Consider the following 461,373-nt stretch of genomic DNA (forward strand, 5'->3'; position numbering starts at 1 on the left):
GTGCGAAGGAAATGTTTGGCCGCGAAGTGGTACAGGAATGGGGCTATGCCGTGTTCGGTGAAGTGGTAAAAGGGATGGACGTGGTGGATAAAATTGCCAAGGTAAAAACCGGTAATCACGGTTTCCACCAAGATGTACCGAAAGAAGATGTGGTGATTACTGCCGTTTCGGTGGAATAATGATGAAGGGCGCTACGGAATCAATGGCGCCCTTTTCAATGTGACATCCAAACGCCCCTTCGATTTTTAATTTTTTTCTTAAAATTGAATATAACTCATTGATTTTATTATAGATGATTTTTAAGTCACATATAAAATGTGACATTTCCCCAATTTTCAATCTGCGACCTTAACTATGGCTTTTTTCGATACCCATACTCATCTTGATTACTTACAACAATTTAGTGGCGAGCCCTTGTCGCAGTTGCTTGCTAACGCCCTTGCCGCCGATGTGCAAAAAATCTTGATCGTTGCGGTTAAGGAAAGCGATTTTGCCACTATTCAAGCTATGGTGGAGGCATTTCCACAACAATTGCGCTACGGCTTAGGATTGCATCCACTCTATATTCAAACCCATCAAATGGAGGATTTGGAGCGTCTGGAAGGAGGCTTATCAAAATGCGATAGCCGTTGCACAGCGTTAGCAGAAATAGGCTTAGAACGGGCGATTGCCGATTTATTGAGCGATGAATTATGGCAAAAACAGCAGTATTTCTTGGAGAGCCAACTATACCTAGCGAAGCAATATCGATTATCGGTGAGTTTACATAGCCGCAAATCCCATGATCAATTATTGGCCTTTTTGAAGCGGGCAGACCTACCTCAAGGTGGCGTACTGCATGGCTTTTCGGGGAGCTATGAACAAGCTAAACGGTTTGTGGATTTGGGCTATAAAATTGGCGTAGGCGGTACTATTACTTATGCGCGGGCCAATAAAACCCGCCAAGCTATTGCGAAATTACCCCTTGAGGCGTTAGTGCTTGAGACGGATAGCCCCGATATGCCGGTGTTTGGTTTCCAAGGTCAGCCCAATCGACCGGAACGCATTGTGCAAACCTTTGAGGCGCTGTGTGATTTAAGAAGTGAAGGGGCAGAAGAAATTCGGGAAATGCTTTGGCAAAATAGCTTGAATTTATTTGCTTAAAGCTTAAAGCGATAAATCACCTGATTGGCCGACCCTCGCCAAACCAAGCTCGGATCGGCCTGTTCTTGGATAAATTTTCCATCAATTAGCACATCAATGAAGGGCAACATTTGGCGTTGATAATCGTCAAGCTCGTCAAGTTTATAGCCTGTCCATACCCAAATATCCTTATCTGGACATTCTTTTTTTACCCGTTCAACAAAAGGCAACAAGGCTTCGACATTCCGTGGATGTAGCGGATCGCCACCGGAAAGGGTAAGCCCTTGGCGTTTAATTCGAGTATCTTTTAAATCATTAATGATTTGCTGCGCCATCGCTTCATCGAACAATACCCCGTTATCAAACGACCAGCTTTTTTGGTTATAGCAACCGCGACAGGCATGCGTACAACCACTAACGAATAGTGTACAGCGTGTTCCTTCGCCGTTCACGATATCAACCGGATAGTATTGTAAGTAATTCATATCAGCCCTCAATTTCGCACTAACTCGCGCTTCGATGTTTTGGCGGTTGCATTCGGCGGTCGATTCTTGCATAATAGCGCCCTCATCGCGCAAGCGATTCAATGGAAACCTTCTCGGTCTCTCGCAATCGTCTCCGGTTTACCCGGTCAGGTTCGGAAGAAAGCAGCCAAAGTCGGAATTTCGGTGTGCCGAGAATTAGCTGGGAAGGTTTCCGCCCTACCTTCCCTTCTTATTTATACGCGTTCCGCCAATTGTTTAAAGAACCCTTTTTCTAACTGTAGTAGTTCGGTGTAACTGCCTTTTTCAATTAATTTCGCTTCATCAATCACGCATAAGGTATCGAATTGCTCGATCGCAGTGAGGCGGTGAGTTACCATAATTAGGGTTTTATTTTCAGCATGAGCCAAAATTAAACGCAGAATTTGTCGTTCAGTTTCGCGATCTAATCCTTCGGTTGGTTCATCCAATAATAAAATCGGCGCATCATTTAATAAAATACGGGCCAAACCTAAACGGCGTTGTTCACCACCGGAAAGTGGCCGACCACCATCGCCTAACCAAATATCCAATCCTTGTTCCTGTTCCAACAATTTCGCTAAACCAACCTGTGTTAAGACTTCGCTCATTTTCTCATCGGAAATTTCTAGGGCACTGGCAAATTGTAGGTTTTGTCGTAGGGTATCGCTAAAAACATGGACACGTTGAGTCAAAAAGCAAAATTGCTTGCGTAAGGTCTCCTCGGCATAATCAGCAATTGGCTTACCGGCAAGGTGTAATTGACCTTGGTCTGCATCATAGTTGCGCACTAATAATTGCAGAAGTGTTGATTTACCACTACCGGTTTTACCTAGAATCGCAACTTTTTGGCCTTTCTGAATCGTCAAATTGAGATTTTCTAAGGCCGGATTGCGGCGTTCCGGATAGGTAAAGAAAAGATCCTTAGCTTCAATGAGTGTTGAGACATTGCTGTCCAATTCGGCATTGCCATCAAAGACCACCAAAGGTTGTTGCTCAATAATATCGGTTACCCGTTCCGCTGAGGCAATTACCTGACCGATATGTAAAAAAGCTGCACCCAACGGCATCAAAATTTCGAAAGAGGCGAGTGCGGCAAAGGTGAAAAGTGCAATAAATGCCATGCGATATTCGCTATTGCCCAAATCGGCTTGGGCACTGAAATACAACATAGCGGCAATAATCAAACCATTTAAAAATAATGAAAGAGCGCTAGAAAGACCACTTAAATCAGCTTCTTTTTGCTGCTTGTTCTGCCAATCTTGTTCATTTTCAGTTAATTTTTCGCGCAATTTATTTTCAGCATTAAAGAGTAACAATTCCGCTTGTGCCTGAATAAACTCCAGGAAGCGATTGCGATATTGGGCTCGGGAGAAGACCAATTGTTCACCGAATTTTTTTCCCAATTGGTAAAAAATTGTTGGAATAGATAAAACCAAGATTAGCAATGCCGCGCCTAGTCCCAATGCCAAGGATGAATTAATAAAACTTAATCCCAAGGTGATGGCTAAGATCACCACGATTGCCGAAACAAAAGGAGCGATAAGGCGTAGATACAGACTATCTAAGGTATCAACATCAGCAACTAGGCGGTTTAACAAATCGCTGTTGCGGTAGCGATTTAGAACGGCCGGGCTTAGTGGAATGATCTTTTCAAATACCTGCACCCGTAATTTTGCCAAAATGCGGAAAGTAGCATCGTGAGTGACCAGTTTTTCAAAATAGCGGAAAACGGTACGGCTAATGGCTAAACCGCGTACAGAGGCGGAGGGATAGAAAAAGTTAAATAGCGTGCCGAGACCAGCGATTGCCGTTGCCGCTAAGAACCAACCGGACACCGTTAATAAGCCGATACTGGAACCCAGTCCGATAATCATCAGCAATAAGCCTAAAAAAAGTGGCAGTTTGGCAAATTTAAATAAACGTAAAAAAGGAAAAAGGGCTCGCATTATTGAATATCCTGTTTTCGTTGCGCCAATAACTCGGCGAAGAAGCCTTGATTTTGTAATTGTTGGAAATTGCCTTGTTGCACAATTTCACCTTGTTGCATCACTAAAATATTGTCGCATTGTTTCAGATCCTCAATGCGGTGGGTGATCATCAAGGTAGTTTGTTGTCGGCTAATTGCCGCTAAGGCGGATAGCACCTGATTTTCCGATTGCGCATCCAGACTTGCAGTGGGTTCATCAAGTAATAATAAGCTGCCTTGACGCAATAGTGCACGGGCAATGGCTAAACGCTGTGCCTGACCGACAGAGATGCCAAGACCACCATCTTTAATTTCACTATCTAAGCCTAATTTATCGGTAAATTCCTTGGCCTGTGCGGTGATTAAGGCGTGTTCAATTTGCTCCTCTGAGGCTTGAATATCACCTAAAAGTAGGTTTTCCTTAATGCTACCTTGGAGCAATAATGGGTTTTGCCCTACCCAGGCAATTTGTTTCCGCCATTGTATCAAGTCGCTTTGGTTAAGCTCGCTACCGTTAATTTTAAGGCTGCCTTGGTAAGGTAAAAAACCGAGTAATACATTTACCAATGAGGTTTTTCCCGCACCACTTTGGCCGACAAGCGCCACATGGCTTGCTTGTGGTATATGGAAGGAAAGAGCTTTGGTTAATGGCTGACCTTGCGGCGACAGCACCACCAAATTTTCCGCCTGGATTTCCACCGCATGTTGTACCGGAATTTGTTGATTGCCTTGATGGGCGATCAAATAATCTGCTTCTAAAAATTCAACGATTGCATCGGCAGCACCAATACCAGCTGCTCGATCATGATAATAGGTGCCGAGGTCGCGTAGCGGTTGATAAAATTCCGGTGCTAAAATTAAGCAGAAAAAGCCGCTAAACAGCGTGAGCGTTGTACCATAGGTACCGAAATCCATTTGTCCTAAATAGCTAAAACCAAAATAAACCGCCATTAACGCAATGGAAATCGAGGTAAAAAATTCCAATACAGCGGAGGACAAAAACGCCATTTTCAACACATCCATGGTGGTTTCACGGAAATCCTGTGTCGTCTTTTCAATATGTTCTGTTTGCTCCCGACTGCGATTGAATAAACGCAACGTTTCCACACCGCGTAGGCGATCTAAAAATTGTGCGCTTAAACGGGCGAGGGTGGCCATATTTTTTTGGCTGCTATCTGCGGCGGCAATTCCCACCAAAATCATAAAAATCGGGACCAATGGAGCGGTGACCATTAAAATTAGGCCAGCAGCCCAGTTGAGCGGAAATACAGCGATTAAAATCACCATTGGCACAATGGCGGAAAGGCTTTGTTGCGGCAAATAGCGGGCATAAAAATTATGTAGGTTTTCGACCTGTTCCAACATAATGCTTGCCCAACTCCCAGCCGGCCTGCCTTGAATCACGGCGGGACCAACTAGGCGGATTTTGTCCAAAATTTGTTGCCGAATATGGTTACGCAGGGCTTTACCTGCTTGGAAACCGATCTTTTCACGCGCCCATAAAATGCCGGCGCGTAACCCAAACCCTACAATTAAGCCGAGGAAATACGGCCAAAGCGTAGTGGCAGAAGCCTGTTGCATGATCAATTGATCAAGCAAGGTAGCAAGAAAATAGGTTTGCGCCACCAGAATGAGCGAGGAAAGTGTCGCTAGAGCAATATTGGCTCCCATGAGCTTTTTAATGGGCTGTTGCTGGGCTTTGAGCCATTTTTGCAAATATTTTTGACGGGATTTGTCCATACAATGTGCGGTATTGTGTTTTTTAGACATTAATTTGGAGGCCGGTGGTTTTAAAATGCCATGCCATTTTTTCAAGTTTTTCCGAAAATTAATGCTAAGTTATTGATTTTATTAGGGTTGGTGTGAAAATTAAATTGTCGGGAAAAAGGCGCCCGTTATTCACGTGCGCCTTGCGCGTTGGATTAGCCCTGCGCGTCGAGGAAACGCTCGGCATCTAAAGCAGCCATACAGCCTGAACCTGCTGAGGTGATCGCTTGACGATAATTGTGATCCATCACATCGCCTGCCGCAAATACGCCTTCTACGGAAGTTGCGGTAGCATTGCCTTCAAGACCGGATTTCACCACGATATAGCCATTATTCAATGCCAACTGACCTTGGAAGATTTCCGTATTGGGCGCATGGCCGATGGCGATAAATAGGCCATCTAGAGATAATTCTTCGGTTTCTTGGTTGTTGACATTTTTCAGCCGAACGCCGGTAACGCCCATGTTATCGCCTAACACTTCGTCCAAAGTGCGTTCGGTGTGCAGAATAATTTTGCCTTCTTCGACTTTTTTATAGAGACGGTCGATTAAGATTTTTTCTGCACGGAAGCTGTTACGACGGTGAATCAAATGCACTTCGGCGGCAATGTTGGCCAAATACAAAGCTTCTTCCACGGCAGTGTTGCCTCCGCCCACAACGGCTACCGGTTTATTGCGATAGAAGAATCCATCACAGGTGGCACAGGCAGATACACCGCGACCTTTATAGGCGCTTTCCGACTCCAATCCGATATAGCGGGCGGAGGCACCAGTAGCAATGATTAAGGCATCACAGCTGAAGGTCTGGGTGTCACCGTAGAGTTTAAATGGACGGCTGGATAAATCGACGCGGTTGATATGATCGAAGACGATTTCCGTCTCGAATTTTTCTGCGTGTTGTAACATACGTTGCATTAAGCCAGGACCGGTGGTCATTTCAAAATCGCCCGGCCAGTTTTCAATTTCATCGGTGGTGGTCAATTGGCCACCCTGTTGCAGACCGGTAACCAATACCGGTTTTAAATTGGCGCGAGCCGCGTAAATGGCCGCGGTATAACCGGCTGGGCCGGAACCTAAAATGAGTAATTTGCTGTGTTTAACGTCTGACATAAAAATCCTACTTATTTCATCTGTTTTGTGGCCGACCATTATAGGGGCTCATAATAAAAAAGCGATCTTTCAGGGATGAAAATTACTAATAAAGTAATGAATAAAGCAATCGGCGATATTTATTAGTGAGCGGTTCACTATTCCCAAGAGCCGCTAAAATGGACAAAAATTGTTGTTTAACTTCACCGCCAGCAGCCCCTAAATCACTTTTTAAGATCCCAAACAGCAGTTCCAGCGCTTCTTCGTTACGATTGGCTTGATGCAGTTGAATGGCTAGTTTTAGGGCAATTTCCGCAGTTGGATGATTGGCATAATCGGCCTGTAATTGTTGTATTTCCGGTGTGTTGGCTGCTTTGATGAGTAACTCGATTTGTGCCTGTAAACCATTCCAACGACTGTCTCTATCTTGGATAGGAATTTGCGCCAATATTTCACTAGCTGGTTCAGTTTTTTTCATGGCGATGTAGGTTTCAGCGTAGAGCAGGGCAACATCGGAATTTTTCTTATCGGAAAGTTCCCAAGCTTCTTTTAATAGTGGTAAGGCTGAGGCGTAATCTTCTAATTGCAAAAAATCCAAGGCTTTCTGAAATTTGAGATCCTCTTCCTTTGGCAAAATAACACTTAAACGTTGTAATAAAGTGGTTTCGTCCAAGGCTCCTGGAAAGGCATCTAAGGCTTGAGCTTGTTTGAAAAGGTAGGTAGTCGGTAAGGCCTGAATGCGAAATTGGGCTGCGATCATTTGTTCTTGTTCGCAGTTGACTTTAGCCAATATAAATTGCCCTTGATAGCGTTCGGCAATTTGCTGTAGCAAAGCGCTAAAATTAGCCGATTCGGGATGACTTGGCGCATAGAACGTTAGAACCAAAGGGGTTTCCAGGGAGCGCTGTAGAATGTCGTTCAGATTTACTTCAGTAACATCGACAATAAAAGAAAAATCAGCCATTTTTATTCCTTGTTTGAGAAAAAATAATGGCTGATTTTAGCAAATCATCTCAGCTTTTTAAAAGCTGAAAAGAAGGCTTAGAGAATAATGCTACCGATGAGGGAAAGACCAAATCCCACTAAACCGATTAATGTTTCCTGTACAGTCCAAGTTTTGAACATGGTTTTGGTATCAATCTCCAAGAAGCGGCTGACTAACCAGAATCCGCTATCGTTCACATGAGCAAGTACGGTTGCGCCGGAAGCGATAGAAATTACGATAAAGCAGAGGTCAAATTGGCTTAAACCTGTAGTGGCTGCCACGGTTGGCGCAATGAGTGCCGAGGTGGTAGTAATTGCCACGGTAGCAGAACCTTGTGCCACCCGTAATGCGGTAGAGATTAAGAACGCTGCAACGATCACCGGCATACCTGTATCGGTTAGCATTTGTGCTAATACATCGCCAATACCGCTAGCACGCAATACCCCACCAAACATACCACCGGCACCGGTAACTAGTACGATGGCACAAATTGGGCCAAGGGCGTTATCACAGATTTTTTCAATTTGCTCGTAAGAACGTTGTTCTTTTAATAATAGAATGGATACAACCAAGGTAATCAATAAGGCAACCGGGGTTTTACCAAGTAAGCGTAAGCTTTCTACCCATAATTGTGAACCATCGACTACTTTCGCTACGGATAGGGTATTTAATACGGTATCCAACATGATTAATACCAATGGCAATAAGAGGATCAATAAAACCTTCCTAAAGCTTGGTGGATTTATGACGGCAGTTTCATTAATTGGCATCGAATTAAGGAAGCTTTTTGGTAAATCAAGGTGTAATTTTTTACCTAAATAAGTCCCGTATAAATAGGTGGCGAAGTACCAGGTTGGAATAGTGAGTACAACTCCCACTAAGGTTAGTAGACCAATGTTGGCTCCTAATAGGTCACCTGCGGCAACTGGACCTGGATGCGGCGGTAAGAATGCGTGGGTTACCGCAAATGCACCGGCAGCCGGAAAGGCATAGCGATACAGCGAACCACCAAATTGTTTTGCTACGCTAAAGATAATCGGTAGCATCACAACCAAACCGGCATCAAAGAAAATCGGGAAACCAAATAGCAAAGAGGCAACACCTAACGCAAAAGGTGCCCGTTTTTCACCGAATTTATTAATCAGCGTATCGGCCAATACTTTGGCGCCACCGGTAATCTCTAATAGACGACCAATCATCGCGCCAAGCCCCACCAATAAAGCAACTGAGGCTAAAGTATTACCGAAACCGGTTAATAAGGTCGGTAGAATTTGATTCACCGGAATGCCGGCAGCTAAGGCAGTCAGTAAACTGACGGTAATCAACGCAACGAATGCATGCACTCTGAATTTGATAATCATCACCAAGAGTAATGCGATGGATGCGACTAAAATGAAAATCAGCATAATATCCTCCAGTAAATCAAACGGCAGCCAACATACCGCCATCAACGAAGATCAATTGTCCGTTGACAAAATCGGATGCTTTGGATGAGAGGAATACTGCCGCGCCAATCAACTCTTCAGGATTTCCCCAGCGAGCCGCTGGAGTCCGTTTGCATAACCAGTCGCTGAATTCTTTATTCTCAACCAAGGGTTGGGTGAGCTCCGTTTTAAAGTAACCAGGGGCGATACCATTCACTTGGATGTTATAGCGGGCTAATTCGACACACATTCCGCGAGTTAACATTTTGACCGCACCTTTAGAAGCGGCATAAGGTGTGATGGTATCGCGACCTAATTCGCTTTGCATGGAGCCAATATTAATAATTTTTCCTTGTTGGCGTTTTACCATGTGTCTTGCTACCGCCTGCGATACGATGAAGACGGCTTTTTGGTTGACTTTAATGATGTCGTCAAAATCCTTTTCCGGGAAATCGCAGAATGGATGACGACGTTGAATGCCCGCATTGTTTATTAATACATCAATCGGGCCGATTTGCTGTTCAATTTGTTCAATAGCTTGGTGGACAGCCTCAGTGTTTGTTACATCAAAGGCTACGGCATGAGCTACATAGCCTTTATTACGCAATTCTTCGGCTACGGCTTGGGTTTTTTCTTGATTGGTACCATTAATAATGACTTCGGCGCCATATTCGGCTACGCCTTGAGCCAAGAGATTACCAATACCGCGGGTAGAACCGGTGATTAATATCCGTTTTCCTTTAAGTGAAAATAAGTTATTCATCATGCATCCTCAATCGTTAAAATGTGAGTTGAACTTTGGAAATAACGGATTTATTACCCGCTACTTCAAGGGCTTGTTGGAAATCGGTATAAGGGAAAACCGCGGATAACAGTGGTAACGGATCCACTTTACCGGAGCTTAGCCATTCAACCGAGGTATTGAATTCTTCAATAAATCGGAATGAGCCTTTCCAGTTAATTTCTTTGGCTATTAAAGTCATGACAGGGAAATCTGGCACATTACTGCCCATGCCGATTTGTACGATAGTGCCGCGGGCTTTGGTGACTTCAAGACAGCGTTGAATTGATGATGGATGGCCGGCAGCTTCGAAGGACACATCGAATACACCTTTATGGGCAGAATATTGGCTGAAATCCTCGTTAGCATTTAATATTTTGGTAGCTCCCATCTGGGTGGCGATTTCTAGGCAGCGTTCACTGAGATCGCTACACACAATTTCTTTCGCGCCTAGGGCTTTTGCGGCTGCAACAACTAAACAACCGATAGGACCGACTCCGGAAACAAACACTGTTTTATCGGTTAAGTCACCTGCTTGCTTGGCCGCATGAATGGCTACCGCAAAAGGTTCGGCAAATGCCATTACATCATCTGGAGCATCTTGCGGATAATCAATGCATTGGCTATTGTCAACCACTTTAAATTGGGTAAAACCACCGTCGACATGTGGGTTATACATCGCACTACCAAAGAAACGCATGGATTCGCATTGGTTGGTGTCGCCCGCTAGGCAGTATTTACAAGTCAAACAGGGTTTACTTGGATTAATTGCGACTTTTTGGCCGACATAGAGATTTGGTGCATTGGTTTTGAGGACTTTACCGATCACTTCATGCCCCAAAATCATAGGGTGTTTGACTGCATAGTTACCGACTTTTCCGTGTTGATAATAATGTAAATCGGAACCACAAATTCCGCCGCGGGTAATTTCAACTAAAGTATGCTCGCGATCCGTTTCATCATAATCAACGGTTTGTTTGATGATATCGAGGCTTTTGGCCCCTTTCACAACACAAGACAACGTTTCTATGGACATAATTTCCCCCTGCAGGTGATAAAGTTACGGGTAACATACCGTTACGCAGAAAATGGGTAAAGGTGAAATGATCAGAAATGTGACAAACTTCAAAATATTTTAAATATGGTTTAATAAAAATTTATTCCATTAGAAAAAAATAGTGATCTGTATCACAGAAAATAATGTTACTGGTAACATTTCTAATAAAATTCAGGTATGTTGACGGAAAAAGATGGAGGAATATCCAATGGCAAAAGGTAAAAGCTTTATTTTAATGGGAGTTTCCAGCACCGGTAAGACATCGGTTGGAACAGAAGTTGCCCGTCGCTTGGGAATTAAATTAATTGATGGAGATGATCTTCACCCGAGAGCCAACATTATCAAAATGGGACAAGGATACCCATTAAATGATGCGGATCGCGCGCCTTGGTTGGAACGTATCCGCGATGCGGCTTTTAGTTTGGAACAAAAAAGCGAAGTCGGCATTATCGTGTGTTCGGCTTTGAAGAAACAGTATCGGAATTTGATCCGTGATGGTAACGACAGCGTAAAATTCCTATTTTTAGAAGGTCCATTTGATTTAGTGTTGGCACGCATGAAGCAGCGTAAAGGGCATTACATGAAAACGGAAATGTTGAAAAGTCAGTTCGAAACTTTAGAGATTCCTGGAGCAGATGAACCTGATGTCATGCATATCGATATTGATGGCTCCTTTGAGGAGGTTGTACAGCGCTGTATTGATGCATTACGCCCATTATTGGCTTAAGTCCGCTATTAGTCGGATTAAATACTTTCCCCTAGATGGATTTGGTAGCCCAAATCCATTATTTTTTGTTCTATAGGTTGGCCCTCTAGACGAGCCAATAATTCCTGTGCCGCTAGGCGTCCCATTTCCAAACGTGGTGTAACCACGGTGGCAAGCTGTGGGCTGACCGAATAACCAACATCATGGCCATGGAAACCGGCGATAGCAACTTGCTCAGGGACTTTTATGCCTAAGCGCTGACATTCAAATAGAGCACCAATCGCTAAGTCATCATTCGTACAGAAAATACCATCGGTTTGCGGACGGCGTTGCAGAATTTTACGCAATTGCTGCGCTCCCAAAGTAAAAGATGAAGGTTGTTCGGTAATTAAACTATAGGGTTCCAATCCATGTTTTTTCATGGCTTGTTCGTAGCCCTGCATTTTAAGTTGAGTGCGTTTATCCATACGGGCGGTAAAATACACCACATGTTGGTGTCCCCGCATAATCATGGTTTCTACAATTTCCTGAGCAGCTGCAACATTATCAAACCCAATAACCTGTTGAATGCCCGGTTGTGAGCTATCCATGATTTCAATAACCGGAATATTGGCGATTTGCAACATTTTTAGGGTTCTCAAGGAATGAAAATTTTCCGATAAAATTAATCCATCAATATTGTAGGAAAGCAGACTTTCAATACGTTCTTCTTCCTTTTTCGCACTATATCCGTAGTGCCCCAACATGGTTTGGTAGCCGGCTTGATCGGTAACCAGCTCAATGCCTTTGAGCACATCGGCAAATACATGATTGGTGAGTGAAGGAAGCAACACGCCGATCGCTTTACTTTTGGCATTGGACAAAATGTCTGGTGCGCGATTCGGAATATAGCCGAAGTGTTCGATTGCCGCGGCAATTTTTTCGCGGGTTTCTGGGGCGACTGCAGTTGGGTTACGCAAATAACGGCTCACGGTCATTTTGGTGATGCCGAGGTGGTTGGCAATATCTTGTAAAGTAGGGCGTCGATGCTTCATTAGAAATTAAACTACAAAAAATAATCGGGAAGTATAGCAAAAACTCCGTATTTTCCACCGCATTTTTCACTAAAAGCAGGTATAATCGCGACTCTTGTTGTTAATAAAAGGAATGCTAATGACTGAAGATATTCGTTTAACTCAGTACAGCCACGGAGCGGGTTGAGGCTGTAAAATTTCGCCTAAGGTGTTAGGGACAATTTTACAAAGCGAACTGGAAAAATTTACTGATCCGCGCTTATTGGTGGGTAATGAAACCGCTGATGATGCCGCGGTATATGATTTAGGCAATGGTATTGGCATTATCAGTACCACTGACTTTTTTATGCCCATTGTCGATGATCCTTTTGATTTTGGCCGTATCGCTGCAACCAATGCGATTAGCGACATTTTTGCTATGGGCGGCAAGCCGATTATGGCGATTGCGATTCTTGGTTTCCCGATTAACGTATTACCGCCGGAAGTCGCGCAAAAGATTGTTGATGGTGGCCGCGCAGCTTGCCATGAAGCCGGTATATCATTGGCTGGAGGACACTCAATTGACGCGCCAGAGCCTATTTTTGGTTTAGCGGTAACCGGTGTGATTGATACTGCAAGGGTCAAACGTAATGCTTCCGCACAGGCTGGTTGCAAACTGTATCTCACTAAGCCATTAGGTATTGGTGTGCTTACTACGGCCGAGAAGAAGGGGAAATTAAAACCAGAACATCGGGGATTGGCGACTGCGGCGATGTGTCAAATGAACAGTATCGGTAGTCAATTTGCTGATTTACCTGGCGTGACTGCGATGACCGATGTTACCGGTTTCGGTTTATTAGGACATTTAGCAGAAATTTGTGAAGGCTCCGGCGTGAATGCTCGGGTACACTTTGACCAGGTGCAAACCCTTGATGGAGTACCGGAATATATCGCTGCAGGTTGTGTACCGGGGGGAACAAATCGTAATTTTGAAAGCTATGGCCACAAAATAGGTCCGTTAAGCGATTATCAAAAAGCGGTGCTTTGTGATCCGCAAACCTCTGGTGGGTTGCTGGTGGCGATCAAACCGGAAGCTGAACAGGCACTGCTAGCTATCGCTGAAAAGGCGGGGATTGCGATTTATCCGGTGGGAGAATTGATTGCACCGCGGGATGGCGTCGTGGTCGAGGTGGTGTAAAACGCCCCCTCGATTTTTAGAGTTTTTGCTAAAAATAAGCCTAAACCATTGATTTTACTAATATTTGTCTAAAAATCGCTTTTTCCTGCGATAATATAGGCTAAGTAATAAAAAACGCGCTTGAGGAATATCCTCAGGCGCGTTTTTTATGCCATTAAAATTTATTTTTTCGGATTTTCGTCACATTTGTTGATATCGCTACATTTACCATACAGATACAAGCTGTGGGCTTTTAGCTTGATGCCGTATTGTTCGCTGATTTCCTTTTGGCGTTGTTCGATAACACTGTCGTTAAATTCAAACACTTTGCCACAATCTTCACAAATAATGTGATCATGATGCTGGGTTGGTGCCAATTCAAAGACGGATTTGTTTCCCTCAAAGTTGTGGCGGATTAAAATATGGGCTTCATCAAACTGATTGAGAACGCGATACACCGTTGCAAGACCAATCTCACTTCCTTGCTCCAACAAAATTTTGTACACATCTTCCGCAGAAAAGTGCTCATTTTTGCGACCTTGCATTAATTCCAAAATGGTTAATCGCGGTTCAGTAATTTTTAAGCCGGCTTTTTTCAGCAGTTTAACATTTTCTTCAGACATAGCGTTCCCTTAATTTTATTGTGTTTAGCGTTAAGCTAATTCCGCCAAACACATTTCGTCATAAATTTGTTTCGTCCATTTTTCGACACGTTCGGCAGTCAATTCAGGTTGACGATCTTCATCAATGCACAAACCGATGAAAGTACCTGGTTCTAATAATGCTTTGGACTCTTCGAAACTATAACCATCGGTTGGCCAATGGCCGACCACAATTGCACCACGAGGTTCAACGATATCGCGAATTGTGCCGATGGCGTCGCAGAAATAATCGGCGTAGTCTTCTTGGTCACCGCAACCGAAAATAGCCACTAATTTGTCGGTGAAATCAATTTCTTCTAAGGTTGGGAAAAAATCATCCCAGTCTGCTTGTGCTTCACCGTAATACCAGGTTGGAATTCCGAACAGTAGAAAATCATAGGCTTCGATATCTTCTTTACTGCTTTTGGCTATATCGCGAATATCGACTAATTCGCTACCTAATTGTTTTTGTATCATTTTGGCAATATTTTCTGTATTGCCGGTGTCACTGCCATAAAATAAGCCAACAACTGCCATTTGTTCTTTCCTTTTAATCACATAAAATTGGTTGAAAATAGAGGTAATAACCTCACAATTTGCGTGGCACTATAACATAAAGTGATTATCATTTAAACATATTCATTCTTATTTAGAAATCGCTCAATCGCTCGAATCACAAAGGGCGGTTTTTCGGCATGAGCCCAGTGTCCGCAACCGTTGATCGTGAATGAGGAGGCATTCGGAAACTGCGCTAAAATCTGTTCGCTAAATTGTGGTTGGATATAGGATGAATTGCCACCCTTAATAAATAGTGTCGGCACTACAGCATACACTTCCTGCCATCCCATGAGATGATCGTAGTTGGCAAATAAGCCACTCAGATTAAAACGGAAGGATTCCGGTGCTTGAGCCGAGAAGGATTTAAGCATAAATTGCACGACGCTTTCATCGTTTATGGCTTTTTCTAAAATCGGTTTTGCCTGTTGGCGGGTTTCTACCTTAGCATCTTTGACTGCAAATAATCCTTGGAAGATTGGAGCGTGTTCGCGATGGCTATAAGTCACAGGGGCGATATCAATGACAATTAGCTTGCTGATCCGTTGTGGTGCCATGGCCGCTAAAGTCATTGCGGTTTTTCCGCCCATCGAGTGGCCGATTAAAATCACTTGCGATAAATGCAAGTTATCCAAGACTGCCAGCAGATCTTGTGCCATCAAAGCGTAGTTCATTTCAGTAGTGTGAAAACTCTCGCCGTGATTACGTAAATCGACGCGTAAAATATTGTAGTGATCGCTAAACGCCCGAGCGATTATTCCAAGATTATTCATATCGCCGAATAAACCGTGAATAAAAACCAGCGTTTGTGGATTAATTGCTTGTTTTGCTTGATGAAATTGGAAGTTTAATAATTGGCTTGCAGACATATTTTTTAGGTGAGAAATTTTCCGAAGTCGTTATAATAGAGTGAAAATTCTAGCAAATGGAGCATAAGAAATGAAGATTATCGAAGTGGATGAAGAGTTATATCAATATATTGCGGGTCAAACCCAATCGATTGGCGAAAGTGCATCCGATATTCTTCGTCGTTTGCTCCATTTACCACAAGCCGCTGCATTGGGTGAGGTGTTTACCTTAGTGCCGCCGGAAAGCAAAGCCGCCGAACAAACCGTATCGGTTAATTCTCCAAAATCAGAGCCTGAAAAGCCGGTTGTTGATTCTCCAGCCTTTGATGAGCCGGTAAAAACGATCAAAAAACAATCTGATGGTGCTATTCAACAAACCGTTGATAAAGTCTTGGCATTATTGAATTCCACCGAATTTAAGGAAGAAACTAAAGCTGTGATTCGTTTCTTGGCTATTTTACGGGTGCTTTATCGTACCGATCCGGAAAGTTTTGCCTTAGCTACCGAATCATTACAAGGCCGCACTCGGGTTTATTTTGCCCGCGATGAAGGAACCTTATTGATGGCTGGTAATCACACTAAACCAAAACAAATTCCGGATACGCCTTATTGGGTGATTACCAATACTAATAGTGGCCGTAAAATGCTGATGCTGGAGGGGGCAATGCAATCCATGAATTTACCTGAATCTTTGATTAATGAAGTGCGTAACTACTTTGTCGCCAACTAATTTACCTTGGCTGCAATATTCAGCCGATTCGCAGTTTTCCCATAGACCCGCCTTGCGCACCACGCAGGGCGGCGTTGTTAGTTGGGGGCAAGTAGCAGAAAAAATTAATTTAACCGCGGGATTTTTACAGCATAAAGGTGTTGCTCGTGGAAATTTAGTCGCGTTTTGCGGAAAAAATAGTGAAAAAGGGCTATTTTTATATCTAGCAACAATTGCACTTGGGGCAAAAGTCGTGGGGATTAATCCGGCTTTTCCCGCAGATAAAATAGAATTGTTGTGTAGTGAATTAGCGGTTGATTTTTGTTTTTCCGAAGCGGATATCGACGAATGCGCTTTGATTGCTCCCTTACCAAATTTCTCATCAGCCGAACCGGCAACCTTGACCCTCACCTCCGGCTCCTCCGGGATGCCCAAAGCAGCGGTTCACAACGTATCTGCACATTTAGCGAATGCTCTAGGTGTTTGTGAATTAATGAATTTTACTGCGGATTCTTCCTGGCTATTTTCTTTGCCGCTTTATCATGTATCGGGGCAAGGCATCGTTTGGCGCTGGTTATCTGTCGGTGGTGAATTAGTTTTTCCACAGGCGGATTTTTATCAAACATTAAATAGTGTAACCCATGCTTCTTTAGTACCTACTCAGGTGCAACGTTGGTTAGCTTATTTGGCTCAGCATTCACAAAAACCGCAAACTAAAGCAGTATTGCTCGGCGGCAGTCGGATTCCACTGGAATTAGGTAATCAATTGGCTCATTGGGATGTGATAGCATTCAATGGTTATGGTTTGACGGAAATGGCTTCAACGGTTTGTGCTAAAGTTTTTAACGGTAAAGAGGGAGTTGGGTTGCCGTTATCCGGTCGACACCTCAAATTAGTTGGAGATGAAATTTATTTAAGTGGTGCCGGTATGGCGTTAGGATATTGGCAGCACGGTGAAATAGTATCCTTGGCAAACGCAGAAGGTTTTTTCCCAACTAAGGATAAAGGCGCTTGGTTGGACAATGAATGGCATTGCCTAGGACGTATCGATAATATGTTTATTTCCGGTGGTGAAAATATTCAACCGGAAGAAATTGAACAGTTAATCTTACAATGGCCAGAAGTAAAACAGGCTTTTGTATTACCACAAAATGATTCGGAATTCGGCCAGCGGCCGGTTGCGCTATTGGAGTTTGTGGATGATTACTCAGAATCTGCGGTAATCCGTTTACGCGATTTCTTACAAGGGCGTTTGGAACGTTTTAAACAACCAATTGCCTATTACCCGTTACCCCAATTTAATGATGGCGCGATTAAACTTTCGCGTAGCCGCCTTGCCGATTGGCTGGCACAACAAGGAAAATCAGCAAAATAATGAGTCTATTTAATTCTTCCAGTAAATGGCGGAGCCTCTGGGCTGTAGCCGGTTTGGCATTGTGTATCGGTTTACCGGTAAATGCAGATACTGCAGCGAATACGTTGCCGACAGAAAAAGCCCTTAAAAGTGATTTGACTAATGCGCAAAAATTGCCGGATGGCGATGATAAAAACACGCTTATTTCGACGATTCAAGGCTCTTTGGATTTATTAAAACAAATTCAAACTCAACAAAAAGCCAATGATGACCTACAAAATACGATTGCGGCCGCTGACGCTGAAATTCAAAAAAATAATAATGACGCGCAAACCTTTAAGAAACAATTGGGAACAGCGAAAAGCAGCGATTACAACAATGTTTCCGTGGATGACTTACAAGAGTTATTGGAAAAACTCACTGCTCAACAACAGCAGACACAAACGGATTTAAGTACTGCTAATGGTTTATTAAGTAGTCAAAATTCAGTTTCTGAACGGGCACAAACCGCATTGACCGAAAATTTACAACGCACCCAAAATATTAATCAAGCACTCGCCAATAGCTCAACCTCTTCAGCACAAAAACAGCAATATCAATTAGAGTTAAATTTAATCGAGCTCAAAAATGCCTATAACCAAATTATGTTGAAAAATAGCGATTTGCTTACCGTGCTATATCAAAGTCGTTATGATTTGCTCAACCTAAAATTACAGCTACAGCAACAGCAATTCAGCGCCGTACAGGAGCAAATCAACCAACGTAATTTGGCTCAATCGAAGGATCAGGTTCAACAGGTTCAACAGCAGCAACAAGGAGCTTCTACTACCAGCGATTATGTTCAACAGGAATTGGATCGTAATGCTCAATTAAGTCAGTTATTGCTGCAACAAACTGAAAAAACTAACAGTTTGTCGCAGGATGAATTACGCATGAGTAATGTGTTGGATAACCTGAAACAGACCCAACATACTATCGATGAGCAGATCAGTGCATTGCAGGGTACTTTAGTGCTTTCCCGGATTATCCAGCAACAAAAACAGCGATTACCAACCAATCTGAATATCCAAGGACTTTCCAAACAAATCGCCGATCTGCGAGTTAAGATTTTTGATATTACGCAGAAACGTAACGAACTTTACGATGTGGATGCTTACATCAATAAATTACAACAGGATGAAGGACAAACCTTTAGCAATACTGAAAAAACGCAACTGAAAAATTTATTGACGGAACGCCGCAAGATTTCTACGGATGTGATTAAGTCCTTAAATAATCAGTTAAATTTGGCAATTAACTTAGAACTGACCCAACAACAGATTACGCAAATTAGTGATCAGTTACAGTCTAAATTGGATCAGCAAAGCTTTTGGGTAAAAAGTAACAATCAAATCAATCTGGATTGGTTCAAAATGTTGCCGGGAGCCTTAAGAGCCCAATTTGATGGCATTGGTAAAAAACTTGGTTTTATTAATGATCCGGGTGATGCCCCTTACTTATTTGGTTTTGTATTTTTATTGGCGGCCATTGGTGGGGTTATCTTTAAATTTAGGGAATGGATTAAGCATCGTTTATCGTTAATTCATGGAGAAATCAATACTTTACGCGGCGATAGTCAATGGCATACACCGATTGCACTGTTGTTGACGGCGTTGCTTTCCCTTTCCGGTGCACTATGGTTTTTAGCATTCTGTCTACCGATAGGCTTTTTCTTCTTTAAAAACCCGTCGGAATTTTGGAATTGGTCGTTGCAAATGGCGGTTTATTGGTGGTTTTTCTCCTTTGCCTTAGCCATTTTACGTCCTAATGGTATTGCGGTACGCCATTTCGGTTTTTCACAAGATAACGCAGATCGCATGCGGGGCGTTACTAAACGTATTATTGTATTAGTGGTAATGCTGTTAAATACCTCCATCTTCAGTAATGCGGTGGATAGCGGCATTACAGGTGATGTCATGGGCGAGATCATTACCATTGTGGCGTTATTATTCTGCATCATTATTGTGGCGCCACGTTTCCGTAAAGCGACCGAAAATCTGCAGGACAGTTTAGCGCAGACAGATGGTGATTCGATCATTATGCGCTTGGTGCGGATTGCGATTCTATTGATGCCGATAATCCTAATTGTGTTAGTGTCGGTCGGCTATTATTACACCGCCCTTATTTTGATTAACCATATTATTAAAACCTACATTGCTTGGGTGGTTTGGATATTAATCCGGCGCACTATTTATCGGGGCATTTCCGTTGCTTCCCGTCGTTTAGCGTATCGCCGTTTACAGGAAAAACGTCGTCAACAGCAGGCGTCTAGCAGTAATGGCGAAAATGGTTCCGGTGAAGATGTGGTACAAATTAGCGAGCAGGAAGAAGGATTGGCAATCAATCAAGTACGTAGCCAATTGACCTCCTTTGCCGATCTCTTTATTTGGACAGCATTACTGGTCATCTTCTATTATGTGTGGTCAGATTTACTCACGGTGGCAAGCTATTTGCAGGGCGTAACCCTTTGGTCTCAAACCACCACCACCGATGCGGGAACGGTCACCGAAATTATTTCGTTGTTTAATCTATTAGTTGCTTCAGTTATTTTATTGATTACCTATATTTTGGTGCGCAACCTTTCGGGGATTTTAGAAGTACTAATTTTCTCACGGATTAAACTCTCACAAGGAACGCCTTACACTATTGTTACCTTGCTCACTTATGCGATTGTTGCAATTGGGGGAGCTTGGGCGTTTGCGACCCTAGGGATGTCCTGGTCTAAATTACAATGGTTATTTGCCGCGTTGTCGGTGGGGTTGGGTTTCGGTATGCAGGAAATTTTTGCTAACTTTGTGTCCGGTATCATCTTGTTATTCGAACGGCCGATTCGGGTGGGCGATACGGTAACCATCAATGGTTCCACCGGTACGGTATCGAAAATCCGTATTCGCGCTATCACCTTAATTGATGCGGATCGTAAGGAAGTGATCGTACCGAATAAATCCTTTGTGACCGGAGAGGTGACTAACTGGGCGTTAACCAACCCAATTACCCGCGTGGTAATTTCCGTTGGGGTAGCCTATGGCACAGATTTGAATTTGGTGAAAAAATTATTATTACAGGCAGCCGCGGAGCAACCGAATATCCTTAAGGATCCAGAACCCCGTGCTTTGTTTATGGCCTTTGGTGCCAGCACCTTGGATCATGAATTACGTGTGTATATTGCACAGGTGGCAGAACGAACCAACACCATTGATGCGCTGAATCGTCGGGTGAATGATATTTTGACGGAAAATGGTGTAGATATCGCCTTCAATCAATTGGATATTTTTATCAAAAATAAAACCACCGGTGAGGAAATTCCTTTTGTTGATGCGACCAAATTAGGGATCATCAAGGAATAAATCGATTTTTAAGTCAATTATAATAAAATCAATGACTTAGGTGTTATTTTTAAGAAAACTTATTTTTTCAAGGGGGCGTTTATAAGCTCCCACACACATAAAAAAGAGAGCATATTATGGCAGGCAACAGCATCGGACAATTATTTCGGGTGACCACCTTTGGTGAGTCACATGGTATCGCTTTGGGCGCTATTGTGGATGGCGTACCTCCCAACATGGCATTATCGGAAGCGGATTTACAACCGGATTTGGATCGCCGTAAACCGGGCAGTTCGCAATTTACGACAGCGCGTCGTGAAGCGGATGAAGTGCAGATTTTATCCGGTGTGTTTGAAGGAAAAACCACCGGCACGAGCATTGGTTTGTTAATTAAAAATGGCGATCAACGCTCGCAAGACTATGGCGACATCAAGGATCGTTTCCGGCCGGGACATGCGGATTTTACCTATCAGCAAAAATACGGTATTCGCGATTATCGTGGTGGTGGTCGTTCTTCCGCGCGAGAAACGGCAATGCGGGTTGCGGCGGGGGCAATTGCCAAAAAATATTTACGCGAGCAATTTGGGATTGAAGTCCGGGGTTTTTTAAGCCAAATCGGTGAGGTGAAAACACCAGTATTAGATTTGGCGGAGATTGATTGGGGCTTTGTGAATAGCAATCCGTTTTTCTGTCCAGATCAAGCAACCGCAGAAGCCTTTGAAGAACTGATTCGCGATTTGAAAAAGCAGGGGGATTCGATTGGTGCCAAATTGACCGTTGTAGCAGAACATGTACCGGCGGGACTAGGCGAACCGGTATTTGACCGTTTGGATGCCGATTTAGCCCATGCTTTAATGGGCATTAATGCGGTGAAAGGTGTGGAAATCGGAGATGGTTTTGGCGTGGTAGAACAACGTGGTAGCCAACATCGTGATGAATTAACGCCACAAGGCTTTTTATCCAATCATGCCGGTGGCATTTTAGGCGGTATCAGTTCCGGTCAACCCATTGTGGCTACTATAGCTTTAAAACCAACTTCCAGCATTACTATTCCCGGACGTTCAATTAATTTGGATGGTGAACCGGTGGAGGTCATCACCAAGGGACGTCATGATCCCTGCGTTGGAATCCGCGCAGTACCGATTGCCGAGGCGATGATGGCAATTGTGTTGTTGGATCATTTATTACGTTTTAAAGCCCAGTGCAAATAGGACATATGATGAAGTTATTCAGTAAAGGGTTAGGGCTAATCATTGCTTGTTATGCTGCAGTAAGCTTGGCATCCCCACAGGAATGGCAGGCGATTAAATGGCCGATTCCGGCACAAGATGGCAAGGCACAACCGATTGGTAGTTATTCCAATGGTTGTATTATTGGTGCCCAAGCATTGCCTTATAAAGGTGATGGCTATCAAGTCATTCGAATGAATAAAAACCGTTATTACGGGCATCCGGAGATGATCGCCTATTTACAGCGTCTTGGCGAGCGGGTGAAAGCGGCCGGTTTACCAACCATGTTGGTGGGCGATATTGCTATGCCCGGCGGCGGACGGTTTTTGACGGGACACGCCAGCCACCAAATGGGGTTAGATGCGGATATTTGGTTGCGTATGGGCACAATGTCCGATAGTGACGCGCTAAACTCTGACGGTAAAGGCCTCTTGGTTGTCGATCGGCAGGCCCAGCGGGTGGATGAACAGATTTGGAATAATAATCATGCTAAATTAATTAAATTAGCAGCGGAAGATCCCAAAGTGACACGGATTTTTGTTAATCCGGCAATTAAATTAAAACTTTGTCAAACCGCAGGCAATGATCGGAATTGGTTACATAAAATTCGTCCTTGGTTTGGTCATGACTCGCATTTCCATGTGCGTATAGCCTGTCCGAAGGATGCAACCTATTGTGAAGATCAGGCGCCTGTACCGGCGGGAGATGGTTGTGGTGATGAGCTTTATTCTTGGTTTGAGCCGGCCAAACCGAGTAGTGGTAGCAATAAACCGAAAGTAACTCCGCCGGAGCCGTTTTTATGCCAACAGGTTTTAACTTCACCAAATCGTGCTGAGTGGTTGGAGTAAGGCATGATGATGGAGTTGGGATTTGAGGTCTTTGCCCTGTTATTTATGGCCGCTTTTGTTGCCGCATTTATTGATGCGATTGCTGGTGGTGGTGGGTTGATTACTATTCCTGCCTTATTAATGACCGGTATGCCGCCAGCAATGGCATTGGGTACGAACAAACTACAGGCATTTGGTGGCGTATTATCGGCCAGTGCGTATTTTTTGCGGAAAAAGGCGGTGGATTTAAAGTCCTTTTGGTTTATTTTACTGATGATTTTTATCGGTGGTCTATTAGGTGCTTTGGTGATTCAGCGTTTGGATCCGGGATTTATAAAGATGCTGTTGCCGTTTTTGATTTTGGCAATCGGCCTTTATTTTTTATTTACCCCTAAATTGGGCGCAGATGATCGCAAGAATCGTATATCCTATGCCGCCTTTGCCTTAATTTTTGGTATAGGGCTTGGTTTTTATGATGGTTTTTTTGGACCTGGGACAGGTTCATTGATGAATTTGGCTTGCGTGCTGTTCTTGGGATTTAACTTGACCAAGTCAACTGCCCATACCAAGGTAATGAATTTATCCTCCAACTTTGCTGCATTATTAATGTTTTTGGGCGGAGGGCATATTGTATGGTCTGTCGGTTTGGTGATGATGGCCGGGGCGATGCTCGGTGCCAATTTGGGGGCCAAAATGGTGATGAGCCGGGGGCGACAACTGATCCGCCCAATGGTCGTAGTGATGTCCTTTATAATGACTCTCAAATTGTGCTATGACCAAGGTTGGTTTAATTTTTAATTTGATAATGTATGACTGATTCTCAACAACACCTTCGTTTAACTGCCCGAACCGGTTACCAACCCCATTTTACTTGGTCTTATTTATTACCTAAGTATTGGGGCATTTGGTTGGGTATGTTTTTCCTCTTATTGTTGGCTTTTGTGCCTTTTCGCTTACGCGATAAATTGGCTGCAGCTGTAGGCCGGTTGGTTGCTAAGCGGGCAGGAAAACCCAAACATCGTGCTATGGTGAATTTACGCCTGTGTTTTCCTGAATGGTCGGAAAGCAAACGTCAACAGGTGATTGAAGATATGTTTGTCGTGGTGGCGCAGGTCATGCTTGGAATTGGTGAAATTGCTGTCCGTTCGCAGCGGCATTTACAGCAACGCAGTGAGTTTATTGGGTTGGAATATATTCGCCAAGCTAAAGCGGAAGGACATAATATTATTTTAATGGTGCCTCATGGTTGGGCAATTGATGCCTCAGGGATTATTCTGCATACCCAAGGCATGCCAATGACATCTATGTATAACCCCCATCGAAACCCTTTAGTGGATTGGCTTTGGACTTTAGCCCGTCAACGCTTCGGCGGACAAATGCATGCACGGCAGAATGGTATTAAACCGTTTTTAGCGCATATTAAACAGGGACAGCTTGGTTATTATTTACCCGATGAGGATTTTGGTGCGGAGCAAAGTGTCTTCGTAGATTTTTTTGCCACCTATAAAGCCACTCTGCCAGGATTAAATAAAATGGCTAAACTGGCTAAAGCGGTGGTTATTCCTATGTTCCCTCGCTATAACGCGTCACGCGGCAAATACGAAATGGAAATTCACCCTCCAATGCAGCTGACTGACGATCCACTACAGTCGGCTCGGGCAATGAATGCTGAAATTGAAAGTTTTGTGACTCAGGATCCTGCGCAATATGTGTGGATTCTACAATTATTGCGTACCCGTCGGGATGGTAGCGATATTTACAAAATGGATTAAGCCGAGGTGTTTGGGGTTAATAGGATTAGCAAACTATGAAAAATTTAAAGTATTTTGCCCAACGTTATATCGATTGGGTGATTCGTTTGGGGCGGGTTCGCTTTTCCTTGCTGGGAATTGTGATCGTGGCTGTGTTGGCTTTATCTGTGCAGATATTATTAAGTTTGGCAATTAGTAATACCGTGCATTGGCAGGATATTTTACGTTCTATTGTTTTTGGTCTATTTACCGCGCCATTCGTAATTTATTTTTTTACATTGTTGGTCGAACGTTTGGAACGTTCCCGTCAAGCCCTCTCTAATTCCGTAGTTTCTTTACGTAAGGAAGTTGCTGATCGTATTTGTGCCGAACAGAAGTTATCGGAAGCGCTAGCCCGCTTGGCAAAAAATAATCGTGATAAGACAACCTTAATGGCAACTATTAGCCATGAGCTACGCACCCCCTTAAACGGTATTATTGGCTTGAGCCGTATTTTGTTGGATGAACCCTTGACGCCACAACAACGGGATTATCTGCAAACCATCAATGTTAGTGCCTCAAGTCTTGGCTATATTTTTAGCGATATTATCGATTTGGATAAAATTGACAGCAAACGTATTGAATTACATCCACAGCCTACAGATTTTCCCGCCTTACTCAATGATGTTTATCATATAGCCCATTTAATGGCCCGCCAGAAAGGCTTGGCATTTCATTTACATTGTCCGGAGAATTTACCGCAATGGTTGATGCTGGATCGTACGCGGGTATGTCAGGTGTTATGGAATTTAATTAGCAATGCGGTGAAGTTTACCGAGCAGGGGGAAATTATCTTAACCCTAGAGAAGCAGGGGGAAAATGCTTATGTATTTCAGCTTGCCGATACCGGAAGCGGTATTGCTGATGAAGAATTAAAGAATATTTTCACCATGTATTATCAATCGCAGGATAGTCAACATAGAGCGGCTGGTAGTGGTATTGGATTAGCTATTTCGAAAAATTTAGCCAAATTGATGCAAGGGGATTTAACGGTGAAAAGCCACTTAGGCGAAGGCTCCACATTTTCCTTTTCATTTCTTGCAGAATCGACGACCGCACCACAACAAGCAGAAGCTCAAACTATTTCAGGATTACGGGTCTTGTTGGTTGAGGATGTGGAACTTAATGTGATTGTGGCACAAAAAACTTTAGAAAAATTAGGCCAGCAAGTCGAGATTGCTCGCAATGGGGCGGAAGCTATTCGCTTATTTGAGCAAAAGAGTTATGACCTCATCCTATTGGATATTAAATTACCCGATATGTCGGGATTTGAGATTGCACAATATTTGCGTGAGCGTTATGAAATGGGCGTTTACGATTATTTACCTCCATTAATTGCGTTTACTGCCAATGTCATGCAAAGCGAGCGGGATTATCAGACTCAGGGGATGGATGCGGTATTGCGTAAACCACTTGATGTAGCCGAACTCAAACAATGCTTTAGCCGTTTTTTTGATGATGTTGAATTTTCTTCGGTTGAATCTGATGCAAACGTTGTTAGCCATGAGCTGAATCGGCAGCTAATTGATTTATTAGGAAAAACGCAAATGGAACAAAATTTGCGTTTATTTCAACAACAAATGCCGCTTTATCTGGAAGAATTACAACAAGCGTATCGGGATTATTTACAAACCGGGCATAACGCACAAGAAGTGGCTGATATTGCTCATAAAATCAAAGGTGCTTGTGCATCTATGGGATGTTTATTGTTACAGCAAACCGCGCAAAAGTTACAACAAATAGATGAGAGTTGGGCGTTGATGTTGGAAGATCGCATTCACTGGCTGCAAGCTCAATATCCGTTGCAAATACAACAATTGCAGGATTATTTACGGACAAGCTGATGCACCCCCGTCAATTACTTATTTTGTTTTCTGATGAACCCCGACCATTCAATGAGGATGTTTTATTAATCGGGGGAGAGGGAATCGCATTTAATCAGGCTGCCAATTTGTTGGGGCAGGAATTTTCAGCCATTGAATTTGATGCCCGTACGGGTTTTCATTTGGAAGCCTTAGCGATTGCCGCAGGAACCATTAAGCAAGGGGGAAAATTATATTTACGTTTGCCGTCTTGGCATTCGCTTGAGTCTCGACTAGACCAAGACAGTTTACGTTGGGCTGGCGAGTCGACAGCGATAGCCTCGCCCACCTTTGCGCTGTATTTCAAACGCTTGATAGAACGCTTTGGTTTTTATCCAGTACAGCAAACGACGCCATTACCAGTCCTAAATAGCTTAAATGGGGCAACAGATAATCCTTCAGCGACTACCACAACAGATACACTACAGGCCACCGATGAGCAACAGGCCTTGCTTGAACAAATTTTACGGCGACAAAAAGAAATTTATTTGCTCACCGCTAAGCGTGGGCGGGGTAAGTCGGCATTATTGGGGTTACTGGCCAATCAATTACATGAATCTATTTATTTAACCGCTCCTAATAAAAATGCGGTAAACACTCTGCAGCATTTTAGTGAATATCAGGTACCTTTTATTGCCCCGGATGCATTAGCCGAAAGTCTGCAAAAAACACCGGGATTTGCCGATAATGCGTGGTTATTAGTGGATGAGGCTGCAATGATTCCATTACCTCAATTGGCCTTATTCAGTCGCTATTTTAAACATATTGTTTTTAGCACCACGATTCATAGTTATGAAGGAACAGGGCGGGGTTTTGCCTTAAAATTTCAACGGATTCTGCAACAATATGGACGTTCCTTTGTTTCGCTTTCCTTAGATAAACCACTACGTTGGCCGCTTAATGATCCCCTGGAAGCCTTTATTGAGGAATTGTTATTGTTAAATGCGGAGGATACCTTTCCTCAATGCGCCTTTAATCCACAGGATGTGCTTTCGTTTAAAGAAATGACACAGCAAGAAATTAGCTGCCATCCTGAGGTATTTTATGGACTATTGACAATTGCTCATTATCGAACTTCTCCTTTAGATTTACGACGTTTATTGGATGGGCGGCGACAACATTTTTTTGTCTTGGAGAACCAAATACAAGCTCTTTTAGGCGCGCTTTGGATGCTTGAAGAAGGTGGTTTATGTGATGAGCAATTAATCACAGCAATTGCGCGCGGAGAAAGACGACCAAAAGGTAATTTAGCCGCACAGGCCTTATGCTTACAGCATCATTTGCCACAGGCATGCGGTTTGCGCTCATTGCGTATTTCACGTATTGCGTTACTGCCGGATTGGCAACGCAAGGGATTGGGTTCTAGGCTACTTGATTATGCTAAATCCCAAGCAGAGGTAGATTTTTTATCGGTTGCTTTTTCTTATTCGCCGGAATTGGCGGCGTTCTGGTGTCATAATGGTTTTACTTTGGTGCATTTAGGCGCACACCGAGAAGCTTCATCCGGTACTTTTAGTGCAATCGCACTACAAGGCATTACTCCGGCAGGTAAGGCGCTGTGTCAACAAGCTGCAGATTATTTTGTACGGGATATCGCTCTTTCTTTTCATCCTTTACGGGTACAATTCCACTTTCCGGAGGATTGGCAATTAACGACCATTGACTGGACACATTTGGACACTTTTGCCTTTGCCTATTATCCCTTGGAATCTGTTGTACCGGCTTTACGTCGTTTAGTGGCAAAAGCTGGAGAGACGGCTTTACCTAAAATTGCGACATTTTTAGCTATAAAAAAACTACCCTCACCGATGAAAAATCACTTAAAATCACTGCGTTTGGAAATAGCGCAATATCTGGAGGAGCAGCGTGCAAGAACAAGGTAAACCGGGGTTATTAAAACGAGCTTGGCTGGCGTACGACCAATTTTGTAAGGAATTGGGCTTGGATAAGGGCGGTTGTCGTAGTTGTATGCCGAAGGTGGAATTTGATGAAGATGGTAATTTAAAAAAAGATCCACCGTTAGAGGATTTAGATAATAAAAAAGCAGGCTGAAGGCCTGTTTTTTTATACAGATTCTAACTTTCAAAAAATGGGGGATTAAGCTAAACTAAACACAACTTTTTCATTTTTTGAATGTGGTATGAAGCATTATTTTTTTGATTTTGAAATTCCTAATACAGCTGCCGATCATAAGACTCTAGGCAATATTATTGGTAGTGCCGATGCATTGGTGATCAGTGAAACCGCTAGCCGCCATCAAGGGTTAACTGTAGTTGTTACACCAAATAGCCAAAGTGCCCAGCGGCTTACTCGCGTGCTTAAAGCATTATCGTCACTTACGGTGCAATTTTTCCCTGATTGGGAAACATTGCCCTATGATAACTTTTCTCCCCATCAAGATATTATTTCCAATCGGTTGAGTGCCTTATTTTATTTACAAAATAGTCGCCAAGGGATCTTGATTCTGCCGATTAGCACATTGATGCAACGTCTTTGTCCACCACAATTCCTGCAACATAATGTCCTTTTAATCAAAAAAGGCGACCGCTTAGTCATCGATAAAATGCGTTTACAGTTGGAAGCAGCCGGCTATCGAGCGGTAGAACAGGTATTGGAGCATGGTGAATATGCCGTGCGCGGAGCGATTTTAGATCTTTTCCCAATGGGGAGTAGCACACCTTATCGTTTAGACTTTTTTGATGATGAAATTGATTCGATTCGTACCTTTGATGTGGATACTCAGCGTACTTCAGCCGAAATTCCTTCTATCCAATTATTACCAGCTCATGAATTTCCAATAGATGAGAAAGGAATTGAATTCTTCCGTAGTCAATTTCGCGAGACATTTGGTGAAATTCGTCGTGATGCGGAACATATTTATCAGCAAATTAGCAAGGGTACTTTAGTAGCTGGGATCGAATATTGGCAACCGTTGTTTTTTGCGGAAATGGCGACTTTATTTGATTATTTACCTGAGCAAACCCTGTTTATTGATATGCTGGCGAATATTGAACAGGCGGAACGTTTTTATCAAGATGCCGCTAATCGCTATCAGCAACGTAAGGCTGATCCGATGCGCCCATTACTGCCCCCGGAACGGCTTTGGTTGCGGATTGATGAGCTCAACCGACAGCTCAAACAATATCCGAAAATTACCCTGAGCCCGGAAAAGGTTCGTCGTAGTGCTGCTAAACAGAATTTACCGTTAGCCTCCTTGCCACCTTTGACCTTGCAATCTAACCAGAAAGAACCCTTGGCTCAATTGCGTCATTTTGTCGAAAGTTTTCGTGGCAATTTGTTATTTTGCGCAGAAACCGAAGGGCGACGGGAAACCTTATTGGATTTGTTAACGCCGTTAAAACTCAAGCCGAAAAGTGTGCTTCACCCAACTGCTGCTCTTGCGGAGAAATATGCGCTATGGATTAGCGCCATGGAACAGGGATTTATTATTGAACCAACGGATAATCAACCGACCGCATTGGCGCTGTTAACGGAGAATGAAATTTTAGGTGAACGGGTGCAGCAACGCGCACGCGATAAACGAAAAAGTGTCAATCCCGATACCTTAGTGCGCAATTTAGCCGAATTAAAAATAGGTCAACCGGTAGTGCATTTGGATCATGGGGTGGGACGTTACGGCGGTTTGGTCACTTTAGATGCGGGTGGCATTGCTGCAGAATATTTGTTACTGAATTATGCCAATGAGTCCAAGTTGTATGTGCCGGTCGGTTCATTACATCTGATTAGTCGCTATGTGGGGGGAAGCGATGAAAGTGCGCCATTACATAAATTAGGTAATGAAGCCTGGGTGAAGACCCGTCAGAAAGCCGCCGAAAAAATTCGGGATGTGGCTGCCGAGCTATTGGATGTGTATGCTCAGCGAGAAGCTAAAAAAGGTTTTGCCTTTAATTATCCGCGCGATGAATATCAACAATTTGCTGCAACTTTCCCATTTGAAGAAACCTATGACCAACAAATGGCAATTAATGCGGTGATTTCCGATATGTGCCAACCGAAGGCGATGGATCGTTTGGTGTGTGGCGATGTCGGCTTTGGTAAAACTGAAGTGGCGATGCGGGCTGCCTTCTTGGCGGTGATGAACTCCAAACAGGTGGCGGTATTAGTGCCAACGACCTTATTGGCACAACAACATTACGATAATTTTAAAGATCGTTTTGCTAATTTGCCGGTGAATGTGGAAGTGTTATCCCGTTTTAAAAGCGCTAAAGAACAGAAACAGGTATTGGAAAATGTTGCCAATGGCAAAGTAGATATTCTGATCGGAACCCACAAGTTATTACAACCCGATGTTCATTTTCATGATCTTGGCTTATTGATTATCGATGAAGAGCATCGCTTTGGTGTTGGACAGAAAGAAAAAATCAAACAATTGCGCGCCAATATCGATATTCTCACCCTCACCGCAACACCGATTCCGCGCACTTTGAATATGGCGATGAATGGCATTCGTGATCTTTCGATTATTTCCACACCACCGGCGCGTCGTCTTAGCATTAAAACCTTTGTGCGACAAAAAGACGATTTGTTGGTGCGGGAGGCTATTTTACGGGAAATTTTACGCGGTGGTCAGGTATATTATTTACATAATGATGTGGCAAGTATTGATAATGCAGCGGAAAATTTAGCCACACTGGTGCCGGAAGCGCGCATTATTATCGGCCATGGACAAATGCGTGAACGTGAATTGGAACGGGTGATGAGTGATTTTTATCATCAGCGTTATAACGTGTTGGTCTGTTCCACCATTATTGAAACCGGGATTGATGTGCCGACCGCGAATACCATGATCATCGAACGGGCAGATAATTTTGGTTTGGCTCAGTTACACCAATTGCGTGGACGGGTTGGGCGTTCCCATCATCAAGCCTATGCGTATTTGCTTACTCCAAATCCAAAACTCATGACGAAAGATGCTAAACGTCGCTTAGAGGCCTTGGAAAGTTTGGATAACCTCGGTGCTGGGTTTATTTTGGCGACCCACGATTTGGAAATTCGTGGTGCCGGTGAATTATTAGGTAATGAGCAAAGCGGACAGATCGAAAGTATCGGATTTTCGCTCTACATGGAATTGTTAGATGCCGCAGTGAAGGCTCTGAAAGAAGGACGAGAACCGTCCTTAGAAGAGCTGACCCAACAACAGGCGGAAATCGAATTGCGTTTACCGGCCTTGTTACCGGAAGCCTATTTGGGGGATGTGAATATGCGTCTTTCATTCTATAAACGAATTGCCGCAGCGGAAAACAAAGACGAATTAAATGAATTGAAGGTGGAATTGATCGACCGTTTCGGTGCCTTGCCGGAAGCCGCGCAAAATCTGTTTGCTATTGCTGCGATGCGGTTGGCGGTGACACCGCTGAAAGTCGTGAAAATCGATGCGGGCGCGCAGGGAGGATTTATTGAATTTGCCGCCAATGCCCAGGTTGATGCGGAGAAATTAATTCAATTAATTCAACAAAATCCAATCGTCTATCGGTTTGATGGACCGCTTAAATTTAAATTTGTGAAACCGCTGTTGGAAAATAAGGAACGTTTGGCCTTTGTTGAAGAGTTGGTCGAGCGACTCAGCTAATAATGGATTGAAAACGCCCTACCGAAAATCAATATTTCGGCTAAAATCAATCGTAAGTCATTGATTTTATTAGATATGGTTTAAAAATGAAAAATTAGACGACTTATGCTTTTTCGCATAATCCAAATTATTGATTAGGGAATATAGATGTCAGCACAAACCTTTGAAAAATTGATAGCGCTTTTAGAGGCGCAGCATGCGCGCTATCGCGTGGTGGAGCATCCTACGGCAGGAACATCCGAGGAAGTTGCCAAGATTCGAGGAACCGCCTTAGGACAAGGCGCAAAGGCTTTAGTATGTAAAGTGAAGGGGAATGGGGTTAAGCAGGCGGTTTTGGCGATTTTACCGGCGGATCAGCAAGCGGATTTAAGCAAAGTTGCGGCACACTTAGGTGGTAGCAAAGCTTCGCTTGCCAGCCCGGCGGAGGTGGAAAACTTAACCGATTGTGTTTTTGGTGCGATTCCACCGTTTAGTTTTCATCCTGATTTGTTGTTGATTGCCGATCCGACATTACTTTCCCGTTATGATGAATTGGCCTTTAATGCCGGTACCTTGGAGCGTTCGATTATTCTTAATACGCGGGATTATGCAAATGTAGTGAATCCACTGTTGGTTGATATTCTGAAGGATTAATTGGTACAGCCTGCTTTTTTGAGGGGATTACAAATATAAAGATATTGGCCAATAAAAAAGAGGGAGTGTTTTAAACGCTCCCTCTTTTTTCAGAGTTTTCTTGAAAATCAACCCTAACTCATTGATTTTATTAGGGTTGATTGAAAAATCTTATTGTCAGCAGATTATTCGCTTTGCGGTAGGCAAGGCTGAATTTTAGCTAACATTTCTTTTAGCACGCGGGCTGGTGCGGCGACGATATTACCGCTGCGTAAATAGCTATGACCACCGTCAAGTTCGCAAACCAATGCGCCGGCTTCACGTGCAATGAGTTCGCCTGCTGCGCAATCCCAAGCTTTTAAGCCCATTTCAAAATATCCGTCCACTCGCGCTGAAGCTACATAGCACAGATCTAGCGCAGCAGAACCGGTGCGGCGAAAATCGGCACAGTCTTCAATCAAATGTTGCATGATGGCAAATTGAGTTGGCATACGTTGCGGTTGTTTAAATGGAAAACCGGTGGCGATGATGGCACCGTTGAGTTCCTGTTTATTGTCAACGCGTAAACGTAATTCATTGAGTTTGGCGCCTTCACCACGAACAGCGGTGAATAATTCATTACGGATAGGATCGTAAACTACGCCCACTTCGGTGCGGTTTTTCACGCGGATCGCGATGGAAACGGCAAAATGCGGTAGTCCTTTCACAAAATTGGTGGTGCCATCCAAGGGATCAATGATCCATTGCACATCGCCATCTTGGCCAGCGAGAGCGCCGGCTTCTTCGCTAATAATTGTGTGCTCAGGATAGGATTTACGGATGATTTCGATGATTTCCGCTTCAGCGGCTTTATCAACGCTGGTGACGTAGTCGTGAATGCCTTTGCGTTGGGTTTCGATATCATCGCGGCGTTCATAATTTTTAGCAATTACATTGCCCGCTTTTCGTGCCGCACGAATAGCGATATTTAACATTGGATGCATAGTTCCACCGGGTGTAAAAGAACAAAGTAAGAAGTCGCTTATTATAAACAGCTTTTCTTAAATAGCCAGCCGAAAATCATTATTACCCGCTTTTTCACAGGGATTTCCCGTATGTTGTGCGGATTATCGTAGATTTTATTTTATTCCTTGTCGCTTGGTTGGGACATCGTTAAGTTGTTTCGATAAACCGGGAGGTGTGATGAAAAAAGGCGTGACCTTATTGGAAAGTTTGTTGGTGCTATTGTTAATTAGTTGGGTATTAATGCTTAGTAAACCCTTATGGCAGCTGAATGATGCTTGGTTGTTAGCGCAGGAACAACAGCGTCTTTATTATTTTTTACAGGCAGCATTCAATCGGGCGGAAAATTCATCGGGGACTTGGGTGTTGTTGGCTAATCGGGATCCAGTGACGGCGGATTGGTGTTTTACTTTGCAGCTAGCCAATGCATCACATCGCTGTAATTGTTTGCAAAAAAATCATTGTCCGACAGAACTTTACGCTCAATTTTTTTATCCACGACAAAAGGGCAAAGTCAATTTATCGGCCAACAGTTTGTATCCGCAGGAGATTACCCGTCTCAATAGCGTTCGTCATAGCGAAAAGGCTGCCTGTTTCCGTTTACAACTTGGTGAGCAAAAAGTGATTTTTAGTTTTGCTAATTATCGCCTAAGTATGGGAGATGAAGCCGCTGGTGCTTGTGCTTAGGAGGGCGAATGTATAAAGGTCAGAGTTTATTGGGATTAATGATTGCTTTGAGTTTATCGGTGTTGTTGCTTTTAGCTATGAGTCATTTTTATAGCCGCATTTTGGGGGCTCAACAACAATGGTCGGCTCGTTTGGAACTACAGAGTGAATTGCAGCGTACTATTCGCTTAATTGCTAAAGAATTGCGACGTAGTGGATTTCGTGCAGCACCGAAAAATACCTTAAAGAGTAATTTGGCCTTATTTAATTTGGATGAGCGACAAAATTATGTGACGCTTGCCGATAATTGCCTCTTATTTTTTTATGATCGCCAACAAGATGGCTGTGTTGGAAGCCCGAGCCTTGAGGGCTGTGTTCGAGGAAAACGCAATATTGCGAAGAATACCGGAGAGGATTTAATCGGTTATCGCCTGGAAAATAAAAATTTACAACTCAAAACTCGTTTGGAAAGTGATTGGGATAGCTGTAGCGGTGATCGGTGTCGGGATTTTCTTGATAGTAAAAGCTGCAGTTCAGCAGGACGTTGGAATAATTTATTTGATCCGAAGAAAATTGAAATTAACCATTTTTCTAGCCATTGGGTTATAGAAAATCGCCTCCTTGAAATTCGTCTTAAGGGGAGTCTGCGTAGTCATCCCAAGCTCGTTTATGAAAGTGCCGTAGTAGTTCCGTTGTTGAATGGAGATGCTCCATGAAAAGAGGAATTGTCAGCTTAAGCGTATTAATTATTTTAGCGGCCTGGTTAACGTTAGCGTTGTTGTTTGCTGAGGATAATCTTGCTTATTTACGCCAACAAAGTGCGTTACGCTCAGATTATATGGATTCCTTTTGGGAGTTGCAGCACAAGTCGGCTGATACGAAGAGCGATCCCTGTCTTGGTATAGGGGCTGAAAATGAGCTTACTCAGCGCATAGAGATTGTTGGGAATGCTCGCTATAGTGATGCACCATTGCATTATATTTGGTGCGAACGAAAGGCGCTTTTTAAAAAGCCGATAACCAAGAAAGGTCATATTGGTGAACTAAAACAATTTGTGACGGTAACCCAACTGTTGGCCGAGCCAGCAGCTTTTGTCAATGCACCTCTATACTTGGAACCGACAGCAACACCGCAAATCTATTGGTTTCCACGTAATAAGGGATATACCCGGCTAAATGGTGAGGTATATGGCATCATTTTGGCCGAACAGGATTTTGAATTAAGTGGTAAAGGTACCTTTCGCGGTTCGATTATCACCGGCGGTGCATTGCAGGTGAATGCGCAGGCAGCATATGCTTATCATGCAAAAACAGTAAAAGCACTGTCTTACGGAGCTTGGCATCGTTTGGCGCGGAGTTGGATTGATTATGATGTTAAAGATTAAGCCTATGTCGGGGCATGGTTTATTAGGGTTGTTGTATGCGTTAGCAATTTCGGCATTTTTGATCTTATTGTTTAGTCATTGGAGTAGTGGGTTAAATTATGAGGCAATGCGTCGTTATCAGCATAATCAAGCGATTGAAATCGCTGAAAACCAACTGAATCGCCGTTGGGCCGGGATGCGCTGCGAAAATGCCTTACGCGAAAATTCCATTGAATTTCAAATCAGCTGTACATCGGATGATGTAATGGTGAAGTATCCCTTGGGTGAATTTCGCTTTAAAAATCGGTAGAATAGCGCCATTATTCAGCCGTCTAATTTGCCATGTTTATCACCTATTATTCCAATCAACCCGAACAACAAAAAGAAACCCTTCTTCACTTACTGGAAAATACCTTTCCGTTAGATGATCCCTTTAGCCAAGAAGTTATTTTGGTGCAGAGTCCGGGAATGGCACAGTGGCTACAGATGGCTATTGCACAAAAGCGTGGTGTTGCAGCGAATTTTACTTTTCCGTTACCAGCCAGTTTTATTTGGCAACTTTATGCTGACAATCTTCCCGATGTCACTGCGCAGAATCCATTTAATAAAACAGCAATAACTTGGCGCTTGATGCGTTTAATTCCTGAGTTTTTGCATCAACCTCAATTTGCTGCCCTTAATCATTATCTGGCGGCATCGCCTCAGTCGGAACAGCAGAAGCTGTATCAATTAAGCGCTAAAATTGCAGATTTGTTCGACCAATATTTGGTGTATCGCCCTGATTGGATTACAGCCTGGGAACATCACCAGGATGAGCGGATCCAACAAGCGATCCTAAATCAACAATATGTAGCTCAAAATATATCCGTGGAACAATTGGTCGGTAGTATTTGCTGGCAGGGGATTTTATGGCGGGCATTGATCGCTGATTGTCAGCAGGACCTGGGTTCCCAGGTGGCTCATCGTGCTGAATTAAATCGACAATTTTTAGCTCTTTGTGCAAGTGATGCACCGATGCGATTACCGGAGCGCATTTTTGTATTTGGTATTCCGGCACTGCCGGGCGCCTATTTTAGCTTGTTACAGGCGTTGGCGAAGCGTATCGATGTTCACTTCTTCTTTAATAATCCTTGTCGGGAGTATTGGGCTGAAGTAAGCCAGGGCGAGGTACTGAATACACCGCCTACGGCGGCGATTGGTTCTGGTAATCGGTTGTTATCTGCTTGGGGAAAAATGGGACGGGATTTTCTATATAGCCTTAGTCAGGAGGATGGCAGAGTAATCGGGCATAGTTTGGAAACCTATCGAGAATTTAAGCCGAATTCATTGTTAGGACAAATTCAAAATCAGATCCTCAATTTGATGGAAGGTCCGCTGTTAAGCTCGGCTCAGGATCGCTCTTTAACCTTTAATTCTTGTCATAGTGCGATGCGAGAAGTGGAAGTCTTGCATGATTATTTATTAGGTTTATTTAATCAAAATGCGTCCAAACCGCAAGAGGAGTGGATTACCCCCAAAGACGTGGTGGTGATGGTCGCTGATATCAATCAATATACCCCTTATATTCAAGCAGTATTTGGGCAAGTGAATGATGAAAAAACGGCAATCCCTTTTTCCATTTCTGATAACCGCTTAGTGGATAATGATGTGTTGGCGGCAACCTTGATAAGCTTGCTACATTTTAAGGAAAACCGTTTTGCAGCCGAAGATATTTTAGCCTTACTGGATGTGCCGGCAATACGTGAACAATTTTCCATCGGATTAAATGATCTAGCGCAAATTCGCCAATGGGTTGCAGATGCAGGCATTCGTTTTGGGGTGGAAAAAAATGACGGCGGGATTAATTTCAATGCGTGGCAGGCCGGTTTGGAACGCATGAGCCTTGGTTTTGCAATGCGTGAAGAACATGGCGTTTGGGGGGAAAGCTTGGGGTTAGATGGCAGTTTTGGTTTAAAAGGCCAATTAGTTGGCGGACTCGCCGCGTTTTTTCAGCACTTAGCCGCATGGCATCGCACCCTACAACAAGATTTTACCATTGAACAATGGCAGTCCCATCTACTGAGCTTGTTGGATACTTTCTTCAGTGTAAGCCGAGAGAATGCCGATAGCTTGTTTTATCTGCAGGATTGTATTAATCACTTTAGCGAAACCTTGGCCGATGTGCATTTTGATTTACCAATTAGTGCGGAAGTGGTCGCTGACGTCTTGACCGCTCAGCTTGCGGAAATCCCTAATAATCAACGTTTTTTAGCCGGAAAAGTGAATTTCTGTACGCTCTTACCAATGCGCGCGATTCCTTTTAAAGTCGTTTGCCTGTTAGGTATGAATGATGCTGATTATCCACGCCAACAAAGCCCAAATAGTTTTGATTTAATGCAATATCATCATATGCGCGGAGATCGGGTACGCCGAGAGGATGATCGTTATTTATTTTTAGAAGCTCTACTTTCCGCCCGTGATTATTTTTATCTTAGCTATATCGGGAGTTCGATTATTGATAATCAGGCTCAGGAGCCATCGGTTTTGGTTAATCAGTTATTAAGCTATTTGCAACGAGGACTACAAACCAATGCTGCCCTAGTACAAACACAGGCGATGAGCGCTTTTTCTGCACAAAATTTTGATCTGCAAAATCCGCAACAACAAAGTTTTGCAGCAAAATGGTTGCCGCTCGCCCAGGGCGACATAACAGAGCATGAGTTCATCGTACCTTTTGCTGAAATTGAGCCTTTTGATGAAATAGCGATTGAGGATTTGATTCGTTTTGTTGAACGCCCGTTAAAATTTTTCTTTGAACGACGCCTTGGTGTGTACTTCAGAGAAGAGGATGAACAAATTGCTGATCATGAAAATTTTCAATTATCGGGATTAGATAATTATTCTCTTAATAATCAGTTGCTTGATTTATCAGAAGAGGAGTTTGATGACTTTTTTACTCGTCAGGCAATTAAAGGCATATTACCAAGGGGCGGTTTTGCTTCAGTCTATGCAGAGAAGACTATTAAACAGGTGCAAGAGTTTAAAAATAAGATTGCCGATTATCGAGCATTGGAACCCGCTCATGAAGATATTGATCTTGAGCTTGCAGGAGAATTTGGAACATTCCGTTTAACCGGGCAATTGAGTTCCTTGTTAGGGGAGCAAAAACAATGTGTCATTTGGTATTTTGCGAATGATAAGGAGCGTTATCGGGTACGTCCTTGGATTTATTATTTACTGCAATTACAGCATAGTGAGGATGCTCCAACACCACTATTGTTCGTAAAAGATAAAGTTAATCCCATAGGTTTTAAATCAATCTCCAAGGAAGAGGCTTTATTTCAACTAAAAATTTACCTAGATGGGTTTTGCCGGGCAGTCTACCAACCGTTACCGATTCCGACGGAAAATATTTCTAAATACTTATCGCTTATCGGGCAACAGGATATTCAACAGAAATTTACATCAGAGTTAGCGGTCTTGGCGGAAAATGATCCCTATTGGCGACGTTTATTGGGGCAAACTCAATTTTTTTCTAAAGATGAAAATATTGAGCATTTATTGCAGCAAATGCAGCAATGGTTTGCCAACATGTTGCAAAAGTAAGGCTTAGGGAGACTTACGCAGCGATCGTCAAGCTCATGATTTTTTGCTAAGATAGCCATGCTTTATTTATTGAACGGATTAGTCCGTTATTTTTATTCTTGTTTCATCCAAAAGGAAAATTATGCGTTGTCCATTTTGTGCCACCGAAGAAACTAAGGTGATTGATAGCCGCCTGGTGTCCGATGGTTATCAAGTTCGCCGCCGCCGTGAATGTGGAAATTGCCACGAACGTTTTACTACCTTCGAAAGTGCGGAACTTGTGGTACCAAAAATCATTAAAAGTGATGGTTCGCGGGAAGCTTTTAATGAAGATAAATTACGCCGCGGTATTCAACATGCCCTTGAAAAACGGCCGGTCAGTGCCGATGATGTGGAGAAAGCTATTAGCCATATTATCATTCAATTACGAGCTACCGGTGAACGGGAAGTTTCTAGCCAAGTGGTCGGCAAGTTGGCAATGAATGAACTTAAAACTTTAGATAAAGTTGCCTACATCCGTTTTGCTTCCGTGTATTTAAGCTTCGATGATATTAATCAATTCACTAAGGAAATTGAAAACTTAAAGGATTGATTATGCCAACCTCCATTTTTTCTAGCGCCGATCATAACTTCATGCAACAAGCCATTGCCTTGGCGAAACAAGGTCAATATACCGCAACACCTAATCCAGCGGTCGGCTGCGTTTTAGTCAAAGATGGCGCAATTGTGGGACGGGGATTTCATGCAAAACCCGGCTTACCGCATGCCGAACGCATGGCTTTAGCCGATGCAGGAGTTGCCGCACAGGGCGCGACCGCTTATGTGACCTTAGAGCCTTGTGCCCATTATGGTAGAACACCGCCCTGTGCACTAGGCTTAATTGAGGCTGGAGTGCGCCGCGTGGTTGCGGCAATGCTCGATCCTAATCCGTTGGTGGCCGGGAAAGGGATTCAAATGTTGCAAGAAGCCGGAATTGAATGTCAAGTAGGACTCTTGGGCGAACAGGCTGAGGCATTAAATCGAGGCTTCTTAAGCCGCATGCGATATGCTCGGCCTTTTGTACAATTAAAATTAGCTATGAGTCTTGACGGTCGCACGGCAATGGCTAATGGCGAAAGTAAATGGATTACCGGAACGGCTGCGCGAGCGGATGTACAGCATCATCGCGCGATGGTTTCGGCAATTTTGTCTACGTCTGCAACAGTATTGGCGGATGATCCCGCATTGAATGTCCGTTGGGCTGATTTTCCACCAGAACTGCGGGAATGTTACCCTGAATCTCAGGTGCGCCAACCGGTACGGGTAATTTTAGATTCTCAGCATCGGGTAACACCACAGCATCGCCTATTTGCTACGCACTCTCCTGTTTGGTTGGTGAGCAGTCAAGCGCGTGATATGAGCGGCTTTCCGGCATTTTGTGAGGAGTTATTATTGCCTGAAGGTTTTACCTTGGCGCAACTGATGCACAGCCTAGCCGAGCGCCAGATTAACAGTCTTTGGGTGGAGGCAGGCGCTAATTTTGCGGGCAGTTTGATTGAACAAAATCAGGTGGATGAGTTGCTCCTTTATGTCGCGCCTAAATTATTAGGTGATAGCGCCCGTGGCTTATGTCACCTACCACATTTACAGCGTTTGGCCGATGCCCCCTTATGGCGTTTAATTGATATCGAACAAATTGCCGATGATCTTAAATTAATTTATCAACGATACGACAATGCTTAAAAAATATATTTATCCGGCCCTTTGGGGCTTAGTTGCTGCGGCAATTATTTTATTTGCTTTACCGAGGTTTAACGGCCTGTTAACCAACAATGACATTATGTCTTTTAAAGAAGCCGTGCGTATTGCTTCACCCGCCGTAGTAAATGTGTATAACCGTTCCTTTTCTTCCGCCAGTATTAACGATAGCGACCAGTTAGCCGTAAACAACCTTGGTTCGGGGGTTATTATGACGAAGGATGGTTATATTCTCACCAATAAACACGTCATTCAAAATGCTGATCAAATCGTCGTGGCGCTACAAAACGGCAATATTTATGAAGCCAGTTTAATTGGTTCCGATAATTTGACGGACTTGGCCGTGCTTAAAATCAAAGCCGATAATCTATCCACTATTCCACAAAATAAAAATCGCCAAGTACATGTTGGCGATGTCGCATTAGCTATTGGGAATCCATATAACTTAGGACAAAGTGTTTCCCAAGGGATTATTAGTGCCGTGGGACGTAATGCGGTAGGCGAGTCCGTTGGCCGCCAAAACTTTATCCAAACCGATGCTTCGATCAATCGAGGTAATTCCGGCGGTGCATTAATCAATTCGGCCGGCGAATTAGTGGGGATTAGCACTTTAAGTATTGGAAAAACAGCCAATGAAATCGCTGAAGGTTTAAATTTTGCCATTCCGATGGATATTGCCAATGATGTATTGCACAAAATCATGCGCGATGGACGAGTGATTCGTGGCTATTTTGGTGTACAGAGTGATATCAGCGGTAGCAATGAGCAAGGTATTATGGTGACCGGTGTTAGACCGGAAAGTCCGGCAGCCAAAGCGGGTATTCAGTCAGGAGATGTGATACTGGCATTGAATCAGCAAAAAGGTATTTCTGCCCGCCAGATGATGCAAATTGTCAGTGATACTAAGCCAAATACTGAAGTGCGCGTCACTATTTCCCGATTTGGTCAGACTTATGAATTGCCGGTAGTTATTGAAGAATTACCGTCAAATTAGGAAACGTTGTGGAAATTAAAACCAGTCACTTTTTTGCCTGTTTAGATCGTCTTCGTTTGATTCAGCGCTGGTCGTTGATGCGTAACATCGAGGCAGAAAATTTAGCCGAGCATAGTCTGCAAGTGGCCTTTGTTGCGCAGGCATTGGCGATTATCAAAAACCGTTTTTTCGGCGGTACGGTGAACCCCGAACGGATTGCTGTACAGGCGATGTACCACGATACCTCGGAAATTTTTACTGGGGATTTACCAACGCCAATCAAGTATTTCAATGCTGAAATTACCCATGCCTATAAGGAGATTGAAGCAGCAGCCGAGTTGCATTTGCTCAGTTTGCTGCCACAGGAGTTACAGCAGAGTTTCGCGCCTTATTTGGATAGCACACAATTTAGTGCAGAGGAAAAACACATTGTAAAACAGGCGGATTTATTGTGTGCTTATATCAAAGCTCAGTTTGAGTTGGAGCATGGCAATTTAGAATTTAAAAGTGCCAAACTCCGTTTAGAGGGATTGATGGAGCAATGGCATAGCGATGAAATGGCATATTTTCTACAGGTTTTTCTGCCTAGCTTTGGGAAATCAGTGGATGAACTAACACTTTAATGGCTATTAAAAATAAAAAGGAAATGTCACATTGGGCATTTCCTTTTTTATTGGTAATGAATAACAATAAAAATTATTTTGATTCAATTTCAATTCAAAAATAGCATCAAAAATGTCCTTTATGCCTAATTTTTAAACACTCATAATAAAATCAATGGGTTAGGTGGTATTTTGGGAAAAATTCTTGAAAATGGCAGGGCGTTTCTAAAGTGCTTTACGTTTATTTGCCGGTAGATAAGGCATCATGTCAGGCAAAGGACATGTATAAAACCTGTCCCTACAATTCCATATTCATTAGAAAATTATTTGGGATTAAACCGATGAGCTTGTAGGGACAGGCTTTATGTCTGCCTTGCACTATTAACTCAGCTCAGAAGAACGCACCAAGGTGCGCGATGCTGCGAAAGCGATAGCCGGTATATCTAAAGAAGGAGAGCGAAAATGGGTGGGAACAACACGATCTGGTGTTGAAGTTGAGTGGTTCTTCGATAAGAAGGGAAATATATCAACCGTTTATCCGGTAAGGGGACAATAATGATAGTTGAATTTGGATATTATGATTCTTTTGGCAAGCTAGCTCCTATCTGTGCAACTAAGGATTCGTTATTTGATTCAAGTGTTATAACTACATATATATCAACATTAAATGAGATAAATATTGTTCGCCTTGTTTTAGATGACTTAAAAAATTTAGAACTCACATGGGAATATATCGGCACGGAAGCTTTTGATGCCTATATCGATCATGATAGGGTGAAAGTGGGTTTCGATCTTTTAGATGGATACGATGAATATGATGAAATTGATGATGAAAGAGATCATACAGAGTATTTAATACCTCGTAAGGAACTGACTTATCTTTTAGAAAGATGGTTGGCATTCATACAAAAACCAATAACAGAACCGAACTACATAGAAATTGTTGATTCAATTGAATTTGGATATTGTGATTCTTCTGGCAAACTAGCGCCTAGGTGTGTAGCTAAGGATTCGTCAGACAATGCAAGAAGAGCTATAGCCACATATATGTCAATATTAAATGATATAGATATTGTTCGTCTTGTTTTAGATGATTTAAAAAATTCAGAACTCACATGGAAATATATCGGCACGGAAGCTTTTGATGCCTTTATCGATCATAATAGGGTAAAATTGGGTTTAGATCTTCTAGATAAATGCGATGAAATTGATGATGAAAGCGATCATACAGAGTATTTAATACCTCGTAAGAAATTAACTTATCTTTTAGAAAGATGGTTGGCGTTCATACAAAAACCAATACCAGATCCGGACTACATAGAAATTATTGATTCAGAGGATGCTTATAAATGACAGTCATGATTGGTGGACATTCCGCCTTAGGCAATATACGTGTTGATCGGATATTATACACTTATCCAAATGGCGTATATCTTGCACAGATTTCCGCTTTTGATAGTGAAACTAATCAATATATTGTGAAGACCAATAATAATGGGGAGACCTTGATGTTTCCCCAAACGTGGACGGCAGATCGTATTAAAGTTGAAATTAATTCTGCTTATATGAATCAAGTAGATGATTTAGATCCTATTCGTAAGGCCGAGGGTATGTGGGCTGGTATTTCGAATTCAGGTGTGCGCATAGAAGGTTATACCTATCCTGTCGTCACGGCTTTTCCAAGTGCTGAGCAGGAGTAAAGATGAAACTTATTTTTACGTATATTCAGCATAAAGGACAAATTATTCCAACTTGCCATTTAGAGGAAAATCACCAACTAAATCCATTAACCGGCTATTTGAATGATCCAATGGGTGGCCCAAATTATTTCTCTTTTTTAGATCATTCATTGGCAATTTTGACGGATGATATAATTCAAGAAGCGGATATTTCTTCCAATTCTTGGGGGGCAGAGGTGATGAATGATGAAGTGAATTTTTATTTTCTCTTTGCTCAAGAAGAGGAGTCTCTTTATCTTACGTTGCCTCGTGGAATTATGATTGATGTGTTGAGATTATGGCTGATTTTCCGAAGTCAAGAATCCGAAGAAGGCTTAACACAGCGCTTAGAGTTTTAAGTTGAAAGTGTGGTCAATTTTCCAGGAGTTTTAAAACCTCTTAAAATTGACCTCACTTTTTTATTGCTTAACGAACATCTTAAAAGCCTAGAGTGTGATTGTGAATTGGGCTATTTATTGGTGTAAAGCCTAAAAAATGTCCTTTATGCCCCAATTTTATTGATTGTCAATGAAATCAATGGGTTATATTGGATTTCAGTTAAAACTCTGTAATTGAAAGGGGCGTTTATATGTCACGTTTAGTATAGGGATGGCATATCTTCCGTTGGACGGGTTTTAAAACGACGGTGCAGCCACATATATTGTGCCACGCCTTTCAGAATTTCCTTTTCCACCACGCGATTCATGCGCGCTGCAATGGCCGTTTCTTCATCTAAATCAGTAAAATCAACCGGAGCAGAAATACTCACCGTATAACCTGAACCATCTTCATTACGTAACGGTGCAAATGGAATCACTGCCGCTTGCGGTACTGATTTCAGCAAATAATAACTGCCGGTGGTAGTGGCGGCTTCAGGCACCGCAAAGAAGGGGACAAACACGGCATTTTTACGGCCATAATCATGATCCGGCGCATACCAAATGGTTTCCCCATGCCGTAAGGCTTTGATCATTCCTCGTAAATCCTTACGATCGAGTAGGGCGCGATTAGAACGTATGCGGCCGCGATATTGGATGTAATCGAATAGCGGATTATCGTTTGGGCGATAGACCCCGACTCCAGGGTGGGCTAAGCCAAGGATGCGGGCACCAAGCTCAAGGGTTAGAAAATGTACCCCGACTAGAATAATTCCTTTTTCAGCATTGTTTTTCAGGTAATCCAGTCCTTCAATTTTTGACCAATTTTTGATTCTGGCATCAGACCAAAACCAAGCCATACCGGTTTCAATTATGGCCATACCAACGGCTTGTAGATTTTGTTGCAGAATTGCTTCGCGTTCTTCGCTAGATTTTTCAGGAAAGCATAACTCAAGGTTGCGGCGGGCAATGGCGGCACGCCGACGGCCAATTTTTAGACGGGAAAACAAACGCCCTAAGGCGTTGCCGATGTGGCGTAAAACAGGATAGGGAAGCAGTAAAAGCAGCCGCCAACAGAACAATCCAAAACCAAGCACCCAATATCGTGGGGCTAGAAAAGACCATTGAAATTGCGGTTGTTTTACGTTTTTCATAATTCATCCCTTAAACATCGGGGCGTAGTTTATCGCAATTTTTAGTTGTGGTAAAATCGCCGCCAATTTTTTGATTGTCAGAGAGAGTGTGCAAAATGGCGCAATATTCAGCGGATTTTAAACAGGCAAAAGTGTTGGTGTTAGGCGATGTGATGCTCGACCGTTATTGGTTTGGCGCAACCAATCGAATTTCTCCGGAAGCACCGGTGCCGGTAGTACGGGTACAGGAGAGCGAAGAACGCGCAGGTGGTGCGGCAAACGTGGCGATGAATATCGCTTCGCTGAATGTGCCGGTGCAATTACTCGGTTTAATTGGTCGCGATGAAGCGGGCAATGCATTGGGCGCATTATTGCAAAAGCAAAAAATTGATTGCAATTTTGTGGCCTTGGGAAGCCATCCGACAATTACCAAATTGCGCATCTTATCTCGTCATCAACAATTGTTACGTTTGGATTTTGAAGAAGATTTTAATAATGTGCGATGCGAGGAATTGCTGAGCAAACTGGCTAATGAGATTAAAAATTTCGGTGCGTTAATTCTTTCTGATTACGGTAAAGGCACGTTGGCTGATGTACAACAAATGATCCAAATCGCCCGTGAAGCGAAGGTGCCGGTGTTAATCGATCCGAAAGGAACGGATTTTGAACGCTATCGTGGTGCCACCCTGTTAACTCCAAACATGTCGGAGTTTGAGGCAGTAGTGGGATGCTGCGAAAGCGAACAGGAGATTATTGACAAAGGTTTGCAATTAATTGCCGATATTGATTTAAGCGCGTTGTTGGTGACTCGTTCGGAAAAAGGCATGACCTTATTGCGTCCAAATCAACCACCGTATCATTTACCGACTGTTGCCAAAGAAGTGTTTGATGTAACCGGCGCCGGCGATACTGTGATTAGTGTATTAGCTACTGCCTTAGCTGATGGTCGTTCCTATGAGGAATCCTGCTATTTAGCCAATGTGGCAGCCGGTATTGTGGTGGGTAAATTAGGAACGTCGACGGTTTCAACGGTGGAATTAGAAAATGCGATTCATGGTCGTGCTGACAGCGGTTTCGGCGTGATGAGTGAAGCCCAACTCAAAAATGTGATTGCACAAGCCAAAGGGCGTGGCGAGAAAATCGTAATGACCAACGGTTGTTTTGATATTTTGCATCCGGGTCATGTGTCTTATTTAGAAAATGCGCGTAAATTGGGGGATCGCCTGATTGTTGCCGTGAATTCCGACGACTCGGTGAAACGCTTAAAAGGTGAGTCTCGTCCGATTAACGATTTAGCTGCGCGTATGGCGGTGTTAGCCGGCTTGGCATCGGTGGATTGGGTGGTTCCGTTTAGTGAAGATACGCCGCAGCGTTTAATTGGTGAAATTTTACCGGATTTATTGGTGAAAGGCGGCGACTATCAACCGAATGAAATTGCCGGTAGCCAAGAAGTGTTAGCCAATGGTGGCGAAGTCAAGGTGCTGAATTTTGAAAATGGCTGTTCCACCAGCAATGTAATTGCCAAAATTCAATCCTTGAAAGATTAATGGATATAACCAATGGGGCGACTTAGGTCGTCCCATTTTTGTTTGTTTCCCTTCATATTTAAAACGCCCCTTAGTTTTTTGACGTTTTTCTTAAAAATACATCTAAGTCATTGATTTTATTAATGTTTAATTTAAAACCTGAATTTCCAGCACGATTTGGCGCAAAATTACCGTTTTTTGCTTAAATCACCCTGCCATTTGCGGTATCATAGGGCGCAGTTTTAACTTGAAGTAACCCAATGTTATGGCATCGCAACCGCAACAAATTCCATCCTCCGATCAGAAGACCGCACAACTGAGCGTCCCTCCTCATTCCTTAGAAGCTGAACAGGCCGTATTAGGCGGCATTATGTTGAGTAATCAACATTGGGACGGTATCGCCGAACGAGTGATTGCCGACGATTTTTATACCAAAGGCCATCGCGAAATTTTCCGTGCTATGGAAGATTTGATGCGGGCTCAGACGCCGATCGATTTAATCACGTTGGATCAAGCTTTAAAAAGCAAAGGTATCAGTGATCAAGTGGGTGGTTTTGCCTATTTGGCTGAGCTTTCCAACAATACACCGAATGCCATTAATATTTTGGCCTATGCTGATATCGTGCGGGAAAAGGCGGTATTACGAGAACTGATCGCGGTCGCCAATGATATTGCTGAGGATAGTTATTCGCCGAAAGGGCAGGATGTCAAAATGATTTTGGATGAGGCGGAGCGCAAGGTATTTGAAATTGCCGAAAAGCGTAATACCTCAAGCGAAGGCCCACAAAATGTGATTAATGTGTTAGAGAACACCATTGCGCGCATTGATATGCTAAGCAAATTGGAAAATCACAGCGGCGTCACCGGCGTGACTACCGGCTTTACCGATTTGGATAAGAAAACCGCAGGATTGCAACCTTCCGATTTAATTATCGTCGCGGCCCGGCCATCCATGGGGAAAACCACCTTTGCTATGAATCTCTGCGAAAATGCAGCAATGGCCAGCGATAAACCGGTCTTGGTGTTTAGTTTGGAGATGCCGGCGGAACAAATCATGATGCGGATGATCGCCTCTTTGGCGCGCGTAGATCAAACCAAAATCCGTACCGGACAAAATCTTGATGAAATCGAATGGAGTAAAATCGGTAGCGTATTTGGAATGTTTAAACAGAAAAATAATCTGTATATCGATGATTCCTCCGGTTTAACTCCGACCGAAGTGCGTTCGCGTGCCCGTCGGGTCTATCGGGAAAATGGCGGTTTGAGCATGATTATGGTGGATTATTTACAATTAATGCGGGCGCCGGCATTTTCCGATAACCGAACCTTGGAAATTGCTGAAATTTCCCGTTCCCTAAAAGCCTTGGCAAAAGAATTGCAGGTACCGGTAGTAGCACTTTCGCAGCTCAACCGTACCTTGGAACAGCGTGCCGATAAACGTCCGGTGAACTCGGATTTACGGGAGTCCGGCTCTATCGAGCAGGATGCGGACTTAATTATGTTTATCTATCGCGATGAAGTGTATAACGACAATTCGGAGGACAAGGGCGTGGCGGAAATTATTATTGGTAAGCAGCGTAACGGTCCAATCGGTCGAGTGCGTTTAGCCTTTAACGGACAATTCTCCCGTTTCGACAATCTTGCCGAACAGCGTGAATATCGAGATGATTATTAATAACGGAATAACAATATGAACGTCAAACCGGCCACAGCGAAAATCAGCTCCCTGGCCTTAAAACACAATTTACGGATTATTAAAGAGAAAGCCCCTCACAGTAAAATTATTGCGGTGGTAAAAGCCAATGCATATGGCCATGGTGTGGTTTTTGTCTCGCGTGCGGTCGAGCAAATGGTTGATTGCTTTGCGGTAGCTCGTTTACAAGAAGCGTTAGCGCTGCGTTCCCATGGTATTACTAAGCCGATTTTATTGTTGGAAGGCTTTTTTAATGACAAGGATCTGCCTGTAATGGCGGTGAATAATATCGAAACTGTCGTGCACAACCGGGAACAATTGGAGGCCTTAAAACAAGCGAATCCTCCGCTACCGGTAAAAGTCTGGTTAAAAATTGATACTGGGATGCATCGTTTAGGCGTGTCGCTCGATGAAGCGGATGAGTTTTATCGTGAATTAAAAGAATTACCACAGGTACATCCGCAGTTAGGATTTGTCAGTCATTTTAGTCGGGCCGATGAATTAGATTCCGATTACACTGAAAAACAGCTTTCCCGCTTTTTATCCGCCACCGCTGGCAAGCAGGGTGAGCGCACCATTGCTGCATCGGGAGGTATTTTATTTTGGCCGCAGGCGCATCTTGATCTGATTCGACCGGGAATTATTATGTACGGTATTTCACCGACAGATACGGTGGGCGCCGAATTTGGCTTGATTCCAGTGATGAATTTAACTTCCTCATTGATTGCCGTGCGTAATCATAAAAAAGGTGAGCCGGTAGGCTATGGGGGTATTTGGCGTGCACCACAGGATACTAAAATTGGCGTGGTGGCTATCGGCTATGGTGATGGCTATCCGCGCGATGTTCCTGAAGGTACACCGGTGTATTTAAACGGTCGTATCGTGCCAATTGTCGGACGGGTTTCAATGGATATGTTGACCGTTGACCTTGGTGCGGATAGCCAAGACAGAGTGGGCGATGAGGCGATTCTTTGGGGGAAGGAGCTGCCGATTGAAACCGTCGCTAAATATAGCGGTATTTTAAGCTATGAATTAATTACCAAACTGACGCCCCGCGTGTTAACGGAATATGTGGATTAACCGATTTATTTTTCTAAAAGGATAACATTATGCAAAATATCAATCCAACCCAAACCGCCGCTTGGCAAGCCCTTGAACAGCACCATCAGGCAAATAGCGACCGCACAATCGCTGAACTGTTTGCCCAACAGCCGGATCGTTTTAAGGATTATTCGTTAACCTTTGATAACCAGATTTTGGTCGATTTTTCCAAAAACAATATCAATCAGGAAACTTTAAACCTGTTGCGTCAATTGGCTAAGGAATGTGCCTTAGATGAAGCTAAACAGGCCATGTTTAATGGTGAAAAAATCAATCGCACAGAACATCGTGCAGTATTGCATACCGCATTGCGTAATCGTTCGAATAGTCCGGTATTGGTAGATGGCCAAGATGTGATGCCGGAAGTCAATGCCGTATTGGCAAAAATGAAAGCATTTTGTGAACGAGTGATTTCCGGTGAGTGGAAAGGTTATACCGGCAAAGCAATTCGCGATGTGATCAATATCGGTATTGGTGGTTCCGATTTGGGACCTTATATGGTGACTGAAGCATTACGTCCATATAAAAATCACTTGAATATGCATTTCGTATCCAATGTGGATGGCACGCATATTGCGGAAACCTTGAAAAAAGTCGATCCGGAAACTACCTTGGTTTTAGTGGCTTCAAAAACCTTTACGACACAAGAAACCATGACGAATGCTTTAACTGCACGTGATTGGTTATTGGCTGCAGCAAAAGATCAAGCTGCGGTCGCCAAACATTTTGCTGCGCTTTCCACGAATGCAAAAGCTGTAGCAGAATTTGGTATTGATACCGACAATATGTTTGAGTTCTGGGATTGGGTCGGTGGCCGTTATTCCCTTTGGTCAGCGATTGGTTTATCTATTGCACTCTCTATCGGGTTTGAAAACTTTGAAGCGCTTTTAAGCGGCGCGCATGCGATGGATCAACATTTCGTAAATGCACCGATTGAGCAAAATATTCCAACTACGCTGGCATTAGTCGGCCTATGGAATACTAATTTCTTAGGTGCACAAACTGAAGCCATTTTGCCTTACGACCAATATTTGCACCGTTTTGCCGCTTATTTCCAACAAGGCAATATGGAATCCAACGGTAAATATGTGGATCGTAACGGTCAACGCATTCGTAACTACCAAACCGGTCCAATTATTTGGGGGGAACCGGGTACCAACGGTCAGCATGCGTTCTATCAATTGATTCACCAAGGCACCAGTTTAATTCCTTGTGACTTTATTGCGCCGGCTCAAAGTCATAATCCGTTGGGCGATCATCACAATAAATTACTTTCCAACTTCTTCGCGCAAACCGAGGCGCTAGCGTTCGGTAAAAGCCAAGCTGAAGTGGAAGCAGAATTTGTCAAAGCGGGTAAATCCCTGGATGAAGTGAAGGATATCGTGCCATTTAAGGTATTCCTTGGTAACAAACCGACTAACTCAATTTTGTTGCAAAAAATCACTCCGTATAGCTTAGGTGCATTAATTGCTATGTATGAGCACAAAATTTTTGTACAAGGCGTACTTTTCAATATCTTCAGTTTCGACCAATGGGGGGTGGAATTAGGTAAACAACTCGCCAATCGAATTTTACCGGAATTAGCAGGTAGCGAATCCATTAGTGCTCACGATAGCTCGACTAACGGTTTGATCAATCAATTCAAAGCCTGGCGCTAAGCATAAAGGTTGAGATAAAAAAGAAAGCCATCGTTTATACGATGGCTTTCTTATTGCTAATTTAAAAACGCTCTACCGATTTTCAATGTTTTTCTTAAAATCAACCCTAACTAGTTGATTTTATTAGGGTTTATTTAAAAACTTAAATTTCGGCCGAGAACACGTTATTTATTGTCGTAATCCGCTGGGTTATAGCCGTAATAGGCGCGACGAAGAATTTCTTCCATATCAGCAACCAATGGCAAGCGCGGGTTAGCCGGTGAACATTGGTCTTCAAAGGCTAATAGGGAAACATCACGGCGTGCTCCGAGCCATTCTTGTTCGTCTAATCCCTGTGCTTTGAAGGACATTTGAATACCGCAACGTTCCGCTAAGTCATAGCAGGCTTGTGCATAGGAACGAACACCTTCTTCCGGAGTTGCACAAGGCAAGCCAAGCATACGGGCGATTTCTTGATATTTCACATCGGCTTTGTAGTAATTGTATTTCGGCCAAGTCGCAGTTTTTTCCGGACGGGTACCGTTATAGCGGATTACATGCGGCATTAAAATTGCGTTGGTACGACCATGTGGAGTATGGAAACGGCCGCCAATTTTGTGTGCCAAGGAGTGGTTCATACCAAGGAATGCATTAGCGAAGGCCATACCCGCCATAGTGGAGGCGTTATGCATTCTTTCACGTGCTTCAGGATCTTTTTGCAACACGGATTTTTCTAAGTGTTCAAACACCAATTTAATCGCTTGTAATGCCAAGCCATCGGTGAAATCGTTAGCTAAAATCGATACATAAGCTTCGGTTGCATGGGTGAGCACATCCAAACCGGTATCTGCAGCAACATGTTGCGGTACGCTCATAACCAAAGATGGATCGACGATAGCGATGGTTGGTGTGAGTGAGTAGTCAGCGATTGGATATTTTTTATCTCCTTCGGTAATTACGGCGAAAGGTGTTACTTCTGAGCCTGTACCGGAGGTTGTTGGGATGCCAATAAATTTCGCTTTACGCCCCAATTGTGGGAATTTAAATGCACGTTTGCGGATATCCATGAATTTTTGCACTAAATCGCGGAAATCCACTTCCGGTTGTTCATAGAATAACCACATCACTTTAGCTGCATCCATGGCTGAACCACCACCTAAAGCAATAATGGTATCCGGTTGATAGTTACGCAACAATTCAACACCGCGACGAACGGTTTCGATAGACGGATCTGGTTCTACATCGGCAAATAATTGATAGGTGACGTGATTACCACGAGCGGTAATTTGTTTTGCGATTTTTTCCACAAAACCTAAATCAACCATGGTACGGTCGGTTACGATGACCACGCGTTCCATGCCGCGCATGGATTGTAGATATTGAATTGAATCCCGCTCAAAATAGATTTTTGACGGCACTTTAAACCATTGCATATTGTTTCTCCGTCTGCCAAGGCGTTTGATATTGATGAGATTGACTGCGCTGACATTATTACCAACGGAGTTTTTACCATAGGAACCACAGCCTAAGGTTAGTGATGGCAAGAAGGCATTATATACATCACCAATACCGCCAAAGGTGGATGGAGAATTCCAGATAACTCGAATGGCTTTCACACGCTCACCAAAGTGTTTCGCCAATTCAGCATCGGTGGTATGGATGGCTGCAGAGTGGCCAAGACCGTGGAATTCCACCATTTGTTCGGCTTTGTTGAGACCGTCTTCGCGGGAGTCGGCTTTTAAAAGAGCTAATACCGGAGAAAGTTTTTCGCGGGTTAATGGTTCTTTTTCACCAACTTCGCTACATTCGGCCAATAAGATATTGGTACGTGGAGGAACTTTAAAGCCGGCTTGTTCGGCAATCCAAGAAGCAGGTTTACCGACCACGTTGGCATTGAGTTTGGCTCCACCACAGTTTTTGCTATTGGCTTTGGCTCCAAACATGAATTCTTCCAATAAGGCTTTTTCTTTTTTATTGACTAAGTAAACACCGTAGGAAAGCATCTCTTTCACGAAATCTGCATAGATTTCTTTATCTACGATAGCCGCTTGTTCGGAGGCACAAACCATACCGTTATCGAAGGATTTTGACATGACGATGTCATGCACCGCTTGTTTAAGGTTAGCCGATTTTTCGACATAAGCTGGTACGTTACCCGCACCTACGCCGAGAGCCGGTTTTCCGCAAGAGTAGGCGGCTTCTACCATGGCATTCCCGCCGGTAGCTAAAATAGTCGCGATACCAGGATGTTTCATTAAGGCTGAAGTCCCTTCCATAGAGGGTTTTTCAATCCATTGAATACAATTCTTCGGCGCACCAGCTGCAACAGCTGCCTCATAAACGATTTTGGCTGCATGAGCAGAGGATTGTTGGGCAGATGGGTGGAAGGCAAAAACAATTGGGTTACGGGTTTTTAATGCAATGAGTGATTTGAAAATTGCGGTAGAAGTTGGGTTGGTGGTTGGGGTAATACCACAAATAACACCAACAGGATCGGCAATTTCGGTAATCCCGGTCACATCATCTTCGCTAATAATGCCAACGGTTTTAAGATGGCGCATATTATTCACCACATATTCACAGGCAAATAAGTTTTTGGTCGCTTTATCTTCAAAAACGCCACGGCCGGTTTCTTCATAAGCATGCATAGCCAACACCCCGTGTTGATCTAATGCCGCAACTGAGGCTTTAGCCACGATAAAGTTAACCTGCTCTTGATTGAGCTGATGGAACTCTTCGAGAGCCACTAGGCCTTTTTCAACCAAAGCATTGACTTCCGCTTGGGCATCACTTGGCTTGTTTACAACATTACTCATAATGTTTCTCCTAAAGTTTAAAAAATTAAAATCTAACTAGATGTGAGTATATCGGAATAATTTGTGAGTTTGATCACATTTTTACACTTTCCGGGAAAAAGATGATAAAGATCAAATTAGATAAAAAATGTTCATCGGAAGAAATCTATGTAAAAACAAAGGATTGGCAAGGGTTATTTTGTCAATCTTAATAAAATCAATCGCTTACATTGTATTTTTGAAGAAACTTTTATTTTCTATGGGGCGTTTATTCCTTCACTTCTTGCTGGAGTACGGAAATCCCTTCGTCAAATGCCCCGTGTTCGGCCATTTCGACTATTTGCTGTGGGCTATAACGATTTCCCGGATACACCGCGATAATGGCGATGTCCCCCGGTTTGAGAAAATTATGTTCGCCAAATTCGGTATATCGGGTTGCACCGATGGAAATAATGGTTTGTTGTGGATAGTTGGCCGCTTGGAGCAATTCACGAATATTATTCATTGGCCCTTGATCCGGCTGATTATTCATGCGATCAACAATCCAATTTAATAATTGTTGGTGAAAGTAGCTATATCCCAAGGCTGGACTATCAATGCCGTAGATGTTTAATTGATTATCCCGTTTATGGAAACAGGCAATGCGATATTGATCGATTTCGCTCCCCGCAATAAAAGAGGAAAGAGGCAATAATTGAGAGGCGATCCCTTTACTGGCACTTCCCCAATTTTTTTTCTCACAAATTTTTTGTGCATTTGGCCGGCGAATAGAGCAGTCGTTATAGGCGGCAAAAAATCGCGGTGTTAGTGCTTTAACGCTATGATCTACATCATAATCAATATCACAAATAAGAGCGATTTCCGGTTCGATTTGCAAATTGTCCGCACCTTGTGGAAAGCGAATAGTATTATTGCTTAGCGGATAATCAGCAAGAAAACCGGCGGACTCGGCCGGTACGTAAAAAGGAAAGATAGCTTTAGGTTGGATGTGATTGTCGGTTTTTACTGCGACAAAATCGGCGGCTTCTCCCGCCTGTTCAAGATGGCCGGCAAAATTTCCGGCTACACCAAAACCAATCATTTTTTCAAAATTCATTGCGGGACTCCCTTAAGTTAAGAGACTAACACTTTAGCGGTAAATCGGCTGAATGACAATGTAAATAGGCTATTCTTTACACAGTTAATAAAAAAGATCGATTTTTTTGTAAAAAAAGGTTGCAAAGGATTCTGAAATCCCTATAATGCGCCCCACACAACGACGCACTGTTGTGAAACATCAAAAAGTGCGTCGTTATTTTTTGCTCTTTAACAATGTATCAGACAATCTGTGTGGGCACTTGTTGATTGACTTGATTTAAAAATATTTTTTAATTTTGAAGTCTTAATAGGTGCTTAAACTAGAAATTCATTTACTTAATGTAAAGTGACTTTAGCTAAGCAGTTTATTGAGCGATTGAACTTGAATTGAAGAGTTTGATCATGGCTCAGATTGAACGCTGGCGGCAGGCTTAACACATGCAAGTCGAACGGTAACAGGAAGAAAGCTTGCTTTCTTTGCTGACGAGTGGCGGACGGGTGAGTAATGCTTGGGTATCTGGCTTATGGAGGGGGATAACTACGGGAAACTGTAGCTAATACCGCGTAGTATCGGAAGATGAAAGTGTGGGACCGTAAGGCCACATGCCATAGGATGAGCCCAAGTGGGATTAGGTAGTTGGTGAGGTAATGGCTCACCAAGCCGACGATCTCTAGCTGGTCTGAGAGGATGACCAGCCACACCGGGACTGAGACACGGCCCGGACTCCTACGGGAGGCAGCAGTGGGGAATATTGCGCAATGGGGGCAACCCTGACGCAGCCATGCCGCGTGAATGAAGAAGGCCTTCGGGTTGTAAAGTTCTTTCGGTAGCGAGGAAGGCATTTAGTTTAATAGACTAGATGATTGACGTTAACTACAGAAGAAGCACCGGCTAACTCCGTGCCAGCAGCCGCGGTAATACGGAGGGTGCGAGCGTTAATCGGAATAACTGGGCGTAAAGGGCACGCAGGCGGACTTTTAAGTGAGGTGTGAAAGCCCCGGGCTTAACCTGGGAATTGCATTTCAGACTGGGAGTCTAGAGTACTTTAGGGAGGGGTAGAATTCCACGTGTAGCGGTGAAATGCGTAGAGATGTGGAGGAATACCGAAGGCGAAGGCAGCCCCTTGGGAATGTACTGACGCTCATGTGCGAAAGCGTGGGGAGCAAACAGGATTAGATACCCTGGTAGTCCACGCTGTAAACGCTGTCGATTTGGGGATTGGGCTTAATGCTTGGTGCCCGTAGCTAACGTGATAAATCGACCGCCTGGGGAGTACGGCCGCAAGGTTAAAACTCAAATGAATTGACGGGGGCCCGCACAAGCGGTGGAGCATGTGGTTTAATTCGATGCAACGCGAAGAACCTTACCTACTCTTGACATCCAGAGAACTTTTCAGAGATGAATTGGTGCCTTCGGGAGCTCTGAGACAGGTGCTGCATGGCTGTCGTCAGCTCGTGTTGTGAAATGTTGGGTTAAGTCCCGCAACGAGCGCAACCCTTATCCTTTGTTGCCAGCGATTTGGTCGGGAACTCAAAGGAGACTGCCGGTGATAAACCGGAGGAAGGTGGGGATGACGTCAAGTCATCATGGCCCTTACGAGTAGGGCTACACACGTGCTACAATGGCGTATACAGAGGGAGGCGAAGCAGCGATGTGGAGCGAATCCCAGAAAGTGCGTCTAAGTCCGGATTGGAGTCTGCAACTCGACTCCATGAAGTCGGAATCGCTAGTAATCGCGAATCAGAATGTCGCGGTGAATACGTTCCCGGGCCTTGTACACACCGCCCGTCACACCATGGGAGTGGGTTGTACCAGAAGTAGATAGCTTAACCTTCGGGGGGGCGTTTACCACGGTATGATTCATGACTGGGGTGAAGTCGTAACAAGGTAACCGTAGGGGAACCTGCGGTTGGATCACCTCCTTACCTAAAATTGAGCGGCGATAAGTGTCCACACAGATTGGCTGATGTATTGTAGAAAAAATAGAGGAAGAAAGTGCGTAAGCATTGTGTAAGATAGAGTATCTTTACTTGTTGTCCCCATCGTCTAGAGGCCTAGGACATCGCCCTTTCACGGCGGTAACCGGGGTTCGAATCCCCGTGGGGACGCCAATTAAAGATAACTTTATGTATCTTTGTTCTTTAAAAATTAGGAAACAAGCTGAAAACGAAGAGACTTTCAAGTCCTGAAAGGGATAGAAAAAGTCTGAGTAGAAAAAATCTTGATTGAGCAAAAGCAATCAAGTGATTAGTTGATAACACAGTCTCAAGAATTTTTGAGGTTGTATAGTTAAGTGACTAAGCGTACAAGGTGGATGCCTTGGCAATCAGAGGCGATGAAGGACGTGCTAATCTGCGAAAAGCTTGGATGAGTCGATAAGAGGCGTTTAATCCAAGATGTCCGAATGGGGAAACCCAGTAGATGAAGAATCTACTATCAACAAGTGAATACATAGCTTGTTGAGGCAAACCGGGAGAACTGAAACATCTAAGTACCCCGAGGAAAAGAAATCAACCGAGATTTCGTTAGTAGCGGCGAGCGAACGCGAAGGAGCCTGTTAGTGATAGCGACAGAGACAGAGGAACAAGCTGGGAAGCTTGGCGATACCGGGTGATAGCCCCGTACTCGAAGTCCAGGTCGTGGTACTAAGCTAACGATAAGTAGGGCGGGACACGTGATATCCTGTTTGAAGATGGGGGGACCATCCTCCAAGGCTAAATACTCCTGATTGACCGATAGTGAACCAGTACTGTGAAGGAAAGGCGAAAAGAACCCCGGTGAGGGGAGTGAAATAGAACCTGAAACCTTGTACGTACAAGCAGTGGGAGCCCTTTAAGGGTGACTGCGTACCTTTTGTATAATGGGTCAGCGACTTATATTTTGTAGCGAGGTTAACCGAATAGGGGAGCCGAAGGGAAACCGAGTCTTAACTGGGCGAATAGTTGCAAGGTATAGACCCGAAACCCGGTGATCTAGCCATGGGCAGGTTGAAGGTTGGGTAACACTAACTGGAGGACCGAACCGACTAATGTTGAAAAATTAGCGGATGACTTGTGGCTGGGGGTGAAAGGCCAATCAAACCGGGAGATAGCTGGTTCTCCCCGAAATCTATTTAGGTAGAGCCTTGAGCGGACACCTTCGGGGGTAGAGCACTGTTTCGGCTAGGGGTCCATCCCGGATTACCAACCCGATGCAAACTACGAATACCGAAGAGTGATACTCAGGAGACACACGGCGGGTGCTAACGTCCGTCGTGGAGAGGGAAACAACCCAGACCGCCAGCTAAGGTCCCAAAGTCTATATTAAGTGGGAAACGAAGTGGGAAGGCTTAGACAGCTAGGATGTTGGCTTAGAAGCAGCCATCATTTAAAGAAAGCGTAATAGCTCACTAGTCGAGTCGGCCTGCGCGGAAGATGTAACGGGGCTCAAATATAGCACCGAAGCTGCGGCATCAGTGGCAACACTGTTGGGTAGGGGAGCGTTCTGTAAGCGGATGAAGGTAGCTCGAGAGGGCTGCTGGACGTATCAGAAGTGCGAATGCTGACATAAGTAACGATAAAACGGGTGAAAAACCCGTTCGCCGGAAGACCAAGGGTTCCTGTCCAACGTTAATCGGGGCAGGGTGAGTCGGCCCCTAAGGCGAGGCTGAAAAGCGTAGTCGATGGGAAACGGGTTAATATTCCCGTACTTGGATAAACTGCGATGTGGGGACGGAGCAGGTTAGGTTAGCGCACTGTTGGATATGTGCGTTTAAGTTGGTAGGTGAGAAGTTTAGGCAAATCCGGACTTCTTTAACACTGAGAGATGATGACGAGGCTCTACGGAGCTGAAGTAACCGATACCACACTTCCAGGAAAAGCCACTAAGCTTCAGGTTTATCTAAACCGTACTGAAAACCGACACAGGTGGTCAGGTAGAGAATACTCAGGCGCTTGAGAGAACTCGGGTGAAGGAACTAGGCAAAATAGCACCGTAACTTCGGGAGAAGGTGCGCCGGCGTAGATTGTAGTCCCTAGCGGGCGAAGGTTGAACCGGTCGAAGATACCAGCTGGCTGCAACTGTTTATTAAAAACACAGCACTCTGCAAACACGAAAGTGGACGTATAGGGTGTGATGCCTGCCCGGTGCTGGAAGGTTAATTGATGGTGTAATCGAAAGAGAAGCTCCTGATCGAAGCCCCAGTAAACGGCGGCCGTAACTATAACGGTCCTAAGGTAGCGAAATTCCTTGTCGGGTAAGTTCCGACCTGCACGAATGGCATAATGATGGCCAGGCTGTCTCCACCCGAGACTCAGTGAAATTGAAATCGCCGTGAAGATGCGGTGTACCCGCGGCTAGACGGAAAGACCCCGTGAACCTTTACTATAGCTTGACACTGAACATTGAATTTTGATGTGTAGGATAGGTGGGAGACTATGAAGCAGTCACGCCAGTGATTGTGGAGTCATCCTTGAAATACCACCCTTTAACGTTTGATGTTCTAACGAAGATTACGAAACGTGGTCTCGGACAGTGTCTGGTGGGTAGTTTGACTGGGGCGGTCTCCTCCCAAAGAGTAACGGAGGAGCACGAAGGTTTGCTAATGACGGTCGGACATCGTCAGGTTAGTGCAATGGTATAAGCAAGCTTAACTGCGAGACAGACAAGTCGAGCAGGTACGAAAGTAGGTCATAGTGATCCGGTGGTTCTGCATGGAAGGGCCATCGCTCAACGGATAAAAGGTACTCCGGGGATAACAGGCTGATACCGCCCAAGAGTTCATATCGACGGCGGTGTTTGGCACCTCGATGTCGGCTCATCACATCCTGGGGCTGAAGTAGGTCCCAAGGGTATGGCTGTTCGCCATTTAAAGTGGTACGCGAGCTGGGTTTAGAACGTCGTGAGACAGTTCGGTCCCTATCTGCCGTGGGCGTTGGAGAATTGAAAGGGGCTGCTCCTAGTACGAGAGGACCGGAGTGGACGCACCACTGGTGTTCCGGTTGTGTCGCCAGACGCATTGCCGGGTAGCTAAGTGCGGAAGAGATAAGTGCTGAAAGCATCTAAGCACGAAACTTGCCTTGAGATGAGTTCTCCCAGATTTAAAATCTGTAAGGGTTGTTTAAGACTAAGACGTAGATAGGTCTGATGTGTAAGCGGTGCGAGCCGTTGAGCTAACAGATACTAATTGCCCGAGAGGCTTAACTATACAACGCTCAAGAGTTTTTGAGTGATAGACGAAACGAAGACGAGAGAAAGTTGAGGGTTTTTAGCTTGTGACTAATTTTGAAGAATGAATAGATGATAGAAAGTTATCAACGGAATATTCCGGCGGCCATAATGTGATGGACCCACCTGATCCCATCCCGAACTCAGAAGTGAAACGTCATCATGCCGATGGTAGTGTTGGGCTTCCCAATGTGAGAGTAGGTCACCGCCGGTTCTACTACTAACCCCGAGCTGAATAGCTTGGGGTTTTTGCTTTTGGGAAAGAGGTCCGGCGGAACAGCGGAATAGCTAAGGAATAGAGCAACACCTTAATATCCCAATGCCCCCTTGGTAATCCGAGTTTTGTCTAAAAAAGCATGTAACTCATTGATTTTATTGATATTGAATAAAAACATTGCAATGCGTAAACTAAGATATTGATATTAACCTTCAAATTCTTCAAGCAATAAAAAAGGGAAGAAGATTCTTCCCTTTTTGTCTATTGAGATATCTATTATTGTCGATAATTTTGTAAGAAACGGGCAAGTTTACCAATTGCTTCTTCTAAGATATTTTCATAAGGTAGAGTGACTACACGGAAGTGATCCGGTGAATGCCAGTTAAAGCCTTTACCATGCACAAGCAGTACTTTTTCCTTGCGCAGTAAATCCAACACAAATTTCTCATCGCTGTGGATATTAAATTTTTGGATATCGATTTTCGGGAACATATACATGGCCCCCATCGGTTTCACACACGTAATCCCTGGGATTTGAGTAATGAGTTCGTAAGCGCGATTACGCTGCTCTAATAGACGCCCACCCGGTTGAATAAATTCGTTAATACTTTGATAACCACCTAACGCCGTTTGAATTGCATGTTGCATTGGAACATTGGCACAAAGGCGCATAGAGGCAAGCATATCTAAGCCTTCGATATAGCCTTTGGCATGTTGTTTTGGCCCGTTAAGAATCATCCAACCTTGACGGAAACCTGCCACGCGATAGGCTTTTGATAGACCATTGAAGGTAATCGTTAAAATATCCGGCGCTAGTGCGGCAATATGATGGTGAATGGCGTTGTCATAGAGAATTTTGTCATAAATTTCATCGGCAAAAATAATTAAATTATTTTGTCGCGCGATTTCTACGATCTCTAGCAATAATTCTTTGCTATAAACAGCGCCGGTTGGGTTATTCGGATTAATCACCACAATGGCTTTGGTTTTTTTGTTTACCTTCGCTTTAATGTCTTCAATAGAAGGGAACCAATTGGCTTCCTCATCACATAAATAATGCACTGCCGTTCCGCCGGCTAAGGTGACCGCTGCTGTCCATAGCGGGTAGTCCGGCATCGGAACTAAAACTTCATCGCCATCATTTAATAATGCCTGCATTGACATTGTAATTAATTCAGATACACCGTTACCGATATAAACATCATTTACGGTGGCATCATGAATATTTTTCGACTGATAATATTGCACAATAGCCTTACGTGCAGAATATAGCCCTTTAGAATCGCAATAACCTTGTGCTGATGGCAGATTACGGATCACATCGACCAAAATCTCATCTGGAGCTTCAAAACCGAAAGGCGCAGGATTACCAATATTGAGCTTTAAAATTTTATTACCTTCTTCTTCTAAGCGAAGCGCTTCTTTATGTACAGGTCCACGAATGTCATAACAAACATGTTCCAATTTATCGGATTTTGGGAATGTTCTCATGATAAAAATATCCTTTATTTTCTGTATTTTGGAGATAAAAACCTCGCTAATTTACGCTTAATTCTGAACGATGGAAAGAATTAATAAAAAAATTTTTTGAATAAATCAAAGTGCGGTAGAATACCGCAAATTTTTTGCCTGATTTTATGTATTTGTCATGGATTCTTTAGCCTACGCGGCACAGTCATTAGCGCAGCAATTACGTGAAGTTTCTCCCAAGCAGGGAGAAATCGTGTGCTTGTGCGTCACGCTAAAAGCATCGCTGGACGGTTTACAATGGCTCAAGGCACAACATGAGTATCCGCAGTTTTATTTAACCCTGCGTGATTGTGAAAAAAGTTATGCGGCAATTGGTGCTTTGCGGCAATTCGATTCATTGGATGGTGCACAGAATTTTATAGAAAACACCAATTTCCCATTAGTCGGCGGGTTAACATTTGTTGGCAGTGCGCAATTTATTTTACCGCGTATTTTACTTGAACAATCCGGCGAGACTTGCCAAGTATCACTTTTTGTGGAAGGCAATCATTCTCATGAGGCTTTGGCTGCGCTTGAAGGATTAGCCCAATCTCAATCATTAGTTCCTGTCGCGAAGGTCTGTGTTCGTCAGAAACGGTTTCGCGCGTCCCCAGCACGTTGGGAAAATTGGATTAATCAGGCACTCGATAGCATTGCCGAAGGTAAGATGAGTAAGTTGGTATTAGCCAATGAAACCACTTTCGAGCTGGAGAGTTCACTTAATCCCTATGATTTTTTGGCAGAAAGTCGTCAGCTGAATAAAGGTTGCTATCATTTTTTATGGCGCCAAACAGCAGATAGTACTTTTTTAGGTTCAACACCGGAGCGTCTGTTTGCCCGCGATGGTTTGCAATTACATACTGAAGCCTTGGCTGGTACCGCTCCAATTGGTGAAGATGCTAATGCACAGCAACGTTGGGCTCAATGGTTATTAAACGATGATAAAAATCGTTTAGAAAATGAGTTAGTTGTGCAGGATATTGCGCATAATTTACAGGCTTGGCTCGCAACTTGGCAGGTCGCTGATGTCGCGATCAAACCTTTGCGTACGGTACAGCATTTAGTGCGTAAAATTAGTGCAGAATTAATTTCAAGCTGCCGTGATGCAGATATTTTAGCTTTAATCCATCCAACTGCAGCCGTCGCCGGTTTGCCACAACAGGCTGCCAAGCAGCGTTTACAGGAAATTGAAACCTTTGAACGGGATTGGTACGCCGGTACCTTAGGGCTGATGAGCCGTGAGCAGGCGGAATTTTGTGTTACGATTCGTTCCGCTTTTATTGAACAACAACAAATTCGAGTTTTTGCCGGAGCGGGCATTGTTGCCGGCTCGGATCCGCTTGCTGAGTGGAAAGAAATTGAACGTAAGGCGGCAGGGTTAATTTCCCTGTTTGCTACGGATAACGGAGAAGAAAAATAATGTCAGTCAGCGTTTTTAATCGCGTTTGGTCAAAAGTTTTATTGGAAACCCTGGTTCGTCAAGGTGTACAACATTTTTGTATTGCCCCGGGTTCCCGTTCTACCCCGTTGACCTTAGAAGCTGTCGCCTTACAAAATGCGTCGAAAGCCCGTTGCTATGCGCATTTTGATGAGCGTGGTTTGGGCTTTTTTGCATTAGGTATTGCCAAATCTGTGCAACAACCAGTAGCGGTTATTGTGACTTCCGGTACGGCGGCTGCAGAACTTTATCCGGCTATCATTGAAGCCCGCCAGAGCGGTGTTAATTTAATTGTATTGACAGCCGATCGTCCGCCGGAATTATGGGAATGTGGCGCTAATCAAGCGATCCAGCAACAAAATATGTTTGCCGATTATCCTGTGGCGGCAATTAATTTACCGAAACCTGCGACGGATTATGCCGCTCAGTGGCTGATTGCAACCGTTGAACAGGCTTGTTTTAAGCAACGTCAATGTCCGGGCGTTGTGCATATTAATGTGCCTTTTGCTGAGCCTTTGTACGATGCCGATCCTGCACAAATTGATAATCACCCTTGGTTGACGTCAATTCAGCGCTGGCTTAGCCAAAATAAACCTTGGCAACAGCATCCGGAAGCACAACAGGAAGTGTTGATGCACGAGCATTGGGATAATTGGCGTACTAAGCGTGGCGTGATCGTTGCCGGTCAGCTTTCGCCGGAACAAGCCATGGGGATCAATTCTTGGGCGAATACCATGGGCTGGATATTATTAACCGATATTCAATCCGGTGTTGAACCGACAACACCTTATGCGGATATTTGGCTGGCCAATCAAACGGTGCGTCAAAAATTGTTACAAGCGGATATAGTGATCCAATTTGGTTCGCGTTTTATTAGTAAACGTATTAATCAATTCTTAAATGAATTTAATGGTGAGTTTTGGGTAGTTGAAGCGGGGCAAAATGATGTCGATCCTTACCATCATAATCTCACCCGTTTCAATGCTAAGGCGCATCATTGGTTGCGAGCCCATCCGCCATTACGTCAAAAACCTTGGTTATTAGAGCCGTTGGCATTGTCGAAATTCTGTGCCGGTTTTATTGAACAACAAGTTGGCGGTAATCTCAATGAAGCCTCCTTAGCACATCATATCGAACGGGTATTGCCTTATAACGGCATTCTGTTTTTAGGTAATAGCCTGTTTGTTCGTTTAGTAGATGCATTAACCAAATTGCCGGAAGGCTATCCGATTTATACCAATCGTGGTGCTAGCGGTATTGATGGCCTATTGGCTACCGCTGCCGGGATTGCGGTAGGGCGCGATCAGCCATTAGTGGCGATGATTGGGGATACTTCGACGCTATACGATTTAAATTCCTTTGCGCTGTTTAAAAACGTAAACCAACCGACTATTATTTTTGTGATCAATAACAATGGCGGTGCGATTTTTGATATGTTGCCGGTGGATGAGGAGGTGAAAGAACAATTCTATCGCCTGCCACATAATAGTGATTTTTCTCAAGTGGCTGCTATGTTTGATCTCAAATATGCACATCCTTATACTTGGGCGGATCTTAGCTCCGTGCTAAAACAGGCCTATGCCCGCCGTAAAACGACTTTGATTGAAATTAAAACCAATCCATCGGATGGCAGCGCAACCTATAAGCGTTTAATCGAACAAATCAGTCATGCGGTGATCGGAGAATAGGATAAAAATAACATTTTTAGTTAACTGTAATAAAATCAATGACTTATATGCTGTTTTTGAAAAAGCTCTGAAAATCGACATAGCGTTTTAAATTACTACAAAATCAACTTACTAGCGATGACTTCGGGTTCGGAGTCATCGTCTATTTTTATGACAACACCAATCTTAATTTTATTGCATGGTTTGCTGGGGAGTGCTGATGATTGGGCTCCGTTGCAACGCTACTTAACGGATATCCCTACCTTGGCATTAGATTTGCCGGGGCATGGTACGCAGCGTGACATTGCTGTGGCCGATTTTACCGAGGCTTCGCATTGGTTGGCTGAAAAAATTCGGCAACATCTCGGGGAAGCTCCTTATATCTTGCTGGGGTATTCCATGGGTGGGCGTTTGGCGCTGCATTATGTGCTGCAGTCTGGTATTCCCCTAGGTGATTTACGTGGGGTGATTGTAGAAGGTGCGAATTTCGGTTTGTCGAATGCGCAAGAAAAGGCGCTACGCTGGCAGCAGGATTTGCTCTGGGCTGAACGATTTTGCCATGAAACGCCGCAAGTTGTGCTACAGGATTGGTATCAACAGCCAGTATTTGCGCATTTGACAGAGGAACAACGTCAAGCATTGATTCGCAAACGTAGTGAGCAATGTGGTGCCAATATCGGCTCAATATTAGCCGCATTATCGTTGGCTAAACAAATGGATTTCCGACCTCTACTTACACAAATGCCGATACCTTTTTATTATTTTTGTGGTGCACAGGATAATAAATTTCAAAATATATCCCGCCAAGCAGGAATTGAACCTCATTTGATTGCTGCTGCCGGGCACAATGCTCATCGAGAAAATCCCGAATTATTTGCCCAAAAACTGCAAAATTGTCTGTTAAAAATTGCCGATTCAACGGGAAAATAGTGGAATGGCGGTGTTCCTTGGTAAAAGAAACCAAAATGTTGATTTAACTATAGTTTAATTTGTGGAAAAGCCGCCTTAGGTGGCTTTTTTTATGCCCGACGATCCTTTAGAATAAGGCCAAATTTTCTCCTCGGAGCTCAATCATGAAACTCAATATTCCTATTTTTCTCACCGCGTTCCGGGTCGTTTTGATTCCTTTTTTTGTGTTGGCATTTTATCTACCGATTCCTAGCGCCCCTTTTATTACTACCTTGATTTTCTTTATTGCCGGTGTAACAGACTGGTTTGATGGTTATTTGGCTCGCCGCCTCAAACAAACCACCCGTTTTGGTGCGTTTTTAGATCCGGTGGCCGATAAGGTAATGGTTGTTGCGGCATTGGTCTTGATCGTGGAATATCAACACTCATTTTGGGTAACGGTTCCGGCGATTATTATGATTTCTCGAGAAATTATTATTTCCGCATTGCGGGAATGGATGGCAGAATTGGGTGAGCGCAATAAAGTTGCCGTATCCTGGATGGGGAAAGTAAAAACGACATCACAAATGTTGGCTTTAGGCGGCCTTTTATGGCGCTATAACGTATATATGGAGATTTTGGGCATAATCTTGCTTTATGTGGCTGCGATTTTAACGGTTTGGTCAATGTTGCAATATCTCAAAGCAGCAAAGGGCAGTTTGCTGGATGATTTAGAATCTTAGCATCGATTTAAAAGTGCAGCCGATAGGCTGCATTTTTATTATTGCGTTATTTTTAATCAATTGAATTTATTTTTAATTTTTCCGTTTGACAGCATTCCATAAATAAGTAAAATACGCCCCGTTGTTTCACGACAGCAAATGCGGGAATAGCTCAGTTGGTAGAGCACGACCTTGCCAAGGTCGGGGTCGCGAGTTCGAGCCTCGTTTCCCGCTCCAATTTGCCCGAGTGGTGGAATCGGTAGACACAAGGGATTTAAAATCCCTCGCCTTTCGAGGCGTGCCAGTTCAAGTCTGGCTTCGGGCACCATTTAAATATCCACAAATTCAAAGAATAGTCGCAATAAGCGGCTTTTTTTATGCCTAAAATTTAAGTATTCACTTCTCAATTCAAGCCACAAATTTTCATTTGTAAAACTGCTTGCGCTGTTATGTTGATTTTGTAATGCTTTAGTCATTCAAATTGCTCATTGCAGGAGAGAAGCATGTCCCATATTTCAGAATTACGCCGTTTTATGGCTCAAAATCAAATTGATGCCTGGATTATTCCCTCGGCGGATCCTCATCTATCAGAATATTTACCTGAGCATTGGCAGGCTCGCCGTTATTTCTCTGGTTTTACCGGTTCGGTTGGAACATTGGTGGTGACGGCCGAACAAGCTGGGCTTTGGGTTGATAGCCGTTATTGGGAACAAGCGGCTGCTCAGCTCGAGGGGAGCGGTATCGCGCTGTGTAAATTAGGGGTGACCGATGACTATCCACAATGGTTGCTAGGACAATTAACTAAGGGGGCCAAAGTTGGTGTGGCGGCAGATATGTTATCAGTGGCGTTGCATCGTCGTTTGCTTGAGGTTTTTGCCGAAAAATCACTTCATTTAACACTATTTGATAGCTTGCCTGCCGAACTATGGAAGGCACGTCCTAATTTACCACGTTCAACGGTTTATCTGCATTTGGCTGCATTTGTAGCTCAGTCGACAAGCGAAAAATTAGCCCACATTCGCCATGAAATGCAACGTTTAGGTGCGGATTGGCATTTGATTTCCAGCTTGGATGATATTGCCTGGTTGACCAATTTACGGGCCGATGATGTGCCTTATAATCCTGTTTTCTTAGCCTATCTATTAATTGGCAAAAATTCCGCATTGTTATTTGTTGATGATTCTCGTTTAAATGATGAAGCACGTACACGTTTGAGTGAATCAGCAATTACCTGTATGCCATATGAGGCGTTAGGCCAACAATTGGCCGCATTGCCGGAAGTACAGTCATTATTATTGGATCCGGCAAAAACAGCTATGTCGAGCCGTTTGAGCCTGCCGTCAACAATGCACTTGATCGAAGATTTAAATCCGTCCAGTTATGCTAAATCCATTAAATCTGCAGCCGAATTAGCCCATTTGCGTGAAACCATGGCGCAGGATGGCGCTGCACTTTGTCGTTTTTATGCAGAGCTCGAAGCTAAATTAGCTGCTGGGCAGTGCGTGACCGAATGGGATATTGATGGCATGTTATTGGCCAGCCGCCGTTTGGTGCCGCATTTCATTTCCCACAGTTTTGGCACCATTGCCGCCTTTAATGCAAATGCGGCATTACCACATTACAGCGCTAGTGAACAGCATTCGGCACAAATTACGGGCAATGGCTTATTATTGATCGATTGCGGCGGGCAATACCAAGGAGGAACGACTGATATTACACGGGTTTCTCCGATTGGCACGCCAAGTGATGCGCAAAAAACTGATTTTACCCGAGTGTTACAGGCGCATATAGCCTTGGCTGAAGCGGTTTTCCCTGAGGGAATTGGTGCTCCTTTATTGGATGCGATTGGCCGGGAAAAATTGTGGCGTCATCAATGTAACTACGGGCATGGTACGGGCCATGGAGTTGGCTTTTTCCTTAACGTACACGAAGGACCGCAGGTCATTTCTTATCATTCTGCAGTCACGCCACAAACAGCGATGCGTGAGGGAATGGTCACGTCAAATGAACCAGGATTGTATCGTCCGGGAAAATGGGGGATTCGGATTGAAAATTTGGTCGCTAATCGTATGGTTAGCCGACCACAGGAAACTGATTTCGGCCGTTTCATGTACTTTGAAACCTTAACGCTGTTTCCAATTGATAGCCGTTTGATTGTGCGTGAATTATTAACCCAAAACGAAATTGATTGGTTGAACGACTATCATCTTGAAGTTCGGGAAAAATTATTACCACTGGTCGAAGGTGCGGCCAAAGCCTGGTTGATTGAGCGTACCGAAGCGCTTTAAAACGCCCCCTTGAAAAACAGAGTTTTTCAGAAAATAACATCTAAGTTATTGATTTTATTAGGGTTGGTTTAAAAATTGAAAAAGTAGGCTGAGGTCTGCTTTTTTATTAGGCAATTTTTATACCAAGCGTTTGCTTTCTTTGTGTCCTATGGATTTTATCATTGTCTATTGTTTCGACAGTTGAAATTGCGGTAATCTCAAGGCATTGCCGAATACGATTCCTAAACACGGCAATGCACACAACTCATTAACACAAGGAGAAAGTATGAAAAAATTTGCCAAAAAATGCTTATTTAGCAGTTTAGCGCTTTCCATTACGGTAGCTTTGGGCACTCCATTTGCTATGGCAAATCAACCAACCGCAACGCCCTCGGCGACGGCTTTAGCGGCTGCCCGCTATGATAGTGAGAAAGACATATTTCACCCGATTTATGCCAAAAATGGCATGGTGGCCAGTGAACAAGGATTGGCTAGCGAGGTTGGCGCTCAGATCTTGCGCCAAGGTGGGAATGCGGTAGATGCCGCGGTCGCAGTTGGATTTGCTTTAGCAGTGGTCTTACCGAATGCCGGCAATATTGGTGGCGGTGGTTTTATGGTATTACATGATGCTAAGAGCGGCGCGAACTATGCGATTGATTTCCGTGAAACTGCACCATTAAAAGCCGATAGAAATATGTTTTTGGACAAAGACGGTAATGTGATTAACGGCCGTTCCCTTTATAGCCATTTTGCGGTGGGCGTACCGGGTACCGTGGCGGGGATGGAATATGCATTACAGAAATGGGGCAGTATGTCCTTAGCGCAGGTATTAGCGCCGGCTATTCAATTAGCAGAGAAAGGTTTTACGGTGGGACCTATTTTGGCGAATACCCTAAAAACCGAAAAAGATAACCTAGCGCAATGGCCACAAACTAAAGCCATTTTCTTTAAAGATGGTGAACCTTTGCAAGAGGGCGATTTATTAGTGCAAAAGGATTTGGCTGCCTCCTTAAAATTAATTGCTAAAGAAGGTTCTAAGGCTTTTTATGAAGGCGATATTGCGAAAAAAATCGTTGCTGAAATGGAAAAGCATCAAGGGTTAATTTCTCTTGATGACTTAAAAGGCTATAAAGTCATCGAACGTCAACCGATTGAAGGGGAATATCGTGGCTATAAAGTAGTCACTATGCCACCACCAAGCTCAGGCGGTATCCATTTGGTGCAAATGTTGAATATTTTGGAGCGTTATCCGTTGGCAGAGTATGGTGTCAATAGTGCTAAAACCATTCATTATTTGGCTGAAACTATGAAATTAGCTTATGCGGATCGGTCCGAATATTTAGGTGACCCGGATTTTGTGAAAATTCCGGTAAAAGGTTTAACCTCGAAAAAATATGCTGATCACTTGGCTGAAGGTATTAGCGAAACCCAAGTGAAACCATCTGCCGAAATCAAACCGGGCAAACCGCAACCTTATGAGAGCGATCAAACAACCCATTTCTCGGTGATGGATAAAGCGGGCAATGCAGTAGCGGTGACCTATACCTTAAACTTTAATTTTGGTAGCGGCATTGTTGCGGAAGGCACCGGCATTTTATTGAACGATGAGATGGACGACTTTTCCGCCAAACCGGGTGTTCCCAATGGGTTTGGTTTGATTGGCGGTGATGCGAATGCTATTGCACCACAAAAACGGCCTCTTTCCTCAATGACTCCAACGTTAGTGATGAAAGATAATAAACCTTGGTTGGTTACCGGTAGTCCGGGCGGTTCTCGGATCATTACCACTGTATTACAAAGTATCGTGAATACCGTGGATCATAAAATGAATCCGGCGGAGGCAATTGTGACTCCACGGGTGCATCATCAATGGTTACCGGATGAATTGCGGGTAGAGGAAGGATTGAGCCCGGATACATTGTCTTTATTGCAAGGACAAGGCTATAGCATTAAAGAAAAAGCCCCAATGGGACGGGTACAAATAATTCAAGCCGGTGAAAATGGTTTCTATGGCTATTCCGATCCGCGTAATCCGGAGGGAAAAACGGTCGGTTATTAATCGCTAATGAAAAACGGCTCGGAGAAATCATCCGAGCCGTTTGTTTATTCGAGAGGGTTTAAGGCATTGATAAGTCGTACTTCGCTGAATTGGGGAAGCTCTTCAATCCGAATCGGACATTCAATGATTTTTCCCTCGGCCAGTAGCTTTTCCCGTTGGGTTCCTGCCAGTAGTGGGCTATCGGGAGTAAACCATTGATTTCCTTTCTTAAAAATTAGGTTTCCAATACTGCAATCGGTAATTTTTCCATCTTTGATGATCATAATTTCGTCATATTCGCCACGTTGTGCGAAGAGTACGTTGAGTTGCTCTCGGTTGCTATATTTCAGGTGATAGTCGATGTCATTGCAAATAATGGGCTTAAAGCGCCGTAGATGACGTTGTTGGTAAGGATAATAAGCTGCCTGCACAAGCTGATGATTGTAGTCTAGTCGGCAACGGAATAGCCCTTGATGGCATTCAGACGGAATCTGTAGCATTTGCGCCAAATCGAAAATTTGTATGCGTTGGTGGGCATAATAGGCGTGCAGACTACGCTCATAACGAGCCTGATGATATTCAATATTGAGAATTTGGCCGTCTTTCACGGCAAGGGTTTCAAAAAGCGGAAACATGATTTTTCCTATTTAAACGGAAGATAGATTTTTTGGCATAGTTCATCGTATTCGGCGCGACAATTACTGTGTAGGGTAATGCCTCCACCGCTGCGGAAATAATATCGGTCGCCCTGTTGCTCGATAAAACGAATAGCTACCGCACTATTTAGAGATTTGCCGTCAAACAGACCAAATACACCGCTGTAGTAACCGCGTGGTCCCTGTTCTGCCGCTTGGATAATATCTAAGGTTTTGGTTTTTGGTGCACCGCTGATAGAACCGGCTGGGAGTAGGGTAGCCAAAATATCCCCGATATGATTGGCCCAATTTTCCTCTAGGGTTCCGCAAATCTCTGAGCTGGTTTGCCAAATGTCACCACGTGCGGTGGCTATTTTTTCAGCATAGCGAAAGCGTTTGACCTGAATGTTCATCGCGACCATCGCTAAATCGTTGCGCATAAGATCTACGATGGTGTAATGCTCCTGTAATTCTTTTTGATCGTTTAATAATTGATCGAGGGAATCTTGTGTGACTGCAGAGATCGTTCCTTTCATAGGATAGGTGGTAATTTGTTGATCCTGGATTTTGATAAAGGATTCGGGAGAGAAACAGAGCAGTTGATCTTCTAAATAAAGTTTATAGGGAGCACTAATCGCCCCAAACAATTCACGCAAATGTTGATTGATTGTAATCTCGCTGGCATAGGTAAGGTTGAGTAAATAACTGTTCCCCAATTGCAGTTGCCGCTGCACCAATGTGAAACCCTGGCGGTAGTCTGCGAAGGAAATGGGATTGATGCCTAATCGCACATCAGACTGCGATATGCTTGGAAGCCTATTTGGAGTATTAGTATGATCTTCCAGAGCAAAATAAATGCCCTGCTCGGCAGCCTCCGATGGCGACATTATCAACGGTTTTTGTCCTTCAAAATCAATGAGAAAGAAAAAAGGACGTTGTTGTCGGCCAAATTCGTTGGCCTGTTGAATGAATTGCTGCATGACAAATAATTGGGAAATAAAGCGGATTCTAGCGTAAAATCGCGCAATTTCAATTTTGAGACCACAAAATGAAACTCTTGGTTGTAAACAATCACGATTCTTTTACCTATAATTTAGTGGAATTGGTACGTCAGTTAAATGTGCCATATCAAGTAGTGAATGTAGAGGTACTGACGGAGGATACACCGAAGGACTTTAGCCACATTCTTATTTCACCAGGGCCGGATGTGCCGAGTGCCTATCCACAACTTTTTAAGTTGCTACAGAATACCTATCGGGAAAAATCTATTTTGGGTGTTTGTTTAGGGTTACAGACCCTCGGGCAGTTTTTTGGGGCGCATTTGTATAATTTGGCAACCCCGCGACATGGTTTGCAAAACCAGATAAAAATGTTGGTAAAAACACGTATGTGGCAAGCATTACCGGAACAATTTAAGGTTGGTTTATACCATTCTTGGGCCCTTTCTAAAGAGGACTTTCCTACGCAGTTGCAGATTGTTGCTGAAGATGATGCGGGAGTCGTAATGGCCTTTCAACATCGGGAATTGCCAATTTTTGCTGTGCAGTTTCATCCCGAATCTTATATGTCGCAATATGGTGTCGAATTATTGCGGGCATGGTTGTTTCATACCTGATGAATTTGCTTGCTTATTAAACAAAAATCCGTATTATAGACGTCTATACGTCAATACATCTAAATGAGAATTTTATGTCTAGTTATTTATTTACTTCTGAATCCGTATCTGAAGGGCATCCGGATAAGATTGCCGATCAAATCTCTGATGCGGTACTTGATGCCATTTTAGAACAAGACCCGAAAGCCCGTGTCGCTTGCGAAACCTATGTGAAAACCGGGATGGCACTAGTGGGTGGGGAAATTACCACTTCCGCTTGGGTGGATATTGAAAATCTGACCCGTAAAGTGATTTGTGATATCGGTTATGAACATTCTGATATGGGCTTTGACGGTCATTCTTGTGCTGTATTAAATGCCATCGGTAAACAATCCTCGGATATTAACCAAGGTGTTGACCGCGCCGATCCATTGGCACAAGGTGCGGGTGACCAAGGTATTATGTTTGGTTATGCGACTAATGAAACCGAAGTATTTATGCCGGCAGCTATTACTTATGCTCATCGCTTAATGGAAAAGCAAGCGCAGGTACGTAAAAACGGCACATTACCTTGGTTGCGTCCTGATGCTAAAAGCCAAGTTACCTTAAAATATGAAAACGATAAAATTGTTGGCGTAGATGCGGTGGTACTGTCAACCCAACATAGTGAAGATATTAGTCAGCAGGATTTGCATGAAGCGGTGATGGAAGAAATCATCAAACCGGTATTGCCTGCAAGCTGGTTATCCAAGGACACTAAATACTTTATCAATCCAACTGGTCGTTTTGTGATTGGTGGCCCAATGGGCGACTGTGGTTTGACTGGGCGTAAGATTATTGTGGATACCTACGGTGGTGCTGCTCGTCATGGTGGCGGTGCATTTTCCGGTAAGGATCCATCTAAGGTTGACCGTTCTGCTGCCTATGCGGCCCGTTATGTGGCTAAAAACATTGTTGCTGCCGGTTTAGCGGATCGTTGTGAAATCCAACTTTCCTATGCTATTGGGGTTGCTGAGCCCACCTCTATCATGGTGGAAACCTTTGGTACAGGTAAAGTTGCGAACGAATTATTGGTACAATTGGTACGCGAATTCTTTGACTTACGTCCTTATGGATTAATCAAAATGTTAGATTTAATTCGTCCAATTTATCGTGAAACTGCCGCTTATGGTCACTTTGGGCGCGAACAGTTCCCATGGGAAAAAATTGATCGTGCAACCGAATTGCGCGCAGCTGCTGGTTTAAAATAATTTGACTCTTTCAGATAAAGCCGCAATTTGCGGCTTTCTTTTTATTCAATGAATTCATTTACGCCATTACCACAATTAAAAATGCAGCTACGACGTCGCCTTGAGCAATGTTTGAGATTAGCTAAGGCACATTTTAAGCGAAGTTTTAAAGCGCCTGAAATTAGTTTTGAATTACGTGGTGTTAAAGCCGGTGTTGCCCATTTACAGGAAAATTTATTGCGTTTTAATCCGATCCTGTTGCAGGAAAATGCTGAAGAATTCCTTCATCAAGTGGTCCCCCATGAATTGGCACATTTATTGGTTTATCAATTATTTGGCCGGGTGAAACCCCATGGACGGGAATGGCAGGAGATGATGCAAGGAGTATTCGGTCTGCCGGCAGAAACCTACCACCGTTTTGATGTGGCTTCTGTGCAAGGGGATACCTTTCGTTATCATTGCGCTTGTCAGCAACATTTATTGAGTAAACGGCGGCATCTGCGAATATTACGAGAAAAAACCGACTATATTTGTCGAAAATGTCGGACAAAGCTGATATTTACTGATGAAAACTAGCCTTATCTGTGCTATAGTGCCCGAGATTAATTAACAAACGAGGAGCTATCCAATGAAAAAAACATTATTAGCATTAGCCGTTGGCGCCCTTGCCGTAGCTTCTACCGCAAATGCCGGTTGGTATGCGGAAGGTGATGCAGGTATTTCCCGTACTAAATTTACCTCTTACGGTGATATGAATAAAACCAAAATTGAACCACGCGTTGCAGTGGGTTACAAATTAGGTAATGTACGTGTTGCCGGTGATTATACCTATCACGGTAAATTCAGCGGTCAAGCAGCTGGCGAACAAACATCTGCCCGTGTTCAAGGTCTTGGTGCTTCCGTAATTTATGACATCGACACCGGTTCCCAAGTACAACCTTATGTAGGTGCTCGTGTTGCGGCCAACCACTTTAAAGTAAATCATTCCGATTCCAGCAATTTCCGCGAAACTTCCGAAACCAAATTAGGTTACGGTGCGCTTGCTGGTGCTAAATATAAATTAGATCACAACTGGTATGCCAACGGTGCGGTTGAATATAACCGTCTTGGTACTTACGATGACACCAAAATTAACAACTATGGTGCCAAAGTGGGTGTGGGCTACGAGTTCTAATCCTACTGATAAACAAGACCGCTATGGCGGTCTTTTTTTTGTCTGTAAACGCCCCCTCGAAAATCAAAGTTTTCTTAAGAATGTGATGTAACTCATTGATTTTATTGGTAATGATTTAAAAATCTTATTCCCCTCTTGAAATTGCCGGTTTTATTCTTATATCTGTGACACGCATTTTTATCGATAAGGAGAAAATATGTCACAAAATCAAGAAACCCGCGGCTTCCAATCGGAAGTCAAACAACTCTTACAATTAATGATCCATTCTTTATATTCCAATAAAGAAATTTTTCTTCGTGAGTTAATTTCCAACGCTTCCGATGCTGCCGATAAATTACGCTTTAAAGCTCTTTCCAATCCTGCCTTATATGAAGGTGACGGTGAATTGCGTGTGCGCATTAGCTTTGATGCCGAAAAAGGGACGCTAACCATCAGCGATAATGGTATCGGGATGACCCGTGAACAGGTTATCGATCATTTGGGCACAATTGCTAAATCAGGAACAAAAGAATTTTTAAACGCGCTAGGCCAGGATCAGGCGAAAGACAGCCAGCTTATCGGCCAATTTGGTGTTGGTTTCTATTCAGCCTTTATTGTGGCAGATAAGGTTACCGTGAAAACCCGTGCCGCCGGTGTCGCAGCAGCTCAAGGGGTACTTTGGGAATCCGCTGGAGAAGGAGAATACACGATCGCCGATCTAGAGAAAAAATCCCGTGGTACCGATGTGATCCTACATTTGCGCGATGAGGAAAAAGAATTTTTAAATGAATGGCGCTTGCGTGAGATCATTGGTAAATATTCCGATCATATTGGTTTACCGGTGGAAATGCTGACGAAAGAATATGATGAAGAAGGCAAAGAAACGGGCGAAAAATGGGAAAAAATCAATAAATCCGAAGCCCTTTGGACGCGTTCTAAAAACGATATCTCCGATGAAGAATACAAGGAATTTTATAAACATTTAAGCCATGATTTTGCTGATCCATTGATTTGGGCTCACAACAAAGTTGAGGGAAATCAGGAATATACCAGTTTGCTGTACGTACCATCGAAAGCGCCTTGGGGTTTATTTAACCGCGAACATAAGCACGGTTTGAAATTGTATGTGCAACGTGTGTTCATTATGGATGATGCGGAACAATTCATGCCAAATTATTTACGCTTTATGCGTGGTTTAATCGACAGTAATGACTTGCCGTTAAATGTTTCCCGTGAAATTTTGCAGGATAACAAAACCACCGCGGCATTGCGTAAAGCCTTAACTAAACGTGCCTTACAAATGTTGGAAAAATTAGCGAAAGATGATGCGGAAAAATATCAACAATTTTGGCGTGAATTTGGTTTAGTTTTAAAAGAAGGACCGGCCGAAGACTTTGCGAATAAGGAAAGTATTGCTAAGTTGTTGCGTTTTGCTTCCACTCAGCATGATAGTAGCGAACAAAATGTTTCCTTTGAAGATTATGTATCCCGTATGAAGGAAGGTCAAAAGGCAATTTATTATATTACTGCCGATAGCTATGCTGCTGCGAAAAATAGCCCGCATTTGGAATTATTCAATAAGAAAGGAATTGAAGTATTGTTACTTTCCGATCGAATTGACGAATGGATGCTAAGTTATTTAACCGAGTTTGATGGTAAGCAACTACAATCTATTACCAAAGCGGATTTGGATTTAGGTGATTTGGCGGATAAAGAGGAAAATGAGGCTCAAAAAGAACAGGATAAAGCCTTCGAAGATTTTATTAGCCGAGTGAAAGCCCTGCTTGCTGAACGCGTCAAAGATGTTCGCTTAACCCATCGGTTAACTGATACACCGGCGGTGATTTCCACCGATAACGATCAAATGACAACGCAAATGGCAAAACTATTTGCGGCAGCAGGTCAACCGGTACCGGAAGTAAAATATACCTTTGAGTTAAATCCGCAGCATGAGTTAGTGAAAAAAGCCTCAAATATCGCCGATGATGCTGAATTTGCGGATTGGGTAGAATTGCTATTTGAACAAGCCATGCTTGCAGAACGAGGTTCTTTGGATAATCCAACGGCCTTCATCAAACGTATTAATAAATTATTAGGCTAATCCGTTTGAGCTTAATTCAATGAATGATTAAAATCCCCTGCTATCGAGTATGGGGATTTTTTATTGAGGAGCAAATATGATTACCGTTTACGGCATAAAAAACTGTGATACCGTGAAAAAGGCCTTGAAATGGCTTACGGAACAAAATATTGAACACAAATTACACGATTATCGTGTGGATGGATTGGATGAGCAATTCTTACAGCAGGCGGAAGCACAATTCGGCTGGGAACATTTAGTGAATAAACGCAGCACAACTTGGCGTAACCTTGATGATGCGGTAAAAAACAGATTGTCAAAAACGACCGCCCTTGCGGTATTGGCAGAACATCCAACCTTAATAAAGCGTCCGATTATTTTGCAGGATGGAATTGCCTTATTGGGCTTTGATAAAGCAGCCTACGAGCAGGCTTTCATCTAGAATGTGACATTAAAACGCTATACATTTCTAAAGAGTTTTGCTAAAAAAGGATGCTAACTCATTGATTTTATTAAGGTTGACTAAAAAATCTATTTTGAAATGTGACATTATTCGTAATAAATTGATTTCATTGAGAATTTTATGCAAGAACAAGTGATTTCCTTAGCACAGGAATTAATTCGCCGGCCTTCCATTAGCCCAAATGATGAGGGCTGCCAAGGCTTGGTTGCTGAACGTTTAGAAAAATTGGGTTTTCAGATTGAGTGGATGCCTTTTAACGAAACGCTGAATTTATGGGCAAAGCATGGCTCGGGAGAACCTGTGATCGCCTTTGCGGGGCATACGGACGTGGTACCGACCGGTGATGAAAACCAATGGACATATCCACCGTTTGCAGCAGAAATTGTCGACGATATGTTGTATGGACGTGGGGCTGCGGATATGAAAGGTTCGTTAGCCGCGATGATTGTGGCGGCAGAAGAATATGTGAAAGCCCATCCGAAGCATACGGGGACAATTGCTTTGTTGATAACCTCCGATGAAGAGGCCGCGGCAAAGGATGGTACGGTGCGTGTTGTGGAGAGCCTAATGGCACGTGGCGAAAAAATCACCTATTGCATGGTGGGTGAACCTTCCTGTTCGAAAACCTTGGGAGATGTGGTGAAAAATGGTCGTCGTGGTTCGATTACGGGAAACCTGTATATTCAAGGGATTCAAGGGCATGTTGCATATCCTCAATTAGCAGAAAATCCGATTCATAAAGCCGCTCCATTTTTACAGGAATTGACGACTTACCAATGGGACAAGGGGAATGAGTTTTTCCCGCCGACCAGTTTACAAATCGCCAATATTCATGCCGGCACCGGTAGTAATAATGTGATCCCGGGAGAGCTTTACGTGCAGTTCAATTTGCGCTATTGCACGGAGGTAACCGATACAAGTATTAAGCAAAAAGTGGCTGAAATGTTGGAAAAACACCAACTAAATTACCGTATTGACTGGAATTTATCAGGTAAACCGTTTTTAACTAAGCCGGGTAAATTATTAGATGCATTAACCGCAGCAATTGAGCAAATCACCGGAATTACACCACAAGCCGAAACTGGTGGTGGCACCTCGGATGGCCGTTTTATAGCCTTAATGGGCGCGGAAGTTGTAGAATTCGGACCACTTAATGCGACCATCCATAAGGTGAATGAATGTGTGAGTCTGACGGATCTCGTCAAATGCGGGCAGGTTTATCATCAAATGTTAGTGAATCTATTGGATTAATAAAATGAAATTAACAGCTGAAATGCTTACCGGTAAATCGCGTGAGCATTTGATTCATTTGCCGACGCCTCATTCGTCCCAGCACTTTTTACAAGCGCAGGCGATAAAAGCTTTTCAAGCGCTACAACAAAGAGCGGCTCAACATGGCTTTAATTTGCAACCGGCCAGTAGTTTTCGCGATTTTGCCCGACAACAATTGATTTGGAACGGCAAATTTAACGGTGAACGTAAAGTCCATGATGATGCCGGTGAGGCTTTAGATTTGAACCTGTTGGATGATTGGCAAAAAGCACAAGCTATTTTACGTTGGTCCGCCTTACCCGGTGGTAGTCGCCATCATTGGGGCACGGAAATTGATATTTTCGATCCAGAGCTGTTACCACAAGGTAAGTCATTACAACTTGAACCCTGGGAATACGAAAAAGGCGGTTATTTTTTTGAGTTGAGTGAATTTCTCGCTGAGAATTTATCTGACTTCGATTTCGCCTTACCGTTTATGCATCAACCGGAAGGTAAAAAAGTCGGGCGGGAGCCATGGCATATCAGTTACCTTCCGCTGGCCCAACAGGCAATGCAATTGTTTACAGCAGATGTACTATTGCAAGCTTGGTATCATGAATTAGTGGAGGGAAAGGAAATCTTAGTTATGCATCTTCCTGAGATTTTTGAGCAATATATGGTTTAACAAAAACGCAGCCGGTAGGCTGCGTTTTTTATGTGATATTAGTTTTTCTTATTTCTTTCCAGGGATTTATGCTGAATCTTCACATTTTTCCCTTTGGCTTGGAAATATTCGCCGATTTGTTGGGCAATGTATACGGAGCGGTGTTTGCCACCTGTACAACCGATAGCAATGGTTAAATAACTACGGTTATTTTGTTCCAACATTGGTAACCAGGTTTCGATGTAATTACGGGTTTGATAGATAAAGTTATTTACTTCATCATGGCCACTGAGGAATTTAGCCACAGGTTCATCTAATCCGGTCATTGGACGAAGTTCTGCATTCCAATGTGGATTTGGTAGGAAACGCACATCGAACACATAATCTGCATCCAGTGGAATACCATATTTAAAGCCGAAGGATTCCACGATGATTTTAAGTTCTTTATCAGCATCACCACGCAGCACTTCGCGTAATCGCTCGGCAAGGGCATGGGTGGAGAGTTGCGAACTGTCGATAATGAAGTTAGCGTGTTGAATTAATGGTTCCAGTTGTTGGTATTCCGCATCAATAGCGGCTTCAAGGGATAGATCCTTCACGGATAACGGGTGTAGCCGGCGTGAATCACTATAGCGACGGATTAAGGTACTGCGGTCACAATCTAAGAAAATTAGGGTGAGACTGTGTTTTTGCGCCACGCTATTGAGGGTTTGTTCCAATGTCGAATCGGAATTAGGCAGATTGCGGATATCCAAGCTAATAGCCACAGAAGACTGGCTGGCTGAGAGAATTTCTGTGAGTTGCGGTAATAAATCTAAGGGAAGATTGTCGACACAGTAGTATCCCATATCTTCCAACGCCCGTAATGCTACGGATTTTCCTGCGCCGGAGCGCCCGCTGATAATGATAATTTCCATTTTCAACTCCTAAAATGGTTACTGCCGCGTATCATTTTCCTCTGCTTCGGTTGATTTATCCTCTTCAGTATGGGTATCGGCAATTTCAAATATTTGCCAAGCCTCTTCCACACTTTTGGCGCTGCGCAGTTGTTTAATAAAATTTTTATCGGTTAATTTTTCGCTAATTTCACTTAATGCGGGAATATATTGCTGACAATTATTTGCAGGAACCAATACCGCAAATACGATATCCACCGGTTTATCATCCGGAGCATCGTAGTCAATTGGGCTATCCAATTGCATAAACACGCATAATGGCTTATCTAAGCTGTCGGCGGGTAGGCGACCTTTCGGCATAGCTACACCATTTCCCAGACCGGAATTACCCAATTTTTCCCGTTCAAACAGACATTCGAAACAAACCTGTTCGCCATGTTCGCAATGGAGTTGTTCCACCACAAATGCAGCGATTGATTCAAATAGGCGTTTTTTGCTACTGAAGCTAACACCAAGTCGAATATTTTGTTGATCTAATAGCGATGTAAATTTCATGGTTAGAGTTTAAATTGTTCACCCAAGTAAACACGACGAACCTGTTCGTTATTCATCACTTCTTCCGGTGTACCGGTTGCAATGATCTGACCTTCACCAACAATATAGGCACGTTCACACACATCTAAGGTTTCACGCACATTGTGATCGGTGATTAATACACCCAGACCGCGATTGCGGAGATCAGTGATGATTTTTTTGATATCACTAACGGAAATCGGGTCAACACCGGCGAAAGGTTCATCTAATAAAATAAATTTCGGATTGGCCGCCAACGCACGGGCAATTTCCACCCGACGGCGCTCACCGCCAGATAGGGATTGACCAAGGCTATCCCGAATATGCTCGATATTAAATTCTTCGATTAATTGATTAGCCCGTTCGATACGTTGTTCTTGGTTCAGATCCTGACGAATTTCTAAAACTGCCATCAAATTTTGAAATACCGTTAAACGGCGGAAAATTGAAGCTTCCTGCGGAAGATAGCCGATCCCGCGACGGGCACGATCGTGCATCGGTAACAAACTGATGTCTTCCCCATCAATGGTGATTTTGCCCTGATCGTGGCGAACCAAACCAACAACCATATAGAAGGTTGTGGTTTTACCTGCACCGTTGGGGCCAAGTAAGCCGACAATTTCGCGGGAATGCACGTTTAGGCTTACTTCAGAGACCACTTTGCGGTTTTTATAGCTCTTCGCGAGCAATTCGGCTTCTAAAATCGACATAATTTATTTTTTGCCTTTGTCTTGTAATTGGGTTGGGATCAACACGGTTTGCACGCGGGATTTACCGTTACCGGTAGCTTTTAATTGCTGTTTTTTCACATCATAGGTAATCACTGAACCGTCAATCTTGCTATCTAGTTGTTTCAATTGAGCATTGCCGGTAAGGGTTAAGAATTCCGTGCCTAAATCGTAATGTACTTTGTTAGCGCGACCGTCAACGGGTTTGCCATCATCTAATTGTTGGTGGAAGGTGACCGGGCTGCCGTAAGCATCTACGGTGTCTTTTTTACCGGAGTTTTCCGGTGGGCGGGTAATCACCACTTTATTGGCCTTGATTAAAATGGAACCTTGGGTAATCACCACATTATCAGTGAAGGTTACCACGCTGTTTTCCATATCCAAGGATTGGTTGTCGGAAACAATATTAATTGGTTGATTGGTATCATCTTTGAGTGCTGAAGCAGAAAGAGAAACAGCACTCAAAGCGCCGATAAGCAGCAGTTTACTTGTTGTTGATTTCATAATAGGTCTTGACCTGTTCCTTTAAGGTTGCGGTTTGGTTACGTAAGTTTCCGACCATTTTGAGGCCGTTGGAATAAAAATTTAAGCCATTGATCGTCACTTGACTGTCGGAGCTGATATCCTGATTTTTCAGATTTACCAATGCGCTAGAGGTAGTAATACGTTGCAGGCGCGAGAGCGGATCCAAACTTTGCGCCAACACATCACCTTCTAAATACAGCATATTGTTTTTCGTCAAACGCGCTTGGACAGCGGAAAGCTTCCAGTTTTGCCCGTTTTTTCCATCATTTGCTAGATTGTCGGTATTTTCCTTATTACCGCTAGCATTCGTATCGCCCTTGGCATTGAATTGGGTATCTAGGGGAACATCGAATAGGTAAACAACCGGTGCGCTAAAGTCGGTATGCCCGTCTTGCGTGTAATATTCCACTTTATCCGCTTGAGCAAAATATTGTTTTTTGCCCTCTGGCGAAAATATTGTAGTCTGCATCTTAAAACCGACATATTCCGGACTGTCAGCTTTTTTGATCAGCGTTTGTAGATTTTCATCTGTCTGATTGAGCGAGTAGTACCAAGCGGCCAGGCCCAAGGCACAAACGCCTAAAAGAATATTCCAACGAAGATTTGTTGTCATAGATTTCCCAAAATGCATCGCACTATTAGGCAAATGCGTTGATTGATTTTATGTTTTCCTGGTAGGGCGGTTTTTAAAACGCCCCCAGGAAAATGAAAGTTTTTCTTAAAATTAACGCTAAGTATTTGATTTTATTAGTATTGATCTAAAAATCAAATTTCATCCGTCGTTTCGTCATCCAACATAAAGGATTTTAGCTGTTGGTAAAGTTCCCGATAGGCTTTCGCGCCTTTGCCTTGTGCCAGCTCTTTTTGTGCCGCCCGAGTAAGGTTGCGTAATTGTTGGCGTTCGGCTTGCGGATATTCACTACAGAGCTCATTTAAACGCGCATCGCCTTGCGCGATCAATTCATCGCGGACGATTTCCAGTTTATGTAACATCGCCTGCTGCTGATTATGTTTATTTTCGATTTTAGCCAAGGCTTCGCGAATAGGTTCCACATCAATAGCCCGTAGCAGTTTGCCAATGTATTGTAATTGACGGCGGTAGGCTTCTTTTTGGATCCGTTGGGCTAACGCGATGGCTTCAGATAAGCTGTCATCAAGCGGAATCTTAGCCAAATTGGCGGCGCTTAAGTTCACTAATTTGCTGCCTAATTGTTTGAGTTCTTCGGCATCCCGTTTAATTTCGCTTTTACTGACCCAAATAATTTCTTCTTGTTCGTCATCTTGCCAATCGAAATTCTCGTTGTGCTTTTTCGTGCGTTTTGCCATGGGTTATCCTTCCAAAAAATTCTGGGCATTTTAGCATAAACTTTCAAAATAAGATAAAATGCGACAAATTTTTAATAAGGAAAAAACTATGCAAGAAACAGATAATTCCACCGCATTTCTCACTGCTCAAGAACGCACTTTACGCGATGCTGTCACCTTTGCAATCGATTTGGCGGTGAAAGCCGGCGCAACGGCTGAGGTGGGGGTAACCAAGGTGAGCGGTTTGTCGGTTTCTTCCCGTTTACAGGAAATTGAAAATGTCGAATTTACCAATGATGGTGCACTCGGCATTTCCGTTTATTTAGGTAATCAAAAGGGCAATGCATCCACCTCCGATTTAAGTGAAGGTGCAATTCAACATGCCGTGGAATCTGCGTTGGCGATCGCCAAATATACCTCGCCGGATGATTGTGCCGGCCTTGCTCCGCGCGAGTTAATGGCTTTTGATGCACCAGATCTACAACTGTATCATCCGGCTAAGGTGAGTGTCGAAGAGGCCACCAGATTGACTTTAGCCGCAGAAAAAGCGGCCTTGGATTTTGATGAAAAAATCGTGAATAGCAATGGTGCCGATTTTAATTCCCATACCGGCGTACGGGTTTATGGTAATAGCTACGGAATGTTGCAAAGCTATCTTTCCAGCCGTTATTCCTTATCTTGCTCGATGATTGGTGGGATCAATAATCAATTGGAAAATGATTACGAATATACAATTTCCCGTAATTTTGCGGAATTAGCCGATCCGGTTTGGGTAGGGCGCCATTGTGGTGAGAAAGTCGTGGCGCGACTAAATCCGCAAAAATTGACAACCCGCGAAGTGCCGGTAGTGTTTTTAAACGATGTGGCAACAGGAATTATTTCCCATTTTGCGGCGGCAATTAGTGGCGGTAGTCTGTATCGTCAATCGAGTTTTCTCTTGGATCATTTAGGCAAGCAGGTATTGCCGGATTGGTTCAATATCAGCGAGCGCCCGCATTTACTGTCGCGTTTAGCTTCCACGCCATTTGATAGTGAAGGGGTGCGTACCAGCGATATGGAAATTGTGGAAAACGGTATATTGGCGCATTATTTGCTAACCTCATATAGCGCCCGTAAACTGAATATGCAAAGTAACGGACATGCCGGAGGGATCCATAATTGGTTGGTGAGAGCGAATTTAACCGGTGGTTTAGATGCTTTGTTACAACAAATGGGGACGGGGCTATTGGTGACCGATGTGATGGGACAGGGTGTGAATATTGTGACCGGTGATTATTCGCGCGGTGCGGCCGGATTCTGGGTGGAAAACGGAAAAATTCAGTATCCGGTGGCGGAAATTACGATTGCCGGCCAATTATCGGATATGTTACGCAATATTGTGGCGGTGGCTGATGACGTTGAGCAGCGTTCCAATATTCAAACGGGTTCGTTATTGATCGAAAAAATGAAAGTATCAGGAAATTAAAAATATTAAAAATGATAATAATTCTTATTGACAGATAAAGTTTTCCTGTTAAGATATGCGCCATCTGTTTCGTAGTGATTGCAGGTTACTCCGACAGGTAGAGTAGAAAGTAAATTCGTTAGGGTTAAAAGGCTGAAGTTTCCACTTCAGCCTTTTTTTTGCTCTTTTTTTCTGTGTTTTTTGTGTAGAATGACGCCCGTCATTTTCCCTAACAGCAGGATAAACCATGAAAAAACACCATATTGAAGTGCTTATTGAGGAAGCGCAGGTTCATCGTCGCATTGCCGAACTCGGCGTTGAAATCAGCCGTTTCTATCAGCAGCAAAATATCGACAAACTGATTGTAGTCGGGTTATTGCGTGGCTCTTTTATGTTTATGGCCGATTTAGTGCGCCACTTACAATTACCGGTGGAAGTCGAATTTATGACAACTTCCAGCTACGGTAGCGGTATGACCACCAATCATGATGTCAAAATCAGTAAGGATTTAGATGGCGATATTCGTGGCTGCCATGTATTGATCGTAGAAGACATCATCGACACCGGCTATACCCTGCAAAAGGTGCGGGAAATTCTTAATTTGCGAGAACCGGCCAGTCTCAGCATTTGTACTTTGTTGGATAAACCATCTCGTCGCGAAGTTGAAGTACCGGTGGAATGGGTTGGTTTTGCTATTCCAGATGAATTTGTAATTGGCTATGGTATTGATTACGCTCAACGTTATCGCAATTTGGGCTATATTGGCAAAGTTGTCTTAGAAGAATAAAAAACTGAATATATTTTCGTATAAAAAAATGGTCAGGTTTTCAGGTTAATTTATCATTAATCTTCAACGCCTGACCGTTTTTGATTGCTTTAAATAGACGATATGAGCACTATCTAAGGCAAAGAGTCATTAAAGTTTCACGTATTCAGATTGCTCACTCTTAATTGCTTCATGACAAATTTCATGATTCCTCCATGGATTAAATAAATCACCAAACAAATAGGATAGAAATAATAAATCGCGTTTGGTAAATAATTTAGCTCGAGAAATAATGTGATAATGAAACTGAGCACTCCAAATTCAATTAACCCACCAAATGTTTTTACTTTCGCTATATGTTCTGCAGCCAAACTAGGTAAGAAAACAAACCATAACAATAATGCTAAAACCAGCATAAAGGGATAGCATAATAAATCAGAATTTATATTTTGCTTTAAAAATGGATAGCTTAAAATGTCTTTGATGTTGGCATAAGACTGCGGTTTAAATATCGTGAAATAGGAGTTCAGGTTTATCCAATAAACTATAACAAGTATTAGATAGCGTATTTCTATTTGAAGATAGATTAATCCTACAGTAGATAATGCAACACTCCAAAAATACCTAATGCTATCCCGCTCAAGATATGCCGGAATAAAACTTAGACAAATTATAGCTATTCCACACCATTGATAATCCACGCTCAAAATGCAGCCTACAGCGGGGAGCACAAACATGCGAAAAAACTCATAACGCTCTTGTCCGGTATATAAAATTTTTCCGCAAAACTCAAATTTATATAGAAGTAAAAGAAGATTTAATACAATAAAAAGTATACCGGTTAATAATAAAAATATAACCAGTGGCGCAGCAATATCGCCCCGATAATATTCTTGGCCAAACATTATATGAATAAAGGAAAAAAGCAGTAGCCCACGCCAAGCATATCTTAATATTCTTGCAACATAAAAAATGTTATTTGAGTTAGGGACTTGTCTTTCCATTCCGAGATGAGAAAGCGCGGTTCTTTGATAAACAAGATAAACCCAAGCTAAAAAAGCATAAATCACGCTTAACACAACGTTAAACCGATTTCCTATCCTAGTTAACATGGCATAGTAAAAAGAATCCGTCTGCTTATTATTAGAGCCAGTTTTAATTAAATTTGGTGAAATCGATTTTAAGTAACTTGGTATTGGCGCCCAAGCAACTTCTCGCTCTGCTCGTTCTGTTTTTTCTTGTAATAAATTAAAAGCCTCTGCACTCAGTTGATCGGCAATCATGTAATCCTTGTGCCATTGGAAATAATTGGCCCAAAGCTGAATTAAATAATTATTTTCCACCGGATAGGCAAAAAAACGCTGCAATAAGGCTCTAGAAAATATCGGGCTTTCGTCAAAGGGAAGGGATTCGATACGCGTTTGCCAATTTGCCCAATTGTGCAAAATACCGATTTCCCCTTCAGTTTCAAAAACCTCATCAATTTCCATTAATAAGGTATCAACTAAATAAAGTTCTGGTGCTTCAGACGCTTCGGCATAATCAGCCTCTTCATCTTCGGTGTCATAAGACTGTTTGGCCTCTTGGTACACAAATGAAATTTCTTCAGGTGCAGAATCGGGTTCAGTTTCTGCAGCAGTCGTCTCGCTTAAATTAAAGTCAGTTGTGCTTTGTTCACAATCCGTCAAAGACGCCGACTCATTGGCAAAAAGTGACTCAAATTCGAGGGATTGTAATGCGTTTTCATCATCTGATGCAGTGCTTGAATGTGCGACATCGGCCTCATTTGCCAATAATGAAGCCGCACGATTGGCCGCAGCCTGTTCTGCAAATTCTCGCTGATAGGCTGCGTTAACTAATGCTTCATCAAAAGCCGCCCGCAAGGCTTGATAACCCGCCGGATCTTCATCCGGACGGGTAACTTTAAGTTTTTTTGCATAAGCACGACGAATGGCTTTTTCATCACCCGTGGCTTTAATGCCTAAAATTTTCCAACAATGTGCCATTTCAGCCTCTTAGAGTAACCAGCCTGTATCATAACGCGCTAAGCATTCTTGCATTTTCTTTCTGGCACGATGAATTCTGCCCTCATCCTGCGATTCCAATTCCGTTTCGAAATAAGCTAAAAATTCGCTGATGGTTGCTCGATCCTCACCCAAATAGTTTTCATATAAGCGTTTTGCTTTTTCAAGTAAATAGCGGTTTTCTTGTTGATCGCGTGGGTGAATTTTTAGTTTCGCTAATTTTTCGCGCGAAGCCTGCACTTCTGCCTCGCTCAAGTTGTGGCTGTTATGTTGGAAAACCTGGTTAACTTGAATATCGAGTTCATCATTGGTTAAATCCACCTCAAGCAATCCGTTGATATCGTAACTAAAACGAACGGTGATGCCTACTTCACCTCTTGGACGTGGTGGGACAGTGACGAACATTTCACCTAGCAAAATATTCTCACTGCTAATAGCCGATTCTCCCTGACGAATATCAAAATGAAGTTTGGTTTGATTATCCTGCGAAGTCACATAATGTTCTTCGCGTGAAATCGGTACCGGCATATTTCGTTCAATAATCGGGCTGAAACGGTCATTAACGCGTTGACCATTTGGCATATCTACACCAACAGTCGTGCCCAATGAAAATGGCATGACATCGGTAAGTACAACTTCTTCTAGATTTTGATTGCGTGCAATGAGTGCTGCTTGTACGGCGGCTCCACGTGCAATAGCTTCATCAGGATTGATCACCGAAAGTGGTAAGCGTTGGAACCATTGTGCGATCGCTTTGCGGATAATTGGCATACGGGTTGAACCGCCGACTAAAATAATCCCGTCAATACTTGCCGGATTGAGTTTAGCATCACGTAGGGCGCGTTCAATCGGTTGGCGTAAACGGGCAATCAGTGGTTGTGCGGCTTGACGGAAATCCTCTTCAGAGATAATGGCTTCATGGACTTGCTCATCTAAGGTGAGAGCAATTTTGACACTCTTTTCTTTACTCAATTGACGTTTGGCATGCTCGAAGACTTGCCAACACTCGCTAGAGGTTTGAATACGTTGTTTTTGTGCGTTACTTAAAGTGCTACATTGGGTTAAAAAGTAATGTTGTAGCACTTGAACGAAATCTTCGCCTCCCAGCTTATTATCACCGGCGCTGGCAGACACCTGCACTACGCCATCAAAATAATCCAAGATTGACACATCAAAGGTTCCGCCACCTAAATCAAAAATTAAAAAATTGGTATCATCCGGCTTATCTTGCAAGTTATAAGCAAGTCCTGCCGCCGTTGGTTCATTGAGTAAACGGCTTACTTTTAACCCTGCCATTTCGGCCGCATTTTTCGTGGCTTGGCGCTGAATCGCATTAAAATAAGCCGGTACGGTAATCACTACTTCTTCAATCGGTTCGCCTAAAAAATGTTCGGCATCTTCCTTCAAACTTTTCAGCACTAATGCAGAAAGCTCTTCCGCACGGAATTGTTGTTTGCCCAGTTTAAAAATTTTATCGCTGCCCATAAAGCGCTTAAATGCAGAAGCGGTCATATGCGGTGCGGTAGCCAATCTCTCGCGGGCGGCCAGACCGACTAAGATAGAACCATCTTCGCTAACGCTGACTACCGAAGGAGTTAATCCATGTCCGAGTTTATTGGGAATGAGGCGGGTTTCGCCATCGATAAATTGGGCAATTAAACTATTCGTTGTGCCTAAATCAATACCTATTTGTAGACTACTCATTATTGGTTTCCATGTGATTTGTTTGAAGGAGCGAATTATGCCATAAAAACAGCAACTTGCTGTGGTGATTTTGTAATAAGGAAAATTGCTTGGTTACTTGCTTATCGGGCGAAATAAAACGCCCCCTTGAAATGAAATGTTTTCCCTAAAGATGATGCTAAGTCATTGATTTTATTAGGAGAGAATAAAAAAGCAGCCATTATGGCACGAAACGCCCCTTCCAAAACCAAAGTTTTGCTTAAAAATGATGCTAAGTTATTGATTTTATTGGGGGAGAATGCAAAACGCAGTCATTACGGCGCGAAACGCCCCATGCAAAACCAAAATTTTGTTTAAAAACGATGCTAAGTTATTGATTTTATTAGGGGAGCATAAAAAAGCAGCCATTATGGCGCGAAACGCCCCTTCCAAAACCAAAGTTTTGCTTAAAAATGATGCTAAGTTATTGATTTTATTAGGGATGAATAAAAAAGCCAAAATCATGATGGATTTTGGCTTTTTTCGGCTAGCGTTTGGATTTTTTGATGAATTTCATCAAACGTTTACGTTTACGCAATTGATTTGGTGTGAGTTTGTTTTTGCGGCCGGCAAATGGATTGGCGCCCTCTTGGAAGAGTAGGCGGATCGGTGAGCCGATAATTTTCAAACTCTTGCGATAATAATTGGACAAGTAGCGTTTATAGGAGTCGGGCAGTTTGTCCATTTGGTTGCCGTGTACCACGATAATTGGTGGATTATAGCCACCCGGGTGGGCATATTTCAGCTTAATGCGGCGTCCGCCGGCCATTGGCGGTTGGTGCTCATCGGTGGCCATTTGCAAAATGCGGGTGAGCAACGATGTTGTCATTTTCTGTGTTGCGCAGGCATAGGCTTCTTTTACCGAATCAAACAAGTTACCCACACCGCTACCATGTAAGGCGGAAATAAAATGCACACGGGCAAAATCAATGAAATCCAAACGGCGGTCGAGCTCTGATTTCACGCGATCCTTCACATCCTGATCTAAGCCATCCCATTTATTCACCACGATGACCAAGGAACGGCCGGCATTGAGAATAAAACCAAGGAGAGAAAGATCCTGATCGGAAATATTTTCTCGAGCATCGATGGTGAGCAACACCACATTCGCATCTTGAATGGCTTGAAGAGTTTTGATCACCGAGAATTTTTCCACCGCTAAATTGACCTTGCCGCGTTTACGTACGCCGGCAGTGTCGATCAGCGTGTATTGCTGGCCATCGCGTTCCATTGGGATATAAATAGAATCGCGGGTAGTCCCCGGCATATCGTAAACCACCACACGATCTTCGCCTAGAATACGGTTAGTGAGAGTGGATTTGCCCACATTCGGGCGGCCAACAATGGCGATTTTGATATTTTTATCGCGTTCTTCTTCAAGTTCTTCATCAAAGGATTCTTCCAACGCATCGTCCAATAACGCGGTGTCTTCCTCTGAATCGAAATCAAATTCAGCATCCCATTCATCACTTGGTTCATCTTGCTCTGCGTTTGCTTCTTCATTTTGTTGCATGGCTTCGGCAAGCGGTGCTAATACTTGCTCCATTAATTGGGTCACGCCGCGGCCTTGTGAGGCCGCGATTTGTTCCACTTCACCTAAGCCTAATTGGTAGAATTCGGCACAATGGGAATCGGCATCGATACCATCGGTTTTATTAGCGACTAATACCGTGGTTTTATTGGTGCGTTGACGCAAATATTGGGCTATGCCGATATCGGCTGAAGTTAGGCCGGCACGGGCATCCACTAAAAATAGCACCACATCGGCTTCTTCAATAGCCAATAAGGATTGTTCCGCCATTTTTTCTTCCACGCCTTCTTCGCTGCCATCGATCCCGCCGGTATCGATCACAATGAAATCATAGCCGGCAATGTTGGCTTGGCCATATTTGCGATCGCGTGTTAATCCCGGGAAATCGGCGACTAGCGCGTCACGAGTACGGGTGAGACGGTTAAAAAGGGTGGATTTTCCTACGTTGGGACGGCCAACTAAGGCCACGACAGGCGTGCTCATAATGATTCTCTTTGTTTGGACGATTAAAAGTACGGCAGATTATAGCGAATGTGGCCGCGCGGGTAAAATGAGGCATAAAAAAGGCACCTTTCGGTGCCTATTTTATATCTGTAGTATTGGCGGAATGGACGGGACTCGAACCCGCGACCCCCTGCGTGACAGGCAGGTATTCTAACCAGCTGAACTACCACTCCGCAAGTGGCGCGTATAATAATCGGGCTTCACGGGAGCGTCAATCTTTTTTTTCGCATTTGCGTTTGCCCGCTCAATATATCGCCATTAATGTTCCGTAGGTTCTGTTGGTGGATTGAGGCGTTGTTCCCATAGCGAGATTTTATTGCCGCTTTTTTTCGCGATTATTTGTAATAAATTGAGATGCGCCTGTAGCTCTTCTTGATTGGGTTGTAGACGACATAAATCCAGCGTATCGGTACGGATGATTTGCTGGGCTTGTACGCCGTTTCCGGCCTGGGATTCAATGATATGCTCTTCATCTCCAAATAGGCTGGTTTGGCCGCCGGTCATTGCCAGATAAACATCCGCCAAAATTTCCGCATCCAGTAATGCGCCGTGCAGGGTACGTTTACTGTTGTCAATACCTAAGCGATCGCATAGCGCATCCAAATTATTGCGTTTGCCGGGATACATTTGGCGCGCCATTTGTAAAGTGTCGGTGACCGCACAAATATCGTTAGTTTTGACATCTAAATTCAATTTGCGGAATTCATAGTCCATAAATCCCACATCGAAGGGAGCGTTATGAATCAGCAGTTCGGCACCGCGGATATAATCTAAAAAATCTTGGGCGATCATGCGGAAATCCGGCTTATCAGCCAACATTTCATCTGTGATGCCATGTACTTTAATCGCATCGGGATCGACCGGGCGGTCGGGCTTAATATAAAGATGAAAGTTATTACCGGTAAATTTGCGGTTAATTAATTCCACCGCACCGATCTCAATAATACAGTGGCCTTCGTAATGGGCACCAAGTTGGTTCATGCCGGTGGTTTCCGTATCCAGTACGATTTGCCGATTGCTAGTAATCATTGTTTAGCCCTGTGCTTTCCCTTAAAATGGCCGCCATTTTACACAAACTCCCTTTCTTTATGCAAAAACGAATCGACATTTTTACCGACGGCTCTTGCTTGGGAAATCCCGGCGCCGGCGGCATCGGTGTTTTATTGCGCTATAAACAGCATGAAAAGCAAATTTCCCAAGGCTATTTTCAAACGACCAATAATCGGATGGAGTTGCGGGCGGTGATCGAAGCGTTGAATGCGCTGACCGAAGCTTGCACGGTGACCCTTTATTCCGATAGCCAATATATGAAAAACGGCATTACTCAGTGGATTTTCAATTGGAAAAAAAACAATTGGAAAGCCAGCACCGGTAAACCGGTGAAAAATAAGGATTTATGGCAATTGTTGGAGCAAGCTATTGCCCGCCACCATATTGAATGGCGTTGGGTGAAAGGGCATTCAGGGCATCGGGAGAATGAAATTTGTGATGAATTGGCCAAAAAAGGAGCGGAAAATCCGACATTAGAAGATATTGGCTATCTCGCCGAATAGGTTTTTTTGGCCAATACTTCCTAAAAAATACACTGTTTGTATTTAAAAGTGTGATCTGGATCAGATATTTATAACTCAATTCGAACTCCCCGTTGACAGCTAAAAAGGCTTTTGTAATGATGCGCTCGCCAATCTAGGCGAGCGGACATTTCCTGTGGGGGAAAGTTCAATCAATCTAGCATCGTTAAACCATAAGGAATAACAAAATGAAAAAAACACTAGCAGCGTTAATCGTATCAGCAATCGCAGCAGGCTCCGCAAATGCTGCAGTCATTTATGATAATGAAGGAACTAAAGTTGATTTGAACGGTTCCCTTCGTTTAATTCTTGAAAAAACTAACAAAGAAGGTGCAGGTCACACTCACTCCGGTTTACGTAATGCCGGTTCTCGTGTTGCTTTAAAAGTAACTCACGATTTAGGTGATGATTTCTATGCTCTTGGCCGTTTTGAACTTCGTTTCAACGGTAAAACATCAAGTACTGAAGATAGTTTCGGTGATGTTTATGTGAAACGTGCTTATGTTGGTTTAGGTAACAAAGCATTAGGTGAAGTGACTTTCGGTCGTCAATTATTAATCGCGGATGATTTAAGCACCGCTAACGACTACGAATACGGTCTTCTTAACAAGAAACACTATATTCCAACTGACGCAAACTCTGCGATCCGTTATGACTATCGTGGTGTGAAAGATCTTCAACTTGGTGCAAGCTATCAATTCGCTGACAAACGTGATGCTCACAATGAAGTAACATCAGGTACTGTATCTAACGGTTACCAATTCGGTGCTGTTTATGATGGTAAATTTGATGATGTAAACGGCTTAATCGCTAAATTCGGTTACGGTCGTACTGTGTATAAAACAGATTTAACCAACACCAAAAAACATACCGACGGTTTCTTAGCAAGCTTAGGTTACAGACATGCTGATTTAGTACTTTCTGTAGACGGTGGTTATGCACGTGATAAACACGCTCAAGGTGAAAACTCTGTAAGACGTTACTTTGTATCTCCAGGCTTTAGCTTCCCTGTAATCGCAGATAAAAGCAACTTCTACGGTAACTACAAATACGAACAAGAAAAAGATGGTGCATCTAAAGATAAAACCCACGGTTTCTTGTTAGGTGTTGACTACAAACTTCACAAACAAGTAGTTACTTTCATCGAAGGTAAATACCAAGTTACTAAATCCTACGTTAACGGTGATTACGTGAACGGTAGCAAAGTTAAAGATAAAGCTATCGGTGTAGGTATGCGCGTATTCTTCTAATCCTTCCGGATTATTTAATGAGGCAAGCTGTGAGGCTTGCCTTTTTTTATGCTGTTTTTTAGTAATTTCCGCACTTAATATTAGGTTTTGAAACTAATGCTAATAAAATCAATGGGTTAGATGCTGTTTTTGGAAAAACTCTGATTTTCGGTAGGGCGTTTGGAATATTAAGGTAGGATTGTCAAGAATCATCGGGCGGAGGTGAATCCGTCCGATGGATGTGCGCTTTATTGATGGCAATGCTGCAAAATAATGTTTTTCATCATTTCGATATGCAGCGGTTCGGCATTGAGCGCCGGAATATATTGATATTGTTCCCCGCCATGGGAAAGGAAAATTTCCCGATTTTCTTCGTTGATTTCCTCTAGCGTTTCTAAACAGTCCACGGAAAAGCCCGGACAAATAACCGCTAGTTTTTTAATACCTTGCGCAGCCGCCTGTTGCATAAAATGATCGGTGTAAGGTTGTAACCATTCTTCACGTCCAAAACGTGATTGAAAACTGATGGCCCATTGGGTTTCTGCTAAGCCTAATTTATCCACGATGGCTAGGGTTGTTTGTTTGCAATGTTGACGGTAATAATCACCTTTTTCCTCATAGCGCAATGGAATGCCATGGTAGGAAAACAGCAGAAATTCATCCTCTTGCATGCGCGCTTTAATTGATTGGCAGAGGGCGCTTAGATAATCTGGGTGTAAATGATAGGAATGTACAAATTCAAAGGGCAGAATATTGCGTTGATTTTTCAAGGCATTTGCAAAGGCATCAAATAAAGCGCCGGTGGTTGTACTGGAATATTGCGGGAAAAGCGGGAGTACGATCATTTTTTCAACATTTTGAGCCATCAGGTTTTGAATGGCCTGTGACATCGACGGATTACCGTAGCTCATAGCGATTTCTACCGTAACATCCTCACCGGCACTCCACAATGCCTGTTGTAATGCTTGTTGCTGCTGACGGGTAATCGCCAACAGCGGCGAGCCGCTTGGTGTCCAAATAGCCTGGTAGTTGCCGGCAATTCGTTTAGAACGTAACGGTAAAATAATGCTTCTAAGCAACGGATACCATTTGTAACGAGGTAAATCAACCACGCGCGGATCAGTTAAAAATTGCCATAGATAACGGGAAATTGCAGATGGAGTTGCGGCATCCGGAGTGCCAAGGTTGGCTAATAAAACGCCAATTTTTGTTTTTTTTGTCATAAATTTATCAGAGACAGGGTCAATCTTGAAACGCAGCAAAGTTTATCTTGCTCATTGCGAATGTCAATTTGCCAAACTTGGGTATTTTTTCCTAAGGCAATTGGTGAGGCTTTGGCAATAACCCGGCCGGCGCTGACCGGGCGTAAATGATTGGCGTTAATTTCTAGTCCTACTGCGGCGCGGCCTTCCTCTAAGGTGAGAAAAGCACCGAGGGAACCGAGGGTTTCCGCTAAGGCGCAGGAAATCCCCCCGTGTAATAGACCGAAGGGTTGGGTGGTTCGGTGATCCACGGGCATGCTGGCTTCTAACCAATTATCACCAAGCGCGGTGATTTCAATGCCGAGATGGCCGACGGCGCAATTGCGCCCCATTGTATTGAGTTGTGCGAGACTGAGTTGTTTTTTCCAGATCATAATTAATCCAACAGCGTTAATAATGCTTGTACCGGGTGTTTTAAGGTACGGTGGGCAAAACGTTTTACTTGGCTACGGCAGGAATAGCCGGTGGCCAAGCAAAATTCAGCATTTTGGCGTGAAAGTTTTTCGCCCCAGGACATGGCATAAATGTCGTGGCTCATTTCTTGGTTTTGAACTTCATGGCCAAATACCCCAGCCATACCGCAACAACCTACTTTTTCCACTTCCAATTGTTGCCCGAAAGCGGCAAAGATTTGTTGCCATTCCTTCGGACTGTTTGGTAATTGGGTGGATTCGGTACAATGTGGGAAGAAATGCCATTCGGTATTTTTTGATTTAACTTCCACATGGAGTTTTTCCTGCCGATCGGTTTGCTTTATTTGTGCAAGTAGCCATTCATGGGCGGTAAGTACATGGAACGTTCCGCGTTTTTCCGCCAAGATTTCCTGATATTCATCCCGATAGGACAGCACTATGGCCGGATCTACACCAACCATTGGAATATCTAATTGTGCAAGGCGATTTAAAAAATCCGCCTGATTTTCAGCAATGTGGCTAAAATGCCCCAAAAAGCCTTTGATGTGCATGGCTTTGCCATTTGGTTTGAATGGCAGCAAAATTGGTGTAAAGCCTAATTTTCGACAGAGCGCAATAAAATCGGCAACCACTTTGGCATCATAATAAGAGGTGTAAGGATCTTGCACGATTAACAGCATCTTGGCTTTTTCCGCGGCACTTTTTTGTGCCAATGCATCGAGATTCGGCGCCTGATAACCTTGTTCATTTAGCTGGCTTTGCAAATTTGGCTGGGACAGGAGCGGTAAATCCGTCATGCCGATGGTTTTTTCGACTAAATTTTGAGTAAATTTCAACGAGGTAATGCGATTGAATAATCCGGGTTGTTTAGCCAACCAAGGCGCAGCAATTTCTAAATTGGCAACCACGTAATCTTTTAATGGGCGCAAATAACGTTGATGATAAAAATAGAAGAACTTCGCGCGGAAACTCGGTACATCGATTTTAATTGGACATTGTGAGGCACAGGCCTTGCAGGCGAGGCAACTATCCATCGCGGCTTTTACTTCATGGGAAAAATCATAATCGCCACGTTGTTTTCCTAAACTATTGCGCAGTTTGCCGACGAATTCGCTTAATTTGATTTTCGATTGACGGAAGTCCAGTTGTTCCGGTTGTACATTTTCGTTAGCCATAAGGCGTAACCATTCACGCACCATCGCAGCCCGGCCTTTTGGTGAGAATACCCGATTGCGGCTAACCTTCATTGATGGACACATGGTGCTGTGTTGATCAAAATTGAAGCACAAGCCGTTACCGTTACAATTCATCGCACCTTTGAATTCATCGCGTATCGCAATAGGAATTTGGCGGTCCTGATCGGCTCGCATGGGCGAAAGAATGGAGTAGAGCTCATCTTCGCATTCTAGCGGTGTGCAAATTTTGCCCGGATTTAGGCGATTATGCGGATCAAATAGGAATTTGATGTAGCGTAGTTCACGCCATAATTCTGGGGTGAAGAAGGTTTCTCCATAGTGGGAACGTACACCTTTACCATGCTCCCCCCATAATAAACCGCCATATTTCGCCGTAAGTTCGGCGACTTGGTCAGAAATTGTTTTAAATAGCGCGACCTGTTCTTTGTCGCATAGGTCAAGTGCCGGCCGAACATGTAATACACCAGCATCCACGTGACCGAACATACCATATTGCAGATTGTGGGCATCCAATAGTGCGCGAAATTCGGCAATATAATCGGCCAAATGCTGTGGCGGTACGCAGGTATCTTCCACAAACGGAATAGGTTTAGCTGTGCCTTTGGCGTTACCCAATAAACCTACCGCTTTTTTACGCATGGCATAAATACGCTCAATCGATGGTAGATCATCACAAATTTGATAGCCAATAATGCCATCACTACCGGCAGCTATTTTTTCGTCCAATGCCTGGCATAACTTTTGCAACTGATGACTGATTTTACTTTTATTATTGCCGGCAAACTCCACAATGTTGAGTCCAAGAATTGGGGCTTGTTCGTCTTCGTGTAATAGCTCTTTGACCGAATGCCAAATGATGTCTTGTTTGGCAAGATTCAACACTTTGGAATCTACGGTTTCTACGGATAGTGCATTAGCCTCTACCATAAAAGGAGCGCTGCGCAATGCAGCATCAAAGGAATTGTATTTAATATTGATTAAGGTGCGATATTGCGGAATTGGTAATAAATTCAGTTTGGCTTCACAAACAAATGCCAATGAACCTTCTGAGCCGGTAATGATGCGGGTGAGATTAAATTCGCTTAAATCATCATTAAAGACATTTTTTAAATCATAACCGGTAAGAAAACGGTTCAGCTGCGGCATATCATCGAGAATCGCTTGGCGTTTCTTTTTGCAACGATTGAAAATCAGCTGTGGCAAATTTTTACTAGTGCTTTGTTCCTGAGGGACATCATTAACTTGTTCTAATTGCTGGCTAGAAATCGAATCAGTATCTAACACTTCGCCATTAATTAATACGCTACGTAAGGCTAATACATGATTAGAGGTTTTGCCGTATTGTAATGAACCTTGACCGGAAGCATCGGTATTAATCATACCGCCTAAGGTTGCGCGGTTACTGGTGGATAGCTCCGGAGCAAAAAATAAACCATGGGGCTTTAAAAATTGATTGAGTTGATCTTTTACTACACCAGCCTGTACCCGTACCCAACGTTCTTGCACATTGAGTTCAAGAATTTCGGTCATATGGCGGGAGAGATCAACAATAATATTGTGGTTAAGTGATTGTCCGTTGGTTCCGGTACCGCCACCACGCGGAGTGAAGGTTAAGGATTGGTATGTTTCCCGATTAGCTAATTTTGTTAGACGCACCACGTCTGCGACAGTTTTGGGAAACAAAATAGCTTGTGGTAATTGTTGGTAGACACTGTTATCGGTAGCTAAACTCAGGCGTGAAGCATAATCGGTGGCAATATCGCCTTCGAAGTGTTGTTTTTTTAATGCGTCAAGATAGTCAATAACAACAGGCTCAAGTTGAGGAACAGCGGCAAGACGGGGTAGCATATAACTCCTCTTATATATAGCAAAAGAATGAGCAAGATAATATATGAAGCGCTTTTGAATGTCGAACCTTGATCGGAGATTTTAAGGAAGAGAATTTTTAAATTAAAGGTGTATAATTTACTCGTTTATTTGAATTTGGAGTGTATTAAATTGTTTTTTTCGATGAAAAAAGGGAAAAGAAAATTTGTGCTAGATTGACAAAATATCTCTTTTTAACCCATAAAATAAGCTGAATGTGCGTTCATTTTGGGGGTTAATTGGTTACAAAATAACCAAAATAGGCAAAAAAAGTTTGATCTTTGACTTTTTTATAGGATAATAGCCCCACTTTTGAACGTTCCTTTGGCTATGCAAAGGAATTGAATTTGTCAAAAGGTACAAGTTAGGGCAAATTCAAAACCCTAGTTAAGCAATGTTTAGGATGAATTTATTATAAAAAAGTTCATAATAAACAAGGAAACTTTTCTTATTACGATGACTAAATAGAGGACATCAAAATGAAAAAAACTGCAATCGCATTAGTAGTTGCTGGCTTAGCCGCAGCTTCTGTAGCTCAAGCAGCTCCACAAGAAAACACTTTCTACGCTGGTGCTAAAGCTGGTTGGGCATCTTTCCACGATGGTATCAAATACACAGCTGATCATTTTGTATATACACAAAATGGTGTTGCGTATGAGCTTGGTTTCAACCGTAACTCTGTAACTTACGGTGTATTCGGTGGTTACCAAATCTTAAACCGTGACAACTTAGGTTTAGCGGTAGAATTAGGTTACGATGATTTCGGTCGTGCTAAATTCCGTGCTGAAGGTCAAAACGTACTTAAACACACTAACCACGGTGCTCACTTAACCTTAAAAGGTAGCTATGATTTAGGCGGTGTTGCTTCTGCATTACAAGGCTTAGACGTTTATGGTCGTGCAGGGGTTGCTTTAGTTCGTTCTGACTACAAATTCTACAACTTAGAAGGCGAAAAATGGCATAAAGAACACAGCTTGAAAGCATCTCCAGTGTTCGCTGCTGGTTTAGAGTATGCATTACCATCTCTTCCAGAGTTAGCATTACGTCTTGAATACCAATGGGTTAACAAAGTTGGTAAATTAAAAGATCAAAATGGTGATCGCGTAGATTACGCTCCATGGATCGGTTCTGTAACTGCAGGTTTATCTTACCGTTTCGGTCAAGGTGCTGCTCCAGTAGTTGCTCCTGAAGTTGTAAACAAAACTTTCAGCTTGAACTCTGATGTAACTTTCGCTTTCGGTAAAGCAAACTTAAAACCAGAAGCTAAAGGTGCTTTAGACGGTATCTACGGCGAAATCGCTCAAGTTAAAAGCGCTAAAGTAGCTGTTGCTGGTTATACTGACCGCATCGGTTCTGAAAAATTTAACTTAAAATTATCTCAACATCGTGCTGACACCGTTGCTAACTACTTAGTAGCTAAAGGTGTTGCTGCACAAGACATCACTGCTACAGGTTACGGTAAAGCTAACCCTGTAACTGGCGCAACTTGTGACGCAGTTAAAGGTCGTAAAGCTCTTATCGCTTGTTTAGCACCAGATCGTCGTGTTGAAATCGCAGTAAACGGTACTAAATAATTAATACCTTTGCGAAATAAAGCATAACGTAGAAAGACCTAAACTTCGGTTTAGGTCTTTTCTTTATATGTAATTTATCGTTCATTTTATAGGAACTTTATATGAAAAAGTGGATTGCTATTATTGTGGCAGCGGTTGCCATTGGAATGACTTTAATGTCCAGCTATAACGGTTTAGTTAAAGCTGAAACCGAAATTGACGCTGTTTGGGCTAACGTGGAATCAGCCTACCAACGTCGTGCCGATTTAATTCCTAACTTGGTGAATACGGTGAAAGGACAGGCCAATTTTGAGCAACAAACCTTAACCAATGTGATCGAAGCCCGCGCTAAAGCCACTCAAACTCAAATTGATCCATCCAATTTAACGGAAGAGCAATTAGAACAATTCCAACAAAATCAAAATCAGGTCGGATCTGCCTTATCTCGTTTATTGGTAACCGTTGAGCAATATCCAGAATTGAAAGCCAATGAAGGTTTTATGAATTTACAGGCACAATTGGAAGGCACTGAAAACCGCATTAATGTAGCGCGTAATAAATTTAATGAAGCGGCTAAAGTATATAACCAAAAAGTGCGCGAATTCCCAGCAAAAATTACTGCAATGCTCTTTGGCTTTAAAGCTAAACCTTATTTTAAAGCAGCTGCAGGTGCGGAAAATGCACCGGTTGTGAATTTTAACTAAGGATCCAATCATGGGATTTTTCTCACGCATTCCCGTGGATAAAAAGCAAATCGAGGCGGCTATTAGTCGCCTTGAAAGCCACACCTCAGCCGAGCTACGGGTTTATATCGAACGTAAATATCCCAAAGCAAGTCGCGATTTATCTGTGATGGAGCGAGCATTACAGGTTTTTGATGAATTAAATATGGCAAATACTGCTGAGAAAAATGGTGTATTAATTTATCTCAACTATAAGCAGCACCTATGTGCCATTATCGGCGATCAGGGTATTGATCAGCATCTTGATGCGGCCTACTGGCAAACTCAATGTGACTTAATGACCGCTGATTTTAAACAGCGCCAATACACTGCCGGGATTGTTGCCGCCATTGCACGAATTACTGATGTGTTAGCTAAACATTTTCCTATTCAGGCAAATGATCAAAACGAATTACCAAATGAGGTAATTGTCCATGAATAATGCTGTTAAGAAGATTTTTGGCTTTTTTCTGCTTTGTTTTGTGCTGAGTTTTTCCAGTCAGGCAGCGTATTTTCCACCAAAACCTAGCCCGTTTCATTATGTGAATGATTACACGAAAACACTCACTACAGCAGAAACGCAAACATTGGAAAATAAACTAATTCACTATGGCCAACAAACCAGTTCACAAATAGCTGTCGTATTAGTACCGACAACCAATGAATATGAAATTGCTGAATATACCTTTGCATTAGGCGATAAATGGGGGATCGGCCGTAAGGAACTCAATAATGGCGTATTGATGCTTATTGCGAAAAATGATCGCAAGGTATTTATCGCTACCGGGCAAGGTTTGGAGGCCGTATTGCCCGATGCTTTTTTATCTTCGGTCATTCGCAATGCGATTTTGCCGCAATTTAAGCAGGAACAATACGCACAAGGTATTAGCGATGGTTTAGATGCCATCATTGCGGCTAGCCAAGGTGAATATGGTGCTTACCAAGCGGAAGAAGAAAGCACATTCGATCAATATATTCCATTGCTGATGATCCTGGTATTTTTTACTTTTGTCGCATTTGGTGAATATCAATATCATAAAAATGAAGTTTATGTTAGCCCATCGCAACGTGATCAATTGGAACAAATTATTCGTCAAGTTGGCCGCTCTCGACGCAATAATAATGGTGATGGTTTTGGTGGAGGCTTCGGAGGCGGTTTTGGCGGAGGCTCATCCGGTGGAGGCTTCGGCGGAGGTGGTTTTGGTGGCGGTGGAGCCGGCGGTAGTTGGTAAAACCTACTCTTTCACTCGACTTCTATCTTGTGATAGAATGCACGCTCTTTTTACATCACAAGGAACATTATGGAAACTTTAGAGAAAATTAAAAAGCAGATCGCTGAAAACCCAATTTTAATCTACATGAAAGGCTCGCCTAAATTACCTGCTTGTGGATTTTCTGCGCGTGCGGTAGAAGCGTTGATTAATTGTAACGTACCATTTGGTTATGTTGATATTCTGCAACACGCGGATATTCGTGCTGAATTACCGGGCTATGCAAATTGGCCAACCTTCCCACAATTATGGGTTGAAGGTGAGTTAATCGGCGGCTGCGACATCGTGTTGGAAATGTTCCAAGCCGGCGAATTACAAACGTTGTTGAAAGAAGTTGCCGAACGCCATAAAAACGCATAATAAAGCCAAAGAACGCCGTCATTGATATCACGGCGTTTTTTATTGCTCAAAGTTATGGCAAACGCCCCTATGATTTTCAGAGTTTTCTTAAAAATCACATGTAACTCATTGATTTTATTAGAATTGATTTTAAAAACAAATTTTTAACATTTTTTTCTAAAAGCGCTTGTCTCAGATGCCCGCTTTCGTTAGACTTTGTCACTGTTAGTCGGGGTGTCAGATGATGGCTGAGAAATACCCGTGAACCTGAGACAGATAATGCTGGCGTAGGAAACTAATCTAATCGTTCATTATGCTGTTTCTTTTTTCATCTTCAACAAGGAGCACATAGTGAAAAATCTAAAGAAACTCAGCGTATTACTTACCGTATCCATTCTTCCTTTGCAATCTTTTGCCGCACAACCACAGCCCTTAAACGTCTATACCTATGATTCGTTTTCGGCAGATTGGGGCGCTGGTCCACAGATTAAAAGTGCCTTTGAAAAGGCTTATCCGCAATGCCAGGTTAATTACACATCCTTCGATAATAACGGTACCTTATTTAATCGGGTTCGTTTGGAAGGCAAAAAACTCAAAGCCGACATCGTATTGGGGCTCGATCAACACCAAATTGATGAGGCTGAAAAACTGGCTGTATTTGTACCGAATAAGGTCGATTTGAATGCCTTGGCATTGCCATTAAAATGGCAAAATCAAACCTTCTTACCTTATGATTTTGCGGAATATGCGTTTATTTACGATAAAAATAAACTTGCCAATCCACCAAAAAGTTTTCAGGAATTAATCAATAACCAAGAATTAAAAATTCTTTATCAGGATCCACGTACCAGCAGTATTGGGCGTGGTCTATTGTTGTGGCTAAATCAAGTGTATCCAAATCCGCAAGAGGCGGCACAGGCGTGGCAAACCTTGCAAAAACACACGGTGACCGTGACTAAAGGCTGGACCGAAGCCTATGGTGCCTTTTTAAAAGGGGAGGGCGATTTGGTATTAAGTGAAAATACTTCCCCGATTTATCATCGCTTAGCTGAAAATAAAACCCATTATGCTGCAACTGATTTCCCAGAAGGTGGTGTATTGCAAATCGAAGTGGTGGCGAAAACCCAAAATGCCCCGGCAGAATGTAGCGATGCCTTTTTGAATTTCCTTTTAACACCGCAGGCACAAGCCGATTTAGCGAAAAAAAATGTGATGTTACCGGTTATTAAAACCACAATTGAACCTCACATAGACGCTCTGGCGGAACAAACCCGCAATGCTAAAATTTTTGATACCTCAAAGATTGATGGAGCTGAATTGAAAAAACTCATTAATCAATGGCAAAAAGCGTTGTCGCAGTAATTAATGCATGTTGTCATTATTTGCTAACCCACGCTTTCGCTTACCGGAGGTATTGCTCGGAAGCGTGGTGATCATCGCCATTTTTAGCTTGTATGCGGGGGCTTTAGGGACGCTTTTTACCGTTGGACAGGAAGCCTCTTTGCATAGCTTATGGGAGGATGCATATCTTCATCGGGTAATCCGATTTAGCCTTACGCAAGCAGCCTTATCAGCCTTGTTATCGGTGCTATTGGGTGGGCTGCTGGCGCGCATATTATTTTTCCTATCATTTCCCGGAAAGGCTTTTATATTACGGTTATTTTCCCTCACTTTTGTGTTACCGGCATTGATTGCCATTTTTGGACTGTTAGGCATTTATGGTCAACAAGGGTGGTTGACAGAATTATGCCAATGGTTTGGTTTGGATTGGCAACCTCGTTTGTATGGCCTGACAGGAATCCTCTTGGCACATCTTTTTTTCAATATTCCCTTAGCCGCGAAGGTCGGCTTGCAAGCACTTGAAGCAATTCCTTCAGAGCAACGTTGTCTGGCGGCCCAACTGAATATTCGTGGCTGTAATTTTTTTCGTTTAATTGAATGGCCTTATCTGAAAACTCAATTATTACCTACTTTTGCGCTGATTTTTTTGCTCTGCTTCAGTAGTTTTACGATTGTGTTGGCACTTGGCGGCGGCCCCCAATACAGTACGTTGGAAGTGGCTGTGTATCAGGCGATCTTCTTTGAGTTTGATTTACCAAAAGCGGCACTTTTTGCATTGGTACAATTTGTCCTTGGGGCGATTTTGTTTAGTATCTTGCAGTTTTTCAGTCCACCGCCGGAAAGCCATCTTTCCACACGTTATATTTGGAAGCCTAAAGCCAAACCGGCTCAGATATGCTTGCATTGGATGTTATTTTTGCCATTTTTACTGTTTATTTTTACGCCCTTGCTACATATTGTGTGGCAGGGGATACGCGCCTCAAATTGGTGGAACGCCTTACTTAATAAGGACCTATGGCAGGCATTAGGCTTTTCCTTAAGTTTGGCGCCAACGGCAGCAATTCTTGCGCTAACCCTAGGAATAGCTATTTTGTTTACGGTGCGGCGATTGATGTGGCTGAATCAGATGACGGCTGCAAACACCTTATTAACTGCCGGCATGGTAGTGTTAGCGATTCCAACGCTCATTTTGGCGGTGGGATTATTTATTTGGTTGCAAGACAGGGAACTTACCAATTGGCAGCTTTTTGGTTTGGTTGCGCTATGTAATGCGTTGGCTGCATTGCCCTTTGTATTGCGGATTTTGCATCCACCGATGTGGCGTAATCTGCAATCCTATGAACATTTGTGTCAATCCTTGGGCTTACGTGGCTATAGTCGATGGCGTTTGGTGGAATATCCGTTATTAAAACCGGCCTTAAAATATGCTTTTGCTTTAGTGGCCACCTTATCCCTAGGGGATTTTACCGCGATTGCCTTATTTGGTAGTCCGGATTTTACTTCGCTACCGGCGCTGCTGTATCGTCAGATTGGCCAATATCGCACGGAGGACGGAGCAATTACAGCATTGATTTTATTATTGTTGTGCGTGCTGTTATTTATTTTTATCGAACGCAATAAAGGAGGGCAATATGATTGAGTTACACCAAGTAAAATTTGCCTATAAAGAAATGCAAATGTGCTTTGACTTGCAATTAGCCCGTGGTGAAAAAGCAGCAGTGATCGGAGAAAGCGGGGCAGGCAAGAGCACCTTGCTTAATTTAATTGCCGGTTTTGAATATGCTGACTCCGGGCGAATTCTACTGAATGGCGAAGATCATAGTCGTAGCGCAGTACATCAACGGCCGGTTTCCATGTTATTTCAGGAGAATAATTTATTTACCCATTTAACCGTAGAGCAAAATATAGCCCTGGGCTTAAAACCCAATTTATCGTTGAATACGACTGAGCAGCAACTTGTAGTTGATGCCGCAGCGGCCGTAGGGTTAGGGGATTTTTTAAAGCGTCAGCCGACAGCATTATCTGGCGGGCAAAAACAACGGGTTGCGTTGGCTCGTTGTTTATTACGCGATAAACCGATCCTATTACTGGATGAACCTTTTTCCGCACTAGATCCACAATTGCGCCAAGAAATGCAGCAATTAATTTTTCAACTTTGCGATGAAAAGCAATTAACCCTGCTGTTGGTGACTCACCAACCGCAGGAAATTAGTCAATCCGTCGATCTTGTACTTCGTTTACATAACGGACGGATCTTAGATAATTAACGGGGAACTCGATGACTTGTCATAACCATAATCACACCCATGAACTACAACTTTCTTCAGTTACACCACATCAATCCGTGGAATATTGGTCGGTTTGTAAAGTAGAAGCGTTATTTGAAACGCCTTTTTTAGAATTGATTTATCGTGCTGCACAAATTCATCGTGAGCATTTCAATCCACAGGCGATCCAACTTTCCACCCTCATGTCGATTAAAACCGGTGGATGTCCGGAGGATTGTGGCTATTGCCCACAATCCGCGCGTTATCAAACCGGCGTACAAAACCAACAATTATTGGATGTAGAGGAAATTATCGCCAAGGCCAAGATCGCCAAATCACGCGGTGCAGGCCGTTTTTGTATGGGGGCCGCATGGCGTGGCCCTAAGCCGAAGGATATGGAAAAAGTCACCCAAATTATCCGCGCAGTAAAAGATTTAGGGTTGGAAACTTGCGGTACATTTGGTTTATTGCAGGATGGCATGGCCGAAGAGCTCAAGGAAGCAGGCTTAGATTACTACAATCATAATTTGGATACCGCGCCGGAGCATTATAAAGAAGTGATCGGTACTCGCCGTTTTGATGATCGTTTAAGTACCTTAGGAAAAGTACGCAACGCTGGCTTAAAAGTATGTTGCGGTGGTATTGTCGGTATGAACGAGACCCGCAAGGAGCGTGCTGGTTTGATTGCTAGCCTTGCTAATTTAGATCCCCAGCCTGAATCAGTACCCATTAATCAATTGGTGAAAATTGAAGGAACTCCATTGGCTGATGCGGAAGAATTAGACTGGACGGAGTTTGTACGAACCATTGCGGTTGCTAGGATTACTATGCCAAAAAGCTATGTGCGTTTATCGGCCGGACGTAGTGAAATGAACGAACAAATGCAGGCGATGTGCTTTATGGCCGGTGCGAATTCTATTTTCTATGGCGACAAGCTATTGGTAACGGGCAATCCGGAAGAGGATGGCGATCGCCTGTTGATGGCTAAATTGGATTTAGAACCGGAAACGGAAGAGAATAAAAAACGAGACTAAATAAAAAGGCATCTGAAAGATGCCTTTTTTAATTGGGTAATGAATCGAAATTAACGTTCGTTCCAACGTTTAATGGATTCGCGAATGACTTCTTTCGCTTCTTCCACATCGCCCCAGTGAGTTACTTTGGTTGAACCCGGTTTTTTCAAGGCTTTGTAGTTGTTGAAGTGGAATTCAATTTGTTTGATTAATTGCGCTGGGACATCCGCAAGGCTGTTGTAGGCATTGCCGGTGTCGCGATCATCGGCCGGTACACAAACAATTTTGTCGTCCACTTCGCCATCATCAACGAATTTCATTACACCGATCACTTTAGCTTCAAGGAATACGCCGGTTGCTAACGGTTGACGGGTTAGCAATAACACATCCAATTCATCGCCGTCTTCATCTAAGGTTTGTGGAATAAAACCGTAGTTGGTTGGTTTGGCGAAAATAGCCGGTTCAACACGATCCAATTGGAATGCCGCAACTTTACGGTTCCATTCGATTTTATGGCAGCTGCCTTCCGGAATTTCGTTTACCACATTGATGATACCGGCATCGACATTGCCCGGGGTTAAAATTTGATTAAAATCAGCCATGTTGTTTCCTTTTTAGTTGACGTTAAAAAACGCCGCGAGTATAGCAGTTTTTCCCTCGCCAATGTAGTGAAATTGCGCACGCCGGCAAAAGGGCTAAGATTTGTTGATAAATAGAATGGCGCAAACGTTTACTTGGGCTGTTTTTTCGGTAAAATAGCGCCTCTTTTTTACCCTCAAGGAACATTATGGCTAATTTAGCAAAATTTTTTGAGCTTGAATCCCGCGGCTCAAACCTCCGTCAAGAATTGATTGCCGGATTGACTACATTCTTGGCAATGGTTTATTCGGTCATTGTTGTACCTAATATGTTAAGCAGTGCCGGTTTCCCGGCCGAATCAGTGTTTATCGCTACCTGTTTGGTGGCCGGTCTCGGTTCCATTTTAATGGGGCTGTGGGCGAATACCCCAATGGCCATTGGTTGTGCGATTTCGTTAACCGCGTTTACGGCATTTAGTTTGGTTAGCGGCCAGAATGTACCTATTCCTGTTGCGTTGGGTGCCGTTTTTTTAATGGGGGTGGTTTTTACCCTTATTTCTGCGACCGGTATTCGTGCTTGGATTTTACGTAATTTACCGGAAAGCATCGCGCATGGCGCTGGTATCGGTATTGGTCTTTTCCTGTTGCTCATCGCCTCCAATGGCGTTGGCTTGATCGTTGGCAGTACAAAAGGTATTCCGGTTAAAATGGGCGAATTCACATCCTTCCCGGTACTGATGTCATTGATTGGATTGGCCTGCATTATCGGTTTGGAAAGAATGCGCGTAAAAGGGGCTATTCTATGGGTGATCATTGCGATCACGATCATCGGTTTAATTTTCGATCCAAAGGTGACCTTCGGTGGACAAGTTTTCAAAATGCCATCATTTGGTGAAAATTCCTTATTCCTACAATTAGATTTAGCAGGCGCTTTACAAGCCACCATTTTACCTGCGGTGTTTGCCTTAGTGATGACAGCAGTATTCGATGCCACAGGGACGATTCGTGCGGTGGCCGGGCAAGGTAATTTATTGGACAAAAACGGACAAATCATCAATGGCGGTAAAGCCTTAACCTCCGACTCTTTAAGTAGCTTGCTTTCCGGTCTATTTGGTACCGCGCCGGCGGCTGTGTATATCGAATCTGCAGCTGGTACTGCAGCTGGTGGTAAAACCGGCATCACCGCGATTGTAGTGGGCGTATTGTTCCTCTTGATGTTATTTTTCCAACCATTGGCTTTCTTAGTGCCGAGTTACGCTACTGCGCCGGCGTTGATGTATGTTGGTTTATTAATGTTAAGCAATGTTAGCAAATTGGATTTCAATGACTTCGTTGGCGCCATGAGCGGATTGATTTGTGCAGTCTTTATCGTCCTCAGCGCAAACATCGTGACAGGCATCATGTTAGGTTTCGCTTCTTTGGTTATCGGTCGAGTGGTCAGCGGCGAATTTAAACGCCTCAACATTGGTACTGTCGCCATCGCAATTATTCTTGTTGCCTTCTATGCCGGCGGCTGGGCAATTTAAGCCATCATCTCCCGACAAAAAACACGGCGCTTGCCGTGTTTTTTCTTTTTTAAAGGTAACTATAATAAAATCAATGGGTTATAGGGTATTTTAGCAAAAACTCTAAAAACTGAGAGGGCGTTTGAAGAATGGATATCAATTAAAAGGCCGGTATAAACCGGCCCATAGAGAGTTTACACAACACCACAAGTGTAGAAAAATATATTTTAAACAGCTAATTCTTCCGCAATTTCCTCCGCTTGCTTAATCACATAGCTTACGGCTTCTTCCTGTTTATCCGGTGGGTATTTATAACGCTGTAAAGCTCGTTTCACGAGAATACGCATTTTGGCGCGTACCCCTTCTTTATATTGCCAGTCGATGGTAACCGAGCGTCTTAAAGTATCGGTAATTTCTTTAGCGAGTTTACTCAATACTTCATCACCCATCAGTTCGCGGGCGCTTTGGTTTTGGGCGAGGGCTTCGTAGAAGGCGAGCTCTTCTTTTTTCAGACCCAGCTTTTCACCTAAAGCTAAGCGTTCTTGGAAGTCTTGGCTCATTTTGAAAAGCTCATCCAAAATTTCTACCACGCTTAAATTGTGGTTGTGATATTGATTTAGGGCTTCTTTTAAGCGCTGCTCGAAGTCTTTTTGCAATGTTAGATTCGCGCCTGATTTGGCTTTGATTTCGCTTGCCAAATAACGCTCCACCGCGCTAACCCATAAGTTCTTGGTCGGGCTGTTTTTAATAGTCTGCAAAAACTCTTCAGAAAGTAGACTAATTTGTGGTTGCGGTTTTTCCAACAGGTCAAATAAATCAATCACGCCTTCGGAATAGACGGCCTGATTGACCAATTTTTTCAATAAAATCTGTCTTTCATTAGAACCTGTACCATTTTGTTTGCTCTTCGTGAGAATAGCGCGTACGGCATCATAAAAGGCAATTTCTTGGTTGTATGGCTCAACTTCAGCCAATGCACCACATAGCATATAGCCTTTTTTCACCAATCCCGCCGCTTTCAAAAAGGCTTTTTTGCGTGGCTCGGTTTCTTTTTTATTAAACCAGTGTTGTTCGTGCACTTTGCAATCAAACGGTAATTGATCGATGCTCAAAATATGGTTAGCGGCAAAACGAATTGCCATTAAAAGATCATGCGGATTATCTTTTTCTAAGGCCGTCTGAACATCAAAGGTTTTCCCTTCAACCGGCGTTGCAAACAGGCTGCGGACAAACTCTAAATGCTCTTTCATTTTAAAGAACACATCAATTACGTTATCCGTCAGCTTGCCCTTGCCTTGCGAATTAGTGTATTGCTGGGTTGCTTCTTTGAGTTTTGCGGCAATACCGACATAATCCACAATCAAGCCGCCATTTTCTCGGCTTTTATTACGGAATACACGGTTAACCCGCGCAATCGCCTGCATCAGGTTATGCCCCTGCATCGGCTTATCGATATACATCGTATTACAGCAAGGCGCATCAAAACCTGTCAGCCACATATCGCGCACAATCACGACTTTCAGCGGATCGTTCGGGTCTTTAAAGCGGCGTTCCAGCGTTTGTTTTTCCTGTTTACTGTAAACGTGTTTCTGCATTTCCGGCGCATCGGAAGCAGAACCCGTCATCACAATTTTAATCGCCCCTTCGTTAATATTGTCCGAATGCCATTCAGGACGCAGTTTGATGATTTCATTGTATAAGTCCACGCAAATCTGACGGCTGGAAACCACCATCATTGCTTTGCTGTCGACGACTTCATTGCGTTTGGCAAAATGCTGCACAAAATCCGCGGCTAAATCAGCCAGGCGGGCTTGCGAACCCAGCAATTTTTCCTGCAAACGCAGGGCAGGGGATTGCTCCTCTTCCAGCAAATCATCAATTTCTTTGAATAGCTCATCGTGTTCTTTTTCGTTTAAGCGGATTTGGCGCGCTTCATACACAATCGGCACCGTTGCGCCATCTTCCACCGCATCTTGCAAGTCATAAATCGACACATAACGCCCGAACACATCTTGCGTGTCCTTATCTTCTAAGCTAATCGGCGTGCCGGTAAAACCGATAAACGAAGCATTAGGCAGCGCATCGCGCAAATGGCGGGCGTAGCCTGCCTGAAATTTGCCTTTATGCAATTTTTGCGTAAAGCCGTATTGGCTGCGGTGTGCCTCATCACTGATTACAATAATATTGCTGCGCTCATTTAAAACAGGGAAGCGGCTTTCTTCCTCATTTAGGGCGAATTTTTGAATCGTGGTAAAAAACACACCGCCCACTTCATTTTGCGCGAGCAGTTGGCGTAGTTGATCGCGGTCTTCCACTTGTTGTGGTGTTTGTTTGATTAAATCTTTTCCGGAAGAAAAGGTTTGGAAAAGCTGACCGTCCAAATCGTTGCGGTCGGTGACCACCACAATAGTGGGATTTTTCAATTCAGGCTGCGCAAGCAGTTTGCCGGCATAAAACAACATGGAAATCGATTTACCCGAACCTTGCGTGTGCCACATCACACCAATGCGGCGGTCGCCTTTTTCTGAAGTCGCCCAAATGGTGGAATCTACAGCTTCATTTACGCCGTAATATTGATGGTATGCCGCGATTTTTTTAATGGTTTTACCGTTGGAATCCCGCTCAAATAAGACGAAATAGCGGATATAGTCCAATAAATCCTCAGGCTTCATCAAGCCATTGAGCAGGCTTTGCAATTCATCGTCAAAATATAAGCGCGCGCTTTGATTTTTTTCATCCACCACTTTCCACGGCGTAAAGCGTTGGAAATCAGCCGAAAGCGAGCCCAAACGTGCGGCAATGCCGTCTGAAATAATCAGGGTTTGGTTGTAAACAAATAGCTCGGCAATTTCATCTTTATAGGTTTCAAATTGATTAAACGCCTGCAACAAATCCGCCGATTCGCGCAACGGATTTTTCAGCTCAAATACCACCAAGGGCAGACCATTTACAAAGCCGATAATATCGGGAATCCGTTTGCCCCCTTTACGGCTGCGGATTTCCAGCTGATTGACGGCAACAAAACGGTTGTTTTCCCAATGCTCAAAATCCACCAAGCGCGCCATCTCGATTTTTTGCTCGCCGTCAGCCTGATATTCCACCCGCACGCCATCGCGCAACAGTTTATAAAACGCCTGATTACGCACCACCAAGTCGCCAATATCGCTTTTTGTCGCGGCTTTGACCACAGAATCAACCGCACTTTCAGGCAGTTGCGGATTAAGTTTACGCACCGCCTCACGCAGTTGCTCAATAAAAACTACACCGCTCAAATCGCCACGGACAAACTCGCCTTCATGAACAGGCAAGTCTTTACCGTAGCGATATTCCCAACCGAGGGATTGCAGGCGTTGAAGGGTGAGTTGTTCGATATCGTTTTCGTTGAGCATGATAAGCTCCTTAGTGTATTGGTTTTAAATATCCCCTTTACGAAAGAGGAAAATAGTATTGGGCTTAATTTGGATTTATATGTTTTTTATTGGCAAATTTTTCTGCAAATCCGACCGCTTGTAATCAACAAACCTTCCAAATAATCTCCCTCTTTAGCAAAGAGAGGATAGGAGAGATTTGGTAAAGTTCATGAAATCTTATAACTGGTATTCGGTTTCTATTTCTTTCAATAATTCACATAAAATGATCTGCTGTTTTTCAATCAATTCTTTAATGTCAATGATTAGATCATTATAGTTTGTTTTATTACTGGCTAAATTTTTGACTTTTTCATACAAACTTAATCCATTATCACTTTGATAATCATCGTTTTCAAAAGAGTAAGGCGAAAAGCTAAAAGTTGATAAGTAGCTAGCAACAATACCAAAACCTTGTTTACCGTGTCGTTGACTTAAATCGACAGGATGAGCAAATATTTTATTTCTGAGTAATCTCACTATATCTAAATCGGGAATTGAGGCTATATCTAAATCTTTATTAAGCAATATTTTATAAATTACTTTTATTGCATGGGCTTCAGTTTCTGCCAAAGATATAATTCCATAACAATATATGTAATTAAGACCTCTACCATTTTCATTTTTTAAATTTAGATAGCTATAAATTCCATCTTCAGCATCAGAAACAATATCCAACGCAGAACAAAGTAATCTATAATTAGGTATATCGGTAGAAATTTTGTCATGCAAAATTCCATTTCTGATCTTATCAATGTAATCAATTACATTTTTATTCATTTTGAATATCTCCATTTAATAATCTAGGCAATAATAAATCTCTTGTATCTTGAAGATTGAAATTTTCTAGCCTGTTAAAAATAATTTTTTCTAAAATATTTTCTAATGTTTTATTTGCTAATAATTCATCATTTGGCACGATGCATTTCGCAGCAGATAAATGCTCACGTTTAATATGCCCCATTGTTACGGCTTTGTCGTAGGCAATACGCTGAAATTCAGCTAAATGATATTTGGTATAAAAATAGTAAAACCATTTAGGATATCTTTTAGATGTGACTTTGAATAAATGTTGGTTTAGTGCAGCTTTTCCACCACACCAAATATCCACTAATAAACTTCCTGACCAAGAAAAAATCACATCGCCATTATCAATAATACATTCAGGCTTAATACTTGCTTTAGCTTTCTCTTCACCGTCGGCATAACCTTGTCTTAATTGGGCAATTTTCACAACAGGTAAAAATGGTTCGTCATCTTCAGGACGGAATTTTTGCAATGCTAAACCATTCTGATAATTTGCAATTTTATCCAAGGCTTTCAAATTCCACCCCTTCGGCACTTCAACCCCATCAATCTCCACTATCTCACACGGAAACGCTTTGGCGGTTTCGGCTAATTCTGCGTAGCGGTCAGGCTGTGTTTGTGAAAGTGCGGTCAGTTCTTCGGGGGTTTTTCCGCTGATTGCCTGCATGGCTGCCAGCTCTGCTTGTTCAAGGCTAAGGCCGTCTGAAAGAGCTTGGACTTTGGCACGCACGGGATCGAAATCGACAAACCAACTTTTAAACAGGGCTTGGGCGATTTGTTCCAAGGTTTGGTTGATTTGGGTGTTGAGATCTATTTTTTGGTCAAAACTAAGCAAAATTTCCCCAACTTTTATTTTGTTGATATTTAAATCAGGAAGAGAAATAGATTTTAAAATAGTTTGATTTAAAAGAGGTTGGCCAGATCCTACACGCATGCTATTTAAATTTAAGGATTTTAAATAATAAAACCAAAAAATACTTTCTTTTAAATTCATACTTCTTGCAGATATTGCATTATCTGTTACCCAACATTTCTTATCTGAAAAATGTACACTTCCACAATATGAGCCAACTCTTCCAATAATAATTGTATTTTCATCAGAGTTATATTCAGATGAATAACCAATTATTCCGTTAGCCCCATAGACAGGATAAAAACCAGTATCAGTTCTGTTTGGTGAAGTTTTTCCATTAGAAAATTTCAGGTGTTGCCCTAAGTTACTCATACCCCAATCCCCCTAAATTCTTCTTAATCTCCGCTTCCAATTCCGCACTTTTCGCAAATTGTTCCTTCAAAAGAGCGGTCAGATTTTGCATTTTTTCTGCAAAAGGTACGCCGTCGTCTTCTTGTTCTGCGGTGCCGACATAGCGTCCCGGTGTGAGGACGAAGTCGTTGTCTTTCATCTCTTCTAAAGTGGCGGATTTGCAGAAAGCGGCTTGGTCTTCATAGCCGTCTGATTGTTGCCAAGTGTGGAGGGTATCGGCGATTTTGGCGATGTCGTCAGCGGTGAAATCACGCAATACGCGGTCTTTCATATAGCCGATTTGGCGGGCGTCGATAAACAATACTTTGCCTTGACGCTTTTTGTTGCGGTTTAAGAACCAAATACAGGCGGGGATTTGGGTATTGGTGAAGAGCTGGCCGGGCAGGGCGACCATACATTCCACCAAGTCGGCATTGATGATGGCTTTGCGGATTTCGCCTTCGTTGTTGGTTTGGCTGCTCATGGAGCCGTTGGCAAGCAACAATGCCATTTTGCCTTTTGGCGAGAGGTGGTAAATCATGTGTTGCAGCCAAGCGAAGTTGGCGTTGCCTTTCGGCGGTGTACCGTATGCCCAACGTGGGTCGTCGGCCAGGGATTCTCTCCACCAATCGCTGATATTGAAGGGTGGGTTTGCCATGATGAAATCCATCTTTTTGTCGATGTGTTGCGGCTGGGTGAAGCTGTCGGCGTTGTGTTTGCCGAAGTCGTAATCAATGCCGCGAATCGCCATATTCATGGCGGCGAGTTTCCATGTGGTTGGGTTGAATTCTTGCCCGTAGATGGAAACGTTGTTGATGTTGCCTTGATGAGCGGTGATAAAGCGTTCGGTTTGCACGAAAAAGCCGCCGCTGCCCATGGCCGGGTCATATACGCGGCCGGAGTATGGCTCGAGCATTTCGACAATCAGGGAAACAATGGATTTCGGCGTAAAATATTGTCCGCCGCGCTTGCCTTCGGCTTGGGCAAAGCGACCGAGGAAGTATTCGTAAACGTGGCCGAGAATGTCTTTTGCGCCCAAATGTACAGGCTCGCCGTTGTAAGTCGGACGGGTAAAGTTGGTATCGGAGAAGAGGATAATCAGCCCGCGCAGGGTGTCTTCGTTTACGGCATAGCCGCTGATGCGTTGGAGTACGCCTTTGAGTTTTTCGTTGTCTTTTTCAATGGCATCGAAGGCATCGTCAATCAGTTTGGCTACGCCGGAAAATTTCCCGCCCCAAGGCAGCTCTGCGCCAATGTTTAAGATGGAAACGGCTTTAATCTCGTCCCAACGGGCTTGCTGCGGCACCCAGAACACATTGTCGGCGGTGTAGTAGTCGCGGTTTTCCAGTTCGGCTGTTAAGGCTTCTTGATATTCTTCTTCGGTGTCGTAAAAAGTGCGGTCAAGATAGAGTGGATTTTCGGGATCGCTCAGCTCCGCCTGAATTTTTTCCTGCTGATGAGTGAAGCTGTCGGAGATGTATTTAAGGAAAATTAAGCCGAGTACGATGTGTTTGTAATTGGCGGCATCAAGCTGCTGGCGCAGTTTATCGGCAGATGACCAAAGTTTTTCGTCTAGATCGTTTAGGAAGGCTTGTTGTAAAGCGGGGTTATCAAGCGCATTTTTAGTGGTTTCTGCATAAAATTTATCCTCGGTAAAGTATTTTTTGCTAAAAATCTGAGATGGATCGCAATTCAGGTATGATTGCCGGTTATTTTCGGTGATTAAGACGGGCATTATTCTATAGAAAAAACAAAGGGTAACAAATAGCAATTGGCTGAAACAGGAAAATAAATAGAGTCAATAGGGAGAATTGGAATGCGCCATGGCTAAGGCTGGAAGACTTGATTGTTGCTAAATGTTTATTTTTTAAATCAACCCTAATAAAATCAATAGGTTAAGTTGATTTTTAGCAAAAACTCTGAAAACTGAGGGGGCGTTTTCCATGGGCGGGGAATAAACTATTGGAAATTTTAGGTTTTTTAGAGTAATCTTGTGCCCGCAACGTAGAGGTGCGGACATTATAAGTAGTTATTTGGAGCGGATAGCGGAGATGAATAACGAAAGGAATGGCCGCCGAAATCGGTTGAAAGTCATTTTGACTGGTTGGTAGCGTCTTCGAAAGGAACGTTACTGTCATAGTTTTTCACTATGGAGCGCTACGGTGAGTCTTTTCTTTGTTTTCTTGCCTGCCCGCGCTCCATTAAGTTATAGGATAACCTAATGGATCTTATCGATTATTCTTCTTCAATTTGGTCTATCGTACCGCCTTTATTGGCGATCGTGTTGGCCATCGCAACCCGTCGTGTATTAATTTCACTGAGTGCGGGGATCGTTATTGGTGCATTGATGTTGGCGGGTTTTAATCCGTTGAATGCATTCACCTATTTAGCCAAAAACGTGGCGGCGTTGGTGTATGCCGATGGCGAAATCAACTCCAATATGAACATTATTCTGTTCTTATTATTGCTTGGAGTGTTAACGGCATTGTTAACCGTTTCGGGCAGTAATCGTGCATTTGCCGAATGGGCACAAAGTAAGATCAGAAGTCGTCGCGGTGCGAAATTATTAGCCGCCTGCTTGGTGTTTGTTACCTTTATCGACGATTATTTCCACAGCTTGGCGGTGGGGGCAATTGCCCGTCCGGTGACCGACCGTTTCCGCGTTTCACGAGCGAAATTGGCCTATATTTTAGACTCCACCGCAGCACCAATGTGTGTAATGATGCCGGTATCCAGTTGGGGGGCGTATATCATTTCATTGGTTGGTGGTTTATTGGTGACTTATGGAATCACTGAATATACCCCAATGGGCGCCTTCGTAGCGATGAGTTCAATGAACTTCTACGCCATTTTCTCTTTATTAATGGTGTTCTTTGTCGCTTACTTTTCCTTTGATATCGGCACCATGGCGCGTCATGAGAGCTTGGCCATGGAACGTAGCGATGACGAGGAAGAGGCAATTGATGGCGTGAAAGGTAAAGTGATTAATTTGATTTTGCCAATTGTAGTGTTAATCATTACCACGGTATTTATGATGCTATTCACCGGTTATGAAGCCTTAGCTGCCGATGGTAAAGCTTTTAGTATTTTAGGCGCATTTGAAAATACCACGGTGGGAATTTCATTGGTCTTTGGTTCATCCTGCGCGGTATTAGTATCTACCTTGTTGATTATTTGGGAACGTCAAGTTGGCGTGAGCGAATATTTCAAATCTTGGTGGATCGGTATCAAATCCATGTCTGGCGCGATTGCGATTTTATTCTTCGCTTGGACTATTAATAAAGTGGTGGGCGATGCGCAAACCGGTAAATATCTCTCTTCACTAGTTACCGGCAATATTCCGGTAGAATTCCTACCAGTGTTGTTGTTTATTTTGGGTTGCTTAATGGCATTCTCCACCGGTACCAGCTGGGGAACCTTCGGGATTATGCTACCGATTGCCGCTGCTATGGCTAGCAATAGTGCACCGGAATTGTTATTACCTTGTCTTTCTGCGGTGATGGCAGGAGCGGTGTGTGGTGACCATTGTTCTCCGGTTTCCGATACTACGATTTTGTCTTCAACCGGTGCGAAATGTAATCACATTGATCACGTTACCACTCAATTACCTTACGCGGGTGCGGTTGCTGCAGCAACGGCGATTGGCTATGTGGTTGTTGGGTTTAGTCTGTCAGGTTTGGCAGGATTCATTGCCACAGGTGTAAGCTTGGCATTAATCGTATTCATTGTGAAAAAACGCTAAAAATGTGATCTGGCTCAAACTTTAAAATAAAAATTAAAAAAGTTTATATTTTTATAAAATGCGGCATAAAGTCGCATTTTTTTTGTATTTAAATAAATATACTTTATAAAAAACCAATATTTAAATGTTTATTGGAATTTAAATCTATTTCGTTGGTCTTGTTAGCCATTTTGTTGCCTTTACAACGACTTTGTCTTCGGTATTATGTGCCTCACGTCAAACAAATTCGCCATAAACGAAAGATTTTAGGAGAGAGTTATGAAGAAATTATCCGGTGCGGAAATGGTGGTGCAATCCTTACGCGATGAGGGCGTAGAATATGTCTTTGGTTATCCTGGCGGTGCGGTGTTGGATATTTATGATGCGATTCATACCCTAGGCGGTATTGAACATATTTTAGTGCGTCATGAACAAGCAGCGGTGCATATGGCCGATGGTTATGCGCGTGCTACCGGCAAAGTGGGTTGTGTATTGGTGACATCCGGTCCGGGCGCAACGAATGCGATTACCGGTATTTTAACCGCCTATACGGATTCTGTGCCGTTGGTTATTCTTTCCGGTCAGGTTATGAGTAATTTGATCGGTAGTGATGCTTTCCAAGAATGCGATATGGTGGGGATTTCTCGCCCGGTGGTGAAACATAGCTTTATCGTGAAAAAAGCAGAAGATATTCCGGAAACCTTGAAAAAAGCCTTTTATATCGCTTCGACCGGTCGCCCTGGCCCGGTAGTAGTAGATATTCCGAAGGATACGGTCAATCCAAATAATAAATTCCCGTATGAATATCCAAGCTCGGTAGAATTGCGTTCCTATAATCCGACAACACAAGGCCATAAAGGACAAATCAAAAAAGCGTTAAAAGCATTGTTGGTGGCGAAAAAACCGGTATTGTTCGTTGGTGGTGGCGCGGTAGCGGCAGAATGTCACGAGCAATTAACCCAATTTGCCCAACAATTGAATTTACCGGTAACCTCTTCTTTGATGGGCTTAGGCGCTTATCCGGGCTCGGATAAACAGTTCCTTGGCATGCTTGGTATGCATGGTACTTACGAAGCCAATAATACAATGCATGAAAGTGATTTAATCTTTGGTGTGGGCGTACGTTTCGATGACCGTACCACCAATAATTTGGCTAAATATTGCCCGAATGCCAAAGTTGTTCAAATTGATATCGATCCGACTTCTATTTCGAAAAATGTTCATGTGGATATTCCAATTGTCGGCGATGCGAAAAATGTATTAAATGAATTTTTAAGTTTACTCGGAGAGCAAGGCACTTCCCGTCCGGCCAATTATCTTGCCGACTGGTGGCAACAAATTGAGGGATGGCGGGCGAAAAAATGCTTGGATTACGATCGTAATTCCGGCGTAATCAAACCACAACAGGTAATGGAAATTGTACATCGCATTACCAAGGGCGATGCCTATATTGCATCTGATGTGGGACAACACCAAATGTTTGCGGCACTGCACTATGCCTTTGATAAACCGCGTCGTTGGATCAATTCTGGTGGCGCAGGTACTATGGGCTTCGGCTTGCCGGCCGCACTTGGCGTGAAATTAGCCCATCCGAAGAAAACCGTGGTTTGTGTCACCGGTGACGGTAGTATTCAAATGAATATTCAAGAACTTTCCACGGCGATCCAATATGGCATTACGGTGGTGGTGATTTGTTTGAACAACCATTTCCTTGGCATGGTAAAACAATGGCAGGATTTGATTTATTCCGGACGTCATTCACAAACCTACATGAATTCCTTACCGGATTTCGTGAAATTGGCGGAGTCTTACGGACATGTCGGTATTCAAATTTCATCACCGGATGAATTACAAAGTAAATTGGAAGAAGCCTTTAAAATTAAAAATAAATTGGTATTTGTTGATGTTAATGTGGATGAAACGGAACACGTTTACCCAATGCAAGTACGCGGCGGGGCAATGAACGAAATGATTTTGTCCAAACCACAAGAAGGGGAGAATAAATAATGCGTAGAATTTTATCCGTTTTACTGGAAAATGAATCCGGTGCTTTATCACGCGTGGTCGGCTTGTTCTCCCAGCGTGCCTTTAATATCGAAAGCCTTACCGTGGCACCGACCGATGATCCAACCCTATCTCGCATGACCATTGCTGCAGTGGGGGATGAGCAAGTGTTGGAACAAATCGAGAAACAATTGCATAAATTGGTGGATGTGTTCAAGGTGATTAGCCTCAGCGAGCATGAGCACGTGGAACGCGAAGTGATGTTGTTAAAAGTGCGTGCGACCGGCACCTCACGCGATGAAATCAAACGTTTGGCCGATATTTTCCGTGGGCAGATTGTGGATGTCACACCGAAATCCTATACCATTCAATTGACCGGTACTAAGGACAAACTGGATGCCTTTGTCAATGCGGTGAAAGAGGATACGTCTGTGATCGAAATCGTCCGTTCCGGTTTAGTCAGCCTTTCTCGTGGCGAGAAAAATGTACTGTAATTTTTTATCTTGAAAAAGGCCGTCAATTGACGGCCTTTCTTTTCGCCAATCACTTCCCCAACGCTCTCTAGAAAACAGAAGTTTTAAAAATAGAATATTTATTAAAAAATAACTATGCCGAGATGATGTTGGGCTATGGACATTATCGTCTTCGCTTGCAAGAAGATGGGCTGCTTTGTCACGATTTGCCGGAAAAGTTACAAATTCGAGTCGAGTATATGGCAGCCCGGTTAACGGAAAAAACGGATGTGGTGAGGCTATTTAATTTTTTAATCAGTAAAGCCGCGCGAGAAATTATACAGCGCCACGGCTTTTTGATGATTTAACCACGAGCGAAAGCAGCCGCTTCTTCAATTAGAGACTGCTCAGGTCGTATGCCGGTATATAACTCAAATTGTTCTACGGCTTGCAACACAATCACTTCCGCACCGGAAATAACCTGTTTGCCTAAGCGTTGGGCAGTGCAGATAAACGGTGTTTCTGCCGGCAAGGCTACCACATCAAAAGCTGTTTTGGCTTGTTCAATGAGTTCTTCACTAAATGCTAAATCATTAGCTTCTGCGCCGCCTTGCATACCGATTGGGGTGACATTCACTAAAATATCCGCCGGTGTTAATACATGGCTATATTGATAGCCATAAAGCGCCGCTAAATGCTGGCCTGTTACGGCATTACGAGCATAAATTTGGACATTTTCAAAGCCACTATGCTTAAATGCTGCGGTGACTGCTTTGGCCATTCCGCCGCTGCCTTGAATAATAACGGAATCCTGCGGATTTAATTGGTATTTTTCGATTAACTTCACAATGGCGATATAGTCCGTATTGTAGGCGCGCAAAAAGCCTTGATCATTGACGATCGTATTGACCGATTGAATTGCTTGTGCGGAAGGGGCGATTTTATCTAAAAATGCCATACAGCTTTCTTTAAATGGCATAGAAACTGCACAACCGCGAATACCTAAGGCGCGAATGCCTTTTACTGCGTGTTCAATATCTTGAGTAGTAAAGGCTTTGTAAATAAAGTTTAGACCCAGTTTTTGGTAAAGATAATTGTGAAAACGGGTCCCGAAGTTGCCAGGGCGGCCGGAAAGGGACATGCACAGTTGGGTATCTTTATTGATTAACATAATGTTTCTCCGAAATGAATTTTCCCTAACCATACCGCTTTTTTGTGATATTGAGAAGTAAAGATTAGCATCAAGCTAAACGCCCCTTCAGTTTTTGGAGTTTTGCTAAAAATAACACGTAAGTCATTGATTTTATTAGAGTTGGTTGGAGAATTCATTATTTTTATCATATTTTGTGCCGATTGGCTTTTTTATATGGAAAAGGCTTTTACCGAAAAGTTGGAAATTCGCCTTGCGTTTGGCGCAATTGCTCAGTAGAATGCCCGCTCCTGTCATCGCTGAGTTAGAGATCGGCGAATGATGTATTAATAACACTACCTTTTAGGAGTAAAAAATGTCTCTAAGTACTGAAAAAAAAGCAGCAATCGTTGCTGAATTTGGTCGCGATGCGAAAGATACTGGTTCTTCCGAAGTTCAAATCGCATTATTAACTGCACAAATCAACCACTTACAAGCTCACTTTGCTGAGCATAAAAAAGACCACCATGGTCGTCGTGGTTTATTACGTATGGTTTCCCGTCGTCGTAAATTATTAGACTACTTAAAACGTACCGATTTAGCTTTATACCAAAGCACTATCGCACGTCTTGGTTTACGTCGCTAATTTAAAGACAATAAAAAAGCACGCAATGAAGCGTGCTTTTTTTATGTCTGAATCCTAGCGACGGGATTCATATTCGGCCAAGGCTTCATCAAATTGCTCGATGACTTTCGGATGAGCTTGGGCAAACAAGGATGAAGTAATGGTAATGAAGGAACACATTAAGAATCCTGGAATGATCTCATAGAGATTGGACAAATCAATCCAACCAAGGAAACGCATTAGCGGACTCCAAGCCACTACGGTTATTGCCCCGGAAATCATGCCCCATAGCGCGGCTTTAGAACTGATGTTGCGGTTAAAGAGCGATAAAATCACCACTGGACCAAAGGTTGCACCGAATCCGGCCCAGGCGTAAGACACCAATCCCATCACTTTGGAGTTTGGATCTTGGGCAATCGCAATGGCGACTAGCGCAATAACCAATACCATTCCACGACCAACCCATACTAACTCTCTGCTGCCTGCATTTTTGCGTAAGAACCCTTTATAGAAGTCTTCGGTGATCGCTGCAGAACACATTAACAGCTGAGCGGAAAGGGTACTCATTACCGCTGCTAAGATAGCGGAGAGTACGATACCGACAATCCATGGGTTAAATAAGGTTTTGGTTAGCTCGATAAAGACGGTTTCCGCATTTGTTAATTCAATACCTTCTGCAGAGAAGTAGGCCAAACCGAAGTATCCTACAGCCACGGCACTACCTAAGCATATTGCCATCCAAGTAATACCGATACGACGGGCTTTTTCCAATGAGACAACGGAATCAGCCGCCATGAAACGTGCCAAAATATGCGGTTGGCCGAAATAGCCTAAGCCCCATGCCAAGGCGGAGATTACCCCAATCCCGGAGACATTATGTAGCCAGTTGCTGTAAGGAATATTGGTTAATGCGGATTTAGCGGTAAGTGCGTTTTGGATATCATCCCAACTGAAGTGTAGTAACACCATAATTGGCGCTAATAATAGCGCGAAGATCATCAATGATGCCTGAATGGTATCACTCCAAGACACTGCCAAATAACCACCGATAAAGGTGTAACTGATGGTGGCAAATGCGCCAAGCCAAAGCGCGGTGGAATAATCCAAGCCTAAGAAACTTTGGAATAATTTAGCACCCGCTACAACACCGGAGGCGCAGTAGATGGTGAAAAAGAACAAAATAATGGCGGAGGAAATGATCTTTAACGCTTTTTTCTGACGTGGAAAACGTTGCGCAAAGAATTCCGGTAAAGTGAGGGCGTTATTGTATTTTTCCGTAAAAATACGTAATCGACCGGCAACCACCCGATAGTTCATATAGGCACCGATTGTTAAACCAACGGCAATCCAGGCTTCGGAAAGTCCGGAAAGGAAGATGGCACCAGGGAGTCCCATCAATAACCAGCCGGACATATCCGATGCACCGGCTGACATCGCAGTCACGAAACTGCCCATTTTACGGCCGCCTAAAATGTAGTCATCGAAGTTCTTAGTCGAATAATAGGCATAGAAGCCGATACTAAGAATGATGAGAAGATACAGCCCGAAGGTAATGTAAATTTGCATAATGCCTCCTTATTCTTCTTGTGCTGCCATTAATGATGTATTTCCACCGGCAGCGGTAGTGTTATAGCTGCGGGAGAACTCGTCATAAAGCGGTAATAGATCTTGTACGGTTTGCCAGTCAAAGCATTTGAAAATTGCTCGACTATTGGCGGCTAACCATTGACGTTGCGCTTGGGCAAGCGGAGCAAGATAGATACCTTTCTGACAGCTGTCAAGAGTAGTAGCAACCCGAATGCCTGTTTTTGCCGCTTTCGCTAAAGGATGGCTTGGCTCAACTAATACACTAAAGCCGTTCGCCAATAATTTTTCAGCAGCAGCCTGTGCTTGGGTTAATTCCCCATTAAGAATAGCAACTTCACAAGGCAAATAAGCCAAAGTATTGTCTTCACCGGTGATACTTTCTAAACGCGGTTTGGTTTTTGCCAAATTATCCGCATCAGCAAATTCACTGTAAAAACGAGGGGTTTTGGTGAGGCGTTGTAAATAAAACTCACCGCCGGCTTTTGGTCCGGTACCGGAAAGTCCGTGTCCACCGAATGGTTGTACACCAACCACGGCACCAACGATATTGCGATTGATATAGAAGTTACCGCAATGTAGGTGTTTTTCAACCAATTCAATGTGTTTACGAATTCGGCTGTGGCAACCGCCGGTTAATGCATATCCCTTGGCGTTGACTTGGTTAAGCACATTCACCAAATCATCTTTACGATAACGAATAATATGCAAAATCGGTCCAAATACTTCCCGTTGTAGTTGATCTAGATTATCTAGTAGATATATCGCAGGGGAGACGAAATGGCCGCCACTTGGGGTTGGCAATTCGCTGTAATTTACTGCTACCTTACGCATCACTTCTTTATGATTTTCTAGATTTTTACGCGCTTCATCATCAATAACCGGGCCAATATCCGTTGCGAGTTGGCTCGGATCGCCGAGGGCAAGCTCTTTAACTGCATCTCGGATCATTGGGTAGTAGTGATCGGCAACTTCTTCTTGTAGCAATAATACACGCAATGCAGAACAACGTTGGCCTGCGGAGTCAAAGGCCGAACTTAATACATCGGCAACCACTTGTTCCGGTAAGGCGGAGGAGTCGGCAACTAGGACATTTTGGCCGCCTGTTTCAGCGATTAATACCGGATCGTTATCAGCCTCGGCCAGACGTTTTTCAATCAATTTGGCCACTTCGGTTGAACCGGTGAATACGACACCATCAAAGGCTTGTTGAACTAAGGCCGCTCCTAATTCACCCGCACCTAATACCAATTGCAAAGCCGCCTGCGGAATACCGGCTTGATGTAACAATTTAACTGCTGCATAGGCAATTAATGAGGTTTGTTCGGCCGGTTTAGCCACAACTGCATTTCCTGCAGCCAGAGAGGCGGCCACTTGGCCGGTGAAAATGGCTAATGGGAAGTTCCAAGGCGAAATACATAGGATCTTACCGCGCGCCTCAGCCAATTGTTGATGATTAGCCAAGCGCTCCAATTGATTGGCGTAATAGCGTAGGAAATCGACGGCTTCGCGCAGTTCTGCAATGGCATTTGGCAAGGTTTTGCCGGCTTCGGTGACAGCCAACTTCATTAATAAACCGTGATTTTCTTCATAAAGATCGGCGGCTTTGCGTAATATATTGGCCTTTTCAGCTGCACTTGTGGCTTGCCATTGTTGATTATCCGCAGCCTCGAATACGCGCGCAGCTTCAGCGGTTTGCAAGAATGAGGCTTCACCAACGATGTCAGCCAGATTGGCTGGATTTACTACTTGATGAGGCGGTTCATGTTTGGCATCGCTGAGTAAGGTTAAGGATGTGGCATTTTCTATCTTGGCTTGATTCAGCGCTTGTTCCAGTTTGGCTAGTACAAACTCATTGGTTAGATCAAAACCGGCCGAGTTACGGCGATCTCTAAAAATTTCCAATGGTTTTCTCACCAATTTATTTGGTTCGCCGTGGGATTTTTCATAAAGCTTCCAAGGCGGAGTGACTAGGCGTTCAACCGGAATGTTTTCATCCACCAATTGGTGTACGAAAGAAGAGTTAGCGCCATTTTCCAATAAGCGGCGCACCAAGTAAGCCAATAATGTGGCATGCGTACCGACAGGGGCGTAGGCGCGTACTTGGCGATCAAAGTTTTCCTTACCGACGATATTGTCGTAAAGGCTTTCACCCATGCCTTGCAGACATTGGAATTCATATTGTTTGCCTTGACCCAATTCATAAATGGTACACATGGTTTGTACGTTATGGGTGGCAAATTGTGGGTAAATCACATCCTGGGCGGCTAATAGTTTTTTAGCACAGGCAATGTAGGAAATATCGGTATGATTTTTTCGGGTATATAGAGGGAATCCCTCTAAACCATCGGTTTGTGCCCATTTGATTTCACTATCCCAGTAAGCACCTTTGACTAAGCGGATCATCAAATAGCCTTGTTTTTCGCGTGCTAAATGAATCAAATAATCTAATACGAATGGGCAACGTTTAGAGTAAGCTTGTACTACGTAACCAATACCTTTATAGCCCTTCAATTCCGGTTCATCGAGCAGTTTTTCCACTAAATCTAAGGATAATTCAAGGCGGGAGGCTTCTTCCGCATCAATATTCACGCTGATGTTGTATTTTTGAGCTAAAACAAATAGTTGCTTGACTCGTGGATAAAGCTCATCCATCACGCGATCATATTTGGCACGCCAATATTTTGGATGGATTGCTGAGAGTTTGACCGATACGCTGTTACTGTTGTAAATGGTGCGTCCAACGGCATTTTTACCCACTTCTTCGATAGCGTGTAAATAATCATTGAAATAACGATCCGCATCGGCTTGGGTCATGGCCGCTTCCCCCAACATATCGAAGGAGAAGGTGAATCCTTTATTGTAGCGTGGTTGAATATTTTTCAACGCTTCCGGCATGGTCACACCAGTCACAAATTGTTTACCTAGGATTTTCATGGATTGCATAACCGCGGCTCGCATAAAAGGAGTTGAGAGGCGAGCAAGTAGCTTGGTGAGGGTATTGGATAACGCCTGTTCATCGAGGGCGCTACTCATTTTTTGGCCGAATAATAAACCGTAGCTGGCAGCGTTAATGAAAAACGAGCGAGCATTGCCAATATGGGATTTCCAGTTGCCGGCTTGTAGTTTTTCATGAATCAGATCGTCACGGGTTTCATCATCAGGAATACGCAATAAGGCTTCGGCCAAACACATTAAAGCTACGCCTTCTTCGCTACTTAAGGAAAATTCCTCCATTAACGCATCGGCGCCGTGTTGGTTTTGTTTATCTTTGCGCAATTTTTTAATGAGTTTGATCGCATTATCGGTGATGCGTTGCTCTTGCTCTGGAGTGAAATCTAAGGTCGCCATCAACTGATCGACAGCGGTCTTTTCATCCAGTCGATAGTTTTTCGTGATGTTTTGGCGGGCGGGGCTGTATTGTTTGGATAGTGTGAATTGCATAGCGATACTCCTTATTATGTAATTTGAGCCGGTGTAATGTTATGAATATGTTAAAAAATAAAGTAAAAAGGTGAAATGTAAATCGCTTTTTGATGAATATGTGAGCAAAGTCACATTAAAAATATGGAAATAATGACGAATGGAGAGCCCGCAGGAGGCGAAGGGGAGCGTTTGAATTTGCGTTTAAGGATTTTTAAAACGCCATCCTGAAATATAGAGTTTTGCTAAAAATTTATTCTAAGTTATTGATTTTATTGATGTATGTTGAAAAACATAAAATATGAACGAAAAAATATTTGCATAGAGTAAAAACTTACAATGCAAATGAAAACACTGTTCCAGCTCCTTTTAGTGTTGTTCCCATAAAAACATAAAGCCCCATAAACAGGGGCTTTATCGTATTTCTTGCATCAAATTTCTATCCATATGAATATCATCACTCTAGAGAAGCTTGTTAAGCTTAAAATAAGATGATAGATAAAAATTATACATTTCGTTTTGCGGTTGAAGTAAACGCAATTTTATCCGGACGGTAGCTAATGCTTCCATATTGAAAAGGTCGCCCATCCGCTAAATAAGTTGTACTGGTGACATTTACAACCATTTCATACTCCCCAAGATTTATCGCATTTTTTTCTTCTTCATTTGCATAACGAAAGACAATTTTTCGTTGTGAGTGGCTAATTTTTAATTTTAATTCGTTTTCCAAATAGTGATAAATAGAGTGTTCAGCAATTTCTCGGCTAATAAAAGGCACGATGCGGCGATCAAAATAGGAAACTTCATACTCAACGGCTTCGCCATCAATTTCACGCAGACGAGCAATGCGGTAGAAATCGATCTGATCATTTACGTTAAAGAACTGCATCAATTCTTCTTCGCCTTGCACAATATACAAGCTGGTTAATGTGGTTTTCACTTGATGTGTTGAAGCGCTATTTAATTCGCTGACGGTTTTAATTTCAGAAAGCATTTGTGGTTTCGATAAGTCATGTTCTAAAACGATCGAATTTCGGCCCTGTTGCTTTTGAATATAGCCATCAATTTCAAGTAAAGAAAGCGCTCTGCGGATAGTATCTTTAGAAAAACCATAGCTTTGCATGAGCTCATTTTCGCTTGGGAGTTCTTGTAACGGCGCTAAATTACCATTGTTAATTTGGTTTTTTATTTCATTATAAACCTGCTTGTACTTGCTCATTTTTAATCTCTTTATCTGCCGTTTGTTCCATAGGTATAGCTATAGCATATCATAAAATCCCAAATGCTATACGTATAAAATATGATGAACATCACTCTTTTACGAAAAAGTTTTAAACTTTTACGTATAAGTTGTTGCATGTAAAATATGTTTAAGTTAGAATGCGCCAAAATGATGGCTTTCTAGAGGAAATATTATGTCTACTCGTTCAAGTGGTGTTTTAATGCACATAACTTCGCTACCAAATGCATTCGGAATTGGTAGTTTTGGGCAATCGGCTTATGATTTTGTCGATTTTTTAGTTGAAACCAAACAAACCTATTGGCAAATTCTTCCACTTACCACCACCAGTTATGGTGATTCGCCTTATCAATCTTTCTCTGCAATTGCAGGCAATACCCACCTTATTGATTTTGACTTATTAACCCAAATGGGCTTGTTGAAAGAAGCGGATTATGCATCAGTCAATTTTGGTGATGATCCAACTAACGTGGATTATGAACGCATCTTCTATGCGCGCCGCCCGATTTTAGAAACAGCCGTGAAAAATTTTTTAGCGAATCAAGCATTCCAAGCGGATTTCCAAAATTTTGAAAAAAACAACCGCTTGTGGTTAGACGATTTTGCTGAGTTTATGGCGATTAAAGAGCATTTCGGTAATCAAGCATTGCAAAAATGGGATGATAAAAAAGTTGTGGCTCGTGATCCAAGTGCATTGGAAAAATATCGCAGCATGTTGGCGGAGCAAATTCACTACTTTAAAGTGACGCAATATTTCTTCTTCAAACAATGGACTGAATTAAAAAATTACGCAAATCAAAAAGGCATTCAGATCATCGGTGATATGCCGATTTACGTGGCTGCAGATAGCGTAGAGGTTTGGACAAAACCAGAACTCTTCCAATTAGATGAAGAACGTAATCCACTTGTTGTTGCTGGGGTTCCAGCGGATCAATTCAGTGCAACAGGACAACTTTGGGGCAATCCACTTTATGCTTGGGAAGAGCATAAAAAACAAGGCTACGCTTGGTGGATTCACCGCATTGAGGAAAGCTTCAAGATTTATGATGTGTTGCGTATCGACCATTTCAAAGGTTTCTCTGATTATTGGCAGGTAGATGGAAAAGCAGAGGTTGCTAAAGATGGTAGCTGGCAGCCAGGCCCTGGTTATGACTTATTTAAAGCCGTTAAAGAGCAATTAGGTGATTTACCGATTATTGCCGAAGATTTAGGTAATATTGATGATAAAGCCAGAAAATTGCTTGCAGACTGTAACTATCCTGGCATGAAGATTCTGCAGTTTGGTTTTGAAGATGTTAACGGAGAAAGCTTAGATAGCCCGCATTATTGCATCCCGCACTCCATTGTTTATACCGGCACACATGATAATGATGTGACCAATGGTTGGTATAACAGCCTGACTGAACAACAACAGCAGTATACCAATGATTATACGCACCGTCGTGAGGATGAATCGATTTGCCAAGCAATGATTCGTCAGCTCTTTGCGACGGTCAGCAATACTGCGATTGCAACAATGCAAGATGTTTTAGATTTGCCAGCGAGTTCAAGAATGAATGTTCCTTCAACAATTGGTGGAAACTGGCAATGGAGAATGCAGCAATCCGATCTAACTCAAGATAAAAAAGACTTTTTAGCAAAAATGACCATGTTATATCAACGTGCTAATCAGGAAAAATAATGATGAAATTTAGTACATTTGTAAAAAATGAAACTAACAAATCGCTTGAACAATTAAGCGATAAAGAAACTTATATTCAATTATTAAATTACGTAAAAACACTCTCGGCAGATAAACCTAAAAACACAGGTAAACGTAAGGTTTATTATATTTCTGCAGAATTCTTAATTGGTAAATTACTTTCTAATAACCTGATTAACCTTGGTGTGTATCAAGATATCAAAACAGAATTAGCAAGTTCGGGTAAATCATTAAGTCATATTGAAGATATTGAGCCAGAACCGTCTTTAGGAAATGGTGGGTTAGGTCGTTTGGCTTCTTGTTTTATTGATTCAATGTCTACGCTTGGCTTAAATGCTGAGGGGGTAGGTTTAAATTATCATTATGGTTTATTCAAACAAGTCTTTAAAAAGAATGAACAACATGCTGAACCTAATGATTGGATTGAAGATAATTCTTGGTTAATTCCAACGGATATTAGCTATGAGGTGCCATTTAAGAAATTTACGTTAACTTCTAAATTAGATCGTATTGATATTCTAGGTTATAAGAAAGACACGAAAAACTATCTCAATTTATTTGATATTAAATCAGTAAATTCTAAACTGATTAAAAAGGGTATCGAGTTTGATAAAACTGCGATTGAAGAAAACCTGACTTTATTCCTTTATCCAGATGATTCAGATAAAAATGGCGAATTATTGCGTATTTATCAACAATACTTCATGGTATCAAATGCGGCACAATTATTAATTGATGAAGCAATTGCGCGTGGTAGTAATTTACATGATTTAGATGATTATGCGTATGTACAGATCAATGATACTCACCCTTCAATGGTGATTCCTGAATTAATTCGTTTATTAACGGAAAAACATCAGATTAAATTTGCAGAAGCGGTTGAAATTGTACGTAATATGGTGGGTTATACAAACCATACGATTTTGGCTGAAGCGCTAGAAAAATGGCCACTCGATTATCTAGATGAAGTCGTGCCGCATTTAGTAGTGATCATTAAAAAATTAGATGAATTAGTGCATGCTGAATATCAAGATCCAGCCGTACAAATTATTGATAAACAAAAACGTGTGCATATGGCGCATATGGACATCCATTTTTCAAATTCAGTGAATGGTGTGGCGGCATTACATACAGAGATTTTGAAAAATTCAGAACTTAAAGCGTTCTATGCGTTATATCCAGAAAAATTCAATAATAAGACAAACGGCATTACCTTCCGCCGTTGGTTAGAATTTTCTAACCAACCATTAGCCGCTTATATTAAAGAATTGATTGGTGATGAGTATTTGCATGATGCAACCAAATTAGAAAAATTGTTAGCCTTTAAAGATGATAAAAAAGTTCATCAACAATTAGTGAAAATTAAGTTTGAAAATAAATTGGCATTAAAAACCTACCTTAAAGAAAATAAAGGTATTGAGTTAGATGAAAATTCAATCATTGATACGCAAATTAAGCGTTTCCATGAATATAAACGCCAACAGATGAATGCGCTTTATGTTATTCACAAATACTTAGAAATTAAAGCAGGTAAATTACCAAAACGTAAAATTACCGTGATTTTCGGCGGAAAAGCCGCTCCTGCCTATGTGATTGCTCAGGATATTATTCACTTAATTCTTTGTTTATCTGAGTTAATCAATAATGATCCTGAAGTGAACAAGTATTTAAACGTGCATTTAGTGGAAAACTATAATGTGAGCGTGGCGGAAAAACTGATTCCAGCAACCGATATTTCAGAACAAATTTCACTTGCCTCTAAAGAAGCTTCCGGTACAGGTAATATGAAGTTTATGCTGAATGGAGCATTAACTTTAGGCACAATGGATGGCGCCAATGTTGAAATTGCAGAATTAGCCGGCGCTGAAAATATCTATACATTCGGTAAAGACTCAGAAAGCATTATTAAACTTTATGAGACATCAGGTTATGTTTCAAAAGAGTATTATGAAAACGACAAAGATATTAAAAGAGCGGTTGATTTTATTCTGAATCCAGCCATGGTGAAATTAGGCAATAAAACACGCTTAGAACGTCTTTATAACGAATTATTGAATAAAGACTGGTTTATGACGTTGATTGACTTTAATGCTTATGTCGAAGCGAAAGAACAAATCTTAGCCGATTATGAAGATCAAGATAGTTGGAATGAGAAAGTGGTGCACAATATCGCAAAAGCGGGCTTCTTCTCATCAGATCGCACTATTGCTCAATATAATGCAGACATTTGGCATTGTGAGGGCTAAGGGGAAGCCATGAAACTACTTACCCTGAATGTACACGCTTGGTTAGAGGCTAACCAAGCGGAAAAAATAGAGATTCTTGCGGAGACTATTATCGAAAAGGGCTATGACATCATTGCCTTACAAGAGGTTAATCAATTGATGTCTGCTACTGCTATTTCGCCAACATTAAAGCAAGATAACTATGGTGTCATTCTGTTAAATAAAATCAATCAACGTGTCGCACAAAAATACTCGCTTTTTTGGAGCAATTCACATATTGGTTACGATAAATATGATGAAGGCATTGCATTTTTAACGCGTTTGCCTGTTTATGATGTTGATGCGTTTTATTGTAGCCAACACCAACGTCTTGACTCGATTCTTTCACGTAAAATCATTGGTTTGACGGTAGAGTATCAAGGACAGTTAATTGAATGTTATTCTTGCCATATCAATTTGCCAAATTGTGATGGGGAAAACCAACTCGATAATGTTCATTATATTGTAGAGCGAAGTCAAAGTGCGAATCTTAAAATCTTAATGGGCGATTTCAATACTGATGCAATAAGCGACCAACAAGCTTACCAACAAATTAAATCCTTAGGCTTATTCGATACGTTTGAAATGGCAGAGCAGAAGGATAGTGGCATCACCGTGGAGAAAGCAATTGACGGCTGGAAAGGCCATAGTCAAGAAAAGCGATTAGATTATATTTTTTTAAACCAAGCAAAAAGGGTTTTATCCAGTCAGGTTATTTTTAATGGGAAAAATAAACCGATTGTTTCCGACCATTTTGGCGTAGAAGTAGATCTCATCTTGTAGGAGGATTGATATGAAAAAACTACTCAGTTTTGAGTTTTGGCAAAAATTCGGTAAATGCCTAATGGTTGTGATTGCCGTAATGCCAGCTGCGGGTTTAATGGTGAGTATTGGTAACTCACTGCCTTTGATTAGCGATGCGGAATGGCTAGCGCGTGTTGGAAACATTATCGCCCAAATTGGTTGGGGGATTATCGGTAATCTCCATCTATTATTTGCTTTAGCGATTGGTGGTAGTTGGGCAAATGAACGTGCAGGTGGTGCATTTGCCGCAGGCTTGGCTTTCATTTTAATTAATTTAATCACCGGTAACTTTTTCGGTGTGAAGCTTGAAATGCTAGCCGATCCAAATGCTCACGTAAGTACCGTATTTGCCGGTGAAATTCCCGTTGCACATTACTTTGTGAATGTACTTGGACAACCTGCGTTAAATATGGGGGTATTCGTCGGTATTATCGCCGGTTTTGTTGGTGCGACAACCTTCAATAGTTACTACAATTTCCGTAAATTACCTGAAGTACTCACTTTCTTTAATGGTAAACGTTTTGTTCCTTTCGTTGTCATTTATCGTTCTGTATTGGTCGCTATCGTTTTATCGCTATTCTGGCCTTTAGTTCAAACAGGCATTAACCACTTTGGTCAATGGATTGCCAACTCTCAAAACTCAGCGCCAATTCTAGCGCCATTTATTTATGGTACCTTAGAGCGTCTATTACTTCCGTTTGGTTTACACCACATGTTGACTATCCCAATGAACTACACTTCATTAGGCGGTACTTATGAGTTCTTAACCGGTGCACAACAAGGTAAACAAGTCTTTGGTCAAGATCCACTTTGGCTTGCCTGGGTGACTGACTTAATCAACTTAAAAGATGCAGGTAATTTAACCCAATATAACGACCTTCTTTCAACAGTGACACCAGCTCGCTTCAAAGTAGGACAAATGATTGGTTCAACTGGTATCTTAATGGGCTTGACACTCGCGATGTATATCAACGTAGATGAAGACAAGAAAAAACTTTATAAAGGTATTTTCCTTTCATCTGCACTTGCCGTGTTCTTAACAGGCGTAACAGAGCCAATCGAATACATGTTTATGTTTGTCGCATTACCGCTTTATATTGTTTATGCCTTAGTACAAGGTTGTGCTTTCGCAATGGCAGATATCGTGGACTTACGTGTGCATTCATTCGGTAACATTGAATTCTTAACACGTACACCAATGGCGATTAAGGCCGGTATTGGTATGGATGTGATCAACTTTATTTGGGTATCTATCCTGTTTGCAGTTGCCATGTTCTTTATTGCAAACTTTATGATTAAGAAATTTAATCTTGCAACAGCAGGACGTAATGGTAACTATGATGCGAAAGGTTCAGATGAAACTTCTCGCGATGAACCAAAAGTTGCGAATGCTAGCACGCAAGTTATTCAAATCATCAACTTACTTGGTGGGCGTAATAACATTGCAGATGTTGATGCTTGTATGACACGTTTACGTATCACCGTACATAATCCAGAGTTAGTGGGTGATGAAGCAAGCTGGAAACAAGCGGGCGCAATGGGCTTTATTGTGAAAGGCTCTGGTATCCAAGCGATTTATGGACCAAAAGCAGATGTCTTAAAATCAGATATTCAAGACGTGCTTTCATCTGGCGTTGAAATTCCTAAAATGTAATTCTGCCTAAATGTTAATTTTATCCCCGCTCTTTAAGGCGGGGATATCATATCAATACCTCATCTCGATATTGTTCATCTTCACTCTATCCCAAGAATCCTTTTATTTGATATTATCAACGTACAAAATGTTGTCACAACTTCGGCGCTATAAAAAAATACCGCCCGTTGTGCAACAGCGGTATTTATAGTATTAGAAGAGAAGTAGTTATTAAATGATTAACTGACCGATAATACTGCGAGTTTCTTCTCGTACTTCAGTAAGTTTCACTTTCACCAAATCGCCGATTTTGTAACGGCGTTCCCCTTGAATATACAGTGCCAATTCATCAGCATTCACTTGCATTTCATCTTTATTTGGATGCAATGTGGAGGCTGGTACGAACAGGGATGCGCCATTTTCCAACAGTTCCAAGCGTAATCCACCACGGCTTACATCGCGTACTTCAGCAGTAAATTCAGCACCTTCGGCCACTTTATCCGCCAAATAACGACAATATAACCAATCGGCGATATCCCGTTCGACTAAACGATTTTGACGACGGGCTTCTTGTAAGCGCGCAAGAACTTCATCTTGTGGCTTTTCACAAGCTTGCTGTGTGAGCACTGCTTTGATTAAGCGATGGTTCACCATATCGGAATATTTACGGATAGGCGATGTCCATGTCGCATAACCTTCTAATCCAAGCCCAAAATGTGGAGCGAGTTCGGATTTAAACTCCGCAAAGGTTAAATAACGACGTAAACGGAATTCTAAATAATCACCTTCAATCGGTTCAATATCATGACGCATTTGGCAATAACCTTTTAAGGTTGCCAAATTTTCCACCGAATAACGTTCAGTAAGTTCAGCTTGATTTTCTTCATTGGCTAAATTTGCCATTAAGAAATTATGCGCATTTTCTAAGAATTTCTTATCAAAACCTGCGTGTGTATTAAAAATCCCTGTTTTGGCATGCTCAGCTAAGAATTGTGCAGCACAGATATTGGCAATAATCATGGATTCTTCCACGATTTGATTTGCAATACGACGATATTCCGCTTTAATTTCTTTCACTTTGCCATTTTCTGCGAGAATAAAGGAGTAATCTGGTTTCTCTTTAAATAACAATGAATGGGTTTTACGCCATTGAATACGCGCTAGAGTAAATTGATGTAACCAATCAATTTGCTGGGCAATTTCAGGTGTTTCCGGTTGCCATGCATCCGGTACTTGTTCTAAATAATCTGAAATCTTGTTATAGGCTAATTTTGCTTTAGATTGCACATAAGCGGACACAAAATGCGGTTTAGCCGTGATGTTACCTTCAAGATCCGTTTCAATGTAACACACTAACGCAGGACGAGTTTCATTTGCCATTAATGAACATAATTCATCAGATAATTCACGTGGCAACATTGGGATGTTGAAGCCTGGCAAATAATTGGTGAAACAACGCTGTTTCGCATCTTTTTCAATTTGTGAATCTAATGCAATGTAAGCTGTGGGATCCGCAATGGCAACGACTAACCGCCAGCCGGTTTGTGTACCATTTTGCTCGATAGGTTCGATGTAAAGGGCATCGTCCATATCCAGTGTGCTTTCAGAGTCAATAGTGACAAAATGAAGTGCGGTCAGATCTTCACGTGTTTGTTGATCTAACATCTCATAGCTTTCTGCACCTTGCACAGGATGACGAGATTGTTCATGGCGTGCCAGCGTGACCCACCAGGGGGCTAATTCATCGTCAGCACGGCAGATAAATTGATTGATGGTGGCATAGAAAAAGCGATCATCGCGTAATGGGTGGGTTTTTAAATTTGCTACAACCCAATCACCCTCTTGTAATTCTTCTTTTACAGATTTAGCTTGTTGTGCACCAATGGGTTGGTTGATATTTGGATGATCAACTAATACCTGCAGTTTGTTGTCTTTGTTAAAGCGCACTTTAGCGATAAAGCGTGTCAGCATCGGCTCAATTAACTCATACGGCTCAGCTTGTTCTTTATCGCCTTGTTTTTCAATGGTGGCTTTAATTTTGTCGCCATGCATAACCTTTTTCATGGCCGGAGGAGCTAAAAAGTAGCTTTTCTTATCGCACTCTAAAAAGCCGTAGGCTTTGTCGGTGCCTTTTACCACGCCTTCAACGTGTTCTTTACTGTCATGAATTTGTTGTTTGAGTTGCGCGAGTAGTGGATTGTCTTGGAACATAGTGATATTTCAAAAAAAGAGAAAAGGCAGACTGAAAAGTCTGCCTAAAAATAGTTTGTGCAAGGAAATTATTCTTCGCCTAATTCGCCCATTGCAGTGATGCTGAAGCCGGCATCGACGTGAACGATTTCACCGGTAATGCCGGATGCTAAATCAGAGCATAAGAATGCAGCGGAGTTGCCCACATCTTCGATAGTGACAGTGCGGCGTAATGCTGCGGTTTTCTCGAATGCAGAAAGCATTTTCTTGAAGTTTTTAATACCTGATGCCGCTAAAGTACGGATTGGACCTGCAGAGATCGCATTTACACGAATACCTTCTTTACCTAAATCGGCTGCCATTACGCGAGTTGCCGCTTCAAGAGATGCTTTCGCTAAACACATGACGTTGTAGTTAGGAATTGCGCGTTCTGCACCTAAGTAAGAAAGAGTTAATAACGCGGCATTTGGATTTAAGTAAGGGCGTGCTGCTTGTGCCATTGCAACGAAGCTGAATGCACTGATGTCGTGAGCAATACGGTAGCCTTCACGAGTTGCTGCATTTACGTAATCACCATCTAATTGATCGCCTGGTGCAAATGCGATTGCATGCACGAAACCATCAAATTTTTCCCAACGTTTGCTTAATTCTGCAAAGCAGTTCTGGATGCTTTCATCAGTAGCCACATCTAAAGGAAGTACGATGTCAGAACCAAATTCTTTTGCAAATTCTTCTACACGTGGTTGTAATTTATCGTTTAAATAAGTGAAAGCAAGTTCAGCGCCTTGTTCTTTCATTGCTTTTGCAATCCCGTAAGCGATAGAACGATTGCTTGCAAGACCTGTTACTAAAATACGTTTACCAGTTAAGAAACCCATAATTTTTCCTGTGTTGGAGTTAAAAAATTCGCGCTAGTATAGCGGAAATTCCGTTTAATGACAAAGCGGAGGAGGCTTATTTAAGCCGGATTATCAATATCTTTAAATTCTACATTCAAGCCATATTCAGCAGCTAACCATTCACCTAATGCTTTAATCCCATAGCGTTCTGTTGCATGGTGGCCTGCCGCAAAGAAATGAATGCCTTGTTCGCGAGCAGAATGAATGGTTTTCTCTGAGACCTCACCAGTGATAAACGCATCACAACCTTGTAAGGCGGCTAAATCAATATAGCTTTGTCCTCCACCGGTACAAATGCCAATTTTACGGATTAAGTTAGGTCCGTTGTCGATACAAATTAATGGCTTGCGTTGAAGTACTTGTTCAATACGTCTAGCAAATTCTTCAGCTGTAACAGGTTCTTTTAAGGTGCCCCAGACTGGAATGCTGATTGCATTATTTTCTAAGGGTTGAAGATTTTCGATATCTAATAATTGAGCAAGCTTCGCGTTGTTGCCTAAGTCAGGATGAACATCTAAAGGTAAATGGTAGCCGTATAAATTAATGTCATTTATAAGCAAGGTTTTGATGCGTTTTCCTTTCATACCGCGAATGCAAGGATCTTCATTTTTCCAAAGATAGCCATGATGGACAAGCACAGCATCAGCTTGTTGTGAAACCGCATAATCAAGCAAAGCTTGGCTTGCTGTGACGCCAGTAATGATTTTTTTGATCTCCGCTTTGCCTTCTACTTGCAAGCCGTTAGGCGCGTAATCATTAATTTTATTTGTACTAAGTTTTTCGTTTAGTAGACGTTCAAGTTCTAGATTGTTCATCATTTTTAAGAAAAAAAGAAAAGGGTGAGTTATGGTAAGAGATTTAAAAAAAAATGGCTAGTGCCAAAGGAGTGGGGGTGCACTAGCCATAATGTGTTTGATGAACACAAGTACTATCTAAAACGGATTTCATTATATATTAAAGTAAATAACGATCAAGGGGATTTTTTAAAATTGTTTTAGAAGGCAGGAAAAGGGGATGCAGAAATTATTGAGGGAGTGTTTTTTATGTGGCTGACTATCTGATTTTTTTGAGGGAACGCTATAAGAATATTGAATAAGGCGAAATGCCTTATTCAATACCGATTAACTTATGGGTTTGTAGGCTCAATTGCCATTTGGGTTTATGTGCGCGCTGATTTAGTTTTCCTAATTGGGTAATGGTTTCCAATAAATTCATTTGGCCATCGATCTCACAGGGAGAAAGGTAATAATGTTGGGCGCAGATTTTCTCTTCAATCATTTCACAGAAGGGCAAAATATTTTCATCTGCCACAATACGCACTTCGTGGGCGAATGAAATACAACGCTTAGCGTATTTATGGGCATACAGTCGTTTCGGGCTGGTTGCGATAAAATCAATTTGTGGTGGTACGGGCTTTAAACCATTGGTTTCGATGGCCAGAAAATAACCCAAGGTTTTTAATTGGCTAAGTAAGATTTCCAATTTTGGCACGATAGTTGGTTCGCCACCGGTGATAATAATATTACGAGCGGAAAATGAGCGTACTTTATCGAGAATTTGCGACATTGACCAACGGGTAAATTGATTGTAATGGGTATCGCACCAAGGGCAGGCCAGATTGCATTTGCCGAAGCGGATAAAAATGCTTGGCATGCCCGTATTAGCTCCCTCGCCTTGCAGACTTTCGAAAATTTCAACGATGTTATACTGTGGCTCTAACAGGTTTTGTTTTTCCACTGCGTTTATTCCCCATACTCACAAAATGAAGTTGGGGTTTCCCATAAACGAATTGCTGAAATCGGTAGCTTTTCATCATATTTCAGCCGTTGAAAAATAAAACGTGCCATTTCTTCTGCGGTGGTTCGGAAATTGACACCAAAGGTTTTTGATTGTAATTCCTGGAGCAGCATAGCAATTTTACTTTCTCGCTCGCTGGTTTGATCATAAATAAAAGCGTGATCCATCGGATCCAAAATAGCTTTTTTCACTACCACCTTTAAGTCAGAAAAGTCCATCACCATGGATTTCTTAGCACCATCTACAAGCAAATCACCCGCCACCTCAACCTGCAATTTATAGGTATGGCCGTGTAGATTCTGACATTTACCATCGTGCCCATCCAGTAGGTGTGCCATATCAAAACTAAATTCTTTAGATACTCTAAACACAGTTGGCCTCCGCTTTAGTGGCCAAATATTCCTGTAAACCATTATCACGCAATTTGCAACTTGGACATTCACCACAACCGCCTTCCACACCTTCATAGCACGTGTGACTGTGTTGGCGCACATAATCCAAAGCGCCTAATTCATCGGCGAGCGCCCAAGTTTGTGCTTTGGTTAAGTACATTAACGGCGTTTTCAGATTAAACGGATAATCCATCGCCAAATTTAGCGTCACATTCATGGATTTTACGAATACATCACGGCAGTCGGGATAACCGCTGAAATCCGTTTCGCAAACGCCGGTAATAATGTCATGGATGCCTTGCCCCTTGGCATAAATTGCCGCATACAATAAAAAGAGGGCATTGCGGCCATCCACAAAGGTATTCGGTAATTCACCGTCTTTTTGCTCGATAGTGGCGTTTTCATCCATTAAGGCATTATGGGTGATGGATTTAATAACAGAGGTGTCAATCAAGGTTTGTTTCACGCCGAGATCTTGGGCTATCCAACGGGCTTTGGCTAATTCAATGGCGTGGCGTTGCCCGTATTGGAAGGTAACGGTTTCCACGTTTTCTACACCATATTCGGCGATGGCTTGAATGAGACAGGTGGTGGAGTCTTGTCCACCGGAAAAGATCACAAGCGCTTTACGATTGCGATTAGGATTTGCAATATTCATAAGATACCTAGTTTTTTTATGTAGGAGGTTTGCGAACTACGAGCGCGCATTGTAGGGAGCGATGTTGATTTTTGCAAGGTCAGGATCGGAAATTCCTTGGATAGCTTGAGCAAACGCCCTCTAGAAAATCAGAGTTTTTGCCAAAATAACATGTAAGTTATTGATTTTATTAGAGATGATTTTAAAACCGGAAATTTGGCCGGTTTATGGGGCGGGAGAATAATGAGAGAATAAAAAAGCGGTCGAAGGAGCGACCGCTTGAGGATTATTTACCGAGATTATCAAAGAATTTCTTCACGCCATCAAGGAAGCCGGTACTTTTCGGACTGTGTTTTTCTTTTAAGCTGTTCTCGAATTGTTCCAACAATTCTTTTTGCTTGTCACTCAAATTGACCGGGGTTTCCACAATCACTTTGCAAATTAAATCGCCGGCGTAACTGTTACGGGTGGATGTTACTCCTTTGCCGCGAACGCGGAAGAATTTTCCGGTTTGGGTTTCTGCCGGAATTTTGAGTTTGACTTTACCATCCAAGGTCGGTACTTCAATTTCACCGCCCAAGGCCGCTTTAGCAAAGGTAATTGGCACTTCGCAGTATAAATTGTTACCGTCACGTTCAAAAATTGCGTGTTCTTTAACGTGGATTACCACATATAAATCACCGGCCGGAGCGCCATTTTCGCCGGCGGCACCTTCACCGCTTAAGCGTAATTGGTTGCCGGTATCGACCCCTGCCGGGATGCGTACGGCAAGATTGCGTTTTTTATGTACGCGACCTTCGCCATGACAACTGCGGCAAGGTTTTTCGATTTTTTTACCGCTACCATGACAAGTCGGACAAATTGTTTCAGTAACAAAGAAGCCTTGTTGGCGTTGAATACGTCCGGAACCGTGGCAGGTTGGGCAGGTTTCCACCTTAGAATCGGCTTCTGCACCGCTACCGTGACAGCTTTCACATGCTACCAAGGTGCTGATCTGGATATCTTTGGTGGTACCTTTGACAGCCTCTTCCAATGTAATTTCCAAATCGTAACGTAAATCATCACCACGCACGACGCGTTGACGGCCGCCACGCCCACCAGCACCGAAAATATCACCAAAAATATCTTCAAAACCACCGAACCCGCCAAACCCGTCGAATCCGCCAAACCCGCTGCCGTTACCCGCACCACCTTGTTCAAAGGCGGAATGACCGTATTGATCGTAAGCAGCCCGTTTTTCTTTATCGCCTAAGATCTCATAGGCTTCTTGAATTTCTTTAAATTTTTCTTCTTTGGTTTTATCACCCTTTGTTCTATCAGGGTGATATTGCATAGCGAGCTTTTTGTAAGCTCGCTTAATTTCTTTTTCATCGGCTGATTTCGAGATGCCGAGAAGTTCGTAATAGTCTTGTTTTGCCATAATGTTTCAGTTTTCCGTTTAAAATATAAAATTAAATAATTCTATTTTGTGACTTTGTTAAGTTTGTTAAACCATGCAAACAACATGGCTAAAAATAAAAACGCTCCCATGCAGGAGAATTGAAATATTGCTTCTCCTTTGAATCCATGAGGGCTCTGTTTTTTCGCATAATACAAATGATGTCACAGGGCAGAAATATCAAGGGAAAAGCGTTAATTTATAATGCTTTCTTAGGTTTGCGTATGAGCTAAGGGCAGACTTACTGCCAGCCTTGTTAGCCGCTATTGGGCTGCTGTAAACGCCTGTTTTAAGTCAGCTAAAATATCTTGAATGCTTTCAATACCGCAGGAAAGACGAATCAGTCCAGCAGAAATACCGGATTTTTCTAATTCGGTTTCGCTTAATTGGCGGTGTGTTGAAGTGGCCGGATGTAATGCACAAGTGCGAATATCGGCCACATGCACCTCACGGGAAATGAGTTGTAAGGCATTTAACCATTTTGCCGCGGCTTCTTTGCCACCTTTAATTTCAAAGGAAATCACCCCGCATAAACCGTTCGGTAAGTATTTTTGTTTAAGAGCGTAATCCGGCGAGCTTGCTAACCCTGGATAATTGACTTTTTCTACTTGGGAATGTTTTTCTAAAAACTCCGCGACAGCTTGTGCATTTTCGTAATGACGTTGCATGCGTAATGCAAGGGTTTCCATGCCTACATTGAGCAAGAAACTATTTTGTGGTGCCGGAGTTGCTCCTAAATCACGCATTAATTGCACACGTGCTTTCACAACATAGGCTGCCGGGCCAAAGGTTTCGGTATAAACCAAGCCGTGGTAGGTCTGATCCGGTGTACTTAATTGTGGATATTTGCCGTTATTCCAATCGAAATTGCCACCATCCGTAATCGAACCGCCAAGGGCAATGGCATGTCCGTCTAAATATTTGGACGTACTATGGATTACCACATTCGCACCGAATTCGGTTGGACGACAGAAATACGGAGTAGCGAAGGTGTTATCAATTAATAAGGGAGCCTGTGCAGCCAGCGCTAAGGCGGCAAATTTTTCAATATCTAACACTCGTAATGCAGGGTTGGCAATGGTTTCGGCAAATACCGCTTTGGTATTTGGGCGAATGGCTTTTTTGAGTTCTTCAAGCGGTAAATCTTGATCCACAAAACTCACCTCAATCCCCATTTTTTTGAATGTGTGTGCAAATAAATTGTAAGTGCCGCCATATACATAAGATGACGAAATAAAATGATCACCTGCTTCTAAAATATTCAACATGGCGTAAAACACAGCAGCTTGCCCCGATGCGGTACACATTGTTGCTACGCCACCTTCAAGTGCGGTAATTTTTTCTTCAGCAGCATTAGTCGTTGGATTAGCAAGACGGGTATAGAAATAACCTGGAGCTTGCAAATCAAATAACTTGCCAATTTCTTCCGCAGAATCGTAAGTATAAGTGGTGCTTTGTACGATAGGTTGAACGCGAGGTTCTCCATTTTTAGGCGTGTAGCCGGCATGTAGGCATTTAGTTGCAAATTCCATGATATTTTCCTTGGTTGTGTTTGGTGCAAAGAGCGATCACTTATAACATTTGAACGCATCTTGGCTTAATCATCTTTAGGGGATTGGATATAAAGTCTATCCCAGCAAAACGATTAGAAATTTAATAGCGCCTTTCTATATAAATGCACAAAAAGGGCGTATTCCTACGCCCTTAATCTAATTAAGATAAATTACTTATTATCTTTCACTTCTTCAAACTCAGCATCGACAACATCGTCATTTGCTTTGTTTGCGCCTTGTGCTTGTTGTGCATCACCTTGTGATTGTGCGGTTTGCGCTAATTTTTGGGCTACGCTAGCAAGCGCTTGAAGTTTAGCTTCAATTGCTGCTTTATCCTCGCCTTTCGCTGCAGTTTCCAAATTGCTTAATGCGCTTTCAATTTCTGCACGATCTGCCGCTGGAACTTTATCACCAGCTTCTTCTAATTGTTTACGGGTGCTGTGTACAAGATGATCCGCTTGGTTACGGGCTTGTACTAATTCTTCAAATTTACGGTCTGCTTCAGCATTTGCTTCGGCATCACGAACCATTTGTTGAATTTCATCATCACTTAAACCGGAAGAGGCTTTGATAGTGATTTGTTGTTCTTTACCAGTACCTTTATCTTTCGCAGACACGTGGATAATACCGTCAGCATCGATATCAAAAGTTACTTCAATTTGTGGTAAACCGCGTGGTGCCGGATTAATTCCTTCTAGGTTGAATTGACCTAAGGATTTATTGGCCGAAGCTTGTTTACGTTCACCTTGCAACACATGGATAGTTACCGCACTTTGGTTATCTTCTGCAGTGGAGAACACTTGCGATTTTTTAGTTGGGATAGTGGTGTTTTTCTCAATAAGAGTCGTCATCACACCGCCCATGGTTTCGATACCTAAAGATAATGGAGTTACGTCTAACAATAATACATCAGTTACATCACCGGCCAATACACCGCCTTGTACAGCTGCACCAATGGCCACAGCTTCATCTGGGTTAACATCTTTACGTGGTGCTTTACCGAAGAATTTTTCTACTTCTTGTTGTACTAAAGGCATACGGGTTTGGCCACCGACTAAAATCACATCATCGATTTCAGAGGCTGATTTACCGGCGTCTTTTAATGCAATACGTACAGGTTCAAGGGATTTTGCAACTAAATCTTCAACCAAAGATTCTAATTTAGCACGGGTCAATTTAATGTTTAAGTGTTTTGGACCTGTTGCATCTGCTGTGATGTAAGGAAGGTTTACATCAGTTTGTTGTGCGGAAGAAAGTTCGATTTTGGCTTTCTCTGCAGCTTCTTTCAAACGTTGCATAGCAAGTGGGTCATTACGTAAATCTACACCTTGTTCTTTTTTGAATTCGTCAACCAAGTAATTGATGATACGGTTATCGAAGTCTTCACCACCTAAGTGAGTATCACCGTTAGTTGCTAATACTTCAAAAGTCTTTTCGCCACCTACTTCATCGATTTCGATAATGGATAAGTCGAATGTACCGCCACCTAAGTCGTATACTGCGATGGTTTTGTTGCCTTGACCTTTATCTAAACCATAAGCTAGTGCGGCAGCCGTTGGTTCATTGATAATACGTTTAACATCAAGACCCGCGATACGGCCGGCATCTTTAGTTGCTTGGCGTTGCGCATCGTTAAAGTAAGCCGGTACGGTAATTACCGCTTCAGTAACGGTTTCGCCTAAGAAATCTTCGGCTGCTTTTTTCATTTTTTTCAACACTTCAGCAGAAATTTGCGGAGGTGCTAATTTATCGCCTTTTACTTCAACCCATGCATCACCGTTATCTGCTTTAGTAATGGCAAATGGCATGATATCGATGTCACGTTTAACTTCTTCATCTTCAAAACGACGACCGATTAAACGTTTGATAGCAAATAAGGTATTTTTCGGATTGGTCACAGCTTGGCGTTTTGCCGGTTGACCGACTAAAATTTCATTATCATTTGTATAAGCAATAATTGACGGAGTAGTGCGATCACCCTCGGCATTTTCAATTACGCGCGGTTTGTCACCATCCATTACAGCGACACAAGAGTTGGTTGTACCTAAGTCAATACCAATAATTTTTCCCATTTTGTTACTCCTAGTTCAAATTTTTAATCTGTTGTTTCTCAACACGCTTGCTAAGATGTGGCTAGTTTTTTACATTTCAAGAGAAATTTTTAAAAATTTTTAAACCAGCAAGCGGCCTTTGACGTGATGGAAAATAAGGACGCTGAAGCGAAGTTCAAGGGGGGGGGATAAAAAAATTTGAAAAAACTGTAAAAACAAGCGGTTGTTATGATAAATTGCGCGCCGAATTATTAATCAAAAAGGAATCAATATGAAAAAATCAACGATTGCATTAGGTGTGATTGTCGCGCTTGGCGCAGCAAGTGTCGGTGGTGCCTGGTTTACCGGACAAAAAGCAGAGAGCGAATATCTGCGTCAGATCGAACAGGCAAATCAGCAGTTCCAAACCTTGAATTTATCCGATTCGGTTAAACTGATTTATAAAAATAAACAATTTGAACGTGGATTTTTTACCTCTCAAGTTGAAGATGAGGTTGTAATTTCCTTACCAAAAGAAGGAAAAGTATGGACCATTCCGCTTTCAACCAAACTGTATCACGGCCCATTCCCACTCGATCAGTTAGCCAAATTTAATCTTGTGCCGACCATGTATTCAGCCCAAGGGGTTGTGGGTAAAAATGAAAGCACACAACCTTTATTTGATTTTCTTAAATCCGATAAACCGATTCAATATCGTGCTGCGACCAGCTATGCGTTGAACACCAAAGGAGCAGTGGAATTGGCCGGCGGTGAGTTCGCTGATCCAAATAATCCTGAGAGCAAGATCGCTTGGTCAAATATCAATTGGGGCTTTGATTTTGGCAAGGATCTTACCGGCAAATATGATATGACTTTGGATGAGTTGAGCCTGAATCTAATAGAGGATGCTGATGCTGATGGAGAAGAGGAAGCCGATGAAGTCAGTTTCGAATCCATGAAAATGAAGATGAAGGGGATGAAAATAGAAGGTTCATTTACACCGACTAAATGGAACTACCTATATACCGCTAAAGCTGCTTCTTCAACTGATTATTTTGAAATGAACGGAGTGTATCATGACGGTAGTACCACATCTGTTGTAGAGAAAGGTATTAAAGGTACTTCCGATATTTCCCTCAACGGCGACTTTTTGAATGTGAAAAGCGAAAATAGCCTCGATTCACTCAGTATTGATGGAAAAGAGTTAGGTAAATTAACCTACAATAGTGAATTGAATCATATCGAAGCAAATGCCGCTAACGCATTGATTGAAGCCTTTGTTGACATTTTAAAAGCAACACCAGAGGCGGATGAAGAGGAATATGACAGTGTTGTGGCGATGATCATGGATAACTGGCTTGAAAAACACGGTATGGCGATTTTCAGCAATCAACCGCAAATCAAGCTCAATCCGATTGCTATTTCAGATAAGCAAGGCAAATTGGCTTTGGATTTGAATGTAGCATTGGCGCCAAATCCTGAGTTTGATTTGATGCGTGAAGGTTTATACAAACAGTTCACTGATTTTGCCATCAATTTCCAATTGGATAAGGCGACCGCTGAAAACCTCGTGAAAACCTTCGCACCGGAAGGAGAATCCGTAAATGCGGCAGAAGCTGTTGAGAAATTTGCTCAAGAAGGGGCGAGTAGTGGCATGTTGGTAAACGGAGATCGTTCCGTGACCATGCAATTAGTGTTAGAAAATGGTGGATTGAAACTCAATGGTCAGCCGATTCCGGAAGAGCAAGCGCGTAATGCATTAATGATGTTGGCAATTGGTGCCATGATGCAAATGCACTAATAATTTTATATTGAAACAAAGGATAACCTGCGGGTTATCCTTTTTTTGTGCTAAAACGCCCTATCGAAAATGAAAGTTTTTCTAAAAATGCGATGTAACTCATTGATTTTATTAAGGTTGATTTGAAAATCAAAAAAGCTCAGCTTCCTATAGATTAGTGGGATTCGAATGAGGCAATGTTAAATTTGAAAATGTTCATTGGTATTGTATTTCGTTTCAATAGCTAAGCCTGATAATGCTTTTACCTCAATTGGGGTAAAATGTGTCGGGTTCTTGTCTTACCGTAAAATTCACTATCTTTCTTACAAAAAATCTTCTAAAATTTGTTAGATTTGTTAAATCTTTGTAACAAAGATTCATTACCGCTTAGCTTCGGCTAGGTTCATTTTTACTCAATAGATGGGGAAAGACTATGTCAGATACCTTACTCAATGATATTGACCCAATTGAAACTCAAGATTGGTTGTCAGCTGTTGATTCATTAATTCGCGCTGAAGGTGTAGAGCGCGCTCAATATATTATCAGTCAAGTGATTGACCAAGCTCGCAACGGTGGCGTTAATATCGCAAAAGGCGGCGTAACCACTCCTTATGTGAATACTATTCCGGTATCCGAACAGCCGGTATATCCAGGGGATAAAGCCATTGAGCGTCGTATTCGTAGTGCGGTTCGTTGGAATGCCATTATGGCGGTATTACGTGGCCAGAAAAAAGATCTTGAATTAGGTGGTCATATTTCAACTTATCAATCTGCAGCAAGCATGTATGAAGTCTGTTTTAACCACTTCTTCAAAGCTGCAACGGATAAAAACGGTGGCGATTTAGTCTTTTTCCAAGGTCATGCGGCGCCGGGGATGTATGCCCGTGCATTCATTGAAGGCCGTATTACCGAAGACCAAATGAATAATTTCCGTCAGGAATGTGAACCGGGTAAAGGTCTTTCTTCTTATCCTCATCCGAAATTGATGCCTGAATTCTGGCAATTCTCTACCGTATCTATGGGATTAGGTCCGGTCAATGCAATCCGTTCTGCACGTTTCTTAAAATACCTAGATAACCGTGGCTTAAAAGACACCAAAGATCAAAAGGTTTATGCTTTCCTTGGTGACGGTGAGATGGACGAAATTGAAGCAAAAGGTGACTTAACATTTGCAGCACGTGAAGGCTTGGATAACTTAATTTTCGTAGTAAGTTGTAACTTGCAACGCTTAGATGGCCCTGTAACCGGTAACGGTAAAATTGTTCAAGAATTAGAAGGTTTATTTGCTGGTGCCGGTTGGGAAGTAATCAAAGTAATGTGGGGTTCTAACTGGGATAAATTATTCGCTAAAGATACTTCCGGTAAATTAACCCAATTAATGATGGAAGTGCTTGATGGTGATTACTTAACCTTCAAATCTAAAGATGGTGCCTATGTTCGCGAACACTTCTTCGGTCGTTATCCGGAAACTGCGGCATTAGTAGCGGATATGACAGATGATGAAATCTGGGCATTAAGACGTGGTGGTCACGATTCAGAAAAACTATATGCTGCATTCCATAAAGCGCAAACTGCGGGTAAACCGGTGGTGATTTTAGCGCATATGGTTAAAGGCTATAAAATCCCTGAAGCAGAAAGTAAAAACACTGCGCACCAATCCAAAAAAATGTCGATCGAAAGTCTTAAATACTTCCGTGATCATTTCCAATTAGACATTAAAGATGAAGATATTCCTAACTATCCGTACATCACCTTCCCAGAGGGTTCGGAGGAGTACAACTATCTTCACGGCAAACGTAAAGCGTTAAATGGTTATTTACCAAAACGTTTACCTAAATTCACTACTGAATTTAAAGTGCCGGCTTTAGAAGAATTCGCACCATTATTGGAAGCTCAAGCACGTCCAATTTCAACTACAATGGCATTTGTACGTTTCTTAAATACCTTATTAAAAGATAAAAATATTGGTAAACAAATTGTGCCAATTATTGCGGATGAAGCCCGTACCTTTGGTATGGAAGGGTTATTCCGTCAAATTGGTATTTACAACCCACACGGCCAAAACTATGTGCCTTCAGACCGTGACTTAGTGGCTTACTATCGTGAAGCGAAAGATGGTCAAGTATTACAAGAAGGTATCAATGAATTAGGTGCAGCATCCTCTTGGTTAGCTGCAGCGAACTCATACTCTGTAAATAACCTTCCGATGATTCCATTTTTCATTTACTACTCAATGTTTGGTTTCCAACGTGTGGGTGACTTAATGTGGGCAGCAGGTGACCAATTAGCACGTGGTTTCATGATCGGTGGTACTTCTGGCCGTACAACCTTAAATGGTGAAGGTTTACAACACGAAGATGGTCACAGCCATATTCAATCTCTTGTTATTCCTAACTGTGTGTCTTATGACCCTGCTTACGTTTATGAAGTGGCAGTTATTCTACAAGACGGTATCAACCGTATGTACGGTGAAAAACAAGAAGATGTGTTCTATTACATCACTACATTGAATGAAACCTATGAACAACCGGCAATGCCTGCAGGTGTTGAAGAGGGTATTCGTAAAGGTATCTATAAATTTGAAACCGTTGAAGCGAAAGGCAACAAAGGTCATGTTCAATTATTAGGTTCCGGTGCGATTTTCCGTCACGTTCGTGAAGCGGCACAAATCCTTGCCAATGAATATGGCGTAAGCTCAGATGTATATAGTGTGCCTTCATTCACTGAAGTCGCTCGCGAAGGCGCGGATGCTGTACGTTGGAATATGTTACACCCAACAGAAACACCTCGCGTACCTTATATTGCACAAGTAATGAACGATGCACCGGCTGTTGCGGCTACAGACTACATGAAATTGTTCGCAGAACAAGTTCGTGCATTCATTCCTGCACAAAGCTATCACGTATTGGGTACCGATGGTTTTGGTCGTTCAGACAGCCGTGAAAACTTACGTGAACATTTCGAAGTGGATGCGCGTTACGTGGTGGTTGCTGCATTACATGAACTTGCTAAACAAGGTAAGTTTGATGCGAAAGTGGTAGCTGATGCGATTGCAAAATTTGGTTTGAAAACTGAGATTTTAAATCCACTTTACGCGTAATTTCCCTTGGCCTGATGGTTAGTACAGGCCTCTCGAGATAAATAAAGTGCGATGGTTCGCATCGCGTTTTTTTAAGGTTAGATAACATGTCAAAACAAATTCAAATTCCTGATATCGGTAGTGATGAAGTTACCGTAACAGAAGTAATGGTGAAAGTAGGCGATACCATTACTGCAGAACAAAGTATTATCAACGTTGAAGGTGATAAAGCCTCAATGGAAGTGCCAGCCCCTGAGGCCGGTGTGGTCAAAGAAGTATTAGTTAAAGTTGGCGATAAAGTAACCACTGGTACGCCAATGCTTGTTTTAGAATCTGCAGATGCCGCAGCGTCTGCTCCAGCTGCAGCAGCACCAGCGCCGGCTGCAACACCAGCCGCTGCAAGTGTAGTTGAAGTCAATGTACCAGATATCGGTTCTGACGAAGTGAACGTGACAGATATTATGGTGAAAGTAGGCGATACCGTTGAAGTTGACCAATCAATCATCAATGTTGAAGGTGATAAAGCGTCAATGGAAGTGCCAGCTCCCGTTGCCGGCGTAGTAAAAGAAATTTTAATCAACGTGGGCGATAAAGTTGTTACTGGCAAATTAATCATGAAATTTGAAGTGGCCGGGGCAGCACCAGCCGCAGCGCCAGCTCAACAGGTAGCAGCACCTGTAGCAGCACCAACTGCTTCCGCGATTAAAGAAGTGAATGTACCAGATATCGGTGGTGATGAAGTTAACGTAACTGAAATCATGGTTGCCGTTGGCGACAGCGTTTCTGAAGAGCAATCTTTAATCACCGTTGAGGGCGATAAAGCTTCAATGGAAGTGCCAGCTCCGTTTGCGGGTGTGGTAAAAGAAATTTTAGTGAAATCAGGTGATAAGGTTTCAACTGGTTCATTAATTATGAAATTTGAAGTCGTGGGTGCTGCACCAGCTCCAGCAGCGGCTCCAGTGGCGGCAGCTCCAGCTCCTCAAGCAGCACCTGCAGCAGCGCCGGCAGCACAATCAGCTAATGTATCTGGCTTAAGCCAAGAACAAGTTGTAGCAAGTGCAGGCTATGCACACGCAACACCGGTGATTCGTCGTTTAGCGCGTGAATACGGTATTAACCTTGATCGCGTAAAAGGTACGGGTCGTAAAGGTCGTGTTGTGAAAGAAGATATTCAAGCTTACGTGAAAACCGCTGTTAAAGCGTTTGAAACAGGTAGCGTTTCTTCTTCTGCAGCAGCGGGTAATGGTGTGGCAAATGGCGCAGGCTTAGGTTTATTACCATGGCCAAAAGTTGACTTCAGCAAATTTGGTGAAGTCGAAGAAGTTGAATTAAGCCGTATTAACAAAATTTCAGGTGCTAACTTACATCGTAACTGGGTTATGATTCCACATGTTACCCATTTTGATCGTACGGATATCACCGATTTAGAAGCATTCCGTAAAGAACAGAACAAGATTGTTGAAAAACAAAAATTGGATGTGAAAATTACTCCAGTTGTGTTTATTATGAAAGCGGTTGCGAAAGCATTAGAAGCGTTCCCTCGTTTCAATAGCTCAATTTCTGAAGATGGCCAAAAATTAACGCTTAAAAAATACATTAATATTGGCGTAGCGGTGGATACACCAAACGGCTTAGTAGTACCTGTATTTAAAAACGTGAACAAAAAAGGCATTATCGAACTATCTCGTGAATTAATGGAAGTCTCCAAGAAAGCACGTGACGGTAAACTTTCAGGTTCTGATATGCAAGGTGGCTGTTTCACTATTTCAAGCTTAGGTGGTATTGGTACAACTCACTTCACACCAATCGTAAATGCGCCTGAAGTGGCAATCTTAGGTGTGTCTAAATCAGAAATGCAACCGATTTGGAATGGTAAAGAATTTGAGCCACGCTTGATGCTTCCATTATCATTATCCTTTGATCACCGCGTGATCGATGGGGCTGATGGTGCTCGTTTCTTAAGCTATATCAATGGCGTATTAGCTGACTTACGTCGCTTAGTGATGTAATTAACGCGGTAAGATGCGGGATAACCCCGCATCTTGCAGACAAGATCGTAAAGTACGGTCAAAAATTTAAACGTTTTTACGAGGTAAAAATGAGTAAAGAAATTAAAACCCAAGTTGTGGTACTTGGTGCAGGCCCAGCAGGTTATTCAGCAGCATTCCGTTGTGCGGACTTAGGTTTAGAAACTGTGCTTGTTGAACGTTATTCAACATTAGGTGGGGTATGCTTAAATGTAGGTTGTATTCCATCTAAAGCATTACTTCATGTAGCTAAAGTGATTGAAGAAGCAAAACACGCAAGCAAAAACGGTGTGTATTTTGCAGAACCTCGCATTGATTTAGACGAAGTGCGTGCGGGTAAAGAAGCCGTCGTTGCAAAATTAACCGGTGGTCTTGCTGGTATGGCAAAACAACGTAAAGTGACCGTTGTTGAAGGGTTGGCGACATTTACTGATCCGCATACCTTAGTTGCGCGCGATCGTGATGGTAACCCAACTACAGTTAAATTTGATAATGCGATTATTGCAGCCGGTTCCCGTCCGATTCAATTACCATTTATTCCGCACGAAGATCCACGAGTGTGGGATTCAACGGATGCACTTAAACTAAAAGAAGTACCGAAAAAACTTTTAATTATGGGCGGTGGCATTATCGGTTTAGAGATGGGTACCGTGTATGATGCCTTAGGTTCTGAAGTTGAAGTGGTTGAAATGTTCGACCAAGTGATTCCAGCGGCAGATAAAGACGTTGTTGCAATCTACACCAAACAAGTCGAGAAAAAATTCAAGTTGATGCTTGAAACTAAAGTAACGGCAGTTGAAGCAAAAGATGATGGTATCTATGTTTCAATGGAAGGGAAAGCATGCAACGACACCAAACGTTATGATGCCGTATTAGTGGCAATCGGTCGTACGCCAAATGGTAAATTGATCGATGCAGGTAAAGCAGGTGTTGAAGTGGATGAGCGTGGTTTCATTCATGTTGATAAACAAATGCGCACTAATGTGCCTCATATCTTTGCAATCGGTGATATCGTTGGCCAACCAATGTTAGCACATAAAGGTGTTCACGAAGGTCACGTTGCGGCAGAAGTGATCGCAGGGAAAAAACATTACTTTGATCCAAAAGTTATTCCTTCTATTGCTTATACTGAACCAGAAGTGGCTTGGGTAGGTAAAACTGAGAAAGAATGTAAACAAGAAGGTTTAAACTACGAAGTGGCTAAATTCCCTTGGGCAGCTTCAGGTCGTGCGATCGCTTCAGAATGTGCGGAAGGTATGACTAAATTAATCTTCGATAAAGATACTCACCGTGTACTTGGTGGGGCAATCGTTGGTTCTAACGGTGGTGAATTATTAGGTGAAATTGGTCTGGCGATTGAAATGGGTTGTGATGCAGAAGATATTGCATTAACTATCCATGCTCACCCAACACTTCACGAATCTGTTGGTCTTGCAGCTGAAGTGTTTGAAGGTTCGATTACTGACCTTCCAAACGCAAAAGCGAAGAAAAAATAATTGAAATCTGATAATCAAAAGGCAAATTCAATGAATTTGCCTTTTTCTTTGAAGTAATTCACATATCTGCATAAAAAATGCATAAAAATTCAAATTCAGCTAGAAAAAAACAGCTTATTTTGATATCCTGCGCGCCGTATTTTTTAGCTTATTTGATTATTTAGAACAATGTTAAAGAGATTTTTAATTATTATGGGCTTAGCTGTGTTCACCACAGCCTGTTCAAATGGCCCGAGTACGGCAGGTAATTCGGTGATTTCCGAAAGTGATGATGCCCAACTTTCTGGCTTAATTGCCGATATTCAACAAGGTAAAAACGGTATTCGTAGCCGTATCCGTACTAACCGACCACAATCCGCATTAGTTGACGATAAAGCATTAGCAGCAGTATATAACGAATGGGTGGGTACCCGTTATCGTATGGGCGGTACAGGAAAAGGTGGTATTGATTGTTCTGCCTTTATGCAAACCGCGTTTGCCGATGCTTTTGGCATTGACCTACCGCGCTCTACTTCGGAACAACGTTATTTAGGACGTAAAATCCAAAAACATGAATTGCGTAAAGGCGATTTAGTTTTCTTCCGCGGCAATAATCATGTCGGAGTATATGTGGGACATAATCAATTTATGCATGCCAGTACCAGTCAAGGCGTTACGATCAGTTCGTTGGATGAAGATTATTGGTCAAGAACCTATACCCAATCCCGTCGTGTAATGTAATTTGAATCCAATAAAAAAGTGCGGTAAGTAACCGCACTTTTTTTTATGTATTCGAGATTGAGTTTTTCTAACTTTGCTCTAAATGTTATCTTACCGGTCAAGCAACGAAACGCATTTGGCCACGACGTGGTTTCATTTGGTGGATACAATTAGTCACAGTACCTACCAATGGTAAATCATGCCAGTCGGCAATACTGATATTAGCCATTTGTGAATCTAACGACATAAACAGAAATTCATTACGATTCATTCCTGCAAATTCGTAAATGCGAAAATTCGCCCCATCACCAAGTACAATTAAATCACCTACAAATAATTCATCGCTTTTTTCAACGACCAACATATCGCCACATTCAATTCCCCAAGCCAGCATATTCGGATTGGTTACCCGCACGAAACAGGTTTGTTGTGGGCGTTTGATGCAATATAAATTCAGATCCAATTTTTTATTAAATGTGGATTTTTCAGCGATATCATTAAAAAACGGCATTGGATGATAAGAGAATGTATTGTCGTTTTGAGCAACGTGGTTAGCATAGTTCATCATCTTGATTTCCTTTTGTACTGGATAAATTAATTGTTAACATGGTTGTTTGTACAGTTGTTAATATACTGATGTTGTATACAGTGTGTCAATAGTCTAAAAAAAATTTTTTTATAGCCCGATTTTTTAGAAAAAATTTAGTGAGATAGAAAAAATTTCACTTTTGATTGAAAAATAATAGAAAACGTTTTCTTTTGATATTGATTTAAGCTATCTTTGCTCGCGCTTAGGTGGATCTTAATGATCTGAAGTTTAACTTAACATTTATATAATAATCCTTATGAACACATCACGTTTAATTCATTTTCTCTTCCAAGGTAATTTGGTCAAACGAATTGCTATTGGTTTACTTCTCGGAATCCTAGTTGCTGTCGTTGATCCAAGCATTGAAACCGCCCTTGGTTTTAGCTTGGCCGATAAAGTCGGTGTACTTGGTACAATTTTCGTTAAAGCCTTACGTGCCGTAGCTCCAATCCTTATTTTCTTCTTAGTTATGGCGGCACTTGCCAATAAAAAAATTGGCGCCAAAAGCAACATGAAAGAAATTATCGTGTTGTATTTGCTAGGCACTTTCTTAGCGGCTGTTATTGCTGTACTTGCCAGCCTAGTTTTCCCATCAGAAGTTGCTCTGACTACTGGTCAGGATGTGAGCTCTGCTCCAAAAGCGGTTGGTGACGTATTATTAACTCTTGTATTGAACGTAGTAGACAACCCATTAAACGCGATTTTCCAAGCTAACTTTATTGGGGTTTTGGCTTGGTCTATCGGTCTTGGCTTAGCATTACGTCATGCAGCGGAGACGACCAAACAGATCGTTAATGATTTTGCCGAAGCAATTTCTAAAATCGTTTACATCATCATTGCATTTGCACCATTCGGTGTATTTGGTTTAGTGGCACAAATTTTTGCCGATAAAGGTTTGAGTGCGTTGGCCGGTTATGTGCATTTACTTGCGGTATTGCTTGGTTCAATGTTCTTTGTGGCATTTGTCGTCAACCCACTGTTAGTTTTCTGGAAAATTCGTCGCAACCCGTATCCATTGGTCTGGACCTGTGTGCGTGAAAGTGGCGTAATGGCCTTCTTTACCCGTAGTTCTGCAGCCAATATTCCGGTGAACATTGAACTTGCAAAACGTTTGAATCTTGATGAAGAAACCTATTCTGTAGCGATTCCGTTGGGTGCCAACATCAATATGGCGGGGGCAGCAATTACTATTACTGTATTGACCCTAGCCGCGGTGCATACACTTGGTATAGAAGTCTCTTTCTTGAGCGCCTTATTGTTAAGTGTTGTGGCAGCTCTTTGCGCATGTGGTGCTTCCGGTGTTGCGGGCGGTTCATTATTGTTAATTCCGTTAGCCTGTAGCTTATTCGGGGTTTCCGACGATATTGCGGCACAAATGATCGGTGTAGGTTTTGTTATCGGTATTTTGCAAGACTCCACGGAAACAGCACTAAACTCCTCAACTGACGTATTATTTACTGCGGCGGTTTGTATGGAAGAAGAGCGTAAAAAAGCACAAGCTTAAGTTGATATAGCAATCAGGGCGGGATAATCCCGCCCTTTTTATATTTTTTTAATCAATGCTAATAAAATCAATGGCTTAGCGTTTGTTTTAAGAAAAACTTTAGTTTTTGAAGGGGCGTTTTATGACGGCAGAAAAGGCAACATTAATAATCAAGGATGCGGTTTTTGCACTTTCCCAACATCGACAATTATCGTTACCGCAATTTACCCTTGAAAAAGGCCAATATTGGGCTGTAGTTGGTGGCAATGGTAGTGGCAAAAGTGCTTTTGCGCAGGCGCTGTGCGGTGAATTGGAATTAAGCGAAGGCTGCTATCAAAACGGCTTTGCTTGTGTGCGTAGTTTTTCCTTTGAAAAACAACGTGCACGTCTAGAGGAGACGTTAAAAGCATTGCGCAACGACGATGTGGCACCAGAATTTTTTGGGCAAACTGCATTAGAGGTTATTTTAGGTGAGCAAGGCGATCTTGTTCGCGCCCAGGAAGTGGCTCAACAATTGGCGATTGAACCCTTACTTGATCGGTTTTTTATCAAATTATCTACCGGAGAAAGTCGCAAGGTATTATTGGCTCGTGCATTAATGGATAAACCGGATTTGTTGGTGTTGGATGAACCTTTTGAAGGTTTAGACCAAGCTTCGGTTGCTGCATGGACTGAATTGTTGGGGCGACTGACCGAACAATGTGCGATAGTATTAATTGTGAATCGTCTTGCCGATATTCCGCCACAGGCGGATCATTTGGCCTTGTTAGACAAATTGATGCTAATTTTAGCCGATGAGCGTGCGGCGATTGAGGCGCAAAGCCTGTATCACCAATTAGTGTATGCGGAAAATGCAGCAAATGTGGAATTGCCTACGCCTGCGGCGCCTTTAGAAGGTGCGCCATTCTCTCCTTATTTTGTGCTGCGCGATGTGACTGTGAGTTATTCTGGTAAGGCTATTTTGAGTCATTTAAATTGGACGGTGGAAGCCGGTCAGCATTGGTGGATTAAAGGTCCGAATGGTGCGGGGAAATCAACCTTGCTTTCCTTGATTAATGGCGATAATCCGCAAGCCTTTTCCAATCAGGTGGAAATTTTTGGTCGGCAGCGGGGAAGTGGTGAAACCGTTTGGGAAATTAAGCAAAAAATCGGTTGTGTCGGTAGTCAGTTGCACATGGATTATCGGGTGAATTGCTCCGCATTGGATGTGGTACTTTCCGGCTTTTTCGATAGTATTGGCGTATATTGCAAAGTACCAGATGCATTACGTTTAAAGGCCATGCAATGGCTACAGCGGGTGCATTTGGGAGATTTAGCAAAAGCACCATTTCGTTCACTTTCATGGGGACAGCAACGTTTATTGCTGATCCTACGGGCAATGGTAAAACATCCACCGGTATTGATTTTGGATGAGCCATTTCAGGGATTGGACGGGCTTAATCGAAAATTGGTACGCCAGTTTGTCGATCAATTAGCGATGAATAGCCAGACGCAGCTTTTATTTGTTTCCCATCGGGACGAAGATATACCCGATTGCATTACTCATGTTTTTGAATTTATTAAAGAAAATGAGGGATATCGATATATACAACAGGCCCGTTGATTTGATAGACTCTCAGGGATTTTTTATTTAACTAAGGAGCAACCTATGGAAGGTTTATCAATTGCTGCAATAGTGTTTATTGTGTTAGCTATTGTAGTGTTATTTTCCACCCTAAAAACCGTACCGCAAGGTTATAACTGGACGATTGAGCGTTTTGGGCGTTATACCCACACCTTAATGCCGGGCTTAAACTTCGTTGTACCATTTGTGGATCGTGTTGGCCGTAAGATCAATATGATGGAACAGGTATTAGATATTCCATCACAAGAAGTCATTTCTAAGGATAACGCCAACGTATCTATTGATGCGGTCTGTTTCGTACAGGTGATTGATGCCCGTAGCGCGGCTTATGAGGTGAATCATTTAGAACAGGCGATTATCAATTTAACCATGACTAATATTCGTACCGTATTAGGTTCGATGGAATTGGATGAAATGCTTTCCCAACGTGACTCCATTAACGGTCGTTTGTTGGCTATTGTGGATGAAGCGACCAATCCTTGGGGGATTAAAGTTACCCGTATTGAAATTCGTGATGTGCGTCCACCACGTGAATTGATTGATTCCATGAATGCGCAAATGAAGGCAGAACGTAATAAACGTGCGGAAGTCTTGGAAGCGGAAGGTATTCGTCAGGCGGAAATTCTACGTGCAGAAGGGGAAAAACAAGCCCGTATTCTGAAAGCGGAAGGGGAACGTCAAGAAGCCTTCTTACAAGCAGAAGCACGTGAACGTGCAGCGGAAGCGGAAGCGAAAGCAACTCAAATGGTGTCAGAAGCAATTGCTAGTGGTGATACCAAAGCGATCAATTACTTTATCGCACAAAAATACACGGAAGCCTTAAAACAAATCGGTGGTTCACCGAACAGCAAAGTGGTGATGATGCCGCTTGAAGCTGGCAATTTAATCGGCTCGGTAGCGGGCATTGCCGAACTGTTAAAAGGCGACAAAAAAGCGTAATTTCCTAAAGTGCGGTTAAAAATGACCGCACTTTTTCTCTCAAGGAGTTGATATGGCAGATTGGCTAACAACCTGGTCGGTGTGGCATTGGTTGGTATTAGGTTTTGTATTGTTAATTGCTGAAACCCTCGTACCCGGCGTATTTTTATTATGGTGGGGCTTAGCCGCGATTGTGGCTGCTGGCGTGATGGCGTTAGTACCGGGGCTATCCTTAACCGTTTTAGCCGTGTTTTATGCGATTTTAGCGATTATATTCTCGTTGCTTTGGTGGAAATACCAACATAGCAAAGATAATCAGGATCAATCTCGTACAACCTTAAACCAACGGGATCATACTTTGTTAGGTAAAAAAGGAACGGTGTTAGAAATTGGTTCTAACGGTATTGGTCGCGGTGCCTTTGGCGACACCACATGGCGTATTCAAGGTGAGCATTTAACGGTGAATGATCTTGTGGTGGTAGAACGCGTTGATGGCATCACATTGTTAGTTAAAAAGGTGGCAGAATGAATCATTTAATTATTTTTGCACATCCTAATAGCCAAAAAAGTTTTGGTCGTGCAATCGTGGAACGCATTGTAAAAGCAAGCCAACAACTTGGTGTTGAAACCCATTTACGTGATCTGTACACGATGGAATTTAACCCGATTATTTCCTTTGAAGAATTACAATCGGCCAATAAAGGTATTATTCCGGCAGAAATCCAGCAGGAACATGAGTTTATTCGCCAAGCGGATTTGATTACGATGGTTTATCCGTTGTGGTGGATGGGCTTTCCGGCGATGCTAAAAGGCTATTTAGACCGCGTACTCACGCATGGTTTTGCCTATAAAACGGAGAATGGTGAGTCCAAAGGCCTTATTCACGGTAAAGCAATGCAGCAATTTATCACCATTGGTAGCAGCGTGGCGCAATACCAAGAATTTGGCGTTGATAAATCCCTTAATCATTGTTTGGTTAATGGTTTATTTAATTATTGTGGTATTGAAAATGTGGATTACACGCTGTTCGGAGATATTCACATTATCGATGATGCAGCCCGCCAGGCGATGCTTGACGAAGCTGCTGAAAAAACAACGGCAAAATTAACCGCACTTTTAGCTCAATAGTGAGCACAATTATAGGAAAGCAACGGATGTCAGAAACTCAAGTCAATAATTTCTCTTTAATTAGCCGCTTATTCGGCAATTTATTTTATCGTAGTCCCACGGATCCAATTTTGAGTGGGGTGTTTGGTTGGTTACAACAACAGGGCTTAAGCCAAGTATGGGCACTTTCTACGGACAAGGAAAGTGAAGCGGCCATAGATAATTTGCAGATGAAAATTGATTTGACGTTGCTTGATCGCGAGTATCAAAAATTGTTCGGAGCAGAAGGGAACGTACCTACAGCCATTTCAAGCTACGATATGGATGTGCAACGTTTTGTGGATTTTCGTAATGCTCGTAATGTACCGGAAGCAGAAAACGTGGATCATTTCGCCTTGTTATTACTTACGGCCTCTTGGTTGGAAGATAACACTGAATCCCTTTCAGCCCAGCAGGATTTATTTGGGGATTTTCTGTTGCCTTGTGCTGCGAAATTCTTAACCCAAGTAGAAACCTATGCGACATTGCCGTTTTATCGTTCATTGGCTTATTTAACCCGAGAAATCTTAGCGGCAATGGCCGATGAACTGGAAGAGGCAGAATAATTTGAGTTTATTCGGCCTTTCAATAGGGTTTTAAAAGGACTTCTAATAAAATCAATGGGTTACAATGTATTTTCGGCAAAACGATAAAAAACAGCCCAGCGTTTTAAAGCGCCGGGCTGTTTGTTTATGGGAAATGGCTTTATTCTTCAGAAGTCACATCTTCCGTGCCTTCATCCTCATCATCTACATCACAAACCCGTTCAAGACTGACTACGTGCTCATCTTCAGCGGTGCGAATTAAACGAACCCCTTGAGTGTTACGGCCAATGATGCCGACTTCACTGACACGAGTACGTACAAGAGTACCGGCATCGGTAATAAGCATAATTTGGTCGGTTTCTTCTACTTGTGTTGCCGCAACGACTTTACCGTTACGTTCGCTCACTTTAATCGAAATCACCCCTTTAGTATTACGGGATTTGGTTGGGTACTCGCTTAATTGGGTACGTTTACCGTAGCCGTTTTGCGTTGCGGTAAGGATTGCGCCGTCATTTTTCGGCACAACTAAGGAAACCACTTTATCGATGTTGAGGTCGAGGGTTTCTTCTGCATTATCATCGGAAACCTCTTCAATTTCGACCGCATTTTCATCGTCAGCGATGTCGTTGGTGAGGGCAAGTTTAATACCGCGTACACCCGTTGCTAAACGACCCATTGCACGGACTGCACTTTCCGCGAAACGTACTACGCGACCTTGCGAAGAGAACAACATGATTTCGTTAGAACCATCGGTAATATCCACGCCGATTAATTCATCTTCATCACGCAAGTTCAAAGCGATGATACCGCTTGAACGTGGACGGCTGAATTCGGTTAGTGCAATTTTCTTCACAATACCGCCGGCCGTTGCCATGATGACGAATTTATCTTCTTCATAAGCAGAGATTGGTAGGATTGCAGTGATACGCTCATTTTCTTGTAACGGTAGAATATTTACAATCGGACGACCACGCGCGCCACGGCTAGCTTGTGGTAATTGATAGACTTTCAACCAATATAATCGGCCTCGGCTAGAGAAGCAGAGAATCGTATCGTGAGTATTCGCCACTAAGAGTTTTTCGATGAAGTCTTCATCTTTCATCTTCGTTGCAGATTTACCTTTACCACCACGACGTTGTGCTTCGTAGTCGGTAAGCGGTTGATATTTCACATAACCTTCGTGAGAAAGGGTCACTACTACATCTTCTTGAGCAATTAAATCTTCTAAATCAATATCACCGGAAGCCGCAGTAATTTCAGTATGACGTTCATCCGCGAATTGTGCACGTACTTGTTCAAGCTCTTCACGAATCACTTCCATCAAGCGTTCAGGGCTGTTGATGATGTGGAGAAGTTCTGCAATTTTAACCAATAACTCTTTGTATTCATTGATTACTTCTTCGGTAGCAAGACCAGTTAAACGGTGCAAGCGAAGTTCTAAGATTGCATCAACTTGTTCTGGAGAAAGATAGTAATCAGAACCTTTAATACCAAATTCAGCAGCCAATTCAGCCGGACGTGCCGCTGCATCAAGCAAACCTAAAATTTCGTTATTCAGTTTCCAAGGACGAGAGATTAATTTTTCTGCCGCTTCTTTACGCTCTTTCGATTGGCGGATGATATCGATGATTTCATCGATATTTGATGTTGCAACCGCTAAACCTTCTAAAATATGGGTACGCTCGCGGGCTTTACGCAATTCAAATAAAGAACGGCGAATCACTACTTCGCGGCGGTGCATCACAAAGGCTTCAATGATTTGTTTTAAGTTGAATAAACGTGGTTGACCGTGATCTAAGGCCACCATGTTGATCCCGAAGGTCACCTGCATTTGGGTAAGAGCATAAAGGTGATTTAAAACTACTTCGCCCACCGCATCACGTTTAATGTCGATTTCAATGCGGATCCCTTCTTTGTTAGAAAGGTCGATAATATTGCTGATACCTTCGATTTTTTTATCTTTGATAAGCTCAGCAATTTTTTCTACTAATTTGGCTTTGTTCACTTGATAAGGCAATTCAGTCACAATAATTTGCTCTTTGCCTTTATCTGTGGTTTCTACGCTAGCGCGAGCGCGAACATACACTTTGCCGCGACCGGTGCGATAAGCTTCTTCAATCCCTTTACGGCCATTAATTAATGCCGCTGTCGGGAAGTCTGGGCCAGGAATATATTGCATTAACTCATCAATGGTGATGTTTTCGTTATCAATATAAGCCAAGCAGCCATCTAACACTTCATTTAAGTTGTGGGGTGGAATGTTGGTTGCCATCCCCACCGCAATACCGGAAGAACCGTTTGCTAAAAGTGCAGGAATTCGGGTTGGTAATACATCCGGAATCATTAATTCGCCATCATAGTTTGGCGAGAAATTCACGGTTTCTTTATCCAAATCGGTCAATAGCGCTTGGGTGATTTTTTGCATACGGACTTCGGTATAACGCATTGCCGCAGGTGCGTCACCGTCGATTGAACCGAAGTTACCTTGCCCATCGACCAACATGTAGCGCAATGAGAACGGCTGTGCCATACGCACAATGGTGTCATACACCGCAGAATCACCGTGCGGGTGATATTTACCGATTACATCACCCACCACACGGGCAGATTTCACATATTTTTTGCCGGCAGTAATACCGGATTGATCCATGGAGAAAAGCACACGTCGATGCACCGGTTTTAAACCGTCACGCACATCAGGCAAAGCACGCCCAACAATCACCGACATGGCGTAGTCAAGGTAGGAAGATTTTAGTTCTTCTTCAATATTGACCGGGGTAATAGAGGAATGGATTGAATCCGTCATTTGTATTCCTTTTTTGATCAGAAAATTGCGGCGGATTATAGCATAAAGTTGATGATTTTTGTGGATTTATTCGGCTTTGCAGGGCTAACCGGTGAGAATTCGAATAAAAATCTAAATTTTTAGTGAATGCTAATAAAATCAATGAGTTATGATTGATTTTGGCAAAAACTTTTAAAATACAGGGGGCGTTTAGAGTTGCTTGAGATAGCTCTGGCCCAATTGGCGCATTTGGTTTTGGATCCAATGTTGTCTTTTCGTGACCAAAGCCGATGGGCGATTTACTTTGTAAATGTGGGGATTGGGCAATACTGCTGCGAGTAATGCGGCTTCCGAGGCACTTAGGTTTTTAGCGGGCTTTTGGAAATAATAGCGACTGGCCGCTTCGACTCCGAAGATCCCATCACCGAATTCGGCAATGTTTAGATAAACCTCTAAAATTCGTTCCTTTGACCATAATCCCTCTAACATCATGGTAGCCGGTACTTCTAAGCCTTTGCGTAGCCAGCTTTGGCCATGCCACAACAATAAATTTTTGGCGGTTTGTTGGCTAATGGTGGAGCCGCCACGAATTCGTTTGCTTTTTTCATTATGACGTAAGGCTTTTTCAATGGCATTGAAATCAAATCCCCAGTGTTGTGGAAATTTTTGATCTTCGGCAGCAATTACCGCTAATTGCATATTGGGGGAGATTTGTGAGAGTGGCACCCAAGAATAGTTCACTTGATAGCGCCAATCTCCGCTAAACAAATGATCGATTTTTTGTTGCACCATGTAGGCAGAAAATGGGATTGGCACAAAGCGAAAAATGAGCCCTAATGCAAAGAGGGCGGCAAATAGCCGTAACAAAAGGCGGGACCAATTGGCCCGCCACCAAGCAAGGGAGAGCAGGCGCAATAGGCTTTTTATATTAATTTTGTGCATCGAGATGATGTTTTACCCAAGCAAGAAAATCGCTATCCATCGTTTTGAGCATATTGGAACCACGTGTAATAGTGGCCGCACTGGTGGACAGATTTTGTTGGATTTCCCGTTGGGAAAGGTTTTTGTCCAATAATTGGGCAACGATCTGTAGCCGTAACCCGACCGCATCGCGTTCATCGGCGGTCAGTAATAATGTCAGAAATTCCTGCGTTTTACCTTGCTCACATGCGGTTTGCAATAAATTGAGGAAGGTATTCCATTGATCTAAATTACGGCTAATATACATAACAGCAATCCTATACTATTAAACTAGTGCGCCTAGTATAGCCGATCGTATTCCTCTTGGCTAAAGGTTTGTAATTTTTCTTTGTTTTGCAGATTTTGGTAGTAAAAATCATAAGTTAGAACGTTTTGTACATAACCGCGCGTTTCAAAGAATGGAATAGAAGCAATAAATTCATCCATCGCTAGTTTGCCATTCGCTCTTGCCAACCATCTTTCTACACGGCTTGCGCCGGCATTGTAAGCTGAGGCGATCAAAATACGGTTATTAGGATATTTGGCATTTAGCTCATTGAGGTGTGCTGTACCGAGCAAAATATTATTGAGTGGCTTGAATAAATCTGTTCCACCGTTATAAGGGAGTTGTTGATTTTCCGCAGTTTTTTCCGCAGTACTTGGCAACAATTGCATTAATCCACATGCATTCGCGGAGGATTGCGCCATTGGATTCCAGGCACTTTCTTGGCGGGCAATCGCCATCGCAAAGGTTTTGCTGACATGAGCCTTGGTATCTGTGGTGAGATTGTTGAGGGCAATATCAAAATAATGGCTGTAGGCATTTGGTAAACGTAATTCGATGTAGTTCCATGCCTTGGCAATAATTGAAGCATCCACCCCCAGCTCAAACCAATTTTGTGCATTGGCATATTGGCTTAAGGCTAGTTGTTGTTCTTGTGGTAATTTTTCTAATAGAAAACGCCAACGTTGTTTAGCTGCGCCTAAGCGCTCCAATTGACGCAATTCAGCAATTTCCGCTAATTGTGGCGCATATTGTTGTTGAATATTAGGTATTTGAGCAATTGTAGGCATCTCCGGTTTGTAGCTGCGTCCTAATTTTGTTGCAGCGAGCATCGGATAAAAACCGCGTTCGTGCGATAGAACTTCTAAACGCTGCTCGGCATCTTTAGCGGAGGCTTGTGCGATGGTTTTTGCCATCCAATAACGCCATTCTTGCTTTTGTTTTGCCTCATCGGAAAGCGAATTTAACCACAAAAGTAAATCCGTTTGTTGCCAAATAGCGGTGCGCAAACGGCGTTCAAGGAGGTTATCAGCATTCAGTTTGAGGAGTTCCTGATCGCGCCATTGCACGAAATTGGGACTTTCGTTATCAAAGAAACGGCTAATAAAGGCAATTTTCCAATCACGTAGTTCAGCTTCATTTAATTGCCAATCCTTTGCCCATTGCTCGTAAGTGGCGAAGGTAGGCTCATTTATATTTTCTTGAATGGTACGTAAATAACGAGCAAAGCCCTGAACCAGTGCAAATTTGTTGATGATTTTGTTTGTATTACCATCAATAAGTGGGAGTTTCTCTGCCAAGGTTTTCAGATTTGCCGGGTTTTTTAACAGATCCTGATAAAGCGCTAAATTCGCGGCTACTTGTCCCTCTTCTTGGGCGCCATCAATTTTTCCTAATTCATTGGCCAATATTTCTAAACCTTTAGTATCATTTTGGCCAAAGAGCATTTCCGCTTTCTGATAAATCTTCTCTGCTGTGCGCCCACCTTGCGAATACCAGGCTGACCATAATTGGGCGTCATTAGGTAGTTCGGCGTTATTGAGCCACAGTTGTGCATAATCGGACAAAATAGTGGATTTATTTTTATCGTTGGGTTGAGCATCTTTTGTTGGAGGCGGATTCGCTGCTTCCATTTGGTATTGGGCGGTCAGTACGGCAATTTGAGTTTCTAGATTTCTCGGTGTTTGCTGGGCGAGAGCTTGGATATCCTCAGCATTACTTAATAGAGTAAAAATACTTTGCTCTAATTTTCCACGTAGAAAATGAGTGGCGTTTTGCTGAATAAATTGTTCGATTTCCGCTCGCAGTGCATTGACCTCTTCACGAGGCGTATCGCGTTTGACAGTTTTTACACGCGCCTCCAAATACGTAGCCATTGCATCGGTATGTAATGGATAGCCTTTGAGTGAATCAATCAGCGCAAGGTATAACTGAGCGTTATTGGCCACATTATCACTTTTAATTGCACTTCTAAGTAAGGCTTCAAGTTGTAGGAAAGTGGCACGTTGCTCGATAAGGTTTAAGGCTTGAGCGTGCTGTTGTTGCGCCCATTTTGCCTGTTCTTCTACAAGATTAATTTGCGGAGGAGTTTCATTTTTTCCCTTATGGGAATGAGTATTAGCCGATACCGTGGTGGAAAGTACGGTTAACATAAATAATGAAATTGTGGTGTGTTTAAGTGCTCGCATAGGGGATTCCAATATAAAGAAAGACGGACTTTTGATCCGTCTTTTGGCTTAGAGTTCGCTGGGATTAGAAAACTTTTTTGAAGGGCTTCACTATCACATCGCCGTAAACACCGGCTTCTACATAAGGATCTTGCGCCGCCCAATCTTTTGCCGCTAATAGGCTATCGAATTGAGCAATCACAGTAGAACCGGTAAAACCGGCCTCACCTGGATTTTCATCGTCAATTGCCGGATTTGGACCCGCTGTTAATAAGCGTCCTTCCGCCTGTAATTGTTTTAAACGGGCAAGATGCTGTTCGCGTACGGCAAGGCGTTTTTCTAAGGTACCGGGAATATCCTGAGCAAAAATTACGTAATACATAGTTTCTCCTGTTAGCAACTTAATTGTAATTCTTCAATAGTATTTAAGGCGCGTTCTAATTCAAGATTGTTTTCGCGTGGAATGGTACGGGATTTTCCATCTTTTCCTACGGCTACAAAAGTAAAAACGGCCTCGGTAACGCAATAACGTTCGCCAATTGGTTCACTAGCAACTTTTTTCACCCATACTTCAACCTTGATCTTTATCGAGGAACGCCCCACGCTTAGGCAGCGACCATAGCAACAGACTACGTCGCCGACGGCGATTGGTTTGATGAAGTTCATACTTTCAACGGCAACCGTCACCACGCGTCCATGGGCGATTTCCTTAGCTAAAATAGCCCCTCCCATATCCATTTGCGACATAATCCAACCACCAAAAATGTCGCCGTTGGCGTTGGTATCGGAAGGCATTGCCAATGTCCGTAATAATAATACGCCTTTGGATTGACGCCCTTCTTTATCAATAAAATTTGAAGACATTATTTTTCTCCATCGTTTTTCTGATCATCTTTGGGCAAATAGCGATAGATATAAGCCCCACTGGCAATCGTCGCGGCAAAGGTCATCGCCAATAAACCAAAGGATTTGAAGTCAACCCAAGCCTCTTCCGACATATTTTGGCTGATATAAATATTTACCAGCATACAAAAAATAAAGAACACTGCCCAACCTAAATTCAATTTATTCCAAACTGCTTCCGGGAGTTGGATTTCTTTACCCAATAATTTTTTTACTAAAGGGGTTTTAAATTGGAATTGGGCCACTAACAGGACAATCGCAAACAGGGCATTGATGATGGTTACTTTCCATTGCAAATATTTGATTTCATTGAAATAGGCTGTGAGTAAACCGAAAAATACCACGGCGGCGCTAATAAATAGCTGCTGCTTTTCGATCTTGCCGTATTTAACTTTTAACACAATCATCTGCACGATAGTGGCGACTACCAGTACAATCGCCGCATCTCGTACGCCAGAGAGTTTGTAGGTAATAAAAAAGAGAATGAGAGGGATAAATTCCAACAGCTGTTTCATATTATTCCTTGATAAATAACGAATAGAAGCGGTAGCTAAAGACCACCCCAAAAATATTAATCATACCACCAGCTAAGGCACTAAGTACCTGACCAAGATTACCACTGACTAAGGTTAATGGCATACCGAGTAATGGTAAGACTAAATAAATACATAGCGCATAAATCACTAATTGCCAGTTATTGCCAATGCCTGCAACCCACACTTTTTGTAAGCTGGCCAAAATCCCATCATTACTTACAACATAATGGAGTGAGGCCAAATTTAGGCGGATAAACAGAAATACTCCGAAACAGAACATAAGCAGCGCGAAAAAAGGAATCGGGCTATTGGTCGTACCAATAGTATACATAGATGCTATACCGAGACTAAATGGCAGAGTAATCACAATATCTAACAATAGTACACCGATAACGCGTTTTGCTGCCAAGCTAAAAGCTGAGGCCGGATCAGCGGGCTTGTCGACGCTAATTAAATACACCGCTGCCAGGCCTGCTGTACTGACAAGAATTAGTAATAGTTGCTTGACAAGATAGATAGCTAGGTATTCTTGCCAGTGTTCGGCTATGACGGTAATGGCCTGTTGTGGCGAGACATTATTGGAAAACAGGGCTTGGTTAAATAGGCTATCGAGCCCCCAGCAGATCAATAATGCAGCAAATAGTAGCAAGCTGTAGGTGATAAAGGTTTTTTGTTGATTGCGAACAAAATTAATCGAGTCTTGGAAAATTTGTGTAAAGTTCATTTGCATAGTGTTTTCTTGATAAAAAAGTGGAGTGATTATACAAGTTTTGTGTTTAAAAAACTAAAAATACGAAAAATTGATCTAGATCGAAAATGGATTTAAATGGATTTTTAAAAAATTGATGATGATCACATTTTTTATACTAAAAAATAGGTATTTTGTATAAAGATATAACTTGAGATGGAATGTTATATCTAAAAGAAAATAACTTAAGGAGTCAAAAATGAAAAAAACAGTATTAGCGTTGGGGTTAAGCGCTGCATTACTAGCTGGTTTTACAAATGCGCATCAGGCAGGTGATGTCGTTGTTAGAGGTGGTGCCATTCTTGTGGATACACATACTCGAACCGACAGCGATGTCTTTAAATTTAAAGTGAACAATAATACTCAATTGGGTTTAACCGGCACTTATATGTTCACCGATAATATTGGTGTGGAATTGCTTGCGGCGACACCGTTTAGCCATGAAATCAAGTTAGGTTCTAATTTAGTAGGTAAAACTAAACATTTGCCACCAAGTTTGTATGCACAATATTATTTGTTCGATAAGGATGCTAAAGTTCGTCCTTATGTTGGTGCAGGGATTAACTACACCACATTTTTCAGTGAAAAAGCCAAGCTCGATGGTGTATCTAATCTGAAATTGAAAGATTCATTTGGTCCGATTGTGAATGCCGGTATGGATATTAAACTTGCTGAGAATCTTTATCTCAATGCTGCTGTGTGGTACGCCAAAATTAAAAGCAAAGCAAGTTTTGATTTATCTGGTCAACACCATACGGTCTCAGTAAAACTTGACCCAACAATCTATTTTGTGGGTTTAGGTTACCGTTTTTAAATCATATTAGTATAAAAAAAGCGATACCTTGAGTATCGCTTTTTTTATTTAACTTTTTTAATCTTTCAGCGTTATGGCTTTTTTCGTTGTGAAATGACAACAATCTAAGCTGATAGTAAAGCTCAATTATTTAATAATGACTTGTGCATCATTTTCTTGGGCACTTTCAATACTGCCGATTACCCAAGCGGTTTCACCCGATTGTTTTAAGATAGCTAAGGCAGTTTCTACATCTTCTTGTGGTAATGCGATAACCATTCCTACGCCACAGTTAAAGGTGCGGTACATTTCATAGCGATCGATATTGCCTTTTTCCTGTAACCAGTTGAATACAGGTGCCCATTGCCAGCTTTTTTCATCAATAACCGCTTTGGCGGATTTAGGTAATACACGCGGAATATTTTCCCAGAAACCGCCGCCAGTTAAGTGGGCGATGGCGTGTACATTTACCTGTTTGATTAATGCTAAAATCGATTTTACATAGATTTTAGTTGGGGCTAATAATTGCTCGCTTAGCGGATAGCCGGCTAATTGTTCTTCTGCCGGATTTACGCCAGAGACTTCAATCACTTTACGAATTAAAGAATAACCGTTGGAATGAGGTCCGCTAGAAGCAAGTGCGATCAATGCATCATCAGCTTTTACTTGACTGCCATCAATAATTTGGGATTTTTCTACTACACCAACACAGAAACCGGCTAAATCATAGTCACCAGCATGATACATGCCCGGCATTTCAGCAGTTTCACCACCCACCAATGCGCATCCCGATTGAATGCAACCTTCAGCAATGCCTTTTACGACATCGGATGCGACATCCACATCCAGTTTTCCGGTAGCGTAATAATCCAAGAAGAATAAAGGCTCAGCACCTTGAACGACTAAATCGTTAACACACATCGCGACTAGGTCAATGCCGATAGTATCGTGTTTTTTCAGATCGATTGCTAAACGTAATTTAGTGCCAACCCCATCAGTACCTGAAACTAAAATCGGCTCTTTGTATTTACCGGGAATGGCACAAAGGGCGCCAAACCCGCCTAATCCGCCAATAACTTCCGGACGGGTAGTGCGTTTGACATGAGGTTTAATACGTTCAACCAATTCATTACCGGCGTTGATGTCGACACCGGCATCTTTATAGCTTAATGATGTGCTCACGGGGTTTTCCTTTGTAGTTGTAAAAAACGGGGCTGATTGTATCAGGTTGCGCAAACGTTTGCGATTAATTTTACCGCGCAATTTTAGAAAAAATAACCGCATCTCAGTTATCTGAAGATGCGGTCAAAATAGAGAATGTATTTTAACGGTTGGCTAATTCGAAGATCATAGCTTCAGCTTGGCAACTAAAGGTAAAGTTAGCTTTTAATTGCACTCCGCCTTCCACCGGATTGATTGCACTTTGGATTTGGCAAGGCTCGCTTTCGGTTTTGCGGGCTTTTTCGGTGAACTTAGCCAAGGCGGCTTGGGCATCTGCCTCGTTTGCATAAACTTGATCAATGACTACGCAGCAATCAGAACCATCAATAATGGTGCCAACATCGACGCAGCTGCAGGTTAGAGATTCTTCTGCTTTGCATTGTACCGACATAATGTTTTCCTCAATTTAAATAAAAGACGGCGCATTCTAGCATGTTTGCTAAAAGGCGCCAAAGAATCCCTAAAAACTGGTCGGAACAGCAGGGGATTATCGGGAATGCATTTGCACTCCGAATGCCCTTTCTGTCTTATTTGAAATGGCACATGAAATCAATAAATTGAAAACTGAAGGTGCCGAAAAAGCCAATGGTCTCGCGGCTCGTTTACGTGAATTAGCAGGTATCTTAGGTTTACTTCAACAAGATCCAGAAAAATTCTTACAAGCTGGCTCTGACGATAATGAAGTCGCAAAAATTGAAGCGCTTATCAAACAACGCAACGAAGCTCGTGCAGCTAAAGATTGGGCTGCTGCGGATGCGGCACGTAATGAACTTACGGCAATGGGTATCGTGTTAGAAGATGGTGCTAACGGCACGACGTGGCGTAAACAATAATCTCACTTTGATACAAAAACTGCGGTCAATTTGACCGCAGTTTTTCTTTTAAGAAGAAAGCATTACATTTTTGGGGTCTCCATTGTTTTTGCTTTTTTCTTCATTTCTTTTGCTTTTATTTCTTTTGTTTTCATATCATCAGATTTCATGCCTTCTGATTTCATATTATCCATTTTCATGTCGTGAGATTTCATATCATGAGATTTCATCATTCCATCAGATGCCATTTTGTCGTTTTGCATTGGCATAGCGTCTTTTGTCATCGGCATGGGATCTTTTGCCATCGACATTTCATTAGATTTCATATCGGTCGCATAAAGACTGGTTGCGAAGAAAAGTGCAGCAATAGCAGTAAAGGTTGTTTTTGCAGTAATATTTTTCATTTTGAATCTTCCTTAATTTGTGAATAATTAACGTTATCTAGAAAGGTCTTCCCCTTTCATCATCATTAGACGGATAAGGAACCTTTTTCTTACACATTTTCCAAGGAAAAAATATGGAAACCGGAATTTCCGATAAAGAACTGACACAAATTAGAGAGCAAATGCTGAAATTTGCCACATTACAGGTGGGCAATGCTGTATTAGCTGAAGATTTAGTGCAAGAGAGTTTTTTAAGTGCATTTAACCATCTTGAGCAATTTAAACGACAATCGGCATTTAAGACCTGGGTCTTTGCTATCTTAAAAAATAAAATCATCGATTTTCTTCGTCAGAAAGGCAAATTTGTACTGGAAACCGAAATGGAAGATGAAGAACAAACCAATCATTTCTTTGATGAAGGTGGACACTGGAAAGCTGAACATTCCCCTCTTGATCTTGAACAGAGCGAAAGTGCGGTCTATTCCGAAGAGTTTTGGCTGATTTTTGAAACTTGCTTAACTTGCTTACCCGCCAAACAAGCCAAGATTTTTATGATGAGAGAATTTTTGGAATTATCTTCTGAAGAAATTTGCCAAGAAAATCAACTAACCATAAGTAACTTGCACACAACACTCTATCGTGCCCGCTTACAACTTCAAAACTGCTTATCTCATAAACTTTAAGGAGTGACTTTATGAAATGTCGCCAAGCGACTCGCCTTATTTCAGATACTCAAGAACGACAATTAATGACCAAAGAAAAAATTGGGCTCAATTTGCATCTTGCCATCTGTACACATTGCCGCAAATTTCAACGAAATTGCGGCACATTGAGAAAATTAATGAAGGATTTCAAGGGATAAAAAGCGGAAGACAACTTCCGCTTATTACTCTATTACTTCGCAATTAACGCTGTTGCACGAGAAATGACTTCTTTGATTTCATCATCCGTCAATTTACCTTCTTTCACAAATTGCACTTTGCCGGTTTTATCAAGCAAAATAATCACGCTGTCTTTTTCACGTAATCCCCATGCATTTTTGACCGCACTTTTATCATCTAAGATCACTTGGCTGTGGGCATTTTCTTTTTTGCCTTTTTCTGCGCTACTTTTCACAAACATGCCCGTGCCCACAACAGCATCATCAGCATTAATAATCGTCGTGGTTTGATATTTAGCTTGGTTAAAATGAGCGGCTTTGATGGCTTCGATCATCGCTTGATTTTTCTCTTTTGCCGCACTTCTGCCTGCAATATGTTGAATCACTCGTACTTTGCCTGGCAATGCTGTTGAGCCCCACGGTTTATACGCCACATCATTGCCATTTAAAGTGATTTCGCCCTTATCTGAAACCGTTACGTTCGCTAAAAGTTGGCTAGGTTGGATATTGTGAGCGAATGCATTAACTGAGATTAAACTCCCCATCACAGCGCTCAAAAGCATGATTTTTTTCATAAATACCTCATAAATTCCGTGAAATTGCCCATTTTTTGGCGAATAGTCACTTTTTTGTTATACTCCGTGCGCATTATACTTTGCTTAAATCAGATAAAGAAGGAAAAAGAAATGGATCAAATGCCAGCTTGCCCAAAATGTAAAGGCGAATATGTTTATCATTATTCTGTAAATTTTGTTTGCCACAGATTGTGGCAATGAGTGGAATGGTAACGAAACAGTTGAAACCGATGAAGATCAACTAATTGTTAAAGACAGCAACGGTAACTTGTTATCCGATGGTGATGATGTGCTTTTAATTAAAGATTTAAAATTAAAAGGTTCATCTGAAGTGTTAAAGAAAGGCACTAAATTCAAAAACATCCGTCTGGTAAACGGTGATCACAATGTAGATTGTGGCAAAATCATGCTGAAATCTGAGTTCTTGAAAAAAGCTTAAGAATTCCAAATAAAAGAGCGGTCGATTCCCTAGGGCATTAGAATTCAGCCGCTTTTTAATAAGATAATTATTTAAGGAAACCAATGAAAACATTCAAAAAATCACTGCTCGCAGTAGCTACCTTATTGGCTGCTGGTGGTGCAAATGCAGCCGCTTTCCAGTTAGCGGAAGTTTCTAGTGTTGGTCTTGGCCGTGCTTATGCCGGTGAAGCTGCAATGGCGGATAATGCGTCGGTGGTTGCGACTAACCCAGCATTAATGAGTCTGTTTAAAACCAATCAATTTTCTGCCGGTGGCGTTTATGTGGATTCGCGTATCCATATGAATGGCCCGATTACTGTGAAGGCGAATTTACCTACCGGTAGCCATACCTTGGCCTCAACTTCTGCAGCCCATAATAGCGTAGTTCCAGGCTCACTGATTCCAAATATGTACTTTGTTGCGCCACTCAACGACAAATTCGCAGTCGGTGGCGGTATGAACGTAAACTTTGGTCTGAAAAGTGAATATGAACATACTTATAGTGGAGGTGTGTTTGGTGGTACCACGGATTTAAGTGCTATCAATTTAAATCTAAGCGGTTCTTATCGGGTGACTGAGGGATTTAGTGTTGGTCTTGGTGTGAATGCGGTTTATGCGAGAGCTGAAATTGAGCGTCGGGCTGGTGTGTTGAGTAATGCAATTAGCAACGCTATTGCTGCTTCTCGTGCTGGTGTATTGCCATTGTCTCCGCGTATTGCAGGTGCATTGGCCGGATTTAGCGGTGTACAAAGTGATACGGTAGTGACCCATTTACAGGATAAGAATGCGTGGGGATTCGGTTGGAATGCCGGTTTGATGTATCAATTTAATGAACGCAACCGTATCGGTTTGGCCTACCATTCAAAAGTGGATATTGATTTTAAAGATCGTGCAGCATTAAGTTTGCAACGTACAGCCACCGGTGGTGTAGCATTTTATGTGAATGAAGGCGGCTTAACCCTACATTTGCCGGGCTATGTCGAGTTTTCTGGCTTCCATCAGTTAACCGATAAATTAGCGATGCACTATAGCTATAAATATACTCAGTGGGGACGTTTTAAAAATTTACATGCAACCTATGATAATGGTTCAGTGGCGCTACATAAGGAAGAACAATATAGTAGTAATTCCCGTACAGCCTTAGGTTTTAGTTATGATGTTAACGACAAGCTAACACTACGTGCCGGTATTGCTTACGATGAAGCGGCTGCACCAAATACTCACGCCAGTGCATCTATTCCGGATACCGATCGCACATGGTATAGCGTTGGTGCAACCTACAAATTCACGCCGAATTTATCAATTGATGCCGGTTTTGCCCATCTACGTGGTAAAAAACTTAACTTTACTGAAAAACAAAGTTTAGCCGGTGGTTTAATTGAAGTTCAGGCGGATTATCAATCCAAAGCTAGTGCTAACCTTTATGGTTTAAACCTCAATTACAGTTTCTAATTTGAGGCGCATTCAAGCATAATAAGGCACCCTGTTTGGGTGCCTTTTATTTTTGGATAAAAAATGACTCACAAGAAAAATACGCCAACACTTTTTTACACCTATTACGATTCTCCGATTGGTCGTTTATTAATGCTTTCCGATGGTGAAAATCTAACAAATCTGGATTGTGAATTGGAGCAAACTACGCCCAACCCCCATTGGATTTTGCGCGAGGACTTGTCGCTTTTTCAACGAGTTCGAGAGGCTTTAACCCGTTATTTTAACGGCGAAGCAGAAACCTTTGAGGATATCCCTTTGGCCCCTCAAGGTACGGTCTTTCAACAAGCAATTTGGTGTGCATTGCGTCAGATTCCTTACGGTAAAACCGCCAGTTACGGTGGATTGGCCGAAAGCATCAATAATCCTAAAGCGGTGCGAGCAGTGGGAGGCGCGGTAGGGGCTAATCCGATTAGTATTATTATTCCTTGTCATCGGGTTCTCGGTAAAAAAGCCGAAATTACCGGTTTTGGTGGTGGCTTACCGGCCAAGCGTTTTTTATTGCAATTGGAAAAAATTGCTTATCTGGATAAAGGCGTAGAATACGTTAAACCGAAATTGTTAAAGAAATATCACGCATGATCCCACAATCCGAACAAGCCTTATTGGCAAGAGCCCAATCCATTGCCGGCTTAACCTTTGGTGAGCTAGCCGAGGAGTTACATATCTGTGTACCGCCCGATTTAAAACGTGATAAGGGATGGGTTGGTATGTTGCTTGAAACCGCACTTGGCGCAACGGCAGGGAGTAAAGCAGAGCAGGATTTTTGCCATTTAGGGATTGAATTAAAAACCTTACCGATCGATGAAAAAGGTTATCCTTTAGAAACGACCTTTGTGAGTTTAGCTCCCTTATTACAAACCCTTGGAGTAAGTTGGCAAACATCGCATGTGCGCTATAAGCTGGCAAAGGTATTATGGATCCCGGTGGAGGGCAGCCGTCATATTCCACTTGCCGAACGGCATATTGGTCAACCAATTTTATGGCAGCCATCACCGACCGAAGAGCAACAACTCAAACAGGATTGGGAAGAACTGATGGATTACATCGTGTTGGGCAAATTGGAGCAAATTACCGCCTGTATTGGTGAAGTATTACAGTTGCGTCCCAAAGGTGCCAATAGCCGAGCGCTCACTAAAGGCATTGATGCTAATGGTCAAATTATTGATACCTTGCCGTTAGGCTTCTATTTGCGTAAAGAATTTACAGCCCGTATCCTACAGAATTTTCAACAACCCTGCTGATTTAATGTCCGCCGAAAGGCGGGCATTCAAAGTAAACTATGCTATAATCCGCGCCCATTTAATTAGCAGAGAATGCCGATGAAATCCTTATTTGCAACCACAGCCCGTGGCTTTGAAGAACTCCTTAAATCCGAACTTATTTCGCTGGGCGCCGAACAATGCCGAGTGGCACAGGGCGGTGTCCATTACCAGGCCGATGATGAAACCCTATATCGCAGCCTACTATGGTCACGTTTGGCCTCACGTATTTTATTACCGATAAGCGAAGGCAAAATTTACAGTGATTTGGATCTCTATGCGATTATTGTCGGCATCGAATGGCTTAATTATTTTGATGAGCGAGTCAGCTTTTTTGTGGATTTTAACGGCACTAACGAGGATATCCGACATAGTCAATTTGGTGCAATGCGGGTGAAGGATGGCATCGTCGATTATTTCGAGTGTCGCGGCAAGGCTCGCCCTAACGTAGATAAGGAAAATCCGGATGTGCGGATCCATGTATATTTAAATCGTCAAGAGGTGATCATTTCCTTGGATTTAAGCGGTGATGCGCTACATTTGCGCGGTTATCGTCAAGATAGCGGACAAGCGCCATTACGTGAAACCCTTGCTGCCGCTATTGTGTTGCGTTCCGGTTGGCAAATGGGGACACCATTAGTTGACCCAATGTGTGGTTCAGGCACTCTATTAATTGAAGCCGCGCAGATGGAAGCACAAATTGCACCGCAGCTTTATCGTTTACATTGGGGCTTCGATTATTGGCTAGGGCATAATCAAGCGGCTTGGGAAAAGGTTAAAAATGAAGCGATAGCAAAAGCTAAAGCCTATGCGGAAACACAACCAGCAGGACATTTTTACGGTTTCGATTTGGATCATCGGGTATTACAGAAAGCACAGAAAAATGCCCAAAGTGCAGGGGTGGCCCAATGGATTCAGTTTAAACAGGGAGATGTGGCCGCATTGAAAAATCCTTGTCCACAGCAACAAGGGACGGTAATTTGTAACCCACCATATGGTGAACGTCTTGGCACAACACCGGCATTAATTGCCCTTTATTCGGTATTTGGTAGCCGTCTAAAAAGTCAATTCGGCGGTTGGCAGGCATCGATTTTTAGTAGCGAAGTTAATTTATTGGATTGCTTACGGATGCGTGCAGCCCGTCAATTTAAGGCGAAAAATGGCCCCTTAGAGTGCGTGCAGAAAAATTATCAAATCAGCGAGCGCAACGATGCAAGTTCAGCGGAAGAATCGCTTGCGGTTACCCATCCGAGTGCGGAGGTTGCGCAGGATTTTGCCAATCGCCTGCAAAAAAACATCAAGAAATTACAGAAATGGGCGGAAAAACAAGGCATTGAAGCCTATCGTCTGTATGATGCGGATTTACCCGAATATAATTTGGCGGTGGATCGCTACAAGGATCATATTGTGGTGCAGGAATATGCGGCGCCTAAAAGTATCGATGAAAACAAAGCCCGCCAGCGCTTATTGGATGCGGTCTCAGCAACCTTAGCGGTTACCGGAGTCGAAACGAATAAATTGATTCTGAAGGTGCGTCAAAAACAAAAAGGCAGCCAACAATATGAGAAATTAGCCAATAAGGGCGAGTATTTTTATGTGCGCGAATATAACGCGGACTTATGGGTGAATTTGACCGATTATTTGGATACCGGCCTTTTCTTGGATCATCGTCTTACCCGCAAAATGCTCGGAGAAATGGCGAAGGGCAAGGATTTCTTAAATCTCTTTGCCTACACCGGTTCGGCGACGGTACATGCCGCCTTAGGTGGGGCCAAATCAACCACTACGGTGGACATGTCGAATACCTATTTGAATTGGGCGGATCAAAATTTACAACTGAATGGGTTAGAAGGTCGCCAGCATAAATTGATTCAAGCGGATTGCCTGCAGTGGTTGGAAAAATGTGATCGCCAATTCGATTTAATTTTTATCGATCCGCCAACCTTCTCCAATTCTAAACGGATGGAAGAGAGTTGGGATGTGCAGCGCGATCACATTAAGCTCATGAAGAATCTAAAACGCATTTTGCGTCCGCATGGCTGTATCGTGTTTTCCAACAATAAACGCGGCTTTAAAATGGATTTTGATGGTTTAACCGCATTGGGTTTAACTGCACTGGAAATTTCCGACAAAGTGCGTTCCTTGGATTTTGAACGCAATAAACATATCCATAATTGTTGGTTGATTCAGGCAGATTAATCGTTGTGTGACCGGTTACGCCCATTAGATAATTTCGTTTTTAAAGTAATATCAATGAAATCAATGAGTTAGATGCCATTTTGGCAAAAACTCTTGAAATTGAAGGGGCGTTTAAAAAGCCAAAGCCTTCCGAAATCGGAAGGCTTTTTATTTCGCCAGCTTGTCCAAACGTCAACCCCCTAACTCAACGGAGGCAAGGCGAAGCAAAAATAAGCGGAAATTTCCGTTTATTGGATTATTGGCTTAATTGCTTAATACGTTCAATCACTTCTTGCACTTCGGCGGCAGTCAATTGTCCTTCCTTAACAAACTGAACCTTACCGGTTTTATCCAACAAAATAATTGCGCTGTCTTTTTCCCGCAAGCCCCAAGCTTTTTTTACTGCACCCTTGGCATCTAACACCACTTGGCTATGGGCGTTTTCTTTTTTACCTTTTTCTGCGCTGCTGGTGACAAACATACCGGTACCGATAACCGCATCATCGGCATTGATAATGGAAGTAGTTTGATACTTCGCCGCATTGAAATGAGCCCCCTTAATGGCATCCACTAACGCCTGATTTTTTTCCTTCGCGGCGGTTCGGGCGGCAAAATGTTGCACAACACGCACTTTGCCCGGCAACCCCGATGAGCTCCAAGATTGATAGGCTACATCGGCATTATTTAGCACTATTTCGCCCTTATCGCTAACGGCCACCTGCGGCAGCATTTGGCCCGCTTGGATTTGATGGGCGCCGGCGGAAGCTGCAAACAATAAACCGGTGAGTAAGGTATATCGCATTATTTTTTGCATAGAATTTTCCTTTTACTTGATGCCCGTTTGGGAGAACCGGGCTTTTTTGCTATACTCCGCGCGCATTATACTTAAATAGAAGGAAAATACGATGGAACAAACTCCACATTGCCCGAAATGTCAGGGCGAATATGTGTATCACGATGGTGTGAATTTTGTCTGCCCGGATTGCGGTAATGAATGGAATGAGGCCGATATGGCAGCGCAAACCGATAAATTTATCGTAAAAGATAGCAATGGTAATGTATTGCAGGACGGCGATGATGTGATCCTAATTAAGGATTTAAAAGTGAAAGGCTCATCGATCGTATTGAAAAAAGGGACTAAAGCGAAAAATATTCGTTTAGTTGATGCCGATCATGATGTTGACTGCAAAATCGACGGTCAACCGTTTTCATTGAAATCGGAGTTTTTGAAAAAAGCATAGGGAAGGATGCTTTCCGTTGAGCAAAACGCGTAACCTTGGTTACGCGTTTTTGTTTTTGATTTCTTGCTTGTGCAATTGAGTATTGCGTTTTATCCAAGTCGGTTGATGTACACAGAGGTAAAACGTGACATTAAAACGCGCTTTAAATTTTTATAATTTCTTTTAAAATTGGTTGTAACTCATTGATTTTATTTGTGTTGATAAAAAACAAAAAATAAATGTGACATATTTCTGAATAAATCAAGAAATTAGAAATATCAGTAAGAAAGTAGCAGCAGAAGATAAAAAAAAGCCCTTTCAATCACGAAAGGGCCAAATATATTTGGAGTCATACTATGAGTTGTTGAATAACAAATCAGGTATGGCGTGCATTATAGAAATTTCTTTAACAAATGCAACATTTTTTTAACAAATTATTTTTGATGTGGATTGCGAGTGTTGGTGTTGACCAAATTACGCATGAGTAGCGCGTAATCCAGGTCGATATCCGCAGGGACATCAAGGAATACAAAATGGCCATCACCTAGTGCAGCATCCACTTCAGCATTTTTCCGATTAAGCATCTTGGTGATTTTAAACAGGATGTTGCCTTTTGGTGTCATCATTTCGACTTCATCTCCGAGAAGGAATTTATTTTTCACCGCAACTTCGGCCATACCTTGTTCATTGCGCTTACCGGTAAATTCGCCAACAAATTGTTGGCGTTCGGAAATAGAGTAGCCGTAATCGTAGTTTTGATAGTCATCGTGGGTATGGCGACGTAGGAAACCCTCGGTATAGCCGCGGTGGGCGAGGGATTCCAAGGTATCCAATAAACTTTCATCGAATGGTTTACCTGCAGCGGCATCATCGATTGCTTTACGGTACACCTGTGCAGTACGTGCGCAATAGTAGAAAGATTTGGTGCGGCCTTCAATCTTCAGGGAATGTACTCCCAATTGACTGAGTTTTTCCACATGTTGCACGGCACGCAAATCCTTCGAATTCATAAAATAAGTGCCATGCTCATCTTCAAAGGCTGTCATTGGTTCATCGGGTTTTTGTGATTCTGTGTATAGGAACACTTTATCGGTCACCGCGCCTTCGCCTAGGGTTGGTGCAACATTTTTTACGGCAATTTGTTGAGCCGGATCGACTTTCGGTACGATATTACCCACTTCATCAACCCGTCCTTCTTCCATTTTATATTCCCAACGACAAGCATTGGTGCAAGTACCTTGGTTGGAATCGCGTTTATTAATATAGCCGGAAAGTAGGCAACGACCGGAATAGGCCATGCAGAGAGCGCCGTGTACGAAAATTTCGATTTCGATATCCGGTACCTGTTCACGAATTTCAGCGATTTCTTCTAAGGATAACTCGCGGGAAAGGATCACACGGGTTAACCCCATTTGTTTCCAGAATTTTACCGTTGCCCAGTTTACCGCATTCGCCTGTACGGAAAGATGAATATCAATATTTGGAAAATGTTCGCGTACCAGCATAATTAAACCGGGATCGGACATAATTAGCGCATCTGGCCCCATATCGATCACCGGTTGCAGATCTTTGATAAAGGTTTTTAGCTTGGAATTGTGTGGCGCGATATTGACTACCACATAGAATTTTTTGCCTAAGGCATGGGCTTCATCGATACCGATTTTTAAATTGGCATGATTAAATTCATTATTACGCACCCGCAGGCTATAGCGCGGTTGGCCGGCATATACGGCGTCAGCACCGTAAGCAAAGGCATAACGCATATTTTTTAAGGAGCCGGCTGGGGAAAGGAGTTCTGGTTTAAAAGTCATATTGTTCTCTAGTCTGATGTCAGGTCAGTAGCCTACCTCAGGCAGGCCAAAATGGGCGCTCATTGTAGGGGGATTTTGCCATGAGGTAAAGGGCACAATGGACGAGGGCGTTAAATTCCAATAAGAGCTATAAAGATGGTGGTTATTAAAAAATAAAATGTGACATTATAATGCGGTGGTGATTTTATTATTTTTCTCAAAAATAGATTGTAACTCATTGATTTTATTAATGGTGATTTAAAAGCGAATTGAAAGTGACAAGGTTTTTACTTGCGGGTAAAAAATAGGGCGGTTGATAACCGCCCTGAAGGTCTGTGTTATGGTGTCGTTTTTTCTGACGGAGCAGTTTCCGGCGTTGCTTCGGGTTTTACTTCAGCCGGTTGTGATTCTGCTGCAGGCTCAGCTTCTGCTGGTTCGGCCTCCATAGGCTCAGACTCATCGGCATTCTCATTTGGGAGCATTTCACGCTCTTGGCGTAAATCTTCAGAAGATTTGCCATTAATCAAATAACCATTTTCATTTTTCTCAAAGGTAAGCTGATATTTTTCACCTTCTTCGACAAACTCTGGAGCCAAACGGCCCTGTGGTTTTATGCTGAGACGTAAATATTGCCAGAATGGGGTATCGTTTTTGATTTTTAACACAGCTTCATTGGTTTCATCAATTAAGCCTTTGGCTAAATTGAGGTGAGCCGTTGCTTCTACATTACCAAGAGGACTATTTTTATCATCCTCTGCCGGGCTGATGATCGCATCAAGATCCAAGGCGACCGGATAAGCTTGGGTTTCCGGATAGGTATTTAAGTTGAAGGTGAGAGCGACATTGTCTGCAATCATATCCAAATCTTTCCACTGATTATTCTGATATTTTTGCAGCGTTGCCGAGCTTAACTGGGTTCTGCAAAGAACGGAGTAAAGCCCATTATTACAAAATTGTGCAGCTGCAAAATTCTGATGATGATTGATCTTCAATGGCAGATTAAATTTGAAATCTTCCAATTGTACCGCGTATTTTGGCAGACTGACCTTAGCCGCGTTGAGACTCAGGGTTTCATCGTATTGATCGTTGTCCAGGCTGGCGTATTTTTCGCTAAATTGGACTTTTTCCAGTTTTAATTCCGCATAGTCGAAAGCCCCCAATTGAACGTTTAAATTGCCTTCACCCGATGTTGCAGCACCTTTTACCCAATTATCCTTCAAGCGTAAAAACTCGCTATTATCCTTAGCTGGCGGCTCAGTTTGATTAAATAGCGCTAAATAATAAGGCATGAAAGCTAATTCATTGGTGAGATTTAAATCCTTAAGCTGATAACTTAGGGCAAAATTGTTTGCTTGCCATTGTTTATTGGTATCTGCTGGGGTTTGTTTGACGCTTTCCGCATTGAGGGTTAAATCAATATCCGCATAGTTAAGATCGGTATTATTTTGATTCAGACTCAGGGTAGCATTGGTCAGATTAAAATAAGGTTGGTTATTTTTTGGCACATTTACCGATAATACCGATAATTTGCCATCAAAGTGTTCGTTTTGAGTAAAAATCGCAGTGAGTAGATTGATTAATTCCTTGGCGTTTTGATGATTTGGATCCAGTTTTTTAAATTCATTGTAGAAATTCAAACTGTTCGGTACGCCCTCTTGGCGTAGGGATAAATTCAATCCACCAATAGTTGTTTGGTTTTCTTCATTGGTTCGGTTTTTATTGGAAAGGCGTAAAATATCGCTGCTGAATTGCGTATTAAGATCACGTTTTTGGCCGTTCGCGGTATGGTTTACGGCAAATTTATAGGTGGCGTTTTTCAGTTGAATTTTAGTATTTTCGCCATTTAACAAATCCGCTTCAGCTTTTTCAGCTGTCAATTCTACTTCAGCCAAATCGTACTGATTACGAGCGGTTGGAATTAAACGTAATCGGCCGTCGATTTTTTCCAATTTGCTGTTGTTATCGTAGTTAAACCCACTAAGGCTGGTACTGAGTTTCACTTCTTGGGTTTTCAAGAGGTGTAAGGTCATTAGCAAATTTTGCGATTTATTGGCAAAATCACGGAATTCTGCGGAAACATCTGACTGCAAATAATCACCGACTGGCGAGAATTTGCTGTTAATCACAGTTTTATCCAAATTGATATTGAGGTTTTTGTTTAATTGGCGAGTCAATTGCTCGGATAGTCTGGATTCAGCCGTGATAAAGAAAGGCAGCGTAGTGAGTTTGGTGGTAATAATATCAGTGCTTTGCTTGTCGCTGTTTTGCAAACTAAAGGTCAGTTCGCGGCTAAGAAAATTTTTGCCGGTTTGCGCGACTTGAAGGCTGAGTTGGGTATCTAAAGAATAAGGGAAATTCGCTAACACCTGATCCACTTTGTGGTTGGTATAAAATTGGGCGCCGATGCCTAGGGCAACCACTACGGCGGAAAGGGTTAAACCTATAGTTTTTTTACTCATAATGTCCTTAAACTCCTAAAATAGGCAAAAAATTAACCGCACTTTAGAAAGCGCGGTTAGGTCTTTTAGCATTACGCCAAGATTTTATTTAATTGTTGGCTCACTTCGTCAACTTTTTGAGTACCGTCCAAACGGAAATATTGAGTATTACCGGCAGCAGCTTCTGCTTGGTAATAGTCGATTAATGGACTGGTTTGTTTGTGGTAAATCGCTAAACGATCCAATACGGTTTCCGGTTTGTCATCGGCACGGATAATTAAATCTTCACCGGTCACATCATCTTTTCCTTCCACTTTTGGTGGATTGTAAACGATGTGGTAGGAACGGCCGGAGGCTTGGTGGACACGGCGTCCGCTCATACGTTCAACGATCACTTCATCCGGTACATCGAATTCCAATACATAATCGATTTTTACGCCGGAATCTTTTAATGCATCGGCTTGTGGAATGGTGCGAGGAAAACCGTCTAATAGGAATCCATTGGCGCAATCCGGTTTGCTGATACGATCTTTAACCAATGCTACGGTTAATTCATCCGGTACCAATTTCCCTTCATCCATCAAGGCTTTAGCTTGTTTGCCTAATTCGGTGCCGGCTTTAATTGCAGCACGGAACATGTCACCGGTAGAAATTTGTGGAATACCGAACTTTTGCATAATGAATTGGGCTTGAGTCCCTTTACCGGCACCTGGTGCACCTAATAGAATAATTTTCATACGATTTTCTCCAATAAAATAAACCCGCTTAAAATACCGTTAAAGTATTGAATGGTCAATAAAAAACAACAATTTCCAGAGGGTTTTTATGCTTATTTAAGCCTTTTCCCGCCAAGGGGCAACCCAATACAGACAAAGCATTCCAGGCACTGCCAACAGTAGGCAAAGCCAAAAGAAATAATAATAGCCGATAGCACTTACCGTATAGCCCGATAACATCCCCAAGCCTTTACTCGGCAATGCCGCCAAACTGGTGAATAATGCCAGTTGTGTCGCAGTATAAAGCGGATTCGTTTCACGCGCCATGAATGCCACAAAGGCAGCGGTGCCAAGTCCGACTCCGATATATTCAGCCGCGATCACCAAGCCTAATTTCCATAATTCCACCGAACCGACCTGTTCGAAATGGCCAAATCCGGCCAACCAAATAAATCCCCCGATGGTGACCATTTGTACCAAGCCAAATAGCCAAAGGGCACGGTTAATGCCTAATTTGAGCATGATGACACCACCAACCAAGCCGGCTGAAATGCTTGCCCATAATGATGTACTTTTGACGACTAAGGCAATATGTTCCTTACTAAACCCCATGTCATAGATGAATTTGGTTTGTAGTGTGGTAGCAAAGGAATCACCGAATTTATATAGGAACAAAAATAGTAAGAAGCCGATTGCCTGCTTAATCCCTTTTCGTTGTAAAAATTCCTGTAGTGGCACCCAAAAGGCCAAATAAAAGGGTTGTTTACGGTCAATCGCTGGCAAAGGAACTTCACGCGCCAAAAATAGTGTCATAAAAATACCTGCCAGCATGCAACAGGCTGTCCATAGGAATACCGATGGCCAAGGATAGAATTCCGCCAAGTATAATGACAAACCGCCCGGAATTAGCCCAGCTACGCGGTAAGCATTGATATGAATGGTATTTCCCAGACCCAATTCGTTATCACTTAAAATTTCTCGGCGGTAAGCATCTAAAACGATGTCTTGAGTGGCGGAGAAAAAGGCTATTCCTAACGCCAGATTGGCAACCAACGCTAATTGACTGCGTGGATCGCACAAACCAATCAAATACAGCAGAACTAACAATGCCAACTGTGAAACCAATAGCCAAGAACGACGACGACCGAGAAATTGCGGAAAGTAGCGGTCAAGGAGTGGTGCCCATAAAAATTTTAATGCATAGGGCATGGTGGTACCGGTTACGACACCAATTAGTTCAATCGAGAGTCCTTGATCGGTGAGCCATACCGGCAACATTTGTAACAGCACAAAAAGTGGTAAGCCGGAGCTAAAGCCGGTAAATATGCAGATGAGCATTTTACGGCTCATGATTTGTGAAGTGAGGGTGGCGGACATAACGGGGATATTGCTCTAGCAAATCAATGGAGCGTTTAAATGTGACATTAAACGCCCCTTTGTTTTTGATTGTTTCTTAAAAAATCACACCTAACATATTGATTTTATTAGGTGTGATTTACAGGGTGAAAAATGTGACGCGGCTAATTAATCACGGTAGCCGTTTGGATTGTTTTTTTGCCAATTCCAAGTGTCTTTCATCATTGCGGTGAGATCGCGCTTGGCGGTCCAACCCAATTCTTGGGCGGCGCGTGACGGATCGGAATAGCAGGTCGCAATGTCGCCCGGACGGCGAGCCACTAATTGGTATGGAATACGGATGTCATTGGCTTTTTCAAAGGCATGTACCATATCCAATACCGAATAGCCACTACCGGTGCCGAGGTTGTAAATATGCAAACCGGCATCACCAGCATGACGTTCTAGGGCTTTTAAGTGACCGATAGCCAAATCAACCACATGGATATAATCGCGTACCCCGGTTCCATCGTGGGTATCGTAATCGCTACCGAAAATGGACAGTTGCGCCAATTTACCGATAGCCACTTGGCTGATATAAGGCAATAAATTGTTCGGAATACCGTTCGGATCTTCGCCGATTAAACCACTTTCATGGGCCCCCACCGGGTTGAAATAGCGCAAAATGGTCATGCTAAATTGGTTTTCAGCTTTGGCCACATCGCGCAAAATTTGCTCCACCATGTATTTCGACGTACCGTAAGGATTGGTAGTGCCACCCACCGGGCAATCTTCGGTGATCGGAATAATTTGTGGATCGCCATATACCGTAGCCGATGAACTAAACACTAAATTCCATACACCGGCTTTTTTCATTTCCTGCACTAACACAATCGTGCCGGCAACATTGGTGAGGTAGTATTCTGCCGGTTTTTGTACGCTTTCACCGACGGCTTTAAGCCCGGCAAAATGGATCACCGAATCAATTTGATTTTCTTGGAAAATTTGTTGTAACAATGCGCGATCCAAAATATCGCCGCGATAAAACTTGGCTGTTTTGCCGGTGATTTGGCTGACGCGATCAAGGGATTTTTCTGAAGAATTACAGAGATTATCGATAACAACCACGTCGTTACCTGCATTTAATAATTCCACCACGGTGTGCGAACCGATATAGCCTGCACCGCCAGTTACTAAAATAGCCATGGGATATAGTCCTTGCATAAGAAAAAGTGCGCAGATTATAGCATTGATTTTGACAATCGCTAAATTTGTCGGAAGTTTGACTTGCATCATTGAGTCACATTATCCCACGGTGCAGAATGAGGCGGTGGCAATGCCACATGATCTAGGTTTAGCGTTATCCGCAATTTGTTGAAAAAAACAACATAAAGGAATATCTGATGAAAAAACAAGTGATGAGTTTTCAAAAAACGGCATTAGCTCTTGCCGTCGGTTTTTATGCAGCCAATATTATGGCTTACCAAGAACAGGGGCAAAGTGGCAATACCAGTAGTTGGGAATCGGCAGAATATTTAAAAGATTGGGGGCTGGTCTCCATGAATGCCTCTACCGCCTATGCTATGGGCTTTAATGGTTCAGGTGTGAATATCGGTGTAATGGATTCTGGGGTGTTGATGAGCCATCCAGAGTTTCAAGACGGCCGTATTCATACGGTGGTGAGTACGGGCAAATATAGCAAAGATGGGATGCGCTATCCTGATGCCAAATTTGGTTTTGGTGGGTTGAACAAAGACCAACCTTTTGATAGCAACGGCAAACGTAACTTTGATAAAAACAATAATGGCGATTTCGTAAAGGGTGGGGCCTTTAGTATTGATGGCGGATGGCATAAGGGCATCAATGACTCCCATGGAACCCATGTGGGCGGAACTATGGCGGCTAGCCGTAATGGCGAAGGAATGCACGGGGTGGCCTTTGGCGCTAACCTGTATTCGGCAAATACCGGCGGCACCGATAATATGACTTATGGGCCGAATCAGGACTATGAATTTTTCCTGCAAGGTTATTCTCAATTGGCGGCCAATGGTGCCAAGGTTATTAATAATAGTTGGGGCTCTAATCGTCGGGTTAATTCCGCTTTTACTGGAGCGAAAGGTTATTCCACCGATTCGGCATCGAACTACCAATGGCAGGAAATCGCTGGATATGGTGTTGCGATGATGGATATTGCCAACATTACCGAAACCACCAATGAAAAAGATGTTATGTATTTGAAGGATCGCGAGGAAGCAGCCAAAGCCTATTATCAATTTGCTACGCAGGGAGAAAAGAGTTTCTTGGATGCCGCATATGAAGTGGCTAAAGAGAAAGGTTTAGTGCAGGTCTTTACCGCGGGAAACCGTAGTTTGATGGCTGAATCCTTTACCCGCGCTTCCTTGCCTTATTTCCGTCCCGATGCGGAAAAATATTGGGTGAATGTTACCGGCCAACGGGGCGGTGATGGTTATCCAAATGATGTGACACCAACCAATAAATGGTGGAGCAAATATTATGATTACGCAAGTGGCAGTTACGGAGCCGCATCCTCGGATATTCAGATTTATAACTACGCGGGTGATGCTAAATGGTGGACGATCGCTGCACCGGCAACGAATATTTATTCGGCGTATGTACACATTATGAATGAGGATGACTACGGAGCCGTCAATAACGACAATTATGGTAGTCCAATCTATAAATCCTCCGGTGGTACTTCAATGGCTGCACCGCATGTGAGTGGCGCGCTAGGGGTAATTTTGTCCCGTTATCCTTATATGAGTGCGGATCAGGCGCGTGATGTAATGTTGACCACTGCAAGACAAACCACCTTGCGTAAAGGTCTGGAAGGTCAGCCACTAGAACGCTGGGAAAGTGCTCAAGGCGTACCAAGCAAAGTCTGGGGCTGGGGTATTTTGGATTTAGGAAAAGCCATGTTTGGGCCGGGGCAATTGTTAGGTGAATTTAAGGTTAATCTGGATCAAAATGATCTGTGGTCGAACGATATTAGCGATAAAGCAATCAAAGCCCGCCAATTAGAAGATCAGGCCGAAGCTCAAACCTGGTCTGTGCGTAAAGCCCAATTAGCCGCATTAATGCAGAATCGCGCAGGGGCAACAGCGGAAGAACAAGCCGAATATCAAGTAGGGCTTGCCCGTGAAGCTGCGCGCAATGCACGGGCTCTCCAAGGCTATCAAGGTGCGTTAGTGAAAAATGGTCAAGGTACTTTAACCCTCACCGGTAATAATACGTTCACTGGCAAAATTATCGTGAATCAAGGCGTATTAGCCGGATTGAATCAATCTCTCGCGACTGCAGAAAATGTGGTGGTGAATCAGGGGGCAGGATTGGATGTATTAACTTCCGCTACTGTGGTGAGACCAAGTGCCACCGGTTTACAACGAGAAAATATTACTGCGACAGCACAAACGGTGACGGCAACAATTAATCAGGGCGGTAGCTTGTTGTTAAATGATGGCGTGGCCAATTTGGATGTAACCTTTGCTGAAGGCGCCATGCTTACCCCTAATTTAGATGAAAAAATTCTATCGCAGGCAGCTCAGAATGTGCAGCAACCGATTAGCGTTGAAGGTAGTGGCCATTTCCGTGGTGCGGAACAAGCACTGGTGGGGGGACAAGATTCCTATGCATTCTTTAGTTTGCGTAATGAAAGTAATGGCAACCGGTTAAAGGTTACGGCGAAAAAACAAGCGATGTCCACTATTGCCCGTACGGCTAATGAAGTGGCATTGGCTAATGCATTGGATGCCGCAACGACAAGTTCGCTCTATTCAGGATTGTTATTATCAAATCGTCAAAATGCCTATCGGATCTTTGATCAATTGAATTACGATAGTGATTTGCGCGCACAACAACATAATTTCTTAAATGATTTTATGTTGCGTCAACAGCTCAACCAAACAGCGGTCCAACGGGTTAAACTCAATAGTGCAACCCAGCTTTGGACAACCGCCGGTTTCAACCGTTTGACAACGGATAACCTCACCAGCCATAGCTATAACCAATTGCTTGGTGCGGATTTTGCGTTAAACGAGAATGGCCGACTTGGTCTGTTCTTTGGGGCAACCCAAAGCCGTCATAAAGTGGAACAGAGTTCCAAGGATCGGGCGTTGCATTTAGGTGTTTATGGCGAACAGCATTTTGCTCAAGCCCGTGTAAAAGTAGGCTTCATCCAAACTTGGGGCAAACATGAACAACGTGTTGGTGCTTTGCAACATCTTAAAACCAATAGTCAAACCCAGGATGTGTTTGCTGAATTGGGTTATAACCTGTGGCCAACCGAAGGCTTTACATTAGAGCCTTATGCTGCTGTTGGTTATATGCATGTGAAAAGCAAAGGTGCCAGCCGCGGAGAAATTACCTTAAACGAAAATAATCGTGATGTGGTGGTGACTTCCGTTGGGGTGCGGCCGAGCATTCCATTTATTGCCGGTGGAGTACAGTTTGATTTGACCGGCGATGTGGCTTATCACCGTTTCCACAAGGATCGGGCAACGGAAGGCCGCTTGCAGATTAATAATCAAAGTAGTGCCAATGTTTATAGCGAACCGTTGAAAGATGTGATGACCGCAGGGGTTGCACTACAAGCCCGTATCACACCGGCACTTAGTGTGAAATTAGGCTACCAAGGTGCCTATAACCACAATACCAAAGCGAATAACATTAATGCGGAATTACGCTTTCTGTTTTAATTAAAAGGCTTCCCTCGAAGGCGCCATTTCGGCGCCTTTTTTCTGGGGCAATAGCAGTATGAAGGGGTAAAAATTAGATTTTTAAATTAACACTAATAAAATCAATGTGTTAGGTGTTGTTTTTAGAAAAACTTTGTGAGTCAAGGGGGCGTTTTATTTGCCCTTTACCCTAGGTTATTTTTTAAATTTTTATGCTAGAATGCGCGCTTTGTATGACAGGCCGTATTATTGAGAACGCGTTATGAATAAACAACTTGAATTAATCAAATCCGCCATTAAATCCATTCCCGATCATCCGAAGCCGGGGATTATTTTCCGTGATATTACCAGTTTGTTGGAAAATCCGGCCGCATTTCATGCGGTAGTTGACCTTATTGTCGGACGATATAAGGATAAAGGCCTGACCAAGGTGCTGGGAACAGAATCCCGTGGCTTTATTTTTGGTGCGCCGGTCGCTTTAGCATTAAATTTGCCTTTTGAATTAGTGCGTAAACCGGGCAAATTACCGCGTGAAACTATTGCTCAAAGTTATCAATTGGAATACGGCGAAGATACTTTAGAAATGCATACCGATGCGATTACGGCAGGCGATAAAGTGTTAGTCATTGATGATTTATTGGCGACTGGCGGAACCGTCGAAGCAACCGTGAAATTAGTACAACGTCTAGGCGGTGAAGTAAAAGATGCTGCATTTGTAATTAATTTACCGGATTTGGGCGGCCAAAGCCGTTTAACTGCGCTTGGCGTGGAATGTTTCACCTTAGTTGATTTTGCAGGACATTAATGAGCTATCAAGTGTTGGCCCGTAAATGGCGGCCACAAACCTTTGCCGATGTGGTGGGACAACAGCATGTGTTGGCCGCATTGGAAAATGGCTTAAGGGAAAATCGGCTACATCATGCCTATCTTTTTTCCGGAACCCGTGGCGTCGGTAAAACCTCGATTGCCCGTTTGTTTGCTAAGGGCTTAAATTGCGTGCACGGGATCACCGCCGAGCCTTGCGGAGAATGTGAAAATTGTAAAGCCATTGAAGCGGGTAACTTCATTGATTTAATCGAAATCGATGCGGCTTCCCGTACTAAAGTGGAAGACACCCGAGAATTATTGGACAACGTACAATATAAGCCGGTAGTCGGTCGTTATAAGGTGTATCTGATCGATGAAGTGCATATGTTGTCACGTCATTCGTTTAACGCGCTATTAAAAACCCTGGAAGAGCCACCGGAATATGTCAAATTTCTACTGGCTACAACGGATCCACAAAAATTACCGATTACCATTCTTTCGCGCTGTATGCAGTTTCATCTAAAAGCCTTGGATGACAAACAAATCAGTGCCCATTTGCATAAAATTTTGACTGCGGAGCAAATCCCATTTGTGGATGCGGCTTTGGATAAATTAGCCAAAGCAGCGCAGGGGAGTGTGCGTGACAGTTTAAGCCTCACGGATCAAGCCATCGCTATGGGCAATGGCAAAATTGAGTTGGAAACCGTAAATGCCATGCTCGGTTTATTGGATGAAAATCAGCCCCTTGAGATTATTTATGCCTTGCATCAAGGTAATGGCGAACGGTTGATGAAAACCATTCAAACGGTTGCCGATAAAGCGGGCGACTGGGATGAATTACTGACCGAAACGGCAGAAAAACTGCACCAAATAGCGCTATTACAATTGTTGCGTAATGCTTCTCAGGATGAAAACGATCATTTGGCTTTTTTAGCTAAGCATATGGCTCCGGAAGACGTACAATTTTTCTATCAAGTGATTGTCAGCGGTCGTCAAGAATTAAATGCCGCTCCAAATCGCCGTATCGGTGCGGAAATGACGTTATTGAGGGCGTTGGCATTCCACCCAAAGTTCCTTACGGCAGCACCCAAGGCTAACCCGCAAAGGGTTCAGCCCATTTCAACTCCGCCGGATAATTCTGCGGAAGCTATTGAAATGCGGGTGTTGTCGCAAAATATCAAAGCAACCTATTCCTCCCAACAAACCCAGAAAACTGCTAGATCAGTGCCACCACCTCAAGCACTGAGTGCAACCTCAACCTCTTCAGGTAATTTGGATTTGCCGGCCTTTGCCGCGTTGCAAGCGCTTAATCATTTATCGGCAATGGAACAGGCGGAGCGCCAGGAACAAAAGGCGGCGGAAGCACAGGCGTTGCAACAAAGTCGTCAGCAGTTGGAAGCCTTGGAGGTTGCGCAACAACAAAAATCCTCCGGGTTAACCGAGCTGCCGATTATCAAAATGACGCCACCGAAAAAACGCCCACAAGCAACGGTGCGCGTTCAAGCTGAGGTACCGGAAAGTTTTTCCCGCTTACAAAATACCATGGAAGATAATCAGGATATGGCGGAGGAAGAACAGGAAATCGAGCAACAGGAATGCCTGGATGCCGAAACCTACCGTTGGGAATGGAGTAATCCTGAATTGGCTAAATTCGATAGCGGTGTGCGTCCATCGGAAATCAAACAGGCGATTTTGCAGGGCATTACGCCGGAATTGCGGGATAAAATTATTGCTATCACGCAGGTTCAAGATCCTTGGACTGATTGGGTGGAACGTTGTGGTATTAGCGGCTTTAGCAAAGAATTGGCGCTGAATTGCTTTTTGCTGAGTCAGGATGAAAATACTCTTAATCTCGGATTGCATTCCGACAAGGTCCATTTGCGCCAAACGCGGAATATTGAAGCCTTGGCCGGAGCGCTTAGCCGTTTTCTGGAGAAACCTTTGCAATTAAACGTGCAATTAGATGATTCTGATGTGCGTACTCCGATGGATTATCGCCAAGCGACCTATCGCGAATTAAGTGATAAGGCACGCGAAGCTCTCCAACAGGATAAAAAGATCCTGTTGTTGCAAAAGGAATTTGCTGCTGTTTTGGATGTTGAAAGCATCCGTCCCGTATAATTTTTTTTTACTCTCTAAGGAAATACAATGGCGTTTAGTTCGCTTTTTACTTTATTGGATGATATTGCATCCCTGTTAGATGATGTGGCGTTAATGACCAAAGCCGCGACCAAAAAAACTGTCGGTGTGTTAGGGGATGATTTGGCATTGAATGCCAATCAGGTAGCCGGTGCCACTGCTGAACGGGAATTACCCATCGTTTGGGCGGTAGCTAAGGGCTCATTAGCCAATAAAGCTATTTTAATTCCATTGGCTTTATTACTTTCTACGTTCCTACCGGTTGCCATCATTCCTTTATTGATGCTAGGCGGTGCTTACCTTTGTTTTGAAGGTGTGGAAAAACTGCTACATAAATGGTTACCGCATGAGGAAACCGAAGAGGCGGTTGGCGCGTTTAACGAACAGGCAAAAATCAAAGGGGCAGTACGTACCGATTTCATCCTTTCGGCGGAAATTATTATTATCGCTCTTGGCGTGCTAGCGGAAAGCGAATTAACTACGCGCATCATTAGTCTCTGCGTGATTGGCGTAGCGATCACCATTTTTGTGTATGGTTTGGTTGGTTTAATCGTAAAAGCCGACGATTTTGGCCTGTATCTGATGCGTAAAGGTGGAGTAGCGGCGGCCTCAGGACGAGGTATTTTATGGGTAATGCCGAAATTTATGCGCGCCTTAAGCGTGTTGGGCACCTTGGCGATGTTCTTAGTGGGGGGCGGTATTTTTGTACATAACTGGCCTTGGTTGCATCATTGGTTGGAAAACTACGGCTTGTTAGATGGCATGCTAGAAAATCTGGCCAATTTAATTGTCGGTTTAGTCGTTGGTGCTTTAGCTTGCGCTGTGGTATTACCGGCCTTGCGTTTGATAAAAAAATAAGTCAAGCAACGAAATACAGGTTTTTAAAATCAACTCTAATAAAATCAATGACTTAGGTGTTGTTTTAAGAAAAACTCTAAAAAAAGACCCCGCGTTTTTGATGCGGGGTTTTTGTTATGCGCGGCTAGTGTAGTCGCCGATGCAGACCCATTTATAGGATGTGAGCGCTTCTAAGCCCATTGGACCGCGAGCATGCAGTTTTTGAGTGCTTACCGCAACTTCGGCTCCGAGACCAAACTGTCCACCGTCGGTGAAACGGGTACTGGCGTTTAGATAAACCGCCGCCGCATCCACTTGACGGATAAATTGGCGACCGAGCGCGATATTTTCGGTCAAGATACTTTCCGAGTGGCCTGTACCATAATGGCGGATATGCGCGATAGCTTGTTCGATGTCATCCACTAAGACCACATTTAAATCAAGGGAACCCCATTCTTGGGCCAATTCTTGTTCTTGCACGAGGCTAACATCGGCATTTAATGCTTGTAATAGATGCAAGGCATCACCCTGGGCATGGTAACGCACCTTTTTCGGTTTGAGATAATCCGTTAGGCGTTGGAGGAATTGCTCTGCAATTGAGCGTTGTAGCAACAGGGTTTCCAAGGTGTTGCAGGTGCTTGGCCGTTGCGTTTTAGCATTACTAATCACTTCTAACGCTTTTTGCTGGTCGGCACTTTGTTCTACGAAAAGATGGCATACGCCCACGCCACCAACAATTACCGGAATGGTGGAATGTTGTTTGCATAGTTCATGTAAGCCGGCACCACCACGCGGAATAATCATATCCACGTAGCGATCGAGTTTTAACAATTGCATTACGAGATCGCGATTAGGATCGGTGATTGCCTGTACCGCATGCGGCGGTAGACCGGCTAAGCGTAGGGCTTGTTGCACCACTTCAACTAAGATCTCATTGGAATGTCGGGTTTCTTTACCGCCTCGCAAAATGACTGCATTACCGGTTTTGATGCATAGTGAAGCAACATCAATGGTAACGTTTGGACGGGCTTCATAAATTGTGCCGATCACTCCTAGCGGAGTACGGATACGTTCAATTTTTAGACCGTTGTCGAGTACGCCACCATCGATGATTTTTCCAACCGGATCGGCAAGGGAAATGACATGGCGTACATCGTTGGCAATAGATTGTAATCGTTCCGGTGTGAGCAATAGGCGATCAATAAGAGCTTCCGATAGGCCGTTTTCGCGGGCTGTGGCAATATCCAGTTGATTGGCTGCGAGAATGGCCGCGGATTGCATTTCCAACTGTTCGGCAATAATTTTAAGAGCATGATTTTTTTGAGCGGTGGAAAGTTGCGCCAATATGAAGGCGGCCTGTTTGGCCTGGCGGCCCATTTCTTCTAACATAATGATCCTTATTGATTTTTTTAAAATTTATTTGGTTTTTGGTGGGAGTTTATCGCTGTGATCGTCATCCGGTTGTTGGTAATCGAATACCGGCAACCCCCAGCCATAATGTAGTGCTAGCATACGCAGGCTAAAGCCGCTAAATAATGTAATCAGCACAGAAATATTGTGTTCGACATTGAGTGCCTGTAATCCCATGTATACCACGGCAGAGAAGAAGGACACACTGGCGTAGAGTTCTTTTTGGAACACCAGCGGAATACGATTACATAACAGATCGCGCAATACACCACCAAATGCGCCTGTGGTGGTGGCGGCAATCGAAACAATTGTGAAACCATAACCCATATCCATGGCGATTTGAGCCCCAATAATGGAATAAACAATTAACCCAACAGCATCCAATACCAAGAAAATAGTGCGGAAATAACGCATGAAATGATTAATAAAAGGGGCGATAAACACGGTGAGAACGGCAGCACTGGCAACCATAATAAAATATTCGGGGTGTTTTACCCAACCGAGTGGATAGTGGCCAAGCAACACATCGCGAACCGTGCCGCCACCAATAGCGGTTACGCAGGCGATGATAATCACGCCAAAAATATCCATTTTTTGTCGACCGGCGGCGAGAGCGCCGGTGATGCCTTCGGCGGTAATGCCGATAATATATAACACGGTGAGTAGCATGAAAGGTCGTCCAAATAGGGCTGAATGTCACTGCAAAAGTGTCGCGTATTTTAAAAGGGAAAGGGGCAAAATGCACGGAACTCTTTCAAAAAAAACGTTTTTTTGTATAATGGTCGCTCTCTTTTGTCGGGGAAATTTTATGTCTGAAGAACAATCCAAACTTGTTGCCCTGTCTGCAGCGTTAGTGCCATCGGTGCTCTTATTGGCCATCGAATATCTGATAGGGCAGCTAACCGCGCAACAGGCCATATTGCCGTATTTTGCTTTTGCCTTATTATTTGGCCAATTACTTTGTTTGATTGTTTTTGTAAAAGGCCAAATTTGCCCGGGGCAGCGTAGTCGGTTGATTCGGGCAAACAGCGCACTAGCTTTGTATTGGATCGTTTGGCTGGCATTCGCCTTGTTACAACAAAATACCTCGCTGATTGCCTATGCAGTATGCGGTTTATGCGCTTGTTATGCGGTATTTACCCAACCGAAGGATGCTCAGGCCGGCCGTGGCTTTTTATTGATGGCAGCTGCTGTGTGTGGTTTAGGCATGCTGGGGTATTTGAGTGTGTTTCTTTCGGTAGCAAACGCCGATTTTCTTCGCTTTAATCCCTTTGCCCAATTGGTCGTCGGTGTATTCATCGCGAATATAGCATTGGTGGTGGCGCGTAATCGGGTGCAAGGATTTATTGCTTTGCTACCATTGTTGGCGATTGCATTGTTGGCAATCAATGCGTTTGCTGTGTTGGTTTGGCTATTTTTCCATGCTGAATTGAACGAATTGCAAACACTGGCAATGGCGATTTATTTCGTGGTGCATGTATTGATGGCGGGCAGTTTATTATGGGCAGGCTTGAAAAATCATAAACTCAATTATAATGGTCTGTTAATTCTCTTCTTTATGGTGGCTTCGCTACCGCTATGGAGTGCTTTTATTTAATGGAAAAGCAAGTTTATGCTGCGCCCTTATTGATAGCTGGTTGTGTCCTATTTGGCTTGGGAAGCATTATTGTAAAATTTGTACCCGTAGGTGGTTATGCCATTGCTTCTTGGCGTTTATTAATCGCTTCGGGGATTTTTTTCATCTTGATGAAACTCAAACGACAGCGTTTGCCGAGCCATCCAAGGGCATTGCTCTATTGCGCCTTAGCTGGAGTTTTTCTGGCATTCGATTTGGCCTTTTGGCATGAAAGTATTTATGCCGTGGGCCCAGGCATTTCTACCTTACTCAATAGTCTGCAAATATTCTTTTTGGCCGCGATCGGTTATGTATTTTTTGCCGAGCGACAAAGCAAATTACAGTTAATCAGTTTATTGTTGGCGGTTATTGGTGTTGTACTGATTACTGGGAAGGAATTAAGTCATAATCTTGAGGGGATTTACGGCATTATTATCGGTTTAGTCTCAGCGGGCATGTTAGCCGCATCCATGGTTATGCTGAAGCAGGTGCATAAGGCACAGGTGACGGGCTTATTTCCATTGATGTTTTTATTAAGCCTAAGCGGTGCCTTGGTGCTGATTATTCCATCGTTGTACTTCAATTTTGACCATCTCTATCCAACCAATTGGACGGATTGGGGCTTAATTTTTATTTATGGTGCGGTGATGCAATGTGTAGCTTGGGGGGCGATTGCCTATGCGATTCCGATGTTGCCGTTGGGGCTAACCGGCTTATTACTGCTCAGCGAGCCGGTAATTGCATTGTTTATTGATTATTTCGGTTTGGATAAGGCAATAGACGGTTGGCAATGGTTTGGCGCTTCATTGACCTTATTGGCAATTTATTTAGGTTCCTTTAAACCTAAAACCAAAAAAGTGCGGTAAAAACCGCACTTTTTGTTTGTTAATTTTAGACTTTATCTTTGAATTCCGCCGCCTTGGTTTTTAGATATTGATAAAGCTCATCTTTAATCCGTAATTTCTCTTTTTTAAGGTTCTCAATTTCCGTATGAGTTGCGAGCTTAATATTTTCCACTTTATTTTTAATATCTTGATCTAATTGGTTATGTTTTTCAAAAAGGCGGTCAAAGTATTGATCTTTTTCGCTTTTTAGTTTGGTAATTAAATCTCGAAATTCTGGAAACATAGGCTTCTCCTGTTGGTTGATAACTCAGAGTTATACTACTCCTTCAATGTCTAAAATAAACCCCATAAAAGAAAAACTGTGAGGCTGCTCACAAAAAAATCCTCTTGTTTTTTTACGCTTTTTTTATGTTCAACAAGGCGCTGCAACTGGTTTATTCCGCTAAAGCGCGTTAGAATAAGGACGAATTAATCTTCACTTTTTATAAGGAATAAGCATGATCGATCCGAATTTACTGCGTAGCGAGTTAGCCGAAACCGCCGAATTATTAAAACAAAAACGTAATTTCATTCTAGATACGGCACTGTTAACTTCCCTTGAATCCCGTCGTAAAGAGCTTCAAGTGAAAACCGAAACATTACAGGCCGAACGTAATGCCCGTTCTAAAGCGATTGGTGCGGCCAAAGCTCGTGGCGAAGATATCGCGCCATTATTAGCTGAAGTGGACAACATGGGCGCAGAATTGGATGCGGCTAAAAAAGAATTAGACGAAGTGTTGGCTGAGTGGAATCAAATTGCATTAAGCGTTCCGAATTTACCGGCTGCAGAAGTGCCGTTGGGTAAAGACGATAGTGAGAACCTTGAAGTGAGCCGTTGGGGCGAACCGCGCCAATTTGATTTTGAGATCAAAGATCATGTTTCCTTGGGTGAACAGGCTGATGGTTTAGATTTTGCCGCCGGTGCCAAATTAGCAGGTGCACGCTTTGCCGTGATGAAAGGCCAAATTGCCAAAATGCACCGTGCTTTATCACAATTTATGTTGGATTTACACACCGAACAACACGGTTATTTGGAAACCTACGTGCCTTATTTAGTGAACCATGCAACCCTTTACGGTACCGGTCAATTACCAAAATTTGGTGAAGATTTATTCCACACCGTTGCGTTGGAAGACGAACAGCCTTATGCCTTAATTCCGACAGCCGAAGTGCCGGTTACCAACTTGGTCCGTGATGTGATTATTGATGAAGCTGAATTGCCAATCAAAATGACTGCACATACACCATGTTTCCGCTCTGAAGCCGGTTCTTATGGCCGTGATACTCGCGGACTGATTCGTATGCACCAATTTGATAAAGTTGAGATGGTACAAATCGTTGACCCAGATAAATCCATGGAAGCCTTGGAAGAATTGACCGGCCATGCGGAAAAAGTATTGCAATTATTGAACTTGCCATATCGTAAAGTGTTGCTTTGCACCGGTGATATGGGCTTTGGTTCTTGCAAAACCTACGATTTGGAAGTGTGGGTTCCGGCACAAAATACTTACCGTGAAATTTCTTCCTGTTCTAATATGTGGGATTTCCAAGCCCGTCGTATGCAAGCCCGTTGCAAAGCTAAAGGTGATAAGAAAACCCGTTTAGTGCACACCTTAAATGGCTCAGGTTTAGCGGTTGGCCGTACCTTAGTAGCCGTGTTGGAAAACTATCAAAATGCAGATGGTTCGATTACGGTGCCGGAAGTATTACGTCCTTATATGGGTGGTTTAACCCAAATCGGCTAATCGATAAAAGCCAATAAAAAAGTGCGGTCAGTTAACCGCACTTTTTTATGTCCTTAAATGTGACATTAAAACGCCCCATGAATATCCTTTAAATTTACAAAAATCAAATGTAACTCATTGATTTTATTGATATGATATTTCAAGAGAGATAACGTGACAGGGCTTTTGCTTATTCTTTTATATGCATTTTAGTTACCCAATTTTCAATTAAGCGCTTACCTTCATCAGCTTGGCCGAAGCGGATAAAATCAATATTAATCAATTTTAATTGGCTTGCCGGTGTAAACCCTGGAGCCGCTGAGGCGTTGATATTAGTCGGCAGCTGATAGGCCTCTGCCTCGCGCCAGGCCAGTTCCTGCGCTTCTTTGGAGAGTGCAAAATCGATAAAGGCCTTGGCATTTTCCAAGTTACGTGCCCCTTTGATAATACTGGTTGCGCCTAGGGCATAACCAACACCTTCGCAAGGTTCAATGCCTTCCACCGGAGCGCCCTGGCTTTTTTCCTTGGCATAATTCAGCATAAAGCCGATGTCGATTGCCACATCACCACTGGCTAAGGCACTGGTTGCTAAGCCACTTTTAGTGTATTGCAGGATATTGTTATCCAGTGCTTGCAAGTAGGCATCAGTTTTACTTTCACCCCAAAGGGAAATAAGCGTGCTGAGAATGGAATATCCGGTGCCGGAAACCCGTGGATCGGCATATTGAATGAGGCCTTTAAATTCGGGCTTGGTTAAATCGGCAAAACATTTTGGTGGGGCAATGCCAAGCTCAGCCAATTTTTTGGTGTTAATACCAAAACCGACTTCCATTAAATAAATAATCGATGTGAATTCACCGCGTTTGCGCATTAGTTGATTAAATTGCGGCAAAATTTCCTGCTGCTTAGGGGATCGATAAGCAGCTAATAGTCCTAGCTCGGCTGCCTGTAAATGGGGCTCGATAGTTCCGCCATACCACACATCCGCTTGTGGATTATCCTTTTCCGCTTTCAATTTTCCTAATACAGCACCACTACTTAAGCGCACAAATTGAGCCTGTACATTATATTGTTGGGAAAATTGCTGGGTAACCTTTTCACAGGCAGTATTTTGCATACTGCAATACACCGTTAATTTCCCTTCAGCTACACTTTCTAGCGCACTAGTGAGGCCGAATAGAGCAAGTAAGGTGGAACGGAGAGAAAGGGAACGAAAATGAATCAAAGCAGACTCCTTCAAGGGCAAAAATGCACGCAGTATAGGCAGTTGCAAGATCCTTGTAAATTGTAATTGTGACCAATTGTCTTCAAATGGGCAAAAAATCGCCGTTGTTTTCAAAGCGGAATTTCTCTATAATTCCCTGTAAATTTAAACAGATAAATAAACGTAAAATGACGGATTTTTCACAATTACTTGATGGTTTAAACGATAAGCAACGGGAAGCGGTAGCCGCCCCTTTAGGCAATTATTTAGTTCTGGCTGGCGCGGGGAGTGGTAAAACCCGGGTATTAACCCATCGTATTGCTTGGCTGATTGCAGTAGAGAATATTCCGGAAGGCGCCATTATGGCCGTGACTTTTACCAACAAAGCCGCAGCAGAAATGAAACAGCGGATCCAAACCACATTGGCCGAGTATTCTCAACAGGGATTATTTGGCATGTGGATCGGGACTTTTCACAGTATTGCCCATCGTTTATTACGTGCGCATCATGCAGATGTTAATTTGCCGCAGGATTTCCAGATTTTAGATTCTGAAGATCAATTACGTTTACTGAAACGTCTTTTGAAATTACATAATTATGATGAAAAAGCCTTTCCGCCAAAACAGGCCTGCTGGTATATCAATAATAAAAAAGATGAGGGCTTACGGCCTTCGGATATTGACGCCCATCAGGATAAACAAGAGCGGGAATGGATTCGGATTTATCAAATTTATCAAGACACCTGCGATCGTGCCGGTTTGGTGGATTTTGCCGAGTTACTGTTGCGTGCCTATGAGTTATTTGCCAAGAAGCCTTTAATTTTAGAGCGCTATCAACAACGTTTTCAGCACATATTGGTGGATGAGTTTCAGGATACCAATAATATTCAATATGCTTGGATTAAAATTTTAGCCGGCCAAACAGGGCGGGTAATGATTGTGGGGGATGACGATCAATCGATTTATGGTTGGCGTGGGGCGCAGGTGGAAAATATCCAGCGTTTTCTGAAGGATTTCAAAGCGGAAACAATTCGCTTAGAACAAAATTATCGTTCTACCGGCAATATTTTAAAAAGTGCTAATGAATTGATTGCCAATAATAGTGATCGGCTTGGTAAAAATTTGTGGACAGAGGGACAAGAGGGCGAAAAAGTCGGAATCTATGCAGCGTTTAATGAATTGGACGAGGCTAAATTTGTGGCTTCGCAAATTGAAAGCTGGTTAGCAGAGGGCGGTAAACTCAATGATTGCGCTATTTTGTATCGTAGCAACAGCCAGTCACGGGTTATCGAAGAGGCTTTGATTCGCACTAATATTCCTTATCGGATTTATGGTGGTATGCGATTCTTTGAACGCCAGGAAATTAAGGATGCGTTAGCCTATTTACGACTGATTAATAATCGTCAGGACGATGCGGCCTTTGAACGTGTAATTAATACACCGACCCGTGGGATTGGCGATAGAACCTTAGAGATTTTGCGCCATTTAACCCGCGAGCGCCAAGTGACTTTATGGCAGGCGGTGCAATTAGCTGTACAGGAAAATCAGCTGAATGGCCGAGCTGCCGGTGCGTTATTGCGTTTTCAAGAGTTAATTAATGCTTTGGCGGTAGATATTGAAGAGATGTCATTATTTGCCCAAACCGATTATGTGATTAAACATTCAGGTCTATACGATATGTACAAACAGGAAAAGGGCGAGAAAGGTGAAGTACGAATCGAAAACTTGGAAGAGTTAGTGACGGCAACCCGTGAGTTTGTTAAACCGGAAGAAGCTGAGGATATGAGTGATTTAACCGCGTTTTTAACCCATGCGTCCTTAGAGGCCGGTGAAGAACAAGCCTCTCCACATCAGGCTTGTGTGGAAATGATGACACTGCATTCTGCGAAAGGATTGGAATTTCCACGGGTATTTATGGTGGGAGTCGAAGAAGGATTATTTCCTAGTTTCCGTTCATTCGAGGAGCCGGGGCGCTTAGAGGAAGAGCGACGTTTGGCCTATGTAGGAATTACTCGTGCGAAACAAAAACTAACGATTTGTTATGCAGAAAGTCGTCGATTATATGCTAAAGAAGAGCGCCATTTACCTTCCCGTTTTATTGGTGAGTTACCGCCAGAATGTGTTCAGGAGATTCGTTTACGCGGTACTGTAACCCGAGCGCTTAATCAAGCTAAAGTAGGTAGTTTGCCATCGGTGGATACTGGTAGTGGTTGGAAACTGGGGCAAAAAGTCAAACATGAGAAATTTGGACTGGGAACAGTGATTAATGTGGAAGGAGTTGAAAACAATACCCGTCTGCAAATTGCCTTTCAGTCGCAAGGCATTAAGTGGTTGATTGCGCATTTGGCAAAATTGGAAAAAGTACGATAGAATCGGGACGATTCGTAAATTTGCACAGAAGTGCGGTGATTGTTGATTTCAGGTCATATTGCGTTTTCAAACAATCTACCGCATTTTTTCATTTTGGTAACCGTATGTTTAAATTTATCTTCAAACGCATTTTTATGGTGCTTCCCACCTTTATTGCGATTACCTTTGTTACCTTTGCATTGGTTCATTTGATCCCGGGCGATCCGGTAGAAATTATGATGGGCGAACGAGGTTTAACGCCGGAAGTTCATCAACAACTAATGCACCAATTAGGGTTGGATCTGCCACTTTATCAACAATATTTCAACTATATTGGCAATGTTCTGCAAGGCAATTTCGGTGAATCCTTCCGAACCCATCAACCGGTAATGAAAGAATTTTTTACACTATTCCCTGCAACCATGGAATTGGCGTTCTTTGCTTTGTTTTGGTCATTATTGGGGGGAATTATTCTAGGAACTATTGCCGCAGTGAAAAAAGATACTTGGATTTCCCATACGGTGACCGCGCTTTCCTTAACCGGGTATTCAATGCCAATTTTCTGGTGGGGATTGATTTTAGTTCTCTATGTTTCCGGCCCACTAGGTTTGCCTCCGGACGGACGTTTATCCAGTGACTTTTGGATTGATACGCCGACCGGATTTATGCTTATTGACACATTGCTTTCTGGTCAGCCGGGAGCCTTTGTTGATGCACTGAAATCCTTGATTTTACCTTCTATTGTATTAGGCACCATTCCTTTAGCGGTGGTGACCCGCATGACCCGTTCGGCAATGTTGGAGGTGCTGGGCGAGGATTATATTCGTACAGCCAAGGCGAAGGGATTAGGTTATTGGCGAGTCATTATTGTACATGCCTTGCGTAATGCATTGATTCCGGTGGTGACGGTGGTGGGATTAATTGTCGGCCAATTATTATCCGGTGCAGTATTGACTGAAACTATCTTTTCTTGGCCTGGAATCGGTAAATGGATTATCGATGCGATAACCAACCGTGATTATCCAGTTTTACAGGGTTCAGTGTTGATTATTGCGACCATTATCATCACAGTTAATTTAACCATTGATCTTTTATACGGTGCGCTTAATCCGCGTATTCGCCACTAGCGGAGATATTGAATGACGAAAAATCTTGATATTCAGCCAAGTTCTCCGTTACAGGAGTTTTGGTTTTATTTTAAACAAAATCGCAGCGCAGTTATCGGCCTAGGATTTATTTTCCTCGTGCTGTTAATTAGTGTATTTGCCCCTTGGATTGCGCCTTTTGATCCTACTGAACAAAATCGTGCGGCCTTATTGTTACCGCCAGCTTGGTATGAGGGTGGCAATTCCGCTTATTTATTGGGAACCGATGATATTGGACGAGATATCTTGTCGCGAATTATTTATGGTACCCGCATTTCCGTGTTTGCCGGTTTTATTATCGTATTGTTGTCCTGCATTTTAGGAACCAGCTTGGGATTATTATCGGGTTTTTACGGCGGAGCATTAGATACATTAGTCATGCGCTGTATTGATATTATGCTGGCGATTCCTAATTTATTGCTGACTATTGTGGTGGTATCTATTTTGGAGCCCTCGCTAACTAATGCAACCTTAGCTATTGCGGTGGTTTCAATCCCAAGTTATGTGCGGCTAACCCGAGCAGCAGTACTCAATGAGAAAAATCGAGATTATGTGACCGCTTCCAAGGTGGTCGGTGCCGGTGTTTTACGCTTAATGTTTGTGGTGATTTTACCCAATTGTTTGGCTCCGTTGATTGTGCAAATGACGATGGGGATTTCCAATGCAATTTTGGAATTGGCTACCCTAGGATTCTTAGGGATTGGCGCTAAACCACCGACACCGGAATTAGGCACCATGCTTTCCGAATCCCGTAGTTTTATGCAGGCAGCGAACTGGTTGGTTACCATTCCGGGATTAGTGATTTTATCCCTGGTATTAGCCTTTAACTTAATGGGCGACGGTTTACGCGATGCCCTCGATCCAAAACTAAAACAGTAGGAGCGACAATGGCATTATTGACAGTAGATAAGCTTTCGGTCTCCTTTGGTAGTGGGCAAGCCCCTTTCCGTGCAGTAGATCGCATCAGTTATAGTATTGAGCAAGGAGAGGTTTTAGGCATCGTTGGCGAGTCCGGTTCGGGCAAATCGGTCAGCTCATTGGCCATTATGGGATTAATTGATTTTCCCGGTCGTGTTGAAGCCGATGGGTTATCCTTTGAAAATAAGGATTTATTAACCCTTGATGAAAAACAAAAACGTCAACTGATTGGCGCCGATATGGCGATGATTTTCCAAGATCCTATGACCAGCCTTAATCCGGCGTATACGGTCGGTTTTCAAATTATGGAAGCGCTTAAAGCCCATCAAGGCGGTAGTCGTAAAGCTCGTCGTGAACGCGCCTTGGAATTGTTACGCCAAGTCGGAATCCCCGATCCAGAATCCCGTATCGATGTGTATCCGCACCAATTATCGGGAGGAATGAGTCAACGGGTGATGATTGCTATGGCAATTGCCTGTCGCCCCCGTTTATTGATTGCCGATGAACCAACAACCGCATTAGATGTAACAATTCAGGCACAAATCATGGATTTATTGCTGGAATTACAGCAAAAAGAGGGTATGTCGCTGATTTTGATTACCCATGATTTGGCCCTGGTAGCTCAAGCTGCACAGCGCATTATTGTGATGTATGCGGGGCAAATTGTTGAGGAAGGTAAAGCCGACGATATTTTCCGGACCCCACGCCATCCTTACACGCAGGCATTATTACGCGCGTTACCTGAATTTGCCGAAGGTAAATCGCGCTTAGCTTCGCTACCCGGCGTTGTTCCTGGTAAATATGATCGTCCACAAGGTTGTTTGCTCAATCCACGTTGTCCTTATGCGACTGACTTATGTCGTAATCAAGAGCCGGAGATGAAGACAATCAATGGTTGTCGGGTGAAATGCCATACACCGTTAAATGATTTAGGAGAGCCTAACCATGTCTGAGACGAAAAAGAATCCGCCGCTACTGGAAGGCATTAACTTAAAAAAATATTATCCGGTAAAAAAAGGGTTATTTGCCAAGACTCGCCAGGTGAAGGCCTTAGATGGTGTTTCTTTCCGTTTGCAACGAGGCAAAACCTTAGCCGTTGTTGGGGAGTCGGGCTGCGGTAAATCTACGTTGGGTCGTTTGCTCACTATGATTGAGCAACCAACCGATGGCGAACTATATTACAACGGCGATAATTTTTTAGTGGATGATAAGGCGGTACGGAGTTTACGTCGGCAAAAAATCCAAATCGTGTTTCAAAATCCCTATGCTTCTTTAAATCCACGTAAAAAAATCGGCACAATTTTAGAAGAGCCCTTGCTGATTAATCGCAAACTGTCTGCTGCCGAGCGTAAACAAAAAGTCTTATCAATGATGGCGAAGGTAGGATTACGCGAGGAATTTTATGATCGTTATCCGCATATGTTCTCCGGTGGTCAACGACAGCGTATCGCGATTGCCCGAGGACTGATGCTAGAACCCGATATCGTAGTAGCCGATGAGCCGGTATCCGCTTTGGATGTATCGGTTCGCGCGCAGGTGTTGAATCTGATGATGGATTTGCAGGATGAATTAGGCTTGTCCTATGTGTTTATTTCCCATGATTTGTCGGTGGTTCGTCATATTGCTGATGAGGTGATGGTGATGTATTTGGGACGTGTTGTGGAAATGGGCAGCCAGCAGCAAATTTTTAATTCACCATGCCATCCTTATACTCAGGCTCTACTTTCGGCAACACCACGTTTGTCCTCACAAGGGCAGGGGGAACGGATCAAACTGACCGGTGAATTACCGAGTCCGATTAATCCACCGCTTGGTTGTGCCTTTAATCCCCGTTGTTGGAAAGCGACCGAGCGCTGCCGTCGAGAACAGCCACACTTAGAAGATTATCGTAACGGCCATTTAATTGCTTGTTTCCACCCCGATGAAATAAAAGATGGAGAGTAAACGCCCCCTAGGTTTTAAACGTTTTGCTTAAAATTAACGCTAACTTATTGATTTTATTAGAGATGGTTTAAAAATGGGGTTTTCTGTTGAAACGCCCTTTGGGAAAAGCAAGTTTTCCTTGAAAACGATGCTAAGTTATTGATTTTATTAGTAATGGTTAGAAAATAGAAAAGCCCCGCGTATTGCGGGGCTTTTATGTGCCTTAATGGCTTATTTTTGGCGCATTGCCGGGAATAGGATCACATCGCGAATAGATGGTGCATTGGCATAAAGCATCGCCAAACGGTCAATTCCGAGACCTTCACCGGCAGTTGGCGGTAAACCGTGTTCAAGCGCGACCACGAAATCTTCGTCTTTGAACATCGCTTCATCATCGCCGGCTTCTTTTGCAGCCACTTGTGCGTCGAAACGTTCGTTTTGATCTTCCGCATCATTTAATTCGGAGAAACCATTACCGATTTCACGACCACCAATAAAGAGCTCGAAACGGTCGGTGACTTCCGGATTCTCATCATTACGGCGTGCCAATGGAGAGATTTCCGCCGGATGAGCCATTAAGAAGGTCGGTTGAATTAAATGGTGTTCCGCGACCTCTTCAAAGATGGCGTTCACGATGGAGCCCAAGCCCCAAGATTTTTGCACTTCAATGCCAAGACGTTCGGCGGTGGCTTTGGCACGCTCAAAATCATACAGATCTTCTTTAACGATACCTTTTTCGGCACCGTATTTTAAGGTTGCATCATGTAGCGTGATACGTTCGAACGGCTTGCCGAAGTCAAATTCCAAATCACCGTATTTCACGATGGTTGTGCCTAGGATATCAAGCGCCAATTTGCGTAACAATTCTTCAGTGTTATCCATTAAATCGTGGTAGTCGGCATAGGCTTGGTAGTATTCCAACATGGTAAATTCCGGATTGTGGCGCACAGAGACACCTTCGTTACGGAAGTTACGGTTCAATTCGAATACGCGTTCAAAACCACCTACAACTAAACGTTTTAAGTAGAGCTCTGGGGCGATCCGTAAATACATATCAACGTCTAAGGCATTGTGATGAGTCACAAATGGACGTGCGGATGCGCCACCCGGGATCACTTGCAACATTGGTGTTTCTACTTCCATAAAGCCTTTGGAAAGGAAGTATTCACGAATACCGGCAACCACTTTGGAACGGATGATGAAGGTACGACGGGATTCTTCGTTAGCAATTAAATCCAAGTAACGTTGACGATAACGTACTTCTTGGTCGGTTAAACCATGGAATTTATCCGGTAACGGACGTAGAGCTTTGGTGAGCAATTGTACTTCGGTGGTTTTAACGGTGAGCTCGTTGGTTTTGGTTTTAAATAAAGTTCCTTTAACACCAACGATATCGCCTAGATCCCAAGAGCCGACATCATCCTTATAAACACCTTCCGGTAGATTGTCACGGGCTACATAAAGTTGAATTTTTCCGCTCATATCTTGGAGGGTAATAAAAGTTGCTTTGCCCATGGCACGACGGGTCATGATTCGACCGGCAATCGCCACTTCGATATTTTTTTCTTTTAGCGCTTCGCCATCTTCAGCTTCGTATTGATCATGCAGATCCTTGGCTAAGGCATCACGGCGGAATTGGTTGGGAAAGGCATTGCCTTTGGCACGTAATGCGGCGAGTTTTTCACGGCGCACTAACATTTCGCCATTGAGGTCGAGTTCTTTGCTTTCTTGTTGTGACATGTTTGTTACCTTTTATGCTTGTTAAATGGAACGGACGACATTTTCGTCCGTAATAAATAATTAAAGCCCGGCTTTGAGGCTGGCTTCGATAAAACGATCCAGATCACCGTCCAATACAGCTTGAGTATTGCGATTTTCTACGCCGGTACGGAGATCCTTGATTCGCGCATCATCCAATACATAGGAGCGGATTTGACTGCCCCAACCAATATCGGATTTGTTATCTTCCATTGCCTGTTTATCGGCATTTTTCTTTTGTAGCTCAAGCTCATAGAGTTTGGCTTTAAGCTGTTTCATGGCTTGATCTTTATTTTTGTGTTGCGAACGGTCGTTCTGACACTGCACCACAATGCCGCTCGGCATATGGGTAATGCGCACTGCACTTTCGGTTTTGTTAACGTGCTGACCGCCAGCCCCTGAGGCACGATAAACGTCGATACGTAAATCAGCAGGATTGATTTCGATATCGATATCATCATCAATTTCAGGGTAAACGAAGGCCGCGGCAAAGGAGGTATGGCGACGATTGTTGGAGTCGAATGGACTTTTACGTACTAAACGGTGAATGCCGGTTTCAGTGCGTAACCAACCGAAAGCATATTCGCCGCTGACACGAATTGTGGCTGATTTTAAACCTGCAACATCGCCGTCGGATACTTCCATTAACTCAGTTTTAAAGCCTTTACTTTCCGCCCAGCGGAGATACATGCGTAATAGCATTTCGGTCCAGTCTTGCGCCTCGGTGCCACCGGAGCCGGCTTGTAAATCGACGTAGCAGTCGCAAGCATCGTGTTCACCGCTAAACATTCGGCGGAATTCTAATTTGCCAAGTTGTTGTTCTAATTCATCTAATTCTGCTACGGCCTCATTGAAGGTATCTTCATCTTCCGCTTCAACAGCAAGTTCGACTAGGCCTTCTACATCATCTAGGCCTTGCTCTAAACTTTTAATAGTATTGACGACCTGTTCTAGGGAGACCCGTTCTTTCCCCAAAGCTTGGGCTTTTTCCGGTTCATTCCAGACATCGGGTTGTTCTAATTCGGCATTAACTTCTTCTAAGCGTTCCACTTTGCTATCGAAGTCAAAGATACCCCCGAAGCACATCAGTACGGGAGGCAAGATCGGAAATTTTGTTTTTTATTGGATTAATTTCAAACATGATGGCTAAAGATGGTTAATGTGTTTAAAGACTAAATGAAGTGCGGGATTATAAGGGATTTTTTGCTAATTAGGTAGCCGATAGCGCAATAAAAAGCCTCTTCCTTGTTTATAAATCAGCTTTTTTAGGCATTCAAATCCAAGGTAATTATTTATTGTCGAGAATTTTCTTATTTCTCTGCGAGAGGGTTGGCAATTTTGCATAAATCATCAATTACTTTTATAATCCGCGCTTATTTTATAATTTAGGAACAATTCAGTATGAAAAAAGTATTGGCCGCGCTTTTAATGGTGGCTTCAGCGACAGCAATGGCAAATGATGCAGCAATTAAAGCTAAATTACAGACTTTAGGTGCCCGTCAGGTAGAAATTAGTGATTCTCCATTGAAGGGAATTAAAATCGTAAATACTGAACAAGGCCTGTTGTATGCTAGCGAGGACGGCAATTATGTGTTGCAAGGTAAGCTTTATCAATTGACCGATAAAGGGCCGGTTGATGTTGCCGGTAAGGTATTGATGAATAAGCTTAATGCGATGCAGAATGAAATGATTGTGTATCCGGCTAAAAATGAGAAATATGTAGTTACAGTATTTATGGATATTACTTGTCATTACTGTCATTTATTACATCAACAGGTTAAAGAATATAACGATCTTGGGATTACTGTACGTTATTTAGCTTTTCCGCGTACCGGCTTAAATTCCCAAACAGCCCGTCAAATGGAAGCAATTTGGACAGCCGAAGATCGCGCATTTGCTTTAAATGAAGCGGAAAAGGGCAATTTACCCAAAGCCTTAAAAGATCCGAATATTGTGAAAAAACAATATGAATTGGGGATTCAATTTGGCGTAGCTGGGACTCCGAGTATAGTCACCGCTAATGGTGAAGTGTTAGGTGGTTACCTGAAACCGGCCGATTTATTGACGGCATTACAAGGGCAGTAATTTTTAATAGAGAAGGCAATCTGGGAATTGCCTTCTCTTCTGTATTTTTAAGAGAAAACTGATTTCGTGAATAAAATTATCAAGCGTCGTCCCTTATCTGGAAATACTTCACTAGATAGTAATCCTTTATTAGATAGATTGTATCGGGCGCGTAATATCAAAAGTGTTGATGAGTTGGATCGCGGTTTGGGAGCAATGCTAAACCCAAATTTACTGCATGGGATTAAACAGGCGGTTAGTTTGTTGATTGAGGCCCGTCAACAACAGCATAAGATAGTGATCGTGGGGGATTTTGATGCCGATGGGGCAACCAGTACGGCACTAGCCATGGCCGCATTGAAAATGCTTGGCTTTGATAATGTTGATTTTTTAGTTCCAAATCGATTTGAACAAGGATATGGATTAAGTATTCCGGTAGCTGAATTGGCATTACAAAAACAAGTGCAATTGTTGATGACGGTGGATAATGGCGTGTCCTCATTTGAGGGCGTTGAGTTTTTAAAATCTCAGGGCGTTCGGGTATTGATTACCGATCATCATTTACCTCCGGAGCGGTTGCCGCATGCCGATGCAATAGTAAATCCCAATTTGGCTGAATGTAATTTTCCTTCAAAAAATTTGGCAGGTGTCGGCGTTGCTTTTTATTTAATGTTGGCTTTACGCAGTAAATTACGTCAACAGGGCTTTTTTGATAGTTGTAATCAACCTAATTTGGCGGAGTTATTAGATTTAGTTGCGTTGGGGACAATTGCCGATGTGGTACCGCTAGATCAGAATAATCGTATTTTGGCTTATCAAGGATTACAGCGGATTCGGGCAAGATGTTGTCGACCTGGAATTTTAGCGCTGTTGGAGGTTGCCAATCGAGAGACGGAAAAATTAACCGCCGCAGACTTAGGATTTGCAATAGCACCAAGATTAAATGCAGCAGGGCGTTTGGATAATATGTCACTTGGTGTTGAGTTGTTACTGGCTGAGGATATGCAAAAAGCACGGGCGTTGGCACTGGAGCTAGATCAGCTCAATCAAACCCGTAAAGAAATTGAAGCAGGAATGAAATTAGAGGCATTGCAGATTTGTCGTAATTTGTTTAATCATAAATCATCATTATCCGCTGAGGAACAAACGGAGATGAACCCCTTGGTTACAGAGATGCCTTTGGGGATAGCGCTTTACCAGGCGGATTGGCATCAAGGTGTATTAGGTATTTTGGCATCCCGAATTAAGGATCAATACCATCGACCAGTCATTGCTTTTGCTCGTGAACAGGATGGTCTGTTGAAAGGTTCCGCACGTTCAATAGAGGGCGTGCATATGCGTGATTTATTGGAGCGCATTTCTTTAATTCATCCGGATATGATTTTAAAATTTGGTGGACATGCTATGGCGGCCGGATTAAGTATTCGTGAAACGGATTTCACTAAATTCCAGCAAATTTTTTCACAAACCGTTGGCGAATGGTTGGATGAGAGTGCTTTACAAGGTGTCATTTGGAGTGATGGTGAGTTAGCCGCCAATGATTTAACAATAAATACTGCACAATTATTAAAGAGTGGTGGGCCTTGGGGGCAAGGATTCCCAGAGCCTTTATTTGATGGAGAGTTCAACATTCTACAGCAACGTTTGATTGGTGCGCAGCAGAATCATTTAAAGATGTTATTGGAGCCAAAAAATGGCGGAGCCTTATTAGATGGCATCGCATTTAATATCGATACTCGTTATTTCCCCGATCTTTCTATAAAACAGGCGCGTTTGGCTTATAAACTGGATATTAATGAATACCGTGGGCAGCGTAATATTCAGTTGTTGGTTGATTACATTGAGCCACTGAATGGATAACAATAAATGAAATATCTATCGATTCATCGCACGCTCATTTTATTATTCATCCAGCTGTTGGCCTTAAATGTATTTGCTGTGCAGCGAGGGAATCAGGAATTTTCCAAACAAAGTTCACCGCATTTACCACCGGTTGAGATAAATCAGTTCATTGATGGACGGGATTATTTTTCTTATCAGGAACCGATTTTACAACCAGTTTTGCAGGATGGACGAATTTCGGTTCGTTTTTTCTTTGAATACGATTGTCGGGTATGTTCCTCAGCACAGGATATTTTGCAGTTATTTAGTCAGTTAAGACCAAATAAAATTTTGTTACAAGAATTTCCAGTAGCGACGGAAGAAAGTCAATTTTCAGCTTTGGTGTTTTATACTTTAATAGGTCTAGGAATGCCGGAGCTTTCCGATAAATTACTTTTTGAAACCTCAGAAAAAGGTCGCTTTGCCGAATTGGCAACTCTAGACAAGATACGTCGTTGGGCTATTTCTCAAGGGATTGATAAGAATGAATTTTCACGGGTTCTGCATTCTCAAGAAGTACAAAAATCACTGAAAGAAGCAATAAGTTTAACTGAAGAATATGGGGTTTTTACTTTTCCTTATGTGGTCTTGGATGGACGTTATGTGTTAACGGCAAGTACTTTGTATAACGATGATTATGCTGTGGCAGTACTAGATTTTTTAGTAAATAAAATAGAACAGGAAAGAAAAAAATAATGAAGATTGGGATTGTGGGTGCGATGGCACAAGAGGTGGAAATTTTATCTCAATTAATGACAGATAAAGTTGAAACTAAAATTGCGAGTGCGGTGATTTTGGAAGGTAAAATTAATGGCAAAGAGGTTGCGTTATTGCAATCCGGCATCGGCAAAGTCGCTGCTGCTATTGGTACGACAGCATTATTACAACTGTCTCGTCCTGATGTGGTGTTAAATACTGGATCGGCCGGCGGTATCGCAAAAGGTTTAAAGGTTGGTGATATTGTCATTTCGGATGAAACTCGTTATCACGATGTGGATGTTACCGCATTTGGGTATGAAAAAGGGCAATTACCAGCGAATCCGGCAGCATTTCTTTCCGACAAAAACTTAGCTGAGCTGGCGGAAGAGATTGCTTTATCGCAAGGGCAAAATGTAAAACGTGGTTTGATTTGTTCGGGTGATAGTTTCATCAATAGTGAGGATAAAATTAACCAAATTAAGGCAGATTTTCCTCATGTAACAGCAGTTGAAATGGAAGCAACAGCAATTGCACAAGTTTGTCATGCCTTTAACGTACCTTTTGTGGTTGTTCGAGCTATTTCTGATGCAGGCGATGGCGAAGCGAGTATGTCTTTTGAAGAGTTCTTACCGTTAGCTGCAAAACAGTCTTCGGCATTAGTATTAGGGATGATAGATAGACTGTAGATAATCTTTTAATAAGATAATAAATTCTAAAATTGAATAATGAACATTATTTAAAAAGGCATAGTTAATTAACTATGCCTTTTTATATAAACCCCATTAGAATTTATAGTTTAAACTGAGAATATAAGTTCTTCCTCGTGCAAAATTGTAAAGCACAGATTTATCTTTTATTCCGTTTTCGCAAGTATCATTTTTGCTACAAATGGAATCATTTAAGCTTGAATAATATCGTTGAGATGCCGCATCATTGCCTGAGTCTAAAGGATCAACATAACGTTTATCTAACAGGTTCTGTACTTCGGCTTTGATAATAAAATCTTTGATAGGTTCGTAACTTATATGCAAATCTAAAATAATCGGTTGTTTATTAATTTCCTCTGTTTTTTTAATTGCATAATAAGTTCTTTCATGACTAGTATTTAATTCAAATTCAGAACCGTTAATATAGTCTTCTTGAATGGTTGCCCGTTTACTTTTCCCATAGTAACGAGCAGCGATACCAACAGTTAATTTTTGATCAAACCAGCGAGAGCCAAGTTCTAATCTTCCATAATCTTTAGGTAACATTGAAATACGGGATAGACCATAGCCTTGTTTTAGAATGTCATCTTTTGATGCGTTGTTAGGACGTGGACTTGCATCTGCATAATTGGTTGGTTGATTTGTTCGTTGATATGCATAAGACAGATTTGCAAAGAAACGTCCCATGTCATAGTTAATTTCTAACTCAACACCGCTTTTTTTCACAATAGGCTTATAATTTTGATGAGCAATGGTAAATCTAAATCCATTATTAGCTGCCCAGTCAGGAACAACGCCATCTCTCCACCATACACCATATACATTATGAATATAATTTTTGATGAAACTACGATATCCCACTAGTTTTAAACCTAGAACATCTTCTTCTGTAAAAACAGCTTTTTTATAGGTATTAAACCCAAGTTGATAAGTTTCAGCTCGCTCAGGTTTTAATGCCGTATTTACGCCGACATCAGAGACTTGAGAGAAGAACATTTCTTGAATATTTGGCATTCTATGTGTGCGCGAATAGGTGAAAAACGGCATAAAATAATCATTGATATCTGCACTAAGTGTTGCTGAGTGATTTATCGCTGTTTTATGTCCTGATTTATGCAAAATCGGTTCATTAATTTGTGTCGGTGTATTTTCGTAACCTACATACTCACCGTTAAATGCATAATGCGTAAAATTGACACTATAGTCTAAATGGTAAATTCCTTTAGAAAGTGCGGTATCGAAATAAGCAGTTTTAAATTTTTGTTTACCAGAAGGTTGTAAGATCACTGAACGTTGTGGTAATCCGCTTTTGCTTCCTTGGAAGCGACCTAAATAACTATAGTTTCCTTGGGAGTGCGATTCATTGTTATAAAACAAACTTAATTCTTCAGGAAAACGGTTTTTATTATACTCATTAATAAAGTAGTTAAAGCCCAATGTGGTTTTTAAATCGATTTCTTTTGGCAATAAAAAAGTATAGCTATTGTTTATATCAATAATATTTGCCACATTTTTCGTAATTAATTTATCTTCTACTTGCCAACCAGAAAAGAATGCACCTTTAGGATAAATGGTTTTACCTAAGTTATGTGCTACCATTAGATTTAGATCAAGATAGCGATTATTATTAAAATTATAATTTAATTGATAATTACGATTTTCGATTTTTCGAGAACCAATTTTATTATCAAGGGTACGTATTTGTGCACCTAAGGTATGGTTATCATCGCCATATTCAAATTTTAATAAATGGCTACGAGAACGAGATTGCAAACTGCCTGGTTCAATAGGAGCAACACTATATTGATCTTTATTACGTTCAAATGAGTTATTTGTGGAATCTACATCATTTTGTAATTCAGGGATATTTTGAGGTTGTATACCATTTTCCAATTCTTTCAGAATTTTCCTTCTGGTTTCATTTTTATAAGTATTAAGTTGATAGCTAGATGTATTGTAACGAGGCTCATTAGGCGTATCTTCTTCACTAACATAATCATAATTTTCTTCTTTTCTTTCAATCCGAGTAATACAACCTGGTGTTCTTGTTTCGGTCGCTCCAGTTAGCTCATTGGTTGTTGTAATTGGGTCTGTATTTCCATTAAATGTTGGATTGGGTGCGTTGCAAGACCAATGATTTTTGTTTAGATCAGGTGTCCACTGTCCAGATGAATTTAAAACATAACCTGCATTATGGAAATAGGCTTCTTTTTCTTTAGCAAGAATATCTTGTCCAAGCGAAGACAAGCGTTCTCCCCCTCCGATACGATAATCTTGAGATACCTCACGTTGACTGTAACCATATACCACACCAACATAACCACCATTATCAAGCCATTTTCTGCCTGCAGCCATTGTCATAAAATTCGATTTAGTTGCATTGCTCCCCGTCATTCCTTTTACGATGAGCCCAAAAGGTTTGTCATCAGTGATAACATCATTAACGCCTAATGTTCTAAAATTGGCACTACCAGATAAAGTATTTACGCCATTGGAACCTGAAAAGTTACTTTTATTGACATCGACACCAGCAATGAAGTTAGGATCAAGCGATGCACCGAATTGAGAATTACCACCTGATTGACCTGAGTCCATGGCTGTAGAGTAAAAAGTTTGTGTGACTCCATCGACCATAGTATTGACACGACCTAACCCATTTTCGCCACGAATATTAACAGAAACTACGCCAGAGCCTTTATCTTGTTGAGTAAAAGCACCCGGGATACTTCGAATAACTTGATCGATAGTCTGGGTTCCTTTAAAAATATGCTCTCGGGTACTTTTCGCTTTTGCTTCCGTAAATGGTTTCTTATCATTAGTTACATTTTTTTCAACCACATTTATTTGCTCGAGTGTTTCTTCTGTTTGAGCTTCAGCAATATTAATGTTCATGGCACTGATTAGGAAAAGTGTAACTAAGTTTAATCTCATTTCTTTCTTCATTAACTACCTCCTTATTTATGAGAATGATTTGCATTATCTTATTTAAGTAGGGAGAATTCAAGAGATGAGATTATGAAATGAATATAAGATCTAAAGAATAATTTTCATGTTATATATTGTGAAATTCTTAATTTTTTTATTCATTTGTTGAAAAAGCATTGTAACGATTATTGATGTTTTTCTTTTATCGGTAGAGTTTGTCACTTTGTGAAGGAGGGCTAAGAGCTGATACTGTATGTTTTCTTTAAATCTTGTATGAATTATCTATATTTATTTACAATTCCGATAGCTAATATTTTTACCATTTAGCAAAAGAATCTTTAGAGAAATAAGTCATTTATGTCTATAATATGTCGGTTTTGAAAGTAAAAGGATAAAGATGATGGGGATAATTATCACCGTTGATGGCCCAAGTGGAGCTGGAAAAGGAACGCTTTGCTATGCATTGGCAGAGAAGTTAGGTTTTACCTTATTAGATAGTGGTGCCATTTATCGCGTGACGGCATTAGCTGCGTTGAAACGTCATGCAGACTTAACCGATGAAGAAGGATTAGCGGAGTTAGCACGTCATTTAGATATTCAGTTCATTCCAAAGAATGGAGAAGTCAATGTGCTTCTTGGTGGGATGGATGTAAGCCATTTAATCCGTACGCAAGAAGTTGCAGAGGCTGCATCAAAAGTGGCTGTTTTTCCTAAAGTGCGCGAGGCGTTATTACAGCTTCAGCAGGATTTTGGAAAAAATGAAGGGTTAATTGCCGATGGACGTGATATGGGAACCGTCGTTTTTCCTAACGCACAAGCTAAATTATTTTTAGATGCAAGCGCTGAGGAGCGCGCAAAAAGACGCTATAAACAGTTGCAAAATAAGGGAATAAATGGTAACTTTGCACAGATTTTAGCCGAGATTCAAGAGCGTGATTTTCGCGATAGAAATCGGGAGGTCGCTCCTTTAAAACCGGCTAAAGACGCTTTGTTGTTAGATAGTACTGATCTTGGAATTGAGCAAGTCATTTCCCAAGCATTAGCGTTTATTGAACAGCAAATCAAACTTTCGTAGTTTATTGCTTATTTATGGATGGATAAGCATTTGATTATCAACCCCACAGCTTACGGATTAGATGTGGATGTTACTTACTTATATTTAGAAGATTAATTTTATGTCAGAATCTTTTGCTCAACTCTTTGAAGAATCATTAAAAGGCCTTGAAACCCGTCAAGGTTCAATCGTTAGCGGTACTGTTGTTGCTATTCAAAAAGGCTTTGTACTTGTTGATGCAGGTTTAAAATCTGAATCTGCAATTCCTGTTGCTGAATTCCAAAACGCTCAAGGTGAACTTGAAGTTAAAGTTGGCGACACAGTAAACGTAGCTTTAGATGCAGTTGAAGATGGTTACGGCGAAACTAAACTTTCTCGTGAGAAAGCTGTTCGTCACGAATCTTGGATTGAATTAGAAAAAGCTTACGAAGAAAAAGCGACCGTTATCGGTTTAATCAACGGTAAAGTGAAAGGCGGTTTCACAGTTGAGTTAAACGGTGTTCGTGCATTCTTACCAGGTTCATTAGTTGATACACGTCCAGCGCGTGAAGCTGATCACCTACTTGGTAAAGAATTAGAATTCAAAGTAATCAAATTAGATCAAAAACGCAACAACGTTGTTGTTTCTCGTCGTGCAGTGATCGAATCTGAAAATAGCCAAGAACGTGAACAAATCCTTGAGAACCTGGCTGAAGGTTCAGAAGTTAAAGGTATTGTTAAAAACCTAACTGACTACGGTGCATTCGTGGATTTAGGTGGAGTTGACGGTTTATTACACATCACAGATATGGCTTGGAAACGTGTTAAACATCCAAGCGAAATCGTGAATGTAGGTGACGAAGTAACTGTTAAAGTATTGAAATTTGATAAAGATCGTACTCGTGTTTCTTTAGGCTTAAAACAATTAGGTCAAGACCCTTGGGTTGCTATCGCTGAAAATCATCCAGTAAACAGCAAATTAACTGGTAAAGTTACTAACTTAACAGACTATGGTTGTTTTGTTGAAATCTTAGATGGCGTTGAAGGTTTAGTTCACGTTTCAGAAATGGATTGGACTAATAAAAACATCCATCCATCTAAAGTTGTAAGCTTAGGCGATACAGTTGAAGTTATGGTATTAGAAATCGATGAAGATCGTCGTCGTATTTCTTTAGGTTTAAAACAATGCAAACCGAATCCATGGACTCAATTTGCTGAAACTCACAATAAAGGTGATAAAGTAACTGGCAAAATTAAATCCATTACCGATTTTGGTATCTTCATCGGCCTTGAAGGTGGTATTGATGGTTTAGTACATTTATCTGACATTTCTTGGAATGTTTCAGGTGAAGAAGCTGTCCGTAACTACAAAAAAGGTGACGAAGTTTCTGCCGTTGTGTTAGCAGTAGATGCAGTGAAGGAGCGTATTTCTTTAGGTATTAAACAACTTGAAGAAGATCCATTCAACAACTTCGTAGCTATCAATAAAAAAGGCGCTGTAGTTTCTGCAACTGTTGTTGAAGCTGATGTTAAAGGTGCTAAAGTTGAATTAGCTGGTGGTGTTGAAGGTTATATCCGTGCAGCAGACTTAACTGATGAAGTGGCTGTGGGTGATGTAGTTGAAGCCAAATATACTGGTGTAGATCGTAAAGCTCGTATCGTTCACTTATCTGTTAAAGCGAAAGATCAGGCTGAAGAAGCTGCTGCAGTTGCAAGTGTTAACAACAAGCAAGAGGAAGTTGCTATTCCTAACGCTATGGCTGAAGCATTCAAAGCAGCTAAAGGCGAATAATTTACTTTTATGGCTGAGTCGGTGTAGGCTCAGCCTTATTAGGTTTTATTGATAATTTATCGAACTGATAAATTATCAATAAGTCTTAAAAGAACTTAGTCGTTAGTAATAAGACAGATAAGGAGCATGTGATGACCAAGTCCGAGTTAATTGAACATTTAGCAAGAAAGTCATCTTTGTCTATCAAAGATACAGAAATTTTTGTTAAAGATATTCTAGAAATGATAACTTCTTCATTAGAAGAGGGAGATCGGGTTGAGGTTCGCGGATTTGGTAGTTTTGCATTACACCACAGACAACCTAGAGTTGGGCGCAATCCTAAAACCGGAGGAACTGTTGAATTAAGTGCAAAATCCGTACCACACTTTAAAGCTGGAAAAGAATTAAAAGAGCGTGTGAATCCGGAATAAGTCCATTCTGTTATTATAAAACGACGCTAAAAGTGTCGTTTTTTATTATAGATATTATTTAGCAAAATGTAGGGGAAAATTATGTTTAAGTATATTTTAGGTTTTATTATTGTTTTGGCGGTAGTGTTAGTCGCTATTACAGTAGGAGCTAATAATGATCAGATGATTACCTTTAATTATATTTTTGCTGAAAATCAATTCAGATTATCGACCTTAGTTGCAATTTTGTTTGGTTTTGGCTTAATTTTAGGCTGGCTATTAACAGGGATTTTTTATCTCAAACTTAAGATCAAAACCATGGCCCTCACTCGCCAAGTTAAACGTCAAGCAGCTCAAATCAATGAATTAACAGCCTCTCACAGTAAGGCTATCTAATGCTTGAATTGCTCTTTTTGCTTTTGCCTATTGCTGCAGCTTATGGATGGTATATGGGGCATAGAAGCGCTAAGAAAGATCAGGATGACATAAGTAATAAACTTTCGCGCGATTATGTAGCGGGGGTAAATTTTTTGCTTTCTAATCAAACTGATAAAGCAGTTGATCTATTCTTAGATATGCTACAAAAGCAAGAAGTCGAGAATGAAATAGAAAGTAACTCGCAGTTTGAAGCCGAGCTCACTTTGGGCAATCTATTCCGCTCTCGTGGAGAAGTAGATAGAGCTCTACGTATCCATCAAGCTCTTGATCGTAGTCCACATTATTCCTTCGAACAGAAACTTCTTGCTAAGCAACAGTTAGCTAAAGATTTTATGACTATTGGTTTTTATGATAGAGCTGAAAATCTTTATATTATGTTAGTAGATGAACCTGATTTTGCAGAAAATGCTTTGCAGCAACTGTTGGTGATTTACCAAAAAACGAAAGAATGGAAGAATGCAGTTAATATAGCTGAAAAGCTAAATAAACTATCACCAAAAGAAAATAACATAGAGTTAGCGCAGTGCTACTGTGAATATGCGATAAGTTCAGAGGTTGAGAGCTTATCTGAGAAACGTACTATTTTGCTGAAAGCTCTCAATGTTTCTCCAACCTGTGTCAGAGCTTCAGTTTTATTAGCAGACCTTAATATAGAAACTGAACAATACATAGACGCAATTAAAACGCTAGAAAATGTACTATGCCAAAACTCAGTCTATATTGGTGAGGTATTAAAAAAATTAAAGTATTGTTATGAAAAAATTAATGAATTAGATAGTTTTGAGTTATTTTTGATTAGAGCAGGCCAACAGACACAAGATAATAATGTAAATTTAATGTTGGCAAAACTGGTTAAAGATAAAGATGGCCTCAATGCCGCACAAACAGTGCTGTATCAGCAGCTTGCCAAAAATCCAACTACACTAGTTTTTCATCAGTTTATTCAATATCAAATTGATGATGCTGAAGATGGGCGGGGTAAAGAAAGTCTTATTTTATTGCATAAAATGGTTGGTGAACGAATTAAACAGGGATTTACTTATCGTTGTACTAACTGTGGTTATCAAACCCATAAATTAGTTTGGAATTGTCCTTCTTGTAAGCAATGGGAAACAATTAGACCAGAAAATAATTAATTGACACAGAGAGGTAAGATTATGAGTAAAGTGATTGTAGCATTAGATTATGAAACAGAAGCTGAGGCTTTATCATTAGTGGATCAAATTGATCCTAGTCTTTGTCGCCTTAAAGTTGGCAAAGAAATGTTCACGACATTAGGTACTGGTTTCGTTAAACAACTACATGAACGTAATTTTGATGTTTTTTTAGATCTGAAATTTCATGATATTCCTAATACTGTGGCAAGAGCAGTTCGTTCCGCGGCTGATTTAGGAGTTTGGATGGTAGATGTCCATGCTAGTGGTGGTCTAAAAATGATGGAGGAAGCTAAGAAAATTCTTGAGCCTTACGGCAAGGATGCGCCTTTATTGATTGCTGTGACTGTATTGACCAGTATGGAAGATTTGGATTTATTACAAATCGGTATTAACTCCTCACCACTTGAACATGTATTACGCCTTGCTCATTTAACACAACGTGCAGGATTAGACGGTGTTGTGTGTTCACCACAAGAAGTGGAGATTCTACGCAATACCTGTGGTCCTAATTTTAAATTAGTTACACCAGGAATTCGTCCAATTGGTAGTGACTTTGGTGATCAACGTCGTGTGATGACGCCTGCTGCAGCTATTCGTTCGGGATCTGATTATTTAGTAATTGGTCGGCCGATTACTCAAGCAGTGAATCCCGCTGAAGTTCTTCGCTCAATTAATGCCTCTATTGCGTAATATGAGCGATAGTACTTTAGTTTATTCCACCGATGTTGGTCGAATCAAAGAACCAAAACGCTCACTAGAGCGTCCTAGAGGCGATGGGATTGTACGTATCCAAAAGCAAACTAGTGGCCGAAAAGGGGCTGGTGTTTCAGTGATTAGTGGTTTAGATTTGGCTGATGATGAAATAAAAAAACTTGCAGCTGAGCTTAAAAAACGTTGTGGCTGTGGTGGTTCGGTTAAAGATGGTAATATTGAGATCCAGGGTGAAAAACGCGATTTATTAAAGCAGCTTCTAGAACAAAAAGGTTTTAAAGTGAAATTAGCTGGAGGCTAAATCGATATAAAAAATCCATCTTCAATAGAAGATGGATTTTTTATTAGATGTCTATAAATCTTGGTGAATAAGCACAGAAAATTGCACCCAAGAAACTTAATATAGCTAACATAAGGAATACGTTATTCGGTTTTATCGCTTTACGACTAAAATATTTAGCCGAGAAGAAGATATAAAGCACAAGCATGATAATTTTCATAACGAGCCAGCTTTCTAATTGATAGCCGAATAAGAAGAAAATAGTTAAACCACTTGCAATTAAAAGCGTATCCACTAAATGTGGTAAAATCTTTAACAGTTTAATTGCTCGCCAGTCCTTCCCACTTAATTGCATTCCGCCACGAATAATTAATAACCCCAAACTTAAAAATGCACAAACAATGTGCAAATAAACTAACATAGTCACTCCAGATGTAAAAGGAAAGTGCGGTCAAAAATAACCGCACTTTAATTTCTTATTTTGCAATACGTTTATATTTAATACGATGCGGTTGTGTTGCAGCTTCACCTAAGGTTTTCTTTTTCCACTCTTCGTAGTCTGAGAAGTTACCTTCGTAGAAAGTTACTTTGCCTTCATCACCGTAATCTAAAATATGAGTCGCAATACGGTCTAAGAACCAACGGTCATGCGAAATTACCATTGCACAGCCAGGGAATTCTAGGATCGCATTTTCTAACGCACGTAAGGTTTCAACGTCTAAGTCATTGGTCGGTTCGTCCAATAACAGTACGTTACCACCACGTTGTAGAAGTTTAGCTAAGTGTAAACGACCACGTTCACCACCTGATAATTCGCCCACACGTTTTTGTTGATCTACGCCTTTGAAGTTGAAACGTCCAACATACGCACGGCTTGGAATTTCAAAGTTACCAATAGTGAGAACATCTTGTCCGTTAGACACTTCTTCCCATACGGTTTTCTTATCATCCATTGAGTCACGGAACTGATCGACAGAAGCAAGCACAACGGTTTCACCCATCGTAATTGAGCCGCTATCGGGTTGTTCTTGGCCTGAAAGCATACGGAATAGGGTTGATTTACCCGCACCGTTCGCCCCGATAATGCCCACGATAGCCCCTTTTGGAATGCTAAATGATAAATCATCAATTAAAGTGCGATCACCGTAAGATTTAGTGAGATGTTCTACTTCAATCACTTTATCACCTAAACGTGGACCAGGTGGAATAAAGAGTTCGTTGGTCTCATTACGTTTTTGATATTCGCCAGAGTTCAACTCATCAAAGCGAGCCATACGTGCTTTACTTTTCGCTTGACGACCTTTTGGATTTTGACGAACCCATTCTAACTCTTTCGCAATTGATTTTTGGCGCGCATTTTCAGCCGCTTGTTCTTGCTCTAAACGTTTCTCTTTTTGCTCTAACCAAGAAGAGTAGTTACCTTCCCAAGGAATACCTTCACCACGGTCAAGCTCTAAGATCCAGCCTGCTACGTTATCTAAGAAGTAACGGTCGTGGGTAATTGCCACAACAGTACCTTCGTAGTCATGTAAGAAACGCTCTAACCATGCTACCGATTCCGCATCTAGGTGGTTGGTTGGTTCGTCTAATAAGAGCATATCTGGTTTTTCGAGTAATAAACGACAAAGTGCCACACGACGACGCTCACCACCAGATAAATGTTCGATTTTGGCATCCCAATCTGGTAAACGTAATGCATCTGCTGCACGCTCTAATTGGTTATCTAAATTATGCCCATCATGCGCTTGAATAATCGCTTCAAGATTTGCTTGTTCTGCCGCGAGTTTATCAAAATCCGCATCAGGATCCGCATAAAGTGCATAAACTTCATCTAAACGAGTCAGTGCATTTTTCACTTCAGAAACGGCTTCTTCTACCGCTTCACGCACAGTTTGTTGCGGATCAAGTTTTGGTTCTTGTGGAAGGTAACCAATTTTGATACCCGGTTGTGGACGCGCTTCACCTTCGAATTCTTTATCCACACCCGCCATAATGCGTAAAAGGGTAGATTTACCCGCACCATTTAAGCCAAGTACCCCGATTTTTGCACCAGGGAAAAAGCTTAAAGAAATATCTTTCAAAATATGACGTTTCGGTGGCACGACTTTGCCGACGCGATGCATCGTATATACAAATTGAGTTGACATAAATTTCTCTTATTTGAGGTGATAAAAAACGCGGCTATTGTACTTGAAGTTGGTAGAATTCGCCATTTTTAGGCGAAAAAAAACCACCCGAACTGGGTGGTAGGAAAGTAGTTTAGCTATATTTATGATTATTTTATTTAGGAACTTTATGAATATCAAGCAATCACTTGACGGGGAGGGATATTACATAATTTTTTGTTATAAGGAAATGGTGATATCAGTCTTTATTGATATATGTCAATAAAATAGGATAAGAAAAATCAAAGGGATAGGAAAACCAAGCAGGGGATTTATTTGTCCTATGCTAGAATTGAGCCGCTTTTAATTAGGATGTTGTTATGAAAAAGTTTATTTTATGTGCATGTTTAGCAGTGCCTTTAATTACTCAAGCCCACCCTCATGCATTTGTTGATATGCAAAATAAGATATTAGTGCAAGAGAATAAATTGGTCGGTTTTTCTATGCGATGGTTATTGGATGAAGCTAGTTCATCTGCTGTTTTATACGATATTAAACAGGCTAAAGGTGATCCGATAGCATTACAGGCGCTGACTGATGAGGTGATGAATAATATAGTTAGCGAACATTATTTCAGCTATTTATTCAATAAAGAGGGTGATAAAATTAAGTATCAAAAGCAGATAAAAAATCCCTCAATGAAGGTCGTAGGGCAGCGGGTCGCTTATAGTTTTGATTTTTTATTGAGTCAACCACAGTCATTAAACGGACAAGTATTTTATTTGCAAACCTATGATCCAACTTATTATGTTGCGATGCATTATCCGGAAAAAATAAAAAATGCGGTGAATTTTGATGAATTACCAGCCAATTGCCACGGTGATGTACTGGCTCCGCATGTAGACGAAAAAATTCAATCCTATGCATCTTCATTGGATAAGTCTCAGAAAGATGAAGATAATTCTTTAGGTGTGATGTTTGCTCAAAAAGTGAAGATTCAGTGTGAATAATACAAAATTAAAATTAGCGGCTGTATTAGCCGGTGTATTGGGCGTTATTTTCTGGCTTTTACCTTGGTTGTTTGTGCAAGTTGCTGCTTGGCAAAAAGCTTTCAATCTTTTAATTTCAGAAAACCTTCATCAAATTCAAGCCAACTCCGTTATTGCTGGCTTGTGGTTGATTTTTGCAGCTTTTGCCTATGGCGTATTACATGCCTTAGGGCCGGGGCACGGTAAATTTATTATTGCCGGTTATCTTTCTACCCATCAAACTCAACTGAAAAGCAGTTTATGGTTAAGTTTATTATCCTCTATCACTCAGGGAATTGTTGCGATTACTGCAACGTCTATTGTGGTGGTTGCCCTCAATCTTTCATCTAAATATTTTAAATTGAGCCAACTCTGGTTAGAGCGTAGCGCACTTATATTATTGGTTTTATTAGGTGGGTATTGGATGATGCAGGGCCTACAAGGACTGGCAAAAAAACGGAAATTGTTGATTAAATCAGTTCGTCCGATATCAATAAAATCTCATACTCAGCGCATTATGCCACAAAGCAATATACCTTCGGACACTTGTGGTTGTGGACATCAACATTTACCTAACCAACATCAATTAAGCCAATCTTCGGATTTAAAATGGCAGTTGTTGGTTATTTTAACCATTGGAATGCGTCCTTGTAGCGGCGCTATTTTTGTGCTTTTTCTGGCATATATGTTAGATCTTTATAGCTGGGGGATTCTCGCAGTATTAGCAATGTCATTCGGAACTGGATTAATGCTGTCTGTATTTGCATTATTAGTTCTCTATGCTCGTGAACGAGCACTACGACTAGGGCGTTGGTATGGTAAGAAAGGAGAATCTCCAAAAATGCAGGCGATGGTCAAATGCTTGGCCGGAGGGATAATGATTTTCTTTGCATTTAGTCTGCTCTATGCAAGTACCACCCAACCTATTGGCGGAGCTGCACTATTTGGTGGCTAGCAGATAAAAATAAAGCCCGCAAAACGCGGGCTAAAAAATCTTTTGGCTAGTTATAGAATTCGTAAAAGGAGACAAACGAAAACTACACCAAAAGAGAATTTGGCTCCTCCTGCTGGACTTGAACCAGCGACATACGGATTAACAGTCCGCCGTTCTACCGACTGAACTAAGGAGGAATAATTCGGTATCACAAGGATTAGGGCGCGCATTCTAATGAAGGGACCGTCCCTTGTCAACGGGCAAATTCAAAAAAAATCCTAAAAATTGAACCTTGTTTTTAATCCACAAAGCCTGTGGATAACTTTGTGGATTAAATTCCCTAAAAAACGCTTATCCCAATTGGAAACGGGCTTTGGCTTAGATTGTTTATGAAATCGACATTTTTTATAAATCTTTTATTTATCAATTAGTTACAAAAAATCCACAAAAAAATTTAAAAAAGAATTAAAAAAAAATCGCCATTTTGCTTGACTTCACTAACTATGTGTAAAACTTGGTTTTTTCACGCGGGTTCCTAGAGTGGTTTGTGCTAAAATAGCGTCCGGTTAGATTTATAGAAAGCAAATCGATGTATGTCTGAAAAAATTAATAGCAAACCTTTTATTCTCCATTCGGAATTTCAACCTTCCGGTGATCAGCCACAAGCTATTGCTAAGTTAGTTGAAAATCTTAGCGATGGTTTAGCCCATCAAACGTTACTTGGGGTAACGGGCTCGGGTAAAACTTTTACTATCGCCAATGTGATTGCCACCTTAAATCGTCCAGCCATGTTATTGGCGCCGAATAAAACCTTAGCTGCGCAGTTATATGCGGAAATGAAGGCTTTTTTCCCGGAAAATGCAGTGGAATATTTCGTTTCTTACTATGATTATTACCAGCCGGAAGCCTACGTGCCATCGAGCGATACTTTTATTGAGAAGGATGCTGCGGTAAATGATCAAATTGAACAAATGCGGCTTTCTGCCACGAAATCCTTTCTTGAACGACGCGATACCATTGTAGTGGCATCGGTTTCCGCAATTTATGGATTGGGGGATCCGGATTCTTATCTGAAAATGATGTTGCACCTGCAAACCGGAGCGATCATCAATCAACGGCAGATTTTGGCGCAATTGGCTGAATTACAATACACCCGCAACGATCAGGCTTTTCAACGAGGTACTTTCCGTGTGCGTGGTGAAGTGATCGATATTTTCCCCGCTGAGTCAGATGATCAGGCAGTACGGATTGAATTGTTTGACGATGAAATCGAGCGATTAAGTCTTTTTGATCCGTTGACCGGCCGTAACTTCGGTAATGTCCCTCGTTTCACCGTCTATCCGAAAACCCACTATGTCACACCGCGCGAACGGATTTTAGATACCATTGAAAAGGTAAAGGTCGAGTTAGCACAGCGCCGCGAATATTTCATCAAAGAACATAAATTGCTGGAAGAGCAACGAATTACCCAACGTACTCAATTTGATATCGAAATGATGAATGAATTGGGTTATTGCTCAGGGATTGAAAACTATTCCCGCTATCTTTCTGGACGCAATGAAGGCGAACCACCGCCGACTTTGTTTGACTATATGCCGTCCGATGCGATTTTGATCATTGACGAATCCCATGTCACCGTACCGCAAATCGGTGGGATGTATCGTGGCGACCGTTCTCGCAAAGAAACCTTGGTGGAATATGGCTTCCGTTTACCATCGGCTTTGGATAATCGTCCGTTGCGTTTTGAAGAGTTTGAGCGTTTGGCGCCACAAACCATTTATGTTTCTGCAACACCAGGGCCTTATGAATTGGATCATTCAGGACAAGAAATTATTGATCAGGTGGTGCGTCCAACCGGATTGTTGGATCCATTGATTGAAGTGCGTCCGGTGGCGATTCAGGTGGATGATTTATTATCCGAAGCACGTTTACGGGCGGCTCAAAATGAACGCGTATTAGTTACCACGTTAACTAAAAAAATGGCAGAGGATCTGACCGATTATCTGGCCGAACATGGCGTGCGTGTGCGTTATTTGCATTCCGATATCGATACGGTGGAACGGGTGGAAATCATTCGGGATTTACGTTTGGGTGAGTTTGATGTGTTGGTCGGTATCAACTTATTGCGTGAGGGGCTGGATATTCCCGAAGTTTCCCTGGTCGCCATTTTAGATGCCGATAAAGAAGGTTTCCTACGTTCCGAACGTTCATTAATTCAAACCATTGGACGGGCGGCACGGAATTTGCACGGTAAAGCGATTTTGTATGCAGACAGCATTACCAAATCCATGGAAAAAGCCATCGGCGAAACCAACCGTCGTCGTGAAAAACAAATGAAGTACAACGAAGAGCATGGCATTGTGCCGCAAGCCTTGAATAAAAAGGTGGGCGAGTTACTGGATATCGGCCAAGGTGCTAATCATAAAGCCAAGGGCAAATCTCGTGCTAAGGTTGTGGCTGAACCGCAGGCCAATTATGCATTGCCACAAACGGCCAAGGAATATCAGCAACGGATCAAAAAATTGGAGCAACAGATGTACAAAGCCGCTCAGGATTTGGAATTCGAACAGGCTGCAGCGCTACGCGACGAATTGCATCAATTGCGCGAGCAATTTATGGCCTTGGGTGATTAATTTTAAACTAACCTTAATAAAATCAAAGGGTTATCAGTTATTTTGGTAAAAACTCCGGATTTTCAACGGGCGTTGATGAAATGCGATATTTCAGTTTTTAAAGTAATGCTAATAAAATCAATGGGTTAGATGTTATTTTTGCAAAAACTCTGATTTTTGATAGGGCGTTTGAATGTAAAAGGGCGTGGTGAAATACCGCGCCCTTTGTCATTTAATAGCTTAGCGGTCAAGAATAGCGTTGACTCGTTGTTGTAAATAAGGCACTACTTCTTGCTTGAACCACGGGTTTTTTGCCTGCCAGATTTGATTGCGTGGAGACGGATGCACCAGCGGTAGAAATTGCGGCGCAAATTCACGGTAGTGGCGGACGGTTTCCGTCACGTTAAGTTTATTGTCAGGTAAATAATATTTTTGTGCATACTGGCCGATTAAAATCGTCAATTCGATATTTGGCAAATTAGCCAAAATAGGCGGATGCCATTTTTCTGCAAAGCCTTTGCGTGGAGGCAAATCGCCGGATTTGCCCTTCCCCGGATAATAAAAATCCATTGGAATGATGGCAAATAAACCGGAATGATAGAAACATTCGCGATCTACGCCCAACCATTCACGTAACCGGTCACCGCTTAAATCATTCCAATATAATCGGCTTTGTTCGGCCTTTAATCCAGGCGCTTGCCCGACAATATTAATTCGAGCGGTAGTTGGGGCGGCAAATAGCGGAGCGATCCCCTGAGCGGTGTAGGTTTTATTTTGCGGATCAGCCATAATGGCTTGGTTGATTTGAGAAATATCGGACATTTTGCTCTCCTTAAAAAAACGGCTCACAAGCTGGTGAGCCATTTTATCACTGTGATTTTCGCATTACATATGTTTTACCCGACGTTTCACTTCTTCTTGTTTACCGGCGTTAAATGGGCGCGCATCCGGACTACCAAGATAGCCGCATACCCGACGGGTCACGGAAACCGTTGCGCTATCATGGTTGCCACATTTCGGGCAGACAAAGCCCTTGCTGGTACAATGGAATTCGCCGGTAAAGCCACATTGGTAGCATTCATCAATTGGCGTATTGGTGCCGTAATAAGGCACACGTTCATAACTATAATCCCATACGTCTTCCAAGGCTTTTAAATTGTGTTGAACATTTGGGTATTCGCCATAGCAGATAAAGCCACCGCTGGCCAATGGCGGATAGGCCATTTCAAAATCCAATTTATCGTATGGATTCACTTTTTTCTCTACATCTAAGTGATAGCTGTTAGTGTAGTAGCCCTTGTCGGTAACCCCTTCAATGATGCCGAATTGTTTGGTATCCAAACGGCAGAAACGGTCACAGAGATTTTCACTTGGTGTGGAGTAAAGGCTAAAGGCATACCCGGTTTCCTGATACCATTGGCGAACTGCATCGCTTAAGCGGCGGACAATGGCAATACCTTTCTCACGTAGCTTCTCATCATCAAAAATATGGCCTTGGCCATATAGGGCATTAATGGTTTCATGAATGCCGATATAACCAAGGGAAATTGAAGCGCGTCCATTTTTGAAAATCTGCGCCACATTATCATCGGCTTGTAAGCGTACACCACAGGCACCTTCCATATATAGAATTGGCGCGACCCGAGCCTTAGTCGTTTCTAAGCGGGCAATGCGGGTCATTAAAGCTTTTTTGGCTAAGACCAAACGTTCATCCAATAAGCGATAGAATTTGTCCTCATCCCCTTTAGCTTCAAGAGCGATGCGTGGCAGGTTAAGACTCACCACCCCTAAATTATTGCGGCCATCGTGAATTTCTTGAGCATCTTCGCGGTATACGCCTAAGAAACTGCGACAACCCATCGGCGCCTTGAAGGAACCGGTCACTTTGACGACTTGATCATAATTGAGAATATCCGGATACATCCGTTTGGAGGCGCATTCCAGAGCCAATTGTTTAATGTCGTAGTTGATATCTCCTTGGGCTTGGTTGATGCCTTTTTTGATGGTAAATACCAATTTTGGAAAGACCGGAGTTTTATGGTTTTTGCCCAAGCCGCGAATTCGGTTTTTCAAAATGGATTGTTGGATTAAACGGGATTCCCAGCTGGTGCCCAAGCCAAAACCAAAGGTGACAAAAGGAGTTTGGCCATTTGAAGTATGTAGCGTATTGACTTCATATTCTAAGGATTGAAAAGCGTCAAAACATTCTTTTTCAATTAGCGCTCGGGCATAACCTTCCTTATCGGGAATCGACCAGGTTTCTGCATTATTAAGATGTTTTTGGTAGCTTTTAGTAACATAAGGTGCAAGCACTTCATCAATTCGGTTAATTGTGGTGCCGCCGTAAATATGACTAGCTACTTGAGCAATGATTTGTGCAGTAACAGCGGTGGCGGTACCGATGGATTTAGGCGGCTCAATTTCTGCATTCCCCATTTTAAAACCGCTTGAAAGCATTCCTTGTAAATCGACCAACATGCAGTTGAACATCGGGAAGAACGGTGCGTAATCAAGATCATGGTAATGAATTTCGCCTTTTTCATGAGCCTCCACCACATCACGTGGCAGGATGTGCCGCTTGGCATAGTGTTTCGCCACAATACCGGCGAGTAGATCCCGTTGGGTCGGAATAACTTTGGCATCTTTGTTGGCATTTTCATTGAGTAATTCAATATTGCTTTGTTCAATTAAGCCTTCGATTTCCTGGGTCAATTGACTGCGTTTTTCCCGTGCCAAATCACGATCATGACGATATTCAATGTAGGCTCGGGCAATTTGTGGATATTTACTGCCCATCAAATGATCTTCAACGATTTTTTGAATCTGATTAATATCGATTTCCTGTTGGTAACGGCTGACTATTTCCGCACCGATCTGTTCGCACAATTGCTGTAGATAGCCTGGGTCTTGAATACCGACGGCTTGTGCGGCCTTAGCAATAGCATTGAGAATACGGGAAAGATCAAATCCGCAACGGGATCCGTCGCGTTTAATTACAAAAAAACGGTTCATTGAGGGCTCCTTTAAAAATGGCGAAATAAATTGCGGACTACTATATATAGATCTAAATATATAATCAACACACAATATGTAGTGTTTTTATGGGTTCGTGATTTAAAAAATGCGCCAAGCATAGAGCCACCGCTATTTTGGCCGCTCAACAGCAAAGAAAAAATTATTTTGTGAGAGAGAAAAATAAATAACAGGAAAATAAAAACGGCCGATACAAAATATATGTATCGGCCGTTTTTTATAAAAAAGCGCTTAAGCAGCGACCATCACCATTGCAGGACGAATAACCCGACCATTTAGGGTATAGCCTTTTTGCAATACACTGGTAATTTGATTAGTGGTAAATCCTTCTACCGCTTGCATTGAAATTGCTTGATGTAAATCCGGATTAAAATCTTCTCCCACAACGCCGACCGGCTCGATACCAAATCGTGCAACGGTGGATAATAATTCTTTTAAGGTGAGTTCAACTCCGGCGAATAAGGCTTTTACTCCTTCATCTTCGGTATTTCCTGGTGTTGCTAAAGCACGTTCAAGGTTATCGATAGTGTTAAGAAGGTCTTTAGCGAATTTTTCTAGGGCAAATTTATGTGCTTTTTCCACATCCTGTTCGGTACGACGGCGTAGATTGTCAATTTCGGCACGGGTCCGTAACAGTAAATCCTGTTCTTTTTTCGCAGTTTCTTCCACTTGGGCTTTTAAGGCCTCTTCCAATTCTTGCACACGAGCAATGGCTTCTTCTAGCGGATCTTCAGCAACCACTTCTTGTTCAAGTTGGCTTTCATCGACGGTTTGTTCGTTTAAGGTTTCTTGTTGATCAGACATCTTCTTCTCCATAGTTCAAAACAGGAGTCGTTTTAGGACAACGACGTTCTGCTGTAATATAATGGTAAAAATTTTATATTCAAGCGATGTAAAAGTATTTATCATCATTTTCCCGTCAGAAGACGGAGAAATTCATTTAGCGTAGTCGATAATATTGGCTTTCTGGACATATTTCATGAATAACTTACATACTTCTTTTAAAACCATTGGTTTAGTGGGAAAACCGCGAAATGACGTGAATTTGCGCATGCACAAAAATCTTTATCAGTGGCTTTCCGAGCGCGGCTACCATGTTTTGGTGGAACGGGAAGTGGCCGAAAAACTGAATTTGGCGGAATGTGCCTTAGCGAGCCTGGATGAAATTGGGTCACAAGCACAATTAGTCATTGTTATTGGCGGTGATGGAAATATGCTGGGACGAGCCCGTATTTTGGCCAAATATGATATTCCACTGATCGGAATTAACCGCGGTAATTTGGGTTTTTTAACCGATATTGATCCCAAAAATGCCTATTCCCAATTGGAAGCTTGCTTAGAACGTGGGGAATTTTTTGTTGAAGAACGCTTTTTATTAGAAGCCTCAATTGAAAGAGATGGGCAAATTGTATCTTCGGGCGCGGCAGTCAATGAAGCAGTTATTCACCCGGCAAAAATTGCTCATATGATCGATTTTCATGTGTATATCAATGATAAATTTGCTTTTTCACAACGTTCCGATGGGCTGATTGTTTCAACTCCAACCGGTTCAACCGCCTATTCCTTATCTGCCGGTGGCCCGATTTTAACCCCTAATTTAAATGCGATCGCCTTGGTGCCGATGTTCCCTCATACTTTAACCTCGCGTCCACTAGTCATTGACGGCGACAGCAAAATCTCAATTCGTTTTGCCGATCACAATACATCACAGCTGGAAGTTGGTTGTGATAGTCAAATTGCCTTAGGATTCACCCCTGATGATGTGGTGCATATTGCCAAAAGTCGCGATAAACTGCGCCTGCTTCACCTAAAAAATTATAATTATTACAATGTATTAAGTTCAAAATTAGGTTGGTTAAAACATTTTTAACAAAGTATGCAAAAAGCTCTTTACTGTATATTGTAACAGTATTAATATATGAATATACAGTTTTTATGAGATTGCGACTATGTTGACTCAACTTACCATTAATAATTTTGCTATTGTGCGCCAATTGGATATTGAATTGGCTAAAGGAATGTCCGTGATCACCGGTGAAACCGGTGCGGGAAAATCCATTGCTATTGATGCCCTTGGCCTTTGTTTGGGCCAGCGGACTGAAGCCGCTATGGTGCGTGAAGGGCAGGAAAGAGCTGAAATTTGTGCCTCTTTCTTATTGGAGGTAGACAATCCGGCTTTGCCTTGGTTGGAGCAACAGGAATTGCAAGATCCCGATAATCCTCGCGAATGCATTTTGCGTCGTGTGATTAATGCCGATGGTCGTTCCAAAGCATTTATTAACAGTACGCCGGTATCCGCTGCTCAGCTCAAGGATATTGCCCGTTATTTAGTCAATATTAATGGACAACATGCTTCTCAATTGTTGCTAAAAAGCGACTATCAGTTACAACTCCTAGATAATTTTGCGGCTCATCCTACGCTTTTGGCACAGATGAAGGAAGATTATCAACAGTGGAAAAACCAACAAAATCAGTTAAAAGAATTTCAACAAAAGTTGGCGGAAAACGAAGCGAGAAAACAGCTTTTGCAATATCAAGTTGCTGAATTGGATGAATTTGCTCTACAAGAGGATGAATTTTCAACCTTAGAAGAGGAACAACGTCGCCTTTCCGCAAGCGATCAACTGACTCAATTGTCCCAATCGGCATTACAGCTTTTAACCGATAACGATCATGCGAATATCGACACCATGCTGTATCGTGCTGTGCAATATATTGATGAATTGGCTGAATTGGATAGCCATTATCAAGACGTGCAAAAAATGCTCAATGAGGCGCTAATTCAGGTTCAGGAAGCCGCTTCTGAAGTGCAACAATTGGCCTCAAATATTGAACAGGATCCGCAATTATTGTTGGAAATTGAAAATCGAATGGGGCAGGCGCTCCAATTGGCTCGTAAGCATCATGTCAAACCACAAGAATTAGTGGCATTGCATCGTCAACTAGCCGAGGAATTGGCGCAATTGGAAGATTTCTCAGGTAGCGAAGAGCGTTTGCTAGCGGCTGAACAGGCCGCATTTGCACAGCTACAACAAACCGCCGATAAGCTACACCACAGTCGTCAACAGGCCGCGGGGCGCTTAGCAGCAGCGGTTACTGCCTCGATTAAAACATTGGCTATGGAAAATGGTGAATTTTTTATTGAGGTTCAACAGGATAAACAGAAAATCTCAGCGAATGGTGCGGATCATGTGCTGTTTACCTTGCGTAGCAATCTTGGGCAACAGCCACAACCTTTATCAAAAGTGGCTTCTGGTGGTGAATTATCGCGTATTTCTTTGGCAATTCAGGTATTGACCTCTGATCAAGCAGCGATCCCAACCTTAATTTTTGATGAAGTGGATGTGGGCATTAGCGGTGCAACTGCTAGCGTGGTCGGTAAGTTGTTGCGCCAATTGGGAGAGCAATGCCAAGTGATTTGTGTGACTCATTTACCACAGGTAGCCTGTTGCGGTCATCAGCAATTCAACGTAGAAAAATTCACTCAAGACGGCCAAACCGAAACGCAAATGAACCCATTATCAATGGAAGAACGGATTCCGGCATTGGCTCGCCTGCTTGGCGGTAGTCAAATTACGGAAACAGCACTAGCCAACGCAAAAGAAATGCTGGCTAATGCCGCATAATCGATTTTGAAATCAACTCTAATAAAATCAATAACTTAGAGTTTATTTTAGAGAAAACGTTGAAAAACCTGATAGCGTTTTGACCGACGAATAAATACCTGCTTACCGGTTTTTTAAACCATTCCTAATAAAATCAATGGGTTACATGTTGTTTTCGGGAAAACGTTGAAAAACAATATGGCGTTTATCAACCTTTAGCCGATAGGTTTATGGTTATTGTCTGCCGAGGCTACGGCATTCTTTTCGGATTGTTCTGTGCCATCGGCTTTTTCTTCTATGTCGGCTATGTCGGCGACTTTGACTTCCTTCTCTGTTTCAGCCAACAAATCAGCGGTTTCCTGATTTAATGCTTCGGCATCGATATGGGGCTTGATAAATGGATGCGGAGACCAGTATTTGCGCGCGATATCATTGGAAAAACCATGTAACACCTCTTCATGCACACGTTCTTGATCTAAGGCGCGTACCTGTTCGATAACATCATCGGCTTCAATTTTATTGATCCCTAGTTGCATAAGGGTTGCTCGGCTAAGGGTAAGCGCAGATTCAAAGGTTTCTCGCACAATAAAATCCACATCATACTTAATCAGTTCTACCGCGGTTCTACGGTCATAGGTGCGGGTAAGTATCGGTAAATTTGGATAAGCCTGTTTTAGTTGATGAACGATTGTTTGAATGCGTTGGGTATCGTTGATGCCAATTACGACACATTTTGCTTTTTCAATACCGGCGGCATGCAACACATCTAAACGAATACCATCACCGTAATATACCTTAAAGCCAAATTTGGCCGCAGTACGGATATTTTCAATATTACGGTCGATCACCGAAACGCTAATTCCCCGTACTAATAACGTTTGGCAGACAATTTGGCTAAAACGACCGAAGCCCAAAACAAGCACCGTATCCTGCAAATCCTCCACCGGATCCAATTCTCCGATATCCGGTTCGGTCGGATTTTTAGCAGCCTTGCGAGCGACTAAACGGCGTGCCAGCAAACCAATGAGTGGCGATAGTAACATGGAGATAATCACTGCTGCGGTGAATGTCGCGTTTTGATCTTTGCTGAGGACGCCTGCGCTTAAGGCCGCAGAAAAAAGTACGAAGGCAAATTCACCACCATGTGCCATCATAATCATGCGTCCGAAGGCTTCTCTACCGTTAAGCTTGGTGAGGCGGGCAACCACATATACCGCCAGGCCTTTACCACAGACATAGAGCAACACGATACCCAACAACCACAATGCATTATGGGCGACTAAGGATAAATCTAAGGACATGCCCACGCCCATAAAGAACAAACCAAGCAATAAGCCACGGAATGGTTCGATATCGGCCTCCAATTGGTGACGAAATGCCGATTCAGACAACATCACACCGGCCACAAAGGCTCCCATTGCCATGGAAAGTCCGCCGACTTCCATGGCTAATGCGGCGCCCAATACCACCAATAGCGCGGCGGCGGTCATCATTTCACGAATATGGGCTTTCGAGACTAGCCGGAAAATCGGATTCATCAACCATTTGCCGGCCACTACCAGGCCAATCACGGCCGCCAACGCAATACCAATTGAAGTCCAGTCGGTTGGTTGATCAGGCTGACTGTTGGGCACTAGAAAAGCTACGGATGCTAATAATGGCACAATTGCCAGATCTTCAAAGATGAGGGTGGAAATAATCCGTTGGCCTTTGCTAGTGGAGGTGAGTCCGCGTTCTTCTAATACCTGCATTACGATAGCGGTGGAGGAAAGGGTAAAGCCCATACCGGCAATAAATGCGACTTCTTTGCTAAGTCCTAAAATATAGATGCCGGCCAAGGTAAGCAGGGTTCCGCACAATCCGACTTGTAACAGACCTCGGCCAAAGATTGCCCGGCGCATCGCCCATAGCCGCTCAGGGTGCATTTCTAAGCCGATGATAAAGAGAAACATCACGACACCCAATTCTGCCATATGTATGACCGATTCGGGATCCTCCACAACTTTAAATACCGAAGGGCCGATTAGACAGCCGGCAACCAAATATCCTAATACCGATCCTAAACCAATACGTTTGAATAGGGGAACGATAGTAACGCTAGTGGCGAGCAGAGCCACGGTTTTGATTAGCTCGGGACTGATGGCATTTGACATGGGAGACCTTACAACGGAATGAGAGTAGAAATTCTTCATTATTCTAGCTTTTTTGGGATAAATAAAAAACCAAGGTTACAAATAAATTGCTATAATTTGCCGCACTTTTTGCCGTTAATCGGCAATTTTTTTCGTCTTTTGTCGGCCTAACACAGCTTGGCCATTCATTAAGGAAACTTCATGTCGTTACAATTAAATTCGGTCGCACTTTTATTAGTGGTATTAATTGTGCTTGGTCTATTTAGTCACAATAGCGCAATCACCATAGCCGGTGCGGTGTTATTGATTATGCAGCAAACTCTGTTATCCCAATATATTGGTTATGTGGAAAAATACGGGTTAAAAATCGGCATTATTGTGCTGACTATTGGTGTGTTGGCTCCCTTGGTATCTGGGCGTATTCAGTTACCGAATTTAGCCACTCTTGCCAGTTGGCAAATGTTGTTGGCAATTGTTGTGGGTGTTGTAGTCGCTTGGTTGGCCGGTAAAGGTGTCCCTTTAATGGGAGAACAACCGGTATTAGTCACCGGTTTGATGGTTGGCACTATTATTGGTGTGGCATTTTTAGGTGGTATCCCGGTTGGTCCATTAATTGCTGCCGGTATTTTGGCGTTATTAGTAGGAAAATTTTAGATGAAAAATAAATGGTTATTTATTGCCGCGTTGAGCGGCTTTTTATGTGTGAGTATTGGTGCTTTTGCTGCTCACGGATTAAGCAAAATTTTAGAACCTAAAGAATTAGCCTGGATTGAAACCGCTGTGAAATATCAAATGTTCCACACCCTTGCCATGCTAGCCATTGGTATCGCGCAATTATGTCGAGAATCATTGGCAACCTACAAAATGCTCAATTTAGTAGCAGGGGCATGGGCGCTTGGTATTTTGCTTTTTAGCGGTAGCCTCTATGCACTTGCGCTTGGTGCAGGCAGATTCCTCGTTTGGGTGACACCGATTGGAGGCACGTTATTTTTAATCGGCTGGCTATGCTTGGCTTATGGCAGTTTGAAAAGTAAATCGGTATGAAAAATAAATCAGTTAAACAAGCATTAAACCCACTACAGCAATCTCTTTTCTCGAAACTTAACGGAATCATGCAGGTGGATCAACGTCGTTTATCCGCTCGTATTCATGGTATTGGAAAAATTAAAAGCCAAGAAGCACAGCAAGCTGTGGCCGCTGAAATCCAGCTGCAGATTGAACAGGCTCAATTGCGTGTAGAAAATCGTAAAACTGCGGTGCAAAATCCCATTGCTTTTCCAGAGAGTTTGCCGGTTAGCCAACGCAAAGCAGAAATTCAAAAACTGCTTTCTGAACATCAGGTCATTGTAGTGGCCGGGGAAACCGGTTCAGGTAAAACCACCCAATTGCCGAAAATGTGTTTGGAGCTGGGCTTTGGCAATTTGGGCATGATTGGCCATACTCAACCGCGCCGTATTGCCGCTCGTTCGGTGGCGGTGCGTATTGCGGAGGAGTTAGAAACGGAGCTTGGCGGTTTAGTCGGTTATAAGGTCCGTTTTAACGATCAAATCAGTGATGATACACAAATCAAGTTGATGACCGACGGGATCCTGTTAGCGGAAATTCAAAACGATCGTTTCCTCAATCAATATTCTTGTTTGATTATCGATGAAGCCCACGAACGTAGCCTAAATAACGATTTTATTCTCGGTTATCTGAAACAATTACTGCCACGTCGTCGTGATTTAAAACTTATTATCACCTCCGCGACCATTGATGTGGAACGCTTTTCCAAACATTTCAACAATGCCCCGATTATTGAAGTTTCGGGCAGAACCTATCCTGTTGAAGTGCGTTATCGCCCAGTAGTGGAAGACGACGATCAAGATCAACTGCAAGGCATTCTCAACGCAGTGGATGAACTGCAAGCAGAAGGCCGTGGCGATATCTTGATCTTTATGAACGGTGAGCGTGAAATTCGCGATACCGCTGAAGCCTTACAAAAACAAAATCTAAAACACACGGAAATTCTACCGCTCTTTGCCCGTTTGTCTGCGCAAGAACAAAACAAAATTTTCCATCCGAGCGGATTAAATCGCATCGTGTTGGCGACCAACGTCGCAGAAACCTCATTGACCGTGCCGGGCATTAAATATGTGATTGATCCAGGTACTGCGCGAATCTCCCGTTATAGCTATCGCACCAAAGTACAACGTTTACCGATTGAACCTATTTCACAGGCATCCGCTAATCAGCGTAAAGGCCGTTGTGGTCGTGTGAGCGAGGGGATTTGTATTCGTTTATATTCGGAAGATGATTTTAATTCTCGTCCTGAATTTACCGATCCTGAAATTCTACGCACCAATTTAGCCTCCGTTATTTTGCAAATGACGGCATTGGGTTTGGATGATATTGAAGCCTTCCCATTTGTGGATGCGCCGGATAAACGCCATATTCAAGATGGGATAAAACTGTTGGAAGAATTAGGTGCGTTTGAAACCGTTCGCACTAAAGCGGGTGAGAAACGTCAATTAACCGCAGTTGGTCGTCAATTATCGCAACTCCCAGTAGATCCACGTTTGGCGAAAATGTTGCTAAGTGCTGTTTCACAAGGTGCCTTGCATGAAGTAATGATTATTGTCGCCGCATTATCCATTCAAGATCCGCGTGAGCGTCCACAAGAAAAACAGCAAGCTTCCGATGAAAAACATCGCCGTTTTGCCGATAAAAAATCGGATTTCTTGGCTTTCCTCAATCTTTGGCGTTATCTGCAAGAACAACAAAAAGAATTGAGTAAAAACCAATTCCGCCGCCAATGCCAAAAGGATTTCTTAAATTATTTACGCATTCGTGAATGGCAGGATATTTATCATCAAATTCGTTTAACCGTCCGTGAAATGGGCTTGCCGATTAATTCCGAAAAAGCAGAATATCAGCAAATTCATACCGCTCTGTTAAGTGGCTTGCTTTCTCATATTGGTTTAAAAGAAGCGGAAAAACAGCAATATCTTGGCGCACGTAATGCCCATTTTGCAATTTTCCCCAATTCTGTGCTTTTCAAAAAACAACCGAAATGGGTAATCGCTGCCGAGTTGGTGGAAACCTCCAAACTTTGGGGGCGCATGGTGGCAGAAATCGAGCCAGAATGGATTGAGCCGCTTGCCGAGCATTTAACGAAAAAATCCTATTCAGAACCGCGCTGGTCGAAATCCCGTGGTTCGGTGATTGCCGATGAAAAGGTAAGCCTCTATGGCGTACCAATTGTCGCAGCGCGACCTGTGAATTATGGTGCAATCGATCCAACGGTGAGCCGCACTATTTTTATTCAATCCGCCCTAGTGGAAGGGGATTGGCATACCAAACATAAATTCTTCAAAGAAAATCAACGACTCGTTCGAGAAGTTGAGGAGTTGGAACACAAAAGCCGCCGCCGCGATATTTTGGTGGACGACCGTACGCTTTTTGAATTTTACGATCAGCGTATTGGCACAGAAGTGGTTTCCCAAAAACATTTTGATACCTGGTGGAAAAAGGCGCAGCAAAAAGATCCTGAATTGCTTAATTTTGAACGCTCATTCTTGATTAATGATGATGCAGAACAGGTGAGCAAGCTGGATTTCCCAAATTTCTGGCATCAAGGCAATTTAAAACTCAAACTGACCTATCAATTTGAACCGGGTACCGATGCGGACGGCGTGACCGTGCATATTCCATTACCGTTGCTCAACCAAGTGGAAATGACGGGTTTTGATTGGCAAATTCCGGGTTTGCGTGAAGAGCTAGTGATTGCGCTGATTAAATCGTTGCCGAAATCCTATCGCCGTAATTTTGTGCCGGCACCTAATTATGCCCAAGCTTTTTTAAATCGAGCCGTGCCGTTGGAAAAGCCATTATTGGATACGCTAATTTATGAATTACGTCGTATGACGGGCGTTACTGTAGAAGCGGAACATTGGAATTGGGAACAAATTCCAAGCCATTTAAAAATGACGTTCCGCGTGGTGGATGAAAACGGCAAGAAAATTGCGGAATCCATGAATTTGGATGAGCTGAAATTCAACTTAAAAGATCGTGTGCAAGAAAGTATTTCTGCTGTGGCCGATGATGGCATTGAACAAAGTGGCCTGCATATTTGGAGCTTTGCAGAGCTGCCACAATGTTATGAGCAAAAACAACGCGGTTTCAGCGTCAAAGCCTTCCCGGCTATCGTAGATGAAAAAGATGCGGTGGGTATAAAACTGTTTGAAACAGAGTTTGAGCAAGCGGTGGCGATGCAACAAGGTTTACGCCGCTTGTTGCTACTTAATGTGCCATCACCGATTAAATATCTGCATGAAAAATTGCCGAATAAGGCTAAATTGGGGCTGTATTTTACTCCGTTTGGTCGAGTGTTGGATTTGATTGATGACTGTATCGCTTGTGCCGTGGATAAACTGATTGCCGATTTTGGCGGGTTTGTATGGGATGAAGCTGGCTTTGAAAAATTGCGTGATTTCGTGCGGGAAAACCTCAATGAAGTGACCGTAGATATTGCACAGAAAGTAGAGCAAATCCTCTCCCTTAACCATGCCTTAAACCAACGTTTAAAAGGCAAAATGGATTTCACCATGGCCTTTGCCTTTTCCGATATTAAGGCACAATTAAGCGGACTGATTTATCCAGGCTTTGTGCAAAAGAGCGGTTATGATCGCCTACCTGATTTACAACGTTATCTGCAAGCCGTAGATAAACGTATCGATAAACTGGCTCAAGATGTAAATCGTGATCGTGCGGCAATGCTACGCGTGGAACAGGTGCAACAGGCTTACCAACAATTGCTAGCTAAACTGCCGAAATCTAAACCAATTTCCGATGAAGTCGCAGAAATTCGCTATATGATTGAGGAATTACGAGTGAGTTTATTTGCGCAGCAGTTAGGCACGAAGTATCAGGTGTCGGATAAGCGGATTTTGAATTTGATTGACCAAATACAATAAGTCAGAGATTGTTATGACTAAATATTTTATTATTGATTATAAAAAATTACAAAAGGGAGATGTAATATGCACTACTCGAAAAAAAAGTATTATTAGTAAGTTAATTAGACTTGGTACAAAGTCAGATTATTCTCATGTGCTAATGGTCTATGGGTATTCTTCATTTATTCATGCAGATAATATGGGAGTGTATTCTTATAATTTTCAAAGGCTTTTATTTAATCAAAATGATAGAGTTTTAGTCCTTAGATTAAAAGAACAATATAGAGATAAAATTGATGATATATGTGAGAATTTAAAGTCTGAAGTTGGAAAGGTTTATGGAACTATATCCGCTTTGAATTCTTGGCTAAACAAAAGTCTATTAACAAGAATAGAAGATCCAGAAACCGTACAGTTTTGTTCTAAACTTATTGCTGAATCTTTTAATCGAGCAGGATTAATTATTTCGGAGAATCCAAAAACGTGTTTTCCAGTAGATATTGCATCAAGTGATTTATTTGAAAAAGCAGAAGGGTGTTTAAGAGAATGCTTACCTGAAGAAATTGAATTTGCTAAAACAGAATCACCACAAGAAAAACAAGCAAAAACTTTTACCAATATATTGGTTGATATAAAAAAAGAGATAAATGTAAATATACTTACATTCAGTGAAGCTGATGATTATTTACTTGAAAATCCAATGTTTGATGAAAAAATGAAAGAAATATATTTGAGAAATGATTACGAGGAATTTGAACGTATAGAATTAGAAAAAAATTCTTATAGATATGATTCGTTTCCATATTTTTATAAATATTTATCTCAAATATGTGAAAGGGATAGGGATGCATTGTTAGTTGATTTGTATAATATTTCTAGTAATGGGATTGGCTCTCGAGAAGGAGCAGCAGCAAGATTTAGAATGTTACAAGAGAAATTTATTAATATAAATAATAAAGAGTCTGTTTTCTATGAATATATGATAGGTTTTTTTGAGAGGTTAAGGGATCAGCAATTGATTTTGTATAAAAATGTTCTTATGTATAATCATCTAAAAGAAAATATTTAAAAATAATTTATATTGGCTTTTATTCAATATCACGATAGTGCAAATTATATAAAAATAGTTGTTTTATTCGTGGTACAGCTAACTTACTCATCTCAATGTTGTTCACAAACTAATGAGCTAAATAGATGCGTTGTTTTTCAAATATTTTCAAATCCTAAAAAAATCTCCAAAACCAACCACACTTTCTCCCAAAATCTTTTTGTGATCTATCTCAAATTTCTTGGTGGAATTGATTTTCAAATTCCACTTCAACCGCTATCTTATTGAAATTCTTATTTAATAACGAGGTAAATTATGGATCTGATTATAGGTTTAGTCGCCATTATCTTGGTGGCGTATTATATTGTGAAAGGCTATTCAGCGACCGGTGTGTTGATGTTTGGTGGCTTAGTCTTATTATTAATTTCCGTGCTGATGGGGCATTCGATTTTGCCGGAAGGTGTGAAAAGTACCGGTTCAAACTATTTAGATATTTTGGAATACGTCAAACACCTGTTATCCGGTCGGAGTGGCGGATTAGGCTTGATGATTATGATTTTATGCGGTTTTTCTGCCTACATGACGCATATTGGCGCCAATGATGTGGTGGTGAAATTGGTGTCCAAACCGCTAAAAAATATTCATTCGCCTTATGTCTTAATGGTGATTGCTTATTTCTTAGCTTGCTTGATGTCCTATGCAGTCTCTTCTGCAACCGGCTTGGGTGTATTATTAATGGCCACCTTGTTCCCGATTATGGTGAATATGGGGATTTCGCGTGGTGCGGCAGCGGCAATCTGTGCTTCTCCAATTTCCATTATTTTGTCGCCAACTTCTGGTGATGTGGTGCTATCCGCAGAAATTTCTAAAGTGTCCTTGGCCGATTTCGCCTTTTCCGTGAGTTTGCCGGTATCGATTTTTGCTATTTGTGGGATTGCGGTTGCGCATTTCTTTTGGCAACGTTATTTGGATCGCAAGGAAGGGATCGTGAGTGAACGTTTGGATGTTAATGAATTGACAACCACCGCACCAAATTTCTATGTGATTTTACCCTTGTTGCCGATCATTGGCGTGTTGCTATTTGATGAGAAATGGGGTTTACCAAGTCTGAATATCGTTACCGTAATGGTATTGTGTTTTATCATTGCTGCAACAGTGGATTTTCTCCGTACGTTCAATGCCAAACAAACCTTTGATAATTTAATGGCTGCTTATCGCGGTATGGCCGATGCCTTTGCTGGCGTGGTGATGTTATTGGTGGCTGCTGGCGTATTTGCACAAAGTTTAACGACTATTGGTTTTATCGGTACTTTGATTGAATCTGCACAATCCTTTGGTGGTAGCGGGTTATTTATGATGTTGGTGTTGGCGGTGATTACTATTTTGGCCACCGTAGCCACAGGTTCGGGAAATGCGGCGTTCTATGCGTTTGCTGAATTGATTCCGAAATTGGCCGGTCAAATGGGCGTGAATCCGGCATATCTCACAATTCCAATGTTGCAGGCTTCTAACTTGGGGCGTGGCTTATCTCCGGTTTCTGGCGTGGTCGTAGCGGTATCTGGAATGGCTAATATTTCCCCGTTTGTAATTGTGAAACGTATGTCTGTGCCGATGTTAGTCGGTTTCGTGTGCGTAATTGTCGGTACGCAGATTTTTGTTTCCGCATAATTGCTTGGGAAAATGCCCCCTTGATTTTAAAAGTTTTCCTAAAAAATGATGCTAAGTCATTGATTTTATTTAAGTTACTTTAAAAATGGAATTTTCTTTTTAAAATCAAGATATTGCAATGTTGGATGGCGGCTTTATGGATTTTCATAAAATCTTTAAAGCCGCCGTTTTTTATCTGGATTAATTATGCGGATTCTTTGTAAAAAAGATGTTCGGTAATTTACTTCACATCATGAGTATTTTTAGGAATACGGTCACGAATTTTGTATTGCTCGGTATAAATGGCATGTTGTGTTGCTGGTGAAGAGCTTGCGATTTAATCGGATAAGTGCGCAATAAAAAGAGCAGGTATTGACCTGCTCTTTGGGTTTGATATGTATTGGTTAGGCTTCGGATTTATTGGTTAAAGCAATATAAATGCATACGATAAAGCCTACAGCCAATACGTAAGGCGTTAATCCAGCCACACCGGTTGGTGTCGCGGCAAAACCGAAATTATGCGCAGTTGCCGCACCTAATAGCATGCCTAATACGAATAGCGCGGAATCATTGTTACCTTCCCCAATATTGACTAACTGTTTGCCAGGGCAGCCGCCACCAAGCGAGAAGCAAAGGCCACAAAGTGCCATAGAAAGGAAGTTATAAATGTAATCGTTATGGGCAATTGGCTGTTTATCAAGGCCTAAATGGAATTGTCCTAATAGACCGTTGGTGATGGCGGCAAAAACGACTAGCGCGATTACGCCATTTAGCAGTTGTGGATCGCGGAAGAGAACGAAATTGCGGAAGGCGCCGATAGTGCAAAAACGTGATTTCTGCATTAATACGCCAAGCAATAAGCCACCGGCCAATGACATCCACACTGCGGCATGTAACGCGCCTGGGCCTTTTTCGGAAAAATAGATGGCAAGATTGTCGCCAAATTTAAATTGGGTAACCAGTAACACTAGCAAAATAACGCTAAAGATCGGACCGATTAAGCCCGAGGACGTGCTTTGCGGTTTGGATTTTCCTAGGGAGAAACCTCGATTGGCAAAGAAAATACCACCAAGAATCCCAGCAAATAACCCCACGATACCGGCAATAGCGGTTAAATCACCACCGCCTAAGCGCAAATAGGCTCGCCAAGGACAGCCGAGGAAGATCAAGGCACCGAGCATGGCAAAAAAGCCGAGACTAATGCGAGCGAGTGGGGCAGAACCGCCTCTAGGTTGAAATTCCTTAGATAAGAATGCACTGACTAACGCTCCCAGTACCAGACCGATGAGTTCAGGGCGGAGATATTGTAACGGTGCAGCGTGGTGTAATCCTAATGCCCCTGCGCTATCGCGTAGGAAACAGGCCGCGCAAAATCCCATGTTACCGGGATTGCCGTTATAAGTAAGAAGTGGCGCAACGATACCAAGTGCAGCACCTGCAACCACAGGCCAAGTTAAGATTTTCATAATAAGACCCTTGTGATATCAGAAGTTAAAGAAATGTGTTGTTTTTAATAATAAAAACATCGCTATTGTAAGAAAATAGTAAAAATAAGAAAGCGGCCTTTTTGAATATTGTGAGATGGATCAATAATTTAACTGAAGAGATATTAGTGGTCGCAAGAAGCTAGCCAAGGGCTTAAATGTAATGCGGCAATATCGATGATATGGCGTAGAAAAACCGTATCTTGTCCATTATGAAAACCAGCGGTATCGCGGGATTTGAAGACTAACAATGCACTGGGTCTTTGTGCACTACCGGTTAAGCGACAAATAGCCACCGAGCCGATAGGTAATTCTTCGGGAAGAAAAAGCAGGGCTTTTTCTTTGTTGGAGAGGTCGCCTAAATAGCATTGACGTAAGCCCATTCGTTCTAAACGGATCAATTCAAAGGCTTTGCGATCCAGCCAACAGTGTTGTGGAATGCCATCAATCGCTTGCCAGCTATCGCGAAAAAGTAAGATGCTCACACCAGCCAATTCATATTCCTTTGCCCAGTTGTTGAGAATTTTCAGTACGGACTGAAAGTCATCTGCGGCAAACAGCTTTTTCTGTAAAGGCAGGAGAGCAAAGAAAATATTGGCGTCTTGATGGGCAAGTTGATGAAATTTTTCCAGTAGTTGTTTAAGGGCTTTAATTTCGGAGCGTTGTTGATTGAGCTGCCATTCAACTAATGATGTTGTTCCTTGATGCAAATGGGGAATATTAAGGCTGGTAAGCAATTCGGGATGATGGATAAAAAAATCGGGATGCTCTTTAAGGTAGTCGCTGATATCTTGTTCAGTCATACAAGGCTCCTAAAAAAATAACCGCATTTTATCGCGATAAAATGCGGTTATTATGGTTTCAATTAAGCGGCAAATGGATCTTGTAAAATCATAGTTTGTACACGATCCGGACCGGTGGACAAAATAGCAATAGGAACACCGGTAACCTCTTGAATACGTTTAATGTAATCACGACAGGTTTGTGGTAATTGATTGACATCAGTCACACCAAAGGTGTTTTCTTTCCAACCCGGTAGGATTTCATAAATCGGTTCTACGCCTTCCCAATCCTTGGCCGCCAATGGGGCATATTCAACGATTTCACCGTTTGGCATTTTATAAGCCACACAGATTTTTACTTCATCGAAACCATCTAAAACGTCCAATTTGGTCATACAGAAACCGGAAATGGAGTTTAATTGGATTGCACGGCGAATTGCTACCGCATCAAACCATCCACAACGACGGGGACGTCCGGTAACTGCACCAAATTCGTTACCTTTACGGGCAATTTCTGCACCAATATCATCAAATAATTCGGTTGTAAATGGTCCACCACCAACACGGGTACAGTAGGCTTTGATAATACCCAATACATAATCAAGATTACGTGGACCAAAACCGGAACCGGTTGCTACGCCACCGGCGGTAGTGTTAGAGCTGGTTACATAAGGGTAGGTACCGTGGTCAATATCCAACATGGTGCCTTGAGCGCCTTCAAATAGGATATTGTCACCGTTTTTACGGGCGTTATCCAAGATAGTCGCGATATCTGCAACCATGCCTTTAATGATGTCAGCAACAGCAAATACATCATCTAGAGTTTTTTGGAAATCAACTGGCTCTACTTTGTAGTAGTGCACTAATTGGAAATTATAGTAATCCAAAATATTTTTTAGTTTTTCGGCAAATGCTTCGCGATCAAATAAATCGCCAACGCGTAAACCGCGACGCGCTACTTTATCTTCGTAAGCCGGGCCAATACCGCGACCGGTTGTACCGATAGCTTTTTTGCCTAATGCGGCTTCACGAGCATGATCCATCGCAACGTGGTAAGGTAAAATTAATGGGCAGGCTTCAGAAATTAATAGGCGTTCACGAACATTTACGCCGCGGCTTTCTAATTCGCCCATTTCTTGCATTAATGCTGCCGGTGAAAGTACCACGCCGTTACCGATTAAACAGGTCACGTTGTCGCGTAGGATACCGGATGGAATTAATCGTAATACGGTTTTTTCACCATTGATAATCAAGGTATGGCCGGCATTGTGACCACCTTGATAACGCACGACATATTTAACTCGATCGGTAAGCAAATCAACGATTTTGCCTTTACCCTCATCACCCCATTGGGCGCCGAGTACCGCAACACTTTTTCCCATAATTTTTGCCTCTAATATTAATGGAAGATAAATAAAACGCCCGTACTTTACCTTTTTTGTACGGCGATCTCAATTAGAAATAAAAAAAGTGCGGTTTTTTACCGCACTTTCAATGACTTATTTATTCGAAGAGGGATTTGTGCAAGGAACGCACTACCTCATCGGCATGTTCGCTAGAAACCAGCATACAGATATTATTAGTGCTGGCGCCATAGCTGATCATGCGCACATTATAGTCTTCTAGGGTATCGAAAATATGTTTAGCCACCCCGTTGGCAATATGTAGATCATTTCCAATCAAGGCAACTAACGCTAAACCTGTATCCACTTTAACGGTACAAAGTTTGCTTAATTCATCTAAAAGTTCTACTGATAACAATTCAGCACCGGAAGAAGCCGAACCTGTTTTATCCAAGGTTAAGGCAATGCTCACTTCAGAGGTGGTAATTGTATCCACCGAGATTTTGTGTTTTGCCAAAATACTGAATACGTTAGCCAAGAATCCTTGGGCATGCAGCATGCTTAAGCTGGATAGAGTAAGCAATACTTGATCACGGCGTAGCGCAATAGCACGGAAAGTCGGACGTGGTTGCGGATCACGGGTAACCCAGGTGCCGCCATCTTGTGGCGCTTTACTAGAACCCACATAGACCGGAATATTGCTGCGTACTGCCGGTAATAATGTGGCCGGGTGTAATACTTTAGCACCAAAGGTTGCCATTTCTGCAGCTTCAGCAAAGCTCATCGTATCGATTTTTTTGGCATTCGGAACAATACGCGGATCGGTGGTGTAGATCCCTGCTACATCGGTCCAAATAATAACATCTTTAGCGTTTAACACTTCAGCCAGTAAAGCCGCAGAGTAGTCACTACCGCCACGACCTAACGTAGTGGTTTTACCGCTTGCCTCACGACCGATAAAGCCTTGAGTAATAACTAATTCGCCACGATCGATAAGTGGTTTTAATAAATTATCGCTATTAGCTTGAGTTTGTTCATCATTTGGTGCTGCTTTACCAAAATGATCGTTGGTGGCCACAATTGTGCGCACATCCAACCAAGTTGCCGTGGTATTGAATTCACGTAACACTTCAATAAAAATTTGAGTCGACATCATTTCGCCATGACTGATTAACTCGTCAGACAATGCCGGAGAAGTAGCTAATGCAGCGGCTTCGGAAAGGCTCGTCACATTTTCCAAATATTTTTCAATAATAGGTCGAACGCGGGAGTCGTCTTTTAATTCGTTTAGGATATTCTCTTGAATTTGACGAACTTCATCGATTAATTTGCTGCGTTGTTCAGCATCCACGCCATTGGCGAGAGCAACCAACAAATTGGTGATGCCAGCGGAGGCGGATAAGACCACGACACGGGTATTTGGATCGTTGATAACGATTTTGGCACAGGCTTGCATGGCCGCGTAATTAGCGACGGAAGTCCCGCCAAATTTGGCTACAGATAGATGTGGCATAGTAATTCCTTAATGAGTTGTTATGTTTGCAAGGTCTCTAGGAATAACGATTTAGGTAAAAATTGTCAAATAAATTTTCGAAAAAATTAAAATAGCTCATAAAAAAGCATATTTATTATTAAAAATAAGCTCTTTTTTTTAAGAATTTTTAATATCTTCTTTATTGTCAATTTCATCGGGTTGCGGAAGGGGTTCCGGTGCGCCTAAGAAATAAGGCTCGACACCGATTAGTAAATCGATAACTGCTTTAACCCGAGCGAAGGTTTCGCGTAGGCGGGTGACGAAATAGATTTCCGGTTGTTTGGCTACGAAACACACGGCATCGATATCATGATATTTAGCGATTAGCAAAGCTCGTTCACAGTGAAAACGTTGGCTGATGATAGTGAAGGCGGGCACTTGGAAGACTTTATTGGCGCGAACTACTGAATCTAACGTACGAAAGCCGGCAAAATCAGGGAACATTTTTTCATCGGACACCCCCATTTTTTTGAAATCACGCCACATGGTACGTGGTTCATTGTATTCACGGGTGCGGTTGTCACCACTAAGTAGTAAATAATCTACTTTGTGCAAATCCAGCAATTGTTTTGCAGCCTCAACACGAGTGGTGTAGTAATCATTGGTTCGACCTTTAGCCACATATTTTGCTGTACCGAGCACTAAACCGTAGGGGCGATAAGGTACTTTTTGAGGATCTTCATAAATAGCATCGCGCACTAACCAACCGACAGTAAAATCGATAGCGGCGCAGCCGATGATGATGGCGCCACCGAGTGTAAGTAGGCAACGCGCATGGTTACACGTCCAAGAGAACGTCTTTTGGAGGTAGCGGATTGTTTTTGGAAGAATTTTTGCTATTTGCATAGCTGCGCAAAATAAAGAAAAAGCGGATTAAGTTCAAGTAGAATTTTTTACCTGGTAGGTTCTCTGCGAAGTATGGCCGTTTAGACGTCTAAAATTTCTTGACAAAGATCTTGCGCTGTTGATAATTGGGGCATTCTTTTTCACCCTCAAATAGGTTTTTAATGGCTGCGAAAACCCGAATTCTTTTTCAGAAGGAACCGCTACAACTGGCTTTTGGCGGTGCGCTAAGTCCCATTGAAACCGCTTATCAAACCTATGGCGAATTAAATGCCGAGAAAAACAATGCGGTATTGATTTGTCATGCGCTTACCGGCGATGCCGAACCTTATTTTAGCGAAAATGGCCAAAATGGGTGGTGGCAAAGCTTTATGGGCGATGGCCTGGCATTGGACACTTCCCGCTATTTTTTCATTTGTGCAAATGTGTTGGGCGGCTGTAAAGGTAGCACCGGCCCGGCATCACTGAATCCAGCGAGTGGCAAGCCCTATGGTAGTCAATTTCCAAATATCGTGGTACAGGATATCGTCAAGGTACAAAAAGCCTTGCTCGATAGTTTAGGAGTTCCACATTTACGCGCGGTGATAGGAGGTTCCTTTGGTGGTATGCAGGCCACTCAATGGGCTATCGATTATCCGGATTTTGTGGATAACGTGGTCAATTTGTGTTCATCCTTATTTTTTAGCGCTGAAGCGATTGGTTTTAACCATGTGATGCGCCAAGCAGTAATAAATGATCCGAACTTTAATGGGGGGGATTATTATGAGGGTACACCGCCTGATCAAGGCTTATCGATTGCCCGAATGTTGGGCATGCTGACTTACCGTACCGATATTCAATTGGCGAAAGCCTTTGGGCGTGCAACCAAATCTCAGGGGAATATTTGGGGCGATTATTTTCAGGTGGAATCCTATCTTTCCTACCAAGGACAAAAATTCTTGGAGCGCTTTGATGCCAATTCTTATCTGCATTTGTTGCGTGCCTTAGATATGTATGATCCTTCCCTTGGTTATGCCGATTTAAAAACAGCATTGTCGCGTATTCGAGCCAATTACACCTTGGTTTCCGTGACAACTGACCAATTGTTTAAATCTGTGGATTTACATAAGAGCAAGCAATTATTGGAGCAACACGGCGTGAAACTCAATTTTTATGAGTTTCCGTCCGATTACGGCCATGACGCATTTTTGGTGGATTACGATGCCTTTGATCGCAAGATTCGTTTAGGATTAGAAGGATTGGCCGAATAAAACGCCCTACTCAAAATCAAAGTTTTCTTGAAAATCGATGCTAAGCCATTGATTTTATTAGAGATGGTTGAAAAATAAAAATACCGACATAAAGTCGGTATTTTTTTATCGGATTTTTCTCATTTGATGCTTGGCAAAGGACGCGGCTACTTCATGTAGCGGGCGTCCATCGGGCAATTGTAAGTCAGGTGCAATTTCCAATAGTGGAATTAAAACGAATTCCCGATTGGTCATATCATAGTGAGGCACAGTTAATCGTTCCTCTTTAATAATCGCATCGGCATATAGCAAAATATCCAAATCCAGGGTCCGTTCGCCCCAACGACGCAGACGAACCCGACCTTGTTCATTTTCAATGCGTTGCAACTCATCTAATAGGGCTAGTGGGGGCAATGTGGTTTCTATCGCAGCAACGGCATTGACATAATCGGGTTGATCCTGTGGGCCGAGCGGTTGGCTTTGATAAAAACTACTTTGCATTAATAAACGACTTTGCGGTAGCACGGCTAAGGCCTGTAACGCATCTTCAAGCTGACGGCAGGGCTCATTGAGATTGCTGCCTAATGCAATGTAAGCAATGGTCATGATGCTTCCACCGGTTTCGCTTTACGTTTTGTACGATAGCGGCGTTTTTTTACAGATGGTGCTTGGCGCGAACGCTCTTTTAACATTTCCTGACGTTGTTGCTCTGTGCTGAATTGGAATTCGTGCCACCATTTAGTTAGTTCGATGGCCTCACCACCTTCAATTTCTGCACGCATTGCTAATAGGTCAAAGGCCGCGCGGAATTTTTGTTGTTCCAAGGTGCGTAACGGTGCGCTGCCATGGCGTTTAGTTAATTGCAGCTGAAGCATCCAAATATCGCGAATTGTAGCGGTATGTCGGCGTGGTGCAGCTAAGGTTTTACAAAATTGGTCCAGCACATCATTAGCCGCTAAGGCATAGGCATCATGATTGTTGAGGCCACCTTCGTTTTTGAGCTGCTCGACTTTTTCGCGCAACGGATACCAGAAAAAGGCGGCAAATAAAAAGGCCGGATTGAGGCGCAGTTTATCGGCAACCCGTTCATCGGTGGAACGGAGCGCAGTGAGAATAATTTTTTCCGCTAGGCTATCATTGCGCTCGGTAAAATAAGGCATGAGTGCAGGGAAAAGTGGCTCGAACAAACCATATTGACGTAATAATTGATAGGTTTTTACCCCATTACCGGTTTGCAGTAATTTGAGACTTTCATCAAATAAACGTGCCGCTGGAATATTCGCCAACAGTGGTGCCAATTGACGAATTGGCGCTTCACTTGGTTTATCTAAAAACATCTCTAATTTTGCCATAAAGCGAATAGAGCGTAGCATACGCACGGGATCCTCTTGGTAACGAACCATGGGATCGCCGATCAGGCGTAATTTGCCGGCCTTCAAATCCTCCAAACCACCGAAGAAGTCATGCAGACTGTTGTCCTGTGGATTGTAATACAGCGCATTAACGGTAAAGTCACGGCGTTCGGCATCCTGTTCCAAGGTGCCGTACACATTGTCACGCAACAACATACCTTGTTCGTTTTGTTTGGCTTGGTTAGCGTTGCGAGCATCGCTATGACTGGCGCGGAATGTTGCCACTTCAATCACATCGCGACCAAATAGCACATGTGCTAGGCGAAAACGACGGCCGACCAAACGACATTGGCGTTGAAAGATTTTTTGTACTTGTTCCGGGCGGGCGTTGGTCGCAACATCGAAATCCTTCGGCGTTTTGCCTAACAGTAAATCGCGCAGACAACCACCCACTAAATAGGCTTCATAACCCTGACGTTGCAGTTTTTCAACCACGGTTAATGCATTACGCTGGATCATCCGAGGCTGGATGCCTAATGCGGCAGCTTTGTGAACATGTTTATCGTAATGGTGCGCCTGAGATTGAACTCTTTTGGTCCCATGCGGACGGGGTGGAGTAGATGCGGATGCGCTTTCGCTTTCGGATGGAGTGGCTGGCTTTTTACCAAACCATTTTTTGATATAACTTAAAATAATAGGCTCCTGCTAAATCGCAAATTCTAAATGGCAAAAGTGCGGCTGAAAATTAGGATTTTCCACCGCACTTTGAAAAGGTTAGGTTATTAACCGGCGACCTGTTTTTCGCGAATTTCTGCCAAGGTTTTGCAATCAATACATAAATCGGCAGTTGGACGGGCTTCTAAACGGCGGATACCAATTTCTTCACCACAGGAATCACAGTAACCGAAATCTTCGGTATCTAATTTTTTCAAGGTTGATTCAATCTTTTTCATCAATTTACGTTCGCGGTCGCGATTACGCAATTCAAGGCTGAATTCTTCTTCTTGTGTAGCACGATCGGCCGGATCTGGGAAGTTAGCCGCTTCATCGCGCATATGGGCGACAGTGCGGGAGGCTTCTTCAACGATTTGTTCGTGCCAAGCACTGAGGATTTTTTTGAAATGAAGTACCTGATTTTCATTCATATATTCCTCATTTTTCTCTACTTGATAAGGTTTTACTCCTGCCAAGTCCAATAAGCTCAATGATGCTTTGGTCATAAGATCACTCCTAATACGTCGTACAGAATTTAAGCGTGACATGCACGACTTCCTGTCTTGTTGTTGTCATTGTTCGATCGCAGTTCGGTTAAACATGTGTCGCCCGAATTTTTGAGGGCGATATAAATAGCAGAACTTATCTGCTTTAGCAAATGAAATTTCCGCAGAATTTAACCAAATTGTGATCTCATCGACAAAAATCAAGTTGCGCTTTTGCGCTTTGGGTTCACGGGGGATAGCGTCGTTTTATTTTTAATGAAAACAATATATAAAACGATGCCGACGCTTTTTCAATTTGCCTGCCTATTGTTGCTTAGTGCTTTTTCATTGCTATATTTGCCCCGTTGGGCATTAATATCCACATCTACTGCACTCATCTTGGCCGGCGGTGCGGTTATGACCGCGTATCTTGCCGCTAGGTTCAAATTTTTACGCTTAAGGCTGTATGCCATTCAATTATTGGTGCTGTTTTTGGCCTGTGGTTATTTTCATCATCAAGCCTCTACTTTATTGGAGCAGGCAGAACAAACAGCCCAATTGCCGGATAAACAAAGCTTGCACCTAAAGATTCTGTCGATACAGCATCAACAGCAATACCAAACCCTAATTGCGGAAGGAAAACTTTGTAACGATTGTGTTCCACAGCGGCTCTTTGTGTATTGGCAGGCACAAAGTGAGCCGCAAATCGGTGAGGTTTGGCAAACGGAGGGACGTTTACGCCCAATTGCCGCCCGTTTGAATTTTGCCGGATTTGATCGACAACAATGGTTTTTAGCGCATCGCATTACCGCCGTATTTCAAGTCAAACAGGCGAGTCGTAAGGCGAACGCTGAGGATTGGCGGGCTCGGGCATTGGCGCGGGCAAAACAGGCTACCGCTGATTTAACGCAACAAGGATTATTATTAGCGCTAGGATTTGGTGAACGGGCTTGGTTGCCTTCCGCCGATTGGCAAATGTATCAGCAGACGAATACTGCGCATTTGATCGCTATTTCCGGATTGCATATTGGTTTGGCAATGGGCTTGGGATTTATGCTGGTCAGGTTGTTACAGGTATTTTTCCCAACCCGCTGGATTCATCCTCCGTTGGCACAATACGGTGGTTTGTTGATGGCCGGACTATATGCGTCTTTGGCCGGTTTTGCGATTCCAACTGCGCGGGCTTTATTGGCTCTTGGTCTGTTATTGGCTGGGCAATTAGGGCGGCGTCATTATAGCCCATTGCAATGGTTAACCTTGGTGGTTGCCGGATTGGCGTTGGTTGATCCACTGATTGTGCTGTCGAGTAGTTTTTGGCTTTCGGCCGGGGCGGTGTTGGGGTTGTTACTGTGGTATCGCTATGTGCCGTTAAGTCTCTTGCAATTCAACGGTAAGCCTTTATGGGGTGTTTGGCGGCATTTGTTCGGATTACTTCATTTACAAATCGGCTTGTTGATTTTCTTTACTCCACTGCAATGTTATTTTTTTCACGGTTTGGCGGCGAATGGCTTTGTGGCTAATTTACTCGCGGTTCCTTTTTATAGCTTTTTGTTGGTTCCCCTTGTGCTGTTTGCGGTGTTATCCGATGGGGCTTTATGGAGTTGGCAGGTCGCAGACGGATTGGCAGAATTTATTAGTCGATTATTGCATTTATTAAATGGCAGTTGGTTGAATTTATCGATAATCCAGTCATTACTGCTCACGGTCGTGTTAGCTTTGTTTTTTGGTTTATTACTATGCTGGATTTATTCTTCTAAGAGAATGCCTCCTTTATTGTCTGTGAAGAGTAAGGGACTTAGTTTGTCCTCGCAACGTAGTTTGCCAGTAAATTATCGGCGCGAATTGCAGTGGGGGATAACAAGCTTAATTGTACTCTGCTTAAGCATAGCCGGATGGCAACATTCTCAAGCCGCTAATTGGCGGTTGATGATGTTTGATGTGGGGCAGGGGTTGGCCATGGGACTTTTTAAAGAGAATCGTGGTTTGCTATTTGACACGGGCGGTAGCTGGGCGAATGGTTCCATGGCTCAAACGGAGATCTTGCCATACTTACAACGTCAAGGCATTAGGATCGAACAGGTTATTCTAAGCCATGATGATAACGATCATGCCGGTGGTATAAACGCCATATTTGAGGCATTTCCGTTTGCCCAGTTTATTTCGCCTTCCTATAAAGCATATACCAAGGTCGCAACGACACAACGTCAGTTGTGCCAACAAGGCCAACGATGGCAATGGTTGACAGCGGACTTTAGCGTATTATGGCCGCCACAAGCGGTCAGTCGGGCTAAAAATGCAGATTCTTGCGTAGTGTTAGTGCGCCTAGGGGATTTTCAGATCCTATTGACCGGCGATGCAGATTTGTCGGCAGAGGCCGCTTTTAGCCATGCCGTACCCAAATTGGATGTGTTACAGGTTGGACATCATGGAAGTAAAACAGCCAGTAGCGAGCAGCTAATTAAACAGGCTCAACCGAAAACAGCATTGATTTCTAGTGGTCGTTTCAATCCTTGGCACTTTCCCCATCAAACGGTATTAGACCGACTGTCACTACATCAGGCAGATATTTACAATTCGGGCTGGAGTGGCGCCGTGCAGGTGGACTTTTCTGACAAGATGACAGTGACCTTGGCAAGGGATCCTTTATCACCTTGGTTTTCCTCAATAATTGGCTTATCGGCCAAATAAAGGTACAATGCGCGCACTTTTTTGACCGATGAGAGTTCTCAACATGCAGGATAACGACTTTTCAACCGCACAAACATTTAAGCGTTTGTGGCCAATGATTTCCCCTTATAAAGCCGGTTTAATTGCGTCAGGATTAGCCTTAGTATTTAATGCTTTAGCTGATTCAGGACTCATTTATTTATTAAAACCACTGTTGGACGAGGGATTTGGTAAAGCCGAGCATGGCTTCCTTAAATTGATGGCTTTCGTGGTGGTCGGTATGATCTTTCTGCGTGGTTTGACTAATTTTGTCTCAACCTATTGTTTGGCTTGGGTGTCCGGCAAAGTGGTAATGACCATGCGCCGCCGTTTATTTAAACATTTGATGTTTATGCCGGTGAGTTTCTTTGATGTTAACTCCTCAGGTAAATTACTTTCCCGCATTACCTATGATTCGGAAATGATTGCCAGTTCCGCCTCCGGTTCTTTAATTACCATCGTGCGCGAAGGGGCTTATATTATTTCCTTGTTAGCGGTGATGTTCTATACCAGTTGGGAACTTACTTTAGTACTATTTGTTATCGGCCCGATTATTGCGGTATTAGTGCGCTCCGTTTCAAAAATTTTCCGCCGTTTGAGCAAAAACATGCAGGATTCCATGGGGGAGCTTACCTCAACCACCGAGCAAATGTTAAAAGGCCATAAAGTGGTGCTTTCCTTTGGCGGTCAATTGGTGGAAGAAGAGCGCTTTAATCATGTAAGTAACGATATGCGCCGTAAAAGCATGAAAATGATGACTGCCGATGCGATTTCCGATCCAATCGTACAAATTATTGCTTCCTTAGCACTAGCGGCCGTATTGTATTTGGCGACTACTCCATTAATTGCCGATGATCATTTAACGGCCGGTTCATTTACCGTGGTATTTTCTTCCATGTTAGCGATGATGCGTCCTTTAAAATCCTTAACCAATGTGAATGCGCAATTCCAACGAGGGATGGCTGCTTGTCAAACCTTGTTCGGTATTTTGGATTTGCAAACGGAAAAAGACGAGGGCACTTACAAAGCTGAGCCGGCTAAGGGCGAAGTGACCTTTAAAAATGTTAGCTTTGCTTATCAGGGTAAAGACGAATTAGCCTTAAAAGATATTTCTTTCACTATTCCGCCCGGTAAAACCGTCGCCTTAGTGGGGCGTTCCGGTTCCGGTAAATCCACAATAGCCAATTTGGTAACTCGTTTTTACGATGTTAATGAAGGCGAGATTTTATTGGATGGTGTGAATATTCAGGATTACCGCTTATCCAATTTACGTGAAAATTGTTCCGTGGTTTCCCAACAGGTGCATTTGTTTAATGATACGATTGCCAATAACATCGCTTATGCGGCGACCGATAAATATAGCCGTGAAGAAATTGTGGAAGCAGCCCGTGCCGCCTATGCCTTAGAATTTATCGAAAAATTGCCGCAGGGTTTTGATACCGTGATTGGTGAGAATGGCGCGAGTTTGTCCGGCGGTCAACGTCAACGATTAGCGATTGCCCGTGCGTTATTACGTAATTCTCCGGTGTTGATCCTCGATGAAGCGACCTCTGCGTTGGATACCGAATCAGAACGCGCAATTCAGGCCGCGCTGGAGGAGCTGAAAAAAGATCGTACCGTGCTTGTGATTGCCCACCGCTTATCGACTATTGAAAAGGCCGATGAAATCTTGGTGATTGAACATGGTGAAATCCGTGAACGTGGTGACCATGCGCAATTGTTGGCACTCAATGGTGCTTACAAGCAGTTGCATAGTATGCAATTTAGTGGTTAGTCATTTTTTTAAAGACTATTAATAAAATCAATAACTTAGCTGCTGTTTTATGGAAAAATCCGAAAAATGGTAGTGCGTTTTAAACAACCGGCCGCCTGTGCGGCCTGTTTTCCATTCTACGCTTTAAGGAGCGAGCATGCCTTTTTGGTACACCCGTTCAAAAATCGCTTGGCTATTATTGCCTTTTTCCTTGTTATTTTGGCTGATTAGTCAAGTGCGCCGTAGTCTATTTCAGCTTGGCATCCTGGCTACCTATCGGGCACCCAAACCGGTGATTATCGTGGGTAATTTGTCCGTTGGCGGCAATGGTAAAACGCCGGTAGTGGTGTGGTTGGTTGAACAATTACGTCAACGCGGTTTGAACGTTGGCGTGATTTCCCGTGGTTATGGTAATCGTGCTGAATCCTATCCTTTGCTAGTGAGTGCACAAACCGATCCCAAATGCGGTGGCGATGAACCTGTGTTAATTGCTAAACGTACCGGTGCAGCGGTGGCAATTTCTGCCAATCGCCGTGAGGCGGTAGAACTGTTGTTGAAAAGTGCTGACTGTGACCTCATTATTGCCGACGATGGTCTGCAACATTATAAATTGCAGCGTGATTTAGAAATTGTCGTAATGGATGCACAGCGCGCTTTAGGCAATGGTTTTGTGTTACCGGCAGGCCCTCTTCGTGAATTGCCGGGACGCTTAAAATCCGTGGATTTTGTGATCACCAATGGCGGTCAAAATGTTTATAGCGATGCGGTAATGCAGTTAAAGCCCCATTATGCGGTGAATTTACACAGTGGTGAACAGCGCCCACTGAATTCTTTTAGCGAGGGCGTAGCGATGGCCGGTATCGGTAATCCACAGCGTTTTTTTACTATGCTGGAAGATTTAGGCATTCATCTTTCGCAAACCCATGCCTTTGCCGATCATCAACCCTTTGATGAACAGTTATTAAATGCTATGAGTCGCACTCAACCGTTATTTATGACGGAAAAAGATGCCGTAAAATGCAGTGCTTTTGCTCAAGCCAATTGGTGGTATGTGCCGGTGGATGCGGAAATTCAGGATTTGGCCAATGGACAAAAAATAGCTGCGTTATTTGCCAAAATTGACCGATTGGTGGGCAAGTCGGAGGCATAATGACTCAAACATTGCATCCCCGTTTGTTGGAAATTATTGCTTGTCCGCGTTGTTTGGCGCGTTTACGTTATGAGCCACAAAAAAATATATTAGTTTGCGATTTTGAGAAAATAGCTTATCCCATCGAGCAGGGCGTACCGCAACTCTTGGCGGAAAAAGCCGTGCCGTTAAACGAAATTAAATAAGGAAGAATATGTCATTTACCGTAATTATCCCCGCCCGCTTTGCTTCCAGTCGTTTACCGGGCAAACCGCTTGCCGATATTGGTGGCAAGCCAATGATTCAACATGTTTATGAAAAAGCACTGCAATCGGGCGCTAAACGGGTTGTGATTGCGACTGATAATGCGCAGGTGGAAGCGGCGGCTCAGGCATTTGCTGCGGAAGTTTGCATGACCTCGGAAAAACATAATTCGGGCACCGAGCGATTGGCTGAAGTAGTGGAAAAACTGGCATTACCGGATGATGAAATTATCGTTAATATTCAAGGTGATGAACCCTTAATTCCCCCGGTTATTGTGCATCAGGTGGCGAATAATTTGGCTAAATTTCAAGTCAATATGGCCAGCCTTGCGGTAAAAATCGAGGATGCGGAAGAATTATTTAATCCGAATGCGGTGAAAGTTGTTACCGATAAAAATGGCTATGTGTTGTATTTCTCCCGTTCGGTGATTCCTTACGATCGCGATCAATTTATGGCGTTGGATAATCCGGCGCAGGCCCAGTTGGCGGATGTGTATTTACGTCATATCGGCATTTATGCCTATCGAGCCGGTTTTATCAAACAATATGTGGCTTGGGCGCCGAGTCAGTTGGAACAATTGGAAAAATTGGAACAGTTGCGAGTGTTGTGGCACGGTGAACGTATTCATGTGGAGTTGGCCAAAGAAGTGCCTGCGGTCGGCGTGGATACCGCGGAGGATTTGGCTAAGGTGCGCGCAATTGTTGCTGCCGGCCAGTCGTAAGCTCCACATAAAAACGCTACCCCATTTTTCTCTTTTTTTCTTAAAATCACTCCTAAGCCATTGATTTTATTAGGTGTGATGAAAAAAGGAAAACATATAATATATTTTCTCATTAGCCCATTCCGGCCGCCTCGTGTGGCCTTATAAGGTGCAAATTCGTTGATGTTCGACAGTAAAAAATTCCTTGCCGATGTGTCTCACCAACCTGGTGTTTATCGGATGTATGATGATAAAGACCAGGTGATTTATGTGGGCAAGGCGAAAGATTTAAAAAAGCGCCTTGCTAGCTATTTTCGTAAAAATCTCAGCAGTAAAAAGACCGAAGCCTTGGTGGCCGCTATTGATCATATCGATACCACCATTACTTCCACGGAAACCGAAGCGCTATTGCTGGAACATAACTTTATCAAACTCTATCAACCGCGTTATAACGTGCTGTTGCGTGATGATAAATCCTATCCCTATATTTTGCTGACTAAAGAGCATCACCCGCGGATTACCGCCTATCGCGGCAGTAAGAAAACCGCCGGCGAATATTTTGGGCCTTACCCACATGCCGGAGCGGTGCGCGAAACACTGTCTTTAATGCAAAAGCTGTTTCCCGTGCGGCAATGTGAAAATGCGGTGTATAACAATCGTTCACGCCCTTGCTTGCAGTATCAAATTGGTCGTTGTAGCGCTCCTTGTGTGCCGGGCTACGTGAGCGATGAGGATTATGCCCAACAGGTGGAACTCGCACGGCTTTTTTTGCAGGGCAAGGATCAACAGGTATTGGCGTATTTAGTCGGGAAAATGGAAGCGGCCAGTCATGCACTAGATTTTGAGGGCGCAGCGCGTTTTCGCGATCAGATTCAAGCGGTGCGCGCAGTGATTGAAAAACAATTTGTCGCCAATGAACGCTTGGATGATATGGATATTATGTCGATTGCCTACCAACATGGCTTGGCCTGCGTGCAGGTGATGTTTATTCGTCAGGGCAAAGTATTGGGTAATCGTAGTTATTTTCCGAAAGTACCGGCCAATACCGATTTATCTGAATTAGCCGCAACCTTTGTTGGCCAGTTTTATTTACAGGGACATCAAGGCCGTAGCATTCCTAATAGCATTATTCTGGATCAAAAATTGGATGAACAGACGGCGTTGGAAGCGTTGTTGAGTAGCCAGGCTGGTCGCAAAGTGCAAATACAGCAAGCGGTAAAAGGTGATAAAGGCAAATATTTACAATTGGCACAAATTAATGCCAAGGCCGCCTTGGCAGCCCAGTTGAAACAATCCTCGCGCATGTCGGAGCGCTATGCCGCACTCTGTGATTTATTGGCCGTGCCCCATATTCAACGCATGGAATGTTTTGATATTAGCCACACAATGGGCAATCAAACCGTGGCTTCCTGCGTTGTGTTTAATCAGGATGGGCCGTTAAAATCCGATTATCGCCGCTTTAATATTGAAGGCATTACCGGTGGTGATGATTATGCGGCGATGGAGCAGGCCTTAAGAAAACGTTATGAGCGTGATTTAGAGGACGACAAGATTCCCGATATTATTTTTATCGATGGTGGTAAAGGGCAATTGAATAGAGCCTTGGCGGTATTTGACTCATTAAATGTCAAATGGGATAAAACTCGTCCGCAATTAATCGGTGTGGCGAAGGGCGTAGATCGCCGAGCCGGTCAAGAGGTGCTGATTATCAGTAAGCAACAGCGGGAAATTCATCTACCCGATGATAGCCCAGCATTGCATTTGGTGCAGCATATTCGCGATGAAAGCCATAACCACGCGATTAGTGGCCACCGTAAAAAACGCCAAAAAGCGTTCACGCAGAGCGGTTTGGAAACTATTGAAGGGGTAGGCGCGAAACGTCGTCAAGCGTTGCTCAAGTATCTTGGTGGTTGGCAGGGCGTAAAAAAAGCCACATTGGATGAGATCGCTTCAGTACCGGGGATTTCCAAAGCCTTGGCAGAAAAGATTTTTGAAACCTTAAAACATGAATAAACAGGAGTTACAGGATGGCAGATCCGCAAATTAAATCACCAATGGATGCTTGGGATATTGCGACCGTGATTATTTATCGCAGCGGTTTTGTGATTGCCGGGCTAGGACTATTGGCTTTGCCTTGGGCTTTTGCTGAGGCGTTGATGGTGGTGTTGATTGGCGCGGTTTGTTGCGCTTCATCATTGCATTTATATCTGAAAAGTTATCGTTTGTTGTTCCAATTTGCGGTGTGGCTAGCCTTATTATGTGCAATATTGAATTGGCCGTTGTTGGCACTCGGTGGCGCATTGCTGACTTTGGGGGGATTAAGCTTTAAGGAATATTTTTGCTTTCGTGTGCCCTTGCTCAATTTACAGCCGATTTTTGTTGCCGCCCTATGGTTTGCCCAGTTGTTGCAATGGCACTGGGCGGTAGTCACCTTGACGCTTATCGCGGGGATTTTATTGCTCTTATTGGCGGTACAAAAATGGCGGATGCCGCTGCATTTTGATATTGGCGACAAAACCAAATATCAAATTTAATGCTTTTAACCTTTTTAAAATCAATGCTAATAAAATCAATGGGTTATGTGTATTTTTAGCAAAAACTTTGCTTTTCGAGGGGGCGTTTTAGAAGTCTTTTAGCCTGAGTAAAGTTATAAAAAACGCGCCGATAGGCGCGTTTTGTTTTGCTTAGATTATTGGGCAACCGCCTCTTCAATTGGGGCTTTTTCGGTATCGCCCAAGACATCCCAAACGCTTTCCTGTTTAACCGGAGCACTTGGTGTATCGCTATCTTCCGCGGCAGGTGAAGTCGTTGGGGCACTGCTACCGCCACAGAAATTTTGTCCTCTATCAACCCATACCGGAATGACCCGCCAATTGCTACAATCCCAACTGCCATGAGCAGTAATACCGACCCATTTGACATCATCCGGTTTGGTCGGCTGTAATTTTTCAATATTCGTGCGGCTTAAATAATCCTTATAGATTTGTAATGCACCGGATGCACCGGTTAGTTTGGTTTCACCGTTATCATCACGGCCTAGCCAAATGGTGCTGACGTGCTTACCGTCGATGCCGACAAACCAGGTATCACGGGCATCATTGGTGGTGCCGGTTTTCCCGGCTAAATGTAAGTCGGCATAATCGTTTTGCAAACTGCGTGCGGTACCGCGTTCTACGGTTTGTTGCATCGCAAATAGGGTTTGGAAAGCAGCTTCACGCGGCACGACCTGACGTGGTGTTTTATCGTGCTGATAGAGAATATTTCCTTGACGATCGGCAATCGCATCAATGGTGGTTAAATTAATTCGACCGCCTTGGTTAGCGATGGTTTGATAGAGCTTCGACACATCATAAGGCGAAATACTGTAAGCTCCCAGCAACATTGCCGGCACTTTAGGAATACTCACTTCATCCCAGCCCATAGCTTTTTGGGTTTCAATCACCTTGCTTAAGCCCACCTTCATACCGATATTTACCGTTGGAATATTCAAGGAGCGAGCTAAGGCATCCATTAGCATCACTGAACCACTATATTTACGATCGTAGTTTTTCGGTTGCCATGGAGGGCTTCCTTTCACATTGATTGTGATCGGTTGGTTTTGAATTGGGGTATTCAAGCGGAATTGTTCCGGATTGGTTAATGCCGTTAAATAAATGGATGGCTTAACCAAGGAACCGATTTGTCGTTTGGCCATCAGCGCACGGTTAAAGCCGGCATATTCCGTTTGTAGACCGCCGACCACCGCACGAATTTCACCGTTATGATAATCGCTGATGATCATGGCTCCTTCTAAATGCGGATTTTTGGTTTGCAGTTGTAATTTGCTTATTGCACCGACCACAGCATTTTCGGCCTGAGCCTGTTGTTTTAGATCTAACGTAGAGAAGATGCGAGCTCCTAACAATGCAGCGGTTTTATGTTCGCCCAATTCGCGGCGCAGATCTGCTTGTAAGGTTTGGATAAAGGCCGGATATTTGCGGGAGATTTGTCCCTTGGCCTGTACACCAAGCGGACGTTGACTGAGCATTTGGTAGAGATCGGGACCGATCATTTGGTGTTCTAACATTAGTTTTAACACCACATTACGGCGCTCCAAGGCATTTTGTGGATTACGCCAAGGGTTATATAGTGAGGGGCCTTTTACCATACCGACCAATAGGGCAATTTGATCCAGGCTAATTTCCCGAATGGAACGGCCAAAATAAAATTGGCTGGCCAGTTCGAAGCCATGAATTTGGGTATCACCATTTTGTCCGAGATAAATTTCGTTAAGGTAGGTTTCTAAAATACGGTTTTTGTCATAGCGCCAATCCAACACTAAGGCCATTAGGGCTTCATTCGCTTTACGGCTCAAGGAACGTTCGCTGGTTAAAAAGAGGTTTTTGACTAATTGTTGGGTCAGCGTACTGCCACCCTGTACCGTATGTCCGGCACGGATATTGGCCACCATAGCCCGCACAATACCAAAAGGATTGATACCGTTATGTTCATAAAAACGGCGATCCTCGGTGAGTAAGAGGGCATCGATCAATAGGCGGGGATAGTTTTGTAGAGGAATCGCTAGACGATCCTCATTATCGGATTCCAACATGGCGATGAGTTTGGGAGCCAAACGGAATTCATCAACTGCTTTTACCGCCACTAAATCTTCGATACGGGACAGCTTATTGCCACTAAAGCGCAGGCGCAACACCCGTTGTGGCTCCGGTTTATCGGGATAAGGGAAGGCGCGGCGCAACAGCACAATGCTGTCATCTTCTAATTTAAAATCACCGGGAGCTGCCACCATGGTGGTTTGTCGATATTCATTGTCCAGTAAGATCTGGATCACTTCATCAAAGCTTAAATTATCGCTAATTTTTACACTTTCTAAACGGCTATAAACTTCGGCCGGTAGACGCCAAATTTGCCCATCCATTTTGGAACGGATTTGCCAATCTAAATAACCGCCGTAAAACACGGCCAGGGTTGCTACGGTAAAGGCAGCTTTGGCGAATAAAATTTTGCAACCGCGGCGTTTACTGCGCGGTTCTTGAGGCGAGGATTCGTTTTGGGTATTTTCCGTTTCTGACATAGATTAGCCGATGAATTCGAAATAAGCGTTGAGAAAATGGAGAAAATCATCAAGACCACACAGGGCGATGCTTTCGGCATCGTAATAATGTAGGTCCTCTTCTTCAATGGGGGCGTCGTTTAAGGCAAGATTATTGGCTCGAACCATGACTTCATACTGATTTATAAACAAGGAATATTCGCTGCCCTCAATCACAATATCCTGGTGGGAAGTTGCATTCTGACAAGCAGAAAAAGCGGCCAAAATGGTTGAATTTTTTGACCGCATTTCCGTGTTAAACCAATTAGCCAAGGCGATTTGTTCCATGGAACATTTTGCAGTGATAAACCCCTGGCTAGCTGTAAATTGAAAATCCATTAAATACTGAAGGAGGAACCACAACCGCAGGTGGAAGTGGCATTTGGGTTATTTACAATAAAACGAGAACCTTCCAAACCTTCGGTATAATCCACTGTACCGCCAATTAAATATTGCAAACTCATTGGATCGATAACCAATTGCACACCGGATTTTTCAATGGTGAGGTCACCTTCATTAACTTTTTCGTCAAAGGTAAAACCGTATTGGAAACCACTACAGCCACCGCCTGTGATATAAACGCGGAGTTTTAAATTATTGTTTTCTTCTTCGCTGATTAAGCTTTTTACTTTATTGGCTGCCGCATCGGTAAAATTAAGCGGTACGGCCATATTTAAATCTGACATATACTATTCCCACTTTCCTAAAAATAATCTGCGCATTATCCAATAACCCGCCAATTCATTCAAGATTTTTCACTTAAATGTGCTATCATGCAACGACAATTTTGTGTATCGTTCAACCCGAAAAAGGATAATTCAATGAACATTCCATTAAGAACAGAAGAAGAAATAGTAAAATTACGCGAAGCCTGTAAATTGGCTGCCGATGTATTGGTAATGATTGAGCCTTATGTAAAAGAGGGGATTACTACCGGTGAATTGGATCGTATTTGCCATGATTATATGGTGAATGTGCAAAAGGTAATTCCGGCCTGTTTGAATTATCACGGATTTCCAAAGGCAACCTGTATTTCTTTAAATGAAGTGGTGTGTCACGGTATTCCTAGCGACGATAAGAAATTAAAACACGGTGATATTTTAAATATCGATGTTACAGTGATTAAAGATGGTTATTTTGGTGATAATTCCAAAATGTATGTTGTAGGTGAAACCAATATCCGTAGCCAAAAATTGGTGGAAGCCGCACAAGAAGCGCTTTATGTCGGACTGCGTACGGTTAAGCCGGGCATTCGTTTAAATGAAATCGGTAAAGCCGTACAGAAATATACCGAAAGTCAAGGTTTTAGCGTGGTGCGCGAATATTGTGGCCATGGTATTGGCACAGAATTCCATTGTGAGCCGCAGGTATTACATTATTTTGCCGATGATGGCGGTGTTGTTTTAAAACCGGGAATGGTGTTTACCATTGAACCAATGATTAATGCAGGTAAAAAAGAAGTACGCGTGATGGGCGATGGTTGGACGGTGAAAACTAAAGATCGTAGCCATTCTGCACAATATGAACACCAGCTTGTCGTGACTGAAAATGGTTGTGAAGTGATGACCATTCGTGACGAAGAAATTGCCGAAGGTCGAATTCAACGCATTATGGTGAATGTTTAAATAGCGGCTGCAATGGATTTTATAATGCCGATGTCGTTTTTTATTCGCTTTGGCATTTAAGCCTTAAACCATCATATAAATTTCACTAAAAAGCTCATTGTTATGGGCTTTTTATTTAGGAGAATTGTAATGCTTTTTCCTTATCATGCCGAATCACCTCTCACACCTGCCGCAGTTAAACTACAACGTGAACATTTAAAGGAATGGGAACGCCAGCATTTTGCTGAATATGTTGTGTTTGACTTAATTGATAATCGTACCCAATTTTATGATCTCTTATTAAAGCAACTTTGGTTGCAGTTTGGTTTGGAATGCTCCACGCTAACCTTGATCGCTACTGGTGGTTATGGGCGGAGGGAAATGTTTCCACTATCTGATTTGGATTTTCTGATTCTTTCGGAGGGTACAAGGGATGAACAAACTGAAGAGAAAATAGCTCAATTCGTACAATTTTTATGGGATTGCGGTTTTGATGTGGGGCACAGCGTTCGTTCGTTAGTCGAATGTGAAAGGGAAGGCAAACAGGATATTACGATTGCGACTAATCTATTGGAATCCCGTTATTTATCCGGTAATTCGGCTCTCTTTACGGCGCTACAGGCATTATTGAAACGTGCCGAGTTTTGGTCGATGGCCGATTTTTTTAACGCAAAAGTACAGGAACAGCTTGAGCGTTATCAACGTTATCACAACACCGGTTACAATCTTGAGCCTGATTTGAAATATAGTCCCGGCGGTTTGCGGGATCTGCATCTTTTATATTGGATCGCCTTACGTCATACCGGAGAGATGACCCTCGCCGGGATTTTGCAAAGTGGCTTTATTTATCCCACCGAATATCAGCAATTGTTAGAAAGCCAGGAATTTCTGTTTAAGGTGCGCTTTGCATTGCATCTAATTTTGAAGCGTTATGATAATCGTCTATTATTTGATCGCCAGATTAAAGTTGCTCAATTATTGGGTTTTGAAGAGGAAGGCAATCGTGGTGTAGAAACCATGATGAAGCGTTTCTTTCAGGCTTTAAGTTGTATTTCCCGCCTAAGCGATATATTAATTAAGCATTATCGTGAGCATTTTCTTACCCGACATTATGATTTATTGATTGAATATCTCGATGAGGATTTTCAATTGATTAATCACAATCTTTGTCTGCGTAAGCCGCAAGTATTATGCAAACAGCCTGAACGGATTTTAGATTTATTTTTCTATCTAACTAAATACCCGCAGGCACAAATCCACCCTGAAACCTTACGCCAATTGCAGATTGCGTTGGATTCATTGACGATAAAATTATCCGAGTTACCGCTTGCACGGGAAAAATTTATCCGTTTATTTAATCAACCACAGGCAATTCGCCGAGCATTTTTACCGATGCACCAATATGGCGTATTGAGTGCCTATTTACCGCAATGGCAGGCAATAGCCGGGTTAATGCAATTCGATTTATTCCACATTTACACGGTGGATGAACATACCTTGCAGGTCATGTTAAAACTAGAAAACCTGTTAAGCGAAAATGCGGCACAGGAACATCCTATTGCTCATCGCATTTTTAGCCAACTTCAGGATCGTTCATTAATTTACAGTGCCGCTTTATTTCATGATATTGCCAAAGGGCGTGGTGGCGATCATGCTGAACTGGGAGCTGAAGATATTGCCGAATTTGCTGTTTTGCATGGTTTTGATGCACGCGAAAGCGATACGATGCAATGGTTGGTACGGGCGCATTTATTAATGTCGGTCACGGCACAACGGCGCGATATTTATGATCCGGAAGTTGTGTTGGATTTTGCCGGTAAGGTAAAAAACCGAGTACGTTTGGATTATTTGACCTGTTTAACCATTGCGGATATTTGTGCGACCAACGGAACCTTGTGGAATAGTTGGAAACGCTCCTTATTTACCGCTTTGTATGGGGCAACTGCAGAGCAATTGCAACAGGGAATGGAATGGCAATGGGATAATGCCGAACGAATTGCTGAAAATCGTCAAGGCGCATTGGCTATTCTGCAACAGGAACAGTCGCATTTGTCGCTGGCAACTATTGATGATTTATGGGCGCGTTGTCCGGACGAATACTTTTTGCGTAATAGTGCGAAGCAAATTGCCGGACATACAGCGTTATTGGCTGATTTTACAGGTGACGTATTGGTTAAAATTACCAATCGATTTTCTTCCGGCGGCACGGAGGTGTTTGTGTATTGCCGTGATCAAGCCCGCTTATTTAATAAGGTAGTAAGCACTATTGGCGCCAAAAATTTGAGTATTCATGATGCGCAAATTTTAACCTCCGATGACGGCTATGTGTTCGATAGCTTCATTATTACCGAATTGAATGGTGAATTGGTGAAATTTGATCGTCGGCGTGATTTGGAACAGACATTAACTGCGGTATTACAATGGGGAAAAGTGCCTTCGCCACCATTTGTTCCTAGCCGTCAGCTACGTCATTTTCAAGTGCAGACCGATGTTCGTTTTTTAAAGGAAAACAAACCAGAGCATACAGAATTAGAATTAGTCGCGTTGGATAAACCGGGATTACTGGCGCAAATTAGTCAAATTTTTGCTGACTTGGCGTTGAATTTGCGCAATGCTAAAATTACCACCGTGGGAGAGAAAGCAGAGGATTTCTTTATTCTGACTAATGCGCAAGGACAGGCGTTAAGTGCTGAGGAACGGCAACAATTGGCTGATGTGTTGTACCGGGCGTTAGATTAAATGCCCCCTCGAAAAGCGAAGTTTTTGCCAAAAATGCATGTAACCCATTGATTTTATTGAAGTTGATTTCAAAAATAAAAAACGGTCAATAAAGACCGTTTTTTATTTGCATATCTGCTAGGCCAGAGCCGCAAACGCTACATCGGCAGCTGCAAGGGTTTTTTCAATATCCTGTTCACTATGGGCGAGGGACATAAAACCGGCTTCAAAAGCGGAAGGGGCAAGGTAAACGCCTTGATCCAACATTTTGTGGAAGAATACTTTGAATTTTTCCGTATCGCATTGCATTACTTCAGCATAGGAGGTGACTTGGGGTTGCTCGGTGAAGAAGATACCAAACATACCGCCAACTTGATTCACAACAAAAGGCACGCCATGTTTGTCAGCCGCCGCTTTTAAACCTTGACATAATTTTTCGGTAAGTGTGTTTAAGCGCTGTTCATTGCCGGCTTTTTTCAATTCATTCAAACAGGCTAATCCTGCCGCCATAGCAATAGGATTACCAGATAGGGTTCCTGCTTGGTAAACCGGACCGGTTGGGGCTAAATATTGCATGATGGCTTTTTTCCCGCCCACTGCGCCGACCGGCATACCGCCGCCGATTACTTTGCCAAGTGTAGTTAGATCCGGTGTTACGCCATAATAAGTTTGCGCTCCGGCAAGGGCAACGCGGAAGCCGGTCATCACTTCATCAATGATAAAGAGCGCGCCATATTGATCACAAAGTTCGCGTAAACCTTGTAGGAAACCATTTTTTGGTGGTACACAGTTCATGTTGCCGGCAACCGGTTCGATAATTACACAAGCAATATCCTGTGGAAATTCTTCAAATAAGGCTTTTACCGAGGCTAAATTATTATATTCGGCGGTTAAGGTATGTTTAGCAAAGTCTTCCGGCACACCCGGTGAGCTCGGTTGCCCCAAGGTAAGCGCTCCTGAACCCGCTTTAACCAATAGGGAATCGGAATGGCCGTGGTAGCAACCTTCAAATTTCAGAATTTTATTTCTATTGGTGTAGCCACGAGCGAGACGAATTGCGGTCATGGTTGCTTCTGTGCCGGAACTGACCATGCGGACCATTTCGATTGATGGCACTATTTGACAAACCAATTCGGCCAAGTCGATTTCCGATGGCGTTGGTGCACCAAAGCTTAGGCCGTTTTCAGCGGCTTTTAACACAGCGTTTAAAATTGCTGGGTGATTATGCCCCAAAATCATTGGCCCCCAAGAACCGACGTAATCGATATATTGCTTGCCATCGGTATCGTAAATATAAGCTCCTTGAGCTTTTTGAATAAATACCGGTGTACCGCCGACCCCTTTAAATGCGCGAACAGGGGAGTTTACTCCGCCAGGGATGACCTGTTGGGCTCGATTGAAAAGTTCGTTTGAATTTGTCATTTGCTTTCCTTTTATTACTGCATATTCGTAAAAACGGGCGTTATTGTAGCGAAAAAGCGATGCTTTGTTAAAAATATCTTTGGGGGAGATTTTTTCTTTATGCTATTCTTTGCAAAATTTTTTTTAAGGGAAAACAATGCTTAGTTTTGTCGTAACTTTTCTTGGCGCACTTTTAACCTTGGTGTTAATGCGCCCGATCGCTAATCGAATTGGTTTAGTGGATAAGCCAAATTATCGTAAACGCCATTTAGGTGCCATTCCGCTAATAGGCGGCGTTTCCTTATTTGTCGGAAACCTTTGTTACTACTTGATGGAATGGGATCAATTACGCTTACCTTATTTGTATCTTTTCAGTATTTTTGTTTTATTGGCAATTGGTATTTTAGATGACCGTTTTGATATCAGCCCATTTTTACGGGCGGGTATTCAAGCTCTCTTAGCAATCTTAATGATTGACTTGGGGAACGTGTATTTGGATCACCTAGGACAAATTTTAGGGCCATTCCAATTAACTCTTGGTTCAATCGGTTTGATTATTACGGTATTTGCGACTATTGCAATCATCAATGCCTTTAACATGATCGACGGGATTGATGGCTTACTTGGTGGTTTATCCTGTGTGTCTTTTGCTTCTATTGGTATTTTGATGCTACGTGACGGACAAATGGATATGGCCTATTGGAGTTTTGCCTTGATCGTGGCTATTTTACCTTATATGTTACTTAACCTTGGGATTCCGTTAGGGCCTAAATACAAAGTGTTTATGGGCGATGCAGGCAGTACGCTGATCGGTTTCACTATTATTTGGATTTTATTGTTAAGTACCCAAGGAAAAGGGCATCCGATGAATCCGGTGACTGCATTATGGATTATAGCTATTCCGCTTATTGATATGGTGGCGATCATTTATCGCCGTTTGCGTAAAGGGAAAAGTCCATTCAGACCGGATCGTTTGCATGTACATCATTTAATGGTTCGTGCCGGTTTAACTTCACGTCAGGCATTTTTACTAATAACCTTTATGGCTGCAGTGTGCGCGACAATCGGAATTTTAGGTGAGATTTACTATGTAAATGAATGGGCGATGTTTGTAGCATTTATTATGTTATTTTTCATTTATGCCTATTCGATTACTAAAGCTTGGAAAATTACCCGTTGGGTGCGCCGTTTAAAACGACGAGCACGCCGAAATAAACAGAATTAAATATTAAAGGATGGTTGAAAACCATCCTTTTTTGTATTTAGGAGTAAAAATAAACTGAAATTTGCTAAAAATTAAACGTTTTGTATAAAAAAATAGCGTTCATTATTTTTTTTGTAAAAAGTGCTAGACAAGATATAGCGAAGTCATTAATATACGCCTCCGCAACGACGCGGTACGCGTTCGTAGCTCAGTTGGATAGAGCGTTGGCCTCCGGAGCCAAAGGTCGCAAGTTCGAATCTTGTCGAGCGCGCCAGAGTCAATGCACATACAACTTCAATGGTGGCTATAGCTCAGTTGGTAGAGCCCTGGATTGTGATTCCAGTTGTCGTGGGTTCGAATCCCATTAGCCACCCCATCTATCGGCGAGTAGCGCAGCTTGGTAGCGCAACTGGTTTGGGACCAGTGGGTCGTAGGTTCAAATCCTATCTCGCCGACCATTTTTTTTGCTCTTTAACAATGTATCAGACAATCTGTGTGGGCACTTGTTGATTGACTTGATTTAAAAATATTTTTTAATTTTGAAGTCTTAATAGGTGCTTAAACTAGAAATTCATTTACTTAATGTAAAGTGACTTTAGCTAAGCAGTTTATTGAGCGATTGAACTTGAATTGAAGAGTTTGATCATGGCTCAGATTGAACGCTGGCGGCAGGCTTAACACATGCAAGTCGAACGGTAACAGGAAGAAAGCTTGCTTTCTTTGCTGACGAGTGGCGGACGGGTGAGTAATGCTTGGGTATCTGGCTTATGGAGGGGGATAACTACGGGAAACTGTAGCTAATACCGCGTAGTATCGGAAGATGAAAGTGTGGGACCGCAAGGCCACATGCCATAGGATGAGCCCAAGTGGGATTAGGTAGTTGGTGAGGTAATGGCTCACCAAGCCGACGATCTCTAGCTGGTCTGAGAGGATGACCAGCCACACCGGGACTGAGACACGGCCCGGACTCCTACGGGAGGCAGCAGTGGGGAATATTGCGCAATGGGGGCAACCCTGACGCAGCCATGCCGCGTGAATGAAGAAGGCCTTCGGGTTGTAAAGTTCTTTCGGTAGCGAGGAAGGCATTTAGTTTAATAGACTAGATGATTGACGTTAACTACAGAAGAAGCACCGGCTAACTCCGTGCCAGCAGCCGCGGTAATACGGAGGGTGCGAGCGTTAATCGGAATAACTGGGCGTAAAGGGCACGCAGGCGGACTTTTAAGTGAGGTGTGAAAGCCCCGGGCTTAACCTGGGAATTGCATTTCAGACTGGGAGTCTAGAGTACTTTAGGGAGGGGTAGAATTCCACGTGTAGCGGTGAAATGCGTAGAGATGTGGAGGAATACCGAAGGCGAAGGCAGCCCCTTGGGAATGTACTGACGCTCATGTGCGAAAGCGTGGGGAGCAAACAGGATTAGATACCCTGGTAGTCCACGCTGTAAACGCTGTCGATTTGGGGATTGGGCTTAATGCTTGGTGCCCGTAGCTAACGTGATAAATCGACCGCCTGGGGAGTACGGCCGCAAGGTTAAAACTCAAATGAATTGACGGGGGCCCGCACAAGCGGTGGAGCATGTGGTTTAATTCGATGCAACGCGAAGAACCTTACCTACTCTTGACATCCAGAGAACTTTTCAGAGATGAATTGGTGCCTTCGGGAGCTCTGAGACAGGTGCTGCATGGCTGTCGTCAGCTCGTGTTGTGAAATGTTGGGTTAAGTCCCGCAACGAGCGCAACCCTTATCCTTTGTTGCCAGCGATTTGGTCGGGAACTCAAAGGAGACTGCCGGTGATAAACCGGAGGAAGGTGGGGATGACGTCAAGTCATCATGGCCCTTACGAGTAGGGCTACACACGTGCTACAATGGCGTATACAGAGGGAGGCGAAGCAGCGATGTGGAGCGAATCCCAGAAAGTGCGTCTAAGTCCGGATTGGAGTCTGCAACTCGACTCCATGAAGTCGGAATCGCTAGTAATCGCGAATCAGAATGTCGCGGTGAATACGTTCCCGGGCCTTGTACACACCGCCCGTCACACCATGGGAGTGGGTTGTACCAGAAGTAGATAGCTTAACCTTCGGGAGGGCGTTTACCACGGTATGATTCATGACTGGGGTGAAGTCGTAACAAGGTAACCGTAGGGGAACCTGCGGTTGGATCACCTCCTTACCTAAAATTGAGTGACGATAAGTGTCCACACAGATTGGCTGATGTATTGTAGACAAAAAAAGCAAATAACGACTTTATCACCGGGTCTGTAGCTCAGGTGGTTAGAGCGCACCCCTGATAAGGGTGAGGTCGGTGGTTCAAGTCCACTCAGACCCACCACTCAACTTGAGTGAGTGAGCCGTGATAAAGTGACGAATGGGGATATAGCTCAGCTGGGAGAGCGCCTGCCTTGCACGCAGGAGGTCAGCGGTTCGATCCCGCTTATCTCCACCACGAATCATCGTTAAGTGAATTACCGAAAAGGGAATAAAGTTCATTTAACGATGATAACGTAATGTTATTTGATTGTTCTTTAAAAATTAGGAAACAAGCTGAAAACGAAGAGACTTTCAAGTCCTGAAAGGGATAGAAAAAGTCTGAGTAGAAAAAATCTTGATTGAGCAAAAGCAATCAAGTGATTAGTTGATAACACAGTCTCAAGAATTTTTGAGGTTGTATAGTTAAGTGACTAAGCGTACAAGGTGGATGCCTTGGCAATCAGAGGCGATGAAGGACGTGCTAATCTGCGAAAAGCTTGGATGAGTCGATAAGAGGCGTTTAATCCAAGATGTCCGAATGGGGAAACCCAGTAGATGAAGAATCTACTATCAACAAGTGAATACATAGCTTGTTGAGGCAAACCGGGAGAACTGAAACATCTAAGTACCCCGAGGAAAAGAAATCAACCGAGATTTCGTTAGTAGCGGCGAGCGAACGCGAAGGAGCCTGTTAGTGATAGCGACAGAGACAGAGGAACAAGCTGGGAAGCTTGGCGATACCGGGTGATAGCCCCGTACTCGAAGTCCAGGTCGTGGTACTAAGCTAACGATAAGTAGGGCGGGACACGTGATATCCTGTTTGAAGATGGGGGGACCATCCTCCAAGGCTAAATACTCCTGATTGACCGATAGTGAACCAGTACTGTGAAGGAAAGGCGAAAAGAACCCCGGTGAGGGGAGTGAAATAGAACCTGAAACCTTGTACGTACAAGCAGTGGGAGCCCTTTAAGGGTGACTGCGTACCTTTTGTATAATGGGTCAGCGACTTATATTTTGTAGCGAGGTTAACCGAATAGGGGAGCCGAAGGGAAACCGAGTCTTAACTGGGCGAATAGTTGCAAGGTATAGACCCGAAACCCGGTGATCTAGCCATGGGCAGGTTGAAGGTTGGGTAACACTAACTGGAGGACCGAACCGACTAATGTTGAAAAATTAGCGGATGACTTGTGGCTGGGGGTGAAAGGCCAATCAAACCGGGAGATAGCTGGTTCTCCCCGAAATCTATTTAGGTAGAGCCTTGAGCGGACACCTTCGGGGGTAGAGCACTGTTTCGGCTAGGGGTCCATCCCGGATTACCAACCCGATGCAAACTACGAATACCGAAGAGTGATACTCAGGAGACACACGGCGGGTGCTAACGTCCGTCGTGGAGAGGGAAACAACCCAGACCGCCAGCTAAGGTCCCAAAGTCTATATTAAGTGGGAAACGAAGTGGGAAGGCTTAGACAGCTAGGATGTTGGCTTAGAAGCAGCCATCATTTAAAGAAAGCGTAATAGCTCACTAGTCGAGTCGGCCTGCGCGGAAGATGTAACGGGGCTCAAATATAGCACCGAAGCTGCGGCATCAGTGGCAACACTGTTGGGTAGGGGAGCGTTCTGTAAGCGGATGAAGGTAGCTCGAGAGGGCTGCTGGACGTATCAGAAGTGCGAATGCTGACATAAGTAACGATAAAACGGGTGAAAAACCCGTTCGCCGGAAGACCAAGGGTTCCTGTCCAACGTTAATCGGGGCAGGGTGAGTCGGCCCCTAAGGCGAGGCTGAAAAGCGTAGTCGATGGGAAACGGGTTAATATTCCCGTACTTGGATAAACTGCGATGTGGGGACGGAGCAGGTTAGGTTAGCGCACTGTTGGATATGTGCGTTTAAGTTGGTAGGTGAGAAGTTTAGGCAAATCCGGACTTCTTTAACACTGAGAGATGATGACGAGGCTCTACGGAGCTGAAGTAACCGATACCACACTTCCAGGAAAAGCCACTAAGCTTCAGGTTTATCTAAACCGTACTGAAAACCGACACAGGTGGTCAGGTAGAGAATACTCAGGCGCTTGAGAGAACTCGGGTGAAGGAACTAGGCAAAATAGCACCGTAACTTCGGGAGAAGGTGCGCCGGCGTAGATTGTAGTCCCTAGCGGGCGAAGGTTGAACCGGTCGAAGATACCAGCTGGCTGCAACTGTTTATTAAAAACACAGCACTCTGCAAACACGAAAGTGGACGTATAGGGTGTGATGCCTGCCCGGTGCTGGAAGGTTAATTGATGGTGTAATCGAAAGAGAAGCTCCTGATCGAAGCCCCAGTAAACGGCGGCCGTAACTATAACGGTCCTAAGGTAGCGAAATTCCTTGTCGGGTAAGTTCCGACCTGCACGAATGGCATAATGATGGCCAGGCTGTCTCCACCCGAGACTCAGTGAAATTGAAATCGCCGTGAAGATGCGGTGTACCCGCGGCTAGACGGAAAGACCCCGTGAACCTTTACTATAGCTTGACACTGAACATTGAATTTTGATGTGTAGGATAGGTGGGAGACTATGAAGCAGTCACGCCAGTGATTGTGGAGTCATCCTTGAAATACCACCCTTTAACGTTTGATGTTCTAACGAAGATTACGAAACGTGGTCTCGGACAGTGTCTGGTGGGTAGTTTGACTGGGGCGGTCTCCTCCCAAAGAGTAACGGAGGAGCACGAAGGTTTGCTAATGACGGTCGGACATCGTCAGGTTAGTGCAATGGTATAAGCAAGCTTAACTGCGAGACAGACAAGTCGAGCAGGTACGAAAGTAGGTCATAGTGATCCGGTGGTTCTGCATGGAAGGGCCATCGCTCAACGGATAAAAGGTACTCCGGGGATAACAGGCTGATACCGCCCAAGAGTTCATATCGACGGCGGTGTTTGGCACCTCGATGTCGGCTCATCACATCCTGGGGCTGAAGTAGGTCCCAAGGGTATGGCTGTTCGCCATTTAAAGTGGTACGCGAGCTGGGTTTAGAACGTCGTGAGACAGTTCGGTCCCTATCTGCCGTGGGCGTTGGAGAATTGAAAGGGGCTGCTCCTAGTACGAGAGGACCGGAGTGGACGCACCACTGGTGTTCCGGTTGTGTCGCCAGACGCATTGCCGGGTAGCTAAGTGCGGAAGAGATAAGTGCTGAAAGCATCTAAGCACGAAACTTGCCTTGAGATGAGTTCTCCCAGATTTAAAATCTGTAAGGGTTGTTTAAGACTAAGACGTAGATAGGTCTGATGTGTAAGCGGTGCGAGCCGTTGAGCTAACAGATACTAATTGCCCGAGAGGCTTAACTATACAACACTCAAGAGTTTTTGAGTGACAGACGAAACGAAGACGAGAGAAAGTTGAGAGTTTTTAGCTTGTGACTAATTTTGAAGAATGAATAGATGATAGAAGGTTATCAACGGAATATTCCGGCGGCCATAATGTGATGGACCCACCTGATCCCATCCCGAACTCAGAAGTGAAACGTCATCATGCCGATGGTAGTGTTGGGCTTCCCAATGTGAGAGTAGGTCACCGCCGGTTTTTTATTTGCTTAGTTTATTTTGTAAATACGATTTTAAACTAACCCTAATAAAATCAATTACTTAGATATTATTTTAAAGAAAACTTTGTATTTTGTTAGGGCGTTTAAGAAGTAAATTAAGCAAATAAAAGAATTTTTGGCAGCCATAGTGCGATGGTCCCACCTGATCCCATCCCGAACTCAGAAGTGAAACATTGTAACGCCGATGGTAGTGTTGGGTTTCCCAATGTGAGAGTAGGTCACTGCCAAACACCTAATTTGCGGAGTGGTAGTTCAGCTGGTTAGAATACCTGCCTGTCACGCAGGGGGTCGCGGGTTCGAGTCCCGTCCATTCCGCCAATCTTTCAAGCCTTCAACCAATGTTGAGGGCTTTTGTTTTATGAGAAACAGCCTTTCTATTTTCACATATCTAAAACAGCCCCATGAAATTAACTGATGCAATTATTGACGTTTTTTCCATTGATGGAGACTTAAGTCGTCATATTAAAGGATTTCGTCCTCGTGACGAACAATTGGAAATGGCTCAAGTAGTTGCTGAGGCAATTGAAAGTAAAAGTACTGTTATTGTCGAAGCCGGCACAGGAACAGGTAAGACTTTTGCTTATTTGGCGCCTGTATTGTTAGCGGGTAAAAAAACAATTATCTCCACCGGTTCTAAAAATCTACAAGATCAATTATTTAACCGTGATTTACCGGCTATTAAGAAAGCATTAGGATATAGCGGTAAAATTGCTTTATTAAAAGGGCGGAGCAATTATCTTTGTTTAGAGCGATTGGATCAGGTTATTGCTCAAGGTGTATTAGGAGATAAATCGGTATTAACTGATTTAAGCAAAGTTCGTCAGTGGAACAATGGCACGCAAAGTGGCGATTTAAGCGAGTGCATCGAATTAGCCGAAGATAGTCCAATACTTCCTCAGTTGACCAGTACAAGTGAAAGCTGTCTAGGCAGCGATTGTCCGAATTATGCCGAATGCTATATAGCGAAAGCGCGTAAAAAAGCATTAAATGCAGACTTAGTGGTTGTTAATCACCATATTTTCTTTGCCGATATGGCGGTGAAAGAAAATGGTTTTGGAGAGTTAATACCTAATGCGGAAGCCATTATTTTTGATGAAGCCCACCAATTGCCAGATATTGCTAGCCAATATTTTGGTCAGTCACTGACATCCCGTCAATTATTTGAATTATGTAAAGATATCAATATTGTTTATCGCACAGAATTAAAAGATATGCAGCAATTAGGCAATATTGCCGATACGTTACAGAAAATTATACAAGACTTCCGGCTATTATTAGGCGAAGGGAATCAACGAGGTAATTGGCGTGATTTATCCAAACAATCAATGGTGGCAAAAGCTTTTAATTTGTTACAGGAAAAATTGGCATTTTTAAGTGAAGTGATCAAACTGGTCCTCGGACGCTCGCAGACTTTGGATAGTATTTTTGAACGATTAGAGGCAATCAAAGTGCAATTAGAGCGCTTGGCGGAAACTAATGTTGTTGGCTACTGTTATTGGTATGAAACGATAGGGCGGCAATTCGGTTTGCATATTACACCATTAACGGTAGCGGATAAATTTGGTAGCCAAGTAGCCAATAAAGAAGCCGCATGGATATTCACTTCTGCAACCTTAGCCGTTGGTGGAGATTTTCAGCATTTTTGTCAACGACTTGGCATTAACTCCCATAAACAAAAAATTTTGCCTAGTCCGTTTAATTACTGTGAACAAGCATTATTGTGTGTGCCTCGTTATCTGCCTCCAACGAATCGCCCAAATACATTGACTGCTTTAGGGGAAATGTTATTACCATTGATTGAAGCGAATCAAGGGCGTTGCTTTGTTCTTTGTACTTCCTATGCAATGATGCGTGGTTTGGCTGAATATTTTCGGGCACAAAGTGAGCTTTCGATCTTATTACAAGGCGAAAGTGCTAAAACACAGCTGTTGACTCAATTTGTCGAAGGAAAACATAGTGTTTTGGTCGCAACTTCGAGCTTTTGGGAAGGGGTTGATGTGCGAGGTGATGCGCTTTCTTTGGTGATTATTGATAAATTACCTTTTACCGCGCCAGATGAGCCGCTATTGAAAGCCCGTATTGAAGATTGTCGTTTACAAGGTGGTGATCCTTTTAACGATATTCAAATTCCGGAAGCGGTTATTGCTTTAAAGCAAGGGGTAGGTCGTTTAATTCGTGATGTGACGGACCGAGGGGCTGTTGTTATTTGCGATAATCGACTTGTTACCCGGGCTTATGGTGAGACTTTTTTGAAAAGTTTACCTGATGCAAAACGTACCCGAGATCTCCGCAAAGTGGTACAATTTCTGCAAAATAATCAAGCAAATGAATTATGACAAAAGTAACCCTATTAGCCTTAGATACCTCAACCGAAGCCTGTTCAGTTGCATTATTGCATAACGGCGAGAAAACTTATTTATACGAAGTTGCGGAAAGGACTCATACCAAGCGTATTTTGCCGATGGTTGAACAATTGCTTAGTCAATCGGGCATTAGTTTAAAACAAATTGATGCACTAGCATTTGGGCGCGGACCAGGAAGTTTTACCGGGGTTCGGGTAGGAGCCGGGATAGCCCAAGGGTTAGCTCTTGGGGCAGATTTGCCGGTTATTGCGGTTTCCGATTTACTGGCTATGGCACAAGCTGCGTTTGAGCTACAGGGTAAAACCAATATTGCTACGGCAATTGATGCACGCATGAATGAAGTTTATTTTGCTCAATTTTGTCATCAGCAAACATCAGTGGGTATGCAATGGCAGGAAATTGTTAAAGAACAGGTTTGTTCACCGGAGCAGGCAATTGCTCAATTAGATAAAGCCGCTTTTCGGGTTGGGACCGGTTGGGCAGCCTATGCACAATTCGCTCAGCAGGAATTAATAGGGTCCGAGATTATTCTACCGGATGCCCGTTTTATGTTGGATATTGCACTTACTGATTGGCAACAGGGAAAGTCAATTAGTGCATTAGAAATTGAGCCGGTTTATTTGCGTAATGAAGTGACTTGGCAAAAATTACCGGGAAGAGGCTAATTAGTAATTAAGGAGGATAAACGATGAATCAGCGGAAGTTTATTGTGACGACCTTACTATCAGTGACACTAACTGCTTGTGTCAATGCGCCGCAAGGATTACAGAAAGAACATTTTAATTTGCATTCGTTATCTCAAGTACAGCCATCGGACTATCAATGTCAATGTAAAACCATTCGGCTTGGCGGTAAGATCTTGAATGCAACCGCCTTGCCTAACCAAATGAAATTGGAGGTATTAAGTTATCCAATTTCTTCAGTGAGTGCGAAACCCTCGTTGGATATGCCATCGAATGGGCGTTTTATTACTTATATTAATGGCTTTATTGATCCTGCAACCTTGCAAGAACAATTTATTACCGTCGGTGGCCGATTAGAAAGACGCGAACAAGGCAAAATAGATCAGGCATCTTATACTTATCCGGTCATTAACGCCCAGCATTATCGACTTTGGCAACTAGCTCAGAGTTATTATTATCCTCACGACGATTGGGATGACTGGGGAGGATTCTGGAGACCTCGTTCAGCCTATTGGTTTGCCGAACCGGAAATTCGCTATTACTTATATTAGGCTAATGTTAAAATTTGCCTATTTTCCAATAACTTAAGGAACAACAATGGAAAAACCTTGGTTTTGTAATTATCCCGAAGGTGTCCTACAGCAATTAGATACCTCACAATATGATTCTATATTGGATATGTTGGATAAGGCGGTGCGTGAACACCCCGATCGTCCGGCATATATCAATATGGGACAAGTGTTGACTTTTCGTAAGCTGGAAGAGCGTAGTCGCGCATTTGCAGCCTATCTACAAAATGAATTTAAATTACAGCGCGGTGATCGTGTGGCATTGATGATGCCGAATTTACTGCAATATCCCATAGCCTTATTCGGTATTTTGCGTGCAGGTTTAATTGCCGTAAACGTAAATCCACTATACACCCCTCGCGAGTTAGAGCATCAATTGCAAGATAGTGGTGCTGTAGCAATTGTCGTGGTTTCTAATTTTGCCTCGACATTAGAAAAGATCGTATTCAATACCAATGTAAAACACGTTGTGCTCACCCGCATGGGCGATCAACTATCCTTTGGAAAACGTACTTTAGTGAATTTTGTCGTGAAATACGTCAAAAAATTGGTACCAAAATATAAATTACCAAATGCGGTGACATTTCGTGAAGTGTTGGCTATCGGTAAAAATCGCCAATATGTTCGTCCGCAGCTTGGTCGTGAGGATTTAGCTTTTCTACAATATACCGGCGGTACCACCGGGGTTGCCAAAGGAGCAATGCTTACCCACGGCAATATTATTGTTAACGTTTTCCAAGCTAAATGGATTGCCGAACCCTTTGTGGGGGATCATAAACGTGAGCGTTCCGCCATTTTAGCGTTACCGCTATATCATGTATTTGCCCTAACGGTGAACTGCATATTGTTTATCGAACTAGGCGTGACCGCTATCTTGATCACCAATCCACGGGATATTGATGGTTTCGTTAAAGAGTTAAAAAAATATCGTTTTGAAGCGATTACTGGGGTAAATACCTTATTTAATGCTTTATTGAATAACGAGTCTTTAAAAGAAGTTGATTTTTCCTCATTAAAACTTTCGGTCGGGGGTGGTATGGCAATTCAGCAATCGGTGGCAACCCGTTGGCATGATTTGACCGGCTGTTCGATTATTGAAGGCTACGGTATGACAGAGTGTTCGCCATTGATTGCCGCTTGTCCGATTACGGTGGTTAAACATAACGGTACTATTGGAGTTCCTGTACCAAATACCGATATTAAAATTATTGATGAAAATGGCAAAGAAGCTGCATTGGGTCAACCGGGGGAACTCTGGGTCAAGGGTGAACAGGTAATGAAAGGTTATTGGCAGCGCCCTGAAGCCACTGCTGAAGTGATGCATGACGGCTGGATGGCAACCGGTGATATTGTGGTGATGGATGAGGGCTACAGCCTACGCATTGTCGATCGTAAAAAAGATATGATTTTGGTATCCGGATTTAATGTTTATCCAAATGAGATCGAAGATGTGGTGATGTTGAATGAGAAAGTCACTGAAGTGGTCGCGATTGGCGTACCACATCCGGTATCTGGCGAAACCATCAAAATTTTTGTGGTGAAGAAAGATCCTACGCTTACCCGTGAGGAACTGCGCAATCACTGTCGCCAATATCTAACAGCATATAAGGTACCGAAGGAAATTGAATTCCGAGATGAACTACCGAAAACCAATGTTGGTAAAATCCTCCGCCGCGTATTACGGGACGAAGAAATCGCCCGCCGTGCCGGCCACTAATCCACAAAGGGGATATTACATATCCCTTTTTTTATTTAAGAGTAAAAATGATTAAAGAAGTGCAAACCGCCGCGCCTTATGTATTGATTGAGAATGACCAGGCATTGGCCGAATGTTGTTGGCAGGCCATGCAACAAAGTGTCGTTGCCTTGGATACGGAGTTTGTTCGGGTATCCAGTTATTATCCTCATTTGGGGCTGATTCAATTATATGATGGAAACCAAGTCAGCCTTATTGATCCCCTGTGTATTAGCGATTTTGGTCCTTTTGTTGAACTGTTGACAGCGCCTGCGGTAACAAAGGTGCTACATGCCTGTAGCGAGGATCTGTTGGTGTTTTTACAGGAGTTTGATGTATTACCCGAACCAATGTTAGACACTCAAATTATGGCGCGCTTTTTAGGTTTTTCCTCCTCCATGGGATTGGCCAAACTGGTGCAACATTATCTTGGCTTGGAAATTGATAAGGGAGCAACCCGTACCAATTGGCTCAAACGGCCGCTTTCACCGGCCCAGTTGCAATATGCGGCAGGGGATGTTTGGTATTTATTGCCGATTTATCAACAGATGCGCCAAGCGTTGCAGCAAACACCATGGCTTGAAGCGGTTTATGATGATTGCCGTTTGGCATTGATGAAAACCACTAAATTGGACGATAAAAATCCTGAGCTGGCGTATTTGGATATACCGAATGCCTGGAAACTTAATCCGCTTGAATTGGCGCGTTTACAGTTACTTGCCAAATGGCGTTTAGAAACGGCGATGCAGCGGGATTTAGCTCAATCCTATGTGGTGAAAGCGGAAAGTTTATGGAAAGTCGTTAAACATAATCCACACAATACCTCGGAAATGTTGAGTCTGGGGCTGACGGAAAGTGAAGTACGGGTGCGCGGCAAGAAAATGCTGCAGTTGCTGGCGGCTGCCCGCAAGATCAAACCTTATGATTATCCGCCACGAATTGCTCGTTTAGTGGATGAGCCCAATTACAAGCGAGCGATGCGCTTATTGCAGGAAAAAGCTTTCGAGCTCACCCCCCAAGGGCTTACACTAGAAATTCTGGCCAGTAAGCGGAGCTTGGAGGATCTTCTACGTTGGGCTTGGAAAACGCCGCGCAATCAGGACAAATTACCCGATTTATTGATTGGCTGGCGACGGGCAATCGGCCTTAAACTACTTGATGCTCTAGATGCAATGGCAAAATAGCCGGAATATTGGTAAAAATAGGGTTTTAAAATCAACTGTAATAAAATCAATGACTTACGTTGCATTTTTGGAAAAACTCCGATTTTCATGGGGGCGTTTAAAATGAAAAAGAGATAGCTTCGGCTATCTCTTTTCGTTTATGGAAAGTTTATTTACCCCAAACCTCTTCAGCAATATCGCGGATGAATTCCAATTTTTTCCATTGTTGTTCTTCCGTCAAAATATTGCCTTCTTCGGTTGAAGCAAAACCACATTGCGGACTGAGACAAAGTTGGTTGATATCCACGTATTGCGCCGCTTCTTTGATGCGAGCGATGATTTCATCACGATTTTCCAGTTCCCCCGATTTCGAGGTAACCAAGCCAAGCACCACTTGTTGATTTTTAATAAAGCGTAATGGTTTGAAATCACCGGCACGATCGCTGTCGTATTCCAAGAAAAAACCATCAACATTACAATGGCCGAATAGCGTTTCCGCAATAGGTTCATATCCCCCGGCAGAGAACCAGGTTGAACGGAAATTACCACGACAAATATGCATTGTAATAGCGAGATCTGCAGGTTTTGCGGCGACAATTTTGTTAAGCATATAAACATAGTCTTTGGCGATTTGTGCTAAATCCAGACCGCGTTCACTATAGCTTTTACGTTTATCCTCAGCACAGAATTCGCCCCAGCTGGTATCATCCAATTGTAGATTGCGGCAACCTAATTGGTAGAAGGTTTGCATCGCAACAATATAAGCATCGGCAATATCATCCAATAGCTGCTGATTGTTATTTTGATAACGGATAATCGGTTGATAATCGGTGGTGCGTACAGTGCAAATCAAATGTAGCATGGATGGCGAAGGAATGGTTAATTTCACCTCAGTTGTACCAGCAATGCGCTGTAGTGAACGGTAATGTTCAATAAATGGGTGATTTGCCGGGAAACCGATTTTATCAACGATTTTTAAGGTTTTTGGGCGTACGCTGTGATGTTTAAATTGCACCGAAAATTTATCCACATCGATTTCTTGCACACCATCCAATGCAGCCAAGAAATCCAAGTGCCAGAAGGTGCGACGAAATTCACCATCGGTGACGGCATGCAAACCGACATTTTTTTGATGCTCAACTAATTTGGCAATTTCTGTATCTTCCACTTGGCTTAAATCGGCACAGGAAATATCGCCGCAACTACATTGGCTACGGGCCTGCTTTAACGCTTCCGGACGTAAAAAGCTACCGACAATATCAAATCGATAAGGGGCCGATGTGCGGATTGTTGCGTTAGGAAAAAGTTTGCTCATTATTCACTCCTTAGTATTGTCGGCACAAAACGGCGTCGATTTTAACAGAAATCAGTTATTTTCGGAATGTTTAGACGTCTAGATGGATGTGAATTAAATTGATAATAAGATGAATCAAATTGATAGAGTAAGAAAAGACATAAAAAAACGGCATCTTGTGAAGCAAGATGCCGAATGATTATTTATTAATTAAGCTTGAGTAGCTTGGATTGCGGTTAATGCGATGGTGTACACAATATCATCAACCAATGCACCACGGGACAAGTCATTTACCGGTTTACGCATACCTTGTAGCATTGGGCCGATAGAGACTAAATCTGCAGAACGTTGAACCGCTTTATAAGTGGTGTTACCGGTATTCAAATCAGGGAAGACGAATACGGTCGCTTGACCTGCAACAGGGGAGTTTGGTGCTTTTGAACGAGCAACATCTTCCATTACTGCTGCATCATATTGTAATGGACCGTCGATGATTAAATCAGGACGTTTTTCTTTAGCAATACGGGTTGCTTCTTTCACTTTCTCTACATCCGCACCACTACCGGAAGTACCGGTGGAATAAGAGATCATGGCCACTTTAGGATCGATGCCAAAGGCTTTCGCAGAATCGGCAGATTGAATTGCGATTTCCGCTAATTGTTCTGCATTTGGATCTGGGTTTACTGCACAGTCACCATAAACTAATACTTGATCCGGTAACAACATGAAGAAGATCGATGAAACGATAGAGCTACCAGGAGCTGTTTTGATGATTTGCATCGGTGGGCGAATAGTGTTTGCGGTAGTATGTACGGCACCGGAGACTAAGCCGTCAACTTCATTTGCTTCAAGCATCATAGTACCTAGTACTACGGTGTCTTCCAATTGTTCACGAGCTGAAGTTTCAGTCATTCCTTTCGCTTTACGCAATTCTACTAAACGAGCAACGTAGTTTTCACGGACATCAGCAGGATTGATGATAGTGATGCCTTTACCTAAGGTAACGCCTTGAGCTTCTGCAACACGTTGCACGGAGGCAGGATCTGCTAATAATACACATTCTGCAATACCACGTTCGGCACAAAGCACCGCGGCTTTAATAGTACGAGGTTCGTCACCTTCAGGTAATACAATACGTTTTTTCGCAGCACGGGCAAGTTCGGTTAATTGATAACGGAATGCCGGAGGAGAAAGACGACGTAAACGGCCGGAACCTGCAGCAATATCATTTACAAAGGCCGCATCTAATTTTTCGCTAGTGTAGCGTTTGATATTTTCGATACGTTCTTTATCATCAACCGGCACTTCCAAATTGAAGCTTTGTAGACTTAATGCAGTTTGCCAGGTGTTTCCTTCAATACGGAAAATCGGTAATTTGGTGTTTTCAAATACGTGGTGGCACAATTTTTTGATTTGTGGATCAATTTTGTAACCGCCAGTTAATAAGATACCACCGATTTCAATGCCGTTAGATGCAGCAAGAGCAGCTGCAACAATGACATCTGGACGATCTGCTGATACGACTAACAAACTACCTGCACGGAAGTGTTCAATCATGTTTGGTAGGCTTCTTGCACAGAATGTAATACCACGGATACGGCGATTGATATCACCTTCGTTTAGAATTGCTGCCCCAAGGTGTTTTACTAGATCAACGGCACGGGTAGCGATTAATTCAGCACTCCATGGAATGCAGGCTAAGAGTTTGATTGGGCCTTGAGCGAATAATTTAACTAATTCATTTTCGCTGTTGTGGCTGTGTTGGTAAGCATCAAAAATTTCACTTAAATCAGGACGGGTTCTGCCGGATTCATCTACTGGAGCATTAAATTTATTAACGATCACACCAAGTAGGTTTTTGTTTTCTTTACCGCCGAATAGGGAGGCTGCGGCTTCAACGCGTTCTTTTAATTGGCTTGGAGTTTCGGTTGCCGGTGCTGCGACTAATACGATTTCTGCATCTAGGGCTTGCGCAATTTCGTAGTTTAAGCGGTTGGCATAACCATGTTTACGGGTTGGAATCAAACCTTCTACAATGAGGATTTCATTGTTTTTAGCCAGTTGTTGATGGTTTTCAACAATTTTTTCTAATAAAACATCAGATTGGTTTTGACCGATTAATTGCTCTGCAGTACTAAGCATGAAAGGTTCGGCAGTTTCCAATGCTGTACTGGTACGCACGATAGAGGTTGTGCGATCCAATTTATCTTCGCCAGAACTTGGTTGAGAAATTGGTTTCATGAAACCAACTTTGGCACCTTTTTCTTCAAGGGCTTGAATTAAACCAAGACTTACGCTGGTTAAACCAACGCCTGTACTAACAGGAATAAGGATAATTGTACGGGACATAATAAACCTTAATTAATTATTGAATGATAAAAATAAAAACTGCCGAAAATTTCGGCAGTTTAGAGTGATTAGAAGCTTAATCTCGCAGTGTCTTGTGCAATTACGAGTTCTTCGTTGGTTGGAAGAACGATTGCTTTGAATTTAGAATCATCAGCAGTAATTACGCCTTCTTTACCAAAGCGAGCAGCGAGGTTACGCTCGTGGTCTAGTTTTACACCGAATAATTTTAAATGATTCAATGCTAATTCACGAACGTGAGCGGAGTTTTCACCAATACCACCAGTAAATGCGATCGCATCTAAATGGTCATCACCTAAAATAGCCATATAGGCACCGATGTATTTTGCTAAACGATAGCTGTAAACATCTAATGCACGCTTAGCTTCAGGTTTGGATGCATCATCGTAGTTATCTTCGGCATAACGACAGTCGCTGGTCACTTGAGTTAAACCTAAAAGACCTGATTTTTTCACTAAGGTGTCTTCGATTTGATCCATTGACATGCCTAAATTTTTGTATAGATAGAATACGATTGCTGGGTCGATATCACCACAACGAGTACCCATCACTAAGCCTTCTAACGGAGTTAAGCCCATTGAAGTATCAATACATTGACCATGACGAACGACAGAAACAGAACCACCATTACCTAAGTGACAGATAATAGCATTTACTTGATCTGCAGGTTTACCTACACGTTTTGCAATTTCACGGGAAATAAAGAAGTGGCTTGTACCGTGGGCGCCATAGCGACGTACACCGTGTTCTTGGTATAAAGAGTATGGAAGCGCGTAAAGGAATGCTTCTTCAGGCATAGTTTGGTGGAATGCCGTATCAAACACAACAACGTTTTTATCTTTTAAGTGCGGGAATGTTTTGAACGCTTCACGAATACCAATTAAATGAGCAGGGTTGTGAAGTGGTGCGAATTGAGCAGCTTCTTCAATGCCTTTAACAACTTCATCAGTCACAACTACAGATTGGGTATATTTTTCACCGCCGTGAACGATACGGTGACCAATCGCCGCAATAGAGTTTTTAAGCTCATCAGTCATGATGTTTGATGCGATAAAGTTAAGTGCTTCGGTATGTGCAGCACCGGCACCAAGATCAGCATTACCTTTTTCACCATTAATTTTCCATTTGATGCGAGCTTCCGGAAGGAAGAAGGCTTCTGCCAGACCGGATAATTTTTCATCACCTGTCGCAGGATCTAAAATGGCGAATTTTAAAGAGGAACTGCCACAGTTAAGGATTAGAACTAATTTAGACATAAGAACCCTATCTTATCGTTGAGGTTAGAGAATATCGTTTATCGCTCAAGCGATAAAAGACACGAAAATCGACGCATAGGATACACCTTTTAGCGAGGAAAATAAATTCGTGGCCGCATAAAAAACGGATCTTTGCTAACAATGTGGAAAATTTAAACGTTCTTTACTGTGTAATGACAAGGGAATTTAAAACCAGTATGATCGGCGCCCTTAAAATGCAGGTAATCGCATTGATTTTCTGTGTACTAGTAGGGAGATTTTGTGGCACTTTTGGTAACGTTAAAAGCCGGCCAGCGATATTTGCAGAATTGGCCGTTAAATCCCAAATTAGCAATGATTTTTGCTGAAAATCGAGTAATTAAAGCAACTCGTTTTGCTGAACGGGTAATGCCTTTTATAGCGGTATTTGCGATTTGTTGGCAGCAATTGTATGGCAACGGGGAAATTATGGCATTGGCCGCCTCGATATTAACTGCCATTTTTGCACTGTGTATTCCGTTACAAGGGCTATACTGGTTGGGAAAACGGGCTCAGACTAAGTTACCTGATGCTACGGTGGTTGTTTTTAAAGATATTCTCACTCGTTTGGAACAAAAAGGGATTAATCGAATAGCCCCCGTAGAGCCAAGATTTCAAGATTTAGCAGAGGTTTTACGCTTGGCTGAGAGTCATTTGTCATCGGACTTCTGGGAATCCATCTAATTGACGCAAACGTTTTCCTTTTTTTTATGTTTTCTGTAGAATAGCGCGGTCGTGCAGCCGACCCGTTGGTTTAAGAGGGTTATTTAATGATCGATTATATTATTATTGGCATCATCGTTTTTTCTATTATTGTCAGTTTATTACGAGGCTTTGTTCGGGAAGTAATGTCTCTTGCCAGTTGGGTTGTCGCCTTTATTGTGGCCAGTCAATTTTATCCGTATCTAGCGGTCCATTTAGAACAAATCGAGTCTTTGTATATTCGTAATGCTACGGCCATCGGTATTTTATTTGTCGCAACTTTGATTGTCGGTGCCATCATTAATTATGTTATTGGTCAATTGGTAGATAAAACTGGATTGACCGGTACTGATCGCGTATTAGGCGCTGCATTTGGTTTTTTACGTGGTGTGTTGATTGTTGCCGCTATCTTATTTTTCTTGGATACGTTTACTAATTTTGAACAAACCGAGTATTGGAAGGAATCACAACTCATTCCGCATTTCGGTTTTATCATCGAATGGTTTTTTCAACAATTGCAAGCCAGCTCTAGTTTTTTAAACTCAACCTTAAAACAGTAAGGATTAACCTCTATGTGTGGAATTGTCGGTATTGTTAGCCAAACTCCGGTTAATGAATCTATTTATGCAGCCTTAACCCTATTACAACATCGTGGGCAAGATGCTGCAGGGATTATTACGGTAGATGAGGAAAATCGTTTCCGTCTGCGTAAATCTAACGGTTTGGTTAGTGATGTATTCCGTCAAGAACACATGTTGCGATTGCAGGGAAATAGCGGGTTAGGCCATGTACGCTATCCAACAGCTGGAAGTTCAAGTGTATCTGAGGCACAACCGTTTTATGTAAACTCTCCTTATGGATTAAGCTTAGTCCATAACGGCAATTTAACAAATTCAAGCGAACTTAAAGAAACTCTTTTTAAACAGGCTCGTCGTCATGTAAATACCAATTCTGATTCTGAATTATTGCTTAATATCTTGGCGAATCATTTAGATAAAATTAATAAGGATCATTTAACCGCGCAGGATATTTTTCAAGCGGTACGTGAAACTCATAGGGATATTCGCGGAGCCTATGCCTGTTTAGCGATGATTATTGGTCATGGCATCGTTGCTTTTCGTGATCCCTTTGGTATTCGCCCACTAGTTTTAGGTAAAAGGGTGGAAAATGGAAAAACTGATTATATGTTTGCTTCGGAGACAGTGGCATTAGATATTGTTGGTTTTGAATATGTTCGTGATGTCGCGCCAGGGGAGGCCGTTTACGTGACCTTCGAAGGTGAACTTTATAGTGAACAATGTGCCGAACATGCGGTCTTAAAGCCGTGTATTTTTGAATATGTTTATTTTGCCCGCCCGGATTCAATCATGGATGGTGTGTCTGTTTATGCCTCCAGGGTGCATATGGGAGAAAAATTAGGGCAGAAGATTGCCCGTGAATGGCAGGATGAAATTGCTGATATTGATGTAGTAATTCCTGTACCTGAAACTTCAACGGATATTGCGTTACAAATTGGTCGAGTATTAAATAAACCTTATCGTCAAGGTTTTGTAAAAAATCGCTATGTAGGTAGAACCTTTATTATGCCTGGGCAAGCGCAACGCATAAGTTCTGTTCGTCGCAAGTTGAATACGATCAAAGCAGAATTTAAAAATAAAAATGTTTTGTTGGTGGATGATTCGATTGTACGCGGCACCACTTCAGAACAAATTGTAGAAATGGCTAGAGCCGCCGGTGCGAAAAAGGTTTACTTTGCTTCTGCAGCCCCAGAAATTCGTTATCCAAATGTTTATGGTATTGATATGCCGACTAAACATGAACTGATCGCATATGGTCGAGATGTTGATCAAATAGCCCGTTTGATAGGGGTGGATAAATTGATATTCCAAGATCTTGAAGCGTTGAAGGAATCAGTGCTACTGGAAAATCCGGCTATCCAAGGTTTTGATTGTTCCGTTTTCACCGGGGAATATATTACCGGTGATGTAACTGAACAATACTTAGAGAGTATTGCGTCGCAACGTAATGACTTAGCGAAGAAAAAACGCGAAAAAGATGCTACGAATCTGGAGATTCACAACGAGAATTGATTCGGAGTTTTATTAGTCTATTGCGGCCGCTTAGGTTCTTCCATTTGGAGAACATTACAAAGCGGCCGTTTTTATTGTGGTAAAGGAAATGTTAAAGGTGAAAAAATCTTTTTTATTGTTATTAGGAGCATTGATTTCGTTTAATGGCAGAGCAGAAATTTCATCGCCAATAGAAAATAGCCAAGCAGTTGTACAGACGCATCCCAAAGAAAGCGGTTTAATGCTCGATATTGCAAGGCATTTCTATCCGCCGGAAGTTATCAAATCTTTTATTGATACTTTAAGTGAAGCCGGCGGTACTTTTTTACATTTACATTTTTCCGATGATGAAAATTATGCTTTAGAAAGCGAATTATTAAATCAACGAGTGGATGGAGCAATACAAAAAAACGGAATTTATATTAATCCGCTTACCCAAAAACCTTTTTTAAGTTATCAACAAATTAAAGATATTAAGGACTACGCAAAATTAAAAGGGATTGAAATTATTCCAGAATTAGATAGCCCAGCTCATATGAGAGGAATTTTTCGTTTATTGCAAAATGCGAAGGGTAAAGATTATGTGCAGTCAGTGGCCTCGCCACAAGTCTCTGATGAAATCAATATGACTAATCCGCAAAGTATTGCATTTATACAGGACTTATTGGATGAAGTGATTAATGTATTTGCTAATAGTAGCCGCCATATACATATTGGTGGGGATGAATTTGGTTACGATATTAATAATAACGAAGAATTTATCGGTTATGCCAATACATTAACTGAATTTTTACGGCAAAAAGGATTAAAAGCTCGTATGTGGAATGATGGGCTTATTAAGAAGAATTTAGACAAATTGGATCCTAGCATTGAAATTACCTACTGGAGTTTTGATGGAGATAAACAGGATCAGCAGGAAGTGAAACGCTTACGTAGTGCGCGAGCAGCATTACCGGATTTATTGACAAAAGGATTTAAAGTACTGAACTATAATTCCTATTATTTATATCTGACACCGGAATCGGCCACGGCTTTTCCTAAGGATGCAGAATTTGCTAAGAACGACTTATTAAAAAATTGGGATTTAGGCGTTTGGGATGGCGAGAACAAGCAAAATAAAGTTGCTAACTCAGAAAACCTAATTGGTGCAGCATTATCAATTTGGGGCGAAAATGCAAAGGCGCTAAAAAGCGAGAATATTCAAAAAGACTCTAAACCATTGTTAAAAGCGGTCATACAAAAAACGAATCTTGCCAGTCAGTAGCAAAATAAAAAACGTCCGGTAAAGGACGTTTTTTATTGGTAATGAATTATAAATTTGGGCGAACACCAAGTGTGTGACAGATAGCGTAGGTTAACTCGCTGCGGTTTAAGGTATAAAAGTGGAAATCATGGACACCTTCGCGGGATAACACTTTTACCATATCCATTGCAACACTAGCCGCAACCAGATTACGGGTGGTTTGATCGTCATCCAATCCTTCGTAGGCTTTTGCCAACCAGGTTGGAATTTTCACATTTGTGAATGATGCCATTTTTTGCAGTTGTTTGAAGTTTGTTACCGGTAAAATTCCCGGAACGATTTCAGTATCAATTCCGATGGAAGCACAGCGATCACGGAAACGTAGGTAATTTTCAATATCAAAGAAAAATTGTGTAATAACGTGATTCGCACCGGCATCAATTTTACGTTTTAAATTGATGAGATCTGCCTGTGCTGATTTAGCCTCCGGATGCACTTCCGGATAGGCTGCAACAGAAATATCAAAATCCGCTACGGAACGGAGGAGTTCAACTAAATCTGCCGCGTAAAATGGTTTTTTATCATAACCAGCCGGAATATCACCACGTAGTGCAACAATACGACGGATACCGCTAGCCCAATAATCTTTAGCGATTTGTTTGAGTTCTTCCGGTGTTGCATCAATACCGGTTAAATGGGGCGCTGCTTCAAGTCCTGTTTCTGACTTTATGGCTTTAACAATACTGTGAGTTCTATCCCGTTCGCCTGAATTTGCGCCATAGGTGACGGAAACGAATTTTGGCTTAAGGGTTTTTAAACGATGAATGGAGTCCCATAGCATGTTTTCCATTTTTTCATTTTTCGGCGGGAAGAATTCAAAAGAAACATTAATTTTTTTGTTGTTAATGTCGGCAATATGTTGATTGAGAGTATCAATTTCTTTGGCATAACTCATGGCGCACCTTCTTATTATTGTTTGGCTTGTAACAGCATCATAGATAAAGCTTTTGCATGCGTCAATTTCAATCATTTCATAAAAGTAATGAATAAAATTAATATTTACTGCAATTGATAGGCATTTTAAAAGAAAATGGATTTATTTGCACAAAAAGTTAGCATTTCCGCTCAAAATCGGTATAATGCGCCGACCCTGTAAATGCACGGATTCCCACCGTGCATTATTTTATCGAGATCACACTCGAAGGGGTGATGATTGAGATCAATGGTTGTGTTTCATCTGAAACACTGGGTATCAAACTAATATTTTGGTAATTAATTAATGAAAACTTTTGTAGCAAAACCGGAAACAGTAAAACGTGACTGGTATGTGGTAGATGCGACAGGTAAAACTTTAGGTCGTTTAGCTACTGAATTAGCACGCCGTCTTCGTGGTAAACACAAGGCTGAGTACACTCCACACGTAGATACTGGTGATTACATCATCGTTATCAACGCAGACAAAGTGGCAGTAACTGGTCGTAAAGAAACAGATAAACTTTACTACTGGCACACTGGCTATGTAGGTGGTATCAAACAAGCGACTTTCAAAGAAATGATCGCTCGCCGTCCTGAAGCGGTGATTGAAATTGCGGTTAAAGGTATGTTGCCAAAAGGCCCATTAGGTCGTGCAATGTTCCGTAAATTAAAAGTGTATGCGGGTGCAGAACACCAACACGCAGCACAACAACCACAAGTTTTAGATATTTAATCACGAGGTTTAGGATATGGCAGAGAATCAAAACTACGGCACTGGTCGCCGCAAAAGCTCTTCAGCTCGTGTATTTATCAAACCGGGCAGTGGTAAAATCACTATCAACCAACGTGAATTAGACGTGTATTTCGGTCGCGAAACTTCTCGTATGATCGTTCGTCAACCGTTAGAGTTAGTTGAGTTACTTGATAAATTAGACCTATACATCACTGTTAAAGGTGGTGGTATTTCTGGTCAAGCGGGTGCAATCCGTCATGGTATTACCCGTGCATTGATGGAATACGATGAAACCCTTCGTCCTGCACTTCGTGCAGCCGGCTTCGTTACTCGTGACGCACGTCGCGTTGAACGTAAAAAAGTGGGTTTACACAAAGCACGTCGTCGTCCACAATACTCCAAACGTTAATTTTACGTTTACAAAAGCCGCGGTTATCGCGGCTTTTTTCTTGTCTTTTTTCCTTAGCTTTTTTATTTCATCTCTAGACTTCAAGCTTTTTCGTTAAATTCATTTGTAGTAATATACACCCCACTTTTTTCTTTTTTCATGAATTATTTTAATGAAACCAACATTTCTTGAATTGCGTCATCTGAAAACCCTACTTGCGTTAAAAGAAACCGGGAGTGTGTCGCAAGCTGCCAAACGGGTTTACCTCACCCAATCGGCATTATCCCACCAGATTAAATTAATTGAAGAACAATTTGGCCTAGCGTTATTCGAGCGTAAGAGCAATCCATTACGCTTTACGGCTGCGGGCGATCGTCTGATTCGCCTAGCGAATGATATTATTCCTAAAGTTGTGGATGCCGAGCGGGATTTAATGCGGGTTAAACAAGGTGATGCCGGACAGCTGCGCATCGCTGTCGAATGTCATACCTGCTTTGATTGGTTAATGCCGGCGATGGATGCATTTCGCGCCCATTGGAGTCTGGTGGAATTGGATATTGTTTCCGGCTTTCATACGGATCCCGTTGGCTTGCTCTTATCCCACCGGGCTGATTGGGCGATAGTGTCTGAAGTGGAACAAAATGAAGATGTGATTTTTAAACCGCTGTTTTCCTATGAAATGGTAGGCATTTGCGCGAAGGATCATCCGTTGGCTAATAAAGAAATTTGGCAGGCGAGTGATTTTGCTGAAGAAACCTGGGTTACTTATCCGGTCCCTGATGATATGTTGGATTTATATCGTCAGATTTTAAAACCTCAAGGTATTAATCCGCCCCGCCGTACTACCGAATTGACGATTGCTATGATTCAATTAGTGGCCAGCCGTCGCGGTATTGCCACAGTGCCTTATTGGGCAGCATTACCTTATTTAGAAAAAGGTTATGTGGTGGCGCGTAAAATTACGGAGGATGGCTTATACAGCAACTTGTATGCAGCTATTCGTAAAGAGGATGAATCCTTAGCCTATATTGAGGACTTCTATCAAACCGTGAAAAGTCAAAGTTTTTCCACCTTGCCTGGTTTATCGGTATTGGAGTCCTAATGCAGCCCGAACGGTTTTTACGTATTAAAAATGCTGCTTTGGCTGCGTTTCCTTATAGTTTGCCAATGGTGACCGGTTTCCTTTTTATTGGGATTGCTTACGGCATATATATGAAAGCCTTGGGATTCGGTATCTGGTTCCCGTTATTGATGGCATTATTAATTTATGCCGGTTCCGTTGAGTTTATTGCGGCAGGTGCATTGGTTGCGCCTTTTTCACCACTCAGTGTTGCATTGATTACCTTAATGGTGAGTGGGCGGCAAATTTTTTACGCCATTTCCATGCTGGAAAAATACGGCCGTTATCTGGGAAAAAAACGTTGGTACTTAATTAGTTCCTTGGTGGATGAATCCTTTTCCCTAAATTATTTGGCGCAACCGGAAAAGCATATTGATAAAGGTTGGTATATGTTTTTTGTCAGTTTTTACCTGCATATCTATTGGGCTATGGGCGCCGCACTAGGTAATGTGTTTGGCAAGCTGATTCCGGTGGATTTAAAAGGCGTGGAATTTGCCATGACAGCACTTTTCTTGGTGATTTTTTCGGAAAACTGGTTGAAGGAAAAATCCCATGAAAGCTCATTACTCGGCCTGGTAATTGCTTTTTTATCATTACTGATTGTTGGACAGCAGCATTTTTTGATTCCAACACTTTTCGGTATTTGGATTGTGCTTACCGTGCGGCGGCCAAAATTGGCCTCTAAATTGGAGGCATTACAATGACATTAAATGAACAAATCATCACGGTTGCTATTTGTGTCGCCTGTGTGCAGCTAAGTCGTTGGTTACCTTTTTGGATTTTCCCGGCCAATCGACCGGTGCCGGAATATATTCGCTATTTAGGTAAAGTGTTACCGGCCGCAATGTTTGGAATGTTGGTGGTGTATTGCTATAAAAATATTGATATTTTCGGCCCTCACCACGGCTTGCCCGATTTCCTAGCCGGAGCCTTGGTATTAGGGCTGCATTTCTGGCGTAAAAACATGTTTTTGTCGATTGCGGCCGGCACAGTGTTTTATATGTTTCTGGTACAACAGGTGTTTGTATAACTCACCTGGCTTCTATGATTAACGCGGGCAATTTGCCCGCGTTATGTTTTCTAAAACGCCCCTTCGAAATCAAAAGTTTTTCTGAAAATGAGCGCTAAGTCATTGATTTTATTAGTGTTGGTCTAAAAATGTATTTTTGCCTGGCGTAGCGAGATTTCACCGGCGCTGAAATGCTGAATCTGTCCATCGATTGTTACCAATAAATGTCCTTGGGAATCGATACCACATTCTTGGCCACTTTCTATTGTATCTGCTTTTAATAGATTGACCGTCTGCCCGGCATAAGCATTACGCGCTTGCCAACGCTGCTGAAATGCGCCATCAATCCCTGCGCGGGCAAAGCGTTCGATTTCCCGATAAATCGCAGGAATGACGGCAATAAGTGCCTGAGTGCGATCGGTTTGTGGATCGATGTCGTAAAGTGAGGCGGTAGCTCGTTCAAGGGCGAGTTCGGAGGGCAGTTTGGCATTGATACCGACACCAATCACCAATTCCCGACGACCGTTACGATTGCTGATTACATCTAACGAAATGCCCGCCATTTTGGCATCTTGATATAGCACATCATTTGGCCATTTCACCTGTGCGCCAAAGGTTTCGGCAATGGCTAAACCAATTGCCAAACTTAAGCCTTCAAGGCGCTCATCGGCTTCTAAGGTCCAGTAAAAACTAAAAATAAGTTGGCCGCCGAAAGGGGAGAACCATTGATTGCCGCGACGACCGCGACCGGCGGTTTGAAATTCAGCCAGACAGAGCGCCCCTTTCTGTAGTGTAGCCCGTTGCTGTTCGATAAAGTCATTGGTTGAAGAAAGTATCGGTTGATAAAATATAGGGAATGATGGCAGCGCTTGCCGCAGTGCTTCAACATCCAGTAAAGGCAATGTGGGGATAAGGCAAAGATTATCTGCCTGATGCTCGATATTGACGCCTAAGGTTTTTAGACGATGGCATGCATCGAGCAGCTGAGAGCGGGATAAATTGAGTTTACGCTGAATTTCTGCGCAGGATTTTGGATGGCAATCGGCCATTAAATTCAACAATTCGATATTCATGCTTTCTCCAAGAAAAATTACTCGCTAATGCTACCATAAAAGCAAAAAATTTATTTACAACAAAGGGCAATATCTATAGAATGCCGCCGCAATATTTTTCAGTTAAACCTCAATAGAGAGAATATTGCAATGCTTAGAATCAAACAAGAAGCGCTGACTTTTGACGATGTGTTACTCGTCCCTGCGCACTCCACAGTTCTTCCGAATACAGCCAATCTTTCTACCCAACTCACCAAAGAAATCCGTCTGAACATTCCAATGCTTTCCGCTGCGATGGATACCGTTACCGAAACTAAATTAGCAATCTCTTTAGCACAAGAAGGCGGCATCGGCTTTATCCACAAAAATATGACAATTGAACGCCAAGCGGATCGTGTGCGTAAGGTGAAAAAATTCGAAAGCGGTATTGTTACCGAGCCGGTCACAGTTTCTCCAAATTTAACCCTTGCCGACTTGGCTGAAATGGTGAAGAAAAACGGCTTTGCCGGTTATCCGGTAGTTGATGGTGAAAATAACTTAATTGGTATCATCACCGGCCGTGATACTCGCTTTGTAAAAGATTTAAACAAAACTGTTTCAGAATTGATGACGAAAAAAGAAAATTTGGTGACCGTGAAAGAAGGCGCCAGTCGTGAAACAATTTTGGAATTGATGCATAAACACCGCGTAGAGAAAGTGCTTGTAGTGGACGATAATTTCAAACTAAAAGGCATGATCACCGTTAAGGATTTCCAAAAAGCGGAACAAAAACCAAATGCTTGTAAAGATGAATTCGGCCGTTTACGCGTAGGTGCTGCAGTTGGTGCAGGTCCGGGCAATGAAGAGCGTATTGATGCTTTAGTGGCTGCCGGTGTGGATGTACTGCTAATTGACTCTTCCCATGGCCATTCAGAAGGCGTATTACAACGTGTGCGCGAAACCCGTGCAAAATATCCAAATTTACCAATCGTTGCCGGTAATGTGGCAACCGCCGAAGGGGCAATTGCATTAGCGGATGCGGGTGCTAGCGCAGTGAAAGTGGGTATCGGTCCAGGTTCAATTTGTACTACCCGTATCGTGACCGGTGTAGGTGTTCCACAAATCACCGCTATTGCTGATGCAGCCGCGGCATTAAAAGATCGTGGCATTCCAGTTATCGCGGACGGTGGTATCCGTTTCTCTGGTGATATCGCAAAAGCTATCGCTGCAGGCGCAAGCTGCGTAATGGTGGGTTCTATGTTTGCCGGTACTGAAGAAGCACCGGGTGAGATCGAACTTTACCAAGGTCGTGCATTTAAATCCTATCGTGGTATGGGCTCATTAGGTGCGATGGCGAAAGGCTCATCAGATCGTTACTTCCAATCGGATAACGCTGCAGACAAACTCGTACCAGAAGGTATCGAAGGCCGTATTCCATACAAAGGTTACTTAAAAGAAATCATCCACCAACAAATGGGTGGCTTACGTTCTTGCATGGGCTTAACTGGCTGCGCAACCATCGAAGAATTACGCACAAAAGCAGAATTCGTTCGCATCAGTGGTGCCGGTATTAAAGAAAGCCATGTTCACGATGTAACTATCACTAAAGAAGCGCCAAACTATCGTATGGGCTAACCGTAGGGTGGGCTTTAGCCCACCTTTTGTTATTTTAAAGTGCGGTTGATTTTTGCAAAGTTTTGGGAAAAATTGACTGCCTACACTATCAATAATAAGAGCATTATAAATGACAAACATCCACAATTATAAAATCCTAATCCTCGACTTTGGTTCACAATATACTCAACTGATTGCACGTCGTGTGCGTGAGATTGGCGTGTACTGCGAACTTTGGGCGTGGGATGTTACCGAACAACAAATCCGTGATTTTAATCCGGACGGTATTATTCTTTCCGGTGGTCCGGAAAGTACCACCGAAGAAAATAGCCCACGTGCGCCGGAATATGTGTTTAATGCCGGTGTGCCTGTGTTGGGCGTTTGCTACGGTATGCAAACTATGGCGATGCAGCTTGGTGGTTTAACAGAAACCTCTGATCATCGCGAATTCGGTTATGCCTCTGTTTTAATGGAAAATCCAACCGCACTTTTTGCAAATTTAAATGACGGTGATAACAAATTGGATGTATGGATGAGCCACGGTGATAAAGTGACCCGTTTGCCGGAAAACTTCCAAGTAACAGGTACGACACCAACTTGTCCGATTGCTGCGATGTCTGATGAAAGCCGTCATTTCTATGGCGTGCAATTCCATCCAGAAGTAACCCATACCAAAAAAGGTTTGGAATTATTGACTAACTTTGTCGTGAATATTTGTAAATGCGAAACTAAATGGACGGCCGAAAACATCATTGAAGATGCCGTTGCCTGCATTAAAGAACAAGTCGGTGATGATGAAGTGATTTTAGGTTTATCCGGTGGTGTAGACTCTTCTGTGGTTGCACTACTTTTACATCGCGCTATCGGCAAAAACTTACACTGCGTATTCGTGGATAACGGCTTGCTCCGCTTACACGAAGGCGATCAAGTCATGGAAATGTTTGGCGATAAATTCGGCTTAAACATTACCCGTGTTGATGCAGAAAGTCGTTTCTTAGGTGAACTTGCAGGTGTATCTGATCCTGAAGCGAAACGTAAAATTATCGGTAAAGTATTCGTGGATGTGTTCGATGATGAATCGAAAAAACTGACTAATGTGAAATGGTTGGCGCAAGGTACGATTTATCCTGACGTAATCGAATCAGCAGCCAGCAAAACCGGTAAAGCACATGTGATTAAATCTCACCACAACGTAGGTGGTTTGCCGGATTATATGAAATTAGGCTTAGTTGAACCGTTACGTGAATTATTTAAAGATGAAGTGCGTAAAATCGGTTTGGCATTAGGCTTACCGGCTGAAATGATCAACCGCCACCCATTCCCAGGTCCGGGTTTAGGCGTACGTGTACTAGGCGAAGTGAAAAAAGAATACTGCGATTTATTACGCCGTGCCGATGCGATCTTTATCGAAGAATTACGCAATAGCGGTTGGTATGAAAAAACCAGTCAAGCTTTCAGCGTATTCTTACCAGTGAAATCCGTAGGTGTGATGGGCGATGGCCGCAAATACGATTGGGTTATCTCGCTACGTGCGGTAGAAACCATCGACTTTATGACCGCTCATTGGGCACACTTGCCTTATGATCTATTAGGCAAAGTGTCTAATCGTATTATTAACGAAGTGAACGGTATTTCCCGTGTCGTGTATGACATTAGCGGAAAACCACCAGCAACTATCGAGTGGGAATAAGCTAAACACTCCAACAAAGGGCAAATTATTTTGCCCTTTGATTTTTTCTATTGTTTAATAACGGCAAATTTTTCTGCTGTCACATTATGGATATTGCATTACTTTTAGGCTCAAAAATTATTGAGCTGACTTTGATCGTTTTAATGGGCTATGCCTTGGTAAAAGCCAAGTTGCTCAAATCTGAGGACAGTCGTCCGCTATCGATTATCGGCCTGTATATCATCAGTCCGTCGGTGATGATTGAAGCCTTCCAAATTGATTACACCCCTGAAATTTTACGTGGTTTGTTATTGTCTTTGGCAATGGCGGTATTTTTACAACTGTTATTGATCCTTATCGGGCGGGTGCTGAAGCAAGTATTTAATCTCGATCCTATCGAACATGCAGCTTCCATTTATTCCAATTCCGGCAATCTGATTATTCCGCTAGTGATGTCCTTATTCGGTAAAGAATGGGTGATTTACGCCAGTTGTTTTATCGTGGTACAAACCTTTTTATTTTGGACTCATTGTCGCTTAATTATTGTTGGCAAAGGGCTGTTATCGTTGAAATCGGTGCTGACCAATATCAATTTATGGTCGATTTTTATTGGAGTTTGTTTATTTGCTTTGCAAATTAAATTACCGGCCTTTATTAACGGCACGCTTTCTATGGTGGGGAGTTTTATTGGCCCGAATGCAATGTTGATTGCCGGTATGTTAATAGCCTCGATTCCGTTACGTAGCATCATTTCTTCAAAACGCATTTATTTGGTGACGGCTTTACGTTTGTTGGTGATTCCGCTGTTTTTGCTGGTGATAGTGAAATTGTGTGGTTTTGCGGGATGGACTGAAAATGGCGCAACCATTGCCATGATAAGTTTCTTGGCTACCACCAGTCCGGCGGCAGCAACGGTGACTCAAATGGCGCTGATCTTTGGTAATAATGCGCAAAAAGCCAGCGCAATTTATGGTGTCAGCACCATGCTTTGTGTGTTTACTATGCCACTGGTGATTGCACTGTATCAACTGTGGTAGAGAAACGCCCCCACAAAAATAAAAGTTTTTCCCAAAAAGATATGTAAGTCATTGATTTTATTATGATTGGTTTAAAAATGCATTTTGCTAGGATTAAACCGACTTTACCTTGCTCATACACAGCAATGAAATGGCGATTAATCCCAATGCGATATAAAGTACGGCCTGGTAGCTCCAATATTCAGCAATCAGGCCGGCAATAGGTCCACCCAAAACCCAACTGCTTTTTGCTGCATTGCTAAATAGAGTAGTGGCACTGCCCATTTGTTCCGGCATTAAATCCTGAAAATACACCATCCCGATGGTCGCGGTGATGCCAATAAAGATCGCATTCAGTAATTGTAAGGCAACCAACTGCCAAGTCTGCTCAGCTAGGCTCATACCACAATAAAACAGTAAGCCTGCAATTAATGCCGCCAGCATTAAATTTTTCTTTGCCCAATAGCGGGACAACCAGCCGGCGAATAACATAATTGGAATTTCTAATCCTGCAGCCGTGCCCATTAATGTACCGGCTAATTCCTTATCCAAATGCAATTCGTGAATCACAAATAACGGCATATTAATCAAATACATACTGTTACAGGTCCATAACAATAAATTAGCGATAAATAAATAGGTGACACTTTTGCGTGGCGATTTCTGTGGCTCGTTGGAAACTTGAGTGCCTGTCTGGCGTCGTGGCACTTGTGGTAGCAGGCGGCTGACTAGGGCACATAGCAAAAATGCGCCGGCACTCACTAAATAAAGATAATCAAATCCCCAGTTGAGGGCAATGAAGAAGGAGAGCGGAGGGCCGACGATCCAAGCTAAGGAGATTTGAGTACGCATGATAGTGGTGAACATTACAGTTTCACGTCCGCTGCTTTCCGCATATTCCCGAGCCAATGCAAAGGATTGCGGATTGGCCGCAGAACCTAAACCCAGTAAGGTGGTTGCAACGAGAATCAAGATGTAATAATTGCGATTAAAGGCAAATAGCAGGCAACCTAATACCGCAATTAAACAGCAAAAGATCATTACCTGCCGACGATCAGGCAAGCGATCCGAATAGCGGGCTAGGATTTGGCTTAAAACAATACCGATCAAGGCATTGACCGCATAAAATAATCCCACAAGAAATGGGGAAACCTGCAATTCCTGTGATAAGAAAAGACTTAAGGTTGGCGTTTGAAAAGCTGATGCAATACCGGTTAAAAACGCGATTAATAAAAAGTTGAATGCGATTAGGTTGGCCGCGGAGGGCGCGGGATTGGGACGAAACATAATGACTACAATAAAACTAACAGGGATGCGATTATAAAAGGATAAGTGCTTTCGTCAATAAAGATGCCGTTATACGTGACGTCTATTTTTTAGTATAATTTGCCGCCTGAATGAAATAACCAACCATTGGGTTGAACTATTTCTCCTTTCTTTAATCCAATGGGCTTTATTGCCTTAATATCCAAAAGATAATGAATAAATATTTGATTTCCTTAGATAAAGATGTTGAACGCCGAGAGCTTTTTTTTGCTCAGGCAGAAACCGCGGATTTTCACACCTTTTCGGCATTTAATACAATGCAAAAAGCTGAGGATGAGTTGCTCGCTTTGTTTGATTTTGCAAAATTTGCTCAACATTACAGCCGTCATGTCACGAAAGGCGAGATCGGTTGTACCTTAAGCCATTTAGGTGTGTATCGTTTAATTGTAGAAGATGCAGCGATTGGCGAAGAGGATTATGCGCTGATTTGTGAAGATGATGCGTTATTCAATCCGGAATATTATCAGCAAGCGTTGCCATTGCTTGTTCAGCAATGCAAAGAGGATATTGTGTTGATAGGGCAGTCAAAAATTGCCGATTTTGCGGATATCGAATTGGAAATCAATTATCCAACAACATTTTCCGCCTTATGTCAGCATGCCGGTTCCATCACTTACGGGTATCCTTATAAAAGCTATTTTGCCGGTACGGTAGGCTATTTAATTAAAAAATCGGCAGCTCGCAAATTATTGGCGCCGCTATCTCAAGGGAAACCGTTTTGGTTAGCCGATGATTTTCCGTTATTTGAAACCTTTGGCATTTATAACAATGTGGTGCGTCCTTTGTTGGTGATCGAAAATCCGAAACTTGCCAGTAATTTGCAGAGTGCACGAGGTTCTATTGCGAATAATTGGCTGAAAAAATGCCTTAAATATCCGGCGAAGAAATGTTTGGCGATACAGCGTAATTGGGGTAAGTAATTCATCATGAGCGCTATTTTTAATCTCTTTTATCTTTATGATCCCTGGTTTTTCCATTTTCTGCGTATGTCATTGGTGGCCGGCGTGGCTGCTTGTGCATGGCTGTTATATCAATTTTGGAAAAGTAATTATCAAAAATCCCTAGTGATTCCACTGGATAGCCTGCTTGTGTTAATTGGTTTGATTGTCTTTAGCCTGCTGCCGTTATTGATTAATGGTACAAGGGATTTTTCCGTGGTTATCATGTATGTCAAAGGATTGTTATTATTCTTGTTTGGCGTTGCTGCTTATAACGCCTTTTATCAAATACCACAGGGCCGGGAAAAGTTAGTGACGGATTTGCGTATCGGTGTTTTTGTACAATTTGTGCTGGGGTTGTTGGGATTATTGGGGATCAACGCAGCTATTGATTTTGCGCTAAATGCCCATGCCTATTTGCCACGTTTTTATGGATCGGAACAGGAATACCGATTGTATAACTTGACCTCGGCTGCGTTTTTCCAACTAAGCCTATTTTATTTGGTGCTATTACATTTTTTATTAGCCTACGATGAAAAACATCGCATTAAATCCTCTTGGTGGATCTTCGCTGTGCTGTGCATTGGACTGATTTCAGGGCGAACATTCCTAACACTATCGCTGTTGAGCTTGCTTTTATATTTCAAATGGCGCTATTTGCCTTGGTTTATTGCCTTTGCGGCGTTGGTATTGGCGTTGGCCTATTTTATGCCACAAAATCCCTATGTTGAGCATGCCTTAGAACCCGTGATTAATTTGTTAAATGGCGCGGATCATTTGAGTTCATCTACTGATACACTGATGAAAAATCATTTGTTTATGCCAACCTTGCCTCAATTCTTAACCGGTGATGGCATGTATATGACGGGCGCCGTTGATGTTGGCCGTTATTACGGGCACACCGATTCTGGATTTTTACGCCAAATTCTCTATGGTGGTTTTTCCTATGCCCTAGTTTGTTTCTTGGTCACCTATTTCTTTGTACGTAAAGTGGCCTTGAATTGGTTCCAGGGAAGTTGGAAATTTACCCTTTCATTGTTGGTGGTTTTAGCCTTTTGTAACATTAAAGCAGATACCTTTGCCTTCCCCGGTATTATGTTTGTGATGTTGATGTTTTTATCACAGTTTGGTACGTCGGGGCGTTCGCGTACATTATTTTCTCGGGAGTCTTAAGCATGATTTTTAGTATTATTGTGCCTTCTTACAATCGAAAAGCAGAAATTCCGGCGTTATTAAGTGCATTGGCACGGCAAACCCGTTTTAATTTTGAAGTTGTGATTGTCGATGACTGTTCCCGTGAAGCGGTGGAAGTCATTGGAGAGTATCCGTTTCCAGTGCGTGTGATCCGTAATCAGCAAAATCAAGGTGCTGCACAAAGTCGTAATATTGGTGCAGCGGCTGCGCAAGGTGACTGGCTATTGTTTTTGGATGATGATGATCGTTTTAGCGATGATAAATGTGCTGTATTGGAAGACTGTATTGAGCAGAATCCGACTGTTAATTTTTTATACCATCCGGCTAAGTGCAGCATGGTGAATGAAGGCTTTAGTTATGTGACTAAGCCTTATCAAAACCCACAGGACTTGACTGTAGAGAATATTTTACGAGCCAATAAAATCGGTGGAATGCCAATGATTGCCGTGACTAAAGCGTTATTTGAAAAGGTTGGCGGATTATCAGGAGAGCTACGTTCCTTGGAAGATTACGATTTCTTGTTGAAACTCTTACAACAATCGGAATTCAAACCGTTATTTATTAATGAACCATTGACCTTATGTGCATTTCATACGCGCCGGGATAGCGTTTCAACGGATAGCACTAATACGCAAAAAGCCATTGCTTATATTCGTCAGCACTATGTCAAAACCGATGAGCAGGCGAGTAATTTTACACTCAATAGCGAGTATATGTTGGCCTATCCAAAGGTAATGAATTTATCTCGCTCCGCTGCTCCGCATTATTGGCGGATTTTTAGAGCCTCAAAAAATCTAAAAGCATTAGTAATCTGTTTGGTTATTTTAATTTCTCCACAATTGGCGATTAATTTAAAGAGATATATTTAATGAAGTTTTCCGTATTAATGTCTTTGTACATCAAAGAAAACCCGCAATATTTGCGGGAATGTTTTGCTAGTTTAAAAGCGCAAACCCATCCGGCCGATGAAATTGTATTGGTTTTAGACGGTGCAATTACTGCTGAATTACAAGCGGTAGTTGATGAATATTTATCTCAGTTACCCTTAAAAATCGTGCCTTTAGCGCAGAATAGAGGGTTGGGAAAAGCATTAAATGAAGGGCTACAACATTGTAGTTTCGATTGGGTTATGCGCATGGATACCGATGATATTTGTGTGCCGGAGCGTTTTGCCAAGCAAATAGAATTCATCGAAAAACACCCAGATACTGTTGTGTTTGGCGGTCAGATTGCCGAATTTGGGGAAAATGTTCAGGATATCGTGGCCTATCGTAACGTCCCGACCAGTACTCAAGATATTGTGCAATTTACTCAAAAGCGTTGCCCGTTTAACCATATGACGGTCGCTTACCAAAAAGAAGCGGTATTAGGTTGTGGTGGTTATGAGGACTTGCAGGAAGATTACTATCTTTGGATCAAATTGGTTGCACTTGGTCAAAAGGTCGCGAATTTACCGGATATTTTGGTTTATGCCCGGGTAGGGAATGGAATGGTTGGTCGCCGTCGCGGAGTAAATCAGGCTAAAGCAGAATGGCGGCTATTTAAATTAAAATACCGTTTGGGTATTCAAGGATTGTTATCCGGTTTAATGACCTTTGCTATGCGTTCAGGCGCTCGCTTATTACCGACAGGGTTATTAAAAGCAATTTATCAACGCTTTTTGCGTAAATAGGGCAGTAAATGAAATTTAACAAGAAATTAAGTCTCTCGCTATTATCGGCGTTATTGGTGTTAGCGGGATGTTCAGGATCGACATCAAGCAATAACAATACTACTTCACAAAATTTGCAGCCGCTTGCTTTTAGTACGCCATACAATAAACCACGGGTAATGAGCAACTTTAACGATTATGTGCTGTTTTTAAAGGATAAAGCATTAGCTGAGGGTGTTTCTAAATCAGTACTTGCAGCACAAAATAATATCCAATATATGCCAAAGGCTGTTGCTTTAGATCAGGCTCAGGCCGGACGTTCTAAGCGAGATCCTAGCCAGCCACCGATTATTAATCCGAATGCCACTACTAATTATTTAAATAAAGTGCTAACAAGTGCCAAGGTTGATACTGCAGTTGAACGATATGATGAGGTACGCGTACCTTTACAACAAGCTTCGCGTAAATATGGCGTACAGCAGGAGTATTTGTTGGCATTATGGGGAATGGAAAGCAGTTTTGGCTATTATCAAGGTTCCTATGATGTTTTATCGGCATTAGCAACCTTAGCTTTTGATGGACGACGGGAGGATTTATTTGCCCGAGAATTTATCAATGCGATGAAAATGTTGCAGCAGGACCACATTCAACGTCATAAGATGTTAGGCTCTTGGGCGGGGGCGATGGGACAAACCCAATTTATGCCAAGTTCTTTTCTGTCTTATGCCGCCGATGGTAATGGCGATGGGCTGAAGGATATTTGGAGCAACCAGTTTGATGTGTTTGCATCCATTGCCAATTATTTGCATACCGTAGGATGGGATGACAAATTACCTTGGGGCGTTGAAGTGACACTAGCTGAGCCGATTTCTTATTCATTAAGTGGCATTGAAAAGGCTAAAAGTCGTTCGCTTTCCCAATGGCAATCAATGGGGGTTGGACTGAAAAGTTTTACGGCGGAAAATCAGGAGAAATTAATCGCTTTAGCTAATGCCGAGTTATGGCTGGTAATGCCGGATAGAGAAGCAGGACGGATATTCTTAGTTTCAAATAATTTCCGTACTATTTTAGATTGGAATAAATCTAATTACTTTGCGATTAGTATTGGAATGTTTGCTGATCGTATTAAAGAGGAAACCGGGTTGTAGTAACCAATACATAGATAAAAGAGCCTTATATTGTAAGGCTCTTTTTTTATTTTTTATTTAATAATGAATGAGATATATTATATGAGTTTTTATGATTTTTAATAATCTTTGATGCTTATCAAAAAAATAAAAATTTGCTATTGCGATTTTTATCCATCTATAGATAATAAACCAAATAATAATGAATTTCATTTGGAGTCATGAGCAATGTCTACTCGTAGTATTCGCTATTTTTTATTTACCCTTATTTTTATCCTTTCTCCCTTTGCCTTAGCGCAAGATAACTACCAACAATGGGTTGATGATATTACTGCTCGTTTGGATAAAACGGCACAATTGATTCAACAAGGGAATACCGATGATGCCCGTACTGAAGTTCAAATGGCTTATTTTGAAGTGTTTGAAAATTTAGAAGGTCCAATTCGTATCAATTTTTCAGCACAAAAAAGCTATCAGATGGAAGCGACTTTTGGCGAAATTCGCAAGATGATTGGCGAAGGCAAATCGCAACAAGAAATTCAGGCTAAAATTAATCAGTTAAAAAATGAATTGCAGGAAGTCTTGCCTTCCTTAATTGAAGGACATCAACTCAATGCTGATGGTCAACATGGCGTGTATGACAATCAAGATATTGCCCCGTATTGGCAACAAAGCTTTAAAACCATTGATGATTTGATTGCGAAAGGTATTGAGGCTTATCAGAATGGCGACCTTGCCAATGCTAAAAAATATTTCCAACAAGCCCAATATGATGGCTATAAAAATTCTGAAATGGAGATGTCCGTTCGCCAGAATCGTTCCTCTGAAACATCTGCCGCGATTAATCAGCAGTTTTATAATCTTATTCGTTTAAGTGAGCAACCTGAACAAATTACAGAATTAGGCTACCAAAGTACCCAATTACTACAAAATATTGAAGAGAATTTGCCTAACTTACCGACCACCCGGGAGGAGCAAAATATTCAATCGGATAATGCACAAATCGCAGCCGATAACCAACCTGAGCAAGATTGGAGTAAGGTCGCTGATGAAGTGAACCAACGTATCCAACAGGCGATTGAGTTATATCAGCAGGGGGAGACCAAGAAGGCTATTCTTTCCGTACAGAGCACTTATTTTGATGTGTTTGAAAATAGCGGTATGGAAAATAAAGTGGGCTCTCGTGATAGTAACTTTAAAGCAGAGTTAGAAGGTTACTTTACCCGTTTACATAGTTTAATGAAAGCAGAGCAAGGAGATCAGTTACAGGCTCAGGCCGATGGGCTTAAACAAAATTTGGCTAAAGCCGTTGATATGTTACAAGGCGAATCGCAAAGTGATTGGTCAATGTTCCTGTATAGTTTGTTGATTATCCTCCGCGAAGGTTTGGAAGCTTTACTCATTGTTGCAGCAATTGTGGCCTATTTAGTGAAAAATAATCATCAGGATAAATTGCCAGTCATTCGTCAGTCGGTTTATGTTGCATTAGCAGCGAGTGTGGTTACAGCTTTTATCTTCCAACTTATCTTTGAAAACTCTGGGCAAAATCGTGAGCTATTAGAAGGCTTTACAATGATTTTTGCGGTTGTGATGTTGTTTATGATGAGCTATTGGCTACTTTCTAAAGTTGAGGCTCAAAACTGGAAGCGCTATTTAGAAGGAAAACTTTCTACGGCCCTGACAACAGGCTCATTGATCGGATTGTGGTTAACCAGCTTCCTTGCGGTTTATCGGGAAGGGGCTGAGACCGTTCTTTTTTACTATGCGTTAGTGGGCGATGCCAAAAATGCGGTTAGTTACATTTATCTTTTCGCCGGTATTGCTGTAGGCTCGGTATTATTGGCTATCAGTTATTTCGTGATGCGTTATACCGTAGTAAAACTACCACTCAAGCCATTCTTTATGTTTACCGGTAGCTTTATGTATTTAATGGCCTTTGTCTTTGCCGGCAAATCCGTTTTAGAGCTGATTGAGGGTAAACTGTTTGAGCCTACCTTAATTAGTCGTGTACCTGAAATTTCCTGGTTAGGTATTTATCCTTACGTAGAAACCTTGGTGCCACAGTTAGTTTTAGTTGCCGCTGCGATAGTTGCTTTGTTTATTATGAAATATCAAGGCCAAAAGGCAGCAAAAACAGAAGTTCAAGTAGAAGCAGAAGCTGATACAAAAGCAAAAACACAAAAATCTACCATAGTCCATTAAGGAGAATTAAAATGAAAAAAACACTTTTAGCTGCAGGTTTACTTGCCGGTATTTTTGCCGCATCAACCGCTAATGCATTCCAAGAATATCCGATTGGTGAAGCTGTCACCATGAATGAAATGGAAATTGCCGCAGTATATTTAAAACCTGTTGACATGGAGCCACGTGGTATGGGCTTGCCGGCAGCTAAATCTGATATCCACTTAGAGGCGGATATTCATGCTGTTAAAGGAAATAAAAACGGTTTTGGCGATGGTGAATGGATGCCTTACTTAACCATCAATTACACCTTAGTCAATACCGATACCGGTGAAAAACAAGAAGGTACCTTTATGCCAATGGTGGCTGGTGATGGTCCACACTATGGGGCAAACGTAAAAATGATGGGCGCAGGTAACTATAAATTAACCTATCATATCGATCCTCCATCAAAAGCAGGTATGCACCGTCATACCGATCCTGAAACCGGCGTTGGACGTTGGTGGAAACCTTTTGATGTGAATTATGAATTTAAATTCACCGGTATCAAATAAGCGGTTTGGAGAGAAAACCTGTGGTAACGCAGGTTTTCTCTTTTATTTTCAGTTTGCTTTATTGGTTGGTTATGAATTACTTTTTTACTTTTTTACTACAAGCTTTACTCCCTTTTAGCCTACTACTCGGTATCTATCAAAATAAACATTATCCGATAAGTGCCAAAAAAGTGATTTGGCTTAGCCTTTTTGCCTTTATTGGTGGTCTCTTATTCCGTTTAAACCTACCGGCTGGGCAACAAGTTCAATTGGTGGGTAGCAGTGTATTCTTGGTTTTATTAGTTATTTTCGGCTTTTTTATGCTCTTTGCCCGCGGTCGATTTAGTGCATTTTGGCAGGTGATATTAATGTTTATCGCTGCTACCTTTTGGGCAAAGGATCCTAATATTTCCGCATTAATTTCAAACGATATCATTAATACTGATACGATTTTGCAATTAAGTGCGGTAGTTTTTGCTTTTATGTTTTGTTTGTGCCTACAGGGTTGGCTTTATTTATTATGTGGACAAGCAGAACAAAGCCAAATGAAATCGGTTCGTCTATTTTATGGATTGTTTGGCTTACTATTAATTTATCTGCTGTTACCTTTGCTTGGCGAAGTATTACTAAGCTTTATGAAGCTACAGGTTTTAGAACTCACTAAATTACGTTTAAGTTTGGTTGCTAAATCTGCTGAGCTTACTTTCCGTACTAATTATTTTGTAGCCTTATTGTTAGGGCTTAGTCTGTTGTTATTTTATTCAAAAATCCATTTGTTACGTAAAAAACAATTACAGGCTAGCGATGATGCTATCGATAAACGGAAAAAAATGGCCGCTTTACGAAATTCCGGACGGATTTTAGGATGGGGATTATTGGCTACATTAACTGTCTTGAGTGTGCAACTGTATTGGCAAGAAGTCGCGTCCAAACCGCCACAATTATCCGAAGCTATGGCGGTAAATTTAGATGATAAACAACAAATTCATATCCCGATTGAACAGGTAAAAGACGGTAAATTACATCGTTTTGTTTGGATTGCTGATGATGGAAAAGCAGTTCGCTTTTTTGTAATTAATCGTCAAGCCGATAAATTAAGCCTGGCGGTGGTCTTTGATGCCTGTTTGCTGTGTGGCGACCAAGGCTATGTAATGCAGGATAACCAGGTTATCTGCGTTGGTTGCGGAGTACATATGTTTATTCCGTCTATTGGTAAACCTGGCGGCTGTAATCCTGTGCCGATTGAAGATTGGCAGCAAACTGAAAGTGAAATTTTAATTAATCGTTCGAATTTAGAAGAGGGCTTAAATTTATTTAGCACCATTGTAGAAATCGAGGTCAAGGATCCAATTAGTGGTGCCAAAATGAAAAATACTCATACCGAACATAAGTACAGCTATGAAGGTAGAACGTATTTCTTTGAAAATGAGAAAAATCTGGATTTATTCCGTGATGATCCTGAAAAATATTTAGGTAAGGAGGAATAATGCTGGCAAGAATGTTGTTTCAGTCTTGGCGCTTTAGTATTAAGCGTAAGTTACTCGCCGTCATCACTATTTTCCTTGCTGCAGGGTTAGTTTCCGCATTGTTGGCGGTTTCGATTGATATCGGCGATAAAATGGCCAAGGAGTTAAAATCCTATGGTGCCAATATTTTAGTCGAGCCTGCCAGCAATGCCGCATTGCCGGATGAGCTCAGCCATAATGTCGATTTAAGTAGCCAAGATTTCTTGGATGAGAAAGAACTGCCAAATATTAAAGATATTTTCTGGCGAAATAACATTGTGGGATTTGCTCCGTTATTAAGTGCAGATGTGAAAGCAGAGATCGCCGCTACAAAAGAGGGTTCTCAAAAAACGGCGGTTGAACAGATTAATATTCTCGGCACGTTTTTTGATCATCATATTCCCGTACCGGATGAAGATGATTACCATACAGGCCAAAAAATCATTAGCCCGTATTGGCATGTACAAGGTGAATGGGTTGATGATCTGGAAACACCGGAAGGTGAATTTATTCCAGCACTGATTGGTGAACAATTAGCTCAACGAACCGGTTTAAAACAAGGCGATCACATTCGTCTTCATTACCAAAATAATGAGCTTGATAATCAAACGGCGGTAGAAATTAAAGGTGTGTTATCCACCGGTGGTACGGAAGATAATCAATTGGTTATGCCGTTGAGTGCAGTACAAAAGCTACTAGGATTGGAAGGCAAAATTCAATCTTTCAAAGTTTCTGCTCTGACAGTACCGGAAAACGATCTTTCCCGTAAGGCTCGAGCTAATACGGATGCCTTGGATGCGGAAGAGTACGACCGTTGGTATTGTACAGCTTATGTTTCTTCCATTTCTCATCAATTAGAAGAAGCAATTTCCGGAGCTATCGTGCGTCCAATTTGGCAGGTCGCCGCATCAGAAGGCGTGGTCATCGGGAAAATTCAGTTGTTGCTTGCAGTGGTGACTCTGGCGGCTCTAATTGCTGCAGCCATGGGTATTGCTTCATTGATGAGTACGGGAATTATCGAACGCTCAAAAGAAATTGGCTTAATGAAAGCCTTAGGCGCATACCAATGGCAAATTGCTTTATTATTCTATTGTGAAGCGATTATCAGTGCGTTAATCGGCGGTTTGCTCGGCTGTATCGCTGGATGGGGATTGGCCCGATTTATTGGTGCAGCTCTATTTGGGGTACCACTTAGTTTTGCATGGATTGTAGTTCCTTGTGTATTGGTACTTTCCATTCTGATTGCCTTAGTGGGCACTTGGTTCCCAGCCCATCGTATTGCCAAACTTTACCCTGTGGAGGTGCTGTATGGCCGCCAATAAAAGTATGTTTTGGCGTTTAATCTTCCAAGCATTACGCCTACGTTTACAACGGGTATTTATTATCTTCTCTGCGTTGACTGTCGGTGCGTCTATTGTGACCGCAATGGCAGCAGTATATTTTGATATTAATACCAAAATGAGCCAAGAGCTCCGTACTTTTGGGGCAAACTTTTACATTGGTGCGGCCAATGGTGGTTTGATGAAAGAGCGCCAATTAAAGCAAATTCTTCATCATGCACCGGATAATTTCATCACAGCAGCCAGCCCTTATTTATATGGCGTAGCGCGAAGTGATTTAGAAAAAATCGTTATTATGGGCGTGTGGTTTGAAGATATGCATGTTCTCGCGCCTTATTGGCAAATTACCGGGTCAGCTATTAATGTCAATTTTGACGATCGTAATGCCATGATTGGCAAAACTTTAGCTGAACGCCTTAATTTAGGCGTTGGAAGTAAATTAAAGCTTTCTAAAAATTCTGTTGAAAAACATGAATTCACAATTAAAGCGATAGTTGAGGCAGGCGATGCCACAGACAATATGTTAATCGTTAGCTTAGAATTTGCACAAAGTTGGTTAGATAAAGAAGGATTGGCAAACAATGCCTTGCTCAATGTGAAAAATGAACAAGGTAACGTCGCACAATTTGCGCAGGATATTATGCAACGCCAACCCGATCTAACCGCCCGCCCAATTCGAAAAGTCTCAGCGTCTGAAGGGCAGATTTTAGATAAAATCAAAGGATTGATGGGCTTAATTTCATTAGTCATTTTGATTCTCGCCACCCTTTGTGTGAATACCACATTGATTGCTATTGTTGGTGAGCGAGCAAAAGAATTTGCACTGCAAAAAGCCTTAGGTGCAAAACAAAGTGACATCATTAAGCAAATTAGTACCGAAATTCTGATCATTGCACTCTGTGCAATTGTCGCGGGCCTGATTCTCGGCTACATCTTGGCACAATTACTTGGATTAACCGTATTCAAATCTTATATTGATATGCGTCTGCCGGTGATTCCTATTACTATTATCTTATCGTTATTGGTTGCCTTTATTGCGGTGATTGTACCAACCAAACGAGCTTTAAATATTCAAACCGCAAATGTGTTAAAAGGGGAATAAAATGAGTGAATTTGTGATTGAAACGCAACATTTATATAAACGATTCGGGCAAGTCACTGCTTTAGAAGATATTAATATTCAAATTCGCCAAGGTGAGTTTATTGCAATCATGGGAGCATCGGGTTCGGGTAAAACCACACTCATGAATATTCTGACTGGCTTAGATACCGCCAGTGAAGGTAAAGTCATTTTAGATGGCGTGGATGCTGCGCAGTTGGATGAAGTTGGTCGTCAACGTTTTCGTGCGGAAAAGATCGGGTTGGTTTTCCAACAATTTCACCTAATCCCTTATTTAACCGCGTTGGAAAATGTCATGTTGGCTCAGCACTATCACAGCGTGATCGATGAAGCTTCAGCTAAAGCGGTACTTGAACAAGTGGGATTAGGACACCGTTTTGATCACCGGCCAAGTCAATTATCCGGTGGTGAACAGCAACGGGTTTGTATTGCACGGGCGTTAGTTAATCAGCCACCGGTTATTTTTGCCGATGAACCAACCGGTAATCTTGATGAAAAAAATGAAGCCTTAGTGCTAGATTTATTGCAAGAGCTAAATCGTCAAGGTCGAACCATTGTAATGGTCACACACAATCCGGAACTCGGGGAATTAACCGATCGTATTATTTATTTACACCATGGCAAATTTGTCAAAGAGGAAGTTCATGCAAAATAAATTATTAAAACTATTCGCAATCGGTGCGATTATGTTTGGTGCGGTTTCTTGTAAAGATGAAGTCGCCACTATCGGCCACAAAGCGCCGGATCTTGCCGCCTATGATTTACAGGGGAAAGAAGTCAAATTGAGTGACTGGAAAGGCACTCGTTTACTTACTTTCTGGTCAGAAACCTGTGGTCGCTGCGTTGCCGAATTAAAAGAATTCGAAAAACTGGCAGAGGCGCATCCCAATAAGGTTCAATTGATCGCCATTAATGTCGATGGTGACAAAGTGGATACCAAGGTTGTGGTGGAGAAACGCCAACTGACCTTACCGGTAATTAAAGATCAATTAAAAATCACTGCCGAGCGTTATCAATTGGTGGGAACGCCAACCAGCTTTGTGATTGATAGTGATGGTAAAATTCAAGCCAAATACGAAGGCGCCATTCCACCGGCAGAACTGGATAAATTATTTGCAGGATAAACGATGAAAAAATCAATTTACTTTCTACTTATCGGCCTTTTCGGCATTTCCATTAGCGCGCATGCCGAAATTGATATGAGCAAAGCCGAAAAACTGTATAAACGCAGTTGCGCAACCTGTCATGGTAAACAAGCGGAAAAAGCGGCTATGGGGGAGTCTCGTCATATTAATCAGCTTGATTCCGCGACCATTAGCAAATCGCTTACCGAACGGCGTGATGGTGTCGTGGCCGGTGGAGTCGGTAATCCGGCCAAAAATCGCTTAACTGATGAGGATATCCGGGCTTTAAGCGAATATATTCCGCAGCTGAAAAGTAAATAAAATCAACGGTTTTGCTCGGAAAAAGAGTTTTTAAAGGTAACCCTAATAAAATCAATGGGTTAGCATCTATTTTAGGCAAAACTTTGTTTTTCGATGGGGCGTTTGCTCCTGCAGTATCAAATCTATTCATGCTCAATATGAGTAACTTTCGCCTTAGCGCCCCTAAATTAGGGGCGTTATTGTTGTATAATACCGCGCCTTTTAATCTAATCATTAATTTAGGAATCCAATGAAAAAGAATTTAATTACTTGCGCAATTTTGTGCGTACCTTTTGCTGCAGTGGCAGCTTCTGAAACTGAACTAGAACCAATTATCGTGCAATCTGCCTATGCAGTTCCGGTGAAAGCCACCCAAACAGCATCTTCCGTTACCGTTTTAACCGAAAAAGATTTTGCACAACGCAATGCCACTTATGTGAGCGATGTGTTGAAAACCGTGCCTGGTGTCTCAATGATTAGTTATGGCGGACGTGGAGCATTAACTAATTTCTCTATTCGTGGCTCTGAAGCGAATCACACCGCGGTAATTATTGATGGTGTAAAGGTGAATCCTGCGACAGGCTATGGCTATGATTTTGGTGGTTTATCATTAAGCAATATTGAACGTATTGAGGTATTACGCGGTGAGCAATCAGCCCTTTGGGGAAGCGATGCGATGGGCGGTGTCATTTATATCACCACCAAAAGTGGATTGTATAAAGACAAGCCTTTTAACCTAGATTTCGATTTTGGCACAGGTTCACACCGTACCCGTGATGCTTCTATTACTGTTTCAGGACGTAATGGTGGTTTCTATTATTCCGTGCATGGCGATAGTCACCGCACTCGTGGTATTTCAGCCATTAGCTCCAATACCTTCCATTACACCGCTGAAAATGGCACAGCATTTAGCACCGGTGGAGCGGTCGAAAAAGACAAATTCCACCGCGATAATAGCTCTGTTCGCTTAGGCTACGATGTAGGCGATAAAGGTATCGAAGTGTTAGCTTCACACGCTTCACAAACCGGGCATTACGATGGCTATTCCTTTAGCAATGGTCGTTTTCTTGAAATTAACCCAAACTCAGATAGCTACACCCGCACACGTGAAACCCTGTTTAAACTCAGTGGATATATCGGTAGCGATGAAGAATTATTCAAAAATAAACTCACCGTGAGCCACGTTAAAACCGATAGTGACACCACAGAAAGCAACAACAATAGCTATTATGACGGTAAAAAACTCAATGCCAGCTATCAATTAGATGTGAATTTTGATCGTGAAGGTGATGTAAAACAAGGTGTGAGCTTCTTAACGGAATATCAAAATACTCATTATGATGGCCGATCATCTTATGCTAGTTTCCAAAATAAAAAATTAACTGAAAGAAGTGTGGCTGCAGAGTATCGTTTGTTTACTGAAGCAGATCACAGTTTTACCGTAAGCGGACGTTACAACAGCAGTTCACAATATGAAAATGCCTGGACCGGGCGTATTTCGGGGAATTATCGTTTATCACCAAACTTCAAAGCCCACGCAAGTTTAGGGACTGCTATCCAAAATCCAACCATTACTGAGTTTTATGGCTGGAGTGGAAGCTTTATTGGCAACTCTGATTTAAAACCTGAACGCAGTCGTGGCGGTGATGTAGGTTTATTAATTGAAACTAATGACAAAGCGCACAGCCTAGATATCACTTACTTTGGACGTAATGTTGACCGCTTAATTAAGACCGAAACAACGGGGCTATGGCCGAATGCGGTTTCTCGTTCAGTGAATTCAGAAGGCATTACAAAAATCAAAGGCGTAGAAGTGGCATATAACGGAAAACTAACTGAAAATTTGACCGCTTACACTAACTACACCTATACGCGTGCGAAAAACAATAATGGCATTGAAGTGGCTTATCGTCCAAAACACACTGCGAATGCAGGGGTAGCCTATCAAATCACTGAAAAATGGGGTGCCGATGTGAGTCTTTCTTATGTTGGTAAACGTATCGGAACCTATCCACTGCGTACCAAAATGCCAGCTTACACCTTGGCAAACTTGGGCGTGAATTATCAAGTGATTCCAAATTTAACGATTTACGCAAACTTGAACAATATATTCGACAAAAAATATGAAAACCTTCTAGGCTATGGCCAAGATGGGCGTAATGTTTACGTTGGATTGAAAGGCTCGTTCTAATCTTGATAATGTGTGAATTGTTAGTAATTCACACACCTTTTACAGTGTGCGTGGATTTTTTAAATCCACGCATCTTGCATTTATGAGACTGATTCGTTTAATTCTAACCGCGCTTTTCCTGCCATTTATTGCTCAGGCCGAGGAACAATTCGTTTCTCTTACGCTGTGTAGTGATCGATTGCTTCGCGAACTTGCTGAACCTTCGCAAATTGCTGCGCAGTCGCCGTATTCTCGAAATCCATTGATGATGTTGGATAAGCTCAACACTGATAAACCTGAGTTAGAGCCACAATTAACGGCGTTGTTACCCTATTTGGATAAAACTATTCTGATTAACGAAACCTTTTATCCACAATTGGTAGCAGAGCTGAAAAAACTCGGTGTGAAAATTATTCCGATTAATGACAGCCCACAAACGCCCGAAGAGCTATTCGCGCTGATTCTAGAATTAGGAAAGCAACTGGGGAACGAGCAAAAGGCTGCTGATTTAGTGGCAAAATTGCGCGCACAACATTTTCAACTCAATCGACCGTTAACCGATACATTGATTTTGTCGGAAACGGGCGTGGTGGAAAGCGATTATCCTCAATATCCCGTGCTTTTGCATTTGCTTGGCTTAACACCGTTAAAAACACCACTTACAGCGCAAAATTTTTCGTTAGAAAAAGTAATTTTAAGCCAACCTAATGTGCTAATTCTGTTGACTGATAAACAAGGTTACAATGCGCAAGCCGAACTATTGCAACATCCAATGTTGCAAGATTTTTTCAAGAATCAACCGCTTATGAGCATTCCGATGAAATATACCTATTGCTTTGATCACGGAGTATGGCAAGGGGCGGAGAAGATTTATTATCAATATCATGCATCTTCACATTAGGAAATTTTAAATGAAGAAATTCATATTCATCTCATTGGTGTTTATCGGAATTTTAGCGGGGCTAATATTTTCACAATTTAACCCTATGCCCGATGAGATCTTAATCGGGGAAAAAGAGGCACAGCCACTGGTGTTAAATACCCAGCCGTTGCCTGAAAATACGCCTATTACCCGTTTGCTGGTGATCAAAAGCAAACGCCAGATGTGGGCATATAATCAAGAGACATTAGTGAAGATTTACCCGATTGCCCTCGGCGGATCGCCTATCGGACATAAGCAATTTGAGGGTGATAAGAAAACACCGGAAGGTATTTATCGCATTAATGAACGAAATCCTAATAGTGCTTATCACAAAAATTTGGGCATCTCATACCCGAATGTTGAAGACAAAGCTTATGCGCTATCTCAAGGAAAATCCCCGGGTGGATTAATTAAGATTCATGGTTTATCCAATAAATTATTTGATATTGGGCGTCAACATCTACGTAAAGATTGGACGAATGGCTGTATTGCCGTAACCAATGAAGAAATTGATGAGCTCTTCAAAGCCGTGGTGGATAATGCGGAAATTGATATTCGTCCTTAAACGCTCACAAAAATGTACTTTAAATGAAAAGATATCTTAACCCTTTACTTGGGCTACTTTTAATACTCGTTATCGCCTTGGCGCTCTATCACCAACTCGGTGATTTTACGCAGCTTAAAAATGCAGATGGTGTGCTTACGGATATGCGTTCGATGGTACTGTGGGATATTCGTTTTCCGCGTATTGGTTTGGCCTTATTGACCGGGGCGAGTCTGGCAATTGCCGGTAATGCGATGCAGGGCATTTTTCAAAATCCGTTAGCCAGCCCTGGATTACTCGGTAGTAGTGCGGGTGCTACGGCAGCCAGCGTGTTTATTCTCTATTATTTCGCCGTACCGTTTTCGTTGTTGTTAGTGGGCGGAGTATGCGGGGCTTTAGTGAGTTTTTTGCTAGTGTATTTAATTGCCAAAAATTACGGCACTACGATGATGATTCTAAGCGGTTTGGCTGTAAATATGCTATTGGGTGCAGCAATTGCCTTGTTACTGTCTAATGCGCAAAGTCCTTGGGCATTGGCGGAGCTATATCGCTGGCTGCAGGGTTCATTGATGTGGGCTAGATTGGATACCTTATTGATGTCCTTACCCATTGCGTTGGTGGGACTCCTTTGTCTTTATAGCCAGCGTCGTTATTTAGATTTGCTGACCTTTGGCGAAGAAACGGCGGGCACTATGGGTGTTGATCCGAAACGTGGCTTCTTTATTACGACTCTTGGCGCTGCATTATTGGTGGGGGCAACTGTACCGCAAACCGGTAGTATCGGTTTTATTGGACTCATTGCACCGCATATAGCGCGTATTGTATTGAAAGTACGTCCTTCACAGCTTTATCTTAGCAGCGCCTTAATTGGTGCTTTATTACTGTTATTGGCCGATTTGGCAGTGCTCTATATTCCACTGTTCTCGCATATTTATATCGGCACATTGACCGCCATTATCGGTGCGCCTTGCCTGATTTGGATTTTATTAACAGAACAGCGCAAATTAGCGGCTTAGCCTGGAGCACAGAAAATAAGATGATTGAAATCAAACAATTAAGCCGACCTTACGGACTCCAAGAAATAAGCTGCCAAATCCCACAAGGCAAATTGATCGGCATTATGGGAGGTAATGGTGCCGGCAAATCCACCTTATTGAAAAGCTTGGCTGGTATTTTGCCGCCAACCTCAGGGGAGATTTATTATGCAGGACGTCCGTTGAGTACGATGAATGCTGCAGAGCGTAATCAACAAATCGCCTATTTAGCGCAGGATAGTCAAATTCACTGGGATCTGGATGTGCAAGAGGTGATTTCCCTGGGATTAACGCAAGCGCTGCCGGCAGCTAAAGCACAGGCGGAAATCATCGGTATCGCCCAGCAATTTTCCCTAGCGTCCTTATTACATAAACCTTTCCGTCAATTATCGGGCGGTGAAAAGGCGCGCGTACAATTAGCGCGTTGCTGTATTAAAAAAGCACCTTGGTTACTTGCCGATGAACCTATTGCGGCACTCGATCCCTATTATCAATTGGATATTTTAACCCGGCTGAAGTCACTCACGCCGCAGCAAAGCTGTATTATTGCCATTCATCATTTGGAATTGGCTTATCGTTTTTGTGATGAGATCATTTTATTGCAGAAAGGTCATTTGCTGGCAGCTGGTTCGACGGAGGCGGTATTAACTGCTGAAAACTTGGCTCAAGCGTTTGGCATTCGGGCGCAGATTGATCCACTGCATCGTCAAATCAGCCATATTGAAAAATGTGATAAGGGAGAACGCCCCTTAGAAAATCAAAGTTTTTCTTAAAATCAATCGTAAGTCATTGATTTTATTAGGGATGAATAAAAAACCGCCATTTCGGCGGTTTTTTATCAGATTACATTTTCTCAACGGTTTTAATACCGAGTAAATCCAAGCCCTGTTTTAAGGTACGTTGAGTGAGTAAAGCCAGTTTTAAGCGGCTTGCTTTGACTTCATCGGTTGCATTGAGAATTGGGCAATGCTCATAGAAGGAAGAGAATGCGCCGGCTAATTCATATAAATAGCCACATAGAATATGCGGAGCACCTTCTTTAGCAACACCACTCACCGCTTCTTCAAATTGCAATAATTTCACCGCTAAAGCACGTTCTTTATCATCGTTTAACAAAATTGGTGCTTCGGCAAGGCTATTCAGATCCACATCAGCTTTAGTGAAAATGGAGTGGATACGGGTGTAGGCATATTGCATATAAGGCGCAGTATTGCCTTCAAAGCTCAGCATATTGTCCCAATCGAAGACATAATCGGTGGTGCGGTTTTTCGATAAATCGGCATATTTCACAGCTCCGATACCCACCGCATCAATTACACGGGCTTTTTCTTCATCGCTTAAGTCGGCATTTTTCTCATTAATTAAGACACCGGCACGTTCAACGGCTTCGTCTAAGAGATCAGCTAATTTTACGGTGCCACCACTACGGGTTTTAAACGGTTTTCCATCTTTGCCGAGCATCATGCCGAAGTTTTTATGTTCTAAGGAGAAGTCATCCGGCACATAACCTGCTTTACGGGTGATCAACCAAGCTTGTTGCATATGTTGGCTTTGGCGGCTGTCGGAGAAGACTAATGCACGATCAGCGTTCAGAGTTTCAAAACGGTATTTTGCAGCAGCGATATCGGTGGTGGTGTAGAGGAAACCTCCATCTTTTTTCTGCACGATTACGCCCATTGGATTGCCTTCTTTATTTTGGAATTCATCTAAATAAACCACTAAGGCACCATCATCTTCAACGGCCAGTCCCTGCGCTTTTAAATCAGCCACGATTCCAGGCAACATTGGATTGTATAGGCTTTCGCCCATCACATCTTTATCAGTCAGGGTGACATTGAGACGATCATAGTTTCGTTGGTTTTGTTGCATGGTGATATCCACCAATTTTTTCCACATGGCACGGCAATATTCATCACCACCTTGCAATTTCACCACATAATTACGCGCTTTTTCGGCAAACGCCGGATCTTCGTCATAATGTTTTTTGGCTTCACGATAGAATGCTTCTAAGTCCTGCAATTCCATTTCGCTGGCGTGTTCGTTTTGCATTTTTTCCAAATAGGCAATCAACATGCCGAATTGGGTTCCCCAGTCACCCACATGGTTGGCGCGGATCACTTTATTGCCTAGGAATTCCAAAGTACGAGCTACCGCATCGCCGATAATGGTTGAACGCAAATGGCCGACGTGCATTTCTTTTGCTACATTCGGAGAAGAGTAGTCAATGACTACTGTTTGCGGATGAGTATTGAAGATGCCTAAATGGGAATCTTTAAGGGCTAATTCGGCTTCAGCCGCAAGCCAGTTAGGATTTAAAAAGATGTTGATAAAGCCGGGGCCGGCAATTTCGGTTTTTTCGGTAATGTCGTCAAGTTTAGTGTGTTCTAAGACGCTTTGCGCAAATTCACGTGGGTTTTTGCCCAATTTTTTGGCGGCTGCCATAATACCGTTGGCCTGATAATCGCCGAATTGCGGTTTGCCGGATTGACGCACTAGAGGATCTACATCTTTAGGGGCTCCGGCCGCAATCATGGCCTGTTGGATTCTATCGGCTAAAATGGATTGAATATTCACTGTTTTTCCTACTGACTAAATAGATTGATTTCGGGTGACAAAAATAGGCGGCTATGATACTTTCTTTTGCCTTTTTTCGCAAAGCAGGAGAGTTGAAAATGCCGCAAAATACCGAAAATCTTTCTCTTTTTTTAACCCCATTGGCCGAATTTGAAGAGAAAGTTTTACAGCTGGCGCAAACCATGGGGGTGAATTTGGCTGATTATCAAATTGACCACTTGGCATTGCGGGCAAACAGTACGGAAAAAGCGAAAAATTGGCTGACAGCACTGACAAAGTACGGTAGAATCCTGAGCGATAATATCGTTAATGGGCGGCCTATCTATATTGTTCAGTTGGATAAACCGCTTCAATTTGCCGCACAAGCGGTGGATATTATTGAGTTACCCTTTCCCAAAGATAAGCAATATCCTCAAGAAACTTGGGAGCATATCGAGATTGTGATGCCGTTTTTAGCCAATGAGTCGACGGAACAATGGATAAATCGGATTAACAATCTTTTTTTGTGGAAGGATTTACATCAATTAACCGTAAAAGTTAGCGAACCTAAGGTGGCTGGCGAACGCCTGCCGAATCCGTCGATTGCAGTCGGTTTTGCCGATAAAACAATAAATCACACCTGCATAAAGGTTCACCCCTATACTCTAAAGAAAATACTCGAGGTTTAGCACAATGAAAAAATTAGCATTGGCAATGGCCGTGTTAGCCGGTTTAAGCTTGTCTGCCTGTTCTTCCAATAACCAGCAACAAAATGGCAACGCTTACAAAGGTCAAGTTCTTTTCAGCCAATATCAAGGCGAAAACTTGGAATTAACTATTCGTAAAAATAACTGTTCTTTCAAACCAGAAGGTGAACTTGAACAAGTGGTTGTTCCTTACGACTCAACTTTGGTGGTTGGTGCTTGTGTGAAAGTATCCGACGACGGTAAAGGTGTGAAAAACATTTCTACTTGGTCACCAAGAAATCCTATCTAATATCCTTATTTAGAGGTTAGTTCGTTATGAAAAAAATGACAGTAGCATTGGCGCTTTTAGTAGCTTTGGGTGTAACCGGCTGTGCCAATACCGACGTTTTTAGCGGCGACGTATATACTGCAGATCAGGCGAAAGAAGCCCGTTCTATTAGCTATGGTACAATTTTATCGGTTCGTCCGGTGAAAATCCAAGCGGATAACCCGGGTGTCATCGGTACTATCGGTGGCGGTGCATTGGGCGGTATCGCTGGTAGCACCGTTGGTGGTGGTACTGGTCAGGCATTGGCAACAGCCGTTGGTGCAATTGCCGGTGCGGTTGTAGGTAGCAAGGTAGAAGAAAAAGCCAGCCAAGTAAATGCGGCCGAACTAGTTATTCGTAAGGATAACGGTAAACAAATTGTGGTGGTGCAAAAAGCCGATCCGAATTTTGTTGCTGGTCGTCGAGTTAGAATCGTTGGCGGTTCTTCCTTGAACGTTTCCGTTCTGTAACTAACTTTATTCAAATTAAGCGGGCTTAGAAGCCCGCTTTTTTTATTTATTTGGGTGGCGATTGGCTTTATTCAATAAAAAATCTTTTTTAACCGAATGTTAATAAAATCAATAGGTTATACTTTGTTTTTGGAAAAATTTTGATTTTTGATAGGGCGTTTAAAGCAAAAATCCACTCTGCAAGATAACTTGCGGAGTGGATTAAAAAAGAGGTGAGTTGGTCGATAAGCCGAGTTCTGTCGTGGACAATCATTCATCTAGGCGACGAATTGCTTCGCCGCTCAAGCAACCTACCCGAATCCTGGGCGGGCCACCCATTGGATCCCTATTTGGTCTTGCTACGAGTGGAGTTTACCCTGCTGCACACTGTTACCAGCGGCACGGTGCGCTCTTACCGCACCCTTTCACCCTTACCGCTTACGCGGCGGTCTGCTCTCTGTTGCACTGGTCGTAGGCTCGCGCCCCCCGGACGTTATCCGGCACTCTGCCCTTTGTAGCTCGGACTTTCCTCCCGTCTATTTGTCCCGCTTTTTTTCGTGTTGCCACGATAAGGGCTTCAATAAACCGGCGATTGCCTAACCAACTCGGCGCGCAGTATAGGGAGAAAGGAGACTGAGGTCAATAAGATTTCTTTTTTGCAGCCTTTTCCGCTAGAATGAGCGCCGATTTGAGCGGTAGAAATGGCTTTGTGCAGCAGCCTGAGCCAAACATGACGAACTTTGCAGGAGACGCAATGGATTACTTACAAATTGCCCGAAATTCTTTAGCGGTAGAGCAGACCGCATTGTCCCAGCTGGGGGCGCGTTTAGATGATGAATTTTGCCGTGTCGTTGAATTGATTTTGCACTGCAAAGGCCGCTTAGTGATTGGCGGAATTGGCAAATCAGGATTGATTGGTAAGAAAATGGTGGCGACCTTTGCCTCAACCGGCACGCCAAGTTTTTTCTTGCATCCGACAGAGGCTTTTCACGGCGATTTAGGTATGCTTAAAGCGGTGGATGTGGTGATGCTGATTTCCTACAGTGGGGAAACCGATGATGTAAATAAACTAATCCCGAGCTTAAAAAATTTCGGTAATAAAATTATCGCGTTAACCGCAAATCCGCAATCTACCTTGGCTACCCATGCCGATTATGTGCTGAATATTGCAGTAGAGCGGGAAGTGTGTCCGAATAATTTGGCCCCAACGACTTCTGCTTTGGTGACCTTGGCATTGGGAGATGCTTTGGCGGTTGCCTTAATTACCGCACGTGATTTCAAACCGGCGGATTTCGCCAAATTCCATCCAGGTGGCAGTCTTGGTCGTCGTTTATTAACTCGTGTGAAAGATCAAATGCAAAGTCGTTTACCGGTTAGTGCATTAACTACACCGTTTACCGATTGTTTAAGCATTATGAACGAAGGGCGGATGGGCTTGACCTTAGTAATGGAAAATCACAAATTGATGGGCATTATTACCGATGGCGATATTCGTCGCGCTTTGACGGCTAACGGAGCTGCTACGTTACAAAAATGCGCCCGCGACTTGATGACCTCCAAACCAAAAACTATCAATCAGGACGCCTTCATCGGCGAAGCGGAAGATTTAATGAAACAGTTAAAAATTCACTCATTGGTTGTGGTAAACGATGCGGATGATGTTGTCGGATTAATTGAATTTGCGAGTTAATATGAATTTAGAAACGAAATTACAACAGATCAAATTGGTAATTTGTGATGTCGACGGTGTGCTGACGGACGGTTTATTGCATTATGATGCGCAAGGCGAAGCGATTAAATCCTTTCATGTGCGCGATGGCCTTGGCATTAAGATGCTGATGGATGCAGGTATTCAGGTGGCAATTTTATCGGGACGTGATTCTGCAGTGTTGCGTAAACGTATCGATGATTTAAAAATCCCTTTGTTCTTTTTAGGTAAATTAGAAAAGGAAAGTGCCTGTTTTGAGTTGATGCATTTGGCCGGCGTGCAGCCCGAACAAACAGCCTATATTGGTGACGACAGTGTTGATTTGCCGGCTTTTGCAGTATGTGGTTTATCTTTTGCTGTGGCTGATGCTGCCGATTATGTGCAATCTCAAGCTGATTATGTCTTAAAACTAGGTGGTGGCCGTGGAGCAGTTCGGGAAATGTCGGATATGATTTTAAAAGCTCAGGGCAAAGATGCAGTGTATCGCTCGGCGCAGGGCTTTTTACATTCCGTGACTAATATGGGGCAATAGTTTTTCTGCAATAAAAAAACGCGCTTTATCTAAAGCGCGTTTTTTATTACCGGAAATTAATCGCGGCTAGAGAAGATGGAAAGCAATCTTAATAAGCTCAAGAAGAGGTTATAGATTGACACGTAAATACTGACGGTTGCGCGAATGTAGTTGGTTTCGCCACCATGAATGATATTGCTGGTTTCATACAAAATAGTCATGGTTGAGAAAATAACGAACAACGCACTAATACCTACTGCTAATGCCGGAATTTGGAAGAAGAAGCTGGCAACGATACCTAATAACAACACGATGAATAGGGCGAAAATCGCACTGCCTAAGAAGGACATATCCTTTTTCGTAGTAATTACATAGGCTGAGCAAGCAAAGAAGACGATTGCTGTGCCGGCGAAAGATAACATAATCAAATCTTCCATACCACGGGCAACATACATATTAAGGATTGGCCCAATGGTATAACCTAAGAAACCGGTAAAGGCGAAGGCGGACAAGATCCCCCAAGCGCTATTGGCTAATGCATTGGTTAAGAACAGTAAACCGTAAAAACCAACCAGTAACACGATAAGATTTGGATAAGGCAGATCTAGCGCCATGGAAAGATAGGCGACGACAGCCGAAAAAGCCATTGTTAATCCCAGCAAGAAGTAGGTATTGCGTAACACCTTGTGGGTGCTTAGCAAGGAAGCTTCTTGAGATTCAACAATAAGACGAGATTGCATAAATGCTCCTTATTTATAATGAGTAAAATAACTCTGGTAAAGTAATGGCAGTAGCTTAAAAAGTCAATGGCCAGCGGTGGATTTATTGTCGGGAAATCAATTGTTTCCATGCTAAAAGCGATAAATTCTTATTTACATCAAAAGTCAATTCGCTATACTAGCCCGCACTCGGAGGAATGGTCGAGAGGCTGAAGGCACCGGTTTCGAAAACCGGCGAAGGGGCAACCCTTCCGAGGGTTCGAATCCCTCTTCCTCCGCCAATTCTCTCAACCGTGGCAAGCCCGCGGTTTTTTCTTCATTTTTAATCGCCCTGTGTCTCGGGCCTGTTAGTTCGCTAATGGAGATTTATGACCTGGCAAACCGAACTCAATTCTAGTTTTGCATGGCTTTTGCAAGCCTTTGCTTGGATTATTCTAGGCTTTTTTATCACTATCGGACTTTTTAGTCGCACTGAATTCGGGCGTAAATTTGCTCGAATTGTGCGCCCTTCCTTGCATCGCGGCAATATTCTAAAATTTGGTGGTTTATTATTGCTACTGATTATGATGGTGCTGTTAGAAGTTCGTTTTAGCGTGTTAAACAGCTTCTTCTACAATGGGTTATACAGTTCAATGCAAGAGCTGGATGCCGATAAATTCTGGTTTTTTGCCAAGCTGAATGCACTGTTGGTGGGAGTTCAGGTGTTGCATACCATTGTCGATTACTTTTTGCAGCAATTATTCCAAATACGCTGGTTGGAAAGCCTGAATGCGGTGTTGGTACAACGTTGGTTAGAAAACAAAAAATATTATCGGCTGAAATATGAAAGAGAATTGCCCGATAATATCGATCAACGGATTGAGCAAGATGCCCGCGAATTTATCGCCAGCACCGTACAAATTGTGCGCGGCATGATTAATGCGATTCTCACTACAATTGAATTCACTATTATTTTATGGTCGCTATCCGGTGTACTGAGCCTATTCGGATTGAATATAGAAAAGGGCGTAGTGTTCTTTATTTATGCCTTTATTATTTTCGCAACGCTGATGTCAGTATGGATTGGTCATCCGTTAATCAAACTAAATTTCAACAAGGAAAAACTTAACGGTGACTACCGTTATTCGTTAATTCGGGTGCGTGATAATGCAGAAAGTATTGCTTTTTACCAAGGAGAACCTCGTGAAGGGCAGCTGTTGCAGCAGAAGTTTCGTGACATTATCCATAACCGTTGGGCTATTGTGTTGCGGATGCTTGGATTGGATGGCTTTAACGGTGGGGTAACCCGCGTGGCGAAGCTGTTACCATTGATGCTACAGGCACCGCGCTTCTTTAGCGGGCAAATTAAATTGGGCGATATGCACCAAACGGTGCAGGCCTTTAATCGCTTAATGACTGCCTTGTCCTTTTTCCGTTTGTTTTATGAGGAGTTTACCCTCTATCAAGCTCGTCTTAATCGTTTGCATGGTTTCTTAAGTAAATTGGACGAATTGGATGCGAATGCGGTGACTCAACCAAGTAAATGTGCCCACCGAGTGGCGTTGCATGACTTTGGCGTGAAAGATGAGCAAGGCGCGATTCTGCTCAATAATATTAATCTCACCTTAGAAGCCGGGGATGCGTTGTTAATTCAAGGGCCATCCGGAACGGGCAAAACAACGTTATTAAAAGCAATTGCCGGCATTTATCCGTTTGAAACCTTAGGATTGGCGGAGCATCCTTGTAGTGGCACCTTGTTTTTACCGCAACGGCCTTATATGCCACAAGGTACGTTGCGTGATGCCATTTGTTATCCGGCGTTAAATCCATCGCATCAAGAATTAGTGCAAGCGATGCGCGATTGTTGTTTAGAAAAATATTTACCGGCACTTCATGATGAAAATGATTGGCAGGCTATTTTGTCTCCGGGAGAATTACAACGGGTGGCATTTATCCGTATTCTGTTAAGTCGCCCAGAAGTTGTCTTTTTGGATGAAACAACTTCGGCCTTGGATGAACCAACTGAGCAACTGCTATACCAAACCATCAAAGCACGCTTGCCACAGATGATTATTTTAAGCGTAGGACATCGTAGCACGCTTTATCCGTTCCATAATAAACGGTTGGATTTGGCTGTTTGTCGTTTGTAATCCTCAGCAAAATGTGACATCCAAACGCTACCCTAGAATCAGAAGTTTTTGCTAAAAACGAATATAACTCATTGATTTTATTATGGTTGATTTAAAAGTTGTTAATAAATGTGACATTTTCCCGATATAAAAAAAACCGCCTGATATATTACAGGCGGTTTTTTATTATTCTTTACGAATTAATTAAACATCGCAGAAATGGATTCTTCGTTGCTGATACGGCGAATCGCTTCAGCCAACATGGAAGAAAGGGTGAGCACACGTACTTTGCCAAGTGCCGCAATTTGCGGAGAAAGTGGGATAGTGTCAGTGACCACGATTTCGTCAAGGGCATCGCTAGCTAGATTTTCGGCCGCTTTACCTGAGAATACCGGGTGGGTAGCATAGGCAAATACACGACGCGCACCGCGTTCTTTTAAGGCTTCCGCTGCTTTGCAAAGAGTACCACCGGTGTCGATCATATCGTCAACGAGGATACAGTCGCGATCAGCCACATCACCGATAATATGCATTACTTGTGCGACGTTAGCACGCGGACGACGTTTGTCGATGATCGCCATATCGGTATCATTTAACAATTTAGCAACTGCACGGGCACGTACCACACCGCCGATATCTGGAGAAACTACAATTGGATTAACTAAGTCGGTTTTTTTCAAGATATCGTCGATTAATACCGGTGAACCAAATGCATTATCAACGGGTACATCAAAGAAACCTTGGATTTGTTCTGCATGTAGGTCGCAGGTTAATACACGGTCGATACCTACAGTGGATAATAAATCGGCAACCACTTTAGCCGTGATTGGTACACGCGCGGAACGTACGCGACGATCTTGGCGGGCGTAACCGAAGTAAGGAATTACCGCGGTGATACGACCGGCGGAGGCGCGGCGTAGGGCATCGACCATCACAATTAATTCCATCAAGTTGTCGTTGGTCGGTGCGCAGGTGGATTGAATAATAAACACATCGGCACCACGCACGTTTTCATTAATTTGCACTTGAATCTCGCCGTCGCTAAAACGTCCTACAGTAGCATCGCCCAGGGATATATAAAGGCGTTCGGAGATTTTTTTGGCAAGTTCCGGTGTAGCATTACCGGCGAAGAGTTTAATATCAGGCATGTTGTGACCTCAGGTTTAGGTTAAGAAAAAATCGGTTTATTGGGAGCGGTTTCAGCGCGATAGCGTGCAAGTAGGCTATGCAACGGTGAAACATTCATTCCGCGAGCGACAAAGCCCTGCCAATCGGCGGGTTTTTGTCGAAATACAGCTTGTGCCGAGGATTCATCGGCAAATTCGGCAAACACGCAAGCGCCTGTCCCTGTCAATCTCGCCGGCGCGTATTGTAGCAACCACTGTAGGGCTTTTTCAACGGCCGGATAGGTGAGACAGACCACTTTTTCGCAATCGTTTGCGAAATTTGTTTGTAATAGTTCTTCAAGCGCTCTTTTGGGTGTTGTACGTGGTAGTTCTGGATGCTTGAATACCGCCGGTGTGGACACAAAGGCATCAGGCTTGAGTAGTAGATAATATTTTTCAGGTGGATTGCAATGTTGCAATTTTTCGCCCACCCCTTCAGCAAAGGCCGCATGGCCATGGATAAAAATTGGTACGTCTGCGCCTAGTTGTAGACCGAGAGCGCTCAATTGCTCTAAGGTCAAGCCACATTGCCATAGTTCGTTTAATACTAATAAGGCTGTCGCCGCATTACTGGAACCCCCACCGATACCGCCACCCATTGGCAAATTCTTCTCAAGCTGAATATCAGCACCTAATGGGTATTGACAATGTTGCTGTAAGAGCTTGGCGGCGCGATAAATTAGATTTTGCTCGACGGGTAAATCGGCAATTTCTGGTGTGATGTGGATTTCATTATCAGCGCGCGGAGTGATGGTCAGCCAGTCGCAGATATTGATAAATTGGAAAAGGGTTTGTAACTCGTGGTAGCCATTAGGTAGGCGACCATTGATATATAAAAATAGATTTAGCTTGGCTGGGCTAGGAAAGCGTGACGGCCAATGTGCAGGGGTAAGAGAATTTGCTTGCGTATTCATCAGAATTGCCAGTCGTCAACACGAATTTTTAGCGTTTGCGCGGTACTTTTATTTTTTAGCAAAATATTTTCCGGCATTTGATTGGTTTGATAACTTAAGTAATCAGCCGTCCATAACGAACCATTCACAGGATAGCTAAATTCTGCCAATAGATGATTGGTTCCCACCTGATAGTCGGCATTGCTTGCCGGTTGACCTTTTAGCCAATAGGCAAAATGCTCCAAAGGAACATCCATACCGATAATTTCCTGTAACAGGGCTTTCGCATTGCGAGCTGATTGACGATTACCTTGATTATCGGAGATGGTCATTCCGCTTGGTTGCATTTCGATCAACAGGGTTTGTTTGCTGATCAGGGAATAGAGTTTTAGGCTGTAGGACTGTGGGCCTGTGTATTGCCAATCAAAACGGCTGGAAAAACGCTCTTGCGGACTGATATAACCGATTTGTCCTTGCGCATGATAGCTTTTGATTTGCTGGATAGTTTGCAGGTGGTTAAGCCAGGCCGCATCGTTTTTATCGATGTATTGTACACCGCTTGGGCGTTCCGCATCCAAGGTACAGCCGGCCAAGATCATGGCGCTAAGACCGGCAAGAAGAAAAGATTTGGTGAATTGCATAATCCGTCCGGAGTCAAAAAACGCGTCTATTCTAAGGATTTGAATACTGATGTCAAAGGGAAAGTGATGGCAATGAAAAAGCCTTTTTCGCTGCTGCTACGGCGACTATGCGACGACGAGTTAATTCATCACGAATGGCCTGCTTTTCAAATCCGTCCCGAATCACTTGTTGCACATCTACCGCAAGTGCCGCTTGGTAAAGGGTATGGATATAGGCTATTTGTGGATAATCTTTGTCTTCAAAACCTAGTCGTCCTCGACTATCGGCTAAGCAGATCAATAGAAAATCTTCAAAACGTGAGGCTTTACGCCACACATCGAAACGATTAAATAATTTCACAATGGTTTCCGCACGCAACTCAAAGGCTTTATGAATATGCGTATGGTATTCAGCAGTTAATTCGGCCAATTCCTGAATAGCATGGGGCGCTTTTAGTCGTTTACATAATAATCGGGTTTGTGCCACCCCTGTTTTTTCATGGCCATGATGGCGAGGCCAAAGTTGCGGGTCGGTTAGCCCTTTGCCTAAATCATGGCAGAGCGCACCGAAACGGACTGCAATCGCACGTTGTGGTTCTTGTTGGGTGAGACGAACAGCTTGTTTTAGTACCAACATGGTATGCAAAAAACTGTCGATTTCCGGATGATGTTGTGGTGGATTTGGGACTCCACTTAAGGCATGTAATTCGGGAAACAATTGGGCGAGGGCACCAACATTTTTTAAGGTTTCAAAATAGACTTCCGGATTGGGTTCGCTTAAGGCTTTTTCCGTTTCCAACCAAACCCGTTCTGCTGTTAAGTGGAGTAGTTCTCCTTGTTGGCAAAGAGATGCCATGAGCTGTAAGGTTTCCGGAGCTATCTGAAAACCGAGGTGATGAAAACGTGCGGCAAAGCGAGCCACTCGCAATACGCGCAATGGATCTTCGGCAAAGGCCGGTGAGACATGGCGTAGTATGCGATTATGCAGATCACTTACGCCATGGTATGGATCATGTAGATTTCCCGCTTCATCTTGGGCAATTGCATTGATGGTTAAGTCACGGCGTAACAAATCCTGTTCGAGACTGATATCTGCCGAAAAATCACAAATAAAGCCATGATATCCCTGACCGGATTTTCGTTCTGTGCGGGCCAGCGCGTATTCCGCTTTGGTTTGTGGATTAAGAAATACCGGAAAATCTTTGCCTACCTGTTGATAGCCTTGTGCTAAAAGGATTTCCGGTGTAGCACCAACTACCACATAATCACGATCCTTGATTGGTAGACCAAGCAATTGATCGCGTACGGCACCGCCGACAAGATAAATTTGCATCATTTACAGTTTATTCGATTTAGATAAAAAAAGCGGGCCGGAGCCCGCCAGAGAAACTAAGACCAACCGTCGCGACGTCGACGTCTTGGTAAAATATGTGGCAAGATCAGGCCGATTAGTAGGCCAACGCCAAGCACCGAACCACCATAAATAAACCATTGGATCGCAATTTCCCGTTTGCCCGCATCCAGCATTGCTTCCAAATCACGGTTTTTATTTTTGGTGATGTCCAATTCCCGTTTTAATTGAGCATTCTGTTCCAATAAATCGCCACTTTGACTTTCAGCCTGTTTAGTGCGGCGTTGCATTTCATTGGTACGTTGCTGCCAATCGTTGTCCAAGCGACTTAATTTCCCCGTCAGCTCTTGAATCTGTGCTTTCAGTTTCGGATTTTCTTCTTTAGCACTTGGAGTACTGGAAAGTTCGCTATTGAGAATCCAGGCTTCGCGGTTTTTGCTGTCGCGAATTAAGCTGTAGCGGCCTTGACTTTCCAGCACTTGTACTGCTTCACCGGCGGAGATTGCACCGGCAATTTTAAATTGGTCGCCGGCTCCCTTACGCAAGTAGGTATTAAGGTTATCGGTAACGTATTGGGTTTCTGCAGCAACAGTAGCGGAAGCTCCCAGCAGTAGCGAAGAAAAAAGCAATTTATTGAAGGTTTTCATTAGCATTCCTTATAGTGGAAAGGCGGTGACTTTGTTTTTTAAACCAACTCTTTTAAAATCAATGAGTTAGCATTAAATTTTAGCAAAACGTTAAAAAACGGCACCGCGTTTTCGGCTAATTAAAGATAGCGCGTAAGACGTAGAAAATTACAATGGCAAAAAATGCTCCGGCCGGCAGGGTAACGATCCACGAACTAATAATGTTGCGGATAACGGTAAGGTTTAAAGCCGCGATACCACGGGCAAAACCAATCCCTAAAATTGCGCCAACCAAGGTTTGGGTGGTAGAAATCGGTAAACCGGTACCGGACGCCACAACCACGGTCATTGCGGTAGCAAATTGTGCGGCAAAACCACGACTTGGCGTTAAATCGGTGATCCCGGAACCTACGGTCGCCATCACTTTTTGTCCCATTGCGATAAGCCCCACGGCAATACCGGCGGCACCTAGCGGCAGAATCCACCACACAAGGGTACTTTTAGCGGTTAAATCACCGTTATTTTGCACAATTGAAACCACTGCGGAAAGCGGACCAATAGCATTTGCCACATCATTAGAGCCGTGGGCGAATGCCATTGCACAGGCTGTCATTAGCATTAAGATACTAAATACTTTTTCCACCGCACCAAAGGTACCGCTGTGGGCTTTTTGGGTGAATTTCTCACTGCGGAAATAGAAGTGGCAGAAAATGATGCCGACAACGCTAATCAATGAAGAGATCATGATGGTCTCGCCATTAGAAAGATGTAATCCGACATGCACTAAACCTTTAGTAATGGTGACCACACTCAGAATCAGGGCGGTGATCCCCATATAGTAAGGGCCGTATTTTTGTGCGTTTTGTAACGGATTATCCGTATCGAAAATTAATTTTTGCGTGCTGGCAAAGATTACATAGGCCAAAATTCCGGCAATAACTGGTGTAATAAACCAGCTACCGACGATAGAACCGATAGTCCCCCAGTCCACCGAGCCCGGGCCGATGGTGATACAGGCAAAACCAATCAGCGCGCCGATAATGGTATGGGTACCGGAAACCGGCCACCCCATTTTGGTGGCGATAAATAGCCAAGCACCAGAGGCAAATAGCGCAGAAAGCATGCCTAAGGCTAATACATCGGGCATTGCCACAAAATGCATGGGATCGATCACCCCGCTTTTGATGGTCTCGGTCACTTCGCCGCCGGCTAAATAAGCCCCAGCCGATTCAAAGACTAATGCAATAAAAATAGCTTGTTTAGCGGTAACAGTACCGGAACCGACGGAGGTCCCCATTGAGTTGGAAACATCATTGGCACCGATACCAAATGCCATAAAAAAACCGAATGCCGCCGTGATGAAAACCAGCCAGCTGCCGTATTCATTAATAACTTCCATAGAAATATCCTAGTGAGTGAAGTTAAGAGCGCGCCAGCATGATTTCAATGCGGGAGCCGACACGTTGCGCTTGATCGGCTAATACACCGACCCATTCTAAAATTTTGTAAAGGAACATCACATCAATTGGATTGTAGTGTTGTTCAATCCCTAATAGGGTTTTACGTAATTGAATTTGCATTTGATCGGTATCGTCTTCAATGGAATCCAACTCCTGGATCATATTGTTGACGATCTTCAGTTCCCGTCCCTTGAAACCGGTTTCTAATAATTCTTCTAATTCCTTAATTACCCGATGGGCTTGGTGCACGGAGTCAAGGCTACGTTGCATGTAGCTTAAGAAGCTTTCCTGCATTTCCTGCGGAATGCCGAATTGACGACCAACCATGCGGCCGGCGATATCTTTGGCATAGTTGGCTAATTTGTCTTGTTGAGTGACCAATTCCAATAAATCTCTACGATCGATCGGCAAAAACAAGCCGCGTGGCAGTTTGAGGCGGATTTCCCGTTTAAGACTGTCCGCTTCCCGTTCCCGTTGGGAGATTTCCAAACGGACGTTTTCCGATTTATCCCAGTTTTTGTCAAAGGTTGCCTGGAAGAAAGGAATAAGTAAATCGCAGCATTCTGTCACTTTGGAGGAGTGTTTTTGCAACGGTTTGAGCGGAGATTGGGCAAATAACCCGAGTATGCTGTTTATCGCCATAATGAGATGGACTCCTGAGGGTTAAAAAAACGGTTGCATCTTACCTGATTTCCCGTGTAAATACACGAAAAAGATCTTGACCGTCGATTTTTTAACTGTATATTTAATCAGCTAAAATCACAGGAGCCAACATGAGTAACGAAGTCGAATTAAAATTGGCCGTCAGCCCTGACGCTTTTCCCATCCTTTCAGAATATCTTAATCAATTCAATATCTTAGAAAATGACACTGTTGCCTTGGGCAATACCTACTATGATTTTCCCGATCGTTTTTTAGCCCAACAAAAAATGGGATTGCGGGTACGCCGTCAAGATGGACAGACAACCCTAACCTTAAAAACCGATGGACGGGTGGTTGGTGGACTACATAGCCGCCCTGAATATAATTTGCCTTTAGCGCAGGATTTACCGCCAACACCAGAGCAGCTTAGAGAACTTTATCCGTTTAGCGAGCTGCCGACTGTCGCCCTTCAGGCTATTTTTACCACTGACTTTACACGTAGCTGGTGGTTGATTGATTTCCAGGGGACTCAAATTGAAGTGGCATTTGATCGTGGTGAAATTGTAGCACAGCAACAGACAATGCCGATTTGTGAGATCGAGTTTGAGCTAAAGAAAGGTGATATATCAACGCTTTTAGATTTTGTGACGGGGCTACCTTTTAACGAAAATATATATTTTAGCGGTGAAAGCAAGGCCAAACGCGGTTATCAACTTGGCAGCAAACGTCTGATGACCGATTGGTTAAATAAATGGCGGGATTTTTTGCAACAGGCACGTCAAATGGATACAACGGATAATGCCGCAGCACAATGCGTCAATTTGTTCAAAATGGAACAGCAATTGATTGAAGAAACTCTGTCTTTTCCAATTAGTACCTTTAGTGTAGATTTTATGAAAACCGTAGAGCGGGTTGGGGCTTTTTTCAACCTTTACCATTATTACGATGAAAACGCTAAATTGTTGGAAAGTGCACTCGCGGAGAAAATTGCCCAAGGTTGTCAATTCGCACCAGATTTACTGGCTGAATTAGTCCAAAGTAATCAATATCTATTAAATGAAATTAAAGAATTAATCCGTTTTCATAGCGAAACGAAAGACAATTTGGCGACGATTGAAAAACTATCGGCTTTGCTGAAAGGGCGGGCTTATTTTGAACGGATGATCAATTTCATGAAACTTAATGCTTAAGCGCGAACCAACCTTGCATGGATGGTAGTTATTCTGTCGCAACCTGTGAAACGCCCCTTAGATTTTCAGCGTTTTTCTTAAAATGGCTTCTAAGTCATTGATTTTATTAGGGTTGTTTTAAAAAGCAAAAATTAAAAGGATAAATGATGGCAAAAGCCCCCAAAACAGCTTACGTATGCAACGATTGCGGAGCTGAATTTTCCCGTTGGCAAGGTCAATGTAGTGCCTGTAAAGCCTGGAATACGATTAGCGAAGTACGTTTGGTTTCTGCAGTCGCCACGACAAAAAATGATCGTTTTAGCGGTTATGCCGGAGAAACTCGGGCTAAAATTCAAACCTTGTCAGAAATTAGTTTGCAACAAACTCCGCGTTTTACTAGTGGATTTAAGGAATTGGATCGCGTATTGGGCGGGGGGATTGTACCGGGGAGTGCTATTTTAATTGGTGGGCATCCGGGCGCCGGTAAGAGTACCCTATTGTTGCAAGTGATGTGTGGTTTAGCTAAGGATATGACGGCACTTTATGTCACTGGGGAAGAATCTTTGCAACAAGTGGCGATGCGCGCCAATCGGCTAGGGCTACCGACCGATAAATTAAATATGTTGTCGGAAACCTCGGTGGAACAAATCTGTAATTTAGCCGACCAATTGAAACCGCAAATTATTGTGGTGGATTCTATCCAAGTGATGCATTTGGCTGATATTCAATCATCGCCGGGGAGTGTCGCTCAGGTGCGTGAATGCGCCTCCTTTTTAACCCGCTATGCGAAAACCCGTCAGGTGGCGATTATTATGGTGGGGCATGTAACCAAAGATGGCACCTTAGCCGGTCCGAAAGTGTTAGAGCATGCGATTGACTGTTCCTTATTATTGGAAGGTGAATCGGACTCCCGCTTTCGTACGTTACGTAGTCACAAAAACCGTTTTGGTGCGGTGAATGAACTGGGCGTATTTGGGATGACTGAACAGGGTTTGCGCGAAGTGAAAAATCCTTCAGCGATATTTTTAAGCCGAGGGGATGAGCAAACCGCTGGCAGTTCGGTAATGGTACTGTGGGAAGGTACACGGCCGCTGTTGGTAGAAATTCAGGCACTAGTGGATCATTCAATGTTGGCGAACCCGCGTCGGGTGGCGGTGGGCTTAGAACAGAATCGTTTAGCATTATTGCTGGCGGTACTACATCGACACGGAGGGTTGCAAATGGCTGACCAAGATGTGTTTGTGAATGTGGTTGGTGGCGTTAAAGTCGGAGAAACCGGAGCTGATTTAGCGTTATTGCTGGCATTGATTTCTAGTTTCCGTAATCGACCGTTGCCGGCGGATTTGGTGGTGTTTGGTGAGGTTGGCTTGGCTGGGGAAATCCGCCCAGTACCAAGTGGTCAAGAACGCATTAGCGAAGCGGCCAAACATGGTTTTAAACGGGCAATTGTGCCCTTTGCCAATAAACCGAAACACGCAGTGGAAAATATGCAAGTGTTTACGGTAAAAAAATTGGCCGATGCACTGGCGATTGTGGATAATTTTTAAATCGGCGTTTGTTGGCCGTGAAACTTATGGCGAAATTCGTTAGAATACGCGCTTTGCGAAAAAGGGGAGACTATGGAAAAGAGACAAAAAGCACTGGATGCCATTGATATTAAGATTCTGAATGAATTACAACGTAACGGAAAGATTTCCAATATTGATTTGTCCAAAAAGGTCGGGCTTTCCCCAACGCCTTGCTTAGAACGGGTAAAACGTTTAGAAAAACAAGGGGTTATCCTAGGGTATCGGGCATTGTTAAATCCTGAGTTATTGGACGCACCATTGTTGGTGATTGTGGAGATCACCTTAGTTCGCGGAAAACCCGATGTCTTTGAAGAATTTAATGCAGCAATCCAGGCCTTGGATGAAATTCAGGAATGTCATTTGGTTTCAGGCGATTTTGACTATTTGTTAAAAACCCGCGTAGCCGATATGGCCGCTTATCGTAAATTGCTTGGTACTACGCTATTGCGTCTTCCCGGTGTGAATGACACTCGTACTTACGTAGTGATGGAAGAAGTCAAACAAACCAATTATCTAGTCTTAAAATAAAAATGATTAAACGTATTACAGAACGCTTTACCCCAAAACAGTATCTGGCCGAATTGATTTTAGGCGTGACCGCTATATTCGGCCTTTATCTGATTATTGCCTGGTCAAGCTATACGCCACTGGATAACTCTTGGGCAACAGCCAGTTATCAAAGCGAAACCATCAATAAAGCCGGTGCATTAGGCGCCTGGATTGTTGATACCTTTTTTGTATTTCTTGGTTACGTCGGAAATTTAATCCCATTTATGGTCTTTTTGGTGCCGGCTTATCTATTGAAAACTAAAGCAGTACGTCAACTTTCTGCAACCCGCATTGCACTACGAACTTTTGGTTTGGTGGTGTTGTTAATTGGTTTAACCATGCTTTCCACCTTATTTTTCAGCGGTACTAATTATTATTTAGCCGGTGGAGTGTTGGGCGGTAGCTTGGTGGTTAACCTTTATCCGACCTTGGGTAAATTCGGTTGTATCTTAGCGGCCATTGTTTTTTCTGTGGTGGGATTTATTTTTTGTTCCGGTGCTTCCTTGATCCGTTTGATTATTCGTTTCTATCATTGGTTAACCATGCAAAATGAAAAAAATGAAGAAGCCCTGTCACAAACTACCAATGTGGATGAGTTAGAAGCGATTGTTATTGATAAACCTGAGGAGCAAGCATCAGATACAGAAAATGTATTGAGTGATATGACGGAAAATGACGCCTCTGATGGGATTGAAAATAATCTTTCCGACAATGTTATTACTGAACCCTCTCCACAATCTCTTATTAATATTAGTGGTTTAAGTGGTAGCGAGCCGGTCGCATCGGGAGTGAATGACGAACAATTTAGTGGCTTCACTATTGATACCGAAAATTTACCGAATGTTTCAATCTCCGCTGAGCAAAGTGCGAATGTGAGTGGGCCAGATAATTTTACCGCCTTATGGCAGGCACCGATGCAGCATACCGATGAAAAATATTCGGATGAGGACGATTTTATAGTGAGTAAAGAGCCGGCTATTCCAACGGTTTCGTTACGTCCACAAAACCAAGAAAGTTCGCTTTCCAATATTGCTGCGACTCCGTCCTTTGAACCACAGGCTGCGGATACCGAGGCGGAAATTGATGCGATGAATGAAGAATTGGCTCGCCAATTCGCCGCTCATCAAGAAGCTCAAATGGCAGAATTGGCAGAGCGAGCGAAGGAAGCACATGCTGAAGATGCGTTAAAAGTGATTTTAGCGAATGATGAACCACATACGAGCGCACAAAGTAAAGCTGCGCCAAATTATAAACCTTATGGTGATTCACTTATTCACCCGGCATTTCAACAACCAAATAAAAAACGTGAAAAACCGACAACGCCGTTACCTTCCTTAGATTTGTTGGAACATTGCCCAGCGCAGGCTCAAAATATTACTCAGGAGGAGATTGTCGAAACCTCCCATCGCATTGAGCAACAATTGCGTAACTTTAATGTCAAAGCCACGGTCAAAGATGTTTTGGTCGGTCCGGTTGTTACCCGTTATGAGTTGGAACTACAACCTGGTGTGAAAGCATCCAAGGTGACTAGCATTGATACTGACTTGGCGCGCGCCTTGATGTTCCGTGCTATTCGGGTGGCAGAAGTGATTCCTGGTAAACCGTATATCGGTATTGAAACTCCAAATGCTCAACGCCAAACTGTACCATTGCGTGATGTGTTGGATAGTGATGAATTCCGTTCTTCAAAAGCCTTGTTATCTATGGCATTAGGTAAAGATATCAGCGGTAAACCGGTAGTGGTTGATTTGGCTAAAATGCCACATTTACTGGTTGCCGGTTCTACAGGTTCGGGTAAATCCGTGGGCGTGAATACTATGATTTTAAGTCTGTTGTTCCGTGTAAGCCCCGATGAAGTTAAATTTATTATGATTGACCCGAAAGTGGTGGAGCTTTCAATCTACAAGGATATTCCACACTTGTTAACGCCAGTGGTGACCGACATGAAAAAAGCCGCCAATGCTTTGCGTTGGTGCGTAGATGAAATGGAGCGTCGTTACCAATTATTGTCGGCATTAATGGTGCGTAATATTGAAGGCTATAACGAGAAAATCGATGAATACGAAGCCATGGGTATGCCGATCCCGAATCCGTTATGGAAACCGGGTGATACCATGGATAACGCCCCACCGGCTCTAGAAAAACTAAGCTATATTGTGGTGGTTGTGGATGAATTCGCCGACTTGATGATGGTGGCGGGTAAGCAAATTGAAGAATTGATTGCACGTCTTGCGCAAAAAGCGCGGGCAATTGGTATTCATTTAATTTTGGCCACCCAACGCCCATCCGTGGATGTGATAACCGGTTTGATTAAAGCCAATATTCCAAGCCGAATCGCCTTTACAGTGGCAAGTAAAATTGACTCCCGTACCATTTTGGATCAGGGCGGAGCAGAAACCCTATTGGGGCGCGGAGATATGCTATATTCCGGCCAAGGATCTTCCGATTTAGTGCGGGTTCATGGTGCCTTTATGAGTGACCAAGAGGTTGGCCGTGTTGCCGATGATTGGCGGGCTCGTGGCAAACCGAATTACATTGAGGGCATTTTAGAAGGTAATGAGGACGAAGATGCCTCAGATAAACCGGCCTCCGATGGTGAATTGGATAAATTATTTGATGAAGTGATGAATTTTGTCTTGGAATCGGGTAATACCTCCACATCCTATGTGCAACGTAAATTTAGTATCGGTTTTAACCGTGCTGCGCGCATTATGGATCAATTGGAAGAACAGGGTATTGTTAGCCCGATGCGCAACGGTAAACGCGAAATTTTAGCGCGTCGTCCCGATTTTTAAATAGAAGGAAAAGCTATGTTTAAAACACTCAAAAAATCCTCGCTTGCTTTATTGACTTTGGCGGCGACACAGGTTGCTTTAGCCGATCCGATGGGCGAATTACAAAGTCGTCTGAGTCAGGTAAATGTCTTAAGCGCGGATTTTAGCCAAACAGTGACAGCCGCCGGTGGAAAAAACGTGCAGCAAGGCAGTGGTAAGTTACAAATTAAACGCCCAAATTTATTCCGTATGGATACCAAATCCCCGCAGGAAACCCAAATTATTTCCGATGGTAAAACCTTATGGTATTACGATCCCTTTGTTCAACAGGTTACTGCGCAATGGGTGAAGGATGCGGTAAACAATACGCCTTTTGTATTGTTAACCAGTGATGATAAAAGCCATTGGGCACAATACGATGTTAGCCAACAGGCCGATTCTTTTACCCTTAAACCTAAAGCTAAAAACAGCAGTATCAAACAATTTGATATTCGGGTGGATGCCAACGGGGTGTTGAAAAACTTCAGCACCACAGAAAAAGATGGTCAAACCAATCTGTATGTGTTGCGTAATATCACCAACCAGGCTTTACCGGACAACCTATTCCAATTTGCCGTACCTAAGGGGGTTGAATTGGATGACCAGCGTAAAGGCAAAAAATAACTTCTTGTATTGGCACAGACTGGCTGTGCCATTTTTCTTTTATATGGCAGAACAATGACAAATCTTGGTTTTGATTTCAGCGATAACGAATTTCAACCTCTAGCCGCCCGCATGCGACCGAACGATCTCAGCAATTATTTCGGTCAAAGCCATTTATTGGCGCCGGGTAAACCCTTACGTCGGGCAATTGAAGCGGGCCATGTTCATTCCATGATTTTGTGGGGGCCTCCGGGAACCGGCAAAACGACCTTAGCAGAAATCATTGCCCATCGTATTAATGCCGATGTGGAGCGGATTTCAGCGGTTACCGGCGGGATTAAGGAAATTCGAGATGCAATTGAGCGCGCCAAGCAAAATCGCTTGGCCGGTCGACAAACCATTTTATTTGTGGATGAAGTGCACCGTTTTAATAAAAGCCAGCAAGATGCATTTTTACCGCATATTGAAGACGGTACCGTTATCTTTATTGGTGCGACGACCGAAAATCCGTCCTTTGAATTAAATAATGCGCTATTGTCACGGGCACGTGTGTATGTGTTGAAATCCCTTACTGCAGCGGAAATTCGCGAGGTATTACAACGTGCATTGCATGATAAGGAACGGGGCTTAGGCAACGAACCATTAATTCTCCAAAGGGAGGTGTTGACGCTACTCGCCGATTATGTGAATGGAGATGCCCGTTTAGCCTTGAATTGTTTGGAATTAATGTGTGATATGGCCGAGCAACAGGCTGACGGCAAGCATCTTACTCCAGAATTATTAACTGAGGTTCTTGGCGAGCGGCAGGCACGTTTTGATAAACAAGGTGATCGATTTTACGATTTGATTTCTGCACTACATAAATCTGTGCGAGGATCCGCGCCGGATGCAGCCTTGTATTGGTATGCGCGGATTATTACTGCCGGTGGAGATCCGCTGTATGTAGCACGGCGTTTATTGGCTATTGCTTCGGAGGACATTGGCAATGCGGATCCGCGCGCTATGCAGGTTGCGATCAGTGCCTGGGATTGTTTTACTCGAGTTGGGGCTTATGAGGGCGAGCGGGCGATTGCACAAGCGATTATTTATTTGGCGGTCGCCCCGAAAAGTAATGCCGTGTATAACGCGTTCAATGCAGCTAAAAGATTGGCTAGGGAATCGGCTGATTTTGATGTGCCACCGCATTTACGTAATGCACCAACGAATTTAATGAAAGAGTTGGGCTATGGTGCGGAATATCGTTATGCTCATGATGAGCCGAATGCTTATGCCGCAGGCGAAAATTATTTTCCGCCGCAATTGGCGCACACGCAGTTTTATTTCCCTAATGAGCGCGGAATGGAAATCCAAATTAAGGAAAAATTAGCGCGCTTACGCCAAATGGATGAAGCGGCGACCAAGAAGCGTTATTAGGCTTTGAGGCAAACGCCCCCTTAAAAATGGGCGTTTTTCTTAAAATCAATGCTAACTCATTGATTTTATTAGAGTTGGTTTTAAAATCAAAAATAGGGTATTGTGCCTGGCCGGTATGGCAAATTGTCATGCGATGTTAGAGTTAGATTTCCTATTCATTTTGCGGCTATTATTAGCCGCTCATTTTTTTAGAGGATGTTTAATGAAGGGCAAAAAAGCAAATTCCAAATTATTTCTTGTGTTATTACTCGGTGTATTGTCGGCTTTCGGGCCTTTTGTAGTGGATTTGTATTTGCCCTCATTACCGCAATTAGCAGATTACTTCAATACTCACGCCTCCATGACCCAACTGACGCTGACCACGGCGATGATTGGACTTGGAGTTGGGCAATTGTTTATCGGCCCATTAAGCGATAAATACGGGCGAAAAAAGCCGCTGATTATTTCATTGCTGATTTATGTGGTGAGTACCGTATTAATCGTATTTTCTCCGAATATCGAAAGCATGATTGTGTTACGCACACTGCAAGGTCTTTCTTCTGCCGGTAGCTTAGTCATTTCCCGTGCGGTAGCCACCGATTTATATCGCGGCCGTGAAATGACCCGTTTTTTCGGTCTACTGATGACGATCAATGGCTTAGCGCCAATTATCTCGCCAATTTTGGGGAGCATATTGATTGAATACATTAATTGGAAAGGCGTATTTGTCTTCTTAGCACTTTTGGGTATCGTGGTGTTGCTATTTTGTTTCCGTCTGCGTGAAAGCCTTCTTCCGGAAAATCGCCAACCGGGCTCGATCTTCGCGAGTTTTGCGACCTTTGGTAGCCTGTTAAAAAACCGTTTGTTTATGAGCTTTGTGGGTATTCAAACCCTGTTATTAGGTGCTATGTTCGCCTATATCGCAGCATCGCCGTTTATTTTTCAAACCTTTTATGGCCTCAATGCGGTGGCATTCGGGTTATGTTTTGGGTTAAATGGTGCGGCTTTAGTAATTGGTTCGACAAGAGGCGCTAAATTGACTAATCGCCGCGCGATGGTGCTTGGTATGGTTGGCTTTAGCGTAGCGGCAATTTATACGATTGCCATGTTGGTCATACAACCGCATTGGATTTTCGTGGAAATTGGTCTTTTCATTATGTTAATGATGATGGGCTTTACTTTCCCGGCCATTTCTTCTTTGGCTATGGAAAGTGAGCGACAAAATGCCGGTAGTGCTTCTGCGATGCTCGGCTTTGCACCGTTTTTCTTCGGCGGGATTGTTTCGCCATTGGTGGGTATCGGTAATATTTTCTATGCCACAGCGCTAGTGATTTTCTTCTGTGGCGTGCTGGGATTAGGCCTGTATATGCGAATTCGTCGCGCGATTGAAGGTTAATCTTGAGCCAAAATAAAAGCCGCATTGAATTGCGGCTTTTTTATTGGGGAAACGCCCCCTCGAAAATAAAAGTTTTTCTAAAAATAGGTGTTAACCCATTGATTTTATTAGAAATACTTTAAAAATCAGCTAATGCATTGATTTATTTCAGTTTTTCTAAACGGGCAATGGCAGCTTCATCGGATTGGCTTTGTAATTTCCACATCCGCCAGAATAGCAATCCTGCGGCTACGCTCAGTGCGATAATAAAGGCCACCCAGAAACCTTTTGCACCGATTGATGGCATTAGCCAATCGGTACGGGACAAGCAGTAACCGATAGGCATACCAAGCCCCCAGTAGGAGAAGAGGGTGATCCATAAAATGGTTTTGGTATCTTTATAGCCACGCAAGATGCCGCAAACTACCACTTGGGTTGAATCGGAAAACTGGTAAAGCGCAGTAATGATTAAGAGCCCGGATGCTAACGCAATAACTTGCGGTTCTTTGACGAAAATACTCGCGATGAAATCGCCCCACAATATTAAAATTGCCGCCATAACGGCTGCAATCAATAGCCCTATAAATAATCCGCCGTAGCTGATTTCTTTGGCATGTTGTATTTCTTTGGCGCCTAATGCTTGGCTCACCAAAATGGTACAGGCCATACCAATAGACATCGGGAACATAAACATAATCGAGGACACGTTTAATGCGATTTGGTGGCTGGCAACTACCTCAGCACCTAACGGTGAAAGCAATAGGGAACTGAGGGCAAATAAGGCCACTTCGCTACTTAATGCCACGCCAATAGGGAAGCCCAGTTTGAATAATTTGCTAATCGTAGCACGATCGGGCGCTTCAAAGAGCGGGGAGAATACTTTTAAGGAACGTTCGCTGTGATTTTTATAGGAATAAAGTAGCATCATCAATGCCATCAACCAGTTCACAATTGCTGTTGCGATACCACAACCGACCGCGCCAAAAGCAGGTAGTCCAAGTTTGCCGTAGATCAGTACATAGTTAAGCGGAATATTGACCAATAAACCACAGAAAGTAATTACCATGGCCGGTTTAGTTTTGGCAATGCCGTCATTTAAGCAACGAAAGTTAATCAGCAGCAGGTACCCCGGCAAGCCCCATAACATGGCATGCAGATAATCGGTGGTAATGCTCGCCATTTTGGCATCCATCTGCATATAACCTAAAACGCCGTCACTAAAATAGATCAACAGACCGATAGGAATGCAGCAAAGCATGGCAAGCCACAGACCTTGACGGACTTGGTGGGCGATCTTGTGACGCTGGCCGGAGCCGTTTAAATAGGCTACGGTTGGGGGAAGCGCCAATAAAATACCGTGGCCGAAAAGCACTAATGGTAACCAGATTGATGCGCCGACCGCAATTGCGGCCATATCGGTAGCACTCACCCGACCGGCCATGATGGTATCCACCAAGCCCATTGAGTTTTGTGCGATTTGAGCCAATAAAATCGGTGTAGCGATTTTTATTAGCTTACGAAGATCCGCGCCATCGCGGGAGAAAAGACTAACTTGCATAAGTTTGCTATACTGTGTCCGTTTTTTTGACGTAAGGAATAAAGAATGTTTACCGGAATCGTACAGGGCGTTGCCCAAATTCAGGCCATTAAAAAATCAGATCATTTTAGAACACAGACCATAAAATTACCACCGGCAATGCGTCAAGGATTGCAAGTCGGAGCATCCATTGCCAATAACGGGGTGTGTTTGACGGTGACACAAATTGACGGAGATTTGGTGAGTTTCGACATTATGCAGGAAACTTTACGCATCACTAATCTCGGCAGTTTAGAGGTGGGGGATTTTGTGAATATCGAACGCGCGATGCAGATGGGCGATGAAATTGGTGGGCATATTCTCTCCGGCCATGTTTATTGCACCGCGAGTGTTTCACATATTATTGAAACTGAAAATAATCGTCAGGTTTGGTTTAAATTGCCGAATAAAGATGTGATGAAATATATCCTTACCAAAGGCTTTATCGCCATTGATGGTATTAGCCTGACCATTGGTGAAGTTAAAGAAGATGAATTTTGCGTGAATTTAATTCCTGAAACCTTGCACCGAACCCTTATCGGAAAACGCCAAATAGGGGATTTAGTGAATATCGAAATAGATCCACAAACCCAAGCGATCGTGGATACTGTAGAGCGATATTTGCAGGGAAGAGGATTATAGTATCACCAGAATTTAATCAGCTAAGGTTCAAATGTATGAAACGCTATTATGACTTAAATCCCAGCAGTCCATTTTTTAACTTGATGCAAGATACCACGGAAGAAAATAAATTAACCGAGGATGAAAAAGAAAGAATTGTTTGGATTACAAGAACAAACCTTGTTGCAGTTGATCTCGAAACTGAAAAAAGCACAGCAGATGAAATGAACTATATCATTTACGGTGCGTTGAACAATATACCATCAGAGGAAATTGCCAAAAATTTACTCATCAATGAAATTGGCAGCGAAGCTGAAAAGTATTTATAAATTGGAGTAGAAGTAACTTAAAAAATCACATTAAATAGAAGTATTTTTTAATGTGATTTTTTATTGGTTATTCTTAGTAAAAGCAGTAATAGCGCTATATTTTATTTCGTAGTGCTACAATCCACTCAGAGATAGGTCGTTATCAGAGAGTTCTTCATTACACTCTTGCAAAAAAATTTTCAACAAGCGCTTAACATCGAGCACAGATAAAGGCAATGAAATTGGATACCGAGTTTTACCTTGAACCATTTTCAAATCGTTTAAAAAAAATCATTCGATAAATCGCCCCTATAATCATAAAAACGCAAATACGCGCGATTTAGGGCGGTTTTATGTTTTATTTAATTACACTCCGAAAATAGGCTTGCACATCCTCTAAAATATCGTCCTCGTCCTGCGGGGTTAAAACCAAGAACGGACGGGCGGGAATATCGACTTTTCGCCCACGTCCGGCTTTACCACCAAATTGATGGATTGCCGCGTAAGGCTCATTTGTTCCGACTATGGCGATGTTATTATCATAATAGCTGGTGATACTATTCATTAGATTTTCTGTATCAACAAGCGGCGTGCCTTGACGATATTTCAGCCCTAACCACTTCGGACGCCCGCCCGCGTCAAAGTTTTGCAACACCGCTGATTCCATTGTGCCGGCAATGCTACGCATGAGTGGCGTACGGTCTCGTGCGGCTGCCGCTAACCGTTCTAATATTGTGGCAATTTGTTGCGCATTATTAATTTCAATTTCTATCATAAGCGTTGATTTTTTAAAATTAAGGAGGTACATTTACCTTGCCACTAGAAAAGCGATGAATCTCGATGATCGCGGGCGAAGAGGTGAAATAGACTCGGGACTGTGTGCGGTGGGTTCGAGCCCCGCCTAGTGGCTTACTCTTTAAATGCCTTTCTCCATTGCTTATCGCTCACTAATCTAAACGACTGTACAAAAATTTCCGATTCTTTGCTCAGAGCTTTCAATACGGCAAGTAATTTCTTACCATTCACATCCTTATAAAATTGATACCCAAGCTTATCCTCTACGATTTTATCCGGAGAGTTGATAATATCCGGCAAACTTGCATAATCATCGATTCCAAACTCCTGCCCATCACGACTATTAAACTGTTTGATTAAGGTATCGTCAGATAGCCACACTGTGCCGGTTTTACTTTGCAATAAGTTTTTGCTTTGCACACTCAAGACACCTGCCGCAAACTTAAAGTTTTTGGTTAAACCATCACGTACCTGCAACATTTGCTCGGCAGTGAGTTTCTTCCCTTCATGGCTAGATGATTGCTTAATTTCTGTCACCTGTTTCGCCAGCAAATTAAAATCATGAGCAAATTCGCTTCCGCGCATCTCCACCTTGGCAAACTGGTGCGCCAGCTTTTCCGGGTAAAGATCTAAATTCGGCTTATAGTTCAATCGTCCAACATTATAATCAAAGCCTTTATCCGTTACTCGTACCGTGCCATCGGGCAATTTAAAACCAATCGTTTTTTCACGGTTTCCGGCTTTATCGGCAGGGCGTTCAACTTCGACTAAAAATTCTGAGCTGTCGTCCGGTTTATCCATGCCACGGCGTTGTAAATCACGTTCAGCAAGTGCAATCACTGAGCAGCGACAATTAAACCCATTTGGTGGGTAAAATGTCGCCCAAAATGGATCATCATAACGGTAAATTTTGCCGTTTAATGCTAAATGAGCCGGGCGGGTTCTTTCGTCGCCTACGGCGGAATATTGCCAGTAGGGGCGATTGTCTACATTATCCCGCATGCGTTGATAGCGAGCCGCAGAATAAGCCGTCAGCATATTTACTCTGTAAGTCGTATTTAAACAGCGGGGGGGTTGTAGCTCCCTTTTTCATTTCGCAGTGCTATAATAGGGACAGCAAAAAGCCTCATGCCGCAAGGTTTAGGGGCTTTTGTTTTGTCTAAAAAATGGCTAAAAAAGCAATAATTGATTTGAATTGACCTTTTTTTCTTGCAGTTTTTTCTCTCCCACTAAAATTTCCATGCTCGCAAATTGTTTTTCTGTAATAGATAAGCATCGAATAGAGCCTTCTTCAGGTAAGTGTGCAACGAGTCTTTTATGATGTTTTTCTAAAGCATCTCGCCCTTTAATAATTCGAGTGTAAATAGAAAGTTGCAACATTTGATAACCATCTTTAAGTAAAAATTGACGAAATTGGTTTGCAGCCCGCATTTTTGCTTTAGTAGTAACCGGTAAATCAAATAAAACGATCATACGCATAAATACCCCCTCACTCATATTGATATTCCTGCAATATATCGATTTCAGGTAACTGCAATAATGCTGCATTTTTTTGAATAAGTGTAATTTGTAAAGAGGAAATAGCTTTATCAATGGCAGTTAAAACACTCACTTTTTCTTGGTTAAAGCATAGTTGATGATGCAAGATTTTAATTAATTGCTGTTTTGATAGAGGACTGAGATTTTGGGAGAGTAATCCTTTTTCGAGCAAGTCCCATACCAGCAAATCAACAAGAGGGCGAAACGGTTCAATAAAATCATCCGCTAAATTAAAGGCATTGAGTTCGCTATGATGAAATAAACCTAATTGAGGTAGCCAACCATAAAGAACAAGGCTTCTTGCCACAGCTGAACGCATAACGGAATAAGCATAGTTCAGATGTATATTAATCGAATTGTTTTCTTCTTTTCGTCTGAAATGAGCGCCGAATAATCCAGAGAAATAAATGACCGCACTTTGTGCCTCAATATTATCTTTATCGCCTGATTTCACTAAATTAGCGAGCCGTAGTAACCGCTCTGATTTTTCTTGATGCTGACAGAGTGATAAGACTTTTGCTTGATTACGAATTTTTTGTTGCACAATGCGTTGCCAAAGTTGTTTTTTCAGTGGCAAGCTCGTTTCAAGTTGTAATTTAAGGGTTTTTAATTGTCGATAATATTGATTAAAAGGGAGCCATTGACCACAAGGTAAAAATTGTTCATCACAACTCAATAAAGTAATCCCGTATAAACCGAATGCCGAGAGCAATGGAAGGGTAATCACTGTTTCTCGGCTTTCCACAACAACAATAGCAATATCTTCTAAAGGAACGGTAAATTCGTTTCCTTCTTGTTGAATCAACATTTGTTGTTGATGCAAAGAGAGTTTTCCTCCCTTACTAATAAGAAGACTTCTCCATGTCATAATGTATCCTTATAAAAAATCCCCATACGTATACGTAGTACGTATGAGGATTAAATTGAGATTAACGAACAGATTGGCATTTACTTGGGTTACATAAACGAATATTTTTCCCAAGTTCATCTATTTGATATTTTTCAAAGGAAAGAGCTAGTTTTATTCCAACACCTTGATGAATACCGCCTTTTGCTTTAGATTTTTCTAGATCATGTTCCTTAATAGCAATATTACCTGTTGCTCGGTCAAGCCCATTAAAGTAACCCAAAATTGTTTTCTTTTTAGTGACTAATTTTACTAAGTCATTTGGGTGCAATGAAAATTTGAAAATTGCAGAGTTATCCATCACTTCCCAATCTTCCTCATCTTTATATTGTGTCGCAGCTTTATTAGGCAAAATACCCTTAGCTACTTGCCAGGTATAAATTGGCACAAGGAAATATTTTCCATCTTTAGTGAAAACATCTACTCTCACCATAGAAGCATTATCCGCGACACCATTACCCTCACGGACTAATACGCCAGATTTTTGTACTTGCTCTACCCGTACTGATTTAACAATAGCCCCGCCTTTTTTTATAAAAGGTTCAGCAAACGCTTTGGCAGGATCATCATTAAACGCCTCTAGACGAGCTTTTAAAGCATCATAAAGATCTTTTTCACGTTCACGATTTACCATCAATTCTAAATCTTTTAATTTTAATTTAGTGAGTGGCATTTTAATCACGCTTATCCCTTCATTGAGACGTTTCGCGGATTTCACGGTTTCCATGTGTCCTTGACCGGTCATTTTGCGTGTTGGCATTCGAGATACAAACAGAGGTTGGACAAATTCATGATTTGCTTGTGGACGATCTGGCAATCTATTTTCTAGCTCTAGTTTAGGATTATCACTAAAAATTCGGATTTCAACTTCTTGTTTGAAAAATTGCCATGGTGTAGGGAAGTGTAATGGAATAATTTCACCCGTTTCACGATCTATTCGTTCACCAGTGAATACATCGCCTGCTTCAAAACGAACAAAACGTGTGATTTTTTGCTGCATAGCGACGGTTGAGCAAGCAACCACAACGGCATCTAAAGCGTGATGGCGCTCATTGTCTTCACGTGATTTTGCTAATCCCCAACGACTACGAAGTAAAGCAGTAATTTGCCCGTTGGAAGCAAATACTTTGCGTTTTCCTTCACCTGTTAAGTGCATATTATCTGCAATAAAGTTACATAAGAAACGAGCAACGTAGCGCGTATCATTTAAGTTACGTTCAATAAAGCCCTTTTCATCAAGCTTTTGGCTTAGGATGCGTTGTTTTTTCGCATAAGGGAATGCACTGGTTTCAACTAATGCTTTGAAAGCTCTCCAGCGTTCGCTGTTATGTTTACCATCTAGCCATTCAAAAGGGGTTAAATTGCCTTTGTTTTGATTTTCATTAGCAAGCACTAGTACTTTATTGTTGAAGCTATCATCCCAAGTGCGGGAGAATGGCAAGGCATGATCGACTTCTACATAGCCTTTTTCTAATAAACGGTGTAATTCGATAGGTTTGCCGGAATATAAACATTTTGCATTTTGTTGCTTATAAAGTCGCATTTTTAAAATGTCTTTGGCTTTAGGTTCACCTGCAAAATGAGGGAAGTATTCTTTAAATTCCTTGATTGCGTTTTCACGCTGTTTACGATTTTCTTCCTGACGTTTTTCTAGTTCACGACGATCTTTGTAAGATTTGCCGACTTCGCGTCCCGTTTCAATATGAATACGAGCTGGCGAACCATATAATCGCACTACACCATTAATCACTTTACGAGCCTGCGTGAGTGTTCGTAAAACCACAGGATTACGAATTTCATCAGCTGGAATCTGTGGTAAGAAGTAATGGTTTTCTTCTGTTTTTTTACCATATGTTTTTTTACCATAATGATCGCCATACATTTCATGACAAGCCTCGTCATAGCGTAGTCCTTGTTGCATTAATGGCAGAAGTTTATATAAAGCTTTAAGAGATAATTGGATAAATTTATCAAAACTAAGATTTTCCAATAAGGCATTTAATACAGGCTGAGAGAGTTTTCCTGCTAAGTAAGTACTGATGTCTTCATCAGTTTTATATAATGAAAACGCTGTGCCAATTTCATCTAATAATGTTGAATTTTCCTTTAATTCCGTCCATTCAGCTTTTAGGTTATTACCTTCCAATACCTTACGAATTTGGTGATAGGCTTTCATTTCCATCAGTGTTGTTTTGGTTTCAATGGCTTTTTTATCTTCACCGGAATAACGGAGACCTTTAAAGATTGCCTCATCAGATAAATTTAGTATTGAACGTACTTGTGCATAAGTTAATTTAGCTTTTTCATAAGGTTGTTCGATTAGAATTAAACGTTCATTATCATTTAAAGCACGCTCTAAGCCATTTTCTTGAATACGTAAATTATTTAATTTTGTTATCCAAACAAAACGTTCTGCAGTATAGGTGTTTTTAGCTGCCTTATATTCATCTTCAAAAGTACATTTACCGAGCATTTTTAAAATGGCTTCACCAGATAGGGCAGGCTTTTGCCACATTAAAAGTGCTGTCAAATTTTCTAATAATTTTTCTGAAGCAAATGGATTACCAAAGTGTTGTTGACGAGAGAAGAGGAGTTCCATTTCGGCGAGTAAGTCTAGTCGGCTAAACGTGTGAGTATAGGCGCCTTGTTGGTTACGGATATGGCCTTCTTCGACCTCAAATTTTTTTACAGCAAGTTCTGCAGGCGTGCGATATGTAGTTTGTTGCAGTAATTCATGGTTACTGGCTACACCGCTTAATAACGCGCCTAGCTCTTTATTTTCGCTTTTACTTTCATTTTTACGCTGAGATAAATAACCACGGTGCTTAATTAAATGTAATAACACAGCAGCCCATTCTTGGCGTTTTAGTTTACGATCTAGACCTTCGACACGTAGCTGCCAAACTTGATGAGGAAGACGTTCATCAGTGGATAATAGGATATTTTCTAATTTTAGAAGTCGTTTTGCTTTTTTCAGGCGAGCAACGCGACGCTGAGTTAATCGACGAGCGGAGCGGGCTAAACGGCGAGATAATGCTAGACTTTCCCCTGTTTTTGGTACTTCGGCTCGTTCAAATGTACGCACCCCAACGTCAATTAAGCATAGGGGATTTTCCTCTTTATCAATTTCAACAACAGCCCAACCAACAGAGGCAATGCCAAGATCTAAGCCAAGGATATAATGCAAGTTCTTATTTTCCATAATTTGGTTCCTTTTTATTTATAGTAGATGGTTAAATTTTAGCAAGTTTTTGGATGAAGAGTATATTGACTGCAAAAAAATAAAAAGATAGAATTTACAACGTTGTAATAGCACTGCGAAATGAAAACCGTTGTTACAATAAGAGATTAGTTTCTCGCAAAGTTCTGCCCCTTAAAACCTTCGTTTTAAGGGGCATCTTTTTTTACATTTTAAATATGAAAATGGTAAAACAAAAAACGCCCAACAAAAATGTTGAGCGTTTTTTTGAATTTAATTTGTCAATTTTACTTATCTGATTTTGTTTGTTTTTTTGATCTTTTCCATTTCCAAAATAAGAAAGCAGCCAGCGCGATGATTAAAATATAAATAATAGTTTGGCCTTTTTGAATTTGGGCGTGTAACCAGTCGAGATTTTTGGCACCGAATTCACCAAGGTATACCCAAATCGGTACGGAAATAATGGCGGCACAGAAGTCGATAAATACGAAGTGTGGGTAGCTCACTTTACGGGTGATGCCAGAAACAATGTAAATTGGTGCCCGTAAACCCGGTAGGAAGCGCGCGACAAAGAGCACTCTTGAACCGTATTGAGCGAATTTTTCACGTACCATACGCAGGCGTTGTAAGGTCACTACTTTGCGGATTAATTTAAAGCGGAGGATGCGGGCGCCATAGTAGCGGCCAAGCCAATACATGCAGGAATCGCCGGCCAGTACACCGATCAAACTGACCAATAGCATTAAATGGGAATTGACGCTTTCCGGGTAAAGTCCTGCAATGACGCCGCCGGAAACAAGGGTGATATCTTCCGGAATCGGTACTCCGAAACCGCAAATAATTAAAACAAAAAATACCGCCCAATAACCGTAATCGGTAAAAAAGCTAATCAATAATTCCATTTGGTCAATCACCCCGAAGATTCAAAAAATCGCAACATTTTAAAAGTTTTACGCAAATTTGCAAATTTGACTAGAAAAATTTGCGGTTTATCGATGAATCCTCTATAATCCGCGACCTCAAAGTTCGCTTTGAGCCCATTTAGGAAAATTGCTGGGTCGCCTGCAATTTTTTTTATTTTTAACTTTACATACAGAGAACATAAAAATGGCATTTAAATTCAACGCTGAAGTTCGTTCTGCGCAAGGTAAGGGTGCGAGCCGCCGCCTGCGTCACAATGGTCAAATCCCTGCAATCGTTTATGGTGGCAGCGAAGCGCCTGTTTCCGTTATCTTAAACCATGACGAAGTAAACAACGCGCAAGTTCACGACAGCTTCTATTCCGATGTAATCACCCTTGTGATCGAAGGCAAAGAAGTGGCTGTAAAAGTGCAAGCGATGCAACGTCACCCGTTCAAACCAAAATTGGTTCACATTGACTTCAAACGCGCATAATCCAGTATTTACGCTATCTAAAGTCAATTTTAATTCCGAAACCTTTTCTTATTTTTAGGTTTAAAGCTTAATAAACTCAATGAGTTTAAAAACGTTTCGGAACCTGTTGTGACATGAAAAGTCCCGTCGATTTGTTGACGGGACTTTTTTATTTGATGATATTTTAAATTGAAGTCTTGTTAGGCTTGTCCGAATTAAAGCCGCTATCCGTGCTGAATAATGGGGAAGAAGGGCGGATTTCAAAGTACACTAAAGTCATCAATAGTCATATTTTGCGCATAAAAAAACCGTCCATTAGGACGGTTTTTTCGTTATTGATCTTCTTTATTCCGTTCAATCAATTTGTATTGGCGAAAAAATGCTTGCACGGCAAAGGCAATTGTAATGCCGGAAATTACACCTAAGATAAACATTCAGTTACTCCATTTTATCTAATTGAAATCTAGTAAAAGGATAGTCAATGCCATCCCGCCTTAAATTGCATTAACTTCGCTAATGCTCATGTTATTGATTTAGTTTAATAAATGGTACGGTTCCATTTGGCGTCATGGTTGTTGGTAGTACGCCATTCCATTTTTCGGCTGCAGTTAATTCTACCAATTGGCGGTTTTCTTTTAATGCTTCAGCTTTAGCGCGAATGGCTGCCGCTTCGGCTTCACCGGCTAAGCGAACTTTTTCTGCGTCAGCTTTTGCTTGGATAATTTCCGCATCGGCTTTTGCTTGCGCATCAACACGGGCAATCTCGGCTTTCTTCTGTTGGATAATTAAATTACGCTCTTCGGTTTGGATTGCCACGTTCTTTTGAACACTTTCTTCCACGCGTCTTTCATATTCTTTGTTGAAATTAATCACGCTTTGTACGGAGGTAATTTCAAGTGGATAGCCTTGTACCGCCTCACGAATTTGCGCCGTAATATCGTTGGTTAATTGTGCCCGATTTTCTAATGCCAACTGCGCAGAATAGCGGGAGAAAACGATCTCTAATGCTTGACGGCTACGAGGTTCAAGCAGTTGGTTGATCATATTTTCTGTGTTGCGGTAGTTTTTATACACCGCCACCGGATCGGTTAATTTAAATGTAATAGTTAATGCCGTAGTGACAGTTTGGGTATCGCGGGTATAAGCGGCAACACCGGAGGTGACATCACCAAAATCATCAAATCTTCCGATAGTCACTTTTTGTTCACGCGTGCTGAACACTACATCATCTTCAAGCCAGCTTCGCCAATGCAAACCGGCGGATTTGGTTTCTTGGATTTCACCGTAACGGGTGATTAATCCGATTTCTCCCTCGTCAACGGAGAATGGAGAACAGGCTGATAGTGATGAAGCAATAGCAGCTGCAATTGCAATATGCATGATTGATTTTTTCATTTTTTCCTTCTTTTTTGGGTATTTTTAATAAAAATAAAAAACCGCCAAAGGCGGTGCTGAGTTAATTTTGGTTGATTGTGGTTCCCAATATTCGGCTAGGTTTAAAAGCACGCATTCATCATTCCAAGGCATCATGAAATATACCAATAGGATTGCTGGCAAGCCGAATCAATCAGCGGCCGAATCATAGCATATTTCATTCACTAGCCTAATATAAAATAGCCATAGTAAGACGTTAAAATTAAAATAAATCGCAGCAAGTTATTGATTATGTTAGGATAAACAGCTAGTTTTAGGCACTTAAGTATGGTTCTTCAAAGGGCTTAATTGAGTAGGGTTTTTAAAAGCCCGAATTAATGGGTTTTATCATTAAAGGGCATTTAGAAACGCCATGCCGTTTTTGGAAGTTTTATCTAAAATTGATTCTAAGTCATTGATTTTATTATAGTTGATCTAAAAATGTTTATTCGGAGCAGAAAATCATGAAAATAGCCCTCGGTGTGGAATATAACGGTGCGGCCTATTATGGTTGGCAACGGCAGGAGAGTGCACCTTCGGTGCAAGGGGCATTGGAAAAGGCACTTTCCACGATCGCTAATCAATCGATTGAGGTGTTTTGTGCCGGTCGTACCGATAGCGGCGTGCATGGAACCGGTCAGGTCGTGCATTTTGAAACCGATGTGTTACGACCAGAAAAGGCTTGGGCTTTTGGTACCAATGCAAATTTACCCGATGATATAGCAGTACGTTGGGCGAAGCAGGTTGATGAGGATTTTCATGCCCGTTTTTCCGCTGAATTTCGCCGTTACCGCTATATTTTATATTGCGATAAATTGCGTCCTGCCATTTTACCAGCGGGGGTCACCCATTGCCATTGGGATTTAGATGAGCAAAAAATGCATGCCGCGGGGCAGTTGTTATTGGGAGAAAATGATTTTTCCAGTTTTCGTGCTGCGCAATGCCAATCCCGCTCGCCTTGGCGTAACGTACATCATTTAACAGTCAGTCGTTATGGGCGTTATGTGGTAGTAGATATTCAGGCGAATGCCTTTGTGCACCATATGGTGCGCAATATTGTCGGTAGTTTGTTGGAAGTCGGTGCTGGACATCAGCCAGTAGCCTGGATTGGTGAATTATTGGCGCAAAAAGATCGCCGTCTAGCGGCCCCTACCGCAAAACCGTATGGACTTTATTTGGTGCAAGTGGGGTATCCGGCACGCTTTGCGATTCCCCAAACTCCGCTAGGTCCGTTGTTCTTATCCGACTAGAAAAAGCACCTGAAATGTGCTTAAATACGCGGAATTTTTTAGTCAGTCAAAAAAGGTAACAAATGAGCTGGATTGATCGAATTTTTAGCAAGGGCACTTCCTCTTCCTCACGTAAAGCTAACGTGCCGGAAGGTGTGTGGACCAAATGTACTTCTTGCGAACAAGTGTTATACGGTGAAGAAGTCAAACGCAATCTTTATGTTTGCCCGAAATGTGGCCATCATATGCGAATCGATGCGCGCGAACGTCTTTTATCTCTATTGGACGAAGGCTCAAGCCATGAGTTGTCGGCGGATCTTGAACCGAAAGATATTCTTAAATTTAGAGATTTGAAAAAATATAAGGATCGTCTTTCTGCCGCACAAAAAGATACTGGTGAAAATGATGCTTTGATTACTATGCAAGGTACACTTTACAACATGCCGGTTGTTGTTGCTGCATCAAACTTTGCCTTTATGGGCGGTTCAATGGGCTCGGTAGTTGGTGCTAAGTTTGTGAGAGCGGCAGAAAAAGCGATGGAATTAAATTGTCCGTTTGTGTGTTTTTCTGCTAGTGGCGGTGCGCGTATGCAAGAAGCGTTATTCTCTCTCATGCAAATGGCTAAAACCAGCGCGGTATTGGCAAAAATGCGTGAACAAGGTGTGCCTTTTATTTCTGTACTAACCGATCCAACCTTAGGCGGTGTGTCAGCCAGTTTTGCTATGTTGGGTGATGTGAATATTGCCGAACCAAAAGCCTTAATTGGTTTTGCCGGCCCACGGGTTATTGAACAAACCGTACGGGAAAAATTACCGGAAGGTTTCCAACGTAGTGAATTCCTATTGGAAAAAGGTGCGATTGACATGATCGTCAAACGTGGTGAGATGCGCCGTACCTTGGCCGATTTATTAAGTAAAATGACCAATCAACCGTCTCCTTTTAAAGAAGCCGAAATTGTTGAACATGTTTAAACGAAACACGCAATTAAAAGCCACTTCGCCACTCGCCGAGTGGCTTTATTATTTAGAAAATAGCCATAGCAAAGTAATTGATCTTGGCTTAGAACGAATTCGTCGGGTTGCTGATGAATTGGATTTACGCACACCTGCGCCTTTTGTGATTACTGTGGGGGGAACGAATGGTAAAGGTACCACTTGCCGTCTATTAGAAACCCTGTTAATCAATCATGGATTGCGGGTTGGCGTATATTCCTCACCGCATTTGTTACGTTATAACGAGCGCGTGCGTGTTCAAGGGGAAGAATTACCCGATGCCGCCCATTGTGCCTCTTTTGCATTTATTGAAAATACTCGAAGCGAATCCCTAAGCTATTTTGAGTTTAGTACGTTATCGGCATTACATTTGTTTAAGCAGGCCAAATTGGATGTGGTAATTTTAGAAGTCGGATTAGGCGGTCGTTTGGATGCCACCAATATCGTGGATAGCGATATTGCTGTGATTACCAGCATTGATATCGATCACACCGATTTCTTAGGTGATAGCCGTGAGCAAATCGCCTTTGAAAAAGCCGGCATTTTCCGTGCCGGAAAACCTGTGGTGATTGGTGAACCTGATGTGCCGCAATCCATGTTAGCTCAGGCTGAGCAGTTGCAATGTATGGTATTTCGTCGTGGTAAAGATTGGATGTTTGAGTCTGGGCAGGAAAGCTGGTCATGGCATTGTGCCGATATCCAATGGGAGAATTTACCACTGTGTCGTATTCCACTGGCAAATGCCGCAACAGTCTTAGCGGTAGTGCACCAATTACCTTTTGCTATTACTTCGCAGAATATTCGAAAATCGTTGCAGGATGTGGAATTGACCGGACGTTTTCAATCCTTAAATGATGCTCAACGACACCGCCTGAGTGTCAATTTAGGCTGTGCCTTAGCATCCTTACCTGAATTAATTTTAGATGTGGGACATAATCCGCATGCGGCAGGTTTTTTAGCCGAAAAATTAGCCGGATTAAAAGACCAAGGAAAAATTATTGCGGTTTGTGGCATGCTCAAAGATAAGGATGCAGAAGCGGTATTTACCCGTCTTCAGGGATTAATCGAGCAATGGATTTGCGTGACCTTGCAAGGACCTCGCGGACAAACAGCCGATGAGCTACAAGCAAAATTGTACTCGACTCAACCGAATGCTAAGTCACAATTAGCTGATAGTGTTGCTGAAGGTGTTGAACGAGCAATCGCCCAAGCAACGCCGCAGGATAAGGTGTTGGTATTTGGCTCTTTCCATACCGTTGGTGAGTTTCTGCAGATGCTTTAGCTTATCCAAACGAAAAAATCGCTGTGACCATTAGGAGACAGCGATTTTTTTATTTCACAGCGATGAAATGGCTGGGATAATTTGTTTTTTAATCAATGCTAATAAAATCAATGGGTTAGGTGTTATTTTCGGAAAAACTCTGAAAACCATGGGGGCGTTTTAAGCCAGCTCGTAGCTGAGGTAATCAGCCAGTTGACTGAAGCGGAATTGGAAACCTGCCTCCAATAGGCGTTGTGGGATGGCACGTTGGCTATCTAAGAGAATTGTGGCACGTTCGCCAAATGCTAAACGTAGCGCAACAGCTGGTGCAGGCAATATGGCGGGGCGGTGGAGTTGGGCGGCTAATTGACGATTGAATTCTTGGTTGCGTATCGGAGTGGGTGCTGTGAAATTAAAAGCCCCTTGTAGGTGCGGATTATCCAACAGAAATAAAATGCCGTTAACCATATCTTCTAAGGCAATCCAACTCCAATATTGCTGTCCACCGCCTACTGTACCGCCCAAGGCGCAACGATAAAAGGGTAACATGGCGGCTAATGCTCCGCCTTGTGGCGAAAGTACTATGCCGGTACGTAGTAAGGCCACCGAGCTTTTGGCCTGTTGTGCCGTTTTTTCCCACTCTTGGCATAAGCGTCCGGTGAAGGTATCGGCGGGCGAACTTTGTTCAGTGAGTAATAAATCCTTGCGATCACCATAAAAACCACAGGCTGAACCTGAAATTAGGCGTGGTGGTGTTGAGCTTTGATTGATGAATTCTACTAAATGTCGGGTAAGTTCAAGGCGGGAATTGCAAATGCGTTGTTTTTGTTGAACAGTCCAGCGATGGGCAAAAATTGGTTCACCGGCAAGATTAACGATAGCATCAAAGCGGGTATTATCAGTTAACCTTGTCACAAAGGTTAATTCCTTTTTATTCTTATGCTCTTGGCGGGAAAGGATAGTCACATTATCGTTTCTATCCAAGAGTTTTTCGGTCAATGCGCGGCCAATTAAGCCGGTTCCGCCGGTGAGAAGAATCTTCATTAGAGGTTGCTTGCAAAAAGGCTTTGGATTTGAGCCATTAGCACATCGATCGAGGTTTCGCTGGTCGGTGTAACAAAAATAGTGTCATCGCCGGCAATTGTACCGAGAATGCCTTGCGGTTTGCCGATAGAGTCGAGTAGTCGGGCGATCAACTGGGCTGCTCCTGGGGTGGTTTTTATCACAATCAACATTGCATTATGATCGATATCCGTTACCAAGTTTTTCAGCGGGCTGCTAGTGGCAGGGACGCTTAATTCAGCTGGGAGTCGATAAACCATTTCCATCTTGGTATTACGGGTTCGTACCGCGCCAAATTTGTTTAGCATACGGGAAACTTTGGATTGGTTAATATTGGCAAATCCTTGGGCTTTTAGGGCTTCAACGATTTCCGTTTGTGAGGCAAATCGCTCCTCTGCCAAGAGGGCTTTGAAGGCTTTGTTGAGTTGTTCTGTCATGGCGATTCCTATAGGGATAAATTGCGTAAATTCTGCATAGATTTGCATAAAAATGCAATCCTTAGCGATTGATTTTACTAAAAATACGAAAAATTTGAGCTAGATCTCATTATTGATGTTCTGTGTTTGTAATTTCTTTGTTAAAAATCTAGAATTTACCTCATTCGAATTAGTTAAATCCACTGTTCAACTATAAGGAGAACTCTATGAAAGTTGCAGTATTAGGCGCTGCGGGCGGTATCGGCCAAGCATTAGCATTATTGTTGAAATTACAATTGCCGGCCGAAAGTGAATTGGCTTTATATGATATCGCACCGGTAACCCCGGGCGTGGCTGTGGATGTCAGCCATATTCCAACCGCGGTGAGAGTAAAAGGTTTTGCCGGAGAAGATCCGAGTGAAGCATTAAGCGGTGCCGATGTGGTTCTTATTTCAGCCGGTGTAGCACGTAAACCGGGCATGGATCGTTCTGATTTATTCAATATTAATGCCGGTATTGTGAAAGGGCTAATTGAAAAAGTTGCGGCGATTTGTCCGAATGCCTGTGTTGGTATTATTACTAACCCAGTAAATACCACGGTTGCGATTGCGGCAGAAGTGTTGAAAAAAGCTGGTGTATACGATAAACGTAAATTATTCGGGGTAACTACCTTAGATGTGTTACGCTCCGAAACTTTTGTCTCTGAACTTAAACATCTTAATGTATCTCGCACCAGTGTGCCGGTAATTGGTGGCCATTCAGGTGTAACTATTTTACCTTTGTTATCTCAAGTTCAATACGTGGAATGGCAAGATAGTGAAATTGAACCATTAACTAAACGTATTCAAAATGCGGGTACCGAAGTTGTGAATGCGAAAGCCGGTGGCGGTTCAGCTACACTTTCCATGGCTCAAGCCGCAGCACGTTTTGCCCGTTCATTAGTGAAAGGTTTGAGTGGTGAAACTGTAGTGGAATGTACTTATGTGGAAGGTGATGGTAAATATGCACGTTTCTTCTCTCAACCGGTGCGTTTAGGTAAAAATGGCGTGGAAGAAATTTTACCAATTGGCCCATTAAGTGCTTTTGAACAACAAGCATTAGAATCTATGTTGCCAACTTTGCGCGCAGATATTGAACTCGGTGAAAAATTCATCAATGGCTAATTTAACCTAAAAATATAAGGAGCCTAAGGGCTCCTTTTTTATTGGCCGAAAGAAAAAAGTGAATAAAAATCGTGACTTAGTTCACAAATTTAACAATATCCGTTTGCATCAAAAGGCTTACCTACGTATCCTTGCGCACACAAAAAACAAGTGCTATACCAAATAGCCGACATCTATTTTGCTTTCCGAGTAGTGCCACATCAATGTGGCACTTTTTTTGCCTTAAATATTTTGGTTTTTTAAGGTTTAAAGCTGATTTTGTCGGGAAAATGCGCTTATCAGCTCTGATGTCTGTTTTTTTCTCGATTTAAATATGATCTGTATCACAGTTTTATGTTCTATCAGTCGAGTTTTTTATTAGATTATATATACTACCTAACAAGTAGTACCAAAAGTTAGTCGTATGCAAATGTCCTCATCCCAGAAACAATCCGCTGAACAACTTGGCATTTCTCTTTCCCATTATGATATTGACGGGCATTTAATTTATGCATCGCCAACAACCATTGATTATTTTATCGAGCAATTACAATTTCCACCGAATACCGGGCAAGAACAGGTGTTCCATGATGTAGTGAGCGCGTTTGAGAACGAGCCAATTCAATATGATTTGACCCAGCTTTCTCTTTCGCCTAATGCTTCTCTGCGTTATCAATTGCTCAATGAGCAAAATCAAGTTCTGTTTGAAGATACAATCCCGTTTTCAGTTTTCCTTTCCTTGCCTGCCTTGTCTTTTGGCTATTATCGTTTAGAAGTTTTTGCCGCTCAGCAAGTTTTTGCTGTTCAACTTTTAATTGCGCCAAGAACAGCATATCAACCCTCTTTCTTAGAACAACAAAAAGCTTGGGGTATTAATGTTCAGCTTTATAGCTTACGTTCTCAGCATAATTGGGGAATTGGTGATTTTGCTGATTTAGCTTATTTGATTGAGCAAAGTGCTGCGCAAGGAGCCGACTTCGTTGGGATTAACCCATTACATTTACTTTATCCGTCCGTGCCTGAATGGGCGAGTCCTTATAGTTCTTCTTCACGTCGTTGGTTGAATTTCATTTATCTTGATATTACAGCATTACCAGAATTTAAATTGGCGAGATCCGTACAAAATTGGTTTAAATCTAGCGATATTGCTAATCAAATCCAAGCTTTACGTGAGCAGGATGCCGTTAATTATAGTGCTGTAACCGCATTGAAGTTAAACGCTCTTGAACAGCTCTTTGCCTTTAGCCAACGTAGTAAATCTGCAGCAATCGTCAAGCGTCGTGATGCTTTTTCCGCCTATCAGAAAGAACAGGGAGAAGCATTGGTTTTACAAGGACTGTTTAATGTTTTAGATAAAATTGAACATGCCGATCAACAAGCGAGTGAAAATACTATTGGCTGGTTAGGTTGGCGTGAAGAATGGCAACATCTCACTGAAAAGAAACGTAAAGCATTAATTAAACAATATAAAGCGGAAATTGACTTTTTCGCATGGTTGCAATGGTTAACCGAACAGCAACTGAATGAACTGAAACTTCTTTGCCAAAAAGTGGGAATGCGTTTGGGGATTTACGGTGATTTAGCAGTGAATAGTTCGCGCGGTAGTGTGGATGTATGGTCGCAACCATCACTTTATTGTGTGAATGCATCTGTTGGTGCTCCGCCTGATCCGCTCGGCCCTGTTGGACAAAACTGGAATTTACCACCTTATAATCCAAGCCAATTAAAAGCGATAGGCTTTGCAGCTGTAGTTGCTATGCTTCGTGCGAATATGCGGCATTTTGGCGTATTGCGTATTGATCATGTGATGGGATTATTCCGCTTATGGTTAATTCCGGAAGGAAAAACGGCGGCAGATGGTGTTTATGTGCATTATCCGTTCAATGAGTTAATGGCTATTTTAGCGATTGAAAGTCAACGTAATCAATGCCTGATCATCGGAGAAGATTTAGGTACGGTAGCGGATGAAGTTCGCTGGAAACTGAACGAGTTTCGCATTTTCTCGTATTTTGTATTGTATTTTGCTCAACGCAATCGCCAATATCCGTATGTAAACGAATTTCCGCGTAATGCCTTTGCTACCATTGGTACACACGATGTGCCTTCCTTGCAAAGTTTCTGGCATTGTCGTGATTTAGCATTGTTTGACGAACTCAATATTTTAAAAGGCGATGTGCTAGCACAAAAATATGAACAACGGGTTATCGATAAGCAAGCCTTGCTTGATAGCTTACATCGTGATGGCTATTTGCCGCCGGATTATCAAGGCGATGCCTTAACTATGGCTATGCACGATAATCTTAATCGCCAAATTCATCGTTATTTGGCAAACAGTCAGAGTGCCTTAATTGGTATTCAATTAGAGAATTTAACCGCTCAAGAAATTTCATTTAATTTGCCTGGAACTTCAACCGAATATCCAAACTGGCAAAAGAAAATCAAACAATCCTTAGAGTTTATTTTTAATGACGAAAACTTAATAACGTTTTTCGCCCAAATTAATCAAGCTCGTAAAGCATAAAGGAGCATGTAATGACGAAATTAGTGGCCCAATCGGTAATCAATTCATTTTTTGATGGCAAACAAGCAGATCCTTTTGCCGTGTTAGGTATGCATGAAACTCACAATGGTATTGAGATTCGAGCGTTATTGCCGGATGCTGATAAAGTTGAGGTAATTGATAAAGAAAGTCAATCCTTGGTGGTTGTCTTAGAGAAAGCAGATGACCGTGGTTTTTTTGCTGCCGTTGTCCCGGAGATTCATCATTTCTTTGCCTATCAATTGAAAGTGTATTGGGGAGCGGAAGCTCAAATCATTGAAGATCCGTATCGTTTCCATCCAATGATTAACGACTTGGATCAATGGCTATTAGCGGAAGGTTCTCTATTACGCCCTTATGAAATATTGGGAGCTCATTTTATTGAATGTGACGGTGTACCGGGCGTAAATTTCCGTGTATGGGCACCTAATGCTAAACGGGTTTCTTTGGTGGGCGATTTCAACTATTGGGATGGTCGTCGTCATCCAATGCGTTTCCATCCTGCAAGTGGTGTGTGGGAATTATTCTTACCAAAAGCTAGCCTTGGCCAACGCTACAAATTTGAATTAATTGATTGCTACGGCAATCTTCGTTTAAAAGCTGACCCTTATGCTTTCAGTTCGCAATTACGTCCGGATACCGCATCAGAAATTAGTATGTTGCCAGATGTAGTAGAAATGACAGAGGAACGTCGTAAAGCGAACCAACGCAACCAACCAATTTCTATTTACGAAGTGCATTTGGGCTCATGGCGCCGTAATTTAGAAAATAATTTCTGGCTTGATTACGATCAAATTGCCGATGAACTTATTCCTTATGTAAAACATATGGGCTTTACCCATATTGAATTTTTACCGCTATCCGAATTTCCTTTTGATGGTTCTTGGGGTTATCAACCGATTGGCCTGTATTCACCAACCAGCCGTTTTGGTACGCCGGAAGCTTTTAAACGTTTAGTCGAAAAAGCCCATAAAGCAGGCATTAATGTAATTTTAGACTGGGTGCCGGGACATTTCCCAAGTGATACACATGGTTTGGTTGCCTTTGATGGTACAGCCTTATATGAGCACGCAGATCCACGTGAAGGTTATCACCAAGACTGGAATACCTTAATTTATAACTATGGTCGTAATGAAGTGAAGAACTTCTTATCCAGTAATGCGCTGTATTGGCTTGAACGCTTTGGTATCGATGGTATTCGTGTGGATGCGGTAGCTTCGATGATTTATCGTGACTACAGTCGTGCTGAAGGGCAATGGATCCCAAATCAATATGGCGGTCGTGAAAACTTAGAAGCCATTGAATTTTTAAAACATACCAACTGGAAAATCCATTCTGAAATGACCGGTGCGATTTCCATTGCGGAAGAATCCACATCCTTTGGAGGGGTGACTCATCCGATGGAAAACGGTGGCCTTGGATTTAATTTCAAATGGAATATGGGCTGGATGAACGATACTTTAAGCTATATGCAGCTTGATCCTGTTTATCGTCGTTATCATCACGACAAAATGACCTTCGGGATGATTTACCAATATAGCGAAAATTTCGTATTACCGCTTTCTCATGATGAAGTGGTACATGGCAAGTGTTCTCTATTAGGCAAGATGCCGGGGGATGCGTGGCAAAAATTTGCTAACTTACGGGCTTACTACGGCTATATGTGGGGTTATCCAGGCAAGAAATTATTATTCATGGGTAACGAATTTGCCCAAGGCCGTGAGTGGAATTATCAAGAAAGTCTGGATTGGTTCTTACTTGATGAAAATCAAGGCGGCCCATGGCATAAAGGCGTATTGCAATTGGTAAAAGATCTGAATGGCATTTATCAAAAACATGCACCGCTCTTTGAATTAGATGGTGAACCGGAAGGATTTAATTGGTTGGTCGTAGATGATGCAGAAAATTCAGTCTTTGCTTTTGAACGTAAGAGTAGTGATGGTGAACGCATTATTGTGATCAGTAACTTCACCCCAGTGCCACGCGATGGTTATCGCATTGGAGTGAATACAGCCGGTAAATACGAAGAAATTTTGAATACGGACTCTATGTATTATCAAGGTTCAAACTTGGGAAATTTCGGATTGGTTGAAAGTGAAGAGATTGCCAGCCACGGTCGGGAAAATTCGATTAGTGTAACCATTCCGCCATTAGCAACTATCTATTTGAAATATAACGGGTAATTTGTTTTTTTAAACACCTCTAATAAAATCAATTAGTTAGAGGTGTTTTTAGCAAAAATTTTGAAAAATGCAGGGGCGTTTGCTATCAGGGCAAAGTAACCAATAGTAATAAAAGCATAATAACGAAGAAACGATGTTTAGTATTTATAACAATGGCAAACCTTCACCAATGGGTTATTCGCAGACTCAGGTAAATGGTCGACAAATTTCGAATTTTGCGCTGTTTTCGACAGCTGCAAATGCCGTTGAGCTTTGCCTATTTCGTGATGGCAAAGAAAGCCGTTTTGCGATGAGTCAAAGCAATGATATTTGGCATTTAGCGATGGAAGGCGTGGAGTTAAATGATGAGTATGCTTTTCGAATCACTGGTAAAAATGATGGTACGTTAGCAAATCCGCAAAAGTTAATGCTTGATCCTTATGCTAAAGCCGTTAGCCATAAGCCGGACTTAAGCTCACCGGAGGCTCGCTCAATTTTCTTACTATCTGACGAACGGGATAATGCGGCAGTTGCTCCTAAGGGCCGTATTATTGATGAGACCTTTGATTGGACAGGAGATTGCAAACCTTCTATTCCTTGGGCACAAACTATTGTGTATGAATTGAATATTAAAGGTTTCAGTCAACTCAATTCACGTATTCCTGTAGACATTCGTGGTAGTTATGCTGCCTTAGCACACCCAGAAAATATTGCTTACTTTAAGGCCTTGGGCGTTACCAGCCTTGAATTATTACCGGTGAATTTCTTTATTGATGAACCACATTTACAGGAAAAAGGGCTACGTAATTATTGGGGATATAACCCATTAGCTATGTTTGCTCTAGAACCGAGTTACGCTGCTGATTCAAAACAGCCATTACATGAGTTTAAGAACATGGTAAAGGCTTTGCACCAAGCGGGCATCGAGGTGATTTTAGACGTGGTGTTTAACCACACGGCAGAATCGGAAAAAGCGTTCCCAGCATTTAGTCAGCGCGGTATTGATGATAAAACCTATTATTGGCAAAACGAGCAGGGCGATTACATCAATTGGACGGGGTGCGGCAATATGCTCAATCTTGCCAATGATGTGACCCGTAAATGGTTGTTGGATTGTTTGCGTTACTGGGTAACAGAGTGTCACGTGGACGGTTTTCGTTTTGATTTAGCGACCGTACTTGGACGTGAAACACCGGATTTCAATCCAAATGCCAAATTGTTTGCCGAAATGGAACAGGACGAAATCTTACAAAATATTAAATTAATAGCCGAACCTTGGGATATTGGACATTACGGTTATCAAGTGGGACGTTTCCCGGCCTATTTTTCACAATGGAATGATCGTTTTCGGGATGATATGTGCCGTTTTTGGTTATGGAAAAGTGGTGAAGCAGGTGCGTTTGCTGAGCGTTTTGCGGGCTCCAGCGATATTTTTAATCGCGAAGGGCGATTACCATACGGCAGCTTAAATTTTATTACCGCTCATGATGGTTTTACGTTGCGGGATTTGGTCAGCTATAACCATAAACATAATGAAGCGAATGGCGAAGAGAATCGTGATGGTCGCAACGAAAATTATAGCTACAACCATGGAATTGAAGGTACTCAACTGGATTTAGCCGATAAATGGCAAGGCGAGGTTGAGAATAGCCGCATTTTATCAGCAAAAGGATTATTAGCCTCTTTATTATTGGCCAATGGTGTGCCGATGCTACTTGCCGGCGATGAATTCGGCAACAGCCAGTATGGCAATAACAATGCATATTGCCAAGATAACGAAATAACCTGGTTAAAATGGGATGATTTTAACCACACCTTATTTGACTTTACCAAGCGAACTATTGCATTACGGAAAAAAATTCAAAGTTTGCAGCGGGAAATTTGGTGGTCGGATGAAAATGTCGCGTGGCTGAATTGTGGGGGCAACCCCATGACCCTCGACGATTGGCATAATCGGAAAAGCAAGGCGTTACAAGTGATGTTGGACGGACAGTATCTTTTCTTAGTTAATGCGAAAACCGAGCCACAATCTTTTCATTTGCCAACCGGGCAGTGGCAAAAGATTGATGGTGATGCAAATGTAATGCTTCAACAATGTGACGTGAGTGGTATGGCATTTGAAGTGTTGGAACATATAAAGGATTAAAACTATGGAGTTTGTTATGAAAAATGATCTAAATAAATATGAATTGGTTAAAGATACTTTAGTACTGATTTTAGCCGGTGGTCGGGGTTCCCGTTTACATGAGTTAACCGATAAACGAGCCAAACCGGCGTTATATTTCGGCGGTAATCGTCGCATTATTGATTTTGCTCTTTCCAACTGTATTAACTCAGGTCTTAATCGTATTGGTGTCGTCACCCAATATGCGGCTCACTCCTTGTTACGTCATTTGCAGACCGGTTGGTCATTTTTACCACAAGAGCGCGGCGAATTTGTGGATATGTTGCCGGCTCGTCAGCAAATTGATAATTCCACTTGGTATCGCGGTACAGCTGATGCGGTGTATCAAAATATGGCAATTATTCGTAACCACTACCGTCCGAAATATATTTTGATTCTTGCTGGTGACCATATCTATAAACAAGATTACAGCGTGATGTTGATGGATCACGTAAAAAGCGGTGCGAAATGTACCGTTGGTTGTATTGAAGTTCCTCGTTCTGAAGCGAGTGAATTTGGTGTAATGGCGGTAAATGAAAATCTTAAGGTAAAAGCTTTCGTTGAAAAACCGAAAGATCCACCGGCAATGGTTGGTAAACCGGACATTTCCTTGGCATCCATGGGGATTTATGTATTTGATGCTGATTATCTCTACAATATGTTAGATAAAGAAGTGAACACTCCTTGTACATCTCACGATTTTGGTAAAGACGTATTACCAAAATGTTTACAAGAAGAAGTGCTTTACGCTCATCCGTTCAGCCGTTCTTGCATGGGACGTAATACTGAAGGGGAAATTTACTGGCGTGATGTGGGGACACTTGACAGCTTCTGGCAATCCAATATTGACTTGGTCTCAGAAAATCCACAATTGGATATTTATGACCAAAATTGGCCAATCCGCGGTAACCCGGTACAGGCTTATCCATCCAAATTCTTCTATAAAAACGCCAATGTGAAACCTGTGGATAATTCTCTGATTGGTGGCGGTTGCGTAATTACTGATGCATCCATTAGTAATTCGGTGTTATTTGATCGCATCAAAATCAATGAAGGATCTTCTGTTGATCACTGCGTAGTCTTACCACAAGTACAAATCGGCAAAAATTGTACATTGAAAGATTGTATTATCGATCGTCATTGTATTATTCCAGATGGCATGGAAATCGGTGTAGATAAAGCACTTGATAGTAAACGTTTCCGACTCAGTTCTACAGGTAAAGTGGTGTTAGTTACACAAACTATGTTGAGAAAGTTACAGGGTGAAGAAGTCTTTAGTGATGAGCATTTAGATTAATTGAGCTTAAAACGCCGTGTCGTTTCGCGGCGTTTTCTCTAAAATGAATGCTAACTTATTGATTTTGTTATAGTTGATTTAAAAACTAATTAAACAAGGAAATTATTTTGAAAGTATTACATGTTTGCTCGGAGTTATATCCATTATTAAAAACGGGGGGCTTGGCCGATGTGTTAGGGGCATTGCCATTTGCTCAAAAAGATATCGGCATGGATACCCGCATTTTGTTACCGGGTTACCCACAAATTGTTGCTGGGCTTGGCGAAACTCAAGTAGTGACAGAGTTTCACAATTTTGCCGGCCACATTGTGTTGCGTTACGGTGAATACCAAGGTCTTGGTATTTATGTGATTGAGGCTCCGCATTTATATCAACGTGAAGGTAATCCGTATCACGATGCCAATTACAACGATTACGCCGACAATTATAAACGTTTTGCCTTGTTGGGGTGGGTCGGTGCTGAATTAGCCGATGGTCTGGATAGCTGGTGGCGAGCGGAAGTGGTACATGCCCATGATTGGCATGCTGGCCTTACTGCGGCTTATTTATTTTATAAAGGACGTCCAGCCAAGTCGGTGTTTACCATTCACAATTTAGCCTATCAAGGCCAGTTCCATTATCGCCATTTAGCAGAAATAGGCTTGCCATACTCGATGTTCCATGTTGAGGGCTTGGAGTTATTTGGCCAGATTTCCTACTTGAAGGCAGGGCTTTATTATTCAGATGTAGTTACAGCGGTAAGCCCGACTTATGCGAAGGAAATTACTACTCCTGAATTTGCTTATGGTTTACAGGGCTTACTGACTGACCTAAGTGAAAGCGGGCGCTTGGTTGGTATCCTTAATGGGGTGGATGAACAAATTTGGAATCCAACCTGTGATCAGTATATTAATCATCATTACAAACCAAAAGCGGTTGCCGGTAAAAAGAAAAATAAAGCAGAATTACAGGCTTATTTCAATTTGCCACAACAACCAGACGCATTGTTGTTTGTCATGGTTACTCGTTTAACCGAGCAAAAAGGGGTTGATTTACTAATTGAAAGTGCTGATGAAATCGTTAAACAGGGCGGCCAGTTGGCGATTCTTGGTTCTGGAGCATCGTATTTGGAAGAGGGCATTTGTCAATTAGCTGAGCGTTATCCGCAAAATATTGCGGTAAAAATCGGTTATGATGAAGCTCTCTCACACTTAATGCTTGCCGGTGGAGATGCGATTTTAGTACCAAGTCGCTTTGAACCTTGCGGCTTGACCCAGCTGTATGGTTTGAAATACGGTACTCTGCCATTGGTAAGAGCTACGGGTGGTTTGGCCGATACGGTCACTAACAGTACTAGTGAGACGATAAAAGCTCATTTGGCTAGCGGCTTTACTTTCCAAGAACCGACAGCTGATGAATTGCGTGCTACTTTAAAACATGCTTTTGCACTTTGGCAAAAACCGCGTGTTTGGGCGATGGTTCGCAATGATGCAATGGCACAGGACTTTAGCTGGAAAAATGCGGCAGCTCAATATGAGCGGCTTTATCAAGGTATTTTAGGCCAATAAATTCAATGGATTGACTTCCCTCCTCAAAAATAAATCGCTTTGAGGAGGGATTTTTGTTGTTTTTTTGATAAAACAGGCTAACATTTGCGCGTTTTTTTTATTTGAGGTTTTACTTTCTATGATTATGGACAACTTTGATTCACCATTTCTTTACCATCGACCAGAAGTTGATGTTGAAGGTGTGAAAAAAGCTATCGTTTATAAATTAATTTTCTTAATTGGTCGTTCCCCGAAAGAGGCTAGTCAACGTGATTGGCTAAATGCAACGCTTTATGCGGTACGCGACTTGGTGACAGAAGGGTGGATTACCACCGCTCGTCAATCCCGTGCGGAAGAAACTCGTCGGGTTTATTATCTTTCTATGGAATTTTTAATCGGTCGTACGCTTTCCAATGCGATGATTGCCGAGGATATTTATACTACAACCCAAGCTGCTTTAGCCGAATTAAACGTTGATTTGGAAGAGATTATCGAAAAAGAAGTGGATCCTGGTTTAGGTAATGGTGGTTTAGGCCGTCTTGCAGCCTGTTTTATGGATTCCCTTGCAACATTGGCTATTCCTGCAATGGGCTACGGTATTCGTTATGAATACGGTATGTTCCGTCAAAAAATTGAAAATGGTCAGCAGGTTGAACGTCCGGATGATTGGTTAGAAAAAGGTGCTCCTTGGGAATTTATACGTCCGTCAAAACGTTTTAGCATCGATTTTGGTGGGCATATTTATTTTGAAGGTAAAAAATGTATTTGGAAGCCGGCTGAAAAAGTAACTGCACTTGCATATGACCAAATGGTTCCTGGTTATAAAAATAATTCGGCATCAACGTTACGTTTATGGTCAGCACATGGTGGAGAAACCTTTAATTTAGAAGAATTCAACCGTGGTGATCACTTAGCAGCGGTAGCCACCCGTTCAGCTAACCAAAACCTTTCTCGCGTACTGTATCCGGATGATTCCACATGGAATGGTCGTGAGTTACGTTTACGTCAAGAATATTTCTTAGTGTCAGCCTCTTTACAGGATATCCTACGCCGTCATTTCAGAACACACGGTACGTTAGATAATCTTGCAGATAAAGTGGCGATTCATTTGAATGATACCCACCCAACATTAGCTATCCCTGAATTGATGCGTATTTTAATCGACTTACACGGTTATTCATGGCAAAACGCTTGGGATGTAACTCGTCGTATTTTCTCTTATACCTGCCATACTTTAATGTCAGAAGCATTGGAAACCTGGCCTGTAGAAATGATGGCGAAAATCTTACCTCGTCATTTACAGATGATTTTTGAAATCAATGACCATTTCCTTGAGTATGTTAAAACCTACGTGACTACCGATATGGAATTTATCCGTCGCGTATCTCTCATTGAGGAAGGGCATCAACGTAAAGTGCGTATGGGCTGGTTATCTGTTGTGGGTTCTCATAAAGTAAATGGGGTTGCAGCAATTCACTCAGATCTTATGGTGACTTCAACCTTTGCTGACTTTGCCCGCATTTATCCGGAACGTTTTACTAACGTTACGAATGGTATTACACCTCGTCGTTGGCTTGCTGTAGCAAACCCTAAATTAGCAGCATTGTTTGATCAATATATTGGCAACGAATGGCGCTGTGATTTGAGCCAAATTGAAAAACTCAAAGCATTTGCTAATGAAAGCGAATTTAAGCGTGCAGTTGCAGATATCAAATACGATAACAAAGTGAAATTGGCACAATACGTCAAGAAAACACTTAATATCGATTTAGATCCACATGCATTATTTGACGTGCAAGTAAAACGTATTCACGAATACAAACGTCAAATGCTTAATGTGTTGCACATTGTTGCTCGTTACAACGAAATGTTGGCTCATCCAGAAAAAGATTGGCAACCTCGAGTGTTTATTTTAGCGGGTAAAGCGGCTTCGGCTTATTATTCAGCGAAGCAAACCATTCGTTTAATTAATGATGTAGCGAATGTCATCAATAATGACGAACGCTTAAAAGGTCGTTTAAAAGTGGTGTTTATCCCGAACTATAGTGTAAGTCTTGCACAATTGATCATTCCTGCTGCGGATATTTCTGAGCAAATCTCTCTTGCAGGAACGGAAGCATCAGGCACCAGTAACATGAAGTTTGCTTTAAATGGCGCTTTGACATTAGGTACGCTTGATGGTGCGAACGTTGAGATTTTAGAGAACGTCGGTAAAGATCATATCTTTATTTTTGGTAATACGGTTGAACAAGTTGAAGCATTACGTCGAGAAGGTTATCGTCCATTTGATTATTATCAAAATGACGAACAACTACGTGAAGTGATTGATCAGATTATTCGTGGTGATTTCTCACCGGAAGAACCGAACCGTTATCACTCTCTAATCCAAGGCTTACAATACCACGATTATTATCAATCTTTTGCTGATTTCCGCAGTTATGTGGAAGCGCAAAAAGCGGTAGATAAAAAATATCAAGATCGTGATGCCTGGGTTGCTAGCACTATCCAAAATATGGTGAATATGGGATTCTTCTCATCGGATCGTACTATTCTTGAATATGCGAAAAACATCTGGAAAGTAGAGCCTTTGAAGTTAGAACACTAATTTATTTTAGTATTTAATTTAAAATTTAAATCTGCCCTTAAAAATCATAATTAAGGGCAGATTTTTTTTATTCTAAAAATTAGATGATTTGTGAGTAAGTTGTGAATGAAAAAATTGTGGTTTGAGGGCTGTGTTAAGAAAGGAATAAAAAGCAGAATGGTTTTTACTTAAGATAAAAAAGTGCGATCAATTTTGATCGCACTTTAATAATTGTGAAGATTTAAAAGCCTTCTTTTAAACTTACAGTAAGGTTAAACACTAAGTGTTCTGCGCGACTGTCTTTGTTGTCTGCGCAGAAATAGCCTTCGCGTTCAAATTGGTAACCTTTTTCAGGTTCTGCATTTGCAAGGCTTTGTTCCACAAAACCGTGTTTCACCACTAAAGAGGTTGGATTTAACACGCTTTCGATTTCTTCCGCAGCACCAGGGTTAGGTACGGTGAAAAGACGCTCGTATAAACGGAATTCAGCAGGGTGGTTGTGTACAGCAGATACCCAGTGAATAACACCTTTTACTTTACGACCATCTGCAGGGTTTTTACCTAAGGTTTCTGGATCGTAAGTACAGAAGATGGTGCTGATCTCGCCATTTGCATCTTTTTCGACACGTTCAGCTTTAATCACGTAAGCATTACGCAAACGCACTTCTTTACCTAATACTAAGCGTTTATATTGTTTATTTGCTTCTTCACGGAAGTCTGCGCGATCAATATAAAGCTCTTTCGTAAACGGTAATTGACGCTCACCTAATTCAGGACGATTCGGGTGATTTGGTGCAGTTAAGGTTTCTTCACCTTCAAAGTTTTCAATCACAACACGAACAGGATCAATCACCGCCATTGCGCGTGGTGCATTTTCGTTTAAATCTTCACGAATACAGGCTTCAAGTGCAGAGTATTCCACAACGTTATCCTGCTTAGTTACACCGATACGACGACAGAATTCACGTAATGAAGCTGGGGTATAGCCACGACGACGTAAACCTGAAATAGTTGGCATACGCGGGTCATTCCAACCATCAACAATGCCGTCGTTCACTAATTTCAATAGTTTACGTTTGGACGTTAACGTGCCTTCTAAATTTAAACGTGAGAATTCATATTGATGTGGTAATGGGCGCTCAATACTAATGTTTTCCAATACCCAGTCGTATAGACGGCGGTTATCTTGGAACTCTAATGTACATAGAGAGTGTGTAATACGTTCAATAGCATCAGAAATACAGTGCGTGAAATCATACATTGGGTAAATGCACCATTTGTCACCGGTTTGGTGATGGCTGGCAAATTTAATACGATAAAGCACAGGATCACGCATGACCATAAATGGCGATGCCATGTCGATTTTTGCACGAAGACTTAATGTACCTTCGGCAAACTCACCATTTTTCATTCTTTCGAATAACGCGAGGTTTTCTTCTACGCTACGATCACGATATGGGCTGTTTTTACCCGGCTCGGTCAATGTACCGCGATATTCACGCATTTCATCTGGAGAAAGTTCATCCACATACGCTAAACCTTTTTCGATCAACTCAATGGCATAGCCATAAAGCGCATCGAAATAATCAGAAGCATAACGCGGTTCGCCTTCCCATTTAAAACCTAACCATTCCACATCAGCTTTGATAGAATCTACATATTCCACATCTTCTTTTACTGGATTGGTATCGTCAAAACGTAAGTTACATAAACCTTGATATTCTTTTGCTAAACCAAAGTTTAAGCAGATGGATTTTGCATGGCCGATATGTAAATAGCCGTTTGGTTCAGGTGGAAAACGAGTATGAACGCTTTTGTGTTTACCTGAAGCTAAATCTTCATCGATGATATTGGTAATGAAATTTTGTATACGCGGGTTTTCCACGTTAGGGGAGAGTTCTGCTGTCATATAATTCTCTTGATACAAGAAAAGCCTTGAACTATTTAAACTTCAAGGCTTTTTTAAATGGGTGGTGGAGCTGGCGGGAGTTGAACCCGCGTCCGAAATCACTCTACCTTCAGCACTACACGTTTAGTCTAGTCTTTAATTTCACTTAAGCATGCGGACAGACACGCTAAACTTAAGCTAGTTTGATTCAATTTAATGCTTCGATCCTCAAACGGGGGCTTCCACACGATCTCGTTTTGGTTTGACTCCGCTTTATCCCCGTCTTACGAGCGGAAGCTAGGGAGCGAAGGCGATGAGCAGGTTATTAAGCTGCTAAAGCGTATTGTTCGTCGTTTGCGACTATTTTTTTACGGTTTATTTACGAGGCCTACCGCACCTCGACGTGCACCTTGGGCTTTGCTAATCCCGTCGAATCCAGAATCAGCCCCAAAAATAGGCTGGCAGTTTAGCAAAAAAATTGAAAAAGGAAAAGAAGCTATTTATTAAAAGACGGGCTTCGGGTAGAATTCTCCTTGTTTTATATAAGGAATATTACTATGAAAAAAATCTCTACTCTGATTAGTGCGCCGTTATTAGCTTTATTGGTTGCAGCTAATGTACATGCTGTAGAAAATAAGGCAGCAGCTTTAAAACCGGCAGCTACTGAATCCCAACAAAACAAACAACCTCAACAACCTCAGCAAAACCAACAAGCTAAAATGCCGAAATCGATTGATCAGGTATTAAGCATTAAGACCTTAGGTCGTGAAATGGTCATTAATGATAAAGGGCAGGCATTAGCCTTGTTTAAATTTACTGTTACCAATATTGGTGAACTGCCGATTTCTTCCATCGAATGGCTAGGGGCTTATGTGAATAAACGTCAAGTTGTATATAGCCAAGATATGCAAATTAATATGCAGGCACCGTTAATGCCAAATGCTTCGTTTAACATCAACTTCCAGATTCCGTTTTTGCAAATTGAAGAGAAACATCGAGCGGTATTTATGGATAGTCAATCGCAAATTAAAGTCTTCCCAATTGATCGCCGCATTCAATTTGCTAATAAACAGAGTTTAAGCGATTAGTTTTTCTTTTATTTTCATTTTATTTTTAGCCCGCTTTTGCGGGCTTTTTACTGTATTCTTGAACAGTATATTTTCTTTCGCTATACTTAAATGCGCTTTTGTTCTCCTATAAGTATTCATTATGAGTCCTTTACGTAAAATTATTCATGTTGATATGGATTGTTTCTATGCTTCCGTTGAAATTCGAGAAAATCCCAAACTACAAGGTTTCCCTGTGGCTGTAGGTGGTTTATCGCGTCAACGGGGAGTGCTAACAACTTGTAATTATGAGGCTCGTAAATTTGGCTTACATAGTGCGATGCCAACAGCCCAGGCTATAAAAAAATGTCCGAAGTTAATTTTAGTTCCGGTTAATATGCCTCTATACAAACAGGTATCTGCACAAATTCATCAAATATTTAAGCGCTATACGGATCTTATTGAACCACTCTCATTGGATGAGGCTTATTTAGATGTCACAGATTGCTCGATGCTGCAAGGTTCCGCGACTTGGATTGCTGAGGATATTCGCCGTCATATTTGGCAGGAATTGCAATTGACGGCATCGGCTGGTGTTGCGCCACTAAAATTTTTAGCAAAAATAGCTTCTGATATGAATAAACCCAATGGTCAATTTGTCATTAAACCCGAGGAAGTAGAGGCGTTTGTACGCAGCTTGCATTTAAGTAAAATTCCTGGAGTAGGCAAAGTCACGGCGGAGCGTTTGGAGCAGATGGGATTGACGACCTGTGCAGATATTCAACGTATGGATCAATCAGTACTACTCAATATTTTTGGCAAGATGGGACAGCGTATTTGGGATTTTAGCCATGGAGTGGATAATCGTCAGGTACAACCACATCGTGAGCGAAAATCCGTTGGTGTTGAAAAAACGTTATCTGAAAACATTCGAAATGTTGCAGACGGGTTGGCTTTATTACCTTCACTCTATGACGAGTTAATCCAGCGGCTTCTTCGTCAGAATAGTACGATTGATACAAAACAGATTAAAAAAATTGGAGTTAAACTTAAATTTGCCGATTTTCAGGTCACTACCTTAGAAAAGACCGGAGAGCCTTGTTCTTTGACTGGATTTAGTTCGTTACTTGAACAAATTTGGCAACGGGCAAGAGGACGAGAGGTTCGTTTAGTGGGAATTTCTCTGGCATTACCGGAAAAGCAATGGGATGAACAATTGGATTTATGGCAATAAAAAAGTGCGGTTAACCGCACTTTTTTATTTAAGCATTACAGTACTTTGACGATGCTTTCACAGAGATAGCGGATGTTATCTTCCGTGATACCGGCTACGTTAATCCGACCGGAACGTACTGCGTAGATCGCGAATTCTTCTTTTAAACGATCCACTTGGGCGGCAGATAGGCCGCTGAAAGAGAACATACCGTTTTGTTGAATAATGAAATCAAAATCCTGTTGTGCGCCATACTCTTTAAGTAATTGAACAAAAAGGTGACGCATTTTTTTGATACGTTCACGCATTTCAGCTAATTCTGCTTCCCAATCGGCGCGTAATTGTGCGTCATTTAATACGGTAGCCACCGTTGCACCACCGTGGGAGGCTGGATTGGAATAAAGGGTACGGATAATACTTTTTACTTGGGTTAGTGCAGTAGCCGCAATTTCGGCATTCGCAGCAACAAGCGTAAAGGCTCCCACACGTTCGTTATAAAGCCCAAAGTTTTTCGAGAATGAACTAGCGACTAGTAACTCTTGATGGGTTTCGGCAAATGCACGCAGGCCATAAGCATCTTCATCTAAACCATTGGCTAAACCTTGATAGGCAAAGTCAAATAACGGTAACCAACCATTTTTTGCGGAAATTGCTGCTAATTCACGCCATTGTTCCGGAGTTGGGTCAATCCCTGTTGGGTTATGGCAGCAACCGTGTAATAGCACAACATCACCTTCACCGGCTTGGCTTAAATCAGCTAATAAGTTATCCCAATCTAGGGCTTTACGTTCGGCATCGTAGTAACGGTATTCACGAATAGTCATTCCAACCGCATTGAAAATTGCATTGTGGTTTGGCCAAGTTGGTGTGCTAATCCAAACATTTTGTGCTTTGGTTTGGCGTTTTACAAATTCAGCCGCAATCCGTAAGGCACCGGTGCCACCGAGACTTTGTACGGTACGGGCACGATCCGCTTTAATAATGGCTGAATCAGCACCAAATAATAACTCTTTAGCGCGTTGATTGTAGTCGGCAATCCCATCGATAGTGAGATAGTTTTTAGTATTTTCCTTTTCCAGCAAACGTTGTTCTGCCGTTTTAACTGCCCGCATAATTGGAGTTTGTCCATTGGCATCTTTATATACACCGATACCTAGGTTAATTTTGTTGGTACGGGTTTCGGCTTTAAAGGCTTCGCCTAAACCTAAAATCGGATCGGCCGGAGCTGCTTTGATTTGTTCAAACATGATTTTCTCCTTTCTTGCGTTGCTGAACTGTTCCCGTTTATACGCTGTCGATTTATTTTTTTCAAGGGAAATTAACAAAACTTTAACGCCACTCCGATGAGGTTTGAATTTTCATAAAAAAATAAGGGTATTTTTAAAGATTTTTTAGCAACCGTTTGCTTTTTTGCAAAAATTCCCCTAGATTTTTAAATCGTTACGCTTTTAAAGAGGAAATACCGTGGAACCGTTAAATGATCTACGTGCAGAAATCGATGCAACCGATCGCGAGTTGTTGCAATTATTAGCCAAACGTTTGGAGTTAGTGGCGCAAGTGGGAGATGTGAAGCATCGCCACGGCTTACCCGTCTATGTGCCAGAACGGGAAAGTCAAATGCTTGCAGCGCGTCGCTTGGAAGCCGAAAAAATGGGAATTTCAGGTGATTTGATTGAGGATATTTTGCGTCGCATTATGCGTGAGTCTTATCACAGCGAAAATCAGTTTGGTTTTAAAACCGTCAATCCTCACATCAAAAAAATCGTGATTGTCGGTGGTTACGGCAAAATGGGGCAGTTGTTTGCCCGCTATTTACGAGCTTCCGGCTATCCGATTTCTATTCTGGATCGGGAGGATTGGGATGTAGCGGAAGCTATTCTGACGAATGCTGATGTGGTGATAGTCTCGGTGCCGATAGCCAATACGTTAAAAACCATCGAACGGCTAAAATCTTATTTAACAAAAAATATGCTGTTGGCGGATCTCACCTCGGTGAAGCGTGAACCTCTAGCGAAAATGTTAGAAGTGCATCAGGGGCCGGTATTAGGCTTGCACCCAATGTTTGGGCCTGATATACCAAGTATGGCTAAACAGGTCGTAGTGCGTTGCGATGGACGCGATGCCGAACAATATCAATGGTTGTTAGCGCAAATTGAAATTTGGGGCGCCAAAATTTACCAAACCGATGCCGCAGAGCATGATCATAATATGACCTACGTGCAGGCTTTACGGCACTTCGCAACTTTCGCCAATGGTCTGCATCTTTCTAAGCAACCGGTCAATTTAGCGAATTTATTGGCGTTGTCTTCGCCGATTTATCGTTTGGAATTAGCCATGATCGGCCGTCTGTTTGCGCAAGATGCGGCACTATATGCGGATATCATTATGGATAAACCGGAAAACCTACAGGTGATCGAAAGCCTTAAACAAAGCTATGAAGAAGCCTTAGCATTTTTTGAGAAGGGCGATAAGGATGGTTTTATTAATGCCTTTGAAGAGGTGAGAGCGTGGTTTGGCGATTATTCCGAACAATTCCTTAAGGAAAGTCGTCAATTATTGCAGCAAGCCAATGATTTACGGCATTTTTAATCTATATCTAATAAAATCAATGGCTTACAGTTGTTTTTAGTAAAAACTCTGAAAATCAATAGGGCGTTTCACACGCCCTTTTTTATTTCCGCTGTTATGCTTGCCCTGTGATAATCTCATAACAAGGTTCATAGGCTTTGCCCGTCGGTAATTTCATGCGATGCTGGGCGATGAAATCGGTAAGGACAGCATCCATTTTGGCGAGTAATATCGGATCACCATGTAATTTAAATTTGCCAGCTTGGGCAATTGCATCCTGTGCCTGCGGTTTAATGTTTCCCGCGACAATACCGGAAAATGCTTGGCGTAAATTGGCGGTTAAATCCATCAGAGATTGATTGAAGGTGAGATTCAGTGCGGCCATATTTTCATGGCTTGGTTCAAAAGGCTGTTGCAAGCGTGGATCAATTTTAAGCGACCAGTTAAACCCATAAGAATCTCCCGATTGACGGCGTTGGGTTTTGACATTCTCCATAGCTTTGCGCATATGGCGCGCTACGCTCACCGGATCATCAATCACTATTTGATATAGTTTTTGCACTTCTTCGCCCAATACTTCACCAATAAAGCGATCGATGGTGGCGAAGTAGTCTGAGCTTTCTTTTGGGCCGGTTAAAATAATCGGCAAATGCTGTGCTTGGTTTTCCGGGTTGAGTTTCGCTCCCAATACGTATAACAATTCTTCAAAGGTTCCCGGCCCTCCCGGAAAAATCAAAATACCGTGCCCCATGCGCACAAAGGCTTCTAAACGCTTTTCAATATCCGGCATGATGATCAGTTCATTAACGATCGGATTTGGTGGTTCGGAGGCGATGATTGAAGGTTCGGTAATGCCGATAAAGCGGCTTTGTTTATAGCGTTGGTTGGCATGCCCAATAGCAGCGCCTTTCATTGGTGCTTCCATCACACCGGTACCGCAACCGGTGATAATGTTCATTTCGCGTAATCCTAATTCTAAACCGACTTGTCTGCAGTAACGATATTCCACTTCATTAATGGAATGGCCTCCCCAACATACCACCAAATTTGGCGATTCGCCGACAATCAACGCTTTCGCATTACGTAAAATGGAAAACACCAAATTGGTGATGCCTTTGCCATCGAGTTTGGCGGTGTCGTGGTTGAGCACATTGACAAATAAAATATCGCGTAGTACGGCAAACAAGTGATATTGAATATTCAGCATCATTTTGTCATCTACAAAGGCGCTTTCCGGTGGATTGTGCAATTCTAGCGATACTCCGCGTTCTTTGGTGACCAGATAAATATCGAAGTCTGAATAGCGGGCTAGCAGGGTGCGGCTGTCATCGCTGATCGCACCGGAATTGAGCACCGCCAGTGAACAGTTACGATACAGGGCATAGAGTGATGACTGGGCTTTTTTGGCCAGTTGTTCCATTTCAATATGGGACAATTGATCCATGCTGCCTTTGGGATTAACTAAATGAATGTTTGACATAAAAATCCTTATTGTCGGGCAAGGCGTAAATTTTGCGGAATTTCCTCAAAGTTGGAACGGAATGGATTGATATCCAATCCACCACGGCGCGTATAACGCGCATAGACGGTGAGTTTTTCTGGTTTGGCGTAATGCATCAAATCACAGAAAATACGCTCCACACACTGCTCGTGAAACTCATTATGTTGACGGAAAGACACAATGTAGCGGAGAAGTTTTTCGCGATCGATTTGTTTACCCACATAATGAATTTGCACGGTTCCCCAATCGGGCTGGCTAGTGATAAGACAATTGGATTTCAATAAATGGCTCACTAAGGATTCTTCTACCATATTATCGGACGTACAATTTTGCAAAATATCCGCATTAAATTCGTAGCTGTGGATTTCGATATCCTGTTCGTCAATGCAATCGCCCGTTAACGTATCGATGGCTTGTTCTTGATAATTGGATAATGGATTTAAACGCACTTTGACCTCGCCTTTAGCACAAGCACTTAGATCTTCACGCATAGTGCGTTCTACGCTAGCAAAATCAGCAAATTTGCTTTGGTTAAAGCTGTTTAAATAGAGTTTAAAGCTTTTTGATTCAATTAAATTTTCACTGCGATAATCAATTTCCACATCGGCAATAGCCACTTGTGGCAACCCTTTTGGGTTTAACCAAGAAATTTCATAGGCTGTCCAAATATCCGCCCCTTGGGTAAATGGCTGTTGTTCGGTTATACCTAAGCCATCACGATTGAGTTTACGAGGCACTGGTTGTAACAAAGTACGGTCATAATTCGCAGCATATTCTGTTGCTTGACCGAGTTTTAAGGATTGAAGGCTTTTATCTTGATAGTTCATTTGTTTTCCTAAATGACGAAAGCGTTATAAAAAATTCCACGACAGATTCGATACTAATCGACATTGGTCGCATTTAAAGTAAATTACATCAAATAGTGGCACGTCTAATGCCCAATCGCCACCACAATACGGGCAGCAGCGTTGTTGTTCCGATTTTAAAGAATGGCCACCGACACGGTATAAATAATAATAGGTCGGTATGCTGCTTTCCTTTTCGATTTCAGCAGCAAGGTAGCGTCCATGTTTGCTGAGCGTGCTATTAACCTCGGAGATTTCGCTTAATGATTCTTTTTCTAAAGCCGAACCATTCATTTGCAACTGATCACAAGCCTGCCAATTTTCCTGCCATTTAATCAAATCTTGGCTTAAGTGCGGTTGATTTTTTAGCTGTTTATAAAGTGGGATTGGGGAAAAATCTTCTCCACTATGCAATGGCGAGCAAGATTGTAAATGCGTGGTGTAGAGCATCTGCCATGCAGGTCGGCTACATTCAGCTGTACTGTCAGCATTTAAATCATCGGCAATAATTTGAAAACCTTGAAAATTTAGACCGCACTTTTCAGCATTTTCCATCGCCAGATTCACAGTTTGGTTATTATTCTCGGGTAAAAGGCTATCTTGCTCAGGGCAAATAACGCGCATTGCAAAACCTTGTTCGCCATCTTCTTCCGTTAAATAAAGCGGAATTTCACGGCCGATAATTTGCCCGTTATAACGCCATTGGTCGATGATTGCATTGAGCAAACGGCTTTGTTGGCCAATGTCGTTTTCTAAGGCGGTCAATTTAAAAAAAGGTTCGATCAGATACATAATTACAGATTGTGCAAGATTTCTTCAATTTGTTTTAAACCGTTTAAGCGGGTTTCACTTAAGCGAGAGGCAATACCGAGATCATCAAAAAATTGACGGATATTAAATTGTTGTAGTTGATTATTGGTTTGTCCATTGATGTTTTGTAGCAACAACCATAATAAACCATTCATAATGCGCGCTTCGCTGTAAGCTTCAAATTGAAACGTGCCGTCATTTTGTGGAATGGTCTTAAACCAAAGCCCTGCTTCGCAGCCTTGAATTGATCGCATTTGAGTTAATTCATCTGGAGAGGGGGAAGAGAGATGCTTACCAGCTTGAATAATAAAACGGTAGCGATCTTCCCAATTTTTTGCCTGTTTAATGTTTTCTAGCATGTTAATAACTCTAAGGATTTATCTAGTGCAGCAAAAAAAGCGTCCACATCTTGTGGGCTGTTATAAGGCGCAAAAGAAAGTCGTAGTGTAGTGCGCTCACCAAGGCGGGCTAAATAAGGTTGTGCACAATGTTCACCAACGCGCAATGCAATTTTTTGTTCACTTAATAGGGTAGCAAGATCTGACGTCGCAATCCCATCAAAAACAAAACAGACTACAGAACTTGGTTGCGGTGAATTGAATAAACGACAATTCGGATAGTTTTTTAACCGCGCTTTACTTTGTTCAGCAAGCTCAACAGTATGAGCTTCAGCTGCCTGAATATCCCATTTTTTGAGCCAATTTAGCACCGCCCCAAAACCAATCACGCCCGCAATATTCGGTGTACCAGCCTCTAGTCGATAAGGCAAATTGGCAAAGGTAATACATTCATGGGATACGCGCTCAATCATTTTTCCACCGTAAAAAAGTGGTTGTAGCAGGGAAAGCGAGCTCAATTTTCCGCTTAATATGCCAATGCCATTTGGCCCATAAATTTTGTGTGCAGAAAAGGCGATAAAATCCGCATCTAATGCCTGCAAATCAATCTGTATATGACTAATAGCCTGAGCGGCATCCACTAAAACGAGCGCATTACTATGTTGGCGGATTAGTCGAATTAAATGCTGGATATGTTGTTCCGTTCCCGTTACGTTGGAAACAAAATTGAGTGCGACTAATTTGGTTTTCTCATTCAATGCTGCAATTAAGGCATTTTCATCAATTAACCAATTATCCAAAATAGGCAACACTTGAATTTTCGCCCCACATTTTTTCGCTGTTTCATGCCAAGTAACATAATTAGCATGATGATCTGCTTGACTAATTAAAATCTCATCATCCGCATGCAAAGAGGGGAGTAAACCATTGGCAACTAAATTAATGCTATGAGTCGTCCCAGAAGTCCAGATTACGGCTTTTTCATCTTCCGCATTAATTAAGGTTTTGACTAGGTGACGAGCATTTTCATATTGTGCTGTTTGTGCAGCTTCATATTGGCTACGGTGTACGGAGCCGGCCGATTGGTAGAATGCATTTGTTGCATCGATTAATGCCTGAGGCTTTAATGCTGTCGCTGCATTATCCAAATAAACCACGGCATTTGCTGTTTGAAAATAAGGGAATTCTCGTTTAAATGATAAGTAATCGAAAGCCATAGTTACTCTCCGTGTTTGCCTGCTTTGTTCTGTTTGCGCCATTCATAAGGGGCGATAGGGTTGGGATCTCGCCATAAACCGATTTTTTGTTGTTGGGCCAAATCCTGTGCTTGAAAGTAGATTTTGTTTTTAGCGTATTGCGGGTAAACCCAAGCCATGCCATGTTTTACCATCTCTAAATTGATATTCTGTTCTTGAAAATAAACGGTAACCAGAATTCGCTGATAACGATCATAGCCAGAAACTGACAACGTCACATTTCTTTTATATATAAGCCGAGAAAGGTATTGTTTAGCTTTATTACCAAAGGGTTGGCGTTTTTCCGGTGCATCAATTTCCTGCAAACGTACTTTTAATTGTTTTTTCGTAGGTAACAAGCAGGTAATTGTATCTCCATCACTGATACCTACGACCCAACAATCAATTTGCCGGAAGGCAAAAGCATCGGTGGTAAACATTAACAGGGCTAATAGGAAAAGATTTTTTTTAAGCATTTTTTGATCGGTTTCGGTTTTTTACCTAAAAAGGGTAGCCAAAGGGCTAAAAGAGCGTAAAATTATTTTGATTTTTTGCGAGAAAAGTTTAACAGGAAATTTATGTTACAAAAAATAATACAACTCATACGTTCCTTGGCGATTTTATACATTATGTTATTGCTCGGCAATTTGATTTCTAATTATATCCCTGCTGGGATTCCCGGCAGTATTTGGGGATTATTATTGCTGTTTTTTTGTCTTACAACCCGGTTGGTGCGATTGGAGTGGATTTATTTAGGTTCCAGTTTATTAATTCGCTTTATGGCGGTGTTGTTTGTTCCGGTTAGTGTGGGAATTATCAAATACTATGGGGTGCTGGTGGATGAAATGAAGGTGCTGCTTATCCCGAATGTGGTCAGTACTTGTCTTACCTTGGTATTTATTGGTGTACTTGCCAATTACTTGTTTCATACTCAATCCTTTGGCCATAAACGGAAAAAAGTATTGGCTAAACGCACTTCAAATAAATAGGGGCTAAGAATGCAGTATGCAATTTATCTTTATACCGCGTTAACGATTTTTGGTTTCTGGCTAGCTTTACAAATTTCTAAACGTTGGAAATCGGTTATTTTTAATACCTTTGTATTAACCGTTATTATTTTGGTACTTATTTTAGAGATTGGCGATATTCCATACGATGATTATATGACGGGGAATGCACCAATTAACAATTTGTTAGGTTTAAGTATTGTTGCGTTGGCATTGCCGCTGTATGAGCAATTACGGGAAATTGCAAAGCAATGGAAGATAATTCTTTCAGTAATTGCATTAGCTTCGCTTTTTTCGATGATAAGTGGGGCTGTGGTAGCGATTTTACTTGGCGCTTCACCGGAGATGGTAGCAACGGTATTACCAAAATCCATTACTACGCCAATTGCAATGGAGGTTTCTTCCCATTTAGGCGGTATTCCTGCGGTAACGGCGGTAGGGGTGGTGCTAGCCGGTTTACAAGGTTCTATGTTTGGTTATTTGATTTTGAAAAAATTGGGATTAAAACATCAGGAGGCTATTGGATTATCGGTGGGTTCGGTTTCCCACGCACTAGGCACAGTGAGTTGTATGGAAATCAATCCTAAGGCAGGGAGTTTCAGTTCGATTTCCCTTGTGCTTTGCGGTATTATGAGCTCCATCTTGGCTCCCTTAGTTTTTAAAATCATTTATCTATTGGTATGACAATTTTCCCTGCCGAATTTTGGACGGCTCGCTTTTTGGCCGATCCGCCCCGTGAAAAAGATCATCGTCCGCCATTTCGCCGTGACCGCGGACGTATTTTACACTCTGCAGCCTTTCGTTGTTTGCAGGCTAAAACCCAAATTCATGCGGTCGGTGAAAATGATTTTTATCGCACCCGTTTGACCCATTCTCTTGAAGTCGCACAAATCGGTAGTAGTCTTGTTTCTCAATTAAAATTTGCCGATAGCGTTAATGCACTTTCAGATCAGCTACAAATTGAAAAAAGCGAATTACAAAAGCGTCTCAAGCCTTTATTGCCAAGCAATGACTTAATTGAAAGCTTATGTTTTGCCCATGATATTGGTCATCCGCCATTTGGTCATGGAGGGGAAGTCGCGCTCAATTATATGATGCGCAATCAAGGCGGATTTGAAGGTAATGCGCAAACTTTTCGTATTCTAACCAAACTCGAGCCTTATACGGAAAATGCGGGCATGAATTTAACCCGCCGCACATTATTAGGCGTGGTTAAATATCCTTGCATCCTCGATGAAAGTTCACCGCAATATGGGCAGTTTTCAATGGATTCAGATATGCCTCCACGCCATATTAAATTACGCAATTGGAGACCGGGGAAAGGGCTCTTTCGTGATGATTTATCTATGTTCGATTGGCTATTAGCGCCACTTTCAGACGCAGATCGCTATTTATTTCGTAGTTGGCAAAAAGACCGTCTTTCACCGGAAGATTATCTGAAAAGCCGTTTTAAATCTTTAGATTGTTCAATTATGGAATTGGCGGATGATATTGCTTATGCGGTACATGATTTAGAAGATGCTATCGTGACCGGTATGGTGCATGTTCAACAATGGCAGGAAGGTTTAAATACATTATTGTCGCTCAATGTTCCTTGGTTTAATGAAAATGCAGTTGCGCTTAGTGAAAAATTATTTTCACCACGTCATTTTGAACGTAAAAATGCGATTGGTGCATTGGTTAATTTCTTTATTACGCATGTGCGTTGGCGTGAAACAGGGGATTTTACAGAGCCTTTGTTACGTTATAACGCAGAATTACCAAATGATGTGATTGCGGCATTAAATGTCTTCAAACAATTCGTGTATCAATATGTTATTTGCCATGTGGAAACCCAGCGAATTGAATATAAAGGACAACGTATTTTAACGGAAATGTTCCAGATTTTTGAATCCGATCCAGAGCGTTTGTTACCGAGCAATACGGCAAATCGTTGGAAAAGTGCACCGGATGCCGGCAAAAAACGGATCATTTGCGATTATATCGCGGGAATGTCCGATGCTTATGCATTGCGGGTTTATCATCAACTTAGCTAATTTCATCAAGGAAAAAGACCGCATTTTTTAGCCAAAACGGGTAGAATAAGCGGTCTTTTATTTTTTCCCATTATTGTTAGGAACTTATCGTGGCTTTAATCAGTTTAACCAATGCCTATTTATCCTTTAGTGACCATCCGTTGCTTGATCATGCAGACCTACATATTGAGCCAAATGAACGCGTGTGTTTAGTGGGGCGTAACGGTGCAGGTAAATCGACTTTATTAAAAATTATTGCACAGCAAGTCACCATGGATGACGGCAAAGTGCAGTATGAAAAAGATTTAGTGGTTTCCCGTTTAGAACAAGATCCGCCACGTCACGCCGAAGGCAATGTTTTCGATTATGTAGCGGAAGGGATTGAGCATTTAGCAGATTTGTTAAAGGAATATCATCATATTTCGCAAGAGTTGACACAAAATTACAACGAGCAAATTCTTAATCAACTAGCACATGTTCAGGCCAAATTAGAACACGCCAACGGTTGGCAATTTGAAAATAAAATTAATGAAGTACTCCAAAAACTAGAATTAAATCCTGATACCAAATTAGCGGATTTATCTGGCGGTTGGTTGCGTAAAGCGGCCCTTGCACGAGCTTTGGTGTGTAATCCAGATGTGTTGTTATTGGACGAACCAACTAACCACTTGGATGTGGATGCAATCGAATGGTTAGAAAACTTCTTATTAGAATTTAGCGGAAGTATAGTGTTTATTTCCCACGACCGTTCTTTTATCCGCAAAATGGCGACCCGTATTGTCGATTTGGATCGTGGTAAATTAGTGTCTTATCCTGGCGATTATGATTTATATCTCACGACGAAAGAAGAAAACTTACGTGTCGAAGCATTACAGAACGATCTTTTCGATAAGCGTTTAGCGCAAGAAGAAGTATGGATTCGTCAAGGTATTAAAGCACGTCGTACGCGTAATGAAGGCCGTGTGCGAGCTTTAAAAGCGATGCGTGAAGAACGTCGCCAACGTCGTGAAGTGATGGGTACAGCTAAGCTGCAATTAGATAATTCCAGTCGTTCCGGCAAAATTGTGTTTGAAATGGAAGATGTGAGTTATGAGATTGAAGGCAAACAGCTACTTAAAGATTTCAGCACGACCATTTTACGTGGCGATAAAATTGCTTTAGTGGGGCCAAATGGTTGCGGAAAAACTACCTTTATTAAACTTTTATTAGGTGAAATCAAGCCAACTAGCGGGCGCATTCATTGTGGTACTAAATTAGATATTGCCTATTTTGACCAATACCGGGCAGATCTTGATCCGGAAAAAACGGTGATGGACAACGTTGCTGATGGCAAGCAGGACATTGAAGTCAATGGGGTAAAACGCCACGTGTTAGGTTATTTACAGGATTTCTTATTTCCACCGAAACGAGCCATGACACCGGTTAAAGCGCTCTCCGGAGGGGAACGTAACCGCTTGTTATTGGCAAAATTATTACTAAAACCGAATAATTTACTGATTCTCGATGAACCGACCAATGATTTGGATGTAGAAACCTTAGAATTATTGGAAGAAATCCTCACCGATTATCAAGGCACATTGTTGATTGTTAGCCATGATCGTCAGTTTATTGATAACGTAGCGACTGAGTGTTATTTCTTTGAAGGTGATGGCGTATTGAATAAATACGTGGGTGGTTTCTTTGATGCGAAAGGGCAGCAAGCTAATTATTTTGCGATAAAAGCAGAGCAAGAGGCTCAAAAAGTTAAAAAAGACGCACCCAAAGTACAGGAAGCTACCATGAAAAATGAAGTAGCTTCCCAGAAACCAAAATCCGTGAAGCTTTCTTATAAAGAACAACGTGAGTTAGAGCAGTTGCCACAATTATTGGAAGAATTAGAAGATAAAATTACGGCACTGCAAGCGGAGATTGGTGATCCTAACTTTTTCCAACAAGCCCACGACATCACCGATGCTAAGTTAAAAGCATTGGCTGATAGCGAGGCGGAATTAGAAAGTGCGTTTGCCCGTTGGGAAGAATTGGAAGAAAAACAAAATCAAGCTCAGGCAAAATAGCCAGAACCGAGTTTTAAGATTAACTCTAATAAAATCAATGAGTTAGATGCTTATTTTGGAAAAACTCTAAAAACGGAAGGGGCGTTTGGCTGATAAAAGGAGAAAATAACATGGAAATTAATGAACACTTAAGCCTAATTCAAATGAATGAAATTCCGGTTGTTGTAATGAAACATACAACCGGAGAGGCAAAAATTGCTTTGCAGGGCGCACAGCTGCTCAGTTGGCAACCTGCCGGCGCGGCACAGGATGTGTTTTGGTTAAGTGAGATTGAACCCTTTAAGGCCGGACAAGCCATTCGTGGCGGTATACCGATTTGTTATCCTTGGTTTGGTCCGCGTTTCCAACCTTCGCACGGAACAGCGAGACTACGCTTGTGGCAATTAAGCGATTATCAAATTGATACGGATAAAGTGATGTTGGAATTTTCGTTATTTGATGAACAGGGTATTATCGAAGCTAAAGTACGCATGCGTTTTGCTGAAACTTGTCAAATTACCTTTACCCATTACGGACAAGACAGTGCACAAGCCGCTTTGCATAGCTATTTTCGAGTTGCGGATATTACCCATACCGAAGTACAAAATTTGCCTGAGCAATGTTTTAATCAATTGACCGGGCGGGTGCAAAATGTACCTTCTCCGCGGATAATTGATCGCGAAGTAGATTGTATTTATCACTTAGAGCAAGCCGATTCGCAAATTGTCGATCAGCGTTGGCAACGCAAGATTACAATTAGCCATCAGCAGGCCGGAGAAATCGTGTTATGGAATCCTTGGCAAAAGCCGACTAGTTCAATGAGTGAAGAGGGACATAAAAGCATGCTTTGTGTGGAAACCGCACGACTTTCCCGTCCTTTACAATTTGGTGATAGTATCGGCGTAGAGATTGCGTTTAACACATTTTAAACGTTGCAAGAGCGCGACAAATACTATAGAATCTGCCGCGTTTTTGTTCGCTTAAAAAGCATGAATTGAGTATTTGCCACTATGAGTGGTAAATTTTCGTAAAACAATTAGAGGAAAAAAATTATTAAAACCGTAAAAAAAGCACCGGCGAATAACCGCCCAAATCGCATTAATGATGAAATTCGCGTAAAAGAAGTTCGTTTGATTGACCAAGATGGTGAGCAAGCGGGTATTGTCTCAATTCAAGAGGCGTTACATATGGCTGAACAGGCCGAGCTTGATTTAGTGGAAATCAGTCCTAATGCCGAACCGCCGGTTTGCCGCATTATGAACTACGGTAAATTCCTCTACGAGAAAAGCAAAACCGCGAAAGAGCAGAAGAAAAAACAAAAAGTCGTGCAAGTGAAGGAAATTAAATTCCGCCCAGGTACTGACGAAGGCGACTACCAAGTGAAATTACGCAGCATCACCCGTTTCTTAGAAGACGGTGATAAAGTAAAAATTACGGTGCGTTTCCGTGGTCGTGAAATGGCTCACCAAGACATCGGTTTGGATGTGTTGGAGCGAGTGAAACAGGATACCGAAGAGTTGGCTGTTGTTGAATCCGCCCCGGGTAAACTGGAAGGTCGCCAAGCTATTATGGTGATTGCACCGAAGAAAAAATAATAAACAATAAAAAAAGCAACCTTCAGGTTGCTTTTTTTACGTTGTTTACTATGTATTTATTTTAGCTCTTTTAATGCCTCACAGCCTTCTTTTCTTCCCCATTCACAAGATTTTTGATAATAAAATTGCTTTTTTATAATGATTTTCGTCTTCATTAATTACGCCTAAATTATAAGACGCTACCGGGTGCTTATATTCAATTGCTTTTAAATACCACTCTTTTGCTTTAGCAACATTTTGTGGAACCTGATCACTTTCATAATAAATTAGCCCTGTCATTTTAGGGGCTGATTTTGCTTGGTTAATAGTGGAAGTGGATAAATTAACATAAGGTGCTTTAACTTTCATCGCATTAAATTTTTCATCAGCAAAGCTGCATTTTGTTTTGTTTATAGTGCCAATTGCGACTCCCGCACTTATAGAAATACCTGCACGAATAGGATCTGCTTGACTCGGTAGTGCAAATAATGCCCCCAAAGAAGCCACAATCATAAATTTAGTTTTCATAAACCATACTTTCTATAAAGAAGAATCATCGAAATTATATTGAAAAAAAACAAAGAACAAGTATAATCACAAAGTTTTTCTTTATAAATAAGAAAAACTAAAGCAAACAGGCGAACTCAGCAGCCTGAGTTGCTTTTTAGATTGTGATGCAAGTCGCAAAGTAGTGTAATTAGTGCTAGCAAGTAATTCGTAAGAATTCGCCTGATTATTCAGTTAAACCAAAAACAATGCGGAGTTTTTTAACAATGCCTAAAATTAAAACAGTACGTGGTGCTGCTAAGCGTTTCAAAAAAACAGCTTCTGGCGGTTTCAAACGTAAACAATCTCACTTACGTCATATTTTGACTAAAAAGACAACTAAACGTAAACGTCATTTACGTCATAAATCAATGGTTGCGAAAGCAGACCAAGTTTTAGTAGTAGCTTGCTTACCATACGCATAAGCCGTTATTTAAGCAAAACGTACGATTAGTTAAATTAGTTAAAAATATTACATAGGAGATTAAATAATGGCTCGTGTAAAACGTGGTGTTATTGCAAGAGCACGCCATAAGAAAGTTCTTAAGGCTGCTAAAGGTTATTATGGTGCACGTTCACGCGTGTATCGCGTTGCTTTCCAAGCGGTGATCAAAGCTGGTCAATACGCATATCGTGACCGTCGTCAACGTAAACGTCAATTCCGTCAATTATGGATTGCACGTATCAACGCTGCGGCTCGTCAAAATGGTTTATCTTACAGCAAATTTATCAACGGCTTGAAAAAAGCGTCTGTTGAAATCGACCGTAAGATCCTTGCTGATATCGCTGTATTCGACAAAGTAGCGTTTGCTGCGTTAGTAGAGAAAGCAAAATCTGCACTTTAATTTTTTAAAGTTTAGATTCAAAATTAGGACGCCCAAAGGCGTCCTTTCTTTTAGCATAAAAAAGTAATGCTCTTTACTTGCCTCATATTGATCTTGTTTCTGATAAGAAACATATGTGTAAATGACCAAGGGGAATTCACAGTATTGGGCAGTGTGCGAAGAGAGATGGTATGCTGCTTAATATCAAATCGTTGGACATTACCGTTATTAGTAAATGCTGCAGCGTGGTGAGGTCAGATGCTAGAAAAGAAAAAACCGCTATTCAAGGGAAATAGCGGTAATGTTTAAATATAAAAAACGAATAAAAAACTGCGCGTTGGCAGTGCACTAGCGCCTTATCTGACAGAGGTTTGAACAATAAGTTCCATGTTGTTCAAACTTTTTTAATTTAATGTATTAAAAGTGCGAATTTTTTCTTCAATACCTTCGCCATCCAATCCCAATTCATGCCACATTTCAGCTTGGTTACCTTGTGGAATAAAGTAATCCGGCAGACCCAGTTGTAATAACCAGTGAGCAGAGCCTTGAGCATTTAGCTCTTCTGCAACGGCAGAACCGGCACCACCTTGAATAGCATTTTCCTCTAAAGTGACGATCAGCTGATGGCTTTCCGCAATTTCTTTAATACGTTCCTTATCCAATGGTTTTACAAAACGCATATCGATGACTGTTGCATCAAGTTTCTCTGCGGCTTGCAGGGCGAATGGCAATAAGGTACCAAAGTTTAAAATAGCAATTTGACGACCTTGACGTACCAATTTGGATTGACCAATAGGCAATTCAGATAATGGCTCTAAATTTACCCCAATGGCGTTACCACGTGGGTAGCGTACCGCAGCCGGACAACCGGCTTGAAAACCGGTATAAAGCATCTGCCGGCACTCATTTTCATCACTTGGCGTCATGATTAACATGTTCGGAATACAGCGCATAAAACTCAAATCAAAGGCGCCCTGATGGGTTTGCCCGTCTGCTCCGACAATACCTGCTCGGTCAATGGCAAATAACACTGGAAGGTTTTGAATTGCGACATCGTGGATCAATTGATCGTAGGCACGTTGTAAGAATGTTGAGTAAATTGCCACCACCGGTTTATAACCACCGATAGCCAAACCCGCTGCGAAAGTTACCGCATGTTGTTCGGCAATTGCCACATCAAAATAACGCTCAGGGAAGCGTTCGGAAAATTCCACCATACCGGAACCTTCGCGCATTGCAGGGGTGATACCGATAACTTTGTCATCTCGTTCAGCCATTTCACATAGCCAGTCCCCAAAGATTTTGGAATAAGTTGGTTTAGCATTGGATTTAGGTAATTGGCCGCTGCTTGGGTCGAATTTAGGTACACCGTGGAAACCGATAGGATCGTTTTCCGCCGGAGCATAGCCTTTGCCTTTTTTAGTCTTAATATGTAAAAACTGCGGTCCTTTCAAATCGCGCATATTGCTTAGGGTAGCAATTAATTCATCAATATTATGGCCATCAATCGGACCAATATAATTGAAACCGAGTTCTTCAAATAGCGTACTTTCCGGTGAAAACATCACGCCCTTCATATGCTCTTCGGTTTTTTTCATGAAATTCTTAACGGTGGGCACTTTATCTAAGATTTTTTTACTGCCGTCGCGTACCGTTGAATAAAGCGAACCAGAGAAAATGCGGGCTAAATGATTATTTAGAGCTCCCACATTTTTGGAAATAGACATTTCATTATCATTTAGAATAACCAGCATATCGGTGTGTAATGCACCCGCATGGTTTAGTGCTTCAAAGGCCATTCCGGCAGTAATAGCGCCATCACCAATCACGCACACGGTCTTGCGGCCTGCGTTTTCTTTTTCTGCGGCAATCGCAACACCTAATCCAGCACCAATTGAGGTGGAGGAATGTCCAACGCTTAACACATCGAATTCGCTTTCACCACGCCAAGGGAAAGGATGTAGGCCATCTTTTTGACGAATCGTAGGCATACGATCGCGGCGCCCGGTTAAAATCTTATGCGGATAGGCTTGATGGCCAACATCCCAAATTAACTGATCAAACGGGGTTTTAAAAATATAGTGCAGTGCCACAGTCAATTCCACAGTTCCTAGTCCCGATGCCAAATGGCCACTGCTTTGACTAACCGATTCCAACAGATAACTCCGCAATTCCTGACAAAGCTGCGGCAGTTGGGATTTATCCAACAAGCGTAAGTCTTCCGGTGAATTAATAAGGGATAAAAGAGGGTAGTTGTTCATAGATTCGTTAGTCCTAAATATCCGCAAAATTAATTTTTGCGATTGACAATAAATTCGGCAAGCGCGCGTAACGCTTTGCTATCAAAAGGAATATCAGCTAAAGCCTGTAATGCATCCTGATACAGTTCTTGGGCTTTTTGTTTGGCACCGGTAAGCCCCAACAATTTCGGATAGGTGCTTTTGTCTAAATTCAGATCGGAACCCGCAGTTTTACCGAGAGTTGCTGTTTCACCTTCAATATCCAAAATATCATCCTGCACTTGAAAGGCTAATCCAATAGCTTGCGCATAACGCTGTAGCTGTTTGGCAAGAGTTGTATCGTTAAAATGTGGTGAACAAATAAATCCCATCATTAATGCAGCATTAAGCAAAGCACCGGTTTTATTCCGATGAATTAATTCCAATTCGGCTAGGCTTACCTGTTTATGCTCGGAAATAAGATCCAAACTTTGTCCCAAACACATCCCTTCCACACCGGAAGCCTGTGCTAAGGTTTTTACCAACAAGAGTTTTTGTTCGGCTGAAATCACCGGAGTTTCGGTGAGCATTTCAAAGGCTAAGGTTTGTAACGCATCTCCCGCTAAAATAGCAGTGGCTTCATCAAATGCGATATGACAAGTCGGTTGACCGCGGCGTAGGGCATCATCGTCCATTGCCGGCAAATCATCATGAATTAGGGAATAGGCATGCACCGCCTCAATTGCCGCTGCCGCATAGTCTAATGCTTGCGGAGTAGCGCCCAACATCTCACCGGTGGCATATAACAAAAATGGACGCACGCGTTTGCCGCCCAATAATAAACCATGCTTCATTGCATCGCGCAATGGTGCTTGATGGCTGTCGATAGCATTTAAACGCGCACTGAGAAAATCATTGATACGTTGTTGTGTTTGCAACAATTCGTTAGCAAATTGATAACTCATTATGAATTTCCTTGATAATCGGCTAATGGCGCATCGGCATTTTTTTGTAACAGAACTTGAATGCGTTGTTCTGCCTGTTGTAACCGTTCACGCCCTTGTTGAGCCAATTGAATACCGTTTTCAAATTCTTTTAAGGCTTCTTCCAAAGGAAGTTCACCACTTTCCAAACGGCTAACAATCGTTTCCAACTGTGCCAACGCGGTTTCAAAATCGATATCATTTGCCGCTTTACGTGCCATTATCAAGGCTCCTTTTGAGACGAAAAAAATTCGCGCCATTGTACGCTATTTTGTTAATGATGTTAAAACCTAATTTCCACGATTCACGGGATATCCGCATTAAAAATCAGCGTTTGGAAATAGTCGGCGGATCTAGGGTTGGAGGATTGCTAATAGACTTTTTCGCCGCATCGCGTAAAATACGCCGCATTTTTATTGAATCCGACCCAAATTATGAAATTTATCGTCAAACTTTTCCCTGAAATCATGATTAAAAGCGAAACTGTGCGTAAACGTTTCGCTAAAATTTTAACCAGCAATATTCGCAATATTTTGCAAAAGTTCGATAAGGAAGTTGCTGTGGTACGCCATTGGGACTACATTGAAGTGCGTTCTAAAAATGAGCAACACCGTCTTGAACTGATCGAATTGTTACAACGTATCCCAGGTATCCACCATTTTTTAGAAGTGGATGAAAAACCTTTTACTGATTTGCATCATCTATTCGAACTAACGTTAGCTGAAGTGGCCGAGAGTTTGCAAAATAAAACCTTTTGCGTACGTGTAAAACGTAAAGGCCATCATAGTTTCAGCTCTATTGAGGCGGAGCGTTATATCGGTGGTGGCTTAAATCAACATGTGGAATCTGCAAAGGTACGTTTGAAGAATCCGGATGTGACAGTACGCATTGACATTGAAGATGACAAAATGATGTTGATTAACGCTCGTCATCAAGGGCTTGGGGGTTATCCTATTGGCACCCAAGAGGATGTATTGTCATTAATTTCCGGCGGTTTTGACTCCGGTGTGTCTAGCTATATGTTATTGCGTCGTGGTTCTCGGGTGCATTATTGCTTCTTCAATTTAGGCGGAGCGGCACACGAAATCGGAGTGAAGCAAATGGCCTACCATATCTGGAATCGTTATAGCTCATCGCATAAAGTCCGTTTCATCGCAATTCCGTTTGAAGCTGTTGTTGGGGAAATTTTGGAAAAAGTCGACAATGGCCAAATGGGGGTCGTACTAAAACGTATGATGGTGCGGGCCGCTTCTCAAGTGGCGGCGCGTTTTGATATTCAGGCGATTGTTACCGGTGAAGCACTTGGCCAGGTTTCCAGCCAAACCCTTACTAATTTGCGCTTGATTGACGAAGCGGCAGATGCATTGGTGTTACGTCCGTTAATCAGCCATGATAAAGAGCAAATCATTGCTATGGCTAAGGAAATTGGTACCGAAGATATTGCTAAATCCATGCCAGAGTTTTGTGGTGTGATTTCCAAGAATCCAACCATTAAGGCGGTACGTGAAAAAATTCTTGCCGAAGAGAGCAATTTTGATTTCAGCGTATTGGAACAAGCAGTACAAAATGCCGATTATCTAGATATTCGGCAAATTGCTGAGCAAACGGAAAAAGAGGTCGTCTCAGTAGATGCTGTGTCAGTATTGGGCGAAAATGATGTGATTTTGGATATTCGCAGTCCGGAAGAAACCGATGAGCGTCCGTTTGTGGCTGAAGGCCATGAAGTCATGTTATTACCGTTTTACAAATTAAGCAGTCAATTTGGCGCGTTAGATCAAAGCAAAAATTATGTGCTTTATTGTGAACGTGGTGTGATGAGCAAATTACAGGCACTTTATTTAAAAGAAAACGGTTTTTCCAACGTACGCGTATTTGGAAAATAGATTTTTATATCAAGTGTAATAAAATCAATGGGTTATGTGTTATTTTTGCAAAAACTCTGATTTTTGAAGGGGCGTTTCAAACGCCCTTTTTTGTTGGGGGGCTGACAATAGCATTTGAATAATGTCTGAAATTATGCCACTCAGGTCTTGATTTTGGCCTCTTAGGTGAAAGGAGAAATTTCTTTATTTATTTTTCTATATAACCACTTTGTTGTAAATTTCACAAAAGCACTAGGCAATTGCATCATTAGCATTGTTATTTTTAGCTTAACTCCTTAGAATCCAAGCAGTTTTTATAGCATAACTCCGAGCTTGTTTAGCCTAAGTTTCCTGTATTGGAAATATGGCGGCAACGCCAATAACGAAGTTCGTTATTCAGGGATACGTCGGAAACGGTTTATCCTCTCCATTTTTAGAAAGGTGTGACATGCAATCTATCCCCATTAAAAACGTGAACGGGGGACATTTAGTCGATCCGTTTCAACGTCAATACTATTACTTACGGCTGTCGATTACCGATCAGTGTAATTTTCGCTGTAACTATTGCCTTCCTGATGGTTATCGTCCTGAAGCGAATAAACCACAGTTTCTAAGCTTAAGTGAAATTGATTATTTAGCGCGTGCATTTGCCGCTATGGGTACGGAAAAAATCCGTATTACCGGTGGGGAGCCGACCTTACGTAAGGACTTTTTACCGATCGCCGAAACGCTTGCTCAAATCGATGGTATTCGCCAATTGGCTCTAACGACTAACGGCTATCGTATGGCCAAGGATGTGGCAGCCTGGAAAGCGGCCGGTATTACTTCAATTAATGTTAGCGTGGATAGCTTAGATCCAAAGATGTTCCATCAAATCACCGGTATTAATAAATTTGATGAGGTGATGCGGGGCATCGATCTAGCTTTTGAAGTCGGCTATCAAAAAGTGAAAGTGAATTCGGTGTTGATGAAAGATGTTAACGATAGCGAATTTAGTCAATTTTTGGCCTGGATAAAAGACCGTCCAATTCAAATGCGTTTTATCGAATTGATGCAAACGGGCGAAATGGATGGGTTCTTCCAACGCCATCATTTATCAGGTCAATTGTTAGCAGATAAACTCCTCGAAAATGGTTGGCAATTGCAGCAAAAATCTCGTACCGATGGTCCGGCAAAAGTTTTTCGTCATGCGGATTACCGAGGCGAAATTGGCCTGATTATGCCTTATGAAAAAGATTTCTGCGCTAGTTGTAATCGTCTGCGGGTGTCAGCAAAGGGTAAATTGCACCTTTGTTTATTTGGTGAGGAAGGCATCGAATTGCGCGATTTATTACAATCAGCCGAACAGCAACCGTTGTTACAGGCTCGCATTTTTGCGGCTTTACAAGGTAAACGTGAACACCATTATTTGCATCAAGGCGATAGCGGCGTGCGGGCGCATTTAGCATCCATCGGCGGTTAGTATTTCCCATTGCGGCATTTGCCGCTTTTTCTTTTCCATTGACGCCGCTTGGCGCAAGATAAAAAAACGATCAGATAAACTTATGACTACATTTACCCATATCAATGCTCAAGGCGAAGCCAATATGGTGGACGTCTCCATGAAAGCGGACAGCGTACGCGAAGCGCGTGCGGAAGCATTTGTCACAATGTCACAAAATACTTTAGCAATGATTGTCGAAGGACGTCATCACAAAGGTGATGTTTTTGCTACCGCGCGTATTGCCGGCATTCAAGCGGCTAAACGAACTTGGGAATTGATCCCTTTATGCCATCCTTTATTGTTGTCCAAGGTTGAGGTAAATCTTGAGGCGTTACCACAGACCAATCAGGTACGCATAGAGTCCCTATGCAAATTAACCGGTAAAACCGGAGTGGAAATGGAAGCCTTAACCGCGGCATCCGTAGCAGCATTAACAATTTACGATATGTGTAAAGCAGTACAAAAAGACATTGTGATTGAAGGGGTTCGCTTATTAGAAAAAAGCGGTGGTAAATCTGGTCATTTTGTTGCCGATAAACAGGGAGTTGGCGCATGATTAAAGTATTATTTTTCGCTCAAACCCGAGAATTATTAGGTCGTGATGAAATTACTGTGGAACCTTCTTTCAACAATGTGGAAGAATTACGTGCGCATTTGGCCGCACAGAATGAACGTTGGGCGTTGGCCTTACAAAAGGATAAATTGTTGGTTGCCGTCAATCAAACGCTGGTATCTTTGGATAGCCCATTAAGTGATGCTGATGAAGTCGCTTTTTTCCCACCGGTGACCGGAGGCTAAATGGCGGATATTCAAATTGCGGTGCAATCACAAACCTTCGATCAAAATGCTGTCTATCAGTGGTTAAGTGAATCTCATTCAATTGGCGCTTCAGTGATTTTTGTTGGTAAAGTGCGTGATCTAAATTTAGGCGATAATGTGTCAAGTTTATTCTTAGAACATTATCCGGCAATGACCGAAAAGGCGTTACGTGAAATTGTTGAAGAAGCTTGTAGCCGTTGGCAGCTGGAACGGGTTTCGGTAATTCACCGAGTAGGCTTATTACATACCGGCGATGAAATTGTTTTAGTTGGTACAGCTTCGGCCCATCGTGGTGATGCTTATGCAGCCAATGAATTTATTATGGATTTTTTAAAATCGAAGGCACCTTTCTGGAAAAAAGAACAAACAGATCAGGGCGAACGTTGGATTGAAGCCCGTGATAGCGATAAACAGGCCTTAACCAAATGGTAGAGCAAGTAATAGCGGAAAATTTCTGGCAGCATAAATCCTTGCTAGATATGAATGAAGCTGAATGGGAGGCTCTTTGTGATGGTTGCGGTAAATGTTGTTATCGTAAATATATTCAAGGGCGAGGTAAACGGGAGCGGTTGCTATACACCCGTATTGCCTGTAATTTATTAGATACACAAACCGGTAAATGTCGTAATTATCCACAACGTTTTATATTAGAAAGTGATTGTACAAAACTTACTAAAAAGAATTTACCGGATTTTTGTTGGTTGCCGAAAACCTGCGCTTATCGCTTACTTTATGAAAACAAGCCATTACCTGATTGGCATCCATTAATTAGCCATGATCCGGATTCAATACGTAAAGCCGGGGTATTAATTGCCGATGGCGTACATGAACGGGATGTGATTGATTGGTTTGATTTTGTGATTGAAGAAGCATAAAAGTAACATACTCAATCTTCTCTCCGGCGCGTATTTAAAATGCTGATTACGCGCCTTTTTTATGCTAGAATTCGCCGTCATTTTTAACCATAACCCAAATATTAGGAATATCTATGAAAGTTTTAGAAGGCGCAATTGCCGCTCCTCAGGCAAAAATTGCGGTTGTTATTGCCCGCTTTAATAGTTTTATCAATGAAAGCCTATTGGAAGGCGCATTAGATGCATTAAAACGCGTTGGCCAAGTAAAAGATGAAAATATCACATTGGTGCGCGCACCTGGGGCCTATGAATTACCGTTAGTGGCTCGTCGTTTAGCTGATAGCAAAAAATTCGATGCAATCGTTGCGTTAGGTACTGTAATTCGCGGTGGTACGGCCCATTTTGAATACGTTGCCGGCGAAGCCAGCAGCGGTTTAGGGCAAGTTGCTATGCAGGCGGAAATCCCGGTAGCATTTGGGGTGTTAACGACTGAAAATATTGAACAAGCCATCGAGCGAGCCGGTACCAAAGCCGGTAATAAAGGTGCAGAGGCAGCTTTAGTCGCGTTGGAAATGGTTAATCTTTTACAACAAATTGATGCGGCCTAATCATGACAGATAATCAAAAACCGATGAAAAAAGTTTCGCCACGTCGTCGTGCCCGTGAATGTGCGGTACAAGCCTTATATTCTTGGGCTATTTCAGGTAATGCGCCGGAACAGGTAGAATTAGCATTCGTCGTAGACCAGGATTTAAAAGGTGTAGATAAACCTTATTTCAGTCGTCTTTTCCGTCAAACTGTAGTCAATGTGGATACCGTGGATTTCACAATGAGCCATTATTTGGATCGTGAATTAAACGAATTAGACCCAATTGAACGTGCAATTTTGCGTCTTGCAGTATATGAATTACAGTTTGAACCTGATGTCCCTTACAAAGTCGCAATTAATGAGGCGATTGAAGTTGCTAAGGTATTTGGTGCTGAAGAAAGCCATAAATATATTAATGGCGTGTTGGATAAAATTGCGCCTGCGTTAGGCCGAAAATAGTCGTTATCGCAAGGGCAGACCATTAAGTCTGCCCTTATTTTATTTATTTGTGCGAGGCAAAAATGGATAAGCCGTTAGATAAAATTAAATTAAAAAATCCTGTACATTTACTCGCCGTTGGTTTTGGCTCTGGATTGTTACGTCCCGCCCCCGGCACCTGGGGTAGTTTAGCCGCATTATTTATCGGTACGCCATTATTGATGTTGCTTGAGATAAAGGGATTTCTACTGTTTACCTTAATTTGTTTCGTATTAGGCTGTTATTTATGTCAAAAAACCGCTGACGATATGGGCGTACATGATCATGGTGCGATAGTGTGGGATGAATTCGTTGGAATGTTTCTGGTGATGGCCGCATTGCCTTCGCTGAGTTGGTCTTGGTTACTCACGGCATTTGTATTGTTTCGTTTGTTTGATATTTTCAAACCTTGGCCGATACGCTATTTCGACCAGAAATTAGAGAGCGGTTTCGGTATTATGATCGATGATGTATTAGCAGCCAGCTATGGTGTGTTAATAGTCATTGTGCTACGGAATTTGTTTTAGATGCTAAATCTGCTGATTGTTAATTTATTTGGACTACTATCGCCCGGTCCTGATTTCTTTTATGTTAGCCGAGTGGCCGCAATGAGTTCGCGTCGTGATGCATTATGTGCGGTCATCGGTATCAGCTTGGGGGTATTTATTTGGGCGAGTGCCACCATTTTGGGGTTGGCTGTGTTATTTACCGCAATGCCGGCGGTGCAGGGCATTATCATGATGTTAGGCGGTAGCTATTTAATTTATTTAGGTAGCCAAATGGTGCTGGTGCGCGAAAACGTGGCCTTTGCGGATACCGGCTTTAAACAAATTCAATATAAAAATGATGCTTGGAAGGAAATTCGCAAAGCCTTATGGGTCAATCTTTCCAATGCTAAGGTTGTCATTTTTTTCAGCAGTGTGATGTCGATGGTATTGAACGGTTTACATGAGCCGATTCAAATGCTCACTGCTTTAATGGCTATTGTGACGGAATGTTTTCTCTATTTTTATATTATTTCTGTGTTATTTTCCCGTCCAATAGCAAAACGTTTTTATAGCTGTTATAGCCGCTACATTGATAATGCGGCTGGCGTTATTTTTATCTTATTCGGCCTGTTTTTAATTTACAGCGGCGCCGTTGAAACCATTCAATCCCTTTAAGGAGGATATATGACTTTAAAAATTGCTATTGCCGGAGCCGGTGGTCGTATGGGACGCCAACTTATCCAAGCGGTACACAATGCTGAAGGTACAGAATTAGGCGCAGCCTTTGAGCGTAAAGGTTCTTCATTGGTGGGAACAGATGCCGGTGAATTAGCAGGAATCGGAGCCCTTGGAGTTATGGTTAGCGATGATTTAGCCGCACAACAAGATAAGTTTGATGTGTTAATTGATTTTACCCGCCCGGAAGGCACCTTGGAGCATTTGGCTTTCTGTGTAGCTAATCAGAAAAAAATTGTTATCGGTACAACCGGTTTTGATGAATCCGGCAAGGCGGCAATAGCTGCAGCAGCTGAAAAAATTTCCGTTGTATTTGCTTCAAACTTTAGTGTCGGTGTGAATTTGGTATTTAAATTATTGGAAAAAGCTGCCAAAGTGATGGGCGATTATTGCGATATTGAAATTATTGAAGCGCACCATCGGCATAAAGTGGATGCACCATCAGGTACAGCACTTTCCATGGGCGAACATATTGCGAAAACCCTTGGGCGTGATTTGAAAACCCATGGTGTATTTTGTCGCGAAGGGATCACCGGCGAACGTAAACGTGATGAAATTGGTTTCTCGACCATTCGTGCTGCTGATGTGGTGGGTGAACATAGTGTATGGTTTGCAGATATTGGCGAACGCGTTGAAATTGCCCACAAAGCTTCTAGTCGTATGACATTTGCCAATGGGGCAGTGCGTGCAGCCAAATGGTTAGAAGGCAGACCACAAGGTTTATTTGATATGACCGATGTGTTGGATTTAAATAATTTATAACGGTTGTCTTTGTTTTTTTAATACACTTACCATATAAAGGCACGCGCTTCTCAGCGGGTGCCTATTTTTTAAGTAACTAGCAGTAATACCAAATAGAGGATAAATAATGGCTTATCATGTTTCTTTAGTGAACACGGAAGATAATTCTCATAAATTAATCTTTAATAAAAATGGTTTTAGAGATTTCCTCTTGAAAGAATTCAACATGCAGGAATCCTTAGATGAACATGGTCAGCTTGAATTCTATTATGACAAGGAAGATGAATCTTTTACTATTTTTTATACGGAAGGGATTGAGGGCGAATATTACATTAATACTACGGATGATGAACATATTGAGAAATTGATCGCCATTGCCAACAAACTAAATGATGGCACAAGAGTAAGAGGTGATGAAGGTGAAACATATCTCTCTTTAGAAGAGGTATATATTCACCCGGATGACATCCAAGTAACACATTTATCTTTGATGGAGCGATTTAAACGATGGGTTCGGCGTAATACATGTCCCATTATATGGGGGGGTATTAGCATTAGCCTATTGATGTATAAAATCATTACGCGTGGATAAGCAAGATAGTTTTAAGTAGCTTACATAAAATACAATGAGCTCAAGGCTGTTAGGGGAAAGTATCTTAATAAATATGCTTATCACAGATCTAATTCAATATCCGTTTCCACCCGACAACAACACAGCAAAATCTCGTTGGGTTGAATAAAGGCAAGGGGCGCATCGGCGTAGGAAACCTTGCCTTTTTTGATCTTCACGCGACAAGAACCACAATAGCCTGAACGACATTGATATTCATGGTGAATTTGATGTTGTTCTAAAAAGTTAAGCAGGGATGTTTGGTTATCAAAATCTAAGGTGATTTGACGTTGAATAAGATGGATTTTCATGGAATCAAATAAAATAAAGTTTCGTCTATTGTAGAAGAAAGAGCATTAAAACTCACGGCTCTTTTGTTGTAAGATGGCAGCCTTATCACCACAGAGGGAAAAACGATGCGAATAGCTCCTAAATTAAGCCTAATTTCCAGTGTCCTTTTATTTACAGCTTGTAGCTCTATTGCAAAAGACCCAGTCAAACATATCGATATCTATGTGATGCCTTATTACGATGCGCGAGACGGACGTCTTGAGCAAATTAATATTAATAAAGATATTGATGGATTATTGCTGAAAAATACACAAAAAGATTTTGAAAAAGCGGTCGAGATTATTGAGAAAAAAGCAGATTTTGTTTCTCCAATGACAATGTTTGCGCTTTCTGCCAGAGCCTATGATTTCGGTTTACGCGATGCTGCCGTTGATTGGTATTATCGCGGGCAAAATCGCTTGATTACTGCACTTTCCGTATTGAATTTACCACCGCAAAGTGTGAGCGATAATACCGGTTTTGGTCAATTGGTTGGACAATTTGTTAATCCTTATGCCTATTGTGATTTAGCCAAACAACGCCGCGCTGCACAAAATGCAGTGGATTGGACTAAGGCACATCCGTATGCGGTGTTATTCCTAGAACAAGTCCCAGCGAAAAGTACAGATCGCAAAGCTGCATTGGCGGAGGCTGAAAACACATTACAGCAACGTCTTGCCGCACAGGACAAATTTTTTACCGATTCGGAAAAATTTGCCAAATGGCAAAAGGCACGGCAGGAAAATTTTGTTAATGAGCGTTTTTGTTGGTAAATAAAACGCCTCCTTGATTTTCAGAGTTTCTCTAAAAATAATGCGTAAGTCATTGATTTTATTATTGTTGGTTGAAAAGTATAAAATATTTTAAAAATTTATGGTTGCTTAAGAAATACTTAAGATTTTGTGTGTTTAATAGCTCCCAACAAAGCAATGAAGCAACAAGCTTTGTTTAATTGATGATTTAATTTTAGGAGAACATGATGAAAAAATTTACTTTAGCAGCACTTTTAGCTCTATCTACTTCAGCAGCCTTTGCCGGTTTCAATGGTGCTCCAGCGCAGGGCGGTTTCCAGGGTGGTAATCAAGGCCAACAGCTTACCGTTAAACAGGCGTTATCTGCCAAAGATAATTCTATGATTAGCTTGGTGGGGAACATCACTCAACAAGTTGATGGCGATGAATATCTTTTCACTGATGGCACCGAACAAATCAAACTGGAAATTAAAAACCGCGTTTGGAATGGTTTAAATGTCGGGCCGCAGGATAAAATCCGCGTTTACGGTAAATTGGATAATGAAGCCTTTGAAAAGGCTGAACTTGAAGTAATTAGTGTAGAAAAGGCACAATAAGCCATATCATTTGAAGTGGCGGGCAATGAAAGCCCGCCATTTTTTCATGTTATAAAGAAAATAGTACGGACAAGACGATGCGAATTTTATTAGTGGAAGACGATCCTTTAATCGGCAATGGATTGCAAATCGGATTATCAAAATCCGGCTTTATTGTTGATTGGTTTACCGATGGGCAAAGTGGATTAAATGCCTTAATGAGTGCACCCTATGATGCTGTGGTATTGGATTTAACCTTGCCTAAATTGGATGGCTTGGATGTATTAAAACAATGGCGTTCAAATAATCAAGATGTGCCTGTATTGATCCTAACTGCACGTGATACCTTGGATGAACGCATTAAAGGCATTCAACAAGGTGCCGATGATTATCTTTGCAAACCCTTTGCCTTGGCTGAAGTGGTGGTACGATTGCAGGCATTAATTCGTCGTCGTTATGGGCAAGTCAAACCACAAATTGAGCATGGCAATGTAAAACTCGATCCTGCTCAACGTAAGGTTTGGCTGGATAATCATGAAATTACATTAACCGGGCGTGAATATAAATTGCTTGAGCTTTTTATGCTGAATAAAGAACGAGTGCTTTCACGTGCGACCATTGAAGAAAAATTGTCAAATTGGGATGAAGAATTAAGTAGCGGTGCATTGGATGTACATATTTATAATTTGCGTCAAAAACTGGGTAAACAATTTATTCGTACTGTACATGGCGTAGGCTATGCTTTAGGACAAGTTAATGAAAAATAAACGACTGAGTTTTCGTCTCTTAATCGGTTTAAGTTTGACCGCACTTTGTGTGTGGTGCATAGCAACAGCGGTTGCCTGGAAAGTAGTAAAAAAAGAAGCCAGAGATGTATTTAATGCGCAACAAGTGCTTTTTGCCGAGCGTTTGGCAACCTCTGATTTACAAAATGTATTGCTGGGTGAACATGCAAATTTCCCGCGCGGTGGCTTTAAACCGCAGAAACGTCATTATGACAATGATGCATTAGCCTTTGCTATATTTTCTAACAAAGGTGAAAGATTATTAACCGATGGTGATAATGGCGACAAATTTATTTTCAAAAGTAAAACCGGATTTAGTAAAGAGCGTATTTTAGATGATGACGATGAATGGTTGATTTATTGGCAACCTGTTGGTAATGGCGAATTGGTGATTGCCGTAGGCCAAGAGCTGGAATATCGCGAAGAGTTGGTCAATAAAATGGTCTTCAGCCAAACTGGGATTTGGTTTGCCGGATTACCAGTCCTATTATTGGTTGCTTTTATTGTGATTTATCGTGCCTTAAAACCGATTAATCGATTGAGTCAAAACGTACAAGCTCGCCGACCTGGTGATGTATCATTATTAGAAACCGATGATGTGCCAACGGAGATTTTGCCGTTAGTCCGTAATTTGAATCAGTTTTTTGCCCGTACCGGAGAACAGTTGGAGCGGGAACGTCGTTTTGTTTCCGATGCAGCACATGAATTACGCAGCCCATTGGCGGCATTGCGTATTCAAACGGAAGTCGCACAGTTGGCTGGCGATGATGCCCAAACACGAGAAACGGCTTTAGCACATTTAACTCAAGGTATTGATCGGGCTAGCCAATTAATCGAACAGCTTCTAACACTTTCCCGTTTAGATAATCTCAAGGAATTAGACAATCAAGCCCCAATTCATTGGTCTGAAATTATTACCTCACTTATCAGTGAGTTGTATTTCACTGCACAGCAACGTCAAATTGAATTGCAGTTTGAGCATCAGGGCGAGCCTGTGATTAAATCTGGGCAGCCATTATTACTTGCACAAATGTTGAGAAACTTGTTGGATAATGCGATGAAATATTGTCCACAAGGCACTCAGGTGCGTGTGATTCTGCAGCCTCGTAAAATTCTTATTGAAGATAATGGTGGTGGTGTTGCGCCGGAAGAGTTGGCTAAACTGGGACAACGTTTTTATCGCCCAGCGGGGCAAAATGAAAAGGGAAGTGGACTGGGATTGTCCATTGTGGCAAGGATAGCGGAATTGCATCATTACCGTTTTCGCTTAGAGAATATTGAGATTGAGGGAAGAGTTCAAGGTCTGCGGGCGATAATTGAGTTATAAAAAAGGGCACCGATGTGCCCTTGGTCATTATAAGATGCCGCCGATGAGTTCCAAGCGGCCTTTTTCAACCTTAATTTCCTTAGCAAATTTTTTAATCAACATTTCCTTCATATCACTTTCATCTAAGGTATAGACCGGCATTTGGCTTAATAGCGCGGCGATGCCATCACTTAATAATGGCATTACACTTTGCAATTGTTCCATTACGCTGTTTGGTTCGCCCGACCAACGTAAAATCCGCAGTTCCTTTAAATAGAGTGCGCCTTTCTCGGCATTATATTGTGGAATGGCATCAAAGGTTAGGTGCAGTTTGGCCGGATAGGTTTTTCCCGACAGATGAATCATACTATCCACCAAACCGCTCATCTCCACACGGTTGTCACTCTTTTGGCCAATTTGGGCAACCAAATCCTTTAGCGCATAATCTACAGAAAATAATCCCGGAATGCCGAGTTTGTCATTAATCGCGCCTTTTTCACGTAAATAATGATTAATTTGTTGTTCGCTAATGCTGAAAGGCGAAGCCGCTACAGTTAGGCTACTAAAGGTTAAAATTAATATCGCCAATGCCTTGTTAAAAAGTCTCATTCAATCTCCAAGTTTGAAAGAAAAGCAAAATTTTGTAGAATGTAGCCTTAATTTTTTAACGATACAATAATAATTTTAGGTGGAAAACATGACTTTGGCTTTCAAAGCCCATGTGCAAACGCTTTTGCAAGAACACCGCGGTGAGCGGGTTTTTTGTTTTGAACACTTAGGGAAAACCTTTTGGCTTAAACAGCCGGAACAACTACGCGGCGTGTGGTTGCTGTTAAAACCGCACCCCAAACAAGCCTTTCTTGAAGAACGCGAGATTTTACAACAACTCAATGCCCTTGATGCACCGGTTCCTAAATTGTGTGATTTTGGTGATGATTATATGGTGTTGGAGGATGCCGGAATCACTCTCAATAACTGGTTAAATAATGATAAATTAACTTGGCCACAGAAAGAGGTTATTTTACAAACAGCAATACGGGCTTTAATAGCATTACATCAACAGGGAATTATTCACGGTCGTCCGGCGGTTCGTGATATTGCTTGGCAGGATGGTGAAATTCGTTTTATGGATTTTGAATCCCATTCCAAGAGCCAAAATATCCATTGGTTGATCAGCCGTGATATATTGGCTTTCCTAGATAGTCTCTGTCGAGAGAAAGCCTTAAATGATGAACAACTTGATAATTTATTTGCCTATTATAGAACCCATTGTCCGACAGAGTATTGGGCGGATATGCAAGCCTATGTTGGGAAATTCCGTTGGCTATATTATTTGTTGCTACCGTTTAAACCCATTGCGCGAACGGATTTGTTGGCGATTTATCGGTTGTTTGAACACTTAAAAAAGGAAAATTTATGAAAAAATTATTCTTACTCTTAGCTTTATCCGCTTTAGTCAGCGGTTGTTCGGTGGGCGTTGGTGCCTCCGGTGGTAGCAACGGCATCGGAGCAGGCATTGGTATTGGTACGGGGATTGGCTTTTAAAACGCCCCCTGATATTTTTGCGTTTTCCTAAAAATGGATGCTAAGTCATTGATTTTATTAGGGGTAGTTTGAAAATGAAAAATGCGCTTTATTTTGCGGTTTTTTCTCAAAAAAAGCCTTGCATTTTTGATTTAGATCACTATAATACGCGCCATATTTCGGACGCGGGGTGGAGCAGCTTGGTAGCTCGTCGGGCTCATAACCCGAAGGCCGTCGGTTCAAATCCGGCCCCCGCAACCAATACAAGTTCAGTGAAAGAACCCCAATTTGGGGTTTTTTTATACAAGAAAATCAATAAAACTGGGCTTAGGTTTTTTTTAAAACCTAGCCTTTTTTTATGCCTGAAATTTGCCTTTGGCATTTTGGGCGAATCGTTTGGGAGGTCAATTTTGGCAACATTGGAACAGAAATTACAGGATATGCTACAAGGCGCGGTAGAAGATGCCGGCTGCCAATTGTGGGGCATTGAATGTCAACGCAGCGGTCGTTTTATGACGGTGCGTATTTTTATCGATAAGGATGGCGGAGTTACCGTAGATGATTGTGCCGACGTGAGCCGCGATGTGAGCGCCATTTTGGACGTCGAAGATCCGATTGCCGATAAATACAATCTGGAAGTGTCTTCGCCGGGATTGGATCGTCCGCTATTTACTTTAGCGCAATATGCCCGCTATATCGGCGAAACAATTAACGTGCATTTGCGTATTCCGGTGGCCGATCGCCGCAAATGGCAAGGCAAATTGGAGAAAATCGACAATGATATGCTGACCCTATTAGTGGATGATAAAGAGCAGGTGTTGGTATTTGGCAATATTCAAAAAGGCAACTTGGTTGCTAAATTTTAAGGAGAACCCCAAAAAATGAGTAAAGAGATTTTATTAGCGGCTGAAGCCGTATCAAATGAAAAATTATTACCGCGTGAAAAGATTTTTGAAGCGTTAGAAAGTGCTATTGCCCTTTCTACCAAGAAAAAATATGAATATGAAATCGATGTCCGCGTAAGCATCAATCCAAAAACCGGCGAGTTTGATACTTTCCGTCGTTGGTTAGTGGTTGATGAAGTGACTGTGCCAACCAAAGAAATTACCTTGGAAGCGGCGCAGTTCGAAAATCCAAACATTCAACTAGGCGATTATATTGAAGATCAAATCGAATCTATCGCCTTTGACCGTATTGCGATGCAAACTGCCCGTCAAGTGATCAGCACAAAAATTCGTGAAGCGGAACGTGCCAAAGTGGTTGAGCAGTTCTTATCCGAAGAAGGCAAGATCGTTACCGGTACCGTGAAAAAAGTGAATCGTGAAAGCATCGTTTTAGACTTAGGTAATAAAGCTGAAGCGGTGATTATGCGCGAAGATATGCTACCGCGTGAAAATTTCCGTCCAGGCGACCGTGTTCGTGGTGTGCTTTATAAAGTGAATCCGGAAGGTAAAAACGCGCAATTATTCGTTACCCGTGCTAAATCCGATATGTTGGTGGAATTATTCCGCATCGAAGTACCGGAAATTGGCGAAGAAATGATTGAAATTAAAGGCGCAGCCCGTGATCCGGGTTCTCGTGCGAAAATCTCGGTAAAATCTAACGATAAACGTATCGACCCGGTGGGTGCTTGTGTAGGTATGCGCGGTGCGCGTGTTCAAGCGATTACTAATGAATTGGGCGGTGAACGCGTGGATATCGTACTTTGGGACGACAATCCGGCACAATACGTGATCAATGCGATGGCTCCGGCAGATGTGACTTCTATCATCGTGGATGAAGATAACCACTCCATGGATATTGCAGTAGATGCTGATAACTTAGCGCAAGCTATTGGTCGTAACGGTCAAAATGTGCGTTTAGCGACTCAATTAACCGGTTGGACATTGAACGTGATGACCACCGAACAGCTAAATGAAAAGCACCAAGCGGAAGATAATAAAATTATCAACCTATTTATGGAAAGTTTGGAATTGGATGAAGAATTTGCCCAAATCTTGGTGGATGAAGGCTTTACCAGCTTAGAAGAAATCGCCTATGTGCCGGTGAGCGAATTAACGGCTATCGATGGTTTGGAAGACGAAGATTTGGTTGAGGAATTACAAACCCGCGCCAAGGATGCGATCAGTGCCAAGGCAGCAGCCGAAGAAGCTGCATTAAAACAAGCGAATATTGAAGAACGTTTGTTAAATCTTGATGGTATGAATCGTCATATCGCATTCAAATTAGCAGGAAAACAAATCACCACCTTAGAAGCCCTAGCGGAACAAGGTGTGGATGATTTAGCCGATATCGAAGAATTAACCGCAGAGCAAGCGGCCGATTTAATTATGGCTGCACGTAATATTTGCTGGTTCGGCGAAGAGTAAGGAGTTTTTATGACAGATGAGAAAAAAGCGGATAATGCCGCACCGAAAAAATTAAGTATTCAACGCCGTACCAAAACTACGGTTAATGCGACCACTGTTGGCGGAAAAGCCAAAGCGGTGCAAGTTGAAGTTCGTAAAAAACGTACCGTACCAACCGAAGCTGCACAAAAAGAAGCCGCTTTGAAAGCGCAACAAGAAGCCGAAGCACAACAAGCTGCTGCAAAAGCTGCCGCGGAAAAAGCCGCTGCAGAAAAGGCTGCTGCTGAGAAAGCGGCTGCGGAAAAAGCTCAAGCAGTAAAAGCACAGGCAGAAGCTAAAGCACAAGAAATCAAAGCGAAAGCGGTTGACCCGGAAAAAGAAAAGCGCAAAGCCGAAGAAGCAGAATTACGTCGTAAAGCGGAAGAGTTAGCCCGCCAAAAAGCGGAAGAACAAGCCCGTAAAGCGGCAGAAGAAGCTAAACGTTATGCGGATGCGGAAACATCAAATACTGAAAGCACTTCAGAAGATTATTCTGACTACAATTTAAGTTCCCGTTATGCCTTAGAAGCGGAAGACGAAGAAGAACGTCGCAACGAAAATCGCGGTCGTGGCAAAAATAAAGTCGCTAAAGCGAAAAAAGAACGTGACGATGCGAAAGGCACTAAAAACGAACGTGAATCTAACCGTAAAAACCAAAAAGACGGTAAATTCGGTAAAGGTAAAAATGGTAAGAAAGGTGCTGCATTACAACAAGCCTTCACTAAACCTGTACAGGCTGTGAAAGTGGATGTTGTGATCGGTGAAACCATCACTGTGGCAGAACTTGCCAATAAAATGGCGATCAAAGCGACCGAAATCATCAAAACGATGATGAAGATGGGCGAAATGGTGACCATCAACCAAGTGCTTGACCAAGAAACTGCACAATTAGTGGCAGAAGAATTAGGTCATAAAGTGATTCTTCGCAATGAAAATGAACTTGAAGAGGCAGTATTAGGCGATCGCGATATCAATGCTGAAAAAGTAACCCGTGCTCCGGTAGTGACTATTATGGGTCACGTTGACCATGGTAAAACCTCATTGCTTGACTACATTCGTAAAGCGAAAGTGGCAGCAGGCGAGGCCGGTGGTATTACTCAACACATTGGTGCGTACCACGTAGAAATGGACGATGGCAAAATGATCACCTTCTTAGATACTCCGGGACACGCGGCATTTACCTCAATGCGTGCTCGTGGTGCGAAAGCAACGGATATCGTAGTCCTTGTTGTTGCAGCGGACGATGGTGTGATGCCTCAAACCATTGAAGCAATTCAACATGCTAAAGCAGCGGGTGCGCCTTTAGTGGTTGCAGTGAACAAAATTGATAAACCGGAAGCCAACCCGGATCGTGTAGAACAAGAATTACTACAACATGAAGTGATTTCTGAAAAATTCGGTGGTGATGTGCAATTCGTACCGGTTTCCGCGAAGAAAGGTATTGGTATTGATGATTTATTGGATGCCATCCTATTGCAATCTGAAGTACTTGAATTAACCGCAGTGAAAGATGGTATGGCAAGTGGTGTGGTGATCGAATCCTACCTTGATAAAGGTCGTGGTCCGGTAGCAACTATTCTTGTTCAATCCGGTACTTTACATAAGGGTGATATCGTTCTTTGTGGCTTCGAGTATGGTCGTGTACGTGCAATGCGTGATGAAAACGGTCAAGAAATCGATGAAGCCGGCCCATCTATTCCGGTGGAAGTCTTAGGTCTTTCCGGGGTGCCGGCTGCGGGGGATGAAGCTACCGTTGTCCGCGATGAGAAAAAAGCCCGTGAAGTGGCGTTACACCGTCAAGGCAAATTCCGTGAAGTGAAACTGGCCCGTCAACAAAAAGCGAAATTGGAAAACATGTTTACCAATATGACCGAAGGCGATGTGGCTGAGTTGAATATCATCGTGAAAGCGGACGTACAGGGTTCTGTTGAAGCTATCGTACAATCGTTACAAGAACTTTCTACCGATGAAGTGAAAGTGAAAGTTGTTGGCTCCGGTGTGGGGGGGATTTCTGAAACCGATGCGACTTTAGCCGCAGCTTCAAATGCGATTATGGTTGGCTTTAACGTTCGTGCGGATGCTTCTGCCCGTCGTATTATTGAAGCGGAAAATATCGACCTTCGTTATTATTCCATCATTTATGAATTATTAAATGATGTGAAAGCAGCGATGAGCGGTATGTTACAACCTGAATTCAAACAAGAAATTATTGGCTTGGCTGAAGTACGTGATGTGTTCAAACATCCGAAATTCGGTGCTATCGCCGGTTGTATGGTAACCGAAGGGGTAGTAAAACGTAACAACCCAATCCGTGTATTACGTGACAACGTTGTTATCTTTGAAGGTGAATTGGAATCCCTCCGTCGCTTTAAAGATGACGTAGCTGAAGTGCGTAACGGTATGGAATGTGGTATCGGCGTGAAAAACTACAATGACGTAAAAGTCGGCGACCAAATCGAGGTGTTTGAAGTCGTTGAAATTAAACGTTCAATCTAATCGGTAAAAAGAACGGTCAAAATTCAACGTATTTTGGCCGTTTTTTATATAGAGAAATATTATGGCAAGAGAATTTAAACGCAGCGATCGTGTTGCACAGGAATTACAAAAAGAAATCGCCATCATTTTGCAACGTGAAGTGAAGGATCCGCGTATCGGTATGGTGACCGTATCGGATGTGGAAGTTTCAAGTGATTTAGCTTATGCAAAAGTGTTTGTGACATTTTTGTTTGATCATGATGAAACGGCGATAACACAAGGCATGAAAGGCTTAGAAAAAGCCGCGCCTTATATTCGCTCATTAGTGGGTAAAGCGATGCGTTTACGCATTGTGCCGGAAATTCGCTTTATCTACGACCAATCCCTGGTGGAAGGGATGCGCATGTCCAACTTAGTGACAAACGTAGTGCGCGAAGATGAGAAAAAACACGTTGAGGAAGACAATTAATGTCCAGACCTCGCAAACGTGGACGCGATATTGACGGTGTATTTTTGTTGGATAAGCCGCAAGGCATGTCATCCAATGACATTATGCAAAAGGTCAAACGCCTATTCCAAGCGAATAAAGCCGGCCATACCGGTGCGCTTGATCCCTTGGCAACCGGCATGCTGCCGATTTGTTTAGGGGAAGCCACAAAGTTTTCGCAATTTTTATTAGATGCGGATAAACGCTATGTGGTTACGGCAAAACTCGGTGAACGAACCGATACCTCCGATGCTGAAGGACAGATTGTAGAAAGTCGCCCGGTAAATGTGGAGGTTGCGCAAATTTTAACGGCGCTAGAGCAGTTCCGGGGTGATATTTTACAGGTGCCGACTATGTTTTCTGCACTAAAACACAATGGTAAGCCCCTGTATGAATATGCCCGCGCAGGGATTACGGTGGAGCGGGAGGCCCGTCCGATTAGTATTTTCGAATTGACCTTTATCGACTATCAAGCGCCGTTACTCACCTTGGAAGTTCATTGCTCGAAAGGAACCTATATTCGCACACTCGTTGATGATCTAGGCGAAGTATTGGGCTGTGGCGCACATGTCACCATGTTACGCCGCACCGCAGTAGCCGATTATCCAACGGAAAAGATGATGAGTTGGGAAACCTTGCAATTACTTTCTGAACAAGCGGAGCTCGCGCTGTTAGATCAACATCTGTTACCAACGGATAGTGCGGTGAGCAAATTGCCGGCATTGCATTTAAACGCTGAACAGAGCAAAGCCATCGGTTTTGGACAACGTGTGAAATTTGCGAATGAAAGCCGCTTGCATGGTCAAGTGCGGTTATTTTCTGCAGACCAGCGCTTTTTAGGTGTTGCGTTGGTTGATGAAAATAATGTGATTCGTCCACAACGCTTAATTACCCAATAAACTATACCAATAAACCAAAGGACGGCAACCCCCCGTCCTTTCTCTTTATCCAAAAATGAAAAAAATCATTTTCTGCCCCCGTAAACGGGTTTCCTAAACCGTCTTAAAACGCCCCCCCCCCCGAAAATCCAAGTTTTTGCCAAAATAGAGCGTAACCCATTGATTTTATTAGGGTTGGTTTAAAAATGTAGTTTTGCCAAATTGCTCAGTAAAAAGGCCGGAAAAACCGGCCTTTAAAGTATTGATTGGCTATGCCAATTCTTTCCGCAATTGCTTAGTCACCTCCACCATGACTTTTAAGGCAGCAATAGTTTCAGGCCAGCCACGGGTTTTTAAACCACAATCCGGATTTACCCATAAACGTTCTTTTGGCACAACCTGCAATGCTTTGCGTAGTAGGTGTTCGATTTCTTGTGCCGTCGGTACGCGTGGGCTATGAATATCGTACACCCCCGGGCCAATATCGTTCGGGTATTTGAAATCCCCGAAGGCGCTGAGTAATTCCATATCGGAGCGGGAGGTTTCGATGGTGATCACATCAGCATCCAAGGCTGCAATCGCGGGTAAGATGTCATTAAATTCGGAATAACACATATGCGTATGAATTTGCGTATCATCTTGGGCTCCCATTGAGCTTAGGCGGAAAGCTTCACCGGCCCATTGTAGGTAAGTATCCCAATCGGCACGTTTCAATGGCAGACCTTCACGAATAGCCGGTTCATCAATTTGAATAATTTTGATACCGGCTTTTTCGAGATCCAGTACTTCATCGGATAACGCCACAGCGATTTGCTTACATACGGTTGCACGTGGAATATCATTACGTACAAAGGACCATTGCAAAATCGTTACCGGACCTGTCAACATACCTTTCATTACTTTGTTGGTCAGGCTTTGCGCATATTGTGACCAACGTACGGTCATCGGTTCTGGACGGCTGACATCGCCATAAATCACCGGTGGTTTCACACAGCGCGAACCATAACTTTGTACCCAACCGAATTTAGTAAAAGCAAAACCATTGAGTAATTCACCGAAGTATTCCACCATGTCGTTGCGTTCTGCTTCACCATGTACCAACACATCTAAATCCAGTTTTTCTTGCTCACGTACCACGAATTCAATTTCTTTTTTCATTGCCGCTTCGTAATCCGTCAGACTGAGTTCGCCTTTTTTAAAGGCCGCGCGGGCGTGGCGAATAGCCGTGGTTTGTGGGAAAGAACCAATATTGGTGGTTGGCAGTAATGGCAAATTCAACCAAGCATTTTGCAATTTTATACGTTCGGCAAAAGGGGATTTACGCTGATCGGCATTTTTCGGCAGACCGGCTAAACGTGCCGCCACATCGGCACGGTGAATTTCTGTAGAATTTGCGCGGGCATCCGCTGCTGCTTGGCTGGCATCAAGTTCGCTTTGTACTGCTTGGCGACCTTGTTCTAATGCTGTCTTAATCACGCGTAATTCCTGAATTTTTTGTAAGCTAAAGGCCAACCATTGATAAAGTGCAGGTTTATTGGCTTGTAATTGGGTTTCTACGGCCAAATCATAGGGTGTATGGAGTAGGGAACAGCTTGGAGCTATCCATAAACGCTCACCGAATTGGGCTTTTAATGGCTCTACAACATCTAATACTTGATTTAAATTCGCCCGCCAAATGTTACGGCCATCAATTACCCCTACGGATAAGATTTTGTCGTAATCGGCAAAAGCGGCAAGTTGTGCCGGTGCTCGTACCAAATCAATGTGTAAACCGGCGACCGGCAAGGCTTTTAATAAATTAGCGTGTTCGGCAACTGAACCGAAATAGGTTGCTAATAATAGTTTAGCTTTTACTTGTGCGGCAAAAGCAGCGTAAACCTCTTTATAAGCGGCAATCCATTCGGCTGGTAAATCCAAGGTGAGGGCGGGTTCATCAATTTGAATATATGCCACACCTTCTGCAGCCAAAGCATTTAAAATTTCTACATAAACTGGTACAAGTTTGCTCAATAAATCAAAACGATTAAATGCTGCACCTTTTTCTTTACCTAACCAAAGAAAGGTTAATGGCCCCACAATAGTGGGTTTGACTTGATGTCCAAGCGCTTTGGCTTCTCGAATTTGCGCCACATAATGCGCCGGATTAGCTTTGAATTGGGTATTCTGTTGGAATTCGGGGACTAAGTAATGATAGTTAGTATCGAACCATTTGGTCATTTCAATGGCAAACTGTGTTTTATTGCCACGCGCCAATTCGAAATATTGGCCAAGGCTGAGATTTTGACTGTCAAAACCAAAACGGGGCGGAATAGCACCGGTTGCCACTTGTAAATCTAAAATATGATCATAAAAGGTGAAATCTGCAACCGCTACAAAGTCAGCCTTGGCATTGGCTTGATGTTGCCAGTTTAGTTCACGTAATTTTTGGGCGATCTCCAATAAATCAGCTTCTGCGATCTCACCGCGCCAATAGCGCTCTTGAGCAAATTTAAGTTCACGTTTTGCGCCTACACGCGGAAAACCCGCTAAATGAAATGTTGTCATAAGTACCTTCCTATAAGATAATATTGCGTCTCTAAAGCGAACATAAGAATGCGATACAATAATAATTAAAGCAAATTCATAATTTTCAAAAAATAAATGAAATTTTTTAATATTCATGTGGAGTCATAATGCGCTTTTTAAAAATGTTCGGGGTACTATTTAGCGTTTGGTTTTTCTTTGCTACGTTATTTTTGACCATTGGTGGCATTTGGGATAGTGGCGGGAAGGCTGATGCGGCAATTGTATTCGGAGCTGACCAAAATCTTTCTAAAACGACGAAATCCCGTTTAGATCACAGTGTGGAATTATTTAAACAACAACGGGTGGCGCACATCGTATTAATGGCGATGGGCGAGGGAGAAAGTATGAAGGATTACCTGTTGAGTAAGGATATTCCCGCGGATGCCATTGTGTTAGGCACCCTAGGCAACGATTTGCAACAAACGGTCAAAAACAGTTTGATTACGCTAAGCAAAAATAATCTCAATGATGCGATTACTTTGGCACCGTTTTATCAACAAACCCGTATCAAAATGCTGTTTTATTCAAATCATTTCCCACATGTCAGTACTGCCGGCGTGGATGCTTTCCAATTAGCCGATATTTATGGGCTTGGTCGAGAGTTCTTTATCTATTATAAAGAACGTGTTGCTGTCATGACCAATTAAAAGAACCGCCGTAAGGCGGTTTTTTATTTTCATTTCTAGGGAGTTATACATCGCTCTAAATACAATGATAAAAAAGACAGGTATAAAACCTGTCTACGGAGATGATGGGAATTAAAACGCCCCTGTGAAAATAAGAGTTTTTCTAAAAATAGTACTTAAGTCATTGATTTTATTATTGTTGTTTATAAAATTGAAATAAATGAAATATTTTCCCACCAAGCATAAAAAATAGCCCCGTATGATTTCGGGGCTATTTTTTATGATTACATTATCGCAGTTATGAAGGTTGCTAAACCTAAGAACACACCAGGTGCATTGGCAAGGGCTACGGGTAAATCGCGTTTTTCCTTAAATAAACCGTAAATAACCCACAAGGTACAGTTAATGGCGGTCGCAAGTGGTTGAATCGCACCACCTTTTTGACCATTTAAATTCATATCAATTTGTTGAATATAAGCAACATACATGCAAACGGCGGTAAATGTTGCAACCCAACCTAAAATAGTGATGAAACGACTATTTTTCATTATTTTCTCCTATCAAAAATTGTTTCTATTTATTGAAAAGATGTGATGTATTATAGATTATTATATTGTATTTGTCAATAATTGTGGGTTTTTGTATTTATTTGTTTCATTTTAATAGATAATAAAGCGGATAAGAGTCCTTATCGGTTTGTGTTAATATTCCTTTGTTTCTGCTGACCGAAAAGTCTGATTCGGTTGGTGAGAGATGAAACCTTTAATGAGGTATTTGTCGCGACGATTAGCAAAAAATAAGGAGTAGGAAAATGGCGTTATTACCGGGTTTATTTGGTCTTTTTAAAACTAAAAAACCACCAAAAAGTGATGCAGACCTACTGTTAGATGAGTACACACGAGATGTTGTTGAAATAAAGGCAAAAAATTTAAACGAACATACGTTTTTATGTGAGCTTATTCATTCGCTTTCTTTTGCCAATACGCAGCGATATTTATTTTGCCTTGAAAAATGCTTAACCGAGAAAGAACCAGAGGCGCTAAACAACCTCATCTTTCAATATGCTAGAGCGAGTCTATTGCCGGGTTGCTCCGGCGGATATGATCAGTGCGAGAGAGTTATTCCAGCATTTTTTGCACTGGCTTGTGGGGATCTGGATAGTATGAAAAGGCTCTTTCCGCAAGGCTTACCACCTAGCAAAAATGGCTACTCATTTCTATGCGTTATGTATGATTTGATGGCCGCAATACTCTGGCAAGATGAAGATTTACTTGCACCGGCTTTGCTTAAAGCCGGCAAATTTGCAGCGTCCAAGAAACCGCTAAATGAAAGAGAAGCGATCAAATTTATGTTGGCACTACATGCCAAAGAAGCTACAGCGATGAGCGAGCATTTGCAGCAATTTTGTGCCAGTTTTGGTCGAACGGCAGCGCCTAAATTTGAAAAGCGGCTTTATCTCTTTGCTCATGGTCTACATGCCTTGGCCCGTTACACATTGCCTTTTGAGATTTTTGAGGCGATCAAATTGCCAAAAAGTGAGAATTTCAGCAAATTTTACGCTGAAAGACTCTTTCAAAATGAAATTCCAAAGCCACAACTGTATTTTGCCTTTCCACCCGAGTTTGAAAAGGTCAATGTCATTTTAAATGCACCACCGGCACGAACACGGATTTATCAACCCCATTTGCCTGGTGATAAAACATACTTACTTGATCATGACGCGATGATTAATGATTTAGCGGATGAAATTTTACAGCATCATAAATAAACATTGATTGCGGAGATTTTCCGGTTTGTTCATTTGAGTACGTAAAAAAGCGCTGCGGTTTATGTTAATATCCCCATCATTTATTTTTGCAGGGAGGCCTTACTATGCAGGCGATTATTGAAACCTTAACAAATCAACCTAGCCCATTAAATAGTGCACTTCATGAGATGTTAGTGAAAAAGGGATTTGAAGGCTTTTTTACAGCCGAGGAGGTGCAGACATTATGTACGCAAACGGCATTTAATCGGCTTGATTTAGCTTTTGCGTTACTGCCTTTAGCCGCTTCCTTTGCACATACCGCCATTTCTCATTTCAAAGTAGGTGCTGTCGCTATTGGACGTTCAGGCAATTTCTATTTAGGCGCTAATCAAGAATTTGCTCATGCGGCTATTGCTCAAACTATCCATGCCGAGCAAAGCGCGCTCAGTCATGCTTGGTTACGCAATGAGCGGCAAGTGACGGATATTGTGGTGAATTACACGCCTTGCGGACATTGTCGGCAATTTATGAATGAACTCACACAGGCTGAAGATTTACGCATTCATTTGCCACATCAACGCGATAATGCCTTGCATGATTATTTACCGGATGCCTTTGGGCCGAAGGATTTAAATGTTACCGCCGGTTTATTAAGTGAAGAGCATCAAGGATTGCAGACGGACAGCAATGATGCAGTAATTTGCCAAGCTGTGGCAGCCGCCGATTTAGCACATACACCTTATTCACAAAGTCCGCACGGCATTGCTTTGGCATTTGCGGATGGGCGCATTGTAACCGGACGTTATGCGGAAAATGCCGCCTTTAATCCTAGCTTGCCGGCATTACAAAGTGCACTAAACTTTGCCTATTTAAATGCTTTTTCATTGACGGAACTGCACCGTGTTGTGATGGCTGAACGGGCAACCGCCCTCAGTCACCGTACACAGGCTGAAGCGCTACTGGCAACCCTCTGCGAGGCTCCGTTGGAGTATGTGGCGTTATAAACGCCCCCTAGAAAATCCAAGTTTTTGCCAAAACAGTATGTAACTCATTGATTTTATTAAGGTTAGTTTAAGAATAGACTGTATGCGCTAAAATAGCGCCCAACAATGACGTCGATATAATAAAAAATCCCATCCGCGTTGGCGGATGGGATTTTTTTAGGGATTGGTCGGGCAAATTAATCCTGCAATTGGTCAATTGCCCAATACAAGCCTGATTGGTAATCATCAGGTAATTCAGCACGCAATTTTTCCAATTGTTGAATCAATACATCCTTATCCGGATGAGTTAAATTGATATGGCCGAGTTTACGTCCCGGGCGAACTTCTTTACCGTACCAATGCAATTGAGCAAATTCAGTATTGAGCCAAGCCGGATTGTGTGGGCAACCGATGAGATTGACCATCACCGATGGTGCAACGGTTTTTAATTCCGGTGTCGGTAAATCGAGTAGGGCGCGCAAATGCAGTTCAAATTGGCTAATTGAACAACCGAGCTGAGTCCAGTGGCCACTGTTATGAACACGTGGAGCTAATTCGTTAATCAATAATTGATCACCAACCACAAAACATTCCATCGCCATCACACCGACATAATCGAGGCTATCCATGATTTTGCCGAGCATTTTTTCTGCCAATTCTTGCTGTTCCAATTGTTGTGGAAATTCGCTATTCATTACGCTGTAGCGGAGTATACCGTTTTGTTGCAAATTGTGTGTCACCGGATAAAAACGTTTATCGCCATTGCGGAAACGGGCGCCTACCAAGGAAATTTCATAATCAAATGGAATGAATTCCTCAGCAATTACTTCACCAAATAATGCCGCATCGATATCCGCTTGATTTTGCGCATCGATAATCCATTGGCCACGGCCGTCATATCCACCGCAACGGCGTTTAACCACGACTTTTTTACCTATATGCTGGAATACCTCCGGCCATTGCTTGGCATTTTCCAATAAGCACCAAGGCGAGGTCGGTAGTTGCAGTTGATCCAATAGGGATTTTTGGCTGAGACGATCCGCTAATTGGCCGAATACCGATTGATTGACAAAATTAGGATGGTTGCCTAACAAACGCGTGAGCGGAGTACTTTCCCAGCGTTCAATTTCGGCGGTAATAATTGCATTTGACGGCAATTCAAATACCGGCGCATCAAATGCTAAGGGTTGTACATGAATATCCAACGGAGCACCGGCATAACGTAACATTCTACCGAGCTGACCGTTGCCAAGAACATATATGGTCGGATAAAGAGAGGAGTTTTGCATAGAATTTTCTCCATTAGGGAGATGAAATAAACAAAAAGGTGCAACAAGTTGCACCTACATTTTTAAGCCCGCGGATCGGGGTTATTCAATACCGCGTTAGTTTGATTTTCTCGAAATGCCTGTAATCGAGCGAATAATTCACTGTCCCAACCGGCTAAAATTTGTGCGGCCAATAGTCCCGCATTAGCAGCACCAGCCGGGCCAATGGCAAGCGTACCAACCGGAATACCTTTAGGCATTTGCACGATGGAATAAAGACTATCAACGCCACTAAGCATTGAGCTTTTCACCGGCACACCAAGCACCGGTACGAGGGTTTTAGCGGCTAACATGCCTGGTAAATGAGCCGCTCCACCGGCACCGGCAATAATCACTTTATAACCGTTGGCTTGTGCACTTTCGGCAAATTGGAAAAGTTTATCCGGGGTGCGATGAGCTGACACGATTTCCACATGGTATGGTAAACCTAAGCTATCCAGAATCTGGGCTGCCTGTTCCATAGTGGACCAGTCGCTTTGAGATCCCATTACAATGGCGATTTGAACTGAATTGGACATATTTTTTCTTCTATATGACTGAAAACGGCGCGTAGAATAACACAGATAGGAAGCTTCAGGCAAACGGTTGCGGCCAGGTTTGGCAGGCGCTCGATAACATAAAATTCGATTGAAAAAGCAGTCGTAAAATCATATCCTAGATATAATTTTTGTGTCAGAAATAGGGCAGGTTATGTTAGCCAAAGCAAAATACAGAAAAGATTATAGACAACCGGATTTTACCGTAACGGATATTTTTCTTGATTTTCAATTGGATGCTCAACGGACGGTGGTCACCGCCAAAACGCATTTTCAACGTTTAAATGAGGCAGCAAATAGCCTACGTTTGGATGGCCATAGCTTTCAGTTTTCTTCCATTTTATTGAATGATGCGCCATTTACTGCATATGTCCAAGATGGTGAAAGTTTGACGTTGGATCTACGCGGTATTGATGCGGCGACATTTCAATTAACCATCGTGACTATTTTAAAACCTGCTGACAACACCTCTTTGCAAGGACTTTATCAATCCGGTGAGGGGATTTGTACCCAATGCGAAGCGGAAGGCTTCCGACAAATCACCTATATGTTAGATCGCCCGGATGTATTGGCTCGTTACACCACTAAAATTACCGCAGATAAAGCAAAATATCCTTATTTGCTTTCCAACGGTAATCGTATTGATGGTGGTGAATTAGAAGATGGCCGTCACTGGGTAGAATGGCATGATCCTTTCCCAAAACCGAGTTATTTATTTGCTTTAGTGGCTGGTGATTTTGATTTATTAACGGATACATTTATTACCCGTAGCGGTCGCGAAGTGGCATTAGAACTGTATGTTGACCGTGGCAATCTAAACCGTGCCTCTTGGGCAATGGAAAGCTTGAAAAAAGCCATGCGTTGGGATGAAGAACGTTTCGGACTGGAATACGATTTGGACATTTATATGATTGTGGCCGTCGATTTCTTCAATATGGGAGCAATGGAAAATAAAGGCCTGAATATTTTTAACTCCAAGTATGTTTTGGCCAATCCGCAAACTGCAACCGATGATGATTATTTAGCTATTGAAAGTGTGATTGCCCATGAGTATTTCCATAACTGGACAGGGAATCGTGTAACTTGCCGTGATTGGTTTCAATTGAGTTTAAAAGAAGGTTTGACGGTATTCCGCGATCAAGAGTTTTCTTCCGATACCGGTTCCCGCGCGGTAAAACGTATTCAAGATGTAAAACTGTTACGCAGTGTGCAATTTGCTGAAGATGCCGGCCCGATGGCTCATCCAATTCGTCCGGAAAAAGTGATTGAAATGAACAATTTCTACACCGTCACTGTGTATGAGAAAGGCGCTGAAGTTATTCGCATGTTGCATACATTATTGGGTGAACAAGGTTTTCAAAAGGGAATGCGCCTGTATATCGCGGAAAATGACGGTAAGGCCGCTACCTGTGAAGATTTTGTTTCCGCAATGGAACGCGCTAATGAATTAGATCTCAATCAATTCCGTCGTTGGTATAGTCAGTCGGGAACACCGGAATTATTAATTAGCGATGCTTATGATGAGAAAACCCATACCTATCGCTTAACGGTTTCTCAATCAACCCCGCCAACCGCTGATCAAATGGAAAAAGTGAATTTACATATTCCGCTAAAAATTGCGCTATATGATCAAAAAGGTACCCGTCAAATGCTACAAAATGACGGTAATCCGATTCACGAAGTATTAAACGTAACTGAAAAAGACCAAATTTTTGAATTTCACGGCATCTATGGTCGCCCGGTACCTGCATTATTATGTGATTTTTCAGCCCCGGTAAAATTGGATTACGACTATACTAACGCACAATTAATTACTCTGTTGCAACATGCCGACAATTCATTTTGCCGTTGGGATGCGGCACAAATGTTATTGTTGAATGAGTTACGTCGTAACGTCAGCCATTATCAGCAAGGTGAATCTTTAGAGATGTCACCAGAAGTACTCAATGCATTAGCCGTCGTTTTACAAAATTATGAACGGGACATCGAACTCACTACCTTGATTTTAACCTTGCCACGAGAGTTAGAGTTTGCTGAAAACTTTAAAACCATCGATCCGGACGGTATCTTTGCTGCGCGTGAATTTATGTTACGCACTATCGCCGAACATCTGAAGGACACGTTGGTACTATTGTATAACCATATTCGTTTGGAAAATTACCGTATTGAAGGGCAGGATATCGCATTACGTGCATTGAAAAATCTTTGTCTGAATTACATTGGTTATACGGCCTTGGGCAATAATTTTGTGCATAAGCATTACAATAACGCCAATAACATGACCGATACTTTAGCTGCATTGTCCATTGCCTGTAGAGCGGCGCTACCTTGCCGTGATACCTTGCTGGCTGATTTTGAACAAAAATGGCAGCACGACGGTTTGGTGATGGATAAATGGTTTGCTTTACAGGCAACCCGTCCCGATGAAAATGTGTTGGAAATTGTGCAACAACTCATGGATCATCCAAGCTTTAACTTCAACAATCCGAATCGTTTACGTTCTCTGGTCGGCAGTTTTGCCAACCAAAATCTTAAGGCGTTCCATAATATCAATGGCTCCGGTTATCGCTTTTTAACTGATATATTGATTCGTTTAAACGAGAGCAATCCGCAAGTTGCCGCCCGTTTGGTGGAGCCATTATTACGTTTTGCCCGTTTTGATGCCCAACGACAAACGCTAATGAAACGCGCCTTAGAACGTTTAAGCCTGATTGAAGAGCTTTCCAAAGACTTATTTGAAAAGATTGAGAAAGCGCTGCAATAATCGGTTGTTATAAACAACGCAACTTTTCAGTCAAAGTGCGGTAAAACTAACCGCACTTTTCCATTTACAGTAAACTATCCTGAGAGATAAACGAGTATGTATTCCTTAATTCGACGCGCCATTTTTTCCCTTGAGCCTGAAACAGCCCATGATTTAGCGATCCAAGCTTTGCATTGGGCTGGCCAAAAGCCGTTTTATCCATTATTCAAAGCATTGCTTAATGCTCCGAACGGGCAGCCTAAAACCGTTATGGGCATCGAATTTAAAAACCCTATTGGATTAGCGGCCGGTGCCGACAAAAATGGTGAGGCTATTGATGGTTTTGGCGCGATGGGATTTGGGTTTATTGAAGTTGGAACGGTTACGCCGCTTGCCCAAGAGGGCAATGCCAAACCTCGACAATTTCGTCTGCCGGAAGTTGAAGGGATTATTAATCGAAATGGTTTTAATAACTACGGTATCGATCACCTTATCGAAAACGTAAAACGCTGTCGTTATGACGGCGTGTTGGGCATCAATATCGGTAAAAATAAATTAACTCCCTTAGAGCATGGCAAAGACGATTATTTGATTTGCTTAAATAAGGCCTACAATTATGCCGGTTACATCACCGTTAATATTTCTTCACCAAACACGCCGGATTTACGTCAATTGCAATATGGTGATTATTTCGATGATTTGCTACAAAGTATTAAAGTAACTCAGCGACAATTGGCCGAGCAATATCAAAAATATGTGCCGATTGCAGTGAAAATTGCACCGGATTTGTCCGAACAAGAGTTGGTACAAATTGCTGATACCTTACTACGCCATCAACTGGATGGGGTAATTGCTACCAATACGACCATTTCACGCGACAACGTCACAGGATTGGCCAATGCCGAACAAGTTGGTGGATTGAGTGGAAAGCCGTTACAACATAAAAGTACAGCAATTATTCGACGCTTACATCAAGAATTGAACGGACGAATTCCCATTATCGGTAGCGGTGGTATTGATGGCATCACCAACGCGCAAGAAAAAATACAAGCAGGAGCAGAATTACTGCAAATTTATTCCGGCCTAATTTACCATGGTCCGGCCTTGATCCGCGCCTTAATTAAAGCGATTCGATAATGAATAAAATCTACGATTTACATTGCCATAGTACGGCATCCGATGGCGTATTAAGTCCAACGGAAGTTGTTTTGCGCGCCCATGCACAAGGAGTGCAAGTGTTGGCCTTATGTGATCACGATACCATTGCCGGCATATCTGAAGCGGCAAGCGCTGCGACACAATGTGGTATGCAATTAATCCATGGCGTGGAAGTTTCCACTGAATGGGAGGGAAAAGGAATTCATATTGTGGGATTAAATTTTGATCCCCAACATCCTGCGTTAATCGACTTCTTAAACCAGCAAAAACAATTACGCCAACAAAGAGCTTTTGAAATTGGCGAAAAGTTAGCTAAAGCCGGGATTCCTGATGCCTATGCCGGTGCAGCTGCACTAGCCAATGGCGAGGTAACTCGCGCCCATTACGCCCGCTATCTATTACAAATCGGTAAAGTCAGCAATGAAACCCAAGCGTTCAAGCGCTATCTAGGCGCTGGTAAATCCTGTTTTGTGAAAGCGCATTGGGCGGATATTCCAAGCACTATTGAGATATTACATGCTGCAGGCGGTGTGGCCGTAGTTGCTCATCCATTACGTTATAACATGAGTGTACGTTGGATCCGTAAATTATTAGCAGATTTTAAAAATTGGGGTGGTGAAGGTATGGAAGTGGCGGGTTGTGGACAAACCGGCGAACAACGCAAAAATCTTGCCCGCTGGGCAAGGGAGCATGGGGTGGCTGGTTCTGTCGGTTCAGATTTCCATTTTCCTTGTGGTTGGGTTGAGTTAGGAAAGGGTCTGCAATTACCTGATGATGTAACACCTATTTGGAAAATTTGGGATAAAAATAGATTTTTAAATCAAACCTAATAAAATCAATGACTTATGATTAATTTTTGGAAAAACTTTATTTTTAAAGGGAGCGTTTAATCCGCCTCCGTGCAAAGTCCTAAGTTCGCCAAGAAGTCAATAAAAGCCCTTACTTTAGCCGGAAGATGGCGACGGTTTGGGTAAACCACATGGATGTCGATAGCTTTTTGTTTATATTCAGACAAAATTTCCACCAATTCCCCCGAAGCTAATGCATCTTTCACAAAAAATCCCGGCAAATTGGCAACCCCTAATCCAGCTTTAGCCATTTCTAATAAGGATAATCCGTTATTGGATATTACCTTTGATTGGATCTTAAAGCGCTGTACTTGACTGGCTCGGGCACCTTGCCAATAAACCTGATTCATTGCAGCTTTATAAAGTAGGCCTTGATGGTATTCCAAATCTTCCGGCGAGAGCGGGGTACCGTGGGTTTCTAGATAATTCGGTGCTGCCGTAAAATGCATTGGTGAACTACTAATTTTACGTGCCACTAGTGAACTATCCTGCATATAACCAATGCGTAATGCCAAATCAAAACCCTCAGCAACTAAATCAATTCGTTTATCATTAAATTCGATTTCTACTTGCAGATTCGGGTGGGCCTCAATAAATTTAGGCAGATTAGGCGAAATATAAAGTAGGCCAAAATCACGTGGTACAGAAATCAACAGGCTCCCATGTAAACTGGTGGAGAGGTTACTAATACTAGAATCCGCTTCCTCTAAATCCAATAATATCGACTGGCAACGTTGGTAATACATGATACCGGCTTCCGTTGGCATGATTTTACGCGTGGTACGTTGTAACAGACGGGTCTTAAGATGTTCCTCTAATTGAGAAACCAACTTACTGGCCATCGCGACTGAAATGTGTTGCTGTTGTGCCGCTTGGGTAAAGCTTTGTGTTTCAATAACTTTGCAGAAAATTGAAATTGCATTGAGTTTGTCCATTTATGACCCTTTCAGAAAAAAATGCTTGATTTTGACAACGTAAGTTTGCAGTATAGCGGCCAATTTTACAGAAGTTTTGTGGATTTAGGTAATCAAATGAGTAAATCTTTGGTGATCGTGGAGTCACCGGCGAAAGCAAAAACGATTAATAAATATTTAGGAAGCCAATATGTGGTGAAATCCAGCGTTGGGCATATTTGTGATTTGCCAGCAGCAGGCACTAGCACCGGCGAAAAAGCTAAACCAGTTTCAACAAAAGGCTTAAGCACTGAAGAAAAAACAAAAATAAAAGCAGAAAAAGACCGCGCGGCCTTAGTTAAACGCATGGGAATCGATCCTTATCACGATTGGAAAGCCAATTACCAAATTTTACCCGGCAAAGAAAAAGTGGTTGCCGAATTAAAATCCCTTGCTAAAAAATCCGACCATGTTTATCTCGCAACCGACTTGGATAGAGAAGGAGAAGCCATCGCTTGGCATTTACGCGAAGTTATTGGTGGCGATGATAGCCGCTTTAGCCGCGTTGTATTTAATGAGATTACGAAGAAAGCGATTGAAAAAGCCTTCCAGCATCCTGCGCACATTAATATGGACCAGGTTAATGCTCAGCAAACCCGTCGTTTCTTAGACCGCGTGGTAGGCTTTATGGTATCCCCATTATTATGGAAAAAGGTAGCCCGTGGTTTATCTGCCGGACGCGTGCAATCCGTTGCCGTGAAATTGGTGGTAGAGCGTGAACGTGAAATTAAAGCATTCCAACCGGAAGAGTTTTGGGAAATTGAAGCGCTAACCCAAACTAGCAAGAAAGAAGACCTGCGCTTGGATGTGGTGCAGTATAAAGGCAAGAAATTTGAGCCGAAAAATGAAAAAGAAGCTCAAAGTGCGGTCGATTTCTTAACCCAATCACATTACGTTGTCACGGATCTAGAAACAAAACCAACAGGTTCTAAACCAAGAGCACCATTTATCACTTCAACCTTACAACAAACTGCAAGCACGCGTTTAGGCTTTGGGGTGAAGAAAACCATGATGTTGGCACAACGTTTATATGAAGCCGGTTATATCACTTATATGCGTACCGACTCCACTAATTTAAGCCAAGATGCATTAAATATGGCGCGCAGTTATATTGAAAGCCATTTTGGCAAAGAGTATTTGCCCGCTAAACCGAATTTCTATTCCAGTAAAGAAAATGCACAAGAAGCACACGAAGCAATTCGTCCTTCTGATGTCAAACTGCTTGCAGATCATTTAAGTGGCATGGATAAAGATGCGGTGCGTTTATATGATTTAATCTGGCGTCAATTTGTGGCTTGTCAAATGCCAGCCGCACAATATGACAGTACTACGGTTACCGTAATGGCTGGCGATTATGAATTGAAAGCCAAAGGCCGTATTTTACGCTTTGATGGTTGGACAAAAGTGTTGCCACAATTAGGTAAAAATCCGGAAGACCAGATTTTACCGGCTGTCAGTTTAAATGAAACATTAGCACTAAAAATGGTTTCGCCAAGCCAACACTTCACCAAACCGCCAGCTCGTTTTACCGAAGCTGCATTGGTTAAAGAATTAGAAAAACGCGGTATTGGTCGCCCTTCCACTTATGCTGCAATTATTTCTACCATTCAAGAACGCGGTTATGTGCGCACTGAAAATCGTCGTTTCTATGCAGAGAAAATGGGCGAAATTGTTACCGATCGCTTAAATCAATCTTTTACAGATTTGATGAGCTACGATTTCACCGCCAATATGGAAAACGTATTGGACCAAATTGCATCCGGTGAAAAGAATTGGAAAACCGAATTAAATCAATTCTTCAAAGATTTCTCTACGCAACTTTCTACTGCAGAATTAGATGAGCTAGAAGGTGGAATGAAACCAAATAGCCTCGTACTCACCGATATTGATTGCCCAACTTGTGGCCGAAAAATGGCTATTCGTACCGCAAGTACCGGTGTCTTCCTTGGTTGTTCTGGTTATGCATTACCACCAAAAGAGCGTTGTAAAACGACGATTAATCTCATTCCAGAAGCAGAATTATTAAATGTGTTAGACGATGCCTCTGAGACCAAAGCTTTGATGGATCGTAAACGTTGTCCGAAATGTGGTACGGCGATGGATAGCTACATCATTGATCCTCATCGTAAATTGCATATTTGCGGTAATAATCCGAACTGCGATGGTTATTTGGTGGAACAAGGCCAATTCAAAATTAAAGGCTATGATGGTCCGATTGTAGAATGTGATAAGTGCGGTGCAGATATGCACTTGAAACTAGGTCGTTTTGGAAAATATATGGGCTGTACCAGTTGTGATAACACCCGCAAGATTTTGAAAAATGGTGAAGTTGCACCACCAAAAGAAGAACCGGTTCATTTCCCTGAACTAAAATGTGAAAAGTCTGATGCATATTTTGTATTACGTGATGGCGCAAGTGGTGTGTTTATGTCTGCACATAACTTCCCTAAATCGCGTGAAACACGCCCAGCAAAAGTTGCTGAATTAGCACTTTATCGTGATCGTTTACCGGAAAAATTACGTTATTTAGCTGATGCTCCACAAAAAGACCCAGAGGGTAATGAAGCCATTATCCGTTTCAGCCGTAAAGAAAAACATCAATATGTAACTTCTGAAAAGAATGGCAAAGCGACTAAATGGATTGTGGATTATCTTGATGGTAAATGGGTAGAACGAAAGAAATAACCAAATAGAAGTGCGATTAATCTCGCACTTTTTTAATAAATAAGAAAATCTATGATGAACAATTTTGTAATTAGTATTGCCGGCGCAAGTGAACGTCGCAAACACATTTTGAACCAATTTGGTACACAACAAATACCATTTAGTTTTTTTGACGCATTAACACCTTCAACGCAGCTTACTGATTTATTGAATCAATATTTACCTAATGTTGCACAATGTAGTCATTTAACTATGGGCGAAAAAGGCTGTTTAATGAGTCATTTTATGCTTTGGCAAAAATGTCTCAATGAGCCATATGATTACCTAGCCATTTTTGAAGATGATATTTTACTAGCAGAAAATTCCATCGCATTATTGAATAACAATGACTGGCTAACGGAACGTTTTTCCCCTGAACAGGCAGTTATTATCCGTTTGGAAACATTTTTAATGCCAGTAAAATTATCCGAAACAGCGATAGCTGATTTTCAAGGTCGACGTTTTACAAAGTTGGAATCGGTTCATTTTGGTACTGCCGGGTATATTATTTCACGCGCAGCAGCCAGTTATCTTATTGGCTTATTAGGACGTCTTAGTGAAACGGAAATTGAGCCCATTGATCATCTTATTTTTAATCGTTATTTAAATGATGAAAATTATCATGTCTATCAATTGAATCCTGCTCCTTGTGTTCAGGAATTGCAATATCATCAAGAACATAGCTGTTTGACTAGTGGTTTAGAAAAGGAACGCAAAACGAAACAATCAACGAAGCCGCGAAAAACGCTTAACCAGCGGTTGATGCGCATAAAGGATAATATTCTACGGGCCTTGAATAAGAAAAAATGGCAACAAAAACAACTAGAAAAAGCTATGCAAGGCAAACAAATAGTTGATTTCCGGTAAAAGAAAGGTGCAATCAATTTGATTGCACCTTTTTACTTAATGGTGATGATGTTCCGGTTTGGGCGGGAGTTTTGCTCGAGCTTTACCGACAGGAAGAATTAAAGTCGCGTAATTCGCAGACTGTTGGCAAACTTTTTGATCTTCAAATGGTTCTTTATGAATCACTTTGAGCTTCCAAACACCCTCAATTAACGGAATAAAATTAACTTTACCTTCGCCATCTGTTTTACCGGAAAATGCCTGTGGTTCACGATGAGAGGTTGCAGCCTCCATATCTTTCACTACAAATGTATCGGAAGTCGCAATAACCGTTTCACCGGCAAGAGGTTGGTCTTTATAGAAAATTTGAACCGGAAAAGCTTCTCCGGCTTTGATACTTTTTGGATCCTTAAGCGGCACAATTTCAAGCGGTAAACCGATACGGGTCATTGCCATATCGGCATTCAATGGTTTTTTACCAACAACACTAAAGGCTTTACCGAACATTTGGGTTTGTTCGCAATAGAATGCATTTGGAGTGCCTTGTAAATTCTCCATTTTCCAACCTTCATTGTTTTGTGACCAGAAAGTTGGTTTATAAGTGGCTGTTACCCAATAGGAGCCATCTTTTAACGGTTTTTCCGACTGATATTGGTAGTTTTCACCTTTTTGTACCAGCGTTTGCATTTCACCATCCTGATTGATGATTTCCATTGGTGGAAAAATGGCAAGGCGTTTTTCAGGAATTTTTTCAACGTAAGGGTAGTCACCATAGGCTAAATCAGCTTTTAAAATACTATTTGAAGCAAGTTGTGCCGGAGTAGCAACCCAAACCTCATGGGCTTGAGCCATAACAGAAACGCCTAATAAGGCTGCAATCAACGTTTTTTTCATCTTTTTTCCTTAAATTAAGTCAAAATAGGCGCGCAAGTATAATGAAAATCAATTTCATTTCAATGAATTTTAAGGTAAATATTAAAATTTGTGAGGGTGATCACAGTTATATAACAAATATCAGAATTATGGTGCAGCGAGGCGAGGATAAAAACGCCCTATCAATTTTCATAGTTTTCTATAAAAATCATTGTAACTCATTGATTTTATTAGAAGTGTTTAAAAAACAAAGTTTGCAGGTAAAAGGACAAATAAAAAGGAGCGAAATGTTCGCTCCTCGTGAGAGTATTACTTTTTAGACGGCTTAATCGCCAATAAATTACAGCTTAATTTGTTAATCACATGTTCTGCGGTATTGCCCAATAGTGCGGCGGATAAACCCGTCCGACCAACGGTACCAAGAATAACCAATTCGGCTTCGATTTCTTTAGCCACCTGTGGAATAACATCCTCAGGGAAGCCTTCACGCACATGCGTATGATCTTCATCAATACAAAATTGCTGACGTAGCGCTTTCATATTAATTAAATGCTGACCACGGATACCATTCTCATAACCAGATGTATTAAATTCCGGTAAATCGATGGCCATATTGATTGGCGCGACAGGGTAGGCTGAAACCAAATGCACGTTACCACGATTGAGATTTTCTGCCAGGCTCATACCAGTTTCAACTAATTCCAAATTGAATTCATTTTGATATTCCTGCTCTCCGGAAACATTGACTGCAATTAAGATTCGACGTTGATGTTTCCAATCGCCATCACGCACCATAAGTACAGGCACCGGACATTTACGCAGTAATTGCCAATCCACCGGAGTGAAAATTAGAGAAGTAAAACTTTCTTCGTCTTTTGTATATTTTACAACTAAATCGTATTGGTTATTTTCGACTTCTTCACGAATTGCATCAGCTTCATTACTATTCCAAACAATATGGGAGTCAAATTCAATATCCGGCTCGGCATATTTATCCAAATAAAACTGAACTGCCTGGCGTTGTTGCTCAATAGCCGTGTTATGCATTTCTTGACGCTCTTCAGAAGAAAGTAACGCAGACATTTCATAGGATAAATCATAAACAGTTAATAATACTGTGATTTTGATCTTATCATCATGCTTCTGTTCACGGGCCAAACGTACTGCACGAGCCAATGCATATTGTTTTTCATTATCAGGATTCAGTACGACTAGGATATTATTAAATTTCATATAACCTCCATAAAATTTGAGTGCGCATAGGATAGTGAAGATAGTGTTCAAGCACAAGTGACGCACCAATAAAAAGCTGATCTAAGGCAAACTGGTTATAAAAAAAGCGTGAAAATCACGCTTTTTCCGATAAATTTAGTTTAACTTTATTTATACCTGTAAGTTCAATGAGTTGATTCATATCATTGATTGTAATGTATTTTCCTTGCACGGAAAGTACACCAATTTTTTGAAAACGTCCCAATAAACGGCTGATAGTTTCAACGGTTAAGCCTAAATAGTTACCGATATCGCTACGAGTCATGGTTAAACGAAATTCGCGGGCAGAAAAACCGCGAGCTGAATAGCGTCTGGAGAGATTGTGAACAAAGGCGGCAAGGCGTTCTTCGGCATTCATTTTGGAAAGAAGAAGAATCATTTCTTGATCACTGCGGATTTCATTACTCATTAAACGCATAATTTGTTGCCGCAATTTAGGCATTTTTCCAGATAAATCATCTAAAATATCGAAAGGAATTTCACAAACCATTGCGGTTTCTAATGCTTGGGCAAAACTCGGATGTTGCATATTATTAATCGCATCAAATCCCACGAGATCACCCGGTAGATGAAATGAAGTAATTTGCTCTTCACCCGATTCACTAATGGTATAACTTTTAATTGTTCCGGAACGAATAGCGTAAATTGAATTAAGCTGATCACCGGCCTTAAATAACACCTGGGCCTTTTGAATAGGTTTTTTACGTTCGATAATATTATCAAGTTGATCCAGTTCGTGTTCGTTTAATGTGAAAGGTATACAGAGTTGGCTAATACTGCAATCCTGACAGTGAATGGCACAGCCACCTGATTGAATTCGGCGCCCGGCCTTGGTTTCCGCAACTAGAGTTTTCATTTCATCCTCAAAGGTAAAAAATAATTGTATAATATTGATCTAACGCAAGAATTCTACCACTAATTCATTGGCTAATGAAGATACTTAAGAGAGAAGTCAGATGGCTGCAGAAAAATTAACCAAAAAACGTTTAATCCAAATTTTAATCATGCTTTGCATCTTGGTTTGTGCTTTTGTTTGGCGCTATTTTCTTAGTTAAAAAAGCTAAGTTGATGAAAATTAAAGCAAACGATTCATTCATCAAAAATAATTACTTGTCAGCTCAAAATATCTCCGTATAATGGCGCCCATTGATTGCCTGGGTGGCGAAATTGGTAGACGCAGCGGATTCAAAATCCGCCGGTGAATAACCGTGTCGGTTCGAGTCCGACCCTAGGCACCAATCAACAGATTCAGAACTAAGCCGCTTTAATAGCGGTTTTTTTATTGCTCTAAAATACAGATACAGAGTCATAAACTACTAATACAATTTATAAATTGATATTTCCAAAATGAAAAAAATATTTGTTTTTCTTATTTTATGCGGCTTAATTCCAGTAGTAGGGATGACTGAAAGTGCTTGTGATGACGGTAAACGGACTTGCAAAGATATGGACAATTGTGCCGATGCGCGTTTTCATTTAGAGCAGTGTGGTATGGATAAACTTGATCGAGATAAGGATGGCATTCCTTGCGAAAGTATTTGTGGTAGTGGAAAAAAAAAGATAACTTTTAAACTCCATCAATAAAATCAATGAGTTTTGTAATGTTTTTTTGAAAAACCTTACCAAACAAGGGGATATTTATAGACAAATTAACAATAAAAAAGCCTGCTTTATGCAGGCTTTTCTATTTTTAAAATTATGCGTTAGCTAAATTACCTAAATCTTTGTCGACAAGGAATAAACCTTTACCGTCTTCACCAAGAAGATTTAATTTATCTAAAATACTACTGAATAATTTCTCTTCCTCATGCTGTTCTGCAACATACCATTGTAAGAAATTAAAGGCAGAGTAGTCTTTCTCTTCAAAAGTTTTGCCCACCAATTCATTGATTTTGCTTGTAATCAATTTTTCATGTTTATAAGTAATTTCTACGATTTCTTTTAATGATTTGTAATCATGAGGAGGAGCATCGATAGCAGAAATAACCGCTAAAGCTCCGGTTTCATTTAAATAAGTAAATAATTTACGCATGTGTTGCATTTCTTCTGCTGCATGAGCAGATAAGAATTTAGCAGCACCTTCAAAACCATTTTGTTCGCACCATGCACTCATTTGCAAGTAAAGGTTTGAAGAATAGAACTCAAGGTTCATTTGATCATTTAATAGTTTGATTACGTTGTTTGATAACATTTTATTGCTCCTAAAATTATTCTACGTCCAATGTGGCAAGGTCACGATCGATAAAGTATAGGGAAGTACCACTTTCACCTAAAATAGTAAATTTATCGATGATGCTATTGAAGAGTTTTTCTTCTTCATGTTGTTCAGCAACATACCATTGTAGGAAGTTAAAAGTAGAATAGTCTTTCTCAGCAAAAGTGGCTTCAACTAATTCATTGATTTTAGATGTTACCAACTTTTCGTGGGCCATTGTTGTTTCAAATACTTCTTTAAGAGATTTGTAATCATGTTTTGGTGCATCAATTTTACCTAAAAGTGGCATACCGCTAGTTTCACTAACATAAGTAAATAATTTCTGCATATGTTGCATTTCTTCATCTGCATGACGCAATAAGAATGCAGCAGCACCTTCATAACCGTGTTTGGAACACCAAGAACTCATTTGTAAATATACATTAGAAGAGTAGAACTCAAGATTGATCTGCTCATTTAATTTGTCGGTAATTGCTTGACTCAGCATAACTAACTCCTTTCCTAGATAGTAGATAAAAGTAAATTGTACAAGATAACTAAACTTGTGGCACCTATTCTAATCCCATAAATGAGAATTTTCAACATTTTTTATATAAAAAATATTATAAAATATTAATAATAAAGAAAATTCCAATAGCAACAATTCTCATTTGATAAGGAGCTATACCTAAAATGAGTAACCCATAGGGAATCGAGAATAAAATCGATACTTAAAAACTAAGGTATCAAATCCAGCAAATAAATACATATACCAATCATAAAGTCGACGCTCCGATTAGTCTTGATAAAACATTAATCTCAAAATCTCTGCACATATATCATCAATTAATAAAAACTCATTTTAGAGAATAGACATATCATTTAATGAACATTTGAAGGGTAATCCGGTCACAAACAATTTGTTACGCATTTATATTTGCAATTTAACATAATATACATTATATGAATTTAATTACAGGGTTAGTAAGGACTACGTATTAATAAAATCACAGAGTTATGCACAGGTCACAAATACTACTTAAGCAAGATAAAAGCTAATACCAACAAGCCTTGTAACAAGATAAAATTAGTATTTATGCACTATAAATATGAAATGTAAGGAAAATATAAAGATGCTTATTTATTGATAATGACAACGCTACGTGAATTCTGCGTTATTTTATGAGGTGAATATCATCAGATTTGAAAAAGAAAAACGTAAATCTCAGGAATTAAGATTTACGTTTTTGATGATTGGCATTTGTGTGACTATGTCACGATATGTATAAGATTAAGATAACAGTTTTGCACCGTATTCATAAACCTGTTGCAATAAATTCAGTTTAGTTGGATTATCCGAATGTTCCTCAGCTAACCGTTGTAAACTTTCTTCAAAATTAATCGCACTTTGCTCTAATTTACGTTGACGATATTTTTGCCATTTGATTTGCTCAGCACGATTTAAGGTTTTGTAGAAATGTCTTGCACGATAATGGAACAACAATTCAGGAATCCGTTTATCTTCAAATGCTAAACCATGTTCAGCTAATTTCTCGGCCGGTAAATCCCGTAAAATAGCCATATTGTTTTTATCCGCATTGCTAAAGAAACCGTTATAAAGCTCAGTTTCTACATTATCACTCGATCCAAATTCGCGCTCCTCTGCGAAAATTTCAATGACTTTCTCGCGAACATCTAAGGATTGACGCAATTTTGCTAAATTATCTAAGCAATATTGCCGGTCAATGCCTAAACGAGCTGCATTTTCCGGCAGTAAAGTTTTTGCAGGAGCTAAAATGGGACATTTATTAATATGAACCAACTTTAATGGAACTGATGAAACTCCCCTTTCTTCTAGCTTACTTTTCTTGGTATATAAATCTTGTCGTAAATCAACCGCACTTTTGCAGAGCAAGTTATCAATATCACCTGATAAATCGCAGACAATTACAGCATTCTGATTGGTTGGATGCCATGCTAATGGTGCAACCCAGGCACAGTTACCACGATAATTGCCTAGCATGCCTGAAACATGCACTAATGGCGTCATTTCAGCGGTATCAATCAGTTTCTCAACTTCCCTTTTGCCTCTGTGTTCTAAGAAGAATTGAAATAATTTAGGCTGCTTTTCTTTGATTAATTTAGCCATGGCGATGGTTGCATACACATCCGCCATTGCATCATGGGCATTTTCATGCTCAATGCCATTAGCTTTAGTGAGTTTTTCTAAGCGGAAACTTGGCATTCCATCATCGTCATAGGCCCAATTAATTCCTTCTGGGCGTAACGCATAACAGGCCCGTACTACATCGAGTAAATCCCACCGAGAATTGCCATTTTTCCAGCTATATTCATAGGGATCAATGAAATTACGATAAAAGGTATAACGAGTCATTTCATCGTCATAACGAATATTGTTATAACCCATCACACAAGTATTAGGTTGTGAAAACTCAGCTAAAATTTTTGCGGCAAATTCAGGTTCAGAAATCCCCTTTTCATTACATTCTTGTGGCGTGATTCCTGTAACCATTACGGCTTCTGGAGCGGGTAAATAATCATTGGTTTGCTTACAATACAACATAATAGGCTCACCAATAATATTGAAATCTGCATCGGTACGAATACCAGCAAATTGAGCTGGACGATCACTTGCTGGATTGATACCAAAACTTTCGTAATCGTAGATAAAAAAACTAAAATCTGTTGCCATAATTAAGCCAAAATTTTATCTAAATAATATAAACAGAAAATTGCTGAAAGGCTAATAAGAACACCAAACCAGTTGATTTTGCTGATTTTTTCTTTGAAGAAAAATGCGCCGGTGATGGTGCCTAAACAAATAACACCAATATTCATTCCCGCAAAAACTAAGGTTGGGTTTTGCCCGAAACTTTGGTGCGCTTTAATATAAAAAAGGATGTTAAAGAAATTCAACACACCTAAAATGATTCCACCAATAAAGCTTGGCACAGTCCATTGAGTGCGTTTTAGGAATAAATACAAGAACATGACACAAGCGGCTAATGAGAAAGCAATGAATAATGTGGTTGGGAATGCTCCTCCGCTTTTGGCCACTTGTTTGAATAAGATATCAATGGTGCCATAACCAAACCAAACACCGATTAAGCCTAAAATACCTTTAAAAGTGACCGCACTTTGTTCATTTGATTTATTCAAAATACAGAATAAACCGATGAATGCCAAAATAATGCCAACAATTTTAGGCTGACTTAATGTTTCATGGAAAATAATAAAAGAGGCAACAATCGGTAGAAATAACGATAAGCGTTGTGCAGCATCAGAACGCACGATGCCAGCAAATTCAACCGCTTTAGACATAATGATAAATACGGTTGGTAATAAAATACCTAACGCCAGGAAAATAGGTGTGCTATCACTTTGTGCTAAATATTCGGTAAATTCTAATCCTTTGAAATCAGGTTTGAGTAAGAAATAGCTTAATGAAATGGCGACAATATAGTTAAACGCAATTGCTTGTTCAATAATGATATTTTTCTTGCGCGCAACTTTGAGTAACACCGATACGGCAACACTACATAGAATTGCAAAAATAAGGTTATGCATAATTTTAATCCTTAATTGCTTGTTTAATTAAACTCATTATATATTCAAGATATTGAGTACTATCAGTAGAAATTTCATAATCACCATTTCCCCAATGTCCTGTATCTTCTACATTCTTAGCTAGTTTCTTCGGATCATCTAATTCACTATAAGGAAGATTAATCCATAGTTTTAAAGCCTTTTTCTGAATTCCGATATCCACAATATTTCTATCTTTTTTAAAAGCGATATAGCGTTTTCTAGGTACAACCTCAATATTAGGCTCTAAATTTAAAATTGCCTGTTTGTAGGTTTCATATAATTCTTGTATAAAATCAGGTTTATCATTCAAATGATCATCTTCTTGGTAAACTTTAATTTCTTTTAGTGTAGAAAGTTCTTTTGTTTCTTCAGTTGTGACTGTCTTAATATTGGGCGCTGATTTAGATTTATTGATAAGATTTACAGTTATAATTTCATTATCAAAGCAATTTACTTCCCATAATTCAATTGGTAAATCTTTAAAATTTGTTGCTTGGATTTGGAAATCATTAAATGATGGAGAAACAAAAACCACTTTAGATTGAGACCAATCTATATCACTTCTTTTTAATGGCTTACTTTGATTTTCATTATACTCAATGAGAAAATCAGCTTTATATTCAAGCATTAAATTAAGATAAGAAATCCCCTGATCTACCACACTAGAGTTTTGCTGTCTTTTATATTCAATGATCACAAACGCTTTAGCTTCAGGATCAAATGCTAAGGTATCTATACGTGAGTTTTTAATAGAAAATTCAGATCGAATGAAAATATATCCTGTCAACAGAGATAAGTTATGCTCAAATAAATTTTGTATATTTTTTTCTAACTTAAACTTTCCTTGTTTAAGCTGAGTAAGAATCCCTTTTTGAGATGTAAAAATTTTCATCATTTATTCCTTAAATATTAAAATGCGGTTAAAAGAATTTAAATCTTTAACCGCACTTTCTTTACATAATAGTACAACTACTCTGTTGTGCCAAAGCCACGCAAACCAACCACATGAACGTGTTCTTGGTTGCCGGCGATTTTACGCACCAGTTTATAGGTTGTCCCTTTTTCAGGGCTGATATTCTCTGGCGCTGCGATAAGTAATTGCATATCCAAACGTTCACAAAGTTCGAACAAGGTGGAAATGGATTTACCATCCAAACGCGCTGCCTCATCTAAGAATAGTAAGCGGCACGGTACGATGTCTTTGCCGCGAATACGGCGGCTTTCCTCTTCCCAACTTTGTACAACCATTAATAAGATAGACATACCTGTACCGATCGCTTCACCGGTCGATAATGCGCCACTTTCAGCACGTAACCAACCATCAGCCCCACGGAAAACTTCAACCTCTAGTTCGAGGTAATTACGGTAATCTAATAATTCCTCACCGATAGTTTGTGCTGTGCGTTGACCCATATCAATATGCGGGTTAATGCGTTGATAAAGTTTCGCAATGGCTTCAGAGAAGGTAATACGGTTATCACTGAATAAATCTTGATATTCTTCCTGTTTACCTGACAGCGCATCAAGCAACATCGCATGTGTGTCGCGAATATTGACCACTAAACGTACCGATTTCACCTGACCGAAGGCAATATTTTGTAGACCTTGGTTCAACATGCGGATACGGTTTTGTTCACGTTGAATGGTTTTACGCATAATATTCGCCACACTTTCAGAACTGATCGCCAATTTTTTCTCACGGCCAGTCAATTCTTCTGTTAAGCGATTAAGCTCAATCTCCATTTGCTCAATTGCATCAATCGGATCATCAGTTTTAATAATATCCTGACGAATACGTTCACGAAGATGTTGATATACAGCGATGAAGAAGCGGACTTTATTTTCCGGTTTGCGGCTATCTTCAGAAATACGCAATGCATCGCGTAGATATTCATTATCAGCCACTGCAGTACGTAGTGCACCTAATGCTTTATCCGACATTGAACGTAGTTCATCAGCAGATAAATAGGCTAACTCACGACGATTGAGTCGTTTTTCCACATCGGAATTACGAGATAAACGCAGAACCACGCACCAGCTGACTTTCGCTGCCACAACTAATTCACGTTGCGTTTTATAATCACGTTCCGCTTTGCGAATGCGTTTATTTAAGTTCTCCGCTTCACTTTCAATAAGTGTTAATTGTTTTTCGACATAAGAACGACGTTGACGGCTGGTTGAAAGTTGTTGATACAACTCATCACGGCGATTTCTTGCACGTTCCTCTGCCCCTTCATCAGCACGTACACCCAACTCACCAATCTCGGCAATTAATTCTTTTAACAATTGATTTTTACTGTCGTAAGAACTTTGCAATTGAATAAATACTTGGTTGTATTGTGCGAATTGGCTTTGTTTTTGACGTAACTGTTCACGTTGAGCATCACGTTGTGACTGCAATTGTTCCAAACGTTGACGAAGTTGCTCATTAAGCTCTGATGTTTCCGCCTGCCCCGCATCTTCATAACTGAAGTGATTTTTACGTTGCACCACATCCGCTAAAGCAAATACACGTTGTTGTACTTGTTTTTGACGTTCAACCGCTTGGGTTAAATCAGCTTTTAAGCGTTCATAGTTTTCTGGATCACTTTGTAAAGTATTGGCAATCGGCTCTAATTGTGACAACGCAACGCCATGTTGACGAATAAAGCTTTCATCTTGCTCTGCGATGTCTAATTGTTCGCGGCACTCTTCAATGCGATCAAGTAATTCTTCATCAGAAAGTAAGTTAAGCTGTGGCATTAACTTATTCAACAATTGCATTTTTTCTTTGGCATTATCCAATTTAATGCGAATTTGTTGTTCAGTGCTGGAGAATTGATTAAGTTCACGCTCAATTTCATTGCGTTCTTGATTGATTTCCGCAATCACCTCTTCTGGGTTTGGTTGGAACGCTAGAGCTAAATGTAAGCCAACAAATTGACTAAAGTGTTCGTGTAAACGTTGACATTTTTGTACATCAAAGGCGATTTGTGCGTATTCTTCCGCAATTTCATCACGTTTAGCTTGTAATTCTTCTAAATGTTTTTCACGAGCAGCACGGCCGAATAATGGAATTTGCGGGAATTTTGAATAACGCAATTCACGATCAGACACTTGCACCACAACGCCCATTTCAAGCTCTTGGGCTGAAAGTACGCTATCATCAAAGGCATTTGGATCACCTTCGATTAAATATAAATCGTCCGGACAGTCTTCTAAATTAGCTAATTGTTCGCGTACAGTGTTGAGATCACGTACAACAATAGCATGACGCGCAGGACCATAAAGTGCAGAGAAATAAGGTGCATCTTCAATTGGTACATCATCATACAATTCGGAAAGCAACACACCACCAAAACGTTCTGCAAGCACATTTAAGCGAGCATCTTCAGAACCATCTGGTTGGCTTAAACGAGAAATTTGCTCATCTAATTGTTGACGTTGTTTTTCTAAATTGTCACGTTGAATAGTCAGTTCACGTTCTTTCACCAATTGTGATTGCATAAAATGCATTACATCTTGGCTATGCTCGAAAGTTTCACCACTTTGCTCTTGTAAACGTTCTAAAGCTGCTTGAGCAGTTAACCAAGCCGGTGCTTTACGGGCATTTTCTTCGTAAAGTGCTGTTAGATTTTCACGCTTTTGACGCAAAGTTGAACGGTTTTCCACTTGCTCTGCAAGTTCTTCATTCAAACTTTCAATGAGTTCTTCTTGTTCAGCGTGGTATGCTTCAAGTTCATCAGCGGTTTCTAAAGATAAATCAGCACGTTGATTAAAATCAGCCAATAATTTAACCGCACTTTGTTGTTGAGCATAACGCTGCTCTAACTCATGTAATTTTGCGCGTAATTGTGGGGTTTGTTGTGCCTGAATTTTTTGTGTTGGATATTCACGCAATAATTCTTTAGCACTTTCCCAAGCACTTGAACGTGGCATATCTCCAGCAATTTTGCACACTAACTGATAGGCTTTATCAAATTGTGATTTAGCAGCTTCAGAAATAGACATTTTATGCTCTAACTCAAGCACTTGCTCGGTAAGACTTTCTGCATGGGCAGCAAATTCCGCTTGATAATCCTCCGCATTTTTCACGCTTAAATCCGCTAAACCACATAAGGTTTTCGCTTTTTCAAGTGCGGCAATCGCTTGTTGATATTGCAATGCACGGGTTTGTTGCGCATCTAATGCTTGTTGATAGTCCGCAAGTTGCGCACGTACTTGGTCAATTTCAAGTTCCGTTTGCTCAAATTGTGCTTGGCTTTCTTCAAGCTGTTCGGTTGCGGTTTCCACAACCATTTTTTGTTCTTCTAATTTTTCTGTAAGTTCAGCCACATCTTCTTGATAACGCGATACTTTTTCTTGATGACGTAACGCATTTAATACCAAGTTCAGATGATCCGCCGCACTTTGGTGATCGACTTCTAAAGTACGTTCATTTTCTGCTAACTCAGCTGCTTCACGGCTTAAATCAATTAGTCTATGTTGCGATAACTCTTGCTCAGCTTTTGCTTTATACCAATCACGACGGAAACCTAAAGCCGCTTCGATATTGCCACGACGTTCATTGGCATTACGCATATAATCTGATGCCACATAATTAGTGGTTTCGGTGATTAAATGTTTGAATAAATCACGGTCAGATTGGGTGACTTTAATTGCTTCAAGGGTCATGCGGTTTTCGCGTAACGCACTTTCCATATCTTGGAAGGCTTTGCGCACACCAAGGTTTTCTGGCAATAAGTAATCACGTAAAGAACGGGTAATGGCGCTGGAAATACCACCGTATAAAGAAGCTTCGATTAATTTATAGAATTTACTACGATCTGAGGCGCTACGTAAGCGTTTTGGAATAATACCTAAATCAAACATCATACCGTGATAATCGGTGATGGAATGATATTGCTTGAATTGCGCACCAAGATTTTCAATTTTGTCTTTTAATTCATTTAAATTGAGTACACGCGCTTGACGTTCACCGACTGTTTCGGTGAAAAGTGTAGTCGGATTTAAGGATAATTCTACCCCTTGAATCGAGAACGTTTTTAAATCCACTTTCTTATCACGACCTGCAATTTGTTGCAGACGCACACCCACGAGAATTCGTTGGTGACGGGAATTGATGGTATCTAATACTGCGTAACAAACGCCCGGACGCAATTTACCGTGTAACCCTTTATCACGCGAACCGCCTGTCGAGCCGGCTTCTGTGGTATTACGGAAATGCAATAAGGTTAAGTCTGGAATCAACGCTGTCACAAAACCCGCCATGGTTGTTGATTTACCGGCACCGTTACCACCGGAAAGTGTAGTCACCAATTCATCCAAATCAAAGGTACGGGCAAAGAAACCATTCCAGTTAATTAAGGTGAGTGAACGGAATTTACCGCGTTCTACCCCATTGTGTTGGTTTAATACAGGAGCAATAAACTCTTCTTCAACCTGTTCGGTTGATTGCTCAGGTTCGTCTTGATAGATTTCATTTTCAAGTTCTAATACATCAGACATTATTCTTGTTCTCCTGCATCATCAAATTCTTCATCAATTTCGACCGCACTTTCTTCATCATCAAGGTCATCAGCATTGCTTGCCGCTTTTGCTTGTTTTTCTAATTCGAGAGATTGCGGTGTTGCCGCTTCCCCATCACGAATTAAGCGAGCTTGCGCTTCTAACGGATCATCACCGGAACGCACTTCAGCACCGAAACGGAAAACTGATTCTGAAATCGTAAATTTACCGCTATGCTGTTCACCTACGGTATGAATCATACCTAAACGGCGTAAACGACCAATCGCAGCACGCACTTTTTCAGCTAATTTTTGTTTATCCAAATCCGAGCCACTAGAGCGCTGATTGACGGCTTTCAATAATTTACCTTCGTCCGCTAAATTCAGTAATTCATCATAAACTTCTTGTGTGCTGAAAATACCTTGCTGCGCCAAACGTTCCGGACTTAGATACAAATAACAAAGCACTTTCCCAACCAACATTTCTAATTCAGAAAGCACTGAACGGGCAATTAAAGTTGTCGCTTTCGGACGTAAATAGAAAAAGCCTTCCGGTGCACGAATTAATTCCACGTTGTAACGGCGGTAAAAGCCATCTAACTCATTTTGGAAATCCATCAAAAAAGCATGATTGTCTAATTGATCGGTACTGATATGGCGACCTGAACGTAATAAACTGTCCACTGTCGGGAAAATAGGATTCGCAATGGCATTTGCCAATTTCGGGGAAATTACATCTTGCATATCTGTCATGGTTATTCTCTTTTAAATGTGACGCTAAAACGCCCTATCGATTTTTGTAAATTTGTCTAAAAACTCACCTAACCAATTGATTTTATTAGCATTGGATTAAAAGTGCATTTTAAACGTGACATTTCTAATATTTATCAATCACATGCGCCTGAACTTCTGCGCCGTGCTCGTTAATTTCCTGCCATTGCGGATAAATGCCGACTAAATCATCATTTGCCATGCCTAAACGCACCGCCTGATCCACAATAATTCGGGCTACATCAAAATGACGGGAAAGCGGATAAGCGGCTAACTGTTCTTTTAAGACTAAGCTCAAATCAATTGGGTGATTATTTTCACGGTATTGAATCAGCAAGCCTTGCATATGTTCAACGATTTGATCATGTAAATCGGAAAGCGATTCATATTGTAATTCTTCAGGCAATTCTCCCAAGGCATCATCTTCACGCAAGACCATTTCCTCATCACGCAAATCGACTAAGCGTTCCGCTTGAGCGGTCCACAAGAACCAAGGATGCTCGAAATAACTGTGAATAGAATTACGTAAGCGTTGTGAGAATACACGGTTTTTATCCATATCAATGGCGGTACGAATAAATTTATGCACGTGACGGTCATAACCAATCCATAAATCGATAGCTTGTTGTCCCCAGCTGATAATACGGTCAAGCTTGGATTGTAAATCGGTGATTAATTGTTCAATAAAATACAACTCATCATGGCCAATCACACAATCTTGAATACGTAATAATTGTGCCTGTAACTTATCACCTGCGGCATTTAAGGTATCTTGCAATTCGCGTAAATTACCAGAGGTTTCATCTAATAGACGTTCACAGCTGGAAATTGCTGCCTGCCAATCTTTGGTAAGTAAATTCGCAATTTCTTCTTTAATACTCTGCTGATTTTCATCCATCACGCGTTGTGATAAATCAATACTATCGAAAATCTCTGCCACCGAATATTTTAACGGTGCGAATACATTCCTCCGCCAATAATGCTCGTTCTCTCCTTTTGCCGCACCTTCTTCCGCGGCATCGGATGCGCGCTGAATTTCATCGGCCACAATAGAAAGTTGTACGGAAAGACGCAACGCGGAAAATTCACGCTGACGAATATAATAATCCGATACACCAACCCCCAACGGAGTTAAGCGGTAAATGGAAAGTCCTTCGGTAAATTCACTACTGAAACGATTAAGAAAACGCTGTTTTACCAATTCATTGATAGCATTATTGGCCCTGGTGGCAATTGCATCTGTTGATTGGTCAAAAGCACCGGCGGTATGGCGGAAAATATCCACTAAATCCGCTTCCAGCATTTCACCGTCCAAACGTTCGTTGTTATAGATGGCGATTGCCAGCAAAAACACCAAGCGCTCTGTCGGCAGATTTAACGAAAATTCCCGCTCTTTCGCCCATGAGACGAGTTCAGGAATAGTTTGTGAGGTTTCGATCATTGGCAAGAGGCTAAAATTAAACAAAAAAATTCCGCGGGATTATACAGTATTTTTCTCTAATCCTATAAAGCTTCTTAGAAATTTTCCCTAAATATGACCTAGGAATAAGCAATAATTGACTACTAATTGAACTAACCTCCGATCTCCCTACAATTAGGTAAAAACAATCGTTGTCTTTAGATGTTAGACCTCGTACAATCGAAACGCTTGTGGTTGTCTTACTCTTTTTTTAGTGGTAAGTAAAGCTGTCTTGTTACTTAACAAGGGTATTTCTTTCACTCGTATACATCTTGTTCAATCAATTTATAAAGGTAACTCTAAAGTGAACAAACAATCTCTCAAAAACCTGCAATTAACAGCATTGGCGGCACTAGTTATTGGTATCTCCTCATCCATTTATGCTGCAAATACCATAACTGGAACAGATTCCAATGCTTTCGGTGATAACAATACCGTTTCAGCAGCTCGTTCAACGGCATTAGGTGTGGGTAATACCGTTAGCGGTGAAAATTCTGTTGCTGCTGGTTATGCGAATACCGTTGCAGGTCATCATTCTGTGGGTATCGGCGATGGTTCCACGGCTCAAGGTGGCACCACCGTTGCTATCGGTTGGACAGCAAAAGCGACTGCTGAAAACAGTAACGCTTACGGTGCTCAAGCCCAAGCCACTGCTAAAAATGCCCTAGCAGTCGGTACAAACTCTCAAGCCTCCGCAGACTCTGCCGTTGCAGTAGGTAATGATTCAACCGTAACCGGTGGTTCAGCCGTGAGTATCGGGGCATCAACTACAGCTACCGGTAAATGGTCAACTGCATTAGGGGATTCAGCTAATGCCGCAGGTGAAAAAAGTGCTGCATTATCTAAAGACTCTTATGCCAAGGATGATAATGCCGTTGCCTTAGGTACAGGAACGCTTACTCGTGCGGCAACATCTGAAAATACTGCTACCGTAGGCTCATTAACTTATAGTGGCTTCGCTGGTAATACTCCAACTGCCGTTGTATCCGTTGGTTCTGGAGAAACGGTCACCTACACGCCACCGGATCACACCACTCCGGGACGTACCGTAACTATCAACCCACACCAACGTCAAATCGTCAATGTGGGGGCGGGTAATATTTCCGCAACCTCTACTGATGCCATCAACGGTTCACAGCTTTATGTAGTAGCCGGTGTTGTGGATAATGTAGCGAATTCTGTGAAAAATATTGTTGGCGGTAATACTGTCCTTAATTCGGATGGTTCTATTACCACAACCGATATCGGTGGAACCGGTAAAAATACCATTGATGAAGCAATCCGTTCTATCAATCCGGTACTTAACGTAAAAGATCCGGTAGCACCAACCGATGCGGCGAACAAACGTTATGTGGATAACAAAGTCTATTCATTGGATCGTAAATCTCGTGCAGGAATTGCCGGTGTAGCTGCTATTGCATCTGCGCCAAATGCACGTAAAGACGGTAGCTCAATGATTTCTGGTGGTATTGGTCATCACCGCGGTGAAAGCGCCTTTGCGATTAAAGCATCCCGTAATAGTGATAACGGCCACTGGTCAGGTAACGTTAACGGTGCAGTAGATACCCGCGGTCAATGGACTGTTGGTACAGGTTTCGGTTACGAATGGTAATTTAATCTATACTTTAACCTATACTAGAGTAAGCCGATGTGATTGCGTCGGCTTTTTTGTGTCTTATAAACGGCCCTAGCAAAATAAAAGTTTTCATTAAAACAACTGCTAACCCATTGATTTTATTTAAGTTCGTTTAAAAACAAGAAATTATCAGTATTTTCCAATGAAGAACTAAGAACGGTCTTTTTCCTAATTGAAAAAATTAACGTATAATGCGCCACTTTATGACTCACTCAATTCATTATGTCCGAATTAACTCAACAAGAAAAAAAACAAAACTATAACTTCAATAAATTGCAAAAACGCCTACGTCGCAATGTGGGGAATGCCATTGCTGATTTCGGTATGATTGAAGATGGCGATAAAGTAATGGTTTGCCTTTCCGGTGGTAAAGACAGCTATACGCTGCTGGATATTTTGCTCAATTTACAACAAAGTGCTCCGATTAAATTTGATATCGTGGCAGTCAATCTAGATCAAAAACAACCTGGCTTTCCTGAACATGTTTTGCCGGAATACCTGCAAAGTATTGGTGTCGATTATAAAATTGTCGAAGAAAATACCTACGGCATCGTTAAAGAAAAAATCCCTGAGGGAAAAACCACCTGCTCGCTCTGCTCTCGTCTGCGTCGCGGTATTTTATATCGAACCGCAACGGAGCTTGGCGCGACTAAAATCGCACTTGGTCATCATCGCGATGATATGCTGGCTACCTTATTTCTAAATATGTTCTACGGCGGAA

386 protein-coding genes, 14 tRNA genes, 7 rRNA genes, 3 other RNA genes, 3 pseudogenes and 4 riboswitches (2 of these 417 only partly in view) are annotated in these 461,373 nt (G+C 42.3%); of the genes and pseudogenes, 260 read left to right on the forward strand and 153 right to left on the reverse strand.

Going from position 1 to position 461,373, the window contains the following annotated elements; translation table 11 throughout:
* A protein-coding gene (locus CKV74_RS06025; protein WP_007243033.1) for a peptidylprolyl isomerase crosses the window boundary here: on the forward strand, positions 1-179 show its 3' end. It extends 331 nt beyond the left edge of the window; the window shows 179 of its 510 coding nt (coding positions 332-510); its start codon lies beyond the left edge, outside the window; its stop codon occupies positions 177-179.
* Positions 180-354: 175 nt separating this feature from the next.
* Positions 355-1,143, forward strand: a complete 789-nt coding sequence (locus CKV74_RS06030) for a TatD family hydrolase (RefSeq protein WP_007242816.1) — start codon at positions 355-357, stop codon at positions 1,141-1,143.
* On the opposite strand, the gene nrdG is transcribed toward CKV74_RS06030, so the two are convergent.
* Complete coding sequence (gene nrdG / locus CKV74_RS06035; RefSeq protein ID WP_095177138.1) at positions 1,140-1,607, reverse strand: anaerobic ribonucleoside-triphosphate reductase-activating protein; 468 nt, start codon at positions 1,605-1,607, stop codon at positions 1,140-1,142. The two genes, CKV74_RS06030 and nrdG, sit on opposite strands and share 4 nt — an antisense overlap.
* Positions 1,608-1,717: 110 nt before the next feature.
* Between nrdG and ffs the strand changes: the two genes are divergently transcribed.
* An RNA gene (ffs, locus tag CKV74_RS06040) (signal recognition particle sRNA small type) lies at positions 1,718-1,816 on the forward strand.
* A gap of 24 nt (positions 1,817-1,840) precedes the next feature.
* Here ffs and cydC read toward each other — a convergent pair.
* The 7 genes from cydC to idnD form a co-directional block, all read right to left on the reverse strand.
* Positions 1,841-3,571, reverse strand: a complete 1,731-nt coding sequence (gene cydC / locus CKV74_RS06045) for a heme ABC transporter ATP-binding protein/permease CydC (protein WP_007243044.1) — start codon at positions 3,569-3,571, stop codon at positions 1,841-1,843.
* Positions 3,571-5,331 (reverse strand): heme ABC transporter permease/ATP-binding protein CydD, encoded by a 1,761-nt coding sequence (gene cydD / locus CKV74_RS06050; RefSeq protein WP_095177139.1) that lies wholly within the window; start codon positions 5,329-5,331, stop codon positions 3,571-3,573. The genes cydC and cydD overlap by 1 nt, the downstream gene beginning before the upstream one ends.
* A 182-nt stretch (positions 5,332-5,513) precedes the next feature.
* Positions 5,514-6,467, reverse strand: a complete 954-nt coding sequence (gene trxB, locus CKV74_RS06055; protein ID WP_095176868.1) for a thioredoxin-disulfide reductase — start codon at positions 6,465-6,467, stop codon at positions 5,514-5,516.
* Between the two features lie 85 nt (positions 6,468-6,552).
* Entirely contained in the window at positions 6,553-7,410 is an 858-nt protein-coding gene (locus tag CKV74_RS06060) for a co-chaperone YbbN (RefSeq protein ID WP_095176869.1), read from the reverse strand.
* 77 nt (positions 7,411-7,487) lie between these two features.
* Positions 7,488-8,837: a GntP family permease gene (locus CKV74_RS06065; protein WP_007242949.1), complete on the reverse strand. Its 1,350-nt coding sequence runs from the start codon at positions 8,835-8,837 to the stop codon at positions 7,488-7,490.
* A 16-nt stretch (positions 8,838-8,853) separates the two neighbouring features.
* The gene (gene idnO / locus CKV74_RS06070; RefSeq protein WP_007242926.1) at positions 8,854-9,618 is read right to left on the reverse strand and encodes a gluconate 5-dehydrogenase; all 765 of its coding nucleotides are present in this window, start codon (positions 9,616-9,618) and stop codon (positions 8,854-8,856) included.
* A 16-nt stretch (positions 9,619-9,634) separates the two neighbouring features.
* Complete coding sequence (gene idnD, locus CKV74_RS06075; RefSeq protein ID WP_007243055.1) at positions 9,635-10,672, reverse strand: L-idonate 5-dehydrogenase; 1,038 nt, start codon at positions 10,670-10,672, stop codon at positions 9,635-9,637.
* Between the two features lie 229 nt (positions 10,673-10,901).
* Between idnD and CKV74_RS06080 the strand changes: the two genes are divergently transcribed.
* Positions 10,902-11,420 (forward strand): gluconokinase, encoded by a 519-nt coding sequence (locus CKV74_RS06080; RefSeq protein ID WP_095177140.1) that lies wholly within the window; start codon positions 10,902-10,904, stop codon positions 11,418-11,420.
* Between the two features lie 17 nt (positions 11,421-11,437).
* On the opposite strand, the gene gntR is transcribed toward CKV74_RS06080, so the two are convergent.
* Positions 11,438-12,433 (reverse strand): gluconate operon transcriptional repressor GntR, encoded by a 996-nt coding sequence (gene gntR, locus CKV74_RS06085; protein ID WP_007243038.1) that lies wholly within the window; start codon positions 12,431-12,433, stop codon positions 11,438-11,440.
* Between the two features lie 118 nt (positions 12,434-12,551).
* Between gntR and selD the strand changes: the two genes are divergently transcribed.
* Entirely contained in the window at positions 12,552-13,589 is a 1,038-nt protein-coding gene (selD, locus tag CKV74_RS06090) for a selenide, water dikinase SelD (RefSeq protein WP_095176870.1), read from the forward strand.
* Positions 13,590-13,750: 161 nt separating this feature from the next.
* Here the strand turns inward: selD and fur are convergent, their stop codons facing one another.
* From fur to CKV74_RS06105, 3 genes are all read right to left on the reverse strand, one after another.
* The gene (gene fur, locus CKV74_RS06095; RefSeq protein WP_007242869.1) at positions 13,751-14,191 is read right to left on the reverse strand and encodes a ferric iron uptake transcriptional regulator; all 441 of its coding nucleotides are present in this window, start codon (positions 14,189-14,191) and stop codon (positions 13,751-13,753) included.
* Between the two features lie 30 nt (positions 14,192-14,221).
* Positions 14,222-14,746: a flavodoxin FldA gene (gene fldA, locus CKV74_RS06100; protein ID WP_007242928.1), complete on the reverse strand. Its 525-nt coding sequence runs from the start codon at positions 14,744-14,746 to the stop codon at positions 14,222-14,224.
* Between the two features lie 92 nt (positions 14,747-14,838).
* A complete protein-coding gene (locus CKV74_RS06105) occupies positions 14,839-15,633 on the reverse strand; it encodes an alpha/beta fold hydrolase (protein ID WP_007242989.1) in 795 nt (264 codons plus the stop codon).
* 70 nt (positions 15,634-15,703) lie between these two features.
* On the opposite strand from CKV74_RS06105, the gene seqA reads away from it, so the two are divergent.
* From seqA to CKV74_RS06165, 12 genes are all read left to right on the forward strand, one after another.
* Positions 15,704-16,342, forward strand: coding sequence for a replication initiation negative regulator SeqA (gene seqA, locus CKV74_RS06110; protein ID WP_007243039.1), 639 nt, complete (start codon positions 15,704-15,706; stop codon positions 16,340-16,342).
* The gene (gene menE, locus CKV74_RS06115) at positions 16,311-17,696 is read left to right on the forward strand and encodes an o-succinylbenzoate--CoA ligase (RefSeq protein WP_094188659.1); all 1,386 of its coding nucleotides are present in this window, start codon (positions 16,311-16,313) and stop codon (positions 17,694-17,696) included. The genes seqA and menE overlap by 32 nt, the downstream gene beginning before the upstream one ends.
* The gene (mscK, locus tag CKV74_RS06120; RefSeq protein ID WP_095176871.1) at positions 17,696-21,061 is read left to right on the forward strand and encodes a mechanosensitive channel MscK; all 3,366 of its coding nucleotides are present in this window, start codon (positions 17,696-17,698) and stop codon (positions 21,059-21,061) included. Before menE ends, mscK begins: the two co-directional genes overlap by 1 nt.
* 116 nt (positions 21,062-21,177) lie before the next feature.
* Complete coding sequence (aroC, locus tag CKV74_RS06125; protein ID WP_007242861.1) at positions 21,178-22,251, forward strand: chorismate synthase; 1,074 nt, start codon at positions 21,178-21,180, stop codon at positions 22,249-22,251.
* A gap of 8 nt (positions 22,252-22,259) precedes the next feature.
* The gene (mepA, locus tag CKV74_RS06130) at positions 22,260-23,117 is read left to right on the forward strand and encodes a penicillin-insensitive murein endopeptidase (RefSeq protein WP_007242945.1); all 858 of its coding nucleotides are present in this window, start codon (positions 22,260-22,262) and stop codon (positions 23,115-23,117) included.
* A 9-nt stretch (positions 23,118-23,126) separates the two neighbouring features.
* The gene (locus CKV74_RS06135; protein WP_095176872.1) at positions 23,127-23,894 is read left to right on the forward strand and encodes a TSUP family transporter; all 768 of its coding nucleotides are present in this window, start codon (positions 23,127-23,129) and stop codon (positions 23,892-23,894) included.
* 11 nt (positions 23,895-23,905) lie between these two features.
* Positions 23,906-24,868, forward strand: coding sequence for a lauroyl-Kdo(2)-lipid IV(A) myristoyltransferase (gene lpxM, locus CKV74_RS06140; RefSeq protein ID WP_007242975.1), 963 nt, complete (start codon positions 23,906-23,908; stop codon positions 24,866-24,868).
* Between the two features lie 35 nt (positions 24,869-24,903).
* Positions 24,904-26,730, forward strand: coding sequence for an ATP-binding protein (locus CKV74_RS06145; protein ID WP_095176874.1), 1,827 nt, complete (start codon positions 24,904-24,906; stop codon positions 26,728-26,730).
* The gene (locus CKV74_RS06150; RefSeq protein ID WP_095176875.1) at positions 26,730-28,631 is read left to right on the forward strand and encodes a tRNA(Met) cytidine acetyltransferase TmcA domain-containing protein; all 1,902 of its coding nucleotides are present in this window, start codon (positions 26,730-26,732) and stop codon (positions 28,629-28,631) included. The genes CKV74_RS06145 and CKV74_RS06150 overlap by 1 nt, the downstream gene beginning before the upstream one ends.
* Entirely contained in the window at positions 28,615-28,800 is a 186-nt protein-coding gene (locus tag CKV74_RS06155; protein WP_007243007.1) for a DUF5363 domain-containing protein, read from the forward strand. Before CKV74_RS06150 ends, CKV74_RS06155 begins: the two co-directional genes overlap by 17 nt.
* 88 nt (positions 28,801-28,888) lie before the next feature.
* Positions 28,889-32,338 carry a transcription-repair coupling factor gene (mfd, locus tag CKV74_RS06160; RefSeq protein ID WP_095176877.1) on the forward strand — a complete coding sequence of 1,150 codons (3,450 nt, stop codon included), beginning with the start codon at positions 28,889-28,891 and terminating at the stop codon, positions 32,336-32,338.
* A gap of 147 nt (positions 32,339-32,485) precedes the next feature.
* Positions 32,486-32,971 (forward strand): YbaK/prolyl-tRNA synthetase associated domain-containing protein, encoded by a 486-nt coding sequence (locus tag CKV74_RS06165; protein ID WP_007243000.1) that lies wholly within the window; start codon positions 32,486-32,488, stop codon positions 32,969-32,971.
* 164 nt (positions 32,972-33,135) lie between these two features.
* Here CKV74_RS06165 and suhB read toward each other — a convergent pair whose 3' ends face one another.
* Complete coding sequence (suhB, locus tag CKV74_RS06170) at positions 33,136-33,933, reverse strand: inositol-1-monophosphatase (protein ID WP_039847882.1); 798 nt, start codon at positions 33,931-33,933, stop codon at positions 33,136-33,138.
* A 199-nt stretch (positions 33,934-34,132) separates the two neighbouring features.
* Here suhB and CKV74_RS06175 point away from each other — a divergent pair, with 199 nt between their 5' ends.
* From CKV74_RS06175 to CKV74_RS06230, 12 genes are all read left to right on the forward strand, one after another.
* Positions 34,133-34,639, forward strand: coding sequence for a prepilin-type cleavage/methylation domain-containing protein (locus CKV74_RS06175; protein ID WP_095176879.1), 507 nt, complete (start codon positions 34,133-34,135; stop codon positions 34,637-34,639).
* Positions 34,640-34,647: 8 nt separating this feature from the next.
* On the forward strand, positions 34,648-35,334 hold the full coding sequence (locus CKV74_RS06180) for a hypothetical protein (protein WP_095176881.1): 687 nt from the start codon (positions 34,648-34,650) through the stop codon (positions 35,332-35,334).
* The gene (locus CKV74_RS06185; protein ID WP_007242990.1) at positions 35,331-36,002 is read left to right on the forward strand and encodes a DUF2572 family protein; all 672 of its coding nucleotides are present in this window, start codon (positions 35,331-35,333) and stop codon (positions 36,000-36,002) included. Before CKV74_RS06180 ends, CKV74_RS06185 begins: the two co-directional genes overlap by 4 nt.
* Positions 35,986-36,291, forward strand: coding sequence for a DUF5374 domain-containing protein (locus tag CKV74_RS06190; RefSeq protein ID WP_039847883.1), 306 nt, complete (start codon positions 35,986-35,988; stop codon positions 36,289-36,291). Before CKV74_RS06185 ends, CKV74_RS06190 begins: the two co-directional genes overlap by 17 nt.
* Positions 36,292-36,323: 32 nt before the next feature.
* Positions 36,324-39,566, forward strand: coding sequence for an exodeoxyribonuclease V subunit gamma (recC, locus tag CKV74_RS06195; RefSeq protein WP_007242915.1), 3,243 nt, complete (start codon positions 36,324-36,326; stop codon positions 39,564-39,566).
* Between the two features lie 121 nt (positions 39,567-39,687).
* Positions 39,688-40,137: a transcriptional regulator NrdR gene (nrdR, locus tag CKV74_RS06200; protein ID WP_007242890.1), complete on the forward strand. Its 450-nt coding sequence runs from the start codon at positions 39,688-39,690 to the stop codon at positions 40,135-40,137.
* Positions 40,138-40,139: 2 nt separating this feature from the next.
* Complete coding sequence (gene ribD, locus CKV74_RS06205; protein WP_007243062.1) at positions 40,140-41,267, forward strand: bifunctional diaminohydroxyphosphoribosylaminopyrimidine deaminase/5-amino-6-(5-phosphoribosylamino)uracil reductase RibD; 1,128 nt, start codon at positions 40,140-40,142, stop codon at positions 41,265-41,267.
* Complete coding sequence (gene degS / locus CKV74_RS06210) at positions 41,260-42,276, forward strand: outer membrane-stress sensor serine endopeptidase DegS (protein WP_007242846.1); 1,017 nt, start codon at positions 41,260-41,262, stop codon at positions 42,274-42,276. The genes ribD and degS overlap by 8 nt, the downstream gene beginning before the upstream one ends.
* Before the next feature lie 8 nt (positions 42,277-42,284).
* On the forward strand, positions 42,285-42,878 hold the full coding sequence (yfbR, locus tag CKV74_RS06215; protein ID WP_007242977.1) for a 5'-deoxynucleotidase: 594 nt from the start codon (positions 42,285-42,287) through the stop codon (positions 42,876-42,878).
* A gap of 534 nt (positions 42,879-43,412) precedes the next feature.
* Positions 43,413-44,210 (forward strand): DUF5376 family protein, encoded by a 798-nt coding sequence (locus CKV74_RS06220; protein ID WP_007242838.1) that lies wholly within the window; start codon positions 43,413-43,415, stop codon positions 44,208-44,210.
* Positions 44,207-44,557 (forward strand): EndoU domain-containing protein, encoded by a 351-nt coding sequence (locus CKV74_RS06225; RefSeq protein ID WP_007243018.1) that lies wholly within the window; start codon positions 44,207-44,209, stop codon positions 44,555-44,557. The genes CKV74_RS06220 and CKV74_RS06225 overlap by 4 nt, the downstream gene beginning before the upstream one ends.
* 2 nt (positions 44,558-44,559) lie before the next feature.
* Positions 44,560-44,934, forward strand: coding sequence for a DUF5376 family protein (locus tag CKV74_RS06230; protein WP_007242950.1), 375 nt, complete (start codon positions 44,560-44,562; stop codon positions 44,932-44,934).
* Between the two features lie 239 nt (positions 44,935-45,173).
* On the opposite strand, the gene lpxL is transcribed toward CKV74_RS06230, so the two are convergent.
* Entirely contained in the window at positions 45,174-46,106 is a 933-nt protein-coding gene (gene lpxL, locus CKV74_RS06235) for an LpxL/LpxP family Kdo(2)-lipid IV(A) lauroyl/palmitoleoyl acyltransferase (protein ID WP_095176883.1), read from the reverse strand.
* Positions 46,107-46,201: 95 nt separating this feature from the next.
* Between lpxL and hldE the strand changes: the two genes are divergently transcribed.
* From hldE to pgi, 4 genes are all read left to right on the forward strand, one after another.
* On the forward strand, positions 46,202-47,632 hold the full coding sequence (hldE, locus tag CKV74_RS06240) for a bifunctional D-glycero-beta-D-manno-heptose-7-phosphate kinase/D-glycero-beta-D-manno-heptose 1-phosphate adenylyltransferase HldE (RefSeq protein WP_007243024.1): 1,431 nt from the start codon (positions 46,202-46,204) through the stop codon (positions 47,630-47,632).
* Positions 47,633-47,876: 244 nt separating this feature from the next.
* The gene (locus CKV74_RS06245) at positions 47,877-49,286 is read left to right on the forward strand and encodes a replicative DNA helicase (protein WP_007242984.1); all 1,410 of its coding nucleotides are present in this window, start codon (positions 47,877-47,879) and stop codon (positions 49,284-49,286) included.
* Positions 49,287-49,301: 15 nt separating this feature from the next.
* Complete coding sequence (gene alr, locus CKV74_RS06250) at positions 49,302-50,384, forward strand: alanine racemase (protein ID WP_007242942.1); 1,083 nt, start codon at positions 49,302-49,304, stop codon at positions 50,382-50,384.
* A 29-nt stretch (positions 50,385-50,413) separates the two neighbouring features.
* Positions 50,414-52,063: a glucose-6-phosphate isomerase gene (pgi, locus tag CKV74_RS06255; protein ID WP_007242828.1), complete on the forward strand. Its 1,650-nt coding sequence runs from the start codon at positions 50,414-50,416 to the stop codon at positions 52,061-52,063.
* A 164-nt stretch (positions 52,064-52,227) separates the two neighbouring features.
* On the opposite strand, the gene adhE is transcribed toward pgi, so the two are convergent.
* Both adhE and CKV74_RS06265 read right to left on the reverse strand, forming a co-directional pair.
* Positions 52,228-54,858, reverse strand: a complete 2,631-nt coding sequence (adhE, locus tag CKV74_RS06260; protein ID WP_095176885.1) for a bifunctional acetaldehyde-CoA/alcohol dehydrogenase — start codon at positions 54,856-54,858, stop codon at positions 52,228-52,230.
* Between the two features lie 247 nt (positions 54,859-55,105).
* Positions 55,106-55,933, reverse strand: coding sequence for a DUF5718 family protein (locus CKV74_RS06265; RefSeq protein WP_095176886.1), 828 nt, complete (start codon positions 55,931-55,933; stop codon positions 55,106-55,108).
* Positions 55,934-56,298: 365 nt separating this feature from the next.
* Here CKV74_RS06265 and CKV74_RS06270 point away from each other — a divergent pair.
* The 4 genes from CKV74_RS06270 to rrf (CKV74_RS06285) all read left to right on the forward strand — a co-directional run bounded on the left by CKV74_RS06270 (position 56,299) and on the right by rrf (CKV74_RS06285) (position 61,334).
* Positions 56,299-57,840 (forward strand): 16S ribosomal RNA (locus tag CKV74_RS06270).
* A gap of 110 nt (positions 57,841-57,950) precedes the next feature.
* Positions 57,951-58,026: transfer RNA gene (locus CKV74_RS06275), tRNA-Glu, on the forward strand.
* Positions 58,027-58,202: 176 nt separating this feature from the next.
* Positions 58,203-61,100, forward strand: a 23S ribosomal RNA gene (locus CKV74_RS06280).
* 118 nt (positions 61,101-61,218) lie between these two features.
* Positions 61,219-61,334: ribosomal RNA gene (gene rrf, locus CKV74_RS06285) — 5S ribosomal RNA — on the forward strand.
* Together the 16S, 23S and 5S rRNA genes with 1 tRNA gene alongside form the textbook arrangement of a ribosomal RNA operon.
* A gap of 279 nt (positions 61,335-61,613) precedes the next feature.
* Here rrf (CKV74_RS06285) and CKV74_RS06290 read toward each other — a convergent pair.
* Positions 61,614-62,828: a pyridoxal phosphate-dependent aminotransferase gene (locus tag CKV74_RS06290; RefSeq protein ID WP_095176888.1), complete on the reverse strand. Its 1,215-nt coding sequence runs from the start codon at positions 62,826-62,828 to the stop codon at positions 61,614-61,616.
* Positions 62,829-62,985: 157 nt separating this feature from the next.
* Between CKV74_RS06290 and CKV74_RS06295 the strand changes: the two genes are divergently transcribed.
* From CKV74_RS06295 to ggt, 8 genes are all read left to right on the forward strand, one after another.
* Positions 62,986-64,266, forward strand: a complete 1,281-nt coding sequence (locus CKV74_RS06295) for an isochorismate synthase (RefSeq protein ID WP_007242121.1) — start codon at positions 62,986-62,988, stop codon at positions 64,264-64,266.
* Positions 64,266-65,972, forward strand: a complete 1,707-nt coding sequence (gene menD / locus CKV74_RS06300) for a 2-succinyl-5-enolpyruvyl-6-hydroxy-3-cyclohexene-1-carboxylic-acid synthase (protein ID WP_007242110.1) — start codon at positions 64,266-64,268, stop codon at positions 65,970-65,972. The genes CKV74_RS06295 and menD overlap by 1 nt, the downstream gene beginning before the upstream one ends.
* Positions 65,973-66,122: 150 nt before the next feature.
* Entirely contained in the window at positions 66,123-66,881 is a 759-nt protein-coding gene (menH, locus tag CKV74_RS06305; protein WP_007242063.1) for a 2-succinyl-6-hydroxy-2,4-cyclohexadiene-1-carboxylate synthase, read from the forward strand.
* Between the two features lie 143 nt (positions 66,882-67,024).
* Positions 67,025-67,582 (forward strand): CDP-diacylglycerol--glycerol-3-phosphate 3-phosphatidyltransferase, encoded by a 558-nt coding sequence (gene pgsA, locus CKV74_RS06310; protein WP_007242109.1) that lies wholly within the window; start codon positions 67,025-67,027, stop codon positions 67,580-67,582.
* 140 nt (positions 67,583-67,722) lie between these two features.
* Positions 67,723-67,798, forward strand: a tRNA-Gly gene (locus CKV74_RS06315).
* Between the two features lie 4 nt (positions 67,799-67,802).
* Positions 67,803-67,889: transfer RNA gene (locus tag CKV74_RS06320), tRNA-Leu, on the forward strand.
* Between the two features lie 175 nt (positions 67,890-68,064).
* Positions 68,065-69,849: an aminopeptidase P family protein gene (locus CKV74_RS06325; RefSeq protein ID WP_007242075.1), complete on the forward strand. Its 1,785-nt coding sequence runs from the start codon at positions 68,065-68,067 to the stop codon at positions 69,847-69,849.
* A 265-nt stretch (positions 69,850-70,114) separates the two neighbouring features.
* Positions 70,115-71,887 (forward strand): gamma-glutamyltransferase, encoded by a 1,773-nt coding sequence (gene ggt, locus CKV74_RS06330; protein WP_095176890.1) that lies wholly within the window; start codon positions 70,115-70,117, stop codon positions 71,885-71,887.
* A 44-nt stretch (positions 71,888-71,931) separates the two neighbouring features.
* On the opposite strand, the gene CKV74_RS06335 is transcribed toward ggt, so the two are convergent.
* On the reverse strand, positions 71,932-72,501 hold the full coding sequence (locus CKV74_RS06335; RefSeq protein WP_007242094.1) for an aminotransferase class IV family protein: 570 nt from the start codon (positions 72,499-72,501) through the stop codon (positions 71,932-71,934).
* Between the two features lie 8 nt (positions 72,502-72,509).
* A complete protein-coding gene (locus tag CKV74_RS06340) occupies positions 72,510-73,481 on the reverse strand; it encodes an aminodeoxychorismate synthase component I (RefSeq protein WP_007242122.1) in 972 nt (323 codons plus the stop codon).
* 68 nt (positions 73,482-73,549) lie between these two features.
* Here CKV74_RS06340 and CKV74_RS06345 point away from each other — a divergent pair, with 68 nt between their 5' ends.
* The 8 genes from CKV74_RS06345 (at position 73,550) to CKV74_RS06380 (ending at position 80,956) form a co-directional block, all read left to right on the forward strand.
* Positions 73,550-74,116, forward strand: coding sequence for an anthranilate synthase component II (locus CKV74_RS06345; protein WP_007242151.1), 567 nt, complete (start codon positions 73,550-73,552; stop codon positions 74,114-74,116).
* Between the two features lie 74 nt (positions 74,117-74,190).
* Positions 74,191-75,345: a methionine adenosyltransferase gene (gene metK / locus CKV74_RS06350; RefSeq protein WP_007242144.1), complete on the forward strand. Its 1,155-nt coding sequence runs from the start codon at positions 74,191-74,193 to the stop codon at positions 75,343-75,345.
* A 48-nt stretch (positions 75,346-75,393) separates the two neighbouring features.
* Positions 75,394-75,900: a SprT family zinc-dependent metalloprotease gene (locus CKV74_RS06355; RefSeq protein ID WP_007242129.1), complete on the forward strand. Its 507-nt coding sequence runs from the start codon at positions 75,394-75,396 to the stop codon at positions 75,898-75,900.
* Positions 75,901-75,952: 52 nt separating this feature from the next.
* Positions 75,953-76,498, forward strand: coding sequence for an opacity family porin (locus CKV74_RS06360; RefSeq protein WP_095176892.1), 546 nt, complete (start codon positions 75,953-75,955; stop codon positions 76,496-76,498).
* A gap of 196 nt (positions 76,499-76,694) precedes the next feature.
* Positions 76,695-78,578: a molecular chaperone HtpG gene (gene htpG / locus CKV74_RS06365; RefSeq protein WP_007242105.1), complete on the forward strand. Its 1,884-nt coding sequence runs from the start codon at positions 76,695-76,697 to the stop codon at positions 78,576-78,578.
* A 76-nt stretch (positions 78,579-78,654) separates the two neighbouring features.
* Positions 78,655-78,999, forward strand: a complete 345-nt coding sequence (locus tag CKV74_RS06370; RefSeq protein WP_007242120.1) for an ArsC family reductase — start codon at positions 78,655-78,657, stop codon at positions 78,997-78,999.
* Positions 79,000-79,140: 141 nt separating this feature from the next.
* The gene (gene dapE / locus CKV74_RS06375; protein ID WP_007242101.1) at positions 79,141-80,271 is read left to right on the forward strand and encodes a succinyl-diaminopimelate desuccinylase; all 1,131 of its coding nucleotides are present in this window, start codon (positions 79,141-79,143) and stop codon (positions 80,269-80,271) included.
* Between the two features lie 4 nt (positions 80,272-80,275).
* Positions 80,276-80,956 carry a M15 family metallopeptidase gene (locus CKV74_RS06380; RefSeq protein ID WP_095176894.1) on the forward strand — a complete coding sequence of 227 codons (681 nt, stop codon included), beginning with the start codon at positions 80,276-80,278 and terminating at the stop codon, positions 80,954-80,956.
* A gap of 38 nt (positions 80,957-80,994) precedes the next feature.
* Here CKV74_RS06380 and rapZ read toward each other — a convergent pair whose 3' ends face one another.
* The 6 genes from rapZ to yjgA form a co-directional block, all read right to left on the reverse strand.
* Complete coding sequence (rapZ, locus tag CKV74_RS06385) at positions 80,995-81,852, reverse strand: RNase adapter RapZ (RefSeq protein WP_007242107.1); 858 nt, start codon at positions 81,850-81,852, stop codon at positions 80,995-80,997.
* Between the two features lie 18 nt (positions 81,853-81,870).
* Positions 81,871-82,386: a PTS IIA-like nitrogen regulatory protein PtsN gene (gene ptsN / locus CKV74_RS06390; protein WP_007242087.1), complete on the reverse strand. Its 516-nt coding sequence runs from the start codon at positions 82,384-82,386 to the stop codon at positions 81,871-81,873.
* Between the two features lie 2 nt (positions 82,387-82,388).
* Entirely contained in the window at positions 82,389-83,114 is a 726-nt protein-coding gene (gene lptB / locus CKV74_RS06395) for an LPS export ABC transporter ATP-binding protein (protein WP_095176895.1), read from the reverse strand.
* Between the two features lie 3 nt (positions 83,115-83,117).
* Positions 83,118-83,636 (reverse strand): lipopolysaccharide transport periplasmic protein LptA, encoded by a 519-nt coding sequence (gene lptA, locus CKV74_RS06400; RefSeq protein ID WP_007242067.1) that lies wholly within the window; start codon positions 83,634-83,636, stop codon positions 83,118-83,120.
* The gene (lptC, locus tag CKV74_RS06405) at positions 83,617-84,270 is read right to left on the reverse strand and encodes an LPS export ABC transporter periplasmic protein LptC (protein WP_007242084.1); all 654 of its coding nucleotides are present in this window, start codon (positions 84,268-84,270) and stop codon (positions 83,617-83,619) included. The genes lptA and lptC overlap by 20 nt, the downstream gene beginning before the upstream one ends.
* Before the next feature lie 152 nt (positions 84,271-84,422).
* On the reverse strand, positions 84,423-84,983 hold the full coding sequence (yjgA, locus tag CKV74_RS06410) for a ribosome biogenesis factor YjgA (protein WP_007242095.1): 561 nt from the start codon (positions 84,981-84,983) through the stop codon (positions 84,423-84,425).
* A gap of 88 nt (positions 84,984-85,071) precedes the next feature.
* Between yjgA and pmbA the strand changes: the two genes are divergently transcribed.
* Together pmbA and hpt are read left to right on the forward strand one after the other, a co-directional pair.
* Complete coding sequence (pmbA, locus tag CKV74_RS06415) at positions 85,072-86,427, forward strand: metalloprotease PmbA (RefSeq protein WP_007242076.1); 1,356 nt, start codon at positions 85,072-85,074, stop codon at positions 86,425-86,427.
* Positions 86,428-86,653: 226 nt separating this feature from the next.
* Positions 86,654-87,193, forward strand: coding sequence for a hypoxanthine phosphoribosyltransferase (gene hpt / locus CKV74_RS06420; RefSeq protein WP_007242139.1), 540 nt, complete (start codon positions 86,654-86,656; stop codon positions 87,191-87,193).
* A 137-nt stretch (positions 87,194-87,330) separates the two neighbouring features.
* On the opposite strand, the gene CKV74_RS06425 is transcribed toward hpt, so the two are convergent.
* From CKV74_RS06425 to dnaQ, 5 genes are all read right to left on the reverse strand, one after another.
* A complete protein-coding gene (locus CKV74_RS06425; protein WP_095176897.1) occupies positions 87,331-89,178 on the reverse strand; it encodes a J domain-containing protein in 1,848 nt (615 codons plus the stop codon).
* 9 nt (positions 89,179-89,187) lie between these two features.
* Positions 89,188-90,900 carry a molecular chaperone HscC gene (locus CKV74_RS06430; protein WP_095176898.1) on the reverse strand — a complete coding sequence of 571 codons (1,713 nt, stop codon included), beginning with the start codon at positions 90,898-90,900 and terminating at the stop codon, positions 89,188-89,190.
* 505 nt (positions 90,901-91,405) lie between these two features.
* Complete coding sequence (der, locus tag CKV74_RS06435; RefSeq protein WP_007242127.1) at positions 91,406-92,932, reverse strand: ribosome biogenesis GTPase Der; 1,527 nt, start codon at positions 92,930-92,932, stop codon at positions 91,406-91,408.
* 117 nt (positions 92,933-93,049) lie between these two features.
* Positions 93,050-93,126: transfer RNA gene (locus tag CKV74_RS06440), tRNA-Asp, on the reverse strand.
* An 85-nt stretch (positions 93,127-93,211) separates the two neighbouring features.
* On the reverse strand, positions 93,212-93,982 hold the full coding sequence (gene dnaQ, locus CKV74_RS06445) for a DNA polymerase III subunit epsilon (RefSeq protein WP_007242106.1): 771 nt from the start codon (positions 93,980-93,982) through the stop codon (positions 93,212-93,214).
* A 59-nt stretch (positions 93,983-94,041) separates the two neighbouring features.
* Here dnaQ and rnhA point away from each other — a divergent pair, with 59 nt between their 5' ends.
* Together rnhA and CKV74_RS06455 are read left to right on the forward strand one after the other, a co-directional pair.
* The gene (rnhA, locus tag CKV74_RS06450) at positions 94,042-94,506 is read left to right on the forward strand and encodes a ribonuclease HI (RefSeq protein ID WP_095177141.1); all 465 of its coding nucleotides are present in this window, start codon (positions 94,042-94,044) and stop codon (positions 94,504-94,506) included.
* A 206-nt stretch (positions 94,507-94,712) separates the two neighbouring features.
* On the forward strand, positions 94,713-95,774 hold the full coding sequence (locus CKV74_RS06455; protein ID WP_007242083.1) for a porin: 1,062 nt from the start codon (positions 94,713-94,715) through the stop codon (positions 95,772-95,774).
* Positions 95,775-96,001: 227 nt separating this feature from the next.
* On the opposite strand, the gene hemH is transcribed toward CKV74_RS06455, so the two are convergent.
* The 3 genes from hemH to ydiJ are packed head-to-tail and all read right to left on the reverse strand — an operon-like array spanning position 96,002 to position 100,472.
* Positions 96,002-96,976: a ferrochelatase gene (hemH, locus tag CKV74_RS06460; RefSeq protein ID WP_095176899.1), complete on the reverse strand. Its 975-nt coding sequence runs from the start codon at positions 96,974-96,976 to the stop codon at positions 96,002-96,004.
* Positions 96,973-97,389: a hotdog fold thioesterase gene (locus CKV74_RS06465; protein WP_007242114.1), complete on the reverse strand. Its 417-nt coding sequence runs from the start codon at positions 97,387-97,389 to the stop codon at positions 96,973-96,975. The genes hemH and CKV74_RS06465 overlap by 4 nt, the downstream gene beginning before the upstream one ends.
* 2 nt (positions 97,390-97,391) lie before the next feature.
* The gene (gene ydiJ, locus CKV74_RS06470; protein ID WP_095176900.1) at positions 97,392-100,472 is read right to left on the reverse strand and encodes a D-2-hydroxyglutarate dehydrogenase YdiJ; all 3,081 of its coding nucleotides are present in this window, start codon (positions 100,470-100,472) and stop codon (positions 97,392-97,394) included.
* A 497-nt stretch (positions 100,473-100,969) separates the two neighbouring features.
* Between ydiJ and ompA the strand changes: the two genes are divergently transcribed.
* The 9 genes from ompA to bioB all read left to right on the forward strand — a co-directional run bounded on the left by ompA (position 100,970) and on the right by bioB (position 109,017).
* A complete protein-coding gene (gene ompA / locus CKV74_RS06475; protein WP_007242135.1) occupies positions 100,970-102,064 on the forward strand; it encodes a porin OmpA in 1,095 nt (364 codons plus the stop codon).
* Between the two features lie 101 nt (positions 102,065-102,165).
* The gene (locus tag CKV74_RS06480) at positions 102,166-102,747 is read left to right on the forward strand and encodes a LemA family protein (RefSeq protein ID WP_007242137.1); all 582 of its coding nucleotides are present in this window, start codon (positions 102,166-102,168) and stop codon (positions 102,745-102,747) included.
* 10 nt (positions 102,748-102,757) lie between these two features.
* Entirely contained in the window at positions 102,758-103,207 is a 450-nt protein-coding gene (locus CKV74_RS06485; protein ID WP_007242132.1) for a TPM domain-containing protein, read from the forward strand.
* Entirely contained in the window at positions 103,200-103,997 is a 798-nt protein-coding gene (locus CKV74_RS06490) for a TPM domain-containing protein (protein ID WP_007242130.1), read from the forward strand. The genes CKV74_RS06485 and CKV74_RS06490 overlap by 8 nt, the downstream gene beginning before the upstream one ends.
* Positions 103,998-104,066: 69 nt before the next feature.
* On the forward strand, positions 104,067-104,396 hold the full coding sequence (grxD, locus tag CKV74_RS06495) for a Grx4 family monothiol glutaredoxin (protein WP_007242119.1): 330 nt from the start codon (positions 104,067-104,069) through the stop codon (positions 104,394-104,396).
* Positions 104,397-104,595: 199 nt separating this feature from the next.
* A riboswitch (TPP riboswitch) is annotated at positions 104,596-104,686 on the forward strand.
* Between the two features lie 40 nt (positions 104,687-104,726).
* Positions 104,727-105,737 (forward strand): thiamine ABC transporter substrate binding subunit, encoded by a 1,011-nt coding sequence (gene thiB / locus CKV74_RS06500; protein WP_007242080.1) that lies wholly within the window; start codon positions 104,727-104,729, stop codon positions 105,735-105,737.
* Between the two features lie 7 nt (positions 105,738-105,744).
* Positions 105,745-107,355, forward strand: a complete 1,611-nt coding sequence (gene thiP, locus CKV74_RS06505) for a thiamine/thiamine pyrophosphate ABC transporter permease ThiP (RefSeq protein ID WP_095176901.1) — start codon at positions 105,745-105,747, stop codon at positions 107,353-107,355.
* Positions 107,348-107,983 (forward strand): thiamine ABC transporter ATP-binding protein, encoded by a 636-nt coding sequence (thiQ, locus tag CKV74_RS06510; RefSeq protein ID WP_007242134.1) that lies wholly within the window; start codon positions 107,348-107,350, stop codon positions 107,981-107,983. Before thiP ends, thiQ begins: the two co-directional genes overlap by 8 nt.
* Before the next feature lie 11 nt (positions 107,984-107,994).
* On the forward strand, positions 107,995-109,017 hold the full coding sequence (gene bioB / locus CKV74_RS06515; protein WP_007242152.1) for a biotin synthase BioB: 1,023 nt from the start codon (positions 107,995-107,997) through the stop codon (positions 109,015-109,017).
* Positions 109,018-109,067: 50 nt separating this feature from the next.
* Here the strand turns inward: bioB and CKV74_RS06520 are convergent, their stop codons facing one another.
* A complete protein-coding gene (locus CKV74_RS06520; RefSeq protein WP_007242150.1) occupies positions 109,068-109,598 on the reverse strand; it encodes an inorganic diphosphatase in 531 nt (176 codons plus the stop codon).
* A gap of 185 nt (positions 109,599-109,783) precedes the next feature.
* Here CKV74_RS06520 and CKV74_RS06525 point away from each other — a divergent pair, with 185 nt between their 5' ends.
* Positions 109,784-111,100: an NCS2 family permease gene (locus tag CKV74_RS06525; RefSeq protein ID WP_007242099.1), complete on the forward strand. Its 1,317-nt coding sequence runs from the start codon at positions 109,784-109,786 to the stop codon at positions 111,098-111,100.
* A gap of 206 nt (positions 111,101-111,306) precedes the next feature.
* Here CKV74_RS06525 and CKV74_RS06530 read toward each other — a convergent pair whose 3' ends face one another.
* The 4 genes from CKV74_RS06530 to CKV74_RS06550 form a co-directional block, all read right to left on the reverse strand.
* Positions 111,307-114,468: a type I restriction endonuclease subunit R gene (locus CKV74_RS06530; protein ID WP_095176902.1), complete on the reverse strand. Its 3,162-nt coding sequence runs from the start codon at positions 114,466-114,468 to the stop codon at positions 111,307-111,309.
* Between the two features lie 198 nt (positions 114,469-114,666).
* Positions 114,667-115,266: a hypothetical protein gene (locus CKV74_RS06540; protein WP_007242089.1), complete on the reverse strand. Its 600-nt coding sequence runs from the start codon at positions 115,264-115,266 to the stop codon at positions 114,667-114,669.
* Positions 115,259-116,518: a restriction endonuclease subunit S gene (locus tag CKV74_RS06545; protein WP_007242082.1), complete on the reverse strand. Its 1,260-nt coding sequence runs from the start codon at positions 116,516-116,518 to the stop codon at positions 115,259-115,261. Before CKV74_RS06545 ends, CKV74_RS06540 begins: the two co-directional genes overlap by 8 nt.
* Positions 116,511-118,271, reverse strand: a complete 1,761-nt coding sequence (locus tag CKV74_RS06550) for a class I SAM-dependent DNA methyltransferase (protein ID WP_007242072.1) — start codon at positions 118,269-118,271, stop codon at positions 116,511-116,513. The genes CKV74_RS06545 and CKV74_RS06550 overlap by 8 nt, the downstream gene beginning before the upstream one ends.
* Before the next feature lie 262 nt (positions 118,272-118,533).
* Positions 118,534-118,704: riboswitch (Lysine riboswitch) on the forward strand.
* Positions 118,705-118,757: 53 nt separating this feature from the next.
* Here CKV74_RS06550 and CKV74_RS06560 point away from each other — a divergent pair.
* The 4 genes from CKV74_RS06560 to CKV74_RS10660 all read left to right on the forward strand — a co-directional run bounded on the left by CKV74_RS06560 (position 118,758) and on the right by CKV74_RS10660 (position 123,081).
* Entirely contained in the window at positions 118,758-120,278 is a 1,521-nt protein-coding gene (locus CKV74_RS06560) for a Na+/H+ antiporter NhaC family protein (protein ID WP_007242154.1), read from the forward strand.
* A gap of 258 nt (positions 120,279-120,536) precedes the next feature.
* On the forward strand, positions 120,537-122,264 hold the full coding sequence (locus CKV74_RS06565) for an acetolactate synthase 3 large subunit (RefSeq protein WP_095176904.1): 1,728 nt from the start codon (positions 120,537-120,539) through the stop codon (positions 122,262-122,264).
* Positions 122,264-122,755, forward strand: coding sequence for an acetolactate synthase small subunit (gene ilvN, locus CKV74_RS06570; protein WP_007242125.1), 492 nt, complete (start codon positions 122,264-122,266; stop codon positions 122,753-122,755). The genes CKV74_RS06565 and ilvN overlap by 1 nt, the downstream gene beginning before the upstream one ends.
* A 125-nt stretch (positions 122,756-122,880) precedes the next feature.
* A complete protein-coding gene (locus tag CKV74_RS10660; RefSeq protein ID WP_095176905.1) occupies positions 122,881-123,081 on the forward strand; it encodes a substrate-binding domain-containing protein in 201 nt (66 codons plus the stop codon).
* Here the strand turns inward: CKV74_RS10660 and CKV74_RS06580 are convergent.
* Positions 123,078-123,884, reverse strand: coding sequence for a shikimate 5-dehydrogenase (locus tag CKV74_RS06580; RefSeq protein ID WP_007242062.1), 807 nt, complete (start codon positions 123,882-123,884; stop codon positions 123,078-123,080). The two genes, CKV74_RS10660 and CKV74_RS06580, sit on opposite strands and share 4 nt — an antisense overlap.
* A gap of 334 nt (positions 123,885-124,218) precedes the next feature.
* On the opposite strand from CKV74_RS06580, the gene rpsO reads away from it, so the two are divergent.
* A complete protein-coding gene (rpsO, locus tag CKV74_RS06585; protein WP_005628925.1) occupies positions 124,219-124,488 on the forward strand; it encodes a 30S ribosomal protein S15 in 270 nt (89 codons plus the stop codon).
* Positions 124,489-124,542: 54 nt separating this feature from the next.
* Here rpsO and putP read toward each other — a convergent pair whose 3' ends face one another.
* From putP to CKV74_RS06600, 3 genes are all read right to left on the reverse strand, one after another.
* Positions 124,543-126,033: a sodium/proline symporter PutP gene (gene putP / locus CKV74_RS06590; protein ID WP_007242116.1), complete on the reverse strand. Its 1,491-nt coding sequence runs from the start codon at positions 126,031-126,033 to the stop codon at positions 124,543-124,545.
* A 9-nt stretch (positions 126,034-126,042) separates the two neighbouring features.
* Positions 126,043-129,495, reverse strand: coding sequence for a bifunctional proline dehydrogenase/L-glutamate gamma-semialdehyde dehydrogenase PutA (gene putA / locus CKV74_RS06595; protein ID WP_007242138.1), 3,453 nt, complete (start codon positions 129,493-129,495; stop codon positions 126,043-126,045).
* A 484-nt stretch (positions 129,496-129,979) separates the two neighbouring features.
* Positions 129,980-130,693: a GntR family transcriptional regulator gene (locus CKV74_RS06600; RefSeq protein WP_095176906.1), complete on the reverse strand. Its 714-nt coding sequence runs from the start codon at positions 130,691-130,693 to the stop codon at positions 129,980-129,982.
* A 196-nt stretch (positions 130,694-130,889) separates the two neighbouring features.
* Between CKV74_RS06600 and malQ (CKV74_RS06605) the strand changes: the two genes are divergently transcribed.
* Genes malQ (CKV74_RS06605) through CKV74_RS06620 form a run of 4 tightly spaced genes read left to right on the forward strand, consistent with a single transcriptional unit; the run spans position 130,890 to position 137,138 of the window.
* Complete coding sequence (malQ, locus tag CKV74_RS06605; protein WP_095176907.1) at positions 130,890-132,395, forward strand: 4-alpha-glucanotransferase; 1,506 nt, start codon at positions 130,890-130,892, stop codon at positions 132,393-132,395.
* Positions 132,395-134,662 (forward strand): glycogen/starch/alpha-glucan family phosphorylase, encoded by a 2,268-nt coding sequence (gene glgP / locus CKV74_RS06610; RefSeq protein WP_007242118.1) that lies wholly within the window; start codon positions 132,395-132,397, stop codon positions 134,660-134,662. Before malQ (CKV74_RS06605) ends, glgP begins: the two co-directional genes overlap by 1 nt.
* Positions 134,663-134,671: 9 nt before the next feature.
* Positions 134,672-135,463: an endonuclease/exonuclease/phosphatase family protein gene (locus CKV74_RS06615; protein WP_095176908.1), complete on the forward strand. Its 792-nt coding sequence runs from the start codon at positions 134,672-134,674 to the stop codon at positions 135,461-135,463.
* A gap of 10 nt (positions 135,464-135,473) precedes the next feature.
* The gene (locus CKV74_RS06620; RefSeq protein ID WP_007242146.1) at positions 135,474-137,138 is read left to right on the forward strand and encodes a PTS transporter subunit IIBC; all 1,665 of its coding nucleotides are present in this window, start codon (positions 135,474-135,476) and stop codon (positions 137,136-137,138) included.
* Positions 137,139-137,348: 210 nt separating this feature from the next.
* On the opposite strand, the gene rnb is transcribed toward CKV74_RS06620, so the two are convergent.
* The 9 genes from rnb to dnaK all read right to left on the reverse strand — a co-directional run bounded on the left by rnb (position 137,349) and on the right by dnaK (position 148,095).
* On the reverse strand, positions 137,349-139,328 hold the full coding sequence (gene rnb / locus CKV74_RS06625; protein ID WP_007242073.1) for an exoribonuclease II: 1,980 nt from the start codon (positions 139,326-139,328) through the stop codon (positions 137,349-137,351).
* A gap of 68 nt (positions 139,329-139,396) precedes the next feature.
* On the reverse strand, positions 139,397-140,185 hold the full coding sequence (locus CKV74_RS06630) for an enoyl-ACP reductase FabI (protein WP_007242104.1): 789 nt from the start codon (positions 140,183-140,185) through the stop codon (positions 139,397-139,399).
* An 80-nt stretch (positions 140,186-140,265) separates the two neighbouring features.
* Positions 140,266-141,021: a Nif3-like dinuclear metal center hexameric protein gene (locus CKV74_RS06635; RefSeq protein ID WP_039847787.1), complete on the reverse strand. Its 756-nt coding sequence runs from the start codon at positions 141,019-141,021 to the stop codon at positions 140,266-140,268.
* A 292-nt stretch (positions 141,022-141,313) separates the two neighbouring features.
* Positions 141,314-141,943 carry a 7-carboxy-7-deazaguanine synthase QueE gene (locus CKV74_RS06640; protein ID WP_007242117.1) on the reverse strand — a complete coding sequence of 210 codons (630 nt, stop codon included), beginning with the start codon at positions 141,941-141,943 and terminating at the stop codon, positions 141,314-141,316.
* A gap of 5 nt (positions 141,944-141,948) precedes the next feature.
* Complete coding sequence (queD, locus tag CKV74_RS06645; RefSeq protein ID WP_007242111.1) at positions 141,949-142,374, reverse strand: 6-carboxytetrahydropterin synthase QueD; 426 nt, start codon at positions 142,372-142,374, stop codon at positions 141,949-141,951.
* Positions 142,367-143,053 carry a 7-cyano-7-deazaguanine synthase QueC gene (gene queC, locus CKV74_RS06650; protein WP_007242090.1) on the reverse strand — a complete coding sequence of 229 codons (687 nt, stop codon included), beginning with the start codon at positions 143,051-143,053 and terminating at the stop codon, positions 142,367-142,369. The genes queD and queC overlap by 8 nt, the downstream gene beginning before the upstream one ends.
* A gap of 1 nt (position 143,054) precedes the next feature.
* Positions 143,055-143,099, reverse strand: a riboswitch (PreQ1 riboswitch).
* Positions 143,100-143,318: 219 nt separating this feature from the next.
* Complete coding sequence (gene dnaJ, locus CKV74_RS06655) at positions 143,319-144,452, reverse strand: molecular chaperone DnaJ (RefSeq protein WP_095176909.1); 1,134 nt, start codon at positions 144,450-144,452, stop codon at positions 143,319-143,321.
* Between the two features lie 281 nt (positions 144,453-144,733).
* Positions 144,734-146,002, reverse strand: coding sequence for an O-acetylhomoserine aminocarboxypropyltransferase/cysteine synthase family protein (locus CKV74_RS06660; protein WP_095176910.1), 1,269 nt, complete (start codon positions 146,000-146,002; stop codon positions 144,734-144,736).
* Positions 146,003-146,193: 191 nt separating this feature from the next.
* A complete protein-coding gene (gene dnaK, locus CKV74_RS06665) occupies positions 146,194-148,095 on the reverse strand; it encodes a molecular chaperone DnaK (protein ID WP_007242113.1) in 1,902 nt (633 codons plus the stop codon).
* 250 nt (positions 148,096-148,345) lie between these two features.
* Here dnaK and CKV74_RS06670 point away from each other — a divergent pair, with 250 nt between their 5' ends.
* The 5 genes from CKV74_RS06670 to CKV74_RS06690 all read left to right on the forward strand — a co-directional run bounded on the left by CKV74_RS06670 (position 148,346) and on the right by CKV74_RS06690 (position 157,155).
* Entirely contained in the window at positions 148,346-149,854 is a 1,509-nt protein-coding gene (locus CKV74_RS06670; protein WP_007242088.1) for a YdgA family protein, read from the forward strand.
* Positions 149,855-150,266: 412 nt separating this feature from the next.
* Positions 150,267-152,933, forward strand: a complete 2,667-nt coding sequence (gene aceE, locus CKV74_RS06675) for a pyruvate dehydrogenase (acetyl-transferring), homodimeric type (RefSeq protein WP_007242091.1) — start codon at positions 150,267-150,269, stop codon at positions 152,931-152,933.
* 86 nt (positions 152,934-153,019) lie between these two features.
* Positions 153,020-154,921 carry a pyruvate dehydrogenase complex dihydrolipoyllysine-residue acetyltransferase gene (aceF, locus tag CKV74_RS06680; protein WP_095176911.1) on the forward strand — a complete coding sequence of 634 codons (1,902 nt, stop codon included), beginning with the start codon at positions 153,020-153,022 and terminating at the stop codon, positions 154,919-154,921.
* 89 nt (positions 154,922-155,010) lie between these two features.
* Complete coding sequence (gene lpdA, locus CKV74_RS06685) at positions 155,011-156,435, forward strand: dihydrolipoyl dehydrogenase (RefSeq protein WP_095176912.1); 1,425 nt, start codon at positions 155,011-155,013, stop codon at positions 156,433-156,435.
* Positions 156,436-156,603: 168 nt separating this feature from the next.
* On the forward strand, positions 156,604-157,155 hold the full coding sequence (locus CKV74_RS06690) for an NlpC/P60 family protein (protein WP_007242085.1): 552 nt from the start codon (positions 156,604-156,606) through the stop codon (positions 157,153-157,155).
* Positions 157,156-157,252: 97 nt separating this feature from the next.
* Here the strand turns inward: CKV74_RS06690 and CKV74_RS06695 are convergent, their stop codons facing one another.
* Positions 157,253-157,699, reverse strand: coding sequence for a LexA family protein (locus CKV74_RS06695; RefSeq protein ID WP_039847712.1), 447 nt, complete (start codon positions 157,697-157,699; stop codon positions 157,253-157,255).
* A 280-nt stretch (positions 157,700-157,979) separates the two neighbouring features.
* Between CKV74_RS06695 and sstT the strand changes: the two genes are divergently transcribed.
* From sstT to CKV74_RS06725, 6 genes are all read left to right on the forward strand, one after another.
* A complete protein-coding gene (gene sstT / locus CKV74_RS06700; protein ID WP_095176913.1) occupies positions 157,980-159,227 on the forward strand; it encodes a serine/threonine transporter SstT in 1,248 nt (415 codons plus the stop codon).
* Positions 159,228-159,348: 121 nt separating this feature from the next.
* Positions 159,349-160,809, forward strand: coding sequence for a molybdate ABC transporter ATP-binding protein ModF (modF, locus tag CKV74_RS06705; protein ID WP_007241407.1), 1,461 nt, complete (start codon positions 159,349-159,351; stop codon positions 160,807-160,809).
* Positions 160,810-160,854: 45 nt separating this feature from the next.
* Positions 160,855-161,769, forward strand: coding sequence for an SPFH domain-containing protein (locus CKV74_RS06710; RefSeq protein ID WP_095176914.1), 915 nt, complete (start codon positions 160,855-160,857; stop codon positions 161,767-161,769).
* Between the two features lie 52 nt (positions 161,770-161,821).
* Positions 161,822-162,277: an NfeD family protein gene (locus CKV74_RS06715; RefSeq protein WP_007241411.1), complete on the forward strand. Its 456-nt coding sequence runs from the start codon at positions 161,822-161,824 to the stop codon at positions 162,275-162,277.
* Positions 162,274-162,876, forward strand: coding sequence for an NAD(P)H-dependent oxidoreductase (locus tag CKV74_RS06720; RefSeq protein ID WP_007241394.1), 603 nt, complete (start codon positions 162,274-162,276; stop codon positions 162,874-162,876). Before CKV74_RS06715 ends, CKV74_RS06720 begins: the two co-directional genes overlap by 4 nt.
* 26 nt (positions 162,877-162,902) lie before the next feature.
* Positions 162,903-163,460 carry a TorD/DmsD family molecular chaperone gene (locus CKV74_RS06725; protein WP_007241395.1) on the forward strand — a complete coding sequence of 186 codons (558 nt, stop codon included), beginning with the start codon at positions 162,903-162,905 and terminating at the stop codon, positions 163,458-163,460.
* 139 nt (positions 163,461-163,599) lie between these two features.
* Here CKV74_RS06725 and gyrA read toward each other — a convergent pair whose 3' ends face one another.
* The 8 genes from gyrA to CKV74_RS06765 form a co-directional block, all read right to left on the reverse strand.
* Positions 163,600-166,245, reverse strand: a complete 2,646-nt coding sequence (gyrA, locus tag CKV74_RS06730) for a DNA topoisomerase (ATP-hydrolyzing) subunit A (RefSeq protein WP_095176915.1) — start codon at positions 166,243-166,245, stop codon at positions 163,600-163,602.
* Positions 166,246-166,434: 189 nt separating this feature from the next.
* Positions 166,435-167,166 carry a monofunctional biosynthetic peptidoglycan transglycosylase gene (mtgA, locus tag CKV74_RS06735; protein WP_007241406.1) on the reverse strand — a complete coding sequence of 244 codons (732 nt, stop codon included), beginning with the start codon at positions 167,164-167,166 and terminating at the stop codon, positions 166,435-166,437.
* Positions 167,153-167,452, reverse strand: coding sequence for a trp operon repressor (trpR, locus tag CKV74_RS06740; RefSeq protein ID WP_007241400.1), 300 nt, complete (start codon positions 167,450-167,452; stop codon positions 167,153-167,155). The genes mtgA and trpR overlap by 14 nt, the downstream gene beginning before the upstream one ends.
* 32 nt (positions 167,453-167,484) lie before the next feature.
* The gene (locus CKV74_RS06745) at positions 167,485-169,656 is read right to left on the reverse strand and encodes a transglycosylase SLT domain-containing protein (RefSeq protein ID WP_095176916.1); all 2,172 of its coding nucleotides are present in this window, start codon (positions 169,654-169,656) and stop codon (positions 167,485-167,487) included.
* Between the two features lie 64 nt (positions 169,657-169,720).
* Complete coding sequence (locus CKV74_RS06750) at positions 169,721-170,017, reverse strand: YciI family protein (RefSeq protein ID WP_007241412.1); 297 nt, start codon at positions 170,015-170,017, stop codon at positions 169,721-169,723.
* Positions 170,018-170,028: 11 nt separating this feature from the next.
* Positions 170,029-170,499, reverse strand: coding sequence for an acyl-CoA thioester hydrolase YciA (gene yciA, locus CKV74_RS06755; RefSeq protein ID WP_007241402.1), 471 nt, complete (start codon positions 170,497-170,499; stop codon positions 170,029-170,031).
* Complete coding sequence (locus tag CKV74_RS06760; RefSeq protein ID WP_095176917.1) at positions 170,499-171,053, reverse strand: septation protein A; 555 nt, start codon at positions 171,051-171,053, stop codon at positions 170,499-170,501. Before CKV74_RS06760 ends, yciA begins: the two co-directional genes overlap by 1 nt.
* A gap of 1 nt (position 171,054) precedes the next feature.
* On the reverse strand, positions 171,055-171,798 hold the full coding sequence (locus CKV74_RS06765; RefSeq protein ID WP_123947613.1) for a hypothetical protein: 744 nt from the start codon (positions 171,796-171,798) through the stop codon (positions 171,055-171,057).
* Between the two features lie 223 nt (positions 171,799-172,021).
* Between CKV74_RS06765 and CKV74_RS06770 the strand changes: the two genes are divergently transcribed.
* Positions 172,022-172,636, forward strand: coding sequence for an OmpW/AlkL family protein (locus CKV74_RS06770; protein WP_007241409.1), 615 nt, complete (start codon positions 172,022-172,024; stop codon positions 172,634-172,636).
* Between the two features lie 126 nt (positions 172,637-172,762).
* Here the strand turns inward: CKV74_RS06770 and purM are convergent, their stop codons facing one another.
* Entirely contained in the window at positions 172,763-173,797 is a 1,035-nt protein-coding gene (gene purM, locus CKV74_RS06775; RefSeq protein WP_007243199.1) for a phosphoribosylformylglycinamidine cyclo-ligase, read from the reverse strand.
* Between the two features lie 142 nt (positions 173,798-173,939).
* Positions 173,940-174,227: a YfcZ/YiiS family protein gene (locus CKV74_RS06780; RefSeq protein WP_007243188.1), complete on the reverse strand. Its 288-nt coding sequence runs from the start codon at positions 174,225-174,227 to the stop codon at positions 173,940-173,942.
* 115 nt (positions 174,228-174,342) lie between these two features.
* Between CKV74_RS06780 and CKV74_RS06785 the strand changes: the two are divergent.
* A pseudogene (locus CKV74_RS06785) lies at positions 174,343-174,669 on the forward strand (DALR domain-containing protein); the annotation flags it as partial.
* A 62-nt stretch (positions 174,670-174,731) separates the two neighbouring features.
* Here the strand turns inward: CKV74_RS06785 and CKV74_RS06790 are convergent.
* A complete protein-coding gene (locus CKV74_RS06790; RefSeq protein WP_007243190.1) occupies positions 174,732-175,052 on the reverse strand; it encodes a hypothetical protein in 321 nt (106 codons plus the stop codon).
* 113 nt (positions 175,053-175,165) lie between these two features.
* Here CKV74_RS06790 and CKV74_RS06795 point away from each other — a divergent pair, with 113 nt between their 5' ends.
* Positions 175,166-175,714 carry a sigma-70 family RNA polymerase sigma factor gene (locus CKV74_RS06795; RefSeq protein ID WP_095176918.1) on the forward strand — a complete coding sequence of 183 codons (549 nt, stop codon included), beginning with the start codon at positions 175,166-175,168 and terminating at the stop codon, positions 175,712-175,714.
* Between the two features lie 11 nt (positions 175,715-175,725).
* Positions 175,726-175,893: an anti-sigma factor family protein gene (locus CKV74_RS10610; protein ID WP_039847908.1), complete on the forward strand. Its 168-nt coding sequence runs from the start codon at positions 175,726-175,728 to the stop codon at positions 175,891-175,893.
* A 32-nt stretch (positions 175,894-175,925) separates the two neighbouring features.
* Here the strand turns inward: CKV74_RS10610 and CKV74_RS06805 are convergent, their stop codons facing one another.
* Positions 175,926-176,486 carry a YtfJ family protein gene (locus CKV74_RS06805; RefSeq protein WP_095176919.1) on the reverse strand — a complete coding sequence of 187 codons (561 nt, stop codon included), beginning with the start codon at positions 176,484-176,486 and terminating at the stop codon, positions 175,926-175,928.
* A 111-nt stretch (positions 176,487-176,597) separates the two neighbouring features.
* Between CKV74_RS06805 and CKV74_RS06810 the strand changes: the two are divergent.
* From CKV74_RS06810 to rlmKL, 5 genes and pseudogenes are all read left to right on the forward strand, one after another.
* Positions 176,598-176,925 (forward strand): annotated as a pseudogene (locus tag CKV74_RS06810) (zinc ribbon domain-containing protein YjdM).
* Between the two features lie 83 nt (positions 176,926-177,008).
* Complete coding sequence (locus CKV74_RS06815) at positions 177,009-178,397, forward strand: outer membrane protein transport protein (protein WP_007243197.1); 1,389 nt, start codon at positions 177,009-177,011, stop codon at positions 178,395-178,397.
* 63 nt (positions 178,398-178,460) lie between these two features.
* The gene (locus CKV74_RS06820) at positions 178,461-179,018 is read left to right on the forward strand and encodes a methylated-DNA--[protein]-cysteine S-methyltransferase (RefSeq protein ID WP_095176920.1); all 558 of its coding nucleotides are present in this window, start codon (positions 178,461-178,463) and stop codon (positions 179,016-179,018) included.
* Positions 179,015-179,680: a DNA mismatch repair endonuclease MutH gene (mutH, locus tag CKV74_RS06825; RefSeq protein WP_007243184.1), complete on the forward strand. Its 666-nt coding sequence runs from the start codon at positions 179,015-179,017 to the stop codon at positions 179,678-179,680. Before CKV74_RS06820 ends, mutH begins: the two co-directional genes overlap by 4 nt.
* A gap of 78 nt (positions 179,681-179,758) precedes the next feature.
* Positions 179,759-181,897 (forward strand): bifunctional 23S rRNA (guanine(2069)-N(7))-methyltransferase RlmK/23S rRNA (guanine(2445)-N(2))-methyltransferase RlmL, encoded by a 2,139-nt coding sequence (rlmKL, locus tag CKV74_RS06830; protein ID WP_095177142.1) that lies wholly within the window; start codon positions 179,759-179,761, stop codon positions 181,895-181,897.
* Positions 181,898-182,132: 235 nt separating this feature from the next.
* Here rlmKL and CKV74_RS06835 read toward each other — a convergent pair whose 3' ends face one another.
* Positions 182,133-182,690: a YtfJ family protein gene (locus CKV74_RS06835; protein WP_095176921.1), complete on the reverse strand. Its 558-nt coding sequence runs from the start codon at positions 182,688-182,690 to the stop codon at positions 182,133-182,135.
* 91 nt (positions 182,691-182,781) lie between these two features.
* Between CKV74_RS06835 and CKV74_RS06840 the strand changes: the two genes are divergently transcribed.
* A complete protein-coding gene (locus tag CKV74_RS06840; RefSeq protein ID WP_007243191.1) occupies positions 182,782-183,117 on the forward strand; it encodes a zinc ribbon domain-containing protein YjdM in 336 nt (111 codons plus the stop codon).
* Positions 183,118-183,530: 413 nt separating this feature from the next.
* Here CKV74_RS06840 and trhP read toward each other — a convergent pair whose 3' ends face one another.
* From trhP to galE, 5 genes are all read right to left on the reverse strand, one after another.
* Entirely contained in the window at positions 183,531-184,907 is a 1,377-nt protein-coding gene (trhP, locus tag CKV74_RS06845; RefSeq protein ID WP_007243196.1) for a prephenate-dependent tRNA uridine(34) hydroxylase TrhP, read from the reverse strand.
* A gap of 317 nt (positions 184,908-185,224) precedes the next feature.
* Positions 185,225-187,345: a hypothetical protein gene (locus CKV74_RS06850; RefSeq protein ID WP_231897291.1), complete on the reverse strand. Its 2,121-nt coding sequence runs from the start codon at positions 187,343-187,345 to the stop codon at positions 185,225-185,227.
* A gap of 71 nt (positions 187,346-187,416) precedes the next feature.
* A complete protein-coding gene (adk, locus tag CKV74_RS06855) occupies positions 187,417-188,061 on the reverse strand; it encodes an adenylate kinase (RefSeq protein WP_007243213.1) in 645 nt (214 codons plus the stop codon).
* Between the two features lie 96 nt (positions 188,062-188,157).
* Positions 188,158-189,417: an MFS transporter gene (locus CKV74_RS06860; protein ID WP_007243195.1), complete on the reverse strand. Its 1,260-nt coding sequence runs from the start codon at positions 189,415-189,417 to the stop codon at positions 188,158-188,160.
* Between the two features lie 147 nt (positions 189,418-189,564).
* A complete protein-coding gene (gene galE, locus CKV74_RS06865; RefSeq protein WP_007243193.1) occupies positions 189,565-190,581 on the reverse strand; it encodes a UDP-glucose 4-epimerase GalE in 1,017 nt (338 codons plus the stop codon).
* A 197-nt stretch (positions 190,582-190,778) separates the two neighbouring features.
* Between galE and CKV74_RS06870 the strand changes: the two genes are divergently transcribed.
* The 4 genes from CKV74_RS06870 (at position 190,779) to CKV74_RS06885 (ending at position 197,870) form a co-directional block, all read left to right on the forward strand.
* Positions 190,779-194,087, forward strand: a complete 3,309-nt coding sequence (locus tag CKV74_RS06870; protein ID WP_007243216.1) for a S8 family serine peptidase — start codon at positions 190,779-190,781, stop codon at positions 194,085-194,087.
* A 241-nt stretch (positions 194,088-194,328) separates the two neighbouring features.
* On the forward strand, positions 194,329-194,871 hold the full coding sequence (apt, locus tag CKV74_RS06875; protein WP_007243208.1) for an adenine phosphoribosyltransferase: 543 nt from the start codon (positions 194,329-194,331) through the stop codon (positions 194,869-194,871).
* Positions 194,871-196,994: a DNA polymerase III subunit gamma/tau gene (gene dnaX / locus CKV74_RS06880; RefSeq protein ID WP_007243189.1), complete on the forward strand. Its 2,124-nt coding sequence runs from the start codon at positions 194,871-194,873 to the stop codon at positions 196,992-196,994. The genes apt and dnaX overlap by 1 nt, the downstream gene beginning before the upstream one ends.
* Before the next feature lie 27 nt (positions 196,995-197,021).
* Complete coding sequence (locus CKV74_RS06885) at positions 197,022-197,870, forward strand: DUF808 domain-containing protein (protein ID WP_095176922.1); 849 nt, start codon at positions 197,022-197,024, stop codon at positions 197,868-197,870.
* Positions 197,871-197,984: 114 nt separating this feature from the next.
* On the opposite strand, the gene proA is transcribed toward CKV74_RS06885, so the two are convergent.
* Both proA and CKV74_RS06895 read right to left on the reverse strand, forming a co-directional pair.
* Complete coding sequence (gene proA / locus CKV74_RS06890) at positions 197,985-199,238, reverse strand: glutamate-5-semialdehyde dehydrogenase (protein WP_095176923.1); 1,254 nt, start codon at positions 199,236-199,238, stop codon at positions 197,985-197,987.
* 27 nt (positions 199,239-199,265) lie between these two features.
* Entirely contained in the window at positions 199,266-199,928 is a 663-nt protein-coding gene (locus CKV74_RS06895) for a trimeric intracellular cation channel family protein (protein ID WP_007243204.1), read from the reverse strand.
* A 139-nt stretch (positions 199,929-200,067) separates the two neighbouring features.
* On the opposite strand from CKV74_RS06895, the gene CKV74_RS06900 reads away from it, so the two are divergent.
* A complete protein-coding gene (locus CKV74_RS06900) occupies positions 200,068-200,856 on the forward strand; it encodes an HI_1241 family integral membrane domain (RefSeq protein WP_007243200.1) in 789 nt (262 codons plus the stop codon).
* Positions 200,856-201,740: a DMT family transporter gene (locus CKV74_RS06905; RefSeq protein WP_095176924.1), complete on the forward strand. Its 885-nt coding sequence runs from the start codon at positions 200,856-200,858 to the stop codon at positions 201,738-201,740. The genes CKV74_RS06900 and CKV74_RS06905 overlap by 1 nt, the downstream gene beginning before the upstream one ends.
* Positions 201,741-201,765: 25 nt before the next feature.
* On the opposite strand, the gene CKV74_RS06910 is transcribed toward CKV74_RS06905, so the two are convergent.
* A complete protein-coding gene (locus CKV74_RS06910; protein WP_007243198.1) occupies positions 201,766-202,002 on the reverse strand; it encodes an HP1242/YdcH family protein in 237 nt (78 codons plus the stop codon).
* A gap of 214 nt (positions 202,003-202,216) precedes the next feature.
* Here CKV74_RS06910 and serS point away from each other — a divergent pair, with 214 nt between their 5' ends.
* Positions 202,217-203,503: a serine--tRNA ligase gene (gene serS, locus CKV74_RS06915; protein ID WP_007243214.1), complete on the forward strand. Its 1,287-nt coding sequence runs from the start codon at positions 202,217-202,219 to the stop codon at positions 203,501-203,503.
* A gap of 169 nt (positions 203,504-203,672) precedes the next feature.
* Here the strand turns inward: serS and CKV74_RS06920 are convergent, their stop codons facing one another.
* Entirely contained in the window at positions 203,673-204,707 is a 1,035-nt protein-coding gene (locus CKV74_RS06920; RefSeq protein WP_007243535.1) for an ABC transporter substrate-binding protein, read from the reverse strand.
* Between the two features lie 167 nt (positions 204,708-204,874).
* On the opposite strand from CKV74_RS06920, the gene uvrD reads away from it, so the two are divergent.
* The 5 genes from uvrD to CKV74_RS06945 all read left to right on the forward strand — a co-directional run bounded on the left by uvrD (position 204,875) and on the right by CKV74_RS06945 (position 211,041).
* Entirely contained in the window at positions 204,875-207,055 is a 2,181-nt protein-coding gene (gene uvrD, locus CKV74_RS06925) for a DNA helicase II (RefSeq protein ID WP_007243541.1), read from the forward strand.
* A 104-nt stretch (positions 207,056-207,159) separates the two neighbouring features.
* Complete coding sequence (locus tag CKV74_RS06930; protein WP_007243540.1) at positions 207,160-208,161, forward strand: ABC transporter permease subunit; 1,002 nt, start codon at positions 207,160-207,162, stop codon at positions 208,159-208,161.
* A 12-nt stretch (positions 208,162-208,173) separates the two neighbouring features.
* On the forward strand, positions 208,174-209,058 hold the full coding sequence (locus tag CKV74_RS06935) for an ABC transporter permease subunit (protein WP_007243537.1): 885 nt from the start codon (positions 208,174-208,176) through the stop codon (positions 209,056-209,058).
* An 8-nt stretch (positions 209,059-209,066) separates the two neighbouring features.
* Positions 209,067-210,050 carry a dipeptide ABC transporter ATP-binding protein gene (gene dppD / locus CKV74_RS06940; protein ID WP_007243544.1) on the forward strand — a complete coding sequence of 328 codons (984 nt, stop codon included), beginning with the start codon at positions 209,067-209,069 and terminating at the stop codon, positions 210,048-210,050.
* Positions 210,043-211,041 (forward strand): peptide ABC transporter ATP-binding protein, encoded by a 999-nt coding sequence (locus CKV74_RS06945; protein WP_095176925.1) that lies wholly within the window; start codon positions 210,043-210,045, stop codon positions 211,039-211,041. The genes dppD and CKV74_RS06945 overlap by 8 nt, the downstream gene beginning before the upstream one ends.
* 210 nt (positions 211,042-211,251) lie before the next feature.
* Here CKV74_RS06945 and lysS read toward each other — a convergent pair whose 3' ends face one another.
* Together lysS and prfB are read right to left on the reverse strand one after the other, a co-directional pair.
* Complete coding sequence (gene lysS, locus CKV74_RS06950) at positions 211,252-212,760, reverse strand: lysine--tRNA ligase (RefSeq protein ID WP_095176926.1); 1,509 nt, start codon at positions 212,758-212,760, stop codon at positions 211,252-211,254.
* 60 nt (positions 212,761-212,820) lie between these two features.
* A protein-coding gene (gene prfB / locus CKV74_RS06955) for a peptide chain release factor 2 (protein WP_123947614.1) occupies positions 212,821-213,919 on the reverse strand; the annotation gives its coding sequence in 2 pieces (ribosomal slippage) (positions 212,821-213,843 and positions 213,845-213,919; 1,098 coding nt in all).
* A gap of 260 nt (positions 213,920-214,179) precedes the next feature.
* Here prfB and dsbC point away from each other — a divergent pair.
* The 4 genes from dsbC (at position 214,180) to CKV74_RS06975 (ending at position 218,108) form a co-directional block, all read left to right on the forward strand.
* Positions 214,180-214,863, forward strand: coding sequence for a bifunctional protein-disulfide isomerase/oxidoreductase DsbC (gene dsbC, locus CKV74_RS06960; RefSeq protein ID WP_095176927.1), 684 nt, complete (start codon positions 214,180-214,182; stop codon positions 214,861-214,863).
* 66 nt (positions 214,864-214,929) lie between these two features.
* Entirely contained in the window at positions 214,930-216,702 is a 1,773-nt protein-coding gene (gene recJ, locus CKV74_RS06965) for a single-stranded-DNA-specific exonuclease RecJ (RefSeq protein ID WP_007243539.1), read from the forward strand.
* Positions 216,703-216,708: 6 nt separating this feature from the next.
* Positions 216,709-217,419, forward strand: a complete 711-nt coding sequence (locus CKV74_RS06970; RefSeq protein WP_095176928.1) for a thiol:disulfide interchange protein DsbA/DsbL — start codon at positions 216,709-216,711, stop codon at positions 217,417-217,419.
* Positions 217,419-218,108, forward strand: a complete 690-nt coding sequence (locus CKV74_RS06975) for a 5'-methylthioadenosine/adenosylhomocysteine nucleosidase (RefSeq protein WP_039847943.1) — start codon at positions 217,419-217,421, stop codon at positions 218,106-218,108. Before CKV74_RS06970 ends, CKV74_RS06975 begins: the two co-directional genes overlap by 1 nt.
* A 96-nt stretch (positions 218,109-218,204) precedes the next feature.
* Here CKV74_RS06975 and CKV74_RS06980 read toward each other — a convergent pair whose 3' ends face one another.
* Positions 218,205-221,072 (reverse strand): TonB-dependent receptor domain-containing protein, encoded by a 2,868-nt coding sequence (locus CKV74_RS06980; RefSeq protein ID WP_095176929.1) that lies wholly within the window; start codon positions 221,070-221,072, stop codon positions 218,205-218,207.
* A 382-nt stretch (positions 221,073-221,454) separates the two neighbouring features.
* Here CKV74_RS06980 and cmk point away from each other — a divergent pair, with 382 nt between their 5' ends.
* The 7 genes from cmk to yciH all read left to right on the forward strand — a co-directional run bounded on the left by cmk (position 221,455) and on the right by yciH (position 226,875).
* On the forward strand, positions 221,455-222,129 hold the full coding sequence (gene cmk, locus CKV74_RS06985; protein ID WP_039847942.1) for a (d)CMP kinase: 675 nt from the start codon (positions 221,455-221,457) through the stop codon (positions 222,127-222,129).
* 100 nt (positions 222,130-222,229) lie between these two features.
* Entirely contained in the window at positions 222,230-223,879 is a 1,650-nt protein-coding gene (gene rpsA / locus CKV74_RS06990; protein ID WP_095176930.1) for a 30S ribosomal protein S1, read from the forward strand.
* A gap of 131 nt (positions 223,880-224,010) precedes the next feature.
* Entirely contained in the window at positions 224,011-224,289 is a 279-nt protein-coding gene (locus CKV74_RS06995) for an integration host factor subunit beta (protein WP_007243546.1), read from the forward strand.
* An 81-nt stretch (positions 224,290-224,370) separates the two neighbouring features.
* The gene (locus CKV74_RS07000; RefSeq protein WP_007243543.1) at positions 224,371-224,664 is read left to right on the forward strand and encodes a LapA family protein; all 294 of its coding nucleotides are present in this window, start codon (positions 224,371-224,373) and stop codon (positions 224,662-224,664) included.
* A complete protein-coding gene (gene lapB / locus CKV74_RS07005) occupies positions 224,664-225,842 on the forward strand; it encodes a lipopolysaccharide assembly protein LapB (protein WP_095176931.1) in 1,179 nt (392 codons plus the stop codon). The genes CKV74_RS07000 and lapB overlap by 1 nt, the downstream gene beginning before the upstream one ends.
* An 18-nt stretch (positions 225,843-225,860) precedes the next feature.
* Positions 225,861-226,553, forward strand: a complete 693-nt coding sequence (gene pyrF / locus CKV74_RS07010; RefSeq protein ID WP_039847945.1) for an orotidine-5'-phosphate decarboxylase — start codon at positions 225,861-225,863, stop codon at positions 226,551-226,553.
* A 1-nt stretch (position 226,554) separates the two neighbouring features.
* On the forward strand, positions 226,555-226,875 hold the full coding sequence (gene yciH / locus CKV74_RS07015; protein ID WP_095177144.1) for a stress response translation initiation inhibitor YciH: 321 nt from the start codon (positions 226,555-226,557) through the stop codon (positions 226,873-226,875).
* Positions 226,876-226,918: 43 nt separating this feature from the next.
* Here the strand turns inward: yciH and CKV74_RS07020 are convergent, their stop codons facing one another.
* Both CKV74_RS07020 and ettA read right to left on the reverse strand, forming a co-directional pair.
* Positions 226,919-227,275: a SirB2 family protein gene (locus tag CKV74_RS07020; RefSeq protein ID WP_164703787.1), complete on the reverse strand. Its 357-nt coding sequence runs from the start codon at positions 227,273-227,275 to the stop codon at positions 226,919-226,921.
* 55 nt (positions 227,276-227,330) lie between these two features.
* Entirely contained in the window at positions 227,331-229,001 is a 1,671-nt protein-coding gene (ettA, locus tag CKV74_RS07025; RefSeq protein WP_007242265.1) for an energy-dependent translational throttle protein EttA, read from the reverse strand.
* Positions 229,002-229,339: 338 nt separating this feature from the next.
* On the opposite strand from ettA, the gene zevA reads away from it, so the two are divergent.
* Positions 229,340-229,969: a zinc transporter binding subunit ZevA gene (gene zevA / locus CKV74_RS07030; RefSeq protein ID WP_095176933.1), complete on the forward strand. Its 630-nt coding sequence runs from the start codon at positions 229,340-229,342 to the stop codon at positions 229,967-229,969.
* A complete protein-coding gene (gene zevB / locus CKV74_RS07035; protein ID WP_007242266.1) occupies positions 229,962-230,942 on the forward strand; it encodes a zinc transporter permease subunit ZevB in 981 nt (326 codons plus the stop codon). The genes zevA and zevB overlap by 8 nt, the downstream gene beginning before the upstream one ends.
* 100 nt (positions 230,943-231,042) lie before the next feature.
* On the opposite strand, the gene CKV74_RS07040 is transcribed toward zevB, so the two are convergent.
* A tRNA-Asn gene (locus CKV74_RS07040) sits at positions 231,043-231,118 on the reverse strand.
* A gap of 396 nt (positions 231,119-231,514) precedes the next feature.
* Here CKV74_RS07040 and uvrB point away from each other — a divergent pair.
* A complete protein-coding gene (uvrB, locus tag CKV74_RS07045; protein ID WP_007242263.1) occupies positions 231,515-233,554 on the forward strand; it encodes an excinuclease ABC subunit UvrB in 2,040 nt (679 codons plus the stop codon).
* Between the two features lie 219 nt (positions 233,555-233,773).
* On the opposite strand, the gene CKV74_RS07050 is transcribed toward uvrB, so the two are convergent.
* The 3 genes from CKV74_RS07050 to grpE form a co-directional block, all read right to left on the reverse strand.
* Positions 233,774-234,355, reverse strand: a complete 582-nt coding sequence (locus CKV74_RS07050) for a uracil-DNA glycosylase family protein (RefSeq protein WP_007242268.1) — start codon at positions 234,353-234,355, stop codon at positions 233,774-233,776.
* Positions 234,356-234,418: 63 nt separating this feature from the next.
* Positions 234,419-236,545 (reverse strand): anaerobic ribonucleoside-triphosphate reductase, encoded by a 2,127-nt coding sequence (gene nrdD, locus CKV74_RS07055; protein WP_007242267.1) that lies wholly within the window; start codon positions 236,543-236,545, stop codon positions 234,419-234,421.
* A 252-nt stretch (positions 236,546-236,797) separates the two neighbouring features.
* Positions 236,798-237,370, reverse strand: coding sequence for a nucleotide exchange factor GrpE (gene grpE, locus CKV74_RS07060; protein WP_139026981.1), 573 nt, complete (start codon positions 237,368-237,370; stop codon positions 236,798-236,800).
* A 175-nt stretch (positions 237,371-237,545) separates the two neighbouring features.
* Between grpE and CKV74_RS07065 the strand changes: the two genes are divergently transcribed.
* Both CKV74_RS07065 and recN read left to right on the forward strand, forming a co-directional pair.
* Positions 237,546-238,436 carry an NAD(+) kinase gene (locus CKV74_RS07065; protein WP_007241901.1) on the forward strand — a complete coding sequence of 297 codons (891 nt, stop codon included), beginning with the start codon at positions 237,546-237,548 and terminating at the stop codon, positions 238,434-238,436.
* Positions 238,437-238,515: 79 nt separating this feature from the next.
* Entirely contained in the window at positions 238,516-240,192 is a 1,677-nt protein-coding gene (recN, locus tag CKV74_RS07070) for a DNA repair protein RecN (RefSeq protein WP_095176934.1), read from the forward strand.
* A 194-nt stretch (positions 240,193-240,386) separates the two neighbouring features.
* Here the strand turns inward: recN and CKV74_RS07075 are convergent, their stop codons facing one another.
* Complete coding sequence (locus tag CKV74_RS07075) at positions 240,387-242,324, reverse strand: monovalent cation:proton antiporter-2 (CPA2) family protein (RefSeq protein WP_007241890.1); 1,938 nt, start codon at positions 242,322-242,324, stop codon at positions 240,387-240,389.
* A gap of 180 nt (positions 242,325-242,504) precedes the next feature.
* Here CKV74_RS07075 and CKV74_RS07080 point away from each other — a divergent pair, with 180 nt between their 5' ends.
* The 5 genes from CKV74_RS07080 to dcuC all read left to right on the forward strand — a co-directional run bounded on the left by CKV74_RS07080 (position 242,505) and on the right by dcuC (position 249,956).
* Complete coding sequence (locus CKV74_RS07080) at positions 242,505-242,957, forward strand: DUF441 domain-containing protein (protein ID WP_007241896.1); 453 nt, start codon at positions 242,505-242,507, stop codon at positions 242,955-242,957.
* Positions 242,958-243,347, forward strand: coding sequence for a DUF423 domain-containing protein (locus tag CKV74_RS07085; RefSeq protein ID WP_007241893.1), 390 nt, complete (start codon positions 242,958-242,960; stop codon positions 243,345-243,347).
* Entirely contained in the window at positions 243,344-247,258 is a 3,915-nt protein-coding gene (hrpA, locus tag CKV74_RS07090; RefSeq protein ID WP_095176935.1) for an ATP-dependent RNA helicase HrpA, read from the forward strand. The genes CKV74_RS07085 and hrpA overlap by 4 nt, the downstream gene beginning before the upstream one ends.
* A 13-nt stretch (positions 247,259-247,271) precedes the next feature.
* Entirely contained in the window at positions 247,272-248,309 is a 1,038-nt protein-coding gene (locus tag CKV74_RS07095; RefSeq protein WP_095176936.1) for a YiiX/YebB-like N1pC/P60 family cysteine hydrolase, read from the forward strand.
* A 294-nt stretch (positions 248,310-248,603) separates the two neighbouring features.
* Positions 248,604-249,956: an anaerobic C4-dicarboxylate transporter DcuC gene (gene dcuC / locus CKV74_RS07100; RefSeq protein WP_007241913.1), complete on the forward strand. Its 1,353-nt coding sequence runs from the start codon at positions 248,604-248,606 to the stop codon at positions 249,954-249,956.
* Positions 249,957-250,339: 383 nt separating this feature from the next.
* Here dcuC and yedE read toward each other — a convergent pair whose 3' ends face one another.
* The 5 genes from yedE to CKV74_RS07125 form a co-directional block, all read right to left on the reverse strand.
* Positions 250,340-251,401, reverse strand: coding sequence for a YedE family putative selenium transporter (yedE, locus tag CKV74_RS07105; protein WP_007241905.1), 1,062 nt, complete (start codon positions 251,399-251,401; stop codon positions 250,340-250,342).
* Positions 251,402-251,544: 143 nt separating this feature from the next.
* Positions 251,545-252,222, reverse strand: a complete 678-nt coding sequence (locus CKV74_RS07110; RefSeq protein ID WP_095176937.1) for a DUF484 family protein — start codon at positions 252,220-252,222, stop codon at positions 251,545-251,547.
* 62 nt (positions 252,223-252,284) lie between these two features.
* Complete coding sequence (purA, locus tag CKV74_RS07115) at positions 252,285-253,583, reverse strand: adenylosuccinate synthase (protein ID WP_095176938.1); 1,299 nt, start codon at positions 253,581-253,583, stop codon at positions 252,285-252,287.
* A gap of 121 nt (positions 253,584-253,704) precedes the next feature.
* Positions 253,705-255,057: a lysine-sensitive aspartokinase 3 gene (gene lysC / locus CKV74_RS07120; RefSeq protein ID WP_007241898.1), complete on the reverse strand. Its 1,353-nt coding sequence runs from the start codon at positions 255,055-255,057 to the stop codon at positions 253,705-253,707.
* Positions 255,058-255,195: 138 nt separating this feature from the next.
* Positions 255,196-255,924, reverse strand: a complete 729-nt coding sequence (locus CKV74_RS07125) for a SanA/YdcF family protein (protein ID WP_007241904.1) — start codon at positions 255,922-255,924, stop codon at positions 255,196-255,198.
* A 161-nt stretch (positions 255,925-256,085) separates the two neighbouring features.
* On the opposite strand from CKV74_RS07125, the gene metX reads away from it, so the two are divergent.
* Positions 256,086-257,171 carry a homoserine O-acetyltransferase MetX gene (metX, locus tag CKV74_RS07130; protein WP_007241907.1) on the forward strand — a complete coding sequence of 362 codons (1,086 nt, stop codon included), beginning with the start codon at positions 256,086-256,088 and terminating at the stop codon, positions 257,169-257,171.
* Between the two features lie 105 nt (positions 257,172-257,276).
* Here metX and folK read toward each other — a convergent pair whose 3' ends face one another.
* From folK to dksA, 3 genes are all read right to left on the reverse strand, one after another.
* Positions 257,277-257,756: a 2-amino-4-hydroxy-6-hydroxymethyldihydropteridine diphosphokinase gene (folK, locus tag CKV74_RS07135; protein ID WP_095176939.1), complete on the reverse strand. Its 480-nt coding sequence runs from the start codon at positions 257,754-257,756 to the stop codon at positions 257,277-257,279.
* Positions 257,753-259,033 carry a polynucleotide adenylyltransferase PcnB gene (gene pcnB, locus CKV74_RS07140; protein WP_269457021.1) on the reverse strand — a complete coding sequence of 427 codons (1,281 nt, stop codon included), beginning with the start codon at positions 259,031-259,033 and terminating at the stop codon, positions 257,753-257,755. The genes folK and pcnB overlap by 4 nt, the downstream gene beginning before the upstream one ends.
* A 251-nt stretch (positions 259,034-259,284) precedes the next feature.
* Positions 259,285-259,722: an RNA polymerase-binding protein DksA gene (gene dksA, locus CKV74_RS07145; RefSeq protein ID WP_095176941.1), complete on the reverse strand. Its 438-nt coding sequence runs from the start codon at positions 259,720-259,722 to the stop codon at positions 259,285-259,287.
* A 276-nt stretch (positions 259,723-259,998) separates the two neighbouring features.
* Here dksA and CKV74_RS07150 point away from each other — a divergent pair, with 276 nt between their 5' ends.
* From CKV74_RS07150 to CKV74_RS07180, 7 genes are all read left to right on the forward strand, one after another.
* Positions 259,999-262,389, forward strand: a complete 2,391-nt coding sequence (locus CKV74_RS07150) for a DNA internalization-related competence protein ComEC/Rec2 (RefSeq protein ID WP_164703788.1) — start codon at positions 259,999-260,001, stop codon at positions 262,387-262,389.
* A 43-nt stretch (positions 262,390-262,432) separates the two neighbouring features.
* Positions 262,433-264,181, forward strand: coding sequence for a lipid A ABC transporter ATP-binding protein/permease MsbA (msbA, locus tag CKV74_RS07155; protein ID WP_007241894.1), 1,749 nt, complete (start codon positions 262,433-262,435; stop codon positions 264,179-264,181).
* A gap of 136 nt (positions 264,182-264,317) precedes the next feature.
* Positions 264,318-265,310 carry a tetraacyldisaccharide 4'-kinase gene (lpxK, locus tag CKV74_RS07160; RefSeq protein WP_007241874.1) on the forward strand — a complete coding sequence of 331 codons (993 nt, stop codon included), beginning with the start codon at positions 264,318-264,320 and terminating at the stop codon, positions 265,308-265,310.
* Positions 265,311-265,321: 11 nt separating this feature from the next.
* Entirely contained in the window at positions 265,322-265,495 is a 174-nt protein-coding gene (locus tag CKV74_RS07165; RefSeq protein ID WP_095177145.1) for a Trm112 family protein, read from the forward strand.
* Between the two features lie 8 nt (positions 265,496-265,503).
* Positions 265,504-266,274, forward strand: coding sequence for a 3-deoxy-manno-octulosonate cytidylyltransferase (gene kdsB, locus CKV74_RS07170; RefSeq protein WP_007241900.1), 771 nt, complete (start codon positions 265,504-265,506; stop codon positions 266,272-266,274).
* 162 nt (positions 266,275-266,436) lie between these two features.
* Positions 266,437-268,266, forward strand: coding sequence for an excinuclease ABC subunit UvrC (gene uvrC, locus CKV74_RS07175; protein ID WP_095176943.1), 1,830 nt, complete (start codon positions 266,437-266,439; stop codon positions 268,264-268,266).
* 14 nt (positions 268,267-268,280) lie between these two features.
* The gene (locus CKV74_RS07180) at positions 268,281-268,787 is read left to right on the forward strand and encodes a DUF2301 domain-containing membrane protein (protein ID WP_007241888.1); all 507 of its coding nucleotides are present in this window, start codon (positions 268,281-268,283) and stop codon (positions 268,785-268,787) included.
* 155 nt (positions 268,788-268,942) lie between these two features.
* Here the strand turns inward: CKV74_RS07180 and mrcB are convergent, their stop codons facing one another.
* Genes mrcB through erpA form a run of 3 tightly spaced genes read right to left on the reverse strand, consistent with a single transcriptional unit; the run spans position 268,943 to position 272,031 of the window.
* The gene (gene mrcB / locus CKV74_RS07185) at positions 268,943-271,327 is read right to left on the reverse strand and encodes a penicillin-binding protein 1B (RefSeq protein ID WP_095176944.1); all 2,385 of its coding nucleotides are present in this window, start codon (positions 271,325-271,327) and stop codon (positions 268,943-268,945) included.
* A 3-nt stretch (positions 271,328-271,330) separates the two neighbouring features.
* Positions 271,331-271,684 (reverse strand): YacL family protein, encoded by a 354-nt coding sequence (locus CKV74_RS07190; RefSeq protein WP_039847769.1) that lies wholly within the window; start codon positions 271,682-271,684, stop codon positions 271,331-271,333.
* Positions 271,684-272,031: an iron-sulfur cluster insertion protein ErpA gene (gene erpA, locus CKV74_RS07195; protein ID WP_007241906.1), complete on the reverse strand. Its 348-nt coding sequence runs from the start codon at positions 272,029-272,031 to the stop codon at positions 271,684-271,686. Before erpA ends, CKV74_RS07190 begins: the two co-directional genes overlap by 1 nt.
* 135 nt (positions 272,032-272,166) lie before the next feature.
* Here erpA and map point away from each other — a divergent pair, with 135 nt between their 5' ends.
* Both map and glnD read left to right on the forward strand, forming a co-directional pair.
* Positions 272,167-272,970, forward strand: coding sequence for a type I methionyl aminopeptidase (gene map / locus CKV74_RS07200; RefSeq protein ID WP_007241882.1), 804 nt, complete (start codon positions 272,167-272,169; stop codon positions 272,968-272,970).
* Positions 272,971-273,099: 129 nt separating this feature from the next.
* Positions 273,100-275,688 (forward strand): bifunctional uridylyltransferase/uridylyl-removing protein GlnD, encoded by a 2,589-nt coding sequence (glnD, locus tag CKV74_RS07205; protein WP_095176945.1) that lies wholly within the window; start codon positions 273,100-273,102, stop codon positions 275,686-275,688.
* A 117-nt stretch (positions 275,689-275,805) separates the two neighbouring features.
* Here glnD and hemL read toward each other — a convergent pair whose 3' ends face one another.
* A complete protein-coding gene (gene hemL / locus CKV74_RS07210) occupies positions 275,806-277,089 on the reverse strand; it encodes a glutamate-1-semialdehyde 2,1-aminomutase (protein ID WP_007242506.1) in 1,284 nt (427 codons plus the stop codon).
* Positions 277,090-277,225: 136 nt separating this feature from the next.
* Here hemL and wecA point away from each other — a divergent pair, with 136 nt between their 5' ends.
* From wecA to rnd, 16 genes are all read left to right on the forward strand, one after another.
* On the forward strand, positions 277,226-278,293 hold the full coding sequence (gene wecA / locus CKV74_RS07215) for a UDP-N-acetylglucosamine--undecaprenyl-phosphate N-acetylglucosaminephosphotransferase (protein WP_007242508.1): 1,068 nt from the start codon (positions 277,226-277,228) through the stop codon (positions 278,291-278,293).
* A 176-nt stretch (positions 278,294-278,469) separates the two neighbouring features.
* Positions 278,470-278,546: transfer RNA gene (locus CKV74_RS07220), tRNA-Arg, on the forward strand.
* A 26-nt stretch (positions 278,547-278,572) separates the two neighbouring features.
* Positions 278,573-278,648, forward strand: a tRNA-His gene (locus CKV74_RS07225).
* A 5-nt stretch (positions 278,649-278,653) separates the two neighbouring features.
* A tRNA-Pro gene (locus CKV74_RS07230) sits at positions 278,654-278,730 on the forward strand.
* 169 nt (positions 278,731-278,899) lie between these two features.
* Positions 278,900-280,441, forward strand: a 16S ribosomal RNA gene (locus tag CKV74_RS07235).
* 82 nt (positions 280,442-280,523) lie between these two features.
* Positions 280,524-280,600: transfer RNA gene (locus tag CKV74_RS07240), tRNA-Ile, on the forward strand.
* 38 nt (positions 280,601-280,638) lie between these two features.
* Positions 280,639-280,714: transfer RNA gene (locus CKV74_RS07245), tRNA-Ala, on the forward strand.
* Positions 280,715-280,939: 225 nt separating this feature from the next.
* Positions 280,940-283,837 (forward strand): 23S ribosomal RNA (locus CKV74_RS07250).
* A 118-nt stretch (positions 283,838-283,955) separates the two neighbouring features.
* Positions 283,956-284,071, forward strand: a 5S ribosomal RNA gene (gene rrf, locus CKV74_RS07255).
* Positions 284,072-284,207: 136 nt separating this feature from the next.
* Positions 284,208-284,323: ribosomal RNA gene (gene rrf / locus CKV74_RS07260) — 5S ribosomal RNA — on the forward strand.
* Positions 284,324-284,334: 11 nt separating this feature from the next.
* Positions 284,335-284,411 (forward strand) — tRNA-Asp (locus CKV74_RS07265).
* An 83-nt stretch (positions 284,412-284,494) separates the two neighbouring features.
* Positions 284,495-286,429, forward strand: a complete 1,935-nt coding sequence (locus CKV74_RS07270) for a DNA repair helicase YoaA (protein ID WP_095176946.1) — start codon at positions 284,495-284,497, stop codon at positions 286,427-286,429.
* Complete coding sequence (gene tsaB / locus CKV74_RS07275; protein WP_007241442.1) at positions 286,426-287,121, forward strand: tRNA (adenosine(37)-N6)-threonylcarbamoyltransferase complex dimerization subunit type 1 TsaB; 696 nt, start codon at positions 286,426-286,428, stop codon at positions 287,119-287,121. The genes CKV74_RS07270 and tsaB overlap by 4 nt, the downstream gene beginning before the upstream one ends.
* A 23-nt stretch (positions 287,122-287,144) precedes the next feature.
* Entirely contained in the window at positions 287,145-287,690 is a 546-nt protein-coding gene (locus tag CKV74_RS07280; protein WP_007241428.1) for a Slp family lipoprotein, read from the forward strand.
* Between the two features lie 46 nt (positions 287,691-287,736).
* Positions 287,737-289,425 carry a long-chain-fatty-acid--CoA ligase FadD gene (gene fadD / locus CKV74_RS07285; protein WP_007241459.1) on the forward strand — a complete coding sequence of 563 codons (1,689 nt, stop codon included), beginning with the start codon at positions 287,737-287,739 and terminating at the stop codon, positions 289,423-289,425.
* A gap of 47 nt (positions 289,426-289,472) precedes the next feature.
* The gene (rnd, locus tag CKV74_RS07290) at positions 289,473-290,627 is read left to right on the forward strand and encodes a ribonuclease D (protein WP_095176947.1); all 1,155 of its coding nucleotides are present in this window, start codon (positions 289,473-289,475) and stop codon (positions 290,625-290,627) included.
* A 148-nt stretch (positions 290,628-290,775) separates the two neighbouring features.
* Here rnd and CKV74_RS07295 read toward each other — a convergent pair whose 3' ends face one another.
* The 3 genes from CKV74_RS07295 to CKV74_RS07305 form a co-directional block, all read right to left on the reverse strand.
* Positions 290,776-291,921 (reverse strand): 5-methyltetrahydropteroyltriglutamate--homocysteine S-methyltransferase, encoded by a 1,146-nt coding sequence (locus tag CKV74_RS07295; protein WP_095176948.1) that lies wholly within the window; start codon positions 291,919-291,921, stop codon positions 290,776-290,778.
* A 189-nt stretch (positions 291,922-292,110) separates the two neighbouring features.
* On the reverse strand, positions 292,111-294,249 hold the full coding sequence (pta, locus tag CKV74_RS07300) for a phosphate acetyltransferase (RefSeq protein WP_095176949.1): 2,139 nt from the start codon (positions 294,247-294,249) through the stop codon (positions 292,111-292,113).
* Positions 294,250-294,317: 68 nt separating this feature from the next.
* A complete protein-coding gene (locus CKV74_RS07305) occupies positions 294,318-295,523 on the reverse strand; it encodes an acetate kinase (protein ID WP_095176950.1) in 1,206 nt (401 codons plus the stop codon).
* A 261-nt stretch (positions 295,524-295,784) separates the two neighbouring features.
* Between CKV74_RS07305 and yfbV the strand changes: the two genes are divergently transcribed.
* The 4 genes from yfbV to CKV74_RS07325 all read left to right on the forward strand — a co-directional run bounded on the left by yfbV (position 295,785) and on the right by CKV74_RS07325 (position 299,576).
* Positions 295,785-296,225, forward strand: coding sequence for a terminus macrodomain insulation protein YfbV (gene yfbV / locus CKV74_RS07310; RefSeq protein ID WP_007241418.1), 441 nt, complete (start codon positions 295,785-295,787; stop codon positions 296,223-296,225).
* Between the two features lie 86 nt (positions 296,226-296,311).
* Positions 296,312-296,803, forward strand: coding sequence for a CvpA family protein (locus CKV74_RS07315; protein WP_095176951.1), 492 nt, complete (start codon positions 296,312-296,314; stop codon positions 296,801-296,803).
* Positions 296,804-296,815: 12 nt separating this feature from the next.
* A complete protein-coding gene (purF, locus tag CKV74_RS07320) occupies positions 296,816-298,333 on the forward strand; it encodes an amidophosphoribosyltransferase (RefSeq protein WP_095176952.1) in 1,518 nt (505 codons plus the stop codon).
* Positions 298,334-298,421: 88 nt separating this feature from the next.
* Positions 298,422-299,576 carry a family 20 glycosylhydrolase gene (locus CKV74_RS07325; protein ID WP_308569785.1) on the forward strand — a complete coding sequence of 385 codons (1,155 nt, stop codon included), beginning with the start codon at positions 298,422-298,424 and terminating at the stop codon, positions 299,574-299,576.
* A 46-nt stretch (positions 299,577-299,622) separates the two neighbouring features.
* Here the strand turns inward: CKV74_RS07325 and metF are convergent, their stop codons facing one another.
* Positions 299,623-300,510, reverse strand: coding sequence for a methylenetetrahydrofolate reductase (gene metF, locus CKV74_RS07330; protein WP_095176953.1), 888 nt, complete (start codon positions 300,508-300,510; stop codon positions 299,623-299,625).
* A gap of 324 nt (positions 300,511-300,834) precedes the next feature.
* On the opposite strand from metF, the gene rplM reads away from it, so the two are divergent.
* The 5 genes from rplM to CKV74_RS07355 all read left to right on the forward strand — a co-directional run bounded on the left by rplM (position 300,835) and on the right by CKV74_RS07355 (position 303,801).
* A complete protein-coding gene (gene rplM, locus CKV74_RS07335; RefSeq protein WP_005628896.1) occupies positions 300,835-301,263 on the forward strand; it encodes a 50S ribosomal protein L13 in 429 nt (142 codons plus the stop codon).
* A gap of 16 nt (positions 301,264-301,279) precedes the next feature.
* Positions 301,280-301,672, forward strand: a complete 393-nt coding sequence (gene rpsI, locus CKV74_RS07340; protein ID WP_007241417.1) for a 30S ribosomal protein S9 — start codon at positions 301,280-301,282, stop codon at positions 301,670-301,672.
* Between the two features lie 151 nt (positions 301,673-301,823).
* Complete coding sequence (locus CKV74_RS07345) at positions 301,824-302,753, forward strand: LysR family transcriptional regulator (RefSeq protein WP_007241493.1); 930 nt, start codon at positions 301,824-301,826, stop codon at positions 302,751-302,753.
* Positions 302,753-303,475, forward strand: a complete 723-nt coding sequence (locus tag CKV74_RS07350; protein ID WP_007241453.1) for an AzlC family ABC transporter permease — start codon at positions 302,753-302,755, stop codon at positions 303,473-303,475. Before CKV74_RS07345 ends, CKV74_RS07350 begins: the two co-directional genes overlap by 1 nt.
* Positions 303,472-303,801, forward strand: a complete 330-nt coding sequence (locus CKV74_RS07355; protein ID WP_007241444.1) for a branched-chain amino acid transport AzlD family protein — start codon at positions 303,472-303,474, stop codon at positions 303,799-303,801. Before CKV74_RS07350 ends, CKV74_RS07355 begins: the two co-directional genes overlap by 4 nt.
* Before the next feature lie 122 nt (positions 303,802-303,923).
* Here the strand turns inward: CKV74_RS07355 and birA are convergent, their stop codons facing one another.
* Complete coding sequence (gene birA, locus CKV74_RS07360) at positions 303,924-304,853, reverse strand: bifunctional biotin--[acetyl-CoA-carboxylase] ligase/biotin operon repressor BirA (RefSeq protein ID WP_007241441.1); 930 nt, start codon at positions 304,851-304,853, stop codon at positions 303,924-303,926.
* A 129-nt stretch (positions 304,854-304,982) separates the two neighbouring features.
* On the opposite strand from birA, the gene guaB reads away from it, so the two are divergent.
* The 3 genes from guaB to CKV74_RS07375 all read left to right on the forward strand — a co-directional run bounded on the left by guaB (position 304,983) and on the right by CKV74_RS07375 (position 309,131).
* Positions 304,983-306,446, forward strand: coding sequence for an IMP dehydrogenase (gene guaB / locus CKV74_RS07365; protein ID WP_095176954.1), 1,464 nt, complete (start codon positions 304,983-304,985; stop codon positions 306,444-306,446).
* Positions 306,447-306,555: 109 nt separating this feature from the next.
* Positions 306,556-308,115: a glutamine-hydrolyzing GMP synthase gene (guaA, locus tag CKV74_RS07370; RefSeq protein WP_007241490.1), complete on the forward strand. Its 1,560-nt coding sequence runs from the start codon at positions 306,556-306,558 to the stop codon at positions 308,113-308,115.
* Positions 308,116-308,201: 86 nt separating this feature from the next.
* A complete protein-coding gene (locus CKV74_RS07375) occupies positions 308,202-309,131 on the forward strand; it encodes an AEC family transporter (RefSeq protein WP_007241480.1) in 930 nt (309 codons plus the stop codon).
* 93 nt (positions 309,132-309,224) lie between these two features.
* Here CKV74_RS07375 and CKV74_RS07380 read toward each other — a convergent pair whose 3' ends face one another.
* Complete coding sequence (locus CKV74_RS07380) at positions 309,225-310,397, reverse strand: sugar efflux transporter (protein WP_007241423.1); 1,173 nt, start codon at positions 310,395-310,397, stop codon at positions 309,225-309,227.
* Between the two features lie 191 nt (positions 310,398-310,588).
* Between CKV74_RS07380 and CKV74_RS07385 the strand changes: the two genes are divergently transcribed.
* The 18 genes from CKV74_RS07385 to CKV74_RS07470 all read left to right on the forward strand — a co-directional run bounded on the left by CKV74_RS07385 (position 310,589) and on the right by CKV74_RS07470 (position 328,892).
* Complete coding sequence (locus tag CKV74_RS07385) at positions 310,589-311,356, forward strand: glycosyltransferase family 25 protein (RefSeq protein WP_095176955.1); 768 nt, start codon at positions 310,589-310,591, stop codon at positions 311,354-311,356.
* Between the two features lie 6 nt (positions 311,357-311,362).
* Positions 311,363-312,547 carry a hypothetical protein gene (locus CKV74_RS07390; protein ID WP_007241416.1) on the forward strand — a complete coding sequence of 395 codons (1,185 nt, stop codon included), beginning with the start codon at positions 311,363-311,365 and terminating at the stop codon, positions 312,545-312,547.
* Positions 312,548-312,552: 5 nt separating this feature from the next.
* Positions 312,553-313,437: a glycosyltransferase family 2 protein gene (locus CKV74_RS07395; RefSeq protein ID WP_095177147.1), complete on the forward strand. Its 885-nt coding sequence runs from the start codon at positions 312,553-312,555 to the stop codon at positions 313,435-313,437.
* Positions 313,437-314,240 (forward strand): glycosyltransferase family 2 protein, encoded by an 804-nt coding sequence (locus CKV74_RS07400; protein WP_007241431.1) that lies wholly within the window; start codon positions 313,437-313,439, stop codon positions 314,238-314,240. Before CKV74_RS07395 ends, CKV74_RS07400 begins: the two co-directional genes overlap by 1 nt.
* Positions 314,241-314,248: 8 nt before the next feature.
* Positions 314,249-315,367 (forward strand): lytic murein transglycosylase, encoded by a 1,119-nt coding sequence (locus tag CKV74_RS07405; RefSeq protein ID WP_007241464.1) that lies wholly within the window; start codon positions 314,249-314,251, stop codon positions 315,365-315,367.
* 207 nt (positions 315,368-315,574) lie between these two features.
* Positions 315,575-317,548: an FTR1 family iron permease gene (locus tag CKV74_RS07410; protein ID WP_007241487.1), complete on the forward strand. Its 1,974-nt coding sequence runs from the start codon at positions 315,575-315,577 to the stop codon at positions 317,546-317,548.
* 11 nt (positions 317,549-317,559) lie between these two features.
* Positions 317,560-318,081: an iron transporter gene (locus tag CKV74_RS07415; protein ID WP_007241472.1), complete on the forward strand. Its 522-nt coding sequence runs from the start codon at positions 317,560-317,562 to the stop codon at positions 318,079-318,081.
* 71 nt (positions 318,082-318,152) lie between these two features.
* Complete coding sequence (locus CKV74_RS07420; protein WP_095177149.1) at positions 318,153-319,547, forward strand: Fe-S-containing protein; 1,395 nt, start codon at positions 318,153-318,155, stop codon at positions 319,545-319,547.
* Positions 319,547-320,887, forward strand: a complete 1,341-nt coding sequence (locus CKV74_RS07425; RefSeq protein WP_007241477.1) for an ABC transporter permease — start codon at positions 319,547-319,549, stop codon at positions 320,885-320,887. Before CKV74_RS07420 ends, CKV74_RS07425 begins: the two co-directional genes overlap by 1 nt.
* The gene (locus CKV74_RS07430) at positions 320,874-322,007 is read left to right on the forward strand and encodes an ABC transporter permease (protein ID WP_007241461.1); all 1,134 of its coding nucleotides are present in this window, start codon (positions 320,874-320,876) and stop codon (positions 322,005-322,007) included. Before CKV74_RS07425 ends, CKV74_RS07430 begins: the two co-directional genes overlap by 14 nt.
* Before the next feature lies 1 nt (position 322,008).
* Positions 322,009-322,680 (forward strand): ABC transporter ATP-binding protein, encoded by a 672-nt coding sequence (locus tag CKV74_RS07435; RefSeq protein ID WP_095176956.1) that lies wholly within the window; start codon positions 322,009-322,011, stop codon positions 322,678-322,680.
* Positions 322,670-323,149 (forward strand): TlpA family protein disulfide reductase, encoded by a 480-nt coding sequence (locus CKV74_RS07440; RefSeq protein WP_007241457.1) that lies wholly within the window; start codon positions 322,670-322,672, stop codon positions 323,147-323,149. The genes CKV74_RS07435 and CKV74_RS07440 overlap by 11 nt, the downstream gene beginning before the upstream one ends.
* Before the next feature lie 3 nt (positions 323,150-323,152).
* Positions 323,153-323,470, forward strand: a complete 318-nt coding sequence (locus CKV74_RS07445) for a c-type cytochrome (RefSeq protein WP_007241440.1) — start codon at positions 323,153-323,155, stop codon at positions 323,468-323,470.
* A gap of 229 nt (positions 323,471-323,699) precedes the next feature.
* Complete coding sequence (locus tag CKV74_RS07450; RefSeq protein WP_095176957.1) at positions 323,700-325,640, forward strand: TonB-dependent receptor plug domain-containing protein; 1,941 nt, start codon at positions 323,700-323,702, stop codon at positions 325,638-325,640.
* An 82-nt stretch (positions 325,641-325,722) separates the two neighbouring features.
* Positions 325,723-326,520, forward strand: coding sequence for a TroA family protein (locus CKV74_RS07455; protein ID WP_007241437.1), 798 nt, complete (start codon positions 325,723-325,725; stop codon positions 326,518-326,520).
* A 10-nt stretch (positions 326,521-326,530) separates the two neighbouring features.
* The gene (locus CKV74_RS07460; protein WP_007241439.1) at positions 326,531-327,106 is read left to right on the forward strand and encodes a L,D-transpeptidase family protein; all 576 of its coding nucleotides are present in this window, start codon (positions 326,531-326,533) and stop codon (positions 327,104-327,106) included.
* 23 nt (positions 327,107-327,129) lie between these two features.
* Positions 327,130-328,101, forward strand: coding sequence for a FecCD family ABC transporter permease (locus CKV74_RS07465; protein ID WP_039847713.1), 972 nt, complete (start codon positions 327,130-327,132; stop codon positions 328,099-328,101).
* A gap of 20 nt (positions 328,102-328,121) precedes the next feature.
* Positions 328,122-328,892 (forward strand): ABC transporter ATP-binding protein, encoded by a 771-nt coding sequence (locus tag CKV74_RS07470; RefSeq protein ID WP_007241458.1) that lies wholly within the window; start codon positions 328,122-328,124, stop codon positions 328,890-328,892.
* Positions 328,893-328,962: 70 nt separating this feature from the next.
* On the opposite strand, the gene argS is transcribed toward CKV74_RS07470, so the two are convergent.
* Complete coding sequence (argS, locus tag CKV74_RS07475) at positions 328,963-330,693, reverse strand: arginine--tRNA ligase (RefSeq protein ID WP_095176958.1); 1,731 nt, start codon at positions 330,691-330,693, stop codon at positions 328,963-328,965.
* A 98-nt stretch (positions 330,694-330,791) separates the two neighbouring features.
* Here argS and CKV74_RS07480 point away from each other — a divergent pair, with 98 nt between their 5' ends.
* Genes CKV74_RS07480 through CKV74_RS07490 form a run of 3 tightly spaced genes read left to right on the forward strand, consistent with a single transcriptional unit; the run spans position 330,792 to position 332,156 of the window.
* Entirely contained in the window at positions 330,792-331,361 is a 570-nt protein-coding gene (locus CKV74_RS07480) for a VOC family protein (RefSeq protein ID WP_095177150.1), read from the forward strand.
* A gap of 4 nt (positions 331,362-331,365) precedes the next feature.
* Entirely contained in the window at positions 331,366-331,668 is a 303-nt protein-coding gene (locus tag CKV74_RS07485; protein WP_007241452.1) for a hypothetical protein, read from the forward strand.
* Positions 331,669-331,694: 26 nt separating this feature from the next.
* Positions 331,695-332,156 (forward strand): outer membrane lipoprotein, encoded by a 462-nt coding sequence (locus CKV74_RS07490; protein ID WP_007241414.1) that lies wholly within the window; start codon positions 331,695-331,697, stop codon positions 332,154-332,156.
* A gap of 209 nt (positions 332,157-332,365) precedes the next feature.
* Here CKV74_RS07490 and rnpB read toward each other — a convergent pair.
* Positions 332,366-332,743, reverse strand: an RNA gene (gene rnpB / locus CKV74_RS07495) — RNase P RNA component class A.
* 146 nt (positions 332,744-332,889) lie between these two features.
* On the opposite strand from rnpB, the gene CKV74_RS07500 reads away from it, so the two are divergent.
* Together CKV74_RS07500 and CKV74_RS07505 are read left to right on the forward strand one after the other, a co-directional pair.
* The gene (locus tag CKV74_RS07500) at positions 332,890-333,825 is read left to right on the forward strand and encodes a KpsF/GutQ family sugar-phosphate isomerase (RefSeq protein ID WP_095176959.1); all 936 of its coding nucleotides are present in this window, start codon (positions 332,890-332,892) and stop codon (positions 333,823-333,825) included.
* Position 333,826: 1 nt separating this feature from the next.
* Positions 333,827-334,375 carry a KdsC family phosphatase gene (locus CKV74_RS07505; protein ID WP_007241415.1) on the forward strand — a complete coding sequence of 183 codons (549 nt, stop codon included), beginning with the start codon at positions 333,827-333,829 and terminating at the stop codon, positions 334,373-334,375.
* Positions 334,376-334,431: 56 nt separating this feature from the next.
* On the opposite strand, the gene CKV74_RS07510 is transcribed toward CKV74_RS07505, so the two are convergent.
* Complete coding sequence (locus tag CKV74_RS07510) at positions 334,432-335,094, reverse strand: Bax inhibitor-1/YccA family protein (protein WP_007241425.1); 663 nt, start codon at positions 335,092-335,094, stop codon at positions 334,432-334,434.
* A 170-nt stretch (positions 335,095-335,264) separates the two neighbouring features.
* Here CKV74_RS07510 and CKV74_RS07515 point away from each other — a divergent pair.
* A tRNA-Ser gene (locus CKV74_RS07515) sits at positions 335,265-335,354 on the forward strand.
* A gap of 87 nt (positions 335,355-335,441) precedes the next feature.
* Positions 335,442-337,202 (forward strand): ABC transporter ATP-binding protein/permease, encoded by a 1,761-nt coding sequence (locus CKV74_RS07520; protein WP_095176960.1) that lies wholly within the window; start codon positions 335,442-335,444, stop codon positions 337,200-337,202.
* A gap of 179 nt (positions 337,203-337,381) precedes the next feature.
* On the opposite strand, the gene CKV74_RS07525 is transcribed toward CKV74_RS07520, so the two are convergent.
* From CKV74_RS07525 to CKV74_RS07555, 7 genes are all read right to left on the reverse strand, one after another.
* Positions 337,382-338,329, reverse strand: coding sequence for a ribose-phosphate pyrophosphokinase (locus CKV74_RS07525; protein WP_095176961.1), 948 nt, complete (start codon positions 338,327-338,329; stop codon positions 337,382-337,384).
* A gap of 20 nt (positions 338,330-338,349) precedes the next feature.
* The gene (gene ispE / locus CKV74_RS07530) at positions 338,350-339,261 is read right to left on the reverse strand and encodes a 4-(cytidine 5'-diphospho)-2-C-methyl-D-erythritol kinase (protein ID WP_007241485.1); all 912 of its coding nucleotides are present in this window, start codon (positions 339,259-339,261) and stop codon (positions 338,350-338,352) included.
* A complete protein-coding gene (gene lolB / locus CKV74_RS07535) occupies positions 339,261-339,881 on the reverse strand; it encodes a lipoprotein insertase outer membrane protein LolB (RefSeq protein ID WP_007241479.1) in 621 nt (206 codons plus the stop codon). The genes ispE and lolB overlap by 1 nt, the downstream gene beginning before the upstream one ends.
* A 52-nt stretch (positions 339,882-339,933) precedes the next feature.
* On the reverse strand, positions 339,934-341,193 hold the full coding sequence (locus tag CKV74_RS07540) for a multifunctional CCA addition/repair protein (RefSeq protein WP_039847715.1): 1,260 nt from the start codon (positions 341,191-341,193) through the stop codon (positions 339,934-339,936).
* 56 nt (positions 341,194-341,249) lie between these two features.
* Complete coding sequence (locus CKV74_RS07545; RefSeq protein ID WP_007241427.1) at positions 341,250-341,858, reverse strand: TIGR04211 family SH3 domain-containing protein; 609 nt, start codon at positions 341,856-341,858, stop codon at positions 341,250-341,252.
* Positions 341,859-341,973: 115 nt separating this feature from the next.
* Positions 341,974-343,236, reverse strand: a complete 1,263-nt coding sequence (locus CKV74_RS07550) for an inorganic phosphate transporter (RefSeq protein WP_095176962.1) — start codon at positions 343,234-343,236, stop codon at positions 341,974-341,976.
* 22 nt (positions 343,237-343,258) lie between these two features.
* Positions 343,259-343,939 carry a TIGR00153 family protein gene (locus CKV74_RS07555; protein ID WP_007241462.1) on the reverse strand — a complete coding sequence of 227 codons (681 nt, stop codon included), beginning with the start codon at positions 343,937-343,939 and terminating at the stop codon, positions 343,259-343,261.
* Positions 343,940-344,070: 131 nt separating this feature from the next.
* Here CKV74_RS07555 and CKV74_RS07560 point away from each other — a divergent pair, with 131 nt between their 5' ends.
* From CKV74_RS07560 to CKV74_RS07590, 7 genes are all read left to right on the forward strand, one after another.
* A complete protein-coding gene (locus CKV74_RS07560) occupies positions 344,071-345,129 on the forward strand; it encodes a CYTH domain-containing protein (protein ID WP_007241488.1) in 1,059 nt (352 codons plus the stop codon).
* 146 nt (positions 345,130-345,275) lie between these two features.
* Complete coding sequence (gene radA / locus CKV74_RS07565; protein ID WP_095176963.1) at positions 345,276-346,655, forward strand: DNA repair protein RadA; 1,380 nt, start codon at positions 345,276-345,278, stop codon at positions 346,653-346,655.
* 72 nt (positions 346,656-346,727) lie between these two features.
* On the forward strand, positions 346,728-347,204 hold the full coding sequence (lrp, locus tag CKV74_RS07570) for a leucine-responsive transcriptional regulator Lrp (protein WP_007241422.1): 477 nt from the start codon (positions 346,728-346,730) through the stop codon (positions 347,202-347,204).
* Between the two features lie 2 nt (positions 347,205-347,206).
* The gene (locus CKV74_RS07575; protein ID WP_095176964.1) at positions 347,207-350,020 is read left to right on the forward strand and encodes a DNA translocase FtsK; all 2,814 of its coding nucleotides are present in this window, start codon (positions 347,207-347,209) and stop codon (positions 350,018-350,020) included.
* Between the two features lie 15 nt (positions 350,021-350,035).
* On the forward strand, positions 350,036-350,662 hold the full coding sequence (lolA, locus tag CKV74_RS07580; RefSeq protein WP_007241484.1) for an outer membrane lipoprotein periplasmic chaperone LolA: 627 nt from the start codon (positions 350,036-350,038) through the stop codon (positions 350,660-350,662).
* Between the two features lie 54 nt (positions 350,663-350,716).
* On the forward strand, positions 350,717-352,054 hold the full coding sequence (locus tag CKV74_RS07585) for a replication-associated recombination protein A (RefSeq protein ID WP_007241433.1): 1,338 nt from the start codon (positions 350,717-350,719) through the stop codon (positions 352,052-352,054).
* 202 nt (positions 352,055-352,256) lie between these two features.
* Positions 352,257-353,429, forward strand: coding sequence for a multidrug effflux MFS transporter (locus tag CKV74_RS07590; RefSeq protein ID WP_007241432.1), 1,173 nt, complete (start codon positions 352,257-352,259; stop codon positions 353,427-353,429).
* Positions 353,430-353,571: 142 nt separating this feature from the next.
* Here CKV74_RS07590 and CKV74_RS07595 read toward each other — a convergent pair whose 3' ends face one another.
* Positions 353,572-354,966 (reverse strand): MATE family efflux transporter, encoded by a 1,395-nt coding sequence (locus CKV74_RS07595; protein ID WP_095176965.1) that lies wholly within the window; start codon positions 354,964-354,966, stop codon positions 353,572-353,574.
* Between the two features lie 45 nt (positions 354,967-355,011).
* Here CKV74_RS07595 and CKV74_RS07600 point away from each other — a divergent pair, with 45 nt between their 5' ends.
* Together CKV74_RS07600 and CKV74_RS07605 are read left to right on the forward strand one after the other, a co-directional pair.
* Complete coding sequence (locus CKV74_RS07600; protein WP_007243396.1) at positions 355,012-355,626, forward strand: riboflavin synthase; 615 nt, start codon at positions 355,012-355,014, stop codon at positions 355,624-355,626.
* 35 nt (positions 355,627-355,661) lie between these two features.
* Positions 355,662-355,934 carry a hypothetical protein gene (locus tag CKV74_RS07605; protein ID WP_007243440.1) on the forward strand — a complete coding sequence of 91 codons (273 nt, stop codon included), beginning with the start codon at positions 355,662-355,664 and terminating at the stop codon, positions 355,932-355,934.
* Between the two features lie 337 nt (positions 355,935-356,271).
* On the opposite strand, the gene CKV74_RS07610 is transcribed toward CKV74_RS07605, so the two are convergent.
* The 6 genes and pseudogenes from CKV74_RS07610 to CKV74_RS07635 all read right to left on the reverse strand — a co-directional run bounded on the left by CKV74_RS07610 (position 356,272) and on the right by CKV74_RS07635 (position 363,255).
* Positions 356,272-356,688, reverse strand: a complete 417-nt coding sequence (locus tag CKV74_RS07610) for a phage virion morphogenesis protein (RefSeq protein WP_007243429.1) — start codon at positions 356,686-356,688, stop codon at positions 356,272-356,274.
* 134 nt (positions 356,689-356,822) lie between these two features.
* A pseudogene (locus tag CKV74_RS07615) lies at positions 356,823-357,779 on the reverse strand (phage minor head protein); the annotation flags it as partial.
* Positions 357,780-357,878: 99 nt separating this feature from the next.
* Positions 357,879-358,205, reverse strand: a complete 327-nt coding sequence (gene cas2, locus CKV74_RS07620; RefSeq protein WP_095176966.1) for a CRISPR-associated endonuclease Cas2 — start codon at positions 358,203-358,205, stop codon at positions 357,879-357,881.
* Positions 358,198-359,115: a type II CRISPR-associated endonuclease Cas1 gene (cas1, locus tag CKV74_RS07625; RefSeq protein ID WP_095176967.1), complete on the reverse strand. Its 918-nt coding sequence runs from the start codon at positions 359,113-359,115 to the stop codon at positions 358,198-358,200. The genes cas2 and cas1 overlap by 8 nt, the downstream gene beginning before the upstream one ends.
* A gap of 61 nt (positions 359,116-359,176) precedes the next feature.
* Positions 359,177-362,356, reverse strand: a complete 3,180-nt coding sequence (cas9, locus tag CKV74_RS07630; RefSeq protein WP_095176968.1) for a type II CRISPR RNA-guided endonuclease Cas9 — start codon at positions 362,354-362,356, stop codon at positions 359,177-359,179.
* A gap of 284 nt (positions 362,357-362,640) precedes the next feature.
* Positions 362,641-363,255 (reverse strand): DedA family protein, encoded by a 615-nt coding sequence (locus CKV74_RS07635; RefSeq protein WP_007243369.1) that lies wholly within the window; start codon positions 363,253-363,255, stop codon positions 362,641-362,643.
* 205 nt (positions 363,256-363,460) lie between these two features.
* Between CKV74_RS07635 and rplY the strand changes: the two genes are divergently transcribed.
* Entirely contained in the window at positions 363,461-363,748 is a 288-nt protein-coding gene (gene rplY, locus CKV74_RS07640; protein WP_007243378.1) for a 50S ribosomal protein L25, read from the forward strand.
* Positions 363,749-364,252: 504 nt separating this feature from the next.
* On the opposite strand, the gene CKV74_RS07645 is transcribed toward rplY, so the two are convergent.
* Positions 364,253-365,122 (reverse strand): SPFH domain-containing protein, encoded by an 870-nt coding sequence (locus CKV74_RS07645; RefSeq protein ID WP_007243426.1) that lies wholly within the window; start codon positions 365,120-365,122, stop codon positions 364,253-364,255.
* A 482-nt stretch (positions 365,123-365,604) separates the two neighbouring features.
* Between CKV74_RS07645 and truA the strand changes: the two genes are divergently transcribed.
* The 3 genes from truA to folC all read left to right on the forward strand — a co-directional run bounded on the left by truA (position 365,605) and on the right by folC (position 368,643).
* The gene (gene truA, locus CKV74_RS07650) at positions 365,605-366,390 is read left to right on the forward strand and encodes a tRNA pseudouridine(38-40) synthase TruA (RefSeq protein ID WP_007243416.1); all 786 of its coding nucleotides are present in this window, start codon (positions 365,605-365,607) and stop codon (positions 366,388-366,390) included.
* Between the two features lie 62 nt (positions 366,391-366,452).
* Positions 366,453-367,340: an acetyl-CoA carboxylase, carboxyltransferase subunit beta gene (gene accD / locus CKV74_RS07655; RefSeq protein ID WP_007243398.1), complete on the forward strand. Its 888-nt coding sequence runs from the start codon at positions 366,453-366,455 to the stop codon at positions 367,338-367,340.
* Positions 367,333-368,643 (forward strand): bifunctional tetrahydrofolate synthase/dihydrofolate synthase, encoded by a 1,311-nt coding sequence (gene folC, locus CKV74_RS07660; RefSeq protein WP_007243366.1) that lies wholly within the window; start codon positions 367,333-367,335, stop codon positions 368,641-368,643. The genes accD and folC overlap by 8 nt, the downstream gene beginning before the upstream one ends.
* 159 nt (positions 368,644-368,802) lie before the next feature.
* Here the strand turns inward: folC and CKV74_RS07665 are convergent, their stop codons facing one another.
* Both CKV74_RS07665 and argR read right to left on the reverse strand, forming a co-directional pair.
* A complete protein-coding gene (locus CKV74_RS07665) occupies positions 368,803-369,666 on the reverse strand; it encodes a TIGR01777 family oxidoreductase (protein ID WP_007243390.1) in 864 nt (287 codons plus the stop codon).
* Positions 369,666-370,121, reverse strand: coding sequence for a transcriptional regulator ArgR (argR, locus tag CKV74_RS07670; RefSeq protein ID WP_039847928.1), 456 nt, complete (start codon positions 370,119-370,121; stop codon positions 369,666-369,668). Before argR ends, CKV74_RS07665 begins: the two co-directional genes overlap by 1 nt.
* 206 nt (positions 370,122-370,327) lie before the next feature.
* On the opposite strand from argR, the gene mdh reads away from it, so the two are divergent.
* The 7 genes from mdh (at position 370,328) to CKV74_RS07705 (ending at position 383,535) form a co-directional block, all read left to right on the forward strand.
* A complete protein-coding gene (mdh, locus tag CKV74_RS07675) occupies positions 370,328-371,263 on the forward strand; it encodes a malate dehydrogenase (protein ID WP_007243385.1) in 936 nt (311 codons plus the stop codon).
* 403 nt (positions 371,264-371,666) lie between these two features.
* Positions 371,667-373,763, forward strand: a complete 2,097-nt coding sequence (malQ, locus tag CKV74_RS07680) for a 4-alpha-glucanotransferase (protein ID WP_007243417.1) — start codon at positions 371,667-371,669, stop codon at positions 373,761-373,763.
* A gap of 11 nt (positions 373,764-373,774) precedes the next feature.
* Positions 373,775-375,964 carry a 1,4-alpha-glucan branching protein GlgB gene (gene glgB, locus CKV74_RS07685; protein ID WP_007243422.1) on the forward strand — a complete coding sequence of 730 codons (2,190 nt, stop codon included), beginning with the start codon at positions 373,775-373,777 and terminating at the stop codon, positions 375,962-375,964.
* Between the two features lie 133 nt (positions 375,965-376,097).
* Entirely contained in the window at positions 376,098-378,089 is a 1,992-nt protein-coding gene (gene glgX / locus CKV74_RS07690) for a glycogen debranching protein GlgX (RefSeq protein ID WP_007243421.1), read from the forward strand.
* Positions 378,090-378,093: 4 nt separating this feature from the next.
* The gene (gene glgC / locus CKV74_RS07695) at positions 378,094-379,404 is read left to right on the forward strand and encodes a glucose-1-phosphate adenylyltransferase (RefSeq protein WP_007243375.1); all 1,311 of its coding nucleotides are present in this window, start codon (positions 378,094-378,096) and stop codon (positions 379,402-379,404) included.
* Between the two features lie 107 nt (positions 379,405-379,511).
* A complete protein-coding gene (gene glgA / locus CKV74_RS07700) occupies positions 379,512-380,951 on the forward strand; it encodes a glycogen synthase GlgA (RefSeq protein ID WP_095176969.1) in 1,440 nt (479 codons plus the stop codon).
* A gap of 118 nt (positions 380,952-381,069) precedes the next feature.
* Positions 381,070-383,535: a glycogen/starch/alpha-glucan phosphorylase gene (locus CKV74_RS07705; RefSeq protein WP_007243407.1), complete on the forward strand. Its 2,466-nt coding sequence runs from the start codon at positions 381,070-381,072 to the stop codon at positions 383,533-383,535.
* A 220-nt stretch (positions 383,536-383,755) separates the two neighbouring features.
* On the opposite strand, the gene glnS is transcribed toward CKV74_RS07705, so the two are convergent.
* Positions 383,756-385,423 carry a glutamine--tRNA ligase gene (gene glnS / locus CKV74_RS07710; protein WP_007243410.1) on the reverse strand — a complete coding sequence of 556 codons (1,668 nt, stop codon included), beginning with the start codon at positions 385,421-385,423 and terminating at the stop codon, positions 383,756-383,758.
* A gap of 62 nt (positions 385,424-385,485) precedes the next feature.
* Positions 385,486-385,851: a transfer-messenger RNA gene (gene ssrA / locus CKV74_RS07715) on the reverse strand.
* Positions 385,852-385,959: 108 nt separating this feature from the next.
* Between ssrA and CKV74_RS07720 the strand changes: the two genes are divergently transcribed.
* Both CKV74_RS07720 and dinB read left to right on the forward strand, forming a co-directional pair.
* A complete protein-coding gene (locus tag CKV74_RS07720) occupies positions 385,960-386,490 on the forward strand; it encodes a hypothetical protein (RefSeq protein WP_007243368.1) in 531 nt (176 codons plus the stop codon).
* Between the two features lie 121 nt (positions 386,491-386,611).
* A complete protein-coding gene (gene dinB / locus CKV74_RS07725; RefSeq protein WP_095176970.1) occupies positions 386,612-387,682 on the forward strand; it encodes a DNA polymerase IV in 1,071 nt (356 codons plus the stop codon).
* A 35-nt stretch (positions 387,683-387,717) separates the two neighbouring features.
* Here dinB and CKV74_RS07730 read toward each other — a convergent pair whose 3' ends face one another.
* On the reverse strand, positions 387,718-388,908 hold the full coding sequence (locus CKV74_RS07730; protein ID WP_007243371.1) for an amino acid aminotransferase: 1,191 nt from the start codon (positions 388,906-388,908) through the stop codon (positions 387,718-387,720).
* 217 nt (positions 388,909-389,125) lie between these two features.
* Between CKV74_RS07730 and tyrA the strand changes: the two genes are divergently transcribed.
* Entirely contained in the window at positions 389,126-390,250 is a 1,125-nt protein-coding gene (tyrA, locus tag CKV74_RS07735) for a bifunctional chorismate mutase/prephenate dehydrogenase (protein ID WP_007243373.1), read from the forward strand.
* 94 nt (positions 390,251-390,344) lie between these two features.
* Here the strand turns inward: tyrA and ppnN are convergent, their stop codons facing one another.
* The 6 genes from ppnN to CKV74_RS07765 are packed head-to-tail and all read right to left on the reverse strand — an operon-like array spanning position 390,345 to position 395,434.
* On the reverse strand, positions 390,345-391,709 hold the full coding sequence (ppnN, locus tag CKV74_RS07740; protein ID WP_007243400.1) for a nucleotide 5'-monophosphate nucleosidase PpnN: 1,365 nt from the start codon (positions 391,707-391,709) through the stop codon (positions 390,345-390,347).
* Positions 391,710-391,717: 8 nt separating this feature from the next.
* A complete protein-coding gene (queF, locus tag CKV74_RS07745; RefSeq protein WP_007243412.1) occupies positions 391,718-392,557 on the reverse strand; it encodes an NADPH-dependent 7-cyano-7-deazaguanine reductase QueF in 840 nt (279 codons plus the stop codon).
* Positions 392,558-392,581: 24 nt separating this feature from the next.
* The gene (locus CKV74_RS07750; protein ID WP_007243418.1) at positions 392,582-393,367 is read right to left on the reverse strand and encodes a Zn-ribbon-containing protein; all 786 of its coding nucleotides are present in this window, start codon (positions 393,365-393,367) and stop codon (positions 392,582-392,584) included.
* Between the two features lie 2 nt (positions 393,368-393,369).
* Positions 393,370-393,744 (reverse strand): SufE family protein, encoded by a 375-nt coding sequence (locus tag CKV74_RS07755; protein ID WP_007243406.1) that lies wholly within the window; start codon positions 393,742-393,744, stop codon positions 393,370-393,372.
* Positions 393,738-394,940, reverse strand: a complete 1,203-nt coding sequence (locus tag CKV74_RS07760; protein ID WP_007243428.1) for a cysteine desulfurase — start codon at positions 394,938-394,940, stop codon at positions 393,738-393,740. Before CKV74_RS07760 ends, CKV74_RS07755 begins: the two co-directional genes overlap by 7 nt.
* A gap of 2 nt (positions 394,941-394,942) precedes the next feature.
* Positions 394,943-395,434, reverse strand: a complete 492-nt coding sequence (locus CKV74_RS07765; RefSeq protein ID WP_007243380.1) for a thermonuclease family protein — start codon at positions 395,432-395,434, stop codon at positions 394,943-394,945.
* Positions 395,435-395,536: 102 nt separating this feature from the next.
* On the opposite strand from CKV74_RS07765, the gene CKV74_RS07770 reads away from it, so the two are divergent.
* From CKV74_RS07770 to infC, 6 genes are all read left to right on the forward strand, one after another.
* A complete protein-coding gene (locus CKV74_RS07770; RefSeq protein ID WP_095176971.1) occupies positions 395,537-395,947 on the forward strand; it encodes a CidA/LrgA family protein in 411 nt (136 codons plus the stop codon).
* A 9-nt stretch (positions 395,948-395,956) separates the two neighbouring features.
* Positions 395,957-396,649 (forward strand): CidB/LrgB family autolysis modulator, encoded by a 693-nt coding sequence (locus CKV74_RS07775; RefSeq protein WP_007243419.1) that lies wholly within the window; start codon positions 395,957-395,959, stop codon positions 396,647-396,649.
* On the forward strand, positions 396,646-398,001 hold the full coding sequence (locus CKV74_RS07780) for an anti-phage deoxyguanosine triphosphatase (protein WP_007243435.1): 1,356 nt from the start codon (positions 396,646-396,648) through the stop codon (positions 397,999-398,001). The genes CKV74_RS07775 and CKV74_RS07780 overlap by 4 nt, the downstream gene beginning before the upstream one ends.
* A gap of 89 nt (positions 398,002-398,090) precedes the next feature.
* Positions 398,091-400,034 (forward strand): ABC transporter ATP-binding protein, encoded by a 1,944-nt coding sequence (locus tag CKV74_RS07785; RefSeq protein WP_095176972.1) that lies wholly within the window; start codon positions 398,091-398,093, stop codon positions 400,032-400,034.
* Between the two features lie 110 nt (positions 400,035-400,144).
* Positions 400,145-400,942 carry a D-hexose-6-phosphate mutarotase gene (locus tag CKV74_RS07790; RefSeq protein WP_007243370.1) on the forward strand — a complete coding sequence of 266 codons (798 nt, stop codon included), beginning with the start codon at positions 400,145-400,147 and terminating at the stop codon, positions 400,940-400,942.
* A 123-nt stretch (positions 400,943-401,065) separates the two neighbouring features.
* Positions 401,066-401,608: a translation initiation factor IF-3 gene (gene infC / locus CKV74_RS07795; RefSeq protein WP_095176973.1), complete on the forward strand. Its 543-nt coding sequence runs from the start codon at positions 401,066-401,068 to the stop codon at positions 401,606-401,608.
* A 102-nt stretch (positions 401,609-401,710) separates the two neighbouring features.
* Here infC and CKV74_RS07800 read toward each other — a convergent pair whose 3' ends face one another.
* On the reverse strand, positions 401,711-402,115 hold the full coding sequence (locus CKV74_RS07800) for a sel1 repeat family protein (RefSeq protein WP_007243430.1): 405 nt from the start codon (positions 402,113-402,115) through the stop codon (positions 401,711-401,713).
* A 245-nt stretch (positions 402,116-402,360) separates the two neighbouring features.
* On the opposite strand from CKV74_RS07800, the gene rpmI reads away from it, so the two are divergent.
* The gene (rpmI, locus tag CKV74_RS07805) at positions 402,361-402,558 is read left to right on the forward strand and encodes a 50S ribosomal protein L35 (protein ID WP_005596065.1); all 198 of its coding nucleotides are present in this window, start codon (positions 402,361-402,363) and stop codon (positions 402,556-402,558) included.
* Positions 402,559-402,624: 66 nt separating this feature from the next.
* Positions 402,625-402,978, forward strand: coding sequence for a 50S ribosomal protein L20 (gene rplT, locus CKV74_RS07810; protein ID WP_005596075.1), 354 nt, complete (start codon positions 402,625-402,627; stop codon positions 402,976-402,978).
* A gap of 383 nt (positions 402,979-403,361) precedes the next feature.
* Here rplT and dxs read toward each other — a convergent pair whose 3' ends face one another.
* From dxs to xseB, 3 genes are read right to left on the reverse strand one after another with little or no spacing between them, the layout of a single operon-like run.
* Positions 403,362-405,218 (reverse strand): 1-deoxy-D-xylulose-5-phosphate synthase, encoded by a 1,857-nt coding sequence (gene dxs / locus CKV74_RS07815; protein WP_095176974.1) that lies wholly within the window; start codon positions 405,216-405,218, stop codon positions 403,362-403,364.
* 29 nt (positions 405,219-405,247) lie between these two features.
* Positions 405,248-406,141 (reverse strand): (2E,6E)-farnesyl diphosphate synthase, encoded by an 894-nt coding sequence (gene ispA / locus CKV74_RS07820; RefSeq protein ID WP_007243413.1) that lies wholly within the window; start codon positions 406,139-406,141, stop codon positions 405,248-405,250.
* Positions 406,141-406,380 carry an exodeoxyribonuclease VII small subunit gene (gene xseB / locus CKV74_RS07825; RefSeq protein WP_007243397.1) on the reverse strand — a complete coding sequence of 80 codons (240 nt, stop codon included), beginning with the start codon at positions 406,378-406,380 and terminating at the stop codon, positions 406,141-406,143. Before xseB ends, ispA begins: the two co-directional genes overlap by 1 nt.
* Before the next feature lie 213 nt (positions 406,381-406,593).
* On the opposite strand from xseB, the gene thiI reads away from it, so the two are divergent.
* The 12 genes from thiI to CKV74_RS07885 all read left to right on the forward strand — a co-directional run bounded on the left by thiI (position 406,594) and on the right by CKV74_RS07885 (position 414,799).
* On the forward strand, positions 406,594-408,042 hold the full coding sequence (gene thiI, locus CKV74_RS07830; RefSeq protein WP_039847933.1) for a tRNA uracil 4-sulfurtransferase ThiI: 1,449 nt from the start codon (positions 406,594-406,596) through the stop codon (positions 408,040-408,042).
* A 292-nt stretch (positions 408,043-408,334) separates the two neighbouring features.
* Positions 408,335-408,481, forward strand: a riboswitch (molybdenum cofactor riboswitch).
* Positions 408,470-409,483, forward strand: a complete 1,014-nt coding sequence (gene moaA / locus CKV74_RS07835) for a GTP 3',8-cyclase MoaA (protein WP_007243414.1) — start codon at positions 408,470-408,472, stop codon at positions 409,481-409,483. (Overlaps the previous riboswitch by 12 nt.)
* Before the next feature lie 82 nt (positions 409,484-409,565).
* Positions 409,566-410,060: a cyclic pyranopterin monophosphate synthase MoaC gene (gene moaC, locus CKV74_RS07840; RefSeq protein WP_007243425.1), complete on the forward strand. Its 495-nt coding sequence runs from the start codon at positions 409,566-409,568 to the stop codon at positions 410,058-410,060.
* Positions 410,057-410,302 carry a molybdopterin synthase sulfur carrier subunit gene (gene moaD, locus CKV74_RS07845; RefSeq protein WP_007243432.1) on the forward strand — a complete coding sequence of 82 codons (246 nt, stop codon included), beginning with the start codon at positions 410,057-410,059 and terminating at the stop codon, positions 410,300-410,302. The genes moaC and moaD overlap by 4 nt, the downstream gene beginning before the upstream one ends.
* Positions 410,303-410,755, forward strand: a complete 453-nt coding sequence (gene moaE, locus CKV74_RS07850; RefSeq protein WP_007243365.1) for a molybdopterin synthase catalytic subunit MoaE — start codon at positions 410,303-410,305, stop codon at positions 410,753-410,755.
* Entirely contained in the window at positions 410,749-411,198 is a 450-nt protein-coding gene (locus CKV74_RS07855; RefSeq protein WP_007243393.1) for a YcgN family cysteine cluster protein, read from the forward strand. Before moaE ends, CKV74_RS07855 begins: the two co-directional genes overlap by 7 nt.
* Positions 411,199-411,311: 113 nt before the next feature.
* A complete protein-coding gene (gene ribH / locus CKV74_RS07860) occupies positions 411,312-411,785 on the forward strand; it encodes a 6,7-dimethyl-8-ribityllumazine synthase (RefSeq protein ID WP_007243405.1) in 474 nt (157 codons plus the stop codon).
* Between the two features lie 2 nt (positions 411,786-411,787).
* The gene (nusB, locus tag CKV74_RS07865; RefSeq protein ID WP_007243402.1) at positions 411,788-412,225 is read left to right on the forward strand and encodes a transcription antitermination factor NusB; all 438 of its coding nucleotides are present in this window, start codon (positions 411,788-411,790) and stop codon (positions 412,223-412,225) included.
* A gap of 62 nt (positions 412,226-412,287) precedes the next feature.
* A complete protein-coding gene (locus CKV74_RS07870; protein ID WP_095176975.1) occupies positions 412,288-412,770 on the forward strand; it encodes a phosphatidylglycerophosphatase A family protein in 483 nt (160 codons plus the stop codon).
* A complete protein-coding gene (locus CKV74_RS07875; protein ID WP_007243377.1) occupies positions 412,771-413,406 on the forward strand; it encodes a LysE family transporter in 636 nt (211 codons plus the stop codon).
* A 9-nt stretch (positions 413,407-413,415) separates the two neighbouring features.
* The gene (gene dapB / locus CKV74_RS07880) at positions 413,416-414,228 is read left to right on the forward strand and encodes a 4-hydroxy-tetrahydrodipicolinate reductase (RefSeq protein WP_007243389.1); all 813 of its coding nucleotides are present in this window, start codon (positions 413,416-413,418) and stop codon (positions 414,226-414,228) included.
* A 106-nt stretch (positions 414,229-414,334) separates the two neighbouring features.
* Entirely contained in the window at positions 414,335-414,799 is a 465-nt protein-coding gene (locus CKV74_RS07885; protein ID WP_007243437.1) for a hypothetical protein, read from the forward strand.
* Positions 414,800-414,879: 80 nt separating this feature from the next.
* On the opposite strand, the gene yfaE is transcribed toward CKV74_RS07885, so the two are convergent.
* Positions 414,880-415,128 (reverse strand): class I ribonucleotide reductase maintenance protein YfaE, encoded by a 249-nt coding sequence (gene yfaE / locus CKV74_RS07890; RefSeq protein WP_007243438.1) that lies wholly within the window; start codon positions 415,126-415,128, stop codon positions 414,880-414,882.
* Positions 415,129-415,233: 105 nt separating this feature from the next.
* Between yfaE and CKV74_RS07895 the strand changes: the two genes are divergently transcribed.
* From CKV74_RS07895 to qseC, 4 genes are all read left to right on the forward strand, one after another.
* Positions 415,234-415,920: a hypothetical protein gene (locus tag CKV74_RS07895; RefSeq protein WP_007243364.1), complete on the forward strand. Its 687-nt coding sequence runs from the start codon at positions 415,234-415,236 to the stop codon at positions 415,918-415,920.
* 206 nt (positions 415,921-416,126) lie between these two features.
* The gene (locus CKV74_RS07900; protein ID WP_039847930.1) at positions 416,127-416,495 is read left to right on the forward strand and encodes a YgiW/YdeI family stress tolerance OB fold protein; all 369 of its coding nucleotides are present in this window, start codon (positions 416,127-416,129) and stop codon (positions 416,493-416,495) included.
* Between the two features lie 77 nt (positions 416,496-416,572).
* Positions 416,573-417,241: a response regulator gene (locus CKV74_RS07905; RefSeq protein ID WP_007243381.1), complete on the forward strand. Its 669-nt coding sequence runs from the start codon at positions 416,573-416,575 to the stop codon at positions 417,239-417,241.
* Positions 417,231-418,586 (forward strand): quorum sensing histidine kinase QseC, encoded by a 1,356-nt coding sequence (gene qseC, locus CKV74_RS07910; RefSeq protein WP_007243439.1) that lies wholly within the window; start codon positions 417,231-417,233, stop codon positions 418,584-418,586. The genes CKV74_RS07905 and qseC overlap by 11 nt, the downstream gene beginning before the upstream one ends.
* 27 nt (positions 418,587-418,613) lie before the next feature.
* Here qseC and CKV74_RS07915 read toward each other — a convergent pair whose 3' ends face one another.
* Positions 418,614-419,174 (reverse strand): YceB family lipoprotein, encoded by a 561-nt coding sequence (locus tag CKV74_RS07915; protein ID WP_007243363.1) that lies wholly within the window; start codon positions 419,172-419,174, stop codon positions 418,614-418,616.
* A gap of 88 nt (positions 419,175-419,262) precedes the next feature.
* Between CKV74_RS07915 and CKV74_RS07920 the strand changes: the two genes are divergently transcribed.
* The 8 genes from CKV74_RS07920 (at position 419,263) to truB (ending at position 426,337) form a co-directional block, all read left to right on the forward strand.
* Positions 419,263-419,985 (forward strand): BUD32 family EKC/KEOPS complex subunit, encoded by a 723-nt coding sequence (locus CKV74_RS07920; protein WP_095176976.1) that lies wholly within the window; start codon positions 419,263-419,265, stop codon positions 419,983-419,985.
* Positions 419,982-420,110, forward strand: coding sequence for a hypothetical protein (locus CKV74_RS10635; protein WP_095176977.1), 129 nt, complete (start codon positions 419,982-419,984; stop codon positions 420,108-420,110). The genes CKV74_RS07920 and CKV74_RS10635 overlap by 4 nt, the downstream gene beginning before the upstream one ends.
* A gap of 163 nt (positions 420,111-420,273) precedes the next feature.
* Positions 420,274-420,350, forward strand: a tRNA-Met gene (locus CKV74_RS07930).
* A gap of 149 nt (positions 420,351-420,499) precedes the next feature.
* On the forward strand, positions 420,500-420,955 hold the full coding sequence (rimP, locus tag CKV74_RS07935; RefSeq protein WP_007243372.1) for a ribosome maturation factor RimP: 456 nt from the start codon (positions 420,500-420,502) through the stop codon (positions 420,953-420,955).
* A 15-nt stretch (positions 420,956-420,970) separates the two neighbouring features.
* Positions 420,971-422,458 (forward strand): transcription termination factor NusA, encoded by a 1,488-nt coding sequence (gene nusA / locus CKV74_RS07940; RefSeq protein WP_007243394.1) that lies wholly within the window; start codon positions 420,971-420,973, stop codon positions 422,456-422,458.
* Positions 422,459-422,467: 9 nt separating this feature from the next.
* Positions 422,468-424,972: a translation initiation factor IF-2 gene (gene infB / locus CKV74_RS07945; protein ID WP_095176978.1), complete on the forward strand. Its 2,505-nt coding sequence runs from the start codon at positions 422,468-422,470 to the stop codon at positions 424,970-424,972.
* Between the two features lie 61 nt (positions 424,973-425,033).
* Positions 425,034-425,420 (forward strand): 30S ribosome-binding factor RbfA, encoded by a 387-nt coding sequence (gene rbfA, locus CKV74_RS07950; protein WP_095176979.1) that lies wholly within the window; start codon positions 425,034-425,036, stop codon positions 425,418-425,420.
* Positions 425,420-426,337: a tRNA pseudouridine(55) synthase TruB gene (truB, locus tag CKV74_RS07955; RefSeq protein WP_007243420.1), complete on the forward strand. Its 918-nt coding sequence runs from the start codon at positions 425,420-425,422 to the stop codon at positions 426,335-426,337. Before rbfA ends, truB begins: the two co-directional genes overlap by 1 nt.
* A 249-nt stretch (positions 426,338-426,586) precedes the next feature.
* Here the strand turns inward: truB and metE are convergent, their stop codons facing one another.
* Positions 426,587-428,860: a 5-methyltetrahydropteroyltriglutamate--homocysteine S-methyltransferase gene (gene metE / locus CKV74_RS07960; RefSeq protein WP_007243362.1), complete on the reverse strand. Its 2,274-nt coding sequence runs from the start codon at positions 428,858-428,860 to the stop codon at positions 426,587-426,589.
* A 128-nt stretch (positions 428,861-428,988) separates the two neighbouring features.
* On the opposite strand from metE, the gene CKV74_RS07965 reads away from it, so the two are divergent.
* A complete protein-coding gene (locus CKV74_RS07965) occupies positions 428,989-429,528 on the forward strand; it encodes a YdcF family protein (RefSeq protein WP_007243374.1) in 540 nt (179 codons plus the stop codon).
* Positions 429,529-429,791: 263 nt separating this feature from the next.
* On the opposite strand, the gene CKV74_RS07970 is transcribed toward CKV74_RS07965, so the two are convergent.
* Positions 429,792-430,055, reverse strand: coding sequence for a SemiSWEET family transporter (locus CKV74_RS07970; RefSeq protein WP_007243431.1), 264 nt, complete (start codon positions 430,053-430,055; stop codon positions 429,792-429,794).
* A gap of 263 nt (positions 430,056-430,318) precedes the next feature.
* On the opposite strand from CKV74_RS07970, the gene CKV74_RS07975 reads away from it, so the two are divergent.
* Positions 430,319-431,275: a hypothetical protein gene (locus CKV74_RS07975; RefSeq protein ID WP_007243401.1), complete on the forward strand. Its 957-nt coding sequence runs from the start codon at positions 430,319-430,321 to the stop codon at positions 431,273-431,275.
* A 104-nt stretch (positions 431,276-431,379) separates the two neighbouring features.
* Entirely contained in the window at positions 431,380-432,258 is an 879-nt protein-coding gene (gene cdd, locus CKV74_RS07980; protein ID WP_007243424.1) for a cytidine deaminase, read from the forward strand.
* Between the two features lie 176 nt (positions 432,259-432,434).
* Here cdd and purK read toward each other — a convergent pair whose 3' ends face one another.
* Complete coding sequence (gene purK / locus CKV74_RS07985) at positions 432,435-433,526, reverse strand: 5-(carboxyamino)imidazole ribonucleotide synthase (protein ID WP_007243088.1); 1,092 nt, start codon at positions 433,524-433,526, stop codon at positions 432,435-432,437.
* A gap of 62 nt (positions 433,527-433,588) precedes the next feature.
* Positions 433,589-434,083: a 5-(carboxyamino)imidazole ribonucleotide mutase gene (gene purE, locus CKV74_RS07990; RefSeq protein WP_007243100.1), complete on the reverse strand. Its 495-nt coding sequence runs from the start codon at positions 434,081-434,083 to the stop codon at positions 433,589-433,591.
* 172 nt (positions 434,084-434,255) lie between these two features.
* Here purE and pepN point away from each other — a divergent pair, with 172 nt between their 5' ends.
* The 3 genes from pepN to CKV74_RS08005 all read left to right on the forward strand — a co-directional run bounded on the left by pepN (position 434,256) and on the right by CKV74_RS08005 (position 438,832).
* The gene (gene pepN, locus CKV74_RS07995; RefSeq protein WP_007243103.1) at positions 434,256-436,865 is read left to right on the forward strand and encodes an aminopeptidase N; all 2,610 of its coding nucleotides are present in this window, start codon (positions 434,256-434,258) and stop codon (positions 436,863-436,865) included.
* 96 nt (positions 436,866-436,961) lie between these two features.
* Positions 436,962-437,981, forward strand: a complete 1,020-nt coding sequence (gene pyrD / locus CKV74_RS08000; protein WP_095176980.1) for a quinone-dependent dihydroorotate dehydrogenase — start codon at positions 436,962-436,964, stop codon at positions 437,979-437,981.
* Complete coding sequence (locus CKV74_RS08005; RefSeq protein WP_007243104.1) at positions 437,981-438,832, forward strand: PHP domain-containing protein; 852 nt, start codon at positions 437,981-437,983, stop codon at positions 438,830-438,832. Before pyrD ends, CKV74_RS08005 begins: the two co-directional genes overlap by 1 nt.
* A 56-nt stretch (positions 438,833-438,888) precedes the next feature.
* Here CKV74_RS08005 and CKV74_RS08010 read toward each other — a convergent pair whose 3' ends face one another.
* The gene (locus tag CKV74_RS08010; protein WP_007243093.1) at positions 438,889-439,785 is read right to left on the reverse strand and encodes a LysR family transcriptional regulator; all 897 of its coding nucleotides are present in this window, start codon (positions 439,783-439,785) and stop codon (positions 438,889-438,891) included.
* Positions 439,786-439,881: 96 nt separating this feature from the next.
* Here CKV74_RS08010 and topA point away from each other — a divergent pair, with 96 nt between their 5' ends.
* The gene (topA, locus tag CKV74_RS08015) at positions 439,882-442,488 is read left to right on the forward strand and encodes a type I DNA topoisomerase (RefSeq protein ID WP_095177151.1); all 2,607 of its coding nucleotides are present in this window, start codon (positions 439,882-439,884) and stop codon (positions 442,486-442,488) included.
* Positions 442,489-442,539: 51 nt separating this feature from the next.
* A complete protein-coding gene (locus tag CKV74_RS08020) occupies positions 442,540-443,373 on the forward strand; it encodes a glycosyltransferase family 25 protein (protein ID WP_007243095.1) in 834 nt (277 codons plus the stop codon).
* Positions 443,374-443,409: 36 nt separating this feature from the next.
* Here the strand turns inward: CKV74_RS08020 and CKV74_RS08025 are convergent, their stop codons facing one another.
* The 3 genes from CKV74_RS08025 to CKV74_RS08040 form a co-directional block, all read right to left on the reverse strand.
* A complete protein-coding gene (locus tag CKV74_RS08025; RefSeq protein ID WP_095176981.1) occupies positions 443,410-444,246 on the reverse strand; it encodes a DUF4198 domain-containing protein in 837 nt (278 codons plus the stop codon).
* 288 nt (positions 444,247-444,534) lie between these two features.
* Positions 444,535-445,458, reverse strand: a complete 924-nt coding sequence (uspE, locus tag CKV74_RS08035; RefSeq protein ID WP_007243087.1) for a universal stress protein UspE — start codon at positions 445,456-445,458, stop codon at positions 444,535-444,537.
* A 115-nt stretch (positions 445,459-445,573) separates the two neighbouring features.
* Complete coding sequence (locus CKV74_RS08040; protein WP_095176982.1) at positions 445,574-446,353, reverse strand: fumarate/nitrate reduction transcriptional regulator Fnr; 780 nt, start codon at positions 446,351-446,353, stop codon at positions 445,574-445,576.
* Positions 446,354-446,649: 296 nt separating this feature from the next.
* Between CKV74_RS08040 and CKV74_RS08045 the strand changes: the two genes are divergently transcribed.
* Positions 446,650-446,735: transfer RNA gene (locus tag CKV74_RS08045), tRNA-Leu, on the forward strand.
* Positions 446,736-446,898: 163 nt separating this feature from the next.
* Positions 446,899-447,081, forward strand: a complete 183-nt coding sequence (locus CKV74_RS08050; RefSeq protein ID WP_231897310.1) for an excalibur calcium-binding domain-containing protein — start codon at positions 446,899-446,901, stop codon at positions 447,079-447,081.
* 112 nt (positions 447,082-447,193) lie between these two features.
* Here the strand turns inward: CKV74_RS08050 and ftnA (CKV74_RS08055) are convergent, their stop codons facing one another.
* The 8 genes from ftnA (CKV74_RS08055) to mukF all read right to left on the reverse strand — a co-directional run bounded on the left by ftnA (CKV74_RS08055) (position 447,194) and on the right by mukF (position 458,998).
* A complete protein-coding gene (gene ftnA, locus CKV74_RS08055) occupies positions 447,194-447,688 on the reverse strand; it encodes a non-heme ferritin (RefSeq protein WP_007243098.1) in 495 nt (164 codons plus the stop codon).
* A gap of 16 nt (positions 447,689-447,704) precedes the next feature.
* On the reverse strand, positions 447,705-448,199 hold the full coding sequence (gene ftnA / locus CKV74_RS08060) for a non-heme ferritin (RefSeq protein ID WP_007243089.1): 495 nt from the start codon (positions 448,197-448,199) through the stop codon (positions 447,705-447,707).
* A 783-nt stretch (positions 448,200-448,982) separates the two neighbouring features.
* Positions 448,983-450,404, reverse strand: coding sequence for an exodeoxyribonuclease I (gene sbcB, locus CKV74_RS08065; RefSeq protein WP_095176984.1), 1,422 nt, complete (start codon positions 450,402-450,404; stop codon positions 448,983-448,985).
* A gap of 2 nt (positions 450,405-450,406) precedes the next feature.
* Positions 450,407-451,279 (reverse strand): DMT family transporter, encoded by an 873-nt coding sequence (locus CKV74_RS08070; RefSeq protein WP_007243099.1) that lies wholly within the window; start codon positions 451,277-451,279, stop codon positions 450,407-450,409.
* Between the two features lie 4 nt (positions 451,280-451,283).
* Positions 451,284-452,192 carry a DUF5655 domain-containing protein gene (locus CKV74_RS08075; RefSeq protein ID WP_095176985.1) on the reverse strand — a complete coding sequence of 303 codons (909 nt, stop codon included), beginning with the start codon at positions 452,190-452,192 and terminating at the stop codon, positions 451,284-451,286.
* Positions 452,193-452,269: 77 nt separating this feature from the next.
* On the reverse strand, positions 452,270-456,787 hold the full coding sequence (gene mukB, locus CKV74_RS08080; RefSeq protein WP_007243640.1) for a chromosome partition protein MukB: 4,518 nt from the start codon (positions 456,785-456,787) through the stop codon (positions 452,270-452,272).
* On the reverse strand, positions 456,787-457,539 hold the full coding sequence (mukE, locus tag CKV74_RS08085) for a chromosome partition protein MukE (protein ID WP_007243649.1): 753 nt from the start codon (positions 457,537-457,539) through the stop codon (positions 456,787-456,789). The genes mukB and mukE overlap by 1 nt, the downstream gene beginning before the upstream one ends.
* A gap of 124 nt (positions 457,540-457,663) precedes the next feature.
* Complete coding sequence (gene mukF / locus CKV74_RS08090; RefSeq protein ID WP_039847949.1) at positions 457,664-458,998, reverse strand: chromosome partition protein MukF; 1,335 nt, start codon at positions 458,996-458,998, stop codon at positions 457,664-457,666.
* Between the two features lie 322 nt (positions 458,999-459,320).
* On the opposite strand from mukF, the gene CKV74_RS08095 reads away from it, so the two are divergent.
* Both CKV74_RS08095 and ttcA read left to right on the forward strand, forming a co-directional pair.
* Positions 459,321-460,628, forward strand: coding sequence for a YadA-like family protein (locus CKV74_RS08095; protein WP_007243590.1), 1,308 nt, complete (start codon positions 459,321-459,323; stop codon positions 460,626-460,628).
* 246 nt (positions 460,629-460,874) lie between these two features.
* Positions 460,875-461,373, forward strand: the 5' portion of a protein-coding gene (ttcA, locus tag CKV74_RS08100) for a tRNA 2-thiocytidine(32) synthetase TtcA (RefSeq protein WP_095176986.1). It continues 434 nt past the right edge of the window; only the first 499 of its 933 coding nucleotides appear in the window; its start codon is at positions 460,875-460,877; its stop codon lies beyond the right edge, outside the window.

It is taken from the genome of Haemophilus pittmaniae, from assembly GCF_900186995.1.
Classification (GTDB): Bacteria; Pseudomonadota; Gammaproteobacteria; order Enterobacterales; family Pasteurellaceae; genus Haemophilus_D; species Haemophilus_D pittmaniae.

Bases quoted from the DNA above. Each gene is read 5' to 3' on its own strand.
- CKV74_RS06030 (WP_007242816.1), top strand. From the start codon at position 355: ATGGCTTTTTTCGATACCCATACTCATCTTGATTACTTACAACAATTT.
- nrdG (WP_095177138.1), bottom strand. From the start codon at position 1,607: ATGAATTACTTACAATACTATCCGGTTGATATCGTGAACGGCGAAGGA.
- cydC (WP_007243044.1), bottom strand. From the start codon at position 3,571: ATGCGAGCCCTTTTTCCTTTTTTACGTTTATTTAAATTTGCCAAACTG.
- cydD (WP_095177139.1), bottom strand. From the start codon at position 5,331: ATGGACAAATCCCGTCAAAAATATTTGCAAAAATGGCTCAAAGCCCAG.
- trxB (WP_095176868.1), bottom strand. From the start codon at position 6,467: ATGTCAGACGTTAAACACAGCAAATTACTCATTTTAGGTTCCGGCCCA.
- CKV74_RS06060 (WP_095176869.1), bottom strand. From the start codon at position 7,410: ATGGCTGATTTTTCTTTTATTGTCGATGTTACTGAAGTAAATCTGAAC.
- CKV74_RS06065 (WP_007242949.1), bottom strand. From the start codon at position 8,837: ATGCTGATTTTCATTTTAGTCGCATCCATCGCATTACTCTTGGTGATG.
- idnO (WP_007242926.1), bottom strand. From the start codon at position 9,618: ATGAATAACTTATTTTCACTTAAAGGAAAACGGATATTAATCACCGGT.
- idnD (WP_007243055.1), bottom strand. From the start codon at position 10,672: ATGTCCATAGAAACGTTGTCTTGTGTTGTGAAAGGGGCCAAAAGCCTC.
- CKV74_RS06080 (WP_095177140.1), top strand. From the start codon at position 10,902: ATGGCAAAAGGTAAAAGCTTTATTTTAATGGGAGTTTCCAGCACCGGT.
- gntR (WP_007243038.1), bottom strand. From the start codon at position 12,433: ATGAAGCATCGACGCCCTACTTTACAAGATATTGCCAACCACCTCGGC.
- fur (WP_007242869.1), bottom strand. From the start codon at position 14,191: ATGTCTGAAGAAAATGTTAAACTGCTGAAAAAAGCCGGCTTAAAAATT.
- fldA (WP_007242928.1), bottom strand. From the start codon at position 14,746: ATGGCAGTTGTTGGCTTATTTTATGGCAGTGACACCGGCAATACAGAA.
- CKV74_RS06105 (WP_007242989.1), bottom strand. From the start codon at position 15,633: ATGTCTGCAAGCCAATTATTAAACTTCCAATTTCATCAAGCAAAACAA.
- seqA (WP_007243039.1), top strand. From the start codon at position 15,704: ATGAAGATTATCGAAGTGGATGAAGAGTTATATCAATATATTGCGGGT.
- menE (WP_094188659.1), top strand. From the start codon at position 16,311: ATGAAGTGCGTAACTACTTTGTCGCCAACTAATTTACCTTGGCTGCAA.
- mscK (WP_095176871.1), top strand. From the start codon at position 17,696: ATGAGTCTATTTAATTCTTCCAGTAAATGGCGGAGCCTCTGGGCTGTA.
- aroC (WP_007242861.1), top strand. From the start codon at position 21,178: ATGGCAGGCAACAGCATCGGACAATTATTTCGGGTGACCACCTTTGGT.
- mepA (WP_007242945.1), top strand. From the start codon at position 22,260: ATGAAGTTATTCAGTAAAGGGTTAGGGCTAATCATTGCTTGTTATGCT.
- CKV74_RS06135 (WP_095176872.1), top strand. From the start codon at position 23,127: ATGGAGTTGGGATTTGAGGTCTTTGCCCTGTTATTTATGGCCGCTTTT.
- lpxM (WP_007242975.1), top strand. From the start codon at position 23,906: ATGACTGATTCTCAACAACACCTTCGTTTAACTGCCCGAACCGGTTAC.
- CKV74_RS06145 (WP_095176874.1), top strand. From the start codon at position 24,904: ATGAAAAATTTAAAGTATTTTGCCCAACGTTATATCGATTGGGTGATT.
- CKV74_RS06150 (WP_095176875.1), top strand. From the start codon at position 26,730: ATGCACCCCCGTCAATTACTTATTTTGTTTTCTGATGAACCCCGACCA.
- mfd (WP_095176877.1), top strand. From the start codon at position 28,889: ATGAAGCATTATTTTTTTGATTTTGAAATTCCTAATACAGCTGCCGAT.
- CKV74_RS06165 (WP_007243000.1), top strand. From the start codon at position 32,486: ATGTCAGCACAAACCTTTGAAAAATTGATAGCGCTTTTAGAGGCGCAG.
- suhB (WP_039847882.1), bottom strand. From the start codon at position 33,933: ATGCATCCAATGTTAAATATCGCTATTCGTGCGGCACGAAAAGCGGGC.
- CKV74_RS06175 (WP_095176879.1), top strand. From the start codon at position 34,133: ATGAAAAAAGGCGTGACCTTATTGGAAAGTTTGTTGGTGCTATTGTTA.
- CKV74_RS06180 (WP_095176881.1), top strand. From the start codon at position 34,648: ATGTATAAAGGTCAGAGTTTATTGGGATTAATGATTGCTTTGAGTTTA.
- CKV74_RS06185 (WP_007242990.1), top strand. From the start codon at position 35,331: ATGAAAAGAGGAATTGTCAGCTTAAGCGTATTAATTATTTTAGCGGCC.
- CKV74_RS06190 (WP_039847883.1), top strand. From the start codon at position 35,986: ATGATGTTAAAGATTAAGCCTATGTCGGGGCATGGTTTATTAGGGTTG.
- recC (WP_007242915.1), top strand. From the start codon at position 36,324: ATGTTTATCACCTATTATTCCAATCAACCCGAACAACAAAAAGAAACC.
- nrdR (WP_007242890.1), top strand. From the start codon at position 39,688: ATGCGTTGTCCATTTTGTGCCACCGAAGAAACTAAGGTGATTGATAGC.
- ribD (WP_007243062.1), top strand. From the start codon at position 40,140: ATGCCAACCTCCATTTTTTCTAGCGCCGATCATAACTTCATGCAACAA.
- degS (WP_007242846.1), top strand. From the start codon at position 41,260: ATGCTTAAAAAATATATTTATCCGGCCCTTTGGGGCTTAGTTGCTGCG.
- CKV74_RS06220 (WP_007242838.1), top strand. From the start codon at position 43,413: ATGATAGTTGAATTTGGATATTATGATTCTTTTGGCAAGCTAGCTCCT.
- CKV74_RS06225 (WP_007243018.1), top strand. From the start codon at position 44,207: ATGACAGTCATGATTGGTGGACATTCCGCCTTAGGCAATATACGTGTT.
- CKV74_RS06230 (WP_007242950.1), top strand. From the start codon at position 44,560: ATGAAACTTATTTTTACGTATATTCAGCATAAAGGACAAATTATTCCA.
- lpxL (WP_095176883.1), bottom strand. From the start codon at position 46,106: ATGAAAAACGTAAAACAACCGCAATTTCAATGGTCTTTTCTAGCCCCA.
- hldE (WP_007243024.1), top strand. From the start codon at position 46,202: ATGGCGCAATATTCAGCGGATTTTAAACAGGCAAAAGTGTTGGTGTTA.
- CKV74_RS06245 (WP_007242984.1), top strand. From the start codon at position 47,877: ATGGCATCGCAACCGCAACAAATTCCATCCTCCGATCAGAAGACCGCA.
- alr (WP_007242942.1), top strand. From the start codon at position 49,302: ATGAACGTCAAACCGGCCACAGCGAAAATCAGCTCCCTGGCCTTAAAA.
- pgi (WP_007242828.1), top strand. From the start codon at position 50,414: ATGCAAAATATCAATCCAACCCAAACCGCCGCTTGGCAAGCCCTTGAA.
- adhE (WP_095176885.1), bottom strand. From the start codon at position 54,858: ATGAGTAATGTTGTAAACAAGCCAAGTGATGCCCAAGCGGAAGTCAAT.
- CKV74_RS06265 (WP_095176886.1), bottom strand. From the start codon at position 55,933: ATGAATTTTGAAAAAATGATTGGTTTTGGTGTAGCCGGAAATTTTGCC.
- CKV74_RS06290 (WP_095176888.1), bottom strand. From the start codon at position 62,828: ATGAGAACATTCCCAAAATCCGATAAATTGGAACATGTTTGTTATGAC.
- CKV74_RS06295 (WP_007242121.1), top strand. From the start codon at position 62,986: ATGGATTCTTTAGCCTACGCGGCACAGTCATTAGCGCAGCAATTACGT.
- menD (WP_007242110.1), top strand. From the start codon at position 64,266: ATGTCAGTCAGCGTTTTTAATCGCGTTTGGTCAAAAGTTTTATTGGAA.
- menH (WP_007242063.1), top strand. From the start codon at position 66,123: ATGACAACACCAATCTTAATTTTATTGCATGGTTTGCTGGGGAGTGCT.
- pgsA (WP_007242109.1), top strand. From the start codon at position 67,025: ATGAAACTCAATATTCCTATTTTTCTCACCGCGTTCCGGGTCGTTTTG.
- CKV74_RS06325 (WP_007242075.1), top strand. From the start codon at position 68,065: ATGTCCCATATTTCAGAATTACGCCGTTTTATGGCTCAAAATCAAATT.
- ggt (WP_095176890.1), top strand. From the start codon at position 70,115: ATGAAAAAATTTGCCAAAAAATGCTTATTTAGCAGTTTAGCGCTTTCC.
- CKV74_RS06335 (WP_007242094.1), bottom strand. From the start codon at position 72,501: ATGTTTCCGCTTTTTGAAACCCTTGCCGTGAAAGACGGCCAAATTCTC.
- CKV74_RS06340 (WP_007242122.1), bottom strand. From the start codon at position 73,481: ATGCAGCAATTCATTCAACAGGCCAACGAATTTGGCCGACAACAACGT.
- CKV74_RS06345 (WP_007242151.1), top strand. From the start codon at position 73,550: ATGAAACTCTTGGTTGTAAACAATCACGATTCTTTTACCTATAATTTA.
- metK (WP_007242144.1), top strand. From the start codon at position 74,191: ATGTCTAGTTATTTATTTACTTCTGAATCCGTATCTGAAGGGCATCCG.
- CKV74_RS06355 (WP_007242129.1), top strand. From the start codon at position 75,394: ATGAATTCATTTACGCCATTACCACAATTAAAAATGCAGCTACGACGT.
- CKV74_RS06360 (WP_095176892.1), top strand. From the start codon at position 75,953: ATGAAAAAAACATTATTAGCATTAGCCGTTGGCGCCCTTGCCGTAGCT.
- htpG (WP_007242105.1), top strand. From the start codon at position 76,695: ATGTCACAAAATCAAGAAACCCGCGGCTTCCAATCGGAAGTCAAACAA.
- CKV74_RS06370 (WP_007242120.1), top strand. From the start codon at position 78,655: ATGATTACCGTTTACGGCATAAAAAACTGTGATACCGTGAAAAAGGCC.
- dapE (WP_007242101.1), top strand. From the start codon at position 79,141: ATGCAAGAACAAGTGATTTCCTTAGCACAGGAATTAATTCGCCGGCCT.
- CKV74_RS06380 (WP_095176894.1), top strand. From the start codon at position 80,276: ATGAAATTAACAGCTGAAATGCTTACCGGTAAATCGCGTGAGCATTTG.
- rapZ (WP_007242107.1), bottom strand. From the start codon at position 81,852: ATGGAAATTATCATTATCAGCGGGCGCTCCGGCGCAGGAAAATCCGTA.
- ptsN (WP_007242087.1), bottom strand. From the start codon at position 82,386: ATGAAATTTACATCGCTATTAGATCAACAAAATATTCGACTTGGTGTT.
- lptB (WP_095176895.1), bottom strand. From the start codon at position 83,114: ATGTCGATTTTAGAAGCCGAATTGCTCGCGAAGAGCTATAAAAACCGC.
- lptA (WP_007242067.1), bottom strand. From the start codon at position 83,636: ATGAAATCAACAACAAGTAAACTGCTGCTTATCGGCGCTTTGAGTGCT.
- lptC (WP_007242084.1), bottom strand. From the start codon at position 84,270: ATGACAACAAATCTTCGTTGGAATATTCTTTTAGGCGTTTGTGCCTTG.
- yjgA (WP_007242095.1), bottom strand. From the start codon at position 84,983: ATGGCAAAACGCACGAAAAAGCACAACGAGAATTTCGATTGGCAAGAT.
- pmbA (WP_007242076.1), top strand. From the start codon at position 85,072: ATGCAAGAAACAGATAATTCCACCGCATTTCTCACTGCTCAAGAACGC.
- hpt (WP_007242139.1), top strand. From the start codon at position 86,654: ATGAAAAAACACCATATTGAAGTGCTTATTGAGGAAGCGCAGGTTCAT.
- CKV74_RS06425 (WP_095176897.1), bottom strand. From the start codon at position 89,178: ATGGCACATTGTTGGAAAATTTTAGGCATTAAAGCCACGGGTGATGAA.
- CKV74_RS06430 (WP_095176898.1), bottom strand. From the start codon at position 90,900: ATGAGTAGTCTACAAATAGGTATTGATTTAGGCACAACGAATAGTTTA.
- der (WP_007242127.1), bottom strand. From the start codon at position 92,932: ATGAGCACGCCTGTCGTGGCCTTAGTTGGCCGTCCCAACGTAGGAAAA.
- dnaQ (WP_007242106.1), bottom strand. From the start codon at position 93,982: ATGATTACTAGCAATCGGCAAATCGTACTGGATACGGAAACCACCGGC.
- rnhA (WP_095177141.1), top strand. From the start codon at position 94,042: ATGCAAAAACGAATCGACATTTTTACCGACGGCTCTTGCTTGGGAAAT.
- CKV74_RS06455 (WP_007242083.1), top strand. From the start codon at position 94,713: ATGAAAAAAACACTAGCAGCGTTAATCGTATCAGCAATCGCAGCAGGC.
- hemH (WP_095176899.1), bottom strand. From the start codon at position 96,976: ATGACAAAAAAAACAAAAATTGGCGTTTTATTAGCCAACCTTGGCACT.
- CKV74_RS06465 (WP_007242114.1), bottom strand. From the start codon at position 97,389: ATGATCTGGAAAAAACAACTCAGTCTCGCACAACTCAATACAATGGGG.
- ydiJ (WP_095176900.1), bottom strand. From the start codon at position 100,472: ATGCTACCCCGTCTTGCCGCTGTTCCTCAACTTGAGCCTGTTGTTATT.
- ompA (WP_007242135.1), top strand. From the start codon at position 100,970: ATGAAAAAAACTGCAATCGCATTAGTAGTTGCTGGCTTAGCCGCAGCT.
- CKV74_RS06480 (WP_007242137.1), top strand. From the start codon at position 102,166: ATGAAAAAGTGGATTGCTATTATTGTGGCAGCGGTTGCCATTGGAATG.
- CKV74_RS06485 (WP_007242132.1), top strand. From the start codon at position 102,758: ATGGGATTTTTCTCACGCATTCCCGTGGATAAAAAGCAAATCGAGGCG.
- CKV74_RS06490 (WP_007242130.1), top strand. From the start codon at position 103,200: ATGAATAATGCTGTTAAGAAGATTTTTGGCTTTTTTCTGCTTTGTTTT.
- grxD (WP_007242119.1), top strand. From the start codon at position 104,067: ATGGAAACTTTAGAGAAAATTAAAAAGCAGATCGCTGAAAACCCAATT.
- thiP (WP_095176901.1), top strand. From the start codon at position 105,745: ATGTTGTCATTATTTGCTAACCCACGCTTTCGCTTACCGGAGGTATTG.
- thiQ (WP_007242134.1), top strand. From the start codon at position 107,348: ATGATTGAGTTACACCAAGTAAAATTTGCCTATAAAGAAATGCAAATG.
- bioB (WP_007242152.1), top strand. From the start codon at position 107,995: ATGACTTGTCATAACCATAATCACACCCATGAACTACAACTTTCTTCA.
- CKV74_RS06520 (WP_007242150.1), bottom strand. From the start codon at position 109,598: ATGGCTGATTTTAATCAAATTTTAACCCCGGGCAATGTCGATGCCGGT.
- CKV74_RS06525 (WP_007242099.1), top strand. From the start codon at position 109,784: ATGGCTAATTTAGCAAAATTTTTTGAGCTTGAATCCCGCGGCTCAAAC.
- CKV74_RS06530 (WP_095176902.1), bottom strand. From the start codon at position 114,468: ATGCTCAACGAAAACGATATCGAACAACTCACCCTTCAACGCCTGCAA.
- CKV74_RS06540 (WP_007242089.1), bottom strand. From the start codon at position 115,266: ATGAATAAAAATGTAATTGATTACATTGATAAGATCAGAAATGGAATT.
- CKV74_RS06545 (WP_007242082.1), bottom strand. From the start codon at position 116,518: ATGAGTAACTTAGGGCAACACCTGAAATTTTCTAATGGAAAAACTTCA.
- CKV74_RS06550 (WP_007242072.1), bottom strand. From the start codon at position 118,271: ATGCCCGTCTTAATCACCGAAAATAACCGGCAATCATACCTGAATTGC.
- CKV74_RS06560 (WP_007242154.1), top strand. From the start codon at position 118,758: ATGGATCTTATCGATTATTCTTCTTCAATTTGGTCTATCGTACCGCCT.
- CKV74_RS06565 (WP_095176904.1), top strand. From the start codon at position 120,537: ATGAAGAAATTATCCGGTGCGGAAATGGTGGTGCAATCCTTACGCGAT.
- ilvN (WP_007242125.1), top strand. From the start codon at position 122,264: ATGCGTAGAATTTTATCCGTTTTACTGGAAAATGAATCCGGTGCTTTA.
- CKV74_RS10660 (WP_095176905.1), top strand. From the start codon at position 122,881: ATGTTGGGCTATGGACATTATCGTCTTCGCTTGCAAGAAGATGGGCTG.
- CKV74_RS06580 (WP_007242062.1), bottom strand. From the start codon at position 123,884: ATGTTAATCAATAAAGATACCCAACTGTGCATGTCCCTTTCCGGCCGC.
- rpsO (WP_005628925.1), top strand. From the start codon at position 124,219: ATGTCTCTAAGTACTGAAAAAAAAGCAGCAATCGTTGCTGAATTTGGT.
- putP (WP_007242116.1), bottom strand. From the start codon at position 126,033: ATGCAAATTTACATTACCTTCGGGCTGTATCTTCTCATCATTCTTAGT.
- putA (WP_007242138.1), bottom strand. From the start codon at position 129,495: ATGCAATTCACACTATCCAAACAATACAGCCCCGCCCGCCAAAACATC.
- CKV74_RS06600 (WP_095176906.1), bottom strand. From the start codon at position 130,693: ATGAGCAAGTACAAGCAGGTTTATAATGAAATAAAAAACCAAATTAAC.
- malQ (WP_095176907.1), top strand. From the start codon at position 130,890: ATGTCTACTCGTTCAAGTGGTGTTTTAATGCACATAACTTCGCTACCA.
- glgP (WP_007242118.1), top strand. From the start codon at position 132,395: ATGATGAAATTTAGTACATTTGTAAAAAATGAAACTAACAAATCGCTT.
- CKV74_RS06615 (WP_095176908.1), top strand. From the start codon at position 134,672: ATGAAACTACTTACCCTGAATGTACACGCTTGGTTAGAGGCTAACCAA.
- CKV74_RS06620 (WP_007242146.1), top strand. From the start codon at position 135,474: ATGAAAAAACTACTCAGTTTTGAGTTTTGGCAAAAATTCGGTAAATGC.
- rnb (WP_007242073.1), bottom strand. From the start codon at position 139,328: ATGTTCCAAGACAATCCACTACTCGCGCAACTCAAACAACAAATTCAT.
- CKV74_RS06630 (WP_007242104.1), bottom strand. From the start codon at position 140,185: ATGGGTTTCTTAACTGGTAAACGTATTTTAGTAACAGGTCTTGCAAGC.
- CKV74_RS06635 (WP_039847787.1), bottom strand. From the start codon at position 141,021: ATGAACAATCTAGAACTTGAACGTCTACTAAACGAAAAACTTAGTACA.
- queC (WP_007242090.1), bottom strand. From the start codon at position 143,053: ATGAATATTGCAAATCCTAATCGCAATCGTAAAGCGCTTGTGATCTTT.
- dnaJ (WP_095176909.1), bottom strand. From the start codon at position 144,452: ATGGCAAAACAAGACTATTACGAACTTCTCGGCATCTCGAAATCAGCC.
- CKV74_RS06660 (WP_095176910.1), bottom strand. From the start codon at position 146,002: ATGGAATTTGCAACTAAATGCCTACATGCCGGCTACACGCCTAAAAAT.
- dnaK (WP_007242113.1), bottom strand. From the start codon at position 148,095: ATGGGAAAAATTATTGGTATTGACTTAGGTACAACCAACTCTTGTGTC.
- CKV74_RS06670 (WP_007242088.1), top strand. From the start codon at position 148,346: ATGAAAAAATCAACGATTGCATTAGGTGTGATTGTCGCGCTTGGCGCA.
- aceE (WP_007242091.1), top strand. From the start codon at position 150,267: ATGTCAGATACCTTACTCAATGATATTGACCCAATTGAAACTCAAGAT.
- aceF (WP_095176911.1), top strand. From the start codon at position 153,020: ATGTCAAAACAAATTCAAATTCCTGATATCGGTAGTGATGAAGTTACC.
- lpdA (WP_095176912.1), top strand. From the start codon at position 155,011: ATGAGTAAAGAAATTAAAACCCAAGTTGTGGTACTTGGTGCAGGCCCA.
- CKV74_RS06690 (WP_007242085.1), top strand. From the start codon at position 156,604: ATGTTAAAGAGATTTTTAATTATTATGGGCTTAGCTGTGTTCACCACA.
- CKV74_RS06695 (WP_039847712.1), bottom strand. From the start codon at position 157,699: ATGAACTATGCTAACCACGTTGCTCAAAACGACAATACATTCTCTTAT.
- sstT (WP_095176913.1), top strand. From the start codon at position 157,980: ATGAACACATCACGTTTAATTCATTTTCTCTTCCAAGGTAATTTGGTC.
- modF (WP_007241407.1), top strand. From the start codon at position 159,349: ATGACGGCAGAAAAGGCAACATTAATAATCAAGGATGCGGTTTTTGCA.
- CKV74_RS06710 (WP_095176914.1), top strand. From the start codon at position 160,855: ATGGAAGGTTTATCAATTGCTGCAATAGTGTTTATTGTGTTAGCTATT.
- CKV74_RS06715 (WP_007241411.1), top strand. From the start codon at position 161,822: ATGGCAGATTGGCTAACAACCTGGTCGGTGTGGCATTGGTTGGTATTA.
- CKV74_RS06720 (WP_007241394.1), top strand. From the start codon at position 162,274: ATGAATCATTTAATTATTTTTGCACATCCTAATAGCCAAAAAAGTTTT.
- CKV74_RS06725 (WP_007241395.1), top strand. From the start codon at position 162,903: ATGTCAGAAACTCAAGTCAATAATTTCTCTTTAATTAGCCGCTTATTC.
- gyrA (WP_095176915.1), bottom strand. From the start codon at position 166,245: ATGACGGATTCAATCCATTCCTCTATTACCCCGGTCAATATTGAAGAA.
- mtgA (WP_007241406.1), bottom strand. From the start codon at position 167,166: ATGCACAAAATTAATATAAAAAGCCTATTGCGCCTGCTCTCCCTTGCT.
- trpR (WP_007241400.1), bottom strand. From the start codon at position 167,452: ATGTATATTAGCCGTAATTTAGATCAATGGAATACCTTCCTCAATTTA.
- CKV74_RS06745 (WP_095176916.1), bottom strand. From the start codon at position 169,656: ATGCGAGCACTTAAACACACCACAATTTCATTATTTATGTTAACCGTA.
- CKV74_RS06750 (WP_007241412.1), bottom strand. From the start codon at position 170,017: ATGTATTACGTAATTTTTGCTCAGGATATTCCCGGTACCTTAGAAAAA.
- yciA (WP_007241402.1), bottom strand. From the start codon at position 170,499: ATGTCTTCAAATTTTATTGATAAAGAAGGGCGTCAATCCAAAGGCGTA.
- CKV74_RS06760 (WP_095176917.1), bottom strand. From the start codon at position 171,053: ATGAAACAGCTGTTGGAATTTATCCCTCTCATTCTCTTTTTTATTACC.
- CKV74_RS06765 (WP_123947613.1), bottom strand. From the start codon at position 171,798: ATGAACTTTACACAAATTTTCCAAGACTCGATTAATTTTGTTCGCAAT.
- CKV74_RS06770 (WP_007241409.1), top strand. From the start codon at position 172,022: ATGAAAAAAACAGTATTAGCGTTGGGGTTAAGCGCTGCATTACTAGCT.
- CKV74_RS06780 (WP_007243188.1), bottom strand. From the start codon at position 174,227: ATGTCGGTACAATGCAAAGCAGAAGAATCTCTAACCTGCAGCTGCGTC.
- CKV74_RS06790 (WP_007243190.1), bottom strand. From the start codon at position 175,052: ATGAAAAATATTACTGCAAAAACAACCTTTACTGCTATTGCTGCACTT.
- CKV74_RS06795 (WP_095176918.1), top strand. From the start codon at position 175,166: ATGGAAACCGGAATTTCCGATAAAGAACTGACACAAATTAGAGAGCAA.
- CKV74_RS10610 (WP_039847908.1), top strand. From the start codon at position 175,726: ATGAAATGTCGCCAAGCGACTCGCCTTATTTCAGATACTCAAGAACGA.
- CKV74_RS06805 (WP_095176919.1), bottom strand. From the start codon at position 176,486: ATGAAAAAAATCATGCTTTTGAGCGCTGTGATGGGGAGTTTAATCTCA.
- CKV74_RS06815 (WP_007243197.1), top strand. From the start codon at position 177,009: ATGAAAACATTCAAAAAATCACTGCTCGCAGTAGCTACCTTATTGGCT.
- CKV74_RS06820 (WP_095176920.1), top strand. From the start codon at position 178,461: ATGACTCACAAGAAAAATACGCCAACACTTTTTTACACCTATTACGAT.
- mutH (WP_007243184.1), top strand. From the start codon at position 179,015: ATGATCCCACAATCCGAACAAGCCTTATTGGCAAGAGCCCAATCCATT.
- rlmKL (WP_095177142.1), top strand. From the start codon at position 179,759: ATGAAATCCTTATTTGCAACCACAGCCCGTGGCTTTGAAGAACTCCTT.
- CKV74_RS06835 (WP_095176921.1), bottom strand. From the start codon at position 182,690: ATGCAAAAAATAATGCGATATACCTTACTCACCGGTTTATTGTTTGCA.
- CKV74_RS06840 (WP_007243191.1), top strand. From the start codon at position 182,782: ATGGAACAAACTCCACATTGCCCGAAATGTCAGGGCGAATATGTGTAT.
- trhP (WP_007243196.1), bottom strand. From the start codon at position 184,907: ATGACTTTTAAACCAGAACTCCTTTCCCCAGCCGGCTCCTTAAAAAAT.
- CKV74_RS06850 (WP_231897291.1), bottom strand. From the start codon at position 187,345: ATGAGTAAAAAAACTATAGGTTTAACCCTTTCCGCCGTAGTGGTTGCC.
- adk (WP_007243213.1), bottom strand. From the start codon at position 188,061: ATGAAAATTATTCTATTAGGTGCACCAGGTGCCGGTAAAGGGACTCAA.
- CKV74_RS06860 (WP_007243195.1), bottom strand. From the start codon at position 189,417: ATGTCCGCCACCCTCACTTCACAAATCATGAGCCGTAAAATGCTCATC.
- galE (WP_007243193.1), bottom strand. From the start codon at position 190,581: ATGGCTATTTTAGTAACTGGCGGTGCAGGCTATATCGGTTCGCACACC.
- CKV74_RS06870 (WP_007243216.1), top strand. From the start codon at position 190,779: ATGAAAAAACAAGTGATGAGTTTTCAAAAAACGGCATTAGCTCTTGCC.
- apt (WP_007243208.1), top strand. From the start codon at position 194,329: ATGAATAAACAACTTGAATTAATCAAATCCGCCATTAAATCCATTCCC.
- dnaX (WP_007243189.1), top strand. From the start codon at position 194,871: ATGAGCTATCAAGTGTTGGCCCGTAAATGGCGGCCACAAACCTTTGCC.
- CKV74_RS06885 (WP_095176922.1), top strand. From the start codon at position 197,022: ATGGCGTTTAGTTCGCTTTTTACTTTATTGGATGATATTGCATCCCTG.
- proA (WP_095176923.1), bottom strand. From the start codon at position 199,238: ATGTTAGAAGAAATGGGCCGCCAGGCCAAACAGGCCGCCTTCATATTG.
- CKV74_RS06895 (WP_007243204.1), bottom strand. From the start codon at position 199,928: ATGCTACTCACCGTGTTATATATTATCGGCATTACCGCCGAAGGCATC.
- CKV74_RS06900 (WP_007243200.1), top strand. From the start codon at position 200,068: ATGTCTGAAGAACAATCCAAACTTGTTGCCCTGTCTGCAGCGTTAGTG.
- CKV74_RS06905 (WP_095176924.1), top strand. From the start codon at position 200,856: ATGGAAAAGCAAGTTTATGCTGCGCCCTTATTGATAGCTGGTTGTGTC.
- CKV74_RS06910 (WP_007243198.1), bottom strand. From the start codon at position 202,002: ATGTTTCCAGAATTTCGAGATTTAATTACCAAACTAAAAAGCGAAAAA.
- serS (WP_007243214.1), top strand. From the start codon at position 202,217: ATGATCGATCCGAATTTACTGCGTAGCGAGTTAGCCGAAACCGCCGAA.
- uvrD (WP_007243541.1), top strand. From the start codon at position 204,875: ATGACGGATTTTTCACAATTACTTGATGGTTTAAACGATAAGCAACGG.
- CKV74_RS06930 (WP_007243540.1), top strand. From the start codon at position 207,160: ATGTTTAAATTTATCTTCAAACGCATTTTTATGGTGCTTCCCACCTTT.
- CKV74_RS06935 (WP_007243537.1), top strand. From the start codon at position 208,174: ATGACGAAAAATCTTGATATTCAGCCAAGTTCTCCGTTACAGGAGTTT.
- dppD (WP_007243544.1), top strand. From the start codon at position 209,067: ATGGCATTATTGACAGTAGATAAGCTTTCGGTCTCCTTTGGTAGTGGG.
- CKV74_RS06945 (WP_095176925.1), top strand. From the start codon at position 210,043: ATGTCTGAGACGAAAAAGAATCCGCCGCTACTGGAAGGCATTAACTTA.
- lysS (WP_095176926.1), bottom strand. From the start codon at position 212,760: ATGTCACAACAAGAAAGCAAAGAACTCGACCTCAATGGCGAAATGTTA.
- dsbC (WP_095176927.1), top strand. From the start codon at position 214,180: ATGAAAAAAGTATTGGCCGCGCTTTTAATGGTGGCTTCAGCGACAGCA.
- CKV74_RS06970 (WP_095176928.1), top strand. From the start codon at position 216,709: ATGAAATATCTATCGATTCATCGCACGCTCATTTTATTATTCATCCAG.
- CKV74_RS06975 (WP_039847943.1), top strand. From the start codon at position 217,419: ATGAAGATTGGGATTGTGGGTGCGATGGCACAAGAGGTGGAAATTTTA.
- CKV74_RS06980 (WP_095176929.1), bottom strand. From the start codon at position 221,072: ATGAAGAAAGAAATGAGATTAAACTTAGTTACACTTTTCCTAATCAGT.
- cmk (WP_039847942.1), top strand. From the start codon at position 221,455: ATGGGGATAATTATCACCGTTGATGGCCCAAGTGGAGCTGGAAAAGGA.
- rpsA (WP_095176930.1), top strand. From the start codon at position 222,230: ATGTCAGAATCTTTTGCTCAACTCTTTGAAGAATCATTAAAAGGCCTT.
- CKV74_RS06995 (WP_007243546.1), top strand. From the start codon at position 224,011: ATGACCAAGTCCGAGTTAATTGAACATTTAGCAAGAAAGTCATCTTTG.
- CKV74_RS07000 (WP_007243543.1), top strand. From the start codon at position 224,371: ATGTTTAAGTATATTTTAGGTTTTATTATTGTTTTGGCGGTAGTGTTA.
- lapB (WP_095176931.1), top strand. From the start codon at position 224,664: ATGCTTGAATTGCTCTTTTTGCTTTTGCCTATTGCTGCAGCTTATGGA.
- yciH (WP_095177144.1), top strand. From the start codon at position 226,555: ATGAGCGATAGTACTTTAGTTTATTCCACCGATGTTGGTCGAATCAAA.
- CKV74_RS07020 (WP_164703787.1), bottom strand. From the start codon at position 227,275: ATGTTAGTTTATTTGCACATTGTTTGTGCATTTTTAAGTTTGGGGTTA.
- ettA (WP_007242265.1), bottom strand. From the start codon at position 229,001: ATGTCAACTCAATTTGTATATACGATGCATCGCGTCGGCAAAGTCGTG.
- zevA (WP_095176933.1), top strand. From the start codon at position 229,340: ATGAAAAAGTTTATTTTATGTGCATGTTTAGCAGTGCCTTTAATTACT.
- uvrB (WP_007242263.1), top strand. From the start codon at position 231,515: ATGTCTGAAAAAATTAATAGCAAACCTTTTATTCTCCATTCGGAATTT.
- CKV74_RS07050 (WP_007242268.1), bottom strand. From the start codon at position 234,355: ATGTCCGATATTTCTCAAATCAACCAAGCCATTATGGCTGATCCGCAA.
- nrdD (WP_007242267.1), bottom strand. From the start codon at position 236,545: ATGAACCGTTTTTTTGTAATTAAACGCGACGGATCCCGTTGCGGATTT.
- grpE (WP_139026981.1), bottom strand. From the start codon at position 237,370: ATGTCTGATCAACAAGAAACCTTAAACGAACAAACCGTCGATGAAAGC.
- CKV74_RS07065 (WP_007241901.1), top strand. From the start codon at position 237,546: ATGAATAACTTACATACTTCTTTTAAAACCATTGGTTTAGTGGGAAAA.
- recN (WP_095176934.1), top strand. From the start codon at position 238,516: ATGTTGACTCAACTTACCATTAATAATTTTGCTATTGTGCGCCAATTG.
- CKV74_RS07075 (WP_007241890.1), bottom strand. From the start codon at position 242,324: ATGTCAAATGCCATCAGTCCCGAGCTAATCAAAACCGTGGCTCTGCTC.
- CKV74_RS07080 (WP_007241896.1), top strand. From the start codon at position 242,505: ATGTCGTTACAATTAAATTCGGTCGCACTTTTATTAGTGGTATTAATT.
- CKV74_RS07085 (WP_007241893.1), top strand. From the start codon at position 242,958: ATGAAAAATAAATGGTTATTTATTGCCGCGTTGAGCGGCTTTTTATGT.
- hrpA (WP_095176935.1), top strand. From the start codon at position 243,344: ATGAAAAATAAATCAGTTAAACAAGCATTAAACCCACTACAGCAATCT.
- CKV74_RS07095 (WP_095176936.1), top strand. From the start codon at position 247,272: ATGACTAAATATTTTATTATTGATTATAAAAAATTACAAAAGGGAGAT.
- dcuC (WP_007241913.1), top strand. From the start codon at position 248,604: ATGGATCTGATTATAGGTTTAGTCGCCATTATCTTGGTGGCGTATTAT.
- yedE (WP_007241905.1), bottom strand. From the start codon at position 251,401: ATGAAAATCTTAACTTGGCCTGTGGTTGCAGGTGCTGCACTTGGTATC.
- CKV74_RS07110 (WP_095176937.1), bottom strand. From the start codon at position 252,222: ATGACTGAACAAGATATCAGCGACTACCTTAAAGAGCATCCCGATTTT.
- purA (WP_095176938.1), bottom strand. From the start codon at position 253,583: ATGGGAAAAAGTGTTGCGGTACTCGGCGCCCAATGGGGTGATGAGGGT.
- lysC (WP_007241898.1), bottom strand. From the start codon at position 255,057: ATGCCACATCTATCTGTAGCCAAATTTGGCGGGACTTCCGTCGCTAAT.
- CKV74_RS07125 (WP_007241904.1), bottom strand. From the start codon at position 255,924: ATGCAAATAGCAAAAATTCTTCCAAAAACAATCCGCTACCTCCAAAAG.
- metX (WP_007241907.1), top strand. From the start codon at position 256,086: ATGGCTGCGAAAACCCGAATTCTTTTTCAGAAGGAACCGCTACAACTG.
- folK (WP_095176939.1), bottom strand. From the start codon at position 257,756: ATGACCATTGCTTACATTGCATTAGGCAGCAATCTCAATGAGCCCTGC.
- dksA (WP_095176941.1), bottom strand. From the start codon at position 259,722: ATGACCAAAGCATCATTGAGCTTATTGGACTTGGCAGGAGTAAAACCT.
- CKV74_RS07150 (WP_164703788.1), top strand. From the start codon at position 259,999: ATGCCGACGCTTTTTCAATTTGCCTGCCTATTGTTGCTTAGTGCTTTT.
- msbA (WP_007241894.1), top strand. From the start codon at position 262,433: ATGCAGGATAACGACTTTTCAACCGCACAAACATTTAAGCGTTTGTGG.
- lpxK (WP_007241874.1), top strand. From the start codon at position 264,318: ATGCCTTTTTGGTACACCCGTTCAAAAATCGCTTGGCTATTATTGCCT.
- kdsB (WP_007241900.1), top strand. From the start codon at position 265,504: ATGTCATTTACCGTAATTATCCCCGCCCGCTTTGCTTCCAGTCGTTTA.
- uvrC (WP_095176943.1), top strand. From the start codon at position 266,437: ATGTTCGACAGTAAAAAATTCCTTGCCGATGTGTCTCACCAACCTGGT.
- CKV74_RS07180 (WP_007241888.1), top strand. From the start codon at position 268,281: ATGGCAGATCCGCAAATTAAATCACCAATGGATGCTTGGGATATTGCG.
- mrcB (WP_095176944.1), bottom strand. From the start codon at position 271,327: ATGTCAGAAACGGAAAATACCCAAAACGAATCCTCGCCTCAAGAACCG.
- CKV74_RS07190 (WP_039847769.1), bottom strand. From the start codon at position 271,684: ATGGATTTTCAATTTACAGCTAGCCAGGGGTTTATCACTGCAAAATGT.
- erpA (WP_007241906.1), bottom strand. From the start codon at position 272,031: ATGTCAGATTTAAATATGGCCGTACCGCTTAATTTTACCGATGCGGCA.
- map (WP_007241882.1), top strand. From the start codon at position 272,167: ATGAACATTCCATTAAGAACAGAAGAAGAAATAGTAAAATTACGCGAA.
- glnD (WP_095176945.1), top strand. From the start codon at position 273,100: ATGCTTTTTCCTTATCATGCCGAATCACCTCTCACACCTGCCGCAGTT.
- hemL (WP_007242506.1), bottom strand. From the start codon at position 277,089: ATGACAAATTCAAACGAACTTTTCAATCGAGCCCAACAGGTCATCCCT.
- wecA (WP_007242508.1), top strand. From the start codon at position 277,226: ATGCTTAGTTTTGTCGTAACTTTTCTTGGCGCACTTTTAACCTTGGTG.
- CKV74_RS07270 (WP_095176946.1), top strand. From the start codon at position 284,495: ATGAAATTAACTGATGCAATTATTGACGTTTTTTCCATTGATGGAGAC.
- tsaB (WP_007241442.1), top strand. From the start codon at position 286,426: ATGACAAAAGTAACCCTATTAGCCTTAGATACCTCAACCGAAGCCTGT.
- CKV74_RS07280 (WP_007241428.1), top strand. From the start codon at position 287,145: ATGAATCAGCGGAAGTTTATTGTGACGACCTTACTATCAGTGACACTA.
- fadD (WP_007241459.1), top strand. From the start codon at position 287,737: ATGGAAAAACCTTGGTTTTGTAATTATCCCGAAGGTGTCCTACAGCAA.
- rnd (WP_095176947.1), top strand. From the start codon at position 289,473: ATGATTAAAGAAGTGCAAACCGCCGCGCCTTATGTATTGATTGAGAAT.
- CKV74_RS07295 (WP_095176948.1), bottom strand. From the start codon at position 291,921: ATGAGCAAACTTTTTCCTAACGCAACAATCCGCACATCGGCCCCTTAT.
- pta (WP_095176949.1), bottom strand. From the start codon at position 294,249: ATGTCCCGTACAATTATCCTTATTCCTGTTAGTACAGGCGTTGGTTTA.
- CKV74_RS07305 (WP_095176950.1), bottom strand. From the start codon at position 295,523: ATGTCTAAATTAGTTCTAATCCTTAACTGTGGCAGTTCCTCTTTAAAA.
- CKV74_RS07315 (WP_095176951.1), top strand. From the start codon at position 296,312: ATGATCGATTATATTATTATTGGCATCATCGTTTTTTCTATTATTGTC.
- purF (WP_095176952.1), top strand. From the start codon at position 296,816: ATGTGTGGAATTGTCGGTATTGTTAGCCAAACTCCGGTTAATGAATCT.
- CKV74_RS07325 (WP_308569785.1), top strand. From the start codon at position 298,422: ATGTTAAAGGTGAAAAAATCTTTTTTATTGTTATTAGGAGCATTGATT.
- metF (WP_095176953.1), bottom strand. From the start codon at position 300,510: ATGAGTTATGCCAAAGAAATTGATACTCTCAATCAACATATTGCCGAC.
- rplM (WP_005628896.1), top strand. From the start codon at position 300,835: ATGAAAACTTTTGTAGCAAAACCGGAAACAGTAAAACGTGACTGGTAT.
- rpsI (WP_007241417.1), top strand. From the start codon at position 301,280: ATGGCAGAGAATCAAAACTACGGCACTGGTCGCCGCAAAAGCTCTTCA.
- CKV74_RS07345 (WP_007241493.1), top strand. From the start codon at position 301,824: ATGAAACCAACATTTCTTGAATTGCGTCATCTGAAAACCCTACTTGCG.
- CKV74_RS07350 (WP_007241453.1), top strand. From the start codon at position 302,753: ATGCAGCCCGAACGGTTTTTACGTATTAAAAATGCTGCTTTGGCTGCG.
- CKV74_RS07355 (WP_007241444.1), top strand. From the start codon at position 303,472: ATGACATTAAATGAACAAATCATCACGGTTGCTATTTGTGTCGCCTGT.
- birA (WP_007241441.1), bottom strand. From the start codon at position 304,853: ATGAATATCGAATTGTTGAATTTAATGGCCGATTGCCATCCAAAATCC.
- guaB (WP_095176954.1), top strand. From the start codon at position 304,983: ATGCTTAGAATCAAACAAGAAGCGCTGACTTTTGACGATGTGTTACTC.
- guaA (WP_007241490.1), top strand. From the start codon at position 306,556: ATGACAAACATCCACAATTATAAAATCCTAATCCTCGACTTTGGTTCA.
- CKV74_RS07375 (WP_007241480.1), top strand. From the start codon at position 308,202: ATGGATATTGCATTACTTTTAGGCTCAAAAATTATTGAGCTGACTTTG.
- CKV74_RS07380 (WP_007241423.1), bottom strand. From the start codon at position 310,397: ATGTTTCGTCCCAATCCCGCGCCCTCCGCGGCCAACCTAATCGCATTC.
- CKV74_RS07385 (WP_095176955.1), top strand. From the start codon at position 310,589: ATGAATAAATATTTGATTTCCTTAGATAAAGATGTTGAACGCCGAGAG.
- CKV74_RS07390 (WP_007241416.1), top strand. From the start codon at position 311,363: ATGAGCGCTATTTTTAATCTCTTTTATCTTTATGATCCCTGGTTTTTC.
- CKV74_RS07400 (WP_007241431.1), top strand. From the start codon at position 313,437: ATGAAGTTTTCCGTATTAATGTCTTTGTACATCAAAGAAAACCCGCAA.
- CKV74_RS07405 (WP_007241464.1), top strand. From the start codon at position 314,249: ATGAAATTTAACAAGAAATTAAGTCTCTCGCTATTATCGGCGTTATTG.
- CKV74_RS07410 (WP_007241487.1), top strand. From the start codon at position 315,575: ATGTCTACTCGTAGTATTCGCTATTTTTTATTTACCCTTATTTTTATC.
- CKV74_RS07415 (WP_007241472.1), top strand. From the start codon at position 317,560: ATGAAAAAAACACTTTTAGCTGCAGGTTTACTTGCCGGTATTTTTGCC.
- CKV74_RS07420 (WP_095177149.1), top strand. From the start codon at position 318,153: ATGAATTACTTTTTTACTTTTTTACTACAAGCTTTACTCCCTTTTAGC.
- CKV74_RS07425 (WP_007241477.1), top strand. From the start codon at position 319,547: ATGCTGGCAAGAATGTTGTTTCAGTCTTGGCGCTTTAGTATTAAGCGT.
- CKV74_RS07430 (WP_007241461.1), top strand. From the start codon at position 320,874: ATGGCCGCCAATAAAAGTATGTTTTGGCGTTTAATCTTCCAAGCATTA.
- CKV74_RS07435 (WP_095176956.1), top strand. From the start codon at position 322,009: ATGAGTGAATTTGTGATTGAAACGCAACATTTATATAAACGATTCGGG.
- CKV74_RS07440 (WP_007241457.1), top strand. From the start codon at position 322,670: ATGCAAAATAAATTATTAAAACTATTCGCAATCGGTGCGATTATGTTT.
- CKV74_RS07445 (WP_007241440.1), top strand. From the start codon at position 323,153: ATGAAAAAATCAATTTACTTTCTACTTATCGGCCTTTTCGGCATTTCC.
- CKV74_RS07450 (WP_095176957.1), top strand. From the start codon at position 323,700: ATGAAAAAGAATTTAATTACTTGCGCAATTTTGTGCGTACCTTTTGCT.
- CKV74_RS07455 (WP_007241437.1), top strand. From the start codon at position 325,723: ATGAGACTGATTCGTTTAATTCTAACCGCGCTTTTCCTGCCATTTATT.
- CKV74_RS07460 (WP_007241439.1), top strand. From the start codon at position 326,531: ATGAAGAAATTCATATTCATCTCATTGGTGTTTATCGGAATTTTAGCG.
- CKV74_RS07465 (WP_039847713.1), top strand. From the start codon at position 327,130: ATGAAAAGATATCTTAACCCTTTACTTGGGCTACTTTTAATACTCGTT.
- CKV74_RS07470 (WP_007241458.1), top strand. From the start codon at position 328,122: ATGATTGAAATCAAACAATTAAGCCGACCTTACGGACTCCAAGAAATA.
- CKV74_RS07480 (WP_095177150.1), top strand. From the start codon at position 330,792: ATGCCGCAAAATACCGAAAATCTTTCTCTTTTTTTAACCCCATTGGCC.
- CKV74_RS07485 (WP_007241452.1), top strand. From the start codon at position 331,366: ATGAAAAAATTAGCATTGGCAATGGCCGTGTTAGCCGGTTTAAGCTTG.
- CKV74_RS07490 (WP_007241414.1), top strand. From the start codon at position 331,695: ATGAAAAAAATGACAGTAGCATTGGCGCTTTTAGTAGCTTTGGGTGTA.
- CKV74_RS07500 (WP_095176959.1), top strand. From the start codon at position 332,890: ATGGATTACTTACAAATTGCCCGAAATTCTTTAGCGGTAGAGCAGACC.
- CKV74_RS07505 (WP_007241415.1), top strand. From the start codon at position 333,827: ATGAATTTAGAAACGAAATTACAACAGATCAAATTGGTAATTTGTGAT.
- CKV74_RS07510 (WP_007241425.1), bottom strand. From the start codon at position 335,094: ATGCAATCTCGTCTTATTGTTGAATCTCAAGAAGCTTCCTTGCTAAGC.
- CKV74_RS07520 (WP_095176960.1), top strand. From the start codon at position 335,442: ATGACCTGGCAAACCGAACTCAATTCTAGTTTTGCATGGCTTTTGCAA.
- CKV74_RS07525 (WP_095176961.1), bottom strand. From the start codon at position 338,329: ATGCCTGATATTAAACTCTTCGCCGGTAATGCTACACCGGAACTTGCC.
- ispE (WP_007241485.1), bottom strand. From the start codon at position 339,261: ATGAATACGCAAGCAAATTCTCTTACCCCTGCACATTGGCCGTCACGC.
- lolB (WP_007241479.1), bottom strand. From the start codon at position 339,881: ATGCAATTCACCAAATCTTTTCTTCTTGCCGGTCTTAGCGCCATGATC.
- CKV74_RS07540 (WP_039847715.1), bottom strand. From the start codon at position 341,193: ATGCAAATTTATCTTGTCGGCGGTGCCGTACGCGATCAATTGCTTGGT.
- CKV74_RS07545 (WP_007241427.1), bottom strand. From the start codon at position 341,858: ATGAAAACCTTCAATAAATTGCTTTTTTCTTCGCTACTGCTGGGAGCT.
- CKV74_RS07550 (WP_095176962.1), bottom strand. From the start codon at position 343,236: ATGGAAGTTATTAATGAATACGGCAGCTGGCTGGTTTTCATCACGGCG.
- CKV74_RS07555 (WP_007241462.1), bottom strand. From the start codon at position 343,939: ATGGCGATAAACAGCATACTCGGGTTATTTGCCCAATCTCCGCTCAAA.
- CKV74_RS07560 (WP_007241488.1), top strand. From the start codon at position 344,071: ATGAGTAACGAAGTCGAATTAAAATTGGCCGTCAGCCCTGACGCTTTT.
- radA (WP_095176963.1), top strand. From the start codon at position 345,276: ATGGCAAAAGCCCCCAAAACAGCTTACGTATGCAACGATTGCGGAGCT.
- lrp (WP_007241422.1), top strand. From the start codon at position 346,728: ATGGAAAAGAGACAAAAAGCACTGGATGCCATTGATATTAAGATTCTG.
- CKV74_RS07575 (WP_095176964.1), top strand. From the start codon at position 347,207: ATGATTAAACGTATTACAGAACGCTTTACCCCAAAACAGTATCTGGCC.
- lolA (WP_007241484.1), top strand. From the start codon at position 350,036: ATGTTTAAAACACTCAAAAAATCCTCGCTTGCTTTATTGACTTTGGCG.
- CKV74_RS07585 (WP_007241433.1), top strand. From the start codon at position 350,717: ATGACAAATCTTGGTTTTGATTTCAGCGATAACGAATTTCAACCTCTA.
- CKV74_RS07590 (WP_007241432.1), top strand. From the start codon at position 352,257: ATGAAGGGCAAAAAAGCAAATTCCAAATTATTTCTTGTGTTATTACTC.
- CKV74_RS07595 (WP_095176965.1), bottom strand. From the start codon at position 354,966: ATGCAAGTTAGTCTTTTCTCCCGCGATGGCGCGGATCTTCGTAAGCTA.
- CKV74_RS07600 (WP_007243396.1), top strand. From the start codon at position 355,012: ATGTTTACCGGAATCGTACAGGGCGTTGCCCAAATTCAGGCCATTAAA.
- CKV74_RS07605 (WP_007243440.1), top strand. From the start codon at position 355,662: ATGAAACGCTATTATGACTTAAATCCCAGCAGTCCATTTTTTAACTTG.
- CKV74_RS07610 (WP_007243429.1), bottom strand. From the start codon at position 356,688: ATGATAGAAATTGAAATTAATAATGCGCAACAAATTGCCACAATATTA.
- cas2 (WP_095176966.1), bottom strand. From the start codon at position 358,205: ATGAGTGAGGGGGTATTTATGCGTATGATCGTTTTATTTGATTTACCG.
- cas1 (WP_095176967.1), bottom strand. From the start codon at position 359,115: ATGACATGGAGAAGTCTTCTTATTAGTAAGGGAGGAAAACTCTCTTTG.
- cas9 (WP_095176968.1), bottom strand. From the start codon at position 362,356: ATGGAAAATAAGAACTTGCATTATATCCTTGGCTTAGATCTTGGCATT.
- CKV74_RS07635 (WP_007243369.1), bottom strand. From the start codon at position 363,255: ATGGAATTATTGATTAGCTTTTTTACCGATTACGGTTATTGGGCGGTA.
- rplY (WP_007243378.1), top strand. From the start codon at position 363,461: ATGGCATTTAAATTCAACGCTGAAGTTCGTTCTGCGCAAGGTAAGGGT.
- CKV74_RS07645 (WP_007243426.1), bottom strand. From the start codon at position 365,122: ATGAAAAAATCAATCATGCATATTGCAATTGCAGCTGCTATTGCTTCA.
- truA (WP_007243416.1), top strand. From the start codon at position 365,605: ATGAAAATAGCCCTCGGTGTGGAATATAACGGTGCGGCCTATTATGGT.
- accD (WP_007243398.1), top strand. From the start codon at position 366,453: ATGAGCTGGATTGATCGAATTTTTAGCAAGGGCACTTCCTCTTCCTCA.
- folC (WP_007243366.1), top strand. From the start codon at position 367,333: ATGTTTAAACGAAACACGCAATTAAAAGCCACTTCGCCACTCGCCGAG.
- CKV74_RS07665 (WP_007243390.1), bottom strand. From the start codon at position 369,666: ATGAAGATTCTTCTCACCGGCGGAACCGGCTTAATTGGCCGCGCATTG.
- argR (WP_039847928.1), bottom strand. From the start codon at position 370,121: ATGACAGAACAACTCAACAAAGCCTTCAAAGCCCTCTTGGCAGAGGAG.
- mdh (WP_007243385.1), top strand. From the start codon at position 370,328: ATGAAAGTTGCAGTATTAGGCGCTGCGGGCGGTATCGGCCAAGCATTA.
- malQ (WP_007243417.1), top strand. From the start codon at position 371,667: ATGCAAATGTCCTCATCCCAGAAACAATCCGCTGAACAACTTGGCATT.
- glgB (WP_007243422.1), top strand. From the start codon at position 373,775: ATGACGAAATTAGTGGCCCAATCGGTAATCAATTCATTTTTTGATGGC.
- glgX (WP_007243421.1), top strand. From the start codon at position 376,098: ATGTTTAGTATTTATAACAATGGCAAACCTTCACCAATGGGTTATTCG.
- glgC (WP_007243375.1), top strand. From the start codon at position 378,094: ATGGAGTTTGTTATGAAAAATGATCTAAATAAATATGAATTGGTTAAA.
- CKV74_RS07705 (WP_007243407.1), top strand. From the start codon at position 381,070: ATGATTATGGACAACTTTGATTCACCATTTCTTTACCATCGACCAGAA.
- glnS (WP_007243410.1), bottom strand. From the start codon at position 385,423: ATGACAGCAGAACTCTCCCCTAACGTGGAAAACCCGCGTATACAAAAT.
- CKV74_RS07720 (WP_007243368.1), top strand. From the start codon at position 385,960: ATGAAAAAAATCTCTACTCTGATTAGTGCGCCGTTATTAGCTTTATTG.
- dinB (WP_095176970.1), top strand. From the start codon at position 386,612: ATGAGTCCTTTACGTAAAATTATTCATGTTGATATGGATTGTTTCTAT.
- CKV74_RS07730 (WP_007243371.1), bottom strand. From the start codon at position 388,908: ATGTTTGAACAAATCAAAGCAGCTCCGGCCGATCCGATTTTAGGTTTA.
- ppnN (WP_007243400.1), bottom strand. From the start codon at position 391,709: ATGTCAAACATTCATTTAGTTAATCCCAAAGGCAGCATGGATCAATTG.
- queF (WP_007243412.1), bottom strand. From the start codon at position 392,557: ATGAACTATCAAGATAAAAGCCTTCAATCCTTAAAACTCGGTCAAGCA.
- CKV74_RS07750 (WP_007243418.1), bottom strand. From the start codon at position 393,367: ATGTATCTGATCGAACCTTTTTTTAAATTGACCGCCTTAGAAAACGAC.
- CKV74_RS07755 (WP_007243406.1), bottom strand. From the start codon at position 393,744: ATGCTAGAAAACATTAAACAGGCAAAAAATTGGGAAGATCGCTACCGT.
- CKV74_RS07760 (WP_007243428.1), bottom strand. From the start codon at position 394,940: ATGGCTTTCGATTACTTATCATTTAAACGAGAATTCCCTTATTTTCAA.
- CKV74_RS07765 (WP_007243380.1), bottom strand. From the start codon at position 395,434: ATGCTTAAAAAAAATCTTTTCCTATTAGCCCTGTTAATGTTTACCACC.
- CKV74_RS07770 (WP_095176971.1), top strand. From the start codon at position 395,537: ATGTTACAAAAAATAATACAACTCATACGTTCCTTGGCGATTTTATAC.
- CKV74_RS07775 (WP_007243419.1), top strand. From the start codon at position 395,957: ATGCAGTATGCAATTTATCTTTATACCGCGTTAACGATTTTTGGTTTC.
- CKV74_RS07780 (WP_007243435.1), top strand. From the start codon at position 396,646: ATGACAATTTTCCCTGCCGAATTTTGGACGGCTCGCTTTTTGGCCGAT.
- CKV74_RS07790 (WP_007243370.1), top strand. From the start codon at position 400,145: ATGGAAATTAATGAACACTTAAGCCTAATTCAAATGAATGAAATTCCG.
- CKV74_RS07800 (WP_007243430.1), bottom strand. From the start codon at position 402,115: ATGAAAACTAAATTTATGATTGTGGCTTCTTTGGGGGCATTATTTGCA.
- rpmI (WP_005596065.1), top strand. From the start codon at position 402,361: ATGCCTAAAATTAAAACAGTACGTGGTGCTGCTAAGCGTTTCAAAAAA.
- rplT (WP_005596075.1), top strand. From the start codon at position 402,625: ATGGCTCGTGTAAAACGTGGTGTTATTGCAAGAGCACGCCATAAGAAA.
- dxs (WP_095176974.1), bottom strand. From the start codon at position 405,218: ATGAACAACTACCCTCTTTTATCCCTTATTAATTCACCGGAAGACTTA.
- ispA (WP_007243413.1), bottom strand. From the start codon at position 406,141: ATGAGTTATCAATTTGCTAACGAATTGTTGCAAACACAACAACGTATC.
- xseB (WP_007243397.1), bottom strand. From the start codon at position 406,380: ATGGCACGTAAAGCGGCAAATGATATCGATTTTGAAACCGCGTTGGCA.
- thiI (WP_039847933.1), top strand. From the start codon at position 406,594: ATGAAATTTATCGTCAAACTTTTCCCTGAAATCATGATTAAAAGCGAA.
- moaA (WP_007243414.1), top strand. From the start codon at position 408,470: ATGCAATCTATCCCCATTAAAAACGTGAACGGGGGACATTTAGTCGAT.
- moaC (WP_007243425.1), top strand. From the start codon at position 409,566: ATGACTACATTTACCCATATCAATGCTCAAGGCGAAGCCAATATGGTG.
- moaD (WP_007243432.1), top strand. From the start codon at position 410,057: ATGATTAAAGTATTATTTTTCGCTCAAACCCGAGAATTATTAGGTCGT.
- moaE (WP_007243365.1), top strand. From the start codon at position 410,303: ATGGCGGATATTCAAATTGCGGTGCAATCACAAACCTTCGATCAAAAT.
- CKV74_RS07855 (WP_007243393.1), top strand. From the start codon at position 410,749: ATGGTAGAGCAAGTAATAGCGGAAAATTTCTGGCAGCATAAATCCTTG.
- ribH (WP_007243405.1), top strand. From the start codon at position 411,312: ATGAAAGTTTTAGAAGGCGCAATTGCCGCTCCTCAGGCAAAAATTGCG.
- nusB (WP_007243402.1), top strand. From the start codon at position 411,788: ATGACAGATAATCAAAAACCGATGAAAAAAGTTTCGCCACGTCGTCGT.
- CKV74_RS07870 (WP_095176975.1), top strand. From the start codon at position 412,288: ATGGATAAGCCGTTAGATAAAATTAAATTAAAAAATCCTGTACATTTA.
- CKV74_RS07875 (WP_007243377.1), top strand. From the start codon at position 412,771: ATGCTAAATCTGCTGATTGTTAATTTATTTGGACTACTATCGCCCGGT.
- dapB (WP_007243389.1), top strand. From the start codon at position 413,416: ATGACTTTAAAAATTGCTATTGCCGGAGCCGGTGGTCGTATGGGACGC.
- CKV74_RS07885 (WP_007243437.1), top strand. From the start codon at position 414,335: ATGGCTTATCATGTTTCTTTAGTGAACACGGAAGATAATTCTCATAAA.
- yfaE (WP_007243438.1), bottom strand. From the start codon at position 415,128: ATGAAAATCCATCTTATTCAACGTCAAATCACCTTAGATTTTGATAAC.
- CKV74_RS07895 (WP_007243364.1), top strand. From the start codon at position 415,234: ATGCGAATAGCTCCTAAATTAAGCCTAATTTCCAGTGTCCTTTTATTT.
- CKV74_RS07900 (WP_039847930.1), top strand. From the start codon at position 416,127: ATGAAAAAATTTACTTTAGCAGCACTTTTAGCTCTATCTACTTCAGCA.
- CKV74_RS07905 (WP_007243381.1), top strand. From the start codon at position 416,573: ATGCGAATTTTATTAGTGGAAGACGATCCTTTAATCGGCAATGGATTG.
- qseC (WP_007243439.1), top strand. From the start codon at position 417,231: ATGAAAAATAAACGACTGAGTTTTCGTCTCTTAATCGGTTTAAGTTTG.
- CKV74_RS07915 (WP_007243363.1), bottom strand. From the start codon at position 419,174: ATGAGACTTTTTAACAAGGCATTGGCGATATTAATTTTAACCTTTAGT.
- CKV74_RS07920 (WP_095176976.1), top strand. From the start codon at position 419,263: ATGACTTTGGCTTTCAAAGCCCATGTGCAAACGCTTTTGCAAGAACAC.
- CKV74_RS10635 (WP_095176977.1), top strand. From the start codon at position 419,982: ATGAAAAAATTATTCTTACTCTTAGCTTTATCCGCTTTAGTCAGCGGT.
- nusA (WP_007243394.1), top strand. From the start codon at position 420,971: ATGAGTAAAGAGATTTTATTAGCGGCTGAAGCCGTATCAAATGAAAAA.
- infB (WP_095176978.1), top strand. From the start codon at position 422,468: ATGACAGATGAGAAAAAAGCGGATAATGCCGCACCGAAAAAATTAAGT.
- rbfA (WP_095176979.1), top strand. From the start codon at position 425,034: ATGGCAAGAGAATTTAAACGCAGCGATCGTGTTGCACAGGAATTACAA.
- truB (WP_007243420.1), top strand. From the start codon at position 425,420: ATGTCCAGACCTCGCAAACGTGGACGCGATATTGACGGTGTATTTTTG.
- metE (WP_007243362.1), bottom strand. From the start codon at position 428,860: ATGACAACATTTCATTTAGCGGGTTTTCCGCGTGTAGGCGCAAAACGT.
- CKV74_RS07965 (WP_007243374.1), top strand. From the start codon at position 428,989: ATGCGCTTTTTAAAAATGTTCGGGGTACTATTTAGCGTTTGGTTTTTC.
- CKV74_RS07970 (WP_007243431.1), bottom strand. From the start codon at position 430,055: ATGAAAAATAGTCGTTTCATCACTATTTTAGGTTGGGTTGCAACATTT.
- CKV74_RS07975 (WP_007243401.1), top strand. From the start codon at position 430,319: ATGGCGTTATTACCGGGTTTATTTGGTCTTTTTAAAACTAAAAAACCA.
- cdd (WP_007243424.1), top strand. From the start codon at position 431,380: ATGCAGGCGATTATTGAAACCTTAACAAATCAACCTAGCCCATTAAAT.
- purK (WP_007243088.1), bottom strand. From the start codon at position 433,526: ATGCAAAACTCCTCTCTTTATCCGACCATATATGTTCTTGGCAACGGT.
- purE (WP_007243100.1), bottom strand. From the start codon at position 434,083: ATGTCCAATTCAGTTCAAATCGCCATTGTAATGGGATCTCAAAGCGAC.
- pepN (WP_007243103.1), top strand. From the start codon at position 434,256: ATGTTAGCCAAAGCAAAATACAGAAAAGATTATAGACAACCGGATTTT.
- pyrD (WP_095176980.1), top strand. From the start codon at position 436,962: ATGTATTCCTTAATTCGACGCGCCATTTTTTCCCTTGAGCCTGAAACA.
- CKV74_RS08005 (WP_007243104.1), top strand. From the start codon at position 437,981: ATGAATAAAATCTACGATTTACATTGCCATAGTACGGCATCCGATGGC.
- CKV74_RS08010 (WP_007243093.1), bottom strand. From the start codon at position 439,785: ATGGACAAACTCAATGCAATTTCAATTTTCTGCAAAGTTATTGAAACA.
- topA (WP_095177151.1), top strand. From the start codon at position 439,882: ATGAGTAAATCTTTGGTGATCGTGGAGTCACCGGCGAAAGCAAAAACG.
- CKV74_RS08020 (WP_007243095.1), top strand. From the start codon at position 442,540: ATGATGAACAATTTTGTAATTAGTATTGCCGGCGCAAGTGAACGTCGC.
- CKV74_RS08025 (WP_095176981.1), bottom strand. From the start codon at position 444,246: ATGAAAAAAACGTTGATTGCAGCCTTATTAGGCGTTTCTGTTATGGCT.
- uspE (WP_007243087.1), bottom strand. From the start codon at position 445,458: ATGAAATTTAATAATATCCTAGTCGTACTGAATCCTGATAATGAAAAA.
- CKV74_RS08040 (WP_095176982.1), bottom strand. From the start codon at position 446,353: ATGAAAACTCTAGTTGCGGAAACCAAGGCCGGGCGCCGAATTCAATCA.
- CKV74_RS08050 (WP_231897310.1), top strand. From the start codon at position 446,899: ATGACTGAAAGTGCTTGTGATGACGGTAAACGGACTTGCAAAGATATG.
- ftnA (WP_007243098.1), bottom strand. From the start codon at position 447,688: ATGTTATCAAACAACGTAATCAAACTATTAAATGATCAAATGAACCTT.
- ftnA (WP_007243089.1), bottom strand. From the start codon at position 448,199: ATGCTGAGTCAAGCAATTACCGACAAATTAAATGAGCAGATCAATCTT.
- sbcB (WP_095176984.1), bottom strand. From the start codon at position 450,404: ATGGCAACAGATTTTAGTTTTTTTATCTACGATTACGAAAGTTTTGGT.
- CKV74_RS08070 (WP_007243099.1), bottom strand. From the start codon at position 451,279: ATGCATAACCTTATTTTTGCAATTCTATGTAGTGTTGCCGTATCGGTG.
- CKV74_RS08075 (WP_095176985.1), bottom strand. From the start codon at position 452,192: ATGAAAATTTTTACATCTCAAAAAGGGATTCTTACTCAGCTTAAACAA.
- mukB (WP_007243640.1), bottom strand. From the start codon at position 456,787: ATGTCTGATGTATTAGAACTTGAAAATGAAATCTATCAAGACGAACCT.
- mukE (WP_007243649.1), bottom strand. From the start codon at position 457,539: ATGACAGATATGCAAGATGTAATTTCCCCGAAATTGGCAAATGCCATT.
- mukF (WP_039847949.1), bottom strand. From the start codon at position 458,998: ATGATCGAAACCTCACAAACTATTCCTGAACTCGTCTCATGGGCGAAA.